This is a genomic window from Streptomyces sp. NPDC007991 (assembly GCF_042958445.1).
In the GTDB taxonomy this organism is placed as follows: domain Bacteria; phylum Actinomycetota; class Actinomycetes; order Streptomycetales; family Streptomycetaceae; genus Streptomyces.
The window spans coordinates 54,561-515,933 of record NZ_JBIBJD010000006.1 but is presented as its reverse complement, the minus strand read 5'-3'; the positions used below and the strand labels follow the sequence as shown (position 1 = coordinate 515,933).

Below are 461,373 nucleotides of genomic sequence, written 5' to 3'. Positions count from 1 at the left end.
CCGCGACCTGCCGGTGCCGTCCCTGGACGACTTCGCCGTGCCCGTCGACAAGCCGGGCACGACCCTGCACGAGCCCACGCGTGTCCTCGGCGACCTCCTGGCCCAGGTGATGCGGGACACCGCCGACCGCCGGGACTTCCGCCTGGTCGGCCCGGACGAGACCGCCTCCAACCGGCTCCAGGCGGTCTATGCCGCCAGCGGCAAGGCCTGGCAGGCCGCCACCCTCGACGTCGACGAGCACCTCGACCGGCACGGCCGGGTGATGGAGGTCCTCTCCGAACACCTCTGCCAGGGCTGGCTGGAGGGCTACCTCCTCACCGGCCGGCACGGGCTGTTCTCCTGCTACGAGGCGTTCGTGCACATCGTCGACTCGATGGTCAACCAGCACATCAAATGGCTGCGCACCTCCCGGCGCCTGCCCTGGCGGGCCCCCATCGCCTCCCTGAACTATCTGCTGACCTCCCACGTGTGGCGGCAGGACCACAACGGCTTCTCCCACCAGGACCCCGGCTTCGTCGACCACGTCCTCAACAAGAGCCCCGAGGTCGTCCGGATCTACCTCCCGCCGGACGCCAACACCCTGCTGTCCGTCGCGGACCACGTGCTGCGCAGCCGCGACTACGTCAACGTCGTCGTGGCCGGCAAGCAGCCCTGCTTCGACTGGCTGTCGATCGACGAGGCCCGGGTGCACTGCGCCCGCGGCGCCGGCATCTGGGAGTGGGCCGGCACCGAGGACGGCTCCCGCGAACCCGACGTGGTGCTGGCCTGCGCCGGAGACGTCCCCACCCAGGAGACCCTGGCCGCCGCGCACCTGCTGCGCCGGCACCTGCCCCACCTGTCGGTCCGCGTCGTGAACGTCGTCGACCTCGCCCGGCTGCTGCCCCGGGAGGAACACCCGCACGGCATGAACGACTTCGAGTACGACGGCCTCTTCACCGCCGACAAGCCGGTGATCTTCGCCTACCACGGCTACCCGTGGCTGATCCACCGCCTGGCCTACCGCCGCGCCGGCCACCAGCACCTGCACGTGCGCGGCTACAAGGAGGCCGGCACCACCACCACGCCCTTCGACATGGTCGTCCGCAACGACCTCGACCGCTACCGCCTCGTCATGGACGTCATCGACCGCGTGCCCGGTCTCGCGGTGCGCGCCACGGCCGTACGCCAGCGCATGGCCGACGCCCGCACCCGGCACCACGCCTGGATCCGCGAGCACGGCACCGACCTGCCCGAGGTCGCCGAGTGGAACTGGAACGCCTGAGCCGCGGACGACGTCTTGTCACCCGGTAGGCTTCCCGTGCACGCAGGGAAGCTCAGCGAAAGGATCCGGCGTTGCACGTCCAGGAATGGCTCGAAACCGTACCCGCGGTCGCCGTCTACGCACTGGTGGGACTGGTCATCGGCCTGGAGAGCCTGGGCATTCCGCTGCCGGGCGAGATCATCCTGGTCTCCTCCGCGCTGCTGGCCTCCCAACAGGGCCACATCGACCCCGTCGTCCTGGGCGCCAGCGCCACGGCCGGCGCGATCGTCGGCGACTCCATCGGCTACGCCATCGGCCGCAAGGGCGGCCGCCCGCTGCTGGCCTGGCTGGGCAAGAAGTTCCCCAAGCACTTCAGCGAGGGCCATATCGCCACGGCCGAGCGGTCCTTCGAGAAGTGGGGCATGTGGGCGGTGTTCTTCGGCCGCTTCGTCGCCCTCCTCCGCATCTTCGCGGGCCCCCTCGCCGGTGTGCTCCGCATGCCGTACTGGAAGTTCCTCATCGCCAACGTCCTCGGCGGCATCGTCTGGGCGGGCGGCACGACGGCGGTCATCTACTACGTCGGCATCGTCGCCGAGTCCTGGCTGAAGCGCTTCTCCTGGCTGGGGCTGGTGGCAGCGGTCCTGGTCGGCCTCACGTCGATGCTGGTGCTGAAGCGCAGGGCGAAGAGGGCAGCACCTCTGGTCGCCGGGGAGTGATGCTCGGGGGCGCGGGGGACTGCGCGACCAGCCTCAACGCACCCGCGCCCGCCACACCACCTACGCATGCACCTCACGATGCGCCTTCGCCAACTCGGCGTACATCGTGCCGTTGAGGGTGACCCCCTGCCGCTCCTCCTCCGACAGCTCCCGCCGGACCTTCGCAGGCACTCCCGCCACCAGCGACCCGGGCGGCACGACCATCCCCTGCGGCACCAGCGCCTGCGCGGCCACCAGCGACCCGGCCCCGATCACCGCCCCGTTCAGCACCGTCGCCCCCATTCCGATCAGACAGTCGTCCTCGACGGTCGCCCCGTGCACCACGGCGTTGTGACCGATGCTGACCCGCTCACCCACCGTCACGGGAAACCCCGGGTCGGCGTGGAGCGTGCAGTTGTCCTGGACGTTGCTGCTCGCCCCGACGGTGATGCGCTCGACGTCACCTCGCAGCACCGCCCCGTACCAGACACTCGCCCCCGCACCCAGCGTCACGCCCCCGATCACCGAAGCCGTCGGCGCCACGAACGCCTCCGGATGGAGCTGCGGCTCCCTGCCGCCGATCCCCGTGATCATCGCCCGCTGTCCCATGCCCGCCTCCAGAAACGTCGTAGACAACGCGCAAACCGTACGACACCCGGTGGGGTGAAGATCACAGGCCTCCGACGCCGCAGGGTGAGCTACCGCTGAGTACCGTGACGTTGTGCCGAAGCGCAAGAACACGTTCTCATCCTGGCGGCGCGGCCTCGCGCAGCGCGCCGTCCACGCGGGCTGGGCCTGGGTGCAGCGCACGGGCTCCGTCACCGCCGAACACCCCGGGCGCTACCGGTTCGGCGCGATGGGAACAGGTACCAGACTCGCCTTCCCGCTCGGCACGGTCTTCGGCGAACCCTGGATCCACATGGGCGCTCACTGCATCATCGGCGAGCAGGTCACCCTCACCGCGGGCCTGATGCCCGACCTCGACCTCGGCCCGGACCCGATCCTGCGCATCGGCGACGGTGTCGTCCTGGGCCGCGGCAGCCACGTCATCGCGGACACGACGGTCACCATCGGCAGCGACTGCTACTTCGGCCCGTACGTCTACGTCACGTCCACGAACCACTCCTACGACGATCCGCACCAGCCGATCGGCAAGCAGTGGCCGCGGATGGAGCCGGTGGAGATCGGGCCCGGCTGCTGGATCGGCACCGGCGCGGTCATCCTGCCGGGTGCCCGGATCGGGCGGAACGTGGTCGTGGCCGCGGGCGCGGTCGTCCGGGGCGCGGTGCCCGACCACGCCGTGGTGGCGGGCGCGCCGGCCCGCGTCGTACGGCGCTGGACACCGGCCGACGGCTGGCAGCCGCCGCTGCGCACCCCGCCGCCGGTGCCGATACCGGAGGGGGTCACGCCCGAGCAGTTGCGCGCCCTGTCGGGCCTGGACGAGGACACGGCGGCCCGGCTCGCCGGGCTGGACGAGGAGGCGTCGGCGGGACTCGCCGAGCTGGAGCCGGAATCCTGAACCGCCCCAGCCCTGAACCGTCGCGGCCGACTCAGCCCGAGGCCAGCAGAACCGTCCCCACCAGGGCCAGCCCCGAGCCCGCGGCCTGTACCGCCCGCAGCCGTTCGTGGAGCACAGCGCGCGCGGCCACGGCGGTCACCACCGGGTAGAGCGAGGCGAGCACGGCGGCGACGGTGACCGGGCCGTGCTGCGCGGCGATCGCGTACGTGCCGTTCGCCGCGACGTCCGCGAGACCGACGAAGGCGAGGGCCGGCAGGGAACCCCATGGGAAGCCGTCCGCCGGAAGGGCGGACGCCCCGCGCCGCACCGACACATACAGCGCCGGCCCGCCGGCGGCGACATTCGTCACCCGCTGCACGAACAGGGCGAGGAACAGCCCCGTGAGCGTGGTCGACGCCTCGGCGATCAGGGCCATCACCGCCCCGAAGCCGAAGGCCGCGAGCAGGGTCAGGGCGATGGCCTGCCGCTGGACGGGCGCGCCGCGCAACTGCGGGCCGCCGGCCAGACAGACACCGGCGACGGCGACCAGGATGCCGAAGAACTGGAGCATGCCGGGACGCTCGCCCAGCACCAGGCCCACGCCGACCGGCACGGCCACCCCGATCGAGCCCAGCGGCGAGACCACACCCATCGGGCCCAGCGCGAGCGCCTTGTAGAAGGCGAGCATCGCCACCGGCCCGGCCAGACCGGCGGCCACGGCGAACCACAGCTGCGGCCCGGCCTCACTCCAGCCGCCCGTCGCCACGACGACCGCGCCCAGCACGACCACCGCGATCGACTGCGAGACCACGACCACCGTCAGCGCGGGCGTGCGCCGCGTCAGCAGTCCGCCGCCGAAGTCGGCCACTCCCCACAGGACGCTGGTGGCCAGGGCGAAGAGCGCTGTCATGGGACGGATGCCTCGCAGTACAGTTCGGTGAACGATCGGGTCAACCACACCGTAGTGCAACACACTGCACTACGTCATACAGAATATTGGACGGAATGTGTCGGACCTCGACCTGCTGACCCAGTCGCTGGCGCGCAGCGTCAAGCACTGGCGCGCGGTACGCGGCTTCACGCTGGACGTGCTGGCCGCCCGGGCGGGCGTCAGCCGCGGCATGCTCATCCAGATCGAGCAGGCCCGCACCAACCCCAGCCTCGGTACCGTCGTCAAGATCGGCGACGCGCTCGGCGTCAGCATCACCACCCTCCTCGACTACGAGCAGGGCCCCAAGGTCCGCGTCGTCCCCGCCGAACAGGCGGTACGGCTGTGGCGCACCGAGGCCGGCAGCTACAACCGGCTGCTCGCGGGCACCGAGGCGCCCGGCCCGCTGGAGATGTGGGACTGGCGGCTCATGCCCGGCGAGAGCAGCGCGTCCGACCCGCACCCCGCCGGCACCATGGAGCTGCTCCACGTCACGGCCGGGGAGCTGACGCTCACCGTCGACGGCGTGGAGCACCGCGTCCCCGCCGGCGCGAGCGTGTCCTTCGAGGCCAACCTCCCGCACACGTACGGCAACACCGGCGAGGTGCCGATGGAGATGGTGATGGCCGTCTCGGTGCCGCCCGTGACCTGAGACGGTCCCGAGGGCGGCCCGGTGTTGTTAACGTGCGGCCATGCGCGCACCCATCGGACACTTCGACGACGCCCGTCCGGCCCCCGCCTGCCTCGACGAGCTCACCGGCCCGGTCGCCGACGCCGTACGCCACTGGCACGGCAGCGTCCCGGCCGGCCAGATCCTCTACGTCGACACCGAGCCGCAGTGGGCCGACACCGCGACTTTCGTGGAGCACTACGGCCGTGACCTGCTGGAGCGGTCCGCGAACTGCGTGGTGGTCGCGGGCAAGCGAGGCGGCGAGACCACCCTCGCCGCGAGCGTCGTGCCGTCCACCACCCGGGTCGACGTCAACGGCGTCGTACGCCGCCAACTCGGCGCCCGCAAGGCCTCGTTCGCCGCCATGGACACGGCGACCGGGGAGACCGGCATGGAGTACGGCGGCATCACCCCGCTCGGACTGCCGGGCGGCTGGCCCGTGCTGGTGGACGCGGCCGTCGTCGATCTGCCGTACGTACTGGTCGGCAGCGGCCGGCGGCGCGGCAAGCTGCTGGTGCCGGGCAAGGCCTTCGCGGAACTGCCGGGCGCCGTGGTGCTGGAGGGGCTCGGCGTCGCCTGAGGGCAGGTCCTGTGCCGCCGCGTGGTGGGTCAGCGGCCGGTGCGCGTCATGGATCAGTACCGCGCGGCCGTCCCGAGGTACTGCTCGGCGAACGCCGCGGCGGCCGCCGGCGAGGAGAACAGGCGGCGCAGGCGGGCCAGCGTGGTGCCCGCGCGGAACGGGTCACCGGCCGCCGTGCCGTGGTAGACCTCGGACAGCCACTGCGAGAACTCCTGGTAGTCCCACACCCGCCGCAGGCACGCCTGGGCGTAGCCGCCGAGGCCGCTGTCGTCCCCGCCGGTCAGCTGGGCCACCAGGGCGTCGCCGAGCAGGAAGGCGTCGTGCAGGGCGAGGTTCATGCCCTTGGCGGCGATGGGGGCGACCAGGTGGGCCGCGTCACCGGCGAGGAAGAGCCGGCCGCAGACCATCGGCTCGACCACGTAGTCGTGCATGTCCAGCACGCGCTTCTCGATCAGCCGCCCCTCGGTCAGCGGCGGCACACCGGACGCCCCGAGCCGCTCCTGGAGTTCCGCCCAGACACGCTCGTGCGGCCAGTTCTGCGGGTCGTCGCCCGGCGGGCACTGGAGGTAGTAGCGGGTCACCTCCGGGCTGCGGGGCATCTGCCCGGCGAACCCCTTGGCGTGGCAGCCGAACAACACGCAGTCGGCGGACGGCGGCGCCTCGGCGAGCAGGGCCAGCCAGCCGATGCCGTAGTCGTGCCGCGCGACGCGCACCCGCTCCGGCGGCAGGGCGGCCCGGGTCACCCCGCGCGCCCCGTCGCAGCCGGCCACGAAGTCGCAGTGCACCACGCGGTGTTCACCCGTCTCCGGGCAGGTGTACGACACCGAGGGCCGGTCGGAGTCGATGTCGTGCACCCGCACGTCCCGGACCCCGAAGCGGATCCGCCCGCCGCGCACGTCGGCGTACTCGCGCACCAGGTCCGTCACCAGCAACGGCTGCGGGTAGACGTAGTGGTGACTGCCGGTCAGCTCCGCGTAGGGAAACCGGTACCGCGCGCCGTCGAAGCGGAACTCGCACGCGGAGTGCAACTCGGCGCGGTCCATCAGGTTCCGGGCGAGGCCCCGCTTCTCCAGGCCCCGTACGGCCCACTCCTCGATGACTCCGGCCCGGGGCCGCTGTTCTATGAACTCCCGGGTCCCGGTCTCCAGCACCAGGCAGTCCACGGCCGCGGCCCGCAGGATGTTGCCGACGGTCAGCCCGGCGGGACCGGCGCCCACGACAACGACTGGGAAGCGTTGCGGGGCGCCGGAGTCGGGAGGCGCGGAGGCTTGGGTCATGCGCTCATTATGGAGGCCGTGCCCGCGCGGGCACGGTGTCAGTGGACGGCCACCTCCCCGATGCTCCGCTCGATCTCCTCCGGCCGGGACGCCGACGCCCGGGCCCAGTAGTAGATCGCCAGGGAGAACACCGTGATGACCACGATGTCCCACCACAGCCCGATGTGTCCCTGGCCGCCGAAGCCGCCCTGCCAGGAGATGACGCCCATGCCCAGCAGATAGACGGGCAGCCACTGGGCGGCCCTCCAGTCGAGCCGGGGCGCGTCGGGCAGTTGCTTGCGGGTGGCGTACCAGGCGTATCCGCCGAGCAGGACGTAGCCGAGGACGATGGCCACCCCGAGCCGCCACAGGGTGTCCCAGGTCGACCAGTAGATGATGAGGTTGGCCACGACGAACGACAGCGGGGAGACGACGTTCCCGGCGGGCAGCCGGTAGGGCCGTGCGCGGTGCGGCAGCCGGCCGGCGAAGACGCCGTACGCCAGCGGGGCGCCCGCGTACATCAGCACGCTCGCCGAGGTGATGAAGCCGACCAGCTGCTGCCAGCTCGGAAACGGCAGGAAGCAGACCACGCCGGTCACGAAGGAGACGATCAGCCCGAACCACGGCACCCCGCGGGCGTCGGTGCGGGTGAAGATCTTCGGCGCGTAGCCGTTGCGGGCCAGGCCGTAGGAGACGCGGGAGGTGGCGGTGGTGTAGATCAGGCCGGTGCCGCCGGGGGAGACGACCGCGTCCAGGTACAGCACCACGCTCAGCCAGCCGAGCCCCAGCAGGGTGGCCAGCCCCGCCCAGGGGCCGCTGATACCGGGGTAGTCGAGCTTGGTCCAGCCGTGCGCGAAGGAGGCCAGTGGCAGGGCCGCGATGAAGACGACCTGGAGCAGGACGTAGATCCCGGCTCCGATGGCGACCGAGCCGAGCGTCGCGCGGGGCAGGTCACGGGCCGGGTCGCGGCTCTCGCCCGCCAGCTGGATCGCCTGCTCGAAGCCCAGCAGGGCGAAGATGATGCCGCTGGAACTGACGGCGCTCAGCACGCCGTGGGCACCGAACGGGGCGAAGCCGTGCTCGGTGAAGTTGCCCGGGTGGAAGTTCCCGGCCGCGATGATGAAGATCGCGGCCAGCGGCACGGCCACCTTCCACCAGGTGGCGGCGCTGTTGGTGTGCGCCAGGAGCCGCACCCCGAGGAAGTTGATCACGACGAACACGGCCATGAGGAGTACGGCGACGACGAACCCGCTGGTCGTCAGCGTCCCGTCCTTGGCGTGCTGGAAGCCCTGCGCCCAGTGCCAGTGCCCGGCATAGCCGATCATGGCCTCGACCTCGATCGGTGCCACGGTCGCCGCCTGGAGCCAGGAGAACCAGCCGAAGGACATGCCGGCCAGTCCGCCGAACGCGTAGTGCGGATAGCGCGCCGTGCCGCCCGCGACCGGGAACATACCGCCGAGTTCCGCGTGCACCAGGGCCAGCAGCACGATCGCGACCGCGCCGATCAGCCACGACAAAATCGCTGCGGGCCCGGCCGCCACGACCGCCTTCTCGGCTCCGTACAGCCACCCGGAGCCGATGATGGAACCGACCGACGCCCACATGAGCCCGATCAGTCCGACGTCCCGGCGCAGTCCGCCCGGACCCCCCTTTACCCCCGCTGCTGCCTGGTCGACGCTCACCATGAATCAAGGGGCCTCTCGTAGAAGAACTCGGCGAGTCCTGCGAGCAAGAGGCCTCAGATTAGGAATCCGTCATCCGGCGGCAGAAGACGAGTTGTGCGGCCTTGACCGGGCGCGGGCATTTCCTGGAAAGCGCTTCAGGAATTCTGTACGCGGCGATGAGGAAGCCGTGGGATCTCGATCGCCGGGCAGCGGTCCATCACCATCTCCAGGCCCGCGGCGCGGGTCCGGTCCCAGGCCGCCTCGTCGATGACGCCGAGCTGGAACCACACGGCCCGCGCGCCCTTGGCGACCGCCTCGTCCGCGACGGCTCCGGCGAGATCGCTGTTCACGAACACGTCCACGACGTCCACGTCGAAGGGGATGTCCGCCAGGCTCGCGTACCCCTGCTCGCCGTGCACCGGCTCCGCCTTGGGATGCACGGGCACGACGCGCTTGCCGAAGCGCTGGAGCACGGCGGCCACCCCGTACGCCGCGCGCTGCCGGTTCGACGACAGGCCCACCACGGCCCAGGTGTCGCCGAGCTCGGTGAGGATCCTGCGGACCGTTGCCTCGTCGCCGTACACCGGCGGCCTCCTCGTACGTCGCGGAAGAACTGCTGGGGGCTCCCCTGGGTGCAACCGTGCGGGGCGGGCGGTGATTCCCCCGCGCGCGCCGTGATAGCTTGCCGAGGCCAGTCGAACCCATGTACGTGGGTCAGGGAATCCGGTGCGAATCCGGAACTGACGCGCAGCGGTGAGGGGGACGGGCGGGGCCTCGGCCACTGGACGGTACGTGTGACGTCCGGGAAGGCGCTCCGCACCGGACGAACCCGAGTCCGAAGACCTGCTGGCGGCCCCCGCGGCCGTAGGCGGCGGGGAAGCACCGTACGACCGGGCTCCGCGATCGAGCCCTCGACGACTGAGGACTGGTTTGCGTGCCCCTCGCCCGACCCGCCCGTGCCGCCGTCCTGCTCGCGGCCGGCTCCCTGCTCGTGACCGGCTGCGGCGACGCGAAGCCCACCACCACCAAGGCCGCCGTCACGCTCGACAACTGCGGCCACGAGGTGCGCGTCGACGCCCCGCCGAAGCACGCCGTCTCCCTGAACCAGGGCACCACCGAGATCCTGCTCTCCCTCGGCCTCGCCGACCGTCTCGCGGGCACCGCCACCTGGACCGACCCCGTGATGAAGGGGCTGGCGAAGGCCAACGCGAAGGTGCCGCGCATCGCCGACGACAACCCCTCCTTCGAACGGGTCCTGGACACCGGCCCGGACTTCGTCGCGGCGTCCTTCGTCTCCACCCTCGGCAAGGGCGGCGTAGCCACCCGCGAGCAGTTCGAGAAGCTCGGCGTCCCGACGTACGTCTCCCCGTCGGACTGCGCCGGCAAGAACAACTCCGGCGACGGGGACGGCGCGCGCGCCAAGCCGCTGGGCATCGACACCGTCTACGGCGAAGTGCGCGACCTGGCGACCGTGTTCGGGGTGAAGGAACGGGGCGACAGGCTCGTGGCCTCCCTCCAGCGGCGCATGGCGAAGGCCACGCGGGGCATCCACGCCTCCGACGTCACCCTCCTGTACTGGTTCGCCAACTCCGAGTCGCCCTACCTGGCGGGCTGTTGCGGAGCGCCCGGCATCATCACCCGGGCCCTCGGCGCGAAGAACGTCTTCGACGACACGCACGAGGAGTGGCCGCAGGTCAACTGGGAGACGGTCGCCGAACGCGACCCAGACGTCCTCGTCATCGGCGACCTGACCCGTAAGTCGCAGACCGCCGAGTCGGCCGCGAAGAAGATCGCCTTCCTGGAGTCCAACCCGGTCACCAGGAACATGGACGCGGTCCGGCACAAGCGGTACGTGCTGCTCAGCGGGCAGGCCATGAACCCGACCATCCGCACGATCGAGGGCGTGGAACAGGTCGCCGCCCGACTGCGCGCGTTCGGGCTCGTGAAGTGACCGTCCGCGGGCCCGCGCTCGGTGTCGCAGGCGCCTTGCTGCTGGTGGTCTCCCTGGCCCTGGCGATCACCGTCGGCCCGGCCGACATCCGGGTCGCGGACGTCTGGTCGGCCGTCGCGGCCCATCTCGGTCTCGGCAGCTCGGAACTGACGCCGATCCGCGACGGGATCGTCTGGCAGCTGCGGCTGCCGCGCACCCTGCTCGCGGCCGTGTGCGGGGCCGGACTGGCCGTCTGCGGGGCGGTGATGCAGTCGCTGCTGCGCAACCCGCTCGCCGACCCGTTCGTGCTCGGGGTGTCCTCCGGCGCCTCCACCGGCGCGGTCGTGGTGGTCGTCCTGGGCGTGGGCGGCGGTGCCGTGTCGGTGTCCGCGGGCGCGTTCCTCGGCGCCCTGGTGTCCTTCGCGCTGGTGCTGCTGCTCAGCCACACCCTCGGCGGCACCACCGACCGGGTCGTCCTCGCGGGCGTCGCCGCCATGCAGCTCTTCTCCGCGCTCACCTCCTTCGTCGTGATGACCGCCGCCGATGCCGAGACGACCCGGGGCGTGCTGTTCTGGCTCCTCGGCTCGCTCGGCGGCGCGGGCTGGACCGACGTGTGGCTGTGCCTGGCGGTCCTGGCCGTGACGCTGGTGGTGTGCCTGTCGTACGCCCGCACCCTCGACGCCTTCGCCTTCGGGCAGGACGCGGCGGCGGCGCTCGGGGTGTCCGTGGCCCGCACCCGTCTGGTGCTGCTGTGCGTCACGGCCCTGCTCACGGCCGCGCTGGTCAGCTCGGCCGGGGCGATCGGCTTCGTCGGGCTGGTCCTGCCGCACGCCGCGCGGGCCCTGGCCGGTCCCGGGCACGTCCGGCTGCTGCCGGTCACGGCCCTCGCCGGGGCGGTGTTCCTGGTGTGGGTGGACACCCTCGCCCGTACGGTGCTGGATCCCCAGGAGGTGCCGGTGGGAGTCGTGACGTCGCTGATCGGGGTGCCGGCGTTCGTGGTGGTGCTGTACCGGACGCGGAGGGTGCGGTGAGCGGGGCGGCGGGAGCAGCGGCGCCGGGCGCCGGGCTGCGGGCCGACCGGGTCGGTCGCCGTGCCGACGGGCGCCTCATCCTCGACGGCGTCGTCCTCGCGCCCGAGCCCGGCTCCACGGTCGGCGTCCTCGGCCCCAACGGCTCCGGCAAGTCCACGCTGCTGCGGCTGCTGGCCGGGTTGCTCACACCGACCGCCGGAGTCGTCACCCTCGACGGCACGCCGCTGGGCGACCTGCCCCGCCGTACCGTCGCCCGGCGGCTCGCGGTGGTCGAGCAGCAGGCCGACACACAGGTCGAGTTGACGGTGGTGGACGTCGTACGGCTGGGCCGCGTACCGCACCGCCGCGCCTGGACGCCGGGCTCGGTGGACGACGAACGGGCCGTGCGCGAAGCCCTGGACCGCACCGGCCTCGCCGACCGCGCCGACCAGCCCTGGCACACCCTCTCGGGCGGCGAACGCCAGCGGGTGCAGATCGCCCGCGCGCTCGCCCAGGAACCCCGCGAACTCCTCCTGGACGAGCCCACCAACCACCTCGACATCCACCACCAGCTCGATCTGCTCGCCCTGGTCACCGGCCTGCCGGTCACCACCGTCGTCGCCCTGCACGACCTCAACCTCGCGGCGATGTACTGCGACGAGGTCGTCGTCCTGAGCGCGGGGCGGGTCGTGGCGGGCGGCGCCCCGGGCGATGTCCTGACGCGGGAACTCATCGCCGAGGTGTACGGGGTCCGGGCCGCCGTCAGCCGCGACGGCCCCCGGCAGCGGCCGCATGTGCGGTTCCTGGGGACGCTGGGCTGAGCGGCCCCACGGCAGGCGGGGTGGGCGGGCGATTCACGCCATGGTGGTCCGGCCCGATGGGTGCGTCGCCTGGCCCGGGTGGTTTGCGGTGGGGTGTGTCCCGGCCCGACGGGCGTGTCGTCGGCGGGTGGCTTCGGGCACGGTGGTCTCACCGACCCGCGCGCCGTTCGTGGGGCGCGTCCCGCCCCGGTGACGTGGTCCGCCCGGCACGCCATTGGTGGGGTGTTCCCGCCACGGTGGCCGGAAAAAGCCGCACCTGCCTGCGTGTGCCCGCCCACCCGGCCTAGGCTCGCCTCGTGCTGCGCATCATCGACGCCCGGACCGGCGAACCGGTCGAAGCCGCTCCGGCCCGCCGGGGCCTGACCCGAGTCGAAGTGCACGCGCCCGGCTCCGACCTGACGAACCTGCGGGTGCTGCTCGTGGCGGACCTGCTCGTGCGGGCGCTGGAACTCGGCGGCACACCGGTGTGGGCCCTGCTGACCGGCGGGCGCCGCCAGGCCGAGCTGCGCGCGGCCGCCACGGCCCTCGGCATCCGCCCCTTCGAGGACAGCCCCGACGTCAGCGCCGGACTCGGCGAGGCCCAGGTCGTCCATGTCACCGCCGAGGGCGGGGCGATGCCTGACGGGGTGCGGATCGCTGTCGCGCCCGTGGAGACGACGGGGGCGGCCGAGCCGGGCCCGTCGGTCGGTGGGTCTGCGGAGTCGGCCCCGGCCGGTGGCCGGTCGGGTGAGCCGGGGCCGTTGGTCGGTGGGGCGGCGGAGTCGATCCCACCGGGTGGCCGGTCGGCCGACTCGGGCCCGTCGGGCGGCGAGTCGGGTGAGCCGGGTCTGCCGGTCGGTGACTCGGTGGCGCCTGACCCGCCGGGCCGTCGGCCGGAGCGAGCCGGTCCGCTGGGCGGTGTCGATCCCGCTGTTCTGCGGCTCGCCCTGTTCACGCGGCACCACAGCGCCGCCGTCCGGCTGGAGGCGGACGTCCTCGGTGCGGCCGAGGCCACCCTGGCCCGGTGGCGCGGCGCGGTTGCCCGTTGGGCCCGGCGGCCCTCCCGGCCCGTGCCCGACGACGTGCGCGGGCGGCTGCGCGACGCCTGGGACGACGATCTGGACGTGCCCCGGGTGCTGGACGTGCTGCGGGGCGTGGAGAAGGAGCCGGACCTGCCGGACGGCGCCCGGTTCGAGACGTACGCCTACGCCGACCGGCTCCTCGGCCTCGAACTCACCCGCGATCTGGGAGCCCCGTCATGACGGAGCGCGCCGGGGCGGGCCCGCTGCGCCGCCTGGTCGTGCTGCGGCACGCCAAGTCCGCCTGGCCCCTCGACGTCGCCGACCACGAGCGCCCGCTCGCGCCGCGCGGCCGCCGCGACGCCCCCGCCGTCGGGCGGGCCCTGGCAGCGGCCGACTGCCTGCCCGACCTCGCGCTGTGCTCCACCGCCGTACGCGCCCGCCAGACCTGGGAACTGGCCGCCGCCGAGTGGGGCACGCCCCCGCCGGTCCGGTTCGACCGGCGCCTGTACGCCGCGAGCCCCGCCGGTCTGCTGGCCGTCGTGCACGAGGTGTCCGCCGAGGTGGAGACACTGCTGCTGATCGGGCACAACCCGGGCCTGGAGGAACTCGTCCTGGCACTCGCCGGTGACGGCCTCGACGACACACTGGAGCGGGTCCGCACCAAGTTCCCGACCTCGGCCGTCGCTGTCCTGTCCTGGCACGGCACCACCTGGCGAGCCCTCGCCCCGGGCACCGCGCTGCTCACCTCCGTGACCGTGCCCCGGGGCAAGAAGAAGTAGCGCGGGGCCCGCGCATAGGGTGGCCGGATGCAGGACGAATACCGCACGGTCGCCCGCGCCGGCGTGCACGAGACCGAGGTCAACCGCTCCCGCTTCCTGTGCGCCCTCGCCCCGGCGGTCACCGAGCGGGAGGCGCAGGACTTCATCGCCGCGGTCCGCAAGGAGCACGCCGACGCCTCCCACAACTGCTGGGCCTATGTCATCGGCGCCGACGCCTCCGTCCAGAAGGCGAGCGACGACGGCGAACCCGGCGGCACCGCCGGTGTCCCCATGCTGCAGATGCTGCTGCGCCGCGACATGCGGTACGTCGTCGCCGTCGTCACGCGCTACTTCGGCGGGGTCAAGCTCGGCGCGGGCGGACTGATCCGGGCGTACGGCGGAGCGGTCGGCGAGGCCCTGGACAGCCTCGGCACGCGCACCCGCCGCCGGTTCCGGCTGGCCACGGTCACGGTCGACCACCAGCGCGCCGGCAAGCTGGAGAACGACCTGCGGACCACCGGGCGCGAGGTGCGGGACGTCCGCTACGGGGAGGCGGTCACCATCGAGATCGCCCTCCCGGACGCCGATGTGGAGGCCTTCCGGGCGTGGCTCGCCGACGCGACCGCGGGAACGGCCGGCTTCGAACCGGGCGGGGAGGCGTACGGCGACGCCTGACGTGCGGTCAGCCTCTCGTACGGCGCCCGGGAGCCGGCCCGGCGGGCGTCCGTATCGGTGGCGCGGGACGCCGGACCCCAGCGCACGGTCGGGGCCGTCGCCCGTCCGTGCGCGCTCCGCTCCCTCGCCCGGGTCGGTGCGGGGGAGCAGCGGCGGGTGCCGGGCCGGCCGGCGCGGAGGGTGGCTATCGGCCGGTGTCGGTGACGGCGGGTTCCTCCACGTCGGTGGGGCGTCGGCCGCCCTCGGCACCCGCACCCCCCGCTGCCACGCTCGCGGGGACGCGGCCCAGCCGGACGGCCAGCAGTGCCGTGCCGACGGCGAGTGCAGCGAGGACGTACGCGGTGAGGTCGAAGGCGTCCGCGAAGTCGGCCATGCCGGTGTCCGGTCCCGGTGCCTGGGGATTGGTGCCCAGGAAGCTGCGGTACAGGGCCCCGATGACGGCTACCCCGAAGGCCATGCCCGCCTGGGTGACGGTGTTCAGCACACCCGACCCGGCGCCCGCGTCGTCCGGGTGGACCCGGGTCAGGACGGTGTCCACCAGGGGCGCGACGACCAGGCCCTGCCCGAATCCGGAGACCCCCATGACCGCGGCGAGCCCGAGCGCCTGGCTCGTGCTCTCCAGGCCGGTGACGGCGGGAACGGCGGCCAGACCGGCCGCCATGACCAGGCCGCCCGCCACCGACACCCCGATGCCGAACCGGGCGGCGAGCCTGCGGCAGGCCGCGGAGGCGGCGATGAAGCCGAGGCCGAGCGGCACGAAGACCATGCTCGCGGCCAGCGGGGTCAGCCGGAGGCCCGACTGGAGGTGGTAGGTGAGGACCAGGAACAGCCCGGCGTTGCCGGAGAAGAACAGCAGCACCGTGCCCATGCTGAGCGGGAAGCCCTTGGCGCGCAGCAGCCGGCTCGGCAGCAGCGGGTCGTTGCCCCGGGACTCCGTCCGGCGCTCCCAGCGCAGGAAGGCCAGGGTCCCGGCCGCGCCGAGGGCGAAGCAGACGTATGTCCACCAGGGCCAGCCGTGCTCACCGCCGAGGATCAGCGGGATGAGCACGAGGGGCAGCAGCACGGCCGTGAAGACGGCGCCGGCGATGTCGAGGCGCGGCAGGTCGGCGCTGCGGCTCTCGGTGACGGCGGGCACGGCCGCGCACAGGATCGCCGCGCCGATCGGCACGTTGATCAGGAAGATCATGCGCCAGCCCAGGCCGGCCACGTCGAGGTCGAGCAGCAGACCGCCGCCGACGAGGCCGGCGATGACGCCCGCGCCGATGGAGGCACCGTAGGCGCCGACGGCCCGGGCGCGGTCGCGCTCGTGCACGAACAGGGCCCGGATGAGCGAGAGCACCTGCGGTGTCATCACCGCGGCCGACAGGCCCTGGAGCACCCGGGCCGCGATCAACGTGGCCGGGCTGGGCGCGAGCGCGCACAGCAGGGACGTCAGGGTGAAGGTGGCGACGCCGTACTGGAAGGTGCGCTTGCGGCCGACCCGGTCGCCGAGCCGGCCGCCGGTTACCATGCCCGCTGCGTAGGCGATCACGTAACCGTCGATCACGAACTGGAGTTGGCCGAACCCGGCGTTCAGGTCCGCCTGGATGCCCGGAGCCGCGACGTTCACGATGAACATGTCGATCTGGCTCATGAACATCGCGAGCAGGACCACGACGAGTCCCGCCCAGTCCCGCCCGGAGGCCCGGGGAGGACCGGTCGCGGCCCCGGTCTCGGCCTTGGCTGCTGCCTTCGGAGTCGGTTTCCGTGTCTGTGTGCGCATATCACCACTCGGTTGTCGAACGTGCGCTGAAGCGCGAGTGTTTAGTGCTAAATTCAGATCTAAATGTAACAGGTCGGTGTGAAGGGTGAGCTCATGACGGCATCAGAGGACAGCGATCGCCGGCCGGCGGGAGAGGACCCGGCGGACGCCATCGCGGCTGCCTGGAGCCGCGAGCGGCCCCAGACCCCGGTGGGCTCCATCGGCGTGGTCACGAGAATCTGGCAGCTCGCCAAGCACTTCGGCGACGACCGCCGGCGGGTGCTCGCCGAGGCGGGGGTCGACCCGGCCACCCTGGACCTGCTCAGTGTGCTGCGCCGCAGCGGGCCCCCCTACACGCTGAGCACCCGGGACCTCGCAGGGCACTCCCTGGTGACCGCGGGTGCCATCTCCCAGCGGGTCGCGCGCGCCGAGCGCGACAACCTGGTCACGCGCCGCCCCGCCCCCGGCCGCAGCCGCGCGGTACTGGTCGAACTGACCCCGGCCGGACACGCGTTGGTGGAGCGCACGGTCGACCGGGTGCTCGCCCGCGAGGCCCAGCTGCTGGAACGCCTGGGCCCGGAGCGGCGCGAGGCACTCGCCGAGTTGCTGCGCGAGCTGCTCGACGACGTGCAGGACGAGCTGAAGGTGCGGGGTGTGTCCCATGTGGGACACGAGGGCCTCGACCACACGGGGCAGGGCTGAGCCGGACCGGCTCGGTACCGGCTCGGTCCGGCTCAGTATCCGTATGCGCTGGGCGCGTTCTGGCCGCCGTCCACTGGGATGTTCGCGCCGTTGACGGCCCGCGCCCGGTCCGAGAGCAGGAAGGCGATCACCTCGGCGACGTCCCGCGGATCGACCAGGCGGCCGCCGGGGAACTCCTTCTCGAACTCCCGGTAGGCCCGCGGGTCCTCGTCCCGGAGCCTGGCCCAGCCCTTGCCCTCGATCAGCATGGAACCGGGCGACACACAGTTCACCCGGACACCTCGTGGCCCCAGCTCGCGGGCCAGGGAGGAGGCCATGTGGATCTGTGCGGCCTTGGCCGCCGCGTACTGCGCGGGCGGGGCGGGCTTCCAGCCGGAGACGGAGGAGACGAGCACGGCGCTGCCCCCTGTCCCGGCCAGGTGGTCGGCGGCCTCGCGCAGCGCGATCGCCGGATGGGTGACGTTGAGCCGGCACGTCAGGTCCCAGTCGGACGCTTCCGTGTCGCGCAGGTCCGCGCCGCGCGCGCCGCCCGCGACCGTCACCAGGCCGTCCACATGGCCGAGCCGGGCGGCCGACTCCCGGACGAACGCCGCCAGGGCGGACTCGTCCAGCACGTCCACCCGCGCGGTGTGGAGGGTGCGCCCGTACCGGGTGCGCACCTCCTCGGCCACCGCCTCCAGCGAGGCGGCGTCACGGCCGCACACGGCGAGGTCGCAGCCCTGCGCGGCGAGCCGGAGCGTGGTCTCCCGCCCCAGCCCGCGGCTGCCGCCGGTCACGATCACCGCCTGACCGGCCGGCCCCGGCGCGCCGGACTCCCGTACGCCGTTCCGGTCGCTCGTGCCGCTCACGTCGCCGGTGTCCGTGTCGCCGGTGCCTCCTGTTCCGCCTGGGTGATCCGTGTCGTTCAAGCCGTCCCGCTCCTCTCCTCGTTGTCCCGGCTCGCTGCTCGTTTCCCCGTCGGCGGCGCGGGGTTCAGCCCGTCCTCGCGGGGTCGCGCACGATGTACGCCGAGAGGATCTCGTCGATGCGGTCCAGTACCGCCTGCTCCAGGCGGACACCGGAGGCGGCGGCGTTCTCCTTGACCTGCTCGGGACGGCTCGCGCCGATGATGGCCGCGGAGACCGACGGGTTCTGCAGGACCCACGCGATCGCGAGCTGGCTCATCGTCAGGCCGAGGTCCGAGGCGACCGGGCCCAGCTCCTGGACGGCCCGCAGGGCTCCCTCGTCCTTCATCCAGTGGCCGACCAGCATGTCGACGAAGCCCTTGCCGGCCTCGGTGCCGGCCCGGGAGCCCGAGGGCGCCGCGGTACCCGGCAGGTACTTGCCGCTGAGGATGCCCTGGGCCAGGGGTGACCAGACGACCTGCCCCAGACCCTCCCGCTCGCAGGCGGGCACGACCTGCGACTCGATGACCCGCCACAGCATCGAGTACTGCGGCTGGCTGGCGACCAGCGGGACGCGCAGCTCCCGGGCGAGGCCGGCCGCGCGGCTGATCTGCTCGGCGGTCCACTCGCTCACCCCGACGTAGAGGACCTTGCCCGAGCGGACCAGGTCCGCGAAGGCGAGCATGGTCTCCTCCAGCGGAACGGCCGGGTCGTAGCGGTGCGCGTAGTAGACGTCGACGTAGTCCGTGCCGAGGCGGCGCAGCGATCCCTCGCAGCCCTCGATGACGTGCTTGCGGGACAGTCCGCGGTCGTTGGGGCCGGGGCCCACCGGGTGGCAGACCTTGGTGGAGAGCACGAGGCCCTCCCGCCGCTGACCGGCGAGCGCCTTGCCGAGCACGGTCTCGGCTCGGGTCTCGGAATACACGTCGGCCGTGTCGAACGTGGTGATGCCCGCGTCGAGCGCGGCCCGCACGCAGGCGTGCGCCGCTTCCTCGTCGATCTGGGCACCGTGGGTGATCCAGTTGCCGTAGGCGATCTCGCTGATCACGAGGCCGCTCTGGCCGAGCCGGCGGAACTCCATGTGCTGTGTCCTCTTCTCTGGTGGTTCTTTCCAGGGGGTTTCTCCGAGGGGTTCCCTCGGAGGTTCTCGGGTACCGCGGCGCCTCACAGCAGTGCCGCCGTGCGGGCCACCACCCGGCGGGCCTGGCGCGGGCTCAGCCGCGGGTCGCAGGCCGACTCGTAGTGGGGCAGCGGCGTGGGCGAGGCCAGTTCCGCCGCCGTGTCCACGCACTCGGTGACGGGGCGATGGGCCGTCTCCAGCATCAGTCCGGCCGGCCGCAGGCCGTGTGCGTGCAAGGCGGACACGAAGCCCTCGATCTCCGTCATGACGTCGTCGACCGCACGGCTCTTCTGACCGGCGCCGTTGGTCCGGGTGTTGCCGTGCATCGGATCGCAGATCCAGGCCACACCGGCGGCCTCGTCACCGAGTGCCCTCAGCAGGGCGGTCAGCCGCGGCACGATCTGCTCCCGGCCCATGCGCACGATCAGGGAGAGCCGGCCGGGACGGCCCCGGTCGCCCAGCATCCGCACCAGCGTGCGGACCTCCTCGGGAGAGGCCTTGGGGCCGATCTTGACACCGACCGGGTTGCTGACCGACGCGGCGAACTGCACGTGCTGGTGGTCCGGTTGACGCGTCCGGTCGCCGATCCACAGGAAGTGGCCGGAGGAGCCGTAGCGGCCCCCGTCCGCGTCGGGGCGCACCAGGGCCTGCTCGTACTCCAGGAGCAGCGCCTCGTGTCCCGCGTACGTGCGCTGGGGCGCCGCCGTCCGTCCGGCCAGGCCCAGGTCCCGTTCGAGCAGGGTGCTCAGGGTGTTGCCGGCGTTCCGGTACGCCAGCAGCAGCCGGGACGGCAGCGCGGCGCGGGCCGCCGGGGTGGGCTCGGGGGCGTTGACCGCGTCCCCGCGGTAGACGGGCAGCACGGTGCCGTCGGAGAGGGTCTCGGTCGGGTTCGAGCGCGGTTTGGCGTACTGCCCGGCGATGCGCCCCATCCGGACGGTGGGCAGTCCGCCGGCGTCGGTGAACTCGTCCGCCAGCAGGTGCAGTTGGTCGGCCTTGGCGAGGACGGTCTCGGGGTTGGCGTCGGCGAACCGCTCGGCGCACTCCCCGGCCTGGAGCACGAAGGCCTCGCCCCGGGCGGCCCGCCCGAGTTCGGTGGTGAGGTCGGCGCAGGCGGTGTGGTCCACCAGGGGAGGTTTCGCCTCCAAGGAGAGCAGGACGTCCTTGAGTTCGTCGAGCGAGGCCCACTCGGGCTGCTGAAGGGCCCGGGCCGGCAGCAGCAGGCGCGTGGCGGTCATGGTCTTCCTCCATCGGGCGGGACGTCGTCCGGCTCGGGGGCCGGACCGAAGTAGCGTGTGGTGTGGGTTTTTGGGCAGGGGAGCCAGGTGCTCACCGCCCTTACACGGCGACGGTCGGGCGGGTGTCCGTGATGCCCGCGTCGGGGTCGGTGGCGGCGAGCGCCAGGAAGCGGCTCCGGGCCAGCACGGCCGCCCGGGTGACCTCCTGCGCGAGCGGCCGGTCCTGGTCCACGGGCGGGAATTCCTCCCGCAGCTCCCGCCACAGCCGCCCCTCCGCCCGGTCCGGGTGCCCGGTCAGGTGGGCGAGCTGGTTGACCGCGAGGAGCAGCGAGCCGAGGATCCACCAGGCCCGTTCGGTCATCTCGGCGACGGCGTTGGCGCTGTTGAGGGCGAGCGGCACCTGGTCCTGGTTGTGCAGATTGGTCGGCACGGCGGTGAAGGACGCCGGATGACCCAGCTGACGCAGCCGGCCCAGATGGGAACTCGCCGCGATCTGCACCCCGGCGAAGCCGCTGCCGGCCCCGGGCCGTGGCGTCAGCAGCGGGGGCAGCCCGCCGTTGACGGCCGGGTCCAGCACCAGGGCGAGCTGCCGCTCCAGCAGATAGGCCACCTGGTGCGCGCACGAGGCGTGCGTCTCGCAGGCGAACGCCACGGGCGCGGCGTGGAAGTTGCCGCCGTGCAGCACGGTGCCGTCGACGAGCACGGGGTTGTCGCTGCACCCCTCGGCCTCGTCGGCCAGGACCGAGCCCTGGAGGCCCAGTTGGTCCTGTACGGCGCCGAGGACCTGAGGAGCGCACCGCAGCGAATAGCGTTCCTGGAGCGGGCGGTCCGGGCCGGGCGCGATGCCGGTCCCGGCGCCCGAGGCGGCGCGTTCGGCCCGGATCCACGCGGCGGCCGTGCGCTGCCCGGGCTGGTTGCGCACCCGCTGGAGGGCGTCCTCGTAGGGTTCGCCCGAGGCGCCGAGCAGCGCCGCCGTACGGCCGGTGACCGCAGCGGCGGCCCGGGTGAGCGCGCCGAGTTCCCGGTGGGTGTGCAGGGCGCGGGCCAGGCAGGCGCTGCTGCCGTTGACGAAGGCGAGCGCGGACCGGGCCTCCCATGCGACGGGCGGCAGCCGCAGGGCGGCCCGCACGGCGGACGCGTCCTCGCGCCGCCACCGGCCCTCGGCGTCCCGGCACCATGCCTGAGCACCACCGCCCGCGTCACCGGCACCGTCCGCCGCGAACGCCAGAGCCGCGTGCGCCAGCGGCACCAGGTCGCCGCTCGCGCTCAGGCTGCCCTCGCTCGGCACCACCGGGACGAAACCCGCGTTCACCAGATCCGCCAGACGCTGCCAGGTCCGAGGCGCGACGGCGGAGTGCCCGAGCGCCATGCCGCGCAGCCGCAGCCAGACCATGGTGCGGGTGACGTCCGGCGGCAGCGGGTCGCCCTGCCCGGTGGCCAGGTGGGAGATGAGTCCGGTGCCCTGGCGGGCCGGGTCGGGGTCGGCGGCATGGTCCACCAGCGGGCCGAAGCCGTGGGTGACTCCGTAGACGCGCCGGGAGCCGTCGAGGCCGGCCAGTGTGCGGTGGGCCGCCGCCATGCGGTCCTGCTCGGAGGCCGTCGCCTCCAGCGGGGTGGCGCTGCGGTCCAGCAGCTCACGCACCAGGGTGTCGGATGAGCGGCGGTCGTCGGATGGGCGGGGGAGGGGCATGCGGGCCTTCCGTCGTCCGAGTGTGGGCGGGTGTGCGGGCCTCTCGCGGGCCTCCGGTTCAGCTGGGCCGGAAGCCGAGGGGGCCGACCGCCTCCTCCAGCAGTCCGGCCAGCCTGATCAGCAGTGGTTCGTGGTCGCGGCGGGCGATCAGCTGGACGCACAGGGGCGCGCCGCGCTCGTCCCGGGCGACCGGCATGGTGAGCGCGGGCAGCCCGGCGAAGCTGGCGAGCGGGGTGTAGGCCACGCGCAGGTCGTAGTCGGGGTCCCCCGGGGCGGGGATGGTCGACACCCGGGCGTCGGCGGTGGCGAGGTCCGGGGGCGCGGCCGGGTCCAGGGGCAGCAGCCAGGCGTCCACGCCCGCGGCGTCGAAGTCGCCCTCGACCGTGGCGCGGGTGTGCGCCAGCCGCTCCAGGATCCAGGCGTAGCGGTCGTCCTGGACCTTCGCCCCCACCTCCAGCGCGCCGCGGGTGGTCTCGTGCAGGTCGGCGGGTACCCAGGGCCGCCACACCTGGTAGGCGTCCCAGGCCTGCCGTGCGCAGAGCTCCCAGGCGGGCCCGCGCAGCGCCCACAGGTCGTCGAGCCGGACCGCGTCGAGCCGCTGGCCGCTCGCCTCCAGCCGCCCGCAGGCCGTCTCCAGCGCCTGGCGCATGACGGGGCCGCAGGTCCCCTCCGGCCCGTCGATGTTGGCGACGACGCCGATGCGGTACGGCCCTTCGGCGGCCGGGTGCTGGGCGCCGAGCCGGTCGAGCCCGAGCAGCGGCCACAGGTACGCCAGGTCCGCCGCGCTGCGGGTGGCCCAGCCGAGGGCGTCCATGGGCGGGGAGAGCGGGAAGACGCCCTCCAGGAGTGAGGTGCGCTGCGTCATCCGCAGTCCCACCGTGCCGCACTGCCCGGCCGGCCAGCGCACCGAGCCCAGCACGTCCGTGCCGAGGCCGATGTCGCAGATGTTCCCGGCCACCGACACGGCCGTGCCGGTGCTGGAGCCGCCGGGGTCGATCTGCGGGACGTAGGGGTTCACGCACTCCGACCCCACCCCGATGTTGAGTTCGGTGGTGACGACCTTGGCGGTCACGGCCGCGAGCGCGGACGGCAGGGCGGCGATCGCCGGGTTCGAGACGCGGGCGTGGTGGCGGTGGCCGCGCAGCCCCAGCCGGGTGGGGAAGCCGGCCACGTCCACGGTGTCCTTCACCCCCACGCGCACCGGTGCGGCGTCCGCGCCGAGCGGGGCGCGGTGGACGCACGCCCGGTAGCGGGCGTCCGCCAGGTCCGACCAGGCGGCCTCCTCGGTGCGCCACTCCTCGGCGGTCAGCGTGCCCCGGGCGCGGGCCGTCACCCGCTCCGGCAACGGCAGCGAGATCGGTGCGCCGGGCTGCGGCGCCGGGGGTTCGGTGGTCCAGCGCGCCTGTCGCGCGTAGCTGGTGATGGCGTCCTGCGGGGCGGGGGCGTCAGACATGCTCGGCCTCCTGGGCGGGGCGTACGGCGGTGAGCTCGGCGGTGCGGACCTTGCCGGTGGAGCTGCGCGGGATGCGGGGAACGCGGTGCACGGCACGCGGTGCGGGCAGACCCGAGGGGAGCCGGCCGAGGCTCCGGCGCACGGCCGCGGGGTCGACCGGTTCGGGCGCGGCGTAGAACACCTCGTAGTGCTCTCCCCGTACGGGGTCGCTGACGGGTGCGCAGACGAGGTCCAGGCCGGGGCAGCGGGCGCGGGCCAGGTCCTCCACGCGCGCCAGGTCGCAGCGCACGCCGTTCACCTTGACCAGCCGGGACGCCCGCCCCAGGTGGTGGAAGGCGCGCGGGCCCGCCGGTGCGACGAGGTCGGGCAACTCGCAGTCGGCCGGGGGTGCTTCGGTGCCGGCCCGGCGGGCCAGCCGCGGACTGCCGACCCGCAGGCGCCGGGCCGCCGCGTCCCCGTCGGCGACGGAGCCAGGCAGCATCTCCACGTCGGGCAGCAGGCGCCAGGGGAGGCCGGCCGTCCGCTCGCCGGCGAGGGGGCGGTGGGCGACGGCCCCGGTCTCGGTGGAGCCGAGGAGTTCATGCGCCCGGAAGCCGGTGTCCGCGAGGCGTCCGGCGACGTGGTGGGCGGCCGGGGTGGCCGGGCCGGTGCTGTGCAGGGCCGTCACCCGGCCGTGCCGCGCCAGCGCCGGGACGTGCCGGGCGAGCAGCTGCCAGGTGGAGGGCAGGCAGACCAGCAGGGTGGGGACGCCGTCGTCGAGCGGCGGCACGGTGAGCGGCTCGTCCCACAGGCCGGTCACGGGTGTGTCCGTGAGCCGGGGCAGTTCACGCCCGTACAGCCGGCCGTAGAGGTGGCCGGGGGGCGCGTAGGACACGATGCGGCCGAACCGGGCGGAGCCCAGCACCGCCTCGTGCACGAGGGTCGCCTCGGCGTGCAACTGGTCCTCGGTGCGCAGCCAGGTCACCGGTGGGCCGGTGCTCCCGGAGGTGGCGAAGGCGATGTCCGGCACGGTCAGCTCCCCAGCCCGAGGGCCGCCGTGTCCTCCAGCCGCTCGTGGGTGAAGCGCACGATCCGTTCCACGCTGGAGAACCAGAAGCGGACGTCGTCGGCGACGAAGTCCACCTCGATGCCGAACTCGCTCTCCACGGCGGAGATGCACTCCATGGCGGTGAGGCTGTCGTAGCGCTCGCCGAGGGCCTGCTGGAGGTCGGCGTCGGAGGGGACGTCGGTGAAGGCGTCGCCGATGCGGGTGGCCAGGACGGAGCGCGTGCGGTCGTGGATCTCTTCGGGCGAGGGGACGGTGGTGGTCGTGGTCATGGTCGTACTCCTTGCCGGTGGTGCGGTGTCGATGTCGGTGCCGGGGGTGGTCAGACGGCGGCGGCCGGTGCGGGCTCCACGGCGGTGCCGTCGGCCCGTCGCAGCCGTTCGCCGGCGCCGAGGTAGACGTCGGAGGGGGAGGTGGGGCGGAACTCCAGGTAGCAGAAGGGAGTCCGGGCGTCGGCGTCGAGCGCCTCGGTGATGCACCGGGCGAGCCCGTCGCGGAAGGCGTCGTCGCGGTCGGGGCCCACACAGACCGTCACGGACGCGTGGCGCGGGCCGCTGCCGTCCGTCTCGTGCGGCAGGGCCTCGACCGGCATCCCGCCGGAGAAGACGGTGCCGTCCTCGGTGGGTTCGAAGCGCACGACGACATGACCGGCCTGGACGCCCTGGGCGGTGAGCCAGCGGGTCAGACGCAGCGCCACGGCGCGGCGGCGGGGGACGGGGAGTTCGGGGGTACGGATGGTGATCGTGGGCACGAGACCTCCGGTTCGGCGGTTCGGCGGTTCGGGGTTCGGCGGTTCAGGACAGGGCGAGGGCCGGCAGCGCGCCGGGGCCCGCGGTCAGGCGCCGGGCGAGCAGGCTGCCGAGACAGTCGGCGAGCGGTCCGCCACTGCCGGGTGCCAGCGGGCTCCACGCGGTGCCGTCCGCGCCGCGCACCCGGTCGACGAACGCGGCGAGGTGCCCGGTGTCGAGGGCGAGCCCGGCCCGGTCGGCCGCAAGCACCGCCTCGTAGGTGGACAGCAGGTCGGGGACACGGTTGCCCTCGCCCGCGTAGCCGCCGCCGCGTACGCGATGCCGGTCGAGCAGGACGCCGACGGCCTCGCGTGCCTCGGCGGGAGGGGCGAAGCCCGGGCCGAGGAGCAGCCGGACGCGCTGGGCCTGGAGCGCCGGGCGCAGGCCGGGTTCGGCGCCCGGCACGTTGCCGTGCGCGAACGGCTCGCCCCCGGTGGTGCGGCAGGAGTCGACGAAGGAGAGAGCGCCGGCGAGGTCCAGGCCGAGCCCGTCGAGACCGGCCGCCTCGTCCGCTTCGCCGAGGAGGGCCGCGGTCTCGACCGCCGCGGCCGTGGACACCATGTCGGACCCGCGCCCCTCCCAGTAGCCGAATCCGCCGTCCGCGTTCTGGAGGTCCGCCAGCCAGCCGGTGATCCGGTCCCGGGCCGCCCGGTCACCGGCGAACGCGCCGGCCGCGAGGGCCCACAGGGTGCAGCGCACCTCGCTGCCCCGGCCCGGCATGTACATCACGCCGCCCTCGTTGGGCAGTTGGCAGCCCTCCAGCCAGCGCACCCCGTCGGTCAGCGGGGCCGCGGGGCCGGCCGAGAGCACGGCGGCGGCGGTGGACAGGGCGTCCGCCGCGTCCTGCGGCTCCCGGTAGGTGTAGCCGCCCCCGGAACAGGCCAGTTCGGTGATCCGGGCGGTGACGGCGTCGGCGACCGGGCCGAGCGGCGCGCCGAGCGCCTTGAGCGTGCCCACGGCGCAGAAGGAGGCCCACACGTCCTCGACGTCGTATCCCTCCCAGCGGACGAACGCGCCGGAGGGGCCGCGCAGGCCCATGACCCACGCCTGGCAGCCGTCGGGATCACGCGGCGCCCGGCCGAGCGCCGCGAGCGCGCCCACGGCCCGGTACGTGGCCCACAGGCAGGGCACCTCGGCGGCGGGGGCGAAACGGAAGCCGCCCTCGTCGCCCTGGCGGGCGCGCAGCCAGGCGGCGAGCGCCTCCTCGTCCCACGGCGGTGCTCCCGAGGCGCCGTTGTCCGTGGCGGCCCGCCAGGCCATCACTCCGTAGTAGCAGGCGCGTACGTCGGCCTTGCCGCGCCGCGCGTCCTCGGGGGACCAGCTCAGTCCGCCCTCGGCGCACTGGAGCCGGCGCAGCCAGTCCAGCAGGCGGGCGCGGTCGGGCACCGGACCGCCGCACAGCTCGACGGCCGTGCGGGCGGAGAAGTGGGTGGCCCACACGTCCGGGGCCTGTCCCGGGAGCATCGCGTACGCCTCGCCGGACCAGGTGCGCTCCAGCCAGCGGGCCGTGGCCTCCACGGCGGGCACCGGGCGGCCCATGTCGCGCAGCGCCTGGGTGCAGTAGAAGGTGGCCCAGGCGTCGGAGAGCATGCCCCGGCTCCAGGCGTACCCGCCGTCGGCGTTGCGCCGGCCGGCCAGATAGGCGGCCGTGCCGTCCGGGTCGGCGACGCTGTCGGTGCGGTCCAGCCAGGCGAGGGTCCGCACGGCGGCGTAGGTGCACCACAGGTCGGGTTCCCCGCCGGACACGCCCTGGCCCTGCGGGGCGCGCGGGGCTGCTGTCACGGTGGTGGTCATCGCACGGCCTCCACTTCCCGGATGTTGGACCGCTTCCAGCTCTTCTGCGAGGCGCCGCTCTTGGTGTTGGCGGGCAGGGAGTTGACGAACACCACCCCGTCCCAGCGCAGTCCGAGCAGTTCCTCGGACCTGGCCTGGACGCGCCGGCACTCCTCGGGCTCGCGGTCGCGCCCGGTGCCGACCCCGCGCTCCAGCAGCAGCCGGGCGTAGGTGCCCTCGCTGTCCACCTCCAGCATGTAGCCGGTGGCGTCGGTGACGCCGTAGACGACCTCCTCCACGGCACGCACCGACAGCGGGGTGCCGCGCACCCGGAGGCCGTCACTGGCGCGTCCGTGGACCGTGATCCGGGGCGCCGCGCTGCCGCACGGGCAGTCCGTCGCGAGGGACACCTCGTCGCCGGTGTCGAGCCGCAGCAGGGGCCTGGCGTGTGCGTTGAGGGGGGTGACGACGAGCCGTCCCTGGTCGTGGCCGCCCCGGTCGTGCAGCGGGACGACGCCCTCGGGGGTGGCGAGTTCGAAGTAGGTGGCGGCGGGCAGCAGGTGCTGACGGCCGTGCGCGCAGGCGGCGGCCAGCGTGCCGGTCTCGGTGCTGCCGTAACTGGCGTCGTGCGCGTCGGCGTTCCACCACTGGCCCAGCCGGGTGCGGAAGGGCGGGGTGTTGACCTCGCCGAGCAGCATCAGCCGGCCGACCGACGAACTGAGCTCGTCCAGCTGCCCGCGCTGTGCCAGCAGCCGGGTGAACTGCAGGGCCACGCCGGGGGCGACGAACACGGTGGTGGGACGGAAGGTCCGCCACATCGCCTCCAGCCGGTCCCAGCCGGTGATGCCGGTGGCGAACGGGTAGGCGCGGATGTGCGCGAGGTCCAGGTACTCGCAGACCCCGGAGACCAGATCCGCCACGGGGACGACGTCGGACGGCAGGAGGATCACCACCCGCTCGTCGGCTCCGAGCAGCGGACGCCAGGCCTCGGCGACCGAGACGGTGTTCCAGATGGTGTCCTCGGCCAGCCGCGGGGTGGGCGTGGGCTGCCCCGTCGTGCCGGTGGTCTCGTAGTACTTCGAGGCCTCGGTCGGCGACACGGCCGCATAGCGCAGGGGGTCGGCCTTGAGCGACTCACGCGGCGTCACGGGCAGGTCCCGGAAACGCTCCAGGGAGAACTCCCCGATATCGTCCCGGCCCTCACCAGGGCCGTAAGCCTGTGTTCCGCGCGCGCGTCGCCAGGCCTCGGAGAGCTTTCTGGCGTAGAAGTCACCGGCCGGGATGCGGCCTTGATTATCGCGTATCTCGGCCTGTGCCTCACGGAGTAATGCCTGGCGTTTGTCGGTGTGCAGGATCACACGAACCTCGCTCATGAATCGCTTATCGCTTGCGCACAGCCGGGAAGGAGACTGGGGTTGTGCGCGGCCCGCGACGCAGGGTCTCGACGGGCGGCCCTGCGAGGGGTCGGGAAGCCACGGCTCAAAGCTCGGTGGCGGGGCCCAGAAGCCCGACCCACAGCGAACGTATAGCACTAAAGGTAGACCGTGCAACCGCCCCTGGGGGCCTCAACTAGCCATATCCGACTGAAAATCGACGACCTCGATGGTGAGGTAATGCACCTACTGCTCGGTACGTTGCCCGAGTTGATTTCCATGCCTACTCTCTAGAGCGCCGATGGGTAACCGGCACCACTTTCAAGTCGCGGTTAATCGAACCCGAACAGCGGGTTTCGCGCCCTGGTGGAGCGCATACCGCACGCCGTTTTACCCGGCAGTCCGCAACCCTCATCCGAATCCGGTTGGAGCTTTCTCATGTGCGGAATCGCAGGCTGGGCCGATGTCGGCCAGGACCTCACGCGGGAGGTGGACGGCGTCGAACCGATGGTGCGGACCATGGCCTGCCGCGGCCCGGACGCCGACGGCACGCACGCCGGCAGGCACGCGGTCCTCGGACACCGCCGGCTGGCGATCATCGATCTCGAAGGCGGCAGGCAGCCCATGTCGGCCCCCGCCGAGCCGGACCGGCCCGCCGGGGACGGGCCGGCCGTCGTGCTCAGCTACAGCGGTGAGGTGTACAACTTCCGCGAACTCCGCGAAGAACTCCGTGGATTGGGTCACACCTTCCGCACCCGTTCGGACACCGAGGTCGTCCTGCGCGCCTACCTCCAGTGGGGCCAGGACTTCGTCGGGCGCCTCAACGGCATGTTCGCCTTCGCCCTGTGGGACGAGCGCGCCCAGCGCCTCCTGCTGGTGCGCGACCGTCTCGGCATCAAGCCCCTCTACGTCGCACGGCTCGGGGGCGGCGTCCTGTTCGGCTCCGAACCCAAGGCGATCCTCGCCCACCCGCGCTTCCGGGCCCGGCTCGACGACCAGGGCCTCGCCGACCTCCTGGGCCTGGTGAAGTCGCCGGGCGTCACCCCCTACCGGGACGTCGAGGAAGTCCCCCCGGGCTGCGTCGCCGTCTACGACCGCGACGGGCTGCGGACCGAGCGGTACTGGAGCCTGGGGCGGCAGCCGCACGAGGACGACGCCGCCACCACGGCGGACACCGTGCGGGCCCTGCTGGAGGACACCGTCTCCCGCCAGATGGTCACCGACGTACCGCTGTGCACCCTGCTCTCCGGCGGACTGGACTCCACCGTGCTCACCGCGCTGGCCGCCCGGGTGCAGGCCCGCGCCGGCGAACGCCCCGTGCGTTCCTTCGCGGTGGACTTCACCGGCAGCGAAGCCGACTTCAGGGCCAGCGAGTTCCGGCCGGAGCGCGACTCCCCCTACGCCCTCGAAGCCGCCCGGCACATCGGCACCGACCACCGGCTCATCGAACTCTCCGCCGGCGAACTCACCCGGGACGCCAACCGCGACGCCGTCCTGCGCGCCCACGACCTGCCGTACACCTTCGGCGACGTGGACACCTCACTGCACCTGCTCTTCCGCGGGATACGCGAGCACTCCACGGTCGCCCTGTCCGGGGAGTCGGCCGACGAGGTGTTCGGCGGCTACGCCTGGTTCCACGACCCGGCCGTCATCGAGGCGGCGACGTTCCCCTGGCTCAGCCGTATGCAGCTCATCACCCCCGAGCTGCTCTCCCCGGCCTTCCGGACGGCCACCCGCTTCGAGCAGTACCGCGCGGACCGCTACCAGGAGGCCCTGCGCGAGGTCGAGCACCTGCCCGGCGACTCCCCGCGGGAACGCCGCATGCGCGAGATCAGCCACCTCCACCTCACCCGCTGGCTGCCCGCCCTGCTCGACCGCAAGGACCGGCTCAGCATGGCCGCCGGCCTCGAAGTCCGCGTGCCGTTCTGCGACCACCGGCTCGTCGAGTACGTGCACAACACGCCCTGGGACCTCAAGACACCCGACGGCGACCCCAAGGGCCTCCTCAAGCGGGCCACCCGCGACATCGTGCCCAGGTCCGTGCTGGAACGGCGCAAGAGCCCCTACCCGACCACCGCGGACCAGCTCTACGAGAAGGACCTGCGGGCCCGCACCCAGGCGCTGCTCGCCGACCGCTCCTCGCCCGCCTTCGATGTCGTCGACGCCGGCGAACTCGCCCGCATGCTCGACCTCCCGCAGGGGCACTACCACACGCAGCTGCACCGCAACGGCCTGGAGACCGCGCTGTACCTGGACCGGTGGATGCGGGAGTACGACATCGCGCCGGAGTGACCTGTTCCACGGCATACGTGCGGACATTTCCGCTGAATTGCCGCCCGACGGGTGGGTCATCCCGGGGTTCGTGAGGGACCAGGTGCCCGCACGGGTTAGCGTGGTGGGTGCTGACAGTGAGCCGGGCCGGCTCGCGGCGGTCGTGGAGCGGTAGCAGGGGGAGACATGCGGGTCGGAGCGGCGTCGTGAGACTGCTGCACACATCCGACTGGCACCTCGGCCGGTCGTTCCACCGCGTGAACATGCTCGCCGCCCAGGCCGAGTTCATCGGCCACCTCGTCACGACCGTGCGCGAGCGGGCCGTGGACGCGGTCGTCGTGTCGGGGGACGTGTACGACCGGGCCGTGCCGCCGCTCGCCGCGGTCGAGCTGTTCGACGACGCCCTGCACCGCCTCGCCGACCTCGGCGTGCCGACGGTGATGATCTCCGGGAACCACGACTCGGCCCGCCGGCTGGGCGTCGGCGCGGGCCTCATCGGCCGGGCCGGCATCCACCTGCGGACCGAGCCGTCGGCGGCCGGCACCCCCGTGGTGCTGGCCGACGCCCACGGGGACGTCGCCTTCTACGGACTGCCCTACCTCGAACCGGCCCTGGTGAAGGACGAGTTCGGCGTGGACAAGGCCGGGCACGAGGCCGTGCTCGCCGCCGCCATGGACCGGGTCCGCGCCGACCTCGCCGGCCGCGCGCCCGGCACGCGCTCCGTCGTCCTCGCGCACGCCTTCGTCACCGGCGGCGAACCCAGCGACAGCGAGCGGGACATCACCGTCGGCGGCGTCGCCGCGGTGCCCGCCGGCGTCTTCGACGGCGTCGACTACGTGGCGCTCGGGCATCTGCACGGCTGCCAGACCCTCACCGACCGCGTCCGCTACTCCGGCTCCCCGCTGCCCTACTCCTTCTCGGAGGCCGGACACCGCAAGAGCATGTGGCTCGTCGACCTGGCCGCCGACGGCTCCGTCGACGCCGAGCGCCTCGACTGCCCGGTGCCGCGCGCCCTGGCCCGGATCCGGGGCACCCTGGAGGACCTGCTCGCCGACCCGCAGCTGGCGCGGCACGAGGAGGCGTGGGTCGAGGCGACGCTCACCGACCCGGTCCGCCCGGCCGACCCGATGGCCCGGCTCACCGAGCGCTTCCCGCACACCCTCAGCCTCGTCTTCGACCCCGACCGCACCGAGGACGACCCCGAGGTGTCGTACGCCCGGCGCCTCGCCGGCCGCAGCGACCAGCAGATCGCGGAGGACTTCGTCGCCCACGTGCGCGGCACCGGACTCGACGCCCACGAACAAACCGTGCTGCGGGACGCCTTCGACGCGGTGCGGGCCGACGAGACCGTACGGGAGGTCGCCCGGTGAGGCTCCACCGGCTGACGGTCACCGCCTTCGGACCCTTCGGCTCCACCCAGACCGTCGACTTCGACGAGCTGTCCGCGGCCGGGCTGTTCCTGCTGCACGGACCGACCGGCGCGGGCAAGACCTCCGTCCTCGACGCCGTGTGCTACGCCCTGTACGGCTCGGTGCCGGGAGCCCGGCAGGGCGGCGGCGGACAGGGCACTTCCCTGCGCAGCGACCACGCCGCCCCGGCGACCCGCACGGAGGTCGCCCTCGAACTCACCGTGGCCGGACGCCGCCTGGAACTCACCCGGCAGCCGCCCTGGGAACGCCCCAAGAAACGCGGCACCGGCACGACCCTCGACAAGGCCCAGACCTGGCTCCGCGAGTACGACACCACGGCCGGGACGTGGAAGGACCTCAGCCGCTCCCACCAGGAGATCGGCGAGGAGATCACTCAGCTGCTCGGCATGAGCCGGGAGCAGTTCTGCCAGGTCGTGCTGCTGCCGCAGGGCGACTTCGCGCGGTTCCTGCGCGCCGACGCCGAGGCCCGCGGCAAGCTGCTGGGCCGCCTGTTCGACACCCGGCGCTTCGCCGACGTCGAGAAGCGCCTCGCCGAGCGCCGCCGCGCCACCGAGGCGCAGGTCCGGGACGGGGACGCCGCGCTGCTGGCCGACGCCCACCGCATGCAGCAGGCCGCGGGCGACGCCATGCGGCTGCCGGACCTGGCCCCCGGCGAACCAGGACTCGCCGAGGCCGTGCTGGATGCCGCCGCCGTCGCCCGCAGCACCGCCCGCGAACAGCTCACCGTCGCCGAGTGCACGCTCGCCGCCGCCGAGTCCGCGCAGGCCTCCGCCGCCCGCGCCCTCGACGACGTACGCGAACTCGCCCGGCTGCAGCGGCGGTGCACCGAGGCGCGGGAGCGGGCGGCGCACCTGGAGGAGGGAGCCGGGGCCTACCGGGAGGCGCAGGCGCTCATGGAGCGGGCCCGCAAGGCCGAGGCGGTCGCCCCCGCCCTGGACCTGCGGGAGTCCGCCGAGGCCGAACACCGGCGGGCGGCCGACGCCGAGGCACGCGCGCGTGCCCTGCTGCCGGAGACCTACGCCGACGCCGGCGCGGCCGGACTCGCCGCCGCCGCCCGCCGGGCCGCCGAGGAACTGGGCGGACTGGACTCGGCCCGCCGCGCCGAACGGCGGCTCGCCGAACTCCTCGACGAACGCGCCGGCCTGGACCGCCAGGAACGCGCCGACGCCGACGTCCTCCAGGAGGCCGAGGCCTGGCTCGACGGCTGGGAGGAGACGCGCACCGCCCTCCAGGCCCGTGTCGACTCCGCGCAGCAGGCCGCCGCCCTCGCCGAACAGCTCGCCGTACGGCGCGAGCCCGCGCGGCAGCGGCTGAAGGCCGCCCGGCTGCGCGACCAGCTCACCGGGGACACCGACCGGGCCGTCGAGCGGGCCCGCACCGCGCGGGAAAAGGTACTGCGCGCCCAGCAGCACTGGCTCGACCTCAAGGAACAGCGCCTCACCGGCATCGCCGCCGAACTGGCCGCGCACCTCACCGACGGCGAACCCTGCGCCGTCTGCGGCGCCACCGAACACCCCGCCCCCGCCCGCAAGGTCGCCGGACACGTCGACCGCGAGGCCGAGGAACACGCCCTGGCCGCCTACCAGGACGCCGACGAACAGCGCGCCGAGGCCGAGCGGAACCTCGGCGTCGTCCGGGAGTCCCTGGCCGCCGCCACCGCCGAGGCCGGTGACACGCCCACCGAGCGACTCGCCCGTGAGGCCGAGGAGTTGGAGGAGCAGTACGCGCAGGCCCGGCGGGGCGCCGCCGAGCTGCACGCCGCGCGGGAGCGGCTGCGGCAGGCCGGGCAGGAACACGAGCGGCGCGTCGCCGCCCGGCAGGAGGCCGCCGTACGCAGCGCCGCCCGGGTCGGCCACCGGGAGCGGCTGGAGAGCGAACGCGCCGCCCTGGAGGAGGAGCTGGACCGGGCGCGGGGCGCCCTGGACAGCGTCGCCGCCCGGGCCGCGCAACTGGAACGCCGGACCGCCCTGCTCACGGACGCCGCCGACGCCGCCCGCGCCGCCGAGGACACCGCCCAGCGGCTCAAGGACGCCGACGCCCGCCTCGCCGACGCCGCCTTCCGCGCCGGCTTCGACACCCCGCGGGACGCGGCCGCCGCCCTCCTCGACAACGCCGCCCACCGCGAGCTGCAACGACGGCTGGACGCCTGGCAGAACGAGGAGGCCGCCGTACGGGCCGTCCTCGCCGAGGCCGACACCGCGGCCGCCGCCCGGCAGCGGCCCGCCGACCTCACCTCGGCGCAGCTCGCCGCCGACACCGCGGCCCGCCGGCTGCGCGAGGCAGCCTCCGCCCACGACGCCGCCGTCCGGCGCTGCGCCGAACTCGACCGGCTCTCCGCCCGGGCCACCGCGTCCGTCCGTCGGCTGGCGCCGCTGCGCGAGGAGTACGACCGGGTCGCCCGCATGGCCGGACTCACCGCCGGCACCTCGGCCGACAACGAACGCCGGATGCGCCTGGAGTCGTACGTGCTGGCGGCCCGCCTGGAACAGGTCGCCGCCGCCGCGACCGTACGGCTGCGGCGCATGTCGTCCGGCCGCTACACCCTCGTCCACTCCGACGACCGCACCGGACGCGGCCGCAGCGGACTCGGACTGCACGTCGTCGACGCCTGGACCGGCCGCGAGCGGGACACGGCGACGCTGTCGGGCGGCGAGACGTTCTTCGCCTCGCTCGCCCTCGCCCTCGGCCTCGCGGACGTCGTCACGGACGAGGCGGGCGGGGTGCGCCTCGACACCCTCTTCATCGACGAGGGCTTCGGCAGCCTCGACGACCAGACCCTCGACGAGGTCCTCGACGTCCTCGACTCCCTGCGCGAACGCGACCGCAGCGTCGGCATCGTCAGCCACGTGCCCGACCTGCGGCGACGGATCCACGCGCAACTGGAGGTCGTCAAGGGCAGGTCCGGGTCGGTGCTGAGGCAGCGCGGCGTGGGCTGAGGCCGGCCTGCTGACCCCCCAGACTTTGAAGGAAGTTGACCCTGTAGGTTCTTGCGCCATGGTGCGATACGCGGAGCCGGGCGTCGTGGAATGGGTGGAATCGGGCGGCGGGCCGCTGATAGCGGTGCCCGAGACGGTGCTGCCGTTCTGGGCGGGTGCCGACGGCGAGGAGACGGCGTCGGACTACGACCGGGCCTGTGAGGTGGACGGGCACGTCGGGCTCCTGCCGGTCGGCGACTGCACGGCCCTGGTTCTGGGTGACGAGCCCGCCTCGACGGCGTATCTGCCCGACCAGGGGATGTTCGTCCGGTGGTGCGCGGGCAATTCCGAGGACGAGTTGCTGGCGAGTGTGCCGGTGGCCGTCGATACGGCGGAGTGGGAGCCGGAGGTTGTCTGGGAGGTGCCGGGGGCTGTGTTTCTTTTCGACGCGGCGTGGCCTGGGGCCGAGCCTTCGGGGAGCGAGCGGGTTCGGGTGGGGTTGCAGCCGGGGCGCTACGCGGTGCGGGCGGCTCGGGTGCAGCCGGGGCCTGAAACGTGGTTGGGGTTGGTCCAGTTGCGGTTGCTTGCGCCTAGGTGACCGTGGGGTCTTCGTTGTTTTTCGGCGTGTGCGGGTGGTTCGTGGCTGGTCGCGCCCACGCGGCGGAGCCGCACATCGGCACAGCCCCGCGCCCCTGGCGAGGCCTACGAGGCCGTCGCGGAGCGCTTCCCGGCCGGGCGGTGGGGCATGCCCGACGACCCGGCCCGCCTCATCGCATGGCTCGCCACGGACGAGGCGGAGTGGGTCACCGGACAGGTCATCGACTCCGAGGGCGGCTTCCGCCGCTGACTCCCCCTAGAGCAGGGACAGTTCGTCGACCAGGTCGTCCAGACCCAGCGAGCCCTGCGACAGCGCCGCCATGTGCCAGGCCTTCAGGTCGAAGGCGTCACCGCGCCGGGCGCGGGCCTTCTCGCGGCCCAGCAGCCAGGCCCGCTCGCCGAGCTTGTAGCCGATGGCCTGGCCCGGCATGGACAGATAGCGGGTCAGCTCGCTCTCCACGAAGTCCGCGGGCCGGCTGCTGTGCGAGCCGAAGAACTCTTGCGCCAGCTCGGGCGTCCAGCGCTCGCCCGGGTGGAAGGGGGAGTCGTCCGGGATCGTCAGCTCCAGGTGCATGCCGATGTCGATGATGACGCGCACGGCACGCATCATCTGCGCGTCCAGGTAACCGAGCCGGCGCTCCGCGTCCGTCAGGAAACCCAGCTCGTCCATCAGCCGCTCCGCGTACAGGGCCCAGCCCTCGGCGTTGGCGCTCACCATGCCGACACTCGCCTGGTAGCGGGAGAGGTTCTGCGCCACGTGCTTCCACTGGGCCAGCTGGAGGTGGTGGCCGGGCACGCCCTCGTGGTACCAGGTCGACACCAGGTCGTAGACGGGGAAGCTCGTCTCGCCCATGGTCGGCAGCCAGGTGCAGCCCGGGCGTGTGAAGTCGTCCGACGGCGGTGTGTAGTACGGCGCTGCGGCGCTGCCCGCAGGGGCGATGCGCGACTCCACCCGGCGCACCCGCTCGGCCAGGTCGAAGTGGGTGCCGTCGAGCGCGTCGATCGCCTCGTCCATCAGGGACTGCAGCCAGTCGCGGACCTCGTCGACGCCCTCGACGCGCGTGCCGTGCTCGTCCAGGTGCGCCAGCGCCACCCACGGCGTGGCGGCACCCGGCAGGATCTTCTCGGCCTCCGCCTTCATCTCGCCCAGGAGGCGGTGGTACTCGGACCAGCCGTACGCGTACGCCTCGTCCAGGTCGAGGTCCGTGCCGTTGTAGTAGCGCACCCAGCGCGCGTACCGCTCCCGGCCCACCACGTCCGGCGCGCCCTCGACCGCCGGTGCGTACACGTCCCGCATCCAGTCGCGCAGACCCACGACCGCCTCGGTGGCCGAGCGGGCCGCCGTGTCCAGCTCGGACCGCAGCGCCTCGGGGCCGGCGGCCGCGAAGGTCTCGAACCAGCCACGGCCCTCGCCGCCGGCGTCCGCCCACTCGCCGAGCTGCTCCACGAACGTGGCCGTGGCACGCGGCCCGCCGTACAGCTTCCGCTCCAGGCCGAGCGCCAGGGACTCCCGGTACCCCTCCAGCGCGGCCGGGACCGCGCGCAGCCGCTCGGCGATCGCCGCCCAGTCCTCCTCCGACTGCGCCGGCGTCACGGTGAACACCTGCCGCACCGCATGGGCGACGGAGCTCAGATTGCTGACGGACCGCAGGCTCTCCTCCGCCTCGTGCACGCCGAGTTCGGCGTTGAGCCGCTCGCGCAGCAGCCGCCCGCAGCGGCGCTCGATGTCACTGTCAGCGCCGGGCCGCCGCTCCGCCTCGTCCAGCCGGGCCAGCGTCCGGCGCGCCAGCTCGGCGAGCGCCTCCTGGCCGGCGGGAGAGGTGTCGGGCAGCCTGCCCGAACTCTCCTTGACGCCGAGGAAGGTACCGGTGATCGGGTCGAGGGCGATGAGCTCGTCGACGTACGCGTCGGCGACCTCACGGGGCAGCGGGCTCTTGATCTCTGACATGCCGACCATCCTCGTACGCGCGGCAGCGCACGTCATCCGGATTGAGCCGAGGGCGAAGGCGGCAGCAGCGGCCCGCACTCCCACTGCTGGAAGATCAGCCGGGTCTCCACCCGTGCCACCTCCCGCCGCGAGGTGAACTCGTCGAGGACGAGCCGCTGAAGGTCTGACATGTCGGCGACCGCGACATGGACGAGGTAGTCGTCCGGCCCGGTCAGGTGGAAGACCGTCCGCGACTCCGGCAGGGCGCGGATCCGCTCCACGAACGGCCCCACCAGCTCCCGCCGGTGCGGCCTGACCTGTACCGACAGCAGCGCCTGCAGGCCTCGCCCCAGCTTGGCCGGGTCCAGCTCCAGCCGGTGCCCGAGGATCACGCCCGAGCGGCGCAGCCGGGTCACCCGGTCCAGACAGGTCGACGGCGCCACCCCGACCTGCGCGGCGAGGTCCCGGTACGTCGTCCGGGCGTCGTTCTGCAACAGCCGCAGCAGGTGGAGATCCACCGGGTCCAGTTCGACAGATTCGGCCATCGGTCGAACGTAGCACGGGCATGCCACCGTCAGGCCCGGTCGATGTTCACCCTTGCGTCATGGACACAGCGAGCACGGGCGCCCACGACGCCGTACGCACCGCACCGAGAGCACTCGCCACCGAGGCCGTCCACGCCGGGCGGGACGACCTCGCCCGGCAGGGCCTGCACGCCCCGCCGATCGACCTGTCCACCACCTACCCGTCGTACGACAGCCGCGGCGAGGCGGCCCGGATCGACGCGTTCGCCGCCACCGGCGCGGACCCGGACGGCCCGCCCGTCTACGGGCGCCTCGGCAACCCGACCGTCGCCCGCTTCGAGACCGCGCTGGCCCGCCTGGAGGGCACCGGGGCGGCGGTCGCGTTCGCCAGCGGCATGGCCGCCCTGAGCGCCGTCCTGCTCGTCCGCGCCTCCATGGGGCTGCGCCACGTGGTGGCCGTACGGCCCCTCTACGGCTGCAGCGACCATCTGCTGACCGCCGGACTGCTGGGCTCGGAGGTGACCTGGACCGACCCGGCCGGAATCGCCGAGGCCCTGCGTCCGGACACCGGCCTGGTGATCGTGGAGTCCCCGGCCAACCCCACGCTCGCCGAGGTCGACCTCCGGGCCGTCGCACACGCCTGCGGCTCGGTGCCGCTGCTCGTGGACAACACGTTCGCCACGCCGGTGCTCCAGCGGCCCGCCGAACAGGGCGCACGGCTGGTGCTGCACAGCGCCACCAAGTACCTCGGCGGCCACGGGGACGTGCTGGCGGGCGTGGTCGCCTGCGACGAGGAGTTCGCGGGCCGGCTGCGGCAGGTTCGCTTCGCCACGGGCGGCGTCCTGCACCCCCTGGCCGGATATCTGCTGCTGCGCGGCCTGTCCACCCTCCCCGTCCGGGTACGGGCCTCCTCGGCCAACGCCGCCGAACTCGCCCAGCGCCTCGCCGCCGACCCGCGCGTAACCCGCGTGCACTACCCGCGCATCGGCGGCGCGATGATCTCCTTCGAGACACACGGCGACCCCCACGAGGTCATCGCAGCCGTCCGCCTCATCACCCCGGCGGTGAGCCTCGGCAGCGTGGACACCCTCATCCAGCACCCGGCGTCCATCAGCCACCGCATCGTGGACGCGGACGACCGCAGGGGCGCCGGGGTGAGCGACCGCCTGCTGCGCATGTCGGTGGGCTTGGAGGACGTGGAGGACCTGTGGTCCGATCTCGACCAGGCGCTGGCCTTCAGGGGCGCGGGGAACGGCGCGACAAGCCACAACGAACCCGCAGCCACCGTCTGATCACGGCCCCCTACGGTGCTGAGGTGCTCCCCACCTCACCCGCACCCGTCGAAACCGACTCACCCAGTCGCGCGGTGATCACCAGGGTCCCTTCCTCGACCTGGTAGTCAAGAGGAAGCCGCAGCCCCCGCATCGCCGCGACCATCCCCGTGTTGGACGCCTGCGTCACGGCATACACACTCCGGCAACCCCCCTCCGCGGCCATCGCCACGAGCCGCCCCAGCAACTCCCCGCCGACCCCGCGCCGCTGCCACGCGTCCTCGACGATCAACGCGACCTCCGTCTCGTCCCCGTCCCACAGCAGGTGCCCGAGCCCGACGAGCCGCCCGGAGGCCGTCTGCACGGCGAGGGTCCGGCCGAAGCGCGGACTGAGCAGGTGGTTGAGATAGCGGTCGGCGTCACCGACCGGCCCGTGGTAGCGCAGCCTGAGCGTGCGGTCCGAGCACCGCTCGTGCATCGCCCGGGCCGCCTCCAGATCACGCGTGTCGGCCCGGCGTACGGAGATGTCGCTGCCCTCGGCCAGCGTGAGCACGTCCCGGCCGTGCGGGACGCGCGGCCCGAGGCGGGCGTCCAGTTCCACCAGGGCCCTCGCCCGGGCGAACTCGGTCGGGGTGAAGGGCAGATACGGCCGCTCCACGGTGATTACGCCGCCCTCCGGTGCGCGCAGGCGCATCACCGTGTCGTCCAGGGCGCCCTCCACCGGGACACCCTGGGACGCCCGGCCGCCGCCGGCCGGTGCGGGCTGGGAACGGATCGTGCACCGGCCCAGCAGCTGGCGCAGCGCCAGGGGCAGTTCCGCGGCGTCCAGGGCGGTCCGGGCGGCCAGTCCGAGGATCCGGGTCGGCGCGTCCACCAGGTCGTGCGTGTCGGCCCGCTCGATCCAGGTGTCGGTGCCGCCGGCCGTCCGGACCGCCGCGGCGATCCCGGAGGCGGCCAGCTCGCCCGGGGCACGCAGCAGGAACTCGTCCACCGTGCCCTCGGCCAGTGGATGCGTCTGGAGGCTGAGGATGTCGACCCGGTGCCCGGCGAGGGCCGTGCACAGGGCCGCCAGCGATCCCGGCTCGTCCTTCACGGTGGTCCGCATCCGCCACAGCGTGTTCGTCCCGGGTGTGTTCGCCCCCGGCACCGGCTCCGGCGCCGGGGACCCGGTATCGTCCGCCGGCGGCGCGTGTTCGTGGCGTCGTGTTCGCCAGGCGTTGATGGCGGCCGAGACCCGCTGCCACGAGGCGGCGGAGCGGCAGTTGTTCTTCGGGTTGGCCACGTCGGTCACTTTTCGCGTCATGCACCCACTGTGACCGAACGGTGTTGCGTGATCACGAACGTATTGTGACTGGCGGGTAAAAGGGTTGGCCTGCCCGCTTTATCAAGCCTTCAAACTCACTGGCCGACCAGACCCGGCTGGAGCGCCTTCGTGAACAGCACGGTGCCGTCCTGCTCGCGCAGACGTACCGTCAGCTCGCCGCTGACGCCGTCGATGTCGACCTCGCCGAAGAACTGGTAGCCGTCGGCGGGGGAGACGTTGGCGGTCGTCGGCGCCTTCAGGAACACCCGGTCGGGACCGAAGGTGCCGTCGAGCGTGTTCGCGGGGAAGGCACCGGCGTTGAGAGGGCCCGACACGAACTCCCAGAACGGCTCGAAGTCGGTGAACGCGGCCCGCGACGGCTGGTAGTGCTGCGCCGAGGTGTAGTGGACGTCGGCCGTGAGCCACACCGTGCCGGTGATCCTCCGGTGCTTGACGAAGCGCAGCAGCTCCGCGATCTGGAGCTCACGGCCCAGCGGGGCGCCGGGGTCGCCTTGGGCGACGGCCTCGATGTTCGGCTTGCCGTCGCCGGTGTCCGGGACGACGAGGCCGATCGGCATGTCGGAGGCGATCACCTTCCACACCGCGCGGGAGCGGGACAGCTCGCGCTTGAGCCACTCCAGTTGCTCGCGGCCGAGGATGCCCTGCGGGTCGGTGGGCTGGTCGTCCGTCGAGTTGGCGTTGCGGTAGGTGCGCATGTCCAGCACGAAGACGTCCAGCAGCGGGCCGTGGTGCTGCACGCGGTAGACGCGTCCGTCGGGGCGGCGCAGCGTGGAGATCGGGAAGTACTCCGAGAAGGCGCGGCGGGCGCGGGCGGCGAGCACGTCGACCCTCTTCTCGGTGTACCGGGTGTCGCCGAGGATCTCGCCCGGGTACCAGTTGTTGGTGACCTCGTGGTCGTCCCACTGGATGATGGACGGGACCTGGGCGTTGAAGGCACGCAGGTTCTCGTCCAGCAGGTTGTACCGGAAGTTGCCGCGGAACTCCGCCAGGGTCTCGGCGACCTTCGCCTTCTCCTCGGTGGTGATGTTCCGCCAGGTGCGCCCGCCGGGCAGGGCCACGCTCTCGGTGAGGGGGCCGTCGGCGTAGATGTTGTCGCCGCTGCACAGGAAGAAGTCCGGGTCGAGGGCGGCCATCGCGTCGTAGATCCGGTAGCCGCCGAGTTCCGGGTTGATGCCCCAGCCCTGGCCGGCCAGGTCGCCGGACCAGACGAACCGTACGCCGTCACGGCGCTTGCCGGACGCCGTGCGGAAGGTGCCGGTTACCGGCTCGCCGGTGCGGCGCGGGTCGTCCGGGTCGGCGAGCACCACCCGGTAGTGGATCTGTTCGCCGGAGGGCAGGCCGTGCAGCCGGGTCGTGCCGGTGAAGTCGGTACCCGGGCCCAGCAGCGGACCGTGCCATCTGCGGGGGTTGCGGAACGACTCGGTCGCCGACGTCTCGACGATCATCCGCGCGGGCCGGTCGGACCGCACCCACACCAGCCCGGAGTCGCCGGTCACGTCTCCCGTCTGCACACCCCACCTTGCCGTGGGACGACCCGACCGTGCGAAGGCCGGCGCCGCGCCGAGGGCGGTGGGCAGGGTGAGGGCCGCCGACGCGGCGAGGGAGCCCCGCAGGACGCCGCGGCGCGCGGGGAACGGACGGTGTGACATGGATGCGCCTCCAGGGACGGGATCCGGCCAGTGTGCACAGCCACACTTACGGGCACGCCGCGGCGCACACACGAACCCCAAGTGAACAACTGACCGCGGGAGGAGGGGAACCGGCGGGAGCCGGTGAGCTCCGCCGGGGAGTCACGCCGTGGCCGCCTCCGCCATCAGGCGTACGCCCTCGTGGATCCGGGCGGGCGGGACGTGCGCGTAGCCCAGCACGAGCCGTATCCGCTTCGGCTCGTCGGTCTCCTCCCGCGCCGCACTCGGGTGCGCGTAGGCCGACAGGGGGCGTACCGCCACTCCGGCCGCCGTGACGCGGGTGAGGAAACGGTCCTCGGGGCCGTAGCACTCCGGCAGCGTGGCGATCACGTGCAGGCCCGCGGCGATGCCCGAGACCAGGGCGCCCGGGAAGTGCTCGCCGAGGGCGGCGGTCAGGGCGTCACGGCGCTCGCGGTAGGCGCGCTGGCAGCGGCGCAACTGGCGGTCGTAGTCGCCGCGTTCCAGGAACCGGGCGAAGAGCGCCTGGTCCAGGGCCGGATGGCCGAGGTCCATGGTGCGCTTGCGTTCGACGATCTCCTCCGCCCAGGACTCGGGCACCAGCAGCCAGCCCAGCCGCAGCCCCGGCGCGAGGGACTTGCTGACCGAGCCCGTGTAGGCGACGCGGTCCGGGTCGAGGCCCTGGAGCGCGCCGACGGGAGCGCGGTCGTAGCGGAAGTCGCCGTCGTAGTCGTCCTCCAGGACGATGCCGTCCACGGACCGTGCCCAGTCCAGCAGTTCGGCGCGACGGCGGGCCGAGTAGGCGATGCCGGTGGGGAACTGGTGGGCCGGCGTCGTCACCACGGCCCGTACGCCCGACGCCCGCAGGGGCTCCAGCGCGATTCCCTCACCGTCCATGGGCAGTGGTACGGCGGTGACCCCGGCCGAGGCGTACAGCCCGTCGTGCTGGGGACTGCCCGGGTCCTCCACACCCACGGTGCGCACCCCGCGCGCGTGCAGCGCGAAACCCAGCAGTGTCGTCGCCTGGGTCACCCCGGAGACCACCACGATCCGCTCCGGGTCGGCCACCACACCTCGCCGCCGGGCGAGCAGTCCGGCCAGCGCGGTCCGCAGCCGGGGCAGCCCGCGCGGATCGGGGTACCCCAGCTCCTGGTGCGGCAGTTCCGCCAGCACACCGCGCTGCGCGGCGGCCCACGCCGAGCGCGGGAACAGCGACAGGTCGGGCGTCCCGGGCACGAAGTCCGCCCGGGCACCGGGGGAGCGCGGAGCGAGGTCGTGCGCCCGCGCCCGGGCGGCCCGTACGGCCGAGCCCACCCATGTCCCGGCGCCCCGGCCGCTGCGCAGATAGCCCTCCGCCGTCAGCTGCTCGTACGCCTCCGTGATCAGCCCGCGCGAGACCCCCAGGTCCGCCGCGAGATCCCGGCTCGACGGCAGCCGCGTGCCCGGCGCGAGCCGGCCCGAGCGGACGGCCTCGCGCAGGGCCGCCTGCAGAGAACGGCCACGCGTGCGTGCCGGCGCGGAAGCGGCCGGGAGCAGCAGCTCCCAGGCGGGCGACACGGGCTCGTCGCGGTCCCTGCGGTCCATGCCGTCAGTCTGCCGGATCCGCGGCCGGGCCCTGCGCCGGGCCGGCTGCCGCCCCGCTGTTCAGCGGCTGCCGTCGAGGACGACCCGGGCGACCAGGGCCGGGTCGTCGTTCATCGGGACATGGCCGCAGCCGGGCAGCCGTACCAGCCGGGCGCGAGGGATGACGGTCTTGGCGCGCACGCCCTGACGGGGGATCAGCAGCCGGTCCCGGCTGCCCCACGCCACCGTGACCGGCGTGCCGACGATGTCGTCGGTGAACCGCACGGTCCTGCCGGAGCGGAGGGTCTCTGAGAACCCCTGCGCCCGGGCCAGCGCGAGCGTCTCGGCCACCACGGCCTCGGGCGAACGACGGCCCGGGCGGGCGTAGATGGTGCTGGTCAGCAGGGTGCGGCCGATCGCCGGGCGGGCGAGCCGTTCGACGACCGGCAGCGGCATCCGCTGGGCTATCCGCCGCATCGTCATCAGCACCGTGAAGGCGTAACGGCGCTCGGCCTCGTTCCAGAACCCCGCGGGGGACAGGGCGGTGACGGAGCGGACGAGCTGCGCCCGGGCCAGCTCCAGGGCCAGCAGGCCGCCGAGCGAGTTGCCCGCCACGTGCGGCCGTTCGATCTCCAGCGCCCCGAACAGCGCCGTGAGGACGGTGTTCATGGTGGGCAGGTCGTGGGCCATGCCGTCCGGGAGCGCCGGTGACTCGCCGCATCCGGGCAGGTCCACGGCGATGACGTCCCGCTCGGCGGCCAGCGCGGGCAGCACCGGGTCCCAGACCTGCCGGTGGTGGCCGATGCCGTGCAGCAGGAGCAACGGTTCACCGCTGCCCTGACGCGTGTAGGACAGGGACACGCTCTGCTCGCCGTGTGCGGAGGCGACGTTGAAGGAGACGGTGGCGGACATGCGGTGCTCCTAGGCTGTACTCGCGGACGGACGCGGTAGACAGCTTGTCAGCAATTACTACCGGCGGGTAGCCCCGAGTTGTCGCCACTTCCCCGGCCACGGCCGGCCGGGGGACGGGCGATTTCGCCTGGACAGGGCCGGACCGGTGGGCTGGGATGGAACCCGTGACCACCGAGACCGCGACCGACGTCTTCGAAGCACACCGCCCCGTCCTGCTGGGCGTCGCCTACCGCATGCTGGGCCGCGTCGCCGACGCGGAGGACGTGGTCCAGGAGGCCTGGCTGCGCTGGTCGGCCGGCGACCGCGGCGACGTGCGCGAACCGCGCGGCTACCTTGTACGGATCACCACCCGCCTCGCCATCGACCGGCTGCGCCAGATCAAGGCCCGCGGGGAGACCTACGTCGGCCCCTGGCTGCCCGAGCCGTACGTCACCGACTTCGGCGACACCGTGCCGGACGCCGCCGAGCGGGCCGTGCTCGCGGACTCCGTCTCGCTCGCCGTCCTCGTCGTGCTGGAGTCGCTGTCGCCGCTGGAGCGGGCGGTGTTCGTGCTGCGCGAGGCCTTCGCCTTCCCGTACGCCGACATCGCCGCCATGCTCGACCGCGGCGAAGCGGCGGTGCGCCAGCTCGCCGGGCGGGCGCGCAAGCACGTCGAGGAGCGGCGCCCGCGCTACGAGGTCGACCCCGTCCAGCGGCGCGACCTCACCGAACGGTTCCTCGCCGCCGCCGCGGACGGCGACCTCGAAGGGCTGATGGAACTGCTCGCCCCGGACGTCCGGCTCGTCGGCGACAGCGGCGGCAAGTCGCGGGCGCCGCTGCGGGTCCTGCGGACCGCGGACAAGGTGGGCCGCTTCCTCGTCGGCGCCGCGCAGAAGGGCGTCCCCGACTTCTCCCTTCGCTTCCTGGAGCTCAACGGCGGCCCGGCCGTGCTGGTCCTGTCCGGCGGAAAGCCCGACTCCGTCTTCCAGCTCGACGTCGCCGACGGCCGCGTCCAGGCGGTCTACATCGTCCGCAACCCCGACAAGCTGCGCTCGCTGGCCGCGGACTAGACGCCGCTGTCGCCCCTCGTCACGGCCTCGCACGAACGTCCCGTGAACGTTCCCGGCCATTGGTCTTGACCAAGGATCAGGGCCGCCCTATGGTCGCAGAGAAGTGAAACAACCTTTAAAAAACAAGGGCGCTAAAACGCTGCCGACCACGGCGATCGCGGAGGACAGGGTGGGGACCACGCAGCTGGAATCGGTGCCGGAACCGAAGTACTGGCATCTCAAGACCGTGCTCAGTGAAGCGCTCGACTCGGAGTTCTCCGTAGGGGAGATCCTGCCCAACGAGCGCGACCTCGCGGCCCGCTTCGGCGTCGCCCGCGCCACACTCCGCCAGGCCCTGGAGCAGCTCGAACTGGAGGGCAGGCTGCAGCGTCGCCGCGGTGTGGGGACGACCGTCGCGCCGCCCCGTATGGGCGTCTCCCTCGGCACCGGTCCGCACACCTGGCCGGGCGGCCCCGAGGACGCCTGGCAGCCCGTCGACTGCACCGCGGCGGTGCCGCCCGCGGCGGTCGCCGAGGCGCTGGAGACCGGCCTGGAGGAGTCCGTGCACATCGTGCGGCGCTCCCGGGTCTCGCAGGGCCGGCCCGTCGCCGCCGAGCTGCTGTACATCCCGCGGTCCTCGGTGCACGAGCTCTCCGGCATCGACGCGCCGTCCGGAGCGGCACGCGCGCGTGCGGTGCTGCGCGAGTTGCAGCGGCTGGAGCTGGACCGGCAGGAGAACGCGGTGGAGCTCGGGTCCGCCGGGGCCGACGACGCGAAGGAACTGGACCGGTTGCCCGGGGCGCCCGTGCTGGTGGTGACGACGCGGTTCGTGGCGGCGGGGCGTGTGGCGGCGTTGTCCGTCGCGACGTATCGCGCTGACACGTGTCGGTTGACGTTCGGGGATGCGGGGGGTGTGGAGATCCACGCCGGGCCGGAGCGGCAGGCGTCCTGAGCCTGGCGCCGTAGGGGTGCGGTGCGTGGGGGATCGCAGGTGCGTGTTGGCTGGGCGCGCACTTCCCCGCGCCCCTTGGGGAGTTGACCTCAGCGGCGTGGTGTGGTCGGGCCTTCCACGCTGAACAGCTGCTCCTCCACATGGTCCAGGGCGAGGCGCAGGGCGCCTGTCGCCACTGCCGCGTCTCCCAGGCGGGACAAGGTCACCTGCGGGGGACGCAGGCAGTAGCGGGCCAGTTCCTGGCGCAGGGGGTCCAGGACGCCGTCCAGGCCCGCTGCCCAGCCGCCGATGACGACCAGTTCCGGGTCGAGGGCGAGGACCAGCGCCGCCACATCGTGGACCAGGCGCTGGAGGAAGCGGTCGACGGCCGCGCGGGCCCGCTGGTCGCCCTGGCGGGCCTGGGCGAAGACATCGGCGACGGCCTGTTCGTCAAGGGGATGGAGGGGTTCGTCCGTGGTGGACAGGAGCGTCTCGGGCGTCACCTCCCGGCCGAGCAGATGCAGCGCGCCGATCTCGCCGGCCGCCCCGCCGTAGCCCCGGTGCAGCCGCCCCCCGATCAGTGAACCGGCGCCCGGGCTGAGCCCCGCCAGCACCATCACCACGTCGTCCGACTCGGTGGCCGCGCCCTTCCAGTGCTCGGCGACGACCGCCGCGTTGGCGTCGTTCTCGACCAGGACCGGGCACTTGAACGACCGGCTCAGCCGCTCGCCCAGCCGCAGCCCCGTCCACCCGGGCAGCGCCGTACCCAGCCGTACCGTGCCGTCCGCCTCGACGATCCCGGGCGTCGCCACGCCCACGGCCCGCAGCGAGCCGCGTGCCACACCGGCCCGGCGCAGCAGCTCGGCGACGGTTCCCCGCAGCCGCTCCAGCCGCTCGTCGGCCGCCGCGGTTTCGGGCACGTCCTTGGCCTGGGAGCCGATCACCCGGCCGTCCAGGTCGGCGAGCAGCGCGGCCACCCGGTGCGCGCCGATCTCCACCCCCAGCAGATGCCCCGCCTCCGCCCGGAACCGGAACCGCCGCGCCGGCCGCCCCTGCCGCCGGGCGGCACCCTCCTCGGCCGCCTTCTCGACGACGAGACCGGCCTCGATGAGCCCTTCGACGACGCCCTCGACGGTCGGCCGGGACAGCCCCGTCACCCGGGTGATCTCCGTCAGCGTCGCGCAGTCCGTGGCACGCAGCGCGTGCAGCACCACCGCGGAGTTGATCCTGCGCAGCAGCGAGGGGTCCCCGCCGGTCAGCCGACCCACCGTCCGTCCTCCCAGCTCGTGCGCGTGTTGGCCGGATCGTACTCGGCGTGGCGGACCCCGGCGAGGGGCAGCCACCGGCCCTCGCCACTCAGCCCGGCGCCACGAACCCGGACTCGTACGCCGCGATCACCGCCTGTGTGCGGTCCCGTGCTCCCAGCTTCGCCAGGACGGCGCTCACATGCGACTTCACCGTCTCGGTGCCCACCACCAGCCGGGCGGCGATCTCCGCGTTCGACAGGCCCCGCGCCATCAGCCGCAGCACCTCGCCCTCCCGCTCGGTCAGCTGGGCCCGCTCCATCGCGGCCCGCGCCGCCCGGTTCCCGCCGCCCTCGCCGTACTCGGCGGCCAGTTGCCGTACCGAGGCCGGGAACAGCAGCGACTCGCCCTCGGCGATCAGCCGCACCGCGTGCACGATCTCCGCCGGCCGGGCCCGCTTCAGCAGGAACCCGTCGGCGCCCGCCCGCAGCGCCTCGTACACGTACTCGTCGTTCTCGAACGTCGTCACCACGAGGATCCGCGGCGGCTCGTCGACCGTCCGTAGCAGCGCCCGCGTGGCCTCGATACCGTCCAGCAGCGGCATCCGTACGTCCATGGCGACCACGTCGGGCCGCAGCTGCCGCACGAGCGGGATCACCGCCGCCCCGTCCGCGGCCTCCCCGACGACCTCGATGTCGGGCTGTGCCTCCAGGACGGCCCGCAGACCCGCGCGTACGAGGGGTTCGTCGTCGACGAGGAGAACGGTGATCGGCATCGGATCAGCGTAGATCAACTCAACGGCAGCTCGACATGAACCTGCCAGTCGCCTCGGTCGGGGCCGGTCCGGGCCAGTCCGCCGAGCAGGGCGGCGCGTTCGCGTATGCCGCGCAGGCCGCTGCCCCGCCCGGGGCCCGGTACCGGCTCCGTCAGCGGGTTGCGTATCGCGAGGACGAGGGTGTCGCCGGTGACGTCCAGGCGGACCCGTACGGGTACGGCCCCGGCGTGCCGCAGCACATTGGTCAGCGCCTCCTGGAGGATCCGGTAGCCCTCCCGGGACACCGGCCCGGGCACGGTGTCCACGGGCCCCCTCACCTCGGCGTCGACCTTCGCCCCGGAGGTGCGCGCGGATTCCAGCAGGCGGTCGGCGTCCGCCAGGGTCGGCCGGCTGCTCACGGGTTTCTCCGACTCGCGCAGGACGCCCAGCACTCGCTCCAGGTCCTCCAGGGCGGCCCGGCCGGTCTCCTCGATGGCGACCAGCGCCCGGTCCGTGAAATCCGGATCACCGGCCGCGCGCGCGGCCCCTGCCTGCACCACGGCGACCGTGAGCGCGTGCCCGATGGAGTCGTGCAACTCGCGGGCGATGCGCGTGCGTTCCAGTAGCTGGTCGGTGCGCTCTTCCAGCGCCGCCATCCGCTCGGTGGGCGACGGCCCGAGAAGCCGCTTGGCCAAGGCGGTGACCAAGTGGCCCGACCACACCACGACCACGGGACACAGGATCAACGGCACGGGTGCGAGCACGGCGTGCCACCAGCGGTTCTCCTCGACGGTCACAAATCCATCAGCCACGGGCCCAACACCGAGCCCGGTCGTCAGCAGATCGATCCCGAGGAGGGGCAACTGGACGGAGAGGTGAGTCACGCACCAGCCGAGGCACAGCCGCGCCTCCAGCCACACCACCGTCCGCCCCCGGTCCGCCCACGTGACCGAAGGGGTGGTCACGATCTCGTCGCTCTCACCGTCCTGCCGATGGCCGATCAGCAACAGCCTGGCCTGAAACGCCTCCACGACCCGTGTGATGGGCAGAAGGCCCGCGAGTCCGAGCAGCACGGCGGCCGTGACCTGGGTCCACCACGCCTCCTGGATGAAAATCCACAGCGACGGCCACACGGTGGCCACCGACAGGTGCAGCCACCGCGTGTACGTCACCGCCCGCGTCAACGGGCGCAGCATGCGGACCATGCCGTCATCGTGCCAGCCGGCACTGACAACGAGCCTCCCCCGCACGGGGGAGACGATCTCCACCGCCGGGGGAGGACGGCACCCCCGGCGAGGAGCCAGGCTGCTGTCATGACCAGCATCGAAGTCCAGGACCTCACCAAGGAGTACGGCGGCAAACGAGCCGTGGACGGCCTCACTTTCCGCGTCCTGCCCGGCCGTGTCACCGGCTTCCTCGGCCCCAACGGCGCCGGGAAGTCCACCACGATGCGGCTGGTGCTCGGCCTCGACCGGCCGACCGCCGGCTCCGCCACGATCGACGGCCGCGCCTACTCCACCCTGCGCGAACCCCTGCGCCATGTGGGCGCCCTGCTCGACGCGCAGGCCGCGCACGGCTCCCGCACGGCCCGCGACCACCTGCGCGTCCTGGCGACGAGCAACCGCATCCCGGACCGGCGGGTCGACGAGGTGCTGGAGGAAACCGGCCTCGCCTCGGTGTCCCGGCGCCGGCTGCGGACGTACTCCCTGGGCATGCGCCAGCGCCTCGGCATCGCGGCCGCCCTGCTGGGCGACCCCGAGGTGGTCATGCTGGACGAGCCGTCCAACGGTCTCGACCCCGAGGGCATCGTGTGGATCCGGCAGTTGCTGCGCCGGCTCGCGGGGGAGGGGCGCACGGTCCTGGTCTCCAGCCACCTGATGAACGAGACCGCGTCCTTCGCGGACCACCTCGTCGTCCTGGGCCGGGGCCGGCTGCTCGCCGACACCCCGATGCGGGACTTCATCCAGGCGCGCGTGCAGCCCAGCGTCCGCATCCGCACATCCGACCCCGCCGCCCTCCGCGGCGCCCTCGCCCGGCACGGCCATGACGCCGTGGAACACGCGGACGGTCACTGGACCGTGCACCACGCACGCGTGGACGACATCGGCCGCATCGCCTCCGAAGCGGGTGTGCCGGTCCTCGAACTCGCGGCCGAGGAGGGCACCTTGGAGCAGGCCTACTTCGACCTCACGTCGGCCGAGACCGAATTCACCGCACAGCAGCCGCAGGAGGCCTGACCATGGAACTCACCCCTGTCCTCCGCTCCGAGTGGCTGAAGATCCGTACGCTCCGCTCGCTGCCGGGAGCGCTCCTGGCCCTCTTCGCCGCGACCACGGCGTTCTCCGCGATCGCCGGTGCCTCCGGGACGTCGGACCCCGGATTCGACCCGCTGTTCACGGCCCTGTCCGGTGTCGTACCGGGGCAGATCGCGGCCGTCTCCTTCGGGGCCATGGCCGTGTCGTCGGAGTTCCAGTCGGGCGCCATCCGGCTCTCGCTGGCCGCGGTGCCCCGGCGCGGCCGGTGGTTCGCGGCCAAGGCCGCCGTCATCGCCGTACCGGCGCTGCTGGTGGGACTGGTGACCGCCCTCGCCGCGCTCCTCGCGGCACGGGCGGGGCTCGGCCCGGCGGCCGACGGGCTCGGCACCGGCGAGCAGGTGCGCGGCGTCGTGGGCTGCGGTGTCTACCTCATGCTGATGGCCCTGTTCGCCGCCGGACTCGCCGCCCTGCTGCGCAGCGGCGTGGCCACACTGTCCCTGCTGATCCCGTTCATCCTCGTCGTGTCGTTCGTGATCGGCGACGCCACGGGCACCGTCGCCGACTTCCTGCCCGACAAGGCGGGACAGCTGGTCATCCGCGGGACGCCCGACGGATCCGCCCTCGGGCCGTGGTCGGGGCTCGGCGTGACCGCGCTCTGGGCGGCGGCCGCGCTGCTGGCGGGAGCCTGGAGCCTGCGCCGGCGCGACGCCTGACCGGAGAACGGCGGGAACAGGGTTGACGCCCCGCCAAGTGTCAGTGGCGCCGGGTTTACTGGACCCATGAACATCGCACAGCACATCGCCCTCGTCGACGAGCTGTGCTACCGCCCCTTTCCGGCGGAGCACGGCCCGTCGGACGTCGGCGTCTCCGGACCCGGCCGGCACACCGCGGTGTTAGAGGACGCACCCGACGACGACCCGGCGCTCCGGGCGGTGACGATCGACCAGTTGGAGAAGGACCGGGACGCCGTCTACGAGCTTCTCGCCTCACGCTGGGGCGACACGCCCCCCTACAACCTGCAGACCGTCCTGCTGCGCGGCGAGCGCGAGGAGATACCCCCGCCCTGGGCCGAGTTGAGCGCGTGCGCGAGCGTCGCGTACGTGTGGGAGGTGGAGGGCACCGGCCGCTGGGTCGCCGTGGCGGTCACCGACCGCGACACCTCGCGCGGGGTCCGGCTGCTGGCCCTGGTCACGGAGACGGACCCGCCGTAGCGGAGACGGACCCGCCGTCAGGGATCAGCTTTCGGCCGCTTCCCGCAGCCGAGCGAACTCCTCGGCCATGGTCTCGGCCGTCCAGTGCGCGTTCAGCCCGCTCGGATTGGGCAGCACCCACACACGCGTGTCCCCGATCAGCCGCGACTGCGGCCCGACCCCGGCCTTCCGGTCGTCGAACGCGGCGCGGTACGCGGTCACTCCGACCACGGCCAGCCAGCGCGGCCGCAGCCGCCCCACCTTCAGCGCGAGCAGCCGCCCGCCCTCCCGGTACTCCTCGGCGCTCAGCTCGTCGGCCCGAGCGGTCGGCCGTGCCACGACATTGGTGATGCCGAGCCCGTACGACAGCAGCTCCCGCTGTTCGGACGGCTTCAGCAGCCGCGGCGTGAACCCGGAGCGGTGCAGCACCGGCCAGAACCGGTTGCCCGGGCGGGCGAAGTGATGACCCGTCGCGGCCGTCATCAGCCCGGGATTGATGCCGCAGAACAGCACCCGCAGACCGTCCGCGACCACGTCCGGCACGACACGGTCGCGGGCGGCCTGAAGCTCCTCGGGCGTGAAACGGGGCATCGGGTGCGGCGCGTCAGAGGATCGCGCCGGGCGTGTAGCCCGCGGCCTGGGGGTGCTGCTTCACGATCTCCTCGACCCGGGCGACGACGGCGGCGACCTGGTCGCCCGCGGCACCCGTGAAGGACAGCTTGTCGGCCATCAGCGCGTCCAGCTCGGCACGGCCGAGCGGAATGCGCGTGTCGGCGGCCAGCTTGTCGAGCAGCTCGTTGCGCTCGGCGCCCTGCTCGCGCATCGCGAGCGCGGAGGCGACCGCGTTCTCCTTGATCGCCTCGTGCGCGAGCTCCCGGCCCACGCCCGCGCGCACGGCGCCCATCAGCACCTTGGTCGTCGCGAGGAACGGCAGATAGCGGTCCAGCTCACGCGCCACGACCGCCGGGAACGCGCCGAACTCGTCGAGCACCGTCAGGAACGTCTCCAGCAGACCGTCCAGCGCGAAGAACGCGTCGGGCAGCGCGACCCGGCGCACCACCGAGCAGGACACGTCGCCCTCGTTCCACTGGTCGCCCGCCAGCTCGCCGGTCATGGAGGCGTAGCCGCGCAGGATCACCATCAGGCCGTTGACGCGCTCGCAGGAGCGGGTGTTCATCTTGTGCGGCATCGCCGAGGAGCCGACCTGGCCGGGCTTGAAGCCCTCGGTGACCAGCTCGTGCCCGGCCATCAGCCGGATCGTCTTCGCCAGCGACGACGGCGCCGCCGCCAGCTGCACCAGCGCCGTGACGACCTCGTAGTCCAGCGAGCGCGGGTAGACCTGGCCGACCGAGGTGAACGCCTGCGAGAAGCCCAGGTGCGTGGCGATCCGCTGCTCCAGCTCCGCGAGCTTCGCGGCGTCCCCGCCCAGCAGGTCCAGCATGTCCTGCGCGGTGCCGACCGGGCCCTTGATGCCGCGCAGCGGGTAGCGGCCCAGCAGCTCCTCGACCCGGCCGTGGGCGACGAGCAGTTCGTCGGTCGCGGTCGCGAAGCGCTTGCCGAGGGTGGTGGCCTGCGCGGCCACGTTGTGCGAGCGGCCGGCCATGACCAGCTCGCCGTACTCGCCGGCCAGCTTGCCCAGCCGCGCCAGGACGGCCACCGTACGGTCGCGCATCAGTTCCAGCGAGAGGCGGATCTGGAGCTGCTCGACGTTCTCGGTGAGGTCGCGGGAGGTCATGCCCTTGTGCACGTGCTCGTGCCCGGCGAGGGCGTTGAACTCCTCGATCCGCGCCTTCACGTCGTGCCGCGTGACCTTCTCGCGCTCGGCGATGGAGGCCAGGTCGACGGTGTCGAGCACACGCTCGTAGTCGGCGAGCGCCGCGTCCGGCACCTCGATCCCGAGGTCCTTCTGCGCCCGCAGCACGGCGAGCCAGAGCTGCCGCTCCAGCTTCACCTTCTGCTCGGGCGACCAGAGCGTGGCGAGCTCGGCGGAGGCGTAGCGTCCGGCGAGGACGTTCGGGATGCGGGGCTTGGCGGGAGCGGAAGTCACGTGGACGGATTCTACTGGCGATTCGTGCAGGCCAGCGTCGCGGGTACCTTCGTGGGAACCTACAAGAGCGTCCGGCGCCCTGCCCCGGGCCTGCCGGTCACCTGCTTCGCCACGGGAACGCCCTACGCCCGGTCCTCGTACGGCAGCAGCTCGGGCCGCTTCGGCGGCAGGCCGTCGCCCGAGGAGCGGCCCGTCAGGCGGCGGCCTATCCAGGGCAGCAGGTGCTGCCGGGCGAAGCGCAGGTCCGCCGCGCGGCGCATGACCCAGCCGGGTGGCAGCGTCGTCGGCATCGGGGTGCGCCACTCGGTGTCCTCGGGCTCGTAGCCGAGCGCCTGCCACACCGCTTCCGCGACCCGGCGGTGGCCCTCGCCGGTCAGATGCAGCCGGTCCACGTCCCACATCAGCGGGTCGGCGAGCGAGGGGGCGCCGTACAGGTCGACGACGATCGCGCCGTGCCGTTCGGCGAGCTCGTCGACGCAGGCGAACAGTTCCTCCATGCGCGGCCGGAACCGCTCCAGGACGGGGCCCCGGCGGCCCGGGCTGCGCATCAGCACGAGCTGTTCGCAGGACGGGGCCAGCCGCTCCACGGCCTCCTCCAGGAGCCCGCGCACCCGGCCCATGTCGCACTTCGGGCGCAGCGTGTCGTTGAGCCCGCCGACCAGGGTGACGACGTCGGCCTTCATGGCCGCCGCCACATCCACTTGCTCGTCGACGATCTGCCGGATCAGCTTGCCGCGCACCGCGAGGTTGGCGTAGCGGAAGCCGGGCGTGCGGGCCGCCATCCGCGTGGCGAGGAGATCGGCCCAGCCCCGGTAGGTGCCGTCGGGCAACAGGTCCGACATGCCCTCGGTGAAGGAGTCGCCGACCGCGACGAGGCTGCTGTAGGTGGGGTTCGTGTCCATGGCGGCGGAAATGGTATCCCGTGCACATACCCGGCAGTCGGTCACCCGTCCGGATGATCGGCGACCGTTCCCTCACGCCCGCTGGCCGAACAGCTCCCGCAGGACGTCCTCCATGGTCACGAGGCCGGCCATCCGGCCGTCCACCCCGAGGACCGCCGCGAGGTGCGTACGGCTGCCCCGCATCGCCGTGAGGACGTCGTCCAGCGGCGTGTGCTCCCGCACGCGCGCGATGGACCGCATGTCCCGCAGCCGGAACGGCACCTCGCGCCCGGCGGCGTCCAGCGCGTCCTTCACATGCAGGTAGCCGACGATCCGCCGCCCCTCGTCCACCACCGGGAAGCGGGAGAACCCGGTCTCGGCCGACAGCCGCTCCAGCTCGTCCGGAGTGACGCCCACGCGCGCGTACACCACGCGTTCCAGCGGCAGCACCACGTCGCGCACCGGGCGGCGGCCCAGCTCCAGCGCGTCGTGCAGCCGCTCCTGGGCGCGGTCGTCGATGAGGCCGGCCTCGCTGGAGTCCTTCACGATCTGCGCTATCTCGGCGTCCGAGTAGGACGCGGCGACCTCCTCCCGCGCCTCCACGCGCAGCAGCTTCAGGAGCGTGTTGGCGAAGGCGTTCACCGTGAAGATCACCGGGCGCAGCGCCCGGGACAGGGTCACCAGGGGCGGGCCGAGCGTCAGCGCGCTGCGCACCGGCTCGGCGAGCGCCACGTTCTTCGGCACCATCTCGCCGAGCAGCATGTGCAGATACGTGGCCAGGGCCAGCGCGATCACGAAGGACACCGCGTGTCCCGCGCCCTCGGGCACGCCCACCGCGTGGAACACCGGCTCCAGCAGGTGCGCGATCGCCGGCTCGGCCACCACACCCAGCACCAGCGTGCACAGCGTGATGCCCAGCTGCGCGGCCGCCATCAGCGCGGACACGTGCTCCAGGCCCCACAGCACGCTCTTGGCGCGCCGGTCGCCCCGGTCGGCGTAGGGCTCGATCTGGCTGCGGCGCACCGAGATCAGCGCGAACTCGGCGCCGACGAAGAAGGCGTTGACGACGAGCGTCGCCAGACCGATCAGCAGCTGGACGGCGGTCACAGCTCCGCTCCCTTCTCGTCGGGCTTCTCGTCGTCGAGGGGCGCCCGCAGCCGGACGCGGGCGGCCCGGCGGCCGGTGGCGTCCAGGACCTCCATCCGCCAGCCGGCGACCTCGAGGGTGTCACCGGCGGCCGGTATCCGGCCGAGCATCGTCGCCACCAGCCCGGCGAGCGTCTCGTACGGGCCCTGCGGGGCGCGCAGCCCGACGCGTTCGAGGTGGTCCACGCGCGCGGAGCCGTCGGCCGAGTACAGGGCGTGGCCCACCTCGTCCGTGCCGGCCGGCGCGAGGTCGGGCAGCTCGTGCGGATCGTGTTCGTCGCGCACCTCGCCCACGACCTCCTCGACGATGTCCTCCAGGGTGGCCACGCCCGCGGTGCCGCCGTACTCGTCGATCACCACGGCCATCGTGCGCTTGCCGGAGAGCCGGTCCAGGAGCCGGTCGACGGTGAGGGTCTCCGGGACCAGCAGCGGCTCACGCATCAGCTCGGAGACGGATGTCCGGGTCCGGCGCTCCGCCGGGACCGCCAGCACGTCCTTGACGTGTGCCGTCCCGACGACCGAGTCGAGGGTGTCGCGGTAGACGGGAAACCGGGACAGGCCGGTCGCACGGGTCGCGTTCGCCACGTCCTCCAGGGTCGCCCGCACCTCCAGGGCGACGACCTGCACCCGGGGCGTCATCACGTTCTCCGCGGTCAGGTCGGCGAGGTTCAGCGTCCGCACGAACAGCTCGGCGGTGTCGGCCTCCAGGACGCCCTTCTTGGCGGAGTGCCGGGCGAGCGCCGCCAGCTCCTGCGGTCCGCGCGCCGACGCCAGCTCCTCGGCGGGCTCCACACCGATCCGGCGCACGACCCGGTTCGCCGTGTTGTTGAGGTGTGTGATGAACGGCCGGAACGCCGCGCTGAACCAGCGCTGGGCGTTGCCCACCGTCTTGGCGACCGCCAGCGGCGACGAGATCGCCCAGTTCTTGGGCACCAGCTCGCCGACGACCATCAGGAACACCGTCGACAGCGCCGTGCCCAGCACCAGGGCCAGGCTGTGCGACGCCGACCGTGAGATGCCGATGTCCTCCAGCGGCCCGGCGATCAGCGCGGCGATCGACGGCTCGGCGAGCATGCCGACGACGAGGTTCGTGACCGTGATGCCGAGCTGTGCGCCGGAGAGCTGGAACGTCAGATTCCGTACGGCCTTCAGGGCGCCCTGGGCGCCCCGCTCGCCGCGCGCCACCGCCTGCTCCAGCTCGGCGCGCTCGACCGTGGTGAGGGAGAACTCGGCCGCCACGAAGGCGCCGCAGGCGAGCGAGAGCAGGATCGCCACCAGGAGGAGGAGCACTTCGGTCATCGGTTCACCCCCGTCCCATGGTTCTCCAGGACGGGGCGGAACGCGCGGTGTCGCGAACTGGGAGGCTCGCCCATGGGCGGACGCTCACAACCTTTCATGCAGAACCGAGTGGCCATCCAAGGGTAAAGGATCAGCAAAGTCCTGCGGCGGGGGTCTCAGCGGGGATCGGCGGGCACGGGGGCGAGCCGGTACGCGCCCTCGTGCGCGACGACGCGGCCGGCGGTGGGCGGGGGGAAGTGGGTGCCCAGGACGAGGGTGTCGGTGCCGGCGAGTGCGCCGAGCAGCTCGCGGCGCGTGCTCTGAGAAAGCCCGGGGTCGATGTCGACGCAGGCGCCGATACCGGGGTGGGCGAGCTGGACGGGGTGGTGGACGCAGTCGCCGGTGATCAGTGCCGTCCGTCCGCGGCTGGCCAGCTCGACGGCGACATGGCCGGGGGTGTGCCCGGGTGTCGGGATCAGGCGCAGCCCCGGGGCGACGTCGAGGCCCTCGGCGGGGACGTCGAGGAGGTCGAGCAGCCCCGCCTCCTCCACCGGGATCACCGAGTCGCGGAACATCTGCCGGCGCGGCTCGTCCATGGCGTACCCGGCCCAGAACTCCCGCTCGGTGCGGGAGGTGAGGTAGCGGGCGTTCGGGAAGGTGGGCACCCACGCGCCGTTCACCGCCCGGGTGTTCCAGCCGACGTGGTCGGCGTGCAGGTGGGTGAGGATCACCAGGTCGACGGAGTCCGGGGGGAAGCCGGCTGCGGTGAGGCGCTGAAGGTAATCGGTGTCCAGGTCGTGCCAGGCGGGATTGGCCCGCTCCTTGCCGTTGCCGATGCCGGTGTCCACCAGGACGCGCAGATCGCCGGCGGTGAAGGCGAAGCTGTGGCTGTCGGCGCGCAGGACGCCTTCCTCGTCGGCGAAGTGGGGGCGCAGCCAGTCCTGCCCGGCGACCACGTCGGGGGTGGCGTCGGGCAGCAGCCAGGCTCCGGTGGCCGGTGGCAGCGGGATCTCGTCGATGCGGTGGACGGTGAGGTCGCCCACGGTCCAGGCGGCGGGTGTCGTCAAGGGTCCTCCTCGGGCGCTTAACGCAATCTGTTTGCGTTAAGCCGACGGTAGGCCCTAGGGTCCACTAACGCAAACAGTTAGCCTTTAAGGGGGAGCCCCATGCCGAGCCCCACGCCTGGTCCCGTACCCGACCCCGCCCTCACGCCGCCCGAAGCGGCCCGCTGGGCCCACCGCGCGGGGCTCGTCCTGCCCGCCGGCCGGCACGCGGCGGTCGCGGCCACCGCCGACCACATCCATTCCGTCGTGGCGGTCCTCAGGGAACTGGACTTCGGCGACACCCCGCCCGCCCCGGCCTACCGCGTGACAGCCGCGAAGGAGGCGCACGATGCAGCCGTATGAACTGACCCTCGCTGCCGCCGCCGACGCGATCGGGGCACGCCGGCTGTCCCCCGTCGAGCTGGCCGACTCCGTGCTGGAACGCATCGAGCAGGTGCAGCCGCGACTCCGGGCCTATGTCACCGTCGACGCCGAGGGCGCGCGCCGGGCCGCGCGCCGTGCCGAGAACGACATCGCGGCGGGCCGTCACCGCGGTCCGCTGCACGGCATCCCGATGGGCCTGAAGGACCTGATCGACGTCGCCGGTACGCCCACCTCGGCCAGTTCCCGGGTGCGGTCCGACCACCGCGCGCAGACCGACAGCACCGTCGCCGCACGCCTGTCGGCCGCCGGAGCGGTCCTGCTCGGCAAGACCCACACGCACGAGTTCGCCTACGGGCTGACCACCCCGCAGACCCACAACGCCTGGGACCCCGGCCGGGTCGCGGGCGGCTCCAGCGGCGGGTCGTCCGTCGCCGTCGCCGTGGGCGCCGCCACCTTCGCCCTGGGCACCGACACCGGCGGATCCATCCGGGTGCCCGCCGCGCTGAACGGGGTGGTCGGCCTCAAACCGACCTACGGACTCGTCCCGCGCCACGGCGTCACATCCCTGTCCTGGTCCCTGGACCACGTCGGCCCGATCACCCGCACCGCCGAGGACGCGGCCCTGGTCCTCGCGGCCCTGGCCGGCCACGACCCCCGCGACCCCGCCTCGCTGAGCGCACCCCCGGCGCACTACCGGCCGGGCCCGGACACGGACCTGACCGGACTGCGGATCGGGGTGCCGCGCACCTACTACTTCGACCACGTCGACCCGGAGGTGGCAGCCGCCGTCCGGAGCGCGACCGGCCGGCTCCAGGCGCTCGGTGCCCGCCTCGTCGACGTCGACATCCCCATGACCCGGTACATCAAGGCCACCCAGTGGGGCCTGATGGTGCCCGAGGCCACCGCCTACCACGAGAGCAGCCTGCGCACGGTCCCCGAGCTCTACCAGGCCGACGTCCGGATCCTCCTGGAAGCCGGAGAGCTGATGCCCGCCGGGGACTACCTGCGTGCCCAGCGCTCGCGCACCCTCATGCGGCAGGAATGGGCGACGTTGCTGCGGGAGGTCGACCTGGTCGCCGCCCCCACCGTGCCGATGACCGCCGTCCCGGCCGGTCAGGAGACGGTCACCTGGGCCGACGGCACCGTCGAGGGCGTCTCCGACGCCTATGTACGGCTCTCGGCCCCGGCCAACATCACCGGCCTGCCCTCCCTGTCCGTCCCGGTCGGCCACGACACGGCGGGCCTGCCCATCGGCATGCAGCTCCTCGGGCCGCCGCTCGGGGAGAACCTGCTGCTGCGGGTCGGACACGCAAGCGAACAGACCCGGCCCACAGGCACCCTCGCGGCCCTGGCAGCACCGTGCTAGAAGCAATCGGTTCGCTTTAAGGTGGGTTCCGTGAGCAGGCAGATGGTGCGCCCCGGCGGGCGCAGTGCGCGGGTCCAGGCAGCGGTGCACAGCGCCGTGCGCGAACTCGCCTCGGAGGTCGGCCGGGACGCCCTGACCGTGCCGATGGTCGCCCAGCGCGCGGGCGTGACGCCGTCGACGATCTACCGCCGCTGGGGAGACCTTCAGGTGCTGCTGTCGGACGTGGCGGTCGAGCGGCTGCGGCCCGACACCGAACCGCCCGACCACGGCGGCCTGGCCTCCGACCTGACGGCCTGGGCCGAGCAGTTCCTCGACGAGATGTCCTCCCCCGCCGGCCGCGCCTACATCCGCGACGCCCTCCTCGGCGACCCGGACGGCGGCAACGCCGGCCAGTGCTCCGCCTACGCCGCCGAGCAGATCGACGTCATCCTCCGGCGCGCGTCCGGGCGGGGGGAACCGGCGCCCGGTGTCGAGACGGTCGTCGACCAGGTCGTCGCGCCCCTGATGTACCGCATCCTGTTCCGCCCGGACGGACTCGGTACCGCCTACGCCCACCGGCTCGTGGCAGGACTCCTCGGCCGGTGAGGGGTTTCACCCGGCGTCAGCCGACGAGGGGCTTCACCCAGCGGCGCCACCGCTCCTCGGGCCCGTACCCGGCGGCTCCCCACGCCTGGTGCGCGGTCTCGTTGCGCGTGAGCACCATCGCGTCCGCGCGCCGCCCGCCGAGCGTGACGAACCGCTCCTCGGCCGCGGCGAGCAGCGCGGAGGCGATGCCCTGGCGGCGGTGGTCCGGATGCACGGCCAGCCGGTAGAGGTGGCAGCGCCAGCCGTCGAACCCCGCGATCACCGTGCCCGCCAACTCGCCACCCCGCTCCGCGAGGATCAGGGCCTCGGGGTCGCGCGCGACCAGCCGCTCCACGCCCCCGCGGTCGTCGCTGATGCTCGTGCCCTCGGCGGCCACCTTCCAGAAGGCCAGCACGGTGTCCAGGTCCTCGGGCGTCGCCGCCCGGATGCGCAGCTCGGTCATGCCATGACCACATCACGCGCCGCCGCTCTCGGGCGCACCATTTCAGAATCCGGACGTCAGGCCCCGCGCACCCGTTCCATGACCGGCGCGAACGCCTCCATGTAGGGCTCCAGAACCGTCAGATACGTGAAGCCGTAGCGCTCGCGCCGGGCCAGGACCTGCTCGGTGATCTCGTCCAGGGTGCCGATCAAGGAGACCGGGAGCTCCAGGACCTGATCCACCGTCATGCCCGGGACGTGTTCGAGGAACGGCTGGACAGCGGCCTCGCGGTCCTCGGTGCCGAGCACCATCTGGAGCAGCAGATTCAGCTCGGGCGGCTCCTCGCGGTAATCCTCCGCGAACTCCAGGAACCGCGCCACGCGTTCGTCGAGCTCGTCCGCGGTGATCGGCGTCAACTGCCCGGTGGCGCTGCCCGGCACCGAACGTGCCCCGGTGAACGCGGCGATGTCGGCGTGCTCGGCGCCCAGCCGCAGCATCCGGTCGCCGTTGCCGCCGATCAGCAAGGGCACCCGGGGCCGCTGCGCCGCCTGCGGCCGGTGCTCGTCCGAGCCCAGCAGCCGCTTCAGCTCCTCGACCGTGTGCCGCAGATGGTCCACCCGCTCGCCCGGCGAGCCGAACGGCAGCCCGGCGCTCTCGTGCTCCGCCCGTACGTAGCCGGTGCCGAGCCCGAGCTCCAGACGGCCGCCCGTCAGCGCGTCCGTCGTGGCCACCTCGCGGGCCAGCAGCGCCGGGTTCCAGAAGCCCGCGTTGAGCGTGAAGGTGCCGAGCCTCGGCCGCTCGGTGGCCTCGGCCGCCGCCACCAGCGCCGGGAAGGGCGCCGGCATGCCCAGATGGTCGGGGACGAGGATCACGTCGTACCCGAGCTCCTCGGCCCGGCGGCACTTGGCGCGCCACTCCCCGGCGGACGCCGGTTCGAGTAGATTCACCCCGAAACGGAACGGACGCGACATGAACTCTCCTCACATGGAAGCGACTTGAGGACCCGTCGCGATTCCATCACTCGTGCGCGATGGCCGCCAGTACGTTCATGCGGGAGGCGCGCAGCGCCGGAAGCAGCGCCGCCACGACCCCCACCACCGCCGAGCCGATCACCACCGCGACGACCGTGGTCCACGGGATCGCGAGGGCCGTCATGCCCTGGAGGGCCAGCACCTCGTGGGTGCACACGCCCCACACCAGCCCCAGCGCGAGCCCCAGGACGGCCCCGAACACGGCGATCACCACCGACTCCAGCCGGATCATCCGCCGCAGCTGCCGCCGCGCCAGCCCGATCGCCCGCAGCAGCCCGATCTCCCTGGTGCGCTCGACGACCGACAGGGCGAGGGTGTTGACCACGCCGAGCACCGCGATGATGATCGCCAGCCCCAGCAGCGCGTACACGAGGTACAGCAGGACGGCGATCTGGTCGTGCACCAGCTGCTTGTAGTCGGCCAGGTCCCGCACCTGCACCTGGGGATAGGGGTCCAGGGTCCGCTCCAGGTGCGCGCGCAGGGCGTCGTCGCTCGTGCCGGAGGCGGCGTTGACGTACAGCGCGGAGTCCTGCCCGCCCGGCGCGTAGCGCTCCAGCGTGGCGAGACCGAAGTAGAGCCCGCCCTGCGTGCCGAACCCCTCGGCGGAGTCCTGGTCGGTGAGGGCGCCGACGGTCAGCTCGGCCCTGCGCCCGCCCGGGAACTCCACCGGGAGAGCGCTGCCCACCCGCACGTCGTGGTCGCGCGCGAAGTCCCGGTCCATGGCGAGGCGCCCGTCGGCCAGCGCGGTTGCCGAGTCCCCTCGGACGTACGTGATGTTGGCGACCTCGTCGAGCCGCGGATCGTAGCCCGCGGCGGTCGTCTCCACGCGGTCGCCGTCCGGGAGCCGCACCGCGACCGGTGTGAACCGCCCCCGCACGACGAGTCCCGCGCCCTCGGTGCCGCGTACCTGGTCGGTGACCTCCTTCGGGAAGGGCAGGAAGTTGGTGTTCTGGATCACGAAGTCGGCGCCCAGCGTCTTGTCGATCTGCTGGTCGAACGAGGCGGTCATCGAGGCGCTCGCCACCGACATCCCGCCGACCAGGGCGAGACCCACCATGAGCGCGGCGGCGGTGGCCCCGGTACGGCGGGGATTGCGCAGGGCGTTGCGCTGGCTCATCCGGCCGATCGACCCGAACAGGGCGGGGAAGGCCCCGCCGAGGACGCGGATCACCGGGCGCACCAGCAGCGGCCCCGCGATCACGGTCGCGATCAGGGTGAGCACGACACCGAGTCCCAGCAGGGACGCCGCCGACGACGTCCTCTGCGCCACCACGCACCCCACGAGCGCCGCCGCACCGGCCGCCCCGACGACCGCGCCCGCCGCCGCTCGCACCCGCAGCGGCCGGCCCACCCCGGCGACCTCGGCGTCCGAGAGCGCGGCCATCGGCGACACCCCGGCGGCCCGCCGCGCCGGCAGGTACGCGGCGACGAAGGTGACCCCGAGACCCACGACGTACGCCGTCACGGGCGTCACCCAGCCGATGACCATCTCGCCCGCGTCGATGTTCATGCCGAGCAGACCCATCAGCTCGATGAGCCCGGCCGCGAGCCCCACGCCGGCGGCGAGCCCCAGCGTGGAGCCGACCAGACCGAGCAGGAGGGCCTCGGTGAGCACCGAGCGGCGGACCTGGCGCCGTTCGGCGCCGAGCGCCCGCAGCAGCCCCAGCTCGCGGGTGCGCTGGGCGATCAGCATGGAGAAGGTGTTGACGATCAGGAACACCCCCACCAGCACGGCGACCCCGGCGAAGCCGACCATCACGTACTTGATGACGTCGAGGAATCCGCCCAGCTGCTCGACGTCCGACTCGGCCTGCTCGTCGGCGGTCCGGAAGTCGTAGGTGTGGGCGCCGAGCGCGGCGGCCACGCGCCGCTTGAGCTGCTCGTCGCTGACACCGTCGGCGGCGTCGACCGAGATGCTGGTGGCGGCCCGCGTGCTGGCCAGCAGTTTCGTCTGCGCCGTGCGGGGGTCGAGGAAGACCAGTGCGGCGCCCGGGTTGGTGGTCGTGAACGTGGCGATGCCGACGACCCGGACCCTGAACGACCCGGGCGGTGCGATCACGGTGAGGGTGTCGCCGATCGCCACGTCCTTGCGGCCGGCGGTCTCCGAGTCGAGCAGCGCCTGCCCGTCGCCGTGCGGGGCGTGACCCGAGGTCAGTTCCACGGGGCTGCGCTCGTTCGGGTTCCAGGCGGTGCCGAGCGTGGGAGCGCCGGTGGTCGGGCCGACCGGCTCGTTGTCCTCGTCGACGACGGTGAGGCCGTTCACGTCGACCTCGGCGCGGGCTGCCGCGACCCCGTCGACCTGCCGTACGCGCGCGGCGAGCGCGGCCGGCAGGGTGGCCGTCCGGCCGGAGGGCACGGCCTCGTCGAGGTCCTTCTTCGGGCTGACGGTGACATCGGCCGCGGTGGAGGCGAACAGCCGGTCGAAGGTCTGGCTGACGGTGTCCGAGAAGATCAGGCTGCCCGTCACGAACGCGACGGACAGCAGGACGGCGAGTGCCGAGAGCAGCAGCCGCCCCTTGTGCGCCAGGAAGCTCCTCAGGGTCGCCTTGAGCACGGGATCAGTTCTCCTCGGGTGACGCCGGGGTGTCGTCGAAGCGGGTCCGGATCACGTCGAACCGCTTCATGCGCTCCAGTACGGTCTGAGCCGTCGGGCGCCGCATCTCGTCGACGATCCGGCCGTCTCCGAGGAAGAGCACCAGGTCGGAATGGGCGGCGGCGCCCGGGTCATGGGTGACCATGACGACGGTCTGCCCGAGCAGGTCCACCGCCTCGCGCAGGAAGCCGAGCACCTCCAGGCCGGCGCGCGAGTCGAGGTTGCCGGTCGGCTCGTCCGCGAAGATCAGCTCGGGCCGGGAGGCCAGCGCCCGCGCGCACGCCACCCGCTGCTGCTGGCCGCCGGAGAGCTGCGACGGCCGGTGCCTGAGCCGGTCCCGCAGGCCGAGGGTGTCGATCACCTGGTCCAGCCACGTCTCGTCGGGCTTCTTGCCCGCGATGTCCATGGGCAGGGTGATGTTCTCCAGCGCGTTCAGCGTCGGGATGAGGTTGAACGACTGGAACATGAACCCGATCCGGTCGCGGCGCAGCCGCGTCAGGTCGCGCTCCCGCAGACCCGTGATCTCCGTGTCGCCGAGCCAGACCTGGCCGGCCGAGACGGTGTCGAGCCCCGCCAGGCAGTGCATCAGCGTGGACTTCCCGGATCCCGACGGCCCCATCACCGCGGTGAACCGGCCGCGGACGATGTCGACGTCCACCGCGTCGAGCGCGAGCACGGTCGTCTCGCCCGAGCCGTACGCCTTGGTCAGACCGCGGGCCCGGGCCGCGATCCCGTCGGCCGGCGCGAGGCCGGGGGCGTGCTCCGCAGCAGGTGTGGACAAGGCCGCCTCCTCGGGGTGGACGCCGGTTTTCGCCATCGTGCCCGAGGGTAATGTGACGCGGCCCACACTGGGCATCCTCCTCGGGTCGGAGTCCCGCCCTTGCCGGTGCTAGCGCTCTCGCGCTAGCTTCGGGGTATGGCGAAGACCCAGCTGAACGTGCGAGTCGACGAGGGCACCGCCCGAGCCGCCCGCGAGCGCGCCCTGGCCCGCGGCATGAGCGTCAACCGCTACATCGAGGAACTGGTCAGACAGGACACCGGCGAGGTGGGCCACACGTTCGTGGAGGCCGCCGCCGACTTCATGAAGCAGTACGAGTCCGTCTTCGCCGAGGAGTTCGGCGCAGACGGTGAAGGTACGCGCGAAGGTCGCCGCTGAACCCTTGAACAACCTCGAGATCGACCTCGCCTGGCTGCTGATGCTCGCCGAGCACAAGACCCCGGGAGACCCCCAGGTCACCGACTGGGGAGCCCTCGTCGCCGCCGTCGCACGCCACCAGGCCGCCATCTTCGACGTCCCGGTCTACGACAGCCCGCACGCCCGCGCCGCCGCGCTGCTCCAGCTCCTGATCCACGTTCCTGCGCTGGAACGCTCCAACGCCCTGTTCGCCTCCGCCGTCGCCTACGCGTACCTCGTCGCCAGCGGTGCCAAGGTCGTCACCTCACCCGAGCAGGTCCGCGACCTCGCTCGGCTCGTCAAGAGCGGCGAGGCGTCCGTGCGGGACATCGAGCAGGAACTGCGCCAGTGGAGCCTGTGACTAAGTCGTGACCGGGCGCCACGCCGTGCCCAGCACGCAGAACGAGGTGGGCAGCGCCGGCCCCTCCTCCGGCATCAGCACCTGCCGGTAGGGGCCGAGCTCGAACCCGGCGTCCCGCAGCGCCCGCACCGGCTCCCGCGCGAGGTGGCAGCCCCCGTTCAGCAGCGGCCACACCGTCCGGTCCAGGGCGCGCTGGCTGAAGGTCATCACCGGGCCGCCGCCCCGGCCGTGCTCGAAGAACCGCACCTCCCCGCCCGGCCGCAGCACCCGCCGGAGCTCCCCGAGCGCCCGGGGCACGTCCCGCACGCTGCACAGCACCAGCGACACCACCGCCGCGTCGAAGCCCTCGCTCTTGACCGGCAGCGCCTCGGCCGCACCCGGCACCACGTCCACCGGCACCTCCGCGCGCAGGGCGGCCTCCACGGCCAGCTGCCGCAGCCGCCGCTCCGGCTCGATGGCCACGACCTCCGAGACGGTGCCCGGGTAGTGCGCGAAGTTCAGCCCGTTGCCCGCGCCGATCTCGATCACCCGCCCGGACAGCCCGCCGAGCAGTCTCTCGCGCACTCTGCCCATGCCCATCCGTGTCTCGGCGGTGACACTGATCCGGGCGTAGAAACGGGCGAACAGAGGATGGTGCACGGCATCCCGTGACACCGTGCCGGAGCGGGCGGACCGAAGCGGCATGGAGACCTCCCAGACGAGGCGGGCCGTATCGGGATTGTCCCCCGGACGGGCCCGGCGCACCCCTGCTGTGAACCGCCTACAGCAGGAGTACGCGGCCCAGCACCGGCCGGTGGTCACTCCCCGTCGCGTCCAGAGCCGACACCTCCGTCACCTCGGCGCCCCGCCCCAGCACCTGGTGGATCCTCGCCACCGGCAGGGCGCCCGGCCGGCTGAACGCGACCCCCGAGGCCGGCGCGTCGAGCCGGGAGCTGAGTGGACCGAGCCCCCGGTCCCGCACCGTGCCGTTGAGGTCGCCGACCACCAGGAGCCGGCCGGCCGGGTCATCCGCGATCCGGGCCCCGAGCAGGGCCGCGCTCTCGTCCCGGGCCCTCCAGGAGGCTCCCGAGACGCCCGACACCGTTGGGCACGGCGGAGTGCAGGGCCGCACCGGGCACAGCCCCACGTACAACCAGTACGCGGGCCTGCGCCCGGCACGCCGAGAGCGCGCACCTTGACGCCGCGGGGGCCGCCCTTCGGGCGGACGACGGGAAGGTGACGACAGGGCCTAGCCGAGTTCCGCCGCCAGCAACGCGGCCGTCTTCGCCACCAGCGCGTCGTCGGCCGGGGCGTCCTCCTCCGGCTGGGTGGTCAGGACGGACATCACGATCGGCGGCCCGTCCGGCGGCCAGGTGAGGCCCACGTCGTTGGAGCCGCCGTACCGTCCGCCGCCGGTCTTGTCGGCGACCAGCCAGTCGGCGGGCAGGCCCTTGCGGAACCTGTCGTCGCTCGTGGTGTTCCGCAGCAGCCAGTCCGTGAGCCGGGCGCGGTCCCGCGGCTCCAGCGCGTCGCCGATCACGAGACGGGCGTAGGTCAGGCCGATCGCGCGCGGAGTGGTCGTGTCGGTCGTGCGCCACGGTTCCGCGCTGTTGAGCTCGGGCTCCCACCGGTCGAGCCGGGTGACCTCGTCACCGACCGAGCGGCAGAAGCGCGTGATGGCGGTCGGCCCGCCCAGCTCCTCCAGGAGCAGATTGCCCGCGGTGTTGTCGCTGAAGCGAATGGTGGCGTCGCACAGTTCGCCGACGGTCATGCCGGTCGCGACGTTGTCCTTGGTGATGGGGGAGTAGCCCGACTTCGTCACGTACTCCTGGGTGTAGTGGACGCGCCGGGCCAGGAACTCGCCGTCGCGGTCGAGGTCGCGCAGCACGGCCGCGGCGGCGAGCGTCTTGAACACCGAGGCCATCGGGAAGCGTTCGTCGGCCCGGTACGCCACCGTCCGGCCGGTGCGCACGTTGCGGGCGTACACGCCGAGCCGGGCGGTGTGCTCCCGCTCCAGGTTCCTCAGCCGTGCCGTGACGCCGCCTGTGCCGGGTAAGGCGTGGGCCGCGCCGCCGCCCAGCGAGAGAGCGGCGGCGGCGCCCAGCACGAGAGCCGTGCGGCGGGACGGGCGTGGGTGTGTGGTGTACACGGTGTTCCCTTCGGAGGTGATCACGTACGTAGTCCAACACGCGATCACGTCCGCGCCGGTTTCACCGCGCGCCCGCCGCAACGCTCAGAACGCCGGGGGCGCCTGACGCACCTGGAACGCCTCCGCGTCCCACGTACCGTCCAGGCGCGGCGCCAGCCAGTCGGGCGCGGCCGTCCGGAAGGCGGCGGGGGAGAGGGCCCCCGACCCGGCGGGAAGGCAGCCCAGCAGCGGCGCCCCGGCCACGTCCGGCAGGTCCGCGAGATTGCAGCGCGAGGCGAGATCCGGCGCGGCGGGCCAGCTCCCGATCACGATCCCCGCCGGATGCAGTCCCCGGGAGCGCAGCTCACGCGCCGTCAGCTCCGTCGTGTTGAGGGTGCCGAGCCCCGCCGACGCCACGACCAGCACCGGCGCCGACAGCAGCCGGGCCGCGTCCGCCAGGGTGCCGCCGGCCGGGTCGAACCGTACGAGCAGTCCGCCCGCGCCCTCGACCAGCACCAGATCGTGCTCGGTGGCCAGCTTGGCGGCGGCCTCCGCGACCTCCCGCGGGTGCACGGGGGCGCGGCCGGCCCGACGGGCGGCCGTGGCGGGCGCCAACGGCTCCGGATAGCGGGCGAGTTCAGCCGTCGTCACGGCACCCGCGAGCCGCTCGACCTCGGCGGCGTCCCCCGGCTCGTCCGGCCGTACGCCCGTCTGGGCGGCCTTCAGCACGGCCACCGAACGGCCGGCCGCCAGCGCCGTCGCGGCCACCGCGGCGGTCACCACCGTCTTGCCGACCTCCGTGCCCGTGCCCGTGATCACCAGTACCGGCATGTCATCCCTCCCGCGCCGCCGCGCCCACCGCCCGCGCGATCCGCGCCAGGTCGGCGTCGCCCGTGACGTACGGCGGCATGGTGTAGATCAGATCGCGGAACGGCCGCAGCCACACGCCCTCGCGCACGGCCGCCCGAGTGGCCGCCTTCATGTCCACCTCGTGGTCGAGCTGGACGACGCCGATGGCGCCGAGGACCCGCACGTCCCGCACGCCCGGCAGGTCCGCGGCCTCCGCGAGCCCGTCCCGCAGTCCCGTCTCGATCCGCTTGACCTCCGTGCGCCAGTCCTGGCCGAGCAGCAGCTCGATCGAGGCGCAGGCCACGGCCGCCGCCAGCGGATTGCCCATGAAGGTCGGCCCGTGCGCGAGCACGGGCACCTCGCCGCGCGCGATGCCGTCGGCCACCCGCGGGGTGCACAGTGTCGCCGCCATGGTCAGGTAGCCGCCGGTCAGCGCCTTGCCCACGCACATCACGTCCGGCGTCACGGCCGCGTGCTCCGCCGCGAACAGCGCGCCCGTACGGCCGAAGCCGGTCGCGATCTCGTCGAACACCAGCAGCACATCGTGCGCGTCGCACGCCTCGCGCAGCACCCGCAGATAGGCGGGGGAGTGGAACCGCATCCCGCCCGCTCCCTGCACCACCGGCTCCACGATCACTGCGGCCAGCTCGTCGGCATGTCGCTCGATCGCCGCGCGCAGCTCCTCGGCGTACGCCTCCTCGTACGCGGCCGGAGGCGGACCGACGAACACCTGACGCGGCAGCACCCCGGTCCACAGCTCGTGCATCCCGCCTTCGGGATCGCACACCGACATCGGCTGCCAGGTGTCGCCGTGGTAGCCGCCGCGCCAGGTCAGCAGCCGCTGCTTGCCGGGACGGCCCAGCGAGCGCCAGTACTGCAGGCACATCTTGACCGCGACCTCGACCGACACGGACCCGGAGTCGGCCAGGAACACATGCTCCAGGCCCTCGGGTGACATGTCGACAAGGAGCTTCGTCAGTCGTACGGCGGGCTCGTGGGTGAGCCCGCCGAACATCACGTGGCTCATCCGCTCCAGCTGCCCGCGCGCCGCCTCGTTCAGCACCGGGTGGTTGTAGCCGTGGATCGCCGACCACCAGGACGCCATGCCGTCGACCAGCTCTCCCGAGCCGTCGGCGAGCCGCAGTCTGACCCCGCTCGCCGACTCCACGACGAGCGGCTCCTGCCGGCCGGGCATCGGACCGTACGGATGCCACACGTGCCGCCGGTCAAGCTCCAGCAGCTCGGGCACCGTCAGCTCAGGCATTGGGCGCGAGGTCCGTTCCGGCGCCCCGCCGGCGGACGGCGACCAGGTCGGTACGGGGACCGGCGGCTGTACGGGGCTCGGCGGCTTCCGGAGCAGAGGTGGAACCGCAGACGCCGCCGCCCCCCTCGGAACCACAGCCTCCGCCGCCGTCGTGGCAGCCCCCGGCCGCGCGGTGCTCCGGCAGTGTCACCTGGTCGGTGCCCTCCACCTCGAACCCGGCGTCCGCGATCATCTCCAGGTCGGCCTTGCCCGCCTGGCCCTCGGTGGTGAGGTAGTCGCCGAGGAAGATCGAGTTGGCCAGGTGCAGGGCGAGCGGCTGCATCGAGCGCAGATGGACCTCCCGGCCGCCCGCGATGCGCACCTCGACGTCCGGGCACACGAAACGCACCATGGCCAGGATCCTCAGACAGCGCTGCGGGGTGAGGTTCCACTCCTTGGCGAGCGGGGTGCCCTCGACCGGGATCAGGAAGTTGACCGGGACCGAGTCCGGGTCCAGTTCGCGCAGCGAGTAGACGACGTCGACCAGGTCCCCGTCCGTCTCGCCCATGCCGGCGATCAGCCCGGAGCAGGCGGACAGCCCCGCCGCGTGGGCCTTCTCGACGGTGTCCACGCGGTCGGCGTAGGTGTGCGTGGTGGTGATCTCCCCGTACGTCGCCTCGGACGTGTTGAGGTTGTGGTTGTAGGCGTCGGCACCGGCCTCGCGCAGGCGCTCGGCCTGCCCGTCGGAGAGCAGCCCGAGGCAGGCGCACACCTCGACGCCCTCGTTGTTCTCCTTGATCGCCCTGATCGTCTCGGAGACCCGGTCCACGTCCCGGTCCGTCGGACCCCGCCCGCTGGCCACCAGGCACACCCGCTTGGCGCCCCCGGCCACCCCGGCCGCCGCCGCGTCGGAGGCCTGGTCGGGTTTGAGCCAGGTGTACTTCAGGATCCCGGCCTCGGAGCCGAGCCGCTGCGAACAGTAGGAGCAGTCCTCGGGACACAGGCCGGACTTGAGGTTGACGAGATAGTTGAGTTTCACCCGCCGGCCGAACCAGTGCCGGCGCACCTTCCCGGCCGCGGCCACCACATCGAGCAGGTCGTCGTCGGACGTCGCGAGGACGGCCAGCGCCTCGTCGCGGGTCGGCAGCTCGCGCCGAAGCCCCTTGTCCACCAGCGTGTTCAGCAGGTCCATGGGAGCCGATCCTGTCCTACGGAGGCGCCCGGGGCCAAGGAGACTTCGTACAACAGAGTCGCTTGGAGGTGTGGGTATTGCCACACAGTGACCTGCTGGAGGTCCCGCTAGTGTCTGTTCACTGCCTACAAATCCCCCGGAGGATCCCCCATGGCGTTCGGCTGGATCGACGAGCAGGCGCGGCTGCGCCGGAGCGCCGGACTCGTACGGACTCTGCGCCCCCGTCCGGCCGTTTCACCGCTCCTCGACCTGGCGAGCAACGACTACCTGGGACTGGCCCGCCATCCCGAGGTCACTGAGGGCGCGGCCCGGGCCGCACGGCTCTGGGGCGGCGGCTCGACCGGCTCGCGACTGGTGACCGGCAGCACCGCACTGCACGCCGAACTCGAACAGGAACTGGCCGATTTCTGCGGTGCCGAGGCGGCCCTCGTCTTCTCCTCCGGCTACGCGGCCAACCTCGCGGCGGTCACCGCGCTGGCCCCGCACGGCTCCCTCGTCGTCTCCGACGCGGGCAACCACGCCTCGCTCATCGACGGCTGCCGACTGGCCCGCGGCACGACCCAGGTGGTGGCGCACGCCGAGCCGGAGGCCGTGCGCAAGGCGCTGCGCACCCACGAGGGCACGGCGATCACCGTGTCCGACACGGTGTTCTCGGTCGACGGCGACGCGGCCCCGCTCGCCGGGCTCGCCGAGGCGTGCCGGGAGCACGGCGCCGGACTGGTGGTCGACGACGCCCATGGCCTGGGCGTCCTCGGCGACGGCGGCCGAGGAGCCCCGCACGCGGCGGGACTCGCGGGCGCCGACGACGTCGTCGTGACGGTCACGCTGTCCAAGTCGCTCGGCAGCCAGGGCGGAGCCGTCCTCGGCCCGGCCCGGGTGATCGACCACCTGGTCAACGCGGCACGGACGTTCATCTTCGACACGGGTCTCGCCCCCGCGGCGGCGGGGGCGGCCCTGTCGGCACTGCGGCTGCTGCGCCACGAGCCGGAGCGCGCGGCGCGGGCCCGTGCGGTGGCGGGCGAGTTGTACGCACGCCTGACCTCCACGGGTCTGGAAGCGGTCCGTCCGGACGCCGCGGTGGTCTCGGTGCGGGCGCCCTCCCCCGAGGACGCCGTGCGCTGGGCGGCAGAGTGCCGCGCGGCGGGCCTGGGCGTGGGCTGTTTCCGTCCTCCTTCCGTGCCCGACGGCATCTCACGGCTCAGGCTGACCGCCCGCGCGGACCTGACCGGGGAACAGATCGAACACGCTGTACGACTGATCGGCGAGACGCGGCCATGAGTCGGCGTGACACGGCCGTGCGTCGCTCGACGGACTCATCAAGAGACGGACTGATCAGAAGTGGTCGGGATGCGGCTCAGATGCGCTCGACCGCGGCCGTGAACTCCGCCCAGCTCCCCGGAGAGAAGAGCAGCGCGGGCCCGGCCGGATCCTTGGAGTCCCGCACGGCGAGCAGTCCGGCCCAGGGCGGGACGTCCGGACACGCGGTCTCGACGCAGTTGTTCGCGCCGGTGCTGTAGCTGCTGCGCAACCACCGCACACCGTGCAGTTCGATGCTTGAGGGGACGTGACGAGGCAGTGCACGCATGGTGCCTCCTTACGCGCCGGCGGCTGTCCCGGCGATGAAATCCAACGAGTCCTCGGGCGAAAGGGCGTGGAACTGAAGGGCGTTGAAGGCCTCGGTGTAGGCCTGGAGGTCTTCTTTCCGTTCGAGGTAGAGGCTACTCGTCAAGTGGTCGAGAACAACCACATCCAGATCAGATGTGCTCGAAAATGAGAAGATAACGAAAGGGCCGGTGACCCCGATGTGCGCCCCGGCGGCGAACGGCAGCACCTGGAGCCGCACTTGGGGCAGCCGCGCCGCCTCGACCAGCCGTTCGAGCTGCCGGGACATGACCCCGGGCCCGCCCACCTCCCGCCGCAGCACCGCCTCGTCCAGGACGGCGCTCAGTTCCAGCGGCGGATCCGCGCGCAGCACGTCCTGCCGGGCCAGCCGCACCTCGACCAGCGTGTCGAGCCGGTCCTCCGGCAGGCCCTCCACCGCGGCCTTCGTCACCGCACGCGCGTACTCGGGCGTCTGGAGCAGCCCCGGGACGACGGTGGTCTCCAGCGTGCGCATCGCGCCGGCCTGCGACTCCAGGCTGATGAAGTCCCGGTAGGTCGGCGGCAGCACCCCGCGGTAGGCGTGCCACCAGTGGGTCCGGCCGTCGCTGTCCTCGGACCCCGCCAACACCATGAGCAACTCGCGCAGTTGCCTGTCCGCCACGGCGTACGCGTCGAGAAGTAACCGCACATCGGCCGGTTTCACCCCGCTCGTGCCCGTCTCGATACGGCTTACCTTCGACTGGTGCCACCCCACCAACCGGGCCGCCTCACCACTGGTGAGCCCCGCCGAGGTGCGCAGCGCGCGAAGTTCGGCGCCCAGTTTCCGGCGGCGCACCGCGGGACCGTGCTGCATGGGCTACTCCTTACTCCTTCCGAGCCACGCAAATACGGGCTCGCGTCGCAGAGTTCACCGCTTTGAGCGACAGATATATGCATATCTTGGTGGATCGCCGCCCTTCAGGGGTGTTCTGGTGGCACTCTGGCGACGAAGCACCAGTCCGGGACCGTACTCGAACCTTCCGCTCCGTGTCGGACTGCGGTCCCATCGGAAAGGGACGACGTCGCCATGGCAGACCATTTGGAAGCATCCGTCACTCTGCCGAGCGATCCCGCCTCGGTCTCCGCGGCGCGCGCCTACGTGGTGGACACGCTGGCGGAGTGGGGCCTGCCTGCGGACACGGAAGTGTCCGACACCGTCCGGCTCATCATCTCCGAACTCGCCACGAACGCCGTCCAGCACACCTTCGGACAGTCGCCCACCTTCACGGTGGACCTCGCACTCGACCGCGACGAACACCTGCGCATCGGTGTCACGGACAGCCATCCGCGCTTCCCCAGACGCCTGCCCGCCGCCGTCCAGCAGGACAACGGCCGCGGCCTCGTCATCATCCGCTGGCTGACCGCCGAGTGCGGCGGCAGGCTCAGGATCCGCCCCACCCGCGAGGGCGGCAAGACCATCTCGGTCGAACTCCCGTGGACCGTCCCGGCGCAGCCCGTACCGGTGGCCAGGCGGCAGGAGCCGTGAGCTCACCGCGTCGGTGACGTGTGCCGCGCGCGGCCGAACGCCCCGCGCAACAAGGCCCGGAAGGCCTCCACCGCAGGCGCCGCCTCCTCGCCCCGGTAGGCGACGGAGATCGTACGGCGCAGCTCGCCCGCCCCGAGCGCGCGCACCCCGACCGGCGTGACCGTCGTCCGCGCCACCATCTCCGGTACGACGCCCACCCCGAGCCCCGCGCTGACCAGCGCGCACACCAGCGCGTACCCGGGCGTCGAGACCAGGACCGACGGGCTGGCCCCGGCCCTCGCCAGCGCCGCCTCCACACCCTGCCGGGACGGATGCTCCGGCGCCATGCTGATCAGTGGCTGACCCGCCAGCTCCGTCAACGCAAGCCTGGACGTGCCGTCGGCAAGGGCATGACCCGGGGCGGTCACCAGAACCAGTTCCTCGACCAGCACCGGCTCCAAGCGGACGGAGGCGGGGAGCACCAGGGCGTCGGCGGGCTCGTACGTGTGGGTCAGGGCCAGGTCGATGTCGCCGGCGGCCACGGCTGTGACACCGGCCGGCGGCTCGTAGTCGGCGACGGACAGCTCCACATCCGGATGAGCCCGGCGGAACGCGCTGAGCACCGGCGGCAGCAGATGGATCCCCGCCGTCTGGAACGTGCCGAGCCTCAACAGGCCGCCCGACAGACCGGTCAGCCGGGCCAGTTCGTGACGGGCCCGCTCCAACTCGTCGAGGACGCGCCGGGCCCGGGCCACCAGCAGTTCGCCCGCGCCCGTCAGCCGCGCCCCGCGATGATGCCGGACCAGCAGCGCCACGCCCGCCTCCCGCTCCAGCTTCGCCAGTTGCTGGGAGAGCGCGGGCGGGGTGTAGCCGAGGCGCTCGGCGGCCCGGGTGATGGACCCGGCCTCCGCGACGGCGACCAGCGCCGCGAGCCGGGCCGGGTCGTACATGCCGCTGACCTCCGCAGACCAAAGAGATGCTTAAGGCTGATCCAGGATAATCGAAGTACCACCTGAAGGCTCGGCCCAGGCAGGCTGGCCGTATGGACGCACAACTCATCGCCTTCACCGGGGTGGCCGCGGGCATGGTCGCCATGCCGGGCGCCGACTTCACCGTCGTCGTGCGCAACGCCCTGGTCTCCCGCCGGGCCGGCATCGTCTGCGCCCTCGGTGTCGCGGGCGGGCTGCTGCTGCACACCGCGCTGGCCGTGGCCGGGGTCGCCGCGGTCCTGGCCGCCGTGCCCGCGCTGTTCCGCGCGCTCCAGCTGATGGGCGGCGGCTATGTGCTGTACCTGGGGGCGCGGACGCTGTGGTCGCTGCGGAGGCCCCGCGTCCCGGCCGCCGAAGCCACCGGAGCGCGCCGGACTGGTGCCGTGGCCACGGGAGCGCGCCGGACTGGTGCCGTGGCCGCCGAAGCCACCGGAACCGTTTCGTCCGCCGCGCGTCCCCTGCGGCAGGGCTTCGTCACGAACGCCCTGAACCCGAAGGCGCCGATCACCTTCCTCAGCCTGCTGCCGCAGTTCGTGCCCGCGGGCAGTCCCGCGCTGCCCCGGACGCTGCTGCTGGCGCTGATCGTCGTGGTCCTCGCCCTGCTGTGGTTCCCGGCCGTGGCGCTGCTGGTCGACCGGCTCGGCCGGTGGCTGCGCGAGCCGCGTGCCGCGCGGGCCGTCGAGGGGATCACCGGTGCCGCGCTGACACTTCTCGGTGTGCTGCTCCTTCTCGAACCCCTGAGGGCTGCCTGATGGTGCCGCGCAGGGGCGTGGGGATCCGGGCGGCGCTCGACGCGGCCGGTTCCTCGGCGGTGGCTTCCGGTCGCCCGGAGCCGCCCTGCGTCTCGTCGCGCGGGCCCGCCCGCCGCACCAGCCGGGGGAGCAGCCCCCACAGGCCGACACAGACCAGGAACGTCGCGGCGCCCGCGGCGATGCCGCCGACCCGACCGGTCGTCACATCCACCACCAGCAGCACGGAACCGCTGAAGGCGAACACCAGCACGACCAGGCCGGTGGTGGCCAGCCGTGAGGACACCTGCACGATGCGCGGCTTGGCGCCCTGCTGGAAGAGCAAGCGGTGCAGCGCGGCCGGCGCCGTGAAGAGCGCCGCGGCCAGGACCGCCAGCAGCAGTGTGATGACGTACGTGACGCGCTGGACCGTGTCGAGGGACGTGAAGCGCGAGGTGAACGCGAGGGACAACAGGAACGCGAACAGGATCTGTACGCCCGTCTGGGTGACCCGGAGCTCCTGGAGCAGCTCGACGAAGTTCCGGTCGGCGCGTTGGAGCGGGGTCTCGCCGCGTGCGGTGCAGGGACGGTGCTCGGCCATGGGGGACGGGTAACCACATAAGGCCGTGTCACGCTCCGGCGTGCGGCGGCACGTCAGGGGCGCCGCCGCACGCCGGGCGGATCACTTCACGCGCCCGTACCAGACGCTCTTGGTCCAGAGCTTCTGCAACCGCACCACGTCACCGCTCTTCGGGGCGTGCCAGAGCTTGTTTTTACCCGCGTAGATACCGACGTGGTACACGCTGCTGCCCGAGTGGAAGAACACCAGGTCTCCCGCCTTGCGGTTCTTGGCGGAGATGTGGCGCGTCTTGTTGTACTGCTGGGCGGCCGTGCGGGGCAGCTTCTTGCCCGCCTTCTTGAACGAGTACAGCGTGAGGCCGGAGCAGTCGAACCGGTGCGGGCCGGTGGCCCCGTACCGGTAGGGCGATCCCTTCTTCGAGGCCGCGATCTGGAGCGCCTTGGTCGCTGGTGTGGCTGCCGCCGCCTCGGAGGAGAGGCCGGGGGCCACGATCGAGCCGCCCACGGCGGCGATGGTGAGGGCCGAGGCCGTACCGGCCCGGACCATCAGCGACGGGACACGATTGAGCGCAGTCATGCGCAACCCTTCGTCAGCCGCCTGTGAAGGATGACCTGTCGGATTCGGGCTGGCGAAGTTGCCCGGCCGCTGACGCGGCTTCACCCCAAGGGCTGCTCGGGCCCGGTCATGGCGTGACCGTCCCGGCGACCCGTCGTGCTTGGGTCCTCCACTCCTGCCGATCCACTCCTGTCGACCGGTCATCCAGGCGGCGGCAGGACTCGGCGTCCGCCCGGACCGCCCCGCCGCTGTGGCGGGGGCTTGTCGTCAGTCAGGGATCTTGACGCATGCTTGTCCGGAAATCCCAATGGAACCGGGGGTTTGTGTTGTTACTCACCACTCGCCCGTTCGGGTGGACACGTCTGTGTTCGACCCGCCGTCCACAGGTCCACGGACCGCCGGACCAGCGATGGAATGTCCCATTCCGCCCCCGGGTCACGCGCGTTCCGCAACTGTGAGGGCCCGGAAAAAAGTCTCGCGTCTACTCCGAACAGAGGTACGCCGTTCGGACCGTTTCGACTCAGGCCCGGACGCTTCGCCGGCGCGGCGGGCGTCCGGGCCGGCGGAACAGGTCAACTGACGGACTCCGGGGGCAGGGTGACGCGGGCCGTGCGCCGCTCGCCGTCCAGCACCCGCAGCGCCCGGCCGAGGGTGCCGGCGTGCAGTTCCGTCTCGCCCCGCTGGTGCATCAGGGTCAGTGCGTCGCGCAGCGCGGTCGCCTTGCCGACCAGGGCCTGGGCGGCGCGCAGTCCGCGGTAGGTGTCGCCGGGCAGGGCGGGGTTGATCCGGCCGAGCAGGTCGACGACCTCCAGGTAACGGTCGATCAACTCCGCCTCGGCGCGGGTCAGTGCGGGCAGCGGCGGCAGTTCGGGCGGGAGCACCGGCGGCTCACTCTCCGGTCGGCGGCGCCAGGGTGGCCCCCCGATGGGGGACGATCCGGTCCACCAGGCCGTATTCCACCGCCTCCTGGGCGGTGAGGATCTTGTCGCGCTCGATGTCCGCGCTCACCTGCTCCCGGGTGCGGCCGGTGTGCAACGCGAGCATCTCTTCCATGCGGGTCCGCATCCGCAGCAACTCGTCGGCCTGGATCGCCAGATCGCTGGCCTGCCCGCGGACCGGCTCGGGCAGCGCGGGCTGATGGATCACCAGACGCGCGTCCGGCAGCACGGATCGCTTCCCGGGCGTGCCCGCCGCAAGCAGCACCGAGGCGGCCGCTCCGGCCTGGCCGAGACAGATCGTCTCCACGTCACAGGCGACGTACCGCATCGTGTCGTAGAGGGCCGTCATGGCGTGGAAGGTGCCGCCGGGGGAGTTGATGTAGAGCGAGATGTCGCGGTCGGGGGCCTGGTGTTCGAGGTGCATGAACTGGGCCATCACGTCGTTGGCCGAGGTCTCGTCCACCGGCGCCCCGAGGAAGACGATCCGTCCCTCCAGGAGCTTGGAGTACGGGTCCATCGTGCGTTGTCCGGACGACGTGCGTTCGGTGAACTCCGGCAGCACGTAACGGGCGGACGGTCGGGTCATGGCGAACCCCTCCTCGCGGGCAGAGCCGTCTCCGGTGACAGCTGTCTCTGTAAAAAATGTACAGGACGTACGTGACGTTATGATGGAGGCATGGCCTACGAGATTCCGGTGACGCAAGCCAGGGCTGAACTCGCCGACCTGATCAACCGCGTGGTGTACGGCGGCGAACGCGTCGTCGTCACCCGGCACGGCAAGCCCCTCGTCGCCCTCGTCTCAGCCGATGACCTGCGGCGACTCGACGAAACCGACGAAACCCAGGAGCTCGCGGAGCCCGCGGAGGAGCAGGTGGTCAGCGCGGTCTCCACGGTCCGCGAGGTCGCGTCCGCTCCTCGCGAACCCCGGCGGTTCGGGATCGCGGCGGAGCACCGGGGAGCCGACCCGGCGTAGCCCCGGGGCGCATGACGGAAAAGACCGTGCGCCCCGTCCGCTACGGCAGGGTGCACGGTCGTTCTTGTGCCGGGGCGATGGATCAGCCGACGGTCGCGAGCTTCCGTCCGTCGGACGCGGGCTCTCCGCTCTCCTTCCGCGTCCTGAGCGCACCGCCGAGCAGGACCGCGCCCAGCCCCAGCGCCGCCCACCAGGTCAGGGTGAGGGCGGGGCCGGCCGCCGCCGCGCCGTCGAAGTACGCCACCGAGCGCAGCAGCGTCGTCCCGGCGCCGGGCGGCAGCCACTGGCCGATCGCACCGGCCGGCTCCGGCAGCATCTGCGGTGCCGAGGGGGCGCCCGAGAAGGGGTTGCCGAACAGCATCACCACGGCCCCGGCGATGCCCATGCCGGCGGTGCCGAGCAGGGCGGCGAGCCCGGCGACGGCACCGCTGACGGCCAGCGCCGACAGTCCGAGCACCCCGGCCTCCGCCCACCAGTCGCCCGTGAGAACCCCCAGCCAGCTGTGCGCGATCCCGGCCGCCACCACGCCCACCAGGGCGGACGCGCCGAGCAGCGCGGTCACGGCCCGGACGCCGCGCAGCCTGAGCGCGGTGACCACCGAGCCCGCCGCGATACCGGCCAGGGCGAGCGGCAGTACGGCGGCGTTCAGTGCCGCGCCGCGCGGATCGCTCGCCGGGGTGGCCACGACGTCGACCGTCCTGATCCGCGTGCCCTCGACGGACGCCTGCCGCGCCACGGCCTGCTGGAGGAACTGGGCGACGGCCGGCCCCGCGGCGGACGCGGTGAGCAGCTCGGGACCCTCTGGCGTGACCACCACCGAGCCGTAGACGGTCCGGTCCTCGATGGCGGCCCGGGCGGCGGCCTCGTCGGCGTAGCGGTGGATCTCGAACGCGCCCTCGTGCCGCTTCAGCTGCTGCTCCATCCGGGCCGTCGCGGCGGGCGGTCCGGCCACGCCCAGCGGCAGGTCGCGCGGTGCGGTACGGGCGGCCGGCCAGGCGAAGGCCCATAGCGCCAGGGCCGCCAGGACGGGCACGAGGACGACGACCGCGATCAGGTGGCGGCGGCTGGTGGAGGGCATCGGGATCTCCTGGGAGGCGAAGAGGGCACCAAAAAGAAGGATCGTTCGTTTTCGTTCTGCCTCACCGTGCTCCGCCCGTCCCGTCTTGTCAAGAAGGAATATTCGTTTTACGTTGTGGACCATGGCCCGTGTCTCGCAGGAACACCTCGACGCCCGTCGCCGCCAGATCCTCGACGGCGCCGCGCTCTGCTTCGCCCGCAACGGCTTCCACGCCACGTCCATGCAGGACGTACTGAAGGAGGTCGGCCTCTCCGCCGGCGCCGTCTACCGCTACTTCAGCGGCAAGGAAGAGCTGATCGGCGCCATCGTCGGCGAGGTGCTCGAGGTCGTGGGCGAAGTCTTCGAGGGCGCGGCCGAACAGAGTCCGCCGCCGCTGCCCGACGAGATGCTCCCGAGGCTCCTCGCGACCCTGAAGGAGGTCAGGCCCGGAGTCGTGCACGACGGAGAGTGGATCTTCCCCCGCCTCATGCTCCAGGTCTGGACCGAGACGCTGCGCAACGACGACCTGGCCGCCATGTTCCACACCGGCTACGCCAGGGTCCGCACCGCATGGGTCAAGGTCGTGGAGGGCTACAAGGCCGCCGACCTCATCTCCGGGGACGCCGACGCCGACGCCATGGCGCGCGTGATGATCGCCCTCGCACAGGGCTTCGCGGCCCAGATGGCCGTGTTCGGGGAGATGTCCTCGGAGGTCCTCGCGGACGGGTTGCGGGCGATGATGAGCATGCGGGACCCGCGCTCACGGACCTGAAGGATCACGGCCCGGTTAACGTGCCCGAAACCCGATCCGATTAGCCTGCCGAAACGCCACCAGGGCTTTTCCCCGGGGCTGCGGCAACCGGGCCCCGCACGGTCCGGAGCGAGGACTGTGAGGTGGGACGTGCAGCTGACCCCGCACGAGCAAGAGAGACTGCTGATCCATGTGGCGGCCGACGTGGCGGACAAGCGCCGGGCCCGCGGGCTCAGGCTCAACCACCCCGAGGCGGTCGCCCTCATCACGTCGCACATCCTCGAAGGTGCCCGTGACGGCCGTACCGTCGCCGAGCTGATGTCCTCCGGACGCACGCTGCTCACCCGGGACGACGTCATGGAGGGCGTCCCGGAGATGATCCACGACGTCCAGGTCGAGGCCACCTTCCCGGACGGCACCAAGCTCGTCACCGTCCACGAGCCCATCGTCTGAGAGAGGTCTCGATGATCCCCGGAGAGATCCTCTTCGCCGACGAGCCGATTGCATACAACGAGGGCCGCGAGGTCACCCGGCTCACCGTCCTCAACGCCGCCGACCGGCCCGTCCAGGTCGGCTCCCACTACCACTTCGCCGAGGCCAACCCCGGACTGGAGTTCGACCGCGCCGCCGCGCGCGGCAAGCGGCTGAACGTCGCCGCCGGCACCGCCGTGCGCTTCGAACCCGGGATCCCCGTCGACGTCGAACTCGTCCCGCTGACCGGCGCCCGCGTCGTGCCCGGTCTGCGCGGGGAGACCGGAGGAGCCCTCGATGCCTGAGATCTCGCGTGCCGCGTACGCCGACCTGTTCGGCCCGACGACCGGCGACCGGATCCGGCTCGCCGACACCGATCTGCTGGTCGAGATCGAGGAGGATCGTTCCGGCGGGCCCGGTCGCGCCGGTGACGAGGCGGTGTTCGGCGGCGGCAAGGTGATCCGCGAGTCCATGGGCCAGTCGCGCGCCACCCGGGCGGAGGGCACACCGGACACCGTCGTCACCGGCGCGGTGATCATCGACCACTGGGGCATCGTCAAGGCCGACGTCGGTATCCGCGACGGGCGGATCACCGGGATCGGCAAGGCCGGCAACCCCGACACCATGGACGGTGTGCACCCGGACCTGGTCATCGGTCCCGAGACCGAGATCATCGCCGGCAACGGGCGGATCCTCACGGCGGGCGCGATCGACGCCCATGTGCACTTCATCTGCCCGCAGATCGCCGACGAGGCGCTGTCCGCGGGCATCACGACCCTGGTCGGCGGCGGAACGGGCCCGGCCGAGGGCTCCAAGGCCACCACCGTGACCCCCGGGCCCTGGCATCTCGCGCGGATGCTGGAGGCCATGGAGGCCTACCCGCTCAACATCGGCCTGCTCGGCAAGGGCAACACCGTCTCCCACGAGGCGATGCTGTCGCAGATCCGGGGCGGGGCGCTCGGCCTGAAGCTGCACGAGGACTGGGGCTCCACCCCGGCCGTCATCGACGCCTCGCTGACCGTGGCCGGCCAGACCGGCGTCCAGGTCGCCATCCACACGGACACGCTCAACGAGGCCGGGTTCGTCGGCGACACGCTCGCCGCGATCGCCGGGCGGGGCATTCACGCGTACCACACCGAGGGTGCCGGCGGCGGGCACGCCCCGGACATCATGACCGTGGTCAGCGAGCCGCACGTGCTGCCGAGCTCCACGAATCCGACCCGGCCGTTCACCGTCAACACCGCCGAGGAACACCTCGACATGCTGATGGTGTGTCACCACCTCAACCCGGCCGTGCCGGAGGACCTGGCCTTCGCCGAGTCCCGGATCCGGCCGTCCACCATCGGCGCGGAGGACGTGCTGCACGACCTGGGCGCCATCTCGATCATCTCCTCCGACTCCCAGGCGATGGGGCGCGTGGGCGAGGTCGTCATGCGGACCTGGCAGACGGCCCATGTGATGAAGCGGCGCCGGGGTGCGCTGCCGGGTGACACAAGCGCGGACAATCATCGCGTACGCCGCTACGTCGCCAAGTACACGATCAACCCGGCGCTCGCCCAGGGCCTGGCCCGGGAGATCGGGTCGGTGGAGAGCGGCAAGCTCGCCGACCTCGTGCTGTGGGAGCCGGCCTTCTTCGGCGTCAAACCGCAGCTCGTCATCAAGGGCGGGCAGATCGCCTATGCGCAGATGGGCGACGCGAACGCCTCGATCCCCACACCGCAGCCGGTCCTGCCGCGCCCGATGTTCGGGGCGATCGGGCGGGCCCCCGCCGCCAACTCCGTGAACTTCGTCGCGCCCCTGGCCGTCGAGGACGGACTGCCGGAGCGGCTGGGCCTGGGCAAGCCGTTCCGGGCGATCGAGTCGACCCGCGGGGTCACCAAGGCCGACATGCGGGAGAACGACGCCCGGCCCGAGGTCCGTGTCGACCCCGACAGCTTCGCCGTGCACATCGACGGCGAGCTGGTGGAGGCGACACCGGCGGCCGAACTGCCCATGGCCCAGCGGTACTTCCTGTTCTGAGGGCGTCCTGATGTCACGTGCGGCACTTCTCGTCCTGGCCGACGGCCGCTTCCCCGCCGGCGGTCACGCCCACTCCGGCGGGGCGGAGGCGGCGGTCAAGGCCGGGCGGATCAGCGGGGCGGCGAGTCTGGCGGAGTTCTGCCGGGGGCGGCTGCACACGGCCGGCTCGGTGGCGGCGGCCCTCTCGGCGGCCGCCGCGCTGGGGATCGACCCCGTGGCGCTGGACCGGGCCGCGGACGCCCGTACGCCCTCGCCCGCGCTGCGGGTCGCCGGGCGCAGGCTGGGGCGGCAGCTGATGCGGGCCGCCCGGGCGACCTGGCCGTCCGCCGAACTGCACGCGCTCGCACGGGAGTTCCCCAAGGGAGCCCATCAGCCGGTGGTGCTGGGGCTCGCGGCGCGGGCGGCCGGGCTGGGGCCGGTCGACGCGGCGTACTGCGCGGCGTACGAGAGCGTCAGCGGGCCGGCCACGGCGACGGTGCGGCTGCTGAGCCTGGACCCCTTCGACGCGACGGGAGTGCTGGCCCGGCTGGCACCGGAGGTGGACCGTGTCGTGGACCGGGCGGTGGAGGCGGCCCGGAGGGTGGTCGACGAGGGGGTCGACGCGTTGCCGGCGGGGTCGGCGCCGTTGCTGGAGATCGGGGCGGAGATACACGCGGGCTGGCCCGTGCGGCTGTTCGCCTCCTAGGCAATCGCCCCCCCCAACACCGCTCGAATCAGTCGGACAAGAAGGCAGGAGCCGCCCGTATGCACCTCGACCACGACCACACCCACGACGGCCCGGGCGCCGTGAGCGCTGACGCCCTTCGCCCCGACGGCAGCCGCCGGGCCCTGCGGATCGGACTCGGCGGGCCCGTCGGATCCGGGAAGACCGCCACCGTCGCCGCGCTGTGCCGCGCGCTGCGGGACGAGTTGTCCCTCGCGGTCGTCACCAACGACATCTACACCCGCGAGGACGCCGAGTTCCTGCTCCGGGAGGCCGTGCTGCCGCCCGAGCGGATCACCGCCGTGGAGACGGGGGCCTGCCCGCACACCGCGATCCGGGACGACATCTCCGCCAACCTGGAAGCGGTGGAGGACCTGGAGGACGCCGTCGGGCCGCTGGACCTGGTCCTGGTGGAGTCCGGTGGGGACAACCTCACCGCGACGTTCTCCAAGGGGCTCGTCGACGCGCAGATCTTCGTGATCGACGTGGCGGGGGGCGACGACATTCCGCGCAAGGGCGGGCCGGGCGTGACCACCGCCGACCTGCTCGTCGTCAACAAGACCGACCTCGCACCGTACGTCGGCTCCGACCTCGCGCGGATGGCGGCCGACGCCAAGGCGCAGCGGTCCGAACTGCCGGTCGTCTTCCAGTCGTTGCGCAGCGAGCCCGGAGTGGCGGATGTCGCCGCCTGGGTGCGTGCGCAGCTCGCCGCGTGGACGGCACGGGCGTGAACAGCGCCGGGGTGCGCTCCGTGGCGACCATCGTCGCCCGGGACGACGGCCGGGGCGGGACCGCCCTGCCCGTGCTGGAGAGCGACGGGCCTCTGGCGCTGCGGCGCACCCGGGGCAGCGGCGCCGAGGCGCGGGTCATGCTGGTCGGGGCGATGAGCGGACCGCTCGGCGGCGACCACTTCACCGTGCGGGCCCGGGCGGAGCAGGGAGCGCGGCTGTCCGTCGGCTCGGCCGCCGCCACCATCGCCCTGCCGGGGCAGGCCAAGGGAGAGGCCCGCTACGACGTCCGGCTCGATGTCGCCGACCGGGCCGAACTGCACTGGCTGCCCGAGCAGTTGATCTCCGCCCAGGGCAGCGATCTGCACGTCACGACCCGCGTCGAGCTGGCCGCCACGGCCCGGCTCGTGCTGCGGGAGGAGCAGGTGCTCGGCCGGGCCGGTGAGGAACCCGGGCGGCTGACGAGCCGGCTGACCGTGCGGGTCGCCGGGCAGGTCGTGCTCGACCAGGAACTGGCCTGCGGGCCCGGCGCGCCGGGCGGCTGGGACGGCCCGGCGGTGCTCGCCGGTCATCGTGCGGTCGGACAACTGGTCGTCGTACGCCCGGAGTTCGCCGCCGAGCCGGTGACGGCCCAGGTACTCGGGGAAGGGGCGTCGGTCGTCCCGCTCGCCGGTCCCGCCGCCCTGGTGACCGCCGTGGCGCCGGACGCGCTGCGGCTGCGACGGCTCCTCGACGAGGCACGCCTGTCACTCGAGCGGTCGTAGACCCCCGCTCACGCCCCGAACCAGGCGTCCTCCGCCGCGTAGTCGAACAGGTCCGGGTAGATCCTCGCGAGGGTCGGGAACGCCTCCCGCCAGTCCTGCCCGGACACCCGGCGGGTGAGCCAGTCGACCGTCTCCGGCAGGCTCTCGGCGTAGGACACGACCGGCCGGTAGCCCAACTGCTGTTCCGCCGCGCTCATGTCGAAGACCACCGGCAGCTCCGTCGCCCAGGGCGAGCGGCCCACGGAGGGCGAGGGCGGCGCCCCGTCCACCAGGACGGTCTCCGTCTCCACTCCCATCACCGCGTCCACCGCCGCCCCGATCTCCGCCACCGTCGGCGGCCGCGGATCACAGGCGTTGAGCACCCGTGAGCCGGGCCGGGCGGCGGCCAGCCGGATCAGTTCGGCGATGTTGCGGGCGGCCGAGGTGTGGAAGCGGCTCTCCCCCCGGTGGGCGAGCACCCGCCTGCGCCGGCCGTCGAGGTTGCGCTTCACGAAGTACAGCTCGCGGGGGAGCGGGCTGTGCGGACCATGGATCGCGCCCGCTCGCAGCAGGGTCGTGGGCAACCGGTCGCCCGCCGCGATGAGTTCCCTCTCCAGCGCGGCCTTGCCGGTGCTGTACGTGGCGTCCCCCGGCGGGACCGTCGGCTGGTCCTCGCGTACGGGTACGGGGTACTGCGGGAATCCGCCCGGTTCGCTCATCGTGTCGAAGCCGCGGCCCGTGCCGTCCTCGTACACCGACACCGTCGACACGACCACGGCCGAGCCGATGCGGTCGGCCAGTGCGGTCAACTGCCGTGCGTGCCGGGCCCCGTAGGCGACGATGTCGATCACCAGATCGCAGCCGTCGCCGATCAGCGCGCCCAGCGCCGTGTCGTCCTCGCGGTCCAGCCGCACCGCGCGCACCTCGCCGGGCCAGCTCTCGTCCCGGGCCCCGCCGCGCGACGCGGCCGTCACCTCCCAGCCGTCCCGCGCCAGCGCCTCCACCGCCGGCCGTCCTGTCTGCCCCGCCGCCCCGATCACCACAGCATGTCCCATGCCGCGACCGTAGATCGCCGAGGCCGGCCGCGGATACGGCTTCTGCCGACAGCAGACACCTCACGCGGCCGGCGGCGGACACCTCCCGAGGCTGACGCCGGGCACCTCAAGTGAGCGGCAGGCGCGGGAACTTCCGCTCCTTCGCGGCGGCCTCCTCGGCCTTCACGACGGCCGCGTACTGGTCGACGTACTCCTGCTCGGACAGGGAGAGGATCGCGTACATGATCTCGTCGGTGACGGCGCGCAGGATGGCCTTCTCGTTCTCCATGCCCGCGTAGCGGGAGAAGTCCAGGGGCTTGCCGAAGCGGATCACGACGGGGTGGAGGTTGGGGACGACCTTGCCGGGCGGCTGGGCCTCGAAGGTGCCGATCATCGCGCAGGGGATGACCGGGACACCGGCCTTGAGGGCCATGACCGCGACCCCCACCTTGCCCTTGTAGAGCCGGCCGTCGTGCGAGCGCGTGCCCTCCGGGTAGATGCCGAGCAACTCGTCCTTGCTCAGGACGCCGAGGCCCTCGCGGATCGCGGCCTGCCCGGCGTCCTTGCCGGAGCGGTCGACGGGGATCTGCCCCGCGCTGCGGAAGAACGACGCCGTCAGACGGCCCTTGATGCCCGGGCCCGTGAAGTACTCGGCCTTCGCGAGGAAGGTGATGCGCCGCTTGAGGACCGCGGGCATCAGGAAGTGGTCCGAGAACGACAGGTGATTGCCGGCGATGATGGCGGCGCCCTCAGAAGGAACGTGCTCCAGGCCTTCTATCCGAGGCCGGAAAACCAGTCTCAGCAGCGGTCCCAGCAGCACGTATTTCAGCAGGTAGTAGAACAAAGCGGGCGCTCCTCGACTCTCGCGGTGGGCTCAACCGCCGCGTTCCAGCAGGTCAACCGGCATGTCGTGGGGTGCCAGTGTAGGTGCAGGCGTGGCCGACGGGCACCTCCTGCGACCTGACCTGCGAGCCGAACGGGCGGCGTGGCGCGATACCAGGGGTGCCTGGCCGGCCGCTGGCCCTTGCTGCCCCGCCGAGTAGTCTGCGAAGCATGCGGATCTCTGTTTCCTCGGACATGGACGAGCCCGTCGCCCGCTCCCTCGTGGCCGCGCTGCGCGAGCGAGGGCATGAGGTGCGCCCGCACGGCGCGCTGCGTCCCGGGGACGACCCCCAGTGGGCGGTGTGCTCCCAGGCCGCGGCTCGCGAGGTCGCCGACGGGACGGCCGACCAGGCCGTGGTGTGCTGCTGGACCGGCACCGGCGCCTCGATCGCCGCGAACAAGGTGCCGGGCGTCCGGGCCGCCCTGTGCACGGACGCCTACACGGCCGACGGGGCCCGCCGCTGGAACGACGCCAACGTCCTCGCGCTCAGCCTGCGGCTCACGTCCGAGCCGCTGCTGAAGGAGATCCTCGACGCGTGGTTCGCCGGCGAGCCCAGCGCGGACGCCGAGGACCGGCAGAACGTGGACCACGTCCGGCTGCTCGACCACGGCAACAACCGCCGCTAGGCCTTTCCGCCCCGGCTCACAGCCGCACGATGATCAGCGCGGTGTCGTCGGTGGCGCCGCTGGGCGGCAGCAGTTCCAGCAGGACGGTGTCGGCGAGGCGCTCGGGATCCTGCTCCCGGTTCCGGTACAGCGCGTCGGCGAGCCGGGTCAGACCGGTGTCGATGTCCTCGCCGCGCCGCTCGACCAGGCCGTCGGTGTAGAGCACGAGCGTGGCGCCCGGCGTGAAGGCCGTCTCGGCCTGGGGTCTGGGGATCGGGTCCGGGCGGGCGTCGAGCGGGGTGTCCGTGGCCCCGTCGAGGAACTCGGCGCCGCCGTCGGGGTGGACCAGCACGGGCGGGAGATGGCCGGCGCTGCTGTAAGCGATGGTGTGCCGGTCGAAGTCGATGAAGGTCGTCACGGCGGTCGCCGACTCGGCGCCCTCGACCACATGGGCGTAGCGCCCCAGCACGTCCAGGGCCTGGGCCGGGCCCTCGGCGACCCGGGAGGCCGCGCTGAGCGCACTGCGCAGCTGGCCCATGACACCGGCGGCCTCCAGCCCGTGCCCGACCACGTCACCCACGGACACCCCGACCCGGTGGCCGCCGACCAGGTCGACCAGGTCGTACCAGTCCCCGCACACATTGAGCGCGCCCACCGCGGGCCGGTACCGGACGGCGGCCCGGTGGTGGTGGCTGACCTGACGGCGGTCGGGCAGCATCGCCTCCTGGAGCACCATCGCCACCTCCCGCTCCCGGGAGTGCGCCTGACGCAGCCGCTCGTTGAGCTCCTGGAGCTCACGGGCGCGCGTGTACAGCTCGGCTTCCAGCACCCGGGACCGGCCGTCCCGGTCTCCCCCTGAGCGGCCCCGGGCCCGGATCAGCTCCGTGACCTCCTCGACCCGGTGCAGGATCAGCCCCACCTTGCCGTCGGGGCCGAGCAGCGGCGCGTTCACCGGACTCCAGTAGCGCTCCTGCCACTCCCCGGGCCGCTCGGGGTCCTCGACGTCGTAGCGCTGGAGGGCCATGGTGTCACGCTCCCCGGTCGCCAGGACCCGGTACAGCGAGGCCTCCAGGTTGCGCATGCCCGTCGAGGCCGGGTCGTTGGGGTTGTCCGGGAAGACGTCGAACAGGTAGCGCCCGATGAGCTGCTCGCGCGGGCGGCCGGACACCCGGACGAACTCCTCGTTGACGTCCGCGTACACCAGCTCGGGCGTCAGCAGCGCCACCATGCCGGGCAGGGCCTGGAACACCGCCGTGTAGTCGATCGCCGAATCCGTCATGGCCGCCGCCTCACCACTGCCGGGGGTCAGACCAGTTTCCCACGGTATGGGCGAATACGGCTTCCGCTTCACTCCACGAGCGCCGTCACGGGCAGCTCGGGGAGCTCCGTCAGGGACTGCTCCGCCCAGATGATCTTCCCGTGCTGGACGAACCGCGTGCCCCACCGCTGGGTCAGCTGGGAGACCAGCAGCAGACCCCGCCCGCCCTCGTCCGTCGTGCGGGGATGGCGCAGATGGGGCGCGGTGGCACCGCTGTCGAGGACCTCGCAGACCAGGGCCCGCTCCCGGATCAGACGGAGCCGGATGGGCCCGGGGGCGTGCCGGATGGCGTTGGTGACCAGCTCGCTCACCACCAGTTCCGTGGTGAACGCCAGCTCCTCCAGCCCCCAGCGGGCCAGCTGCCGGGTGGCCCTGCGGCGGGCGTCGGCGACGAGGGCCGGGTCGGGATCCAGGTCCCAGACCGCGACCTGCTCGGCGCCGAGGCGTTTCGTCCGGGCCATCAGCAGGGCGACGTCGTCGTACGGGCGCGCCGGGACCAGGGCGTCGACGACGTTCCGGCAGTGCGCGTCGAGCGGGCCCGCCCCTTCCAGTGCCCCGCGCAGCCGTTCCCGGCCGGCGTCGACGGCCCAGGCCTCGGACCGGGCCAGCAGCCCGTCCGTGTGCAGGGCGAGGGTGCTGCCCTCCACCAGGGACAGCTCGACCGCCTCGAAGGGCGGACCGCCCACGCCGAGCGGCGGCCCCTGCGGAAGATCGACGAACGTGACCGAGCCGTCGGGCAGGACCACGGCCGGCACCGGATGGCCCGCGGCGGCCATCGCGCACCGGCCCTCGACCGGGTCGTAGACGACGTACACACACCCGGAGCCCACGTAGTGCGTGCCCGCGGAGCCCGCCGCGCCCGGCTCGGCGCCCTCCTCCCGGGCCGAGCGCCCCACCAGGTCGTCGAGGTGCGCCAGCACCTCCTCGGGCGGCAGATCCTGAGCGGCCAGCGTCCGTACGGCCGTCCGCAGCTGCCCCATCGCCGCGGCGGCGTCGATGCCGTGCCCGGGCACCTCGCCCACCACGAGCGCGACGCGCGCCCCGGACAGCGGGATGAGGTCGTACCAGTCGCCGCCCAAGCCGGTCAGCTCGTCGGCCGGCCGGTAGCACGCGGCCACCTCGACCGCGTCCTGCTCCGGCAGCCGGTGGGGGAGCAGGCTGCGCTGGAGGACGAGCGCGGCGTCACGCTCGCGCGTGTAGCGCCGGGCGTTGTCCACGCAGACGGCCGCGCGGGAGACGAGGTCCTCGGCCAGCCGCAGGTCCTCCTCGTCGAAGGGCTCCCGGCCGTGGCGCCGGAAGAACGTGGTGATGCCCAGGGTGATGCCGCGCGCCCGGACCGGCACGATCATCACGCTGTGCAGCCCCAGCTCCGAGAACGTGGACCGCCGGCCGCCCGGGACGTCCGTGCCCCACACCCGCTCCAGGGGATCGAGCCGCTCCGCGTGCCAGGTCCGCCCCGTGGCCAGACAGCGGACCGGGGGCGACCCGGCCGGATACGTCGCGACCTCGCCGATCCCGACGACGGCCTGCGGGACGCCCTCCTGTGCGGACCGGTGGCCCGTCCGGCGCAGCGCCACCCGATGTGGCACCGGATCGGTGTCCGCGAGCGGCCCGGGCGTCACCTCGGCGCCCCGCAGCACCGTCTCCAGCAGGTCCACGGTGACCAGGTCGGCCAGTCCCGGCACGGCCACGTCGGCCAGCTCCTGCGCGGTGCGCGTGAGGTCCAGGCTGCGGCCGATGGTCTCGTTGGCGCGGTCGAGGAGCGCCAGCCGCTGCCGGGCGCGGTGCCGCTCGGTCATGTCGACGACCGTGTAGTACACGCCCATCGGGCGGCCCCGGTCGTCCTCGAGCCGGGTGAACGACAGCATGTGCGCGGTCTCGCGCAGCGGCGCCGACACCACATGGCCCACGTGCTCGTACCCGACCACGGCCTCGCCGGTCTCCAGCACGTGCCGCATCTGCGCCTCGACCGCCTGGGCGTCCAGGCCCGGCTGGACGTCCGCGAAGCGCAGACCGAGCCGCCGGGACGGCGGTCCGCCGCCGAACTGTTCCAGGGCGGAGTTCGACCACACGAAGCGCAGCTCCGTGTCCACGATCGCGATACCGACCGGGGCGTCGGTCACCATCCGCTCCAGCACCGTGCGGCTCATGTCCCAGCCGGGGGCGTCGGCCAGCTCCGACAGAAGCATCAGCCAGCGCGAGGCGCCGTGCCCTTCCTCGGCCGAGGTGATCCGGGCCGCGACCCTCACGGGCTGCCCGTCCCGGTGGCGGGCCGTCAGCAGCCCCGTCCAGCCGCCGTCCCTGCGGCACCGCTCGACCAGGTCAGGCACGCGCTGCGCGTCCTCGGCCGTCAGCAGGTCCGCCAGCTTCCTGCCGACCGCCTCGGCGGCCGGGTACGCCAGCAGCCGCCGGGCCTCGCCGGTCCACCCCGTCACCACGCCCTGCGGATCGAGCAACAGGGGCACGGCGTCGGCCACGTCGAACCGCCGCCGACCGTACTCCTCATGTGCACCCACGGCCGACCTCTCTGTCGCTGAGAGTGGTCTACCACCTCTTGCCTCAATCTTCACCCTTCCGGCGTGCGGGAGCGGGTTGTGCGGGGCCGGTCGGGGTGGCTGGTGACGGGCCTGTGACGCGGACCTCCTGCCTCTCCTCTCACCGCAACACCTTCTCCAGCGTCCCCAGCGCCCCTTCGAGTTCCTCGCCCGTGATGGTGAGCGGTGGGGCCAGGCGGATCGTGGAGCCGTGGGTGTCCTTGACCAGGATTCCCTCCCGCATGAGGCGTTCGCTGATCTCGCGGCCCGTACCGAGCGCGGGGTCGATGTCGACGCCCGCCCACAGGCCCCGCGAGCGGAAGCCGACGACGCCCTTGCCGACCAGGCCCGTCAGACCGTCCCGCAGGACCGCGCCCAGCTCGGTCGCGCGGCGCTGGAACTCGCCCGTCTCCAGCAGCTCGACCACCGCCGTGCCGACAGCGGCCGCCAGCGGGTTGCCGCCGAAGGTCGACCCGTGCTCCCCGGGGTGCAGCACCCCGAGCACCTCCCGCCGGGCGACCACCGCGGACACCGGCACGATGCCGCCGCCCAGCGCCTTGCCCAGCAGCACCACGTCCGGCACGACCGACTCGTGCTCGACCGCCAGCGTGCCGCCCGTACGGCCGAGCCCGGACTGGATCTCGTCCGCGACGAACAGGCAGCCCCTGCGGCGGGTCAGCTCGCGCACACCGGCCAGATAGCCGTCGTCCGGGATGATCACGCCCGCCTCGCCCTGGATCGGCTCGATCAGCACCGCCGCGGTCGTCTCGTCGACCGCGGCCTCCAGCGCGGCCAGGTCGTTGTACGGCACGATCCGGAAGCCCGGCATGAACGGCCCGAACCCTGCCCGGGCCGTCTCGTCGGTGGAGAAGCTGACGATCGTCGTCGTACGGCCGTGGAAGTTGTCCGCCGCGACCACGATCGTCGCCCGGTCGGCCGGGACGCCCTTGACGTCGTAGGCCCACTTGCGGGCCACCTTCACCCCGCTCTCCACCGCCTCCGCACCGGTGTTCATGGGCAGCACCATGTCCATGCCGGTCAGCGCCGCCAGCCGCTCCGCGAACTCGGCGAGCCGGTCGTTGTGGAAGGCCCGCGAGGTCAGGGTCAGCCGGTCGAGCTGGCGATGGGCCGCCTCGATCAGCGCCGGGTGCCGGTGCCCGAAGTTGAGCGCCGAGTAGCCGGCCAGCATGTCGAGGTAGCGCCGCCCCTCCACGTCCTCCACCCAGGTGCCCTCGGCACGGGCGACGACCACGGGCAGCGGGTGGTAGTTGTGCGTGAGGACCGGCTCCTCCGCGCGGATGAGCGCCTCGGAGCCGCGGCTCTCCTGCGGGTCCTGGGTACGGACGGGTGCGGTCATGAGCGGATCTCCCGGATCTCCTGGGTGCAGCACTTGATGCCGCCACCGGCCTTGTGGAACTCGGACAGGTCGACGGGGACGGGGACGTAGCCGCGGTCGGCGAGCCGGCCGGCCAGGGCCGTCGCCCCCGGTGAGATGAACACGTGCCGCCCGTCGGAGACGGAGTTGAGCCCGAACGCCATCGCGTCCTCGCGGCCGGCGAGCACCGCGTCCGGGTACAGCCGGGCCAGCACCTCGCGGCTGCCCGGCGAGAACGCCCCGGGGTAGTAGGCGATGGTGTCGTCGTCGAGGACGAACAGCGCCGTGTCGAGGTGGTAGAAGTACGGGTCCACCAGCGTCAGGCTGATCACCGGCACCCCGAAGTACTCCTGCACCTCGCGGTGCGCCTCCCGGGTCGTACGGAAACCCGTCCCGGCCAGGATCCAGCGGCCGGCCGGCACCAGGTCGCCCTCGCCCTCGCACACCGACTCGGGGTGGTAGACCTCGTACCCCTCCGACTTGAACCACGCCTCGTACGGCACGGACTCGGGGCGGCGCTCGGGCGCGTGGAAGAGGGAGCCGAAGACGCGGCCGTCGACGACGACCGCCGCGTTCGCGGCGAAGACCATGTCGGGCAGACCGGGAACGGGTTTCACAGTGTCCACGGTATGGCCGTGGGCACGGTAGGTGCCGACCAGCTTCTGCCACTGGTCCAGGGCGCGGATGACGTCGACGGGTTCGCCGGGACGCATCCACGGGTTGATCGCGTACTGCACGGCGAAGTGTCTGGGTTCGCAGACGAGGTAGCGCCGCCGGCGCGGCACACGGGAGTCGGGCACAGAGGGGTCCCTCCGCTTCCTCACGGTGTGTGACTGGGTGTTGACACAACGGTAGGAACCGACCGAGGCGGCCGACAAGGAACAAAGGTTGCGCGTCCACGCAGGAACGCTGCGTCTTGAGGCCGGTCAGCGCACGTCTGCTGCGCCGCCCGGGACCGCCTCCGGCGCCGGCTGGCCGGCGCCCGCCTCCGGGCTCTCGGGAAGCAGATGGGACAGCACCATCACGCTGATCGTCTTACGGATGAACGGCTCCTGGCGGATCCGCTCCAGCACTTCCTCGAAGTGCTCCACGTCCCGCGCCCGCACGTGCAGCAGCGCGTCCGCACCGCCCGTCACGGTCATCGCCGCGGTGATCTCCGGGTAGTCGCGCACCACCTCCGCAAGCCGCCGTGGCGGCGCGGCGCCCTCGCAGTACACCTCGACGTAGGCCTCGGTGCGCCAGCCCAGCGCCGACGGCTTCACCGTGGCCGTGAACCCGGTGATCACACCGGTCTCCCGCAGCCGGTCGACCCGGCGCTTGACCGCGGTGGCCGACAGCCCGATCGCCGTGCCGATCTCGGCGAAGGACATCCGGGCGTTCGCCATCAACGCGGTGATGATCTTCCGGTCGAGTTCGTCGAACGGCGTGGACCTGCTGTTCATGCGGGCACTGTATCCACCGGCACCCCGCCCCGCGCCCGGCCCGACGCGGCCACCGTGTCCAGCGCGAACGTCTGCCCCCGGCGCATGTCCAGACGTACCGATCGCCCCTACACTCCGGGTTCATGCTGCGCGCCCTCGCTGTCGACGACGAACGCCCCTCGCTGGAGGAACTGCTCTACCTGCTGCACGCGGACCCCCGCATCGGCAGCGCGGAGGGCGCCGGCGACGCGACCGAGGCGCTGCGCCGCATCAACCGGGCCCTGGAGTCCGGCCCGGGCGGGCCCGAGGCGATCGACGTCGTCTTCCTCGACATCCAGATGCCCGGCCTGGACGGCCTCGACCTGGCCCGGCTGCTCACCGGGTTCGCCCGGCCGCCGCTCGTCGTGTTCGTCACCGCCCACGAGGACTTCGCCGTCCAGGCCTTCGACCTCAAGGCCGTCGACTACGTCCTCAAGCCCGTCCGCAAGGAACGGCTCGCCGAGGCCGTACGGCGTGCGGTCGAGCTCCGCGGCGCCGCGCCCCGCATCCCCGTGAGCGAGCCCGACCCCGACCACATCCCGGTCGAACTGGGCGGCGTGACCCGTTTCGTCGCCGTCGACGACATCACCCACGTCGAGGCCCAGGGCGACTACGCCCGGCTGCACACCGACAAGGGCAGCCACCTGGTCCGCATCCCGCTGTCCACCCTGGAGGAGCGCTGGCGCTCCCGCGGCTTCGTCCGCATCCACCGCCGCCACCTCGTCGCCCTGCGCCACATCGGCGAGCTCCGCCTCGACGCGGGCACCGTCAGCGTCCTGGTCGGCTCCGAGGAGCTCCAGGTCAGCCGGCGTCACACGCGCGAGCTGCGCGACCTGCTCATGAGGAGGACGTGACGGTGCCCCAGGACCACAGCGAGCGCCGCGTCGTCGTCACCGGCCCGCCCCGCCAGACCGGCAGGGCCTCCGGGTACTACCGGCCGCGCACCGAGATCGACGAACAGACCACCCTCGGCCATACCTACGTCCGCTCCCTGATGCGCACACAGCTGCGCGCCGCCCTCACCGTCTTCGCGATCCTCGGCCTGCTCATCGGCCCGCTCCCGCTGCTCTTCGCGGCGATGCCCGACACCCGCCGCCTGGAATGGGCCGTCCTCGGATTCGGCCTCTACGTCCCCCTGGTCCTGCTCGCCCGCTGGTACGTCCGCCGCGCCGAGCGCAACGAACGCGACTTCGTACGCCTCGTCGAAGACCGATGACCGACGACTGACGACCGACTGCTTTGAACGACCGATGACCGACGACCGAACTGGCGCCCGATGAACTCCCACTACGCCGTCCCCGCCGTGGCCCTGGTCGTCGTCGCGACGGTCCTGGTCGGCGCCTTCGGCCTGCGCATCTCCCGGACCACCTCCGACTTCTACGTCGCCTCCCGCACCGTCGGCCCCCGCCTCAACGCCGCCGCCATCAGCGGCGAGTACCTCTCCGCCGCCTCCTTCCTGGGCATAGCGGGCCTGGTCCTGGTCCAGGGTCCCGACATGCTCTGGTACCCGGTCGGCTACAGCGCCGGCTACCTGGTCCTGCTGCTCTTCGTCGCCGCCCCGCTGCGCCGCTCCGGCGCCTACACGCTCCCCGACTTCGCCGAGGCCCGCCTCGCCTCCCAGGCCGTGCGGCGGCTGGCCGGAGCCTTCGTCGTCGGCGTCGGCTGGCTGTATCTGCTGCCCCAGCTCCAGGGGGCCGGACTGACCCTGACCGTGCTGACCGGGGCGCCCGACTGGCTCGGCGGAGTGATCGTCGCCGTCGTCGTGACCGCCACCGTCGCCGCCGGCGGCATGCGCAGCATCACCTTCGTCCAGGCCTTCCAGTACTGGCTGAAACTCACCGCCCTGCTCGTGCCCGCCCTGTTCCTGGTCCTGGCCTGGCAGAGCGACGGAGCCCCCCGCCACGCCTTCGACGAACCGGCCACCTTCCGCGAGCAGCGCGTCGTCCGCGTCGGCGACAGTGTCGACCTGAAACTGGACCGGCCCCTCACCGTCACGGTGACCGGCACCGTGGACGGCCGTACACACACCGATACCCGCCTCGAACTCCCCGCCGGCACCCACCACGTCGAACGCGGCACCCGGCTCACCTTCGCCGAAGGAGCGGCCGTCCCCGAGGCGCAGCGCAGAGCCGTCGGCGATCTGTCGCCCGCCCAGGCCGAGAGCCGCGAGGAACGCCCGCTGTACGCCACGTACGGGCTGATCCTCGCCACCTTCTTCGGCACCATGGGCCTGCCGCACGTCGTGGTCCGCTTCTACACCAGCCCGCACGGTGTCGCCGCGCGCCGCACCACCGTCGTGGTCCTCGGCCTGATCGGCGCCTTCTACCTCCTGCCGCCCGTCTACGGCGCACTCGGCCGCCTCTACGCCCCCGAACTCACCCTCACCGGCGACACGGACGCCGCCGTCCTGCTGCTGCCCGACCGCATCATCGGGGGAGCGGGCGGCGATCTGCTGGGCGCGCTGGTGGCGGGCGGCGCCTTCGCCGCGTTCCTTTCCACGGCCTCGGGGCTCACCATGGCGGTCGCGGGCGTGCTCACCCAGGACGTCCTGCCCGCACGCGGCGTGCGGCACTTCCGGCTCGGGACCGTGCTCGCGATGGCCGTGCCCCTCGCGGCGAGCGTCCTGGTCGGCGGGCTCCCGGTGGCCGACGCGGTGGGGCTCGCCTTCGCCGTGTCCGCGTCGTCGTTCTGCCCGCTGCTCGTCCTCGGCATCTGGTGGCGGCGGCTCACCCCGCCCGGCGCCGCCGCAGGCATGCTGGTCGGCGGCGGTTCGGCCCTGCTCGCCGTCGCAGCGACCATGGCGGGCTACCCCGGCGAGGGCGCGCTGCACGCCCTGCTCGCCTGGCCCGCGCTGTGGTCGGTGCCGCTGGGCTTCCTCACCATGATCCTGGTGTCCCTGGCCACCCCCGGCCGGGTGCCGCCGGGGACGGCGGCGGTCCTGGCCCGGTTCCACCTGCCCGAGGAACTGCGCACGGAGGTGCCGGCATGAGCGGATTCCTGGCGGGCCTGTGCGTCGCCGTGCTCCCGGTGCTGGCCCTGGGCGTCTGGCTCGGCCGGCGCACGGCCCGCCCCCAGAGCCTCGGAGGCCTGGGCACACCCGTGGAACACGCCACCTTCGAGACCCTGCACACCGCCTCCCTCGCCGCGCCACCGCTGCGGGCCGGCCTGACGGAGGAGACCGCCCGCAAGTCCGCCCGCAAACTGCGCTCCCTGCTCGGCACGGACGCCCTGTGCCTGACCGACACCGAACAGGTCCTGGTCTGGGACGGCGACGGCGCCCACCATCGCACCGAGATCATGGAACGCCTCGCCGGCCCCCTGGAGACCGGCCGCGGCGAGGCCTTCCAGTTGACCTGCGACCTCCTCGACTGCCCGGTGCGCTGGGCGGTCGTCGCCCCGCTCACCGTCGACGACCGGGTGCACGGTGCCCTCGTCGCCTGCGCGCCCCGCGAGTCGGCCGTCCTCGTCCGGGCGGCCGGCGAGGTGGCCCGCTGGGTGTCCGTACAGCTGGAGCTGGCGGACCTGGACCAGTCCCGCACCCGCCTCATCGAGGCCGAGATCAAGGCGCTGCGGGCCCAGATATCCCCGCACTTCATCTTCAACTCGCTCGCGGTGATCGCCTCGTTCGTCCGCACCGACCCCGAGCGCGCCCGCGAACTGCTCCTGGAGTTCGCCGACTTCACCCGCTACTCGTTCCGCCGGCACGGCGACTTCACCACCCTCGCCGACGAACTCCACGCCATCGACCACTACCTGGCGCTCGTGCGGGCACGCTTCGGCGACCGCCTGTCCGTCACCCTCCAGATCGCCCCGGAGGTGCTGCCCGTCGCCCTGCCCTTCCTGTGCCTCCAGCCGCTCGTCGAGAACGCCGTCAAGCACGGCCTGGAGGGCAAGGCCGACAAATGCCACATCCAGATCACCGCCCAGGACGCGGGTGCCGAGGCCCTGGTCGTGATCGAGGACGACGGCGCCGGCATGGATCCCGTCCTGCTCCGCCGCATCCTCGCCCGCGAGGTCAGCCCCTCGGGCGGCATAGGGCTCTCCAACGTCGACGACCGGCTCCGCCAGGTCTACGGCGACGACCACGGCCTCGTCATCGAGACCGCCATGGGCTCGGGCATGAAGATCACCGTGAGGCTCCCGAAGTACCAGCCGGGCGTGCATTCGGCCGGACGGCTGACCCGGGAGTGACCTCAGGTGCTCTTCGTGGTGACCACCATCCCGAGGGTGATCAGGCCCAGGACGACCCAGCCGAACCACAGCCAGCCGTTGCTGCCGAGCGCCACCGTGTAGGCCGTCACCAGGACGAGGCCGCCGACGGTGACGACTCCCATGGTCTTCGTCGCGTTCGAACCGTTCGTGGAACCGGGCATCGCAACACCCTCCTCATGGTTCTTTTCCCCCCATGGTGCCCCGTTCTGCCTCCTGACGGCGCGGGCGACGACACGCGTACCGCATTTCAGGCCTGTACAGCGGCCCGGGCGGGCGACGCCGGGACCGATGGAAACGTCAGTTCCCGCGTGCGTGCAGCGAGCTCAAATAGGCGTTGTACGCCTCGAGTTCCTTGTCCCCGTCGCGGTCGGCGGCCCGGTCCTCGCGCCTGGCCTGACGCTGGTCCGAGGCGTACCACTGGAACAGCAGCGCGACCAGCACCAGCACGGACGGGATCTCGCTGAACGCCCAGGCGATGCCGCCCGCCGCGTTCTGGTCGGAGAGCGCCTCGATGCCGAGCGAGGCGGGCGGGTTCTTGAACGTCTCGACCATCGGCTCGGACGCCATCATCAGCGCGATCCCGAAGAACGCGTGGAACGGCATGCCGGCGAACAGCTCCAGCATCCGCATCAGATAGCCCGGCCGGTGCGGGCCCGGGTCCACGCCCATGATCGGCCAGAAGAACACCAGGCCCACGGCGAGGAAGTGCACCATCATCCCGATGTGCCCCGTCTTGGAGCCCATCAGAGTGTCGAAGAGCGGCGTGAAGTACAGCCCGTACAGGCTCGCGATGAACAGCGGGATCGTGAACGCCGGGTGCGTGATGATCCGCATGTACCGGCTGTGCAGGAACATCAGCAGCAGCTCGCGCGGCCCCTTGCGGCCGCGTCCCGCCGTCGGCAGTGCCCGCAGCGCCAGCGTGATCGGCGCCCCGAGCAGGATCAGGATCGGCGACACCATGCTGATCACCATGTGCTGCACCATGTGCACGCTGAACATGACCATGCCGTAGTCGTTCAGCCGGGTGCACATCATCAGCACGATGCTCAGCACGCCGATGACGAAGGCGACGCTCCGGCCCACCGGCCACTTGTCCCCGCGCCGCACCAGCCGCACGACGCCCCACCCGTACAGCGCGAGTCCGGCCAGGCAGGCGACGAGGAAGAACGGGTCCGCCGACCACTCCAGCCCTCGTCCCAGCGTGAACGGCGGCAGATCCATGGTCATGCCGTGCCCGCTGTGATCCATACCGCCGGCTCCTGTTTCGTGGGGGTGTGCAGCAATCTGTCCGCCCCAAGAGTAGAACCGCCCCCGGTCAGCACCACGACCGGGGGCGGTTCGGCGTCCCTCAGGGGCGCGGGGAACTGCGCGACCAGCCACACACAGCCCGCACCCGGCAACCGAGCACTACCTCAGAGAACGCACTCCGCCTCGGCGTACCGGTCCTCCGGCACGGTCTTCAGCGTCTCCACGGCCTCGGCCAGCGACACCATCACGATGTCGGTGCCCCGCAGCGCGGTCATCTGCCCGAACTCGCCCCGGTGCACCGCCTCCACCGCGTGCCACCCGAACCGTGTGGCCAGCACCCGGTCGTAGGCGGTCGGAGTCCCGCCCCGCTGCACATGCCCGAGGATCACCGGCCGGGCTTCCTTCCCCAGCCGTCCCTCAAGTTCGACCGACAGCTGACGGGCGATCCCGGCGAACCGCTCGTGTCCGTAGATGTCCTTGCCACCCTCGTCGAACTCCATGGTCCCGGCCCGGGGCTTGGCCCCTTCCGCCGCCACCACGATCGCGAAGCGCTTGCCCGCCTCGAACCGCCGGCCGACCCGCCGGGTCAGCTCCTCTATGTCGAAGGGCCGCTCGGGTACGACGATGGCGTGCGCGCCGGCCGCCATGCCGGAGTGCAGCGCGATCCAGCCGGTGTGCCGGCCCATGACCTCGACCACCAGAACCCGCTGGTGGGACTCGGCGGTGGTCTTCAGCCGGTCCAGGGCCTCGGTCGCCACCCCGACGGCCGTGTCGAAGCCGAACGTGACGTCCGTGACCGCGATGTCGTTGTCGATGGTCTTCGGCACACCCACGACCGGCAGACCGCTGTCGGACATCAGCCGCGCGGCCTTGAGCGTGCCCTCGCCGCCGATGGGGATGATCGCGTCGAGGCCGAGCTCCTCGACATGGCCCCTGGCCCGCTCCACACCGTCCCGCAGATGGGAGGGCTGGACCCGGGAGGACCCCAGAATCGTGCCGCCGCGGGCGAGGATGCCACCCACCGCGTCGAGGTCGAGCTTGAGGTAGTCGCACTCCAGAAGGCCCTTCCAGCCGTCCCGGAAGCCGATGACCTCGTCGCCGTGGTCGACGACGGCGCGGTGCACGACGGACCGGATGACGGCGTTCAGGCCGGGGCAGTCGCCGCCGGACGTGAGGACACCAATGCGCATAGCCCGAAAACCTTCTCAACGTGGGCCGGGACCGGACCACGTTGTCCGGCTCGAATCCCCGCCACCCTAGCGGCTTCGAGGGGCCGGACCGAAGCACGCGTCCGCCTGCTGGACGACCCCGCTCACCTGTGCGGATGTGCCGTCAGACGGGCTGTTGGCCAGCAGGTTGACGCGACCTTTCCCCGCGCTGGCGCGCAGGGCTCACGCAGGCTGCTGGGCTGCGGCGATGCGCTCGTTGCGCAGTGCCTCGTACCAGCGGTCGTCCGTCGGCGGCAGCGCGTTGACGTCGAGGGCCAGCTTCAGCAGCAGGTCCGCGATCAGCGGGTTGCGCGCCAGCACCGGGCCGTGCATGTACGTGCCGAAGACGGTGTCGTTGTACGCGCCCTCCGTGCCGTCGCCCGTGCCGTTGCCGTTGCCGAAACGCACGTTGGCGAGCGGGCGGGCCGTGGGGCCGAGGTGGGTGACGCCCTGGTGGTTCTCGAAGCCCGTCAGCGGGGGCAGGCCGAGGCGCGGGTCGACGTCGCCCAGCACGTCTCCCACGCACCGCGCGCCCTCGCCGCGCACGGACACCACGTCCAGCAGGCCGAGGCCCGGCTCGCGCTGCCCGAGGTCGTTGATGAACTCGTGGCCGAGGATCTGGTAGCCGGCGCACACGGAGAACACGATGGCCCCGTTCTCCACGGCCCGGGTCAGTCCGCCGTCCCGGCGCAGCCGCTCGGCCGCGAGCCGCTGCGGGCGGTCCTCGCCGCCGCCGATCAGGTAGATGTCGCCGGAGGTCGGGATCGCCTGGTCGCTGCGCACGTCCAGCCGCGCCACGTCCAGGCCGCGCTGCCGGGCCCGGCGCTCCACGACGAGGACGTTGCCCTGGTCGCCGTAGGTGCTGAGCAGGTCGGGATAGATCCAGACGACCCGCAGTTGGTTGTCGCTCACAAAAGTCCCCTGACGTCTCGTGCTCAGTTGCCGACGCGGCGGCGCAGGTCCTGGAACGCCGTGTAGTTGGCGATGACCTCGATGCGGCCCGGCGGGCACGCCGCCACGGCCTGGTCGAGGTTCTCGTAGACCTGGAAGTGCTGGTCGGCGACCTCCAGGCGCACCGCGAGGTCCAGCCGCCGGTCGCCGACGACGCAGATCGGATGGCCGGTCAGACGCGTGTAGTCGACGTCCCACAGCCAGGAGGTGTCGGTGCCGTCGGCGGAGCGCGCGTTCACGGACAGGATGACCGGGGCGGGCGGCGGGTCGATCAGGGAGAACGTCTCCAGCCAGCCGGCCGGGTTCTTCGCGAGGAGGAGCCTGAGGTCACGGCCCTGGAACTGGACGACGTCGTACCGGCCGGCCACCGCCTGCACCTGGTACATGCGCTCCAGCGCGACCTGCGGCGGCACGCCGAACACGGCGGCGACGGCCGCCGAGGAGGCGGCGTTGGCCTTGTTGGCGCGGCCGGGCAGCTGGAGGTGGATCGGCCAGGCGGAGCCGTGCGGGTCCAGGACGTGGTCGCCGGAGAGCGCCCAGCTCGGCGTCGGACGGCGGAAGCCGCACTCACCGCAGTACCAGTCGTCGCCCGGGCGCTGCATCACGCCACCGCAGGACGGGCAGGACCAGGCGTCGTCCTTCCACATCTGCCCGGCGGCGACCCAGATCACATTGGGGGAGGAGGACGCCGCCCACACCACCAGCGGGTCGTCGCAGTTGGCCACCACCACGGCCTTGGAACCGGCGAGGCCCTCGCGCCAGTTCTCGGCGAGCATGCGGGTCTCGGCGGCGCGGTCGAGCTGGTCGCGGGAGAGGTTGAGCAGGGCGATGCACTTCGGCGCGGTGTCCCGGGCGACGCCGGCGAGGTACTTCTCGTCGACCTCGATGACGCCGTACCGGGCGTCCGAGCTGCCCGCGAGCGCCGAGGTGATACCGGCCGGCATGTTGGCGCCGAGCGCGTTGGAGACGACCGGTCCCGCGGCGCGCAGGGCCTCGGCGATGAGCCGGGTGGTCGTGGTCTTGCCGTTCGTCGCGGAGACCAGGATCACGTCCAGGTTCTGGGCGAGCCGGGCGAGGAGGTCGGGGTCGAGCTTGAGTGCCACCCGGCCGCCGATCACCGAACCGCTGCCGCGCCCCGCGGCGCGCGATGCCGCCGCGACCGCCTTGCCCGCGGTCACGGCCAGCTTGGCCCGCGGCGAGAGCGGGTCCGAGTTGCCTGCCATCAGTTCTCGATCCTCCTTGCGTACGCGCCGCGCCTTGAAGCCTGACGGCCACGTGGTGTGGACCTCAGCCTATCGAGATCCATTAGCACTCCCGAACCGCGGCACTGTGGTGAACTCGTGTGGGAGGCGCGCAATGACAGGGACCTTACTCTTTGCGCCATGCGAAACAGCTCCATCCCCGGCGCCCACGGCCACGTGAGACCCCTGACCCTGCACGGCGACCCACTGCTGCACACACCCTGCGCGGAGGTCACCGACTTCGGCCCCGAACTGGCCCGGCTCGTGGAGGACTTGTTCGCGACCATGTACGCCGCCCAGGGCGTCGGCCTCGCCGCCAACCAGATCGGCGAGCCGCTGCGGGTCTTCGTCTACGACTGTCCCGACGACGAGGACGTCCGGCACCTGGGCCACGTGGTCAACCCGCGCCTGACCGAGGCGGATGGAGTGGTGATCCGGGGCCCGGAGGGCTGCCTGTCCCTGCCGGGCCTGGAAGCGGGCACGGAGCGCTACGACCACGCGGTGGTCGAGGGCTTCACGATGACAGGCGACCCGGTCACGGTCCACGGCACGGGCTTCTTCGCCCGCTGCCTCCAGCACGAGTACGATCACGTGGAGGGCCGCATCTACGCGGACCACCTGAGCGGCTGGCGCCACCGCAGGCTCATGCGCCAGGCGGCCCGGGCTCCTTGGAACCGAGTGGGATGAGCACCCCAGGGGCGCGGGGCTGCGTTCGATATGCGGCTCCGCCGCGTGGGCGCGCCCAACCCCCCACCGCCCTGCAGACGGAACACAACCGTCAGAACCCCGGACCCCCCACCCGATCCCCCGCAGCCGCAAGACGCCCCCACAACAGATCAGCCAGACTCCGCACCAACTCCGCACGAGAACAAGGCCGTTCCCCCAGCCACCAGTCCCCGGCCGCATGCATCATGCCGACGATCCCATGCCCCCACACCCGCGCCAGCTGCTGCCCGCCCGGTCCGAGATCCAGCCGCTCCTCGATGACCTGCGCGAGTTCCTCCCCCATCCGCCGCAACAAGGGGGCGCTGTGCTTGCCGACATCGAACCCCTGATCCCCCGGATGGCTCCCCTCCGCCGGATGCATCAGGAACCGGTACACCTGCGGTCGCGCCTCGATCGCCGCGAGATACGTGTCCAGTGTCGCCTCGACCCGCTCCCGCCTCTCCGCCGGTGCGTCCAGCGCAGCCCGGAGCGAGTCCAGCAGCGCGTCCGTGTGCCGCTTGGCGAGGGCGGCGTATAGTCCGCCCTTGTCACCGAAGTGCCGGTAGAGGATCGGCTTGGTGATGCCGGCCTCGGCCGCGATCGCGTTCATGGAGGCCTGCGGACCGTCGCGCAGCACCACTCGGTCGGCGGCTTCCAGCAGCTCACGCCGTCGGCGGTCGGCGGACCGTTGCTGATCGGTCCGCTGCGTGGTGTCCATGTGCTCTCCCCACCCGTGCTGATTCGATGACGCCTGCGCAAACTAACACTCACACATGCCCCGGACATCGAACGGGTGCCGACCGGTCGGTAGGAGTTGACTTCACCTACCCGCCGGTAACAGACTGGTGTTACCGCAAGTAACATGTGCCGCTGGAGGGGACGACATGGCCGAGTTCACCATGGATCTCAACGACGAACAGAAGGAGGTCCGGGACTGGCTGCACGGCTTCGCGGCCGATGTGATCCGCCCCGCGGCCGCCGAATGGGACGAGCGTGAGGAAACCCCCTGGCCGGTCATCCAGGAGGCCGCCAAGGTCGGCATCTACTCCCTGGACTTCTACGCCCAGCAGTACTTCGACCCCACCGGCCTCGGCATCCCCATGGCGATGGAGGAGCTGTTCTGGGGCGATGCGGGCATAGCCCTGTCCATCGTCGGCACCGGTCTCGCCGCCGTCGGCGTCCTCGCCAACGGCACCGAGGAGCAGATCGGCACCTGGATCCCGCAGATGTACGGGGACGCCAACGATGTCAAGGTCGCCGCCTTCTGCTCCTCCGAGCCCGACGCCGGCTCCGACGTGGCCTCCATGCGCACCCGGGCGGTGTACGACGAGGCCAAGGACGAGTGGGTGATCAACGGCACCAAGACCTGGGCGACCAACGGCGGTATCGCCAACGTCCATGTCGTGGTCGCGGTCGTCGACCCGGAGCTCGGCTCCAAGGGCCACGCCTCCTTCATCATCCCTCCGGGCACGGAAGGCCTGTCCCAGGGCCAGAAGTTCAAGAAGCACGGCATCCGCGCCTCGCACACCGCCGAGGTCATCCTGGACAACGTGCGGGTTCCCGGCTCCTGCCTGCTCGGCGGCAAGGAGAAGCTGGACGAACGGCTCGCCCGGGCGCGGGAGAAGGCCAAGCAGGGCGGGGAGCGCGTGAAGAACGCGGCGATGGCCACGTTCGAGGCGTCACGCCCGGCGGTCGGGGCCATGGCGGTCGGTACGGCCCGTGCCGCGTACGAGGTCGCCCTCGACTACGCCAAGACCCGGGAGCAGTTCGGGCGGCCGATCATCGACAACCAGGGCGTGGCCTTCCAGCTCGCGGACATGCGCACGTCCATCGACGCGGCCCGGCTCCTCGTCTGGCGCGCCTCCTGGATGGCCGTCAACGGCAAGCCGTTCACGGCGGCCGAGGGCTCGATGTCCAAGCTGTTCGCGAGCGAGACGGCCAAGAAGGTCACGGCCCAGGCGATCCAGATCCTCGGCGGCAACGGCTACACGCGGGAGTATCCGGTGGAGCGGATGCACAGGGACGCGGCGATCTACACGATCTTCGAAGGCACCAGCGAGATCCAGCGCCTGGTGATCGCACGGACGCTGTCGGGCACGCCGATCCGCTGAGCGGCGGCAGCGGGCAACAGGCCGCGAAGGAGCCCACCAGGGGGAGTGCCGCCGCCTCACCACGTCACGGGCCGGGCCTCGGGCTCGCGGGGCAGCGCCCTTCTTGAACGCCACCTCCCCGGCGGGCACGGCGAGCCGCAGTCGGGGCACGCCGTCGAGGAGCGCGTCGACCAGGAGCTCCGACAGCCTGGCCGACGTGCCGCCGGCGCAGCAGCTCGTCGATGGCCCACGGGCGGATGGCCGGGTGGCGGCGCCGAGCAGAGACGTGACGCTCATCAGCTGGCAGATCACCGCGAGGGGAAGGGGCTGAGCACTTCCTCACCCCGCGAGCCGTGAACGCCGCGGCGACGCACCGACCGCGCCACGGACCGGGGCGGCGCTTCGATGATCGTTTCCTCGCTCATCTCACATCGTCACCCGATGGGGCGCCGATCTCGCGCCGGACTGCTCCGCGTCGGAGACGCCGTGCCAGGCTCGTGCCACCACCCTCACATCGGAGGACGCGATGACGCACCCGGCCCGGGACCTGCTGCAGACGACCACCGCGGCTCTCGCCCCGGACCCGCGTTCCAACCCCTTGGTCCCCCGGATCGCCGACGGCACGGCGCCCCGCCGCACCCTCGCCGCGCTCGCCCTGGAACAGACCCGGGTGATCCCCGCGGACCGCCGGGCGTTCCAGCACCTGGCGGATCGCTCCGCGAGGACCGACCCGGAGGCGGCGGCCTTCTTCACGACCCTCGCGCAGGGCGAGGCGCTGGCCGGTGAGCGGCTGGCGGTCTTCGCGCGGGCGTGCGGTGTGGATGAGGCGCGGGAGGCGTCGTACGAGCCGCTGCCCGGCTGTCAGGCCTACCCCGCGTACGTCGCCTGGCTGGCCCTCAACGCCTCACCGGCGGACGTCGTCCTGGCCCTGACCGCCAACTTCTCCGCGTGGGGCGGCTATTGCGCGACGATCGCCACCGCGCTGCGCGAGCGGTACGGCTTCACCGACGAGGCCTGCGCCTTCTTCGACTTCTTCGCCGAACCGTCCCCGGACCTGGACGTGCTTGCGACGGCGGCGGTGCAGGCGGCTCTGGACGCCGGCCGTCTCGACGAGAAGCGAGCACACGAATACGGCCGCCTACTGCAGACATACGAGGCGATGTTCTGGTCGACGCTGGGGGATCTGCCCTCTGAGGGGCGCGGGGAACTGCGCGACCAGCCACAGGCGACCCGCACCCGGCAGTGAACCGGAAAACCTACGTCGCACCCCCACTGCTGTGCGCGATACAAGCCACATCAATACGGTCGGCCAGCTTCGCCAGCTCGATCGTCAACGCGGCGACCGTGTCCTCGTCGAGCCCCGACTCCCCGGCCTCGACAAGCCGCACCCACCGACCCCCCACCGTCCGCAACAGCTTGCTGACATCGGCCGCAGCCACCTGCAAGGTCCCGCGGTCGTCGACGATCAGAGGCAGAGTCACTTCGCGGTTCACAGACGGGATCGTAGCCCCGCAACACTCACGCACCGTGCCAAACGGTCGTGATGTTGCAGAACTCCCGGATTCCGTGCCCGGACAGCTCACGCCCGTACCCGGACCGCTTCACCCCGCCGAACGGGAACGCCGGATGGGAGGCCGTCATGCCGTTGACGTACACACTGCCCGCCTCCAGGTCCCGTACGAACCGGTCCACCTCGGCGTCGTCCCGCGTCCACACGTTCGAACTCAGTCCGAAGGGCGAGTCGTTCGCGATCAGTACGGCCTCGTCCAGGTCGGCCGCCCGGTACAGCGTGGCGACCGGACCGAACGCCTCCTCCCGGTGGATGCGCATCTCCCGGGTGATGCCGGCGAGGATGGTCGGCGCGTAGTACCAGCCCGGCCCGTCCGGGCGTTCGCCACCGCACAGTACCTGCGCACCGCCGCGCACCGCGTCGTCGACCAGCTCCTGAAGATCACGCAGTCCCTGCTCGCTGGAGAGCGGCCCGACCTCGGTGTCGTCGGACAGGGGGTCGCCGACCTTCAGCGCCTTCATGCCCTCGGTGAAGCGCTCGGCGAAGGCGTCGTAGACGTCCGTGTGCACGATGAACCGCTTGGCGGCGATGCAGGACTGCCCGGTGTTCTGCACGCGCGCGGTCACCGCGACCTTCGCGGCCCGGTCGAGGTCGGCGGAGGGCATGACGACGAACGGGTCGCTGCCGCCCAGCTCCAGCACCGTCTTCTTGACCATCTCCCCGGCGGTGGAGGCGACCGCGCGGCCCGCGGGCTCGCTGCCGGTGAGGGTGGCCGCCTTGACCCGCTCGTCGCGCAGGATGTCGTCGACCGCGGCGGAGCCGATCAGCAGGGTCTGGAAACAGCCCTCCGTGAAGCCCGCCCGGTGGAACAGGTCCTCCAGGTAGAGCGCGGTCTGGGGGACGTTCGAGGCGTGCTTGAGCAGGCCCACGTTCCCCGCCATCAGCGCGGGCGCGGCGAAGCGGACCACCTGCCACAGCGGGAAGTTCCACGGCATGACCGCCAGCACCGGTCCCAGCGGCCGGTAGCGCACCCGCACGCGCGAGGCACCGGAGTCCTTCACGTCGGTGTCGGAGGGCTCCTCGTCGGCGAGCAGTTCCTCGGCGTGGTCGGCGTACCAGCGCATCGCCTTGGCGCACTTCGCCGCCTCGGCCCGGGCCTGCTGGATCGGCTTGCCCATCTCGGTGGTCAGGACGCGGGCGATGTCCCCCTGGTCCTCGTCGAGGAGGTCGGCGGCCTTCCTCAGCAGCCGGGAGCGCTCGTCGAACGTCGTCGTCCGGTACGTGCGGAACGTGGCCTCCGCGAGCTGGAGCCGGCGCTCGATCTCCTCCGCGCCCATGGCCTCGTACGTCTTGAGCGTCTCGCCGTTCGCCGGGTTCACCGTTGCGATGGGCATGGCTGACCTCCCTCGGAGCGGGCTTAGTCCGACCTTCCCGCGCGGCGGAGCGGACCGCAACGCGGGAGCGTCTCCTCAGGGCGAGTGCTCCGCCAGGCGGTCGAGAAACGCCGTCTGCGCCTTGACGATCACCTCGCGGGCCCGGTCCAGGGGGAACCACGCGACCCGGTCCAGCTCGGGGAACTCCTGGAGCCGTCCCGACCTCGGCGGCCACTCCATCCGGAACGTGCCGGGTGCGATCGTCGCCGGGTCGAGGTCCGCCTCGATCGCCCAGGCCGTGACGATCTTGCCGCCTGTCTGCCGGACCTCGCCCAGGCCGAGGGCCTCCCCGTCGGGCGGGGGCAGCCCCAGTTCCTCCTCGAACTCGCGGCGGGCAGCAGCCCAGGCGGACTCGTCGAGCTCGTACTCGCCCTTGGGGATGGTCCACGCCCCGGCGTCGCGCCGGGCGAAGAACGGGCCGCCCATGTGGCCGAGCAGCACGTCGAGGCCGTCGTCGGTGTGGTGGAAGAGCAGCAGGCCGGCACTGCGCTTCACGGGCTCACCTCCGGGTGCGCCGCCAGCAGCGTCTCCACCGTGTCGGCGTCCTCGGGACGCTTGTCCTCCCGGTAGCGGACCACGCGGGCGAAGCGCAGGGTGACGCCGGCCGGGTAGCGGGTGGAGCGCTGGAGGCCGTCGTAGGCGATCTCGACGACGAGTTCCGGTCGCACGATCACGACGTGGCCGTTGTCGTCGACGGCGAGCTGCCGGAGCCGTTCGGTCTGCCAGGCAAGCATCGCGTCCGTCATGCCCTTGAAGGTCTTGCCGAGCATGGCGAGGCCGCCGTCGGCGGTGCGGGCGCCCAGGTGGAGGTTGGAGAGCTTGCCGGTGCGGCGGCCGTGTCCCCACTCGGCGGCCAGGACGACCAGGTCGAGGGTGTGGACGGGTTTGACCTTCAGCCAGGACGCGCCGCGCCGGCCCGCGCTGTAGGGGGCGTCCAGCGCCTTGGCGACGACGCCCTCGTGGCCGCGCTCGATCGTCTCGGCGAGAAACTCCTCCGCCGAGCGCAGGTCGTCCGGGCCGGACACCGTCGTGCGGCGCACCCGCATCGGCTCGGGGACCAGCCGGGCCAGCTCGGCGTGCCGCTCGGCGAACGGCAGGTCCAGCAGGTCACCGCCGTCGACGGACAGCGCGTCGAAGAAGACGGGGGAGACCGGTACCGCGCGTGCCGCCGTCGCCACGTCCGTGCGCGAGCCGACGCGGCCGGCGGTCTCCTGGAAGGAGCGGGGGCGGCCGGCCTCGTCGAAGGAGATCACCTCGCCGTCCAGGATGAACCGCTCGCCCCGCAACGCCAGTGCGGCGGCCGTCACTTCCGGCAGGCGGTCGGTGATGTCGTCCAGGGTGCGGGTGTAGAGCCGTACCGTGTCGCCGTCCCGGTGCACCTGGACGCGGATGCCGTCCAGTTTCTCCTCGACCGCGCAGGCGCCGAGCTTGTCCACCGCCTCGGCGACCGAGGAGGCACTGTGCGCCAGCATCGGCCAGACCGGGCGGCCGACGGTGAGGCGGAAGCGGTCCAGGGCGGCGGTGCCGTCCGCGAGCAGCGCCCCGGCCACCGTCTGGAGGGAGCCCGCGAGCATCACGGCCCGCCGTACGTCCGCCGGGGGTGCCCCCGTCGCCTGGGCCAGTCCCTCGACGGCGACGGCGTCCAGCGCGCCCTGCCGCACCTCCCCGGTGAGCAGCCCGATGAGGAACCGCTGCTCGTCCTCGGTGGCCGCGCCCATCAACTCCCCGACCAGCCGGGCCCGTTCCGCCTGGGAGCCGGGGCCGGACACCTGGGCCAGCTCCGACAGCCGGGCATCGACCTCCCGCACGGTCAGGCCCGGCTCGGCGGCGGGGGCGACCGGGCGGCTCAGCACCTTCCAGCCGACGCCGATCCGGCCCTGCGGCAGCCGGCCCGCCAGGTACGGGATGACGATCGGCACGTCGTCCGCCTCCGCGTCCCGGAAGAGCTCCGCGAGCAGCGCCGTCTTCCGGGACCGCGCCGAGGTGGCGGCGACCTCCTGGGACACTCGGGCCAGCCGGTGCAACAGCATGCAGCCATGGTGCACCGCAGGGGCCGCCTCTACACCCGGTGCGGCGCCGCTACTCCTGGGCGGCCGCGTCGAGGTCGGTCATCAGCAGATCCCCGACGATCGCGGATGCCGCCCGGTAGCCGCCGCTCGCCGCGTGCACGACCTGCTCGGCGAAGCCGATCGCGTTGCCCGCGGCCCACACGCCCGGGACGGTCGTCAGCCCGGTCGGGTCGACCACCGGGTACGCGCCGAAGGGCGTCTCGTGCAGCTCGGCGCCCAGCCGCTCCAGCAGGCCGGTCTGCGGGACCGGGCGCGGGGCGACGAACAGCACGGAGCGGGCGTGCGTCGTACCGTCGCCGAGCCGGACGCCCGTGAGCCGGTCGTCCTCGACCACCAGCTCCGCGACATCGCCGGGCACCACGTCCACCCCGGCCGTGGCGAGCCGGCGCAGGTCCTGGTCGGACAGTTCCTCCTCGGCGACCGTGTGCAGGAAGAACCGCACGTCCTTGGACCACTGGGACACGATCAGCGCCTGGTGCACGCTCGCCGGGCTCGACGCCAGCACCCCGAACGGCTGGTCGCGCACCTCCCAGCCGTGGCAGAACGGGCAGTGCAGCACGTCCCGGCCGAACCGCTCGGCGACCCCCGGGACCGCCGGCAGCTCGTCCTTCAGGCCGGTCGCGATCACCAGCCGCCGGGCCCGCACGGTCCGCCCGCCGGCCAGCACCACCGCGAAGTCCTCGCCCTTGTCCACCTCCACCACCCGGTCCCGCACGAGCTCCACGCCGTACCGCGCGATCTCCTCCCGGCCGACGGCGAGGAAGTCGGCGGGCGGCATCCCGTCCCGCGACAGATAGCCCTGCATGTGCGCGGCCGGCGCGTTGCGCGGCTCGCCCGCGTCGACGACCAGCGTGCGGTGCCGGGCCCGGCCCAGCACCAGCGCCGCGGACAGGCCCGCCGTACCACCGCCGACGACCACGACTGCGTATCTCTCGGTCATGGTGACCACCTCCACCGCCGAGCGTCGCCCCGGTGCCACGGCATTGACAAACATGTTTGCCGAACCTGCAATACGACCATGACGACGGACGAGGTACTCGCGGGTGTCGGCCCCCGGCTGCGGCAGATGCGCAAGGAGCGGGAGGTGACCCTGGCGGCGCTCTCGGAGACCACCGGGATCTCCGTCAGCACTCTGTCGCGCCTGGAGTCCGGCCTGCGCAAACCCAGCCTGGAGCTGCTGCTGCCGATCGCGCGGGCGCACCAGGTGGCCCTGGACGAGCTGGTCGGAGCCCCGCCGGCCGATGACCCGCGGGTGCGGTCGAAGCCGATCGAGATGTTCGGCCGTGTCCACTGGCCGCTCACCCGCCAGCCCGGCGGCCTCCAGGCCTACAAGGTGCTGGAACCCCAGCGCAGACAGGAACCGGACCCGCGCACGCACGAGGGCTACGAGTGGCTGTACGTGCTGTCCGGCAAGCTGCGCCTGGTGCTGGGCGAGCACGACGTGGTGCTCACCGCGGGGGAGGCCGCGGAGTTCGACACCCGGGTGCCGCACTGGTTCGGGTCGACGGGGGAGGGGCCCGTGGAGTTCCTCAGCCTGTTCGGGCGGCAGGGGGAGCGGATACACGTGCGGGCGCGGCCGAAGCGGAAGTGACGCGTCCGACGGTTTCCCGGGTCGTCCGACGGTTCCCAGATCCACAAGCGACCGCTTAGTATGCGAACCGACCCCCGTCAGACGACGCAGTCGACGCAGTCCCCCGTGGAGGCCCCGCATGCAGGCATGGCACGTGCACGAGAACGGCGAGCCGGGTGAGGTGATGCGGCTGGAGGACGTGGAACCGCCCACGCCCGGCGACGGCCAGGTCCTGCTGAAGGTGCGCGCCGCGAACATCAACTTCCCCGACGTCCTGCTCTGCCGCGGCCAGTACCAGGTCAGGCCGCCGCTGCCGTTCACCCCGGGCGTGGAGGTCTGCGGCGAGACCGAGGACGGCCGCCGGGTGATCGCCAACCCGGCCCTGCCGTACGGCGGCTTCGCCGAGTACGTCGTCGCGGACTCCGCCGCCCTCCTGCCCGCGCCGGACTCCCTGGACGACGCGGAGGCCGCGGCCCTGCACATCGGCTACCAGACCGGCTGGTTCGGTCTGCACCGCCGGGCCGGTCTGGAGGCCGGCGAGACCCTGCTCGTCCACGCTGCCGCTGGAGGGGTCGGCAGCGCGGCCGTGCAGCTCGGGAAGGCCGCCGGCGCCACCGTCATCGGTGTCGTCGGCGGCTCCGGGAAGGCGGCCGTCGCCCGCGAGCTGGGCTGCGACGTCGTGATCGACCGGCGCTCCGAGGACGTCGTCGCCGCCGTCAAGGAGGCCACCGGCGGCCGGGGCGCCGACGTGATCTACGACCCGGTCGGCGGCGAGGCCTACGCCCAGTCCGCCAAGACCGTCGCCTTCGAGGGGCGGATCGTGGTCGTCGGCTTCGCCAGCGGCACGATCCCCAGCCCGGGGCTGAACCACGCCCTGGTGAAGAACTACTCGATCCTCGGCCTGCACTGGGGCCTGTACAACACCAAGAACCCGAAGCTGGTCCGGCACTGCCACGAGCAGCTCACCGAGCTGGCCGCCCGGGGCGCGATCAAGCCGCTGGTGAGCGAACGCGTGCCGCTGGGCGGGGCCGCTGCCGCCGTGCAGCGGGTCGCGGACGGCCTCACCACCGGCCGGATCGCCGTCGTCACGGAGGAGACAGCATGAGCAGCGCCGAGGAACTGCGCCGCCGCACACAGGAGTTGCTGGCCGCTCACCCGCCGGCCTCGACCGACCGCCTGGACTTCCTCCGGGCCCGCTTCGACGCCGGACTGGCCTGGGTGCACTACCCGGAGGGTCTCGGCGGACTCGGCGCTCCCCGGTCCCTCCAGGCCGTGGTGGACGCCGAGCTGGAGGCGGCCGGGGCGCCCGACAACGACCCGCGACGCATCGGCATCGGCCTCGGGATGGCCGCCCCGACGATCCTGGGCTACGGCACCGAGGAGCAGAAGCGGCGGTACCTGAGGCCCCTGTGGACGGGGGAGGAGGTCTGGTGCCAGCTGTTCAGCGAGCCGGGGGCCGGGTCCGACCTCGCCGCGCTGGGCACCCGGGCCGTGCGTGAGGGCGACGACTGGGTGGTCAACGGGCAGAAGGTCTGGACGTCCAGCGCCCACGTCGCCCGCTGGGCGATCCTCATCGCCCGCACCGACCCGGACGTGCCCAAGCACCGGGGCATCACCTACTTCGTCTGCGACATGACCGACCCGGGTGTCGAGGTACGCCCGCTGCGGCAGATCACCGGCGAGGCCGAGTTCAACGAGGTGTTCCTCACCGGCGTCCGCATCCCGGACTCCCGCCGTCTCGGCGAGGTCGGTGACGGCTGGCGGGTCGCGCAGATGACCCTGAACAACGAGCGCGTCGCCATCGGCGGCATGCGGCTGCCCCGCGAGGGCGGCATGATCGGCCCGGTCTCCAAGACCTGGCGCGAGCGCCCGGAGCTGCGCACCCACGACCTGCACCAGCGCCTGCTGAAGCTCTGGGTCGAGGCCGAGGTCGCCCGGCTCACCGGCGAGCGGCTGCGCCAGCAGCTCGTGGCCGGCCAGCCCGGCCCCGAGGGCGCCGGCATGAAGCTCGCCTTCGCCCGCCTCAACCAGGAGATCAGCGGCCTGGAGGTGGAACTCCTCGGTGCGGAGGGCCTGTTGTACGACGACTGGACCATGCGCCGCCCGGAGCTGGTCGACTTCACCGGCCGCGAGGCCGGCTACCGCTATCTGCGCTCCAAGGGCAACAGCATCGAGGGCGGAACCAGCGAGGTCCTGCTGAACATCGTCGCCGAGCGCGTCCTCGGCCTGCCCGCAGAACCGCGTACCGACAAGGACGTCGCCTGGAAGGACCTGGCCCGATGAGCGCACAGCCCGACCTGTTGTACTCGGAGGAGGAAGAGGCGCTGCGCGCCGCCGTCCGCGACCTGCTCGCCGACCACTGCGACGCCCCGGGGGTCATCGCCCGCGTCGAGTCGGACGCCCCGCACCACCTGGCGCTGTGGAAGGCCCTCAGCGACGGCATGGGCCTCGCCGGCCTGCTGGTGCCCGAGGAACTGGACGGCCAGGGCGCCACGCACCGGGAAGCCGCCGTGGTGCTGGAGGAGCTGGGGCGTGCGGTCGCGCCCGTCCCGTACCTCACGAGCGCGGTCGTCGCCACCGAGGCGCTGCTGGCCTGTGGCACCGAGGACCTGCTCACCGAACTCGCCTCCGGGACGTCGATCGGAGCCCTCGCGGTCGCCCTCGGCGTCGCAGCGGGCGCCGCCTACCCGGTCGTCCGGCACGAGAACGGCCTGCTGCACGGCGAACTGACCGGTATCGCGGACGCGGCCGTCGCCGACGTGCTGCTCGTGCCCGCCGACGACGGCGGCCTCTACGCGGTCGACGCCACCGCCGCCACCGTCACACCCCAGATCTCCCTGGACCTGACCCGGCCGCTGGCGACCGTCACCCTCGACGGTGCGCCGGGCCGCCTGCTGGGCGACGCCGAACCCGCCGTACGCCGGGCCCTGCGCGCGGGAGCCGGGCTGCTCGCCTCCGAACAGCTCGGCCTGGCCGACTGGACACTGACGGAGACCGTCCGCTACCTCAAGGACCGCAAGCAGTTCAACCGTCCCGTCGGCGGCTTCCAGGCGCTCAAGCACCGGCTGGCCCAGCTGTGGCTGGAGGTCGCGGGTCTCCGCGCGGCCGCCCGCAACGCCGCCGACGCGCTGTCCACCGGCCAGGACACCGACATGGCCGTCACCGTCGCCCAGTCCTACGCGGCATCCGTGGCCGTCCACGCCGCCGAGGAGGCACTGCAACTGCACGGCGGCATCGGCATGACGTGGGAGCACCCGGTGCACCTGTACCTGAAGCGCGCCAAGGCCGACTCGATCGCCTACGGCACGGCCGGCGCCCACCGGGAGGCACTGGCCGCACTGGCCGACCTCCAGGCCCCTTGAGCCATCCCTGGCCGACGCCTCGCCGACGTCCGTGGAAAACCCGCCCCACCAGGGGCGGGTTTTCACGTGTGCCCCGCCCCGGTGAAGTGAACACACGACGGCACTCCGGCCAACTCCCCGCAAGGCCCTGCTCCTTGGCCCTGCCCGGACTCCATACTCGCTGGGGTCCCGTACGGCATTCCCAGGGAGGCGGAGCATGGACCTCACCACCCGTCGCAGAGCCCTCACCACCCTCGGCGCCGCCCTCGCGGGCTCGGTCGCCCTCCCCGCCGCCGACGCCCTCGCCGGCGAACGGCGGCACGGGCCCCGCCCGTTGTGGCGGGCCCACGCCCACAACGACTACGAGCACCCGCGCCCCCTGTTCGACGCCCTCGACCACCGCTTCGGCAGCGTCGAGGCCGACATCTACCTCGTCGGCGACCGGCTCCTCGTCGCCCACGATCCGGAGGACCTCGATCCGGCGCGCACGCTCCAGTCCCTCTACCTCGACCCGCTGGCCGCACGCGTGCGGGCCAACCGCGGCCGGGTGTACCGGGGATACCGCGGGTCGCTGCAACTGCTCGTCGACATCAAGACCGAGGGCTCCTCGACGTACCTCGCACTCGACCGCCACCTCAGGCGCTACCGGCACCTGTTCACGACCTACGCCCACGGCCGGGTCCTCCCCGGCCCGGTCACCGCCGTGGTCTCCGGCGACCGCGCCGCCCGTGCCCCGATGGAGGCCCAGACCGTCCGGTGCGCCTTCTACGACGGCCGGCTCGCCGACCTCGGCGGCCGGGCGCCGGCCTCCTTCATGCCGCTGATCAGCGACAACTGGACGCTCAACTTCTCCTGGCAGGGCGTGGGCGCGTTCCCGGACGCCGAGCGGGAGAAGCTGCGGGGCATCGTCCGGGCCGCGCACCGGCGGCGGCAGAAAGTGCGGTTCTGGGCGACTCCGGACCTGGCCGGGCCCGCCCGGGAGGCGCTGTGGACCGAACTGCTCACCGCGGACGTCGACCACCTCAACACCGACGACCTCGCCGGGCTGGAGGCGTTCCTGGGCGCCCGGCGGGCGGTGTAGGACGGTCGGGCCCGTAGGGGACACCAGGACACCACACGTTCGGCGGACACCCCAGCCGCCCGGACGAACCCTCCGCTACGCCACACTTACGGCCGAACGCCGTGAACCGGACAAGGCGGCGTGGCGGAGGAGTCGACGATGGCCATTTCCATCTCTGTGGTGCTGCTGCTCGCGGTCCTGGCGGTGATCTTCCTGCGCAACGGCGGGCTGAAGGTCTCCCATGCCCTGGTCTGCCTGCTGCTCGGCTTCTACCTGGCCAGCACCAGCATCGCCCCCACCATCCACAGCGGCCTCACGGCGACGGCGGACATCGTCAGCAGCCTGCGGCCCTGACATCACGCGCCCGAGAACACGCCGATGCCGTTCGGAACGGCCCGTTCGGCACCGCCGCTGGGGTGGTTGCGCACCGAGACGGTGCTCGCTCCCGCCTTCCGGGCGACCAGCGTCGACGACCCCCCGCCGTCCAGGCTGAAGGCGTCGTCCGAGCCCAGCTTGCGCAGGGTGTCGGCCACTTCGGCGATCGTCAGGCCGCTGCGGTAGGCGGCGGCGCCGTCCAGCGCGAGCAGCAGCAGGCGCCGCCCGCCGTGGGCGATCCCCACGGCCGTACGGACGGCCGACGACGTGTCGTCCAGACCCGGTAACGGCCGGCCGCCCTTGAGAACCGGGTAGCCGCCGAGGGCGAGGCGGTACGCGGCGCCGCCCGTGGCCGCCACGAGACGGTGCTCGACCTCGACCGCTTCACCGACGGACAGCTTCCGCAGCTGCTGGGCTCCCACCTCCCGGCCGACCAGCACGGTCGTGCCCGCGGCGATGGGGCCGCTGCCGGGTGTGTCGGCGGCCGACACGACCTTGCCGTCGCGGACCGTCACCTCATGCGTGTCCGTACTGCACGGCGCGGCCCGGTCCGTGTCCGTGCCGCAGATGGCACGCACGCGGGAGACGCTGCCCCATTCGGAGGTGAACGCGCCGACGGAACCCTCCGGCAGCGCGTACTGGTTGAGCCCGCCCAGCGTCAGCCGCGCCTCGTTCGTACGGACCGAGCCGTCCAGCGCCAGCCGGTCCAGCCGCGCCACTTTGTCGGTAGCGACACCGAACACGTCCTCGGTGGTCGTGCCGGGCGGCAGCGCCGGGCCGAAGCGCTGGCCGTTCGGCACGGCCGCCTTGAGCGTCCGCCCGGCCCCGATCGCCGGACCCACGCTCGCGCCGGTCGCCTCGACGCCCGGGTGCTGCGTCTCGGTGATGTTGAAGAAGTCACCGTTCACACCGGCGACAGCCCCCTGGGCATCGGCCATCCGCGAGACCGTCGCCCGCGAGGCCACGGCCCCGGGATACAGCAGATCGACCCGTACCCGCCGATGGCTCAGGTCGACCTTCAGCACATGCGCGTGCGTCACCCCCTTGGCGGCCTTGATGTCGAACTCCTCGTACGTGACACCCGGCGCGACCCGTACGCCCTTGTGGACGGCGCCGGCCGGAGCCGCCCCCGCCAGGCCCGCGCCCGTCAGCGCGCCGAACGCCGTGAGAAACGCCAGTACCGCTCTGCCTGCTCCCCGCCGCCTGCGACGACCTGCCACCGTGCCCCCTGATACCTCGTCAACTCACCGGATCCTCAGGGGCAGTGCACCAGACCACGAGGGCCGGTGGGGTGGCCCGGCGCCGACTCCACGGGAACGGCTGAAAAAACGCACCCCTCTGAGTGCCTCAGCCGTCGCCCGTTCCGGTGCCGTACGGCGTGAAGTGAGCGGGCGCGTGGTCGATCGGCAGACCCGGCCGCCAGGCGGTGAGGGCCTGCGCGCTGCACACGAACAGCTCCTCCGGCAGCCGGTCCAGGGCGAACCAGCGCCAGCGGCCCACCCTCTCCCCGGGCTGGTCCGACGGCTCTCCCCGCCAGGCGGTGACCCGGGCGGCCACGGTCACCCGTACGACACCGCCGGCGTCGTCGAGGAGCGTCCCGAGCAGCCGGACGTCCTCCGGCCGGGCGTCGAGCCCCGTCTCCTCGCCCAGTTCGCGTACGACCGCCTCCCGCAACGACTCCCCGGGCTCCACCGTCCCGCCGGGCAACTCCCACGTCCCGTGCCGGTGCCGGCCCAGGAGCAGTCCGCGGGGGCCGTGCAGAATGGCGCCGACCCCCAGCGCGGCGTGGGCCACCGGCGGCTTGGCGGTGCGCGGCCGGGCGGAGACACGGACCGGCCGGGTCACCCGGAAGAGCCGGTACGACGCGTGGTTGCCGGCCTGCGGTGTGTCGAGCACCTCGACCTGCTCCACGCGCAGCCCGTGCTCGGCGAGCAGGGCCGTCCAGAGCTCCGGGTCGAGGACCCACATCCGGACGGTGACGTCCCCGCCGCCGGCCAGCCGTAGGATCTCCGGCCGGGCTCTGACCTCGTCGGAGGGTCCGTCACCGCGCGAGTTGGTGTGCAGCACGGTGAAGCAGAGCCTGCCGCCCGGCTTGAGCGCCGCGGCCAGGGCGGGGAGCAGCCGGTGCGGATCGATGTACGGCACGGCGTTCACCGAATAGATGACGTCGTACGGCTCCGCCGCGCGCAGATGCTCCACCGCGTCGGCCAGGACCAGGCGCAGCCCGGGCAGGGAGTCGTAGCGGGCGCGCGCCCGTTCGACCTGCCCGGCCGAGGAGTCGACGGCGTCCACCAGCGCGCCGTGAGCACGGACCAGGTGCGCGGCGTGCCGCGCCGGACCGCAGCCGAGGTCCAGCACGCGCCGGCCCGTCAGCTCCCCGAGCACCTCGATCCCCGGCCCGCCGCCCTCGAACCCCCAGTCGATCCGCGCCACCTCGGTCAGCACCGTGCCCCGCCTCAGGTGGTGTGCTCCGTACGCGCGCCAGGCTTCGGCGTTGACGGCCTCCGGTCGGCTCGCCACGGCTCAGCCGCCCGCCGCGGCGTCGCGCGGAAGGACCGTCACACGGTGGAAGTTGCACCCGGCGAGTTGCTGCTCCTCCCCGGCGGGCCGGGTCTGGTGGGCCTTGAGGGCGATGCTCACCAGGCTCAGCAGCAGGTCGATGTCCGCCTCGCAGTCGAGGTGGACCGTCACCCAGCTCGATCCTGGAACCAGGTGGATCGCGCTCGAACCGGCGAGGTCGTAGTAGAAGCGCTGGATGGCCCGGCGGGTGAGGTGGAGGTCCACGTCCCGCGTCGAGTGGAAGTGGACGATCTCGTCACGGACGGAACGAAGCGCCCGTCCGGTACCGCAACTCGCCGGGCCCGCCATCAGGTCGGGCCAGGCCTGCAAACGCTCCAGGGCGCGCTGGGCCAGGGTCATGGACTCATCGTCGCGTGCTTACCGTGCCGCAACCAGAGGTTGAGCGTTTTGTAACCGTGACGTGAGGTGGGGGGGGGCGGGCAGGGGCACGGGCGGCGAAACGGGCTGGTCTCAAGGGGAGTTATCGACCAGTCTCATGTAGCGCTTCCAGTCCCAGTGGGGACCCGGATCGGTGTGGTCGCTGCCCGGTACCTCGTGGTGGCCGATGATGTGCGCCCGGTTCCTGGGGATGCCGTACCTCGCGCAGATCGCCGCGGTGAGCCGGGCCGACCGCTCGTACATCGCGTCGGTGAAGTACGACGGCCGGTCCACCCAGCCCTCGTGCTCGATGCCGATGCTGCGGGTGTTGTAGTCCCAGTTCCCCGCGTGCCACGCGATGTCCGCCTCGCGCACGCACTGCGCCACATGCCCGTCGGAGGAGCGCACCACGTAGTGCGCGGACACCTTCTTCCTGGGGTTGCGGAAGACGGACAGGGTGCCGGCGTAGGTCGTCTGCGCGACGTGGATCACCACGTAGCGCAGCGGATGGGCACGGGGGCGGTTCGACGGCGTGTAGTTGCGGCGGCTCGCCGGATGCCACACGGCTCCGGGGTGATCGACGGCCTGGGGCCGGGCGCCGGCCCGTGCGTCGGGGAACAGGGCGAAGGGGACGGCGGTGAGGGCGGCGCCCCTGAGGATGCCTCGCCTGCTGGGGAAGGGGGATGTCGGTTGCATGAGTGTGCCTTCCGGGCTCGACGGCGGGTGTCTCCTGCTCAGCTGCGGGGAGCGGCGGCCGTTGTGGTCGCGGCCCGCGTGATCAAGTTACGGCTCCCGCCGGTCGGTCCGCGGGACGCGGTGGCTTTTCGGTGGAGGGGCACCGAGATGTGGACAACTCGCTCACCCGGTCGGGTGATTGACGGATTCGTGACCCGCCCTCGCGTGCAGGCCAGGGCCAGTTTTCAGGCCCGCTCGGCAACGAGGGCCGGATCGTCCAGCACCGCCCGCACGACCGAGTGCGCGGCGCCCAGCAGCGGTCCCTGCGGACCCAGCCGGGACACGGACACGGGACAGGCCGGGCCCGCCGTGCGGCGCGCCAGCTCCTCCCGCAGTGACGGCAGCAGCCACGGCGCCAGCCCGGACAGTTCCCCGCCCAGCACCACGCTCTCCGGGTCGAGCAGGTTGACCGCCCCGGTCAGGGCGACCCCGAGCGCGGTGCCCGCGTCGCGCAGGGCGCGGCATACGTCCTCGTCGCCCTCCGCCGCGCGCCCCGCCAGCAGCCCGACCCGGTCCTCGTCCGGCTCCAGACCGGCCGCGCGCAGCACCGCCTCCTCGCCGGCGTACTGCTCCAGGCACCCGCGCCCGCCGCACGCGCACTCGGGGCCGTCCGGCCGGACGGGTATGTGCCCCAACTCGCCGGCGAAACCGCGGGTTCCGCGCAGCAGCCCGCCGTCCACCACGACCGCCGCGCCGATGCCGATCTCCGCCGACACGTGCAGGAAGTCGCGCGGCGTGCCCTCGCCCAGCCAGAGTTCGGCGAGCGCGCCGAAGTTGGCCTCGTTGTCCACGGTCAGCGGGAGGTCCGCCGGCAGCAGCTCACCGAGGTCCGTGTCGTGCCAGTCGAGGTTCGGGGCGCGTACGACGGTCCGGGCGTCGCGCGCCACCAGGCCGGGTACGGCCACGGCGAGACCGGCCGGCCACAGGCCCTCGCCCTCCGCCTCGGCGACGACCCGGCGGATGAGTTCGGTGAGCTCGGCGAGCACGGGCCCGGGGGAGCGGCCGCGGTTCGCGCCCTGGCGTATCGCCCGCGACCGGGTCGTGCCGCGCAGGTCCACGGCGCAGACCGCGAGATGGTCGACGCCGACCTCCGCGCCGATCCCCGCCGGGCCGCGTCCGCTCAGTGCGAGCGCGGATCCGGGGCGGCCCACCCGGCCGGGCCGTTCGGGACCCAGCTCCTCCAGCAGTCCCGAGCGGATGAGTTCGTCGACGAGCGTCGAGACCGCCGCCCGGGTCAGGCCGATCCGCGAGGCGACGGCGGCCCGGGACAGCGGCCCCTCGGCCCGGACGGCGTGCAGGACCCGGGCGAGGTTGCGGCGGCGCATGCCCTGCTGAGTGTCCGGCAGGGCGCGCCCCGGTCCGGCCGGACGGGCCTCGTGCAGCGGTGCGGTCATGGCTGACGCCGGTCCTCAGTGGGTGTCGGTGGGCCGCTCCAGCAGCGGAGCCGCGTCGGAGAGTACCCCGGCGATCCTGGCCAGCGTCTCCTCGTCCCGCTCGACGGCGTCGAGCACCGGCCCGGCCGCCGTGTTCCAGCGCCGGGCGACCGCCGCCGGGTCCTCCCCGGTCAGTACCCCGGCCGCCTGCGCGGCGGCGCCGAGCGCCACCAGTTCCTTCGCCTCGGGCACCTGCACGGGACGCCCCGACAGCCGCCGTACGGTCTGCTGCCAGGCCGTGCCCCGGGCGCCGCCGCCGATCAGCAGTAGGGGCGCCGAGGGGTCCGCGTCCTCGTCGAGGACCAGGTCGAGCGCGCCGAGCAGGGAGTGCACGGCACCGTCGTAGGCGGCCTGGAGCAGCTGGCCGGCGGTCGTGTCGTGGCGCAGGCCGTGCAGCAGCCCTGAGGCGTTCGGCAGGTTCGGGGTGCGCTCGCCGTCCAGGAAGGGCAGCAGCGTGACGGCCGCACCGGGTTCGACGGCCTCGCGGTCCAGGCCCAGCAGCGTCGCCACGCGGTCCACGGCGAGTGTGCAGTTCAGGGTGCAGGCCAGCGGCAGCCAGTCACCGCGGGCGTCGGCGAAACCCGCCACCGTGCCGGTCGGGTCGGCGGGCCGCCGCTGCGACACCGCGTACACCGTGCCCGAGGTGCCGAGGCTCATCACCGGTGTGCCCGGACGCACCCCGAGGCCGAGCGCCGCGGCGGCGTTGTCGCCGGTGCCCGGCGCGACCAGGGTGCCCTTGGAGAACGGCAGATCATGGCTGTCGCGCACGGTGCCCGCCACCTCTCCGGGCCGGACCACACGGGGCAGCAGGGCAGGGTCGAGCCCCACGTGCGCCAGGATCTCCTCGTCGTAGCCCTCCGTCCCGGACGCCCACCAGCCCGTCCCCGAGACGTCGCCCCGGTCGGTCGTGCCCTGTCCGGTGAGCCGCTCGGTCAGGTAGTCGTGGGGGAGGCGCACGGCCTTCGTGGCACGCGCCGCCTCCGGTTCGTGCTCGGCCAGCCAGGCCCACTTGGTGACCGTGAAGGAAGCGGCGGGCACGCTTCCGGTGCGCTCGGCCCAGAACTTCGCGCCGCCCAGTTCCTCCGTCAGCCTGCGGGCCTGCGGCGCCGAGCGCACGTCGTTCCACAGCAGGGCCGGCCGCACCGGCTCGCCCCGGTCGTCCAGCGTGACCAGGCCGTGCTGCTGTCCGCCGACCGACACCGCGGCGGCCTCGTGCGCCGCGTCGCCGCACTGGCGCAGGGCCTCGCACAACGCGTCCCACCACTGACGCGGATCGCTCTCGCGCCCGGGCCCCGAGGAGACCGTGTGCGGGGCCTGGCCGCTCGCGACGACCCTGCCGGTCGACGCGTCGACGACCAGCGCCTTGGTGGACTGGGTGGACGAGTCCACGCCGACGACGAGCGGACCCTCGGCTGCTGACATCGGGCTTCTCCCTCTGCTCTCGTCCCGAGACACCTTGTCTCTTCCCAGGAAGGTGCTCGCATACTAATTTGTAAATCGGCATGACGAAATAGCCTCAGCGAACAAGGAGCCGCGGCATGAGCTACCAGCCCACCCCCGAGGACAGGTTCACCTTCGGCTTGTGGACCGTCGGCTGGCAGGGACGGGACCCCTTCGGCGACGCCACGCGGCGTGCCCTCGACCCGGTCGAGACGGTGCAGCGACTGGCCGAGCTCGGCGCCCACGGCGTCACCTTCCACGACGACGACCTGATCCCGTTCGGCTCCGGCGACACCGAGCGCGAGGCCCACATCAAGCGCTTCCGGCAGGCGCTGGACGCCACGGGCATGAAGGTCCCGATGGCCACCACCAACCTCTTCACGCACCCGGTCTTCAAGGACGGCGCCTTCACCGCCAACGACCGCGACGTGCGCCGCTACGCGCTGCGCAAGACCATCCGCAACATCGACCTCGCCGTCGAGCTCGGCGCCCAGGTGTACGTGGCCTGGGGCGGCCGGGAAGGTGCCGAGTCGGGCGCCGCAAAGGACGTCCGCGAGGCCCTGGACCGGATGAAGGAGGCCTTCGATCTGCTCGGCGAGTACGTCACCTCCCAGGGCTACGACCTGCGCTTCGCGATCGAGCCCAAGCCGAACGAGCCGCGCGGCGACATCCTGCTGCCCACCGTCGGCCACGCCCTGGCGTTCATCGAGCGCCTGGAGCGTCCGGAGCTGTACGGCGTCAACCCCGAGGTCGGCCACGAGCAGATGGCCGGGCTGAACTTCCCGCACGGCATCGCGCAGGCCCTGTGGGCGGGCAAGCTCTTCCACATCGACCTCAACGGCCAGTCCGGCATCAAGTACGACCAGGACCTGCGCTTCGGCGCCGGTGACCTGCGCGCCGCGTTCTGGCTGGTCGACCTGCTGGAGTCGGCCGGCTACACCGGCCCGCGGCACTTCGACTTCAAGCCGCCGCGGACCGAGGACCTCGACGGGGTGTGGGCCTCGGCGGCCGGCTGCATGCGCAACTACCTCATCCTCAAGGAGCGCGCCGCCGCCTTCCGCGCCGACCCGGAGGTGCAGGAGGCCCTGAGCGCGGCCCGCCTGGACGAGCTGGCCCAGCCCACCGCCGCGGACGGCCTCCAGGCCCTGCTCGCCGACCGGTCGGCCTTCGAGGACTTCGACGTCGAGGCGGCCGCCGCCCGCGGCATGGCCTTCGAGCGTCTGGACCAGCTGGCGATGGACCACCTGCTGGGGGCACGCGGCTGAGCGCACGCGCGTGCGGGTCCCTTGGCCGGTCACGGGGAGTGTGACCGGCCAACGGGACCGTCATGCTCCGGAATCATGCGGTCCAAGCCGTGAGCACGTATCAACTTCCGTGCGGCCCTGCCGCCTTGAGCGGGGCGCGGCGACGCTGGTCGGTATGGCCATGCCGCCCGTACCGCCTCATCCGCCCGGGCCTTCCCGGCGCCGGAATCCGCTGCTCGTCCTGCTGGTCGTGCTCATGGCCCTCGCAGCCGTGGCCGTCGTGGTGCTGATGGCCACAGGCAGCGACGGCTCGCCGGACCGGGAGTCGCCCGCCGAGAGCACGAGTCCCACCCCCGCGCCGTCCTTCGGCATCCCCACGAAGCTGCCCACCGAGGTGCCCAGCGACCTGCCGACCCGGCTGCCGTCGGGTTTTCCCAGCCGGCTGCCGAGCGATCTGCCGAGCGACCTCGCATCGCTCCTGCCGTCCCCGGACACCGGCGCGCTACTGCCCTGAGCTCGGCGCGGCTCCCTCTGCGGCGGCGAGTTCCGCCGACGTCAGTGCCGTCGCCGGATCCTGTGCGGCGCCTCCCGAGGGCAGCCAGCGGCCGTGCTCCTTGTGGTACGGCCACCACCGGCCGTCCCGGCCGAGGCGCAGCTGGACCGGCGCGCCGACGACCGTCCAGCGGTTGCCCCGCGCCCGCAGCTCCGGCCGCTCGTCCGCGTCCCAGGCCGACTCCAGGGCGGCACGCGCGCGTGCGAGCGTCTCACCCTGCGCCTTCCACTCCTCGTCGAGCACGGCCACCGCGGCCGGACCGCCGTGCCGCCACGCCCGGACCGCCGCTGCCATCCCCTCCCGGCCGCGTCCCGACCCGTCGGCCAGCCGGTCCGCCACGTCCTGCCCGGGGTCGCCCGCGGCCAGCCGTACGGCGTCCTCCGAGGCGGTCAGGTCCGCGCCGGAGGGGCGCCGTTCGGCCGGGTCCCGGAGTGTCTCGGCGAGGAGGCGGTGGGCCACTACGGCGGTCCGCGCGGCCAGGAACTCCAGCGCGGCCGGGTCGATGCCCGGGGCGGGCGGCGTCTCGGTGTCCAGGGACGGCGGCAGCCCCGGCTCGTCGGGGAGTCCGGGCAGGGGCGGCAGCTCGGGCAGGATGTCGCCGGCCGCGTACGCCTCGGCCGCGTCCACCCCCTCCTGGCCCGTACGCTCCGCGGCGGACGCGCCGCTGCGCGACTGGAGAGCGTTCAGGAGGGTGGCTTTGCCGCGTCCGCGCATCAGGAGCAGGACGAACGGGTCCTGGTCCAGCAGCCGTGCCACCTGGTAGCAGAGCGCCGCCGTGTGCCCGCAGTGGTCCCACGCCTCGCAGTCGCACGTCGGCTCCAGATCGCCCAGGCCCGGCAGCAGTTCCATGCCCGCGGCCGCCGCTTCCTCGACCAGGTGCGGCGGCATCTCACGGTCCAGCAGCGCCGCCACGTGACCGGCCCGTTCCACGGCCATGTCCAGGAAGCGGTCCCACTGCCCGGGCGAGAGCTCCTCCAGCAGGACGTCGGCCCGGTGCGCCGTGCGGTCACGGTCCTGCACGATGGCCGTGAGCCGCCCCGGCCGCACCGACACCGCCCCGACCGCTCCCGCGCGCGCCAGCCGGCGGCCCGTCCTGAGCTGCGCCGTGTCCAGCGCCGTGTCCTCCAGCGCCTTGAGCCACGCCTGACCCCACCAGGTCTGTGCGAAGCCCCGTCCGTGCGCGGGCGGCAGCGCGGCGAACGTGCGCTCCGTGTCACCGTCGTGCCGAGTCATCGCAGGCCCCCTCGCAGTTCGACCAGATCCGCCAGTTCCGCGTCCGTCAGCTCCGTGAGGGCGGCCTCACCGGAGCCCAGGACCGCGTCCGCCAGCTCCCGCTTGCGCGCCAGCAGTTCGGCGATGCGGTCCTCGATGGTTCCCTCGGCGACGATCCGGTGCACCTGCACGGGCCGGGTCTGGCCGATGCGGTAGGCGCGGTCGGTCGCCTGCGCCTCGACGGCCGGGTTCCACCAGCGGTCGTAGTGCACGACGTGCTCGGCCCGGGTGAGGTTCAGGCCGGTGCCCGCCGCCTTCAGCGACAGCAGGAACACGGGCACGTCACCGTCCTGGAAGCGCCGCACCATGGCCTCACGTTCGGCGACGGGCGTCCCGCCGTGCAGGAACTGCGAGGGCGTGCCGCGGGCGGCCAGGTGCCGTTCGAGGAGGCGGGCCATCTGCACGTACTGCGTGAAGACGAGCACGCTCGCCTCCTCGGCGAGGATCGTGTCGAGCAGTTCGTCCAGCAGTTCCAGCTTCCCGGAGCGTTGGGCGATCACCGGCCGCTCCTCCTTGAGGTACTGCGCGGGGTGGTTGCAGACCTGCTTGAGGCCGGTCAGCAGCTTCACGATCAGACCGCGCCGCGCCATGCTGTCCGCGCCGGCGATCTCCGCGAGCGCCTCGCGCACCACCGCCTCGTACAAGCCCGCCTGCTCCTGGGTGAGCGACACGGCGTGATCGGTCTCCGTCTTCGGCGGCAGCTCGGGCGCGATCCCCGGGTCCGACTTGCGGCGGCGGAGCAGGAACGGCCGCACGAGCCGGGCCAGCCGGTTGGCGGCGGCCGGATCCTGACCGCCCTCGACGGCCTCCGCGTACCGCCTGCGGAAGGTGCCGAGCCGGCCCAGCAGGCCGGGAGTGGTCCAGTCGAGGATCGCCCACAGCTCCGACAGGTTGTTCTCCACCGGGGTGCCGGTGAGCGCCACACGCGCGCGTGCGCCGATCGAACGCAAGGCCCGCGCGGTCGAGGAGTGCGGGTTCTTCACGTGCTGGGCCTCGTCCGCCACGAGCATGCCCCACGCCACCTCGGCGAGCCGGGGCGCGTCCAGGCGCATCGTGCCGTACGTGGTGAGCACGAACTCCCCGTCGGCCAGGCCGTCGAGGCCGCGCCGCGCGCCGTGGAAGCGCCGCACGGGTGTGCCGGGCGCGAACTTCTCGATCTCCCGCTGCCAGTTGCCCATCAGGGACGTCGGGCAGACCACCAGGGTGGGCCCGGCGGACCGGGCGTCGGTCTGCCGGTGCAGGTGCAGGGCGATCAGCGTGATCGTCTTGCCGAGCCCCATGTCGTCGGCGAGGCAGCAGCCGAGGCCCATCGAGGTCATACCCGCGAGCCAGTTCAGACCCCGCCGCTGGTAGTCCCGCAGGGTGGCGGCGAGGGCCGCCGGCTGCTCCACGGGCTGTTGCCTCTCGGGGTCCGCGAGCCGCTCCCGCAGGGCCGCCAGCCACCCGGTGGGCCGCACCTCGACCCGGTGGCCGTCCACCTCCGCCCAGCCCGTCAGGGCCGCGCCCAGCGCGTCCACGGGCGTCACCTTGTGGTCCTGCCGGGAGCGGGCCAGACGCACCTCCTGAGGGTCGATCAGGACCCACTGGTCGCGCAGCCGCACCACGGGGCGCTTGGCCTCGGCGAGCCGGTCCAGCTCGTCGCGGCTCAGCCGCCGGTCCCCCAGTGCGAACGACCAGTCGAAGGCGAGCAGCGCGTCGGCGGACAGGAACGACGGCATGGCCGTGAAGGACGTGCCGGAATCCGGCTCGTCGTCGGCAGGGCCCACCTCCGCGCGCGTGGTGAGCTCGCGGGTCAGTCCCTTCGGCCAGTGCACCTCCACCCCGGCCGTCGCCAGCGCCCGGGCGCCCGCGCCGAGCAGCTCGGTGACCTCCTCGTCGGCGAGCTCGACCGCGTCCGGCACGGTCGCCGACAGCAGGGGCGTGAGCGGGGCCCAGGCCCGGGCCGCGCGGCGCAGCGCGAGCAGGGCGTCCATCCGCGCGCGCGGACCGAAGGCCTCGCCCCCGGCGCCGGACCAGACGTCCGCGGCGTCCGCCACGAGCGCGGCGTCGCTCACGCTGTGCACCTGGAGCACGGCCCGGAACGTCACGTCCGCGTCGTCGTTCGCCGCGTCCGTCAGGCCGCCCGCCTCGATCCGCAGCGACAGCCGCACCCCCGCGTCGTGGCCCGCGGCGACGTCGGCGGCCCACGCGCGCTGCTCGGGCAGACGCACCGGCTCGGGCGATGCGTAGGCGGGACCGCCGGTGACCAGGGGCGCGGCGGGGGAGCGGGGCAGCGTGTCGGCGACCGCGTCGAGGAAGGCGCGCAGCAGCCGCTCCGGGTCGGGCAGCCGCAGCGGCCCGGCGCCCGCCAGGGGCACGGCGTGCGCCTCGGGCGGCATGGCGGCGGCGAGGCGGCGCACGGCCTCGACGTCCTGGGCGCTCAGCGGGCCGGTCCGCCAGGAGTCGTGGTCGCCCGGGGACAGCCCCGGCAGCAGCAGTCCGCGCGCCATGAGGTGCAGGGCGTGCGCGGCCGCCGCGCCCCAGAAGACGGTGGACCGGTGGGCGTGAGCGTCGGTGCGCGCACGCGTGAGGACCGGCAGGGCCGCGCGCACCGGCAGCAGGAGCGCTGGCACAGTCAGCGGCTGGACTCCGTCACCGCCGGGGACGACGACGGTCAGGTCCGCGTGGGACGCCGCCGCCACGGTCGGCGGGGCCTCGCCGTCGGGTCTCCATAAGGCGACGCTGCCGGTCCGGGCCGGGTCGCCGGGGATGAACACGGTGTGGCAGTGGGCCGGATCGGGGAATTCGGAGGAGGGTGCCGGGGGAGTCGGATGCTCGGCTATGGCTGATTCCTCAAATTTGACTAGCAGGTCGGAGCCGCCGAGGGTACAGCACTTCCGGCGCACACAGGTATGACTGAGGTGTGACCTGGGTCACTATGAGGAGGTCAGGGGTGTGTGGGGGGCGCACCTCAGGGATGTCTCAGGGTCGCGGTCCGGAACTGCCGCAAGCGCGGGCCCGTTTTCGAGACAGAGAGCGGCAGTGGCCGCGAAGGAGGCGACAGTCATGTCGAATAACGCCAAGATCGCCGTGGGCGGTGTGGCGGTCGGGCTCATCCTGCTGATCTGGCTGCCCTGGTGGGCCGCGCTTTTGATCATCCTGGGAGTCCCGGCCGCCGCGTACCTCACACTGGACCCCTCGCAGCGGCGCAGGCTGCGCCGCGTCACCCGGAAGGAACTGGGCCGTTGACGCGCTGCTGACCGGCGCGGCCGAAGGCCGCGCCGGCTCGCTCCGGCCGCACGGCCCACCAGCTCAGTTCGGCCGTACGGCCATCTTGTCGAGGGCCTCCAGGAGACCCGGCAGCTCCGGCCCCCGCCCCACCGGCAGGACCTCGCCGGGTTCCTCGTCGAGCAGCACGAAGGCGATGTCGTCGGTCCTGGCCACGAGCGACCAGCCGGGACCGTCGGCCCGAAGGGTCCGCGCGTCACCCGGTGCGAACGACGACCGGACCCGGCCCAGCGGCGGCGGCGAGTCGATGTAGGTGCGGGCCTCCGCGAGGACGCGCCGGATGCCGCTGTGGCCCTGCCGCCCGTTCTCCCCGCCTCCGCCAAGGCCGCCGGCCGCCGCGCCTTCGTCACCCGGTGACGCCGAGGACCCCGGAGCCGGGAAGGCCGAGTCGTCGACCTGTTCCCGCCACATCGCCCACTGCAGCGCGATCTCGTCCGCGCCGAGGCGCCGCTGAGCGGGGCCCCAGACGGTGGTGTCCGGTGGAGCCAGCGGGGGCCGGTCGTCGGCCTCCGGACCGGGATCGTGGGGCGCGGGCACCCCGGGCGCCGCGACGGCGACCGCGAGGGGCCAGCCGGGCAGGGCCGCGACGACCGTGCGCTCGTCGGGCGACAGCTCGTACTCCATCCCGCAGTCCCAGGACGCGATCGCGACGGCCACCAGGGAGACGTCGTCGATGACCACGGTCCACCGGGCGCCGTCGCCGTCCTGGCCGAGCACCAGCCCGTACCCGTCGGCGAGCGGCGCGAGGCCGAGCGCCGCGCACGCCTCCGGATAGTCGTCGCCCAGCACGCTCGGGAACTTCGCCGGCGTCAGCAGCACCGCCGTGAGCACATAGAGCGCATCGTCCGCGGCGGCGACGGTGTCCTCGTCCGTCCCGGCCATCCCAGCCTCCCCATCGGTTCGTCCACCGGCGCGCACCCTAGTGTGCGCGGAAGCCCCTTGTCACGGCCTGGCAAGCGCGCGTGGAGCTGCCGTTTTCCGGCGGACGGGGCGAATCGGCCGTCCCGGCCGGGCGCGTCACTCCGCCGGCAGTCCCAGCAACTCACGGGTCACGGCCCGGGGCGACTGGCCGCGTTCCCGCGCGAGCGCGATGACGGCCCGGCAGGCCAGCTCGTTCACCCCGAACGACAGCGCCTCGGGCGACACCCAGCCGGCCGCCTCCTCGGCCCGCTCCTGGTCGTCCTCCGCACCGGCCGTGACATAGGCAGCGGCCGCCTCGAAAAGATTGTGCGTGCGTCCGTCCCCGCCGGCCTTCGGCTCCGTGCGAAGGGCGTGAGCGACTCTGCCTCCGGCCTTGCGGACCTTGCTCCACATGCTGACCACCTTCCCCCTGTGCGGATGTCCCGCCGTGCCGATCATCTTCCGGACACCAACGTAAAGTTGCAGCTCCGTTGACAGAAGGGGGACGGCACTGTGAAGCGCTTCGCACGCCTGGAACAGATTCGGCGGATGGACCCGTACCGGCAGGCCACGGAGATCTACCGGCTGAGCGCGGCGTACGAGTTCCCGTGGGACTTCACCCGCGCCCTGGAGCTGGCCCTGTACCGCACCTACGCGGTCCCGAGCATCGGCCGGCTGCTCGCCGAGACGGCGGAGCTCACGGAGCGGACGCAGAAGCGCTACGACGACACGTCGCTGCTCCTGGACGCCGTGGTCGAGCACGGCTTCGGCAGCGACCAGGGCAGGACCGCGATCCGCCGCATCAACCAGATGCACCGCAGCTACGACATCAGCGACGACGACATGCGCTACGTGCTCTGCACGTTCGTCGTGACGCCCAAACGCTGGATCGACACCTACGGGTGGCGCAGGATGTCGCGGCACGAGACCGTCGCCAGTGTCGTCCACTACCGCACGCTGGGCCGGCACATGGGCATCAAGGACATCCCCGAGACCTACGAGGAGTTCGCGACCTGCCTCGACGACTACGAGGCGGCCCACTTCGCCTGGGACGAACAGGCCCGGCGGGTCTCGGACGCCACGCTCGACCTGATGTCCTCCTGGTACCCGCGTCCGCTCGCCCCGCTGCTGCGCACCACGACTCTCGCGCTGCTCGACGACTCACTGCTGCGCGCCTTCCGCTACACCCCGCCGAGCGCCGCCACGCGCGCGTGGGTGCGTCGCGCGGTACGGCTGCGGGGCCGCGCCGTCCGTCTGCTGCCGCCCCGGCGCGCCCCGCACTTCGCCCGGCAGAACTGGGAGATCAAGAGCTACCCGGACGGCTACCGGCTCGCCGGCCTGGGCACGCGCCCGGTCCCCGGCGTCCGGGGCTGTCCCGTGCGGCATGGGGCGGGGCCGGACGCCGGGGCCGCTTGAGGCGGCCGGGTGGCGCTCTGGCTCAGTCCCCGCGAACGGCGAGCGCCAGGAAGCGGGAGTCCTCGTCGACGTACGACGTCAGGCGCCACCCCGAACCGGCCAGCAGCGGCCGGAGGTTGGGCTCGGCGCGCAGGTCGTCCGGGGTGAGCGGGCGTCCGTGGCGCGCGGCCAGGGCCGCCCTGCCGATCGGGTGGAACTGCGCGAGCACACCACCGGGGCGCACCACGCGTGCCAGTTCCCGCAGGTTCTCGGCCGGACTCGGCAGGTGCGAGATCAGACCCGCCCCGAACACGGCGTCCAGCGCGTGTGAGCGCAGCGGCAGCGCGGCGACATCCGTGAGCAGCAACGCTCCGTCCCGGTCCCGTCCGGCCCGTACGGCCTCCCGCAGCATGGCCGGGGTCAGATCGGCGCCGAGCACCACCCCCGAGGGCCCCACGGCGGCACGCAGCGGTGGCAGGGCGCGTCCGGTACCGCACCCCGCGTCGAGCACGCGGTCGCCCGCGCGCAGTCCGAGTTCGGCCACCGCGGCCGCGTAGGCCGGACCGTCGTCGGGGAACCGGCTGTCCCAGTCGGCGGCGCGGGCGGTGAAGAACTCCTGGACACGCGTCTGGTCGTCGCTCATGTACCGCATGATTCCTCACCGGCACGGATGACGCCTCAGCGCACACGTTCGAGCGTGACCCGATCGTTCCGGTACACCCTTGCGTCATATTCCAACAGCTTTCGAAATGTGCCCCCTTCGCGCGCCGCTGCCGGGTCTAGCGTCCCGGGGCCATGGGACACCTGGACCACGCCGCCCTGGGGTGGCTGACCCCCGCGCTGTCGTACGTGATGGCCTGCACAGGCGCCGCACTCGGACTGCGCTGCACCGTCCGCGCGCTCGCCGCCACCGGGCGCTCGCGCCGCAACTGGCTCGTCACCGCCGCCTCGGCGATCGGCACCGGCATCTGGACCATGCACTTCGTGGCCATGCTCGGTTTCAGCGTCGCCGGCACCGATATCCGCTACGACGTGCCGCTCACCCTGCTGAGCCTGCTCGTCGCCATGGTCGTGGTCAGCGCCGGCGTCTTCGCCGTCGGCTACAGCCGGGACCGCGGCCGGGCCCTGCTGATCGGCGGGCTCACCACCGGCCTCGGCGTCGCGAGCATGCACTACCTGGGGATGGCGGCCGTCCGCCTGCACGGCGACGTGACCTATGACCCGGTGCTCGTCGGGCTCTCCGTCCTGATCGCCGTCGTCGCCGCGACGGCGGCCCTGTGGGCGGCGCTCAACATCAAGTCGCCCGTCGCGGTCACCATCGCCTCCCTGATCATGGGCGCGGCCGTCAGCAGCATGCACTACACCGGGATGTTCGCGGTGAGCGTGCGCGTGACGCCCACCGCGGAGGCACTGCCCGGGGCCACGGCGATGCAGTTCGTCTTCCCCCTCGCCGTCGGCCTCGGGTCCTACCTCTTCCTGACCTCCGCCTTCGTCGCGCTGTCGCCGACGGCGGGGGAGCGCGAGGCGTCCGCGTCGGCCCAGCGGCCGGTGGAGAACGCAGCCCGTTAGCCGCGCGCGGACCCCGTAGCCCGGACGGCCCGCCCTGAAGCCGGGATGACACGCCCCGAACCACCCCGAGCGAGGAGTTCATGCGTACACCCCGTAGGACCCCCGAGGCAGGCGCCGAGACGCCGCCCGCGCGCGGTCGTCGCGCGCACGCCGGGCCGCCGGCCGACGAGGGCGGCGAGGCCCCCTCGGAAGCCGCTGTGGACGGAGGGGCCACGCGCGCGGAGCGCTGGCACATACGCCCCCGTACCGTGCGCGCCAAGATCGTCTGCCTGCTGATGGTGCCGGTCGTCTCCCTCCTGGCCCTGTGGGCCCACGCCACCGTCACCACCGCCCAGGACGTCTCCCGGCTGCGGCAGGTCCAGCGCGTCGACGCCACGGTCCGCGCCCCCGTCTCCGCCGCGGTCGCCGCCCTCCAGGACGAACGCGCCGCAGCCGTACGTCACGCCACCGACCCGTCCGCCGTGGGGACCGACGAACTGGACGAACTCGCCCGGCGCACCGACCGGGCCGTCGCGAAACTGCGGCTCGGCGAGGACAGCACGGTCGCCGACAGCGAGGAACTGCCCACCGGAGTCGCCCACCGGCTGGAGGAGTTCGTCACCGGCGCCGGGCAACTGCGTCCGCTGCGGACCGAGGTGCGGGACCGGCGCGCGGACTGGGCCGAGACGTACGGCGGCTACACCCGGACCATCTCGGAGGCTCTCGGCGTCGGCGGTGCCCTCACCGGCATCCAGGACGCCGACCTCGGCTCCGACGCGCGGGTGCTGCTCGAATTCTCCCGTGCGGTCGAGGCCTTGTCCCGGGAGGACGCCCTGTTGGCGAGCGCCCGCCTTACCGGGACGCTGACCGGGGAGCGGCTTCGGCTCTTCACCGGCGCCGTCGAACTGCGCCGCACCCTGACCGAGTCGGCCGTCGCCGACCTGCGCGGCACCGAACGCGCCGCGTGGAACACCCTGACCGACAGCAGCGTCTACGCCGGGCTGGGCGACGCCGAGGACGGGATCCTCACCGCCGGACCGGGCGCCAAGGCGATCGACGCGACACCCGAAACCACCTGGAACACCACCCACGCGCGCGTGCAGAACGGCATGCGCACCATCGAGGACGACGCCGCACGAGGCGTCGCGCAGCGGGCCGATCCGTTCACCCGGGGACTGCTCACCCCGGCCGGCGCGGCCGTCCTGCTCGGACTCGCCGCCGTCGCCGCCTCGCTCGTCATCTCCGTACGCATCGGCCGCGGACTCGTGGTGGAACTCGTCAGCCTGCGCAACAGCGCTCTGGAGATCGCCCGGCGCAAACTCCCCGAGGCCATGCGGAGACTGCGCGCGGGCGAGGAGATCGACGTCCGCGCCGAGGCGCCGCCGGGACCGGCCGCCGAGGACGAGACCGGGCAGGTCGCCGAGGCCCTCGGCACCGTCCACCGCGCCGCGTTGCGGGCCGCCGTCGAGCGCGCCGAACTCGCCAGCGGCATCTCCGGCGTCTTCGTCAACCTCGCCCGCCGCAGCCAGCTCCTGGTCCACCGGCAGCTGAGCCTGCTCGACAGCATGGAACGCCGCTCCGACGACCCGAACGAACTGGGTGACCTGTTCCGCCTCGACCACCTCACGACCCGCATGCGGCGCCACGCCGAGAGCCTGATCATCCTCTCCGGAGCGGCCCCCGGCCGGGCCTGGCGCATGCCCGTCTCCCTGACCGACGTGGTCCGCGCGGCCGTCTCCGAAGTGGAGGACTACGCGCGCGTGGAGGTGCGGCAACTCCCCGAAGCGGCCGTCGTCGGAGCGGCCGTCGCCGACCTCACGCACCTCCTGGCCGAGATCATCGAGAACGCCGCCCAGTTCTCCCCGCCCCACACGCGCGTGCGCGTCACCGGCGAACCCGTCGGCAACGGCTACGCCGTCGAGGTCGAGGACCGCGGCCTCGGCATGGGCAAGGAGGCCCTCGCCGAGGCCAACCGCCGCATCGAGCAGTCCGAGGCGCTCGACCTGTTCGACAGCGACCGGCTCGGCCTGTTCGTCGTCAGCCGGCTCGCCGCCCGGCACGGCGTCAAGGTCCACCTGAGGACTTCGCCGTACGGCGGCACCACCGCCGTCGTCCTGGTGCCCACCGCCCTGCTGCACAGCGGGACCGCCGAACCTTCCCACGGTGAAGCGGTGCACGCGCACCATCCCGAGGAGCGCTCCCACGCGCGCGTGCCCGACGACCTGCCGCATCAGGACACCGTCCCCGAAGCCGTCTGCGCACCGGCCGACCGGCGCTCCCTGGTGGCTCCCGTCCCGGCCGTCGCGCAGACCGCGAGCCACACCCCACCCCCAGGAGTCGCCACGTTGCGACTGCACCGTCCCCAGGAGCAGCCCGAGGACTCCGACGACCTCCCGCGTCGCGTACGGCAGGCCAGCCTCGCGCCCCAACTGCGCAACGGACGCCCCGAAGAACCGCCGCCCTCGCCCGCACCCCGGGACGACGAACGCACACCCGAGGCCGTCCGGGACCGCATGGCGGCCTACCGCGCCGGCTGGACGCGCGGCGGTGGCAGGCCACCCGGCCGCGGAACCGCTCCCCGCCCGACGGGCAGTGACAGCAGCGAAGGAGACCCCGCATGATCCAGGACCCGAGCACGCATTCCGCCCGGAGCTCCGGCGAACTCGACTGGCTGCTGGACGATCTGGTGCTCCGCGTGAGCGAGATACGGCACGCCGTCGTGCTGTCGAACGACGGCCTCGCCGTCGGTGCCTCGACCGGCCTGCGCCGCGAGGACGCCGAACACCTCGCCGCGGTCGCCTCGGGCTTCCACAGCCTCGCCAAGGGAGCCGGGCGGCACTTCGGTGCCGGCGGGGTCCGTCAGACCGTGGTGGAGATGGACGAGGGCTTCCTGTTCGTGGCCGCCGCGGGCGACGGATCCTGCCTGGCCCTCCTCACCGCTGTGACCGCCGACATCGGCCTCGTGGCCTACGAGATGGCACGCCTGGTCAAACGCGTCGGCGAGCACCTCGGCACCGCGCCGCGCGTCGGCGCCCGGCCGCCCGCCGCCGGATGAACCGAGAGGGCGGTCCGCGCAGATGACCGAGGACATCACGGGCACCCCGGCCGAGCAGGGCAGCCAGTGGTACGACACCGAGGCCGGCCCGCTCGTCCGCCCCTACGCCATGACGGGCGGACGCACCCGGCCCGGCCCCACGGGCGTGCGGTTCGACCTGATCGCCCTGGTCACCCTGGACCCGGCCGCACCCGGCGTGGACGACGCCCCGCTCGGGCCGGAACACCGCAACCTCCTCGACCTGTGCCGTACGGAGACCCAGTCGGTCGCGGAACTCGCCGCGGACGCGGACCTTCCCGTGGGCGTCGTCCGGGTCCTCCTCGGCGACCTCCTGGAACTCGGCTGCGTCACCGTCAGCCGCCCCGTGCCGCCGGCACAGCTGCCCGACGAGCGCATTCTGCGCGAGGTGATCGCAGGACTGAGGGCGCTGTAGACGCACGCACACCACGCACCTGCTCACCGCACCCCTTTGCCGGCACTCCCGAGAGAAGTGATCAATGGTCTCCGAGCACTCCGACGCCACCGGCGGCGAGAACTCCGCACTGGCGTTGAAGATTCTGGTCGCCGGCGGGTTCGGCGTGGGCAAGACCACCCTGGTGGGCGCCGTCAGCGAGATCCGTCCGCTGCGCACCGAGGAACTGCTCAGCGAAGCCGGCCAGTCGGTGGACGACACCGACGGTGTGGACCACAAGACCACCACGACCGTCGCCATGGACTTCGGACGCATCACCATCCGCTCCGGCCTCTCCCTGTACCTGTTCGGCACCCCGGGCCAGGACCGGTTCTGGTTCCTCTGGGACGAGTTGTCGCAAGGGGCGCTCGGCGCGGTGGTCCTCGCCGACACCCGGCGCCTGGAGGACTGCTTTCCCGCCGTCGACTACTTCGAGCACCGGCGTATCCCGTTCGTGGTGGCCGTGAACTGCTTCGCGGGCGCCCGGCGGCACGGCGCCCCGGGCGTCTCACGCGCCCTCGACCTCGACCCGGGCACACCCGTGGTGCTGTGCGACGCCCGGGACCGCGACTCGGGGAAGGAGGTGCTGATCCGGCTCGTCGAGTACGCCGGGCGGATGCACACCGCCCGGCTCCTCGACTCGGTCGGATGACGGAAGGCACGGGCCCCGAGGTCAGTCCGCGACGTCCCGCTCCGCCAGGACCCTGTCGATCGCGACCCGGACGAGGAGTTCGCCCGGGACGCCGTTGCGGGCGCCGAACTCCTCGGCGCGCTCCTCGCCCATGTACCGGGCGCCGATGCGGGTGGCCCAGTGCCGTATCTCGTCGAGGTCCTCCGAGACCCGGGCGCGGCCCCGCACGACCACGAAGGAGTACGGCGGCCGGTCGTCGTCCACGCACAGGGCGACCCGGCCGTCACGGATGAGGTTGCGCCCTTTCACGCTGTTCTTGCCGGTGTTGAACACCAGCTCGTCGCCGTCCAGGACGAACCAGACGGGAGCCACATGCGGGCTCCCGTCGGCCCGGACCGTGGAGAGCTTTCCGGTGCGGGTGCCGTGGGACACGAACTCCCGCCATTGCGCGTCGGTCATCTTCTCTGCCATGGCTCCCATCCTCCTTGCCCCGGCAGCGGTCGTGGGGAAGGCTGGCGTGGAGATCCTCCGGCCAGGGGGAGAATCGCACGGGGAGAAAACGGGGAGATTGGAAGATGGCGCAGAACCAGGGACTGGACTGGCTGCTGGACGACCTGACCGAGCGCGTCCACGAGGTGCGGCACGCACTGGTCCTGTCCAACGACGGCCTGGTGACAGGGGCGAGCACCGGACTGCGCCGCGAGGACGCCGAGCACCTCGCGGCCGTGTCGTCCGGACTGCACAGCCTGGCCAAGGGCTCGGGACGGCACTTCGGCGCGGGCAGCGTACGCCAGACAATGATCGAGTTCGATGACGCGGTGCTCTTCGTCACCGCGGCCGGCACGGGCAGTTGTCTGTGCGTCCTCAGCGGCGCGGAGGCCGACATCGGCCAGATCGCCTATGAGATGACCCTGCTGGTCAACCGGGTCGGCGAGCACCTCGACGTGGATGCGCGCCAGCCCGAACGGAAACCGGCAACAGGCGGCTGACCTGCGCGTTCGCCATCCTCCGCGGAGTTATCCACAGGCTCGCCACGAGATCAGCCGAAGCGGCTACGGTTTTTTCACGGCGACCGCACACGGCGTGAGCCGCCGACTCTGACTCCACGGGGGAGACCGACCATGTCAGGCACCATCGCGACATCCGACCGCCTCACCTGCGCCCCGAGCCGGGCCGCGCGCGCACTCGACCTGAAGCGGGGCGAGCTCGATCTGGCGGTGCATCTCGGACTCGTCCGGACCGTCCCTGACGAAGGGGGCGGAGGCCGACGGGTCGCCCGCGCCGAGATCGACCGGCTGCGCGCCGAGGACGGCTTCCCGGACGCCCTGCGCGAGCGCGTCGCGACCGTGGGCACCCATGACGGCGCCGAGATCCTGGAGGTGACACCCGCCAGGTTCACGAGCTTCGCGCGCTTCGGCCTGCTCGTGCCCGTACGGTTCTATCTGAACCGCTACCGCACGGTCGTCTGGCTCTATCTGGCCGAGGAACTAAGGCAGTTCGCGGCCGAGAAGAGCAACGCCAGGCTGCTGACGGGCCGCATGCCCGCGGAAGTGCGGGAAGGGCTGAAGGCAAAGCTGGACCGGCGGCCCCGCAACTGGCGGGGACGCCACATCGGGTTCCTGCTGCGGCAGGCGGGAGACGACCCGTGGGCGCACGCGGCGGCCGTCGCCTGCCTCCTCGACCCGTCCGACGTGGCGGATGTCGTCGAGGACCCGTACGAGCGCGACCACCTGAACCGCTGCCGCCCCCGGCTCCCGGCACTCGGCGCGCCCGGCTCGCCTGCCGCCGAGCTGGCCCAGGAGCTCATGACGGCGAGCGAGCCGGACGAAGTGGCCTGGTTCCGCGCGGATCTCGCCCACACGATGGAAGAGGCCCGAAGGCAACACCCGGCACCACGCCCGGCCCCGGAACCGTCCCCGCGGCAGGAGGACCGCCCGGCACCCCCGGACCACCTTCCTTCCCAGGGCGTCCTGGGCTGGCTGCGCCGCAGAGGCCGGTGGCCTACGGGGTGACCCCACCTCCTCCCCGAGGGCCGGGGCGCAGGGCGCGCGCCCTGCTGTCCGCCCGACGAGCGATGAGTTTCCGGATGCGTCCCGGTCTGACCTGTGAGGAGACTAGGTACGGGAGGCGATCATGTTCGGTACGACGAAGGCGTTCAGCGGGTTCTCCGTGAACGACATCGAGGCGGCCAGGACGTTCTACGGCGACACGCTGGGACTCCGCGTCTCGGAAGAGCACGGCATGCTTTTCCTGCACATCGCGGGTGACCGGGACATCCTGGTCTATCCGAAGCCGGACCACACCCCGGCGACGTTCACCATCCTCAACTTCCCCGTCGACGACATCGAGGCGGCGGTCGACGAGCTGGCCAGAAGGGGGGTGCACTTCGAGAGCTACGACCACCTCAAGGTGGACGACAAGGGCATCTTCCGCGGCGGCGGCCCGCTGATCGCGTGGTTCACCGACCCGTCGGGGAACGTGCTGTCCGTCATCCAGGACTCCTGACCCGCCGGCATGCCCGAACTGCCCGATGTCGAGGGCGTCCGGCAGGTGCTGGAGACCTGCGCCAAGGGACGGGTCGTGCGGCGCGTCGAGGTACGGGACGCGGGCGTTCTGCACGGCGTCGGGGTCCGGGGCCTGCGTGACGCGCTGGAGGGACGGCGGTTCGGTACACCGCAGCGGCACGGCAAGTGGCTCCTCGCCCGCACCGGCGGCCCCACCCTCGTGCTGCACTTCGGCATGACGGGCCGACTGGTGTGCGGACGTCCCGAGGACGCCGTCGAGGCCCACGACCGCGTGCTGTTCACTCTGAGCGGCAACCGCCAGCTGCGCTTTCGTGACCAGCGCAAACTCCAGGGCCTGTGGCTGGCCCACGACGACGCCGACCTCGACCGGCTGCTGCGGCGGCAGGGCCCCGACGCGATGGCGGTGGACCGGGCGGAGTTCGAGGCCGTGCTCTCGTCACGCCGCGGGCATCTGAAGACCGCGCTCACCGACCAGTCCGTCCTGGCCGGCCTCGGCAATCTGCTCGCCGACGAGATCCTCTGGCGCGCCCGGCTGCGCCCCGACCGCCGGGCGCGGGAGCTCACCCGGGACGACCGGCGTCGCCTGTACAGCGAGATGCGCAGGACCCTGCGGTCCGCCGTCATCGCCGGGTGCGTGCCGCCGCGGGACTCCTGGCTCACCGGACACCGCGACGACCCCGACCCCAGGTGCCCGCGCTGCGGCAGCGTCCTGCACCGGTCCCGGATGGCGGGCCGTGGCACGGTGTGGTGCCCGCGGTGCCAGCCGGACGGGTGATCAGGCGGGGGACAGCCGCCTGGAAAGATCAGGGCACCCCCGCCGTCCGGTGTTCCTCCTCCGGCGCCACGAGCGACTGTGTGAACGGAATCCGTGCCAGGGCGAAGACGCCCGCGGCGATCAGGGCGACACCGAACAGCTGGGGCAGCAGCCACCACCCGGTGCGGAGCGTCTCCTCGTACAGAAGGATGCCGAGGGCGAGGCTCACCAGCGCGTCACCGAGGGTGAGCGCGGGCTGCGAGGCGACCAGCGGGCCGGCCTGCATCGCGTTCTCCAGCAGGAACAGGGCGCACACGCCGGTCGCGGCGAACGCGTAGGTCTGCCAGGCGGTGAGGAACCCCACGAGTCCCTGCTCGTCGAGGATGTGCATGGCGGTCTTCATCAGCGCCGCGGTCACCGCGTAGCTGATCGCCGTCGCGGCACCCAGGCACGCGGCCCGGGCCCGCCCCTCCGGGCGTCGCAGGGCGGTGACAGCGAGACCCGCGACCGCCCCCGCGCACACGGCGAGCGCGGGGGCCCAGCGGTCCAGCTCCACATGGGTGCGATTGCCGGCGGGGGAGGCGGCGGCGAGCGCCACCGCCAGGCCGGCCACCACCACCGTCACGGCCAGCCAGCCCCTGCGCGGCAGGTGCCGGCGCATCAGCAGCGACGCGACGATGAGGGTCAGCGGCAGCTCCAGCACGAACAGGGGCTGCACGATCGTCAGCGGTCCGGTCGCCAGCGCCAGCGCCTGGCACACGGCGGCGACGATCACCGCCACGATGCCGGCCAGCCAGACGGGCCGGCGCAGCAGGTCGGCGATCAGCCCGGCCCGCAGCCCCTGGGAGCGCGGCACGGTGAGCGCCGCCTTGCGCTGCAACACCGTCGCGACGGCGTTGCTGAGGGCCGCGCAGACCGCGAAGACGACGGGGAGCACGGTGTGCAGCGTGGCCACCTCCCGGATCGGCGGGCGTGTGACGCCGGTGGTGCCTCCTTCTGCCATGGTCGCCGGAACCGGGCACGCGCGCGATCGGAGCGGCCAGGCGCAGGGCGGCGAGCTTTCCTTCCTCAGGACGCTCCCCGGGCAGCCGGCCTTCAGGCGCATCGCGTCGCGGACCCGCATCTGGGCGATGCCGCGCACGGCGACGTGCGGGTGCGAGGCCGGTCAGGGTGCGGCGCATCATGCGGCGGGCGGTGCCGAGTTGTCCCGTGGTGACCCAGGTGAGCCCGCAGCACAGGAGCCGGTCTGGGATCTCGACCTGGCATCCGGCTCCCTTCAGGAACTCGGCGGCTCGGGCACATCACCCCGGTACCCGTCGAAGCGGTGACGCGGCACTCGCCGGCGCCGACGCAGCGGCCCACCGTCTGCGTCAGTCGAGCGCCCCGGCTTCTTCGGGGCGCTCGTCGTCGTCCGCGTGGCCGGCACCTCGCGGCGCGGTGACGTCTCCACCGCCGTAGTGGCGCAGCAGCCACCAGCCGTACGCGGCGTGGAAGACGTACACGCACACCTGCCACCAGTCCGGCGCCGCGCCAGGAGAGCGGATCTGGAAGAAGTCGTCGAGCCCGTGCACCACGACCATCGGCCAGACCGAGCCGATCGCGAAACGGAGGCCGGCACAGGTGAAGCCGAACAAGCCGGCGGACAGCATCTGCCACACGGTGTCGTCCAGCCGGGCGCCGAAGAACAGGTAGTTCTGCAGGTGCCCGGCGCCAAAGAGGACGGCCACGCCGACTGCCGCGCGCACCGGGCCGAGCGGGGTGAGGACCTGCTGCACAAGGCCGCGGCTGTAGACCTCTTCGTTGAGGCCGACCCACAGCAGGGACACCAGTGAGCCGACCACCACCGCAGTGCTGCCGTCGAGTCCGGCAAGGGCGTACGAGCCGGCGATCAGCAGCATCGGCGCAGCCAGCCACCAGCGGCGCAGGCGGCCGGCGGTGGTGATGCCGGACACGCGCAGCCATCCCCACCGCCACAGCACCCACCAGACACCGGCGAAGCAGGCCGCGTTGACCACGGTGGCGCCCAGGGCAGGGAACCACGACGGTGCCAGCGGGGGCAGGATCACCTTGGCGAACAGCAGCAGCGCGGCATGCCAGGCGAGGGTCAACTCCACGGCGCCCCATACGGGATGACGGGTTACATGGCCTTTCCACCGTGCCATCACGGGGCGAGCCTAGCGGCGGAGGTCTGCCCGCACATCAGGGCTTGCCTGCCGTGTTCGGGCGACGGGATCGGGCATCGAATGTGGTCAGCCCAGCTTGCGGAACAGTCCCTCCTGTACGACCGACACCACCAGCCGGCCCTCGCGGTCGTAGATCCGGCCGCGGGCCAGCCCGCGACCGCCTACGGCGATCGGTGACTCCTGGTCGTACAGGAGCCAGTCGTCCGCCCGGAAAGGCCGGTGGAACCACATGGCGTGGTCCAGTGACGCCATGTCGAAGCCCCGCGGGCCCCACAGCGGCTCGACCGGGATGCGGACGGCGTCCAGGAGGGTCATGTCGCTGGCGTAGGTGAGGGCGCAGGTGTGCACGAGCGGGTCGTCGCCGAGCGGCCCGACCGCGCGCATCCACACGGCGCTGCGCGGCTCGGCGTCCGCGACCTCGTCGGTGGTCCAGCGCAGCCGGTCCACATAGCGGATGTCGAAGGGCTGGCGGCGGGCCATCCGCTCCAACTGCTCGGGCAGCGCGCCCAGATGCTCCCGGATCTCGTCCGTGACCGTGGGCAGCGACTCAGGGTCCGGGACCGTGCGGGCCGGCGGCAGCTGGTGCTCGAAGCTGCCCTCCTCCGGCTTGTGGAAGGAGGCGGTGAGATTGAAGATCGTACGGCCCTGCTGCACGGCCGTGACCCGGCGGGTCGTGAACGACCGCCCGTCGCGCACCCGCTCGACCTGGTAGACGATCGGCACGCCCGGGATGCCCGGGCGCAGGAAGTACGCGTGCAGCGAGTGCACGGGCCGGTCGCCGTCCGTGGTGCGGCCGGCGGCGACCATGGCCTGGCCCGCCACCTGGCCACCGAAGACCCGCTGGAGGGACTCCTGCGGACTGCGGCCACGGAAGATGTTGACCTCGATCTGCTCCAGATCCAGCAGGTCGACCAGTCTCTCGGCCGGGTTCGTCGTCATCGGTGGGATTCTCCTGTGCTCGCTGCTGCCCGGCCGCTCACAGCTGGCCGACGTCGGTGACCCGGACGACCGCCCGGCCCTCCGCGTCGGAGGCCGTGAGGTCGACCTCCGCGCTGATGCCCCAGTCGTGGTCGCCGCTGGGGTCGTGGAAGATCTGCCGGACCCGCCACAGGGCGTTCTCCGGCTCCTCCTCGATGATCAGCAGCTTGGGGCCGCGGGCGTCGGGGCCGGTGCCCAGGTCGTCGTACTCGTCCCAGTACTTGTCCATCGCCTCGCCCCACGCGTCGGCGTCCCAGCCGGACTCGGCGTCCATCTCGCCGAGCTCCTCGACCTGGTCGAGGGCGGCCAGCTCGACCCGGCGGAACATGGCGTTGCGGACCAGGACGCGGAAAGCGCGCGCGTTGGCCGTGACCGGCTTGACCTCGTCGGCCTTCTCCTGGGCCTCCTCGGCGGTCATCTCCTCCGGGTTGGCGAGCTGCTCCCACTCGTCCAGCAGACTGGAGTCGACCTGGCGCACCATCTCGCCGAGCCACTCGATCAGGTCCTGGAGATCCTCGGACTTGAGGTCGTCCGGGACGGTGTGGTCGAGGGCTTTGTAGGCGCTGGCCAGGTAGCGCAGCACGATGCCCTCGGTGCGCGCCAGCTCGTAGTGGGACACCAACTCAGTGAAGGACAGCGCCCGTTCGTACATGTCGCGGATGACCGACTTCGGCGACAGCGGATGGTCGCCGACCCAGGGGTGGCTCTTGCGGTACGTGTTGTACGCGTGGAAGAGCAGCTCCTCCAGCGGCTTCGGGTACGTGATGTCCTGGAGGCGCTCCATGCGCTCCTCGTACTCCACGCCGTCGGCCTTCATCGCGGCGACGGCCTCGCCGCGCGCCTTGTTCTGCTGGGCGGCGAGGATCTGCCGCGGGTCGTCGAGCGTCGACTCCACGACGGACACCATGTCGAGCGCGTACGACGGCGATTCGGGGTCCAGCAGCTCGAACGCGGCCAGCGCGAACGTGGACAGCGGCTGGTTGAGCGCGAAGTCCTGCTGGAGGTCGACGGTGAGGCGGACGACGCGGCCCGTCTCGTCCGGCTCGTCGAGCTTCTCGACGATGCCGCCGTCGAGCAGGGAGCGGTAGATCGCGATGGCCCGGCGGATGTGCCGCAACTGCTGCTTGCGCGGCTCGTGGTTGTCCTCCAGCAGGTGGCGCATCGCCTCGAAGGCGTTGCCGGGGCGGGCGATCACCGACAGCAGCATCGTGTGCGTCACCCGGAACCGGGAGGTCAGCGGCTCCGGTTCGGAGGCGATGAGCTTCTCGAAGGTCTGCTCCGACCACGCGACGAAGCCCTCCGGGGCCTTCTTGCGGACGACCTTGCGGCGCTTCTTCGGATCGTCACCGGCCTTGGCGAGCGCCTTCTCGTTCTCGACGACGTGCTCGGGCGCCTGCGCGACGACGAAGCCCTCCGTGTCGTAACCGGCCCGCCCGGCACGCCCCGCGATCTGGTGGAACTCCCGGGCCCGCAGGGTGCGCACACGAGTGCCGTCGTACTTGGTGAGGGCCGTGAACAGCACCGTGCGGATGGGTACGTTGACGCCCACGCCGAGGGTGTCCGTACCGCAGATGACCTTCAGCAGGCCGGCCTGCGCCAGCTTCTCCACCAGGCGGCGGTACTTGGGCAGCATGCCGGCGTGATGCACGCCGATGCCGTGCCGGACGTAACGGGAGAGGTTGCGGCCGAACTTGGTGGTGAAGCGGAAGTTGCCGATCAGCTCGGCGATCTGCTCCTTCTCCTCGCGCGAGCACATGTTGATGCTCATCAGCGCCTGCGCCCGCTCCACGGCCTGCGCCTGCGTGAAGTGCACGATGTAGACGGGCGCCTGGCGGGCCGCCAGCAGGTCCGTGAGCGTCTCGGTGAGCGGCGTGTAGCGGTACTCGTACGACAGGGGAACGGGGCGGGTCGCCGAGCGGACCACCGCGGTCGGGCGGCCGGTGCGGCGGGTGAGGTCCTTCTCGAAGAAGGACACGTCGCCGAGCGTCGCCGACATCAGCACGAACTGCGCCTGCGGCAGCTCCAGGATGGGGATCTGCCAGGCCCAGCCGCGGTCGCCCTCCGCGTAGAAGTGGAACTCGTCCATCACGACCTGGCCGACGTCGGCGTCCTTGCCGTCGCGCAGCGCGATCGACGCGAGCACCTCGGCGGTGCAGCAGATCACGGGGGCGTCGGAGTTGACGGACGCGTCGCCGGTCAGCATGCCGACGTTCTCCGTGCCGAAGATCTTGCACAGTTCGAAGAACTTCTCCGACACCAGCGCCTTGATCGGGGCGGTGTAGAAGGTGACCTCGTCCCTCGCCAGCGCGGCGAAGTGCGCACCCGCCGCGATCATGCTCTTGCCGGACCCGGTGGGCGTCGACACGATCACGTTCGCACCGGAGACCACCTCGATCAGCGCCTCCTCCTGGTGGGGATAGAGCGTGAGACCCCGCTCACCGGCCCACGACTCGAAGGCTTCGTACAGGGCGTCGGGGTCGGGGGTCCGCGGCAGCTGATCGATGAGGGTCACGCCCCCATCTTGCCTGGCCTCCGGCCCGATGCGGGAATCGGCTGCGGGCGCGAAGATCGCGAACGCTACGCTGTGTCGCCGACGGGATGTCAGCGCGCCGGTCAACTGGACAGCGGTACACGAGGAATGGGGCGGGCCACGCCGATGATGGGACCAGCACACTCACTGTCGGGCGCCGCCGCCTGGCTCGGCGTCGGAGCGGCGGCCGCCGCGGCCGGGCGCCCGATGCCCTGGCCGGTGCTCCTCGTCGGCGCCCTGATCTGCGCCGGTGCCGCGCTCGCCCCGGACCTCGACCACAAGGCGGCCACCATCTCCCGGTCCTTCGGGCCGCTGTCGCGCTGGCTGTGCGAGATCGTCGACAAGCTGTCGTACGCCGTCTACAAGGCCACCAAGAAGCAGGGCGACCCGCGTCGCTCCGGCGGGCACCGGACGCTCACGCACACCTGGCTGTGGGCGGTCCTGATCGGTGCGGGCACCTCGGCCGTGGCGATCACCAGCGACCGCTGGGGCGTGCTGGCGATCCTCTTCGTGCACATGGTGCTGGCCATCGAAGGTCTGCTGTGGCGGGCGGCGCGCGGCTCCAGCAGCGACGTCCTGGTGTGGCTGCTGGCCGCGGCCACCGCGTGGATCCTCGCGGGTGTCCTGGACAAGCCGGGCAACGGCGCGGACTGGCTGTTCACGGCGCCGGGGCAGGAGTACCTCTGGCTGGGGCTGCCGGTCGTCCTGGGGGCGCTCGTGCACGACCTCGGGGACGCGCTCACCGTCTCGGGATGCCCGGTGCTGTGGCCCATACCGGTGGGGCGCAAGCGCTGGTACCCGGTCGGACCGCCGAAGGCCCTGCGGTTCCGTGCGGGCAGCTGGGTCGAGCTCAGGGTGCTGATGCCGGTGTTCATGCTGCTCGGCGGGGTGGGCTGCGCGGCGGCGCTCAACGTCATCTGAGCGCCGGCCGGGCGCACGCCGGGGGAGGGGGCTCAGCGGCCGCCGTACCGACGCTCGAACGCGGCGACCCGGCCCTCCGAGTCCACCGTGCGGGCCTTGCCCGTGTAGAAGGGGTGGCTCTCCGAGGAGATCTCCACGTCCACGACCGGATAGGTCTCGCCGTCGTCCCACTCGATGGTCTGGTCGCTGGTCGCGGTGGACCGGGTCAGGAACGCGTACCCGGCGGCCCGGTCGCGGAAGACGACGGGGTGGTAGTCGGGGTGCTTCTCCTGCTGCATGGATGCTCCTCGCGGCTCGGGTCGGTGCGGGTGTCAACCCGACAGGGTGTCCTCGTCGACGATGTGCACGGCTGCCTCCTCGGCCGACGCCGCCGCGCCGTCGATGCCCACGTCCAGGGCTACCAGGGCGCTCTCCTCGTCCTCGTGCGCGCCCTCGTCGGGGGCGACGAGCCGGCCGGAGCGGGCGTCGCCCACCTCGTTGTCCAGGAGTTCCCCGTCGGTGCCCTGGCAGTCCCCGAGACCGTCACCGTCCGGGGCGACGGGCTCCGGCAGCTCTTCGGCGAGCCGCTCGTCCAGCGTCTCGCCCCGCCGCCGCTCCGCCGCCGTGACGCCTCTGTGCTCCACGGCCCAGGGCCGCTCGGGAGGGGACCAGCCGCGGTCGAGGGGATCGTCGACGCCGTCGTACTCCAGGGTGTCCTCGGCGTCGAGGAGCCCCGTGTCCTCTCTCTGCTCGGATGGTTCCGGCTGGTAGACGTCGTCTCCCCAGCCGTCGGAGCTCTTCACGGGTACCTCCAGGGGGTGGGGCGGGCCCGTTCACACCGGGGCCCGCGCCGGGCCGCCGCCACACGGAGCACTGACGCCGCCCACCGCCGAACCGCTGCCGCGGTTCCCGGGCGTTTCCCCGAGCCGGTGCCTGTCTCCAGCCTTCCACCCCGCCTCACCACCGCGCAACGCCACGGACCACCTCCGGCGGCCATGGACCAGGAGGCGGGTCCGCCCCGGGCCGGAGGTGCCCGGGGCCCGGGCTGCCCCCCGGGGGGTCGGGCTGCCCCCGGGGGCTCCTCCGACTCTGGGCCCAGCTGGCCCCTGGGCCCGGGCTCGGTCTGGTCCCGGGCTGAGCTGGTGCCGGGCTGAGTTTGGCGCTGGGCTGAACTGGGTGCCGGCTGAGTTTGGGGCCGAGCTGAGCCGGTCCTGGGCCGGGGCGGGGGCCGGGCTGCGTCTGGGGCTGGGCGTGCACGGCCTCGCGGTGAGTTTGGAGCTGCGCAGCCGGTAAGGGTCGGCTGAGTCTGGCTTCGCGCCGAGTCCGGTCCTGGGCCGAGCCGGATGCCGCCCCCGTCTGGACCCGCGCCGACACCGGGGCCCGGGCCCGACCGAGGCCCAGCACCGAGCCGGAGGCACGCCCCGGAGGGCTGGTCGTTCGGGGCGCCGCTCCCTGCCGAAGCGCTCATCCCCGTCCGGTCCTGCCCGGCCTGGCACCGCCAGCCCAGCCCAGGCCAGCCCCACCCGGCCCAGCCCAGGCCAGCCCCACCCGGCCCAGCCCAGGCCAGCCCCACCCGGCCCAGCCCAGGCCAGCCCCACCTGGCCCAGCCCCGGCTAGTCTCGACCGGCCCAGCCCGACGCGCCCAGCCCGACGCGCCCAGCCCCGGCGCCGGCCGCCCCGTCCCACTACGCCGAGACCGTGCGTCTCACGAGCCCCCGGGGCACCCGCCCGTCACCCGTGCCATGACCTCCACAGCGCCGCATACGCCCCGTCCGCCGTCACCAGTTCCTCGTGGCTGCCCAGTTCGCTGATGCGGCCGTTCTCGACGACGGCGATGACGTCCGCGTCGTGGGCGGTGTGGAGGCGGTGGGCGATGGCGACGACGGTGCGGCCGTCGAGGACCTTGGCCAGGGACCGTTCCAGGTGGCGGGCGGCGCGCGGGTCGAGCAGGGACGTCGCCTCGTCCAGGACCAGCGTGTGCGGGTCGGCCAGCACCAGGCGGGCCAGGGCGATCTGCTGGGCCTGGGCGGGAGTGACCGTCAGGCCGCCCGAGCCGACCTCGGTGTCCAGGCCGTCGTCGAGCGCCCGGGCCCAGCCGTCCGCGTCGACCGCGCCCAGCGCCGCCCACAGCTCGGCGTCGCCCGCACCGGTCCGGGCGAGCCGGAGGTTGTCGCGCAGGGAGCCCACGAAGACGTGGTGCTCCTGGTTGACGAGGGCGACATGGGCGCGGACGCGTTCCGCCGGCATCCGGGACAGCTCGGCGCTGCCCAGGGTGATCCGGCCGTCCCGGGGCGCGTAGATCCCGGCGAGCAGCCGCCCCAGCGTCGACTTGCCCGCACCCGAGGGGCCGACCAGGGCCAGCCGGGTGCCGGGGGAGACCTCCAGGGACACCTTGCGCAGGACGTCCACGCCCTCCACGTAGCCGAAGTGCACGCGGTCGGCGCGCACATGGCGTCCGTCGGGGGACACGGAGGGGTCGCCGGCGTCCGGCTCGATGTCCCGGACCCCGACGAGCCGGGCCAGTGACACCTGGGCGACCTGGAGTTCGTCGTACCAGCGCAGGATCATGCCCACCGGGTCGACGAGCATCTGGGCGATCAGCGCGCCCGTCGTGAGCTGGCCGACGTCGATCCAGCCGTGCAGGGAGAACACGCCGCCGACCAGGAGGACCGAGGCGAGCACGGTCACGTGGGTGACGTTGACGACCGGGAAGAGCACCGACCGCAGCCACAACGTGTAGCGCTCCCAGGCCGTCCACTCCCTGATCCGGCGCTCGGACAGCGCGACGCGCCGGTCACCGAGGCGGTGCGCCTCGACGGTGCGCCCGGCGTCCACGGTCTCGGCGAGCGCGGCGGCCACGGCGGCGTACCCGGCGGCCTCCGAGCGGTAGGCGGCCGGTGCCCGCCGGAAGTACCAGCGGCAGCCGGCGATCAGCAGCGGCAGGGCGAGCAGCACGGCGAGCGCCAGCGGCGGCGCCGTGACGACCAGCCCGCCCATCAGCAGCACCACCCACACCACGCCGATCGACAGCTGCGGCACGGCCTCGCGCATGGCGTTGGCCAGCCGGTCGACGTCCGTGGTGATCCGCGACAGCAGATCGCCGGTCCCGGCTCGCTCCAGCACGCCGGGCGGCAGCCCGACCGACCGGACGAGGAAGTCCTCGCGCAGGTCGGCCAGCATCCGCTCGCCGAGCATCGCGCCGCGCAGCCGCACCTGGCGGACGAACAGGGCCTGGACGGCCAGCGCCGCCACGAACAGCCCCGCGGTGAGTTCCAGCCGCAGGTCCCGCGCCCCGTCGGAGACCCGCTCCACGACTCCGCCCAGCAGCCACGGGCCCGCCATCGAGGCGACGACGGCGACCGTGTTGACGACGACGAGCAGCACGAACGCCCGGCGGTGCCGGCGCAGCAGTTCCGCCACGTAGGCGCGGACGGTCGCGGGGGCGCCGACCGGCAGGGTGTTCGCCGTCGTCGGGGCGGCCGGGTCGTACGCCGGAGGCGCCACGCCGATCATGCCTTCTCCTCGATCTCTTCCAGTTCGTGCAGGACGTCCTTCAGGGCGACGGGACCGGTTAGCGCGACCTCGTCGTCCGTCTCGCGGGTGACCACCGCCCGGTAGCGGGGCTCGGCGCGCAGCAGCTCACGGTGCGTGCCGGCCGCCGCGGCCTCGCCGTCGTGCAGGAACACCACCCGGTCGGCGCGGTCCAGCAGCAGCGGCGAGGAGGTGAACACCACTGTCGTGCGCCCCGCGCGCAACTCCCGCACGCCCTGCGCGATCCGGGCCTCGGTGTGCGAGTCGACGGCCGAGGTCGGCTCGTCCAGGACGAGCACCTCCGGGTCCGTGATCAGTGACCGGGCGAGCGCGAGGCGCTGGCGCTGGCCGCCGGACAGGGACCGGCCGCGTTCGGTGATCCGCGCGTCCATGGGGTCGGCGGCGTCCACCGAGCCCTGCACCAGCGCGGCCAGCACGTCGTCGCACTGCGCGGCGGCCAGCGCCGCCCGCGGTTCGACGGCGCCCGACGCGGGGACGTCGAGCAGTTCGCGCAGCGAACCGGACAGCAGCACGGGGTCCTTGTCCTGGACGAGGACGGCCGTACGGGCACTGTCCAGCGGGAGTTCGTCGAGCGGCACACCGCCGAGCAGCACCGAGGTGCCCTCTTGCGGCGGGTGTCCGCCCAGCCGTTCCGCGAGCCGGCCGGCCGCGTCCGGGTCGCCGCACACCACGGCGGTGAGCCGGCCTGCGCTCGCGAGCAGCCCGGTGTCCGGGTCGTACAGGTCTCCGGACGGGAGCTCGGCCCCGCGCGATCCGGCGGTGTCGGTGGCACGCTCCAGCGCCAGCACGCCCGCGGCCCGTTTGGCGGACGGCCGGGAGAAGGAGTACGCCATGGCGATCTCCTCGAAGTGCCGCAGCGGATAGGTGAGGACCATCACCGAGCTGTAGACGGTGACCAGTTCGCCGACGCTGATCCGGCCCTGGCGCGCCAGGTGCACGCCGTACCAGACGACGGCGATGAGCAGCAGTCCCGGCAGCAGGACCTGGATCGCGGAGATCAGGGACCACATCCGGGCGCTGCGCACCGCCGCGTGCCGGACCTCCTGGGAGGCGTGGCGGTAGCGGTCGAGGAACAGTTCCTCACCGCCGATGCCGCGCAGCACGCGCAGACCGGCGACGGTGTCCGAGGCGAGTTCGGTGGCGCGTCCGGCCTTCTCACGCTGCACGTCGGCACGCCGGGTGGCGCGGGGCAGCAGGGGCAGCACGGCGAGCGCCAGCACGGGCAGTCCCACGGCGACGACCACGCCGAGCGCGGGCTGGTAGACGAGGAGAGCGACGCAGACCAGCACGATGGTGACCAGGGCCGCGGTGAACCGCGACCAGGCCTCCACGAACCAGCCGATCTTCTCGACGTCACCGGTGGAGACCGCCACGACCTCCCCGGCCGCGACGCGGCGGGTCAGCGCCGAGCCCAGATGGGCGGCCTTGCGGGCGAGCAACTGCTGGACGCGGGCGGCCGCCGTGATCCAGTTGGTGATGGCGGTGCGGTGCAGGTAGGTGTCGCCGACGGCGTTGCCGACGCAGGCCAGCGCCAGCAGGCCGCCCGCCAGGGCGAGTTGACCGCCGGAGCGGTCGACGACGGCCTGTACGGCGACACCGACGCAGAACGGCAGCGCGGCGACGGAGGCGAAGTGCAGCAGCCCCCACGCCAGCGACTTGAGCTGCCCGTCCAGCTGATTGCGGAAGAGCCACCACAGGAATCGGGGACCCGAACGCGCGTCCGGCACGCCGGGGTCGGAGTACGGAAGGTCTTGAATCTGCATGACGTCCCAGTGGCTCGTGTCAGGGGGAACGGGGGGATGGGGGGATGAGGGGTGGGGAGACGGGGGTTCGGCCGATGGCAGCAAACCGTGACAGGTTCGCGTCGGCACATGGTCGGAGGCAACCGGTTTTCGACCTGCCGAACGGAACCGGCCGACAGGGGTGGGAACAGAGCGGCTCGGCGGGCCGGTGCTCATTGCGGTGGCGGCGCACTCCCCGTAGAACACCGGCCATGAACAGACGGATCGTCATGTCCATGCTTGCCGGGGCGGCCCTCCTGGCGAGCACTTTCCTCGGGACCGGTTCCGCCCGTGCGGCCGACGTCCCCGCCGAGTTCGGCACCGACTGGCACGACCCGGTCACGGCGGCCCCGCCCGTATCGAAGCCCGGCGGCAGGTCCTGCGAAGTCACCCTGGCCCAGGCGCAGTTCCGTGACTTCACCCCGTACCGGGGCACGTACACGCCGCCCGGCGACTGCGGTGACCGCTGGAGCAAGGTGGTGCTGCGGCTCGACGGCAAGGTCAAGGGGCGGCAGTACGACCGGCTCGGCTATCTGCGTGTCGGCGGGGTCGAGATCTTCCGTACGTCGACACCGCAGCCCTCGCCCGACGGCATCGCGTGGTCGGTTCAGAAGGACGTCACCCGCTACAGCGACACCTTCCGCGGTCGCCGGGACGTCGAGATGCTCATCGGGAACGTCGTCGACGACACCTACACCGGCGTCCTCGACGTCAAGGTCACCCTGACGTTCCACCCAGGCCGTCCTGACGGTAACAGCGGCCCTGACAGGGTCCTCACCCTGGACCGGGGGACCGACGGCGCGACCACCCTCACGACCCCGCGCAACAGCGAGCGCGTCGTCGCCGAGGTGTACGCCACCGGCTCCGGCGGCGGCTGTGAGGAGTACTGGTACCTGACGGTGCCCGACCCGGCGCCGTACTCCTGCAAGGCGGCCCGGGGCTCCTACCGTGAGGTGCAGATCAGCGTGGACGGCCGGCTCGCGGGCATCGCCGCGCCGTTCCCCACCGTGTGGACCGGCGGCTGGTCCAACCCGTTCCTCTGGTACGTGATCCCGGGCCCGCGCGCCTTCGACATCAAGCCGATCACCTACGACCTCACCCCCTTCGCCGGGCTCCTCAACGACGGCCGACCGCACCGCGTCGAGGTCTCGGTCGCCGGCGTGCCCGAGGGGCAGACCGGCTGGAGCACACCGGTGAACATCCTCGTCTGGCAGGACGAGCAGCGCGCCCGCGTACCCGGGAAGCTCACCGCCCACCAGGCGGGCGATCTCGCCAACTCCTCGTCGTATACACCTGGTTCGGAGCACCGGGTCGACACCGAGGGCGCCCACCGGCTGACCGTCGCCGGATACGTCGACACCTCGCACGGCCGCGTCACGACCACCGTCGGCCGTTCGCTCGCCCACACCTCCGGGCACCGCTGGACGGACGGCGAGACGACCGACGCCCTCGATGCCACCTGGACCGACGACGAGTCCGTGACCGTCGACGGGCCCGGACCGGCCCACACCACCCGTACGCACCGGACCTACACCATGGATGGCACGACCACCCTGGGGGCGGGCGACCGGCTGCGCACCGTGCTGGCCCTCGGCGACCGCGCCACGGCCGTCGAGACGCGCGGCGGCCGTCGTACGGCCTGGTCGCGGTTCGACGACTCCTATACGGGCGACGCCACGTACACGGCGAACGTGCCTCGCGACCAGCGGCACGCGGTCGGCACGACGCGTGAGCGCTATCGGCTGTACGGCTCGCACGGCTGCTACGACCGCATGCTGACCACCGTGCAGGGGGTGCTCACGGGCGACCTCCGCCGTTGCTGAAGGGGCCCGTGAGGTGCGCGTGACATGCATCACTTAGGACGCTTTTACATGGCTGAAACGTTGCGGTCTTGTGCGCGATCAAGACAGCCTCCACAGTGAACGGCTACGGAAGCCGCTTTCCGTATCGCAGAAGTCCCCTCCGGCCTCTGTGTGTCCCGTCCCCCAAGGAGGCCCCCGTGCCACCGTCCGTACCGTCCCTGCCGCGGCGCGTCGCACGCACCTTGCGTACCTCACTCTTCGCGCAGGTCCTCTGCGCACTCGTCCTCGGAATCCTCGTCGGGAAGCTGTGGCCGGACACGGCCACGGCTCTCCAGCCGCTCGGCGACGGTTTCACCCGGCTCATCAAGACGGTGATCTCGCCCCTGGTGTTCTGCGTGGTCGTCGTCGGCATCGCCAAGGCCGGTGACCTGAAGGCGTTCGGCCGGATCGGCGTCAAGGCCCTGATCTGGTTCGAGGTCGCCTCCACGGCGGCCCTGGTCATCGGCCTCGTCGCCGCCAACGTCGTCGGTCCCGGCAAGGGCATGAACGTCGACCCGTCCTCGCTGGACGCCGCCGCGGTGGACCAGAGCACGGGCGGTGGCCATCTGCCCTCGACGACCGAGTTCGTCCTCAACGCGCTGCCCGAGAGCTTCATCGGCGCCTTCGCCGAGAACGAACTGCTCCAAGTCCTCATCCTGGCCTGTCTGGTGGGCGCCGCCCTGCTGCACCTCGGACACACCAAGGTGCCGAAGATCCTGCCCGCCGTCGACCAGGCCCAGGAAGTGATCTTCACGGTCGTCGGGTTCATCATGCGGCTCGCCCCGCTCGCGGTGTTCGGCGCGATGGCCCACCTCGTCGGCAACTACGGGCTGGGCGTGATGAAGACGTACGCCAAGCTCATCGTGCTCTGCTACGTGGCGGCCGCGCTGTTCGTCGCGCTGCTCGCCGTCGCCCTGCGGATGGTGACCGGGCTCAGCCTCTGGAAGTTCCTGCGCTACATCCGCGAGGAGATGCTGCTCGCGCTCGGCACCGCGTCCACCGAGTCGGTCATGCCGCGCGTGATGCAGAAGCTGCGCCGGGCCGGGGCCCGCGACGACGCGGTGGGCCTGGTGCTGCCCACGGGCTACTCCTTCAATCTCGACGGCGCCTCGCTCTATCTGTCGATCGGCACGCTGTTCATCGCCCAGGCCGTGGGCGTGGACCTGAGCCTGGGTCAGCAGATCACCGTGGTCCTGGTGCTGATGCTCACCAGCAAGGGCATGGCGGGCATCCCCGGTTCGGCGTTCCTCGCCCTGTCCGCGACGGCCTCGTCCCTGGGCGCCATCCCGGCCGGAGCCGTCGCCCTGCTGCTCGGCGTGGACCGCATCATGGACTCGATGCGCGTCGTCACGAACCTGCTCGGCAACTGCGTCGCCGTGTTCGCGGTGTCCCGCTGGGAGGGGGCGCTGGATGTGGCCCGGGCGAAGAGGGTGCTCGACGGGGAGGACGCCTCCGAGCCGGACGACCGTGACAAGGGCGCCGGCGGCGAGACCGGCACCGACGCGCTCGCCCCCGGCATCCCGGCTCAGCAGCCCAAGGGCGTCAAGGAGCCCGCTCCCGAGGCCGGTTGACCGAAACCGAAACCGAACGGGCCGCGGCCACCGCTCCAGCACGTCGAGCGGCGGCCGCGGCCCGTTGTCGTGGTCCGGCCGGTCAGCAGGACCGTACCGGCGCTCCGTCGATCAGCGTGTTCAGCAGCCCGCCGAGCGCGTCGCGCTGTTCCTCCGTGAGCGGCGCGAGGATCTCCTCCGCGGCCGATCTGCGCGCCGCCCGCAGCTCGCGCAGCGCGCCCCGGCCGTCGTCCGTGAGCTCGATGCGGATCACCCGCCGGTTCGCCGGGTCCGGGACCCGGCGCACCTTACCGCTCGCCTCCAGACCGTCGACCAGCGTCGTCACGGCCCGCGGCACCACCTCGAGGCGCTCGGCCAGGTCGGCCATCCGCGGCGGCGAGCCCCAGTGCGCGAGCGTGCGCAGCAGGCGGGACTGGGCCGGTGTGATGCCGAGGTCGCGCTGCTCCAGATGGCGCTTCTGGATGCGGTGCACCCGGCGGGTGAGCCGCAGCAACTGCTCGGCGAGCAGGCCGTCGGAATCGGGGGAGGTCATACGGGAACAATATCAGGATGATGTTCATTGTGAGTATAGGTAACAATGAGCTACGATCCGATCCGCCGTCCCGGCCCCCGGCCGCACCGCTCTCCCGAAGGAGCCCATGCACCCCGACCATGAAGCCCCCTGGAGCGCACCCGCCGACGCGAAGGAACAGCCCCGGCAGGTCCGCCGCATCCTCAGGCTCTTCCGCCCCTACCGGGGCCGCCTCGCGGTCGTCGGCCTGCTGGTCGGCGCCGCGTCGCTGGTCTCGGTGGCCACGCCCTTCCTGCTGAAGGAGATCCTGGACGTCGCGATCCCGCAGGGGCGCACCGGCCTGCTCAGCCTGCTCGCCCTGGGCATGATCCTCAGCGCCGTCCTCACCAGCGTCTTCGGTGTCCTGCAGACCCTGATCTCCACGACCGTCGGCCAGCGCGTCATGCATGACCTGCGCACCGCCGTCTACGGCCGGCTCCAGCGCATGTCCCTCGCGTTCTTCACCCGCACGCGCACGGGCGAGGTGCAGTCCCGCATCGCCAACGACATCGGCGGCATGCAGGCCACCGTCACCTCCACCGCGACCTCGCTCGTCTCCAACGCCACCAGCGTGATCGCCACGATCGTCGCGATGATCGCCCTCGACTGGCGCCTGACCGTCGTCTCGCTGCTGTTGCTGCCGGTGTTCGTGTGGATCAGCCGCCGCGTGGGCAACGAACGGCGGAAGATCACCACCCAGCGCCAGAAGCAGATGGCCGCCATGGCCGCCACGGTCACCGAGTCGCTCTCCGTCAGCGGCATCCTGCTCGGCCGCACCATGGGCCGCTCCGACTCGCTGACGACGTCCTTCTCCGAGGAGTCCGAGGAACTCGTCGACCTGGAAGTGCGCTCGAACATGGCCGGCCGCTGGCGCATGGCCGTCATCACGATCGTCATGGCGGCCCTGCCCGCCGTCATCTACTGGACCGCCGGCATGGCCCTCCAGCTGGGCGGCCCCGCCGTCTCCATCGGCACGATCGTCGCGTTCGTCTCGCTCCAGCAGGGCCTGTTCCGCCCGGCTGTGAGCCTGCTGTCGACGGGTGTGCAGATCCAGACCTCGCTCGCCCTCTTCCAGCGCATCTTCGAGTACCTCGACCTGCCGATCGACATCACCGAGCGCGCGGACCCGGTCCGCCTCGACCGGGTCAAGGGCGAGGTCCGCTTCGAGAAGGTCTCCTTCGGCTACGACGCCAAGGGCGGCCCGGTCCTCGACGGCATCGACCTCACCGTCCCGGCCGGCTCCAGCCTCGCCGTCGTCGGCCCGACCGGCGCCGGCAAGTCCACGCTCGGCTACCTGGTGCCGCGCCTCTACGACGTGAGCGGCGGCCGCGTCACCCTCGACGGTGTCGACGTCCGCGACCTCGACTTCGACACCCTGGCGCGCGCGGTCGGCGTCGTCTCGCAGGAGACCTACCTCTTCCACGCCTCGGTCGCCGACAACCTGCGTTTCGCCAAGCCCGACGCCTCCGACGAGGAGCTGTACCAGGCGGCGAAGGCGGCGCAGATCCACGACCACATCGCGTCCCTGCCCGACGGTTACGACACCGTCGTCGGTGAGCGCGGCCACCGCTTCTCCGGCGGCGAGAAGCAACGCCTGGCCATCGCCCGCACGATCCTGCGCGACCCGCCGGTGCTCATCCTCGACGAGGCCACCAGCGCGCTGGACACCCGGACCGAGGCGGCCGTGCAGGACGCCATCGACGCGCTGTCGGCGAACCGCACCACGCTCACCATCGCCCACCGGCTGTCGACGGTCCGGGGCGCCGACCAGATCGTGGTCCTCGACTCGGGGCGCGCGGTCGAACTCGGTACCCACGAGGAACTGCTGGAGCGGCACGGCCGGTACGCGGCGCTCGTACGCCGGGACGCCCAAATGGAACCGACAAGATGAAAATATGCCGGGTTTATGACGATATGCGGGTTACCGTGCCCGCATGCAGAAGAACACTCCGCCACGGAGCACGATTCGACTGACGCGCCGGGGCCGTATCGCCCTCGTCGCGACCGGAGCCGTCGTGGTGGGCACCGCCGTGGCGGTGCCGCTGCTGACCCTGGGGCCCGCGGACGACGGCCGGCCCGCGACTCTGGTGATCCCGGAGGGCCGGCGCGCGAGCCAGGTCTACGCCGCCGTCGACAAGGCCCTCGCCCTGCCGCCCGGCAGCACGAAGAAGTCCCTGGCGAAGGCCGCCCTCAAACTGCCGAACGACGCCGGGGGCAACCCGGAGGGCTATCTCTTCCCGGCGGTCTATCCGCTCCAGGAGAAGACGACCCCCGAGAAGCTCCTGGCCCTGATGGTCGACACCGCGAACGAGAAGTTCAACGGCGCGCCCATCGCCGCGGGAGCGCAGCGCAACGCCATGAACGTCTACCAGGCCGTCACCATCGCGAGCATCGTCCAGGCGGAAGCGGCCACCAAGGCCGACATGGGCAAGGTCGCCCGGGTCGTCTTCAACCGCCTCGAACGCGGCATGCCACTCCAGATGGACTCCACCCTCAACTACGCGCTCGGCCGCTCCACCTTGCGCACCACGGCGAGCGACACCCGTGTCGACAGCCCCTACAACTCCTACCAGCGCATGGGCCTGCCCCCCACCCCCATCGGCAACCCGGGCGAGGAGGCCATGCGCGCCGCCATCAACCCGCCCCCGGGCGACTGGCTGTACTTCGTCACCGTCCGCCCGGGCGACACCCGCTTCACCGCCGACTACGCGGAACACCAGCGCAATGTCGCGGAGTTCGACGCGATCCGGAAGAAGGACGGCGCTCGGGCGGCCGGCTGACCCGCCCGGGCCTCACGCGGCGACCGCCTCCCGCGCCAGCAGCCGCCGGATGTCGCGGACGGCCGCGCGGCCGGCGCGGTTGGCGCCGATGGTGCTGGCCGACGGGCCGTAGCCGACGAGGTGGATCCGCGGGTCGGCGGCCGCGCGGGTGCCCTCCAGGCGGATGCCGCCGCCCGGCTCGCGCAGGCGCAGCGGGGTGAGGTGGTCGAGGGCGGCCCGGAAGCCGGTGGCCCAGAGGATGACGTCGGCGTCGACGTGGCGGCCGTCGCGCCAGTCCACTCCCGTGGGCGTGACGCGGTCGAACATGGGCTGCCGGTCGAGCACCCCGTCCTCGATACCCTGCCGGACCGCGTCGTTGAGCGGCAGTCCGGTGACCGAGACGACACTCCTGGGCGGCAGTCCCTGCCGTACCCGTTCCTCGACGAGCGCGACGGCCGCCCGGCCCGCGTCCTCGTCGAAGGGGCCCTCACGGAAGACGGGCGGACGCCGGGTCACCCAGGTGGTGGCCGCCGTGTACGGGGCGATCTCCAGCAGATGCTGCGTGCCCGAGGCGCCGCCGCCCACCACGACGACCCGCTGCCCGGCGAACTCCTGCGGCCCGGAGTACTGCGCGGTGTGCAACTGCCGCCCCCGGAAGGTCTCCTGGCCCGGATAGCGCGGCCAGAACGGCCGGTCCCAGGTGCCGGTCGCGTTGATCAGCGCCCGCGTCGACCACACGCCGTGTGAGGTCTCCACCAGCAGCCGCCCGCCGGGCCCCTCCCGCACCGCGCGCACGTCGACGGGGCGCCGCACTCGCAGGTCGAAGGTCCGCTCGTACCGGTCGAAGTAGCCGCTGATCACCTCCGCCGACGGCCGCGCCGGATCCGCGTCCGTGAGCTCCATCCCCGGCAGCGCGTGCATCCCGTGCACCCTGCCGTACGTCAGCGACGGCCAGCGGAACTGCCAGGCGCCGCCGGGGCCGGGGGAGTGGTCCAGCACCACGAAGTCGCGGTCCGGCTCGAACCCGGCTCGCCGCAGGTGATAGGCGCCGGCCAGACCGGCCTGACCCGCGCCTATGACGACTGCCTCGACCTCGCGTGTGTTGTTCACGCTTCTACCAACCGTGCCGGGGTCGTGGATCTTCCCGGGGGGCGGCCCGCGCGGCTCGGGGCGAGCCAGGTGGCACCGGGGCGGTGCGTCAGGATGGGGGCATGTCAGATGTCTTCACCACTCGAGTTCTGAACGTCCGCACCGGTTCCACGGAGAGGGTCGTCGACATCACCGGCGACTGCGAGTCCTTCCTGCGGGAGGCGGCGGCCGGGCGTGACGGCCTCCTCAATGTCTTCGTCCCGCACGCGACGGCCGGGATCGCCGTTCTGGAGACCGGAGCCGGCAGCGACGACGACCTGCTGGCCGCACTGCACACGCTGCTGCCGGCCGACGACCGCTGGCAGCACCGGCACGGCAGTCCCGGCCACGGCCGCGACCACGTCCTGCCGGCCCTCGTCCCGCCGCACGCGACGCTGCCCGTGCTGGGCGGCCGGCTGGAGCTCGGGACCTGGCAGTCGGTGTGCCTCGTGGACACCAACAAGGACAACCCGGACCGCAAGGTGCGGCTGAGTTTCCTGGGGTGAATGAGGTCCGCGCGGCCGGGGCTCCGTACGCGGTGCCCGAACGGCCCTGGCGGGCCGTGACGCGTGCCCGTAATGCCCGTATTCTCGTCAATGCCAGAATCTCTTCCGAGTAGCGGATGATCGCGGGCGCAAGCGAGGCGAAGCGTGGTTCGGTCCGGCGAGGAACCCAAGCCGGCGGGACGTGCGGCGGAAGGCACGGGGCCCGCCCGTCTTCGCGACCGGTTTCTCCAGGGCGAGCCGGTCGACACCGGCGTGAGGACGTCCATCCTGAACTCGTGGCGCCGCAGCCGGTCCCTGGGCCTGTCGCCGGACCAGACCGACCTCCCCTACCGTGAGGACTTCGACGCCGGGGGCCGTATCGTCCGCGCGGCCGTGCCGGTGCTCGACCGGCTCCAGGACACCTTCTCCGGCAGCCAGGTCAACATCTCGGTCGCCGACGCGAACGGGACGGTCCTGCTGCGCCGGTTCGGGGATCCCTCGATGGCCAGGAACCTGCCGGCGATCCAGCGGGTGCCGGGATTCGTCTTCGCCGAGCAGGTCGCCGGCACCAACGGCATCGGCCTCGCCCTGGCGGAGCGGCAGCTCATCCGCGTCTACGGCGCCGAGCACTTCGCGGAGCGCTCGCAGGGCAACGCCTGCGTCGCGATGCCCGTCCGGGACCCGCTCAGCGGACGTATCGAGGGCGTCCTGTGCTTGGGCTATCCGCGCAGTTTCGAACAGCCCGCGCTGGGTGCGGCGATCCGCCGGGCGGCCGAGAACATCGAGCGGCGGCTGCTGGGGCAGAGCTCCGCGCACGAGCGCGCCCTGCTGCGGGCGTACCTGGCCACCGGGGGCGGGGCGGGCCTGTACAGCGGCGTCGCCCTGGACGCGGTGGCCGACGAGTTCCCCCCGCCTGACCAGGCGGTCCTGAGGGAGAAGGCCGCCGAACTGATCTCCCGCGGGCAGCGGGCCGCCGTCGACGTGGCCCTGCCCGGCGGCCGCCGGGTGACGCTGGTGAGCCGCCCGATGACGAGCGCCTCCGGGGTGCGGGGCTTCGCCGTCGAGGCGGTGCTGCCGGGCGCCGGGGCCGTGGAGTCCCTCGTCCTCCCGCACCAGGCGGACGAACTGCCGGACCTGGCCGCCCTCTCGACCGCCCCACGGCCCGCCCCGCCGTCGATCACCCTGCCGTCCGGATATCTCGCCGCCGCGTCCGCCCCGGCCGCCGTGCCCGAGGGCGGCCGGGGGGCCGCGGGGTACGGCAAGGCCGGCAGGGCCGACGGCGGGAGGGGGACGGCGGACGGCGGTGGGAGTGTGGCCGGTGGGGGTGCGGGCGCGGCCCGCGATGACAGGGACGTGGTCGACGGCGGTGCGGACGGGGCGAACGGTGGTTGGGACGTCGTCGACGGCGGTCGCGGCGTGGCTGACGGTGACAGGGACGCGGCGGGCGGCGACGGCGGCAGGGGCGTGGCCGGCGGGGGAACGGATGCCGGGGACGCCGGCAGGGACGCGGTGTACGGCGGTGGGGACGCGGTGTACGGCGGCAGGGGCACGGTGGACGACCACACCGGGTCGCCGTTCCCCGCCCGGGGGCTCGTCATGGTGGGGGAGCCGCACGTCGGGGCCTACGCCCTGGCCGCACGGCGGCGCCTGGAGCTGCTGTCCGAAGCCAGCGCCCGCATCGGCACGACCCTGGACGTGCGCCGCACCGCCGAGGAACTGGCCGAGACGGCGGTCCCGCGCCTGGCCGACTTCGTCACCATCGACCTGCCCGAAGCCGTCCTGCGCGGCGAGGAGTCCGCCGACCCCCTCGCCGACCTGCGCCGCACGGTGCTGCACGGCGTCCGCGAGGGACTGCCCTTCACGCAGCCAGGCGAGCGCATCGACTACGGTCCGACCGTGCCCCAGCTGCGCTGCCTGACCACGGGCGAGGCCGTACTGGAACCGGACCTGAAGGCCGCAGCGGGCTGGCTCGCCCAGGACCCCGAGCACACCGCGCGCCTGCTCGCCCACGTCCACTCCCTCATCGCGGTGCCCCTGCTCGCCCGCGGTGTCGTCCTCGGCATCGCCAGCTTCTACCGCGCCGGGAGCGCCTTCGGGGACGACGACCGTTCGCTGGCCCAGGAGCTCGCCGCCCGCGCCGCCCTGTCCATCGACAACGCCCGGCGCTACACCCACGAACGCGCCATGGTCCTGGCCCTCCAGCGCAGACTCCTCCCGCACGGGCTGCCCGACCAGGACGCCGTCGAGGTCGCCCACCGCTATCTGCCCGCCGAATCCGACGTGGGCGGGGACTGGTACGACGTCATCCCCCTGTCCGGCACCCGCGTCGGGCTCCTCGTCGGTGACGTCGTCGGCCACGGCATGCTCTCCGCGGCCACCATGGGCCGGCTGCGCACCGCGGCGCGCAGCTTCGCCGAGCTCGACTTCTCCCCGGACGAGGTCCTCACCCACCTCGACAACCTCGTGGGGCGCCTGGACCGGGAGGACCCCGACGGCAAGGGCGCCGGCGTCATCGGCGCGACCTGTCTGTACGCCGTGTACGACCCGACCGAGCAGCGGTGCCACATGGCGCGCGCCGGACACCCGCCGCCCGCACTCGTCCACCCCGACGGCACCGTGTCCTACCCCGACCTCCCGGCCGGGCCCCCGCTCGGTCTCGGCGGTCTGCCCTTCGACACCGTCGAGATCGAGGTCCCCGAGGGCAGTCAGCTGGTGCTCTACACCGACGGGCTCATCGAGGACCGCCACCGTGACGTCGACGTGGTGCTGGAGCAGTTGCGCGCGGCCCTGGCCCATCCGGAGCGGGCACCCGAACAGACCTGCCAGGCGGTCCTGGACACCGTGGCGCCGGCGCACCCGCACGACGACATCGCCCTGCTCGTCGCCCGCGTGCACGCGCTCGACCCCGGCCGGATCGCCGCCTGGGAGCTGCCCGCCGACCCGTCGGTCGTCGCCGAGGTCAGGGCGTCCGCCATGCGGCGGATGGCCGGCTGGGGGCTCGACGAGACCGCGTTCGCCGCGGAGCTGATCCTCAGCGAGCTGATCACCAACGCCATCCGGCACGGCGCGGGGCCCATCCGGGTCCGGCTGCTGTACGGGCGCACCCTGATCTGCGAGGTCTCCGACGTCAGCAACACCGCCCCCCATCTGCGCCGGGCGGCCAGTACGGACGAGGGCGGACGCGGCCTGTTCCTCGTCGCGCAGCTCTCGCAGAGCTGGGGCACGCGCTACCTCCCCGAGGGCAAGGTCATCTGGGCCGAGTGCGGGCTCGACGCCGCGTGAGGCGTCCGCCGACCCGCGTGGGAGTCACAGCGGCCGAAAGATGCCCGAAATGCTGTAATTTGATCGGGTGCGCGACGCTCCTGAAACGCCGGTGAAGGCGGCTTCACCCTTCGGGCCGGAGCCCTTGGTCCGTATCCGCGGGCTCGGCAAGCGGTTCGGCGGGACCGTCGCGCTGGCCGGGGTCGACCTCGACGTCCACGCGGGCAGTGTGCTGGCCCTGCTCGGGCCCAACGGTGCGGGCAAGTCGACGCTCATCAAGATCCTCGCCGGTGTCCACGCCGCCGACACGGGACAGATCACCGTGGACGGCATGCCCCTCGGCAGTCCGGCCGCGTCCCGGAGCATGTCCTTCATCCACCAGGACCTCGGTCTCGTGGAGTGGATGACCGTCGCCGAGAACATCGCCCTGACCACCGGGTACGCACGCCGCACCGGGCTGATCTCCTGGCGGCGTACACGCGAGCGCTGCGTCGACGCGCTGCGGATCGTCGCCGGGCACCTCGACCCCGGGGCGCCGGTCTCCGGGCTCACACCGGCCGAGCGCTCGCTCGTCGCGATCGCCAGGGCCCTGGCGGCCCGCGCGAAGCTCATCGTCCTCGACGAGCCGACCGCCCGCCTGCCCGCCACGGACAGCGCCCGGCTCTTCGCCGTCCTGCACGACCTGCGCGACCGCGGACACGCGATCCTCTACGTCAGTCACCGCCTGGACGAGGTCTACCAGGTCGCCGACACGTTCGCCGTACTCCGCGACGGCCACCTCGTCAGCCACGGCCGCCTCTCGGACCACACCCCCACCCGCTTGGTCCACGACATCGTCGGCGAGCCCCCGCAACCCACACCCCGCCCCTCGCCCGCCCCCGGCCCCGCCGGGGCTTCGACGGCTGACCGTCCGGCCGGTGCTGCGTCGGCTGACCGTCCCGCAGGCACTCCGCCCGCCGGCCCCCCGGCCGATACTCCGCCCGCCGGTCGCCGCCCCGAGTCCCCGGGCGCCGGGCGCCGGGCCGGCACTCCGCCCGCCGGTCGCCCGGCCGGTGCGCCGGCTGCCGGCCCCGCCGGGGCTTCGACGGCTGACCGTCCGGCCGGTGCTGCGTCGGCTGGCCGTCCCGCAGGCACTCCGCCCGCCGGCCCCACGGCCGATACTCCGCCCGCCGGTCGCCGCCCCGTGCCCCCGGGCGCCGGGGGCCGGGCCGACTCTCCGCCCGCCGGTCGCCCGGCCGGAGCGCCGGCTGCCGCCGGCCCCGCTGGTGCTCCGGCCGCCGGCCGCTCAGCCAGGTCCCCGGCCGCCGACCGTCCCACCTCCGTTCCACCCGCCGACCGCCCCACCGCCGCTCCTGCCGTTGAACACCCAGCCCGGCCCGGGGCCGCCGAGGACCGTACCGGGTCCCGGGCCGCCGCCCACCCCGCCGATACCCCGCCCACGGTCCGCCCCGGCGGCCCTCCGGCCCGCACACCTCCCGTCCTCGTCCTCGACGGCGTGCGGACCGATCGGGCCGGGCCGGTCAGTCTGGGGGTCGCTGCCGGTGAGGTGGTCGGGCTGGTCGGGCTCTCGGGGGCCGGGCATGCGGAGCTGGGGCGGGCCCTCGCCGGGGACCGGCCCCTGCGAGGGGGGCGGGCCCTGCTGCACGGGCGGCCCTATCAGCCCCGCTCGGTCGCGGAGGCCGTCGCCCGGGGCGTCGGCTTCGTGCCGGGGGACCGGCTGCGGGAAGGCTGTCTCGCCGAACTGACCGTGCGGGAGAACCTCCTGGCCAATCCCCGCGCGGGCGGACAGCGGGCTCCGCGCTGGATCGGTCCCCGCCGCGAACGTACCGAGGCCGCCGCCCTGATCGACCGGTTCTCGGTGCGCCCCCGCGACAGCGAGGCCCCCATCGCCACACTCTCCGGCGGGAACCAGCAGAAAGTCATGATCGGCCGCTGGCTGCGGACGGAGCTGCGGCTGCTGATCCTGGAGGAGCCGACCGCGAGCGTGGACATCGGCGCCAAGGCCGCCATCCACCGCCTGCTCGACGAGGCGCTGTCGGCGGGCCTCGCGGTGCTGCTGCTGTCGACCGACTTCGAGGAGGTCGCGAGCGTGTGCGGACGCACCCTGGTCTTCGTCCGCGGGTCCGTGACGACGGAGCTGAGCGGCGCCGCCCTCACCGTCACCGGGCTCACCCGGGCCGCCTCGGCCCTGCCCCCGTCCACCACCGCGACGGCCCCGACGAAGCCATGACCGAACCGCCCGCCCCCTCCCCGCCCCGCTCCCGGCGCCTGCGCGCCCCCGGCGGGCACCATATCGGCGCCTACGGCCTGCTCGTCCTCACCGCCCTGCTCTACCTGGTCTTCTCCCTCGCCCTGCCGGACACCTTCCCCACGCTGGACACCCTCGACTCGATCCTGTCCAACCAGTCGATCCCGGCCGTGCTCGCGCTGGCCGCCATGGTGCCCATCGTGACCGGCGCGTTCGACCTCTCCCTCGGTTACGGTCTCGGACTGGCCCACGTCATGGTGATGCAACTCGTCGTCAACGAGGGCTGGCCCTGGCCGCTCGCCTGCCTCACCGTCCTCGCCGGAGGCCTGGTCGTGGGCGTCCTCAACGGCGTCATCGTCGAGTTCGGCCGGATCGACTCCTTCATCGCCACCCTCGGCACCGGCAGCATGATGTACGCCGTGACCGGCTGGATCACCGACGGCAGCCGGATCGTCCCCGGTCCGCAGGGCCTCCCGCCCGCGTTCACCGACCTCTACGACTCCACGTTCCTCGGCCTCCCGGTCCCCGCCTTCTACGTGCTCGTCCTCGCCGGAGTGCTCTGGCTGGTGCTGGAGCGGCTGCCGCTCGGCCGGTACCTGTACGTCGTCGGATCGAACCCGCGCGCGGCCGGCCTCGTCGGCATCCCGACCCGCACCTACACCGTCTACGCGTTCGCCGCCTCGGGCCTGATCGTCGGCTTCGCGGGTGTGCTGCTCGCGTCCCAGCAGCAGATCGGCAATCCGAGCGTCGGCCTCGACTACCTGCTGCCGGCCTTCGTCGGTGCCCTGCTCGGCTCCACGGCGATCAAACCCGGCCGGCCCAACGCCCTCGGCACCGTCGTCGCCGTCGCCGTCCTGGCCGTCGGCCTCACCGGCATCGCACAACTCGGCGCCGACTTCTGGACGGTCCCGCTGTTCAACGGCGGCACCCTGCTCATCGCCGTGGGCCTGGCCGGATACGCCGCCCGTCGCCGGCTGCGCGGCGGCGCCGCGGCCCGCGACACACCCGCCGCGCCGCCCCCGCCCCCGTCACCCTCGCCACCGCCGTCCCCGCCACCGTCCTCCCCGGCCCCGGAGGGCGGCACGGCAGGCCCACCCCCCTGACCCCTCGGCACGTCCATCCCCCACAGGAGCCCTCCGTGCACCGCAACCGCAAGGCCCTCACCGGAGCCCGCACCGCCCGGCTCGCCTGCTGCGCCCTGCTGGCGACGGCGACCGCGCTCGTCGGCTGCGACCGCGGCTCGTCGCACGGCGCGGACGAAACCGCGACCGGCCCCAGCGGCTGCCCCGACGTCCAGGCCGGGGCGCGGGCCGCCGTCACCCGGGCCGAGCGGACCGACATCCCCTGGGGCGGACCCACCAGCGGCCCGCAGGCGGTGTCGGGCAGGACCATCGTCTACGTCGCCCAGACCATGACCAACCCCGGCGTCGCGGGCGCCGCGAAGGGGGTGCGGGAAGCCGCACGGGTCATCGGATGGAACGTCCGGGTGATCGACGGCGGAGGCACCCCGGCCGGTATCCAGTCGGCGATGAGCGAGGCCGTCGCCCTGAGGCCCTCGGGCATCGTCATCGGCGGCTTCGACCCCGACTCGACGGCACAGCAGGCCGCCCGGGCCAACGCGCAGCGCATCCCGCTCATCGGCTGGCACGCCGTCCCCGAGCCCGGCCCCAGCAGGCGGCCCGACCTGTTCACCAACGTCACCACCCGCGTCCAGGACGTGGCCCGCATCAGCGCGCAGTGGATCATCTCCGACTCGGACGGCCGTGCCGGGGTCGTGCTCATCACCGACGCGTCGATCCCCTTCGCCAGGAACAAGTCCGACCTGATCAGGAAGGAACTCACCAGGTGCCGCGGGGTGCGGCTGCTGTCCGTCGAGAACATCCCGATCCCGGACGCGAGCAGCCGCACCCCGCGGGAGATCTCCTCGCTGCTCTCCCGCTTCCGGGACCGGTGGACCCACTCCGTCGCCATCAACGACCTGTACTTCGCCGACGCCGCCCCCGCCTTCCGCGCGGCCGGCGAGAAGGGCTCGGGGCCGCCGTACAACATCGGCGCGGGTGACGGCGATCCGTCCGCCTTCCAGCGCGTCAACAGCAGGCGGTATCAGGCCGCCACCGTGCCCGAACCGCTGTCCCTCCAGGGCTGGCAGATCGTCGACGAGTTCAACCGCGCCTTCTCCGGCCGCCCGGCCAGCGGGTACACGGCCCCCGTCCACATCGCCACCGCCGGCAACAGCGAAGGCGCCACGACCTGGGACCCGTCGGGCTACCGGGAGGCCTACCGGAAGATCTGGCGGAAGTGAGGCCCGGTCAGGGTGGCGATCTCTTCACGGAACATGCACCGAACCTCGCAATCCCTTTAAGTTTCAAGCGCTAATCTCACCGTCAGTCGAGTGGCCGCCGGGGGCCGGTCCGAGCGGGGGCCCGTTCCGCGGCGGCACTCGCGACCCCCCACCAGGCACAGGAGACCGGCTGTGTACGACGGCGACGTAGTGGTGATCGGAGGCGGCTATGGCGGCGTCCGGCTGGCGAAGCGACTGGATGCTACCGCCCGGGTCACACTCGTGGACCGCAAGGAGGTCTTCTTCCACCGCGTCGCCTCCCTGCGCGCCGGTGTGCGCCCCGAGTGGACGCACACCCCCTTCATCCCGTACGACCGGTTGCTGCACCGCGGCCGCGTGGTCGCGGGCAAGGCCGTCCGTATCGACACCGCCGAGCGGCAGGTCGTCCTCGCCACGGGCGAACGGCTGCCCTACGACGTGGTCGTGATCGCCACCGGCGCCGACTACCCCGAACCGGCCCGCTTCCTGGGGACCACCGTCGAGGAAGCGGCCAAGTCGTTCGCCGAACACCAGCGCAACATCGCCACGGCCGAGCACGTCCTCGTCGTCGGCGGTGGCCCCGGGGGCGTGGAACTCAGCGCCGAGATCCGCCTCGCCCGGCCGGACGCCCGGGTCACCCTCGCGCACTCCGGACCGGCCCTGCTCGACTCCACGGGCAGCGCGCGGCCGGGACGCAAGGCCCTCGCGTGGCTGGAGGCCCATGACATCGAGGTCCGGCTCGACTCGTTCATGTCGCCCGGCAACGACTTCGGCACCTACCGCGACGGCCGCGGCACCGTCATCGAGGCCGATCTGTCCTTCTGGGCGACGGGCACCACACCCAACACGCTCTGGCTCCGCCTGGCCGGACACGGCGACTGGCTCAACCGGGACGGACGCGTCAAAGTGGACCGGACGCTCCGGGTGGAGGGCAGGCTGGACGTGTTCGCCGTCGGCGACGTGAACGACGTCAGCGAACTCAAGATCACCCCCGCCGCCCTCGCCCAGGCGGACATCGCCGCCCACAACATCCGTGCCTACCTGCAGAGTTCGGGCAAGCACCGCAAGGAGCCGCGCTTCTACCGGCCGGTCCAGCGCACTCCGCTCATCGTGCCGTTCGGCCCGGCCGACGGACTGACCGTGCTGCCCGTACCGGGCGGCGAGTCGGCGGTCCTCGGCAGCCGCACCACCGTCATGGCCAAGGCGAAGACCCTGATGACGCCCTACATGCGGCGCCAACTCGGTTACACCGCCGCCTGAGCCGCCTTCACGGGCCGGACCACCCCGCGAGGCCCCACCCCGTCGTTACCCGCCGGTCGCCTCTGGGGTAGGGTCCCCACCGTTTCCGGTTACCGGCTGATGGCGTGCCGGTACGGGGCGTGTCGGAGGGTGGCAAGACGATGGACTCCCAGTGGGGTGACGGCGGATCAGTGGACCTGGACGGCACGCGGCTGGAGGCGCTGAATCCCCAGCCGTTGCTGACCCGTGACTACGAGACGCGCCCCGCGCTCGTGTACGAGCAGCTGAGGCAGCAGCACGGCCCCGTCGCGCCGGTCGACCTGCTCGGCGTACCCGCCTGGCTGGTCCTCGGCTACCGCGAGTCGCTCCAGGTCCTCCAGGACGACGACGGCTTCCCGAAGGGGCTGGAGAACTGGCGGGCCCGCTCCGAGGGCCGGGTGCCGGCCGACTGGCCGCTCGGCCCGTCCCTGGAGGTCAACCACATCCTGATCCAGGGCGGTCCCGGATACCGGCCGCTGCGGACAGCGTGGGACGTGGCCCTCAAGCCCTTCCAGGACCCGCGCCACCCCCAGGCCAAGCGCCTCAAGGCCGCCGTCACCGCCTACGCCGACGAGCTGATCACCCTGGTCGGGCAGGGCGGGAAGACGGGCGTGGCGGACCTGTCCGCGCAGTTCTCCCGGCCGCTGCCGCTGATGGTGGCCAGCCACCTGCTCGGCTTCCCCGGCTCACAGGGCGACGACGCGCTGATGGACATGTGGCGCGTCCTCGACGCCGGCCCGGACGCGGAGGCCGCACTGGAGCGCCTGCTCGCGACGCTGGCGGAGCTGGCCGCGACGAAGCTGGACAAGCCGGGCGACGACTTCCCCTCCTACCTGCTGGCCGCGCACCCCGGCCTGTCACTCGACCAGCTGGCCCGCGAGCTGTTCATGCTGCTCGGCATGACCTCCGACCACGTCGGCATCCTCATCTCCAACACCGTCGTGGAGGTCATCTCGGGCGAGGGCAGCGTGCGTGCCAGCCTGTCCGCCGGGATGGTCAGGGAGGCCATGAACCGGTCCGTCATGCGCAAGCCGCCCCTGGTGAACTTCGTCCCGCGCTTCGCGGCCGCGGACACCCCGCTCGGCAACTACACGATCCGGGCCGGCGACCCGGTGTGGGTCTCCTCGGCCGCCGCGCACGCCGACCCGCTCTTCGCCGACCACGTCGCCTCCGGCACCACCATCAGCACCCGGGCACACCTGTCCTGGGGAGCCGGGCCGCGCCAGTGCCCGTCGCGGGAGCTCGCATCAAGGTCGCGGCGGCCGGTGTGGGGCGGCTGTTCGAGCGGTTCGACCACCTCGACCTCGCCCTGCCCGCCGACCAACTGCCCTGGCGTTCCTCCCCGTTCATGCGCGGCCTGCGCTCCCTGCCCGTGCGCTACGACCTCTCCGCGGCGCCCGCGCGGCCGTCGGCGGACGGTTCCGCGCCCGAGGTGGCCGAGGAGGTGCTGCCGGACCGGTCCGCCCGGCAGCGTTCCTCGCTGTGGCGCTATCTGACGGGCCTGATCCGAGGCGGCCGCTGACCGGGAGCGAACCGTCGCCACGGACAGGCACAGCCGCTCGGCGATCTCCCGGGTGGGAGTGCCGTCGGCGGTCAGCCGCAGCACCTCCACCTCGCGCGGGGGCAGCGGACAAGCACCCGCGTCCAGGGCCGCCGGCGCGAACTCGGGATCGACGAACCGCTGCCCCCGCACCAGCTCGCGCACCCCGTGGACCAGCCGGTCCGGCGGGGCCCGGACGGCGAACTCCTCGCCCTGCCGGAGCACACGTCGATCACGGCCAGGATTATCACCGCAGACCCGGTGATTTCAGTCCGGAGGCGGCCCCACTGATCGAGTGGTGAGGTCCGGGAGCCGGACGTACCGTCGAACGGTGGACACCGCAGGCAGCAGCCCGCAGCCGGCTACACCACAGACGACCACCACCAGGGAATCCGGTGGTGGCGGGAACGCGATGGCACTCTTCGTCATCGCCTCGTGCCAGCTCATGGTGGTCCTCGACATCACCATCGTGAACATCGCGCTGCCGCACATCCAGACCGCGCTGGACTTCTCCACCACGAGTCTGGCCTGGGTGGTCAACGCCTACACCCTCACCTTCGGCGGCCTGTTGCTGCTGGGCGGCAGGACGGGCGACATCCTGGGACGCCGGCGCGTCTTCATGTTCGGAGTGCTGCTCTTCGTCCTCGCCTCCCTGCTCGGCGGGCTCGCCCAGAGCTCCGGCCAACTCCTCGGCGCACGCGCCCTCCAGGGCGTCGGCGGCGCCATCGCCTCCCCGACGGCGCTCGCCCTGATCAGCACCACTTTCCGCGAAGGACCGGAACGCAACCGCGCCTTCGGCGTCTTCGCCGCGGTCTCGGCGGGCGGCGGCGCGATCGGCCTGCTCGCGGGCGGCATCCTGGTGGAGTGGCTGAACTGGCGGTGGGTGCTGTTCGTCAACGTGCCCATCGGCCTGCTCATCGTGCTCGCCACCCCGCGCTGGATCAGGGAGTCCGAACGCCACCCCGGGCACTTCGACGTCACCGGCGCGCTCGCCTCCACCGTGGGCATGGTGCTGCTCGTCTACGGGTTCATCAGGGCCGCGCAGGAAGGCTGGCGCGACGCCCTCACCCTCGCCTCGTTCGCCGCGGCGGTCGTCGTCCTGACCGGGTTCATCCTCATCGAGCGGCGCTCCAGACAGCCCATCACACCCCTGCATATGTTCGCCGACCGCAACCGTGCGGGCACGTACGGCATCATGCTGTGCCTGGCCGCCGCGATCTTCGGCATGTTCTTCTTCCTCACGCTCTTCGTGCAGAACGTGCTGGGGTTCAGCCCTCTCGAAGCCGGACTGGCCTTCCTGCCGGTCAGCGCGGTCATCGCCTGCGGCGCCGGACTGGCCTCGCGGTTCCTGCCCGTCTACGGCCCCAAGCCGTTCCTGGTGGTGGGCGCACTCCTGGCCGCGGCCGGGCTGTCCTGGCTCACCCTGACCGACGTGCACTCCACGTACGCGGGCAGCGTCCTCGGCCCGATGCTCGTCTTCAGCCTAGGCATGGGTATGGAGTTCGTGTCGCTGACCCTCATGGCGCTGTCCAACGTGCCCACGCCGGAGACCGGCGCGGCCTCCGGGACGCTCAACGCCACCCAGCAGGTCGGCGGCTCCCTCGGCCTGTCCATCCTGGTCACCGTGTACGGCACGGCCAGCACCAACGAGGCCGGCAAGCAGATCCCGCTCTTCCTCCAGCAGGCGCCCCCTGCTCAGCGCCTGCGCTTCCAACGCACCGGGCAACTGCCCAAACCCTGGTCCGACGAGGTCCTGACCGCCGGCGTCTCCTCCGCCTTCATCATGGCCGCGGTCTTCGCCGCCGTCGCCGCGCTGATCGCCCTGATCGTCATCCAGGTCCGCCCCTCCGACCTGGAACGCCTCAAGGGAGGGGCGAGCCCCGGCCCGGTGTGAGGCCCGCCCCCGGACACGCCCTACGCCCCGATCCTCGCGGCGATCACCGGCGCCAGCCGGTCGGCGATGACCCGGTGCCCCCGGTCGTTGGGATGCACCGAGTCCGTCAGATCGCCCGAGCCCAGCCAGCCGGTCGTGTCGACGAAGGAGACCCGGGTGTCACCGCCGGCGACGGCGGCCTTCACCGCGGCCTCGGTCTGCGGGACGTACCGCCCGCGGAACGTCTCCAGCGCGAAGATCCACGCCTGCGGATACGCCGCGCGGACCTTGCGCAGCAGACTGCCGTACGCCGACTGGAACTGCGTGGAACTCACCCCGTGCCCGACGTCGTTGGTGCCCAGGTTGATGACGACCGCGTCGGCCCGGTAGCGGGAGAAGTTCCAGTCGGGCGTCGCCGCGTTCGGGTTGAGCTTGGTGAACTGCCGCTCAAGACCCACGCAGCCGTCGGCCGCGGCCACCAGGCACGCCCCGCCCTGCGCGATCTGCGTGTGCTCCACGCCCAGCCGCTCACCGATCAGCCAGCCGTACGCGGTACGGGCGTTCTGCGAGGTCGTCGTGCCCACGGTGATCGAGTCGCCGACGAACTCGACCAGTTTGCCCGGAGCCGGCGGGGCGAAGGTCGTCGCGCCGCTGTCCAGGACGAGCCCCTGGAACACGGCGTCGCCCTTGTACGATCCGGCCACCACCTGGTAGTTGACCTGGAGCGTGTGGTTCCCGGAGGAGAGGGCCGCCGGGGTCAGGTTCACCGTCCCCCTGACGTCGTCGTAGAACGTCACGGGACCGTTGTCGATCCGCGCCCACAGGTCGATCGTGCCGCGCTGCTTCAGCTTGACCGTCCTGCCGGTGAAGCCGACGCGGTAGTAGGCGCCCGCCCAGTAGGGGGTGTAGGCGGTGGTGGAGCTGGTGGTGTCCCAGCGGCCGACGAACTTGATGTTCGGGTCGCCGGGCTGCCCGGGAGCCGCCGCCTTCGCCGTGGCGCCGCCGGCGAGCCGGGCGCGGACTACCGGGGCCAGACGCTCGGCGAACTTGGTGTGACCCGCCTCGTTCGGATGCCCGTTACCGTCCTCGTAGTCGGCGCCGTCGGTGAGCCAGCCGGTCGTGTCGACGTAGTGCACCCGGGCGTCACCGGCGCTGTTGCGGGCGTTGACGGCGGCCCTGGTCTCGGCGACGTAGCGCTTCTTCAGCGTCTGCACCGCGAAGAGGTGCGCCGCGGGGTACTTCGCGCGCACGTTCCGCAGGAACGTGGTGTACGCCGACTGGAAGGCGGCGCCGGACACCCCGTGCCCGATGTCGTTGGTGCCGAGGTTGATGACGACCGCGTCGGCCCGGTACCGGGAGAAGTCCCAGTCCGCGCCGCCGGCGGAGGCCGTCTTGAAGAACTGCCCGCTCAGACCGGTGCACCCCGTCTGCGCGACCAGGCAGTACCCGGACCGGGCGATCTGCGTGTGCCGCATGCCCAGCCGCTCCCCGGTCTTCCAGGCGTACGAGTCCAGCGCAAGCCGGTCGGTCAGCGCCCCGGCGGTGATGGAGTCGCCGACGAACTCCACCAGCCCGGACGGGACGCCGGCGGCGACGGTCCGCGCGCCGGAGTCCAGGACCAGACCCTGGAAGACGGTGTCACCGGAGCGGTAGGACAGGCGCAGGGTGTGGGTGCCGGGTGAGAGCGGCCGGGGAGTGAGGTCCACCGTGCCGCGCACACCGGCGTGGAAGACGTCGGGGCCGCCGTCGATGCTGGCGTAGAAGTTGACCGCGTTCCTGGCCCTGACCTTCACCGTGGTGCCGGTGAAGCCGGTCTGGAGGTAGCCGCCGGTCCAGTTCGGCACCGCCGCGGTCCCGGACGAGGTGTCCCAGCGGCCGACGTAGGCGATGTTGGGGTCGGACACCGAGCCGTCCCCCGCCGCAGCCCGCGCGGGAGAGCCGCCCGCCAGGGACAGCAGACAGGCGAGCAGCGCGGCGGTGAGGAGAGCGGGCAGGGCGCGTCTGAGGACGGGGTGGGGGGAGGTCTGCACGGGGTTCCCTTTCACGTGGGGGTGGTCTGGGAGCGCTCCCATAGGCAGCTTTCCGAGAGAAGCAGTGAAACGGTTCAGTCGTCAAGTGGTCGGGCACGGGCGAAAGTTGCGCACGACGCTCCCGCGGGGTGTGACGGCGTACCGCCGGGTGGCGGCTCCCGCTTCCCCGAGATCGTCCGGGAACTGGCCCGCAGGGTCGGCGACAGCGGCATCGACCTCAGGCTCGCCGCCCACTGGGGCGCCGGGATGCAGCTGGTCGAGCTCGGCGGACCGCGTGCGCTTCCAGCACAGCGTGATCCAGTCCAGTTGGGGGCCCGCTTCGACGAGCCGGACGCGGCATACTCCGACGGGACACTGTGGTGCCCGGTGAGCGCCGCCCGGGACCTGCTGATGGAGGCCGCCTGCCAGGCACAGACGGCACGCAACACCGGCCCCGGCCACGACAACGCCACCGACATCGGCAACAACAACGACAAGCACCGGGTACGGCCCCTCTTCGGCCGCACCCTGCACAGCAAGGCCCTGGAGCTGTACGCGGCCGCCCTGGAGATCGACAGCGTCGACGCCCGGCCGGAGCAGCACCTCATCGCCATGCGGCTGTGCACGTCCTGGCCGGATCTGCGGGCCCGCGACCCGCACACCCTGCGGCCCGCCTGCACGCTCTGACCCTGTGGGACCTGCCCGACGGCGCCACCGCCGGACGGCCGTCACTCGGTCACGGGTCCGACCCCGCCCAGCAGGCCGCCCAGTGGCTGGCCCGGCCGGACGGCGAACGGAGCACCCGTTCGTGACCGAGGCCGGGAAACTCTGCGTCTGGGCCCTGGAGACGGAGCAACCCGAACGGTTCCTGTGGATCGACGAGTCGGGCGCTCCCAGGCGGGTTCCAACTGCCGAGACGACTGCGCCTTCGAACTGTGTCCGTACCCGCCCAAGGGCACGGACGGCCAGCGAGTGGAACTCGGCGAGGCCTTCCCGTTCCGCCGCCCCAAGGCCGCCTGGCAGCGCCGCACCGACCTCAGGGAGCTGCGGGGGTTCTGGGAGGCGATGGGGCATCGGGCTCAGCACAATTCGAAGGTGCGGTGAGCGAACCGGCGGGCGGGTCGCGCGGCCGGGCTTCCGGCCGCTACCGCTCGTGCCGGAAGCGGTCCAGGGCGTCGGCGAGGCCGGATGCGTCCGTGCCGAGTTTCCGGTACACGGAGGACAGGAGGCGCCGTACGCCCTGCGCGGTGAGCCGCAGGTCCTTCGCGACCACCGATGCCGGGTGGCCCAGGGCCGCCATCTCGGCGGCCTTGTGCTCCTGGGTCGTCAGCATGTCCGTCTGCGGATAGCGCAGGGGCAGCGGGCGCAGTCCCGCGGCGGAGAGCTCCCGCCTGGCCCGGGCGGCCAGACCTTCGGCACCGCAGTGCACCGCGCCCTCCAGACCCTGGTAGAGCCGGTCGGCGGCGTCCTGCAGACGGCCGTTGCGGGCCAGTGCGGAGCCGTGACCGACCAAGGCACGGGCCAGTTCGTACGCGGCGGGCGACTGCTCCAGGTGATCGACGGCCTGCGCGTGCAGATCGAGCGCCGCCTCCCCGCCCGTCACCTCCGCCTGGGCATGCAGCGCCTGGCCGATCGCGGACGCCGCACCGAAGTCCCGGGCCCGCTTGACGGCGTCCTGGGCATGGTGGACCGCCGCGTCCGGGTCGGTGCGGGCGAGCGCGGAGGCCAGTCCCAGCTGCCAAGGGCACCACGCGGGGTTGCGCCAGTCCCGTGCGTCCAGCCGGTCGCCGACCTCGGACAACAGCCGCGCCGCCTGGGGGAGGCGCCCCTCCGCCAGGAGCAGGCCGGCGTACACCGTGCGGGGATCCGGGAAGACGACGGAGTTGGGAACCACCTCGCCGTAGTGGTGGCTGTCGGCCAGCCGGCGTGCGTCACCGGTCCGCCCACGGGCCAGCAGGGTCTGGATGAGAATGCCGATGGCGAACCACTGGGCGGGTACCGCTCCTTCGACGCGCGCGGCGGTGTGCAGACCGGCCCGGACGAGTTCTTCCGCCTCGCGCAGGCAGCCACGGCGGTAGCGGATATAGCCCAGGAGCGTCTGACCCTGCGCCAGATGGGAGCCGCGCCACCCCATGTGCTCGCACTCGGCCATACCTTCGGTGAAGAGCTCCTCGGCCCGCCGGGGCTGGTCGCAGTACATGAACAGCAGGGCCACCGCGACGGGCACCTCGAAGCCGCGGTTGTCGTCGGTCCAGCTCATCCCTCCGCGCAGGGCCTCCTCGGCGTACCCGAGGGCCGTCCGCCGCGGCTCGCCGCGCAGCAGGGCGTCCCACGCCCGCAGACCGAGGATGTAGCGCTCCTCCAGGCCCCGGCCGGGCAGCTTGTCCGCCAGCCGCGCCAGCCGGCGCGAGCGGGCGGAGGAGTCGGGCTCGTCGGCGCGGAACGCGCTCCATACGAAGTGATCGGCCTGCATGCGCAGTCTGACGCGCGCGTTGGTGGCGCGCCTCGCCTCGTCGGCGGCCACGGTCGCGGCCTCGGTCGGCCGGTCGGTGTGGGCCAGCGCCTGGGTCAGCCGGTAGACGATGGAGGCGCGCAGGTCGGGATCGATTCCCGGCTCCTTCAGCGCCTCACGGAGATGGCTGACCGTGGCCGTGGGCTCGATCAGGAAGGTCGAGCAGGCCAGCTCGTGGAGAAGGGCGGCGCGGTCCTCGGCAGGGGGCGGTTCCCGCAGCGCTCGGGTCAGCACGCGCCGGGCGGCCTCCGGGGCCCCGGCACGGAGGTGCTCACGCGCGGCGGCGCGCAGGCACGCGACCGCTTCGGGCCGGCCGTCGCAGGGAACCTCCAGCAGGTGCCGGGCGGCGACGGTGGGGTCGGCCCCGACCACCTGGGCGGCATGGGCGGCCGCGTTGTGCATGCCGACCCGCAGGCCCGCAGGGATGTCGCGGTAGATCGTCGTGGCGATCTGCGGGTGGACGAACTCCAGTCTGCCCGCGGGCTCGTCGGTGTCCGCGAGAATGCGGCGGGCGCGCAGCTTCTCGGCCGCCTCGGCGGCCTCCTCGCTGCCGAGAACCGCGAGGTCGGCGGCAACCTCCGGTGAGAAGGACCCACCCAGGACAGCGCCGGCCCACGCGAAGCGGACGGTGCCCGGTCCGAGCCGTTTGAGGCGCTCGATCAGGCCGGGGCCCTTGACCGCGGCGGCGAGGTCCCGCATCACGGGCAATTCGTCCCGGGTGCCCCTCAGCTTCCGCTCACGGAGCCTGATGGCCAGTTCGACGGTTTCGAAGGGGCTTCCACACGTGACCGTCCAGCACTCGCCGCAGAACTCGTCCTCGGCTTCCTCACCCACTTGGTCCCTGATGATCCGCGCCACTCCGGCCTCGCCGAGCGGAGACAGCACGTGCGGGCGCTGCTCGTGGCGTTCGACGAGCGTACGGAACGAGGTCGCGTCGGACGGAAGTTCATCGGGCCGGTAGCCGACGACGATCAGCAGCGGGAGGTTGGCGACCCGGGACGCGAAGGAGGCGAGCCAGTCCAGGGATTCGGCATCGGCCCAGTGCAGGTCGTCCAGGAGCAGAACGACGGGCGAGTTCGACATCGTCAGTCGCGTCATGACCCAGTCGAGCCCGTCGCGTACTCCGGTCGGGTCCGGCACCCGAGCGGGGTCCGTCGCCTCGAGACCGAGCGCGGCGCCGACGATGTCGTACCAACTGCCCAGGAAATCCCGGCGCTCCGTCTCGCCCAGACTGGCCAGAATGGGTTGCATGGCCTGGCGGACGACGCGGAACGGCATCCCCCGCTCGTTCTCGCCGCCCTTGCCGGAGAACACCGTGAACCCGAGGGCGGCGGCGCGGGCACGCACCGCCGCGATGAGTGTGGTCTTGCCCAGCCCGGCCTCGCCGGTGAAGGCGAGCAATCCGCCGCGCGGTACCTGGGGCACGCCGTCGACTGTGTCACGGAGTTCCGCCAACGCGTGGTCGATGGCGCGGAGTTCCTCGTCGCGTTCGAGTAGAGGCCGGTCTTCGGTGATCGGTTGCCGCAGCCCGTGGGCCATGTGGTCTACCGCTTCCTGTCGTTGCTCCCCGCCGGACGGGGCGAGCGTACGCCTTGGTGCTCGCCCCATGGCCGGGTCGGAAGGGCAGGTCGACGGAGGGGGTGAAATTTCCCGTGGGAGCGGTTCGTGTCTCAGCTTTTCTGGTAATATGCTGCGTTTAGGCCCTTCTCGGGACCTCTGTCGTGGGAAGGACGGGTCGGGCAGCGGATCAGAGCACCGCCGGTGCCGCCATCGTGTCCGCGTACCGTGGCACGGTCCTGGACCAGAAGTAGCAACCGCGTATCCAGCCGGCCATGCCCTCCACGTAGCCGACGCCGGACGGGGACAACTCCGGCCTCAGCTCACCGTAGAGCTCCTCGAACTCGCGGATCGTGCGGTTGATGTGCCGTGTGGCGAGCGTGACGGCCACCGGCAGGGAGCACCCGTGTGTCCGCTGGTAGGCGAGGGCCAGGTTGATCACGCCGCCCGCCCGCTGTTCCTTCACCGCGGAGAACAGGTCGGGTATCCACACCGCCGCGTCGGCCGACAGCCGGCTCAGGCGTCGCATGTCGGGGTGGTGGATCTCCTCCGGGGTCAGTTCGCACGGCTGCGCGGCCTCGCACAGCGGGTAGAACGGCTCGACGCCCGCGATGAGGGAGCGTATGGACCGGCACAGCCCGCTTCCCACCGGGGCGGGGTGGGTCTGGGCCACCGCCTCGTACAGCAGGCCGTGCACGTACTCACGGCTGTTCCAGGCCCACCGGGCCGCCTGAGCGGGTGTGCACCGCTCCTGTACCTGTCGATGGAGGTCGGCCAGGGCTGCCCCGAGCGGGGTGACGGGCGGTTGGCCGTCCCGGAGGATCGCGATGCTCTCGCACAACATGGGCAGCAGCAGGCCCGGCGTGTGCCGGCCGACGTCCTCCGCGCGGTCGTCGAAGACGAATTGGTAGGCGATCTGGTTGGCCATGATCTGGAGGAGCCCGGAATCCATGGCCGGACCGTTGTAGGCCGCGAGTTCGGCGGGGCGCGTACAGGAGATCATGGCCGCCACCGCCGGGTCGTCGGTCAGCCCCCAGGTGCTCAGCCATTCCTCGACGCCTGCCGCCGCTTCGGACGCGTGGGGATTGCGCTGGAACGGGAAGGGCATGTAGAGGTTCGCGTCGATCAGTTCCCTCAGATCGACGACCGGAATTCCGTCCTGCGCGGTGAGCGTGACGTCCTCATGCGTCGCGGCCATCGTTGCCACCTGCCGTTCGTGAGTTGTGGACGACGGGTACGACGGTTGTCCCGGGCGCGTGTGAATCCGCCCCGGGCGGTGTGCCCACCGGCCGCCCCGTTCGCGGTTCGCCGACCATCACCAAGTCCCTCGGCCCCAACGACGCCGCGGGGCGCAGCCGTTCGGTGGAGCCGGGCGGATGACGCAGCCTCCAGTGGCGGGCGATGAACGCGAGGGCCACCGTGGCCTCCGCCAGCGCGAGCGTCTCTCCGATGCATTTCCGGCTGCCCGCACCGAACGGGATCATCGCTCCGGGCGGGACCGCGACGGCCTGTCCGGGCAGCCAGCGGTCGGGGAGGAAACGATCCGGGTCGGGGAACAGGGCGCGGTGGTGGTGCAGGAGATACGGGCTGAACATGACGGTGGTGCCCTGGGGGAGACGGTGTCCGGCCAGTTCCGTCTCCCGCGTGGTGACGCGAGTGAAGAGCCAGCCGGGCGGGCGGTGGCGGAGGGTCTCGGTGAGGACGCACCGGGTGTGGACGAGAAGCGGCAGTTCGTCGGGGCCGGGCGGCCGCCCGGAAGCGAGCACGGCGTCGACTTCGCGGTGCAGGCGGCGTTCCTCCTCGGGATGGCGCCCCAGCAGCCCCAAGGCGGAGGAGAGGCACAGGGCGGTGCTCTCGGCGCCGGCGAACAACAGCGTCAGCACCTGGCCGTGGACTTCCTGATCGGTGATCGCCGTTCCCCCGCCGTCGGCCCGCGTGGCCGCCAGCAGGGTTGCGAGCAGGTCGTCGCGGTCGTCGTGGGAAGTGCCTCGCCGGCGCTGGGCGATGGCCGCGTCGACGATCGCGCGCAGGCGGTCGGAAGCGTGCCGGTAACGCCGGTTGGCCGGTGTGGGAACCCGGAACAGCGCGTCGACCGGCATCACCGTCCGGACGAACATGCCGCGGAACACGGTGGCCAGGCACCCGCGCATCTCGGCGGCCGTATCGGTGTCGAGCGAATCGGAGAAGAGGACGCGGCTGACCACGCGTAGGGACAGATCCAGCATGGCCGCGCTGATGTCGACCGCCTGCCCGGGCCGCCACGCGCGGCACACCGACTCCACTTCCTCGCCCATCAGGCGCACCTGGCCGGCGACACGGGCTTTGCGGAACCCGGGCTGGAGCATCCTGCGCTGGCGTCGGTGATCCTGATGTCGGCAGGTGCCGACGCCGTCCCCCAGCAGCATCCGCAACCTGTCGTAGAGCGGGCCGCCCTTGTCGAAGGTGCGCGGGTCCCCGAGGACCTGGTGGACCAGGTCCGGGTGACACACCATCCAGGCGCGCTGCGGTCCCAGGCGTATCTCGACCAGATCCCCGTGTCCGGGTAAAGAATTCAGAAAGGCCAGCGGTCGACGGACCAAGTCGATACCGTGGCCGAGGAATGGGAATATGCCTGGAGCAGTGCCCACTGTCCAATTTCGGGCCGGTCCTGGGACGGAGCCGCTCATCGAATACCACCTGCCTCAGTTGGCACACGGGATTTCGGTGCGGGCGCACCGACTTGATGCTCGCCTCATGTCCTGCCCAGTGCAATCTGCCGATCGCTCGCCGTCTTTCTCCGTAGGGGCGCACGGAAGCACAGTGGGGCGTCCAGGGAACACCACGCAGCTCTTTATTGATTCTCTGTGAACACAGAAAACTGTGTTCCCGTCAGTGCCCCCGAGGAACGGGGCCGGGATGGAAGAGGCGGTGGTAGCTCTCCGGCGGCGCCAGATAACTCGCCGGCACCCCGCCCGTGTCGATGACGATCTGGTCCACCGCCATCGCCGCATCCACCATGAACACCCGCAGCACATGCTCTCCGGGCTCCGCCACGGTCACCCGGGCCGTCAGCTTCTCGATGCCCTCCTCGACGTTGCGGGCCCAGGCGTCACCCCGGTTGCCCGTGGCGATCGCCTGGCCGGACAGGACCGTCGGCGGCTGGTCGTCGAGGGCGAGTGCCAGCCGGCGCTTGCCCCGTTCGTCGAGGGAGGGCAGCCGGAAGACGGTCACCGGGAAGGTGCCGGTGCTCGTGAAGCGCACCCGGTAGCGCAGTTCCGGTGACCGGGCGGGCAGGTCCTCGGTGATCGGGGGCGCGGTCGTCGGGATCGCCTCGACGGCGGCCGTGCGGCGTCCCAGGCCGCGGACGACCCGCCACCGGGCCCCGCCGCGCGCCACCCTGTCGTCGAAGTGCGCGGCGTCGATCGACACATGGCCGTGGGCCTCGACGAAACCGCGGGCGCGCCGCCGGGCCCGTTCGCCGTCGTTGACCACCCGCAGGGCCACCTCGGCGGTCGTGCCGGCGCCGGTGAAGGTCAGCGTGGGCAGGTGGGTGCCCTCCGGCGCCCGCGGCCAGTCGATCTCCACCCATATCCGTGTCTGGTCGGTGAGTTCACCGCCGGCGGTGCTCAGGCGGATCCACGGGTGACTCGGCTCGGCCTGCCACCGGAGGGGGAGGAAACCCGTGTTGAAGACGTCCACGAAGCGGCGGTCGCGGGTGTAGGAGGAGAAGGAGAGCGGCTGGCTCGCTCCCGTTTCGTTGCCCTCCGAGGCCAGCCCCAGTCCGGAGGTCTCCTGGCGGGGCACCCGCGTGACGGCCGGACGGCCGGGGGCCTTCGGGATCTGGGAGGGGTAGGGGTTGACGATGCCGTCCCACTTGCCGCCCGCGATCTCCGTGTTGTAGCGGCGGGTGATCTCCTGCTCCTCGGAGTGCGCCGCCTCGGCCAGGTCCGCGAAGCGGTTGGTGCCCGCGCCGCGCCCCTGCCGGACGGCGAGCGCGTTCCGGTCCGCCCAGTAGTACTTCAGGTTCATCAAGTAGGCGCCGTGCACCGGGTATTCGACCAGCTCGTAGAAGGCGTCGCGGTAGGGCTCGGGCAGCTTCGCGCCCAGCGTCCGCACCCGGTCCAGCAACTGCTCGTAGGCGGCCAGCCGGCGTTCCGCCTCGTCCCCGTGGTGCACCGTCGAGAAGATCGCCCTGTCGATGAACTCCGGGCGCCGCTCGGCCGCCAGGCGGTAGTACTCCGTGCGGATGGCGGCGATCTCCGGGCCGTGGCGCCGGCCGAACTGGCGCCCGGCCCACTCCACCAGGAAGTCCTCGACGTCGTCCGGGCCCCAGCGGTTCACGTCCCACGCCATGTCCAGGCAGAAGGACAGGCCCGTCTCGATCGACTTGATGTCACCGACGTTGAAGATCCACATCCGGTCGGCCTGGTGGTCGTGGACCCGGCGCAGCTCCTGCCACACCTTGCTCAACTGCGTGGTGTCCAGCCACAGATAGCTCCGGGGACGGCCCCAGTAGGACAGGTGGTAGTAAATGCCGTTGCCCCCCGAGCGGCGCCGCTCCGTCTCGGTGGGGAGCTGGCGCATGTTGCCGTGGTTGTCGTCCGGCCAGATCAGCGTGACGTCCTCGGGGACCTGGACGCCCGCGTTGTACAGTTCCAGGACCTCCTTGTACGGGATGAAGATCTGCGGCTCGGCCGCCTCGCCCACCTCCTCGGCCAGGATGCGGCGCTGGTCGCCGATGATGTCGTTCATCACCGCGACCTTCTCCGGGATCGTGGTGGCGTACCTCGTCTCCAGCGCGGAGTCGTGCAGGCCGCGCATGCCGATCGTCCAGCTGCTGTCGTAGGCGGCGTTCTGCCGGGCCCGTGCCCGCCAGTAGTCGGAGATGACGGCCGGGTTCACGGTGTAGTCGTAGACCGGCAGCGTGCCGTCGGGGTTGCGGTGCTCCTCGGCCCACGGCTCCCACTCGTGCACGCCGTTGCGCAGCATGGCCTCGGGGTGGCTGGAGCCGACCACGATGCCGTAGCGGTCGGCCAGTTCGGGGTTCTCGCGGTGCTTGTTGAAGAAGTCGGAGTACGGGTGCATCGCGGGCCAGAGGTAGTTGGCCTTGAGGCGGAGCAGCAGTTCGAAGACCCGCTCGTAGGTCCGGGGGCCGATGTTCTTGTCCGGCTCCTGGGTGCGGTGGGACCAGGTGGTGAGGTTCTGCTCGTCGTTGATGAAGATGCCGCGGTAGCGGACGGCGGGCTCGTGGCGTACGAAGGGGCCCGCCGGGACCGTCACCGTGTCGCTGCGGACCACCGGGACGTCGGCCCACCAGTACCAGGGCGAGACGCCGATGCGTTCCGAGGTGTCGTAGACGCCGTAGACCGTGCCGCGCCGGTCGCTGCCCGCGATGACCAGGGCGCGGTCCACGCCGGGCAGCGGACGGTCCACGACCTGGGTGACGGACGCCTCCCAGCGGCCCCGGACCCGGGAGACGTCCAGGTGTCCGTGCCGGACCAGCCGGTCGATCACCGGGCTCGCGCCGAGCGTCCCCACCAGGACCAGGAGCCCGGCCCGCCGGGGCACGGCGTGCAGCAGCCGTGGTCTGACGCCGCCGACCCGCTCCACGTCCGCCACGAGGTCACCCGCCGCGCGGATCACGGCGGGGTCGTCCGCCGCGTCCACGCACACGTCCGTGGGGGTGCCGTTGCGCAGCAGCGGGAAGTCCGGACGGGCCGAGGCGGCGGCCTCGGCGGTGGCGGCGGGGAGTACGGCGGTCGGGAGCAGGGGGGCGGCGCCGACGGCTGCCATGCCCCGTAAGAACGACTTGCGGGTCCATGAGGGGTGAGACGGGTGCGACGGTCTGTAGGGCTCGCTGTGGGACACGGGGCACTGCCTTTCCGCGTCAGGCCCGCGTCGGTTCCTGGTCCGGGCCCGTCGGCGGGGCTGCGCGCACGTGGGATGGAGCAGGGGTGGGTTGGCATGAGCAGGCTAGAAAGCGCTTGCCTTCGCACCCTAGGCGAGTCTGCGCAAGGACGTCCAGAGGCCGGCGAGGGGGTCGCGGCTACACCGCCCCTTCTCTGAACTACAAGCACGCGGCTGAGTGCGTGTTTCTGATCCCCGATGCTTCTTGATCTTGACTTCGTTGCTGCCAGGAGGTGCGTGGCGGCACATGTGACCGAAGTGCTGCTGGACTGCGTACGCCCCCCATGCCACGGTCGAAGTCACGGGAACTGGCTACGGGGGCTGGGAATGCTGGTGACGGGTTTCAGCACTGAGGTCGTGGCGGCGCCGGAGCGGTTCACGCTGTTCGAAGAAATCACAGCAGAGTCGCACATACGCACTCGGCTGCGCAGTAACGACAAGGACGACTTCAGAGCCAAGATGCAGGTCCTGGACTTGGGGGAGTTACAGGTGTCTGCGCTGTCCTTCCCGCATATGGAGATCACGCGGACAGCGAAGATGATCCGGCAGTCCGACCCCGAGGTGTACATGATCAATTACATGGTCGGTGGAGGGGGAGCTTTTGCCCAGGCCGGGAGGGCCACGACGTTCAATGCGGGCGACCTCATGGTGCTGGACAGCGGTCATCCGTTCGATGCCCACCGCCAAGCCCTTCAGGACGGCTGTTCGCAACTGATTGTGCAGCTTCCTCACAAGTTGCTGCCGTTGCCGGAGAAGACGGTGCAGGGCTTGCTCGCCGTCCCGATCAGTGGGCGCCATGGCATGGGCGGGGTGCTCGCCCGCTGGCTAACCGACCTCAACGCACGCGCTGGCGAGTTCACTCCAGCCGACATCCCCACCCTCACCTCGGTCACCCTGGATCTTCTGGCGTCCGTCATCGCACGCTGCGTGGAGGCTGAGGAGGCACTGACCCCGGAGGCCTGCCGGAACGCCTTGCGGGCCCAGGTCAACGCATTCGTCGAGCAGCACCTCGCCGACCCGGCCATGACTCCCCAGGCGATCGCGGAGGCCCACCATGTCTCCCTGCGCTATCTCCAGCAACTGCTCGCCGAAAACGACACGTCGCCGGCAGCCTGGATACGCCACCGTCGTTTGGAACGTTGCCGTCTCGACCTGGCCAACCCCCACCTTCACGCCCGCCCCATTCGGGCCATCGCCGTCCGCTGGGGCTTCACCGACCCCGCGCACTTCAGCCGCCTCTTCCGCGCCGCCTACGGGATACCCCCACGGGACTACAGGAACCTGTCGTCCGAGGCATGCATGAATCGTCAACGCCCTTGCGCGGACAGCACCAGCGGCGCAAGGCCGCTTTCAAGGACTTGTGCACCCGATGCTCCCTGCGCCAGCGGTGCACCAAGGCGAAGGCCGGACGCATCCTGACCATCCGCCCGCACCACGACCTACAGGCCCGCCGCCCGCCGCAAAAGCCACCACCGGATCCGACTGCCAGGCCGACTACCGCCGTTGGAGACCACCAGTCGAACGCGCCGTTGCCTGTCTCGTCCAGCATGGCAACCGCAACCTCCACTACCGCGGCACCATCGCCAACGATGCCTGGTCACACCCGCGTTGCGGCCCTCAATCTCCGCCGACTGATCAACCTCGGACTCAGCCGTATCGGCGGCACTTGGACGATCGCCCCAGCCACCGCATGGGCCGAGGGACCGTCCGACCTACGTCCGGACAGCCCCTCAGTAAGATCTTTATGAGCCTTAGGCGTTGTTGTTGATCCACGGTGCGTCGCTGATGTTGCTAGGAGTGCAGGCGGTGTTCAAGAGGTCGCGACGGCAGGTTTGGAAGCGAACCCTGCTACCTTGGTCCTTGTAGTAATTGGTGCTAGAGGACTCGTAGTAGTCTTTGTTGCACGCACCCCAATTGGGGGCCCCCAGGTTGTTACTGCACTCACCGTACCGATATGGCATCCACGAGGAGCCATTCCAAAGCCAGTTTTCCCAGTAGATGAAGGTCTGGTCTCCCTCCGCAAGGGAATCTTGGATGCTCCACTTGTCGCCGTACCTGGTGAAGCAGCCTTTGGCGACCTTGTCGTACGAGACTGATTTAGGGTTCCAGACGAAGACTTCCGAGCACTTCTCGCCGTCCGAATCATACGTGAGCGTGGAGATCGTATCTTCGAATGGTTTTTCGAAGTCTACGGCAAAGGACTGACCTTGTCTCGCTATGAGAATGGTGAAAACGAATGCGAATACTGCGACTGCTGAACGGATGCGCATCTGTCTCCTTCGAAATTGCGCGGATGAATGCAGGAGCGTCCGGTCACCGGGGGTCAGAGTCTGCGCCCGTGGAGCGGTGGCTGCCAGGGAGACCCATGTTCGGAACAGAGCTGGCGCTGTAGCTCCGCACTTTGACTTCGCTTCGCCATCCAGGATGCCGATAGCAGCCACGCGCGGCCTTGTCAGTCCGCGCAGGGATGTTGGCGATTCGCGCACGCCTCGAACGGCGGGTCTCTGTAGTCCTGTGGATGGGTCCCGTACGGCGCTGGCCGGACTCCCGCGCGCTCACCTAGCTCCGCGACTGACCCAGATACGGGTCAGACGGGACGATGAGTTGTCGTCATAGCAGGACTGGGTGACGGAACCGACCTTCTCGGTCTCCTCGGACATGGCTCTCACCACCCCAAGTGCGGACCTGGCACGGCACTTCACCGTGACGGGACAGGGCCCGCGTCCGTCACCGAGAGTCAGACCAAGAATCCTAAGATGGTGAATGACAGTAAATGATCAGTTCGTGACCGGAGTTGGACTCACAATGCGTTTGCTCAGCAGTCACTGTGACCGATCCGCGAACGCTTCCTTCCGGCGACGCCAAGCCCTCACCACACCCCGCCGGGAGCAGTACACGGCGTCCGAGTGGCGACCGACGCCGGCCACCCAGCGGGCCCCGTACTCCGGGCACTCCGCCTCGCCGGCCTCGCCCCGGACAGCCGCCAGGCGCTTGCGCAGCCGCCGTTCCATCCGCCACTGCCTGGACCGACACACCGACGAACAGAACACCGCCCCAGGCCGGGCGTCCGGCCTCAGCCGATCACCACAAGCCCGGCAGTTCCTTCCCGCGGCCCGACCAGCTCCCTCGGACACCACGCCAGAGTAGGACTCAAGGCTACTGAGAACCGGGAATCAGAAGCAGAAAGACAGGCGAGTCATTCCGTTCCTGGCGGGCATCGAGTTGTGCGATCTTCTCTTCAGCAGCGGCCAGGCTGCTTCTCCCAGGTTGTCGCGGATCTCGATGAGGCGGGGGCTCTCGGTCGGGGAGTCGATCAGAACGGGGCAGCGGACGCCCGCATGCTCGTCCGCAGCCTCCGAGAGTGAGTTTGCGGCGCTCGAAGTGGCCGAGGAACTGCTCCCACCCGTCTGGTGTCACTGCCCGGTATTCCTCGGTCGGTCGAAGTGCACGGCGGTGGCTGATGAACGCCTGGTGCGCTTCGATCGCGTCCTTGGGGTAGATCGCGGCGTAGCCCATCGTCGTGTTGATGTTGCGGTGACCTGCAATTACTTGCGCAATGTGAAGCGACAACTCGTTGAGGATGGCATCGGTGATGAAGATTCGCCGAAAGTCATGGGCCTCGAACGTGAGGGGGTGTCTGCTGCGTCAGTGAGCCCGGATGCTGCAAGTGTCTCGTTGAGCCCCTCGCGGATCGTGTGGTCGGAGATCCTGCGGTCCTCGCCGCTCATGTTCCACTGGTAGAGCAGTGGCATTGGTGGGTTCCAAGTTCGCTCGTGAGAGTCGTAGTTGGCGATGACCGGGACGGTGCCGTCAGCTCCGCGGACCCGTGAGATGACGGTGCTGAGGACGTCGGCGAGTTCGGGAGCGACCAGTCGCAGCCGTTCTTGATCGGTCTTCGACGGGGCGATCTGCAGGAGCGGGATGACTTATCCGGTGGTGGGTAGTTTGTAGCTGACGATGCTGTGGTGGCCGAGTTCCCGGCGTTCTTCGAACCGGGTTCCGGTGTGTCGCAAGATCTCGATCGTCGCCCAGGCCCAGAAGGCCCGCTTCTCTTCGCTGCCCAGTCCGCGACGTCGGCGCTGTTCATCTCGGACAGAAACGGGTGTGCCATCGAGCCGTGTCGACTTGCGGGGGACGGTGAAGCTCTCGCCAAGCACTGTGAACGTGGAGCCCAGCGAGGCCGCGTTCAGAGCTTCGAGCCGTGCCGTCGGTACGGCTCCCACGGATCACCTGTTTCGAACAGCCTACCTATCTCGGGCAGCACGAACGTCGACAGATCCCTCCCGGGATTGCTGGGTTCAGGCATGCCCGGAAGTTAGCAGACAACCCATCTGAACTGCGAAAAAACTTAAGTTAGTTCAGTCAACGAGCTGGCCATGAGCAGCCCCGCCAACAGGGCCGTGCGCGGTGGGATGTGGTCCAGCAGGACGTGCTCGTGCCGTGCGTGGGCGCCGTCGCCCACCGCGCCCAGGCCGTCGAGAACGGGGCGGCCGAGCCCGGAGACGAAGTTGCCGTCGCTCGCCCCGCCGACGGCCGTCTCCCGCAGGGGCCACCCCAGCTCCTGCGCTGCCGCGTGGGCCTGCGCGAACAGGAGCCGGGAAGCGGGCGTCGGCACCATCGGGGGACGGTTCCAGCCGCCGGTGACCGAGACCCGCACCCGGGGATCGGAGGGCGCGAGGGAGGCCAGCGCGGCGTCGACGCGGGCCGCTTCGGCGGGGTCCGGGACCCGTACGTCGATGCCGCAGCTCGCCCGGCCGGCGATGACGTTGCGGCCCGTGCCGCCGCCGATCACCCCGACGTTGACCGTCGTGCCCCGCTCCCGGGAGCCCAGGCCGGCGACACGGGTGACCAGTTCGGCGAGGGCGTGCACGGCGCTGGCGCCCCGGTACGGATCGAGGCCCGCGTGTGCCTCCACGCCCTCCACCGTCACCTCGAAGAGGCCGACGCCCTTGCGGGAGGTCTTCAGCGCCCCCTCCGGCCCGGCCGACGCCTCGCACACGAGCGTGGCCGTCGCGTCCTCGCTCAGCCGCTCGATGTGCGGGCGGGAAGCGGGGCTGCCGATCTCCTCGTCGCCGTTCAGGAACAGCCGCACCGACGGGCGCGGCAGGTCCCGTTCCCGCAGCAGGCGCAGTGCCCACACCGCCTGCACCAGGCCGCACTTCATGTCGAACACGCCCGGCCCGGTGGCCCGCCCGTCCCCGTCCGTCCGGAAGGGCCACTCGGCGAGGGTGCCGGCCGGCCACACCGTGTCGTAGTGGCACAGGACCAGCACCACCGCCGGTGAGGTGCCCCGGTACAGCAGCTCCAGCATGTCGCCGTGCGGGCCGCCGTCGTAGCGCCGTGACTCGTCCGGAGGGCCGAGCCGGTCGTGGGTCCAGGACTCGACGGCGGCGAGGCCGGCGGTCAGCAACTCCTTGTCCGCGCTCGGCGTCTCCAGTCCGACCAGCCTCCGCAGGTCGCCGGTGATCTCCGGCAGGGCGGCGCGGGCCAGTGACTCGACGTGGGTCAGGGACATGGGCGGTTCTCCTCGTACGTGCGCACAGCGGCCGGGCGGTCAGCGGACGGGAACCCCGGGGCCCAGGGGGATGCCCAGCGCCCACCAGGCGTAGAAGAGCAGCGTCCAGGCCGCCAGCATGACCAGGCACAGCGGCAGGGTCAGCGACAGCAGCGTGCCGATGCCGGCCGAGCGCCGGTAGCGCTGGACGACGCCCAGGGTCATCACGAAGTAGGCGCTCATCGGGGTCGCCGCGTTGGTGCACGAGTCGGCGATGCGGTACACCGCCTGGGTCACCTCGGGCGGGATGTCGAGCAGCATGAACATCGGCACGAACACCGGGGAGACCAGGGCCCATTGGGCGGAGCCGCTGGTGACGAGCAGGTTGATGACCGTGCAGACCAGCAGGACGCCGAGGAACGCCACCGGGCCCGTGATGCCCGCCGACTTCAGCAGGCCGGCCCCTCGGATCGCGAGGACCTCGCCGACGCCGGTCCACTTGAAGTACGCCAGGAACTGGGAGATGGCGAAGAACAGCACCAGGATCGGCGCCATCTCGCGCAGGCCCTGCGCCATCTGGTCGGGGATGTCCCGGCCGGTCCGCACGGTCCCGACCGTGCGCCCGTACACGGCGCCCACGATCAGGAACATCACCGCCAGGACGACCGCGATGCCGGTGAGCACCGGCGACTGGACGATGCTGCCGCCCTCGCCCCGCAGCGGCGATCCGGCCGGGGCCATCGCCACCACGACCAGCGCGGCGTACGCCAGCAGCGCGAGCCCCGCGTTGCGCAGGCCCGTGCGTTCCTCCGGGCGCAGCGTCAGCCCGCCGGCTCCCTGACCTGTGGCCTCGGGGGCGTCCTCCGGCTCCGCTTCCTCCGGCATCGCCGCCACCCGCCGGGCGATGACCTTCTCCGTGACGACGGTGACCACGGCGGCCAGGACGACCGAGGAGGCCACCGAGAAGAAGTAGTTGGACAGCGGGTTGACCACGTACGAAGGGTCGACCGTGTGCGCGGCGGCCGTCGTGAGCCCGGCCAGGACCGCGTCCGTCGGGGTGACCAGCGGGCTCGCGTCGTACCCGGCGGACACCGACACGAACGCCACCACGGCACCCAGCATCGGACTGCGCCCCACCGCGCGGAACGCCATCGCGCCCAGCGGCACCAGCACCACGTAGGCGGCGTCGGACGCGACGTGCGCGACCATGGCGGTGAAGGCCAGCGTGAACGTCAGCCACCGGGCCGGGACCCGGGCGACGGCCGCCCGCAGCATCGCGGGCAGCAGCCCCGACCGGTCGGCGACGGCCACGCCCAGCATGACCACGAGGATCGTGCCGAGCGGCGGGAACGTGGCGTAGTTGGTCACCGCGTCGGAGATCATCATCCGCAGCCCCTCGCCCGAGACGAGACTGCGCACCCCCACCGTCTTGCCGGTGGCGGGGTTGAGCGCGGAGGCGCCGGTGGCCGACAGCAGCCAGCTGACCAGCGCCAGGACGACGCTGAGCACACCGAACAGCCAGAACGGGTGGGGGAGTTTGTTGCCGAGGCGCTCGATGCGCCCGAGGACGGCGAGCACCCGGGAGAGCTGCTTCGAGGGGACGTCGGGCGGCGGGGGCGAAGTGGCGGTGGTCACACCCCTATTGACGACCGCTTGATGAAATCATGCAAGTAAAAAGGTTGTTGTGGTCGTATCGGTCGTGTGAAGTTGCTGGTTGACGGATTCTTGCAAAGGAGAAGGGGTCGTATGGAGAACGCCCTGGACGACGACGACCTCGACCTGGTCGCCGCGCTCCAGCGCGCACCACGCGCCCCGCTCAGCCTGCTCGCCCAGGCGCTGGGCGTGTCGGCGAGCACCGTGGGACGGCGGCTGGCCCGGCTGGAGTCCAACCGGCTGCTGCGGGTGATCGGCCAGGTCGACCTGTCGGTGTCCGGCGAGGGCACCCCCTGGCACGTGTGGGTCGCCGCCGCTCCGGGACAGGCCGTCGAGGTCGCCCGGCGGCTCGTCGCACTGCCCGAGGCGGCCCATGTCGCGGTCACCGCCGGGCAGGCGGAGGTCTACTGCGTCGTCCAGCCCGCGCGCCGCACCGACGCCCGCGACCTGCTCACCCGGCGCATCGCCACGCTCCCCGGCATCCGGTCCGCCCGCACCGAACTCGTCCTGCGCGCGGACACCAAGTCCGACGCCTGGCGGCTGCCGCGCCTGACGCGGGACCAGCACCGCCTGCTCGCCACGTACACGGCGGAGGAACGCGAGAGGGACCCGGGCGGCACGGACCGGCCCGCCCGCCCCACCGGCGACGAACTGCGCACCCTGCGGCTGCTCGCCGCCGACGGCCGGATGACCGCCGCGCAGGTCTCCCGTGAGCTGGGCATCGGGCAGTCCACCGCCTACCGCGTCACCCAGTCGCTGCTGCAGCGCGGCCTGGTCCGCCCCCGCGTGGAGATCGAGCCCGCACTGCTGGGCTACGCCCTGGAGGCGGTGGTCGCGCTGACCGTGTCGCCGGGCGGGGTGCGCGAGGCCGCCCGGACGCTCGCCCGGCATCCCTCCGCCCGGTACGTGTCGACCAACGCGGGCACCTTCTCCGTCGTCCACCAGGGCGTCTTCCGGGACGAGGAGGGGCTCGCGGAGTTCCTCACCGGGGACCTGGCGGAGCTGCCCGGGGTGATCTCCTTCGACGTCTCCGTGGTGCTCCAAGCGCTGCGCAGGCACTGGCTCGACCGGGAGGACGGCCGCCTGGCCGCCGTACCCGGCCCGACGGACACCGGGAGTGCACGGCATGACGACTCGTGAGACCGCCATCGGCCTGGCGGAGGCCTACTACGACTCCGGCGGCTTCCTGGCCGACCTGCGGCGCCGGGTCGCCTTCCCGACTTCGAGCCCGCCGCCCGACGGGACGGGCCCGCTGCGCGCCTACCTGGCCGACGAACTCGCCCCCGCCGTACGCCGACTGGGCGCCACCGTACGGATCGTCGACAACCCCGTGCCGGACGCGGGCCCGTTCCTGCTCGCCCACCGGCACGAGGCCGACGGCCTGCCCACCGTCCTGGTCTACGGCCACGGCGATGTCGTCCCCGGCCAGGACGGCCGCTGGCGTACCGGCCTGTCCCCCTGGGAACTCGTCGTCGAGGGCGACCGCCTCTACGGGCGCGGCACCGCCGACAACAAGGGCCAGCACACCGTCAACCTGGCCGCGCTCGAACAGGTCCTTGCCGCTCGCGGAGGCCGGCTGGGCTTCAACCTGAAGGTGCTCGTGGAGACGGGGGAGGAGTCGGGCTCACCGGGCCTGCACGAAGTCTGCCGCCGGCTGGCGGACGACCTGGCCGCCGACCTGCTCGTCGCCTCCGACGGCCCCCGCCTCGCGGCCGGCCGCCCCACCCTGTTCCTCGGCTCCAGGGGCGCGGCCAACTTCCGTCTGCGCGTGGCCCTGCGTGAGGGCGCCCACCATTCGGGCAACTGGGGCGGCGCCCTGCGCAACCCCGCCACGATGCTCGCCGGCGCCCTCGCCGCCCTGGTCGACTCCCGGGGCCGCATCCTGGTCGAGGGGCTGCGGCCGCCGGCGCTGCCCGGGCCCGTCGCGGACGCCCTGGCGGACCTCACCGTGGGCGGCGGGGACGACGACCCGGAGGTGGACACCGACTGGGGCGAGCCGGGGCTCAGCCCGGCCGAACGCGTCTTCGGCTGGAACACCCTGGAGGTGCTCACCCTGGCGGCCGGGGATCCCGCCAAGCCCGTCGGCGCCATTCCCGGCACCGCCCACGCCGACGTCCAGCTCCGCTTCGTCGTCGGCACGCCCTGGCGCGACCTCGAACGCATCGTCCGCGAGCATCTCGACGCCCATGGCCTGTCCATGGTCGACGTCGAGGTGCTCCAGGCCGTCCCCGCGACCCGCCTCAGCCCGGACGACCCGTGGGTCCGCCGGGCCGTGGACTCCCTGCGGCGCACCACCGGCAAGGAACCGGCCGTCCTGCCGAACCTCGGCGGCACGCTCCCCAACGACGCCTTCGCGGACATCCTCGGCCTGCCCACCGTGTGGGTCCCGCACTCCCACCCCTCCTGCTCCCAACACGCCCCCGACGAACACCTGTTGGGGTCGGTGGCCCGCGAAGGACTGCGCATCATGGCCGGCCTGTTCTGGGACCTCGGCGCACCCACGCCCGACGCCGGTCGGTAGGTTGCGGACAGCGCCACGGCCCGGCGCTCCGCCCCCACGGAAGGACACCCCTGTGCGCCCTCGACGTCCCCGGTCCGCCCTCACCCTCCTCAGCACCCTGACGACCGCGGCGACCCTGGCCCTCGCCACGGCCGGCCCGGCCACCGCCGCCGAGCGGCCCGCGCCCGTACGTCACGCCGCCGCGCACGACGTGGCGCCCGGCCTGTCGCCGGTGACCGAACTGCTCGCCCAGCGGCTGCTGCTGGCCGACAAGGTCGCCGCCGCCAAGTACGGCACGGACACGCCGATCGACGACCCGGAGCGCGAGGCGCGGATCCTGGACGACGTCCGCGCCCGGGCGGCCGGCCTCGGCCTCGACCCGGATGCCGTGGCCGCCGTGTTCCGGGACCAGATCGAGGCGAACAAGCTGGTGCAGCGCGGCCTGTACGCCCGCTGGGACGCGCACCCCGCCGAGCGCCCCACCGAGCGGCCCGACCTGGCCAAGGAGGTCCGCCCGGCCCTCGACCGCATCACCACACAGCTGCTGGCCGCGCTCGACGCCACGGAACGGGCCCGCGCCCTGCCGTCGTGCGGCCCGCGCCTGGCCACGGCCGCCGTCCGGTCCGCGTACACCCACCGGCTCGACGCACTGCACCTGAAGGCGCTCGGGCGGGCACTGCCGTCGGTGTGCGCGGCGCCCTAGGGCCTGTCGTTTGGATCAGGTCGCAGGGAACCGACAGTGCTGATCAGCGCCGGTGAGCGGGGTCTGGTGCGTGCAGCTGCAAGGCGGAGGAGGGCGTCGACGCGGAGCGTCGGCAACCGACGACAACGCCGCAGCTGCGCGTGCCAGACCCCGCGTCTGCGGCGTGATCCAAACGACAGGCCCTAGACGTCCCGGCCGGCTTCGACGAACCGGGCCAGGTTCGCCAGGGCCATGCGCGTGCCCGTCTCGTTGTCGGCGGCGGGCACGGCGTCGGGGATCCCCTCGTGGACCATGACGACGTCGGTACCACCGCCCTCGGCGTCGGAGAGTGTCGTCGTCAGGGTCATCGTGCCGCCCAGCTCGGGGTCGACGGCCTCGAACTCGAGCACCTCGACCACCTGCTCGTCCGGCACGAGTGGTGCGAAGCGGCCATGGTAGGTGTCGGTGTGCGCGGCCGACTTCCCGATGGCGTCCGGCGCCTCGTAGGTGAGCGAGACACGGAACCGGCCGCCCTCACGGGCGTCGAACTCGTGCACCTCACCACTCATCCCCGCCGGCACCCGCCAGCGCGCGACCGCCTCCGCGCTCACCAGGGCCCGGTAGACGTCCGCACGGGGCGCATCGACATGCCCGGAGACTCGCGTCGCGTACATGGGTCCACCCTAGGCGACCTGGTCCGCCCCCGTCGGCAGGGGCGGCTCCGACTCGATGCGGCGCAGTTCCTCGTCGGTGAGCAGGCGGGAGCGGAGCAGGAAACGGACGCCCTCCGGGGCCTCCAGGGAGAAGCCGCTGCCCCGTCCCGGGACCACGTCCACGGTGAGGTGGGTGTGCGACCAGTACGCGTACTGGTCCGCGCTCATCCAGAATGGGGTGTCCCCGGCCACGTGCCCCAGCAGGACGTCCCCGGCACCGACCCGGAACTCCCCGCGCGGGTAGCACATCGGGGCGCTGCCGTCGCAGCAGCCGCCGGACTGGTGGAACATCACCGGCCCGTGCGTCCCGGTCAGGCGCCGCAGCAAGTCTTCGGCGGCGGAGGTCAGTTCGACACGTCCCGTGCGCCCGGTCGTCGGCCGCGCACCGGGGTCGGGGGCGGGTGAGTCGGTCATGGCATACCTCCCTGCGGTACGGGTGCCCCGCCATGGTCGCCCGGAAGTGTCCGTCCAGGAAACCCGGCGACCCGGTGACCGTCAGCCCGGACGCCGCCTGTGCCGGCGGATCCAGGCCAGCCCGTTGACGTGATGAGCCGCGGTGTGATCGGCGCGAGTTCCGCCCGGTGCGCGTTGACGTACGGGAAGCGTCGTCGCTGACGCGCGGGTCGGGCAGCGGGGCCCGCTGGTCGGCGTACAACCGTTTCCTCCGGTGCCTCCTCGCCACCCCGCCCCGACCCCGCTACAGCAGGTCGCGCGGGACCTTCTCGTTCCAGGTGCGGGAGAACACCCGGCGGTCGGCCTCGAACGCGTCGAGGGTCGCGTCCACGAAGAAGTCCGTGTCGTCACACCTCAGCTGGGTGTGCGTCACCACTTGGACGTCCCAGTCGTCCCGCTGGAACCGCATGGTCCACGTGGACTCGCCGCTGACCGACGTGAAGTCGTCGGCGACCGCCGTGTACCGCTCGTGGGCGCGGCGCCCGGCCTCCAGGCCGATGTGCTCGAAGCGGACCGTGCCCCGGTCCTTCACGATGTCCAGCTCGGAGTGGTAGCCGATCAGGTCCCGCTTGACCTCCCAGCGCTCCTCGGGGGGTGTGACCTGGCTCGTCGCGAGCGGGGGAGTGCCCTCGGGTTCGCCGAAGGGGGACGCCGGCACCGCGTCCGGTTCCTCCGCCGGCCGTACCGGCAGCGTGAGCGTGCTGGAGTGCTCGTGGACGCTCAGCAGGGCGGGGTTCGGCGGCGGCCAGGCCAGCGGCCAGTAGGACGTGGAGAGGGAGAGCCGGATGCGGTGGCCGGGCGGGAACGCCTGGGCCACTCCGTTCAGCGGGACGGTGGCGCGGTAGCGGCGGCCCGGCTCCAGCGGCTCGGGGGACTCCGTGCTGTCACGGCGGGTGAGGTTGAGGATGCCGTACGAGACACGGGTCGCGGAGCCGTCCGGGCTCACGTCGGACAGCCGCGCGGCGACCAGGGCGACCGGTTCGCTGACCGACAGGTCGAGTTCCACGGTCGGCGAACCGAGGATCTCCACCTGCTCGGTCAGCGGCGCGGTGTCGAAGACCAGGGAACCGCCGTCCTCCTCGCGCTGGTCGTACGGCAGGTCCGGAGGCGCGTTGTAGGAGGCCCACTTGCCCGCGAACTGGCCCACCGACAACGGCGACTGCACGGTCAGCGCGTCGCCGCCGGGCGTGTCCCCCTCGTCCGTCGCCTCCCGCGCGGGCCCGATCGTGTGCCGGGTGAGCGGATGAACGGCCTGCCGGATGTGCGGGGAGGGCCATTCCGGCTCGCCGACCCAGCGTCCCGGCCGCTCCTCGTACGCGGTGGAGGGCGGCACGCTGTCCTGCATCCACGCTTGCAGCATGGGGCCGTCCATGACGCCGTTGTCGACGCCCTTCAGCCAGTGGTCCCACCACCGGACGAGCTCCTGGAGGTAGCCGATCGCGGGGCCGGGCTCCCCGAGGTGGGGGAACTTGTGCGACCAGGGGCCGATCAGCCCCTTGCGAGGTACGTCCAGGTGGCCGAGCAGCCGGGTCACGGCGTTGGAGTAGCCGTCCGCCCAGCCGCTGGAGGCCAGGACCGGGCAGCGCACGCTGCCGTAGTCCTCGCACACCGAGGCGTGCCGCCAGTAGTCGTCCCGGCGCTGGTGGCGCAGCCACTGAAGGACCCAGGGCTCGGTGTGCTCCAGCCGTTCGTGCCACATCTCGCGCCAGCGGTCGCCGACCACGGCCGGGTCGGGCGGGCAGGTGCCGTAGGCGAACATCGTGCCCGCCTCGGCCAGGTTGTCCGACAGCAGGGCGCCGCCCATGTAGTGCATGTCGTCGGCGTGCCGGTCGTCGGTGAAGGAGGCGATGGCGATGGCCTTCAGGCCCGGCGGCTGCCGGGCCGCCACCTGGAGCGCCGCGAACGCGCCCCAGGAGATGCCCATCATGCCCGTGCCGCCGTCGCACCAGGGCTGCTCCGTCAGCCAGGCCAGGACCTCCTCGGCGTCCGCCTGCTCCCGCTCCAGGTACTCGTCCCGCAGCACGCCCTCCGAGTCGCCGGTGCCGCGCAGGTCGACGCGGACACAGGCGTAGCCGTGCCCCGCGAGGTACGGGTGGTGGATCGAGTCGCGTACGGCCGTCAGGTCGCGCTTGCGGTACGGGATGTACTCCAGCACCGCGGGCACCGGCTCGTGGTCCGAGGAGGTGGGGCGCCAGATGTGCGCGGAGAGCCGGACCCCGTCGGACATCGGTATCGTGACGTGCTCTTCTTCCTTCGTCGCGTAGGGCAGGTTGGTCACGTAACGCATGGAACCCACGTGCTCCTTACTGTCGGGGTTCACTCCGGACGGGCTTCACTCCTGCGGGGGTTCGTCGAAGACGAGACCCAGGGCCGCCACGCAGTGGTCGAACTTCTCCCGCAGCTCCTCCTCGTCCGCCCCGCCGGTGAAGATGTGCGCCACCTCGTAGCTGTAGCTGTCCTGTCCGGGGAGCTCCGAGAGCCGGGTGCCCTCCTCGGGCACCACCTCGATGCGCACGCCAGGCGTCTCCCGCTCGATGCGGGCGATCTCCTCGGGCCCGGGCACCCGGCGCACCACGCCGTCCGTGAACCAGCGGTGGTACCACTTCGCCGCCATCGCGTACGGGCCCTGACGGTGCGGCATGCGCGGGTCCTCGCCGAGCGCGAGGCGGACCATGCAGTGGTGGTTGGGGACGCCGTCGACGTACTGGAACAGCTCCGCGTGCGACTGGGAGTGCCGGGGGTTGATCTCCAGCAGACTGATCGACTCGGTCCGCGGGTCGTAGAAGTACTCGATGCTGAAGGTGGCCGACTCCATTCCGATCTGACGCATCACCCGCTTCGAGACGTCGTGGAGCTCCGCGACGGCCGCCGGCGGCAGTGTCGAGGGGTACTGGTGGCGAAGGAAGCAGGGGGAGTCCGGGTACTGGATGGAGTCAAGGACTCCGTAGACCGTCACCTCGCCCTGGTGGACGTAGCCCTCCACAGCGACCTGGACGCCGGACATCGACTCCTCGGCCAGACAGACCCGGCCGCCGACGCCGTCCATCTCCGGCGGCAGGTCGATGCGTTCGAGGATGTGCTCGAAGGGGCGGCCGATGCGGGAGATGCCCTCGCGGATCTCGGTGACGGCCTTGCGGAACTCCTCCTCGTCGTCGACTCCGAAGGCGAGTTCGGACGAGTAGGAGAGAGCGGGCTTGACCCACATCGGAAAGGTCACGTTCCCGGGCGGGCGAGGCGGCTCTGCCGACAGGTCGACCCGGTCGAAGGCCGGGTGCCGGTCGGTCGCCTTCTGCTGCTCAAGACGGCTCCAGTACTTGTGCTCGCACTTGACCACCGACTCCAGGCTGGTGCTGCGCGTTCCGTAGCGTTCGCTCAGCATGGGCACGAGGGTGCTGACCGGGAAGTCCCAGTAGCCGACGATCGCGTCGACGCTGCCGTCGAAGGCGTCCAGCACCGCTGTGGCCTTGTCGAACAGCGTGGGCAGGTGCACCTCGCCGACCTGGAGTTCCTCCACGGTCAGCAACTGGTGAAAGCGCAGCCGGTCGGCTCCGGGAACCTCCCGCAGCGCCGGCAGATTGGCCTCGTCGAGCCCGATCACGAAGATGTTCTTCACCGTCTCGTCAGACACGGATCTCCTTCCGACAGCCGGCGCTCCGGCCGGGCATCCAAGATCGACTGAGTACCCCTCGCGGGTGCGGCCATGCCGGACGTCGCGGTGCGCGCAGGCGACCACCCGGCAAGCAGCAGCGGCCCGGCCAACTCGATCAGTTGACCGCCGAGGACTTCGACCGGACGTTCAAGACGAACGTCACATGTCAGGGCCCTGCGGGCAGGGGCTGTTCCGCCCAGATGGTCTTGCCCGTGGGGGTCTGGCGGCTGCCCCAGCGTTCGGAGAGCTGGGCGACCAGCAGCAGTCCCCGCCCGCCCTCGTCGAACACCCGGGCCCGGCGCAGGTGGGGTGCGGTGCTGCTGCCGTCGGACACCTCGCAGATGAGGGCCGAGTCGCGGATCAGCCGGAGTTCGATGGGCGAACCGCCGTACCGCAGGGCGTTGGTGACCAGCTCGCTGACGATCAGTTCCGTGGTGAACTCCGCCTCCGCCAGCCCCCAGTCGGCCAGTTGCTCGCCCGCCATCCTGCGGGCCCGGGCCACGGCCGTCGGCTCGGGCGGCAGCTGCCAGGTCCGCACCTTCCCGGCGCCGAGCGCGGCGGTCCGGGCCAGCATCAGCACGATGTCGTCGGCGGGACGGCCGGTCAGCACCGCGCGCAGCACCTGCTCACAGGTCTCCTCCAGCTCCTCGGCAGGGTGGCCCAGTGCCTCCCGGAGCAGGGTGCGCCCGACGTCCATGTCGTGGTCGGCGGCCTTGACCAACCCGTCGGTGTAGAGGGCGAGCAGGCTGTTCTCCGCCAGCTCCACCTCGACGGCTTCGAACGGCAGGCCGCCGAGGCCGAGCGGCGGCCCGGCCGGCGGATCCAGGAACCGCACGGCGCCGTCGGGCGTGACCAGGGCGGGCGGCGGATGCCCGGCCCGGGCCATCGTGCAGCGGCGGGAGACAGGGTCGTACACGGCGTACAGGCAGGTGGCACCGACCTGCGCCGACGCCTGCGTCTCCCGGCCGCGTGTCTCCGGGCCCTCTTCCCGGTCGATCCGGACGACGAGGTCGTCCAGCTGGGTGAGCAGCTCGTCGGGGGCGAGATCGACGTCCGCGAGCGTCCGTACGGCGGTCCGCAGCCGCCCCATCGTGGCGGAGGCGTGGATGCCGTGCCCCACCACGTCGCCCACGACCAGGGCGACCCGGCTGCCGGACAGGGGGATCACGTCGAACCAGTCGCCCCCGACGTCCGCTCCGGAACCGGCCGGCAGATAGCGGTAGGCGACCTGCAGCGCCGCCAGGTCCGGTGGCCGGTCGGGCAGGAGGCTGCGCTGGAGCGCCAGCGCCGTCCGGCGTTCCCGGGTGTAGCGGCGGGCGTTGTCCACGCTCACCGCCGCCCTGGCGGCGATCTCCTCCGCGAGCAGCAGATCGTCCTCGCTGAACGACTCCGGCGTCTGGTGCCGCAGGAAGTGCACCAGCCCCAGGGTCACTCCGCGGGCGCGCAGGGGCACCATCATCACCGAGTGGATCATGTGCCTGCCCACCGACTCCTCACGGGCCGGGGAGGATGTGATCCACTCCCGCAGGCCCGGATCCCCCGGCCGGTTCCGGGAGCCACGGCCGGCGGCCAGCGTCCGCACCGGGAGCGAGTCCACCGGGTAGAACGCGGCGTCACCCGAGGCGACCACCGACTCCGGGCAGCCCTCCAGCACCGACCGCTGGGCGGTGCGACGCACCACGACCGGCGCGTTCCGGGGCACCGGTTCCGGCTCGTCGCCCAGGGCGACGGACTCCAGCAGGTCCACGGTGACGAAGTCCGCGAACCCGTTCACGGCCACCTCGGCCAGTTCCTCCGCAGTCCGGGTCACGTCCAGGGTGCTCCCGATCCGCAGGCTCGCCTCGTTCAGCACCACCAGCCGGCGGCGGGCCCAGTCCTGCTCCGTGGTGTCGAACACGGTCGCGGACATGCCCCGCACCGCACCCGTCTCGTCCGTCAGCGGCGACATGAACATCGACCAGGCGTGGCGCCGGGTCTCGCCCGGGGCCGTGCCGTGCTCCTCGTGGAAGATCGTCTCGCCGGTGCGCAGGACCTCGCGCTGCAGCCGGTCGTACTCGTCGAAGGGCGGGCCGGGCTCGATCTCCCGGAGGGTCAGGCCCTTCATCTCCTCCTCGGAGCGGCCCATCACCTGGGTCATGATCTCGTTGGCGGCCACGAGCCGGGCGTCACGGTCGTAGACCGCGACCGGCACGGGGAGCTGTGCGAGCGTGAGGTCCCACAGGGTCGGGGCTGCGTGCCCGGCCCGCCTCGGCGTGGGCGCCAGTGCGGTGCCGGTGACGAGCCAGAGGCGCCTGCGGTCCGCGTCCAGCAGCGGCGTGCCGTGCAGCCGGACCACGACCCGGTCGCCGTGCCGGTGCCGCAGCGCCACCTCACCGGCCCAGTGCTCGCCGGCGGCCACACGGCGTCGCGTGGAATCGGGCAGGTCGGCGGCGAGCAGCCGGGTCACGGCCCGGCCCACGACCTCCTCGGGTTCGTATCCGAGCAGCCGTCGGGCGCCGTCGCTCCACACCGTGATCAGCCCACGGGCGTCGACGACGACCGCCAAGTCCTCCGGTACGCGTCCCTGCACGGTGCCTCCGGATGTGACGCCCCTGCCGCTTCCCCGGTCATCATCTCAGGAAGGGCCGCCGGGGACCCCTTGTGATCACCGTCGCGCCGCAGACGCGGGCGATGTCCCTGGCCGCCGGCGGCCTGGTCTTCGGGACCTGTGCCGCCAGAGGAAGGCCAGGCCGGAACAGCCGGAAGTGTTGCCTTGCGAGTGGCAGACACACGGTGTGTCCGGCGACGGGCGGATGGGACCCGACGACGGACGGGAGAGAAGGGAAGAGGGAAGGGAGGGAACGCCTCCGCGAACCGGCGCGTTGCACAGGAGTTCGCCCGCGTCGCCGACCATGGGAGCATCGTGCCCGACACCACGCCCGACCCGTCCACCGTCCTCCCCGCACTCCCGCCCCTGAGCGCGCAGGCCGAGCGGCTGATCGAGCTGGGGGTGCACGAGACCGCGGGGCTGTCCGCCGACGACATCCGCACGTGCGCCGCCAGGACCGACAGCGAGGGCGCCCTGCTGGCCGTGCACCCGGACAGAGCCCCCGCCTCCGTCCTCGCGCCGCTGCTGCGCCGCGACGGCAAACCGGGCTTCGTCGTCGTCGACATGCCCGACGTCGACGCCTTCACGCCCAGCGCCGTCGAACTGCCCGACGCCCCGCTCTACGTCGTCACCGGCCTCGACCGCGGTGACCATATGGCCAACTGGAGCCCGGAGGAGGCACTGCCCGCCCTCACCAAGGAGGACCGCACCCCGCTGCTGCTCACCGAGGGCATCCACTGGGTGCTCCAGCAGCCGGACGCCCTGGAGCGCAACCGCTGCTTCATGACCATCGGCTCCCGGCTGCGCAAGCCCGACGGCGGCCTGGACGCCCGCACCCCGGCGATCTGGATCAGCAACGGCACCGGCCGCGACGGCCGCGAGCGCCGCGACGCCCCGAAGGTCGGCTGGTGCTGGTGGAACAACCGGCACACCTGGCTGGGCTTCGCCTCCACGACGGGCCGCAGGCCGTAGTCGGTTGTCCGCAGGCCCCGTCACTGCAGGCGGTCGTCCAGCGCGAGTGCGGCGCCGTACTCGGCGGCGGCCTCGGCGTGCTCGCCGAGGTGGGCGAGTGCGTGGGCCGGCTGGAGGTGGACCCTGCCCGCCTGCTTGTGCCGGCCGCGGGCGTCGAACTGCCCGCGTAGGGAGCGCAGCGCGTCGGCCGCCTCCCGCCAGTGCCCCCGGTCGAGGTGGACGAACGACACCGAGTAGACGGCGGACAGGACGGTGCACTCCCGTACGTTGGACGGGATCCGGTCGCGGTCCCGGGGGTACGTGAGCGTTTCCCTGATGCCCCGGTGGGGCTCGACGGCCGCCTGCGCGCCACCGGCCGCGCGCAGCACCCCGATCACCCCGCAGGTCGCCGACCGCGTCCAGCAGCCAGCCGAGACAGGTGTGCGACCAGGCCTGCCTCGGCCAGTTCCCCGATCGTCAGCCGACGGTTGTGCCGTAACTCCCGCAGCAGCCGCCCGAACGGCGCGGAGTGCCCCCCTGCTGTGCCCACCGCGCGATGATGCGCGCGCCCGCCAGGGCGAAGCCCCGGAAGCACCTTGGTCAGAACCTGGGGCGAGGGGCCCGCTCCTCGACGATCCGGGCGGCCTCGGCCTCCGTCTCCACCGACGGCGGCGAGCCGGCCAGCGGCTTGTTGGCCGTCTCCTTCATGCACAGCACGGCGACGACGCCGATGACCGCGGCCCCCGTGGAGTAGTAGGCCGGCATGAGGGTCGAGTCGAAGGCACTGATCAGGGCGGTGATCACCAGGGGAGTCGTACCGCCGAAGAGTGACGTGGCCAGGTTGTAGGCGACCGAGAGGGAGCCGTACCGGACGTGGGTGGGGAAGATCGCCGGGAGCGCCGCCGACATCGTGCCGAGCATCGTCACCAGCGAGAGCCCCAACAGCAGCAGTCCCAGGGCGATCAGGACGACACTGCCCTGCCGGATGAGCAGGAAGGACGGCACGGACAGGCAGAGGAACCCGAGCATCCCCGCCATCAGCAGCGGCCTGCGCCCGAAGCGGTCCGACAGCCGCCCGACCTGGTTGATGACGCACATCTGGAGCACCATCACGATCAGCAGGATCAGCAGCCCGTGGTTGGTCCCGTACCCCAGCTCGTCGGACAGGTACGTCGGCATGTACGACAGCAGCATGTAGTCGTTGATGTTGTACGCCGCGACCAGCGCGAGGCACAGCAGCAGCGGCCGCCAGTACCGGGTGAAGATCTTGCCGAGGTCGGCGGCGGCCGAGGTCTCCACGAAATCGGCGGCCTCGCTCGCCTTGACCTGGCCGCCCTCCAGCTTCTGGAAGGCCGGCGTCTCGTCCAGCTTCAGTCGCAGGTAGAGGCCGATGAAGCCGAGCGGGGCCGCGACCAGGAAGGGAACGCGCCAGCCCCACGCCAGCATCTGGTCGGCGCTGAGGAGCAGCTGCAGGACGACGACGAGGCCGGAGGCCCCGACGTATCCGGCCAGCGTGCCCACCTCCAGGAAGCTGCCGAAGAAGCCGCGCCGCTTGTCGGGCGCGTACTCCGCGATGAACGTCGAGGCGCCCCCGTACTCCCCGCCGGTCGAGAAGCCCTGCACCAGCCGGAAGAAGATCAGCAGGGCCGGGGCCCACAGGCCGATGACGGCGTGCGAGGGGATCAGGCCGATGGCGAAGGTCCCCACCGCCATCATGATCATGGTGAGGGAGAGGATGCGCTTGCGGCCGACCTTGTCGCCGAGCGGCCCGAACACCATGCCGCCGAGCGGCCGCACGAGGAAAGCCACCGCGAACGTCGCGAAGGAGCTGAGCAGCTGCGCGGTGTCGTTCCCGGAGGGGAAGAACACCTTCCCGATGGTCGAGGCCAGATAGCTGTAGATGCCGAAGTCGTACCACTCCATCGCGTTGCCGAGGGCGGCGGCCTTCGTGGCGCGCTTGACCGCCGCCTCGTCGGTCACGGTGATGTCGCTGCGGCGCAGCTTCGGGTGGCGTCGTTTCTCGATCGCCCGGAACAGCACCCGGTGTCGTCTCACGGCTGCGGGATCCACCGACTCGTCGTTGCCGGGCGCCGCCATCACGTCGTTCCTTTCGCCGGTCGTCTGTGCCAACCACAACGCCTGCACAGATCTCGCGCGCTCAAACGAACCCCTTCGCGCGGCGCCCGGATGACTACAGAGGGTAATGGCCGGATGCTTTCGGTGAGACCCGTGCCTCCGGACGTCCGCGGTGTGTCCGCAGGCCCGCAGGGGGAACTTGGTTCGCCGCGGTGTCACCCGGTGAAAGGAGCCCCCTGTGTCAGCGTCAGCGGCGGGCGACCGGGACCAGGGCGCGCAGGAGGCCGGATACCAGCCGGATCCGCGCCGGTGGCGGGCCCTGTGGGTCACCTTGGTGGCCGGCTTCATGAGCCTGCTGGACGTCTCGATCGTGGTGGTCGCCCTGCCCTCGATCCAGCGCGGCCTGGACGCCTCTCCCGCGCAGGTGCAGTGGGTGGTGTCCGGATACGCCCTCACCTTCGCTCTCGCGCTCGTCACCGCCGGCCGTCTCGGAGACGCGCTGGACCGGCGCCGCATCTTCCTGCTGGCCCTCAGCGGCTTCGTGGCCTTCAGCGTGGCCTGCGGGGCGGCCCCCGGCATCACGCTGCTGGTGGTGGCCCGGCTCGCCCAAGGCCTGGCGGCCGGCTTCATGGCCCCTCAGAACTCCGCGCTCATCCAGCAGATGTTCCGCGGCGGCGAACGCGGCCGTGCCTTCGGCTTCTTCGGTGCCACCGTCGGCATCTCGTCCGCCGTCGGCCCGCTCGCCGGCGGCCTGATCCTCGCCCTGGCCTCCGGCGACCAGGGCTGGCGGTGGATCTTCTACGTCAACGTGCCCATCGGGATCCTCGCCGTCCTCCTCGGCCGCCGGCTGCTGCCCCGCACCCGGCGCTCCGGCCGGCAGCACGTGGACCTGCCCGGCGTCCTGCTCCTCGGCCTCGGTGTCCTCGCGCTGATGTATCCGCTGGTCCAGGCGGGCTCCGGCGGCCTCGGCCGGCTGTGGTGGCTGTTCCCCGCCGGTGCCGCGATCCTCTTCGGCTTCACCAGGTGGCAGCGTCGCCTCGTCGCGCGGGACAGCCAGCCGCTGCTCGATCCGCGCCTGTTCACCACCGTGCGCGGCTACGCCGTCGGCGCCGGCGTCGGCACGCTCTACTTCATCGGCTTCAGCGGCGTCTGGCTGGTCTTCGCGCTCTTCTACCAGGACGGCCTGGGCTTCTCCCCGCTGCGGTCCGGCCTCGCCGTGACGCCCTTCGCCCTCGGCTCGGCCTGCGGGGCCGCGGCCGCCGGCCGGCTGGTGGACCGGCTCGGCCGCATGCTCACCGTGGGCGGCCTCACGGCCGTGATCGCCGGCCTGGGCGGCACCGCGCTGCTGCTCGGCTTCGCGCCCCTGGGCATCGCACCCTGGGCCGCCGCCCCGGTGCTGTTCCTCGGCGGCGTCGGCAGCGGCTGCGTGATCTCACCGAACATCACCATGACGCTGCGCGACGTGCCCGTGTCGATGGCGGGCGCGGCGGGCGGCGCCCTCCAGACCGGGCAGCGGCTCGGCGCCGCGGTGGGCACCGCCGCCCTGCCCGGCCTCTTCTACGTGGTGCTCGGCAGCGGCGACGACTACCGCGCCGCCCTCGCCACCGCACTGGGCGCCGCCCTCCTCGGCATGCTGGCCTCCCTGGCCCTGGCGGCATCCGACGTCAGACGCGACCGGCGGACGCGGCAGCAGCACGGGACGTGCCCGGAGGGCGTGGCCAACAACCCCATGCATGCCCGGCAGAACTGACTCCGGCGCGCCGGGGAGGTACCGGGACCGGGCTCGGCTCAGCCGGTGGCCAGCACCGCCTTCCCGGGGCCGGCGCTCACCTGTTCGGTCGGGGCCAGCCGCAGGTAGGCCGTGATCTGCTTTCCCCTGGCGCGGGGTGCCACGGCGACCCGGTCGCTGACCGTGTGCACGAGCCGCAGTCCATGGCCGCCGACGCGGAACCGGTCACTCTTCTGCACCGCGGGCTGCTCCGCCGAGGTGTCCCGCACGGTGATGGCCAGCTTTCCCCGGAACAACCTGAGGATCAGCTCGCAGGGCCCCGGAGCATGCCGGATGGCGTTGGTGACCAGTTCGCTGACGACGAGTTCGGCATCCATGGCCAAAGAGGCCGGAATCGGGGCGAGGGCGGTGTGCGGGCCGTGGGTGAGGAAGGCGCGCAGGGCCAGACGCGCGTCGACGGCGCTTGCCGCGCCGTCCGCCCAGGCCGCGCCGAAACGCAGCGTGGCGTGCTCGTCCGCGCCCGGCCGATCTGCCGCCTGCTTCCCAAGCGGGAGGACCATACGGAGGCTCTTTCGTTGTGTTCGCCCTGCCGGGCTGCTCTGTCGCCCTGCGTTTACCCGGGTACGGACCACGCATACCAGGGCACCCCCCGGGCGTTGTGGGGCTGCCCCGATCGGCAGGGCCACGCGGGGGCTGGTTTCGCCGCCACGGGGCACACGGGGAACGCCGGACGGCATCCCGAAGGGGACGAGCCGACGGCCCGCGGGGGCGACCGATCAGCGAGGAGGCGACGACATGGCAGGGCCGGACGTTACGGAGACCGCCGCGCACCAGCCCGTGGCCGTGGTCGACACCTCGCTGATCCGAGGACTGGATGCCATCGGAACCGGGGCCTACGTCGTGGACGAGGAGGGCCGCATCCTCGCCGTCAACACCCGCGCCCGGGATCTGCTCGCCCGCGCCGCCGAGGACCTGCTCGGGCACGACGCGCACGACCTGCTGCACCGGGACGCCCACGGGCAGCCGCTGCCCAGGAGCCGGTGCCGGATGCGGCAGGCCTTCCACGCCGGGCGGACCGCCCAGGCCGAGGAGGACTACTTCGCGCGCGGAGACGGCTCCCTGCTGCCCATCGCCTGGCTGCTCACCCCGTACGACATCGGGGACGACACGGCCGGCACGCTCGTGCTCTTCCACACCGTCGGACACACCCCGGAAACCGGCCGGCGGCCGGAGTCGGCGGCCGGGCCGTCGCGGGAGCTGGAACGACTGGCCCTGCTGGCCGAGGCCACCACGCGGCTGACCTCCACGCTCGACGACGACGAGGCGCTGGAACGCCTGGTGAGCCTGGTCGTGCCCCGGCTGGCGGACTGGGCGATCGTCGATCTGATCACCGAGCACGACGAAGTCTGGCGGACCGCCGTCGTCCACGCCGAGGGCGGCGCCCTGGTGCGCCGGGACGACCTTCAGGGCCCGATGCCACCCGTCCCGGAGGAGTCCCCGATGCCCCTGTCCAGAGCCCTGCGCGGCGTGGCCTCCACGGTGGCCGGGCCCGGCACCTACCAGCGCGAACCGGATTCCGGCATCGCGGTCGAGCAGCGCCGGCTCTTCGACGCCACGAGCATGCACTCGGCGGCCATCGCGCCCATCCGCAGCACCCGCGCGGTCCTGGGGGCCTTGACCCTCGGCCGGGCCGAGGACCCGGTCGCCTTCACCTCCGCCGATCTCCCGCTGGTCGAGGACATCGCCCGCCGGGCCGGTCTCGCCCTGGACAACGCCCGCCTGTACCAGCGCCAGCGCAAGGTCGCCGAGACCATGCAGAACCATCTGCTGCCCCAGATGCCAGGGGTCCCGGGCCTGCAGATGACCGTCCGCTACCTGCCCGCACCCGACGCCTCACAGGTCGGCGGCGACTGGTACGACGCCTTCCCCCTGTCCGACGGATCCACCGCCCTGGCCGTCGGGGACGTCGTCGGGCACGACCTGGAGGCGGCGGCCGGCATGGCCCAGGTGCGCAACATGCTCCGCGCCTACGCCTGGTCCCAGCACGAACCGCCCAGCCGGATCGTCACACGGCTCGATGAAGCGCTCCAGCACATCACGGACGTCGACATGGCGACGATGATCTTCGCCCGGATCGAGGCGGCCGACGACGGCCGGTGGCGGCTGTCCTGGACCAACGCGGGCCACCCGCCGCCCCTGCTGATCAGCCGTGACGGCCTGGCGCGCTACCTCACCGACGGCCACGGCATCGTCCTGGGCACCGGGGCCGACCACGCTCCGCGCCCCGACGCCACGACCCTGCTCCCGCCCGGATGCACCCTCGTGCTGTACACCGACGGTCTGGTCGAAGCACCCGGGCGCAGCCTCGACGAGGGCCTGAACCGGCTGCGCCGGCACGCCGCCGCCCTCGCCCACCGTCCCCTGTCCTCCTTCACCGACCACCTGCTGGGCCGCGTCCGCCCCGCCGACAACGAGGACGACGTCGCCCTCCTGGCCCTGCGCACCCCTGCCCCCAAGACATCGGCCGCCGGCCCGTGACCCGACGCCACACTCACAGTGCGTTGCCCCCGGCTCCTGGTGGGCATGGTCCCCCCATGGAGAGACTCCGCAGCGCGCAGTGGTACGAGGGCCAGGACCGCAACGCCTACATCCACCGGGCCTGGATGCGGCGCGGCGTGCCCGGTGACGCGTTCACCGGACGGCCGCAGATCGCCATCGCCAACACCGCCTCGGACCTGACCCCGTGCAACGCGCATCTCGACGAGGTCGCGGCCTCGGTGCGCAACGGCGTGTACGAGGCGGGCGGCATCCCGCTGGACCTGCCGGTGGTGTCCCTGGGCGAGACCCAGGTGCGGCCCACGGCCATGCTGTGGCGGAACATGGCCGCGATGGCCACGGAGGAGATGCTGCGGGCCAATCCCGTCGACGGTGTCGTCCTGCTGGGCGGCTGCGACAAGACGATCCCCTCGCTGCTCATGGCCGCGGCCTCGGTGGACCTGCCCGCGGTGGTGGTCCCCGGCGGCCCCATGCTCAACGGCACCTTCCGCGGCGGGCTGCTGGGCTGCGGCACCGGGGTATGGCAGCTGTCGGAGGAGGTCCGCGCGGGCTCGCTCTCCCAGGAGGAGTTCACCCGCTCCGAGTCGGCGATGATCCGCAGCCGCGGCCACTGCAACACCATGGGCACGGCCTCGACGATGGCGCTGGTGGCGGAGGCGCTCGGCACGGTCGTCCCCGGCACCGCCGGGACCCCGGCCCCCGACAGCCGGCTGCTGGAGGCCGCGCACCGCACCGGCCGGCTGGCGGTGGACATGGTGGGCGCCGGGCGGCGGCCCGCCACGTTCCTGACCGAGGCGTCCTTCCGCAACGCGATCGTGGCGCTGGCCGCCATCGGCGGCTCGACCAACGCCGTCGTCCATCTCCTGGCCGTCGCGGGCCGGCTGGGCATCGATCTGTCGCTCGACGACTTCGACCGCATCGGCTCCCGGGTGCCGGTCCTGGTGGACCTTCAGCCGGCCGGCCGCTTCCTCATGGAGGACTTCCACCGCGCCGGGGGCCTGCTCGCCGTGCTGCGCGAGGTACGCGACCTGCTCGACCCCGACGCGCTGACCGTCACCGGCCGGCCGCTGGCCGACTTCCTCGACGACGCCCGGATCTGGGACAGCGAGGTCATCCGCACCCGCGACCGGCCGCTGGTCGCCGAGGGCGGCATCGCCGTCCTGCGCGGCAACCTCGCTCCCGACGGCGCGCTCGTCAAACCGGCCGCCGCCTCCCCGCAGCTGCTCCGGCACCGGGGCCGGGCCGTCGTCTTCGACAGCATCGAGGACTTCCGCGCCCGGATCGACGACCCGGATCTCGACGTCGACGCCGACTCCGTGCTGGTGCTGCGCGGCTGCGGCCCCAAGGGCTATCCGGGCATGCCGGAGGTCGCCAACATGCCGCTGCCGAAGAAGCTGCTGGAACAGGGCGTGCGGGACATGGTCCGGGTGTGCGACGGCCGGATGAGCGGCACCGCGTACGGCACGGTCGTCCTGCACGTGGCACCCGAGGCCGCGGCCGGCGGCCCCCTCGCCCTCGTTCGGACCGGGGACTTCATCACCCTCGACGTCGAAGCCCGCCGCATCGACGTCGACGTACCCGACGCCGAACTCGCCCGCAGGACCCCCGCCCAGGCCACCGTCACCGGCTTCGCCGCTCCCCGGCGCGGCTGGGAGCGCCTCTACGTCGACCACGTCCTGCAAGCCGACACCGGAGCCGACCTCGACTTCCTCGTCGGCTCCAGCGGCTCCGAAGTGACCCGTGAGTCGCACTGACACCGGATCACCCCGGGGGACTCACCACGTCACGGGCAGCTCCGTGACACCACCGGTGAGGGTGGTGCGCACCTCCAGCTCGTCCAGTTCCTTGGCGAGCCGCAGACCGGGCAGACGGCGGGCCAGCGTGGCGAACACGATGCGCAGCTCCACCCGGGCCAGGCTCGCCCCGATGCAGAAGTGCACGCCGTGGCCGAAACCGAGGTGGGTGCGCTCGGGGCGGTCCGGGTCGAAGGTCTCGGCGTCCGTGTAGACGGAGGCGTCGCGGTTGGCGGAGTTGACCGACAGGACCACGGCGTCGCCGCGCCGGATGGTGACACCGGCGACGTCGACGTCGGTGTGCGCGTACCGCAGCAGCCCGAGGTCGCCGGGCGCGCCCAGGCGCATGATCTCCTCGACCGTGGCGTTGACCCTGCCGTCGGGGTCGGCGGTCAGCGCCCGCCACGGGCCGGGACGCGTGAGCAGGAAGAGTACGCCCAGGCCGATGCGGTTGACCGTGGTCTCGTGGCCGGCGAACAGCAGCCCGACGCAGAGCTGGATCATGTCGGCGTAGTCGTAGTCCGCGTCGGTGCTCTGGGCGCGGACGAGGTCGGAGATCACGTCCTCGCCCGGCTGCGCGCGCTTGGTCTCGGCGAGCTTGGTCATGTACGCGTTGAACTCGTCCCGCGCCCGGTGGGCTTCGTCGCCGATGGCGTAGTTCGACATGCGTTCCGACAGCGACGCGAAGAGCTCACGGTCGCTCTCGGGCACCCCGAGTAGCCGGCAGATGACCGCGACCGGCAGCGGGAAGGCCAGCCCGGCGTGGAGGTCGACGACCCGGTCCGGAGCGGCGGCGTGCTCGGTGACCAGCTGCTCGACGCACGTGTCCACCAGGTGCTGGATGTGGTCGGAGAGCATCCGCATCCGCTTGGCCGAGAACGCCGGGGTCAGCAGCCGGCGCATCCGCGTGTGGTCGGCCTCCTCGGTGTCGTGGTTGCCCGTGGGGCCGTCCAGGACGGCGGCGGTCGTCAGGCGTGAGGCCCGGTCCGGCTCGGGGTGGGAGCGGCCGAATCGCTTGTCGCCGAGCAGGTCGCGTACCTCCTCGAAGCGTGTGACCAGCCAGGCGGGGTCACCGGCCGGTGTGGTGACCGGCGTGACCGGCGCCTCGCGGCGCAGTACGTCGTACAGAGGCGCGAGGTCGAGAACGTTCGGCCTCGGGAAGGGCAGGTGCTGTCGCTCGGCGGCAACGCTCATGGGCGCTCCTCCTGTGATCTCCGCATGCGATCTTCGAGCCGTCCCGACCGTAGCAGTTTATTGGCAGTAACTGTCATTAAAGTTTCGGTCAGTCGTCCCTTGTGGCGCGCGTGTTTAGATCGCCTGATGGAGGACGTCATGGCCGACAGCGGTCGCACATCCCGCCGGGGCCGGCCGCCGGTGAGCGAGGAGCAGCGCGGGCGGCAACGCCTCGACATCTCCCGCCACGCGGTGAGGCTGTTCGCCGCCCAGGGTGTGGCCGCCACCTCCGGCGAGCAGATCGCGCGGGCCGCCGGAGTCTCCGAGCGCACGCTGTGGCGCTACTTCCCCACCAAGGAGAGCTGCGTCGAGCCGCTGCTCGCCAAGATGCTCGACGCGTTCCGGACGGTCCTGCACGCCTGGCCGCCCGGAGCCGGCCTGATGGAGCACCTGCGCGCGGCCTACCAGCCCGTCCCCGGCTCGTCGTCGGGTGGGGACGTCGAGGCGGTGCTCGCCGTGATCCGCATGACCCATGACGAACCCGCGCTGCGCGCCGCCTACCTCGTGCTCCGGGAGCGCGCGGAGGAGACGTTCACCGAGGTGCTCGCCGCACGCACGGGCCTGCCGCCCGAGGCGTTCGAGGTGCGGGTGCAGGCCGCCGCCATGAACGCCGTGCTCAAGGTCGCGGCCGACGAGTTCGCCCGGGAGACGGCCGGCCGTGGCATCACCCCCGAGGTGCTGAACGCTCACCGCGAACAACTCGCCCACGCACTCGGCCTCGTCACCAGGAGACTCTCGGGCACGGACGGCGACTGAGACGCCCGCGTCGCTTCAGTGTTCTCGGCGAGGCTTGGGGGGGACATCGGCAGCCTTTCGTGCTCAGGCGGTGGCCTCGGGGACGGCCGGGCTGAGGTGGTGCACGGCGGTCCGGGCGGCGTGCGGGGCGAGCAGGCCCCGCAGCTCCTGCGCCGCGTCCTTGAGGAGATCGCCGTCGCGCTGGGCGTGGAGGGTTTCCAGGACGAAGGCGACCTGCGTGGAGTCCTCGGTGACACGGGTGCGGTGGGCGTCGCGGTGGTTCCAGTGGCGCGTCAGCACACCGGTGGTGTCCGCGTAGATGATCTCGCCGGACCTGGGGTGCTCGACGGTGTCGGGTTCGCCGAGCGGAGTGAAGGACTCGGTGCCGTCCGCGTAACGGATGGTGACGTCCCCGGCGACCCGGGACAGGTCGAAGGCGCCGGCGGGCAGGCCGTGCCGGACGGAGACGGCGTTGTAGGAGTCGACCGCCGGGTTGATACGCGGCAGCGTCCCCTTCTTGGCGAGGCGGCGGCCGAGCGCGTCGACGCTGGGGCGGATGCGGCGCGGGTTGGTGCCGAAGGAACGGTAGGCGATGTGCCAGGCCTCGATGCGCGGGTCGGTCTCGTCGGCGGGCCGCCAGGTGCCGTCGGAGAGCCGCTGCTCCAGTTCCTCCAGGGCGGTGGCGGTGTGCGGCCAGGGTTCACTGCCGCGCAGGCCGGTGGCGGTGACCAGGGCGATGAGGGTGTCGGGGAACGCGTCCGCCACGGCGGGGGTGAGGTGGAAGGTGGGCACGGCGGGTTTCCGTTTCTCGACTCGGGGCTCAGGGGCGGGTTGTTGCTCAGGTCAGGCCAGGAAGCTGACCGCGACGGCGGCGGTGCCCAGGCCGACGAGCCGCCCGCGGTGGATGCGTTCGGCGAGGGCGAGCAGCACCGTACCGGCCGGGTGGAGGGCGGTGATCACGGCGACGACGGCGAGCTCCCCGCTGCGGGCGGCCGACAGGAACAGCAGGTTCGCCACGGAGTCCAGCACACCCGCGGCTGCGGACAACGCGTACACGGGCCGCTCGGTGCCCGGCCTGCGGTGCATCAGCCTCGCCGCGGCCAGGGTGACGGCCGAGGAGACCGTCCGGCCGATGATCAGCGGGGCGACCCCGCTGTCGGACGGCGCCTGGTGCAGGCGGACCAGCTGGAGGGCGATGGCGGCGCCCGCGCCGAAAGCCGGCAGCAGCGCCGTACGGGAGGGGCGCGCCGAGCCCGCACAGTACGTTCACCGGACCGATCGCCAGCGTGCGGTAGAGCAGGGCGAACGCGGCGGCGGAGGCGACGCGGACGCGGCACCCCAGCCGAGGGCGCCGGCGCCGAACGACGCTCCGAGCGCCGGGCACAGCACCAGCTCGGCCGAGGAAGCCGGCGCATCCGTAGGCGGGCGCGCTGCCCAGGGTCGGCAGCGGAGCGATCACAGCACATCACTTACCATTCAGTGGAACGACCAGACCGTACAACAGACCGACCGCACGGTGTCAACCAAACGACCGTCCGGTGCAGTCGAATGTTCCAGCCGGCAAGGATGGTGATCAGGTGGCCGAGACAGCCGCAGCCTTGCGGACGGTCGCGCACAACGTCCGGGCGGCCCGCATCCGCGCGGGCCTCACCCTGGGGGAACTCAGCCGGCGAGCCCAGGTCAGCAAGGGCGCGCTGGTGGGTCTGGAGAAGGCCCAGGGCAACCCCAACCTGGCCACCCTGGTCAGGCTGGCGGACACCCTCGGCATCTCGGTCTCCGCCCTGATGCAGGGATCGCCCGAAGGCCGGGTCCGGGTCGTGTCCGCCGAGGCCGTGGCTCCCTTGTGGACCGGAGAACGGGGCAGCGAGGCCCGGCTGATGCTGACGACGTCGGGGCCGGCGCCGGTCGAGATCTGGCGCTGGCGGCTCGAACCGGACGAGGAGTACCCCAGCCACCCCCACCAGGGCGGCGTCGTGGAAACCGTCAGCGTCACCTCCGGCCGGATGACCCTGGTCGTCGACGGCACCGAGCACACCGTGGAGGCAGGCCAGACCGCCACGTTCGACGGCGACACCCCGCACACCTACCGCGGCTCGGGTACCGAGGCCTGTCACCTGATCATGACGGTCCATCTGCCGCCCGGCCCGGCCCCGGCGAACTGACCCGCGGGCCGGCACCGGCGTCCCTCATCCGTCAGTGGCCTCAGCCGTCCGAGGCGGCGAGGCTCCCGACCGTGCCTCGGATGGTCGGATGGCGGTACAGCTCCCGCAGCCGCAGCGACGGCAGGCCCTGCGCGCGCATGACGGCCCCGATGCGGACTGCGAACAGAGAGTTGCCGCCCAGCTCGAAGAAGTCGTCGTCCACTCCGACAGGCGTGCCGAGCACCTCGCTCCAGATCCGCCGCAGCCGCTCGGTGAGCTCGTCCCCGGCCGTGACGGGCTCGGCGCCCCGGGCCGGCGCGGCGGGCGTCGCGGGTGCGGGGAGCCGGGCCGTGTCGAGTTTGCCGTTGGCTGTCAGCGGCAGCGTGTCCAGGGCGGTCACCGTGGCGGGGAGCATGTAGTCGGGGAGGATGCCCGCGGCCCGCCGGCGGACTGTCACCGGATCGCCGCCTGAGAGGACCACGAAAGCGTCGATCCTGGCGGTGGCCGCGTCCTCGGGGTCGTCGCGCCGCACCACCACGGCCGCCGCCCGGACATCCGGGTCCTCCAGCAGCACCGAGCGGATCTCGTCCAGCTCGATCCGGAAGCCGCGGATCTTGACCTGGCTGTCGATGCGTCCGAGGTGTTCGAGGCGGCCGTCCGGGCGCAGGCGTCCCAGGTCGCCGCTGCGGTACATGGTGCCGCCGGTGTACGGGTCCGGGACGAAGCGCCGGGCGGTCAGCTCTTCCTGGCCGAGGTAGCCGAGCGCGACCCCGGCGCCGCCGACGCAGATCTCGCCCGCCACACCGGGCGGCTGCAGCCGCCCGGACGGGTCGGTCACATACAGGTGCCAGCCGGGCAGTGCCCGTCCGACGGAGCGGGTGGCGGCGAGTGCCAGTCGCCGGGTGAGGGTCTGCTGGGTGACGTGGACCGTCGTCTCGGTGATGCCGAACATGTTCACCATCCGGCAGACCGACTCGGGGTGCCGGTCGAACCAGGGCAGCAGCATGCGCGCATCCAGTGGTTCGCCGCCGAACACGACCATCCGGACCGGGACCCGGGTGTGGTCGACGTCCAGCAGCTGGGCGAAGGCCGACGGGGTCTGGCTGAGCACGGTGACCTTCTCGGCCACGAGCAGATCGCGGAAGCGGTCGGGTTCGCGGGAGACGAAGTACGGCACCACGACCAGCCGCCCGCCGGTCAGCAGGCACCCCCAGATCTCCCACACCGAGAAGTCGAAGGCGCTGGAGTGGAACCAGGTCCACACGTCGTCGCTGCCGAAGCCGTACTCCTCGCGGGTGGCGTCGATCAGGGCGACCACGTTGCGGTGCGGCACCTCGACGCCCTTGGGGCGGCCGGTGGAGCCGGACGTGTAGATGACGTACGCGGCGGCGTCGGGCGCGGTGGCCGTCGGCGGGACCGGGGCGTCGGCCAACCGCTCGGCGGCGTCCAGCAGTTCGTCCGGGGTGGCAGGCACGCAGCCCGCGACGTCCGGGAACTCCGGTAGCCGGGTGACCACCACCCGCAGTCCCGCGTCCTGTGCCGTGTGGGCGATGCGCTCCGCCGGGTAGTCCGGGTCGACGGGGACGTAGGTCGCGCCGGCCTTCAGCACGGCGAGCAGGGTGACGACGAGTTCGGCGGTGCGTTCCAGGCAGACGCCCACGCGGTCGCCGGCCGTGACGCCGCGCTCGCGCAGACCGTGGGCCAGCCGGGTCGACCGCTCGTCCATCTCGCCGTAGGTGAGACCGGCCCCGCCTTCCGTCACGGCGATGCGCTCCGGTGTCGCCCCCGCGATCCGCGCGAACGCCTCGGGCACGGTCACCGGGGCGGTGACCAGCGGGCGGGACGGACGGCCGAGTGCCACTACACGGTCGCGTTCGGCTTCGTCGAGCAGATCGACGTCGTCGACCGCGGTCCCGGGCCTGGTGAGGATCATCCGGTGCACCCGCACCAGGTACCGGGCGAACTGCGCGGCGATCTCGGTGGATACATGGCCGCTGACGTGGTCGCAGCGCAGCCGCCAGCCGTCGGCGTCCTTGAAGACCGACAGGGTGAGCGGGAACGGCGGTGCGAGGCAGGGCACGTACGCGCCGGGGAGATCCGCCTCGCCGAAGAGCAGACCGGCGAGTGCGGGTCCGTCCGCGGGGGAGGGCTTCAGCTCTCCGAGTGTGGCGGCCTCCGGAACGGTGAAGGTGCCGTGGTCGGTGCCGATGACCGGGGTGGTCTCGGGGTCGTGCCGGCGCAGGGTCACGGCGAGGGCGGCGAGCCAGCTTGCCTCGTCGCCGCCGTCGTCGAGGGCGAAGACGTGCGGGAGGGCGGGGCCGCCGTCGTCGCCCAGTCCCCAGGCGGGCGCGGCGGCGATGACCGGTGCCTTGGTGGCGAGAAGGTCCGCTTCGGGGTCCGCGGCCTCGCCGGCTGCCAGCCGTCCGAGGGCCGTACGGCCCCACTGCTCGCGTGCCGCGACGAGGATCAGGTCGCAGGGGCCGTCGGCGTAACGCAGCAGTACCTTGCGCAGGGTGTCGGTGGGGCGGGCGAGTTCGGCGGCGCGGCGGCGCTCGGCGAGCGGGTCCGTCGCCGGCACGGGTACGTCCTCGATCCACAGCCCCGAGGGGGCCTTCTGGGAGGGAGAACCGTCGGTGCGGACGCGCACCGCATGGCAGCGAGCCGCGAGGTGGTGAAGGCCTGACACGGTCGTACTCCTTGTTGCACAGGCGAATCGGGCACAGAAGGGCGAGAGGGCGTGAGCTCAGCGGATGCTGAAACCGCCGTCCACGGTCAGGACCGAGCCGGTGATCTGACGGGACTCGTCCGAGGCGAGGAAGACCACCGCGGCGGCGACGTCCTCGGGCTCGATCAGCGCGTTCATCGGCTGCGCCTCGACGAAGGTCTTCTCGTGTTCGTGCACCGGCACGTCGAGCGCCCTGGCGATCTCGGCGAGCATCCGGCCCTCGGCCTGCGCGTCGTCGCGCACCGACCCCGGACACACCGCGTTCACGCGCACCTTCGTCGGCGCGTAGTCGAGCGCCGCCGCCTTGGTCAGTCCGACGACGGCGTGCTTGGCGGCGACGTACCCGGCGAAGTGCCGGTAGCCCACGAGGCCCGCGGTGGAGGCGACGTTGACGATGCTGCCGGCGCGCCGGGTGCTCATCGCCTTGCCGACCTCGCGGATCACCCGCCAGGCGCCGGAGAGGTCCACGTCGATCATCAGGGACCACTCCTCCTCGTCGATCTCGTGCACCGGCTTGCCCGAGGGCGCGGCGATGCCCGCGTTGTTCACCGCGACGTCGATCCGGCCGAACCGGTCCTCGGCCCGGGTCACCGCCTCCCGTACGGCCCGCAGGTCACGGATGTCGGCCTCGGCGGTGACGACGGCCGCACCCGCCTCCCGGCACAGCGCGGCCGTGTGCGCCAACTGCCCCGGTGTGCCCAGCGGGTAGGGCACACCGGGCAGGTCGGCGCAGATGTCCAGCAGGGTGAGATCGGCGCCCTCGGCGGCACAGGCGAGCGCGGTGGCCCTGCCGAGTCCGCGGGCGGCGCCGGTGACGAGGACCGACTTGCCGTGCAGACGCATCGTGAACTCCTTGAAGAATCAGGTGCGTTGGGGGAAGGGAGGAGGGGCGGCGGGCTGGGGCTACAGGACCGTCGAGACGATCAGCCGGACCAGCGCGGGCGCGGCGTCGGTGAGGTACATGTGGCCGCCGGGGACCTCGACGTGCTCGAAGTCCCGGCCGGCGACCTTGCTCCAGGACTCGGCGTCGTCGTAGCCGACGAGGTCGTCGTCCTCGCCGCGGACGACCGTGAGCGGGGCCTCCAGCGGGAGGCCGGTGGAGGGCGTGTAGTTCTCGTGCATCTCGACGTCCGCGCGCAGGGCGGGCAGGATCATCTCGCGCATCTCCGGGTCGTCCAGCGCGGGATGGTGGTAGCCGGCGAACTCGCCGACCTGGGCGAGGAACTCCTCGTCGGACAGACCGGTGGCGCGCCGCTCGCGCCCCTGGGCCGGTTCCGGCGACCCGCTGACGAACAGGTGGACCAGCTCGACGCCGGGCTCGGTGTCCAGCCGGTGGGCGAGTTCGTAGGCGAGCACCGCGCCGAGACTGTGCCCGAACAGGGCCACCCTGCCCCCGTCGTCGCCGAGCCGCTCCCGCAGCTCGGTCAGGAGACCGTCGACGGCCTGGTGCGCGTCCCGGTACGGCTCCTCGTCGATCAGCCGTTCGCGGCCCGGCAGTTGCAGGGGCACGATCTCCACCGAGTCCCCGGCCAGCGCCGTCCAGGGCCGGTAGAAGGAGGCGCCCGCCCCGGCGTACGGCAGGCAGATCAGCTTGGTCGTCTCATGCGTGGTCATGGCTGAGGGTCTCTCCTTGTGAGTGGGGTGCTTCATGTGCGCCTTGGGGGCGAGGAATTCCGGGACGCGGGTCCGGCGCGAGCAGCCCGGCGAGCTCCGCCGCCTCGACGGCGATACGCAGCGCCCCGGCGGCACGGTCCGGGCCGGGCAGCCCGGGGCCGACCGGCATGACGTTGAGCGTGGTGGCCCCGGCCTCGGCGAACGCCGTCATCCGCTCCGCGATCCGCTCCCGCGGCCCGAGCAGCGAGGTGGCGTCGAGGAATTCGAGCGGTACGGCGGCCATGGCGCCGGGATAGTCACCGGCCAGGAACCGCTCCTGGACGGCACGGGCCTCGGTGCCGAAGCCCATGCGCTCGGCCAGCTGGGTGTAGTGGTTGTCCTCTCGCCCGCCCATGCCGCCCAGGTACAGCGCGGCGTATCCCCGCACCCGGCGTGCGCAGGCCCGCCAGTCGGCGCCGGTCACCAGGGGCACGCCGGGGGCGATGTCGAACCCGTCGAGGGTGCGCCCCGACTTCGCGAGGCCGGCCTTGAGCGGCGCCAACTGCCGGTCGGCGTGGGCGGGGGAGAAGAACACCGGGAGCCAGCCGTCGGCGATCTCCCCGGCCAGCTCCAGGTTCCTCGGGCCGAGCGCGGCGAGGTAGACGGGGATCCGCTCGCGCTGCGGCCGGATGGTCAGGGCGAGTGCCTTGCCCGGGCCGTCCGGCAGCGGCAGCGTGAAGTGCCGGCCCGCGTACTCCAGGGGCTCCCGGCGCAGCGCGCGGCGCACCAGGTCGACGTATTCCCGGGTACGGCCCAGCGGTGAGCCGAATCTGACGCCGTGCCAGCCCTCCGATACCTGGGGTCCGGACACGCCGAGGCCGAGCCTGAGCCGTCCGCCGGACAGGGTGTCGAGGGTGGCGGCGGTCATCGCCGTCATGGCGGGGGAACGGGCCGGGATCTGCAGGACCGCGCTGCCGACGTCGATGCGGGAGGTACGGGCGGCGATCCAGGACAGCAGGGTGACGGCATCGGATCCGTAGGCCTCCGAGACCCACACCGCCGAGTAGCCGAGGTCCTCGGCGAGGGAGGCGAGCGGGAGGTTGGAGGCGTCGTTGCCGCCGACCCAGTAGCCGAGGTTGAGGCCGAGGCGCAGCGTGGGGACGGTCATGGGAAGCTCCTGTGCGGGGCGGGCGCGGGGGTCGGCCCGGCCTGGTCGGGGCGCGAGGCGGTCGCGGTCAGCGGCTCGTGCGGGTGCGGTAGCGCCAGGTCGACAGCGTGCCGAAGACGGCGATGAGCAGCACCGAGCAGGCCGTCGTGTACAGCGCGGGATGCTGGGCGGGCCAGTCCTGCTGCACCCGGAAGCCGGGCGGTGGCGTGTTGCCGAAGAGCTGACGCAGCGCGCCCGCCAGCGAGGTGATCGGGTTCCAGGCGGCCAGGGCGGACAGCGGGCCGGGCAGGGAGGAACCGGAGACGAACGCGGAGGAGACGAACGTCGCCGGGAACAGCCAGATCAGGCCGAGGCTGCCCGCCACCTGCGTGTTCGGTGCGATGAGGGCGACGAACACGCCGATCCAGGACATCGCGAAGGAGAACAGCAGTGCCAGCAGGACCCCGGTGGCGACCTCGAACGGGCCGGTGTGCGGACGCCAGCCCATCAGCAGACCGCACATGGTGGTGACGGCGACGCTCGCCACGCAGGTGGCGAGGTCGGACGTGGTCCGGCCGAGCAGCAGCGCCACGCGGGAGATCGGCAGCGCGCGAAAGCGGTCGACCATGCCCTGCTCCAGGTCCCTGGCGAGCCCGAGCGTGGTGAACGTGGTGGTGAAGGCCACCGTCTGCGCGAGCAGCCCGCCCACCATGTACGAGCGGTAGGCCGGGCCGCCCAGGCTGTTGCCGAAGACGTAGCCGATGAGCATGGCGTACAGGACCGGCTCGACCAGACAGGTGATCAGCAGGCCCGGAGTGCGCCGCAGATGCAGCAGGTTGCGCAGGGCGAGGTCGGCGCTCTCGGCGAGTACGCGGAGGGCGGGATTGCGCCGGGCGCGGGTCGGGACCACGGGCGAGGGGAGGCCGGTGGCGGGTGCGCCGTGCCGGGCGCCGGTCTGCTTGACGTCGGTGGGCGCGGTCATCGTGTCGCCTCCCGCCGGGCGCGGCCGGTCAGGCCGAGGAACACGTCGTCGAGGGTGCAGCGGCTGAGCCCGATCTCCAGTACCTCGACATCCTCGTCCGCCAGCTCGGTGAGGGCGCGGCTCAGCGCGGCCCGGCCGTCGGATGTGGCCGCCTCCACCTGCCGGGCACGGCGGTCCACCGTCACAGGCGCGCCGGTGGCCCGGGCGGCGGCGCGTACCGCCGCGTCGAGCTGGTGGTCCTCCGCGACACACAGGACGAGCCGGTCTCCGGCGGCCGCCTTCAGTTCGTCGCTGGTGCCCTCCGCCACCACCTGGCCCCGGTCGATCACGGTGATCCGGTCGGCGAGACGGTCCGCTTCCTCCAGGTACTGGGTCGTCAGCAGGATCGTCGTACCACTGGCGACCAGCTCACCTACCGCGTCCCAGGTGTCGAGCCGGCTCTCGGGGTCGAGGCCGGTGGTGGGCTCGTCCAGGACTATCAGGGGCGGGGAGCCGACGAGGGCGGCGGCCAGGTCCAGCCGTCGGCGCATACCGCCCGAGTAGGTGCCGGCCGGGCGCCCCGCGACGTCGGTGAGCCTGAACCGGTCCAGCAGGTCGTCGGCGAGGCGGCGGGCCGTGGCGCGGCCCAGGCCGCGCAGTTTCCCGAGGAGATAAAGGTTCTCGAACCCGGTCAGCGTGCTGTCGACCGTCGAGTACTGGCCGGCCATTCCGACCGTGGAGCGCACCTTTTCCGGTTCTGCCGCGACATCCCAGCCGTTCACGAATACGCGTCCGGAGTCCGGTCTGAGCAGCGTCGTCAGGACCTTTACGAGTGTGGTTTTTCCCGCTCCGTTCGGACCTAGGAGGCCCAGAATTTCACCGGCGTTTACCTCAAGGTCGACGCCGCATAACGCGGAGTGGGCTCGGAATTTCTTGCGTAGGCCATTTATTTCGATGACCGGCCTGGTGGGGGGCTGCACAGATCCGTTCTACGCCCACTGGTGACTCTCGTCGATCACGAGACCCTAAAAATTGCTTGAACATTCGATGATCTTGCTTTACGATTTTTTCACCTTCTACCCGCTCGATCGGAGAGGCGATCGCGTACGGTTTTCAGCGTGCAAGAATTACTCGCGCTCTTGAGGGAGCGGGCGGCGCGCAATCCGCAGCGGCCTGCTGTGACCTTCGTCTCAGAATTCAGCGAAATACAATGTGAAGTGCGCGATCGTGCAGAACTTGATCTGCATTCCCGGCGCATTGCTTCATGGCTCCAGACCAGATTCTCCGCCGGGGACCGAGCGCTGCTCCTCTACTCCCCTGGAATCGAGTTCACCACCGCCTTCTCCGCCTGTGTCTACGCCGGCGTCATCGCGGTGCCCGCCCCGCTGCCGGGCCGCTACCGGCACGAGCGCCGCAGACTCGCCGCCATCGCCCGCGACGCGGGGGTGAATGTCGTCCTGACCCAGCGGAGCGATCTGCCCGACGTGGAGAAGTGGATCGCCGAGGAGGGCGTCGTCGGGGTGGTCTGCCACGCGACCGACGCCGGGGACGCAGACCCGGACGCCTGGACCGCTCCCGAGGTGTCGCCCGACACTCTGGCCCTGCTCCAGTACACCTCCGGTTCGACCGGCGACCCCAAGGGCGTCATGGTCACCCACGGCAACCTGATCGCCAACGTGGACCGCATGGTCCGCATGTTCGGCAACGACAGCAGCACGACGTACGGCGGCTGGATCCCCCTGTACCACGACATGGGGCTGATCGGCCTGATGCTGCCCGGCCTCCTGTGCGGGGAGGGGTACGTCCAGATGGACCCCATGTCCTTCCTGCGTCGCCCCTACCACTGGCTGCGCATGCTGGACGCATGCGACGTCACCTTCACCGCCGCACCCGACTTCGGCTACGAGATGTGCGTACGCCGGGTCACCGACGAGCAGCTCGCCACGCTCGACCTGTCCCGGCTCAAGGCCGCCAACGGCTCCGAGCCCGTCCGGGCCGACGTGGTCACCGCCTTCACCGAACGGTTCGCCGCCGCGGGACTGCGCCCCGAGGCGCTGATCCCCGTGTACGGCCTGGCGGAGGCGACGCTCATGGTCTCCGGAACCTCCGGGCGGCCACCCCTGCGCACCGAGGTCGACGCCGCCGCCCTGGAGAACCGGCATCTGCGGCCGGCCACCGGCACACAGCCGACCCGCGTCCTCGTCGGATGCGGGGCACCGAGCGGATCCGACGTGCTGATCGTCGACCCCGACACCGGCGACGCCCTGCCCGACGGCCGCATCGGTGAGATCTGGCTCGACGGCCCCTGCGTCACCGCCGGTTACTGGGAGAACGACGACGCCACCAACGGCACGTTCCACGCCCGCACCAGCGACGGACGCGGCCCGTTCCTGCGCACCGGCGACCTCGGCGGCCTGCTCGACGGCGACCTGTACATCACCGGCCGCCGCAAGGACGTCCTCGTCCTGCACGGACGCAATCTGCACCCCGCGGACATCGAGTACGAACTGCGCTCCCAGCACGAGGAGTTGGAAGGCCTGCACGGGGCCGCCTTCATGGTCGGGCACGACGACGGCGTGGACACCGCCCCCGCGATCGTCGCGGTGCACGAGATCCGCGCCCACTGGGGCGCCGAACGGCTCGGCGAGATCGCCGTCGACATGAAGCAGACCATCGCCCGCGAGTTCGGCGTACCGGTCGCGACCGTCGCCCTCGTCAGGCCCGCCGGCGTTCGGCGCACCACCAGCGGCAAGGTGCAGCGCTCCGCGATGCGGGCCCTCTACCTCGCCGGCGAACTGGACACCCTGCACCTCGCCGAGGACCCACTGCTCACCGCCGCCCTCACCGACCACCGGCGGGGGGTGACCGCACGATGACCACCACGGCCGACCTGGAGACCCTGCTCGCCACCCACGAGGACGACGTCTTCGCCCCCGACGAGCTCGCCGAACTCGACGACCGCGAGGAGTTCCCCGACGGCGCCGTCCGCCTCCTCGACGAGGCAGGGCTGCCCGCCCACTACGTCCTCACCCCGGACGGCGACTTCAGCCGGACGGTACGGCTGCTGCGCGCCGTCGCCCGCCGCGACCTGACCGTGGCCATCGCGCACGGCAAGACGTTCCTCGGGGCCGCCCCGGTGTGGGTGGCCGGCACGCCGGACCAGGCCGCCCGGCTCGCCGAGCGCGTACGTGCCGGCGAGGCGGTCTGCTGGGGGCTGACCGAGCGCGACCACGGGGCCGACCTGCTGGCGAGCGAGTTCGCCGCAGTGGCCGACACGGACGTGAGTGTGGACGCAGACGCGGACGCAGCGGGTGGCGGCTGGCGGCTCACCGGCGAGAAGTGGCTCATCAACAACGCCTCCCGCTCCACCCTCGCCTGCGCCCTCGCCCGCACCGACCCCGCGGGCGGCTCACGCGGCTTCAGCCTCTTCCTCGTGGACAAGGAAAAGCTGCCGGACGGTAGTTGGCGCAACCTGCCGAAGATCCGGACGCACGGCATCCGCGGCGCCGACATCAGCGGTTTCGCCCTCGACGGCGCCCCAGTGCCGGCCGACGCCCTCATCGGTGAGCAGGGCGACGGGATCGCCGTGGTCCTCAAGACGCTCCAGCTCACCCGGATCGCCTGCACCGCGCTCTCCCTCGGCGCCGCCGACCACGCCCTGCGGCTGGCCCGCGACTTCGCCACGGGACGCGAGCTGTACGGCCGCCGCCTCGCCGACGTCCCGCACGTACGGCGCATCCTCGGCCGGGCGGCCGCCGCCGCACTGACCGTCGAGGCCGTGAGCCTGCTCTCCGCCCGCTCGGTGCACACCCTGCCCGGCGAACTGAGCGCGATCTCCGCCCTCAGCAAGGCATACGTCCCGACACTCACCCAGGAGACCCTCACCTACCTCGGTGAACTCCTCGGCGTGCGCGGCTTCCTCACCTCGCCGCCCGGCGGCGGCTTCGCCAAGCTGGAGCGCGACCACCGCATCTGCGCGATCTTCGACGGCAGCACCGTCGTCAACCGCGCCGCCCTCCTCAACCAGATGCCGCGTCTGGCACGCCAGTTGAGCCGCCGCCGCGGGGACGTCGAGGGCCTGCGAGCAGCCGCCGACCTCACCACCCCCCTGGCCCCGTTCGACCGCCACCGGCTGACGCTGCGATCCGCCACGGGATGCAGCGCCGTGCAGATGCTGCCGGGCACGGCGGCGCGCATGGAGGAGGAAGGGCCACCGGAGGCGGGCCGGCCCATCGCCCGGATGCTCGACGAACTCGCCTTGCTGGAGAAGGAGTCGGCGGACTTCGTGCCGATGACGGGCGGACTGCCGAGCACCGCCTTCGGCCTCGCCGAGCGCTACGAACGCGCCTACGCCGCTGCCGCCTGCCTGCAGCTGTGGCTGGAGAACCCGCCGCTGCGCACGGGACGGCTCGGCACCGACGGTCTGTGGCTGCGGGCCTGTCTGACCTCCCTGGTCGGCGAGGACGACAGCGACGTGTTCGGCGCGCTGGCCGACGTCGTACTCGACACGCCCGCACGGGAGTTCACCCTGTGGGGAGGTGCCGTATGACCATCACGACAGGCCTCGCACCCAAGCGCGCCGACGAACTGGAGCACTTGCTCGGCGCCCTCTTTGATCCGGCCAATCCCGCCGGTGCGGCCGCCATCCTCGCCGCCGACGAGCGTGCCGAGATGCTCGCCGCCGGAGAGTCACTGCTGGACTCCTATGGGCTGAACGCAGAGTTCGTACCACCCGGGCTGGGCGGCCGGCTGGAGCGGGCCGATCACCTGGCCGAGGTCATGCGCGTGCTCTACCGACGTGACCCCGCGCTCGGCCTCGGCTACGGGGCCAGCTCTCTCATCGCCTCGGTCACCCTGTGGACCGTGGGCGACGAACAGCAGACCGGGCATGCCGCCCGTCTGCTCCTGGAGGGCCGGCGTATCGCCATCGCCTTCCACGAACTGGCGCACGGCAACGACATGGCCGGCACGGAGTTCGAAGCGACCGCCACACCGCACGGCCTGCGTCTGAGCGGCCGCAAAGAGGTCGTCACCAACATCGCGCGCGCCGACGCCATGGTCGTCCTCGCCCGCACCGACCCCGGTTCCGGCCCGCGCAGCCACTCCCTGGTCCTCGTCGACCGCGCGAGCGCCGACCCCGCCCGCCTGACCGATCTGCCGCGCTTCGGCACCGTGGGCATGCGCGGAGTCCAGCTCGGCGGGCTGCGCTTCGACGACCTGCCCGTGCCGGCCTCCGCGGTCCTCGGCCCGGTCGGCTCCGGACTGGAGACGGCCCTGAAGGCCCTGCAGATCACCCGCACGGTCCTGCCCGCGATGGCCACCGGCATCCTCGACACCGGACTGCGCCTCACCGTCGACCACCTCACCCGGCGCCGGCTCTACGGAGGCCCCGCCACCAGCCTCCCGCACGTCCGATCGGTGCTGGCCGGCGTCTTCGCCGACCTGCTGCGTGCCGAGGCGCTCGGCGCGGTCGGTGCCCGCGCGCTGCACCTGGTGCCCGGCTCGGCGAGCGTATACGCCTCCGCGGTCAAATTCGAGGTGTCCCGACTGCTCCTGGAAGCCATGGACCGGCTCGCGGAACTCCTCGGCGCCCACTTCTATCTGCGCGAGGGCCCCACCGCGCTGTTCCAGAAGCTGCTGCGCGACCTCGCCCCCGTCGGCTTCGGGCACATCGCCCGCGCCGCCTGCCAGATGAGCCTGCTCCCGCAGCTTCCCCTGCTGGCCCGCCGCACCTGGGACCGGCCCGGCACACCAACCCCCGCCGACCTGTACGCCCTCGCGGAGCCGCTGCCGCCGCTGCCGTACGACCGACTGGCCCTGCACGCCGCGGGCCGCGACCCGATCGCCGGTTCGCTGCACGCCCTTGTCGACGCGCCCTGGGCGCCCGAGCACGCCGACCTGCGGGACGTCATCGTCGCCGATCGCGCGGAACTGGCCGATCTGGCGGGTGCGTGCGGCCAGTTGTCGCCGGTGGAGCTCGGTGTCGACGCCCGCCCCGAGTACTACGACCTCGTCACCCGGTACGTCCGCCTGCTGTCACGGACCGCGTGCGTCCAGGTCTGGCGGCACGCCGAGCCAGGGACCTTCCTCGCCGACCCGGCCTGGCTGCGCGCGGCCCTGCACCGCTCGGCCCGAGGGCCGCACCGGCCGGGCCCGCTGCCCGCCCAGGTCGAGGACACGTTCCTCACGGAACTCCTGAACCGCCGTGACGCTGGCCGCTCCTTCGGCCTGACCGCGAGACCACTCGCCGTCTGAGGCCACCGGCCACCTCAGGCCCTGACGCGGTCCGGCACATGCTCGCCCTCACGGGCGCGCCCTGCCGCCCCGCTCCCCGGCCTGCTCCTCATCCTCCGCTCAAGAAAGTGAACCCCCCACATGACCGCTGGCAACCGTGACGCGCACACCTGGCTGACCGAGCGCGTGGCGACCTATCTGCGCCGTTCGCCGGAGGACATCGACACGTCCGTGCCGCTGGCCGACTACGGCCTGGACTCCCTGACGGCGCTGGCCATCACGGCCGACATCGAGGACGAGTTCGAGGTGACCGTCGACGACGCCCTGACCTGGGACCACCCGACGATCGATGCGCTGAGCCAGGCCCTGTCCGAACTGCTCGGCGGGCAGTCCGCGGCGGCACGCACGAGCGAGAAGCGGGCCTGACCATGAACACTGCGCTACCGCTCACCGCGGCCCAGCAAGGGGTGTGGGTCGCCCAGCGCCTCGCCCCCGACAGCCCCCTGTACACCTGCGGCATCTACTACGACGTCCCCGGCCCCGTGGACCGCGCCCCGCTGATCCGCGCGGTCGAGCAGGCCGTCGCCGAGACCGAGGCGCTGCGAGTACGCTTCCGCGACGACGGCGACGGCGACGAGGGCGGTGAAGCGGCGCGACAGGTCGTCGACCCGTCCGTCACGGGGGAGTTGGGGTACCTGGACCTCAGCGGCGAGCCCGACCCGGCAGCCGCCGCCCGCGCATGGATCGACGCCGACCAGTCCCGCCCCGTCCCGCTCACCGGCGACCGGCTGTTCCGCCACACCCTGCTGCGCCTCGGCCCGGACCGGCACTGGTTCCACTTCCGCTACCACCACATCCTCCTCGACGGCTACGGACAGGTCCTGCACTGCCGCCGAGTGCTGGAGCTCTACACGGCCCTCGCGGCGGGCGAGCAGCCGCCCCCGAGCGGCTTCGGCACCCTGCGCGAGGTCTTGGCCGAGGAGAACGCCTACCTCGGCTCCGCCCGCCACGAGCGCGACGGCGCCTACTGGCAACGGGAGTTCGCCGACCTGCCGGAGTCCACCGAGCTGGGCCACGGAGCCACGGGGCTCGCGCCCAGCCTGCCCGGCGCGACCGGTCGCCTGCCGGAGGACACCGTGCTCAGGGTGCGCGGGCTCGCCGGGTCCCGCTGGTCCCTGCCGGTGATCGCCGCCATGGCCGCCCACACTCACCGCGTCACCGGCGCCCACGACGTCCTCGTGCGCGTCTTCATGGCCGCCCGCCTCAGCCCGCAGGCCCTGGCGACACCCGCCATGCTCGTCAACGACGTCCCGCTGCGGATACCCGTCGACGGCTCCACCACCTTCGCCGAACTCCTGGACCGCGTCGCCGCCCGACTGGCCGAGGCGAGCCGCCACCAGCGCTACCCGCACGACGAACTCCGCCATGACCTCGCCGCCACCGCCCACCCGGGCACCCTGAACGGCCCGTCCCTGAACGTCCTCTCCTTCGCCGCCGCCCGCCTGCCCTTCGGGCCCCTCCAGGCCGAGGCACACCAGCTGGCCTCCGGCCCCGTCCGCGACCTCGCCCTGCACGCGTACGGCGACCCGGAGGCCGGCGACGGCATCGCGCTCACCGTCAACGCCCACCCCGGCCGCTTCACCCCCGAGGCGGCCGCCGCCCACCGCGACCGCTACACCCGCCTCCTCACCAGCGCCACCGAGCACCCCGAGCTGCCCATCGGCGCCCTCGACCTGCTCGACGACACGGAGCGGGAGACCTTCCACGCCCACAACACCACCGACCGCGCGACCGACCCGCGCTCGCTGGTGAAGCTGTTCGAGGAACAGGACCCGGCCGCCGAGGCCGTCGTCTTCGAGGGCGAGCGGCTGACGTACGGCGAACTGGGCGCCCGCGTGAACCGCCTCGCGCACGCCCTGCGCCGACGCGGCGTCGGACCGGAGTCGCGGGTGGCCGTGCGACTGCCGCGCTCGCTCGACCTGATCGTCGCGCTGTGGGCGGTGGTGAAGTCCGGTGCGGCGTACGTGCCCGTCGAGACCGGCTACCCCGCCGACCGGATTGCGTATGTCCTCGCCGACTCCCGTACGTCCTTCGTCATCGACGAGGAGAACGTGCGGTCCCTCGGCGAGGGCGAGCCCGAGACGAACCCCGGCGTCGCCCTGCGGGGGGACCACGCCGCGTACGTCATCCACACCTCGGGCACCACCGGCCGCCCCAAGGGCACCGTCGTCACCCACGCCGGCATCGCCAACATGCTGGCCTGGATGCAGGACGAGTACCGGCTGACCCCGGCGGACCGGGTCGTGCACAAGACGCCGGTCGGGTTCGACGTGTCGGTGTGGGAGGTGTTCTGGACCCTCACCCGCGGCGCGACCCTCGTCGTCGCCCGCCCCGACGGCCACCGCGACCCGGCCTATCTGGCCCGACTGGTCCGTGACGAGCGGGTCACCGTCATCCACTTCGTGCCGGCGATGCTCGGCCCGTTCCTCGACGAGTACCTGCCCACCGACTCGCTGCGCATGGTCAGCTGCGGCGGCGAGGCCCTGCCCGCCGGGCTCGCCGAGCGCTTCCACCGCGAGTGCGGCGCCGAGCTCCACAACTCCTACGGCCCCACCGAGTTCTCGGTGACCGCCACCTCCCACGCCTGCGCCCCCGGCGTGCCCGTCACCATCGGCACGCCGACCCACAACTCGTGTGCCTACGTGCTCGACCCGGCTCTCCAGCCGGTCCCGGACGGTGTCGCCGGCGAGCTGTACCTCGCGGGCGTCCAGCTCGCTCGCGGCTACTTCGACCGCCCCGGCCCGACTGCCGAGCGCTTCGTCGCCGACCCCCACGGCCCGGCCGGCACCCGTATGTACCGCACCGGCGACCTCGTGCGCCGACGGGCCGACGGCGACCTGGAGTTCGTCGGACGCGCCGACGACCAGATCAAGATCAACGGTCAGCGGGTCGAACCCGCCGAGGTCGAGGCCGTGCTGGCCGCGGTGCCCGGCGTCGAGCAGGCCGTGGTCCTCGTCCACGACTCGGCGGCGGGAGCCCGGCAGCTCGTCGGCTATGTGACCGGCACCCCGCAGACCGATCCCCGGACCCGCCTGGCGACCCTGCTGCCCGCCCACATGGTTCCCGTCGGCGTCCACGTCCTGCCGTCGATCCCGGTCACCCCCAACGGCAAGATCGACCGCCGCGCCCTGCCCGCCCCGGTCCGGCCGGTCAGCGGACGCGCACCCGGCACCACCACCGAGCACACCCTGCACGCCCTCGCCGCCGACCTGCTGAACCGCCCCGAACTGGGCGTGGACGACGACCTGTTCGCCCTCGGCGCTGACAGCATCCACGCCATCCAGCTCGTCAGCCGCGCCCGCCGCCAGGGCCTCCACCTCACTCCCCAGGACGTCTTCGACCACCCGACCGTCGCCCGCCTCGCCACCGCGGCGACCACGGCACCGGCGCCCGCTCTCGTCGAGGACGACCCGGTCGGCGAGCTCCCCGAGACACCGATGGCCCGGCGCCTCGCCGAACGCGGCGGCCCCACCGCCGGGTTCGCCCAGTCCCTCCTCCTCACCACCGGACCCGGCCTGTCGTACGAGCGCCTCGGCACGGCTCTCCAGCGCGTCCTCGACCGGCACGACGCCCTGCGCATGCGCGGCCGGCACATCCGGCCCGTGGGCGCCGTACGGGCCGAGGACTGCCTGACCCGCGCCCAGGACGACGACGTGGCCGCGCACAAGGAGGCCGCCCGTCGCGCACTGTCGCCCGAGGACGGCGCGATGGTCCGGGCCGTCTGGTTCGAGTCCGGGCGGCTCCTGCTCGTCCTCCACCACTTGGTCGTGGACGGCGTGTCCTGGCGCATCCTGCTGACCGACCTCGCGCACGCCCTCGCGGACGGCGACCTGTCCCCGGCCGGAACCTCCCTGCGCCACTGGGCCGGCCACCTCCAGGCTCCCGACGACGAACTCCCGCTGTGGACCGACCTGTTGTCCACCCCCGAACCCGTCCTCGGCGCCCGCCCCCTCGACCCGGCCCAGGACGTCCACGGCACCGCCCGCTCGATCACCGTCACCGTCCCGACGGACCTCACCGGCACCCTGCTGACCACGCTGCCGGCCGCCTACCGGGCCACCCCGGACGACATCCTGCTCGCCGCGCTCTCGGCCGCCGTACAGCGCCACCGGGGCGAGGGGCCGGTCCTGGTCGACCTGGAGGGCCACGGCCGCGACCACCTGCCCGACGGCATGGACCTGTCCACCACCGTCGGCTGGTTCACCCGCATCCACCCGGTCCGCCTCGCCGCCGGCAGCGAGACCGGCCCCGCCCTGCTCAAGCGCACCAAGGAGGAGCTCCGCGCCGTCCCGCACGGGGGCCGCGGCCACGACCTGCTCCGCGACCGCCTCACCGGCCTGCCAGCACCTCAGATCTCCTTCAACTACCTTGGCCGCCTGGACGCAACTGACCTCGGCGGCTGGCGCCTCGCCGACGACGCGACGGCCGTGGAACTGCTCGCCGACGACGGCCTCGCGCTCACCCACGCCCTCCAGATCGACGCCCACGTCCGCGACGGCGAGCTCACCGCCGAGTGGACCTACCCCTCGGGCGTCCTCACGGAGACCGAGGTCCGCGCCCTCGCCGAGGCATGGACCGCGGCCCTGGCCGAACTCGCCGTCCACACGCGAGGCGGACTCACCGTCTCCGACGTACCGCTCGTCCGGATCACCCAGGACGAACTGGATCGGTTCCGCGGCGCCACCGACGTGCTGCCGCTCTCCCCGCTCCAGGAGGGCCTGCTCTTCCTCGCGCTGTACGAGCCCGACGACCCGTATGTCGGCCAGCTCGTCCTGGAGATCGACGGCGGCTTCGACACCGAGCGGATGAGGAACGCCGCCACCGCGCTGCTGCACCGCCACCCCAACCTGCGCGCCGCCTTCCGCAGCCGCTCGGCCGGCGCCCCCGTCCAGGTCGTCCCCGCCGACGTCAAGGTGCCGTGGGAGGAGCGCGACGAGGACGACGTGGAGGCGTTCCTCGCCCGCGACCGGGCGCGCGGCTTCAGCGTCGTACGGCCGCCCCTGCTGCGGTTCACCGCCCTCGGCAACCGTCTCGTCCTGACCCACCATCACCTGCTGCTGGACGGCTGGTCCCTGCCGCTGCTGGTACGTGACCTGTTCAGCCTGTACGGCGGCGCCGAACTCCCCCCGGCCGCCCCGTACCGCGACTACCTGGCCTGGCAGCGCGGGCAGGACCAGGAGGCCTCCGCCGAGGCGTGGCGCGAACACCTCGCCGGCCTGACCGCACCCACCCTGCTCGCCCCCGCCGACCGCGCTTCCGACGGCCACGACGTCCACGAACTGGTTCTGTCCGAGGCGCTGACCGAGGCCCTGTCGGCGACCGCCCGTGCGCGCCGGCTCACCCTGAACACCGTCGTACAGGGCTTGTGGGCCCTGCTGCTGAGCGGCTTCACCGACCGTGACGACGTCGTGTTCGGCGCGACCGTCTCCGGGCGCCCGCCCGAGCTTCCCGGCGCGGAGTCGATGGTCGGGCTGTTCGTCAACACCCTGCCGGTCCGCGTGCGGATCGACCCCGACGAGCCCCTGACCGCCCTGCTGGCCCGGATCCAGCGCGAGCAGCGTTCGCTCGACGCCCACCAACACGCCTCCCTGGCGGAGCTGACACGTGCCTCCGGCTTCGACGCGCTGTTCGACACCATCGTCGCGTTCGAGAACTACCCGATGGACGACGGCATCGAAGCCGGCGGACTGCGCCTGGCCCACGCCGACCTCGTCGAGCGCACCCACTACCCGGTCAGCCTGTCCGTCTTCCCCGGCGAACGGCTGAGGCTGAGGTTCTCCTACCTCGCCGGCGCCTTCGACGCGTCGGCCGTCGCACGCGTCGCCGACCACCTGGCCGGCCTGCTCGGCAGCGTGGCAGCCGAACCAAACGTCGCAGCCGGTGAGTTGACCGCCGTGAGCGAGGAGGACCGGCTGCTGGTCACCGGCGTCCGTACGGCAGACGCTCCCGCGAAGGCCGCCGCCACCGCCACGGGCGGCGATCCCCGCTCGCCCGAGGAGCAGAGGCTGTGCGCCATCGTCGCCGACGTGCTCGGCGTCGAACGGGTCGGCGTGCACGACGAGTTCTTCGCGCTCGGCGGCACCTCGATCCTGATGATCCGCCTCGTCCACCGCGTCCGCGACGAGTTCGGCGTCGACCTGTCCCTGCGAGACGTCTTCGCCGGGCCGACCGTCGCCGGCGTCGCCGAACGGCTGACCCGGCTGGCCCCGCAGGCCAAGCGCATCACGGCCGAGGAGCGGCCCGGCCGCGTCCCGCTGTCGTTCGCCCAGGAACGCATGTGGTTCCTCCAGCGGCTCCAGGGCGCCTCGGGGACGTACAACATCCCCATCCAGGTCCGGCTCACCGGCCCGCTCGACGCGGACGCGCTCGGTGCCGCGCTCGCCGACCTGGTCGCCCGGCACGAGGCGCTGCGCACCCTGTACCCGGAGGACGCCGACGGCCCGCACCAGATCGTCCTGCCCCCGGACACCGGCTTCACCATGGAAGTCGTACGGGACGCGGGCCCCGCCCCCGACCTGGCCGCCTCCGCCGCCCGCCCCTTCGACCTCACCCGCGACCTGCCCCTGCGGGCCACGCTCTACCCGACCGGACCGGACACCCACGTCCTGCTCCTCGTGGTGCACCACATCGCCACCGACGGAGCCTCGCTGCGGCCCCTCACCGAGGACCTGTCCGCCGCCTACCGGGCCCGGCTCGACGGTGACGCACCCCGGTTCCCCGAACTCACCGTTCAGTACCCGGACTTCGCGATCTGGCAGCGCGAGACGCTCGCGGCGGACCTCCCGCGCCAGATCGACTACTGGAAGGAGCACCTCGACGGCCTCCCGCCCGAGGTCACCTTCCCCGGCGACCGGCCCCGCCCGGCCGTGGCCACACACCGCGGCGACCACGTGGAGTTCCCCGTCGACGCGGAGCTCTACCAGCGGATGCTGGACCTCGCCGGCCGTACCCGCACGACCCCGTTCATGATCCTCCAGGCCGCCGTGTCCCTGCTGCTGACCCGGCTCGGCGCGGGAGAGGACATCCCGCTCGGCGGTGTGATCGCCGACCGGCCCGACTCGGTGCTCGACGACGTGGTCGGCGTCTTCATCAACACCCTCGTCTACCGCATGGACACCTCGGGCGACCCGACCTTCGAGGAACTGCTGGTCCGCGTCCGCGAGACGGGCCTGGCCGCGTACGCCCACCAGGGCGTGCCGTTCGAGCGCCTCGTGGAGGAGCTCAACCCGGAACGCTCCCGCTCCCGGCACGCCTTCTTCCAGGTCATGCTGGCCTGGCTCGACCTCACCGAGGCCCGCTTCGACCTGCCCGGCGTCACCGCCGACCCCGGCCCGGTGACCAGCGGCACCGCCAAGTTCGACGTGCACTTCGACTGCCACGTCCACGAGGACGGCGGGCTGCTGTGCCGTCTGGAGTACGCCACCGACCTGTACGACCGCCGGACGGCGCAGAGCTTCGCGGCCCGCTTCGTACGCGTCCTGGAGGGCGTCACCGCCGACCCCGGACAGCGGCTGTCCCAGGTGGACGTGCTCGGCGCCGACGACCGCGACCTGGTGTTGCACGGCTGGAACGCCACCGACCTCGCGTGGGACGACCCGCGTTCGATCGTGGAGCGCTTCGAGGCGCAGGACCCGGACGCCGAGGCCGTCTTCTTCGAGGGCGAGCGCGTCACATACGGCGAACTCAACACCCGCGTGAACCGCCTCGCGCACGCCCTGCGCGACCGGGGCGTCGGCCCCGAGTCGAGGGTCGCGGTGATGCTGCCGCGCTCGGTGGACCTGATCGTGGCGCTGTGGGCGGTGATCAAGGCGGGCGCCGCGTACGTGCCCATCGACACCGGCTATCCCGCCGACCGGATCACGTACATCCTCGACGACTCCGACGCGACCCTGCTCATCTCCGACCGGGACGTGGACGGGTTCGACCGGATCGCGCCCGACAGTGGATCGGCGACGGAGAACCCGGACGTTCCCGTCCACGGCGACAACGCCGCCTACGTCATCTACACCTCCGGCTCCACCGGCCGCCCCAAGGGCACTGTCAACACCTACGCGGGCATGGCCAACCGCCTGTGGTGGATGCAGAGCGACCATGAACTGACGCCCGCCGAGCGGGTTTTGCAGTCCACCCCGGTGAGCTTCGACGTGTCGGTGTGGGAGGTCTTCTGGACCCTCACCCACGGTGGCACCCTCGTCGTCGCCCGCCCCGACGGCCATCGCGACCCGCTCTACCTGGAGCGGCTGATACGCGAGGAGCACGTCGGCATCGTCCACCTCAGTTCCTCGATGCTGGGTGCCTACCTCGCCGAGACCCGGCTGCCGGACTCGGTCCGCCTGGTCGTCTCCGGCGACGAGGCCCTGCCCGCCGAGCTGGTCCGCCGTTTCCACGAGGACGCGGAGAACGAGGCCGCCGTGCTCCTCAACGCCTACGGCCCGACCGAGGCGGCCGTCGACGTCACCACCTGGCCGGCCGGCCCGGACACCGAGACCGTGCTGATCGGCGGCCCCGTTGCCAACACCCGCATGTACGTGCTCGACGCCGACCTGGCCCCCGTCGCGCCGGGCGTGCCCGGCGAGCTGTACTGCGAGGGCGTCCAGCTCGCCCGCGGCTACCTCGACCGGCCCGCCCTGACCGCCGAACGGTTCGTCGCGAGCCCCTACGGGCCGCCCGGATCCCGTATGTACCGCACTGGCGACGTGGCCCGCTGGACGGCGGACGGCGAGCTGGAGTACCTGGGCCGCGCCGACAACCAGGTCAAGCTCCGCGGCTTCAGGGTCGAACTCGGCGAGATCGAGGACGCGCTGGCCGACCACCCTGCCGTCGCCCAGGCCGCCGCGGCCGTCCACGGCCAGTGGCTCGTCGGTTACGTCGTCCCCGCCGACCCGAGCGCCCCGCTCGACCCCGCCGACGACATCCGCGACCGGCTCGCCGCCCGGCTGCCCGAGTACATGGTCCCGGCCCAGATCCTCACCCTTGAGGAGCTGCCGCTCACCCCGAACGGCAAGCTCGACCGGAGGGCCCTGCCGGTCCCCGACCTCGCCCACACCGGCGGGCGAGCGCCGCGTACCCCGCAGGAGGAAATCCTGTGCGGCCTGTTCGCCGAGGTGCTCGGCGTGCCCGAGGTGTCGATCGACGACGACTTCTTCTCGCTCGGCGGCCACTCCCTCCTGGTCACCCGGCTGGCCGGCCGTATCCGCGCCGCCCTGGACGTCGACATCGAGCTGTCGGTGCTGTTCGAGGCGACGACCGTGGCGAAGCTCGCAGCTCGGCTCGGCCGGAGCGGACTGCGCCGCACCGGCATCACGGCCCAGCCGCGCGAGGGGCGCCTGCCGCTGTCGTACGCCCAGGAGCGACTGTGGTTTCTGCACCGCTTCGAGGGCCCGTCCTCGACGTACAACCTGCCGGTCGCGCTACGCCTGAGCGGCGACCTCGACGTGACCGCGCTCACCGCCGCCCTGGACGACCTGGCCGCGCGGCACGAGGCCCTGCGCACGGTCTTCGCCGAGGACGCACACGGCCCCCACCAGGTGGTGCTGCCGTCGGTGCCGCCGCTGAGCGTGGTGGGCGTCGGCGAGGAGGGGCTCGCCGCCCGACTGGCCGAGGCCGTCCGCACCCCGTTCGACCTCACCACCCAACCGCCGCTGCGGGCCACTCTGTTCGACCTGGGTGAGAGCGCGTACGTCCTGCTCCTCGTCCTGCACCACATCGCCGGCGACGGCGCCTCCATGGCCCCGCTCGCCCGCGACCTCGCCACCGCCTACGCGGCCCGGAGCCAGGGCGAGGAACCCGGCTGGGACCGACTGCCCGTCCAGGACGCCGACTTCGCGGTGTGGCAGCGGCAGACCCTGGGGGAGTCCGACGACCCGGGGAGCGTCCTTAACCGGCAGCTCGACCACTGGCGGGCCACGCTCGCCGGGCTGCCCGAGCAGATGGAGCTGCCCTTCGACCGGCCCCGGCCCGCCGTCCCCACCCACCGCGGCGACACGGTGCCCTTCACCGTCGGACCCGAGGTCCACGAGGCCCTGGTCCGGCTCGCCCGCGAGCACCACACGACCGTCTTCATGGTCGTGCACGCCGCCCTGGCCACCTTGCTGCACAGGCTGGGCGCGGGCGACGACATCGTCGTAGGCTCGCCCGTCGCGGGCCGCGCGGACGACGCCCTGGCACCCCTGGTCGGCTACTTCGCCAACAACCTCGTCCTGCGCACCGACCTCACCGGCGACCCCGACTTCACCGAGGTGCTGCGCCGGGTGCGGGCCGCCGACCTGGCCGCCTACGCCCACCAGGACGTACCGTTCGAGCGGATCGTGGAAGCGGTCAACCCGGCGCGCTCAACCGCCCGGCACCCGCTGTTCCAGACCGGCCTGAACTTCAACAACGCCGACCAGCAGACGGCCCTCGACCTCGCCGTCGAACTGCCCGGCCTGTCGGCGCACGTACAGCCGGTCGCCTCGCCGGCCGCCAAGTTCGACCTGTCGTTCTTCCTCACGGAGCGGCCCGAGGGCGGGGTGAGCGGACTCCTGGAGTTCGCCACCGACCTGTTCGACCGCGACTCGGCCGCGCGGATCGCGGAGCGCTTCACCCGGCTGCTCACCGACGTCATCGCCGAACCCGGCCGCCCCGTGGGGGAGTTCGACGTCGTGAACGAGGACGAGCGGCGCCTGCTGCTCACCGACTGGAACGCCACCGGCCACGAGGTGCCGGCGCAGACCCTCACCGACCTGATCGAAGGCCAGGTGGCCCGTACACCGGACGCCCCCGCGGTCGTCTTCGGCACCACCGAGCTGTTGTACGCCGAACTCGACGCCCGAGCCAACCGGCTGGCCCGGCAGCTGACCGGCCTGGGTGCCGGCCCGGAGCGGTACGTCGCCGTACTGATCCCGGTCTGCGAGGACATCCCGGTGACTCTGCTGGCCGCTCTGAAGACAGGGGCCGGCTATCTGCCGCTGGACCCGGCGCACCCGGCCGAGCGGCTCGCCTTCATGCTGAGCGACATCGCACCGGTCGCGGTCGTCACCACTGCCGAACTCGCGGGTCTGGTACGGCCGTTGACGGACGCCGCCGTCGTTCTGGCGGACGATCCGGCGATCGAGGAACAGCCGTCCGTCCCGCTCACCGAAGTGGTCCGTCGGCCCGAGCACGCGGCGTTCGTCATCTTCACCTCGGGCTCGACCGGGCGCCCCAAGGCGGTCGTCGTCGAGCACCGCTCGCTCGTCGCCTACCTGTCGTGGGCGACGGCCGAGTACACGAGCCTGCGTCGCCGTGTCCTGGTGCACTCCCCGGTCTCCTTCGACCTCACCGCCACCGGCATGTTCGGCCCGCTGATCTCCGGCGGCACCGTGGAACTGGTCCGCTGGACGTCCAGCGGACCCGACCCGGACGCCCACGTCACCCGGCCCGACTTCGTCAAGGCCACCCCCAGCCATCTCCACCTGCTCGGCGCGGTGCCCGAGAAGTACTCGCCGGAGGGCCAACTCGTCCTTGGCGGCGAGTCGTTGCTCGGCGACGTGCTGGACGCCTGGCGCGCCCGGCACCCCGGGGTGACCGTCCTCAACGAGTACGGCCCCACCGAGACCACCATCGGATGCAGCCTGTTCCGCATCGACCCCGGCGACCCCGTGCCGCCCGGCGTCATCACCATCGGCACCCCTGCCTGGAACACCCAGATGTACGTGCTGGACACCCTGCTGCGCCCGGCACCCGTCGGCACCCCCGGCGAGCTGTACGTCGCGGGCGACCTCGTCACCCGCGGCTACCACGGCCGCCCCGGGCTGACCGCCGGACGCTTCGTCGCCAACCCGTACGGCCCGCCCGGATCCCGGATGTACCGCACCGGTGACCTGGCCCGCTGGACGGCCGCGGGACTGCTGGAGTTCGTCAGCCGCGTGGACGACCAGGTGAAGATCCGCGGCTTCCGCATCGAACTCGGCGAGGTGGAGGCCGTCCTGACGGGCCGGCCCGGCATCGACGCCGCCGCTGTGGTGGTCCGCGAGGACACGGCCGGCGACAAGCGCCTCGTCGCCTACGTGGTGCCGGAAGCGGATTGTCCGGCGGACCCGGCCGCACTGCGCGCGGCGGCCGCGCGGGCCCTGCCCGACTACATGGTCCCCGCCGCGTTCGTCGTGCTGGAGGCCCTGCCGCTCACAGCCAACGGCAAGATCGCCCGCAAGGCGCTGCCCGCTCCGGACCTCAAGCCCGAGGGCTCGGGCCGACCGCCCGCCGAGGGCATGGAGCGGCGCCTGGCGGACCTCTTCGCGGCCGTCCTCGGCGTGCCCGCCGTGGGCGCCGACGACGACTTCTTCCGCCTCGGCGGCCACTCCCTGCTCGTCGCACGCCTGGTCAACCGCGTCCGGGCCGACCTGGGCGCCGAGCTGTCCATCCGGGAGGTCTTCGAGCACGCGACCGTCGCCGGACTTGCCGAGCTGCTGTCGGGACGGCCGACGCAGGCCCCGCGGCCTGCGCTCGTCCCGCGTGAACGGCCCGAGCGGGTGCCCCTGTCGGCAGCGCAGCGGCGGATGTGGTTCCTCGACCGGCTCGACGGCCAGGCGCAGACGTACACCATCCCGGTCGTCCTGCGGATGACCGGAACCCTCGACAGGGACGCCCTGCGCGACGCCTTCGGCGACCTGGTCCGGCGCCACGAAGTGCTGCGCACGGTGATCGCCGAAGGGCCGGACGGACCGCACCAGGTCGTCGTCGACACCGAACCGCGCTTCGCGATCCGGTCGTTCGACCCGGCCGACTTCGCCACAGGGGTGGCGGAGGCCGCCCGGATGCCCTTCTCTCTCGACCGGCAACTGCCCATCCGCGCCGAGCTGTTCACCGACGGTGAGCACGAACACGCCCTGCTGCTCCTCCTGCACCACATCGCGGGCGACGGCGCGTCCATGCGGCCTCTCGCCGAGGACCTCTCCACGGCCTACGCCGCCCGACTCGCGGGCCGCGCCCCCGACTGGGCCGCGCTGCCCGTTCAGTACGCCGACTACGCGCTGTGGGAGCGGGAACTGCCCGCCGACCGGGTCGACTTCTGGACGAGGGAGCTGGCCGGGATCCCCGAACAGATCGAGTTGCCCACCGACCGGCCCCGGCCGGCCGTCCCCTCCCCGCGCGGTGGCACGGTGCCCTTCACGGTGCCGGCCGCACTGCGCCGCCGTGTCGACGCGCTCGGCCGGGACCGGGGCGCCAGCGCCTTCATGGTGCTCCACGCCACGCTCGTCACCCTGCTGAAGCGACTCGGCGCCGGTGACGACATCGTGCTCGGAACGCCCGTCGAGGGCCGCCCGGACACCGTGCTCGAAGACCTCGTCGGGCTCTTCGCCAACACGCTGGTCCTGCGCGTCGACGCCTCCGGCGACCCCACGTTCGAGGAACTCCTCGACCGTGTGCGAGCGGCGGACGTGGCCGCGTACGACCACACCGACGTGCCCTTCGAGCGGCTGGTCGAGGTCCTCAACCCGGCGCGCTCGCGCTCCCGGCACCCGCTGTTCCAGGTCATGCTGACGGTGAATCAGGAGACAGTCGCCCCCACGCTCCCCGGACTGGAGGTGACCGTCGGGGAGGTGCCGGGCGACCGGGCCAAGTTCGACCTGTCGCTGATGTTCGTCGAGAACAGTGAAGGCGGTGAGAGCGGCTGGTCCGGGTGGGTCGAGTACGCCTCGGACCTGTTCGACCGCGCCACCGCCGAGAGCGTCGCCGCCCGTTATCTGCGTCTGCTTCAGGAGGTGACGGCCGACCCGGCACGCCCCCTGCACGCCCTGCCCCTGCTCACCTCCGCCGAACGCCACGACGCGCTCACCGGGCGGGGCGGCGCCGCAGCGTCACTGCCCGAGGCCTCGCTGCCGGAGATGTTCGAGGCACAGGCGGCGCGCACCCCGCACGCCGTGGCCGTCGTCGCGGACGATACGGAGTTCTCCGACGGTACGGAGCTGACGTACGACGCCCTGAACCGCAGCGCCAACCGGCTCGCCCGGCACCTGGTCGCGCTCGGGGCCGGACCGGAGACCGTCGTCGCCGTGGTCCTGCCGCGCCGCCCGGAGGTCGTCGTGGCGCTGCTCGCGGTCCTGAAGACCGGGGCCGCCTACCTGCCGATCGACCCGGCCAACCCGCAGGCGCGGATCGACGCCCTCGTCGCCGACGCGGGCGCGGCGATCGTGCTCGACGAGGACGCGCTCGCCGCAGCACCGTGCACCGGCGCGGACGGCGACCCGGGCGTGCGGGTCCATCCCCGCCAGGCCGCCTACCTGATCTACACCTCCGGATCGACGGGCCGCCCGAAGGGAGTGGTCGTCGAACACGGCTCGCTCGCCGCCTACTTGAGCGAGGCCGCGGCGATGTACCCGGCCGCCGCGGGCGAATCCCTGGTCCACACCTCCCTCGCCTTCGACATGCCGGTGACCACGCTGTTCACGCCGCTGATCACGGGCGGCCGGGTGCGGTTCGGGGAATTGGACGAGGACACACCCACCCCCGACCTGCTCAAGGTCACCCCGAGCCATCTACGGCTGCTTCAGTCGCTGCCCGACCGCGCCGGCGACGCCCGGAACCTGGTCATCGGCGGCGAGGCACTCGACGGCACCGCCCTCCAGGCGTGGCGTGAGCGGCACCCCAAGGCCGTGGTGATCAACGAGTACGGTCCCACGGAGGCGACCGTCGGCTGTGTCGTCCACCGGCTCGAACCGGACGACGACCTCGGAGCGGGGCCGGTGCCCATCGGCCGCCCCATCGCGGGGGCGCGCGTCTACGTGCTCGACGACCACCTGCAGCCCGTCCCCGACGGAGTGTGGGGCGAGTTGTACCTCGCCGGCGCCGGCCTCGCCCGTGGTTACGCCGGCCGTCCCGGCCAGAGCGCCGAACGCTTCGTCGCCGACCCGTACGGTCCGCCCGGCACTCGGATGTACCGGGTGGGCGACCGGGCCCGCTGGAACCGTGCCGGGGTGCTGGAGTACGCCGGACGCGTCGACGACCAGGTCAAGATCCGGGGCTACCGGATCGAGCCCGGCGAGATCGAGACCGCGCTGACCGCGCTCGACGGGGTGGCAAGGGCCGCCGTGATCGCCCGCGAGGACCGTCCGGGCGACCAGCGGCTGGTGGCGTACGTCGTCACCGAAACGCCGCTGGCGGCCGATGAGTTGAAGGCCCGGCTCGCCACCGTCCTCCCCACCCACCTCGTACCGTCCGCGTTCGTCGAGGTCGACGCGATCCCGCTGAACGCCAACGGCAAGCTCGACCGCAGGGCGCTGCCCGCCCCGCCGGACACCGCCGCCGGTACCGGCCGGGCGCCGCGGACTGAAACGGAAACCCTGCTGTGCGGGCTGTTCGCCGAGGTGCTGGGGGTGCCGGAGGTCTCCGCCGACGACGACTTCTTCGCGCTGGGCGGTCACTCCCTGCTTGCCGTCCGTCTGGTCGGCCGGATCGGTGAGAAGCTGGCGGTCCGCTTCAGCCTGTCGGCGCTTCTCGAAGCACCGACCCCGGCGGGACTGGCCTGCCGCCTCACGGAGGGTGGCCCGCAGGCTTCGTCGTGGGTGCCGGACTCGGAAACCGAGCTGAGTCCCGCCCTGCGCTTCCGGTCCGGCACATCCCCCGCCGGCCCGTATGCCGGTGCTCCTGAAGAGATTCTGCTGACCGGGGCCACGGGGTTCGTCGGAGCCTTCCTCCTGGCCGAGCTGCTGCACCGGACATCGGCGCGGGTGCACTGCCTCGTCCGTGCGCGGACCGACGCCGAGGCGGGCGAGCGGCTGACCGGGGCCCTGCGGCGCTACGCCATCGACCTCGGGACGACGCCGGACGATCCGCGGCTGAATGTCGTCCGGGGGGACCTGGCGGCAGCGGACCTCGGCCTCGAACCCGCGGACTGGGCGAGGCTGCGCGAGCGGGTCGACACGATCGTCCACAGCGGCGCACACGTCCATCACCTCTCGCCGTACACCCGGCTGAAACCGGCCAACGTGGAGGGCACCCGGACCCTGCTGCGCCTGGCCGCCGAAGGCCGGCCGAAGGCGTTTCACCACCTTTCCACCCTCGGTGTGTTCAGGCCCGGCGAGGACTTCCGGCTGGTCACGGAGGATTCACCGATCGACGGTCAGAAACACCCCTTCGCCAGCGGGTACACGGCGAGCAAATGGGTCGCGGACCGGCTCGTGGAGCGTGCCTTCGAGCGGGGGGCCACCGGCGGCATCCACCGGCTCGGCCGCATCTGGACGCATACCTCGACCGGTGCCGTCAGTCAGGACGACATGTTCTCCCGACTGCTCACCAGTTGCGCCGCGCTCGGCTGCTACCCGGTCGGACCGGATCTGGAGGAAGCGCTGCTCCCCGTCGATGTCCTGGCCCGCGCTGTCGTGGGGCTGATCGTGACCGGGACGGGAACCGCCCGTGTGCATCACCTCCACCACCCGCGCAGGATCGGAGCCGGTGTCTTCATGAGCGTCTACGACCGGATGCGTGGGACGGTCTGCGAACCGGTCCCGCTCACCGTGTGGCTGCACCGTCTGCGGCGCGCGAGCGAACGGGGACAGGACCTGCCGATCCTGCCCTACCAGGCGTACCTCGAAGAGCACGCGAGGAACGCACCGGACCCACAGCAGCCGACCCTGGAGTTCGGGAACGACAGGACGCTCCAGCGCCTGCGGGAGCTGGCGGTCGCGATCCCGGACATCGACGAGGCCGCGATCTCCCGCTACTGGGACTTCGTCGAACGGTGAGCGAGCCGCGCTCCTCATCGACCTGATGACCGGCCACACCGCCCGGACAGGCGGGCGGAACCGTGGCCCGACTTCCCCACACCGGGAGGCGAAGCGCCTCCCGGCTCCCGAAAGGAACACCGACCCGTCATGACCAACCCCTTCGAGAACCCCGACGGCACCTACCGGGTCCTGGCCAACGACGAAGGCCAGCACTCGCTGTGGCCCGACTTCACCGCCGTGCCCGCCGGCTGGACCACCGTCTTCGGCCCGGACAGCCGGACCGCCTGCCTGGAGTACGTCGAGCGCGAGTGGACCGACCTGCGCCCCAAGAGCCTCGTCCGGGCCATGGGCGAGTGACGCGGACGCAGCGGACGAAAGGGAGCACGCACGTGAGCAGCGTCGGCATGACGCAGGCACCGTACGCCCCGGCGAGCGCCGACGGCACGGTGCGGTACGGCGCCTCCACCCTGGCCCGGTTCGGCCATGTGGCGGCGGAACTGCTGGACCAGGCGGGCGACCGGGTCGACGACCCCGCATGGGTGGCCCTCGCCCGGCACGTCTGGGAGGACGTCCCCGCCGAAATACGGCGCACCGTCAGGGAGTTCCGCAGGCATTCCGGCCCCGACGGGGCCCTCGTCCTCAGGAGCCTCCCCATCGGTGCCGCGCACCTGCCGCCCACCCCCATGGTGAAGGGCTCGGTCCAGCGCGGCCCGTCCCTGTCCGCGGCGACACTGCTGCTGTTCGCGGCCGGGCTTGGCGACCCGGCCGCGTTCGCGGCGGAGAAGTCCGGCGCCCTCGTCCAGGACGTCGTGCCGGTGCCCGGCCAGGAGACCGTCCAGGGCAACGTCGGCTCGGTCGAACTCACCTTCCACACCGAGAACGCCTTCCACCCCCACCGCCCCGACTACGTCATGCTGCTGTGCCTGCGCCCCGACCATGAGGGCACAGCCGAACTGCGCACCAGCTGCGCCCGACGCGTCCTGCCACGGCTGACACCCGGCACCCGGGAGGCGCTCGGCAGGCCCGAGTACATCACCGAGGCACCGCCGTCCTTCGGCCCGGCCGGCGAGGGCACCGCGCACGCCGTGCTCACCGGCGACCCGGACGACCCCGACTGGTGCTTCGACGAGGCGGCCACCAAGGCGGTGACCCCCGAGGGCCGGGCCGCCCTCGCCGAACTGGCCGAGGTGGCGCACCGCACGTACACCGGGGTGCTGCTGTGCCCCGGAGACCTCGCAGTCGTCGACAACCGGATCACCCTGCACGGCCGTTCCGCGTTCACCCCGCGCTACGACGGCCGCGACCGCTGGCTCCAGCGGACCTTCGCCTTCAGCGACCTGCGCCGTTCCCGCGACCACCGTCCCGGTGACGGAACGGTGCTGGTCAAGTGACCCCGCACATGACGTCGGCCCGCGACGCGTTACGAGAACCGTCGACATGAAAGGTACGTGCTGACATGACCGAGACCGACCGGACGCCCCTCACGGTGTTCGAACGTCACGAGTCGAACGTACGCAGCTACTGCCGCAACTTCCCGGTGGTCTTCGAACGAGCCGCCGGACACCATCTGTGGGACACCTCGGGGCGCCGCTATGTGGACCTGCTGTGCGGGGCCGGCTCGCTCAACTACGGCCACAACCCGCCCGAGATCGTCGAACGGGTGACGGCCTACCTCACGGCCGGCGGCCCGGTGCAGTCGCTGGACCTGCACACCACGGCCAAGGCGGACTTCCTGGAGCGGTTCACCGGCCTCGTCCTCCAGCCGCGCGGCCTCGGCGACCACGTCGTCCAGTTCCCCGGACCGGCCGGAACCCTCGCCGTCGAGGCCGCCCTGAAGCTGGCCCGCAAGGTCACCGGGCGCACCGAGGTGATCGCCTTCACCGGAGGCTTCCACGGCGCGTCCCTCGGCGCCCTCGCCGCCACGACCACCCCGCTGCTGCGCGGCGCGGCGGGCGTACCCCTGACCGACGTCACGATCCTCCCGTACGGCGACGCGGCCGAGCCCGATCCGTTCACCGCCCTGGAACACGCCCTCGGCCCGGGCGCGGCCACGCCCCCGCCCGCCGCGGTCCTGCTGGAGACGGTCCAGGGCGAGGGCGGACTGCACACCGCGCCCCGCGCGTGGCTGGCCCGGATCCGTGAACTCGCTGACGCCACCGGCACGTTGGTCATCGTGGACGACATCCAGGCGGGCTGCGGACGCACCGGTACCTTCTTCAGCTTCGAGGACGCCCCCGAACTCCGCCCCGACCTGGTCTGCCTGTCGAAGTCCCTCAGCGGCATGGGGCTGCCGATGGCGGCGCTGCTGATCCGGCGCGAGATCGACCGTTGGGCCCCCGGCGAGCACAACGGCACGTTCCGTGGCCACAACCTCGCCTTCGTGGCGGGCTCCGCGGCACTGGACCACTGGGCCGACCCGCACTTCACCGACCACGCCGCCGAACTGTCCGCCGCGATCCGCACCAGCCTCGCGAGCATCACCGACGCCCTCCCGGTGGGTGCCGCCGAAGTCGTCGGCAAGGGAGCGATGAGCGGACTGAGATTCCCCACCCCCCAGGCGGCCGAGCGGATACGCGAGGCGTTGTTCCGCGCCGGCGTCGTCGCCGAGACCTCGGGGTCGGGGCATGTACTGAAGCTCCTGCCACCCCTGACGATCTCCCTCACCGAGTGGAAGGAAGTGGCGGACACCTTGGGCGACACCGTCCAGGTACTCGCCACGGCGTAGTCGCCCGACACCCTGGGGACGAGCCGGGCCCAGCGGCCGCGGCCGTCCCCAGGTGCTTTTCGCAGTGCTCCGCACCACCGCTACCAGGCGAAGGCCTCCGGAGACGGTCCCGGCCCCGGGAAGATCTCGTCCAGCCCGGCCAGCAGCTCCTCGCTCAGATCCAACTCGACGGCGCGCAGGGCGGATTCGAGCTGCTCCGCCGTGCGCGGGCCGACGATCGGACCGGTCACGCCGGGACGGGTGAGCAGCCAGGCCAGGGCGGCCTCGCCGGGCTCCAGACCATGCTTGTCGATCAGGTCCTCGTACGCCTGGATCTTCGCGTGTACCTCAGGGCCGGACATGGCGCCCGCGGCTCGACCCTCGCTGCGCCGACCGCCCTCGACCTCCTTCTTCAGCACGCCGCCGAGCGCACCGCCGTGCAGCGGCGAGAACGGGATGACGCCGAGGCCGTACTCCTGCGCGGCCGGGATGACCTCCATCTCGGCGCGGCGCTCGTAGAGGTTGTAGAGGCACTGCTCGCTCACGAGGCCGATGGTGTGGCCGCGACGGGCGGCGATCTCGTTCGCCTGGGCGATCTTGTAGCCCGGGAAGTTGGAGGACCCGGCGTAGAGGATCTTCCCCTGCTGGACCAGGACGTCGATGGCCTGCCAGATCTCCTCGAACGGGGTGTCCCGGTCGATGTGGTGGAACTGGTAGAGGTCGATGTGGTCGGTCTGGAGCCGCTTGAGCGACGCGTCCACGGCGCGCCGGATGTTCACCGCCGACAGCTTCTCGTGGTTGGGCCACGCCGCGCCGTCCGCCCCCATGTTGCCGTACACCTTGGTGGCGAGGACGACCTTGTCGCGCCGCTCGCCGCCCTTCGCGAACCAGTTGCCGATGATGCTCTCGGTACGGCCCTTGTTCTCGCCCCAGCCGTACACGTTCGCCGTGTCGAAGAAGTTGATGCCCGCGTCCAGCGCCGCGTCCATGATGGCGTGGCCGTCGGCCTCGTCGGTGTGCGGACCGAAGTTCATGGTGCCGAGGACGAGCCGGCTGACCTTGAGTCCCGTGCGTCCGAGCTGCGTGTACTTCATGGACTGCACGCTAGTCGCGTGAAGTGCGCTCCAGGGGTGCTTTGAAAGTCCCGCACCGCAGTGACACACCCCTGCCACGCGACCAGCCACCGATGCCGGACACCGAGACGACCGAGCCGGGCGTGCGCCCACGGCGTGAAGCCGAACTCTGGGACGCCGCCGAACGGTTCACGGCGGCTTGAGCGGCCGGCCGCGGGTATGGCCCTCGACGGCCGGCCGCCCAACACTGGTGGGAACGCAGGCGAATCGGGGGAGGACGCGGCATGGCGACGCGTACGGAGTCACCGCAGGCGGGGTTACCGCAGGGACGGCGGCCGGAGCTGGACGTGATGCGGATGGCGGTGGTCGTCGGGCTGGTCTTCTTCCACTCGGCGCTGGTGTTCGCGACCGAGGGCGACTTCTACGTCAGGAACGCCGACACCACCGAAGCCATCACGGTCATCGCCGGGTTCGGGGTCGTCTGGGCGATGCCGCTGCTGTTCCTGATCTCCGGCCTGGGCGCCCGGCACTCGCTGCGGCGCCGCGGCGCGGGCACCTTCGCCAAGGAGCGCTCGCTGCGGCTGGGCATCCCGCTGCTCGTCGGGACCCTCCTGTTGAACCCGCTCTCGCAGTGGCTGCGGCTGCGCTCCTCGGACCCGGACTACGACGAGTCGTACGCCGGCTTCCTGCCCCGCTTCTTCGACGTGCACGTGGAGTTCGACGAACTGCCCTTCTTCCTCCAGGGGGAGCACTTCGAGACCGGTCATCTCTGGTTCGTCGTGCTCCTGCTGACGTTCTCCCTGATGCTGGCGCCCCTGCACCGCTTCCTGCCCCACGAGCCCTTCCACCGGCTCGCCGACCGCGCGGCGGCCGTGTCCCTGCGCCGACGAGGCGTCGTACTGCTGCCGGCCCTCGCCTTCGCCGCGATCTGCGCCTTCGCCGGCATGGAGGAGGGCTACGCGGGCTGGCACCGCTGGTCGTACCTCCTCTTCTTCGCCGCCGGCTTCACTCTCGCCACCGACCCCCGCTTCCGCACCGTCATGCGCCGGGACGCACGCCCCACGGCCTGTCTCGGCGTCCTCCTGTTCATGGCGGCCGCCCCGGGCTTCACCACGGCCGACGACCCCTTCACGGAGACGACCCCTCTGGCCGTGGTCTCCCGGGCCCTGTTCGGGGCGGCCGGCTGGTGCCTGGTCGTCGCCATCCCGGGCCTCCTCGACCGCCCCCGCCGACAGCTCCCACCAGGGTCCCCGGAGCCGGCGGCTCCCACGACGGGGCAGCGCGTGTACGGGTACCTCGCCCCCGCCGTCCTTCCGCTGTACGTACTCCACCAGCCGATCGTCGTCGCCGTCGCCTACTTCGTGGTGGGCTGGGCCGCTCCGATTCCGGTCGAGTACGTGGTGCTGGTGACGATCTCCCTCGCCCTGACGCTCGCGGCGTACGAGCTGTTGGTGCGCAGGACGCGGGTGACGCGTTTCCTGTTCGGGATGCGGGGCTGAGGAGACCGCCTCGTCAGCAGCCATGGAGTGGGCGTCAGGCCGCCGTGCTGACCGGCGTCCGAGCCCGGGCCGGCTGCCGTACGACGTGCCGGCGGCGGGTCGGCAGACCGAGCGTCGGGTGGGCGACGCCCCAGACCGCGCCCTTGCAGACCAGTTCCTTGTAGACGGCGGCGAACCGGCCCGTCAGAGCCGCCCGGACGGAGCGGTCGTCGGCGGTGACGTACTGGATCAGGCCTTCCCCGCGGCCCAGCGAGATGCACTGGTTGAAGTAGCGCAGCGGCGCGTTCGGGAGCTTCCCGCCCGTCAGTCGGGCCGCGATGGCGTCGGCGGCCTGCCACGCCATGGGCGTGCCGGAGGCGCACGACATCCGCAGCGGCTTGTCGCCCGGGCCCATGGCCAGGGCCGCGTCCCCGATGGCGTACACGTCCGGGTGCGAGACCGAGCGCATGGTCCCGTCGACCACGATCCGGCCGGTGTCGGTGACGTCCAGGGTGGTGGCCCGCGCGATCGGGTGGACGGCGAAGCCGGTGGTCCACACGGTGACCGCGGCCGGGATCGTCCCGCCGCCGGTGGTGCTGACCCGGTCGGCCTCGACTCCGGTGACCAGGGCGTGCTCGTGGACGGTGATGCCGAGCTCGTCGAAGACCCTGAGCAGGTGCCGGCGGCCCTTGGACGAGAGCCAGTCGCCGAGCTCGCCGCGCGCGGCGAGGGCGACATCGAGGTCCGGGCGGGCCTCGGCGATCTCGGTCGCGGCCTCCAGGCCCGTCAGTCCGCCGCCGACCACGACCACGGGCTCCCCGGCGTCCAGGCGGGCCAGACGCTCGCGCAACCGCAGTGCGCCGGGCCGCCCGGCGATCTGGTGGGCGTACTCGGCGGCGCCGGGGACGCCCTGGTCGTTCCAGGTGCTGCCGAGGGCGTACACGAGGGTGTCGTACTCCAGCTCCTCGGCCTCCGGCTCGCCGGGGCCGTTCGCGTCGACGACGGTCACGGCCTTGCGGTCGACGTCGACGGCGGTGACCTTCGCGATCCTCAGTGCGACGCCGGTGCCCGCGAACATCTCGCCGAGGGGCCGGGATGGGAGGTCCTGGCCGGTCGCGAGCTGGTGCATCCGGACCCGTTCGACGAAGTCGGGCTCGGCGTTGACGAGGGTGATGGCGACGTCTTCACGGTGCAGCCGCCTCGCGAGGCGGCCGGCGGCGATGGCTCCGGCGTAGCCGGCTCCGAGGACGACGATGCGGTGCTGCATTTCCGGGCTCCTGTTCTTGAGCGGGACTCGCCCCCTGAACCGGGCGGCCCGCCGTTTCCTGACAGGAACGCGGTGTGAAGCACGTCACATCCTGGTCGGTGAGGTCAGAAGACCACAAGCAGCGGTCAGAAGACCGTGACCAGGGGATCGCCGTGCTCGGAGGCCGCCCACAGCCTCGTCGCGCGTTCGAGCTTGTCGGGGTTGACCTGGCTGCGGAACGCGGCGATGCCCTCGGCGGTGATCTCCAGGCACATCACGCCGATGACCCGGCCGTCGAGGACCACGACGAGGGCGGGGTCGCCGTTGGCGGTCGTGGCGTAGACGTCGGGCGATCCGCCGACCAGGTCGCGCTTGGCCTTGCCGGGCTTGAACAGGCCCCGCATGAACGTCGCGACCGCGAGGGCACCCTGGAACGCCCTGGCGCGGGCCGGGACCTTCCCGCCGCCGTCGCCGACCGCGATGGCGTCCTGGGTGAGCAGCCGCACGAGCGGCTCGGTCCGGCCGCTGGTGGCCGCCGCGAGGAACTCGTCGACGATCCGCCGGGCGGCGGCCTCGTCGACCTCGGTGCGGGCCTTGCCGTCCGCGACGTGCGTCTTGGCGCGGTGGAGGATCTGCTGGCTGGCGGCCTCGGTGATGTCGAGGATCTCGGCGATCTCCCGGTGCGGGTAGTCGAATGCCTCGCGCAGCACGTACACCGCCCGCTCATTGGGGGAGAGGCGCTCCAGCAGGGCGAGGACCGCGTACGAGACCGATTCGCGCTGTTCGGCGGTGTCGGCCGGTCCCAGCATCGGGTCCCCGGCGAGCACCGGCTCCGGCAGCCACTGGCCCACGTAGGTCTCGCGCCGCGCGCGGGCCGAGGTGAGCTGGTTGAGACACAGGTTGGTGAGCACCTTCGTCAGCCAGGCCTCGGGAACCTCGATACGGTCGACGTCGGTGGCCTGCCAGCGCAGGAAGGTCTCCTGCACGGCGTCCTCGGCCTCGCTCGCGGAACCGAGGAGACGGTAGGCGATGGCCTCCAGGCGGGGCCTGGCTGCCTCGAACCGGTCCACGTCGTTCATGGTCAGGGCCATGACCAGGATCCTAACCTGGCTAGCCGTGCAGTTCGCGATAGGCGGCGACCGCCCCCGGGTGCAGGGGGACCGCCCCGGTGGAGATCAGGCTGCGGGCGTCGAGGAACTGGGTGCCGAGGGCCGGGGCGGGGACGAGACGGGTGGCACGGCGGACCAGGACGCGGGTGAGGGCGGCGGCGACGGGGGCGGGGAGGCCGGGGCGGCACAGCAGCAGGTTGGCGACGCCGATGGTGGGCACCTCCGGGGTCCCCCGGTAGGCCCCGGCCGGTACCGTCACCGTCTCCAGACCCGACCCTTCCGGGCCGAGGCCGGCGCGCAGCCGGGGCAGCAGGCCGGACAGGGGCAGCAGCCGGATGCCGGGGCGGGTGTCGAGCCCCGACAGCACGGGGAGCGGCACACCCCCGGCGACCAGCAGGGCGTCGATCGCGCCGGCCCGCATCGCGCGGGCCGCCTCGGGCATCAGCAGATGCCGGACCCGTACGTCGGTGCCGGGGGTGAGGCCCGCGGCCCGCAGCAGACGGTCGCCGAGCACCGCACCGCCGGACGCGGGCGCGCCCAGCGAGACGGTGCGGCCCGCCAAGTCGGACACGGTGTGCAGGGGCGCCCCGGCGCGCACCGCGAGCTGGACGTAGTTCTCGTAGACCCTGCCGATCGCGCGCAGCGGGACGCGGCGGCCGAACGGCGCGGTGCCGCCGTACGCCGCCCACGCGATGTCCGACAGGGCCAGGGCCACATCGGCCCGGCGGGCCCGGAGCAGCCGCACGTTGGCCACGCTGCCCTCGCTGCGGACCACCTCGCAGGACAGCCGGGGATAGGCGGCCGTGACCTGGGTCGCGAGCAGCCGGCCGAAGGCCGCGTAGAACCCGTCGGTCTCGCCGGTCGCGATCCTCAGCTCTCCCTCCGGGCCGCTGTCCGCGCGCCGCGCGTCCGCCGCCGCGGACCCTGCGAGCAGGCCGGCACCGGCCGCGCCGAGGGCGACGCGCAGCACGGTGCGCCGGGCCGTGGGGTGTGCCGGGCCGGTCATGCCGTGGGCCCCTTCGGGAGCACGACCCGGACGCGCAGGCCGTGCGGTTCGGCCGCCGTGAACTCCACGTGTCCGGCGTGACCGGCCACCAGTCGCTCGGCGATCGCCAGTCCGAGGCCGCTGCCGCGTACCTCGCGATGGCGTTCCGAGCGCCAGAAGCGGGTGCCCGCCCGGGGGAGTTCCCCGGTGTCCAGGCCCGGCCCGTCGTCCCGCACCTCGAACACCGCGTCCGCGCCCTCGGCGAAGCAGCGTGCCTCGACGCGGGCACCCCGTCCCGCGTACTTGATCGCGTTGTCGAAGAGGATGTCGGCCACCTGGGCCAGCTCTCCCCCCGGGCAGGCCATGAGAACGGCGGGGCCGGCGGCCGACTCCAGGCGGACGCCTGCCTGTTCGGCCACCGGCTGCCACAGCCGGACCTGGGCCGCTGCGACCGCCGTCGCGTCGCAGCACGGTTCCCCCGCGTCCGTGACGGCCAGCTCACCGGCGCGGTGCTCGGCGTTCGCCAGGGTGAGCAGGTCGTCGAGGAGGTGCTCCATGCGTTCGAGTTCGGAGGTCACCCCGGTATAGGTGCGGGTGGCGGAGGTGCGCAGATGGGGCTGGAGCGAGTCGATGCGCAGCCGCAGGGCCGCCAGGGGGTTGCGCAGCTGGTGCGAGGTGTCGGCGACCAGCCGGCGCTGCTGTTCCAGCGCGGTGGTGACCGCGTCGGCCATCCGGTTGAAGCCGCCGGCCAGCTGGCGCAGCTCCGGGGGCCCGCCGGCCCGCGCGTGCTCGGGCGGCAGGCCGGCGGCCAGGGCGCCGACCGCGCGGTCGAGACGGTGCAGCGGCCGGACGACCCACTGCGTGGCCCGGCGGGCGAGCAGCACACAGGCCACGGCGAACAGCCCGGCGCCGGCCAGCACGAGCGCCCACCGCAGGGCGATGTCGTCCGCCGCGGCCCGCACCGAGGCCCGCAGCACCACGGCGCCGGACACCCTGGTGCCGGTGCCCACGGGACGGGCGAGCAGCCGGTCGGACCGGGACCAGGGCCGCAGCGTCCCTCCGGGCGAGACGGGCTGGTTGCGCAGCGCCGCGTCGACGAGCCGGGCGACGGCCGGGTCGGCGGCGCGCAGGCCGCCCGTCTGCACCAGCGGGGCGCGGCGGGCGTCGACGACCACGACGGCCTCGCCGTACAGCTCGGTGTAGCGGCGCACGTCGGCCGTGAGCGCGCCGGTGTCGTCGCTCTCGGCGGCCTGCTCGGCCAGCCCGGCGAAACGGTCGAGGTCGGCGGTGCGCGCCGCGACGAGCTGCTGGGTGCGCTGCGCGGCGGTCACGGCCAGCAGCGGGGCGGCGAAGCCGGCCACGGCGAGCACCACGAAGGCCAGGACCACGGTGAGGACGCGGGTGCGCATGAACAGGGCCTGCCGTCAGCGACCGGCTCAGTCGCCGAAGCGGTAGCCGAAGCCGCGGATGGTGGTCAGCACCTCGGGGCGGCCGAGCTTGGCCCGCACCTGGGTGAGGTGCACGTCGAGCGAGCGGGACACGGCGAGGAAGGCGTCGCCCCACACCTCGTCCATCAGCTGCTGGCGGCTGACCGCCGTGCCGGCCCGCGCCGCCAGCGCGGCGAGGACCTCGAACTCCTTGGCGGTCAGCCGCACCTCCGCGCCGCCGACCGTCACCCGGCGCGCGTCGAGGTCGACCTCGACGTCGGCGACACGGACGGTGCGCGCCGCCGGGGCGGCGGGGGCCGAGGCACGGCGGGTGACGGCCTCGATACGGGCCAGCAGCTCGGCCAGCCGGACCGGCTTGACCAGGTAGTCGTCGGCGCCCAGTCGCAGCCCGCGCACCACCGACCGCTCGTCGCCCCGCGCGGTGAGCACCACCACCGGCAGGGCACTGACCGCGCGCAGCTTGCGCAGCACCTCCAGGCCGTCCAGGTCGGGCAGGCCGAGGTCGAGCAGCAGCAGGTCCGTCTGCCGGTGGCGGGCGAGCACGTCCTCGCCGCGTCGCACCCGGGCCGGCAGGTGGCCGTTGTCGTACAGCGCCTCGGTCAGCGCGCCCGCCACGCCGTCGTCGTCCTCGGCCAGCAGCACCCGCACGGTCGCCTCCCTTCCCGCCTCGTCAGTCGCGAGACCGGGAAGCGCCCTCGTCCAGCGGCGACGCGTCGGAGGTCTCGCGCATCCGAATGTAGACGAGCAGCGAGATCAGGACACAGGCGGTGACGTAGTAGAAGTACCAGTTCTCGTGTCCGGCGTTCTTGAACCAGAGCGCGACGTACTCGGCGGTCCCGCCGAACACGGCCACGGTCAGCGCGTACGGCAGGCCGACGCCGAGCGCCCGGATCGAGGTGGGGAACAGCTCGGCCTTCACCACCGCGCTGATCGAGGTGTACAGGGAACTGACCGCCAGCGGCACGACCATCAGCACGAACGCGTACACCGGGTCGCTGGTGTGCGACAGCAGGGTCAGCGAGGGCACCACCACCACGGTGCCCAGCACCCCGAACGCGATCAGCAGCGGACGTCGCCCCACCCGGTCGGAGAGCAGGCCCATGACCGGCTGGAGCACGACGAACACCAGCAGCGCGAAGAAGTTGATCCAGGCCGCCGTGGGCTTGGCGATGCCACTGGTGTTGACCATGAACTTCTGCAGGTAGGTCGTGTACGTGTAGAAGAACAGCGTGCCGCCCATGGTCAGCCCGACGACGACCAGGCACTGCCGGGGGTAGGACAGCAGCAGCCGCAGGCTGCCGCGGGCCGGGCCGCTGCGCTCCTGCTCGCCTTCCGACGCGGCCCGCTCGAAGCTCTCGGACTCGTCCATGCCGCGCCGCAGCCACAGCACGATCACCGCCCCCGCGGCGCCGACGACGAACGCGATCCGCCAGCCCCAGGACTCCATCTGCGCGGCGCTGAGCACCTGTTGCAGGACGATCTGCAGGCCGAGTGCCGTCAGCTGGCCGGCGATGAGGGTGACGTACTGGAAGCTGGAGTAGTAGCCGCGGCGGCCGGGCGAGGCCACCTCGGACATGTAGGTGGCGGAGGTCGAGTACTCGCCGCCCACCGAGAGCCCCTGCAGCAGCCGCGCGGTGACCAGGAGGACCGGCGCGGCGACCCCGATCGAGCCGTACGACGGCGTGAGCGCGACGATCAGCGAACCGGCCGCCATAAGCGTCACCGACAGCGTCAGCGCCGCGCGGCGGCCACGGCGGTCGGCGTACCGCCCCAGGACCCAGCCGCCGATCGGCCGCATCAGGAAGCCGACGGCGAACACCGCGGCGGTGTTCAGGAGCTGGGCGGTCTGGTCGCCGGAGGGGAAGAAGACGGAGGCGAAGTAGACGCTGAAGGCGGTGTACGCGTACCAGTCGTACCACTCGATCAGGTTGCCGATCGATCCGCGCACGATGTTGCTGACGACCCTGCGTTCGTCGCGGCGCGGGGTGCGCGCACGCTCGGCGGTGGACTGTGTGGCCATCGGAACTCCCTTGTCTGCGGCCCGGGAGCACACAGAGTCGACGGCGCGAACAGGCTCACTCAATGCCGGCGGCCAAGTCCTTACAGTCCCTTAGGGCTCGGGCGCGCCGGGAGTTGAGATCTTGCTATCGTGAACCGCGCGGCCTCGAACGGGGAAGAACAGGACGACCATGACTGAGCTGGACATCATCGACAATCCGTCCGATCCGGCGGTGCGGCGGATCATCGACGTCACCAAGCCGTCGCGCTCCCACATCAAGACCACGCTGATCGAGGACGTCGAGCCCCTCACGCACAGCATCGCGGCCGGAGTGGAGTTCATCGAGGTCTACGGCAGCGACAGCAGTCCGTTTCCGCCGGAGTTGCTGGAGCTGTGCGGGCGGAAGGACATTCCGGTCCGGCTCATCGCTTCCTCGATCGTCAATCAGCTGTTCAAGGGGGAGCGGAAGGCCAAGACGTTCGGCATCGCCCGCGTCCCCCGCCCGGCCGGGTTCAGCGATATCGCGAGCCGGAGCGGGGACGTCGTCGTTCTCGACGGGGTGAAGATCGTCGGCAACATCGGCGCCATCGTGCGAACGTCGCTCGCGCTCGGAGCGTCGGGGATCATCCTGGTCGACAGTGACATCACCAGCATCGCGGACCGGCGCCTGCAACGAGCCAGCCGAGGGTACGTCTTCTCGCTTCCCGTCGTCCTCTCCGGTCGCGAGGAGGCCATCGCCTTCATCCGGGACAGCGGCATGAAGCTGATGACGCTCACGGCGGACGGCGATATCTCCGTGAAGCAACTCGGCGACAGCCCCGACCGGCTGGCCCTGTTGTTCGGCAGCGAAAAGGGCGGGCCGTCCGACCAGTTCGAGGAAGCGTCGTCCGCCTCCGTCTCGATCCCCATGATGAGCTCGACCGAGTCGCTCAACGTGTCCGTCTCGCTCGGAATCGCGCTGCACGAGAGGATCGACAGGAATCTCGCGGCCAACCGGTGAGCGTTCGTCAGGGGTGACCACCGCACGCGGCGGCGATCACCCCTGACGCATCGAGTTACGCCGACTCACCGCCCGGGTCCGGGGCGGACACCTCCTCGAAGGCGCGGCCGACGCCCGCGAACGACTCGATGGCGCTGACGCCTTCCGCGATCGCCTCGACCGCGAAAACGCTCGTGGACGTCGGCGGGTAGCCGATGAGTTCGATCGCCTTGCTCACCGACAGCGGGTTCTGCATGTTCACGCCGTCCCAGAGGTACACCGCCCCCCAGTAACCCCGCTCGGCGTCCGCGAACCAGGTCTTCATCCGCATCCCCCTGAGCGTGGAGAACGCGTCCACCGCGTAGTCACGGAGGTACTCGCGCAGGCTTTCCACCGTGGCGTCCGACTTCTCCAGGTTCCAGATGACGATCTGGATGTACACGCTGCTCATACCTCCCAAGCCGGCAACGCCCAGCGCTTCAGCCGGTACGGCGCCCACCACACACCGCCGCCGATCCGGACGACCAGGTGCTGCTTCTCGAACACCGACATCGCCTGCTCCGGCATGTCCGCGCCGCGGTCGGCCAGCAACGACTCGATCGCCAAGACGAGGGCGCCGTCCGAGACCGTGAGCCGGCGCAAGCCGGCGTGGCGCCGGTCCCGGATCTGCAGGAACCCGGGACCCCGCCGGAAGAAGCACCGGCCGACGTGGTACCTCGCCCTCCAGACGGCCAGTACCTCCTCACCGCGCGGACCCTGAAGGACCGACGGGGGGAAGAGGTGACTGAACACCCACCACACGGGGCCGTCCGGCGCCAGACGCGCCCGCCAGTCCACTTCCACGCCGTAGCCGGTGAGTTCGCGGATGAAGGAGAGCACGGGGATCATGTGCTCGGTCCCGGGCCGCCCACTGAGGTCGACCAGGGGTTCGATCGACACGAACCGCGCGCCGGACTCATGGATCCGGCGCGCCTCGTCCGCGACGTCCCCGCCGAGTACGCGGTCGCCGAGGTGCATGTTCGGCAAGGCCCGTACCCCCGGGGCACCGTGGCGCCACAGGCTGAACCGTACGTCGAACCCGCTTGCGGGAACGGTCGTGACATCGTTCGTCGTCGGCACGTGCACACTCACCTCTCACACCGCCACGGGCGTCGGAGACGGGCGGTCGGAGGCCGACAGCCCCTGGCCCACCTGGATCTGCATGAACCTCTGGTTGCGGTCCCTGGTGACGACGTGAATCATCCGGCCGTCGTCCGTGAAGATCAGGCCCAGTTCCATCCACCGGTCGATCACGGCGCTGACGTCCGTCTGCCCGAACCGCTTCGAGCATTCGCGCTCGAGGTACTGGAGCGTCCTGGGCTGGTCGAGCAGGTGGAAGAGCGCGCGCTCGACGTCGGTGGTGAGCTGGACGACGTCCCAGTCGAAGCCCGGCCGGGTGTTGGTGATCGTGATGCCCTCGTCGGTCTCGAAGTAGGACAACTGGCTGCGCCAGTGCTGGTTGCGCCACTCGTCGAGTCCGGCCCTCAGTTTCCACGCCATGTCGTTCCCGATGCCCTGGTGCGTCGCGTCGAAGATGTACGCGATGTCGAACAGTTCCTTCTCGGGAAGGTCGTAGGTGAGCGCGTACTGAGAGGCCGCCCACCGCTCCTGGAAGCCGAGCGAGGGGTTCTCGAAGTACGGGGCGAAGCGCTGGACCGCGAGCCGGTCGTCACCGCCGGCCGGGCCCAGGTGGTGCAACTTCGGGAACTGCTCGATGATCTTGGCGTAGTCCTCGTCCGTCTCCCCGGGGAACCCGTAGAGGTAGGCCCAGATGACGGTCAGCCCCAGCGACTCGGCGTCGCGCAGCATGCGCACGTTGAGGCAGCCGGAGACGCCCTTGTCCATGAGCTTGAGCACCTTGCTGCTCAGGCTCTCGACCCCGGGCTGAATGCAGACCACGCCGCCTTTGGAGATGATCTCGAGCTGCTCGTAGCGCAGGTTGGCCTTGATCTCGTACATCAGGCGCAGGTCGATCCCCGCCTCGGCGAGATGCGGCAGGAGCGAGTCCAGGTAGGCCATGTCCAGGATGTTGTCCACGATCATCACGTCGAGGATCCGGTGGCGCTTCGCCAGCGTCACGAGATCGTCGATGAACTGGTCCGGCCGCTTGCTGCGGAACATCATGCTGGCGCCGTTCAGCCCGCAGAAGGTGCAGTGGTGCTTCTCGCCCCACCAGCAGCCGCGGGAACTCTCGATGACCAGCCTGGGCTCCAGCCAGAACCGGGCGTGCGACTTCGAGAACTGCTCGAAGTACTCGTCGTAGTGGGGCAGGACCATCGCGGCCGGCGGCAGTGGCTTGGTGCTCACGGCGTTGAACACCGAGGTCCCGCTCTCGTCCCGCCAGCACAGACCCGGGACGGCTTCGAAGGCCGGTTCCTCGCGCAGTGAGCGCAGCAGACCCGGCCAGGCCAACTCGCCTTCGCCGCGGACCACGTAGTCGATGAAGCCGAAATTGCGGTGCAGCGCCTCGCCCATCGGCCCTTCGCAGTTGGCGCCGCCGAACACCGTCACCGTCCGGGGGGACAGCTCCTTGAGCCGCCGGGCGACCGCCAGGGATGCGGTGAGCGTCTGGAACGTGGTGGTGAAGCCGACGACATCGGGTTCACCCGCGGCGATACGCTCGGCGAGTTCGCCGGTGAACTCCTCGACGTGTTCGTGCAGCCACAGCGTGGTCTGCGTCCGGCTTTCCACAGTCGTTCCGTGGGCGAGGTCCTGACCGGGGTCGCTCGTCGCCTGGGGGCCGAACTTCTCGAGGAACTCCGGCACCTTCCACTTCGGGTCGTGGTAGAGGGCCGAGGAGAAGACCCAGTCACCGGTCCCGATGTAGCAGCTTTCGAGGTCGTAGTACCGGTAGTCCTCGTAGCTGAAATCAGGGCGGCGCGAGGTGATCCAGTCCACGAAGTCGAGGTTTCCGTACACCACGTCGACCTGGGCGTCGGGAAACTCCTTGAGCGTGAGACTCTTGAGCAGTCCGAGTGCCAGGGATGGAAACCCGATCGGACTCCACGGCACATTAGCGAGCACAATGTGCATGATTCTCCTCCGTTGAGGTCGATTTCGGCCGGACCCTTGCGTAGCTGGAGGCGTGCGGAGCCAGATCCAGACGGATTCCGGTAAGAGAGCTAGGTGTTCGCAAGTTCCTTGGCGACGGCGTCAAGTCCCTCCGCCAGCTCCTCGGTTGACTTTCCTGCCAGCTCCTCGTTGGCGCGAGCGAGGAGGTAGCAGAAAAGGAACCGCTCAGCCAGGTTGAATCCCATGGTGTAGAGACAGCTGTACAGCAGGCTCGTCTGAATCCGGTACGCCAGGAAATCCGGGTTCCGGTGCAGGAGGTCCGACATCTCGTGCGACAGCTCCTTCGAGTGGAAGCTGCTGCGCGCCAAGGCGGCGTCGGGGGTTTTGTGCAAGTCGTCGAGGGTGGGCCCGTCGTGGGCGATGAGTCCGGCTCGGCATGCGTCGCGCAGGGTGCCGAAGTGCTGCCGGACGACATCCACCCAGGCGCGGGCCGGCTGGTCGTCGGCGGCGGGCAACGGGGCTGACGCACAGTCACCGATGAATTCCAGAACTGCCGAGCCGAATTTCTCGTAATAGGCGGCACAACGACGCTCGAAGGCATCGGGGTCCTTGGCCTGCGCGGTCTTGGCGCCTTCGTAGTGTGAGCGGTAGCTGAGCAGACGGAGGCTGAGCAGTTCGCCGAAGTCGCGGGAGGACATCTGCCGCTGCTCGGACTCCAGCAGGGTGGCGCCAGAATTCGCGACCATCAGGCGCAGCGCGAGCAGGTAGGCCTTGGCCGTATCGCCGCCGATCTCCGACATGCTGCGGGCGAGGACCGGCGCCACGGCGCGGTAGAGCCGCTTCGCCGCGGCGTCGAACCCGTCCCCGCCGATCCCGGAGTTCCACAGCGGGGAGGGGATCTCCTCGAACGGGACCTCCGCCGTGGCCGGACGCAAACCGTGGCCGTCCGCCGCGCGTTGGACCCGGTCGCGGGCCTCTCCCGCAGTGACCGTGTCGGACCCGAGGCTGATCTGCAGACAGTCGCGTCCGGTCGCCTGGTCCCACGTGCGCACGAAGTAGAAGTCACCCGGCCAGGGGGGCTGGGCCGGCCCGAACAGGTCGGTGACAAAACCGCGGATCACCTGCGGCAGCGTTCTGTCGCCCCCGTCGAGGGGGATTGTCGCAAAGACATGCACAATACGTACCTCCGGGTACGTCGCTGCCGCCGGGCGCGCATTCGGTGAATGGCGCCCGGCGACAGCGACTATCCTCGCCGTCTCATCAAGAAGACGACGATGATGTCGCGCAGGCGGTGCCGACGCAGGACGCTGCCATGACCTGCGACAGCGTCTCGTCGCTGTGGCTCAGATCGTCTATCAGATCCGAGATCTCCAGCGCGTTCAGGTCGAGCTCATCGGTGAACTCCATGTGACTTACCCCCTTTCGTGAAATGAGAGAGGAGGAGTCACTGCCGTCGGGCGCGCATTCGGTGAACAGCGCCCGACGACAGAGACATTCTTGAGCTGTCCGGTCAGGACGACGAGGACGACGACGAGCTGGTCGTGCAGCCGGTGGTCGTGCACGAGGCCGCCATGACCTGCGACAGCGTCTCATCGCTGTAGCTCGAGTCTTCGATCAGATCCGAGATCTCCAGCGCGTTCAAGTCGAGCTCTGTTGCATCCACTTGAATCACCTTCCTTTCGGTTTCGATTCCATTCCATCTTACCGCCATATAGCGGTAGTTGTGGTGACAAGAGCCAAGAAATCCAAATAGTCACGATCGGATTCCTGTGCTCCGGTCAGACCCTGTGCGGGGCCCGCAGTTCGGTCAGAGAACGCCGGATGACATACGCCAGGAATGCCTCCGCGGCCGGAAGAATGCCCAGGCGGTTGTTGGTCGTGTGTATGTAGTTGGCCAGGCAGCCGGCGTACGGGGTCTCTTCGAGTACGAGCTCCGCGAGGTCACTCCCCGTCGGTCTTTCCTGCGCCGAAAGTGTGGAATTCAGCGCAGTGGCATAGATGTCGTGGAAGACGTCGGTGGCTCCGTCGCGCCAGACCGCGCCGCACAGGTTCGTCACCCTGCTACGCGTCTTCTCGTACACGGCCGCCCATCGCTCCTCGTAACCGGGCGGCACCCACCTGCGCCAGTCCTCCTCATAGGCGCTGAGGAAATCCTGGCTCTGCTCCATGTCCAGCCCGGAGCCTTTGAGGGACATGGCCATGATGCGCATGGCCAGACCCGCCGGCGACGCCTTGAGTTCACGGTCCGACCGGGTGGAGAGGAGATCCAGCACCGCGGCCGAAGTGGAGCGGAAGAGCTCTTCGGCGATACGGAGTCCCGTGGTCCCGCCGTACTTCGCGTACTCGGGCGAGTAGGGGGTGGGCTCGATGGTGCCCGGCGCCCTGACCTCCTCGGGCTTCGCCCCTTCGAGATCGGCCAGGCCCGGCTGGAGGGAGGACTGCTCCTCGTACTCGGAGGCCTGCTCGGCGTCGAGCGTGGGCATCGCCGCGGCCAGCATGCCGCGTACCGACTCGACGGTCTCGTCCGACGCCCGGTGGAGCCTGAGCCGGATGTGCGGACCGCCCTGCCAGTACCGCAAGTACCAGAAGCGGTCCCGCATCCCGGTGTCCCGCACGACGGGATGGATCACGTCCCGCAGGAAGGTGGGCTGGAGGGACATCGGCAGATAGATGTGGAGCGGCCGCCACTCGGCGTCACGATCAGTCCCTGTAGAGCTCAACGAAAAACTCCTCTGCCGCCGCCGGTCCTGAGCCGCCGTACTCGTCGGTCGCCGGCATGCACTCTCGGATGGACACGTAGACGTCGTCCCGCGTCAGCGCGGTCTTCGCGAAACTGCGCACCAGATACGGATTGCGGAAGTCGACGTACATGGGCTTGTGGACACTGGCCCTGTGCAGGTGGTTGAAGTCGGTCCAGTCCCGGGGGATCTCCTCGACCAGCCCGGACAGCAGGTTGTACTCGTCCAGGCGCTGGGTCAGCACGAACGCGTGCTGGGGCAGGCCCTGTTCGATGCGCCACTGGTCGAAGCGCAGCAGCGCCGGGTACGAGTCCTTGCTCAGCTCGGACAGTTCGGGGATCTCGCGTGCGGGCACCGTCCAGGTCCTGCGGCTGGCGACGACGTCGCCGACCATCAGGCGGGGGGACGAGCCCGGGTACCCGCGGTGCCCCATCGCCCGCCCGATGTCGTCCATCGGCGCGTAGTTGTACCGGATGGTCGGGCTCAGGGCCTCCATGAGGTTGTAGAGGACCGGAACCACGATGGGGAGCAGGAAGTTCATGGGGGTCAGCTGGACGCGCTCGTCGAGCTCGGGGTCCCACAGGAACAGCCCGCGGTGGGCGTGGTCGATCCGGATCATCAGCTTGTCGAGGCTGTAGGCCTTCATCTCCGGCGAGGTGGGCCAGGTGCCGGGATAGTTCAGCACCCGGTCGGTGAGCGGTGGGTGCAGGTTGAAGTTGAGCCCGGCGACCATGTTGAGGTCCACCTGACCGGGGAATGCCTTCCTGAGGTGTTCCCGGACGGCCGACCGGAGCGTCCAGCCCTCGGCGGCCGAGCCCTCGATGAACGAGCTGAAGCGCGAGAAGTAGACGCCGTACCCCGTCAGGACGCCGTTCACCACGACGTCGGGCGACGGGGCGCCGCCCGCGAACTGGACCCGGAAGGTGATCGAGTCGGGGTCGACGCAGTCCTCCACGCCCGCGCACGCGTCCTTGAGGGCCTCGGGGGTCATCCGGACGACGCCGTCCTCGGGTACGAGCTGCCCGCCGATGTCACGCAGGGCCTGGTCGCGCTGCGCGATGTAGGTCTCCGCCGCAGCCGAGTAACGCCCCCAGAACACCGCGTCCTGCTCGGCGTCCGAGAGCTGTACGAGCTTCTCGAAGAACGTCAGGAAGGGCACGGTCTCGCGGTCGCCGAACGTGTCCGCCGCGAAGGCGTACACCCCCAGCCGCTTCGTGTGGCCGTAGTCGAGCATCGACGACAGCCGCCACAGACTCTCCAGCGCGGGGACGCTCCTGGTCACGGATTCCCGGTTCCAGGTGGCGGGACGGTCGGGTGTCCAGAGGTCCTCGTACACCGGCGCCCGGGAGATCTCGACGGGGGGCGCTTCCAGCCCGCAGACCTCGGCGATGCCGGTGAGAGCCTTGTCCGCGGCGCTCAGCAGCGGCCTGCGCTCCTGCGTGGGCGCGTCGGAAAGCGCCGTTTCCAGTTCCACCAGGGTGTCGAGATGACCACTCATCGCGGCTACGGGCGCGGTCGTCCCGGCGCGCAGGACCCCTGCCAGCTTCTGGGAGTATCCCGGGTCCTGTTCGTCGAAGCCGGGGCTGACGTACAGCAACTCGAGCCGCAGCAACGCCCGCAGGGCCTTCCTGCCCGCCTCCTCGTTGCCGGTCAGCTCGGTCAGTGCCCGGAGCACCTCGGGCACCGACGCCGTGCCCGAGGCCATGACGGTCAGGATGCGGTTGACGACCTTGTCGCGCTTGAGCCTGACAACCGTCTCGGACAGTCCTTCCCCGCCGGCGTCGGGGACGAGCCCGATGAACTCGATCGTCTTGTCGTCCGCGCGCAGCGACGAGTTCAGCAGCACCTGGCACAGGTCGATACCGCCGTCGACCCGTCGCAGTCCGGCGACCAGCCAGTTCACCAGCACCCGGTTCAGTGTCGACGTCGAGTACGTCCGGGGCTCGGACACGACGTGTTCGGCCTCGGGAAGATCCGTGGGGAAGGCTCCGACCTCGGTGAACCGGCCGAAGGGCGACGGCTTCAGCGCGGCGCGATAGGCGAAGTTGACCAGCGTGGACTCAAGGACGCGCAACCGGCTCGGCTTGACCGAACCCATCTCGCCCGAGGTGTACCGGCGCAGGCTCTCGTAGAGCTGGTCGCCCGAGAGCTGGATGCTCCTCGCCATCGAGTCGTGCTCGAAGAGCCGGGCGAAACCGTCGCGTGCCGACTGCATCCTCGCGTCGAAGAGCGACCGCGCCTCGTCCTCGCAGCGCCCCACCCGCCCAACGAGGTCGAACCACTCCCGCAGCCCGGCGACCGTGTCCCTGTCCAGGTGCGGTGCCACGACGTCGATGCGCCGCGCCGCCGGATCGGCACGCTGGTTGTAGACGTCACGGCGCAGCCGGACGAGATCGGCACGCACCGACTCGTCCACGTGCGGGACGAACCCGGCCAGACGGTCGGACACCTCTTCCGCACGCCGCGCGCATTCCGCCCGGAGACGGCGGCCCTCCTCGATCCGCTCCCAGGTCTCGTCGAACCGGAGGTCCGCCAGTTCCGCCACCGGCAGCCGACTACGCCGGAAGAGGACGTAGGGGCTGACCCTCGCGGTGGACTCAGCCGGCGGCTCCGCATGCTCATCCGATCGCACGAAAGGGCTCTCCTTCTCTTACCAGCGGGCTACGCAAAGGGGTGCGGCGGGACGTCCGCCGGGGTCTGGTCGTCGGGCAGCAGGGAGACATAGGGGAGCCGTCCGCCGTGCAGGCGTGGCAGCCCCTCCATACGCCTTGTGCGGTGCCCGAATGTCATCGGCAGGCATCCGGGTACGAAGCTGCGCGTGCACACCAGCCCGCGCCAGCGCAGCTCCGCCGTGGTGAGATCGGCCGCGTAGACGTGACTGCCGACGGCCTCGATCCGCGTGCGCACGTAGTCGAGGTCTTCCTTGAGCGTGCCGAACTCCGGGGCTGCCGCGGCCGCCGCACTGAGACTGATCTCGGGCCGGTCCGGCGTCGTCAGGAACGCGAACCACTCCCGGGAGGCGGGCAGCGCACCGAGCAGGCTGTGGTCGTCCATGGTGACCAGCGAGTCGAAGTCCTCCGCGAGCCGCTGCCGGTGCTCCGGGTCGTCGTCGTACACGTGCCTCATGGAGGCCACGCGCGCGGCCACCTCGAAGATGGCCGACTCGGCCGCCGCCCGCGGATACAGGCTGGCCGCGGTCGACACGAGCGTGCAGGGACCCGAGTCCGCGTCGCGCTGGGCGAGTGCCAGCACGACCGGGACCTCGATGTCCAAGGTCGCCCAGTACAGGCGGACCCGGAATCCGGTGACCACTTCGACGCGCTCCATCAAGTCCCTGATGTCGCTGTCGGCCGGTCCCAGGGTGAGTTCGGGCAGGAGCAGTTTGCGGTACCACGTGAGCAGGAACGCGTCCCGTTCCACGATCTCGAAGAGCCCGTGCAGGGTCGCTTCCTCGTGACTCTGGCCCAGCGCGAAGCCGTTCGACGTGTCGTAGAAGAACGGCTGCCGTGTCTCCGGGCGGCGCACCCACGACAGCGCGACCTCCGGAAGGTACCGGGCGGGTCCGTCGCCGAGCGGCGTGAGAGGGACCCATTCCACCGTTTCGGCGGCGTCCAGCGGCGACCAGGGAAAGTCCTCGCGCGCGTACTGGTCGGGGGAGTGGTAGCCGAGGGTGCGGGGATCGATGGCCTGTGTCCCCAGCTCCGAGAGCGAGGCCTCCACGGTGCCGTCGACCGGCTGGTAGCAGAAGCCGGCGAGACGCTCCAGGCCCTCCAGCACCGCGGTCATCCGGCTCTTGGCGAAGCTCCGGGAGCGCCCGACCCCGGGCTCCAGCACGCCGTTGCCCAGCGGCAGGCCCACCTGCGCTGTGGGGAGGGGGCCGTCCAGATCGGCGAGCGGTTCCCTGAACAGCGAGTGCGGCCCCAGGTAGTCGGAGGTGAGTGTCGGCGGCAGCGGGCGGCCGGCCCGGAGCGCCCCTGCGGACTTCTCGAGCAGCTCGGGCGCGGAGCCGAAGGCGACCGTGGTCGTGGCCTTCGCCGACTGGCATGCCGGGCATCCCGTCCTCGGCGGTACGAGTCCTTGCCGCACCGCGCCGCCGGCTCGGTCCACCATGGCGAGCGTGCCGGCGGGCGAGTTCTCCCGCAGGAAGAGTGCCGCGGTCCGAGTGACCACGGTGCGCACCGCGGGACCGGCCTGCTGCCAGAGCGCGTAGCTGCGCGCGTCTCCCGCGGAATCGCTGTCGGACGCCTCCTCGAACGGGATGTCGGCAGAGTCCACGTGCCTGGTGAGGGACCATGCCAGGCACCGCGGGCATCCGCCGCCGCCCTCGTCCGCCAGATCGTAGGCCAGGACGTAGACGCTGCCGCACCAGAACAGCACGGCTATGCTCCGCCCCGACGCGCCCGCGTCGGCATGTACCCGTGTGGGGCCGGTCAGCGGGCCCAGCAGTACCTCCGCGGGCGCGGGTGCGCCGGCATCGGCCAACAGAGCGGAGATCAGGTCCGCAGCAGGTGGAACTCGCGTTTCCGTACTCATGCCATCTCCACCAGTCGGACCTGTTGCCGCGCGAAGGGCACCGTTTGCGCGGTCACCTCCGCGCACTGCGGCCGTGCGATGTGCCCCCATACCTCAGTCCAGGTACGGAAGTGGGGGTTGAGCGGAACCAGGGCGCTGTCGTCGTTGACGAGCCGGAGCAACGCCGTCGACACCGCTTCCGCGTAACAGGCTCCCGCGCCCCGCGAGACCGCTTTTCCGGTGGCGCGCCCCAGGACCCGGTAGACGCCGTTCGGCAGGCGGGTGCCGAACCACCGCAGCGCCTCGCAGCCATGGGTGCGCTCGACACCCCGCTGGATGTACCGGCTGAATGCGGCACACTCGTCGTGCCCCAGGTCGTCGTCGGACACCGGCACCCACTCGGCGTCGTCCACCGGCGTCAGCATCGACTGCCTCAGCAGGGCACGGTAGACCGCCTCGTCCAGAGTCCATCCGGCGCTGAGGTTCGGCCGCGGTCCGTCGTGCCGCGCGGCGAAGCGTTCGAGGCCGCCCAGCGCTGCCTGGTACAGGGCCTCCCGGGACGACAACGTGGCGGCGGTGATCTCGTGCACCTCGGCAGGCCCGACGAGGAGGGTGGCCCGTGCCTGCCCGAACGGGACTTGGGGCAGGTCGCCCCCGTCCAGGTACCGGAAGGGGCCGAGGAATTCGTCCGTCCAGCCGGCCAGGACGTCGATGATGTGCTCGTGGTCGTCGTCCAGCCGGCTGTCGTCGTCGGGACTGACGATGTTCCTGCGGACCAGGGCCTCTTCCGCGTCGTCGCGCTGGACACCGGTGGCGGGCGACACCACCGCCCGGTGGCAGCGACAGCCCGCCGCCGACCACGCGGGATGCGGTTTCACCGTCGGCAGGCTCGAGTCGAGGGGCATGGCCACCGCTGCCGCCGTGTGCTCACCGAGCCCGGCGGTGCGCTGGTAGATCGCGTGGATCACGGCTGCCGCGGTGCAGTCGTCCGGTGCCGGTGCCGGTGCCGGTGCCGGTGACACGGCGTCGGCCGGAGCGTCGGGCTGCGCCGTGCGGCCGTATCGGCACAAGCAGGCCCAGCAACCGGTCGACTTGTCGTCGGACCAGAGGATCCAGCGGCGCCGGCCCGCCTCGCCCACGATGCCGTGCGGTACACCGCGGTCGAGGAGTGCGTCCTGCAGTCGCACGGTGCGTTCGTACGGGAGGCTGTCCGCGTCGATGACGACCAGGCCCGCGTCCTCCCACTGCGGCACCGGGTCCTCGTCCGAGACGGCGTGGTACTCGGTCCGCAGCCCGAACAGCGGTGAGGCGCCCAGCAGTTGGCGCAGGCGCCCGAGCCAGTCGGCGCCGCCGTACAGGTGGAGGGTGGTGGCGAGCACGCGGTCCAGCGCGCGCACCGGTTCATCGGTCAGCTGCGAGAAGAAGGGAATCAGCCACTGTGCGGCGGGGCCTTTGACGCTGACCTGATGGGCGATCGGCGCGTCGAGGACAGTCACGCACCGATGGGTCACCAACGCGTCGAGCACACGCGACACCGCCGCGCGCGACCCGGCCGGGAAAGCGCCGACCAGGTCATGACCGGTGCGACTGCCGTCCGACCGGTCCAGCAGCGTCGAGACCACACCGTAGGCACCCGCACCCTTGATCGTGAAGGACGCTGAGCCGACGCCGATCCATGCTCCTTGCTTCGTCCGCAGCGCGGACACGTCCGGGCGGGCGAGGACGACACCCGCCGCGTGCGACGCACCCTCGTAGGACATCAACTCACTCACTTTCGTCGCGCGGCATGTCGCGTCGCCGGCTGACCGTCGACGGGGTGGGGGAGGGGCGCGGTCTGACGCCGGTGATCACGGCGCCGGATGGGCATAGGTCGCCGCGAGCAGGGGGTGCCGGGTCACACCGTCGCTCTGGACCAGGTTCCGGACGGCCGAGCCGATGAACCCGCCGAACATGGTGCCGACGAGGCCGTGGGACTGGCATCTCAGGTGGAAGTCGTAGAGGGCCATGGAGGCACGCACCGCGCAGAGGCGGTAGCCGTGCGATCCCGCCCAGGAGTCCGCGCGGTCGATGTTGGCGTAGACGCTGACGATCCCGCCCGCGTCGGCGAACTCGCGCTGGACACCGAGGAGTTCGGGATCGTCCACGACCGAGGCCGGGGCGATGAACGACACTTCCCGCGCGGTGACCCGGTAGACCCCGGCCGGCTTCCCCTCGCTGCGCAGCGCGAAGACGAATGCCTCGAGGGGGCCGGTGTCGTCATCGAGCCCCCAGTCGTCGGAATCACGCCGCAACGCGTTCCGCAACAGGCCCAGGACCAGGTCCGTGCGCACGGGTGCGTCCCCGTACTGCAAGGACGACCGGCGTGTCAGGAGGGTGGAGTGCAGATCGCGGGGGTGCCCGGGGGCCGCCTCCCGCTCATCGATGGCGACGGGCGTGGCATCCGCGAACGGCGTCGGTGACCGGTGTGCCGCGAGACCGTCGCCGGTACGGGCACGGGCGGCGAAGCCATCGAGCAGCGGTTGCATCATGGACGAGTCGGATCGCATGGATTCAGCCCACTTCCATGACTGCGGCGATGGGTTCTTCGGCCGGGGAGAGGCCCAGGTACTCACTCAGCTGGTGGTCGTCCCAGGCCGTGACGAGTGAGTAGTCCAGGTTCAGGTGGTCGGTGACCCTCCGGGCGGTGGACAGTGCGACGCCCGCGTCGCAGAGCGAGAGCCGGAGCCCGAACGTGCCGTATTTGGCGGCGATCTTCTTGAGGTTGGAGGTGACGACCAGCAGCAGCGGCCGGTCGCCCGGCAGCTCGTCGGTGGTGAGTTGTGCGAGGGAGTGGTCCTGGTCGCGGTACGCGTACCCGCCCACGGGCAGTACGGCCTCGTCACGGCTCACCACATAGGCCGTCGCCGAGCCGATGTTCCCGCCGGCCGCGGTCCATCGTTGTACCCACCCGTCGGTCCGCTCGCGGATGCCGAATGCCATCGCGAGCAGGAGCGCGACGTCGGGCCGGCCAAGGTCCGCCCGGTCTGCGGCCGGCGCTCCGGCCAACCGCGATACGTCCGCCTCGGGCAGCCCAACCCGCGGGCAGCTGGGCCAGCTCCGGAACTCGAACTGCAGCTTGATGTTCGAGGACTGGAAATGGGCCAGATGCCCTTTCGGATCCAGAAACCTGCGCGGTGGCAACGCCACCGCCGCCTCGTATGTCGCGCTGGACGGCGGCACGGACGCCGTCGTGCCCTCGCTGAACGAGCAGGTGGGACACCCGGGGCGGGTCGCGCTCGGGCGGTGTCGTGTCGACAGGGTGGTCAGGTCGATGATGCCTGCGTCGATCGGCAGGTAGGTCCGGATCGATCGCGAGACGAGCGCGAGCACGTGATGCGCGACGAGGCCGGCGATGAGGTCGTACGCGTGCCGCGGCGGATCGTCCGACAGGTCGTCCTCGCCCGACACGCCGCACTCCAGGCACGGGGTGAACGCGGGGTCCACGTACGGTCCCATGACCATCGAGGTGCTGTCGGCCCGGACGCGCAACAGGGGCCGCTTCTCCAGCCAACATCGGCGCCGCAGTTCGATGAGCTCCGGCTGGGACTGCCGGGTCTCGAAGAAGACGACGAAGGCGTCGTCGGCGACCGGCAGCCGATCGATGTCGTCGACCACCTCGCACACCCCGCTCAGGCAGACCGTCGTGGCCTCCACCAGGGGGCGGTGTCCGGCCACATGGACGGTGGCGCGACCGAGCCTCGCCGCGGCGTCGGTCCAGGACAGGTTCACTCCGGTGGAGTTGCCGAGCCGTGACAACAGGCAGGAGAGCTCGGTGGGCAACGCCGGGTGTTCGCCGGCCCGGGTGCCCTCCTCCAAGGCCCCTGAGGCCCACAACAGGGCCAAGGCCTTGTGGACGACCGCCTCGTCGAGTCCCACCGCGGCGGCGATCTCGGCATGCGTGGCGCTGCCGTCACAAGCGGCAGCCAGCCGGCCGAGATGGCCGCGCGCGAACTTCCCGGTGAAGACCTGCCGTTTGTCCGCGCCATCGAGCATCACGGCGTCCCCGGACTGGCGCAGCCGAACGCCCCTGCGCAGAGCCGGGCGGGCTGGGACAGCGATCTGCTTGTCCCGGCGCGCGACCCGTCCGAGGGTATCCGCCCTCAGCTCAACACCCATCGGTTGCACTCCTCCCCCACAGCGAAAACCTCATGTGAGACCAGCCACCGCGTCGATGCCGGTCCGCCGGTCGCCCCAGCGGGCACCGCAACGCGGACAGCGGTCAACCGCCACCGTCGACGCGGTCGACAGCGTCCCCGCGACGAGGTCGAACGTCCGTACCGTGCCGCCGAGCCCCACCGGTCCCGCGCGCAGCTCGGCCATGGCCAGCGTCAGCAGACCGTGCGCGATGGCGAGGTGCATCCGGCCGAAGCCCTCCGGCAGACCCCGGGTCGCCTCGCCCACGGGATCGGTCTGCGCGGGGTCCCGGTGCTGCTCGACGCGCCGCAGGTAGCAGTCGTAGCAGGCCGTGGCTCCGGGGATCACGGCCGGACCGCAGACGATCCTGGTCGGGAGCAGCTCGACCGCCACCGTCGGGACGCCCCGCTCGAATCCGAGTCGGTCGAGCGCGTCACGCAGTTTCTCGTCCTGCCCGCAGTACACGGCGGCGATCACCGCGGCGTAGGACAGCCGGTCGTCGTCGGGAAGTTCACTGCCGGTCACCCGGCTCGATGCCGCCGCCTGGTAGGCGTCGGCATACTGCTCCCCGAACGCGTCTCTCACCAGGTACAGGCATTCCACTGATTGCTCAGACAGCACGTGCCTTGTCCCCCATCTACGCAGCAGGCTGCGGTTCCGGATTCAGCGACTCCTCGCCGTGGCTCTCGTGGCCCATCGCCGTCGGCGCGGCGTAGAGCCTGTCCGTGCCGAGGTATCGCTCGCTGTGAATGAACGACAGGGGCATGGCCTCGGGCACCAGCACCTTCACGGCGTGCATGCCGACCTGCCGTGCCTCGTCCGTGGTGACGTCGACGACGAGCACCTCGGCGCCCCGCGCGGCCACTTGGGCGACCGCGGCCGCCAGCGGGTCCGCGCCGGCGGACAGGTCGGGCAGCTCTTCGAGACGCCGTACGTCGCGCTCGCCTTCCAGCAGGTGCCGGAAGGCGTCACGGCGTTCGGCCGAGGCGTTGTACGCCGCCGAGCCGACCACACTGACGGTCCCGTCGTCGGGCCGCCCCACCGGCCGGCTGTCCACGCGGCCACGCAACGCCACACGCACGGCGGCGAGTTCACGGTAGATCTTGGCCACCGCCCGCCGCGGGTCGACGTCACACGTCGCGCACACGATCTGCGCCAACCGGTCTTCGTGGGGCGAGAGTTGCACGGCATACACCACAGGGATGCCGAAGTCCGTCGTCGCGTCGAAGAGCCGGACGTCGAGGTGACGTGCGGTCCCCGTCGTGTGGTAGGCGCGTTCGAGCGGCTCCAGGAGCTCCGGGTCGACCGACAGTCGCGGCAACCGCAGGCGCTGCAGCCACGCGATCGAGAGCGCGTCCCGCTCCACGACCTCGAGCAGCCCGCCGAGCACCGCGCTGCGGATGTCGGAATGAACGGCCGCTCCCGTGGTGATTCCCCGGGTGAACCGTTCCGACCGTGATCGCGGTGCCATGTGGAGGTACACCGCGATGGCCGGCACGAGGACCTGGCACCGTCGGGTGAGCGACCAGGCTCGCACCCATCTGATCGGGGTGGCCGGGTCGTACGGGACCAGACCGCAGTCGTCACGAGCGAACTCGCGCTCGGAACACCGGGGCCACCGCGAGGGCGAAGCGAACTCCTCGGTGAGTTCGTCCTCGGCGGCGACGAGGATGTCGTCGTCGTGCCAGGCGCAGACCGAGTACCGCTCGAGAGCCTCGGCGACCGAGACCAGTCTGGCCCGCTCGCCCGCCAGCGCGCTGCCGACACCGTCGACGTTCCCCAAGTCACCGTCGTTCCTCCAGCCCCGCATGCTGTGCAGGACCTTGGAGGGGTCACCGATGCTGGAAACGCGGACGGCGAAGTCCGGATCACCGTCGGCCACGGGCAGGGGCGCGGTGCGGGACACCAGTCCGTAGGGAGATACCAGGGACGCTATTTGCTGTAACGCAGGCGTACTGACGTCCATAGGTTCTCCCCCGTTGAGAAACTCAGACTGACGGCAGTTGGTCGGCTGCCGTGGGTTGATCGTCACCGACGTGGCCCAGGCTGTCAAGCAATGCGGAGCCGGTCCCTTCGGTTGCGTGAGGCTATTCCTGCTGGTCAGGGCGCTTTTTTTGCGTGTAGGGAGCAAGTTCTGTCACAGGGTGGAAGTGCGCCGCTTCGGGTGACGTGACGCCAAAGGGCTGGCCGTCCAAGAAGATGTGCGGCACGATGTCTGGTCGGCGCAACGGGGAGAAGTGCTGGACCTACGCCGGCGGACATGGCTCTACGTGCATGAAGTCCGGGCCGGTCGGGTATGCCGACGTGTCAACGGGGTCGAAGCAGCCCGGAACCGCCGGTGCGTAGTTCAGAAAGGGCTTTCGACCAGCCCCCGCCGGTCCGTTATGGGCGAGCAGGCGGTCGAAGGGGGAACTCGCGGCATGGCCGCCGCGGATATGGACGAGCGAATCCGGCCGATACGACCTGGCCGGTGGCGACACTTTTCTGGCACAGTCTGCTGGAACCACGTCCCGAATCCGGCTGGTTCACTGCCCTGGTGCCGCGTACGGTGCCGGGAGTTCGCCGCAGCGGACGGGTTCCGGCCCGGGCGGATGCGGGGCGGATCGACAAGGGGGAACAACGTGACCGATGTGACCAAAGAGAATCAGCGGCTTCTCGCACTGTGGCAGGAATACGCTCCCCGATATGACCGTGACGCCGGGCGTCTCGAAAAGATGCTGCTCGATGACGGGCGTGCCTGGGTGGCCGGCCAGGCAAAGGGGGAAGTCCTCGAAGTCGCCATCGGCACCGGCCTGAATCTGGAGTTCTATCCGGCCGGGGTGTCCGTGACCGGACTCGACCTGAGCCCGGCCATGCTGGACCAGGCCCGGGAGCGTGCCGCCAAACTGGGCCGGGAGATCGAGCTGCGGGAAGGGCAGGCCCACGCGATGCCGTTCGCGGACGACTCGTTCGACACGGTCGTCTGCACGCTCGGCCTGTGCAGCGTGCCTGATGAACGGCCCGTGATCGCCGAAATGTACCGGGTGCTGCGACCTGGGGGGCGGCTGCTGCTGCTCGACCACGTGGGCAGTCACCACCGGTTGGTCTTCTGGTGGCAGCGCCTGCTGGAGAAGAACATGCTGCGACAGTGCGGCGACTACCAGACCCGTCGGCCGCTCCCGCTGGTCCAGCAGGCCGGATTCGTCATCGAGCACCAGGAACGGCGCAAGCTGGGCGTCGTCGAGCGGGTCACCGCGCGCAAGCCGGCCGCATAGCGGCCGGTTTCACTTCGCCCGACCACCAATTCGACGAGCAGCGGACCATCCGGTGGAAATCCTGGCTGCGGTGGCCGTGTTCGGGGACTTTCTCTTCTGGGCCCAGGGCGAAGCCCTCCGCCGACGCGGACCCATACCTACGTTCTAGCAAAGGATGACGAGACGTGACATCCATGGCCGACACCTGGGGAATCCACGAGGCGCAGTTCTGGCTACGTGACCAGGCGCCGGAAGCCCCGGTGCGCTACGACGCTCAGGCCGGAATCTGGTGCGTCTACGGCTATAAGGAAGTCCAGCACGTCCTGGCCAACCCCGCGACATTCTCTTCGAATACACAGCGTGTCATACCCAAGGATATGCTGGAGGGTCAGGAGGATTTCAGCGAGGGCAATCTCATTCAGATGGACGCGCTGGAGCACAAGAAGCTCCGCGGACTGATCAGCCATGCCTTCACCCCAAAGGTGGTGGCCGATATGGAACCCCGCATCGCCGAGCTGACCAACGAGTTGCTCGACGAAGTGGCCGACGGAAATCGGATGGAGCTGGTCAACGACCTGGCCTATCCGCTTCCGGTTATCGTCATCGCCGAACTTCTCGGAGTGCCCGCCTCGGACCGGCACAGGTTCCGGGAATGGGGCGACGCCCTGATGGAGAGCACCCAGGAGTTCTCCTTCGCCGACCGGTCCGAAGAACAGCGGCAGCGGCTTCAGGACGCGATGATGAAGGTCCGGAAACTCTCCGACTACCTCCGCGAACACGTGGAGGACCGCAGGAGGAATCCCTGCGAAGACCTGATCACCAAGCTGATTCAGGCCGAAGTCGACGGTGAACACCTCACCGACAACGAAGTGGTGAACTTCTCCAACGTCCTGCTGATCGCCGGGCACATCACCACCACGATGCTGCTGGGCAACTCGATCCTGTGTCTGGACACCCACCCGGAGTGGTTCGCCAGGGTGCGCGAGGACCGGAGCATGATCCCGGCGGCGATCGAGGAAGCGCTGCGGTACTACAGCCCGTTCGCCGGGACGGCGCGGGCCACCACGACCGAGGTCGAACTCGGCGGTGAGCGCATCCCCGCCGACTCCTTGGTGGTGACGTTCCTCGGCGTGGCGAACCGGGATCCGAAGGTGTTCACCGATCCGCACACCTTCGACCCGATGCGGGACCCGAACCCGCACATGGCGTTCGGCCGTGGGGCACACTTCTGCATCGGTGCGCCGCTGGCGAGGCTGGAAGGCCGAGTGGCGCTGAACATCCTGCTGGACCGCTTCCCGAACCTGCGGAGCGATCCGGACAGCCCGCCGGTGTTCCTTCCCAGCCTGAGCATGACCGGGGTCAAGAAACTGCCGCTGGTGTTCTGAGCTCACTCGGTGTTCACCGGCGATGCACGGCGTCGTGGGAGCCGTGCATCGCCGGCCGCGAGTCGCATGTATCTGTTCGACCTGTCGGACATTGTTCGGAACCTATTGACGCTGCCCTGGGCGTCGACTGAGACTCTCGCCACACACGTCACCTGCGTGTAACAGCAGGCCCACGGCAAGGGCTTGCCGTCGCCTCGTCATCCCCAGGGGACCCCCAACACATGACGCACGTCGTACGACTTCGCAGCCGCGCGAGACGCCGGGCGGGCCATCTCGCCGGACTGACCGCCGCGTCGATGCTGCTCGCCCTCGCCGGACCCGGTGCCTACGCACAGGCCGCCCCGGCGGCACCGGCGGCCGAAGCCGCGGACATCACCGACGGCCTGGCCCTGTGGTACAAGCTCGACGCAGGCTCCGGCAGCACCGTGACCGACGCCTCCGGCAACGGCCGCAACGGCACGGTCAGCGGCACCGCCGACTGGTCGGCATCCGGTCAGGGGCTCGCCTTCAACGGGTCGGACACCTACGTCAAGGTGCCGGACGACGTCATGAAGGGCATGGACTCGATCACCGTCTCCATGGACGTGCTGATCGACTCCGCCCAGAGCACGCCCTACTTCCTCTACGGCTTCGGCAACACCAGCGCGGGCAGCGGCAACGGCTACCTGTTCACCACCGGCAACTCCTTCCGCACCTCCGTCGCGACGGGCAACTGGTCGACCGAACAGACCACCAAGCCGTCCGACTCCCACAACCTGACCCGCGGCGTCTGGAAGCACGTCACCTACGCGCAGACCGGCTCCACGGGCGTGCTCTACGAGGACGGCGTCGAGGTCGGCCGCAACACCTCGGTCACCACCACGCCCGGCGCCATCGGCTCCGGCACCACCAGGGCCAACTACATCGGCAAGTCCGTCTACGACGGCGACAAGCTCTTCAAGGGCCGCATACGCGACTTCCGGGTCTACGACCGGGCGTTGGCCGAGCCGGAGGTCGAGCAGCTCTCGCTCCCCGTCGCCACGCAGGGCGTCGCCGACGACAAGGAGGCGCTGAGCCTGGGTGACACCAGCGGCGTCACTGACGACCTGGACCTGCCCAGGACCGGCCCGGCCGGCGGCTCCGCCATCACCTGGGACAGCGACAACCCGTCCGTCGTGTCGGACACCGGCAAGGTGACCCGCCCCGCGGCCGGCTCGCCGGACGGCCGTGCCACGCTCACGGCGACCCTGAAGAAGGGCACCGTGACCGGCACCAAGACCTTCGACGTCACGGTCCGGCCCGCACTCGACGACGCCGCCGCCACCCGGCAGGCCGCCGAAGAGCTCACCGTCCACAACCTCGACGACGCACGCGGCAACCTCACCCTGCCCAGGACCGGCGCCTTCGGCACGACCGTGACCTGGTCCTCCGCGAAGCCGGACGTCGTCTCCGCCGGCGGCGAGGTCCACCGCCCCGCGCACGGCGACGGCGCCACCACCGTCGAGCTGACCGCCACCGTCACCAAGGGCGAAGCCGAAGCGACCCGCGTCCTGAGGGCCACGGTGCCCGAACTGCCCGCCGATGCGCCCCTCAAGGGCTACATGTTCAGCTACTTCACCGGCGAGGGCACCGCCGACGGCGAGCAGCTGTACGCGGCCCTCAGCAAGGGCGACGACCCGCTGCACTGGCGCGAACTGAACGACGGCAAGCCGGTCCTCACCTCCACACTCGGCGAGAAGGGCCTGCGCGACCCGTTCATCATCCGCTCCCCGGAGGGCGACAAGTTCTACCAGATCGCCACCGACCTGAGGATCTACGGCAACGGCGACTGGGACGCCTCCCAGCGCACCGGCAGCAAGTCCATCATGGTCTGGGAGTCCACCGACCTGGTGCACTGGACGAACCAGCGTCTGGTCAGGGTCTCACCCGACAGCGCGGGCAACACCTGGGCGCCGGAGGCGTTCTACGACGCCGAGCGCGGCCAGTACGTCGTCTTCTGGGCGTCGAAGCTGTACGACAACGCCGAGCACTCCGGTGACACGTACAACCGCATGATGTACGCCACCACCCGCGACTTCTACACCTTCAGCGAGCCCAAGGTCTGGATCGACCGCGGCTACTCGGTCATCGACTCCACGATGATCCGGCACGACGGCACCTACTACCGCCTGTCCAAGGACGAGCGGAACAACACCTCCTCCACCCCCAACAGCAAGTTCATCTTCCAGGAGAAGAGCGACTCGATCCTGAACCCGTCCTGGACCCCGGTCGCCGAGGGCATCGGCAAGGGCGCGATGAACGCCGCCGAGGGGCCGCTGGTGTTCAAGTCCAACACCGAGGAGAAGTGGTACGCGTTCCTCGACGAGTTCGGCGGCCGCGGCTACATCCCGTTCGAGACGACCGACCTCGCCTCCGGCACCTGGACCCCGTCCACCGGCTACGACCTGCCCGCCAAGCCCCGGCACGGCACCGTGCTGCCGGTCACCCAGGCCGAGTACGACCGGCTGCTGCGCGCCTACCAGCCGGACCGGGTCGTGAAGAGCGTCGAGGACGTCTCCGTGAAGACCGGGATCGGCAAGGCGCCGGTGCTGCCGGCCACGGTGATCGCCGAGTACGCCGACGGCGTCAAGCGGCCCGTCGCCGTCACCTGGGAGGACGTACCGGCGTCGAAGTACGCTCAGGCCGGCACCTTCACCGTGACCGGCAGCCTGCCGGACGGTGCCGCGATCCCGGTCCGGGCCGAAGTCACCGTGTCCGACGAGGGACCGGACGTCCCGGCCGACCTGCTCCTGCACTACGACTTCGACGAGACGAGCGGCGGCATCGCCCGTGACTCCAGCGGGCACGGCTACCACGGCACCTACGTCCGTACCCCCGACTTCGGCAGCGGCGTGCGGGACGGCTCGTTCAAGATGTCCGGCGACTCCGGCTCGCCGTACGTGAAGATCCCCAACGGTGTGCTGAAGAACGCCGACAGCGTGACGGTGTCGACGTACGCCAAGTGGAAGGGCGGCAGCGGCTTCCAGTGGCTGTTCGGGCTCGGGCCCGACAGCGACAGGTACCTGTTCGCCACTCCGTCCAACGGCGGCTCCAGTCTCTACTCGGCCATCACGAAGGCGAGTTGGTCGGCGGAGTCGAAGCTGACGGCCGGCTCGCAGCTCACGCCCGGCCAGTGGCGGCACGTCACGGTGACGCTGGACGGCGCCACCGGCACGATGGTCCTCTACACCGACGGCGTCGAAGCGGCCCGCACCACGACCACCATCAAGCCGTCCGAGCTGTACGACGCGGCCAAGGACTACAGCGGCTACATCGGCCGGTCCCTGTACGCGGCCGACCCCTACTTCGGCGGCGAGGTCGACGACTTCCGCGTCTACGACCGTGCCCTCACGGGCGCCGAGGTCATGGAACTCAGCGGCAACACGGCGGGCATCGCCAAGGCGACGCACCCGGCGCTCAAGGTCGACGCCCTCATTGACGACGCGGCCGGCACGATCACCCTGCCGATGAAGGAGGGCACGGACCTCACCGCGCTGGCACCGCAGTTCGCGCTCGCGGCGGACGCGACGATCAGTCCCGCCTCCGGCAGCGTGCACGACTTCACCCGGCCGGTGACGTACGAGGTCACCGGGTCGGACGGCAAGAAGCGCACCTGGAAGGTCTCGGCACTGATCATGAAGACACCGGTCCTGCCGGGTCTGAACGCCGACCCGAACATCGTGCGCTTCGGCGACACCTTCTACCTCTACCCCACGACCGACGGCTTCGAAGGCTGGAGCGGCACGCAGTTCAAGGCCTACTCCTCCACGGACCTGGTCCACTGGAAGGACCACGGCGTCATCCTCGACCTGGGACCCGACGTCAGCTGGGCGGACAGCAGGGCCTGGGCGCCGACGATCACGGAGAAGGACGGGAAGTACTACTTCTACTTCTGCGCCGACGCCAACATCGGCGTCGCCGTGTCCGATTCTCCCACCGGGCCGTTCAAGGACGCCCTGGGCAAGCCGCTGCTCAAGGCCGGTGACTTCCGCGGCCAGATGATCGACCCGGCGGTCTTCACCGACGACGACGGCAAGAGGTACCTCTACTGGGGCAACGGCCGCGCCTACGTCGTCCCGCTCGGCGACGACATGACCTCCATCGACACCTCGAAGGTCACGGACATCACCCCGAGCGGCTACAACGAGGGCACCTTCGTCATCAAGCGCAAGGGCACCTACTACTTCATGTGGTCGGAGAACGACACCCGGGACGAGAACTACCGCGTCGCCTACGCGACCGGCCCCTCGCCCACCGGCCCGTGGACCAAGCGGGGCGTGATCCTTCAGAAGGATCTCTCGCTGGGCATCAAGGGGCCGGGCCATCACTCCGTCGTCCATGTCCCGAACACCGACGACTGGTACATCGCCTACCACCGCTTCGCCCTCCCCGGCGGTGACGGCACCCACCGCGAAACCACCATCGACAAGCTGGAGTTCGGCCCCGACGGTCTGATCGAGAAGGTCGTGCCGACGCTCGGCGGCATCGACCCGGTCACCGTCGTCCACGCGGGGCCGGACGCCGGCGGCACCGAGGGTGAGGCGATCACACTCGCCGGCACGGTCTCCGGGGCCGGCACGCCCCAGTGGGCCGTGCAGGACGGTGCCCCCTGCACGGTCAAGGACCCCGGGGCGGCCAGGACGACCCTTCTCTGCACCGACGACGGCACCTTCCAGGTCACCCTGACCGGCGGGCGCGGCACCGACACCGCGACCGTCAAGGTCGCCAACGCCGCCCCGGCCATCACCTCCGCCCAGGGCCCCGGCTCGCCCCTCCCGGCAGGCGAGGCCGCCGTCGTCACCGCGTCCTTCGACGACCCGGGCACGGCCGACCGCCACACCTGCACGGTCGACTGGAAGGACGGCGGGCGGCCGACGACCGGCACGGTCACCGGCTCCGGCTGCCGCGCCGCACATGTCTACGACGACGCGGGCATCCACCGTCCGGTCGTCACCGTCACCGACGACGACGGGGGCACGGACACCACCACGCTCGCGGAGCTGGTCGTCTACGACCGGGCCGCCGGGCCGGCGGCCGGCGCCGGCACGATCACCTCGCCGGCCGGTGCCTACCCGGCCGGGCCGGGGCTGACCGGGAAGGCGGCGTTCGCCCTGGGCGCCCAGTACCGGAAGGGAGCCACTGTCCCCACCGGCAAGGCCACGTTCGTCTTCGGCTCCGCCCGGCTCACCTTCCGCTCGACCGGCTCCGACTGGCTCGTGGTGAACGGCTCCCGGGCCGTCTACCAGGGCACCGGCACGGTGGGCGGCAAGGGTGGCTACGCCTTCAGCGTCACCGCCACCGACGGCCCGGACACCTTCCGCATCAAGATCTGGAACAAGTCCACCGGCGATGTCCTCTACGACAACAAGACGGGCGCCAGGACGAAGGGCATCGTCACCATCGGAGACCACCGAGGTTAGGTCCCTCTTCAACAATTGACGCTTCATAGGAACTTGTTGGCCCGACTTGCCGCCTCATGCCCCTCGGCCATGATGGACATGAGGGGCAAAGTCGTCTTTCCCGCCGCATCTCCGGTGCCGTCTCGCCCACGAAGGATGCGTGCCACCATGGCCACCAGAAGCAGGAACACGAAGAAGACCACCTCGAGGACCCCGCAACGGCAGGCCGCGTCCAAGTCCGCGTCCGGGTCCGCGCCCAAGTCGCCGTCGAGGTCCGCTGCGAAGACGGCCTCGGCGAAGAAGGGCTCGCCCTCCGGCGATGAACTCATCTCGTCGCTGCGGCAGTACGTCCGCGTCCGGGGCCCGCACCTGCTGGAGGACCCGAACATCACGTCGGTGGGCGTCGGCCGCAAGCTCACCGGTGATCAGCCGGGCGGCGACGTGGCCCTGCAGTTCACCGTGGCGACCAAGGCCGAGCCCGAGGCGCTGGAGTCGCTGGGCACCTCGCTGATCCCGGCCACCATCACCGTCGACGGCTTCGAGGTGCCCACCGATGTCATCGAGCGCACCTACAAGCCGAGTTTCCACATGGTGGCCGAGGTGGAGAGCCCGACGCGCAAGAGCCGGCTGGATCCCATCCGGCCCGGGGCCAGCGTCGGCGCGGTGACGATGTCGGCCGGCACCATCGGCTGCATCGTGTTCGACCGGGCCGACGGCACACCGTACGTGCTCAGCAACTGGCATGTACTGCACGGGCCGTTCGGCGAGCTGGGGATCGAGGTCGTGCAGCCCGGCACACGGGACGACAATCGCATCGACCGCAACAGGATGGGCGTGCTCAAGCGTTCCCACCTGGGCGTGGCCGGGGACTGCGCGGTGGCGACCATCGAGGACCGCGACTTCCTCCCGGAGTTCCTCGAGCTGGACGTCGCCCCCCGGACCCTGGGGGAGCCCGAGCTCGACGACAAGGTGGTCAAGAGCGGCCGGTCCACCGGGGTCACCCATGGCATCGTCCGCCGCGTCGACACCGTAGCGAAGATCGACTACGGCGGGGTGACGGGCCAGCAGACCGTCGGGTGCTTCGAGATCGGCCCGGACCCCGACCGTCCGTCGGCGGACGGTGAGGTCAGCAGCGGCGGTGACTCCGGCTCCGTGTGGCTGTTCAAGGAGGGCGACGACCGCGTGAGCACGGTGCTGGCCGGCCTGCACTTCGCCGGTGAGGGCACCGGCGACCCGGACGAGCACGCGCTCGCCTGCCTGTCGACGTCGGTGTTCGAGAAGCTCGACATCACCCTCAGCCAGCCGGCGCCGGAGCAGCTGGAGATCATCACCGGCTACGACGCCGACTTCCTCGGCGAACGGGTCGAGGCCCCGGAGCTGGACGCCGGCCTCGCGCGCGACGCCGCACTCCTGGACGGCTCGCCGGTCATCCCGTACACGCATTTCTCCCTCACCCTGAGCAAGAAGCGGCGCTTCCCGTTCTGGGTGGCCTGGAACGTCGACGGCGGCTCGCTGAAGAAGCTCAGCCGCAGCGGCATCCCCTTCGTCAAGGACCAGCGACTGCCCGGCACGGCGCAGGTCGGCAACGAGCTGTACCAGGCCAACCGGCTCGACCGGGGACACATCGCCCGCCGCGCCGACCTGCTCTGGGGCAGCCTGCCGGAGGCGAACAAGGCCAACACCGACTCGTTCTTCTACACCAACATCACCCCGCAGATGGACGACTTCAACCAGAGCGCCAAGAACGGGGTGTGGGGTGCGCTGGAGGACGCCGTCTTCGACGACGTCGACGTCGACGACCTGAGGATCAGCGTCTTCGGCGGGCCGGTCTTCCAGGACGACGACCGGGTCTACCGGGACGTGCGGATACCCCGGGAGTTCTACAAGGTCATCGCCTTCACCGAGAACGGAGAACTGAAGGCCAGGGCGTTTGTGCTCACCCAGAACCTGGACCAGCTCGAAGCGCTGGAACTGGACGAGTTCCGGGTCTTCCAGGTCACCCTCGGCGAGGTCGAGGACCGCACCCGGGTGCGCTTCCCCGCCGCCCTCCACAAGGGCGACACCCCGCACGTGCCCGAGGCGGCGGCGGACCGCGCGCCGCTGCAGACCACGGCCGACATCCAGTGGGACTGACCGCCCTCGTCAAAGCCCCGATCACCCACCACGAAGGACTGGCGCATCACCATGACCCGACCGGTTCATGAGAAGAACGCCCCCGAGTTCCCGCAGAACGCTGCGGAACCGGTACGCGACCACCTGCTCGGTGCGGCTCCCCTGCCCGCCTTCCTGCACGGCGCCGGCCAGTTGTCCCTGGAGGACCGCCGGCTCCTCGTCGACCAGGCCCTGGTCCTGCTGGAGCAGAACTACGTCCACCTGCCGCTGAAGACCGCGATGCACGCCGTCAACCCGGTCCAGCGGCTGCGGCTGCTGCGCCGGCGCATGGAGCGGCAGACACCGCAGACCATGCCGCGGGAGTGGCTGTTCCACGCGGAGATGTCGGAGATCTTCCACTCGGTGCGGGACCTGCACACCAACTACCTGCTGCCCGACCCCTTCAAGGGCAAGATCGCCTTCCTGCCGTTCCTCGTCGAGTCCTGCACGGACCAGGACCGCACCCGGTTCCTGGTCACCCATGTGGCGAGCGGCTTCTCGGCGCCGGGGTTCGAGCCGGGGGCCGAGATCACCCACTGGAGCGGCATCCCCGTCCTGGACGCGGTCGACCTCAACGCGGCCCGGTTCGCCGGCAGCAACACGGCGGCCCGGCGCAGCCGGGGTGTGCAGTCGCTGACCGTTCGGCCGCTCACCATCCATCTTCCGCCGCTGGAGGAGTGGGTGACGGTCAGCTACGTCGACCTCGCCGGAACGGCCCGGGAACTGCGGCAGAGCTGGCAGATCGTGGAGAACCTGCCCTCGTTCGTCTCCGCCGACCGGGGCACGGCCGTGTCCCAGGGCATGGACCTCGACGGGGACGAGACCCAGCGGGCCAAGGTGCTGCTGTTCGCGCCCCGGGTGGTCGCCCAGGAGCGGGCCGCCGAGGCGGACGAACCCCTGCCGGACCTGGAGGCGGGCGAGATCGTCACCACCATGCCCAAGGTGTTCCGGGCCCGGGCCGTCACCACGCCGTCCGGAACGTTCGGCCACATCCGCATCTTCACGTTCAACGTCGACAGCCCCGGCACGTTCGTCGCCGAGTTCGTCCGGCTCATCCGGCAACTGCCGCAGGGCGGTCTCATCGTGGACGTCCGGGACAACGGCGGAGGGCACATCCACGCCGCCGAGTTCACCTTGCAGACGCTGACGCCGCGCCGGATCACCCCCGAACCGGTGCAGTTCGTCAACACGCCGCTCAATCTGCGGATCTGCCGGCGCTTCCAGGGTGGTCCGGGACTGGATCTGGGCCCGTGGGTGCCGTCCATGGAGCAGGCCGTCGAAACCGGCTCGGTGTACTCCGGCGCGTTCCCGATCAGCCCCGAGAACGGCGCCAACGTCATCGGACAGCAGTACTTCGGACCCGTCGTGCTCATCACCAACGCCCGGTGCTACTCGGCCACGGACATCTTCGCGGCCGGATTCCAGGACCACGGCATCGGCCCCGTGCTCGGCACCGACGAGAACACGGGCGCCGGCGGCGCCAACGTCTGGACGCACGATTTGCTGTCCGAGTTCCTGGCGGACGACCCGGGCACGCCCTACACGCCCCTGCCGAAGGGGGCGGGGATGCGGGTGTCGATACGCCGCACGCTGCGGGTCGGCCCGAACTCCGGTACGCCGGTGGAGGACCTCGGTGTCGTCCCCGACGAGCTGCATCGTATGACGCGCCGTGACCTGCTGGAGGGCAACCCCGACCTCCTGGACCACGCGGGCCGGCTCCTGCACGGTCTGCCTCCGCACGCCGTGACGATCACGGAGGCCGCCCCCGCCGACGGTGCGCTCCGTCTGAAGCTCACGGCGGAGAACATCGACCGCGTCGACGTCTACCTCGACCAGCGCCCCCGCGCCTCCGTCGACTTCACCGGCAGCCGGGCCGACCTGCTGGTCCACGGCGCCGCCTCCGCCCACACCGCCCATCTGGAGGGCTTCGAGGCGGGTCGCCTGGTCGCGAGCACGACCAGGGACCTGCCGTAACCGGGGGAGGGGCTGGTGGTCAGGGGCGGTAGCGGGGCTGGATGCCGGCGTTGCGCATGACCGTCAGCGCGCCGGCGGGGTAGTTGCCGTCGGTGACGACGACCGTGCCGGTCACCACGTTGCCGCGGGTGCCGTCGGTGATGTTGGTGTCGCTGTTGGCCGTCCAGTTGTCCTTCAGAGTCAGCGCACCGGTGTTGTTGGTCGGCCCGGCATTCGCGTTCGCCCACCGGCCGGTGTCGCGGAAGACGTTGTTGGTGTCCGTGAAGTTCCTGGAACCCTCGTCGTGGTAGATGCCGATCCAGCGGTTGCTGTTCCGGCAGTAGTTGCGTTCCAAGGTGCTGCCGGGCGAGGCCGACAGGGTGTACATGCAGGCGCCGTCGGTCATCTGCTGCATGACGTCGTGGATGTAGTTGTCCGTGATGTGGTTGTTCGCGGCGGTGGTCGGTGTCTGGTAGACGGGCTGGTAGTTGTACAGGCCCCTGTCGAGGTAGTCGCGGCTGCCGCCGGCGTCGTTGGCGCCCCAGCCGTAGCCGACGTTGATGCCGGAGTAGGGGAGGTTGTACACCTCGTTGTGCGCGATGGTGGCGCCGTTCACGTAGGTGGCGAGGATGGCCGACATGTCGCGGTAGTCGAGCGACACGTCGTGGATGAGGTTGTTGCTCAGTGTGATGTCGCGGTTGGTCATCCGGGTGTCGGCGGGGTGGTGTGCGTCGGCCTGGATGCCGCCGACGGCGATGCCGCCGCCCGCGTTCTGGTCGAAGGAGTTGCCGAGGGCGGTGACGGTGTCGGTGCCGAGCCCGACGCCGGTGGCGTGTGCGTTGGCGTCGTTGCCGATGCCGAGGGCGTTCTGGCCGAGCTGGGTGAACCGGTTGCCGGTGAACGTGATGTGGTCGGCGGCAGAGACCTGGACGGCGGAGGGCATCTGGTGCCAGTGGGGGCGGGTCGCCTCGAAGAGCTTGCAACCGACCTGGCAGGAGGTCAGCGCGTCGGCGGGGCGGTCCCAGGTGCCGGAGATGTAGGCGCCGGTCTGCTGGTTGGCGTAGCCGTGGCTGTTGGGGCCGAGCCAGCTGGTGCCGGAGAACTGCAGCCCGGAGAAGGCGATGTGGGTGGCGGGGGAGGAGTAGGTGCCCCCGACGCGGATGACGGACTGCAGTGTGGGCACCTCGACGTCGGCGGTGCTCATGTTCTGGCCCGAGCGCGGCTTGTAGTACAGCGTGCCGGTGTGGTCGTCGAGGTACCACTCGCCCTCCGCGTCGAGGAACTCGTAGGCGTTCTCGATGGAGAACGCACCGGCGTGGAAGGGCTGGGTCAGCGTGTCGTAGCCGAAGGTGTTGTTGTCCCAGGCGGGCTGCTCCATGGTGATGGTGCCGTCGCTGATGCCGGAGACCGGTGAGTAGCGGTCGGTGAAGGAGTTGACCCCGTGGATCTCCGTACGGCCCGGGCGCGCCAGGTTGTCGAGGTAGTTCAGTGAGCTGCTGGTGAACGTGTAGCCGCTCGTGGTCGGGGTCAGGTCGGAGCGGTTGATCGTGGAGCGGGCGCGGGTTGCCTGGATGCCGTCGACGTAGAGCTGGCGGGTGTCGAACCCGGTGCCGACGCGAGCCTTCCAGATGTTCTTGGTGGCGTCGTGCCGGGTCCAGCCGGTGGCCTTCCGGGCTCCGGTGAGGATCGGGCGGGCGCCGGCTGCGGCTTTCCAGGTCACGGTGTGGCCGCGGGTGCCGGAGTCGGCGGAGGTGAAGGTGAGCGGTCGGGTCAGCCGGTAGGTGCCGCCGGTGAGCACGACGTCGATGTCGCCGGTCATGGTGTCGTTGAGGGCCCGCACCCGGGTCTTGGCCCCGGTGAGGGAGCAGGGCTTGGCGGCCGAGCAGGCGGTACCGGTGCCGTTCGGGGCCACGAGGAGCGTGCTGGTGGCCGCGGTCGCGGGGCCGGCCTGGGCGAGGACGGCCCCGGCCGAAGCGGTCAGGAGCGTGACCGCGGCCAGAGATGTTCTGAGCCGGCCACGCGTTGCGGGTTGTCTGCGAGTCGGACGCATCTGACACCTTCCGGATGGACACACGACGTCGCGCGGGCACCTCTGGTCAGGCCGGAACCGCCCTGCGATGAGTGTGGAGGCGATGGTGCCGCGTAACATTAGTCGTCATACGTATGCCGTCAAGAGGTGCCGTGGACCCGGCCTGTGCAGGGTGAGACGTGCCTCAGGGTGCGGCGGGGCCCGGGTGCGGTGTGCGGCGGCGGCGCCAGGCTCCTTCGATGTGTGCCGCCATGGCCTGCGCGGCCCCTTGGGGGTCGCGTGCCAGGAGCCGCTCGGCCACCTCTCGGTGCTCCGCGTTGGCCTGCTCGCAGGCGTGGGTGTCGGGAGTGCCGGTGTACAGGTACGTGGTGCGGGCCTGGCCGTGGACGGTGCGGATGATGGAACGGCCGAGCCGGTTGCCGGACGCCTGCATGATCCGGTCGTGGAAGGCCACGTCGGTCTCGATGAAGCGGGCGGGAGTGGCGGTCTCCTCGTCGAGCCGGCCGAGCAGCCGCTCGATGGCCCGCATGTCGTCGTCGGTGGCGGCCTCGGCGGCCTGGGCGGTCATCTGGGCCTCCAGTGCCGACCGGATCCCGACGAGGTGATCGAGGACGACGAGTTCGTCGTCGTGCTGGACGGTCGCGGCCAGAACGACGGGATCGAGGAGGTTCCACTCCTCGGGCTGCGTGACGGTGGTGCCCGAGCCCTGCCGGGCCAGAACCAGTCCCTTGGCCTCCAGGGACTTGACCGCCTCGCGGATGGTGATGCGGCTGACGCCGAACGTCTCGCACAACTCGGGTTCGACCGGGAGGGTCGAGCCCGGCGGAACGGTGCCCGAGACGATGGCGTCGACTAGTGACTCCACGACGGCGTGGGCCAGCCGGGCGGGGCGCTTGGGCCAGGGTGTGAGGACCGCCGGGTTCCCGGCACCGCCGCCGTTTTTGGCCATGTGGCATCCCCTCGTTGGTGTGGACGGCTGACGAGTCTACTGCGCCGGACGTCTTGACAGCATTCGTATGACGACTTACGTTACCGAAAATTTCGCAGCAGTAACTGCCGTCACGAGGAGTGCAGCGCCGTGCGCATTGCCGCAGTGGAGAGCCATCCGGTCCGGGTGCCGGCAGTCAGTCCGCCGTTCGTCTGGCGGGACGGGCTGCTGGGCAGCCCACCGGACGGAGAGGCGGCGGTGCTGCGCATCCGTACGGACGAAGGGGCCGAGGGAGTGGCGATGGCCCCCCGCCGGGGCAGCGCACTCGTCCTGGCGGACCTGCTGGACCGTGTCCTGCGCAAGGAACTCGTGGGCCAGGACCCGCTGCAGCGGGAATGGCTCTGGCACCGCATGTGGGAGCTGGACCGCACCGAGGAACTGCCGCTCTACCTGCTCGGTCTGGTCGACATCGCGCTGTGGGACCTGGCCGGACGACTGGCCGACCGGCCCACCTGGCAGATGCTCGGCGGTTACCGCACCGCCATCCCCGCCTACGCCTCCACCGTCACCTACGCGTCGGTGGAGGAATACCTGGACATCGCCGACCAGGCCCTGGAACTCGGATATCCCGCCATCAAGCTCCACGCCTGGGGCGACGCCCGCCGCGACGCCCGGCTGTCGGTGGCCCTGCGCGAACACGTGGGGGACGAGGTGCCGCTGATGTTCGACGCGTCGGCCGGGTTCGACCTCCCCGACGCGATCTACCTCGGGCACGCCCTCGCCGACGTCGGCTACCTCTGGTACGAGGAGCCGATCCGGGAGTTCAGCATCACCGCGTACAAGCGCCTCGCCGACGCCGTGGCAGTGCCCCTCCTCGTGGCCGAGACCTCCGACGGGGCCCACATGAACTCGGCGGACTTCATCCAGGCCGGCGCCGCGACCTTCGGGGTGCGCGCGTCCACCCAACTGCGCGGCGGCTTCACGGGGGCCATGCGCACCGCCCACCTCGCCGACGCCTACCGGCTGCGCGCCGAGGTGCACGGGCCGGAGATCCCCAACCGGCACCTGTGCATGGCCATCTCGAACACCACCTACTACGAGTCCCTGGTCATGGGGAACCCCATCAGCCGCGAGAGCGGCATCGACGACCAGGGCCTGGTCCATGCCCCGGCCGGACCGGGCGTCGCTCTGCCCGCGGGGCTCGACTACCCTCCCGCCCTCCAGCGTTTTGTCGACAAGGAGACTGTCACCCCGCCGAGGGCCTGATCTCGCGTCTCATCAGTCCGCCTCCGATCGCTCTATCCCCGGCACCCGGTGCCCCCGCCGTCATCCCGCAGGCATCCCGCAGACATTCGCAGACATGAGGTCAGCCGTGAACAACGATGCTCCCGCCACCTCTCGCCGCCCGTTCGGACGCGGGGCTGTCACAGCCCTGGGCGTCGTCTCCCTGCTCGCGCTCGCCGCCTGCGGCAGCGCCGATCCCGCCCCTACGGGGACTTCCTCCCCCGCGGCCTTCAAGCCCGCCGCCCAGGACGCCGGCAGTGAGATCACGGTGTGGGCGGACGCCACCCGGGTCCCCGGCGTCAAGGCGTACCAGAAGGCTCACCCGGACGTGAAGATCAAGATCGTCACATACAGCGGGGACGCCAACGGTGCCAACGACCTGCAGACCAAGGTCCAGCTGTTCGACCGGACCGGCAGTGGCTGGCCCGACGTCGCCTTCACCGCCAACGTCAACGACGCCAGCTGGGCCTCCCAGGGCAAGTCCCCGTACGCCGCGCCCGTCAACCAGGGTGTGATCGCCCGGTCCACGCTGAAGGGCTTCGCGGACGGTGCGCTGAACCCCTGCACCTTCAACGGCAACACCTACTGTCTGCGCAACGACCTGGCCCAGAACGTGCTCTGGTACGACAAGAAACTCATGGACGAGTTCGGGTACTCCGTCCCGACCACCTGGGAGGAGTACCAGGCCCTCGGCGAGAAGGTGGCCGAGGAGCATCCCGGCTACCTCGTCGGCACCGCCGGGGACGCCTGGACCCCCGAGGTGTACTTCTGGGCGAGCCAGTGCCCCGCGAGCACCGCGACCGGCGCCAGGAAAGTGACGGTGGACCTGAAGGACGCCAAGTGCACCCGGATGGCCAAACTGCTCGACAAGCTGATCGCCAAGGGCTCGGTGTCCAGGGACACCGTCTTCAGCGCCGGCTTCGTCAAGAACCAGGCGGGCAAGGTGCTCATGCTCCCCGGTCCCTCCTGGTTCGGGCAGGTGCTCTTCAACTCCACCTTCAAGACCCCCAAGGGGCGGATCGCCGCCGCCTCACCGCTGAAGTTCGAGGGCGACACCAAGAACTACACCGGCAACGTCGGCGGTGGGCTGTGGTTCGTCTCCTCCCACAGCGGGAACCTCAAGGCGTCCGCCGACCTGGTCACCTGGATGACGACCTCTGACGCCTACCAGGGCACCGCGGGCACCTACCCCGCCTACAAGAAGGCCGCGGTCACCTGGCTGGCCAACCAGAAGAAGTCCGGCTACTTCGCCGAGGACGTCACCCCCGTCTTCCAGGAGGCCGCGGAACTCATCTGGCCGGGCTGGTCCGCCACCCAGTACAGCCAGGAAGCGATCTACGCCTCCACCGTGGTCCCCGCCCTGAACTCGGACAAGACCCTCACCGACACCCTGGACACCTGGCAGACGGCCATCACCGACAAGGCCAGGTCCCTCGGCTACACCGTCAACTAGCGAAGCGGACCCATGACCACCCACCTCGCGACGGAGCGCGGCGGCCGCCGACGCGGCCGCTGTGCCCGCAACCCGGCCGGACGCGCGGGTTACGTCTTCGTCTCCGGCTACGTCCTGCTCCTGCTCGCCTTCGGCGTGCTGCCCACCTGCTACGCGGTGTGGCTGGCGCTGTCCAACTCCCGCCACCAGCTCGTCGGGCTCGGCAACTTCACCCGGACGTTCGCCGACTACCGCTTCGCCCCGGCCTTTCTCCACATCGGCCTGTACCTGCTGGTATGGCTGAGCACCCTGATGATCCTGGTGGTGCTGCTGGCGCTGATGCTGCACGGCCGTATGCGCAAGGCATCCTCCACCCTGCGGTTCCTGTTCTACCTGCCGGGGGCCCTCGCCGGGGTGGCGAGCGTACTGCTCTGGCTGATCCTGCTCGACCCGGCGGCCAGCCCCGTCGGCGGACTGCTGAAGGCCTTCGGCTGGCACACCCTCGCCCAGGTCAACGCCCCCGGCCATCTGCCGGTGCTCTTCACGGTCATCGCCTTCTGGACCGGGGCCGGCGGCTGGATCGTGGTGATGTACGGCGCGCTGAACAGCATCCCGGACGAGGTCCTGGAGGCCGCCCGCATCGACGGCGCGGGCACCCTCCAGATCGCCCTGCGCATCCAGATCCCCATGGTCACCAAGTGGATCGCGTACATGCTGATCCTGGCCTTCGCCGCCGGCACCCAGCTCTTCGTCGAGCCGCAACTGGTCTCCCTCGCCAGCTGGGGCATGATCCCCGACAGCTGGTCACCGAACCAGCTGTCCTATCAATACGCGTTCCAGGCGGGCGACTTCAACGGCGCGGCGGCGCTCTCCGTCGACCTGCTCGTCCTGGGCCTCGCCTGCGCGGCGCTCGTCGTCTTCCGCACCGGCCTGTTCGACAGGGACTGAAAGATGCGCACGGTTTCCGCCCGACTGGCCTGGATCCTCGTCATGGGCCTGTTCCTGCTGTTCTTCTGCGTACCCGTGGCGTGGCTCCTCCTCGCCCCGACCAAGACCGACGGCCAGATCGTGCGGGACGACCCGTTCTCCTTCGGCTCCTTGAGCGCGGTCGCCGACGCCTGGCACCACCTCTACGCCTTCGAGGACGGCGCCATCCTCACCTGGCTGCAGAACTCGGCCGTCTACGCCTTCGGCGCACTGGTCATCACCCTCGTCACGTCGATCCCCGCCGGGTACGCGCTGGCCCTCACCCAGTTCATCGGGCGCCGGCTGCTGCTGACCGTCACCCTGCTCGTGATGCTCATGCCGACGGCTGCGATGGTGCTGCCCCTCTACCTGGGGATCAACGCCGTCAACCTGGACGGCACGATCTGGTCGGTGATCCTGCCCTTCTCCTTCTTCCCGTTCGGGGTCTACCTCACCTACATCTACTTCTCGTCCAACGTCCCCTCCGACCTGCTGGCCGCCGCGCGGATCGACGGCTGCTCGGAGTGGCAGGTCTTCCGCCTCGTCGCGCTGCCGCTGGCCAAGCCCGTGATCGCCCTGGTCGGCTTCTTCAACTTCGTCGGCAACTGGAACAACTTCTTCCTGCCGTTCGTGATGCTGCCCGACAGCTCCGACTATCCGGCCCAGGTGGGGCTGAACAACCTCCTCGCCGCCTCACCGCTGTTCAACACCGCCAGTGGTACGGGCAACCAGATCATGCGGCCCGAACTGGCCCTGGCCACCCTGGTCACCATCGTGCCGGTCCTGATCGTCTTCCTCTTCTCCCAGCGAGCCCTGGTGGCCGGCATGCTCGCCGGGGCGACGAAGGAGTGACGACGACCCTTCTCCCGCCCGGCCCGGCCGGGCCCATCCCCGAGAGGCAGAGCCCACCCATGCGCACCACCACACTGGGACGCACCACGACCGTCGGCGTCACGGAACTGGCCTTCGGAGGGGCGGCGATCGGCAACCTCTTCACCGCGGTCGGCGACCAGGACGCCGCAGCGGCGGTCGAAGCGGCCTGGGACAGCGGCATCCGCACCTTCGACACCGCCCCCCACTACGGCCTGGGCCTCTCGGAGCGCCGTCTGGGAGAGGTCCTGTCCACCAAACCCCGCGACCAGTTCGCGGTCTCCACCAAGGTCGGGCGGCTCCTGCGCCCCACCACACCGACAGGCGATGACAGCGCCAACGGATTCGCCGTCCCCGCCACCCACCGCCGGGTCTGGGACTTCAGCGCCCGCGGGGTGCGCACCGGCATCGAGGAGAGCCTCGCCCGCCTCGCCCTGGACCGCGTCGACATCGTCTGTCTCCACGACCCCGACGACCACGAGGACGAGGCGTTCGGCAGCGCCTACCCGGAACTGGAACGGCTGCGTGCCGAAGGCGTCGTCGGAGCCATCGGCGTCGGCATGAACCAGACCAGGATGCTCGAGCGCTTCGTCCGCGACACCGACGTGGACGTCGTTCTCCTGGCAGGCCGCTACAGCCTCCTCGACCACACCGGCCTGACCACCCTGCTCCCGGAGGCCGCCCGCAGGGGCGTCTCCGTCATCGTCGGCGGTGTCTTCAACTCCGGGCTCCTGGCCGACCCGCGCCCCGGTGCGACCTACGACTACCGGCCGGCCGACCGGACCCTCCTCGGCCGTGCCCTGGCCATCAAGGCGGTGTGCGACCGGCATGGCACCCCGCTGCGCGCGGCGGCGCTCCAGTTCCCCCTCGGCCATCCCGCCGTCGCCGGCGTCCTGGTCGGCGCCCGCACCGCGGAAGAAGTCGACGACGCGGCCCGGATGATCCGCCACCCCGTACCCGCCGAACTCTGGCACTCCCTGCGCATGCACGGGCTCCTCCCCCCGGACGCCCCCCTGCCTGTCGTCCAGGAGCAGCACCTGCGGTGAGTGCTACGGCGAGGTGGGCAGGTGCGGGGAGCGGAGCACGAGCAGGGTGATCTCGCTGGGGGCGAAGACGCGGAACGGCGGGCCCCAGAAGCCGGTGCCGCGGCTGGTGTAGAGGAGGGTGCGGGCTCCGTGGTGGCTGAGGCCGGCGAGGGCGGGCTGGTCGATGCGGACCAGGTGGTGGAAGGGCCAGATCTGGCCGCCGTGGGTGTGGCCGGAGAGCTGGAGGTCGATGCCGTCGGCTGCCGCCCGGTCGACGAACTTGGGCTGGTGCGCCAAGAGCAGGACGGGCAGGTCGGGGTCGGCGCCGTCCAGGGCTCCGGCGAGGTGGGCGCGGTGGCCCGCCAGGCCGGAGGACTCGGCGGTGACGTCGTCCACGCCGGCGACCACGAGGGTGTCGCCTCCGCGTTCGAGCAGCAGGTGGCGATTGCGCAGCGGCTCCCAGCCCAGCTCGTCCATCAGGTCGACCCAGCCCTGGGCCTCGCTGTAGTACTCGTGGTTGCCGGTGACGTAGACACGGGCCCGGGTGGCCCGCACGGTACCGAGGGGGACGGCCTGGGCGCGGCGGCGTTCGGCCGTGCCGTCCGCGATGTCGCCGGTGTGGCAGACCAGGTCGGCTTCCAGTGTGTTCACGGTCTCGCACACCCGCGCCGACCAGCGAGTGCGATCGAGCGGGCCGTAGTGGGTGTCGGTGATGAGGACGACGCGGAGGCCGTCCAACCCGGCACCCAGCCGTGGGAGTGGCACATCGAGTCGGCGCACGCGCGGCACACGGCGGGCTTCGGCGTACCCCCAGGCGAGCAGGACGGCGGTGATGCCGAGGACGGCCCAGGTGACGATGCGGGCCCGGTCCTGACTCTCGGCGAGGCCGGCCAGGGTCAGGGCGAGCCGCAAGGGGACGCCGAGCAGAATCGACCAGGTGAACAGGACCCAGCTGGTGCCCAGCAGGGTGTCACCGACGATCGCCGCCCGGTCCTGCTGGCGCCGGCCGTGGCCGCGCGCCATCGCGAGCGGCATAGCGACGAGGCCGAGGGTGAACAGGGCGGTGCCGGCCAGTGTGACGGGCAGCGGCCAGTGCTGGCCGGTGTGCAGGAGCACCCAGCAGGGCACGGCCCACAGCAGGACGGGCGCGATGAGCGGGAGGTAGCGCATCAGGCGGTGCAGCCGGCTCTGCCGCGGAGCCTGCGCCTCGCCGTCGGTGGGTCGGGTCTCGCTGGTGTCGGTCACGCTTACCCTCCCGGACCGGGCTGCCGTCCCGCGCACTGTATCCGGTCGCCCTCGGGCCGGCCGGAGCGGCGTTCACCGAAGCCTGGCTTCGTCGCATGACCCAGGCGGGCTCGGCCTTCCGCCGAGCCCGCCACGCCGGCTCCCCACCGGAGCCGGACTGGAGTCACGCCGTCAGCGCCGCAGTGTCAGCAGCCCCGGACGGTAGGGCCATTGGCCGTAGTCGCCGCCGGAGTTGGGGTTGCGCCCCTGGTAGAGGAACTGCAGGTTGCAGGGATCGACGGTGAAGGTCTGATCGGCGCTGGTGCGGATCAGTTCGCCATGGCTGATGTCGTTGGTCCAGGTGGCGCCGCTGTTGGCCTTGCCGGCGAAGGGGTTGGACTCGGTCGCGGCCTGGGGTGTCCAGGAGCCGTTCAGACTGGTGGCCGTGAACGAGCGGAAGTAGCGGCCCTGCGAGCCCCTCGCTTCGACGATCATGAGGTAGCGGTTCTGGCCCTGGAGCTTGTAGACCTGCGGGGCTTCGAACAGGTTGTCCGCCGTATCGCTCATGATCGTGGTGTAGGACGAGCCGAAACTGCCCGGGAAGTTCCCGATCGGCATGCTGGCCCGGTAGATCTTGCCGTTGTCACCGGCGAAGAACAGGTACATGTTCTGGCCGTCGGCGATGAGCGTCTGGTCGATGGGGCCGGTGCCGGAGCCGGAGATGCTTCCGGAGAAGAGCACCTGCTGTGCCGACCAGCCATTGGGGTTGGTGGGGTCGCTCGACGTCCGGTAGGAGAAGGCGCTCCCGCCGCCCCACTGGTAGGCGAGCACCCAGATGTTCTTCGGCGCGAAGTAGAAGAGCGTGGGCGCGACGGTGGCAGCCGACATCGTGTTCTGGCTGGCCGAGGCCATCTCCGGCCAGTTGGTGAACAGGCCGAAGTTCATCGAACCCCAGCCCGATCCCGGTCCCGTGCCGTGCGTCGTCGCATAGACGAGATGCCTGCCGTTGTAAGGGGCGACGGTGAAGTCCTTGAGCGAGGCCCACCCGGCCTTCGGCTGCGCCAGCGGGCCCGTCGATGTCCAGCGGTATGCCGACGGAAGATCGCAGGAGCCGGGGTTGTCGGCGCCGACCTTGACGAGCTGCCACTGCTGGTTGGTGCCGCCCCAGTCGTCGTACTGGACGATGTTCGCGTTGTCGGCGGTGGAGGCGCCCTGCACTTCGAGGGCCTTGTTGCTGTGGCGCGAGATGAGCCTGACGTAGCCGTCCGGGCTGTCGGCCAGCCGCCACTGCTGGTTGGTGGCGTTCAGGTCGGACCACTGGACGATCGAGCCGCCGTTCGCGGTGGACCAGTTGTAGACGTCCAGCACCTTGCCCGAGTGGCGGGACTTGATGCGGTAGTAGCCGTCCCCGGAAGCGACGAACTGCCACTGCTGCTGGTTCTGATCGTTCCTGGTCCACTGGGTGATGCGGGCGCCGTCGCCGGTCGCCAGGTTGTAGACATCCAGGGCCTTGCCGCTGTTGCGGTTGACCAGCACATACGAGGCGTTGGGGTCTATGGTCGCCGCGCCGGCGGGCTGGGCACCGAGGAAGGCGGCCACGAGCAGCAGGGGCGCGAGGACGGCGAGTAAGCGTCTCAGACGCATCAGAGGTCACTCCTTTGGGGGGCGAGGGGTGAGGGGACCCCGAGGAACCGTGGAGCGGACTGCCGGGGGAGGGACGATCGCGAAACATTTCGAAGAATTCCCGGAAGCTTTGACGCCACAAGCTAGGAATACGGCGCCCTCTGGTCAAGGGCTGTCACCGATCTGTCCGCAAACAGAGCTTCGCCGTTCCCGAATGTTTCGGACGACAAATCGAAACTTCTTCTGCGAGAACTATTGACGGTGCATCGTCAATCCCTCAATCATCCCTGTCTGAGAACCCGGCCTCAGTTCGAGATGCCGAACCGCGTCGGCCTGGGCCACCTGTGCACCAAAGCACCTGCGCCATTCCCCTGGGCTTCAGTCCTTCCTTGATTTCTACCTTGGAGGCACAGTCATGGGCTCGTATGCCCTTCCCAGATCCGTTGTCCGCCGGAAGGTCCGCGGCCTGCTGTTGGCACTGGTCGTCGGCGCCCTCGGCGTGGTCGCCGCACTGGTCGCGCCGCCGACCGCACAGGCCGCCGAGAACACGCTCGGCGCCGCGGCGGCGCAGAGCGGCCGCTACTTCGGCACCGCCATCGCCTCGGGCAGGCTGGGCGACTCGGCGTACACGTCGATCGCGGGCCGTGAGTTCAACATGGTGACGCCCGAGAACGAGATGAAGATCGACGCCACCGAACCGCAGCAGGGCCAGTTCAACTTCGCCGCCGGTGACCGCGTCTACAACTGGGCGGTGCAGAACGGCAAGAAGGTGCGCGGCCACACCCTGGCCTGGCACTCCCAGCAGCCCGGCTGGATGCGGAACCTCAGCGGCAGCGCGCTGCGCCAGGCGATGATCAACCACATCAACGGCGTGATGGCCCACTACAAGGGCAAGATCGCCCAGTGGGACGTCGTGAACGAGGCCTTCGAGGACGGCGGTTCCGGAGCCCGCCGCGACTCCAACCTGCAACGCACCGGCAACGACTGGATCGAGGTCGCCTTCCGCACCGCCCGCGCCGCCGACCCGGCCGCCAAGCTCTGCTACAACGACTACAACGTCGAGAACTGGACCTGGGCCAAAACCCAGGCCATGTACGCCATGGTCCGCGACTTCAAGCAGCGCGGCGTGCCGATCGACTGCGTCGGCTTCCAGTCGCACTTCAACAGCGGCAGCCCCTACAACAGCAACTTCCGTACCACCCTGCAGAACTTCGCCGCCCTCGGCGTCGACGTGGCCATCACCGAACTCGACATCCAGGGCGCCCCGGCCACGACCTACGCCAACGTGACCAACGACTGCCTGGCCGTCCCGCGCTGCCTCGGCATCACCGTCTGGGGTGTGCGCGACACCGACTCCTGGCGAGCTGAGCAGACGCCGCTGCTGTTCAACGGCGACGGCAGCAAGAAGCCCGCCTACACCGCCGTCCTCAACGCACTCAACGGCGGCTCGACCACGCCTCCTTCGGACGGCGGAACGATCAAGGGTGTCGGTTCGGGCCGCTGCCTGGACGTGCCCAATGCCAGTACCGCCGACGGCACCCAGGTCCAGCTGTGGGACTGCAACAACAACTCCAACCAGCAGTGGACGTACACCACGGCGGGCGAGCTCAGGGTCTACGGCAACAAGTGCCTGGACGCCGGCGGCACCGGCAACGGCACCAAGGTCCAGATCTACAGCTGCTGGGGCGGCGACAACCAGAAATGGCGCCTCAACTCCGACGGATCCATCGTCGGTGTCCAGTCCGGCCTCTGCCTCGACGCCGTCGGGGGCGGCACCGCCAACGGCACCCTGATCCAGCTCTACTCCTGCTCGAACGGCAGCAACCAACGCTGGACCCGCACCTGAGGGGACCTGCCGCACCACGCGTGTGCCGGGTTGCCCTGGACGCAACGATGCCCCAGGGCAGCCCGGCTTCACGCTCTGGAAGAAGCCCGGATCGAGGATGTACCGGGGCCACGACAGACTGCCCCTCACCTGCCGCCAAACGTCCGGCACCATGATCCTGTGACCCTCATCCGCAGGACCGGTGACCGTACCGTCGGCGTCGCGGCCTGTCCGGTACGGACCCGACTGGTCGCGGCCGGTGCCGCCGTGGCGACCGTCGCCGCTGGGCTGGGACTCAGGGCAGTGGCTGCAGGGGGCGTGGCCAAGTACGGCGGAGACACGCTGTACACCGTCCTGCTTCATGTTCTTGTCGTTCTGATGGCGCCACGCGTGACGCCTCTGACGGCCGCCGGAAGCGCGCTGGCCGTCAGTTGGGTGATCGAGTTCCTTCAACTCACCGAGGTGCCGGTCGAGCTCTCCCGGCGCAGCGCTGTCGCCCGCCTGGTGCTCGGTTCCACCTTCAATCCACCCGACCTGTTCTGGTACACAGTCGGCGCGGCAGTGGGCTGGCTCGTCCACACTGCGGTGGGCTCAAGAGCGGCGGCCGCCCGGCCCCCCGCCTCAGTCAACATGAGGTGTCTGATCCTGGGCAGACGGCGATAGTGATCTTCGTTGCCGATTCAGTGAGGGGGATGCATCGCCGTGGCCACGCCCATACGCCGTTCCCGGCCCGTGAACCGCCGGCGCCGCCCGTTCGACCTCCGTCGGACAGCCGCCTTCTTCGGCCTTCTCGCCCTCGTGGTCGTCCTGGTGGGCCTCTCGGCCCGTGCGGCGGCCGGTGCCCTCGAACGGCGCCCTGGCTGGGCCCTCGTGCTGGGCCTCGTGGGTGTGGCGGTCGCCATGGCCCTTCGGCACGGGCGGCACCGGCCCTCTGTTGCGAGCATGGTGCGCCGGGCCGCCGTGGCGCTCGACGAGGGGGCAGGCACAGCGGTCGACGTGCTTGACACCACGCCGTCGGCGGGCGCGGGGGCGGAACCTCCTGCCGTCGACTCCGTCGGAGACGAGAGGGTTGTCCTCCCACGGGGCGTCGTGGCGGCTGACGCCCTGGGCCCTGAGGAGTTCGAGGAGGCGGTAGCCGCTCTGTGCGAGCGGGACGGATGCTCGGACGTCGAAGTCGTCGGCGGGGCAGGCGACCTCGGCGCGGACATCCTGGCCGTTGCTCCGGACGGACGGCGCGTCGTCATCCAGTGCAAGCGCTACACCGGTAGCCACCGGGTGGGCTCGCAGGATCTGCAGCGCTTCGGCGGCACTTGCTTCACCGTCCATGAGGCCGACGTCGCCGTCGTCATCGCCACCAGCGACTTCACCGCTCCGGGTGTCGAGTACGCCGAGCAGTGCGGGATCGTGTGCTGGGACGGGCAGGCCCTGCGGGATTGGAGCGCCGGCACCGGTCCAGCGCCTTGGGAGTCATGGACCGAAGGGGACGTGCGCTGAAGCGCTGGTGGCCCCGACTCCAGCTGGCGGACGAGGCGGCAGCGACGGGGGTGCGTGGTGGTCAGGTCTGATCGGGACTGTCCCCCCGTGACGCAGCCCTCAGCCAGGCCGCCGCACTGCTGCACGTGAGCAACACCGAGAAGTGGCTGAGGGAACACCTGCGCTCGGGCGAGCCCTTCCCCGTCCGGACGAGTGAGCGGAAGTGACGGGCGGGCGGCGCCGGCTCACTGGGTATAGAAGGTGGCGTCCGCCCGGTCGGTCGTCGTACTGAGAGCCTGGACGTACAGCAGGTAGTTGTAGTGGCGGATGTAGCGGCCCGGGAAGTTGTACGACTCGTACGAGACTCCGGCGGAGTCGGAGAGGCCGGCCCGGGCCGTGAAGGAGGCGTCAGCGGCGAACAGCGACGTCCCGTCGTTCTTCTCCACCCACACCTCGTTGTTCTTGTGGCGCAGGAAGTAGCCGGGGAAGTTCGCCGACTCCAGGGAGACGGTGCCGGTACCGGCGAGACCGGTGACGACACGGAACTGCGAGTCGGCCAGCGGCGAGACGTTCGGCTCGATCCTGGCTCGGTACTCCCAGTGCCGGACGAACCGGTCGGGGAAGTTGTACGAGGAGAGCCGGATCGGCGTGAGGCCGTCGGCGACCGGGATGCCGAAGTCGGGTGTGCCGTCGGCCTTCCAGTAGATCTTCTGCACGCGGGTGCGGCGGTTGGGGTCGTTGAGCGGGGAACCGCTGATGTCCTTGTAGCTGCGGTCGTGATAGACGAGGATGTCCGACTTGCCGTCCTCGGAGACCGTGAACTGGTTGTGTCCGGGGCCGTACTGGCTGGTGGCGGCGTAGCTGGCGAAGACCGGGCCTGTGCTCTTGGCCCACGACGAGGCGCTCAGCAGGTCGGCCGAGGCGGACGCGGTCAGCATGCCCATGCAGTAGTTGGCGTCGGTGGCACTGGCCGAGAAGGTCATGAACACCTTGCCGCCCCGCTGGATCACGGCCGGGCCCTCGTTGACCGTCTCGCCTCCGGCGGTCTCCCACGAGGCGGTCGGGCGGCTGATCATGACCGGTGCGCCGGTGATGGTCCACGGGCTGGACATCCGCGCCAGGTAGATGTTGGTGCCGCGGCCTACGGCCGGGTCGTTCTGCGCCCAGGCCAGGTAGCGGGTGCCGTTGACGACGAAGGTCGTCGCGTCCAGGGAGAAGGTGTCCAGCGGCAGGGCGATACGGCCCTTCTCCGCCCAGGTGCCCGTGACCGGGTTCGCGGCCGTGCACTCCAGGACGTAGGGCCGGATCCTCCAGATGTCGTTGGCGGCGCCCGCGGCGAAGTAGATGTACCACTTGCCGTCGATGAAGTGGATCTCCGGAGCCCAGATATGGGCGCCCATCTCACCGGTGGAGTGCTTCGTCCAGATGGTCGTCTCGGCGGCCGACGTGAGCCCCTGGATCGTGGTGGCCCGGCGCAGCACGATCCGGTCGTACGCCGGGACCGTGGCGGTGAAGTAGTAGAAACCGTCCGTGTGCTTGAAGATGTGCGGGTCGGCCCGCTGCTCGGCGATGGTGTTCGTGTACGTCACGCCGGGGGAGGCGGGCACAGCGGCGAGGGCGGTACCGGCCGAGACACCGGTGACGGTGGCGGTGGCCGAGCCGGCGATCATGCCGAGGACCGTTCGACGGGTGAGCGCAGGTCTCACGGAGTACTCCCTCTGGTGCTGGTGGTGCGGCGGACGTCTCTTCACGCACGGGTCGATATATCGAACATCGTTCGCATGTTCGGCCAGAATTTAAGTTCTGCACCTCTCTCAGTCAACACTTGTCACACAAGTATCCGGAGCGTCTTCCCGCCGTCGAGAAGTGAGGCTCGCGCTGCTCCGCGTCCGCCGCCACGCCGGGGAGTTGGACCTCGGTCCAGCCCGGTGTCGCGCAGTCCGGCTGTGACGGCGTGCGTGCCACGTGGCGCTGGACGCGAACGGCGCCCTCTCGCTCGGCGCGACCTGGCGCTCGACGTAGATCTGCGGGGTGGTGATGGAACGGAAGTCGCTGGTGTGGGCGTAGTAGACGCGGTGCTTCTTTACGCCGTCGACCGGCTTGTTCGTCGCCCAGTACAGGATGTAGTCGTTGGAGGCCGGGTCCAGCTCGCTTCCGGCGCCCAGGCGTTGCGTCCGTCGGGGATCGCGCCGGCGACGTTGAGCAGCCACGGCTCCGACCAGTTGATCAGGTCCGTCGACTCCCACACCACGAGGTTGCGGCTGCCGTTGTACACGGCGGCCTCCCAGTTCTGCCCGCGGCTGATGCACAGGTCGGTCGCGATGATCCAGTACTTGTCACCGTTCGGGGATCTCACCAGTGCGGGGTCGCGCACCCCCTTCGTGCCGACCGTGGAGCGAAGGGCAATTCCGCCGCCGTTGAGCTCAGTCCAGTTCAGACCGTCCGTGCTGTACGAGAAGTAGATCTGCTGACCGTTCGACCCCTCCCCGATGAAGTGCGTCATCAGGTAGCCCGGGTCGGCGGCGGCCGCCCGGTCCGGTGTGAGCGAGGCTTGGCCCGTGAAGAGCAGGCACGCGGAAGGGGCCGACTGATTCCGGGTGGCGCATGTCTCCCGTGTGCGGTGTGCTTCGCCGTGGTGACGGCACGCTTGTCACCCGAGTGGGGCGGTCGGGGTGCGGGAGCCGACCGAGCGGTTGTCGATGCGAGCGGGGTCTCGGTCTCCACTGCCGGGGAGGTGGAGCCTCCGTATCCGACACCCTGTCAGCCGAGGTGAGCTGTCCGATAAATGCCACTGCAAGATCAAGGGTGTGGGCAGCGGCAAGCTGCTGGAGGTCGCGGTACAGACCGTGGAGATGCCCGCTTCCTCCACGGTCTGCCGTTCGCGCTCGAAGTCCCGGTCCCGGTGCAGGAGGGGCAGTCTCCCGAGCTCGGTCCGCTGTCGTGGGACTGCCCTCTTCCGACCGGACGTCTGCCTGTTACGGGAGCGTGGTCCACTTCTGGTTGTTCTGGCCGTTGCAGGTCCACAGGATGACCGGGGTCCCGTTGGTGCTCCCGGCCTCGTTGACGTCGAGGCACAGCCCGGCGTGGACGTTGCGGATCGACCCGTCGGAGCCGACGGTCCACTTCTGGTTGTTCTGGCCGTTGCAGGGCCAGATGATGACCGGCGTGCCGTTGGTGGTGCCCTGGTTGGAGGCGTCCAGGCACTTGTCGCCGTAGACGCGGATCTCGCCGCCGGCCCAGGTGGTCCACAGCTGGTTGGCGGCCGTGTGGCAGTCCCAGATCAGCGTCTTGGTCCCGGCCGCGGTGGCGGCACCGTCCACGTCCAGGCAGCGGCCGGACCCGGTACCGCGCAGGCGTGCGGTGGTGGAGGCCAGGGGGCTGCCGCCGGTCACCTTGAACACGGCGACACCGTGCGCGGGGACGCTGGCCGAGATCTGCCCGGAGGTGGTGGACGTGCCGCCGGTCCACAGGTCGGTAAGGGTGAACGAGCCGCCGGACAGGCCGACTTGTGCGGCCGTGGTGGTGACGGTCGCGGTGTTGCCGCCTCGGTTGAACAGGCCGACCGCGACGGAGCCGTCGGACAAAGGCTTGGCGAACACCTCGGTGTCCCCGTCGTCGCGGACCCGGCGTCCGCCCGCACCCAGCGAGTCCTGGTTGACCGCGAGCAGGCGCGGGTTGCGCAGGATGGCGCTCACGTCGGCGGACATGGTGCGGATGTCGTTGCCGGCCATGAGCGGGGCACTCATGAGTGCCCACAGGGCGAAGTGGGAGCGGGACTCGGTCAGGGACAGGCCGGGGCGGCCGACGACCAGCATGTCGGGGTCGTTCCAGTGTCCGGGACCCGACTGCGCGGCGAGCGGGGCGGTGACGTCCAGGACGTTGCCGACGCCCATCGGGTAGCTGTTGGTGTTGTTGTTCTGCCAGATGTCGAGCAGGTCCTCGGTCGTCCGCCACAGGTCGGCGACCTCGCCCCAGTTGTACTTGTCGCCGGTGGGGGCGTGGAAACTGTTGGGGTTGATGCTGTAGACGATCGGACGGCCGGTGGCGCGCAGGGCGTCACGCATGATGGTGAACTGTGCGATCTGCTCGCTGAGGGTGCCGCTGCCGGAGCACCAGTCGTACTTGAGGTAGTCCACGCCCCAGGAGGCGAACGTGGTGGCGTCCTGGGCCTCGTGGCCCTTGCTGCCCGTGGAGCCGGGGTAGGTGCCCACGCCCTGGGCGCACGTTTTCTCGTTGGGGGCCTGGTAGATGCCGAACTTCAGGCCCTTGCTGTGGATGTAGTCACCGAGCGCCTTCATGCCACTGGGGAACTTGGTCGGGTTGGCCCGCAGGTTGCCGGCCGCGTCACGCTGCGGGTCGAACCAGCAGTCGTCGACCACCACATACCGGTATCCGGCGTCCCGCATCCCCGAGGACACCATCGCGTCGGCGGCCTGGCGGACCTGCGCCTCGGTGATCCCGCACCCGAAGCTGTTCCAGCTGTTCCACCCCAGCGGAGGGGTGAGCGCGGGGCTGCCCGGTGCGGCCTCGGCGGTCGTGCCGACGGAGGCGGTGACGGCGGCGGTGAGCGTCAGTGCGGTAGCTGTGAGGAGACGCAACAGGCGTCTGCGTAGGGGAACCATGGGAGGTCCTTCCTGGGAGGCGAAGCGGAAGCTGCTTTGCCTCCCTCAAGGGGCAAGGTCACGAGCTTGTGATCATGTGCGCGCAGGTCAGCGCTGAAGGGTGAGCAGGCCCGGCCGGTACGGCAGTCGCTGGTAGGGGGTGTCTCTTGGGACGTTGGGGTCGTAGCCCTGGTAGAGGAACTGCAGGTTGCAGGGGTCGATGGTCATGGTCTGGTCGGGGTTGGTGCGGACCAGGTCGCCGTGGCTGATGTCGTTGGTCCAGGTGGCACCGCTGTTGGCCTTGCCGGCGAAGGGGCTGCTCTCGCTGCCGGCCTGGAGGGTCCACGGACCGTTCAGGCTGGAGGCGGTGAACGAGCGGAAGTAGCGGCCCCCCGCGCCCATCGCCTCGACGATCATGAGGTACTGGTTCTGGCCCTGGACCTTGTAGACCTCCGGCGCCTCGAACAGCTTCTCCTTCGTGTCGCTCATGACCGTGGTGTACGAGGAGCCGAAGCTGCCCGGGAAGTTCCCGATCGGCATGGTCGACTTGTAGATCTTGCCGTTGTCATCGGCGAAGAACAGGTGCATGTTCTGGTCGTCGGCGATCACGGTCGGGTCGATCGGGCCGCCTGTGGGGAGGCTGCCGGTGAACAGCTCCTGCGGTGCGGACCAGCCGCCCGGGTTGGTGGGGTCGCTGGACGTGCGGTAGGTGAAGGGCCAGGCGGTGCCCCACCCGTTCGATACCAGCACCCATATCTTCTTGGGGGCGAAGTAGAACAGTTTGGGCGCCACCGCGGACCCGCTGATCCCGGTCTGGCCGGCCGAGGCCATGTCCGACCAGTTGGTGAAGGGCCGGAACGTCATCGCGCCCCACGACGATCCGTCAGAGGTGGTTCCGTAGACCAGGTGCTGGCCGTTGTACGTCACGGTGGTGAAGTCCTTGAGCGCCACCCAGCCGTTCGCCGGCTGCGCCAGCGGACCGGTCGACGTCCACCGGTATGCCGACGGAAGAGAACACGAGTTGGGCGTCCCGGACAGGCCGGTCCACTTCTGGTTGCTGCCGCCGTTGCAGTTCCAGAGCTGCACCGCCGTGCCGTTGGCCGTGGCGCCGCCGCTGACGTCCAGACACAGCCCGGACTCCACGGCGACGATCGTGCCGTCGGCGTTCACCCGCCACTGCTGGTTCGTACCGCCGTTGCAGGACCAGATCACCGGCCGGGTACCGGCCGTGGTCGCGTGGCCCGGGACATCCAGGCACTTGTTGCCGTACACGGTGAGCTGGTTGTTGTCCGTCAGCGTCCACTGCTGGTTGGTCCCGCCGTGGCAGTCCCAGATCTGCAGGTTCGTGCCGTCGCTCTGGGCGGCACCCGGTACATCGAGACACCGGTTGGAACCGACACCGCGCACGGCGCTGGTGGTGGCCGCCTGAGCCGGATCGGCGACGAGCGTCGCCGCCGACGTGACCAGGGCCGCGAGTACCACCGGCAGATGTCTGCGGCTGAAACGTAGTCTGCGCAATGCGGGCCTCAATCGTTGAGTGAGCGGTTTCCGGTTCGGCCCCGTCAGAGGCTGTCCGGACTGTCGATGTGCTGCGCCTCGACTCTTTTGTTCTCGATATCGAACGAAGGTCGAAAAACCGAGCGCGGTGGAGGATGGAGACCGACCAGGATGTGCTTCCGCGGCGGCCTAGTTCCTCACGATGCGCCACCGGTTGTCGGCAGTGCCGTCGTCCGGGTCCTGGACAGCGAACGCACCCACAGCGGTGGAGTTGTTCGCGATGGCGAGCAGCTTCCCGCTGTGCACGTTGCGGATCTTGTAGGTTCCGTCTCCCTGGTCGAGCAGCGTCCATCGGTGGTCGGCGGTGCCGTTGTCCGACCACTGCAGGACGGTCGCGCCGTCTGCCGTGGACATGTTCAAGACGCCGAGCACCTTGCCGCTGTGGGCATTGCGGAAGCGGACCGCGTCCCCGTCGGTGATCATTTGCCAGTCGTGGTCGGCGGTGCCCGAGTCGTTCCATTGCAGAGCGCGGCCACCGTCGGCCGTGGACATGTTCTGGATGCCCAGTACGAGACCGCTGCCCGCGTTGACGAGACGGACGGTGCCGGTGCCGCTGGTGTTCCAGTAGACGGTGTAGTTGTGGCCGTGCGCGTCGTGGAACGGGCCCAGGTTGACGGTGGAGCCGTTGGCGGTGGCGGTGAAGGCGAGCGAACTGCTGCTGGTCCGTCTGATCGAAGACGTGTTCAGCGTCGGTAGGGAACTGAGCGCGGTGTCACCGTAGTTGCCGGACAGGACCACCGGGCCGTAGGTGATCGCCGCGACGTTCGCGTTGTCGTTGGCCGCTCGCATGACGATCCGCATGGGCAGGCGGACGGTGACCGTGTCGCCGGAGGTCCAGGAGCGGGTCAGGGTGGCGTAACTGCCGGGCGTGGTGGTGATGTTCTGCGCCGTGCCGTTGACGCTGACGGTGGCCCCGGTGGTCCAGCTCGGGATACGGATGCGCATCGCCCAGGTTCCGCTGACGTTGCCGGTGACTTGCAGGGTGGTGGTGTCGCTGACGGGGTACGTCGTGGTCTGGGTGACCGTGATTCCGCGCTCCGACCAGGTGAGCACCGAGGGCACGAACAGGTTCACGATCAGCGTGTTGTCACTGCGGAAGTAGATGGAGTCCATCAGCCTGGTGTGCATTTCCAGGCCCGTGCCCTGGCAGCACCAGAAGGTGCCGTAGTCGGTGCTCCAGGTGCCGCCGCCCCACGCCGGGCCCACACCGCGTCGGCCTCCCGGGTTGAGGGGGGTGAAGTAGGTGACGTGGCCGTGGTCGTCGGCCGGGTTCTGCTGGCCGATCATCTGGTTGAGCCACGCCTGCTCGTAGTAGTCGAACAGCGCGACCCGGTTCGGGTCCAGCGCGAACAGTTCCCGGGTGAGGCTGAGCATGTTGAAGGTGTTGCAGCTTTCGCACGTGTCCTTGTTCAGGTAGCCGGCGATGGCGTTCGGGGCGCGGAAATGCTCCGCCTGGCTGTTGCCGCCGATGGCGTAGGTGTGCGCGTTGACGGTGAAGTTCCAGGCGTTGGTGGCGATGTCCCGGTAGCGGGTCGTGCCGGTGGCCTTGTACTCCCGGGCGGCCCCGATCCACTTGGGTACCTGGGTGTTGGCGTGCAGTCCGCTGAGCTTGTCCTGGTTGGACGCCAGGGGGTCGAACACCGCGGCGTGGTCGAACCGCCGGGCGACGGTCAGCCACCGCGCGTCGCCTGTCTGCTGGTAGAGGTCGGTCAGCACGCCGTTCATGCCGCCGAACTCGGTTTGCAGCATGGCCTGCATCTGCTGGCTGCTCAGCCTGCCGGTGCGCCAGTCGACCCAACCCGCCAGCGCGAGCAGCACGTCACGGGCTTGTGTGCTGCCGATGTGGCGCCAAACGTCCAGCAGGCCGGCCAGCGTCTTGTGGATGGTGTAGTACGGCACATTGCCGTTGCTCAGGGTCCGCTGTTCGAGAGCGGTGAAGTCGGACTCGGGGTAGCCGGAGAGGTACCCGGCGCTGAAACCGGCGGCGCTGTTGTTGGCCTGGCACTTGGCCAACTCCGCCACCATGTAGGCGGCCTTGTCCCGGCAGGTGGTGTCCCCGGTCACGGCGTACAGCTGCGCCCATGCCGTGAGGAAGTGCCCTTGGACGTGGGTGCGGAAGGGGAAGTTCGGCGCGTCCCAGCCGCCGGTGGCAGCCGCGCCGTTGGTGGACAACCGGTGGTTGGCGCGGAAGTTGTACAGCAGCCGGTCGACATCGACGAACCGCAGGTAGTTCCGCGTACGGTCCTGGTTGTCCAGCCACCGGCTTGCGGTGAGCCGGACCTGGCCGAGTTCGAAGGGGTGCGCGGAGACCCCGATGTCGGCCCTTGCGGGAGGGATGGCCGCGTGGGCGGGAGATGCGCCCATGAAGGATCCCGTGGCAGAGGCGGCGACGGTGGCCCCGGCTACTTGCAGCAGGCGCCGTCTGCTGATGAAGGAAGACATCTTGCACCTTTCGATGACGAGAGAGCGATTGCTTGGTCGTTGACACCCGGCGAGGATTCCGCCTCCACCTCTCAGGCTCCCCAGCCGGTGACGCGATGGAAAGGTCCATCGCTGGTTGGAACCACCGACGTCGCGGTACTGGATCAGCTGGCACAGCCCGGCGTGCCGTCCGCGCCCACCGCGCCCAGGATCGGCCAGCCGTCCACCCAGGTCACCGGCAGCAGGGAGAGCACGCGCCCCTCACAGCGTCCGGTGCCGTGGTGGGTGATCCAGTAGCAGGCGCCGTCCGGAGCCCGCACCAGCCCGCCCTGGTTGGGCTCCCGGTCCACCGAGGGGGAGACGTGCTGCAACTGCCGGGTCTCGAACGGGCCGTAGAGGCTGGAGCGCGGTTCATCATGACCACCCGGCCTTCGGACTTCACCTCGCTGCCCCGCCACTGGTGGATGACCGTGGACGGGCCGACCAGCGACTCGCCGTTGCCCTGACCGTCGTCGTCCCAGAACGGGCACACGTCGTTCCCGCCGGAGATCCGCCACCGTGAGTGCAACGGCTCCCACGGCCGGGTGTCGGGCGGGTTGAAGTACAGCCAGTACCGCCCCGCGTGGAAGCGGAGGGCGCAGGAATCCGGTAACCATGGTGGCTCGCGCCTGGAAAGCCCGCGGTTCGGGGCATGGGGGGTGGGTCCCTTCCGGAGGCGGTACCGCTCTCGCACCGCGAATGACCGATATTCCGAACGTAGGTCGAATTGACGGACGGGGTCGGCGCCGAACGTAAAGGGTGGCCCGTACGGAAGTCAACGCGTGTGACAGTGCTGCTTCTTCGATATCCGGGCGGCGCGAAATGCACCGAACGGTACTCGTCGGAAACATTGACGGAACCCCGCCCCCGGACGTGGTCCAGGGGCGGGGCACGGAACGCGGTCAGCTGGCCGTCCAGGTCCTGGCAGATCCGCGAGACCTCGCTCTTGGATATCCCCGTGTCCGCGCCGAGGGCCTTGACCGGGTCGTCGACCGACCGCGTGGACACGCCGTGGAGGCAGGCCTCCATATGACGGCGTACAGGGCCTGGTCGTTACGGCGGCGTCGCTCCCGCAGCGCGGGGAAGAAGCTCCCCGACCGCATACCTCGACCAGCGGTGGGACCGCACGCCGGAGCCGCGTGTGCCAAGGCGAGCCTTGTACTCCTGGGCATTCAACAAGTGTGTTGGGCGTTGTGGTTTCCGATCGCTCCGTTCGTGTGGGGGCGGTGTCGTCCGTCGCGGGATGCCGCGGTAGTGGCTGGACGTGCCGGTCGGTGACGTCCACACCTCGCGTCGCGACCCGCAGTTCCGCCCGTCCGCCCGCCGGGCGTCGGGGTGTGTCCTGCCGTCCAGCGGGGTCGTGCGGACTTCCAGTCGTCACAGCCCCGGCCTCCGCCAGCGCCTGACGGAGGCCGGCCAGGGCCGAGCGACATCGGTCTCCCGCCCTCCGCACCGGCATCTGTGACCGTCGCCGCGTCACTTCAGCAGTGTGCTGACCAAGGCGACGGCCACTCCTAAGAGGGCGTCGGCGCAGCCGATCCTGACGGCTCGTCCCCATGTGCGGCCTGCGGCCCGGGACGCGAGCAGGCCCCAGCACAGCAGCAGGACGGTCGTGGGTGTCGGCGCGGATGGTTGTCCGACCGAATGGGCAGTGGGCGGCCGGACACCTGGCGTGGGGTAGGTCATCACGTGCTGGTCAGGAGCTGGGTGGCCGCCAGCTGAGCGTACAGCCGGTCCTCTGCCACCAGTTCCTCATGGAGGTACAGCAGGAAGGCGATGAGCGTGGATACGGGGACCTCCCCGGACGCCACCCGCGCCCCGCCGACCGCGAGCACCGCGAGGAAGGCCAGCTGTACGGCGAGTTCGTCCGCCGTGCCTGCCACGGACTCCCACTTCGCGCTCTTCACTCCGTGCCGCCACGCCCGCCGTACCGCCGCCTCCACCCGGGCGGTCTCCCGCTCCTCGGCCCCGGACGCCTTCACCGTGCGAAATGCCCCGAAGGCCCGCTCCAGCGCGATGGAGATCTCCCCGACCGCCTCCTGCGACCGCTCGGTGGCGCGGGCGATCTTCGGCATCACCAGCGAGGAGGTCCCGCCGACCAGCACGACCACGCCGAGCGTCACACCCAGCAGCACGACGTCCAGGAACGCCATCATCACGATCGCCGCCACGAAGGCAACCGCGCCGGTGGCCGCGGAGACGACCGCCTGGGTGCTGACCGCCCGCAGCAGCGTGGTGTCCGAGGTGACCCGGGACATCAGGTCACCCGGCGGGATCCGCTCCCACTCCGCGATCCGCAGCCGCAGCAACCGCCCCACAAGGGTGCGCCGCGCGGCCAGGACCACCGACTCCGCCGTCCGCTCCAGCACATACGCGCCGAACGCCTCGACCGCCGCGCTCAGCAGCACCAGCGCCGTGAGTGCGATCAGGATCCCTGCGATGGTCTCGCCTGTGGCGAGCCGGTCTACCAGTGCCTTGGTGGCCAGCGGCTGCAGCAGTCCTCCGGCGGCCCCGACCAGGGCGCACAGCAGACCGAGAGCGATGGCCCACCGATGCGGGCGGACATAAGCCCACAGTGCCTTGACCGTCTCCCGGGCGGGCAGGGACGTTTCATCCGTCGTCGGGGCGGATGCGGTGTTCACGAAGTGCCTTTCTTCTGCGGTCTGCCGGGCACCCGCGTCAGCGGTCCGGCGCACCAGGGGTGAGCCTGTGTCGGCTCAGGGGACGAGTCCGGCTGCGCTCGTGGCGAGGGTGTGCACCAACGCTTCGGACACCTCAGGACGGACGGCGAACAGGACGAAGGTGCCCGCCGCCAGCGTCATGCCGAGGAACTCCAGAAACGCGCATCCGCCAGGCATGACCTCTCGCCGGCCTGGTACATCGGCCGATGGTCCGAGGAAGTCCTCGTCCTCTCGCTCCTTGTGACGCGCGCGGTGTGTCATGGCTCCAGCCTGGAAGCCCGGCCGCCTCGCGCCCATCCGGCAACTGCCGGGTCCACCCCCGCCGAGCGGCTGGAGAAGACCGCCGCCTGGCCGCGCCGGACCGGCCGGGAGGAGGCTCCGCCGGTCGGCGGGGTGGTACCCGCCGACCGGCGGAGTCGTTACCGAAGCCTGCCGGATGGTCCGCCCCCTGACGTCCACGCGAGATTCTCCGTATGACAAAGTCGCAGCCGCTGCAGGAGACGTCAGCTCCGCAGGAGCACTCGCCTCCGCAGCCCCGGACCTCCCCCGAAAACGCCGTGCCGGCCTCGCCCGGTCCTTCGATGGGACGTCTCGTCGGGGTGGACCTGGCCCGCGCGCTGGCGGTGTTCGGCATGTATGTCGTGCACATCGGCCCCGCGCTGTCGGCCACGGACGGTGTCGGCAGCTGGGTCCGGTACCTGGCGGACGGTCACTCGTCGGTTCTGTTCGCCGTCCTCGCCGGGTTCTCACTGATGCTGATCGCGGGCCGCCGGGAGCCGAAGACCGGCCTGGCCGGCCGGCAGGCGAGGGCCAGGATCGCGATCCGCGCCGTGGTCCTGCTGGCACTGGGCACCGTGATGGCCATGGAATACGGGGACGTGGTCATCCTCGCCTTCTACGGGGTCTACTTCCTGCTGGCCCTGCCCTTGGTGCGACTGCGGGCCAGGACGCTCGCGATCACCGCCTTCGTCCTCGCGCTCGTCACACCACAGCTGTCGTTCGCCCTCAGATCGCTGCTGACCGAGTCGGTCCGGCAGAGCGTCGACGCCTACGACCCGCTTGAGCGGCTCAGCGGCGTGGGAGTGCTCGATCTGCTGTTCACCGGCTTCTACCCGACGATCACGTGGATTCCGTTCGTGATCGCCGGTATGGCGCTGGCCCGCCTCGACCTGTCAAGGGCCGCCGTCCAGTGGCGCCTGGCCGCGTTCGGCGCCGCCCTCACCGTGGCCGCGTACGGCATGTCCTTGCTGTTGGCCGGCAAGGACGCGTTGAGGAGCACGGCGGAAGACGGTTCGTCGTCAGGCGGCTCCGGGTCGATGCCCCTCGACAGCGGGTCGCTCGAGCCCCATTTTCCGGCCTCGTCGCTCTTGGCGGCCGGGCCGCACAGCGGCACCACGTTCGACATCATCGGCAGCGTGGGAGTCGCGATCCTCATGATCGTGGGCGCGACGGCGGCGATGGACCGCCTCCCGCGACTGCGCCGGCTGGCCCAACCGGTCATCGCCGTGGGCACCATGTCCCTGACCGCCTACGTCGGCCACTTCGTCATACAGGGCTGGCTGCCCTGGTTCGGCGCGACCTACGACGAGACGTCCTGGGTGACGCTGATCAACTTCATCCTCGGGGCGATCGTGGTCGCCGCGATCTGGTCCCGCTTCTTCCGCCGCGGACCCCTGGAGTACCTGCTCAACGCCGCCACCAAGCCGGCGAAACACATCCGCTGAGACCAGGCCGGGGTGGCTCGACCCCCGCGTCCCACCCCGGCGTCGTCCGCACGATGTGATCGCCCAGCCGCCGCTGGACCATCGAACGCACCATGGCCCGGCTCGCCGGATGCCGACGTACGCACGGCCACTTCTCAGGGACCCGTGCCACGGACGCGTTGGACGTCCGTGGCAGGTTGATCGGGGATCCGGTGGGTGGACGCTGCCGCCGTGCCGTGGGGGCGTTCAGCCGGTCCAGACGTCCTCCACGTAGTGACCAGACTCGGTCAGGGCGGCCAGCCAGGCGGTGGCCTCTTCGTCGCCCGCACCCGTGTGCGTGCGGTAGATCGCCATGAACGCCTCCCGCACGGCGGGGGCCATGCGGCGGCCGTCGCCGCAGATGTAGACGCGTCCGCCGGCCTCCAGTACCGCCCACACCTCGTCGCTCTCCTTGGCGATGCGGTCCTGGACGAAGCGGGCACCGTCCTCGGGGGCGCAGGAGAAGGCGGGCCGCATGCTGACGGCTCCGGCGGCCTCGGCCGCCTCGAACTCCGCGCGGTGCAGGTAGTCGACGTCGGGGTGGTCGCAGCCGAAGCAGCACAGCATGGTGCCGGTCGACTTGACGTGGTGGCGGTCCAGGACGGCCCCGCGAAAGGGAGCCAGTCCGGTGCCCGCGCTGACCAGGATCACCGGCACCGAGTCGTCCTCGGGCAGCCGGAACGCGTCACTGCAGGGCAGCACCCGGGCCTGGACGGTGTCGCCTGCGTTCACGGTCTGGAGGTAGTGCGAGCCGATGCCGCGGAAGATGCCCTCGCCGCCCCGGTGGGGCGCGGCGAGCAGCGACACCATCAGGTCGACCTCGCCGGGTGCCGCCGCGGCGGACGAGGAGATCGAGTAGTGGCGCGGGCGCAGCACGGGCAGCAGCTCCGGGAAGACCTCGAACGGCAGCTCGCAGGGGGAGAGGCCCTGGTCGAGGTGCGGGCCGCCGGGGTGTGCCTGTCGGACGTCCACCTGATCGACGGCAGTCTCAGCCCCGCCTTCCCGGTCGACACTGTCGCGAACAGCCGGGCGGTCACCCTCGGCCACGAGGTCGCGGGCGTCGTCCACACCCTCGGCCCGGACGTGCAGGGCATGTGGGAACCAGGTCAGCGGGTGGTACTCCAGGCCGGGCAGGTGTGCGGGGAGTGCGGAGGCTGCCTGCGTCGCATGTCATGCCGACAGCCGCTGACACGCGGCGTGGACTACGACGGGGGCTTGGCCCAGTACGCCGTCGCCCGCGAGGACACCCTGCTCTCGATCCCGGACGGCCTGCCCTTCGACCAGGCCGGGATAATTCCCGACGCGGTTTCCACCCTGTACGCCGCCATCGTGGGGACGGGCGCGGTCCGACCCGCGCAGGCGGTCGGCATCTGGGGTGCGGGCGGCCTGGGCGCGCACGGCATCCGGCTCGCCCGCATGGTCGGCGCGGCCCCGATCATCGCCGTCGACCCGCTGTCCACCGCCCGTGAACGCGCCCTCGCCTTCGGGGCGGACGTCGCACTCGACCCGGCCTCGGCGGGCTTCGCCGAGGCGGTGGACCAGGCCACGGGCGGACGGGGCCTCCAGGTCGCGTTCGACTTCGCGGGCGTACCCGCGGCCCGCGCACAGGCCACCGCCGCGCTCGGTGCCGAGGGGGTCCTGGTCCTGGCCGGGCTCACGCCGGAGCCGATCACCATCGGCGACAGCCTGGGCTTCTGCCTCCAGGGCAACCAGATCCGCGGCCATTACGGCTCCGAGCCCAAGCACGTGGAAGAGCTCATCGGCCTGGCCTCCGCCGGACGGATCGACCTCGCTTCGTCCATCACCGCGCATGTACCCCTGGCTGAAGCGGCGGACGCCGTCGCACGCCTGGAGAAGAAGATCGGCGACCCGGTCCGGCTCGTACTCACACCCTGACTCCGCGGCCCCGGCCGTTCCATGAGGAGCCCCTCCGGCAGCACAGTGCCCGGAGGGGCTCCTCCTGCGAAATGCACTCCGGCCTCTGTGGCCGAACAACCGCGCTCTCCCGACAGAGGCGCATGGGACGCCCCCTGGGCGCAGCAAGCGAGCACTCCACTGGGCGACGCATCTCACAGCGGCTGCGTGACACGGGGTTCGAGCTATCGACTTTGTCGCATGATAAAGTCGATTGAACGGAAGCTCGCGGCATTCCCTGCCGTTCCACGCGCCCGCCCCGGCCCCCAGGGGCGGGTGCGTGGACCTCCTTCGCGAAAGGACCCCAGCTCATGCGCGTGTTCATCAACGAACCGGTCGAGAGGATGGACGGGCCCTACGCCCGGCGCTGGTGGGCGCTGCTCGTGCTCTGTCTGAGCCTGCTGATGATCGTGATGGCCAACACCGCCCTCACGGTCGCGGCCCCCTCCATGACCCAGGACCTCGGCCTGACCAGCACTGACCTGCAGTGGGTCATCGACGGCTACACCATTCCCTACGCCGCCCTGATGCTGCTGTTCGCCGCCATCGGCGACAAGTACAGCCGACGCGGCGCGCTCGTTCTCGGGCTCGTCCTGTTCGGCGGCGGAGCAATATGGGGTTCACTCGTCGACAGCGCGACCGGAGTCATCGCGGCCCGTGCGGTGATGGGTGTCGGCGCGGCGCTCATCATGCCCGCCACGCTCTCCCTCCTCGCCGCGACCTTCCCGCGCGCCGAGCGGACCAAGGCGATCACCCTTTGGGCGGGCACCGCCGGTCTCGCCATCGCCGCCGGACCGCTGATCGCGGGCATGCTGCTGGAAAGCTTCAGCTGGCAGTCCACCTTCCTGATCAACGTTCCCGTGATCGCCCTCGCCATCGCCGGCACCTTCGTCCTGGTGCCACCGTCCAAGGCCACAAACACGCCGCGGATCGACTACGCCGGCGGACTGCTGTCGGTGGTGTGGATCGCCGCGCTGGTCTTCACGCTCATCGAGGCCCCGCACGGCTGGGACGCCAAGGCCCTCACGGGCACGGTCGTCGCGGTCGCCGGGCTCGTGGCGTTCGTCCTCTGGGAGCTGCACCACCCGCACCCCCTCCTCGACCCGCGCCGCTTCGCGGACCGCTCGTTCACGGGTGCCAACATCGCCGTCGTACTGTTCCTCCTCGCGGTCTTCGGCGCGTTCTATTACCTCACCCAGCACCTCCAGTTCGTCCTGCAATACGACGCGCTGGAGACCGGCATACGCATGCTGCCGCTCGCCGGCGCGGTCTTCGCCGGCTCCGTGCTGACCGGTTACCTCACCCCGCGCATCGGCATGAAGGCGACGATCGTCGCGGGCATGGTCGGCGGCACGACGGCACTCGCGCTGCTCACCCAGGTCGACAAGTCGTCGTCGTACGGCGATTTCGTGGCACCCCTCATCGCACTCGGGCTCGCGATCGGCCTGGCGCTCTCGCCCTGCACGGACGCGATCATGGGCGCGTTCCCCGAGGAGGAGCTGGGCGTGGGCAGCGCGGTCAACGACACCTCGCAGGAACTGGGCGGGGCCATCGGCATCGCCATACTCGGTTCGCTACTGTCGACCTCGTACTCGTCGAACCTGTCGGACGCAACCGCGGGCAGCAAGCTCCCGGCCGACGCACTGAACCAGGCGCAGGACTCGGTCGCCGCCGGGTACGGGGTCGCCGAGGGCATCGGCGACCAGGCACGGCAGCTCGCCGGACAAGCAGCGCGGGCGACCGACCCCCAGCAGGCCGCACAGCTCCAGGAGCAGGCCGGCCAACTCACCGACGGAGCCCACCAGATGGCGGACGCGGTCAGTTCGTCCTTCGCGGACGCGGTGGCTCACACCAGCCTGGTGGGCGCGGCGATCCTGGGAGTGGGGGCGGTGTCCGTGGCCCTCTTGCTTCCGGGCAAGGGCCGTGGTGCAGAAGCACGGGCGGAGAATAGGGCCAAGGCGACCCGGTGCCCCACGGCCACGACTACGTGACGTTTCTCCACGGTCAACGTGTGGACGGGATCGGTATGTCTTCGCCCGTCAGTTCACCGAGCTGGTCGATTCGCCGCCGCTCGCCTGTCTGAATCCGGTGGCGCATGACCTGCGCGGGGCGCCTCCTGCGCAAGGACAACCCCCCCGCCGCACGCAATCGCCCAACGCATCGGTCACACCTCGGAATTCGCCTTCGCGAGAGCCTTCGAGCGCGAGTACGGCGTGGTGCCGGGGCCGTGCCGCACGAGCCGGCACCCATGAGGTTCAGGGGCCCCGGAACCAGACTCCACCACCGGTCGTCGTCGAGCCCGGTCAGAACGCCGGGACGGCCGCGAGACTCAGCTGACCGCGCGCCAGCGCCACGACGGCGGCGATCAAGGCTTGCAGGCAAGTTGCCTCAGCCTCTTCGTCGGGGTGGGTCAGGCGCTGCATGACGAGCCCGTCGAAACCGGAGAGGAAGAACCGCGAGACTGTTTCCGCGGGCTGGGCCAGGGGTTGACCTGTGCGCTCGGCCGCCTGCGTCACGAGCCTCGCCGTCACTTCGACCACGCCACGATAGTGGCTCTCAAGGGCTTCGTTGAGCGCGGGCGTGCGGAGTGCGAACATGCTCAGCTCCGAGAGGAGGAGGTGGTGGCCCGGCTTCTCGCGCACCGTCCTCCAGAGGGCTGAGGCCAATGTGCCGACCGTCTCCTCGAATCCGACATCCTCCGGAACGGCCTGCTCGACCTGCGCCAGCAGCTCCGCCGTGAGCTGTTCCATGACGGCGCGGTAGAGCCCCTCCTTCGTGCCGAACGTGTAGTGCACGGTGGCTTGAGCGACGCCCAGTTCGGTGGCGATGGCACGTGTGCTTCCGGCCGAGACTCCTTCTCTCGTCATGAGGTCGATGGCTGCTTTGATCAGTTGAGGGCGGCGCTCGGCCGCTGGGACGTGAGCCATGGGCCCATGGTGCTGACTTAGTCTCACGAGTAAGTCGATTGAACAAGAAGCTGCTGGTCCCCCGATCGTGGGCGGGGCCGCCGTCCGCGGGGCCGGCCCTGCCAGGCATGACGTCCCGGCCCGAGACACCGGCCGATGATCCGAGGGAATGTCGGGCTCCTTGCATCGCCCGCGGTGTGTCATGCCTCCAGCCCGGAAGCCCGGTCGCCCGCGCCCATCCGGCAACCGTCGGGTCAAGCCCCGCTGAGTGGCTGGGGAAGACCGCCGCCCGGTCGCGCCGGACCGGGCAGAACGAGACACCGCCGGTCGGCGGGTACCGCCTCGCCGACCTGCGGGGCCGGTACCGAAGCCTGCCGGATGGTCCGCCGCCTGACGGCACCGCGACATTCTCTGCATGACACAGATGCAGCCACCGCAAGAGGCGTCAGCTCAGCAGGTATGGACGCGGTCGGTGGGGCCGAAGCCCCATCGTTGTCTGCGAGGTACCGGATCGTGTCGACCATGCACGCCCAACCAATGATCACCCGACGGGGTAGCCGCACTCGAACCGATGCTCACCATGATCGATAGAGCAACGACTTCTCAGAGGCCCCCGCTGGCATCGGTCGCGGTCGACGAGGTCGGAGAGGCCGTCGAACTGCTCTGGGTTGCCGTGGCGGTGAACACCTGGAACTCCCGCCTGGCGGGTGCCGTCCCGGCTCAGCTGGTGGCCGCGATCAGGCTACGAAGGGCCAGCGGTCCCAGCCAGGTGTCAGCGAAGCGGCTGACGGTGCCGGGCTCCGAGATCCCGGCCCGTTCGAAGATGACGATCGACCGGCTCATCGCGTGTTTCGGTTCAACCACCAGTGCCATATTGGCTGATAAGGTGCCCAGTGCAGGCGAGCCACTGGGAACAGCGCGATCCAGACGGTCCCGATAACGATTGCCGATGCGCTGATTTTGGCCTCTGTCTGGTCGGGGCCCGCATGGGGCGTGCTCAACCAGTTGAGTGCAAGCACCTCTGCCAAGACTTGCGCCAGCATCACGAGACTCCACGCCAACCCAAAGGCGGCCCTGGTGAATTGAGTCAATGCCTTCGGCCACCGTCGGCGCAGCGATTCTCGTATTCGCCTTCTGGCTGATTCTTGCCGTGCGCCGGCCGTCGAGCCCTCACCGACGGAACTGAGAGCCTCCAGAACGGGAATAGCGGCCTGCCGACTCCAATCGCGCAAGTGGTTCCCGTAGATAGCCAGCTCCACTGATCCAGCCACGATGATGACTGGGGCAACTGCTGCGACAGTCGCAGCGAACGGCTCGGTCATCTGCATGACTTCACCATCTCAGATGATCGTTGAGCGTCGCAGGTGAATCATGCCGCTGCCTGGCCCGCCGACTCCCCTGCCCGCCACGGCAGTTCACTGACGGGTACCTCCGACACGACGGTCGAGGACGCTTGGCACAGTGGCGACCGCGAGCCCGCCTCACGCCGTCTACGGTTTCCCGCTATCGCCGTGTCGTCCCCAGACGAGATGTCTGAGCACGAGCGCCCCCCCGGCTGGGCGTTTACCGGATGTATATAGGCGGTCGGTGTAGTCCTAACCTGGTCTGGTCAGCAGATTAGAGGCCCCGTTCAAGAATTGCGTGAATCGGATGAGGAGTAGACATGCTGATCGAGAGGGTGTTTCGGAGCAACGACGTCCCCTCGGGCGACCGCGTCGATGCCTGGCGCAAACGGTTGGGCAGGGACATCTCCCCTCTCGACTCCGGCCGTGACCAGGGGGATGGTTTCCAGGCGGAGACACGCTTGCTCAGGCTTGGTGGCTCGCGGGTGTGGTCCACAGCCGTGGATCCAGCCACCATCCGACGCACACCCGAACTCGGCCAGCAGTCCGGCCCTGGCCTTTACACGCTGATTCTGCCGATCAGCGGCCGAATCGAAGTGGTTCAGGCCGACCGGGAAGCTGTCCACGGTCCCTTCGACATGCACGTGCTGGACTCTTCCCGGCCCTTTCAGCTTCGTCTCCTCGGCAGCCCATCGGTGAACCTGATCGGGGCGGACGTGCCCAAGGCCGGACTTCCGCTGCCCGCTCCTTGGATGGACCGGCTCCTCACCCAACGGTTACCGGGCCGGGAAGGAGTCGGAGCCCTGCTGTCGGGATTCCTCCTGCAGCTCACCAATGACACCGGCTCCTACCGGTCGTCCGACGGTCCGCGGCTGGGGGCGGCACTACTGGAGTTGCTGACCGCGCTGTTCGCTCATCACCTCGATGTGGACGACAGCAGCACTTCCGACCGCGCCCGGCGGGCCCTGGTCCTGCGGATCCAGGCGTTCATCTGCCAACACCTCCGAGATCCCCAACTGACCCCGCCAGCCATCGCCGCCGCCCACCACATCTCCGTCAGCTACCTGCACCGCATCTTCCAGGGAGAAGACATCACCATCTCATCCTGGATCCGCGAACAACGTCTGTCCCACGCTCGTCGCGATCTCGCCGACCCCACATTGCGCAGCACTCCCATCCACGAGATTGCCTCTCGCTGGGGTTTCCCGCGAGCCGCCGACTTCAGTCGGGCGTTCCGTAGCGCCTATGGCATACCTCCCAAGCACTACCGGCACCACGCCACTGCCCGGGATGAACTCACCTTCGACGGCCTCCCAACAGGTGGCACACATGAGTAGACGCGTCGCTCACTCCGGCGTCCGTGTGCCACCCCTGGGGCCGCCGCCTTGCCTGTTGCTCCAGGCGTAGATCGTGATCTTGCCGGTTGTCACTGAGCGCAGCAGTTGGCAGGTTAGTGCTTCAGTCGGCGGACAGGAGAACCTCAGAGTCCCATGGCCTTGGTTGCCGGGCGACGCATGAGGCGGTCGGACTCCAGGCGAACGGAGGGCCGGGAACTGTGCTTTCGCCCAACAGCACCTGCACCGACTTCACCCGCGCCTTCCGCACTGCCCACGACATGCATGTCAGACATGCCGCCCCGCGACTACCGCCGCCACACACCCGACAGCTGAGTAGACGTAACTCCAAGCAGGTGTGGACTCTCTGCTGGCGACACGCTGCTGGTTGCCCGGCAGGCTGTGGGGGACGCCGATACAGGGGTTCAGCGTCGATGACAGCGACTACCAGAGGTGGCTCTGACCATGAAGATCTTACGTTTGCTGACCGCTCTCTCCGTGACCGCAGCAACTGGCCTCGGCACCGCGACAATCGCGTCGGCAACAGCTCCCAGCCAGGACTCCGAGCGGATCATTACGCACCCCTTCTACATACGCAACGCTCACAGCAACAAGTGCCTGGAGATCGCGGATGGCAGCCAAGCCAATGGGGCAAGGGCGCAGCAATGGAGCTGTAACAAGCAGGAGACGTCCAAGTGGGTCAGCTCGAACTGGGGGGACGGTCTCAACTACCAGATCCAGAATTTGAACAGCGGTAAGTGCCTGGAGGTCGAGAACTCCTCCAAGGCCAACGGTGCACGGGTCCAGCAGTGGACATGCACCCGAGTGGGGGGCCAGATGTGGCGCAGCATCGATGCCGGCGACGGTACCGATGTCCTCTACAACGCCCACAGCGGGAAGTATCTGGAGATCTCGAATTCATCCAAGGCCAACGGTGCGCGAGCGCAGCTGTGGGAAGGCGTCGGCCAGGGTGGGGCCTACTTCACGTTTCTGAGCGCCAGATGATCGGTCGCTATCTGCCAGATGCACCGCGACGGGGGTGACGACGGCAACCTCGGCGTGCGGCGCGGGATGCACAGGGGATCTACCCATCAGCGCCGCGATGGTTCGTGCGGCGTTCCACAACTGGCGCTCTGCCACACCCGATTGAGTGGAATTGATCCCAGTCGGGACCACCGTCGCGTGCATGTCCGCTACGTTCAATCCCAGGTCACAGGCCACAGAGCGCCTCTGTCGGCCGGGAAACGTCCGGGCGGTGGCCCTCGCTCCATCCCGCACACCAGCCGACGCCCGTCGACTCCAGGGTGTTCAGCCGTAGGGCCATCGCATCGTCGGTGAACTCATCATCGTCGTCTGCCCAGTTGGTGTACGGGGTGCGTACCTGCGCGAGGGCCAGGTTTCTGGCACAGGCGGCGCCGACCGGACGGGGCAGCGCCAGCGTGCGAACGCGGGCGTCCTGTGCGAGCGGGGCCGGCAGGCGGCCGGGCGAGACGCCGTCGAGCGCGATAACGGCCTGCCACGGCACGGACCGGTCGGCAACGCTGGCATGCATGGCGGTCAGGTAGTCGAGCCGGTCTTCCCGCAGACGGCTGGCGATGACCACGGTGATCAGGGACGAGATGTGCGGGGACAGAGCATGCTCCGGGCAGATGAGGGTGAGGGCTAACGGCGCGTGGCGGGACGAGGCCAGGTTTCGCCGGGGCTGCGGCGGGAGCCGTTTGGGGGCGGTGTGCTGCGCGTCGCCCGAACGGGCGGCGGGGGGCCGAGAGAGGCCCAGGCGGCCGGGTGGTCGTTGAAGACGGTGAGCGGGTTGGTGGCCCGGATCACCACCGGTCCGTTGTCCTCGTGGAGAAGGCTGAGCACCTCGATGCCCGCTTCTCCCAGGACGTATCCCCACTGCAGGTCCCGCTCGTCAACGGTCGATTCGGTGACCGCCATGCGCACCGGCGGGGAGCCGTCCGGGGTGATCAGGTGGTCGAGGGTGCGCAGTGAGCAGTCAACCGGCCTGGAGACTGCCTGAACTCGGCATAGCCGGCCTCCCGAACCGCGGCCTATCGTGTCCGCCGGAGATGGAACAGACGATGCGGGCACCATGTCGAAGGCGGTGGTGGAGAGCGGACTGGTTTCTCTTGTCCGTGCCATTCGGCGGGGTGTCAAGGCCGCCGGTGGGCGTGGCTCCGTTCGCACCGTGGCCGCCATACTCGCCCTCATCGGCCCGTCGGTCTGCGCGTTCTCGCTGTGGCTGCCGGACACTGTCCGAGCCGGAGTGGACCGGGCCGGAGCAGGGACCTCCGTCCCCTTCAACCCCCTTGGCGAGCAACCCGAGCGCAACCGCGTCGAAAGAAGAACTCCGTGCTTACCTCCAAATTTTCCACCACCGAGTGGTGGATAGCGGCTGTCGTGTCCGGAATTGCTCTGGCCGTGGCGATGCAGTCGCTGGTCATCACGAGACGGCACAAGCTGATGATGGTGCTGCCGCCCTTGGCCGGTGCGGCGTTCATCGTCCTGAGCTCGGCGGCGAGAGGTTACGAGGGCGAGACACCGTTGATGCTGTTCACGGCCACCGCGCTGGGGTTGGCGATCATGCGGATCGTGTTCGCCGTGCACCTCAGGCGTCAGATGGAACTGGTGCGTTCAGGGCAGCCTATGAAACAACTGACCGTCCTGCAGGTTGTGATCTTCTTCCTCGCCTTCGCGGCCGTCGTGATGGCCATGGCCGTCTTCCTGTGACGCCATGAGGGCGTCCGTGTCGATCGTCGGGTATCCACACATCCAACGAACCGGGCTGAGGGGCGCTTAACTCTCGCTCGACGCAGGCGCGATGCTGGTCGGGCACGACGCCCCCAGTTCGCGTCGAACGGGTCACCTAAGGCGTGTCCCGTAAACGCCTTCGCCGTCTGTGCCGACGAACCCTTGGATGCGTCGTGCGGCAGTTTGAGCGGCGGCAGGCTGCAGAGGCTCAGCCTTGCGGCTCCTGCGGCTTGACGTCGAGCTCGCGCAGATTTTGATCTTTGAGCTCGGTGCGGGCCTCCGTGCGGTGGCCACGGGCGATGTAGTCCCGCACAATCGCCTCGATCGCGTCCTGGGGCGAGCCGATCCCAGCCAGGACCATCACCTCCACTACGAGTTCGGCGTCGAGACTGATATTGACCTTGGCCATCGTGCCCCCTCATCACGTCGCACGCGCACTCTAGCTGCTCACGGTTCCGTAGCGTGCGCTCAAGATCCGATCTCAGGGGACTGTCCAGAGTGGGATGATCTTGCTGTGGCTGGTGTGATCACGGCGTCGGAGCCGTCCTGGATAGCCCCGTTCACCGGGCTGAGCCCGCGTCAGTTCGACAAGCTGATCACCGCCCTGCGGCGTGAAGGCGCGGATCCGGTCCGCAAGGGTCGGCCTTGGAGCCTGCCGATGAAGGACAGGGTTCTGCTGGTCGCCGCGTACTGGCGCACGAACCTCACCCTGCGACAGCTCGCCCGGCTGTTCGGCATCTCGAAGTCGGCCGCCGACCGCGTCGTCGACCACCTTGGGCCGTTGCTGGCACTGCAGCCCCGCAAGCGGTTCCGCAGGGACACCGTGCTGATCGTGGACGGCACCCTGGTGCCCACGCGTGACCACACCGTCGCCGAGCAGTCGAGGACGGCGGCTACAGGGGCACCGGCCTGGTCATCCCGCACCGTCGCGAGCGGGGCAAGAAAGAACTCCCGGCCTGGAAAGAGGAACACAATGCCTCTCACCGCAAAGTCCGCGCCCGGGTCGAGCACGTCTTCGCCCGCATGAAAGCTTGGAAGATCCTCCGCGACTGCCGTCTGAAAGGCGACGGTGTCCACCACGCCATGCTCGGCATCGCCCGCCTGCACAACCTCACCCTGGCCGGGTAACGGAGAAACAGGCTGGTCAATCAGCACGCCAAAGATCATTTACGGGACAGCCCTTAGATGTTGCGGGTCAGGACGTTGGTGACAGCGCATAGTGGTGGGCAAGATTGGTGGCGAGGTCACGGAGGTGAGCCCTGGCTTCGGTGGGGCCGTGCACAGTGATGGCGCCCCCGAACGGCAGTAGTGCTCGCACGTCCTCCAGATGGAGGAAGCGGATCGTCACCTTGTGGCCGGTGGCGGATTCCTCATGGTCGTCCCGGACGAGTCGTCGGCCAAAGATCCGTCGCGCTCGCTCGATCTGGGTCTGGTCGATGGTGGCGCTTACCTCTATCGCATGGTTGTGTTCCCACTGATCAACGAGCGCTGCAGCGACGGTGGCCAGGGTCTGGCTCTCGCGGATCCGTCGTGGCTGGTCGACTTCTTTCCACGCCGTGATCCGTTCGAGTCGGTACATCCGTGGCACTCGGGCACAGTCGGCGACGAGGTACCAGAGGCCGGCCTTGGCGAACAGCCCGTAGGGATCCACGACCAGGACGCCTGAGCGTGTCTCATGGGGGCTGTCGTACTCGATCCGTAGCCGGCGACCTCGCCTCACTGGGCCGATCAGTGAAGCCGGAGTCGTGCCGGACGTATGTGCCTGGAGCCAGGGACGGCTGTCCACGTGCACCACGTCGGTGAGCGGCAGGAGCTCATGAGCTCGACGTGACTGTGTAGCGCCGATCTTGGAGAGCGCGCGCCGGCTTTCGACGGACGCGTTGAGCTCCGCACGTTGCTTCTCATCCAGCCCGGTGAGCGACAGATGATCACGCTCGCCCGGCGTAAGTCGCGTGAGGTCGAGCCCGGACCCAGGCAGCATGGTCACGCCTCCGAGGCGGCCCCGTTGTGCAGTCACCGGGAGACCGGCGTCGCGGAGCCAGTTCAGGTCCCGGGTGATGGTTCGAAGGGACACCCCGAGCGCCGAGGCAAGTTCCTGTGTGGTCGCGGCATCCCTTGATGCGAGGAGCAGCATCAGGGAGAAGAAGCGATCTGGGGTCACACACCAAGTCTTTCAGGAATTGCGACACTATACGGCGCATATCCCGGTCAGGCTGGCGGATGCGTACCTCCGACCTGCGAAAAGGAACAACCATGACCACATCCGTCGTGTCCATCGTCTACGTGAACGACGCTCCCGCCGCAGCTCGTTTCTACGGCGACCTCCTCGGCATGAGCCCCTCGTTCGAGACTCCGGGATACATCACCTTCGACCTCGGGCCCGGCGCTGACCTCGCTGTGTGGTCTGGCCAGTTCGAGGATCTGTCACCGGACGTCCCGCGCACCGGTGAGGTGTGCCTGGCCATCGACGGTGGACCCGACGAGGTCAACGCGATCTTCAAGCAGTGGCAGTCCAAGGGCGTCACGATCCTTCACGAGCCTCATGATCTGGGGTTCGGGCTGACCTTCCTCGCAGCCGATCCTGACGGGAACCGAATCCGCGTCGCACCCCGGGGCTGAAAGGCCGCAACGCGGCAGGCGCGCACGATAGGTGTCGCGCCTGCCGTTGTCTGACGTCGAGAGGACGACGAGTGCCCCACGCGAATGCGCCCCTGAGCGTCGAGGGCCGTAGGCGGCTCGTGAAGCGGTGCCAGACACGTCCCATCGCCCACGTCGCCGCTGAGATGGGTATCTCTCGCGCATGCGCCGGCAAGTGGGTAAATTGCTGGCGGCTACACGGTGATGCGGGATTGCAAGACCGGCCGTCGAGCCCGCACCGGAGTCCGAAAGCGACACCAGCATGGGTCATCGCGCAGATCGAGTCCTGGCGCCGCGAGCACAAATGGTCCGCGCAACGTATCACCGACGAACTTGCGAACATCGGGTTTGTGATCGACCGGCGGACTGTCAGCCGACACCTGACCCGGCTCGGCCTCGGCAAACGCCGCTTCATCGACCCAGGCGGTGAGAACAACAGGAAGCCGGGGAAGATCACCGCCCGTTGGCCCGGATACACATGGTGCATCTGGATGTGAAGAAGGCCGGCCGGATCCCTGATGGCGGTGGGTGGCGGATCCACGGCCGGGACAGCGATCAGGCCAAGGTCGCTAGTCGGGCGAAGTCGGCCGGGGCGAAGCGTGGCTACGTCTACCTGCACTCCGTCGTCGATGGTTTCTCACGGCTCGCCTACACAGAACCGCTGGGCGATGAGAAGGGCGCGACGGCTGCTGCTTTCCTCGCCCGGGCGAAGGTCTGGTTCGCCGCCCACGGCATCAACCACATCCACCGGGTCGTCATCGACAATGGCGCTTGCTACCGCTCCGGCGACTTCGCCCGCTTCGTCGGGCAAGGCACCCGGCATCAGAGAACCAAGCCATACACACCTCGGCACAACGGGAAGGTGGAGCGCTACCAGCGCATCATGGCCGAGGAAGTCCTCTACGCCCGCGAGTTCACCAGCGAGGACGCCCGGTCAGCCGCGATCGCGGTATGGAACATCCACTACAACTACCACCGGCCGCATAGTGCTGCCGCCGGAAACCCGCCAGCAGCACGCCTCCGCGAGAGCGTCACCAACGTCGGGGCCGGCCCACACGCCGTCGACGGTGGTCAGAACTCCTATCAGGATCGCCGCGACCCAGCCCGGCAGGTCGTTGATGACCACCTCAAGCACTCCGCACGCCAGCATCAGCGCGATGGGCGCGAGCACCTTCAGCCGCGCGCGTTCGTCGGCGCGGTACTCCCGCAAAGACCACACCCGCCACGCCGGTCACGCCCATGCCCCGCCCGTGGCCTACTTGGCGGCCCAGTAGCCCAAGTTGTTCCGGTTCCCCTCCGCCGCCCGACGCGGCGCGTCCGGCGATCCCAGCAGACCGTACGGCAGATACCCGGATCGGACACCGAGTTCCCACCCATGGACCTGGACGGCGAGGCAGGCCAGGGCGAGAGTGCCGAGGGGGAGGAGGGACCGGGGCGCGGGATCACCGGCATCGGCCTTGACGCTCTCCCGGTACGCGACCAGCCGGGCGACGAGGGCGTCCTCGAAGGCGTGCTGGTCGTCGTCGAGGAGTACGCGGAGCAGCCGCTGGTCCGCGCTCAGCGCGTCGCCGACCTCGTCGAGCCGCCGGGCGGCCTCCGCGCGCTCCCCGGCGTCGGGCTTGCGCAGCGGCACCGTCGGCCAGTCGCGGGGCAGATGCCCTGCCGCCTCGGTGAGATAGGGGCACAGGGCATCCATGGCGGCGAGGTCGGCGGGGTCGGAGACGGAGGTGTACCGGTTGTAGGGCACGCCGTCACGGATGGCGGGCGCGTAGTCGCCGCGCAGCAGCAGCCCAGTGGCCCGCTCCCAGTCCCACACATGCCCGCTCACGACACACATCTCGAACATGTCGAGCCAGGTCCGCGCGGTGGGCGCCTCCTTGACGACGTCCCGGAAGGTGATGGGCCCTTCCCCGAACTCGTCGTCGTCCGGGTCCGTGCTGATCCGCTCCCCGACGAGGGGGAACCGGAGTTCCTGGTCCCCGTTCGGGAAGCACATGATGCTCAGCACGCCGTGCACACACTCCGCGGCGGTGACGGCGACCGTGCCGGCCGCGACGTCGAGCCCCGGCTCCGTCACCGTTCGCGCGGCGACATGGTCGAGCAGTTCGTCCGCCATGGCTCGGATCAGCCTCGGCGAGATGCTGCCGTACCGCAGCGAGTGCCACCGCCTGTGGGCCCGCCCGGCGATGTCGTCGAGCGCCTCGGCCAACCGCTGCTCGCCGACCTGATGGCATGTCACATCTCGCACGTGCCCTGTCCCTTCATGAACTCCACGACTGGACGAAGCACGCTATCAACGGGCACTGACAGCACTAGAGCGTTTTCTTTCGGATCACCTCGCCGACCAGATGAAGATGGCGGCGATGTGGAGTCCGGCGAGGTAGATGGTGGCGGTCTTGTCGTATCGAGTGGCCAGAGCGCGACATTGCTTGATCTTGTTGATGCGTCGTTCAACGGCGTTGCGCTGCTTGTACGTCTCGCGGTCGAAGGCCGGTGGGCGACCGCCGGATCGGCCTCGCTTCTTGCGCTTGGCGAGGGTCGGAGGGTTGGGGGATCACCGCCCGGATCCCGCGCTGGCGGAGATGGGTGCTGATCGCGCGGGACAATGAGGCCTTGTCGGCCAGGACCACGTCCGGCGTAGTCCTGGAGCGGCCGATGGGCCCTTTCCGGGTTCCGGGCTGCGGCCTGCGCGGAGGGGGCCTCCCCGTCCCGAGGCGCCGGGGTGTACCTCAGCCAGACCATGAACAGGCCGAGGTCCCGGCCCGCCGCCGTCCACCCCCGGCCCATTCGACCGGGTCTCTGAGAAGCGGGGCGCGGGCGGGGCAGGGGTGAGGGAGGCCGGTTCGACGCCCAGTTTGCGGGCGGCCTCCTCGTGGTTCACGCCTGCTCCTCTTGGCCGCGGCCTTCTTCGTGGTCTTCTTCGCCACCGTCTTCTTGGCCGGCTGCTTCTTCGCCGTCTTCGTCTTCGGCAGCTCGTGCACGTCGGCGTCCTCGCCGCGCGAGGCCCTGGCCTGCTGTACGGACTCGTTCAGCGCGGCCATCAGGTCGACGATCTGCCCCGGCCCCGCCTCCGGCTGCCGAAGCTTCGGCGGCTCACGGTGCTCCCGCTTGGCCTCGATGATCTGCGAGAGGGCCTCGGTGTAGGCGTCCTCGAACTCCTCGCCCTCAAGATCCTCGCGGTCATGGTCTCCATGAGCGCCAGCGCACCGTCGATCTCTTCATCGCTCAGCTCGACCGGCGGCGGCAGCAGCTCCTCCGGCGACCTGATCTCATCCGGCCAGCGCATCGCGTGCAGAACGATGACATCGTCCCGCACCCGCAACAGGCCCAGACGCTCGCGTCCGGACCAGGCGTACTTCGCGACGGCCACCTTGCTGCTCCGGTCCAGGGCCATGCGCACCAGCTTGTACGGCTTCGCGGCGACCTGCCCGCTCGGCGCCAGGTATTAGCCCTCGCCGATCTTCAGAGGGTCGACGGAGTCCAGCGGCACGAACGCGACGATCTCGATCACCTTTGCCGTCGGCAGGCGATCTCGCCCTGGTCGACCTCACGGTCCTCGATCTCGCAGTACTTGCGTACTCGCACCCGGCCCATGTCCTCGAGGTGGTACTGGTGGAACCTGATCGAGTGGTCCTCGGTAGCGCTGGCAACGTTGATCGGCACGGTGACCTTCTCTGAACTAGCAGCTGAGGTGTATGTGGGATCTGCGTGGGCAGCCCGACTGCCCTCCTCCCGCATCGAACGTATGCGCTCCTTGCCTGCTGCATGGTGCCGGTACGGCACCGATCTGCTGCATGACTCCAAGGAGGTCGGGCTGACCGGGCTTCCTGGCCGGGGGTGCTCTGCCCGGGCACGAGCTGCGCCGGCGGGTTTCGCAGCTGACTGGGTACACGCGGCCGGTCAGCGACGGCAGTCTGTATCCGGCGATCAGCCGTCTCACCGAGGCGGGCCTGCTGGAGCGGCGTGCCGACCCGGGTGCGGGCCCAGCGCGGTACGTACTGAGCCTGACCGGCGCCGGGCGCACCGAACTGCTGAAGCGGCTGCGCAAGCCGGCCGACCACGAGATCACCGACTTCACCCGCTTCTTCACTATCCTGGCGTCGAACAGTGCCATCTGCCGGACTCCGGATGGGGGATGCTCAACCTTTCGGGGGGCGTCGTCACCTCAGGCAAGGAATGGACGGACGGCGGCTCGGTGCACGAGGTGCACTCCCTCAAGCGTCGCGCGGCTACCGCGACCCGGCCTGTGCCCATCCCGCCGCAGTTCGTACGCATGCTCCGTGCGCACATCGAACGCTTCGGCGTGGCGCCGGACGGCCGACTGTTCCGGAACCAGGCCGGCAACTACGTGGACGCAGCTGCATATCGCACAACGTGGGCGCGGGCACGGAAGTACGTCCTGACCCGTACAGAACGCCAAGTTCCTGGACGGCGTCCGAGAGCAGGCCAACCGCCTCATCGAGCAGTCCATGCAGGAGTGGGACCGCGTCAGCCAGGGCGCGGAGGCTGAAGGCTGAGTAGGGGTTTGGTCCGTGACTGGTCCGGAAGTACTGGTCAGGAGAAGGCGCCTGGCGGGCAAAAGACCGGGTCAGGCGCCTTTTTTCGTGCCTCTAGAAGAAGCCCAGCTTCTTCGGCGAGTACGACACCAGCAGCTTCTTCGTCTGCTGGTGGTACACACTCACCGGCGCTTCTGACCTGCGGCAAAGCGTGGAATCGTCTGCTGCTGAGCCGAGTCGGTCCGCACCTGGTCCGGATCTTGGTTCGTGATCTGTGGTGTTCGCGTGCGATTCCTGCGGTACGACATGGCACCCCAGGCCAACGGCGGGTGTGACTCAGTCGTGCCGTTCTCCCGCGCGTACCAGACCGGTCTTGTAGGCGATGACGACCAGCTGAGCCCGGTCGCGGGCGCCGAGCTTGACCATGGCGCGGTTGGCATGGGTCTTGACGGTGAGCGGGGTGACGGCGATCTCGTCATTGGCCAGGCCCGAGCCCGCCAGAGTCAGCACTTCTCGTTCCCGGGGAGTCAGCGTGGTCAGGCGCTCGGTGTCGACGAGGTCGCTGGGGAGGGCTGGGCGAGGACGCGGGCGATGAGGCCCTTGGTCGCTGCCGGGGAGAGCAGCGCCTCACCGGCGGCCACGACGCGGACGGCGTGGAGCAGGTGCTCCGGTCCGACCCCCTTGCCGAGGAAGCCGCTCGCCCCGGACCGCAGGGACTGGACGACCAGCTCGTCCTCCTCGAACGTGGTCAGGACGAGAACCCTGACCCCGGCCAGATCCTCGTCCTGGGCGATCAGCCGTGTGGCTTCGATGCCGTCGACCTCGGGCATCCGGATGTCCATGACCACGACGTCGGCGCGCTCGGACCGGGTCAGTCGGGCCGCTTCCCTGCCGTTGGCGGCCTCCGCGACGACCTCCATGTCCGGCTGTGCGTTGATGAGCAGCCGGAAGGTGCCGCGGAGCAGGGCTTGGTCGTCGGCGAGCAGGATGCGAATGGTCGTGAGCGATGGTTCCTCACGTGGTGTCAGGCAGGCGCGGGCGAGAGCGAGACCGGCAGTTCGGCGATGACCTGGAAGCCGCCTTCGGGCCGCGGTCCGGCGGTGACGGTGCCGCCGATGGCGGCGGCTCGTTCGCGCATGCCACCACTGGCAACCGCGCTTTCGCTGACCCGCAAGACCTGATCACCGCCGTCCGGCGGGGCCTATGCCGGCTCCAGTACCGCCATGACGTGCTCGACGGCTGCCTCACCGGAACCAGACTGGTGCTCGCCTCACCCTGACGGCATCGCGCTTTCAAAGTCAGTAACGGCGAGTGCAGGAACTGGCCCGTCATCCGATGTCAGTCCGTCATTGCAGGTGGCCATCCGAGCTCGTTGAGGACGTGGCCGTCGGCGTCCGCTGCCGTCAACAGAGTGGGCGGCATCTGCTTTTGGGTTGTGGGTGTGACGAGTCGGTGGTCATGCGGCAGCGGTCAGCTTTCGATCTCGTCTGTTGCCGGTGAGGGCTAAGGCCTGGGTTCGGGTCAGCGATTATCGCCCACAAGAAGACGAGTCGAATGCATATGAGTCGTCATGTCCATCGAGGTTGACGTCCATGCAAGGCAAAAGGGAGATAGAGGTAGAACTCAACTCTCGAAGTCGCCTCTACTTATGCTGGGTTGTCTGGTAATCGCTTGGCTGGAACTTTTCCTTGTTCTTTCCTGTGAGTGTCCTTCAATATTCAAGCGCGGTCGTCGTCAACGTGCGCACCGCCAGGAAAACGGTCACTTTGGGCTCGCTCGTGCCCTTTCGCTACCCCCCCCCACTGTTCGCGGCCTTTTTCCTGCTCCCCAGAAGGAGCGACTCTTGCGTATCTCCCGTAAGAAAATCGCGGCACTCGCTGCCACTGTTCTGCTCTCGTCGGCGACCGCCGTGTCCGGCGCGCAGGCAGCCGACTCGCAAGACACGCGCTACGACGCCGCCATGATGAGCGCTCTGGCGACCTCGCTCGGCGTGAGCGAACAGGCCGCTGTGGAGCGGCTTGACCGCGAAGCCGACCAGCAGAGAACACTCTCCTCGCTCGAGCGCCAGGGTGTGGCGACCGACGGCTCTTTCTTCAACGCGAAGGGAGAACTGGTCGTCAACACCGACGACGCCAAGGCATCACGAGAAGTGGAAGGTGCCGGGCTGAGCGCACGCACTGTCCGCCATGGCGAGAACGAGCTGAACAAGGTCAAGGCCGCCCTGGACGATGCGGCACTCGGTAGAACTCCCACCGGGGTGAGTTCCTGGGAGGTCGACCTCGCCGCGGACACCGTCACGGTGAAGGTCAACGACGGCGACAGTGCCTCGGCCCGGGCCTTCCTCGACAAGGCACGGTCCTATGGAGACGCCGTGCGTGTCCTGTCCGACCAGCCCGACCTGGCCCCACAGGCGACCATCAAGCCCGGCGCGGAAATGGCCTTCAACGGCTTCGTCTGCTCCGTGGGTTATGGTGCCCGCGACTCCGCCGGCCATCAGTACCTCGTCACCGCAGGGCACTGCATCGAGGACCTCCCGGTCCTCTCGTACCAGGGGGCCCGCTTCGCCCAGGGCACCAACTCCCGCTTTGCCCTGGGCAGCCGCAGTGTTGACATGGGCATCGCACGTCTCGATGTCGGCAACACGATATCCACCGTGGTCGGGACCTATGGCAGGACTGCCGAGCCCACGGTGCTCGGCAGCAGGCGCGCGGCCTCCGGATCCACCCTCTGCAAGTCGGGCCGCACCACCTTCTGGACGTGCGGACGGGTCAATTCCTACAACGTGACGGTCACGTACTCCGACCCCAACGGCGGGCCGAACACTGTCGTCACCGGCCTGGCCAGCTCCTCGGTATGCACGCAGGGAGGTGACAGCGGCGGTGCCTACATCTCGGGCAACCAGGCCCAGGGCATGACTTCCGGAGGCCCCTCGAGCCAGCGCTGCAACGGCAGCGTCAACGCACCTGGATCTTCCTACTTCCAGCCGCTGGACGACGCCCTGACGCACTACGGGCTCACCCTCAACACGGCCTGACGTCGAAGACGCGGGCGTGAACGTGGGGGCCGTCCGGCATACGCTGGTCGGCCCTCATGACGCTCACCCGAGCGGGCGGGTGGCGGCACGGCCGTTCACGCGCCGGCCGCAACCCCTGAACCGGCTAGGGACGTGGAACGACACACTCTCAACCTCAGCTTGTACGGAGCGCCCGGGAGCTGTTGAGGGCGTCGGGTAGTGCTCAGGCGCTGGGGCTGAGCGCAGCTGTGCCAGTGCTGCATACCCTTCCGGTCCAGCGGGTCCCAACCACCGCCCCGGCAAGCCGTCCGCCGTCTTGGCCGGTTGCAGGGTCGGCCATCCGGCCGAGGAAGGCGTGCGGTGAGCTGTCACAACCGGCCGTTCGGCCGAGGCCGGCTCCCCTTGTGCGGGGCGAGATTGGGTGCCGCAACCCCGTCTGTCCTCACCAGGAGTACTCCATGGAACGCAAGCCTTTGATCGTCACCGGCGTCGCGCTGGCAGCGGTGGCCGTGGGTGGCGGAGCCCTCACCTATGCCATGAGCGGTACGGAGTCGACCACTGGGCTCGACAAGTCCACCACCGTGACCGTGGACGGCCACAAGGCGCTCAGCGGAGACATCGTCGCAGGCCGTACCTCGTCGAAGTACAGTCCGCTGCCATGGATCGGCGGTGACACGTCCGTCATGAAGTGCCCGGATCTCAAGGCGGTGGCCGGGGTCAAGGTGACCTGCACCGCGAAGGACGGTGACGGCAAGGACCTCTCCATCCCGGTCTCCGTCCTCAAGGCTGACGCCACCAGCGTCACTTGGATGTTCGAGCGCGTCTAGCGTCATCCTGCTGCGCCGATGAGCCTGCTGTTTTTCGAGATCCAAGCCGCATGTGCCCTGCCGGTCGATACCCGGCAGGGCAACTCATGCCGGTCCGCCCAGCTGCCCGACCATGCCAGTGGCCCCTCAGAGGCGCAGGACGCATGACCTCGTCGCGCTCGTCCCCACTGACCTCTGGCGGCTCACTGGCGGGTGCCTTCGGTGCGCTGTGTTGAGCCCTTGAACCCGGCGGCCTCGCTGCCGCCGACCGCCCTTGGCCCGAAGGTGTCGCACTCGCCTCAAGTGGTGACAACGCCGGACCTTGATCGGGCGTCGTCACAAGGCGACTGCACGAGGCTTGTCGCTTCAAGCGGGTGATAGGTCAGCGTGATCCGTCTTCCCATGGCCGCGTAGGGCTCGAGGCGTCGCGCAGAATGCGCAGAGCGCGCTCCAGGTGCTGGCGATCCACCAGCGAGAGCGGCCCGGAGACATGGGTGCGCAGCTGGGACACGTGCTTGGTCATGGCGTGGTCCAGTGCATCGGCGCCCTTGTCGGTCAGTACGGCGAGTGCGGCCCGTCGATCGACCGGGTCGGGGTCGCGGCGGATCAGCCCTTCCTTCACCATACGGTCGGCGAGCCGGGTGAAGCCGCCCGAGCTGAAGGACACGGCCTCCGCCAGGTCGGTCATGCGCAGCCGGTGTTCGGGTGTTCGCCCCAGCCGCAGCAACACCTCGAACCAGGTCTCCGGCAAGCCCAGCTCGCGGTGCACCAGCGGTTTGAGGCGGGTGTACGCCTCGACGAACAGCCCGTAGAGCGTCACGTCGTCGTCGTTCAGCAGTTCCTCGTTCACCTCCCCAGGGTGACAGAAGGTCGCACACAGAAGAAGCTGCCGTTGCAATATCTTGCTCAGCAGATATATTGTCTGCACCGGCAGGTAAATCTCCCTGTGTGCCCCTGTGGAGCCGATCATGCGCAAGCCCCTCCTCTCCGTCTTCGCTGTCGCCGCCACGGCCGGTGCGTTCGCCGTCGGCCTGGCCCTGGGCCCCGCCACAGCGGACGCAGCCCCGCCCTCGCACCCGCACCGCACGCTCACCATCAAGGCCATCGAGAGGGGCACTGCGATCAACATGGTCGATGTCGCCCCCGCCGACACCGCCCTCGGCGACCAGCTCATCGGCACCGGCGACCTCACCACCCCCGCAGGCCGCAAACTCGGCACCAGCAGCTTCGTCGCCGTCTCCACCGACGCCAAGCCCCGCACCGCCGAACTGCTGACCTTCGTCTACGAGCTGCCTGACGGAAAGATCACCACGTCCGGCACGGCCAGGCTCTCTCCCACCGGTCCCGTCTTCGACGAGCGGTTCGCCATCACGGGAGGCACCGGCGCATACAAGGACGCCACCGGCCAGGTGCGTGTGCTGCAGGAGACGGTGGAGCAGGCGAAGGTCACCTTCGCGATCCAGTACTGACCACTCAACGCATACGACACCCACGAGCACTTATGGAGTCATCTGTGAAGATCCTCTTGATCGGCGCCACCGGCATGATCGGCTCGCGCATCGCCGCGGAAGCGCTCAGCCGCGGCCACGAGGTCACCGCCGCCAGCCGTTCGGGCAGCTCGGACGCCCTGCCGCAGCACCCGAAGCTGAGCGCCCTCACCCTCGACGCCGCCGTGGCGGACCAGGTGGCCCGGGCCGGCGCCGGACACGACGTCGTCATATCCGCTGTCTCCCCGCCCCGCGACGGCTCCGACCCGGCCACCCCGCTGCTGGCCACGTACCGGTCCCTGACCGACGGGTTGCGCACCGCTGCCGTACGCCGCCTGGTGGTCGTCGGCGGCGCAGGCAGCCTGAAGACGGCCTCGGGCAGGGACCGGGTCGACACTCCGGACTTCCCCGCGATGTACAAGGCCGAGTCGCTGGCCCAACGCGAGGTGCTGCGCCTGCTGCGCGCCGAGGTGACCGACCTCGACTGGACTTACGTCTCCCCGGCCGACGAGATCGCCCCCGGAGAGCGCACCGGCACCTTCCGCCTCGGCGGCGACGACCTGCTGACCGCCGAGGACGGCACCAGCTTCATCAGCGCCGAGGACTACGCCGTAGCCCTCGTCGACGAAGCCGAGAACGACAGCACGATCCGCCGCCGCATCACCCTCGCGTACTGACCGGCAGAGGACGCGGGCAGCGGGGGAGTTCTGAGCTTCCCTGATCGTCCGCCCGTCCCGTGCCTGCCAATGCAGCCGAATGCTCCCCGTTCGCATCACCGTCCAAGGAAGGAACACGGCAATGCCGATGGCACGACGTCAGGTACTGGTGGGAGGTTCGATCGCCTCTGCCGCTCTCGCACTCGGAGGAGCGAGCGGCTTCGCGACGACCCCAGAGGCCTCAGGCCGACGCGCCGGCACGCGTGAGGAGACCAAGAGCCTGGAGCAGCTGTACCGTGAGGCGAAGGCGGAGGGCGGCACGCTCACCGTGTACGCCGGCGGTGACACCGCCACCCAGCAGGACGGCAACAAGGCCGCCTTCGAGGAGGCGTTCCCCGGCATCACACTGAACATCGTCGTGGACTACAGCAAGTTCCACGACGCCCGCATCGACAACCAGCTCACCACCGGCACCCTCGTCCCCGACGTCGTCCAGCTACAGACCCTCCAGGACTTCCCCCGCTGGAAGCAGGAAGGCGTCCTGCAGCCCTACAAGCCGGCCGGCTTCTCCCGCGTCCACCCTGCCTTCAAGGACCCCGACGGCGCGTGGACCGGCATCTTCGTCGACGCCTTCTCCACTATCTACAACATCGACAAGGTAGGCGCCAAGCAGGCACCGGCCACCGCTCGCGACCTCCTCGACCGGCGTCTCAAAGGGAAGATCGTCTCCACCTTCCCGAACGACGACGACGCGGTGCTGTACCTGTACAAGCTCATCATCGACAAGTACGGCTGGGACTGGCTGCGCCGGTTCGCCGCCCAGGACGTGGCCTGGGTACGCGGCACACAGGAACCCGCCGACCGCGTCGAGGCGGGCACCGCCGCCGTCGCGCTCGGCACGGACGGCATGCTCACCCCGGCCGACGGCATGAAGACCCGCTTCGTCCTGCCCGAGCGCGACCCGTTCATGGCCTGGGCCCAGCGCGCCGCCATCTTCAAGGGCGCCAGCCACCCGGCCGCGGCCAGGCTGTACCTGAACTGGTGGCTGTCGAAGCAGACCCAGTCCGACTTCTACATGTGGTCTGTCCGCACCGACGTGGCCCCGCACGCGGGCTACCGGCCCATCTGGGACTACCCCAACGCCCACCTCGGCGGCTTCGAGCACTTCATGGCCGACCGCGCCCTCGTCGAGCGCTTCAAGCAGCAACTCACCCTCTACGTGGGAGAGGTGAGCGGCGCGCCGTCCCCGGGCCGGCTCGGCCTGCACCCCGGCCGCTGATGCGGACGCATCCGACCGAGGAAGCTTCTGGCTGATGAGGCGGTCGATCAGACCCGGCCGAGGAAGACGTACGCGCGCTGGGCATGGCGAGCGGCTGCGGCTCGGGAATGCTTCAGTCTGATCGGTGCCACCGGCTGCCTCAGTCGACCAGTGCAGCCAGTTGATGTACGGCAGTCGGGCGCCCACGCGGACGACGCACCGGGCGTCGATGCGCCGGGCGCGGCCGGTGTCCTCGGCGAAGGTGGCTGCCCGGTACGGTCGCTCGTCCTCGGTCTGGGCCCGTACTGAGGGACTGCCGGCGCCCAGCCCGCGCGGGTCGATCCTCAGGGACAGGGCGCGGGCGTAGTCGAGGGGCACGGTGGAGGTGGCAAACCAGTCGGAGGCCGGGTACTCCTGACCAGCTACCGGGTCTATTCGCAGTGCACCGGGCTTCGGCCCGGTGGTGAAGCGAATCTGAGAACTGCTCTGACCTCAGCTGTGTGCATGGATCTGCATTGTTCACGTCAGCCGAGGTCAGAGCGGCCGGTCCCGCTACCGCGCCAGCTCCGCTTGATTAGCCCACGCCGCTCAAGGGCCCAAGCCACGTTCGAACTCTTGGGAGCAATGGGCACGGCACTGGACGCTGCAGCGATCTGGCGGAGCATGTCAGCTTGCTGTTCGGTCAGCGTGTACTTCATGAGCTTCGGCTCCACCTCGACGAACTGCGGGCAACTCCACCAAGGTACGGCCGACGAGCAGCCTCAGAGCGCTTCCCGCCGCCCGTTCGGGCTCCACCACCCCAACCTGGTCAACAGATCGAAGACGCCAACCCGACCGGCGAGCTCTGGATCGTCGCGGACAACCTGTCCAGTCATAACAGCCTGTCCACCCGGACCTGGCTCGAAGACCATCCCCGCATCCACCATGCCTTCATCCCCGTCGGCGCGTGCTGGCTCAACCTGCAGGAAGGCTGGTGGCGCATCTTCCGCGAAGCCGCCCTCGCCGGCCGCTCATTCGCTAATCGCGACGACGTCGAACACGCCACCACCCTTGCAACCAGACAGCTCAACTCCCATGCCACGGCCTGGATTAGGGGCAGACCAGCACCCCCGACCCGCCGACTACGGCGCCGATATGTGTACATCGTTTGAGGAACCCAGCACTAGGTGGTCCACCAGGACGACGTCTCGGAGAACCGGAAGTTGGTGTAGGTCTTCCGGTAGATGATCCGGTCCTGGTAGTCACGGGCGGTGCGCACGCGGTCCGGCAACTGGTCGACTCCCGACAAAACCCGGTCGGTGACCACGCGGCAGGCGTGCGACACCTGGCAGGACTGGATCTGGCGGGGTGAGACCTACAAGTGCGCCTGGAACGTTCCCAAGTGCCGATACGACTGGGGGAAATCGAAGACAACGGGCTGGCAGTGGTCGGTCGGCCTCAATGTCAAGATCCCGATCCCGGGTGCCAAGGACCTCGTCAGTGTCACCCCCTCGTACGGGCGTAACGGTTCCACCACCACTTCGTTCACCTTCTCGATCGAGTTGAATCCGGAGCAGAAGGCCCAGCCGATCCAGGTCGTGGAGCGCCGCTGGACGAAGGGCGTCTTCCAGGGCATCTACCACTCCACGGGGAAATCCTGCCTGCCGAGCCCGGGCAGGCCCGACGGCAACGCCTACCTGTACCGCTGGGACCCCAACAAGCGCTGGGGCAGTTGGACGACCAACCTGGCCGTGAGCAACTACGCGTCGTACCACGTGTGGTGACAGAACCGGGAGACGGCGAAGCCTGCCCGCGCCCGATCGAGACGCCGCGCGAGGCGCGTTGTGCGATGGCTGACGCCGCCTGGTGGGCCCATGGCAGGGGGCGTATGAGAAGCCCCCTGCCATGCACCTCGCGGCCCGTCCCGGTCGTCGGCGGTCCACTTCGAGAGTCCCGCCAGAAAATCCAGCAGACGTCGGTTGACCTGGTCAGGCGCTTCCTCCTGTATCCAGTGCGTCACTCCGGGCAGGATGTCGGCGCCGCGCAGGTCGGTGACGTGCCCCTCCATCAGCGACGGCGGCATGAACCGCGGTCCCCCTCACCGCCGATGTACAGGGACGGCTGGTCGACGGTGCGGCCGTCGTAGGGGGCCAGAAGCTCCCAGTTGCGGTCGAAGTTGCGGTACCAGTTCAGCGGTCCTGTCCAGCCGTTCCGCTTCAGCGAGGCGATCAGCGCCCGGTCCTCGGGGGAGGGGGTAGGTGAGACGGTCGGTGGCCGGCCCGTTGAGCCACGCCTCGCGGCCCTGGACCCGGCGACCGTTGAGCGCGCGCTCGACGTCGGCGTCGAAGAGCGCTTCGGCGACTCCGGGTTCCTGGAGCCAGAGCATGTAGAAGTCCTCGCCGAGTGTCTCGCGCCAGTACTGGGTGGGCGGTACGGGAGTGCGTGGCACGAACGGGACCGACACCCCGGTGACGGCCCGGACCCGGTCCGGGTGGAGGAGCGCCGTGTACCAGGCGACCAACGCGCCCCAGTCGTGTCCGACCACGACCGCCTGCTCCAGGTTCAGCGCGTCCAGCAGTCGCACCACGTCGCCAGACAGGTGCTCGATGTCGTACGCCTGGACACGGCTCGGGACGGAGGTGTCGCCGTAGCCGCGCTGGTCGGGGGCGATGGCCCGGTAGCCAGCCTCGGCCATGGCGGTGATCTGGTGCCGCCAGGTAAGCCACAGCGACGGAAATCCGTGCAAGAAGAGCACGGCAGGGCCGGTGCCGACTTCGGCGACATGCATATCTATCTGGCCGAGGTTGACGTGGCGGTGCGCTATTCCGGTCAGTTCAGGGGCGTTGGTCATCGTGTCTTCAGGGGAGACGAGTCGAATCGGGCGTCCGGCCCTGGCGTGGGGCGGAGAAGGCCGGGCGCCGTGGCTCACCCTCCCGCCGCCGGCCCCTCACCCGCATCGAACGGCCGGGCTCGGCCCCGGATCGGGCAGTCGCCTCGGCCGAAAGGCCGAGTGGGCGGCCCACGGGGTGATCGGGCCGCCGGATCGCTCGGTCAGCGCTGGAAGGGCATGGTCCCGCAGTTGGACGTGGTCGGCTTGCCCTCCAGGCGGTCGGTGAGCCAGGAGATCGCCGTTCCCTGGTCGGTCATGAGGGGGGCGAGGTGGTTGGTGAGGATCTTGTCGCCGAGGTTGGGCAGGTTGACGGCCTGGTAGGTGACGTTGCCGTCCTTGCGGCACCAGTCCACGGCCAGTCGGCGGGCCTGGGCGTGCGGAACGATGTCGTCCTGGATGCCGGTGGCCACCCTGACGGGGCCGTTCGGCTTGAGCGTCCCGATCCGCTGTTCGTCGAGGATGGCCTGCGAGCGCGGATCGGCGGCGATGATCTCGGCGACGGACTTGCCACTCTTCGTCCACGTGCTGCTCCGCGAGAAGCCGTACCCGAGCATCGCGTCGCCGATGCACATGGTCGACGTGTCGGCGAGGGCCTTGCGTCCTGCATCGTTGAGGTTCGCCTCGGCGGCGGCCCGCATGTCGGGGTACGCCTGGACGAAGCCGTTGATCGCCCAGCCGAGGGCGGCTGCCAGAACGCTGCCGTCGATCCCCTTCATGACGGCGGTCAGGTCGGCGGGAGGCGCGCCCGCGTAGGTGCCCGCCAGGTGGACGTCGGGCGCGTACGTGGCTTGGAGTTCGGCCGCCGACGCGGTGGCTCCGCCGCCCTCGCTGTACCCGTACAGGCCGACGCGGGAGCCGGAGGTGAGGGACGTGCCGGGCAGAGCGCGCGCCGCACGGACGGCGTCCAGCACCGCGTGTCCCTCGTCCAGGCGGTTGACGTAGGTGTGCAGACGATCGGTGGCGCCCAGACCGACGTAGTCGGTGACGACGACGGCCGCTCCGGTGGCCAGCAGACGGTAGATCGCCATGTTGTCGTAGCCGACGGACAGAGTCTGTCCGCTGACGGTGAGCGGATGCTGCAGGCCGAGCGAGGGCGCACACTGATCGCCCTGGCCCATAGTCCCCGAGGCCACCGCGACCAGAGGGCGGGGCCCGTCGCCCTCCCACTTTGCCGACGGCTCGATGTAGACGCCGGTCACCGCGACGGCCTGGCCGTCGGAGTCGGTGGACTTGTACATCAGCCGGGTGGCGGTGCCCGGCAGGGTGCGGCCGTCGAGGCCGGGCAGCGAGAGCCCCAGGGGGAGGGGCTCGTGCCGAATCAAGGCGCCGTTGGTGGCAGGCAGTTGGGCGGGCGGGGTGTAGAAGGCCGGGATGGCGACGCCCCGGGATACGACGGGCGCGGTTGTGGCCCCGGTCGCGGTGGCGTCGGCCGTGGTCGCGCCGACGCAGACGCAGGCCACGGTGGCGAGCGAGACGGCGGCCAGACGATTGGAACGCGGACGGCTTCGGTAACGGCTCACAGCTCACTCCTCGTGCTGCTGCATTGCGTGGTTGCGCGAAAAACTAGCACCGTTAGTTACCACCGGTAACGCCGGTCGAGTTACGTTCCGGTAACCGTTTGCCCAAGCAAGCGCATGGCGTTGCGAGCGGGCCGCGCGCTTTGTCGCCGGCATCTCGCGAGAACGGGAAGACGCCCCGCTGGCAAGTCAGCCAGGCCGCGTTGCGGGTCGGAGCCACGAGGTAGCTGCTGGGGATGTTGGCATCGGCCAGTACGAGGCCCACCACGCCTTGATGTCAGCTGCAACGCCTGCCCGTCGATACCGCGCCGTCCGGACCGGTACCGACATGAGGTTGCACGTGCCCCCCGGAGCAGGGGGCTCTTGACGCGGCACTAGCTCATGACATCGGTGCCGCTTCGGCTCAGCAGGTGGTCCATGGTCTCGGCGGAACGCAGGAGTTGGAAGTCGATGCCCCCGTCGGCAGCCGTGCGTGCGCCGTAGACGGCGGGCTCGAGCATGCCGTTGAAATGGTAAGGCGCGGAGAAGCAGTAGGCGCCGGTGTCGAGGACGGCCACGAGGTCGCCAGGGGCGAGTTCGGGCAAGGGACGAGATCGCGCGATCATGTCGCCGGCGAAACAGAGAGGGCCCGCGATGTCCTGGGCGGTGAGCGGACCGGTCTTCGTCTCACCCGTGGGGTGGTGGGCGGAGACGCGCAGGGGCCAGGAGTCGGGCTGGAACACGGTGCGTGCAGCGACGTGGGCACCGGCATGAGTGATCGCGATCGGGAGTTCCCCGGCGGTCTTCGTGTACTCGACGTAGGCGGCGGTGAAGCCGTTCTTGGAGAGCAGCGAGTGGCCGAACTCGGTGATGATCCGGTAGTCGCCGGTGAACAGGCCCGGTGCATGGTCGCGCAACCGTGCCACGTAGGCGTCGAAGCCGGGGGCGCTGTCGTCGCTGTCGAAGTCGACCGGCAGCCCCCCGCCGATGTCGATGCCTACGATCTGCCGTCGGCCGAGTCCGGCGTTGACCTTCTCGGCGAAGGCGACGGTCTTGGCGATGCCCTGGGCGATCAGGTCGAGCGGACAGCCCTGCGATCCGACGTGCGCGTGCAGCCAGGTCAGCCAAGGGTGCTCGCGGTAGGCCTGCAGGAGCCGGGCGAAATTGCCGGTGTCCTCCAGCGCTATGCCGAACTTGGACGTGGCGGTGGCTGTGCTGCTGTGGGCGATCGAGCCGGCGCCGACCTGGGGATTGATCCTGATGCCGATACGCGAGTTCGACGAGCGGGTCGTGAGGATCGTGTCGATGCGGGCCAGTTCCTGGAAGTTGTCCGCGTTGACCGCGACACCGAGTTCGAGTGCCTGACGGAGTTCGGCGCGGGTTTTCAGCGGAGAATCGAACACGATCTGTTCGGGGGCGAATCCGGCGGCCAGCGCTTGGGCGAGTTCGCCCGCGCTGGCTGCTTCACAGCCCATGCCGAGCCCTCGGAGCTCCAGGAGCAGTGGCACCAGGGGGTTCGCCTTCGCCGCGAACGCATGCTGCACGGAGACCGACGACGGGAAGGCGCTCCGGAGGGCCGCGACGCTGGCGGCGACGCCGTCGAGGTCGACGAACCCCGCCAGCGGAGCGTCGTCGGCGTCGAGGAGCCGCTGCTGTACCGCAGCGCTCAAAATGTGCTCACGCCGTTGTGCTGCCTGGGAAATGGTCACCTTGCACCTTCCGAGTCGTTGTGCCCACCCGGGTGGTACCGGGCACTCGAAGGCCAGATTCCCGGACTGTCGCGACCGCGTCTTCATCCTCGGATGCACACTTCTCCGGGGCGAGCCGTGCCTGCGGACAGGGACCGTGAGCCCTCCGCCGGTGGTTGTGTCCGGGCACGAAGCCGGCCCGTGGCGATGGTGCGCGGCGACAGGTTCACCGGTCGCCGGAGCCGCCGCGGCTCATCAGGCGCAGCTGCAACTGGGCCAGGAGACGGGCTTCGGGGTCGTCGAGGTGGAGGCCGCACACCTCGCGCAGCCGCCGGATCCGGTACCGGAAGGTGTTGGGGTGGACGCCCAGCGCCCGGGCTGCCGCGGGGACGTCCGAGAAGTGGTCGAGGTAGGCGCGCAGTGTGTCCACCATGCCGCCGTCGTGTTCGGCGTCGTAAGCCGTCAGGCGCGTCACCGGCAGCTCCGGTGGCAGGCGTACTTCCTGAAGCGCGTCCAGGAGCTGCAGCATTGTCGCTGCCTCCGCCACCTCACCCAGCCGCGCCACCGCGCGGGAGGTGCCGCCGGACAACAGCGCCCGCAGTGCCAGATCGGCCGTGCGTCGGGACTCGGCCGCGCGGTGAAGATCCGCCGCCACCTCTCCGACACCGATCCGCACGTCGGCGTCGACCGCCGTGGACAGGTGTCCGGCCAGGGACTCGGCCAGCCGCGTCACCTGCGCCATGGCGCGCTGAGAGTCCGGCAGCAGGTTGCCCACGAGTCCGAGCGCCCCACGGGGGACTGCCACCACGACCGCCTGATGCCCGTGTGCGGCACAGTGCAGGGCTACCAGGTCCGGCAGGCGACCCTCACCTCGGTCCCGGTCCGGACCGGGACCGGCGCGCACCGCCAAGACCGCGCACCGGCTGTCGACAGGCAGCCCGGCGGATGTCGCCAAGGCTTCGGCGGAGCCCGAACCGTCCAGGACAGCCCGTGCGGCTTCCTGCACGGCCTGCAGGTGACCGGCCCGTCGAGACCGGTGATGGAGCAGGTGCGGAGCCGCAGCCCGGGCGGCCGCCCGCAGGTCGTCCTCGGCCGTCTCCGGCAGCGGACGTCCGGCAGGCGCCACCCAGATCGATCCCAGAACCTCACCGCCGGCGGTCACCGCGATGGCCAGCCGCTCGGGGAGATCCTCTTCAGCCGGTCGGCGCACCACATCCCCTGAACTCCACAGGACGCGGAAGAAGCCGCTCTCCCGCATCGCCGCCACCGTGGAAGCCGGCACTCGGCGACCGAGGATGGTGCGTCGGCGCATCTCGTCCACGTCCTCGTCCGTGGACGAGTAGGCAAGCACGTGCGACTGCTGGTCCTCGATCGTCACCGCCCCGCCGACCGTCACCGCTACAGCGTCGGCCAGTTCCTCCAGGTCCCCCAGGGCCACCTGGGCGAACGGGGGATCGGCCGGGCAGCCGACAGCCACCAGACCGGCGCGGATCATCCCCACCAGTTGCATCCACCCCACCCACGCCGGGCGGATGAGCACCGCCACACCCGCGGCCTCGGCCGCTCCGCGCAACTCCGAACGCGCCGGTTCCCGCCCGCCAGGACCGAAGACCACTGCCACGGCCCTGGACCGACCGGCGGCCCGAACGACATCGACCGCCGCACTCGATCGCGCGTCGACTCCGATCGCCAGCAGCACCTCTCCTGGCCGTGCCTCCGGCTCCAGCGCGTCCCACACCGTCACGCCTCGCACGGAAGTCGCCACACCGTGTGGAGCCGTGACCAGTTCGAGTGCACCAGCCCCCACCAACGACAGCAGACCTTCCAATGTCGGACCCCGCTCCGGCGAGGACCTCGGCTCGAAAGAACCACCTGACTCCATCAGACTCTCCGCATTCAAGATCACATGGACCGGTAACACCCCCGTCGATCTTCGGTCACAGTCCCGCGCCGGGGCCGCCGAAGCCTCAACAGATCACTGACGGGCTGTGGGAGATCGCGGAATCACTGACTCGCTGTCGAGGGTACGACCGCAGGGGAAACCAAGAATGCCTGATCGACGACGCTCGCGGCCTTCACCGACGCGTGGGTCAGCGTTGCGTCTGTACGGAACCCTCCCGTGGCGTTCGAGCACGCCGGCCCACCGTCGCACCGTCCAGGCGCCGCTTCCGGCCGGGGCCGACGTCACGGTCACGACCGACGGCCACGCCTGTCCGGTGCGCGAAAACCGTTGCTGTCCCTCGGGCCGGGGGATCGGTCACGCACGGCCCGAACCCGGCTACATCGGTGGCAGCAGGCCTCCGTGCCACGGCCGGAGGCCTGGCGACAGCTCGCCCTACCGCGCAGATGTTGCTGACCCCCACCAGGGCACTCGGTCGCCGACGTCGTTGGCGGCGAAGAAGTCCCTGACGGCGGCCTTTTCCGCGGCGTCGGGCTGGGTGTTGACGCAGTCCGATCCGCCCCAGGCGCCTGACATCACCTTGGAGCAGGGGCTGCCCGGGCCCAGGTCGGGGAGCGACAGGATGTGGCCCAGCTCATGGACGACGATGCGAGAAGGCTTGTACAGCTGGGCGTCGCCGACTTCGAGGTACACCCAGCCCTGTCCCGCGCCCTTGATGTTGACGTGGGATTGGACTCCCTTGGCTGTCTTGTACTCCATGACCCGCAGCGGTGCCGGAGTGTCCTGTTCGACGAACTTGATCGACGGGACGGCCGTGTTCCAGATCTCGATCGCCTCGCGCGCTGCGTCCGTGTAGGAGCCGGCCAGCATGAGGTCGATCGGGATGACCTCAGGAGCCGGGTCGGCCGCGCCTGCCGGCGTACTGACACCCAGAAGGGCACCGGACGCCAGGACCACCGTCGCCAACAAGTTCAAGGTTCGGGTCATGGAAATGCCTCCATTCGATTGTCAAAGGAGGCTAGAGACGCCGAGTGTGGTCCTCAACGCGACTTCAGGCCTGTTGATTTCGAGGGATGGCCGGTAGATGACCTTCGTCTCGGACGTCGTGCCCCGCCGCTCAACGACGGTGGGTGATAGTTCGGCGGTGCCACGAGCCGTTACTCCGATGGTCGGCAGTCTGTCCGTCGGCGCCGTGGCTCTGGGAAGCCTGTCACGGCTTGCGCACCGCGGACGCGCCCTCGTCCCATCGTGCTGATTGTCGGTGCCCGGTGCGTTGGCCCGCTCAGGGCTGTCGCGAGGTGGACCGGTGCGGGCAGCGTGGCACGAGCAGGGTGGTCTCGCTGGGGGCGAAGACGCGGAACGGCGGGTCCCAGAAGCCGGTGCCGCGGCTGGTGTGGAGGAGGGTGCGGGGGCCGTGGTGGCTGAGGCCGGCGAGGGCCGGCCGGTCGGTGCGGACCTGGAAGGGCCAGGTCTGGCCGTCGTGGGTGTGGGTGGAGAGTTGGAGGTCGATGGCGACGGCTGCCGCCCGGTCGATGAACTTGGGCTGGTGTGCCAGGAGCAGGACGGGCAGGTCGGGCTCGGCGCCGCCCAGGGCCCCGGCGAGGTGGGCGCGGTGGCCGCCAGGCCGGAGGATTCGGCGGTGACGTCGTCCACGCCGGCGACCACGAGGGTGTCGCCTCCGCGTTCGAGCAGCAGATGGCGGTTGCGCAGCGGCTCCCAGCTCAGCTCGCCCATCAGGTCGACCCAGCCCTGGGCCTCTCTGTAGTACTCGTGGCTGCCGGTGACGTGTACGCGGGGCCGTGGGGCGGCCTGGGCGCGGCGGCGTTCGGCCGTGCCGTCCGCGATGTCGCCGGTGTGGCAGACCAGGTCGGCTTCCAACGCGTTCACCGTCTCGCACACCGGCGCCGACCAGCGCGCGCGATTGGGTGGGCCGTAGTAGGCGTCGGTGATGAGGACGATACGCAGCCCGTCCAACCCGGCACCCACTCGCGGGAGTTGCACGTCGAGTGGGTGCACGCGTGGCACGCGGCGGGCTTCGGCGTAGCCCCAGGCGAGCAGTATGCCGGTCACAGCGAGGACGGCCTAAGCGACGATTCTGGCCTGGTCCTGGCTCTCGCCGACGCCGGCCACGGTCAGGGCGAGCCGCAAGAAGACGCCGAGCAGAACGGACCAGGTGAACAGGACCCAGCTCGCCCAGCACGGTGTCGCCGAGGATCGCCGCCCCGCCCTCCTGACGCCGACTGTGGCCGCGCGCCATCGGGAGCGGCATACCTACGAGGCCGAGGACGAACACGGCGGTGCCGACCAACCTGGCAGGCAGCGGCCAGTGCTGGCCGGTGTCGGCAGCACCCAGCAGGGCATGGCCGACAGCGGGACGGGGCGCTCAGGGGGAGGTAGCGCATGAGGCCGCGCGGTCGGCTCTGCCGCGGAGTTCGCGCCGCCGCGGTGGTCGGCGGGCGTTTCACGGGACGGCCTCTTGGAGCGAAGGCGTGCGGAAACCGCGACGCGGCAAGGGACAGGAGGTCAACTCGGGGCTCACCGGCCGGACGAATCCGGCTGACGTAGTGATTCGGCGCGCAGGGCGAGGATGAGGTCGAGGCGGGTGTTCGGGTCGTCCAGCGCGTCACCGAAGAGCTGCCTGAGCCGGCGCAGGCGGTAGCGGACCGATTGCGGGTGGAGGTGGAGACGGGCGGCGACGTCAGGCACGTTGCTGCCGCTGAGCAGCCACGCCAGCAGCGTCTCGGCGTGCCGTGAGCGTTGTCCTTCCGAGACCGTGTCCAACGGAGCGAGCACATGCGACCGCAGTTCGCCGAGCAGCGGCTCGTCGCTGTGCAGCAGGAGTGTGGACAGGTGGTCCACACAGCGCACGACTTCCTGCCGGGGCAGAATCCCACGGCCCATCAGCCCGAGCGCTCGCGTGGCCCACAGCAAAGACCGTGCCGCCTGTGCCAGGGGCACCGTGGGACCGATCGCGGCCGGGCGGTCGCGTATGGCCAGTGCGAAAGCACGCCCGGCGAAGTGGCTCTGGTTGTGCGGATCCGGCACCAGCATGCGGGGCGGCCGGGACTCCATGTCCACCAGGATGTCAGAGGTGGTCAGGGGCCACGTCTCCTCCCGTATGTCCGGCGACGACGCGAGTGCGACCACCGCGACCTGCCGGGGGACCGGCCAGCGTGCGGCGTGCGCCAAGTCGTGCACCGCCTCCGGTGACACCGGACCATCGCCCAGCAACAGGCCGATCAGCCGGCGTCGTTGTCGCTCCAACTGGTCCGAACTGCGCAGTCGCTCCTCGGCGTATCCCCGAGCCGCCGCCTCCGCGACTTCGTGCGCCGTGTGCAACGCCAGCTCGCCCAGCGCGGAAACCACCGCCGAGCCCAGCCCCAGCCCCTCCGCCGTGCTGCTCAGTCGCCGCCAGGCCTGCATCCCCCCTACACGCAGCGCCGACTGCAGGGCTTCCAAGCTGCGGTCTCCTTTGGCCATGGCCCGCCCCAAGTCGTGGTACCTCGCGGAGACGGCGTCCCCTTGGCTCTGGGGGTCGGCGATCAGGTCGACGAAGAGCGTCAGCGCCTCGACCGCGACGGCTCGGAGTTTTCGTGTGGAGGGCCCGGCATACTCGGGAACGTGCTCGAGAATCGCCTGCACCACCTCGTCCGCAACGGCCTCGAGATCGTTCCGTAGCGGTTCGGCCAGCCCGGGCGGTATGGATCTGGCTTCGGGGCTGCTGCTCGGCACACCATGCGGAGCGGGTGCTGCCACGTGACATTCCTTTCGGCCGGAGAAGACTCACCAGCTGGCTGCCGCCGGTGGAACGGCCTGGCGGCCTGACATCGGACGCGTGATCGCAATCGGTCTGTGAGCTCCCCTTTCCCGTCGTGAGGATCAACCGCGTCCTCCACGGCTGACCACGCCTTCTCCACCTGTCCGTGGAGGACAGGTGGAGAGTAGTCAACAATCCGGGTGCGTGGACGAGGCCGGGTCGGACAGGCCCCCACCGCGCTACTCGCCGCGAGCCCCCGCCTGCCGGGTAGCCGCCCGCAGCAGGGGGCGGCTCAGCCCGCCGGCCGCCAGGATCCCGCCGACCCCGGCGGCGCAGCACACCGCGAGAACCATCGCGCCGTGTGCGTCGAACGACGAGTCGCCGCCGGCCACCATCATCGACCCCCCGCACAGCAGCCCGGCCGCGACGGCCCCGCCGGCCAGCACGGTGACCGGGATGAGCATCTCGCGGTTGCGGGCGGCGTCCAGGACGCGCAGGGGGGTTCCGGCCAGGTGCAGCAGGGCGTACGTCCGGCGGCGGTCCAGGACAGCGGCGGTCGCGGTGATCCCGGCCGAGGTGATGGCGACGGTGAAGGTCACCACGAGTACCACGTGGGTGATGGTGGTGAAGTCCCGGGCGAACCGGTTCTCGGACCAGTTCACGTCGGTGCTGGTGACGGGGTACTGGTCGGGCAGCAGGCCGGTCAGCGCGGTGCGGGCGCGGTCCAGTTCGGCCGGGCCGCCGGAGACGGTGGCAGTGACCTGACGGCCGTCGGCGGAGCCCTGGGCCACTGGGGCGTCGTCCACACCGATCCCTGCGGTCACCCCGGCGGCGTGCAAGCGTTGTGCGGCCAGCGTCCGCACCTGCGTCACCTGGTGTGCCGGGACGGCTAGGTGTATTGCCCTGTGAGGTTGGGGACGCGACTGGCGGGTGGCTGGCCCTTCAGCGCGGTGTGTCCGCGGTGGTGATTGTAGGTATGCAGCCACTCGTCGAATGCCTGGCGTCGTTCGGCCTCGGACCGGTAGGGGTGGGCGTAGGCCCACTCGTCGAGCAGGGTGCGGTTGAAGCGTTCGACCTTGCCATTGGTCTGCGGCCGGTAGGCGCGGGTGCGCTTGTGGGTGATTCCGGCGGCGGCCAGGGTCCGACGCCATAGCCGGGAGCGGTAGCAGGAGCCGTTGTCGGTCATGACCCGCTCGATGGTGATTCCGGCCTGGGTGAAGAAGGCGTGGGCGCGGGTCCAGAAGGCGGTGGCGGTCTCCTGGCGCTCGTCTGCAGTGCAGCAGGGTGGACTTGCCGGAGCCGGACGGGCCCATGACGGCCAGCGACTGGTCGGACGTCACGACGATGCCGACGCCGGCCAGGGCGTGGGCCATGCCGTAGGACTTGAACAGGCCGGTGCCGGTCAGGACGGCGGCGGGGGTGTTCATCGGGCGGACTCCCCGGAAGAAACGGTGATCATCGGATGCATGCCGTCCACGATCGGGGCGCACGGCACCGGGCGGGCTCGGCCGGACGGCCGGTTGTGAGGGCCGGACATCGGCCATTCGGTCGAGAGCGAGGGGAAGCGTCGCTTCCGTATCCTGACGGGCGTGAACTCGGACACTCCGCTGCGCCGCCGGGCGCTGATCGCCGCCGGCTGGATCATGCTCGGGCTGCTGGGGCTGCTCGACGTGTTCGCAGACGGGGTGCCCGACGGCCGATGGGCGAGCTTGCTGCCGATGGTGTCCGGTCCGCTTGCCTGCGTGGCGCTGCTGTTGCCCGCCCGTCGGCCGAGTGTGCAGGTCCGTGCCGTGCTGTGGCGGGCAGCTCGCTGGTCCTCACGGCTGTGATCGTCGTGCGGGCGGGCCCGGACAGTGTCGGTACGGTCGGAGTGCTGGAGAGTGTGGCTCTGCTGGTGCTGCTGTCCCGTGCGGTGCGCGCAGTGCCGAGCCCGAGGACTGCGGTGGCCGTCTCGGCCGCACTGACCGCGGCGGTCATCACGGTCCCGCTGCGCTGGCTGCCGACGGACATCCGATACGACAGCGACAGCTCGCTCAACGGATCCCTGCTGATGACGCTCGCTGCGGGCCTGGCTCTCGCCTGGGGGCTGCGCGCGCGGCTGCTGGAGGAACAGCGCGCCCGCGACATCGCCGCCGTACGCCAGCGCCAGCGCCTGGAACTCGCCCACGACCTGCACGACTTCGTCGCCCACCACGTCACCGGCATCATCGTCCAGGCCAACGCGGCGCTCATCCTCCAGCACACCGCACCGGAACAGGTCGGACCGCTGCTGGAGAACATCACCCGGTCCGGATCGGAGACGCTGGACTCGATGCGGCGCCTGGTGCGGGTCCTGCGCGAGGACGACCACGACAGCGTACGGCCGGGGCAGGTATGGAGCGAACTGGCCCGTCTCGTCTCCGTATTCTCCGCGGACGAAGCGGACGTCCAGCTGCACGTCGCCGCGGCGGCCCGCGAGGCGCGTCTCGCCCCGAGGTGGAGACCTCCGTGCACCGGGTCGTGCAGGAGGCCCTGACCAACGTGCGCCGCCACGCGCCCGGTGCCGTGGTCGCCGTGTGGGTGGACGTGGACGGGCACCGGCTGCGGGTCGAAGTGCACAACACGGCACCGGCCGCACGTCATGCCGGCCCGGTCGGCGGACGCGGCGGCTTCGGACTGGTCGGCCTGCGTGAACGTGTCGAAGCGGTGGAGGGCGCGCTGACCGCCGCCCCGACCGCCGGCGGCGGCTGGCGGGTGATCGCCGACTTCCCGGTGCCGGCCGCTGTGGCAGGATCACCGGCGTGAACGACACGGCGGTCCGCGTACTGATCGCGGACGACCAAAAAATGGTCCGCATGGTCTTCCGGCTGATCCTCGACGCCCAGCCCGGCATCGAGGTGGTCGGCGAGGTCGCCGACGGTGCCGCCTGCGTGGAACTCGCCCGCCGACTGCGGCCCGACGTGTGCCTGGTCGACATCCGGATGCCCCAACTGGACGGCCTGGACGTCACCCGGGCGTTGGCAGGACCAGGGGTCCACACCCCGATGCGGGTGGTCGTGATCACCACGTTCGACCAGGACGACTACGTGCACACCGCGCTGCGCAACGGGGCGTGCGGCTTCCTGCTCAAGGACGCCCCGCCGAGCCTGCTGGTCGAGGCGGTGCGGGCCGCCGCCCGCGGCGACGCGCTGGTCTCCCCCGCCGTCACCGTCCGGCTGTTGAGGGAGCTGTCCGCCACACGGCCCGCCCCGGACTCCAAAAGCCCGCTCACCGACCGCGAACTCGACGTGGCCCGACTCGTCGCGGTGGGCCGCACCAACCAGGAGATCTGCGACCAGCTGGTGGTGTCACTGTCCACCGTCAAGACGCACCTGGCCAACATCCAGGAGAAGATCGACGCCCGTAACCGGGTCGAGACCGCCGCCTGGGCCTGGGAGGCCGGCATGGTCCGGGAGCGATAGGGGCTGCTGCACAGCCGCCACCGTCGGCCGAGGAAGACCGGTACCACGGGCGCCCGATCAGCTCTGCCAGGTCACGGACTCGGCGAACGGAATTCGCGGCCGCCCCGAGCGCCTGGAGGTTCGACGCCTTCGAGGCACTGCGGAGGTGTTCCCACCGCGGGCTGACGCCGTGGGGCTGGGCCCCCACGGCCGGGCCATCTCCTGCTCGGCGGCAGCATGGTCGCTGTGTACGTGCCGGCCGCTTCAGGGCTGCGGCCTCCACGAGCAGGTGCGCTGCGACTGGCTGCTGGGGACGCACCCATGCCGGCCGAGGAAGATGAACGTGCGTGCACCCGCAGTGCGCGGCAACTCAGCGCCTCAGGCCGCAACGCCTGTTCATCTGCGCCGCCATGGCAGCGCGTCCGGATCGGCACCGGTGTCGTCCACGCGCTGGAGGGCGGCGTTGATCGACTCGCCGATCTCGGCGAACTGCCGGACCTGTTCCGGGGTCAGGACGTCGAAGACCGTACGACGTACAGCCTCGACGTGCCTTGGAGCGGCCTGTTCCATGAGCCGCGTGCCGTCGTCGGTGAGGACGGCCAGCTGGCTGCGCGGATTTTCGGGGTCCTCCCGGCGCCGCACGTAGCCGGCGTCCTGGAGGCGTGTGACGGCGTGAGTCAGCCGACTACGGGTGATCTTCAGCAGCCGTGCCAGCTCCGACATGGCCAGGGCGCGCTCAGGCGCCTCCGACAGGTGGACGAGCAGCACGTAGTCGTAGCGCGTCAGGCCGGAATCGCGCCTGAGCTGGCGGTTGAGGTAGTCGCTCAGATGCGTCGAGAAGTCTTGATAGGCGAGCCAAGCTCGCCGCTCCTGGGCGTTCAGCCAGCGTGGCGTCGGGGACATGGGAACAGCTTAGCCAGCACGATTGAAGTTTCAATCCAAGTCTCGTACCGTGGTGCTCGGTTTGAAAATTCAAACTCGGAGGGATGTTCATGTCCAACAACCTCAGCAGGCGCCGGATCCTCACCGCGGGGGCTGGCGCGGCTCTCGGTGCCGCCGCCGCATCGACGCTTGCCGCACCGGCTCTTGCCCAGACCCCCGGCGCGACCACACCCGGGGCCGGCCGCGAGGAGACCCGCTCCCTCGACGAGTTGTACCGGTCCGCGATCACCGAGGGAGGAAAGCTCGTCGTCTACGCCGGCGGTGACATCGACAGTCAGGCCGGCGGTATCAGGGCCGGCTTCCGCAGCCGTTTCCCGGAGATCGACCTGACGATCGTCATGGACTACAGCAAGTTCCACGATGTACGCGTCGACAACCAGTTCGCGACCGGCACCCTCGTTCCTGACGTCGTACAACTGCAGACGTTGCACGACTTCACCCGCTGGAAGCGCCAGGGGCGGCTGCTGCACTACAAGCCCGCCGGGTTCTCCCGGCTGCACCCGCAGTTCCGGGACCCGCATGGCGCGTGGACGGCCGTGCAGGTCGTCGCCTTCAGTTTCCTGTACGACCCCGCCGCGGCCGGCACGCATGCGCCGCGTACGCCGCTGGACCTGGTGGACCAGCGCTGGAAGGGCGCCATCGCCTCTTCCTATCCGCACGACGACGACGCGGTGCTCTACCTCTTCGCCCTGTACCAGCAGACATACGGCTGGGAGTGGATCGAGAAGTTCGCCGCCCAGCAGCCGCGGTTCGCCCGCGGTTCCTATACCCCGTCCGAGGCGGTCACCGGCAAGCAGAAGACCATCGGAGTCGGTACGTCGGCCAATCTCCTCGCGGCGTCGGACGCGGCGCGCCGCACCGTGATCGCCGACGGGCACCCCTTCATGGCCTGGGGCCAGCGCGCCGCGATCCTCAAGCAGGCCGCCCGTCCCGCCGCTGCCCAGCTCTACCTGAACTGGCTGCTGAGCACCGAGGTGCAGCAGAGGTCGTTCAACGGCTGGTCGGTACGCACGGACGTCACCCCCGAGGGCGGACCGAAGCCCATCTGGAAGTACCCGAACGCCCACCTTGACGGCTTTCCGCAGTTCATGGAGGACCGCGCAAAGGTCGAGCGGCTGAAGCAGACGTTCGCGCTGTACTTCGGTGAGGTGCAGGGCGCTCCGACGCCGGGGTGGCTCGGTCTTCACCCTGGCCGGTAAGGGCATCGCCCCCATACCGCTGCTCGCCCTTCAAAGCCACCCTCGCCGCGACCGAGCCAGTGATCACCTCTCCCCTGTGCTGGTACTCGCTCTCCTTACACACCAAGCGCTCCCTGGACCACTCAACGCCCTGGAGAGAGACCACCGGTCTCGGTTTCCGGGCGGCCATGGCCGGTCGCGCCCTGAGGGAGGTCATCACCTTTGCGGGTGGCCTGCTCCGGCTCGCCGAACCGTCGGTCGGCACGCTCAACAACTGGGCCGCCTCCTGAAGATGAACTTCGGAGAGGCCCTGTGCGGCGACGGCACCGCACCGGGCGATGTCCTGAAGAGCGCCGACGTGTTGGCGCGCCAAGACATTCTTCGCGCGGGACGCGCCGCCCGCCCGCTTCCCGGACGGCTGCACACGGCCTGAATCCGGCACTGAATCCGCTGCCCAGCCCCCTGCCACGCACGCCACCACCCGCATGTGCATTGTCACGTCCTCCTGAAAGAGGCCGTGATGTCTCGTCCTCACGCCGATTCGTGCACATGACGGTGGCCGGTACCGCCAACCGTCTTCCGTCGACCAAAGAGAGTGGGCATGTCCATCGAACCCCCCGAGTCACCTGCTTCTTCTCCTGAGGGATCTCCCGAGGGATCTGCGTCCGCACCGTCCCGGCGCACGTTCATCGCGACCACCACCGTCGTCGGCGGTGTGGTCGTGGCGGGCGGCCTGATAGGCGGGCCGTCCGTGTTCGGCGCCGAGCCCGCGGGCGCCGCCGAGGCGGCGCCCGACAGCCGCGTCTCGCTGACCGTCAACGGCAAGCAGTACACCGTCACGGTAGACAACCGGACCTCGCTGCTGGACCTGCTGCGCGAGCACCTTGGCCTGACCGGCTCGAAGAAGGGCTGCAACGCCGGTGCCTGCGGCGCCTGCACCGTCCTGGTCGACGGCCGCCGTGTCAACTCCTGCCTGACACTGGCGGTCCGGCTGGACGGTGCCGAGGTCACCACCATCGAGGGCCTGTCGAAGGGGGAGCGGCTGCACCCGTTGCAGCAGGCGTTCATCGACCAGGACGCCTTCCAGTGCGGCTACTGCACCTCCGGCCAGATCATGTCCGGCGTCGGCTGCATCGACGAAGGCCACACGGGCTCACCGGAGGAGATCCGGGAGTTCATGAGCGGCAACATCTGCCGCTGCGGCTGCTACGTGAAGATCGTGCGGGCCGTCGAGCAGACCGCCCGCGGGAAATGAGGCACGGTCCCCATGCATCCCTTCTCCTACACCAAGGTCTCCGACACACGACAAGCCCTTGACGCGGGTCGTGACGGCGGCCGTTACATCGCCGGCGGCACCACACTGGTCGACCTGATGCGTGAGACCGTCGAACAACCTCGCACGCTGGTCGACATCAGCTCCCTGCCGCTGCGCGAGATCGTGGTCACCCGGCGCGGGGGCCTGCGCATCGGCGCCCTGGTACGGATGTCCGAGGCCGCCGCCCACCGTGGCGTGCGCGCCCTGTACCCGGTCATCTCGCAGGCTCTGGAGCTGAGCGCGTCGGCGCAGCTGCGCAACATGGCGACCATCGGCGGCAACATCATGCAGCGCACCCGCTGCACGTACTTCCGTGATGTGTCGGCCGCCTGCAACAAGCGTGAGCCGAACTCGGGTTGCGCGGCCCTGCACGGCGTCAACCGCACCCACGCGATCCTCGGCACCTCCGACGACTGCGTGGCCACGCACCCCTCCGACGTCGCCGTGGCGTTCACGGCGCTGGAGGCGAGTGTGCATCTGCTGGGGCCGGACGGCGAGCGCACCGTGCCCTTCGCCGACTTCTTGCTCCGGCCGGGCAGCACCCCGAACCGCGAACAGGCCCTGCGCAAGGGCGAGTTGATCACCGCTGTCGAGATCCCGGCCCATCCGCGCCCGCTCAGGTCGGGGTACCTGAAGGTGCGTGACCGGCAGTCGTACGAGTTCGCGCTCACCTCGGCGGCCGTCGCCCTGCACATCCGCGGCGGGGTGATCCGCGAGGCCAGGGTCGCCGCCGGAGGCGTGGGCACCGTCCCCTGGAAACTGCCCGCCGTCGAGCGTCAGCTCATCGGCAAGCGGCCGTCGAACGCCCTGTGGGCCCAGGCCGCCGAACACGCCGCCGACGGGGCCCGGCCCCTCCAGCACAACCGCTTCAAAGTCGAGTTGCTCAAACGGACCGTCGAGCGCCAACTGCGCGTCGTAGGAGGTGGCAAGTGAGCCCGCAGCCGCAGGCAGCCGTCGGAGCGCCGCTGTCCCGAGTGGACGGGCGGCTGAAGGTGACCGGTCAGGCCAAGTACGCCGCCGACCACGACATCGACGGCGTCGTCCACGCCGTCATCCTCAGCAGCACCATCGCGCGCGGTCGTATCGCCGGTATCGACACCCGTGACGCGGAAGCCCAGCCCGGCGTCCTGAAGGTGATCACCCACCTCAACGCGCCCAGGCTGGCATACCGCGACAACCCGGTCAGCTTCCCCTTCCCGGGCCGGCGGCTGCGCGCCTTCCAGGACGATGCCGTCCAGTTCTTCGGCCAGCCGATCGCCGTGGCGGTGGCCACCACACTGGAGGCCGCGCAACACGCCGCCGACCTGATCGACGTCTCCTACGACGCCGAGGAACCCGCGACCGACCTGACCCGCAGCCCGGCCGAAGCCGGGCCCCCGCCTTTCGCTCAGCCCTACGCACGGGGCGACGCCCAGGAAGCGCTGGGTTCCGCGGACGTCCGGATGGAGATGACCTTCCGGCTCTCCCGCAACCACCACAACCCGATGGAGACGCACGCCACCATCGCCCGCTGGGACGGCGACAAGCTCACCCTGTGGGACAAGACCCAGTGGGTGATCGGCGCGCAGAACGAGGCGGCGGCCGCGTTCGGTATTTCGCCGGCGAACGTGCGCGTCCTCTCGCCGTTCGTCGGCGGCGCGTTCGGCAACGCCCTGCGCACCTGGCCGCACGTCGTCATCGCGGCGCTCGCCGCACGCGAGGTGGGACGCCCGGTGAAACTCGCGCTGACCCGCAGGCAGATGTACTTCACAGTGGGCTACCGGCCCGCCTACGAGTACAAGCTGCGCCTGGGCAGCACCCGGCGCGGACGGCTGACCGCGATGACCCACGAGATGACGTACGAGACCTCCCGCTACGAGAAGTTCTGGGAGGCCAACCAGGCGCTCGGGCAGATGCTCTACGCCGTCCCCAACGTCAGCCAGAACGTCCGGATCGTGCCGCTCGATGTCAGCACCCCGATGTGGATGCGCGGCCCCGGCTACGGCAGCGCCGCCTTCGCCATCGAGACCGCGATGGACGAACTCGCCTACAAACTGCACATCGACCCGATCGAGCTGCGGCTGCGCAACGAACCCGGCGAGGACCCGTCGACGCAGCAGCCCTTCTCCACCCGGCGGTTGCGCGAGTGCTTCCGAGTCGGCGCCCGCGAGTTCGGCTGGCACCGGCGCGACCCGAAGCCCCGCTCCACCCGTGACGGCGACTGGCTCATCGGCACCGGCGTGGCCACCGGCTGCTACGACGTCTTCCTGGGAAGGGCCAACGCCCACGCCCGGCTCGACGCCGACGGCACCGTGGTGGTCCAGTCCGCGACCCATGACGTGGGTACGGGAACGTACACCTCCATGACCCAGATCGCCGCCGACGCCCTGGGCCTGCCCGTACGCAACGTCGAGTTCCGGCTCGGCGACTCCACCATGCCGCCGGCCCCGCCACAGGGCGCCTCCCAGACCACGGCCAGCGTGGGTTCCGCCGTCCAGGACACCTGCGACAAGCTGCGACAGCAGGCCATCACCCTCGCGGTCGAGGACGAGCGCTCGCCGCTGCACGGCGTCGACGCCGACGACGTCGTGGTCCGCGGCGGCCGGCTGCACGTCAAGGGCAACGCCGCGCGCGGGGAGACCTACCGGCAGCTCCTGGCCCGCAACAACCGCACCCACCTGGAGTCGCGCGGGTCCTACACCCCGGAGGAGAACAACCGGTTCTCGATGTACGGCTACGCCGCGATGTTCGCCGAGGTCGCGGTCGACGCCCGGCTCGGCCTGGTCCGGGTGCGGCGGATGCTCGGCGTTTACGACGCGGGGCGCATCATCAGCCCCAAGCTCGCCGAGAGCCAGGCCATCGGCGGCATGGTGGGAGGTATTGGCGCGGCCCTCCTTGAGCACACGGTCACCGACCACCGCGACGGCCGGATCGTCAACGCCAATCTCGCCGACTACCTTGTGCCCGTCCACGCCGACATCCCCGACCTCAAGGCGATCTACCTCGACGGGGAGGACTACAAGGCCGACCCCATCGGCGTGAAGAGCCTCGGGGAACTCGTCCAGATCGGCGTGGCACCCGCCATCGCCAACGCGGTCTTCCACGCCACCGGACGCCGCGTTCGCGAACTGCCCATCACCGCCGAAGCCCTGCTCTGAACGCCGGGCGGCCGGGCCTCCCTCCCCACCGGGGGGAGCCCGCAGCCGATCCGGTCGGCCCGCCGCCGTGTCTCCGATCCCCATGTCGGCGCGGCGGCGGGCTTCCCCAACCACCCACCGAAAGACACCTCTCATGCTGAACATCGCCGACACGCTGTACCGCTGGTGCGGCGAGGACCGCCCCTTCGCCCTGGCCACCGTGATCCGGGTCAGCGGCAGCGCTCCCCTGCCACCGGGCACCGCACTCGCCGTCGGCACGGACGGCGAAGCGGTCGGCAGCATCTCCGGCGGATGCGTCGAAGGCGCCGTCTACGAACTGTGCCAGCAGGTGCTGGAGTCGGGCGAACCCCCGATACGGGCCTCGTTCGGCTACTCCGACGACGACGCGTTCGCCGTCGGCCTGACCTGCGGCGGCGAACTGGAGGTCCTGGTCCAGCGGATCGACCCCGCCGACCAGCCCCACCTCACCACCACCCTGCAACAGGCGTCGGCCGGCGTACCCTTCTCCGTGGCCCAGGTGATCGACGGCCCACAGCGCCTCCTCGGCCGCACCCTGTCCGTCTTCGGGGACGGCAGCGCCTACGACGGGACACTGGGCAGCCAGCAGGCGGACCGGGCGGCGGCCATCCAGGTCCGCGCGCTGCTGCGGGCGGGCCGGACCGCCCGCGTCCAGGTCGGCGGGGACGCCGACACCTGCCCGGAGAAGCTGACGCTCCTGGTCCACACCCACGCGGCACCGCCCCGCATGCTGATCTTCGGCGCCGTCGACTTCGCCGCCGCCCTCAGCCAGGCGGGACGCTTCCTCGGCTACCGGGTCACCGTCTGCGACGCCCGCCCAGTGTTCGCCACCCCGGAGCGCTTCCCGCACGCCGACGAAGTCGTCGTCGACTGGCCCCACCGCTACCTGGAGCACGCCGAGGTCGACGCCCGCACCGTGATGTGTGTCCTCACCCACGACGCCAAGTTCGACATCCCCCTGTTGCGTCTGGCCCTGGGCCTCCCGGTCGGCTACATCGGGGCGATGGGCTCGCGGCGCACCCACGAACACCGCCTGGAACGTCTGCGTGAGGCCGGCGTGCCAAAGGAGCAACTCGCGCTCCTGCACTCACCGATCGGGCTCGACCTCGGCGCCCACACCCCCGAAGAGACGGCGATCTCCATCACCGCCGAGATCATCGCCCATATCAACAACGGCACCGGCCTGCCGTTGTCCCGCGTCCCCGGTCCCATCCACGGTTCCGATCCGGCGGCCCAGATGTCACCGGCTTCGGTCCTGGCCGCATGACCCGCGCCGAGTTGTCGCGCGCTCGCTGACGAGCCACGAGAAGCCGGTACGCGTTGAGGAGAGGCCCCACGTGCTCATCGACACCTACGGCCGGGTGGCCACCGACCTGAGGGTCTCGCTGACCGACCGCTGCAACCTGCGCTGCACGTACTGCATGCCCGAGGAGGGCCTGCAGTGGCTGGCCAAGCCCGACCTGCTCAACGACGACGAGATCGTCCGCCTGATCGACATCGCGGTCACCTCCCTCGGGATCGAGGAGGCGCGCGGCGCCGGCCTGCGGGAACTCGTCCGGCGGGGCGCTGGGCCGAATGCCGCGCGATCGCCTTCGCCGGAGGTCGAATCGACCTCACGGAGTCCTCTGGAAGACTGCTGAAAACGTTCTGCGTTTTGGCCCCGGACTGGCTGGTCCGAGGCCAGTCTTGTGGGCATGCAGGGTGAGTGGGCCCGGGAGACGGTTGGGCCGGATGCGTCGGGAGACCTGCCGGGAGGACGTCACCCTGGGCATGCGCACCGGGGGACAGGTCCGGCGCAACGTCGAACTGCACGCTCAGCGTGTCCCCGACGACCTCTGGGACGAGCTGCGTACGCAGGACCTGACCAGGGCTGACGTGCCCACCGCGAGCGGCGACGGCCGCCCGCCCTTCAAAACCTCAGCGCCGACGCGCCGAGTATCCGCGCTACCCCGCGCCGACGACACCCCTGGACCGCATCAACCACACACAACACCCCCGCGGAGCCGCCCCATGCACGCGTGTCCGACCACCAGTACCACCAGGAGGGGCAGACACCCGGCTGCCTCTGTCCTCCGTCTCCTGCCCGCAGCGCTCGCGACGGCGGTCTCCGCCGTCCTGCTGACCTCCCTGATGACGCCGATCCCGGCCTCGGCCGCCACTCAGGCGACGTACTACATCGCCCCTGACGGTGACGACTCCAACACCGGCACGATCACAGGGCCGTTCAAGACCCTGCAGCACGCACGGGACGTCGTGCGCACGGTCAACAGCAACATGACCGGAGACATCAACGTCCATCTCCGGGGCGGCACCTATCCGATGAGCGGCACCATCGACTTCACCAAGGCCGACTCCGGCACGAACGGGCACCGTGTCGTGTACGCCGCCTACCCGGGCGAGAAGCCGGTTCTGGAGGGAGGCGTTCAGGTGACCGGCTGGACACAGCACAGCGGGAACATCTGGAAGGCTACCCTCAACCGCGACAACAAGCTCCGCGCTCTCTACGTCAACGGCAAGCGCGCCCAGATGGCCGCGAAGACGATCAACTCGGCCGGATGCTACGCGAGCTACAAGCTCGATCCCCCCTTGCCGTCCTGGGCCTGGGAGGCGGTTGATGAGTGCGACGGATCCAAGTACAGCCTCTCCGACCTGCCTGCCGTCGCGTCCAACCAGGACGACGTGGAGATCAAGTCGTCGACGACCTGGACCAGGACGATCGTGGGCGTCGAACAGATCACCACGAGCTCGGACGGCGCCCATCGCGTGGCCATGTTCCAGCAGCCGGGCGCGGCGATCGCCCAGGGACCGCCGAACGGCAACTTCAGCCCCACCGGCAGCCACACGTTCATGAACGCGTTCGAGTTCCTGAACCAGCCGGGTGAGTTCTACTTCGACAAGACCAACCACGCGCTTTACTACTACAAGTCCAGCTCCGAGGACATGACCACGGCGAAGGTCTTCGCTCCGAACAATGTGTCCACCTTCCTCAAGATCGCCGGCACGTCCACGACCGATCACGCGCGGAACATCACATTCTCCGGTCTCACGGTCGAGCACTCCGACTGGAACCTGGTCAAAGTGGGGGACTCCGTCTTCCGGCAGGGCCAGCAGGGCAACGCCAGCGCGAACGTGTACACGAGGGGGAACTTCCACGTCTACACCTACCGCAACGTCGACCTGCCGCCGGCGGTGATCCAGATCGAGAACGCCGACGGGATCATTCTGCGGCGCAACACGGTGCAGCACACCGGTGCCGACGGGATCACTCTGGCCAACGACGTGACGAACTCGGAGTTGACCGGCAACTACACCAATGACATAGCCGGGTCCGCCCTCACCGTGGGGCACCCCCAGCACGTGTACATCGGGGACCATGAGTCGCACAACAACGAGAAGTACCCGGTGAACGTCGAGGGCATCTGCAAGAACATCACCGTCACGAACAACTACCTCCACGACAGCGCGGTCCTGTTCGAGGGGTCCAGCCCCGTGTCGGCCTACTTCACCGACACCCTGTCCCTGCAGCACAACCGCATCGAGAAGTCCCCATGGGCGGGCATCACGCTCGGCTGGGGATGGTGGAACTTCGACGGTTCGCCGGGCTCTATCAATCAGGGGACCCCGACCACCACGGCGCGTAACAACACCCTCAGGTACAACGAGCTCATCGACACCATGCAGACGCTCAGCGACTCCGCTCCCATCTATACGTTGGGCAACCAGCCGGGCACCGAGATCAGCAACAACTACATGCAGGGTGTGCCGGCCGGGCACAAGTACGGAATCCACCCCGATGAAGGTTCGGCCAACATCAACGAACACGACAACGTCCTCGACGTGGACCCGGACGTCAAGTACGCCATCAACTCCGGCACCTGGGGCAAGCAGCACGACCTGAAGATCACCAACACATACGGCCCCGTCAACACGATCTTCAGCAAGAGCGTCCCGAACAGCACCATCGAGAACGTGCACGTGCACGCGGACCGCGTGTGGCCGTCGCAGGCGTACAGCATCGCGGTGAACGCGGGTCTGGAGGACCTCTACAAGGACATCATCCCGTCCGGGAACGTGGCGCTTCAGGACTACGCGCTGCCCGCCAGCACGTTCACGGGCAAAGGTGTGACCACCGTTCCGGTGCGAAGTCCCGGAGACGGGACCAAGAGCCTCTGGCTGGCTCCCGCCGGCACGACGACGTTCGCCGCCGGCCCCACCAAGACCAGCGCGAGCGGCACCTCGACGACCATCGGCGTCCCGCAGGCGGCGGGTGACTACCGCCTCTACGTCGTGGATGCCCAGGGGAACGCGTCCGTCGCGTCGAAGGCGCTCGTGCGGCAGCGCTGGAACCACGTCGACGACAAGGCGCCCGGCGTGACCTATGCCGGCACCTGGTCGAACTGGAACGACACGAAGGACATGAACGGGTCCGAGAAGTTGACGAGCACCGCGGGCGACTACGCCGAGTTCTCGTTCACCGGCTCGGGCGTCCGGTACCTGAGCATGACGCAGCCGAACATGGGCAAGGTGGACGTCTACCTCGACGGCACCCTCGCCCAGGCGGGCATCGACGCCTATGCCTCGACGGTGAGGAAGCAGGTGCCGCTGTTCGAGAAGACCGATCTCGCGGCTGGCCCCCACACGATCAGGGTGGTGTGCACCGGCACGAAGAACGCCGCCTCTTCCAGCACCGTCTGCGCACTGGACGCGTTCGCCTCCGTCGCGTTCCCCGCGACGAACGCCAACTACAGGATTCTCAACAAGAGCAGTTCCAAGGCGGCCGATGTCTCAGGCGGATCGATGTCCGCCGGAGCCAACGTCATCCAGTGGACCGACACCGGAGCCCTGAACCAGAACTGGCGCTTCGTCCCGGTGGGTGACGGCAGCTACGAGATCGTCAGCCGGAACAGTGCCCTGCTCATGGACGTCAGCGGTGCCGCCACCAGGGACGGCGCGTCCATCGTCCAGTCATCCGACGACAACGTCGCAAACCAGCGCTGGATACTGATCGCCGCCGGAAACGGCTACTACAAGATCAAGAACGTGAACAGCAGCAAGCGGCTCGACGTGTCCTCGGCTGGCACTCGGCTCGTCCAGACGACAGACACGAACGTCGACAGCCAGCTGTGGAAAGTCGTAAACGTCGACTGATTCGTGAGAGAGGCGAAAGGCCTCCTGAGACTGGACAGTGTTTTCGTGGGTGGCTTGTGCCGCAAGAGTCGTGCGCCGGCCATCCATGAGGTGCCGGAGTATCCGCACGGCGGAGCGACGGACACGGGCGAGGTCGCCCGGATGGCTGGCGTGAGCCTGGAACCGATGGCGACCATCTGCGGGAACTGTGCCGATTACCTACACCTGTCAAGCATCCTTGCCGGTGAACACCTGGCATGACGCAAACATGCCAGTCACGGGGTGTTCGCCTCGAGAACATCGGAGTCTCGTTCAAGGGCGGGATCACCGGCAGCAGCCGCCCGTTTGGAAAAGTCGGATGCGTGACCGTAATTCCGCTCTCGACGTCGGTGCCTGCTTCGCCCAGGTCCCCCATGAGCCACTTGATGGCTAGTCACACTGATGGCTTCGAAGGGCGCGGGTGATGTATGTGCGCAAACCCGCGGCGGGTGGCTTCGCCCAGGAATGTAGACAAATTTTCCCAGGCCGCAGAAATGCGTGATCACTTACGCCGGAGGGCTCCATGGTCATCTGTTTTTAAGCGCATTCCTTCATCATCGAAGGATATCCGAGGTGAATAGCGGAGTAACGTAACCAGGGAGGCGACCACTACCGCGTGATTGCGGCACGGAACCACGAGGCGGCGTCAGGCCCAGGGGCGATTCCACGCGCCTTGGCCCCGCACCCTCTCGTCCTGCCCCTCCTGTCCTACGTGGTGAGTCGGTCGTTGGTTCGTTCATGGGGAGGGGTACGTGGAGTTGGATTGTTCCGGACGGGCTATGGGAGATAGCGAAGCCACTGATCCCTCCGTCGCGGGTGCGTCCGCAGGGCGCTGGGACACAGGACACGCCTGATGAGACGCTGTTCGCGGCGATCGTCTACGTGCTGGTCGCGCTCAGAGACATAGAGGAGCGGCTCGTGATCCGCCGATTGCTGATGATCAACGCAGGAGTCGGGTTCCCCACCACCCGACCGTGATCAATCATCCAAGCCCCACGTCTCACTGCCAACCGTGCACGAGCTCGTTGACCTTGACGTTCAACCCCGACTCATCTCGCGCTGGAGTTGAACGTCAAGGTCACAACAGGTACGAGAAGCGCAGTGCCCCGCCCTCCTCGCGGTAGCGGCCCCGGCCGCGCTTTCCGTAGGGGTTGGGGAGCATCTGGATGGCCATCTTGTGAGGGGTGAGGGCGTGTGTGACCACGACCGCTGGCGCCTCCGAGGCCGTCGTCGCCGGACGGGCCGGGGAAGGCTTTGCGGCGGTTGCCCGACACCCAGCAGGTTTCGTCCATGCGGTCCGGGTAGCGAGCGCACAGCCACTGGTACGCGTACCACTCGCCCACGTACCCGATGGCCTCCCGCTGGGCCTGGTCAGCCCGCTGTCCGTGCCGCCCCCGTACCGCCACCCGCGGGTGCGACCGGTGGCCTGGGTGCGCCCGGTCTGGGGCGGGGGTCCGTGAAGCGGAGCGGCCCGGCGGCGGTGACGCCCGGCGCCGAGCCGCTCTGCAGGACCCGGTCGAGTTCGCGGGTGAGGGCGGTGAAGTCGCCTGAGTGCACGTCGAAGTCGCGGCCGACGACGGAGATCGACCGCCGTTTGCGCTCCCGTTCGCGGCGCTCGTGTTCCGCTGCGTTGCGCACCCGGACCAGGTCGGCCCCGGACAGCCCGTGCCGTTCGGGATCCGTCGCCACCGCCATCCCGTCGGGCCACTGGCCGAGGGCCGCCAGCCAGCCGACGACGTCGGTGGGGGACAGGGGCCGGAAGTCGAGCGCGCCCACGGCCTCAAGCCGCGCGGTGACCTCCTCGGCGGGCTCGGCTGCGGTCAGGGCCGCCGGCAACGGGTGTCCGGCCGCCCTGACCAGGACCGCGAGGTCGGCGGCCAGGTCGGTGATCGTACGGAGGTTCGCGCCGCGTACCTGGTCGGGGGCGGGCAGGCGTTCGCCCGACCGGGGCGACGGCAGCGGACGGCCCAGGCGCAGCGCCAGCTGCTCCTCCACGTGCGCCTCCAGGCTCCCCGTGTCGGCCGTGTCCACGGTGTACTCCCATGCCTCCGGCGCGGTGATCCAGTCCAGGGCCCGGACCGAGGGCCAGTCGGGCATCGGACGGCGTGCGTCGAAGTCCTCCAGCACCGCCCAGCGCAGCCGGTTGACGAGCTCCTTCCTGTGCAGGTCCACATAGATGCGGAGCGCCTCCTCATGCTCGTTGGCGTGGTTGACCGGGTCCAGGGGTGGGCTCGTCGCGCGCAGGGTGTCGTTCAGCTCGGCGAATCCGATGCCCAGGTCGCGCCGCAGTTCGTCCGTATCGCGGGCCGCGCGGGCCCTGGCGATGAACTCGGATACGGGGATCGGGAGCTCGGCGGCGTACTCCTCGAGGTGAGTCTGGAACTCCCGGGTGTCGCCCGGCGGCGGCAGGAACAGCGAGTTCGCCGCCTCCGTGCCGAGCAGGTGGACGAGGAAGGGCGGCAGCGCTCCAGGACCAGGCCGACGGCCCCGTCGATCCGGCGGCTCGTTTCCTCGACCTGGTGGACCGTGACTTCCAGGGCGTCAGCGAGCTCTTCCTGGCCCGGGTCGCGCAGGTCGGCGTGGCGGGTAGCGAGCTGGTGGGCGGCGAGGCGCAGCCGGTCGCCGAACTCCCGACGTCCCAGCAGCTCGGCGACCGCCATCACGATGCGGGTGGTCTCGGGCCAGCCTGGCTCGCCTGCCGGGGCGAGGACGAGCGGATGCTTCGGATCGGGCAGCGGCAGCACTCCGCCGAGGCGCCCCGGCAACGTCACGGGCCGGCCGTCGAGCTCGATGTCCCAGGAGTGGTATCGGTGCAGACGTACACTCCGGACCAGGGACGTCAGCTCGCTCAGCTCGGCCTCGCTCGCCCGGGGGCCGCGCCCCAGGTGGTCGGAGAGGACGCCCACGGCCAGCGTGAGCCAGGGCAGTTGCTGGACCAGTGGTTCTCCCATGGCCGCGGGGTCAACCCGTGTGCCGTCCACGGTCACCGTGAACATCAGGTCGTCGGTGTGCCGGACGGTGGTGGGGTGTTCGGCCGCCAACAGCTCGGCGGCCTTCGCCGATACACCGGGCAGGGTGAGCAGGGGGCGCGCCATCTCCCGTACCAGCAGGGCCGTCAGGCTGTCGCGTTCACCGCTGACGTAGAGCGCGGTCCCGGCATCGCCATCGCCATCGCTCTCCCCGCTGTCCAGGGCGGACAGCGGTACGCTGATCAGTCGGTCCCCGGACTCGGCGAGCAGACTGGCGCCCTTGGGCAGTGCGGGACGGGGCCGCCGTACGAGGTGCTTCCAGGCGCGTTCATCGGCGCGCTGTGCGGCGGGCCGGTCCTCGGCCCCCAGCGCGCCCTCCGCCGCGAGCCGTCCCAGCGCTGCGATGAGGCGGTCGCTGTCCCGGGGGTCGTCCCAGGTTGGCAGCCGCATTTCCCGCAGGCGGTCTCCTGCCTTCCCGCGTTCCAGGAGGTGGCGCAGCCGATGGTCGACGGTTGGCGCGTACGAGGGCTCCTCCTCCAGCCCGGGCGGGCAGTGCCAGGCGTCGGCTGGCCGGACGAACCGTTCGGCCCGGTCGCGGCCCCGCACCGGGAGCCACGGCTGCTCCCGGACGAAGGCGCCGAGCGGGGTCGGGACCCGTTCCCTGTCCGGGGAACTCTGGCTGCCGGCACTGGTCCAGACGCTGGCGAACCTCGCATCCTCCCAGCCGGCCAGGCCATGCAGGACAAGCCGTGCGTACGCCAGCCGGGCCTCCTGCCCGAGGCGTCCGACGACGTCCTGGCCGGGGAGCCGCCAGGCGGGTGTTCCCCGGTACGGCGTCCGGGGGTAGTAGACACCGGGCCAGTGGACGTACGGCGCCCACTGCTCCTGCACCTCGGCCGACACCCTTCGCCATGCGGACCAGATGCCGAGCGCTGAGCTCCCGGCCTTGCTCTACCCAGCTCAAGGCGTCGGAGGACCTGACCGGGACCAGCCCGTCGGCCACCCCGGCCTCCAGCAGGAACGCCCGCCACTCCTCGGTCTCCCCCCGCTTGGCAAACTCCTCGGGCGCGGCAAGGAGGCGTCCAGCGATCGCCTTGAGGCTCTTCGACACGTCCTGCCCGGCGACGACCACCGCCGCCAGGTCCTCACCGACGGACGCGCGGCCCCAGCCCCGGCCGAAAACGGCGCCGCTCGCCCTGATCAGCCGGCCGTCCGCCGACGGTACGTACAGTCCGAGCGAGGAGATCTCCGTCCCGCCCAGCGAACGCCGCGGCTGCCACAGCCGGAAGACGAACCGCAGGGTCTGGATCCGCAGTCGGAGATCGGTGCTCGCGCTGAGCGCCTGCCGCACGTGGTCCAGCAGGCCCCGCGTGTCGTACGGCCGGACGAGCCCCTCCTCCTCGAGGAAGGCGCGGGCAGCCCGCCCGCGCGTACGCTCGCCACGGTCTTTCCAGACCAGCCCCGGGTGCAGGGAGAACAACCGCTTGCCGAGCAGGGCGGGGATGGACGGGGCTCGGTCTGGTTCGCCTCCGTGCGCACCGGCTGGAAGAACGCCTCGCGGCGGACACCCTGACCGCTCGGCTTGCCCTGTGTACGTGTACTTGTGCCCGTACCCGCCCTGCCGAGGGGACGGTTGGTGTGCCGCAGTGTGCAGTCCTCCGTGAGCAGCAACTGCCTGCCGTGCAGGACGTGCCCGTCGTCCTCGAAGAGGGCGGCCAGGTCCTCGTACAGCGCGCTCCACTGCTCGTCGGGGGGCTCACCGAACCGGGGGAGGGGAAGGCCACTGACGATCCGTTCCACATACTCGGCGAGGATCTCCGGGCCCGGCTCCCACGGGCATGCGAGGGCCTTGCACAGGGTGGCCAGCCGTTTCAGCCGGTCGCCACCGATCTCGGGATCAGCCACCACGATCCCGGCCTCGTGCGCGCGGTGTGCCGTGGGGACGGTCAGGTCGAGGTCCGGCCACAGGACCGCGCCCCGGGGCGGGGCCCAGCCCGCATCCGGCAGGGCGCCGTCCGCGGCGAGGACGGGCACGAGCGGCACGTCGGCGAGTTCGCTCCCGTGCACGCGCAGGGCCGCCGCCCGGAGGCGCCCCGCCGAGCCCTTCTCGCTCTCCCAGCTCACCAGGTCCACGGCCAGCTGCCGCATGGACGGCTCGGGCACAGTACGCAATACTGCGGCGGCCGCCAGACAGGTCTCGGCGACCGCGTCGAGCAGCAGCGCGTTGAGGGGGTTGTCGGAGGGAAGCCCGGTGCGGTCGAACTTGGTGACGAACGGGGCGTTCAGGTGTCCCGGGAACGGCGCGGCCTGGTCCTCGCCCATCGGCAGGAAGGTGTAGATCTGCCCGCGTCGCGGTCGGCGCGGGGCGGGCAGCGGGAGCGCGACCTCGACGACGGCGGACTGCTTCCACTCCTGCCACGTGTCGTCGAGGAGCCCGGAACCCACGGCCTCGGCGAGGGTGCGGTTCAGCCGTTCCTTCTCCACGGTGCCCCGGGCTACGAGAAAGGTGCCGGACGGCCCCAAGTCCACGGTCGCGCAGGAGACGGGGAACCCGTGCCCGGCACCGTCCCGCGCCACCGCGAAGCACTCCTCGAAGCGGGTCAGTTCGTGCCGCTCCTGCGCCTCTTGGCGGTCGTCCAACTCGCCCGCCTCGCCACCGGCGACCCGCCGTTCCAGCGTCAGGCCAGCGAGCCGGTCGAGGAACAGCATCACGGGTACCTTCGCCCCCGCGAGCTCGCGCATCCGCAGCCGGACCTCGGCCCGGGCGGCCTCGCTCAGCAAGGGCAGCCGGACGATGGTTACGTACCCCTGGGCGGCGAGCTGCCGACAGGTCGCGGGCACATCGTCCAGCGGCAGGGGCGCCTGGAGCGGCGGATACTTGGCGGCCACCTCGTGGGCGTTGTCCTCACCGGCGAGGAACTCCTCCACGTCGACCTTCTGCGCGAAGCGGAAGCAGTACCCGTCCAATTCCCGGCCGAGCGGGCTGTCGGGGTCTGCGCTGTAGATCTCGGGCGCGTCGCTGATCAACAGGATGCTGCGGAACCCGACGCCCTTGTTCCCGATGCCCTCACCGACCTCCTTCGAGCTCTGCGCGAGCTCGCAGACCCGCTCGACGTCCCGCCAGGTGAAGGGCGTCCCCCCGTTGGCGACGTACAACGTCCCCCACTCGCCCTCCGCCTCGTCCAGCAGGACGTGGACCCGTCCGTCGCGGCGGTCCCTCGGATGCGCGTCGTAGCCGTTCTGCAGCAACTCGAAGAGCGAGCGGCCGGCGTACTCCCGCGCGCTCGTGTACGACACCGCGTTCACCTGCCGTGCCATGCGCAGGACTTGCTCCGACCGGGCCCCCTCCAGCACGGTATCCCGCCGCACTGACATCGGGGGGCGCGAGGACCACCGTGTGGAGCGCTGCTCGGAGTTGAGCTTGACGTTTTGGTCCGCCGTTGCACGGGCTCGAATTTGTTCAGGGTTTCCCTGTTCACGGCGTGTCCGTGAGGCCGGGGGCCTGATCCTGCGAGGAGACGTCGGCGCGGCGCGTGGAGGCCAGATCGTGGAACGGGTTGAGCACGGGGTTCAACAGGACGCGTTCGTAGCGGTGACGGCATTCCGGACCGAGGTGTACTCCTGCCTGCTTTCGCGCGGCGATGCCCTGTTCGAGCTGTGCGACGCGTTGCTGTGCACGGACGGTCCGGTCCGCACGCTCGTGGACCTGGCCCTCGCCCCCGAGCACCGGCGTGGACACGTGCCCTCTACTCCGGGCTGAACCAGGGCCGGATCGATGTCGCTCGGCTGCGTCGGGCTCTGGTCGGGGTGCCGTTGCCCCGGGCAGCTGAAGGCCGCCTGCCACACCTTCGGCCGGGACATAGCCAGCCACGGAGAGCACGTCTGCTGGCCTACCTGGGTGTGCTGGTTCAGCTTCGCCGTGCTGCGTCCGCTTTCCGCACCATCTTCGCCGCGTGGTCAGCCGAGTCGGCCAAGTTCCGGAGTGCGCGGGAGACCCGGCTGAGGAACTCCACCATGTGGTCGGCGAGGGCGTCCTGCTTGGCGCTGGTGCGGAAGGTGGTGCTCTGAGGCACGGTCGGCTCCTCGAAAAAGGGGTGCTGGGTGTGCTGCGCCCACTGTGGCACTGGGGAGGTCCGTGACTGGTCCGGAAGTACTGGTCAGGAGCGGGACAGCGGTGGGAGGAACTGGGAGTTATGACGTAAGTCGGTCCTTGCTCTGGGTCGGCCGAGGAGAAGGCGCCTGGCGGGCAAAAGCCCGGGTCAGGCGCCTTTTTTCGTGTCCTTAGAAGAAGCCGAGTTTCTTCGGCGAGTACGACACCAGCAGGTTCTTCGTCTGCTGGTAGTGGTCGAGCATCATCTTGTGCGTCTCGCGTCCGATGCCGGACTTCTTGTAGCCGCCGAAGGCCGCGTGCGCCGGGTACGCGTGGTAGCAGTTGGTCCACACCCGGCCCGCCTTGATCTCGCGGCCCAGGCGGTAGGCCGTGTTGCCGTCGCGGGTCCAGACGCCCGCGCCGAGGCCGTACAGCGTGTCGTTGGCTATTTTCAGGGCCTCGTCGACGGAGTCGTACGTCGTCACCGAGACCACCGGTCCGAAGATCTCCTCCTGGAAGATCCGCATGTCGTTGGTGCCGCGGAAGATCGTCGGCTCGATGTAGTAGCCGCCTTCCAGGCCGGGGACCGTACGGGGGCTGCCGCCCGTGACCAGTTCGGCGCCTTCCTTCCTGCCGATGTCCAGGTAGGAGAGGATCTTCTCGTACTGGTCGTTGCTCGCCTGCGCGCCGAGCATGGTGTCCGGGTCCAGCGGGTCGCCGCCGCGAATGGCCCGCGTGCGCTCGACGCAGCGGGCCATGAAGTCGTCGTAGATCGACGACGGGATCAGGGCGCGGGACGGGCAGGTGCACACCTCGCCCTGGTTGAGGGCGAACATCACGAAGCCCTCGACCGCCTTGTCCAGGAAGTCGTCGTCGGCGGCCATGACGTCGGGCAGGAAGATGTTCGGGCTCTTGCCGCCCAGTTCCAGCGTGACGGGGATGATGTTCTCGCTCGCGTACTGCATGATCAGGCGGCCGGTGGTGGTCTCGCCGGTGAACGCCACCTTCGCCACCCGCGGGCTGGAGGCCAGGGGCTTGCCCGCCTCCACGCCGAAGCCGTTGACCACGTTGACCACGCCCGGCGGGAGCAGGTCGGCGATCAGCTCCATGACGTAGAGGAGACTGACCGGGGTCTGCTCGGCCGGCTTGATGACCACGCAGTTGCCGGCGGCCAGCGCGGGGGCCAGCTTCCACGTGGCCATGAGGATCGGGAAGTTCCACGGGATGATCTGGCCGACCACGCCCAGCGGTTCGTGGAAGTGGTACGCGACGGTGTCGGCGTCGATCTCCGCGATGCTGCCCTCCTGCGCGCGGACGACACCGGCGAAGTACCGGAAGTGATCCACGGCCAGCGGGATGTCGGCGGCCAGCGTCTCGCGGACCGGCTTGCCGTTCTCCCAGGTCTCGGCGACCGCGATCTTCTCCAGGTTCTCCTCGATGCGGTCCGCGATCCTGTTGAGCACGCGGGCGCGTTCCGCGGCGGACGTGCGGCCCCACTGGTCGGCCGCCCGGTGCGCGGCGTCCAGGGCCAGGTCGACGTCGGCCGCTGAGGAGCGGGCGACCTCGCAGAAGACCTTTCCCGTCACGGGGGTCGGGTTCTCGAAGTAGCGGCCCTCGACGGGGGCGGCCCAGTCGCCGTCGATGAAGTTGTCGTAGCGGCGGGCGAAGGTGACGATGCTGCCGTCGGTTCCGGGCTGCGCGTACACCATGGCGGCTCTCCTCGGTGAGATGACGGGCGGGTGACGGTTCACGCCGTCGTGACCACCTCACTGTGCTCCCGGGAGGTTGGCGCGAGGTTGGCGCCGTGACGTGCCGTCAGTCGCGCCGGGCCGTGGTCAGGCGGCCCCGCGCGATCGCGCGGCGGGTGTCGTCCGGGCCGAGCAGGCGCAGCGCGTGTTCGTGGATCTCCGCGTCGTACGGGGCCCGTTCGCCGTAGCGCAGGGCGTGTTCAGGGCGCGTGCTCGCCAGTACGGCCTCGCGTACGGCCACTTCGAGGCGGGTGCGCCACTCCTCGATGCCGGGGGCCTCGGAGCGGGGAAGCAGCAGGCCCCCGTAGAGGCGCAGGGCGGTGTCGGTGTCGCCCTGCTCCAGGGCGCGCAGGACGTCGGCGGCGTCGCAGGAGACCGGGATCGTCAGGGCGTAGCGGCGGGGGGAGATGCCGCCGCCGAGGGCGCGGCGCAGGTGGGAGATCTCGGCCTTGAAGGTGGACACGGTGACCGGCCGGTCACCGTACAGGGCGGCGCGCAGCCGCTCCGGGGAGAAGCCGTCGGGTTCGAGCGCGAGCAGGGTGAGGATTTCCACCTGGCGGGGGCGCAGGGGGAGTGGCCGTCCCTCCCGAACGGCCGGTACGGCTCGTTCCGCGCCGAGGCAGGTGAGCCGCAGCTGACCCGGACGAGCCTGTTCCGTGGCGAGGCGGGCCTCGATGGTGGACACCAGCGTGCGTACGGTGGACATGGCCAGGGGGTGCGAACGGTCCCAGGTGGTCGACAGGTCCAGTACGCCGAGGACGCGCCCGTCCGGGCCGTGGACCGGGGCGCAGTAGCAGACCCAGCCGTGCAGGGCCGACACCAGGTGCTCGGCGGAGAAGACGGAACTGGGGCGGCCGGTGCGCAGGGCGAGGGACAGGGCGTTGGTGCCCATGGCCTGCTCGTCCCAGCGGCCGCCCGGCGCGAAGTTGACGCGCTCGGCCCGGCGGCGCATGGTCGGGCCGCCGCAGGTCCACAGGATGGTGCCGGACTCGTCGGTGACCGCCGTGACGAAGCCGGCGTCCTCGGCGATGCTGTTCAGTTCCCCGGCGAGGCCCGAGACCGGCCGGTACAGCGGTGAGGACGTCCAGCGCTGGTGGACGGGGCCGCCGTCGGTGACCGGGGCGCTGTCCCGCCCGGGGTCCACGCTGCTCAGCGAACGCGCCCAGGACTCGGTCACCTCGTGGCGCAACGCCGCGCTGCCGCCCGGCCGCGCACCCGCGACGCTCAGCCGCGGCACCCACCGGGACCACTCGTGCTCCAGCACGGCCCTGCGCTGCCGGAGGTCAGGGCGCTGTGACATGGCCTCTCCCTGCCGTCGTACGTCGTACCGGGAGGACCGCTTCCGGGCGCGGTGCCGGCCCGGCCATCGGTCTCAGGTCAGTGTTCCGGATGCGGAGGGCCGGGGTCGAGGAGAGTGCCGGAATGCGAGGGGGCAGGGCTGGAGGCCCTCGTTCGGAGGGAACCGTCGTGCCCCCGCCAGGGGGCGATCGTGCCCGGGTACTGGAACGGAGGGCGCCGGCCGGGGCGATCGTGCCTCGGGCTGGGGGACGGCCCCGCCCGGGCAGGGGGGCGACGGGCCTCGGCTCGGGAACGGCCGCGCCTCGGCAGGGGGCGACAGGCCTCGGCTCGGGGGCGATGGTGCCGCGGCTCAGGCACGGTTCCGCCCCGGCATGGAAGGGGCGCACCGCGGACCAGGACGGTAGCGCCCCGGTGCTGGAACGGCGGGCGCAGGCCGTGGCGATCGTGCCTCGGGCTCGGAAACCGCTCCGCCGGCCGGCGAACGGTCGCGCTCCGGTTCCGGTACGGCGGGAGTGATCGTGGCCCGGCCCGGAAATCACCCCGCCGGGGGCGGAAATGACCCCGCCCTGCCCCGCCCCGGAACACCCCGCCCCTGAACGGGCGACCGCCTCACTGGATGTTTGTCCGGTGCTCGCGTGCCGCCGTACGGGTGACGGGTTCACTCGACCCGACGGACGGGGCTCCGCCCGCGTGCCACCCGTGCGCCGGGTCGCGTTGACCGGGCATGGACAGTACTGAGACGGCGCGGCGCCCGGCCGGGAACGACGCCGCTCCCCGGTCGTTCGCCGAACTCACCAGCGGATACGCGGGGCATCCGCCCATCTACGCGGCGCTCGTCGCCGAATGGCAGGCCAGGGGCCACGCGGTCCCGGAGCACCGTGACGGCCAGTGGGTCTCCTTCGCGGCGCCGTCCGATAGCGAGACCTGGGCCGCCCTCACCACTTGGACCGCCGGCCGGCACCCGGGGACGGCCGGCGCCGACGGCCCTCGCCTCACCAGCAGTCGGCCACCGCGTGCTCCGCGCTGACCGGTGCCAGCACGGCGAGGGTCTCGGTGGCCTCCCGCAGGGCCGACTCCAGCGTGCCGGGGGCGTGCAGGCTGCCCGTGCCGTCCGGCGGGACGAGCCATTCCAGGCGCCCGGCGGGCCGGTACGGCGGCGGCACGGCCACCCAGGAGCCCCGGCCGACGTGCCGGACACCGGAACCGACCCACTCGCTGACGGGGTCGGGCGGCAGGAAGAAGCCCACCCTGCGTGCCGTGCAGTCCACGAGGGTGGGGCCGGGCACCTTCAAGGGGTCGCGCCACAGACAGTCCAGGGCGAGCAGGCCGAGCCGGTCGGGGACGCTGAGCACGTCCCAGTAACGCCCGGCCTCCACGAGCACCGTCCCCGTGCCGTAGTCCCACTCCCGCTTGCACTCCTGGGGGTCCCTGGCGGCCGCGGCGAGCCACTCGACGGCTTGCTTCCACATCACGCTCTGCATGGCCACCCCAGGCGCAGTCGGCCGACGCCCCGAAGGGCGCACGCTGGACACGGGCCGGTGACCCGCGGGGCCTCACTGCTCCGCGTGCCGGTCCGGCACCGGCCATGCTCGTAGATATTTCTACCGCCTGGAAGGGGTGGCGCGCTCTGGCGTTTGGGTCGGGCATGTCCCGGTCGAAAGGGGGCACACGGAGATGGATCCCGTAAGGCATCGATCAACTCCGTGCGCGTCCATGCCGTCCCGCTGAAACCGGCCATCGAGGGATGTGCGACTGGGGGAGGACCCGGGGAGCGCCCCGGGCGAATGAGGTGCCCATGCCGGAAATGCGGGGTCTTCCAGGCATGCCCTCCACCCGGCGATCACTGCCGCTGTGCAGGAGGTGTGGACCAGTCCACGAGGGCGCGCGGGCGGGATGTGCGGATCGCGGTTTTTTGCCTTCACAGAACCTCCCACTGTGCTGGCCAGAACGCGCCTTGCTCGGCCAACTCCGAGAGCAGCAAGGTGGGTTGAGCACTTGAGCATCAGGAGTCACAAGCGCGCTGCTTGACCCGTGCGGCCGAACCGCACGGGTGCTGACGGGGGAACTGATGAGGTGCGCGCGTGTCCACCGCCGACGGGGCGGGGACCGAGTCCTCGCGCATGGCCGGCACGTCTCTCCCTCACCTCTCTTGGTGCCTTCATCCGGTGCCCGAGACAGGGATAGGAGGGGGAATGCCGATGAGTGCAGTGAGCGCCGCCAAGCCGACGTATCCCGGTGTCTACGTCGAAGAGCTTCCCAGCAGCACCCGCACCATCTCGACCCTGACCACTTCGGTGACCGCCTTCGTGGGCCACACCCGCCGCGGTCCGCTGAACGAACCGGTCCGCGTCACCAGCTTCACCGAGTTCGAGCGCCGCTTCGGGGGACTGAGCGCCCAGAGCGCCGTCGGCTACGCCGTTCACCAGTTCTTCGGCAACGGCGGCACCGTCGCCGTGATCGTCCGGGTCGCCAAGGCCGGCAGCGGCCAGGCCGCCTGCGTCACGCTGGAGTCCACCGAGGGCCACAGCGAGTGCGACGTCCTCACGGTGCACGCCAAGGAACCCGGCGTGTGGGGCAACGGCCTGCGCGTCGCCGTCGACTACGACACCCCCCGCCCCGACGAGACCTTCAACCTGCGCGTCCACGACGCCAAGGGCGAGGCCCGCGAGAGCTACACCGGCCTGTCCACCGACCCGTCCCACGGCCGGTACGTGCAGACCGTCGTCAACGCCGGCTCCCGGCTGATCCGCGTCGAGGTCGTCGGCGAGGGCCGCCCCGACCCGTCCGGCACCGTCTCCAAGCCCTTCGGGCACGAACTGCCCGACCTCGCCGTGGACCTCACCGTCAAGATCGGCGACGTCGAGCGGGAGTTCACCCTCTACGACCCCGACTGCGACGGCGAGGCCCCGACGTCCGTCGCCGAGCTGGCGCTGCTGCTGGAGCGCAAGCTGCGCGCCCTGCCCGACGCGCCCGGCAAGCACGCCTTCGCGGGCGCCGAGGTCACCGCCTTCGGCCGGCGCATCCAGGTCGTCGCGGGCTCCACCGACCCCGAGGACGTCGTCCGCTTCCTCGGCGAGTGCGCCAACGACCTGGGCCTGGAGGCCTCGGTCAACCCGCCCGTCTTCCCGCTGGAGGGCGGCGAGGACGGCGAGGCGCCCGGACCGCGCGACCTCATCGGCTCCGAGGCCGACAAGTCCGGCATCCAGGCACTGCGCGGCGTCGCCGACGTCAACCTCCTCGTGCTGCCCGAACTCGCGGGCTACGAGAAGACGGAGGATGCCGTCACCGTCGTCTCGGCCGCCCAGCGGCTGTGCCAGGAGAGGCGGATCTTCCTGCTGGTCGACGCGCCGGGCACCTGGGTCAGCGTCGACACGGCCCGGGCCGGGCTCGCCGCCTTCGACGCCGTGCGCGGCAACCACGCCGGCCTGTACTTCCCGCACCTCCAGCTCACCGACCCCCTCACCGGCCGGCTGCGCTCCTTCCCGCCGTCCGGCGCGGTCGCGGGCGTCATCGCCCGGACGGACTCCGAGCGCGGCGTGTGGAAGGCCCCGGCCGGCACCGAGGCGCGCCTCGCCGGCGTGCACTCGCTCACGGTCAACCTGACCGACCGCGAGACCGGCCTGCTCAACCCGCTCGGCGTCAACTGCCTGCGCACCTTCCCCGTGACCGGCCCGGTGGTCTGGGGAGCGCGCACCCTGGAGGGCTCCGACGCACTCGACAGCGAGTGGAAGTACGTGCCGGTGCGGCGGCTCGCCCTGCACGTCGAGGAGAGTCTGCAACGCGGCCTGCAGTGGGCGGTGTTCGAGCCCAACGACGAGAACCTGTGGCAGCAGATCCGGCTCGCCGCCTCCTCGTACCTGCACACCCTCTTCCGCCAGGGCGCCTTCAAGGGCGGCACGCCCCGCGACGCCTACTTCGTCAAGTGCGACAGCGACACCACGACCGCCGAGGACATCGAGAACGGCATCGTCAACGTCCTGGTCGGCATCGCGCCGGTGCGCCCGGCCGAATTCGTGATCGTCAAAATCCAGCAGACGTCCGGGCAGTTCGCGCTCTGAGGAACGCTCCTAGGAATCCCTGAGGACAATTTCGATGGCAGAGTTCACGGTCAACGCCCATCGTTTCGACCCGTACAAGAACTTCAAGTTCCTGGTCCTGTGGGACGGTCGGACGGTCGCGGGTATCAGCAAGATCAGTCCGCTGAAGCGGACGACGGAGGTCGTCAAGCACCGCCACGGCGGCGACCCGTCCTCCCCGCGCAAGTCGCCGGGCCGCTCCGAGTTCGAGGGCATCACCCTGGAGCGCGGCGTCACGCACGACCCCGAGTTCGACCGCTGGGCCAACAAGGTCTGGCAGGTCGGCGCGGGCCTGGGATCGGAGGTCTCGCTGGCCGACTTCCGCAAGGACATCGTCATTCAGGTCCTCAACGAGGCCGGCCAGGTCGCCGTCTCGCACAAGCTGTACCGGACCTGGCCCAGCGAATACCAGGTCCTCGGTGAACTGGACGCCAACGCCAACGCGGTGGCCATCCAGTCGCTGAAGCTCGAGTGCGAGGGCTGGGAGCGGGACTACGAGGTGCCCGAGCCGGAGGAGCCCTCCTTCCTGAACCCGGCGTAAGCGGTCCGCAGGCAGAGCAGGCAGAGCAGGCAAGGGGGGAGGCATGGCATGGCCATCACGCGTGCGGCCGAGTTCCTGGCCACCTGGGAGACCGGGCTGGACCGGACCCCGGCCGGGCGGGCCCTGCTGCTGCACGGGGCCGCCCGGCCGGACCTGGGCGGAGACCCGCAGGCCCTGCTGTCGCTGCCGGTGGGGGAGCGCGAGGCGGATCTGTTCGCCCTGCGCCGGGCCCTGTTCGGCGAGCGGATGCAGGTGCGCCTGGAATGCGCGGCGTGCGGCGCGGACATGGAGTTCGAGCTGGACGCAGGGGAGTTCGCCCGCACCCTGGCCGACCGGGGCGATCCGCTGGTGCGAGTCGCCGAGGACGGCTGGGAGGTCGAGTTCCGGGTGCCCGCCGTCGCCGACCTGACGGCGGCGGCCCGGGACGCCGACCCGCGCCGGGCCCTGCTCGCCCGGTGCGTGGTCACCGCCGTGCGCGACGGGCAGGCCGTGTCCGCTGACGCGCTGCCCGTCGCCGTACAGCGCCGGATCGCCGAGGCGGCCCGGGCCGCGGACCCGGGCGGCGACGTCACGCTCAACGTCGCCTGCCCCGAATGCGGCGAGGCCACCCGGGCCGAACTGGACATCACCTCCTACCTGTGGACCGAACTGGACGCCTGGGCCCGCGACCTCCTGCTCGACGTCCATCTGCTCGCCACCGCGTACGGCTGGAGCGAGCCGGAGATCCTGGCGCTCAGCCCGCTGCGGCGCCGCTACTACCTGGAGCTGTGTGCGGATGTCTGAGTCCACGGGGCCCGATCGCCCGGAGCCCGACTTCCTCGACCGGCTGCTCGCCCGGCACGCGGCACCCGGCGCGGGGCGCCCCGGCGTGGCGCGCGTACGGCCCCGGCTTGCCGGACCGTTCGAACGGATCGAGGCCGTACGGGGCGGCGCGCCGGACCCGGACGGCACCGAGCCGCTGTGGCCCGTCGCCGCACCGTCCGCCGCCGCCCGGCCGGACCCGGCCCGCCCGGCGGCCCGCGAGGTCGTCCGCACGGAGCGGGAGCGGACGGTGGTACGGACCGAGCAGGCCCCGGCCCCGACCGAGACCGGGATGCGTCCCGCCCGGCCGACCGAGCCCGGGAGGCCGCTGCTGCGTCCCGTCACGCCGACGGGCCCCGGGCCGCGGCCGGTCCCCGACACCGCGCACCGCGCGGCGGGCCGGGGCCGAACGGAGCGGGCGGCCCCCACGAACGCGGCGTCCGTGCCAACCCCCCCTGGCGCGGACGCCGCTCCCCCCGCCGCCGTGTCCGCCGCACTGCTCCCCCGCGCGGCGGACACGGCGGCCGCGCGGGACGCCGTCCGGCAGGCAGCGGCCCGGCGGCCCGGGCGCCAGGCCGAGCAGGTGGTGCAAGTGCAGATCGGACGGCTGGAGGTCACCGCCGGCGGCGCGCCCCAGGGCGGCGGCAGGCCCCGGCCCCGGGACGCGGAGCGTCCGCGGGCGGCCGTCAGCCTGGCGGACTACCTGGCCAGGGGGCGCGAGTGAGGACGAGGAGAGCGACGTGCGGGACTGGCGGGACGAGCAGGCCCGGCGGGACGAGCAGGACCAGAGGGACCGGCAGGACGAGCAGGACTAGAGGGACCGAGGAACCGACGCCATGAGTAACGCACTTGCCATCGCCCACGTCACCCAGGCCCTCGCCCTGCTCATCGAGACCAACCTGCCGCCGGACATCGACATCGCGGTCAAGGTCGAGCCCCGTAAACCCCCGGCCGACCCGCCGACCGAGCCCACCATCACCGTGTTCCTGTACCAGGTCACGCCCAACACCGCACAGCGCAACACCGACCTGCCCACCCGCGCCGCCGACGGCACGCTGGTCCGGCGGGCGGCCGCACCTCTCGACCTGCACTACCTCATCAGCGCCTACGGCGAGGAGGCCGAGCTGGTCGGGCAGCGGCTCATCGGGTCGGTCGTGCGCACGCTGCACGAGATCCCCGTCCTGCCGAAGGACATCATCGAACTGGCGGGCGAACGCGCCCACTTGTCGGGGAGCAACCTGGCCGAGGCGGCGCAGCGGGTGCGGTTCACGCCCACCGTGATGGACATCGACGAGACGTCGAAACTGTGGGGGATGCTCCACCAGACGCCGTACACGCTGTCGGTCGTCTACCAGGCCGCCCTGGTGTTCATCGACGGCCGTGAGATCCCGGTGCCCGGCAAGCCGGTGGAGCGGCCCGAGGTACGGGTGCTGCCGTTCGGCGCGCCCGGCGCGCCGGTGCCGCCGAGGCTTCCCGAGGGCGGAGCCCGGCCGAGCGAGCGGAGCGGTGCCGCGGAGCCCGAGCCCACGCGGGAGTCGGGCACGCCCCCTGCGAAGGCCGCCCCTGCGAAGGCCGCCCCTGCGAAGGCGCCCGCGAAGGCCGCCGCGAAGGTCCCGGCCAAGACCGCCGCCAAGACCGCCGCCAAGGCTCCGGCGCGTGCTCGCAGGACCGCCACCGCGAAGAAGACCGCCAAGTCCCCCGCCGAGGAGACGAGGAACACCCCGTCCGGCGGCGAGGACGCGGAGAGCTGAGGCGGCACATGGCAGCGACGGGGGCGGGAGACGACATGGGAGCGCACGGCTCGCACGAGGTGCGGCAGCCGCGGGAGGCCGCCGCACGCACCGCCGCACACGGCGGCGGACCGGCGCTGGCCGACGAGATCCGGCGTGTCCTTGCTCGTGTCGACACGCATGCGGAGCGGGCCAGGAGTGATGACGGCGAGGCACCCGGGGCAGCTTCGGCCGCGTCGGCCGACGGCGACGCCCGTGCCGCGTCCGAAACCGCCCCGGTCGCCGCCGCCGGTCCCGGGACCGCCGCTCTGGACGCGCTCGTCACCTGCTTCGGCCTCACCCCCTTCGAGCGCGACCTCGTCGTGCTCACCGCCGCCCAGGAACTCGACCCCACGACCGGCGCCCGCTGCGCCGCCGCGAGTGCCGACCCCGAGCGGGCCCACCCCACCTTCTCGCTCGCCCTGGCCGCCCTGGCCGAACCCCACTGGAGCGCCCTCACCCCGGTGTCGCCGCTGCGCCGCTGGCGGATCGTCGAACTGGAGGACGAGACCCGGCTGACGACCTCCCGGCTCCGGCTCGACGAACGCATCCTGCACTTCCTGCTCGGCTCGCCCTACCTGGACACCCGGCTGCACGGCCAGGCACGCCGCACCCCCGTACCGGACCGGCTGCCGCCGTCGTACGACCTGGCCGCGAGCCGGGTCGCGGCGGGCTGGGCGGACGGCGCCCGGCCGGACGCGCCGCTCCTCGTCGAACTGGTCGGCGGTGACCTGCGCAGCCGCGCCGACATCGCCGCCGCGGGCGCCGCACGCGCCGGACTCGCCCTGTACACGATGAGCGCCGAGGACATCCCCACCGATGCCGCCGAACGCGACCGGTTCGCCCGGCTGTGGCAGCGCGAGGCGATCCTGCTGCCCGCCGCGCTGCTGGTCGAGGCCGGCGAACTGGACCGGGACCAGCAGGCGGCGACCGAGGCGTTCCTGGCCGGGGCCGCCGTACCCGTCATCGTGTCCAGCGCCGACCCGCGCCGCGGCGACCGCCCGCACGGCACCCGCGTGTCCGTGCCGCCCCTCGACGACGACGAGCAGTTCGACCTGTGGGCCGACGCCTTCCGGGACGTGGCCGACCTCGACGACGGAGAACTGCGGTCACTGGTCGCGCAGTTCCAGCTGCCTCCGCACGTCGTGCGCTCCGCCGCCGCCACCGTACGGCGCGAACTGCCCTACGAGGACGAGCTGGAGGCCGTACAGCTCGCCTGGCGGGCCGGTCTGGGCGAGGCCCGTATGGGCATGGACGAGCTGGGCCGCCGTATCGAACCGCGGGCAGGCTGGGACGACCTGGTGCTGCACGAGCGGCAGACCAGCGTCCTGCGGGAGATCGTCGCGCATGTGCGGCAGCGCCCCACTGTCCACCAGGAGTGGGGGTTCGCTCAGACCCTGCGCCGTGGCCTCGGCGTCACCGCGCTGTTCGCGGGCGGCTCCGGCACGGGCAAGACGCTCGCCGCCGAGGTGATGGCGAAGGAACTCGGCCTCGACCTGTTCGTCATCGACCTCTCCCAGGTCGTCAGCAAGTACATCGGCGAGACCGAGAAGAACCTCCGCCGGGTCTTCGACGCCGCCGAGGCGGGCGGCGCGCTGCTGCTGTTCGACGAGGCCGACGCCCTGTTCGGCAAGCGCAGCGAGGTCAAGGACAGCCACGACCGGTACGCCAACCTCGAAGTCAGCTATCTGCTCATGCGGATGGAGGCCTACCGCGGGCTCGCCATCCTCACCACCAACATGAAGAAGGCCCTGGACAACGCCTTCCTGCGGCGCATCCGCTTCGTCGTCGACTTCCCCTTCCCGGCCGAACACGAACGCGCCGAGATCTGGCGCCGCGTGCTGCCGCCGCAGGCACCGGTCAAGGACCTCGACCCCCGGCTGCTCGCCCAGCTCACCGTGGCGGGCGGCTCGATCCGCAACATCGCCCTGTCCGGGGCGTTCCTGGCCGCCGAGGAGGGCGAGGCCCTGCAGATGCGGCACATGGCCGCGGCGGCCCGGACCGAATACCTGAAGCTGGAGCGCTCCTTGACGCCGACGGAGGTGCGCGGATGGGTGTGAGCCGGGACGGCGGCAGCCGCAACGCGGGCAGGGACCGGGGCCCCGAGGAGAATCGCGCGCCGAGCGCGATCCGGGTGGACATCGGCGAACTCGTCCTCGAAGGCTTCCGCGTGGACCCGGACCGGGTCACTGCCGCCTTCGAGCGGGAACTCGACCGGCTGGTCCGCGAACACGGCGTACCGCTGGCGGCCGACGGCCCCCTGACCCTGGACACGCTGACCGGACTGCCGCCGCTGCCCGCCGGACTCTCCTCGCGCCGGCTCGGCCAGGAACTGGCGCGCGCCGTGCACTGCGGGCTCTCCGGCCGCGGGGGGGTGACGCGGTGAGCGCGTCCCCGACCCAGGACTCCCGTTCCGAACAGTCCGCCGAGCAGCGCCGCCGCAAGCGCCGGGAGAAGGCGGCCAAGGCCCGCAGCCCGGAGCCCAAGAACATCGTCAGCGGCGCCGGCCAGCCCCTGGACGCGGGCGTACGGCGGGACCTGGAGGAGCAGCTCGGCCACGACCTGAGCCGCGTACGACTGCACACCGGGCCGGAGGCCGGCCGGCTGACGGAGCTGCTCGGTGCGGACGCGGTCGCCGTCGGCCAGGACGTCTTCTTCCGCGAGGGCGCCTACCGCCCCGGCACCACGGACGGCCAACGCCTGCTCGCCCACGAGCTGTTGCACACCGTGCAGAACCCGCACGGCCTGGGTGCGCTCCGGGCCGGGCGCGAGCTCGGCGCGGTCAGCCTGCCGCAGCAGGCCATCGAGCGGGAGGCCGAATCCGTCGCGAAGGATCTCGCGCGTCCGGAGGCCGCGGGGAACGACCGGTCCGCCCCGGGCACCCCGGAGCTGGAGGCGGGGCAGGCCACGCCGGGCTGGCTGCGGTACGCCACCGTGGACGCGGACCGGAACCGGCTGGAGCAGATCGACCCGGCGACCATGCTGGACCGCCTGGCGAACTCCGTCGTACGGTCGCTGCGCGCCGACCCGGAAGACCTCTCCAAGCGCACGCGGCAGCAACTGGTCCGGCTTCCCGAGGAGTTGCTCGACCGGGTCCTGGAGCGCCTGGAGGACAGGCTGCTCGGCTCGGAGCAGGACAAGGTGCTGGACCTCGTCGAGGAGATCGAGGCGGACGCGGCCCTCGGCGGTGACGCGGAGCGTCCGCCGCCGGACGCACCGGCCGTCGAGCCCGACGCGGCGGAGGAACTGCGGCAGGAGCGGGAGAGCGAGCAGCGCTCCGTCGAAGAGGAGCAGACCCGGGCCCAGCGGCCGGCCCTGGCACCCGGACCGGAGAAGGACCGAGCCGAGGAGGAGAGCGCCCCTGGCAGCACCCCGCGCAACGGCGGGACCGCGGAGAGAGGGAGTACGCCGCAGGGCGGGGGAGCGCCGCGGGGGCGTCAGGAGTCCGGAGCGGCAGGGCGTCAGGAGCCCGGAGCGACAGGGCGTCAGGAGTCCGGAGCGGCCGGAAGCCAGGAGGGCACGCCGGCCGCGTCGCAGGAGCAGTCGGGGCAGACCGAGGGCCGGGGCGCCGCCACGAGCGAGCCGGCCGGCGCCTCCGCCGGGGCAGCCGGGCGGACCCGGGAGCAGAATTCCGAGGGGTCCGGTGCGGGCGCCCGGGAGCGCGAGCAGGACGGCGGCCGGGACGAGGGCGGGGACAAGAAGGGCGGCCAGGACAAGCAGGGCGCGCAGGGCAAAGAGGAGACCACCAGCCGGCAGGGCGCGGACGCCGCGAGCAGGGAGGAGTCCGCGGCCAGGAACCGCCCCGGAGCGGCCGAGCAGCTCGCGGCGGGCCAGAAGCCGAAGCAGGAGGACAAGGGCGGCAGGGACAAGCCCGCGGGTTCGGCCACGGCGGCGGGCAAGGACACCGAACTGCCCGGCAGGACGAGCAGGCTCGACGGCGTACGCAACCAGGATCTCGAAGGGCCCGAGGAGTCCCCCGAGGACGATCCGTTCGGCTCGGGCAGCGAGTCGGAGGTGGACGTCGGCGGCGCCGAGAAGAGCGCCTGGGACGTCAAGCTCCAGCCGGAGGACTTCCTGCCGGAGCAGGACCCGGACGTGTCCGGCGTGCCGAGCGCGGGCCGGCTCGACCCGTCCTCCTCCGGCGGGCAGTCCGCACCGTCGTTCCCGGCTCCCCCCGTGACCAAGGCCGACAAGGTGCAGGCCGAACGTGACGCGGAGGACGCCGAGGACGAGGCGGCCGAACCGGAGCCGGAGGAGGACGACGCCGCGGCGCCCACGGAACCCGGCCCCTCGGTGGAGACCGAGGGCGGCCCTGGGGACAGCCTCCTCGGCAGCTTGGGGGCCGAGCGGGACGCCGAGTCCCGGCCCGGCCCCGGCGCACCGTCGAAGGACCCGAAGAGCGGAGACGACCCGAAGGCGGGGCCCGTCGCCGCGCAGAAGACGGTCCAGGAGGCCCCCGGCAACTCCGAGGGCGGCGGCGCGGAGAAGGAGACCGCCGCCAAGGAGGAGCGCAACACCCGGGCCGCGGGCGACAGGGACCAGGGCGCTCAGGAGAAGCAGTCCCAGAAGGCGGCGGGCGGTACGGCGGCGGCGCCGGAGACCGTGGCCAAGGGCAGCGCCACCACCGGCCAGACGCAGGAGGGTGCCGGCGGCTCGACGAGCGGCGGGCAACCGTCGGCGGACGCGAAGTCCCCGTCCCCCGCCCGGGATACGCATGTCACGGGCGGTTCCCACGCGAACACCCCGGGCGGCGCGAGCAACGAGGCGGCCGAGGGGACGCAGAGCGGGTCGCCCGAGGCGGAGCCGACGAGGAGCGAGGACTCCGCGCCTGCGGCGGCGACGCCCACGAAGGCACCGGAGTCCCCGGCTCCCGCGCCCGCCGCCCCGTCTTCGTCACCGGCGTCGAAGGAAGCCCCCAGGAACGCCCCGAAGGCATCGAAGGAGGCACCGGAGCCCAAGGCCGCGCCCGCGCCCAGGGCGCCACGGGGTGGCGGAGGCGCCGGTGGCGGCGGTGGCGGCAGGGGATCCGCGCCGGGCAAGGGCAAGAAGAAGGACTCCGCACCGGCGCCGAACCTCTCCCAGGTCTCCCCGGAGGCCGGCCTGTCCACGGCCTCCAAGCTCAAGCCGCACAAGGCGCTTCAGGCGATGGGCGGCGTCGGCGGCGCCGTGGACCGCACGGTCGGCGACGAGCACCAGCAGCTCGCCGCCGCGCCCCCCTCGATGCAGCGCCCGGCGGGCGCGCCGCAGACTCTGGAGGGCAAGCCGAAGGCCGACGCACCGGCGCGGTACTCGCAGGACCCGGCGCAGAAGGCCGAGGCACCCAAGGAGGAGAAGGCCGAGGTCAAGGGCGAGAAGAAGCCCGAGGGCCAGATCGAGGCGGAGAAGGCCGAGGAGCCCGGCGGCTGGGACACCTTCAAGATGGCCCTGGGCTTCGTCGGCGCGAAGATCGTCAACGGGGTCACCAGCTTCTTCGGCGCCGACGAACCGGTGGTGGACCCGCAGGAGCTGGCGGCCAAGTTCGCCGGGCTGCCCACCAAGGACGAGGCCCTGAAGCAGGCTCAGGCCGGCAACGCGCCGGGCGTGGAGATGCAGGGCGCCGCCGAGCAGACGGCCGGCGAGCAGGGCGCCGCGGTCGACAGCAAGGGCCAGGAGACCGTCGCGACGGGCAAGGACGACGCCGCCCGCCCGATGGGCGAGAACCAGGTGTACCCCAACGCTCCCGAGGAGCAGTTGAAGGGGAAGGTCCCGGGGCAGCAGGGCGGCGGCAAGGGCGGTGTGCCCGCAGGCGGGGGCGCGGGAACCGGCGCCGTGCCGGCCGAGGCGGCGTCCGAGGTGGCGGAGCACGACCGCGGCCCGGAGTTCCAACGGGCCTTCAGCCAGGGCCAGAAGGGCATGTCCGAGGGCCGTCAGGCCAAGGACAGGGACTTCCGCGACTCGCAGCACAAGCACAAGCGGAACGTCGACAGCGAGGTCGGCAAGAACACCGACGCGCAGGCGGGCAAACGCGGCAAGACCCTCGACGAGGTCACGTCACAGCGCGCCGACTGGCGCACCGAGCAGGACGAGGAGCTGAAGAAGCTCGGTACGAAGAAGACCGAGAAGCACGAGAAGGTGCGCAAGGACGTCAAGGAGCGGGAGAAGAAGACCGACGACGACGTCGAGCAGGAGAAGAAGGACAGCGACAAGAAGATCCAGGACAAGGCCACCACAGCGGAGTCGGACGCGAAGAACAAGACCGACACGGCCGCCAAGGAGTCCGGCAACTGGGTCACCAAGGCCTTCGAATGGCTCAAAGAGAAGGTCATCGAGATCAAGAACGCGATCGTCCGGATCATCCGGGCGGCGCGTGACGCGGTCGTCAACTTCATCAAGAACTTCAAGGAGAACGCCGAACGCTGGATCAACGAGGCCCGCAGGTTCATCGTCGACACGGTCAAGAACCTGATCAACGATCTGATCGAGTTCGCCAAGGCGATGGTCCGGGCCGTCATCGAACTGGCGAACCGCATCAGGAAGTTCATCACCGACCTCATCGCGGCGGCGATCGCGTTCGTCACGAAGCTCGCGGCGCAGCTGAAGCAGCTCATCTCCGATCTGCTGGACGCCCTCGCGAAACTGCTGAGCGACATCCTGAACATCCTCAAGAAGATGCTCATGGACGTCGTCAAGGCGGTCGTGGACGCGGTCAAGACGGTGCTCGACTACGCCTCGAAACTCCTCGCCGGGCTCGGCGAGTTCATGATGGTCGCCGTCGACTTCCTCTCCGACCCGGGCGGCTGGCTGAGCGGCGCGAAGAACTCCGCCGTGGACGGTGCGAAGAACCACCTGTTCCGTGAGGTACAGGCCGCGGTCAAGTCCTGGTTCCAGTCCAAGATCGAGGAGATCATCGGCATCCCGAGGGCGATCCTCGACAAGCTGATCAAGGGTGGCTACACCCTGGAGAAGATCGTGAAGGAGACGTGGGACGCCATCGTCCCGCAGCTCCCCTTCATCATCGGCGAGATCGTCATCACGAAGGTCATCGCCAAGCTGATCCCCGGCGCCGGCTGGGTCATGGCGGTCATCGACGCGATCCGCACGGCCATCGGCGCCCTCGGCGAGATCCTGCGCGCGATGGGCGCGGTCCTCGACTGGCTGAAGGCGGTCCGCCAGGGTGGCGCGGGCGTGCTCTTCGCCAAGGCGGTCGCGGCGGGTATCGTCGCGCTCCTCGAACTGGCCTACGAGGCGCTTCTGAGCGGCATCGGCAAGTACGTCGCGAAGATCGGCCGCCGTCTGAAGGGCGTGGCGGCGAAGCTCGGCAAGCCGGGCAAGGGCGGCGACAAGCCGAAGACCGGCCAGGGAGACGACTCGAAGCCGGCCCGTCCCGCTCCCGCCGACACCCTGCCGAAGCCGGGCAAGGCCACGGGCCCGAGCACGAAGCCGAACGCGAAGCCGGAGCCGAAGGCCGACCCGAACCGGCCGACGACGCAGGTGCCGGGCAAGGACAGGGGCCCCGGCAAGGATCAGGACTCGACTCCGGGCAAGCCCAAGTCGGACAAGCCGATCGACACGAGGAAACCCACGGCCACGGACGCGCCGGCCCGCCCGAAGACGGACAAGGCCCCCGACACCCAGCCGGACACCCGCCCGACGCCGGTTGCGAAGCGCGACGCGGACGCGAAGCCGAAGCCCAAGGACACCGACGGCAGGACACCGGACAAGCCGAAGGACGACGACAAGGACACCCCGGGCAAGCCCAGGGACGACAAGGACAGGGGCGACAGCACCAGGGCGAAGGACGACGGCAAGGACGCCCCGGGCAAGCCCAAGGACCAGGACGCGCGGAAGCCGAAGGACGAGCCGGGCAAGCCCAAGGACTCCAAGGGCGGCAAGGACGCGCCCGGCAAGCCGAAGCAGAAGCCGGACAAGGACGCTTCCGACAAGCGCAAGCCGGACAAGGAGGGCCCCGCCAGGCCCAAGACGCGGACGGAACCGGCCCGCCGCGGTCCTGGCCATGCCAAGCCCAAACCCGACAAGGCCGGTCCGGGCAGGCCGAAGTCGAAGCCGGAGAAGGAGAAGCGGAAGAAGGAAGAGGATTCCAAAGAGGCGCGCCTCGCAAAGATCGTGTCCCGCATTCGACCGGTCTTGCTCGGTCTCCTCAAGAAGGGCGTGCAGGGCAAGCTGCTTCGCGCCACGACCGCAAGCCTGCGCATGTGGCACCGCCTCACCGCACTCACGGTGATCGGCGGCAGGAACTTCGACTTCGAAGCGGTCCTCAATCCACGGGCCAAGACCAAGATTGCCGGCGTGCGTGTCGACCGCGACGAACTGCTCCGCTATATACGGGAGGTGGCCGACGAGGTCCAGAACTCGCCGCGGGTGCAGGGTCGGGCCGCCGCTCTGTCGGGGCAGGGCAGGCAAGTCGACGTGGGCGCGAACGGATACTCTCCGGCGATGGCGTCACATCTTCGCAGCCCGGAAACCGAAATGACGCGAGGGCAGAATGTGCGGTTCACCGACGCGCACGGCAACTCGGTGTCGGTGCAGCAGTCGGACAGCCCGCGCAATCAGTTCGTGACGCAGGTCGGTATATCGAAGGCCGAACAGTTCAACCACGATTACGCGGAAATGCTGGGCCCCATGTCAGGACCGGCGCAACGGGAACTGGCCGAGTCCATGGTGAATGACCTCAATGGAAATGGAGGGTCCGCGACCGCCCCCAGGCACGAGCGGCTCTTCCTGCACAGCCTGGGTGCGGTCGAGGAGAACCGCTCACCGAGCGACCTCGTCTACCGAGGGCTCGCTTACAGCTTGGCCGCGCGCCCGAGCAGCCAGGTGAACCAGGCGCAGCGGAAGAGAGGGATGGCTTCGCTCCAGAAGATCCTCCCGAAGATTCCGATGGGCCTCCCCACGAAGGTGGCCAAGAAGAACTCCAAATGGGGTGGCGGAGCCCAGAGCATGGCCCGACGGCTCAACGCGAGACTGCTCTTCGAGGATCAGATCGCCGGTGCGAGCGAGACCCAGCCCGAAGACCGGATCATCGACAGGATGACCGCCCACGGCAGGAGGGAAGGGCTCACATCCCCTGACCTCGAGCAGCTCACCGGGGTCCGTCGGGACAAGCACACAACCGCCGACGGCATCACGAAGCAGGATTACAACGAGGCTCGCAAGACTGCCCTCGACAAGAACGCCGGTGACGAGGAACGCGAGCGGGCTCGGCAGAAGATGTCACGCTGGGAGGAGTCGTACGCCAGGGCGGCATGGGGCAGCGCGGTGGCGCAGAAATCTGTCATCGACTCTCCGGGCGCCAAGGAGATGGCTCGTCGCGAAGTCAGGTTCTTGCAAGGATGGGCTTCCTCTCTGGAACTCAACTACGCGGGAAGCCCGGATCCGAAGAAGGAACTTTTCGGTCGCATACGTGCCGAGGTGTACAGGATCTACGGGTTCACCCCATGAATCAGACAGAAAGTCGTAAAATGACCGAACGACACGCCAGCCGTCGCATCGTGCTGAGGAACGACATCCCGGACGCGCAGATCTGGGACTTCGCCGAGCGGCAAGGTTGGTCCTACCTGGGGCATGTGCCGAGGGATCCCGAGCGAGGCGTGTTCTATGAAGCCCGGTGGGAGACGAGCCAGGGGAACACCGTCCATTTCATCATCGATGAGTTTGCCGACTCCCTTTACATGGTGGCTCAGCACCAGAGCGAGGCAGAAGCCGATCGCATCGCAGACACCATCCAGGACTCGTTGCCTTCCTACTCCGTTCCACAGCTCGCGGAAGAGTTCGACATCAACATGTATCCGGCTGGGTGGGCGGCCTGGCTGCTGCGATTGGGCGTGGGCGCGCCCAAACGCCCTGACGACACGGTCACCTCCAGGATCCGGGACTCGATCGGGCACAAGAAGCCTGCCGTGCGCCGGGCTGCCGTGTGGGCCATCCGCTACACCGCCTGGCCGGAGCTCAAGAGCTATCTCGAGCACATGCGGAGCGACGAGCAGGATCCAGCCGTCCTGGCAGAAATCGAAGAGGCCATCAGGGTGTTCAACGAGGTAGGCGATTCCCAATGACCCGCTACGCAGACATCCCCAAACCCATCCGCTCCGGAATAGTCCTCCTGGACCCCGACCGCGGCACCCCCCAACGCATCATCGTCCTCCAGTTCAACCCCGACACCCTGGAACGCAGCCTCTCGCCGCAGTCGGCAGGAGGCAGTGGGGATTCCGGCGGAGGAGGCAGCGGGAACGGGGACAGAAACGAGGCCCTCCGCCTCAAGGGCCCCGCTCAGGAGACCTGGAAGTTCACCGCGGAGATCGACGCCACCGACCAGTTCGAGATCGCCGCGCCCGACGGTATCCACCCCCAGCTCGCCGTGCTCGAAATGCTCGTGCAGCCGACCTCCGCGCAGCTCAGGGAAGCGAGCCGGCTGTCGAAGAAGGGGACCATCGAGATCAGCCCGATCGAGATGCCGCTGACCCTGTTCACCTGGGGCAGTAAGCGTGTCATGCCCGTGCGGCTGACGGAGCTGTCCATCAACGAGTCCGCCTTCGACGTGAACCTCAATCCGATCCGGGCCTCCCTGAGCATCGGCCTGAAGGTGCTGACCGTCAGTGATCTGCCGCTCGGCCACCCCGGCGCAGAGCTGTACTACGCGCACCTCGCACAGAAGGAACGCCTCGCCGGCGCGGCACGGACCGCGGGGCTCGGATCGCTCGGGCTCAGGCCCGGTGACATCACGGTGGGAAGGGGCTGAGTACCGGACATGGCCGGCATCGAACCGTACGAGAGCGCGCTCGACGCGATACCGGGGGCACACCCGTACCCGCGCACCAGCCGTTATCACGACGCCGAGATCGGGGTGCACCGGCAGCCCGACGGAAGGGAAGTGCGTTACACCAAGCGCCGGTTGCTCCCGCCCGTCGACGAGAGCGAGGACACGCAGGTGCATACCGTGCGTACCGGTGAGCGTCCCGATCTCCTCGCCCAGCGCTACTTCGGCGACCCCGGCCAGTGGTGGCAGATCGCCGACGCCAACCCCGTGCTGGACCCGCGTGAGCTGACCGCCGAACCGGGCAGCGAGGTCGACATCCCGCTCGCCGGGCACTTCCCGCGAGGAGAGAGGCGTGGCTGAACTGCCCGTGGGCCGCGGGCCCGTTCACATCACGCTGCACATGGGACCGCAGTTGGTGCGTCCCGTCCCCGCCGAGGTGACCGAGGCCCTGCTGTCCGCCCAGATCACCGCCACCGCCGGGGAACGCAGCGGCTTCCAGCTGGCCTTCGACCTCACCAAGAACGGCCTCATCAACCGCACCCTGCTGCCCGAGGGCTTCTTCGACCCGAAGACGCGTCTCGTCGTCACCGTCACCGTCCGTGGCACGCCCGAGGTGCTGTTCGACGGGCTGATCGTCCGCCAGGAGGTCGGGGCCAGCAACCAGCCGGGCCACTCCACCCTCACCGTCACCGGAGAGGACCTGGCCCTCGTCATGGACCTGGAGGAGCGCACGGACCGGTATCCCAACATGCCGCCCTCACAGCGGGTCCTCACCCTCCTGCGCCGCTACTCCGACTACGGCATCCGGCCCGACGTGTACACCGAGAAGGTCACCCAGCCCCCGCACCAGGACCTCCGCGTCCACTACCAGACGGGCACCGACCTCCAGTACATCAACGAGCTCGCCCGGGCCAACGGTTACACCTTCTACCTGGAACCCGGACCGGCCCCCGGACAGTCCAGCGCACGCTGGGGGCCCGAGGTCCGCCTGGGCATCCGCCAGCACGCCCTCAACGTCAACATGGACGCCCACTCCACCGTCGACCAGCTGACCTTCGCCTACGACGGGACGGCGCGGGAGGAGCCGCAGGCCCGCTGGCAGGACCCGGGGACCCGGCAGTCGACCCTGCTGCCGCAACCGCCGATCAGCCCGCTGCGGCCGCCGCTGGGCAAGCGGCCCACCCCCGCCCTGAAACGCAAGACGCTCTCCGGCACCGCCAAACAGCAGCGTGAGCAGGCCGAGGCCGAACTGCTCGCCCGGGCCGCCGTGTCCGCCGACGTCATCTCCGGCTCCGGCTCCCTCGATGTGAACCGGCACGGCTACATCCTCCAGCCGCGCCAACTGGTCGGCGTGCGCGGCTCGGGCCGTACGTACGACGGCGACTACTACGTCAAGTCCGTCACGCACACCCTGCGCCCGGGCTCCTTCCGGCAGAACTTCACGCTCTCCCGAGAGGGACTCGAAGCACGCAGCGCCTACGTCAGGCCCTGATCCACCCAGAACCGATCATCACGACCAGGAGCAGTTCACATGGCGGCACCCGGCAATCGCTACCTCGGCAAGTTCCGCGGACGAGTCGTGGACAACGACGATCCGCTGCACATCGGCCGCATCACCGTCGAGGTCCCGGACGTCCTGGGCGACGAGCCGTCGACCTGGGCGCTGCCCTGTCTGCCGTTCACGGGCCCGCAGGCCGGGCAGTTCACGGTGCCGTCGCCCGGGGCCGGCGTGTGGGTCGAGTTCGAGCAGGGCGACCCCAGCTTCCCGGTGTGGACGGGGTGCTGGTACGGGGCGCAGGCCGAGCTGCCGCCCGACGCCCGCCGGCTCGTCCAGCCCGCGTCCCAGGCCAAGCCCGTCGTGGTCCAGACACCCGAGGCGCACAAGATCGTGATGAGCGATCCGCCCGGCACCGACCAGGGGATCCTGCTCCAGGCGCAGGGCGGGGCGTACATCCGCATCACCAAGGAAGCCATCGTCATCTCCAACGGACTGGGCGCGGAAATCACCCTGCGCGGCGACCAGGTCGACGTGAACGAGGGCCAGTTGACCGTCGCGTCCAAGCGATAGGAACGGGGGAACGAAGAACGTGTCCGGAACATCCGGGAGTCTGCTGGACGCCGCCGCCGTGATCGGCTGCCCGCACGGCGGGCGCGTCACGGCGGCCACCCCGCCGGCCGGCGGCGTACGCGTCGCGGGCGCCGCCGTCGCCACCACCGCGCACCACTACGTGGTCACCGGCTGCCCGCACACCGTCGACCGGGTGCCCATGCCGTGCGTCACGGTCCGCTGGACCGCGGGCGGCAGCGGCATCACCGTCGACGGCGCGCCCGTGCTGCTCGACATCTCCGCCGCCCAGTGCTTCACCGCGGCCTTCGTCCCGCAGGGACCGCCCGTCGTCCAGGGCACGCAGCGAAAGGTCACCGTCCGATGAGTCCCACGAGCCGCGGGATGCGCCCCCGCAGCGACATCGCCTTCCCGTTCCGCGCGGACCGCCGTGGCCGCACCGCGCACGCCACCCACGGCGAGCACGTCCACGACCTGATCGAGCAGTTGCTGTTCACCAGCCCCGGCGAGCGCGTGATGCGCCCCGACTTCGGCTGCGGGCTCCTCGACCTGGTGTTCACGCCCAACAGCCCCGAACTGATCAGCACGCTCGAACTCTCCGTACAGGCCTCGCTCCAGAGCTGGCTCGGCGACCTCATCGACGTCGAGGCCCTCGACGTCGTCAGCGAGGACCACGTGGTGTGCGTGTACCTGTCGTACGCCCTGCGCGCCACCGGCACCCGGCACGAGGACGTCTTCGAAGGGAGGGCCGCATGACCACCGGCACCGCGTCCCGCCGAGCCCGTGTACGGGCCGCCCAGCTCAACGGCGTCGATACGGTCGAGGCGGGCGACGACGGCCTGCTGCTCACCGTCACCTTCCTCGGCAAGGCCCCGCACGGCCTCGGCGCCGAGAACGTCCGCATCGACGGCGGCCGGCGCATCACCGGCATCGCCGCCGTCGACGTCAGCGTCGAACGCGAGGAGGACCCCGAGCTCGACGACCGGCTCTACGTCACCCTCGACAAGGCCGGCGACACCTCCCGCTACCGGCTCTCCCTCGTCGAGACCGACCCGTACGGACGGCCCGGAACCGAGCCGTACCGCGGCTTCGACCAGCGCTACCACAGCGCCACGTTCTCCTTCCGGCCCGACTGCCCCACTCCCTTCGACTGCAAGGACCAGGAGCAGCCGGAGCCGGACTTCCCCGCCGCGCCCGTCATCGACTACACGGCCCGCGACTACGACACCATCCGCAAGCTGCTCCTGGACCGGCTCGCGCTCACCACCCCCGACTGGGTGGAGCGCAACCCCGCCGACCTGGGCACGACCCTCGTCGAACTCCTCGCGTACACCGGCGACCAGATCAGCTACCAGCAGGACGCCGTCGCCACCGAGGCCTACCTCGACACCGCCCGCCGCCGCGTCTCCGTACGCCGCCACGTGAAGCTCATCGACTACGCGATGCACGACGGCTGCAACGCCCGCGCCTACGTCACCGTCCGCACCGCCGACGACCGGACGCTCGCCCCGGGCACCTTCCGCTTCGCCTCCGTCGACGTGCGCAGCCTCGACCCGCACGATCGCCCGGAGCCGGGCACCGTCATCGACGAGAGCGAGCTCGGCGACCTCGACGAGCGGGGCTCGGTGGAGGTGTTCGAACCGGTCGTCGCCACCGACCCGCTGGAGCTGCGGGTCGCGCACAACGCGATCCGGCTGTGGACGTGGGGCGGCGAGGAGTGCACCCTCCCGAAGGGCGCCACCGCCGCCACCCTGCGGGACGCCTGGGTCGACCCGGAGACCTGCCGCGAGCGCCGGCTCGACCTGAAGCCCGGCGACGTCATCGTCCTGGAGGAGGTGAAGGGCCCGCGCACCGGCACCCCCGGCGACGCCGACCCCGCCCACCGCCAGGCCGTCCGCCTCACCTCCGTCACCCCCGGCCTCGACCGGATCGAGGACCAGCCGGTCCTGGAGGTCACCTGGGCCGCCGAGGACGCGCTGCGCTTCCCGCTCTGCCTGACCACCCGAGGCGGACGCGACTGCCTGCCCGTCGAGGACGTCACCCTCGCCCGCGGCAACGTCGTCCTCGTCGACCACGGCCGGACCCTGACCGGGCTCCCCGAGACGGTCACCGTGCCGCCCGTGCCCGCCGTGACCGCCCCCTGCGACCCTCCCGCCTTCGGCTGCCACGACACCGAGGAGGGCAACGCGCCCGCGCGGCTGATCAACGCCCTGACGGAACGGACCCAGTCGGGCCGGGCGCTCGTCCCCGACGACGTCCGCGAACTCTTCGAAGTCGTCGGGGAGCGCGCCACCGCACGCGCCGGCCTCGGCCTGGAGAGCGCCGGGCAGCGGCACGAACAGGTCGTGCCCGGCACGGCGTACGCCCAGACCGCCGCGCTGCGCACCCTGCTCGCCCAGTCCGTCTACCCGGGCATCGCGCCCCGCTTCCGCCCCGTCCTCGGCCGCAGGCCCGTCACCCAGGCGGTGCCCTTCCCCGCCCCCCGCACCGTCGCCGCCGGCCAGGCCGAGCGGATCGCGGCCATCCCCGGCCGGATCCGGCAGCGCCTCGTCGAGCTGTGGCGCAGCGCCCGCGACCGGGACGGGCTCGGCGAGCAGGAGATCGCCGAACTCGCCGTGGTCTACGGCCTGAACGTGCTGGAACGCTACGAACTGCGCCGCCACCCGGTCCGCGCCCTGCGTGAACTGCTGTTCCGCAGCGACCAATTGCTCGACACCAAGCTGCGCCGCGTCGAGGTCCTCGCCGCCCGGGCCCGCGCGGGCACGGTCCTCGACGGGCACATCGCCTGGGAGATCGCGCACAGCTGGGGCCCGGCCTACGCGGCCGGCCTCCACCCCGAGGAGACGGTGCTGCGCGGCTCGGCCACCGCCGCCCTCGCCCAGGACCCGCGCCGGGCACTGCCCGCCGTACGCGTCCACGGCGACGACGAGACCTGGGAGCCACGCCGCGACCTGCTCGGCAGCGGCCCGCGCGAGCGGCACTTCGTGGGCGAACTGGAGGACGACGGCCGCCTGGCCCTGCGCTTCGGCGACGGCCGGCACGGCGCGAAGCCCCCGCCCGGTTCCCGTCTGGCACTGCGCTACCGGCTCGGCGGCGGCACCGCCGGCAACGTCGGCGCCGAGGCCATCAACCACCTCGTCGTGCACAGCGGTTGCGAAGCGCCGGCCGTCGCCGTGCGCAACCCACTGCCCGCGGCCGGCGGCACCCAGCCCGAACCCGTCGAGCAGGTACGCCAGCTGGCCCCGCTCGACCTGCGCCGCACCCGGCTGCGCGCCGTCACCGCCGAGGACTACGCGGCACTCGCGGGTGAACTGCCGGACGTGCAGCGGGCGGCGGCCGAACTCCGCTGGACGGGCAGCGTCCAGGAGGCGCACATCGCGATCGACGCGTACGGCACCGCGGCCCCGGCACCGGAGCTGCTCGACTCGGTCGCCCAGGCACTTGAGACGTACCGGCGCATCGGACACGACCTCGTCGTGGGCCCCGCCCGCCTGGTGCCGCTCGACATCGCGCTGACCGTGTGCGCCCGGCCGGGCCACCAGCACGGGCAGATCCTGGCCGAGCTGTACCGCGTCCTGGGCAGCGGACGGCTGCCGGGCGGACGGCTCGGCTTCTTCCACCCCGACGCGCTCACCTTCGGCGAACCGGTCCGGCTCAGCCGCCTGGTCGCCGTCGCCGCGGCCGTGCCCGGAGTGGAGAGCGTCGAGGTCACCCGGCTGCGGCGGCTGCACGGACAGGACCGCGGAGAGAGGGAGGACGGCGTGCTGCGGCTCGGCCCGCTGGAGATCGCCACCTGCGACAACGACCCGGACCGGCCGGAGAACGGCCTGCTGGCGATATCCCTGGGAGGTGCCCGATGACGGACTCGCACCCGGTCACCGCGACCGGCGGGTGCGGCTGCGGCGGCGCCTGCCGCGGCGGTCACGACGAGCGCCTCGCGCCGGCCCCGCTGCACAACCCGCCCGGCCGCACCGCGCTGGACTACCGCGTCGGCGAGTACGGCTCCTTCCTGGCCGCCCTGCTCGACCGGCTCGCCTCACCCGCCTACCCCGCGCTGAACCGGCTCACCGTCCGCACCCCGGACGATCCGGCGATCGGCCTGCTCGACGCCACCGCCGTCCTCGGCGACCTGCTCACCTTCCACTCCGAGCGCATCGCCGACGAGGCCTATATCCGCACCGCGAACGAGCACCGCTCCCTGGTGCTGCTGGGCCGGCTCGTCGGACACCGGCCGCGCCCCGGCGTCGCCGCCGCCACGCACCTGGCGTACACCCTCGAACGCGACCCGCGCGCCGAGGCCCAGAACGTGCTGATCCCGCGCGGGGCCCGCAGCCACAGCGTGCCCGCGTCCGCCGGCGAGGAGTCGCTGACCTTCGAGACCAGCCGCGACCTGACGGCCCGCTGGGACTTCAACGAACTGAAGGTCCGCCGCCGCCGTCCCTCGCTCCTCACCCCGCAGGACCTGGAGAAGCGCTCCGCGCTGTTCGTCGAGGGCACCGCGCATTCCCTGCGGACCGGTGACCAGTTGCTGTTCGTCTTCGGGGAAGGCGCCGGCGGGGAGCGCAAGCTGGTGCCGGTGGCGGACACGCGTGTCGACCGGGACGACGACGTCACGGCGATCTCCCTGCCGCAGTCGGCGCCGCCGAGCCTGAAGGAACTCGTCGACGAGGTGCGGCGCTGGACGGCGCTTCCGGCGCAGCCGGGAGAGCCGGGGGAGGAGCCGCCGACCCCGGAGGTGCCCAACCCTCGGCCGGTCAGCCGCCTGATCGAGGACTTCGAGGACCAGGTCCTGGAGCCCTTGCGGGACGACTTGGACGGTGTGAAGACGCCCGAGCGGCTCGCGGCGCGTCTCGCTGAGCCCCTCGCCCGGCTCGGTGAGGCGCAGGTGCTCGCCGAGCCGTATGAGGACGTGGCGCAGTGGTTCGAGCGGTTGGAGGCGGTGCTGGCGGAACTCGCCGAGCGCGCACTGGAGTTGGCGCCCGCTCAGACGGTGGACGAGGGTGCCGCCACCGGCCGTCGGCCGTCTGCGGCGCCGTCTGGCCCGGTCGCGCAGTTCCCCGCGCCCCTGGGGGGCGACTCGCACGCCGCCGCTCTGGAAGCCCTGGAAGCCGTACTGCCTGCCCTGCGCGCCACCGCCCCCCGGGGCGCCACCACCGCCCGTCAGTTCCCGGGTACCGACACCGCCCGGCTCCTCTCCGCCCTCAACCCCGGCCTCGGCAGCCTCTACCCGGCCTGGCGTACGGCCGCCGCACCCGGCGTCCCGCGGCTTCTGCGTGAACTGCTCGCCCTGCGTGTCACCGCGGCCCCCTTCGGCGCCACGGCCCCGCTCAAGCCGGTCCAGGACGATCGCGGCAGGGTCATCCGCACCGCCGACTGGCCGCTGACCGGAGCGGTGCTGGCGACCATGCGGGTCGTGTACGACACAGCGGGCAAGGCTCCGGTCCGGGCCGAGTTCCAGTACGTCGAGGGCAGCAGCTCCGACCAGCGCGCCGAGAACCTGCCCGTCACCCAGCCGGTCACCTTCACGCTCGGCCCCGGCCAGGTCGAGCTGTCGGTGCGTTCCGGCCAGGACCGCGACCTGAGCTGGCTGAACCGGCGGCCCGCCGACTCCCAGGAACCCGGCGTCACCGCCCGCCTCCACTCCGGCCTGCCCGAGCGCACCCTGTTCGTGTCCCGGCCCGACGACGAGGGCCTGATCCACGTCGGCGTCCACAACGGCACGTCCGAGCAGATCGCCCTGAGGCCGGGCGCCAGTGAGCAGTTCACGCACGGCGAGCACGAGGTCAGCCTCAAGTACACGGTGGGCAGTGCCGAACCCAACGTCGAGATCGTCATCGCCACCAAGCCCGAGCCCGTCAACCGCCGCACGCTCCAGCTGGACATCGTGCACGAGGGCATCACCGTCGGCAGCTGGGTCGCGATCCAGCGGCCCGCCAAGGGGGCCGGCAACGGCGTCCCCGGCGATCGGAAGCTGGCGTTCGTCACCACCCAGGTGGTAGCCGTGCGTACCGCCGCGTACACCAACTACGGCATCACCGGCCGCGGCACCGAACTCACCCTCGCCGACCCCTGGCTGGACGAGTTCGACGTGCTCCTGTCGCACATCCGCGACACCACCGTGCACGCGGCGGGCGAGCCCCTGCGCCTCGCCGACGAACCGCTCGGCGAGGACGTGCACGGCAACGAGATCGAACTCGCCGAGCTGTACGACGGGCTGCGCCCCGGCCGCACCCTCATCGTCGAGGGCGAACGCAGCGACATCCCCGGCACGGCCGGGGTCCGGGCCACCGAAATCGTCACGATCGCCGCCGCCGACCCCGCAGCGGACCCCCGGCTCCCCGGCGACCAGGTCCACACCCGGCTCACCCTCACCGCCGACCTCGCCCACCGCTACCGCCGTGAGACGGTCCGTATCCTCGGCAACGTCGTCGAGGCCACCCACGGAGAGAGCCGCGAGGAGGCCATCGGCAGCGGCGACTCGGACCGCGTCAACCAGACCTTCGCGCTCTGGCAGTCCCCGCTGACCTGGCTCGCCGACGACAACCCCCTCGGCGCCACGGCGGTGCTGGAGATCAGGGTCGACGGTGTGCTGTGGCACGAGGTCGACAGCCTCGCCGGACGCGGCCCGACCGAGCGGGTCTACATCACCGGCTCCACCGCCGACGGACGCACCACGGTGACCTTCGGCGACGGCGTGCACGGCGCCCGGCTGCCCTCCGGCCACGAGAACGTCCGCGCCCGCTACCGCTTCGGCACCGGCAGGGCAGCGAACGTCCCGGCGGACCGCGTCACCCAGCCGCTCACCCGGCCCCTCGGCGTCACCGCGGTCACCAACCCCCGCCCCGCGACCGGCGGCGCGGACGCCGACGGCCCGGCCCTGACCCGCCGTACGGTCCCGCTCGCCGTCTCGGCTCTGGACCGGCTGGTCTCCGAGTCCGACTACGAGGACTTCGCCCGCTCCCGGGCCGGCATCGGCCGGGCCGCCGCGCGTGAACTCTTCGACGGGCGGCGGCGCGTGCTGCACGTGACGGTCGCCGGCACCGACGACGTGCCCATCGCACCCGACTCGGACACCCTGCGCGCCCTGCGCGGCGCCCTCACCGAGTACGGCGACGCGAACCTCCCGGTCCGTGTCGACGGCCGGGAACTGGTCCTGCTGCTGATCGCCGCCAAGGTGAAGGTCGCCGCCGACCACGCCTGGCAGATCGTCGAGCCCCGCCTGCGGCAGGCCCTGCTGCACCGGCTCGGTTTCGAGGGCCGGGAGCTGGGCCGCCCCGCCCGCCTCTCCGAGGTCCTGGCCACCGCCCACACCGTGCCCGGCGTCGACTACATGGACGTCGACGTCTTCACCGGTGTGCCCGCCTCCGCCACCCCGGCCGAACTCACCGAGCTGCTCACCCGGCCCGGCCCGCCGAAGGCGACCGTCCGGGCGCACCCGGCGACGTACGACGAGAAGACCCACACCGTCCGCGCCGACGACGGCGAGACGCTGTCGGAGATCTGCGCCCGCTACGGCATCCCCCTCGCCGAACTGCTGCGCCTCAACCCCGACATCACCGACACCCGGCGCCTGCCCAAGGGCCGGTCGGTGTACGTCTTCCGCGGCATCCGCCCGGCCCAGCTCGCGCTGCTGTCGCCCCGGGCCGCGGACACCCTGATCCTGACGGAGGTCAAGTGATGTCCCCGGACACCCAGTCGGAGACGCCGGCCCGTGGCGTGCCCAGGGAGCCGGACGGGCTCGCCGAACTGCTGCCCCGCTGGCACCTGCTGCGCGACGCCGAGGAGGGCGAGCCGCTGCGCGCCCTGCTCGCGGTGATCGCCGAGCAGCTCGACCGCGTCCGCGACGGCGTCCAGCAGGGCTACGAGGACCTGTTCGTGGAGACGGCGGCCCCCTGGGTGCTGCCGTACCTCGGCGACCTGGTCGGTTACCGCACCCTGCCCGGCTACGAGCGCGTCCTGACCACCGGTCTGCACGACGGCGGCCGGGCGGCCCTGGCCGAGGCGGTCGCCCCGCGCCGGGACGTCGCCGCCACGGTCGCGAACCGCCGCCGCAAGGGCACCCTGCACCTGCTGGAGGAGCTGTCCGAGCACGTGGCGGGCCTGCCCGCGCGGGCCGTCGAGCTGTCCCGGCAGGTCGCCCACACCCAGCCGGTGAAGCTGTACACCACCGGCACCGGCACGCACCGCGGCGCGCACGGCCGGCTGGCCGACCTGCGCGACGGCGCCGAACTCGCCCTCGGCGGCGGCCCGTTCGCGAACAGCGCCCGTACGGTCGACGTGCGCCGCGCCGCCTCACGGCACCGGCAGGGCGGCTGGAGCCCGGCCGGCGTCGCGCTCTTCGTGTGGCGGCTGAAGGCCTACGCGCTGACCCGGACCCCGGCCTACTGCATCGACCGGGCCCGCAACCTCTACACCTTCTCGATCCTCGGCAACGACACCCCGCTGGTCACCAAGCCGTTCCCGGAGCCCTCGCCGGCGCACATCGCCACCGTCGACAACGTGCCGGCGTTCGTCACCCGCCGTCTCCTGCACGACCGGCTGCTCGACTACTACGGCCCCGGCAAGAGCTTCGTGATCCGCCTCGACGGCGAGGACAACCCCGTACCGCCCTCGGACATCGTGGTCGCCGACCTGTCCGACTGGCGCTACCGGCCCAGGCGCGGCCAGGTGGCCGTCGACCCCGAGCTGGGCCGGATCGCGTTCGGCTCGCGCTCCGCGCCCCGGCAGGGCGTGTGGGTGGACTACCACTACGCGTCCGCCGCCGGCATGGGCGGCGGCGAGTACGAACGCGACCGCGAACCCCGTCCCGACGCCGAGGTGTACCGCGTCGGACCCGGACAGCCCCACCGGCAGATCATGGACGCCTACCGGGCCTGGCAGCACGACCGCCGCGCCGACCGCACCGGCCCCGCCGGCATCATCGAGATCACGCACAGCGGCGCCTACCAGGAGCAGCTCGACTTCGACCTCGACCCGGGCGACCGGCTCGAACTGCGCGCCGCCGAGGGCACCCGCCCGGTCATCCGCCTGCTCGACTGGTACAGCAACCGCCCCGACGCCCTCAACATCCGCGCGGTGTCCGACGACTGCGCCCCGCACGAGCGGCCGCGGGTCGTCCTCGACGGGCTGCTCGTCGCCGGGCGCGGCATCAACGTGGCGGGGGCGGTGGGCGCCGTCGTCGTACGGCACAGCACGCTCGTGCCCGGCTGGTCCCTGGAGCCCGAGTGCGAGCCGCACTCGCCCGAGGAGCCGAGCATCGTCCTGGACCGCACCACCGCCTGCCTCCAGATCGAGCACAGCATCCTCGGCACCATCGAGGTCATCGGCGACGAGGTGAGCGAGGACCCCCTCGACATCCACATCCGGGACAGCATCCTCGACGCCACCGCCGACGACCGCGAGGCCCTGTCCGCCCCGGACTGCCGCCACGCCCACGCCGTGCTGCACCTGCACCGCACGACCGTCATCGGCGAGATCCACACGCACGCGGTGCGGATCGCCGAGAACAGCGTCTTCACGGGCCGGCTCCACGTCGCCCGGCGCGGCATCGGCTGCCTGCGTCATTCCTACGTCCCCACCGGCTCGCGCACCCCGCGCCGCCACCGTTGCCAGCCCGAACAGGCCCCGGACATCAGGCCGTTGTTCACCTCCCAGCGCTACGGCACGCCCTGGTACGGGCTGCTCGCCGACCGGTGCCCCGAGGAGATCCGGCGCGGCGCGGACGACGGCGCCGAGATGGGTGCCTTCCACGACCTGTACCGGCCGCAGCGCGAGGACGGCCTGCGGGCCCGGCTCGCCGAGTACACGCCCGCGGGCACCGACGCCGGGATCTTCTTCGTGACGTGAGCCGCACCGCAACCGACCTCGTGAACCCGCACTTCTGAACCAGGGGGGACACCCTTCATGCACGCAGACCTCTCCCGCTCCACGTTCCGCCCGGAGCGGCACTACTCCGCGGTCGTCGCCCAGCAGGGCCGCGTCCAGCTCGACGCCGACCTCAACGAACAGACCGCGATCCAGCTCCACCAGGCCCGCAGCCTCGCCGCGGACCTGATCGGACCGCACGGCGGGCCGCGCGACGCCGCCGGTTTCCGCATCGAGTACGTCGGCGGCAAGCACGAGATCGACACCCTCCTCATCCACGGCGGCCGTTACTACGTCGACGGCATCCTGTGCGACGCCGGCCGCCCGGCCGCCCAAGTGCCCGTCACCGACGAGGACAGCGACGAGCAGGCGGCGGAGCCGCCCGCGCACTGGACGTACTGGGACCAGCCCGACGGTTTCCGCGACCCGGAGAAACCCGGCGACCGGCTGCCCTCGCCCGCCCAGTCGCCGTTCGTCGTCTACCTGAACGTGTGGGAGCGCTCGGTCACGGCGGCGGAGGACCCCGCGCTGCGCGAGGTCGCCCTCGGCGCTGCCATGCCCGACACGGCCGCGCGCGTGAAGGTCGTCTGGCAGGTGCTGCCGCTGTCCCTCGCCGCCCTGGAGATCGAGGAGAGCGACCCCTCCAAGGAGGTCGTCCGCGCCGCGTTCACCCGCTGGGCGCAGCGCCAGTCGGCCCCCTCGGCCCGGCTCGCCGCGTGCGGTGAGCGGCCCGACCACGCCGACGAGGACCCGTGCCTGGTCAAGCCGGACGCCCGCTACCGCGGCCCGGAGAACCAGCTGTACCGGGTCGAGGTCCACGAGGGCGGCGAGGCGAAGGACGCCACCTTCAAGTGGTCCCGCGAGAACGGCTCCGTCGTGTTCCCCGTCGACGAACTCGACGGCACCTGGGTGCAGTTGGCGTCCCTCGGGCACGACGACAAGCTGGACCTGGACGTGGGCGACCACGTGGAGTTCGTCGACACCGCCTACGCCTCCCGCCTGGAGCCCCTGCCGCTGCTGCGGGTCGAGGAACTGGACCTGCCCGGCCGCCGCGTCCGCCTGTCCGCCGAACCCGCCCCGGGCGTCGGACGGCTCGCGCACCTGAACCCGTACCTGCGCCGCTGGGACCACCGCGGCGGCCCGAAGCGCAAGGGCCGCAGCACCGCCCTGCGCGGCGGCGCGGTCCCCGTCACGGAGGGGGAGTGGCTGCCCCTGGAGGACGGCGTCGAGGTGTACTTCGCCAAGGGCGGCGCCTACCGCACCGGCGACCACTGGATCGTGCCCGCCCGCACCGCCACCGGCAGCGTCGAATGGCCCGTCGACCCGGCCCGCCGCCCCCTCCTCCAGCCACCGGCCGGCATCGCCCGGCACTTCGCCCCGCTGGCCCTGATCAAGGGCGAGGGCAGCGCCGTCGACCTGCGTCTGGCGTTCGGCCCGCTGGCGAGCAGCATGCCGCCCGCGGACGAGGCGACGCTCGCCGCCGAGGAGCAGGCCCGCCGCGAGGAACTGGCCGCCGAGGACCCCTCCCACGGACGGTCCCACACCACCGCCGAGGCGGAAGCCGCCGTGGAAGGAGACAACTGATGGCCAAGCCGCTGAGCGCGTCCAAGCTGGTGGAGATCCTCAGAGCCGAGGGCCTGACCGTCCACGAGGTCCGCAGATGGCGCACCCACAACCGCAACAGCAAGGGACCCTGGGGCCCGGTCAACGGCGTGATGATCCACCACACCGTCACCTCCGGCACCGCCGCCTCCGTCGACATCTGCTACGACGGCTACTCCAGCCTGCCCGGCCCGCTCTGCCACGGCGTCATCGACAAGAAGGGCCACGTCCACCTGGTCGGCAACGGCCGCGCCAACCACGCGGGCCTCGGCGACAGCGACGTCCTGCGCGCCGTGATCAACGAGTCGAAGCTGCCGCACGACAACGAGGCCGACACCGACGGCAACCGGCACTTCTACGGCTTCGAGTGCATCAACCTCGGCAACGGCAAGGACCCCTGGCCGGAGGTGCAGAAGGAGGCCATCGAGAAGGTGGCCGCGGCGATCTGCCGCCACCACGGCTGGTCCGAGCGCTCCGTCATCGGCCACAAGGAGTGGCAGCCGGGAAAGGTGGACCCGCGCGGTTTCACCATGGACAGCATGCGGGGGCGCATACGCGACCGGCTCAAGGGCGCCGGAGGCGGCGGCAAGCCCGCCCCGGACCCCGAGCCGGCGCCCAAGCCGTCCTACGAGCCGTTCCCGGGCGCCGCGTTCTTCCACGTCGGGCAGCGCTCCCCGATCATCACGGCGATGGGCCGCCGCCTGGTCGCCGAGGGGTGCAGCCGCTACGAGGAGGGGCCGAGCCCCGACTGGACCGAGGCCGACCGCCGTTCCTACGCGCTGTGGCAGCAGAAGCAGGGCTTCTCCGGCAAGGACGCCGACGGCATCCCCGGCAAGCTCACCTGGGACCGGCTGAAGGTGCCGAAGTCCAAGTAGCGACCGGGTTGCGCCCCTCCTGCGCGGAGGGGCGCCCGCCCGTCACCAGCGGGGGAGCCGCAGCTCGTACTCCGGCTGGATCCGCCGCATGTAGCCGGTGTCGTCCCTGCCGCGCATCCCGGAGTCGACGTACCGCCGGTGCAGCTTCTCCAGCTTGTCGTGGTCGAGCTCGACCCCCAGCCCCGGCCCGGTGGGCACCCGCACCTGCCCGTCGCGCAGCTCCAGCACACCGGGGACGATCACGTCGTCCGCCGAGTTCCACGGGTAGTGCGTGTCGCAGGAGTGGTCGAGGTTGGGAATCGCCGCGGCGACATGGGTCATCGCGGCGAGGCTGATGCCCAGGTGCGAGTTGGAGTGCATCGACAGGGCGATCCCGAACGCCTCGCAGACGGCGGCCAGTTCCCGGGTGCGGCGCAGCCCGCCCCAGTAGTGGTGGTCGGTGAGCAGGACCTGGATCGCGTTCTGTTCGACGGCCGGTTTCAGGTGCTCCCAGGCGATCACGCACATGTTGGTCGCGAGCGGCATCGGCGACTCCTTCGCCACCTGCGCCATGCCGTCGATGCCCTTGGCCGGGTCCTCCAAGTACTCCAGTACACCGTCGAGTTCACGTGCGACGTACTTCGAGGTCCCGACCGTCCACGCCACGTTCGGGTCCAGCCGCAGCGGCTGCCCGGGGAAGGCCTCCGCCAGCGCCCGGATCGCGGCGATCTCCTCGTCGGGCGGGAACACCCCGCCCTTGAGCTTGAACGACCTGAAGCCGTACCGCTCCTGCATCAGCCGGGCCTGCTCGACGATCCCGGCGGGGTCGAGGGCCTCGCCCCAGTCGTCGGTGATCGCCGGACGGCCGTCGAGCGCGGGGTGCTCGGCCCACTTGTAGAAGAGGTACGCGGCGAACGGCACCGCGTCGCGGACCGTGCCGCCCAGCAGATCGCTGACCGGGCGGCCGAGCAGCTTGCCCTGCGCGTCGAGGCAGGCCACCTCCACCGCAGAGGTGGTCCAGCCGCGCTCGTGCGAGCTGGGCACGGTCGGCAGCAGGGCCGCGTCGATCGCGGCGGCGACGGCGGTGGTGTCGAAGACCTCCATCCCGGCGACCACCTTCGCCGCGGCCTGGAGCCGCTCCAGCCGGGCGGTGCCGCCGGGGGACTCGCCGAGCCCCACCGTGCCGTCCTCCAGCACGAGTTGGAGGATGATCCGCAGCGCGAGCGGCTCGTGCACCCCGTTGGAGTTGAGCAGCGGCGGGTCACTGAACGCGATGGGGGTGATGATCAGCTCACGGATACGCGTCGAGCTCATGCGGCGGCCACCTCCAGTCCGTGGTCGAGGAGTTTCGCCAGCCGGGCGATGTGTTCCGGCGTCGGATCCAGCAGCGGAGCCCGGACGCCGCCGACATCCAGGCCGCGCAGCGTCACACCGGCCTTGACGAGCGACACGGCGTACCCGGGGACCTCGTCGCGCAGGGCGACCAGCGGGCCGTAGAACTCGTCCAGGAGCCGCGAGACCAGCGCCTCGTCGTCCTCGGCGAGGGCCCGGTGGAAGGCCAGGGCGATCTCCGGGGCGAAGGCGAACACCGCCGAGGAGTACAGCTCGACGCCGATGCCCCGGTAGGCGGGCGCGGTCATCTCGGCGGTGGGCAGGCCGTTGAAGAACTGGAAGCCCTCCGTGCCCGGCACGGCACGCACCGCGCGGACGACGCGGTGCATCCGCTCGATGTCCCCGATGCCGTCCTTGAGTCCGACGACCCCGGGCAGGGCGGCGATCTCGGTGGCCGTGTCGGCGGTGAGCCGGGCGCTACCGCGCTGGTAGAAGACGACGGGCAGCGCGGTGGCCGCGGTGACCTCCCGGACGTAGCGCACCAGGCCCTGCTGCGGGGCGCCGACCAGGTAGGGCGGCAGCAGCAGGATGCCGTCGGCGCCGGCGCGTTCGACCCGGGCGGCCTGGTCCCGGGCGACCGGTGCGGGACCGCCGGCGGCCGCGAAGACCGGGACCCGCCCGGCGGTCGTCCGCACCGCGACCCGGGTCGCCCGCTCGATCTCATCGGCCGACAGGGCGTGGAACTCGCCGGTGCCGCAGGCGACGAACACACCTCCCGCGCCCGCGGCGACACCCGACTCGATGTGCTGGGCCAGCCGTTCCTCGTCCAGTGAACCGTCCGCCGCGAACGGCGTGACCGGGAAGAACAGCACTCCGTGGAACTTCATGTCTCCCTCATACATGGGGGGGGTGGGTGGTCAGCCCTTGGTGGCACCGGCGGCGATGCCGGTGACCAGCGAGCGCTGGAGGAGCAGATAGACGATCAGGCTGGGTATCAGGGCGATGACCGCACCGGCCAGCACCACCCCCGAGCCGACCTCGGGGTCGGTGCGCAGGATGGACAGGGCGACGGTGACCGTGTAGTCGGTGGGGTCCTTGGCGGCGATCAGGGGCAGCAGGTACTGGTCCCAGATCATGATGAAGCCGAGCACCCCGGCCACGCCGAGCGCGGGCTTGCACAGCGGCAGGATGACCTGCCACAGCATCCGCAGCTCACCGACGCCGTCGATGCGGGCGGCCTCCTCGATCTCGTCGGGTATGTCCTTCATGAACTCGGTGAGCACCATCACCGAGAAGCCCCAGGCGCCGAGCGGCAGGATGACGCCCCAGACGGTGCCCTTCAGATCGAGGCCGACCACGGGCACATGGCCGAGGACCAGGGACAGCGGGATGGCGATGACCTCCTCGGGGAGCATCATCGTCAGCATGAACAGGGTCAGGATCAGCGCCTGCCCGCGGAACCTGTGCCGGGCCAGGGCGTAGGCGGCGAGCGTGCAGACGACCAACTGGAGCAGCAGTCCGCCGCCCGCGATGACCAGGGAGTTGCCGAAGTAGTCCCAGATGCCGCGCTCGCCCGCCACCCGGAAGTTCAGCAGGGTCGGGTGGTGGGGGAGGAACGACAGGGTCGAACCGCTGGCCTTCTCGCTGAACGAACCGGAGAAGACCGTCACGAACGGCGCCGCGAAGACGCCCAGGGCGAGGACGCAGAGCAGGACGCGCAGCGCCCAGGCCAGGCCCGGCCGGTCGCTCCAGCCGAGGGCCGTGTCGAAGCGGGCGGGGGTGGTGCGCTGCTTCCCGGCGGACTTCCCCGTCGCAGAGGCGGTCACCGGGGTCCGGACGGGGTCGATGGCGGGCGCGCTCATCTCACGTCTCCCCTCTTGCGGAAGTAGTTGACGGTGACGGTGAGCAGCAGCGTCACGCAGAGCAGGAGCACGGAGGCGGCCGAGGCGCCGCCGATGTCGTTGCGGGAGAAACCGAGGGTGTAGGCGCGGGTCATCCACACGTCGGTCGACCCGGCCGGACCGCCGCCGGTGAGGACGTACACCTCGGTGAAGACGCGCAGTCCGCGGATGGCGGCGAGCGTCAGGACGATGCCGAGTGCCGGGCGGATCGCGGGCAGGGTGATGTGCCGCAGCCGCTGCCACAGCGACACCCCGTCCATCGCGGCGGCCTCGTACAGCGAGCGGTCCACGCCCGCCAGTCCGGCGAGGATGATCACCATGTTGTACGGGGCGAGCATCCAGATGCCCATGGCCATGGTCGCCCACAGCGCCGTGTCGGGGTTGTCGAGGTAGGGCACGGGCCCCAGACCGAGCAGCCCGAGACCGCTGTTGATCAGGCCGTCGGAGGTCGGGTAGTACATCAGCCTCCACATCTCGCCGACCACCGCGGTGGCGGTGACGACGGGCAGGAAGACGGCGGTACGGATGATCCTCAGCGACCGGGCCTGGCCTTCGAGCAGCAGGGCCAGCAGGACGCCGGCGACGATGCCGCCGAGGGACATGCCGATGCCCAGGACCAGCGTGTGGCCGATGGCGTCCTGGAAGCGGTGGTCGCTCAGGACCCGGGTGTAGTTGTCGAGGCCGACCCACTTGTCACCGAGGAAGGGCCGCACGTCGAAGAAGCTGAGCCAGACGCCCTTGCCCATGGGGAGGAACTTGAAGACCAGGGCGAGCAGCAGACCCGGCGCGAGGAACAGCCAGGGCAGTACGGCCTTCTTGCTGAGGAACCGGGCTCTGCGCGGCCCGGGTGTCGTCACGGTCGCGGTCATTTCAACAGGTCCTGGTCCTTGAGGTCACCGGCGAGGGTGTCGTTGAGTTCCTTGAGGCCGGAGCGGACGTCGCTGCCGCAGTACGTGAAGATCGCGTTGAGCGAGTCGGCGGTGTCCTGTTTGATCGGGGCGAAGTCGGGCGCGTTGGGGAACTGCACGGAGGCCGTCTCGTACGCCTTCTGCACCACGCTCCAGCGTGGGTCGTGGCGGACCTTCGCCGCGTCCAGCGTGGAGTTGACGGGGATGCGCACGACGGGCTGGTGGTCGCCGGTCATGGCGAGCGTCTGGCCCTCGGGGGAGATCAGGAAGGCCGCGAGCGTCCGCTCCAGCCGGGCCTTCCCGGTCTTCGCGCCGAAGTAGACGTTCTCGCCGTCGGCGAGCACGTTGTTGTTGCCGGCCGGGCCCGACGGCGCGGGCAGGACCTCGTACGTGTCCTTGCCGAGTGCCTTGTCGAAGGTGGAGATGTTGTACGGGCCGGTGAGGTACATCCCGGCGTTGCCGTCCTGGAAGTTGGTGGTGGTCGCGGTGACGGAGGTGAGGGCGCTGGGCTGGATGACACCGTTGTCACCGCAGAAGAGGTTGTCCTTCATCCAGGTGACGGTGCGCAGGGCCGCCGCCGAGTCCATGGCGGGCCGGTAGCCCGACCCCTCCTTCTCGATGATCCGCACCCCGCCCTGCCACAGCCAGCTGGCGCCCCACCAGGCGACGTAGCCGTTCTGGGCGCTGCCCGGGACGACCATGCCGTATGTGTCCTTCTTGCCGTCGCCGTCCGGGTCGCGGGTGGCGAAGGCCTTGGCGAGGGCGAGGGTGTCCTGCCAGGTCTTGGGCTGCGGCAGGCCGAGCTTCTCGCGCCAGTCCTTGCGGACGAACAGCGTCATGGCCTGACGGGAGTACGGGATGCCGTAGTGCCGGCCGTCGCGGCCCACGGTGGACGACCAGGACTGGGCGGTGATCTCGCCGTGTCCGGCGATGGAGGCCGGGGTGATGGGCTTGAGCAGGCCCTGGGCCTGGTAACTGCCCATCAGGGCCGTGTCGTTGATCAGGACGTCCGGCAGGTCCTTGGTGGACGCGCGGCTCTGCAACTGCTGGTCGAAGTTCATGACCGGCTGATAGTCGATCTTGATGCCGGTCTTCTTGGTGAAGGCGGCGAACACCCTCTTGTAGGTCTGGGCGGATTCCGGATCGCTCCGGGTCCACACCTCCAGCGTGTTCGGATCGCCGGCCCGGGCGCTGCCGGAACCGGAGCCGCAGGCGGCCGTTCCGAACAGGAGACCCGAGACGGCGAGCGCGGCGGCCAGGCGTCGGCGATCCCGCATGGATGGTTCTCCGTTCATATCCGTGAACCAACTTCACGAATCTAAATGATCGGCCAAGCTAGGATCGTTTCATCACCATGTCAATACATGGCTGAAATATTTCACCGAGGTCACACGAGGTCACGCGATGCCACATGAGGCCACACGAAGCCGTGCGCGGGCCCGGGGAACGACAGCGGCCCCAACCGGATGGACCGGTTGGGGCCGTGTGAGAGAAGGTCCGAGGTCAGCCGCGGTGCTCGGCGCGCTCGGCGTTCTTCTTCTTGAGCCGGGCCGCCTCCTTGCGCACCTCGGCCTGGGTGGCGCGCTCCCGCTTCAGCCACTCGGGGTTCTCCTGCTTCAGCGTCTCGATCTGTTCGGTGGTGAGGGCCTCGGTGACGCCGCCGCGGGCGAGACCCGCGATGGAGACGCCGAGTTTCGCCGCGACCACCGGGCGGGGGTGCGGGCCGTTGCTCCGCAGGTCCTGAAGCCACTGCGGCGGGCTCGCCTGGAGCTCGTTCAGCTCGGCGCGCGAGACGACGCCCTCCCGGAACTCGGCGGGTGTGGCCTCGAGGTACACACCCAGCTTCTTCGCCGCGGTCGCGGGCTTCATGGTCTGGGTGCTCTGGTGCGACGTCATGGCGTCCAGCGTATCGAGCGTGTGCACGACCGCTGACCACGGCCGCCGGCCACGACCGTCCACCACGGCCGGTAACCTGGCCGGGTGACAGGCTCGGATGAATCTCCCTCGTTCCGGCTCGTGTACGTCCCCGGGGTGATGCCCGACAAGTGGGTGCGCATCTGGAACGAGCGGCAGCCCGATGTCCCGCTGGCCCTGACGCAGGTGCCCGCCGGAGCGGCGGCCGGGCGGCTCCTGGGCGGGGACGCCGACGCGGGCCTCGTACGCCTTCCCGTCGACCGGACGGTCTTCAGCGCGATCCCCCTCTACACCGAGCAGACGGTCGTCGTCGTGCCCCAGGACCACCTGGTCACCGCGGTCGACGAGGTGTCCCCGGAGGACCTGTCCGACGACATCGTGCTGCACCCCCTCGACGACGTCCTCGACTGGGAGAACCTCCCCGGGCGCCCCGCCCTGGAACGCCCCGCCACCACGGCCGACGCCGTCGAACTGGTCGCGGCGGGGATCGGCGTGCTCGTCGTCCCCCTGTCGCTGGCCCGCCTGCACCACCGCAAGGACCTCACCCACCGTCCCCTCAAGGACGCCCCCGAGTCGAGCGTGGCCCTGGCCTGGCCCGAGGACGCGACGACGGACCTGGTGGAGGACTTCATCGGCATCGTCCGCGGCCGCACGGCCAACAGCACCCGGGGCCGCCGGCAGCCTCCCGCGCAGGACAAGCCCCAGCGCGACGACCGCCGCAGGCAGCCGGCCAGGCAGGCCGGCGTGAGCCGACGCGGCTCCTCCAGCGGCACCCCCAAGGGCGGCAAGAGCGCCAAGAGCGGCAGGAGCGGCAAGCAGGGCAAACCCCGCCGCCGCTCCTAGCCGCGAGCCCCCGGGGGCCGGCTCACCCCGCCGACGGAGACGGCTGGAGCGCGTTCGGAGCCTCCGTACGCAGGTCCTCCAGCTCCTTGGGGATTTTCAGGGACAGGACCGGGGCGCCCGGCTGAGGAGGCGGTGGCGTCGTCATCTCCTGCGGCATCTTGGGCGGGCTGGTCTGCTGGAGGTTGACCTGCTCGTGATTGACCAGACCGGTCTGCTCCAGGATCGTGATGTGGTCCAGCACCGTGGAGTTGGCCTGGTCGGCGAGCTGACGCACCAGCGTGTTCCGCGTGTTGGCCCGGACCTTGGCGATGGTCGAGAAGATCTGGCCGTGGGTGACCCGCATGATGCTCACCGCCGTCGAGTCGAACTCCTGGCCCTGGGCGCCCTCCACTGTCGCCACGAACTGCTGCTGCTGGGGCGAGGCCTGGTTCGGTAGCGTGATGCCCAGCTCGGGGGCGATCTTGCGGCAGGCGATGTCCAGCCGCCCGTGTCCGACGACGAGGTGCTTGCCGGCCTCCTTCATTGCGGCAGATCCGCCGCGCTGCATCACCAGCGCACCCAGAGGTGACTCCCACAGCCCGGCCGCGCGCACCTTCACCACGAAGTCGCGGTCCGCCTCGGTCAGGGGCCCGTACTGGGTGTTGGCGATGATGCGGTCCTGGCCGGAAGCCGTGTTCTGCACGCCCAGCATGCTCGGATAGGCGAGCGCGGTGAGCGTGAGGATCATCGCACCGCCCACGAACGCGGTTCCTGCCGTGCTGCGCGAGATGCGCATCGTGCCTCCTGGGATATGAACGGCCCAACGCCAGGAAGTACGTATGCCAGGGGCGAAACAATCACCGATGCCGTAAAAAACTTGGTCAACCGGCCGGGCCCGGTGCCGAGGGCGACACGGCACCGGACCTGGCCGGAAAGACTCAGGGCCGGTACGAGGCCGCGCCCGCCGTGCGCACCACCTCGTCGCCGTCCGCTTGGCTCAGCAGCCCGGCCGACACCCACGCGTCCACCGTGGACCGCACCCGCGCCACCAGCGCCCCCTTGTTCCGGAACGGCGCCCCGGCCCAGACCTCGTCCAGCAGCGTGGTGCCGTCGGCCTTCGCCGGGTTGGCGACACCCGAGTCCCGGCCGCCGAAGACGACCTTCGGCTCCGAGCGCCGGAAGTAGGCGTGCGTCGGATCCTCCGTCCCCTCGAAGAACGGCGCCCACTGTGTGCCGTCCAGCGTGAAGTGCAGCGGCTTGCCCGCAACCGGCGTCAGGGAGTGCGACAGATCGCCGGACAGCCCGGCATCGCGGTACAGCCCTACCTTCAGGTACTCCGTGGCGGCGTCGCGGGCGACCAGATTGACCGGGCCGTGGAACAGGGTCTGCAGTGACGGGTCGTCGAGGGCCTTCTCCACCCGCGTCCGGAACGGCATGGCGATGCGGACGGTGTCGCCGGGCCGCCAGGTCCGGGGCACGTCGAAGTAGCTCCCGGGCTCCGGAGTCCCGGACACGGCACGCCCGTTGACGGTCACCCGGAACCCGGCCGTCGCCCACGACGGGACCCGCAGCCGCAGTGTGAAGGAGGCCCGGCGGCCCCCGAAGGCCAGCGTGCTGCCCTGCTCCCTGGGGAAGCCGGTGGTCTGCGTGACCGTGACGCCCTTCTCGGCCCAGGCCAGCGTGGACGGGCTGTACAGGTTGACGTAGAGCGCGCTGCCGTCGGCCTTCGCGAAGTACACCGAGTCCTGGTACTTCGTGGCACTCTCCATGCCGGTGCCCTCGCAGCAGGTCGTGCCCTGCTTGGGTGTGTAGTCCCGGACATGACCGGGCGTCAGCCCGATGAAGTACGTGACGAGTGGCTTCTCCGCGTCCGGCTTGTCCTGCTTCGAGCCGAGCACCTGGTTGTACAGGGCCCGCTCGTAGTAGTCCATGTACTTCGGGTCCTGCTCGTGGAAGAACAGGGTCCGGCTCAGCTTGAGCATGTTGTACGCGCAGCAGGTCTCGGCGGTGGTCGCGCCGATCGTGCCCGCGATCACGTCCCGGGCCTTGAAGAACTCCTGGGTGCTGGTGCCGCCGATGCCGTACATGCGGTGCGGTTCGACCATGTCCCAGAAGTTCTTCGCCGCCCTGAGGTAGCGCTCCTCGCCCGTCTCGTCGTACAGCCGCACATAGCCGGTGAAGATCGGGATGTGCTGGTTGGCGTGCAGCCCGTCGAGGACGTCGGTGTTCGCCGCGCACGCGTCGATCAGCCGGTCCAGGTCGAACAGCTTGGCCAGTGCGAGGTGTTCGGCCTTGCCGGTGATGGAGTGCAGGTCGCAGATCGCCTCGACGATGCCGCCGAACTCGCCGCTGGAGAAGATCCCCCACATGCGCTGGAGCGTGGACTCGGGCAGCTTGGACAGCCGGGAGTACATCCAGTCGCACATGCCGGACGCGAGGTCCAGGGCCCGGTCGTCGTCCGTGGCGCCGTAGGCGTCGAGCAGCCCCCTGAGGATCTTGTGCGCGGTGTAGTACGGCGCCCACACCTTGGTGTAGTCGGAGCTGGTCCGCGACTCCAGGTCGATGAACTGCGTCTCCGGGTACGCCGCGAGGAACCCGGGGTGGCTGGGCCCGCCCCAGGTGCGGCGCAGGGTGGCGGTCAGGTTCCGGCCCGAGGCGTCCGCGAACGTCCCGCCCGCCTTCTCGTCGAAGGCGTACGACGCCAGATCGCCCCGGCCCGTCGAGGCGTCGGCGGCCCGGCGGCTCTGCAACTCCGTGATCTCGGCGGCCGTCAGCGCCCGTGAGAACACGTTGAACTCCTCGTAGGCGCCCGCGAAGACCGGGTCGGCGGAGTAGTTCGAACGGCCGAGCCAGTTGTTCTTCGGCGTGCCGAGGACCGCCGGGGTGAGGCTCATCGCGGTGTTCCGCGTGACGGCCGTGCCGTTGACGTAGAGCGTGCCGGTGCCGTCCGCGATCGTCACCGCCAGGTGGCTCCACTGGTTCAGCGGCAGCGCCGCCGTGCCGTCGAGGGCCTGCTCGCCGCCGGCGCCCGACGTGGTGATGGCGAAGCGCGGCACTCCGGCCTGGTTGCGGGCGGCCAGATACATGTAACGGGTGGTGTTGTCACCGAAGTCGAAGACGCGGGTCCAGCCGGCGTCGTGGGTGGGCCGCACCCAGACGGAGAGGGTGATCGCCGAAGCTCCGCCGAGCACGGCCGCCGGCAGGTCCACGTACTGGTAGGAGCCCCGCACCTGATCGGCGCCGGTGCCGAACCTCCCGGGGACGCTCAGCACTTGCGGGTCCCGCCGCAGCGCGGCGCGCACGTCGGTCAGCGCCCCGACCATGGTGCCGATCCGGTCGGCGAAGACCCGCTCCTTCGTGCCGCGGTACGCCTGCGCCAGCATGGTCAGGAAGTGGCCGGTGTAGTGCCCCCGCAGGTTGCCGTTGGCCTCACCGTCCAGCCCCTCCCAGCCGCCGGGGGCGACCGCGCCGCCGGTGGAGAGACCGGCGTTGGCGCGGAACACCTGGAGCAGCCGGTTCACGTCGTAGCCGCGGGCGTGGTCCAGCATCAGCTGCCGCTTGTCGGCGAAGACGCCCCGGCCGAGGCTGACGTCGTCCAGGTCGAAGGGCCGTACGGTCCAGGCGGACGGCGTGCCGGCGGCAACCGCCGCGGTCGCGGCGGACGCGGCAGCCGGCCGTGTGGTGACCTCGGATGTCGCGGGTACCGCCGCGGCGAGGGCCGCGACTTGGAGAAGGGTTCGTCGGGAGAGGGGCCGTGCCATGTGTGCTCCTCCACGGGTCCACAGGGTCCTGGTAGGCGAGATGATCGATATATCGAACGTTGTGCGGATAGTCGACCAGACCCTAGGGAGGGGACGGGGGAGCGTCAACGGGGCGGGAGAGGTGAAGTTCAGGAAAGGCCGGGCGAGTTCAGCAGCCAGTCGTACGCGGCTCGTGCCGTGAACTCCGCCTGGCCGCCCCGCAGGAGCAGCCCCGCGGTGGCGAACTCCGGGGCGTCCGCCTGCGCCGGGACGTACGGGATCGCGATGCACCGCATCCCCGCAGCGTGCGCGGCGGCGGCGCCCGGGGCGGCGTCCTCCAGAACCACGCAGGCCGACGGGTCCGCCCCGAGCCGGCGGGCCGCCTCCAGGAAGACATCGGGGGCCGGCTTGCCGTGCGCGACCTCGTCCGCCGAGACGACGGTCCGCAGATGGGCGTCGAGGCCCGTGCCCGCCAGGACCGCCTCGATGGCCTCGGGCGAGGACCCCGAGGCCACGGCCATGGGCACGTCCTCGGCCGCGAGCAGCTCGACGAACGCGCGCATCTCGGGGTACGCGCGTGTGGAACCGCGCGCCAGGTCCAGATAGCGGCGGTTCTTGGCGGTGAACAGTTCCTCGACGGAGGCCCGCAGGCCGTACCGCTCGATCCAGTCCGCGACCGTCTCCTGCGTGCTGATGCCGACGTACCGCTCGTGGTCCGTCCAGCTGAAGTGGGTGACGCCGTGCTCGGCGAGGGTCTGCCGGCCCGCCTCGTAGTAGTTGGGTTCGCTGTCCACGAGCGTTCCGTCGAGATCGAAGATGACCGATACGCCGCCGAGATTGCTCATGGTTCCAGCATGTCAAAGACCATGATCCGCAGATCGCCAGGGGGTCATGACCGGGCCGCGCGGCCGATCGACTCCACCAGCGGCAGCAGCCGGTGGGGGACGCGCTCGCGCAGGGCGATCTCGGTGCGGGTGCGGACGACCCCGGGAAGACTGATCAGCTTCTGGACGACGTCCTCGAGATGCGCGTTGTCCCGCGCCACGACCCGCGTGAGCAGATCCCCACCGCCCGTGATGGAGAACGCCTCGACGATCTCGGGCACCGCCGCCAGCGCGTCGCCCACCTCGTCGAGATGTCCCTGGGTGACCTCGATGTGCACGAACGCGAGCACCGGATGCCCGAGCGCGGCGGGGGACAGGGCCGGTGCCGTGCCGGTGATCACGCCGTCGCGCTCCAGACGGTCGAGCCGCGCCTGCAACGTGCCCCGGGCGACACCGAGGACACGGGCGTACTCGCGCACGCTCGTGCGCGGCTGCTCCAGCAGCAGCCGCAGGATGCGGGTGTCGAGCTCGTCCACGGCCATGCCGCGCCCTCCTCGTCCGTTGGCCCTGTCCCGGCCGCTCTCGGGCCGCTCCGGCTGTACCAATGGATCAGTCTAGGAGGAGGCTGTTGAGCCAGTGGCGCCGTGCGGCCTCGGGCGACCGTAGCGTCGCTGGCTGTGTCTCCTGCCTGGGGTCAGCACGGGGCCCAGGGGGGAGGAGAGGGGCCCGTGCTTGGTCGACGGTCGTGATCCGTGTCTGCTGAGCACCACACCGGGCGCCGAGGGTGGGTGCCACCCGCTGATGCTCAGGTGAGGGGTTCGACGGGGAGCACGCCCTGCTGCTGGTTGCGGTGGCCGCCGAGTTTGCGGACGAGGGCGACCAGGGCGAGAGCGAGGATCGCGAGCGCGATGAGGACGGCGCTGACCGCGGTGACGGTCGGGTCGACGTCGAACTGCAGGGCGTTGAAGACCAGGACCGGCAGGGTGCGGGTGTCGGGGGTGGACATGAACTGGGCGATGAAGAACTCGTCGAAGCTGGTGATGAAGGAGAACACGGCGGCGGCGATCAGGCCGGGGGTGGCCAGGGGGAAGGTGATGCGCCGGGCGATGGTCATGCGGCCGGCGCCCATGCTGGCGGCGGCGTCTTCGAGGCGTTCGTCGATGCCGCGCAGGGTGGAGATCATGATGAGGACGGCGATGGGTGCGGCGAGCACGGTGTGGCCGAGGGCGATGGCCAGGGGGCTGCCGAGCATGCCGGCCGGTTCGAAGAACAGGAACAGCCCGAGCGCGATGACCACTTGCGGGATGAGCAGCGGAGCCAGGACGAGGCCGTAGACGGCCGTGTGCAGGGGGAGCCGGCCGCGGGCCAGGGCGGTGGCGGCGGTGACGCCCAGGATGAGGGAGAACACGGTGGTCAGGGTGGCGACGAGGCTGGACAGGGCGATGGAGGTGGCCCAGTCGCTGCCGGGTGCGGCCATCTGCTCGTACCAGCGGGCGCTGTACTCCTTGGGCGGGAAGGTGCCGATGCCGTCGGCGCCGAAGGAGGTGACCAGGATGATGACGATGGGCATGGCCAGGAAGAGCAGGATGGCGGTGGCGCTGATGCCGCGGCCGATGTGTCCGGCTCGGGTGGCGGGCAGTTCCATCATGAGCCGCTCCTTCGTGCAGCCGTCTTCCTGCGGCGGAGCTTGGCCAGGCCGAGCACGCCGAGCCCGGCGAAGGTGAGCAGGAGCAGGATGACGCCGAAGGCGGCGGCGGAGTTCCACTGGTCCTGCTTCATCACCTGCTGGTCGATCAGTGCCGCGACGACGGTCTGCTTGTCGCCGCCCATCAGGGCGGGGGTGATGTAGTAGCCCAGGCACAGGATGAAGCTGAGCAGGCCCGCCGTGCCCACACCCGGTGCCACCAGGGGCAGGTAGACCCTGCGGAAGATGGTCAGGCGTGAAGCGCCGAACCCGGCGGCCGCCGCGAGCAGCCGGCGGTCGACACCACGCATCACACCCTGCAGCACCAGGACGGTGTAGGGGAGCATGACGGAGGTGGTGCCGATGACGACACCGGTCTCGTTGTAGAGCAGCGAGTAGGGCGCGCCGGGGGCGTGCACGGACGTCAGCAGCGTGTTGATCAGGCCGTGTTCACCGAGCATGATGATCCAGCCGTAGGTGCGCACCAGCGCGCTGATGAAGTGCGGTACGACCACGATCAGCATGGCCAGCGCGGCGAAGACGGGCCGCATCCGGGTGATGGCGTGGGCCAGGACGAAACCCACCAGCAGGCTCAGCACCGCGGTCTCCGCCGAGATCCGCAGCGTGGAGATCAGCACCGACAGGTTCACGCCGCTGAGCGCGTCGGCGTACCAGTGCAGGGTGAACCCGCCGGTGTCGCCCTTGAGGCTGAGGGAGAGGACGCCGACGATCGGGTAGACGAACAGGACGAGGAGGAACAGCGTCACGGGGACGGCGTTGACCAGGGCGAGGCGGGAGCGGTGCCCGCGCAGGGCGGATGTCTTCACCCGCACCTTGCCGGGTGCGAGAGCGGTGCCGGCCACGGGCTCAGCCCCCGTCCATCTCGTCGAAGACGCTGACGTCCTCGCGAGCGGCGGTCACACACACCCGCTCGCCGGGGCGCGGCGGAGCCAGGGCCGTCTCGATCCGCAGCGGAGGCGTACCGGGAGCCGCTCCGTCCAGGCGGACCGTGATCCGGGTCAGCGAACCCACGTACACCGCTGTTTCGACCGTGCCGGAACAACAGCTCTCCTCGACACCGACCAGCCGCAGCTTGCCCGGCCGCACCGCTGCCCGCACCCGCTGCCCGGGAACGCACGAGTGAGCGCGCGCCGTGAGCACACCACCGGTGTCGAGGCGCACACGGGTGCAACCGTCCGCGGTGGGCTCCTCGACCTTGCCGTTGAGGAAGTTGGCGGCGCCGAGGAAGTCGGCGACGAAGGGGGTGCGGGGGCGTTCGAACAGGCCGCGAGGGGTGTCGAACTGCTCGATGCGGCCGTCCCGCATGATGGCGATCCGGTCGGACAGGACCAGAGCTTCCTCCTGATCGTGCGTGACGTAGACGACGGTCAGGCCCAGTTCGCGCTGGATGGTCTTGATCTCGGTCTGCATCTGGTCGCGCAGCTTCTTGTCCAGCGCGCCCAGCGGCTCGTCCATCAGTACGATCGGCGGGCGGTAGACCAGCACCCGGCACAGGGCGACACGCTGCTGCTGACCACCGGAGAGCTCACGCGGCTTGCGGCCGGCGAACCTCGACAGCCCGGCCGCCTCCAGCGTCTCCCCCACGCGGCGGCGGATCTCCGCCTTCGGCACTCCCCGCAGTTGCAGGGGGAAGGCGACGTTCTCCGTCACGGTCATGTGCGGGAAGAGCAGGTACTGCTGGAAGACGAAACCGAAATCCCGCTTGCCGGGGTTGAGGCCGGTGATGTCCCGGCCGTCGACGCTGACGGTGCCGGAGTCGGGCTCGGTGAACCCGGCCAGCATCATCAGCGTGGTCGTCTTGCCCGAGCCCGACGAGCCGAGGAAGGTGACGAACTCACCCGCCGCGATCTCCATGTCCACACCGTCGACCACCGTCGTTCCGCCGTAGGACTTGCGCAGCCCCGTCACGGACAACGACTTACCGGTCAGCGAGCTGGGTTCCGGGGCGAGAGCCGTGGCGAGAAGTTTGGAACGCTCAGGCATCGGCCCACTCCTGCCAGCGCTTGGTGACCGCCTCCAGGTTCTTGTCCCACCAGGCCACGTCGGTGTCGAACCCGGTCTTGAGGTTCTTCGGCGAGGTGGGCAGCGTGGCCAGGATGTCGTCCGAGAGCAGCTTGGTGGCGGCGGGGACGACCGGGCCCTGCGGGTAGAGCTTGGCGAAGGCCGCCTGCACCTCGGGGCGCAGGGAGAAGTCGATCAGCTTGTAGGCGGCGTCCGTGTTGTCCGCGCCCTTCGGGATGCCCCAGCCGTTGGTGAGCCTGCGGGCGCCGTTCCACTGGTAGGCGACCGGCTGCCCCTGCTTGATCAGCTCGTCCGCGCGGCCGCTCCACAGGCTGGTCGCGACGACCTCCTTGCGACCGAGCAGGACGGCCGGCAGGGCTCCGGTGTTCCAGAACTTCTTCACGTCGCCGCGGATCCGCGACATCGAGGCGAACGCCCGGTCCACATCCAGCGGGTACAGCTTGTCCAGCGGCACGCCGTCGGCCAGTAGCGCGAACTCCAGCTCCGGGTAGTCCGCGTCAGCGCTCTGCAACGAGCGCGGACCGGCGAAGGAGTGGGTGTTCCAGAAGTCGGCCCAGCTCTTCGGCGCGCGCTTCAGACTGTCCGTGCGGTAGGCCCAAGATCAGCAGGGTGTTGTCCATCAGGTGGACCTGCGGCCGGCCCTGTTTGACCTGGGCGATGACCTGCGCCGACTGGTAGTTGACCGTGGTGACCGTGATACCGGTCTCCTTGGTGAAGGGCTCGTAGATCGCCTTCGTCAGGGCGTCGTTGTAGGCACCACCGCTGTTGCTGACGACGAGCCGCTTCTTGCCGCCGCCGCTGGACGAGCCGCGGCTTTCACCGGAGCCCATGAGGGCGCCGCAGCCGGTCACCGCGCTGGCGGCGGCCAGCGCGCGCCGGCGGTGCGAAGTACGCTTCTGCGTCCTATCAGATTGCCTTCCATGGCAGAGCCTCCTGGAAATCGCTGGGTATACCGGGGGGAATCCGTGATGCGGGGACGTACTGGTCCCGGCGGAGGGGGGCTGGAACGCCGTAATGGCGGACGGAAACGCGCGGGGCTCAGGCCGCCGAGCGAGACCGGGGCCCGTAGTGCATCCGTGGAATGGGTGCGGGAGGCACCGGATTCTCGTCCCGCACGGCAGCACAAGCCGTGGGAGAAGCTCGGGTGCGCGCCGTGCGGGACTGGTGTTGCCTTGGATCAGATGCCGAGCATGGTGTTGAGGTCGTCCAGGGACTTCACCGTCACGTAGTCGTAGCCGTGGGTCACCGGGTCGTAGCCGCGGTCCAGCAGAACCAGGTTGCGGAAGCCCATGTCGTGCATCGACTGGTGGTCGTAACGGGTGTGCGAGGCGACGTGCACGAAGTCCTCGGGGGACGCGTCGAGCTTCTCGAGCATGTACTCGAACGCGGCGTACCGGGGCTTGTAGTAGCCGGCCTGCTCAGCGGTGAGGACCGCGTGGAAGTCCGCGCCGAGCTTCGGCACGCTCTCCGCGAGGAAGGAGTCGTCCGCGTTGGACAGGATGACCAGCTTGTAGTGCTCGGCCATCTTCTTCAGCGGCTCCACCACGTCCGGGTGGGGCCCCCAGCTGCGGACGCCGTCGGCGAACCGCTTGCCGGCGTCCGGGGCGGCCTTCACACCCCACTTGCGGCAGACCCGCTCGAAGGAGTCCTGCAGCACCTGCTCGTAGGGGTAGTACTCGCCACGGACCTGGTCGTAGCGGTAGCCGCGGAACTCCCGCACGAACTGGTCCCACTGCTCGGCGGGGATCTGGTCGCCGACGAGTTCACGCGTGATGGGGGTGATCGGGTATTCGATCAGCGTGCCGTAGCAGTCGAACGACACGTATTTCGGCCGGAACTGCAACGAGGGAATGGCCATGAGGATGCTCCTGTCCTTCTCCGTGGAAACCGCACATGTTCGGGAATGGATTTTCAGGAATGCCCATGACGGGCTTCCCGTAGGTGCGCGACGACGTCGTCCAGGCTCACGGCCAAGGAACGCTCGACATTGATCCAGTCGTCCTTGGCGTGACCGAGGAGGTACTCGCGCCGTTCGGGTGCTCGCTCCGCGCGCCAGTTCGTGATGAGCGCACGCAGTGTGAGTCGTGCCAGCGCGGCAACCGGGAGCAGCGGAAGTTCCGAGGCCTGGATCGGCCGCTCCCGTTGGTAGCCGGCGGCGAAGGCGCAGGCGTCCCGCCAGGGATGGTCCGGCGTCCTGCCGAGCAGGTTCGCCATGGGAACGGCGGGGTCGAAGATCACCGCACTGCGCACCGTGTCGCCGAAGTCGATGACCCCGGTGACGAAGTGATCACTTTTTGGATCCACCACGATGTTGTAGGGGCTGAAGTCACCGTGGATGACTTGCGTGTCGAGATCTCCCAGCCTCGGGACGACGTTTTCGCCGAAGAGCCGGAAGACCGATAGGGCCGCCCGGCGGTGCTCGGGGCTGGGCGTGTGCTCGACCAGTTCGGTCAGGTGGTGGAAGTGCCGGATGTCCCATGCCAGACCCCGGCGGTCCGCCGGGTGCGCGAACCTCCTGAGCGCCACGTCGATCAACCCCAGCATCTCGCCCGCACTGGCGAGCCGCTCCGTATCCGGGTTCGCATCGGCAAGGACCTGGCCTTCGACGAAGTCGAACACCCGCAGGAACCGAGTCCTGCCGTCGTCCATCCTGATGGTCACACTGTCATCTCCGCCGGCGGTCAGCTTCACCCGCTGGACGGGCAAGTGCGGAGCGGTGCTTTCGAGGTAGCGCATCGCGGCGGTCTGGAGGGCGACAACCGCCTCCGCCTCGTCAGGTGGTGAGACCTTCACCAGGTAGCTTCTCGAGCCGGCGCTGAGCCTGAACGTGTCGTCCTTCTCGGTCGCCAGTCGCTCCAAACGCCCGCTGAGGCGGTAGTGCTCCTCAAGGAAGATGCTCACCAGCATCACGTCGATGGGCTGATGGGACGAGGTCAGCCCGCTCTCCTCAAGGAGCCGTTGAGCATAGGTCGGAGCTGGTGAGGTGTTCACGGTCAGTCCCTTCGGCCGGCGTGTTACAGGCGGTTTTTCGCGACCTCGGCGAAGGTCTCCAGAAAGCGGGTCACATCGGCGGAGTCGAAGGCCAGCGGAGGGCGGATCTTCAGCGTGTTCGCCGACGTGCCCGTGCCGTTGATCAGAATGCGGCGATCGCGCATGTCGTTGATGACGTCTTCGGCAAGCAGACGGTCGGGCTCGAGGGTCTGACGGTCCTTGACGATCTCCACGCCGACGAAGAGACCGGCGCCACGGACCTCGGCGACGTAGGGGGAATTGCTGGTGATCTCCCGCAGCCCCGCGCGCAGAGCGTTGCCGCTCTCCAGAACGCGCCGCTGCACGTTCTCCTTCTCGAAGACGTCCAGCACCGCGGCGCCGGCGGCCACGGGGATGGAACTGCCGCCGAAGGTGTTGAAGTAGCGGACGTTGCGTCCGAACTCCTCGCTCACCTCGGGGCGGAAGACCACACCGGAGATCGGCAGTCCGTTGCCCATCGGCTTGCCCATGGTGACGATGTCGGGCACCACGCCGTGGCGGCTGAACCCCCACATCGAGTCCCCGAGCCGGGCGAATCCCGACTGGACCTCGTCCGCGATGTAGACACCACCGGCGGCGTGCACCTCCTCCACCACGGCCTGCATGAAGCCGGGCGGGTCGGTGAAGATGCCGTCGCTGCTGTGGGCGCTGTCGGTGATCAGCGCCGCGAGCCGGTAGCCGTGGCGCTCGAGGTCGTCGATCGCGGCGCGCACCTGCTGCCGCATGTGCTCGTCGAGCGTGGATCCCGGCGCGACGAGGCGCGGGTCAGGAGCGTCGATGAGCCTGACGTTCGGGCCCAGCGGCGAGCCCGCGCCCAGGGTCGGCGAGAAGCTCGCCACCTCCCTGGTGATGCCGTGGTAGGCCCAGCGGGTGACGATGATGCCCTCGCCGCCCGTGTGGAACCTCGCCACCCGCACCGCCAGGTCGTTCGCCTCCGAACCGCTGCACGCGATGCTCAGCTTCGACAACTCCTCGGGGAACGTCGCCAGAAGCCGCTCCGCGTAGTCGACCAGTGCTTCCTGGACATAGCGCGTGTTGGTGTTGACCGCCGCCATCTGCCGGGCGACGGCCTCGGCCACGTGCGGGTGGGCGTGCCCGACGCACGGGACGTTGTTGTAGGCGTCGAGATAGTCGTTGCCGTCACGGTCGATCAGGTGGGCCCCGTGACCGGAGACGAACTCGACCGGCTCCTTGTAGATGAGCGTGTAGCCGGGGCCCAGCACCCGCTCGCGGCGCCGGATGGTCTCTTGGAGGTGTTCGGGGAGTTCGCTCAGTACACCCGGGTCGAACCGGTTGGGGTAGTTGGCGATCGCCCGACTCAGTGTGGAAGTCATCTGCAGGCACACCTTCAGTCTGGTTTTCGTCGAGGTTGCTCGCTGCTGTGGCTGGAACCATACCATCGCTCGTTCCAGTTCCAGCCTGAAACTAGAAACTTTTTCGCCTGGATCGGAGCGCGGTCTCGCGGCTGTGCGACGGCCACGGGAGCCAGACCGATACTCCGCGCCCGCCCTGGAGGAAGGAGCCGGGCGCGGGGCGGTCTACGCAGTGGCCGTAGCGGAGACCAGGCCGGTGTTCAGGCCGACCATGCCGACCTCCAGTCTTTCGCCGACGCGCAGGCCGCGGCCGAGCCTCTGGGGGAAGACGTAGTCGACGAGACCCCCGAGCGCGTCGTGGGCGCGGGAAACGCCTCGTCCTAGTGGTCGAAGGTCGGAATCGCGGCGACCGGGCCGAAGATTTCGGTGTCCATCAGGCGCATCGATCGGTCGGCCTCGTCGCCGGCATGTGGGCGAGGCTGGTGTCACTGCCCCGGGCCGTGCCCGGGATGCCACCACGGCAGGCTGGTTGGAGGCGTCGTAGGCATACGGGCCCGTCGCCCCCGGGCCGGTCGGCCGTCATCGGCCCGCCATCTTCGGTATGCCCCCTGCCTGCGGCGGGGCGGCGAGGAGGACCTCACGGCGCTCCGCACGTGTGCTCAGCATCTCTGCCCTGCGCCTACTTGACGACGTCGAGGAACTTGTAGAAACCGCCCGCGAAGGGAAGGAACCAGGGCGGGCCGAAGTGGCCGGGGATCCGCTTGAAGGGCAGGTCGCTCCAGGGGTTGGCGCCGGAGTCACCGTTCATGTACGCGGCCATCTGCTTGCCCATGTGCGTCGCCATCTGGACGCCGTGGCCGGAATAGCCCAGCGAGTAGAAGAGCCCGTCCTGCTCACCGGCGTGCACCATCCGGTCCATGCTCATGTCGACCAGACCACCCCAGCAGTAGTCGACGCGCGCCTGCGTGAGCTGAGGGAAGACCTCGGTCATCGCCTTGTGCAGGATGCGCCCGCTCTTCGCGTCCGACTGCTGGTTGGACATGGCGAACCGGGCGCGGCCACCGAAGAGCAACCGGTGGTCCGGGGTGATACGGAAGTAGTTCAGCAGGTTCAGGGACGACGATGCCATCCGCCGGTTCGGCAGCAGCATGTCGCAGACGTCCTTGCCCAGCGGCTCGGTCACGATGACGAAGCTGCCGACGGGAGCGATCCTGACCTGCTGCCAGCGGAACGGCCGACGGGTATGCCCGCTGGTCGCGACCAGCACCTGATCGGCCTGGACGGTGCCACGCGGCGTGACCAGCTCGTGCTTCGTGCCACCCAGTCTGTTGACCTTCTCGACCGGTGCCTTCTCGTGAAGGGTGACACCGATCCGCGCCGCCGCCTCGGCGAGCCCCTTGGTGAACTTGCCGACGTGCAGTCCGGCACTCCTGGCGTCAACCATCGCGCCGTGGTACAGGTCGGAACCGATCTCGGTGTGGAGCTCGCTCTTGGAAATCAGACGGGTCTCGATCCCGAGCCGGCCGGACATGATCTCGTGGGTCTTGCGCAGACCGTCGAAGTGCGCCGGCTTGGACGCCAGATTCAGCTTGCCCGTGCGGGCGAAGTCGCAGTCGATGTCCTCTTCCTTGACGAGGTTCTCGATGGTGTCGACCGCGTCGTGGTAGGCCAGCAGATACCGCTTCGCGGTGTCAAAGCCGTACCGGGAGATCGCGGAGCGGAATCCGATCGACATGCCCAGGGTGGCCATACCGCCGTTGCGCCCGGACGCGCCGAATCCGACCGTCTCCTTCTCGAAGACATGCACGTTGGCACCCTTGCGCGCCAGGTGCAGCGCCGCCGAGAGGCCGGTCAGGCCGGCTCCGATGATCGCCACGTCGACGCGCCCGCCGATCTGGGTCCGGGACCGGTCCGGTCCCTGAGGAGCGGTGTCGAGCCAGTAGGGGGTGAACTTCATATCGCTGCTCTCTCCTGCCAGTGCCGTCAGCCGCTCTGAACGCAAGGGTGCTCGCTGCTGCGCTCAGACCCTACCACTCTTCGTTCCAGTTCCAATCTGAAACAAGAATCTCTTCGTGGGATTTCTGTCGTGCCCCGCCGTAGACCGCTTGCGTCGACGGAAAGGCGCTGATCGTGAGTGGTACGCTCGCCGGCATGCGGTCAACTCGCTCTGTCCGCAGGGTGATCAGCCCGGTGACGTCAACGACGTTCCGACGGCTGACCGCACAGGGGTCCACCGTCTGATCGATGCTCGCTGCCGACAGTCAGTTGGTCATCGACCCCCAGCCTCCCGGTCTGCCGCAACGCGGCGATGCTGCCGTGGAGTGCTTCGGGGACCCTCCGGAGTGCATGACAAATGAGCCGAGAACTGTCCGGCAAGGCGAAAGACGTGGGCAAGGACCCCCTCCTGCCCACCCAGGCGAAAGCGATGGGCGCACGGGAACAGCCGCCGGTCACCGCGTCGCAGCCCGCGACCATCACGCCCAAGCCGGTCACGGCCCGACCGGCGTACCGGGCTCGCTATGGTCATCACGTGACCACTAATCCCACCTCTCGCGACTACAACAAGGCGTCGGTCCTCGACGTGGTCCTCTCGCACGCGCCCTTGACACGGAACAGGCTCATCGACCTGACGGGCCTGAGCAAGGCCACGGTGTCCAGAGCGGTGGAGGAGCTCCGGGCCGACGGCTTCGTCGTGGACGGCGGGGTCGACGACGTCACCGGACGCGGCCGCCGGTCCACCTATCTGGACCTGCCCGGCACGACCGGGCACGTGGTCGGGATCAGCTTCGGCGCACAGACCACCGGTGTGCTGGTCACCGACCTGAGGGGTCGTGAGATCCAGCACATGACGGTGCCCACCGCCGACCACCAGGAGGTCACGGACGCCGCGCGGTGGCTGGTCGACCTGATCGCGCGGGCCGCCGAGTCCGCGCAGGGCCCCCTGCGCCAGATCGTCGCCGCCGTGCCCGGCCGGGTCCGGGGCGGCACGGAGATCTTCGGCCCCGCCGAGTCGATGAAGATCTTCGCGGGTTCCGATCTCCACCGGGCCATCGAGGACCTCGTCGAGGCGCCCGTGCTTCTGGACAGCGATGCCAACGCGTCGCTGCTCGGGATCCTCACCAACGACGCCACCATCACCAACGCCGCGCTGTTCAGCCTCAGTACGATACTGAACTTCGCCAGCTGCACGGATCACGAGCTCGCCCGGGGAAGGACGCCCACCTTCGGCGACATCGGTGTGCTCTCCTCCGGGGTTGATGACGAGACCCTGGACGAGCTGCTGAGCACGCGTGGCCTCCTGCGGTTCGCCCGCAAGCAGGGGCTCGACCTGGAGCGGGTGGAGAGCCTCTGGGAGGAGCCGCACGACGAGGCGCCGCGTGCCGAGGTGCTGGAGGCGTTCACCACGGCGATCGCGACTGCCGTCAGCGTCGTGGCCGTGACGCTGAACCCGGAGTCGGTCTACTTCGTGGGCCGTCTGCGTCCGCTCGTCGACGAGGTGCTTCCCGAGGTGCGCGGACGACTCGAGCGGAGCCTTCCGGCGGTCCCGGAGATCAGGACCGTGCCGCAGCTGATCGGTATCTCGACCGCGCAAGGGGCGGTCTACGCATGTCTGACGATCGCTCAGGAAAGGCTGCACGAGGCGGTACTGGGGGCGCGCCGCCAGGGCCAGGCCGCCGAGCAGTCCCCGCCGGCCTTCTGAGCCGGCCGCAGTCGTCTGATCCATTGGCCTGCCATCGGTCGACGTCGAGGCTGGTCGGCTGTGCCATTGGCACTGTCGATAGCGCGACTGTTGAGCCACTGGGCCTCAAGGTGGTTACCTGGTCCTATCCATGCACCTGCGGCGCCGCGTAGCGCCGGACGGCGACGAGGCCGGTCCGGACCGCGGTGCCTTCGTCTTGCCTGCTTGTCGTCCGCCACCCGGGACGACCGCGGGCGGGACGCGTACCACCGCGAGGGGGCGGCGCACCGCCGTGAAGAGGATGTTCGTGGCTCCGGACCCGGGGCGCCTGAGGCTGCGGAACGCGACCCGCGCTGTCATCGGTGTCGCAGCCGCCGTCGCCGTTCCCGAACTCTGCGGGCTGTCGCTCACCGCATCGATCACCGGAGGGCTCGCGGCACTGCTCGCCCTCTTCACGGTCACCGACGCCACCGTCCGTGACCAGCGGATCACCACCGCCCTGTTTCCCGTCGCCGGATTCCCCGTGCTGGCGCTCGCCACCACACTGCACGGCATCGCCCCGGTCCGTGACGCCGCGTTCCTGGCCGTTGTCTTCTGTGGCGTCCATGCCCGCCGCTGGGGCCCGCGGGGGCACGCGCTCGGGATCTTCGCGTTCATGAACTTCTTCATCGCGCAGTTCCTGCACGCGGTTCCCGCCCAGCTGCCCGAGCTGTACACCGCCGTGGGTCTCGCCCTTCTCACGGCCGGTGCCACGCGTTTCGTGCTGTGGCCCATCGAGCGCCACACTCCACCCGCGGCAGCCCCGCCGGCTCTGCCCGGCAGCGGACTGGCGCGGCCCACCACCCGGCAGGCCTTCCAGGCCACTGCCGCCTCGGCTCTCGCGCTTCTGGTCGGCCAGTTCCTCTCCGAAGAGCGCTGGTACTGGGCCGTCGGCACTGTCTGGTGGATCTTCGTCAACACGGCTTCTCGCGGCGAAACCCTGGTCCGCGGTTTCCGCCGGGTCTTCGGAACTGTGATCGGTATCGCCGTCGGCCTGCTGGTCGCCATCCCACTGCACGGCGCGCCCGCGCCGACGGCCGCCCTGGTCGCCGTCTGTGTCTTCGGCATCTTCTACACCGCCGCCGTTTCGTATTCCTGGATGATGCTGGCGGTGACGGTCATGGTCAGCCTGCTCTACGGCCTGCTGGGAGTGCTGGACCCCGGCCTGCTCGGGCTCCGTCTCGCGGAGACCGGTGTGGGCGCGCTGTGTGCCGCGCTCGCCGTGACCCTCGTCCTGCCGGTGACCACGCACGCCACGAACGATGCCTGGATCCAGCGGGCACTGCAGTGCGTCCACGCGGCCACCGCCGAGGCGACCGCTCGCCTCGCTGGAGACCCCAAGGGCGACCCCGCCCCACACGCCGCCGAACTGGAACTGCTGCTCGGCCGGGTACGGATGGCACTCGCCCCGCTGATGCACCCCCTGACTCCCTTCCGTGCGCGCAAAGCCCGTGCCCGCCAGGTCATCGAGCTACTCGACGACTGCGCCCGCGAAGTGCGGGGCCTGGTGTCCGTCGCCGCCGATCCCGTCGCCTCGCACGACGCCCGCCTGACCGCCGCGTGCCAGCGCGTGCAGGCGGCGGTCGAGGCGCTCACCGACGGCGGAGACGTCTCGGCCCTGGCGGACGCCCCCACCGCGACGGAACCCGCCCTGGCCCACCTCCACGGCCTGGAACGGGCCCTGTCGGAACTCGCCCGGCCGCTGCGCACTCCGTCGGGTTCGCCGTGGGTCGGGGCGTGAGCGCGGCATGCTCCTGAGCGGGAGCGGCCCAGTCCTTGACCGTTTGGTCTAGACCGCGCATGATCGGCAGCGCGGTCATTCCGGACGGTTGAGGGACGCATGCGCGACGAGAGGGGACAGCCGTGGCTGACGACGGCGGGCGGCGGGCGTACATCGGGTCGTTCACGGCGGCCGGCGGCCCCGGGATCGTGACGGCGGCCGTCGATGCCGACAGCGGCGCCCTGACCGCCCTGAGCAGCGTCGACGCCGTCCCCGACCCCGCCTACCTGGTCCTGTCCCCCGACGCGGACGTCCTCTACGCGGTCAGTGAGACGGCCGAGGGCGCGGTGGCCGCGTACCGCGTGGACGGGGGCAAGCCCGAGCCGGCCGGGCGGCCCGTGCCGGTCGACGGGGACGGGCCGACCCACCTCAGCCTGTTCGCCGGACATGTCCTGACCGCCAACTACGGCTCCGGCAGCGTCACCGCGATCCCCGTCCGCCCCGACGGCACCCTCGCCCGGTCCGCCGCCCACGTCCTCCAGCACACCGGCGCGGGCCCGCACACCCCGCGCCAGCACGGGCCGCACGCCCACCAGGTGCAACCCGACCCGAGCGGCCGCTGGGCGGTCAGCGTCGACCTCGGCACCGACTCCGTGCGGGTCTGCACCCTGACGGACGGCACCCTCGTCCTGCACCGGGAGACCGCCCTGCGGCCGGGCTCGGGCCCACGGCACCTCGCCTTCCATCCGGACGGGGCGCACGCGTACGTCGTCAACGAACTCAGCCCCTCCGTCACCGTCTGCCGCTGGGACGCGGCCGAGGGCGTGCTGACACCGCTGACCGAAACCCCTGTCCTGCCCGGCGCACCGGCGCGCGACGCCTACCCCTCGGGCATCGTCACCTCACCCGACGGCCGCTTCGTATGGACCGCCACCCGCGGCGAGGACGTCCTGTCCGTGCTCGCCGTCGAGGGCGAGGAACTGCGGCTGAGCACCACGGTGCCCTGCGGCGGCCACTGGCCACGCGCCCTCACCGCCTCCGACGGCTTCCTCTACGTCGCCAACGAACGCTCCGGCGACGTGACCTGGTTCGCCACCGACCCGCACACGGGCGTCCCGCGACGCGCCGGTGCGATCAGGGTGCCGGCGGCGTCGTGCGTGCTCCTCGGCTGACAGGGGTGCAGGGTGCAGGGCGGCGGGGGCCGGGGGTCTCTCGCCGACGACGAAGGCCCGCCCCGAACCGGGGCGGGCCTTCTCGGTGGTACCGGGCGACGTCAGCGAACCGGCGTGCCCTGAGCCTGCTGCGGCGTGATCCCCAGCGCCGTCGTGTACTTGGCCAGTGCCAGCTTCCCGATCGCCGGGTACGGACCGAGCGACTCGGCGGCGGAGCACTCCGCCTCCTTCGCGGCCTCCTCGACCAGCCCCGGCTCGATCTCCGGGCCGATCAGATACGGCGCGAGGGCCAGCTGCTGCGAACCCGAGGAGCGCAGTTGCTCGGCGACGGACGCGATCGAGCCCTCCTGGTCCAGGGCCGCCGCCATCACCGGCACCGCGAGGCGCGCGGCGAGCAGCATGCCGGTGATCCCGGCCGCCTGCACGGCCTCGTCACCGCCCACGGACGCCAGGATGATGCCGTCGGCGGCGGTCGCCACGGTGAACAGCCGGGCGCGGTCCGCACGGGCCAGACCGGCCTCGGAGAGCCGCACGTGCAGCGCCTCGGCGAGCAGCGGGTGCGGGCCGAGGACATCGGTCAGCTCGGCGGCGATCCGGCTCTCCATGACGGCCTGGCGCACCCGGCGCAGCAGGGCGCTGTCCGGGCCGGCGAGCAGCGGCACGACGACGGCGACGGGCCCGTCGGGCTCCCTGACGTCCATGCCGGCGGCACGGGCCTGCTCGAAGCGGGCGGTGCGCTCCTCGGCGGTGTACGTGAGCACGGCCTGAAGCGTGGGGAACTCCGCGTTGTCCCCGTCGAGGTACCCGATGCGGGCGTCGAGGCCGGGCAGCTCGGAGCGGGCGATGCTCACGACCTCTTCGGCGAGGCTGCGGGTGGCGCTACTGGGCGTGCCCGGCACGGCGAGGACGAGCGCGGGCGCGCCCTCGGGAGCCACCAGCGGCTCCGGACGGCGGTGCCGTCCGGGCTGGCGGGGTCGCGGCATTCGTACTGGGAGGCCGGACTCGGGTCCAGTGGGGGAACTCATGGCGCCGCATGTTACTGGTTTCCTGGGCTCCCCTGTTCGGGGAGGGGGCAGGTGAGCGGTATCCGTCCGGTTTTGTCTGATGAGTTACGTACGGATGGAATGACGTGCGGATGGAATGGCGTGCGGGTGGAATGGCGTGCGGGTGGTGCGCGACCGGATCAGTCACCCGACAGGGTGGTCACGCTCAGCATGGCCTCGTCACCCGGCAGGGTGAGCGGACCGGCGATCAGGTCGGCCGCCATGCGGACCGAGCCGTGCAGCGGATCGCCCTCGGCCGGCACCCGCCGCGCGTGGGGGAGCCGCCGCGCCAGCTCCTCGTCGAGGGGGACGAGGAGCGGGTCGCCCATCGTGAACAGGCCGCCGGTGACGGCGATGCGCGGCCCGCCGCCGGACGGGCACACGGCCGCCGCGGAGTCGGCCATGTGCCAGGCGGCCGCGCGCAGGATGCCCGCCGCCACGGAGTCCCCGTCAGCGCAGGCGGCCACCCGGGGCGCGAACGAGGCGAGGACGGCGGGCCGGTCCGGACGTGGATACAGCGCGCCGGGCAGCCCCGCCACGGGCCCGAACTCCTCCTCGGCGCAGGCCAGCAGCCGGGCCGAGCCGCCCTCCCGCCCGTCATGGGCCCGCAGCGCCGCCTCCAGTCCGGCCCGCCCGATCCAGGCGCCGCCGCCGCAGTCGCCGAGCAGATGACCCCAGCCGTCCGCCCGGTGCCAGCCCGCGAGGTCGGTGCCGATCGCGATCAGTCCCGTACCGCCGGCGATCACGGCACCCGGCCGGGTGCCGAGGGCACCCGCGTACGCGGTCACCGCGTCGGCGGCCAGCGCCACCCTCCGTACGCCGAACTCCCGGGCCAGGGCGCCCGGCAGGTCCGCGCGCAGACCGTCACCGAGCGAGGCGAGCCCGGCCGCGCCGACGACGGCGGCGGACAGCCGCACGGGACCGGCCTCGGCGGTCACGGCACGCACCAGCGGCACGAGCCGCGCCATGAAGTCCTCGGGGTCGATGCCCCGGTCACCCGTGCGCACCGGCTGGTCGGACGCCCGCCGGGCGAGCGGTCCGCGCTCGGCGGTTCCCAGGACCACCCGGAGCCCGGACCCGCCGGAGTCCACGGCGAGAAAGCCGGAGCCTTCCGACGCCGCGCCTTCCCACGCCGAGTCGTCGGACGCCCCGGTCACGGCAGGCGCCAGTCCACCGGTTGGCCGCCCTGGCGGATCAGCAGGTCGTTGGCCCGGCTGAACGGGCGGGAGCCGAAGAAGCCCCGGTCCGCCGACATGGGGGAGGGGTGGGCGGACTCCACGGAGGGCAGGTCGCCGAGCAGCGGACGCAGGTTGCGGGCGTCACGGCCCCACAGGATGGACACCAGGGGCTTGCCGCGCGCCGCGAGGGCCCGGATCGCCTGCTCGGTGACCTCCTCCCAGCCCTTGCCCCGGTGGGCACCGGGCTTGCGCGGGGCGGTGGTGAGCGCCCTGTTGAGCAGCAGCACGCCCTGCCGCGTCCACGGTGTGAGGTCACCGCTGGACGGCTGCGGCAGGCCGAGATCGGCGTTCAGCTCCCGGAAGATGTTGATGAGGCTGCCGGGCAGCGGCCGCACCTCGGGCGCGACCGAGAACGACAGCCCCACCGCGTGCCCCGGCGTCGGATACGGGTCCTGACCGACGATCAGGACCCGTACGTCGTCGAAGGGCTGCTGGAAGGCCCGCAACACGTTCGGCCCGGCCGGGAGGTAGGTGCGTCCCGCGGCGATCTCCGCCCGGAGGAAGTCCCCCATGGCGGCGACGCGTTCGGCCACCGGTTCCAGGGCCTTCGCCCAGCCCGCTTCGACGATTTCATGCAAGGGTCGTGGTGCCACGCGCGTCACCCTACTGCCGTACGGGCAGCGGGGATCAACCGGTGGCCAAGGCCCGCCCGTAAGCTCATCCCTCGCCTCGCCCCCCGCTTCCCTCCGCCTGGTCCCCCTCCTCGTCCTCCCCTCAACCGACGACCGCGGCCCGCACGCACAGCACGTCCGGCAGATGCGAGGCGAGCTGCTGCCAGCTGTCGCCGTCGTCCGCCGAGGCGAACACCTCGCCGTTGCGGTTGCCGAAGTAGACGCCCGCCGGATCCGCGTCGTCCGTGCACATCGCGTCGCGCAGCACCGTGCCGTAGTGGTCCTCCTGGGGCAGCCCCGCCGAGAGCGGCTCCCAGCTCTTTCCCGCGTCCGCCGTCCGGTAGACCCGGCAGCGGTGGTCGGCCGGGACCCGGTCGGCGTCGGCGTTGATCGGGAACACGTACGCGGTGTCGCCTCTGTGCGGATGCGCTGCAGCCGCGAAGCCGAACGTGGACGGCAGGCCCTCGCCGATGTCCGTCCAGTGCGCGCCCGCGTCGTCGCTGCGGTAGACACCCCAGTGGTTCTGGAGGTAGAGCCGGTCCGGGGCCGCCGAGTCCCGGGCGACCTTGTGCACGCACTGGCCGAACTCCGGGTTCGGGTCCGGCAGGAACACCGCGGAGACGCCCGAGTTGGAGGGCGACCAGGTCGCGCCGCCGTCCAGCGTGCGGAACACGCCGGCGGTCGAGACGGCGACCGTCACCGCCTTGGGGTCGCGCGCGTCGGTGAGCACCGTGTGCAGGCCCTCACCGCCGCCGCCCGGCACCCACTTCGAGCGCGTGGGGTGCTCCCACAGGGTCCGGACGAGCTCGAACGTCTCCCCGCGGTCCTCCGAGCGGTACAGCGCGGCCGGTTCCGTGCCCGCGTACACCACGCCCGGCTCGGCCGCGGCCGGGTGCAGCTGCCACACCCGCTCCAGGGACGCCCCCGTGTCCTGGGGGAACTTCACGGCCGGCCGGGCCGGTTCCGTCCACGTCCGGCCCAGGTCGTCGGAGTGGAACACGGACGGGCCCCAGTGCGCGCTGTCGCCGCCGGCCAGCAGCCGCGGGGTCGCGGTGCGGGTGTCGATGGCGACCGAGTACACGGCCTGCGCGTTGAAGTAGGGGCTCTCGTCGAACTGCCAGGCGCCACCACCTCGCCGGCGCCCGATGAACAGGCCTTTGCGCGTGCCCACGGCGAGCAGTACCTCGGTCATGCCGATCACCTCCGCGGCGTCGTCGTCGACGCCCTCGTCTCAGACACGGGCCAGTCTGCACCCCACCACTGACAGTCACCCCCGGAGCGAACTCCGACGCAGGTCAGGGCCGTGTCGACGCCGTGCGCGGGCGTCCGCCGCCCTCGCCTTCGAAGGCGCCGCCCTCGATCGCGGCGCCCTCCCGGGGTACGTGCAGTGAGCATCCAGCGGCCCTCTTCCGTATGGGGAGGGCGGCGGGATGGTCATGCGCACGTGAGGAGGATGCCTTCGATGGCGTTACGTGGTCCGAAGGTGTGGCTGTGGCGCTGGCGGCGCAATCCGCTCAAGCGGCGTGCCGACAGGGTGGAGGCCTGGGTGGTGCTGGGGGTGTGGATGCTCACCGTGTGTGTCGCGGTGCTCGCCGGCCTGACGGTGGGCCGGTCCGTCGAGGACGGGCTGGCCCGCGAGCGCGTCGAGTGGCGCCCCCTCGTGGCCCGGCTCGCCGAGCGGGCTCCCGGGACGGCCTCGGAGAACGGCGATGTCTCGCGTGCCGAGCACGTGTGGGCCGAGGCGCGGTGGACCGCCGCGGACGGTTCCTCGCACTCCGGCCAGGTGCGGGTCCTGGCGGGCAGCCGGGCCGGTTCCCCGGTCACCGTGTGGACGGACCGCGAGGGCCGCCAGGTGACCCGCCCCGTCACCGAGTCCCAGGCCCGCATACGCGCTTGCCTGATCGGCGGCGTGGCGGGCATCTGCGCGGCGACCGCGCCACTCGCCGCCGGCCGCGCGGTCCGCCGCCGCCTGGAACGCCGCCGCATGGACCAGTGGGACACCGAGTGGTCCCGCTTCGGCCCGCTGTGGGGGCGCACGACGGGGTGAGCGGGTGGAGCGGTTGCACGTTGACGGGGTGGCCGGCCCCAGCCCCGCCGCCCTACCCGCCCCCCTGCCACCCCAGCGCCCCCCGGCACACCCGCAGCAACCCCTCGTCCTCATGGATGGCGTCGCTGTCGTAGCCGCCGGAGCCGGCCCGATGCCGTCGGGGGGATCTGAGCTCCGCTCGCAGCAGGTCGAGCAGGGGCGCTCCCCTGGGGCCCTGCGCTGCCACGCATCCGGCGATCCTCGTGCGGGTGCGCGGATGCTCGACCCATGCGGCGCGCAGGACGGGAAGGACCTGCTCCCGGTCCGGCTCCCCGGCGATGCGCCACACCGCGCACGCCGCCGAGGCCCGTTCCGAGGCTTCCCCCGAGCCGGTCATCCGGCGCAGCCCGGGCAGGGCCGGACGGGCGGCCGGCCCCAGCCGTCCGAGCAGGTCCGCGGCAGCCGCGGGACGGTACCGGCCACTCCCGGGGTCCGTCAGCTTCCCGAGCAGCACGGGCACGACGGCATCCGCCTCACCCGTGACCGACCACAGCGCGTCCGCGGCGGCGACGGCGCAGTCGGTCTCCAGCAGCCCGCGCAGATCCGGTACCGCCTCGCGCGCGCCGCCGCCGAACGCCCCGAGGGCGCGGACCGCCGCCCCCGTGACGGCGTCGCGCGACCACAGCCCGTCCGGCATGCCACGCAGCAGGCGCAGCACCGACGGCACGGACTCGGCGTCGCCCAGTGCCGCGAGCGCCGACAGGAGGGGCACGGCCCGCTCCTGCGTGTCGGGGCCGTCGAGCGGAAGGCGGGCGAGGCGTCGCCGCAGGGCCGGCGCGAGCGGCGCGGCCGCACGGCCGAGGTGGGGTATCACCAGCCCCAGGTCGTGCGGTACGACCGGGCCGGCCAGCACCTCGGCCAGCACCGGCGTGGCCCGCGCGTCCCCCGTCCTGGCCAGCGCCTTGAGCGGGCCGCCCAGCGTCGGGGCGCCCCGCTCCCGGTGACGTATCCGGAACTCGGGACGGCAGCTCACCAGGGCGTGGAGGTGGTCCGCCGCGGGCAGGGCCAGTTCGAAGAGCTCCGCCAGGACCGCGACCGCCGCGTCGTGCAACCGTCCCTCCTCGGCGCCCAGTTGGGCGCCTATGAGCGTGACCGGCTCCGCCGCATCGGCACGCCACTCACGGAACAGCCCGGCCGACATCCACACGGCGTTGCACCGGTCCAGGGCATCCGGGCTGGTCAACTGCCCGCACAGCAGGGCGACCCGGTCGGCCACCCTTGCGTCGAGCGCGGAGTGCAGCGTGCGCAGCAGCCGGGAGCCCTCCTCGTCCGAGGGACGCAGCCGCCGCAGCCGCCCGGCGAGCGTGTCCGCACCGGGACCGTCCTGCGCGAGCCTGGCGCGGACGCGCTGCCCGGACCTGTCCCGGAGCAGCCGGACCACGGTCGGCACGAGATCCGCGGGGAGCGACTGCGGTGCGCACCGCGCCAGCTGCCCGAGCGCGGCCAGCCGGAGCCCGGGTCCGTGAGGTGGCCCGCTCAGCGCCGCCAGGAGGTCCACCGCCTCGGCGGCGTGGGCGTCGGCGGCCGGCAGGTGCCGCCGTGCGAACAGGCCGAGGCTCTCGGTCAGAGCGAGCAGGACCCGGTCGTCCCGCTCCACGGCGATCCGCTCCCGCAGCAGGGCGAGCACCCGCGCCGGCCGGTCGAGGAATCGCACGAGGGCCGCCGCAGCCGCCCGGCGCACTCCGGCGTCCGCGTCCCCCGCCAGCCCGACGAAGACATCGGCACCCGACCGCAGGACGGCACGCGCCCTCGCGGCGAAATCGCACGATCCGTCCCCGCCTTCGCCCGATCCGCCCCCGCCTCCGTCGGGCTCACCGATGCTGACGAGGAGCTCCACGATCCCCGCCCGGTCGCACACCTCTTCACGGGCGGCGAGCGCGAGGAGAAACGGAACACAGGCGAGCGTCGAGTCGTACACGTCGCCCTGGTGGTGCACGGCGCCGTACATCCGGTCGAGCGCGGTCTCCCGCTCGGCCGGGTCGCCGCAGGCCAGTTTCCGGAGCAGTCCGGGCACGTCCTCCGCGCTGCCGTCGGCATGCCGCAGCGAGGCCCAGTCGACCTCGTCGATCCCCCTGAACACGTTGTCCTCCCCAGGCGAAGTGCCACCTGACGGGGAGTCTGCACCACGGCACTGACAACGAAGCGGAATCGGGCGACAACGGTGCGCGAACGGTGCGACCGGTTGGCTGACCGTGATTCAGTTCCCGCCGGGCAGCGCCCGCTCCACGATCGCCCCCAGGTCCGCCCCCTCCGGCAGTGTCCCGAAGGCGTACCCCCCCTCGCCCCCGAGCCGGGTCGCGCAGAACGCGTCGGCGACCGCCGGCGGGGCGTACCGGACGAGGAGGGAGGCCTGGAGCGTCAGGGCCATGTCCTCCACGAGACGGCGGGCCGTCGTCTGCGACGCCTCGGACAGCCGGTTCTTCAGCCGAGCCACGGCCGCGTCCAGCCGGGCGTCCGCCCCCTGCGCGAGAGCGAACTCGCCGAACAGGGTCTCGGCCGTGCCCGGTTCGCGGTTCAGCGCCCGCAGCACGTCGAGGGCGTTGACGTTCCCCGAGCCCTCCCAGATCGACAGCAGGGGGGCCTCACGGTAGTGCCGGGGCATGCCCGAGTCCTCGACGTAGCCGTTGCCGCCGAGGCACTCCAGGGCCTCCGCCGTGAAGGCCGGACCCCGCTTGGTCACCCAGTACTTGCCGACGGCCGTGGCGACCCTGCGGAACGCGGTCTCGCCGGAGTCCCCGCGGATCGCCCGGTCGGCCGCGCCGGCCAGCCGCAGGGTGAGCGTCGTGGCGGCCTCGGACTCCAGCGCGAGATCGGCCAGAACGTTGCGCATCAGCGGCTGGTCCACCAGGAGCGCGCCGAACGCGCTGCGGTGCCGCGCGTGGTGCCCGGCCTCGACGAGGGAGGTGCGCATCAGCGCGGCCGACATCATCACGCAGTCCAGCCGGGTGCAGTTGACCATCTCGATGATCGTCTTGACGCCCTGCCCCTCGGGCCCCACCAGCCACGCGACGGTCCCGTCGAACTCGGGCTCACAGGAGGCGTTGGACCGGTTGCCCAGCTTGTCCTTCAGCCGCTGGATGCGGAAGGTGTTGCGGGTGCCGTCGGGCAGCACGCGCGGCACCAGGAAGCAGGACAGTCCGCCCGCGGCCTGCGCCAGCACCAGGAACACATCGCACATCGGCGCCGACGTGAACCACTTGTGCCCGCGCAGGGTGTACACCCCGGCTTCGGACGAGGGCGTGGCCGTCGTGGTGTTCGTCCGGACGTCGGAACCGCCCTGCTTCTCGGTCATCCCCATGCCCGCCAGCAGCCCGCGCTTCTCGGTCGGCACCCGGAGCCCGGGCTCGTACTCCCGGCTGGTCAGCAGCGGCTCGTAGACCTTCGCCAGCTCCGGCTGCCTGCGCAGGGCGGGGACGGCCGCGTACGTCATCGACGTCGGGCAGCCGTGCCCCGCGTCCGTGTGCCCCCACACCAGTCCGCCCGCGGTCCGGGCGACATGGGCGCCGGGCCGGTCGTCCGCCCAGGGCGACGCGGCCAGTCCTCCCGCGATCGCGGCGCCCATCAGGTGGTGCCAGCTCGGGTGGAACTCGACCTCGTCGACGCGGTTGCCGTACCGGTCGTGCGTCCGCAGCCGCGGCTCGTGGCGGTTGGCCAGATCGGCCCACTCCTGAGCCTGGACGCTGCCGGCCTGCCCGCCCAGCCGCCGCAGGTCCTCCTCGGCCCACCCGGCGCCCTCCCGCCGCAGCCCCTCCAGCAGGGCCGTGTCCTCGGAGGCGTCGTACGGGGCGAGCGGCGGGGCCTGGTTCGTGACGTCGTGCGTGGCGGATCCGCCGTACGCCTGCGGTGCGTCGAGTGTCGAGACCATACACCGAGTGTTGCACTTCAGCTACGACCGCAGCAATCCTGCAACAGGAAATGATGCCGCGTACAGTACGTGACCATGCCGAAGAACGTCCCGGCGCGGCCCGGCGCGCTCGATCTGCGGCCGCTGTCCGCGCGGTCGGTCGTGCTGAGCCTGCTGCTCGGCACGCCTCCCGCCGAACTGCCGGTCAGGGACCTCGTGCGGCTCACGGAGGGCTTCGGCGTCGGCGGCTCCACGCTGCGGGCGGCGCTCAGCCGGATGGTGGCCGCCGGTGATCTGCGGCGCACCGGCACCGGCTACCGCCTCAGCGACCGGCTGCTGGAACGCCAGCGCCGCCAGGACGACGCCGTGCACCCGCGCACGCGCCCGTGGGACGGCGACTGGGAGATGGTCGTGATCACCGCGACGGGGCGCGGCCCCGCCGAACGTGCCGACCTGCGCGCCCGGCTCACCGCCCTCCGGCTCGCCGAACTCCGCGAGGGCGTCTGGCTCCGCCCCGCCAACCTGGCCCGCGCCCTGCCCGGCGACCTGGACCGGGTGGCCCAGCACTACACGGCCCGCCCCGGCCGGCCGGCCCGTGAGCCGGCCCGGAGCCTGTGGCCGCTGGACGCCTGGTCCGCCACGGCCCGGGCGTTGCTCGCCCACATCGCCGAGGCGCCTCGCCCGGCCGAGCGTCTGACCGCCTTCGCCGCCGTCGTGCGGCACCTGCTGGCCGACCCCGTCCTGCCGCCCGGACTCCTGCCCGCCGACTGGCCGGGAACCGAACTGCGGGCCGCCTACACCGACTACCAGCGCCAGCTGATCGGGGAGGTACGCGCGCGCGTGCGCGGCGCATGACGCGAGCGGCCGTGCGCAGCGCCCGCCGGGACGCTTCGCACGGCCGCCTTCACCGTGGGGGGTTGCGGTGGCCCGAGGGGCTACTTGTAGGTGATGTCCGAGGTGGAGTAGAGGCAGTTCTTGCTGTCGGGTCCGGATCCGACAGCGGTGTTGTTGTTGTACTTCTGGCAGGGGACGACCTTGCGGCCGGAGTCGTTGCGGATCGTGATGTTCCGCAGCGTCGCCACGTCGTTGCGGTTGACGTTGATGCCGACGAGCCGGGCGGTGGTGCCCGTGCCGGTCACGTCGATGGTGTTGAGGTTGACCTTGCGGGTGTACTGCGTGGAGCAGTCGCCGCAGGAGCGGTAGAGCGTCTTGAACTCTTGCACCGCGAAGTTGGAGATGGTCAGCGTGCCGCCGCCGTTGTGCTGGAAGACCTTGTCCGCCGCCTTCTTCGCGCCGCCGCCGATCACCTGGTAGGTGGCGCCGTTGCCGCCGCGGAAGGTGGCGGCGTCCTCGCCGACGTCCTCCCACCACACGTTCTGGAGCGTGCAGCTGCCCTCGCAGTGAATGCCGTCGGCGGCGGGGGCGCCGAGGATGACGTTCTTCAGCACCGCGCCGTTCGCGAGCTTGAAGATCGGGTCCTGGCCCTCCTCCTGGCCGTCACCGGCCAGGCCCCCGGTGCCGTAGAACCGCTTCATCCCGTAGTCCTTGGTGCCGGACACGGAGATGGTGGAGGAGGTTCCCTGGCTGCCGTTGGGGGTCGGCCAGGTGGCGGCGCTCGCCGTCGGCGCCTGGGTGGTCATGATCATGCCAATCGAGAGGCCGAGGGTGGCCAGCGCGCCGGTCAGCGCGCGCCTGCGGGCGCGCGGGCGTGTCGCAGAAGTCATGTCCCGATTCCTTCTGTCGTCTTGAGCGTATGGGGGGTGTCCGAGCGGACGGGGTGTCAGAGCTTTCCGGCGCCCGCACCCGACGTCACCGAGGCGACGACGGACGAGGCGGGCTCCGCCGTGTAGGCGTACGGCGGGCTGGTGAAGGTGCCGACCCGTGAGACCTCGGTGGCGGCTCCGCCGAGATCGTTGCCGCGCAGGTTGGCGTATCCGTCGACGTCGCTGCTGCGGTTCGTGGTGACCGCGACCTTCGTCGAGCGGAAGACGTTGTTCTCGACCAGCATCTGGGCGCCCATGCGCGAGTGGCAGGCCGTGTCGGCGCCCTCGACGTAGTTGTTGTAGAAGTGCCCGGTGCCGAACCGCAGGCTCGGGATGCGCGAGTACACGTTGCTGAAGTGGTTGTGGTGGTACGTCACCTTCAGGTGCCCGGTGTCCTGGCTCGCGTTGTTGTCGCTGTGGCCGACGAGTGAGCCCTTGAAGTGGTTCTTGAAGGTGTTCCAGGACACCGTGACGTTGTCCGCGCCGTGGTTGACGTCCAGCAGGCCGTCGTAGTGGTCCTTGTCGTGATCGCGGTCGGCCGAGAAGGAGTTGTGGTCGATCCAGACCTTGCTCGACGCCTCGACGGTGATGCCGTCGGCCGGCGCCAGCGGCTTGCTGATGTTGAGGTTGCGGATGACGACGTTCGAGACCTTCTTCAGCCGGAGGCCGCCGCCGGTGAACCCGGAGGCCGAACCCACGCCCAGGACGGTCGTGTTGGAGCCGACATCGACCTGACCGCTCAGCGAGATCAGGCCGTTGACCCGGACCACCTTGGCCGAATTGCCGGTCACGGCCGACTTGAAGGCGCTCAGCGTGGACACGGTGACCGCCGAGGCGCTGCCGCCGCCGGTCGTCCCCGCGCCGAACCCGATGGGCGAGGTCTCGGCGGCCCCGGCCGGCTGGGGAACGGCCAGGACCGTCACGGTCGCCAGTGCGGATGCGGCGGCGAGCGCCAGGGTGGATCTGTGGACACGTGTGCGTGGGGGATGAGTACGCATGTGGGGTGCGTCCCTTCGTGGTGCCTTCATGGTGCCGATCGGTCATGTACATGAATGACGTTCGCCATGTTGCTCACCGCGCGCGCTGTGTGCGGCCGGTCCGGAGGTCCCGCCACGCCGCAGGAGTGCACTTCCCTGGGCCGGGCAGGCCCCGGCGGGCGCCCTGGCGGAGGCGCTTCCGGGTCACACTGCTGAACGGAACGTAGGGGGCAAGCGCTTTCTAGTCAACGCCTCGCGCAGAACACTTTCGGCCGGACCTGGTCAGGGCGACGGTGCTGTGGGAAGCGTCGTGGGAGCGCTTCCATGAAAGCCATGTCCATGCCACCATGCCGATCGGACGCTTTCCTTCACGAGAGGGCGGGCCGATGAGGACTCCGCGCATGCGTACGTTCGTCAACGGGCTGGTGTTCACGCTGCTCGACGTCGGTGTCCTGGCCCTGAGCCCGGGACCGGCCGTCGCGGACACGTCGCAGCCGGGCCGCGCGCGCTCCCTGCCGGGGTCGTTCACCTGGTCCTCGAGCGGCCCGCTGATCAGCCCGAAACCGGACGCCGGCCATCCGATCGTCTCGGTCAAGGACCCGACGGTGTTCCGGTACCGGGACCGCTGGCACGTCTACTTCACGACGGCCGACACCGCCGGGCGCTGGCGCCTCGGGCACACGAGCTTCGCCCGGTGGTCCGAGGCCGCCTCGGCCCTCCAGACGTTCCTCGACGCCAACCCGGAGATCGGCGACCGGTACGCCGCTGCGCCCCAGGTGTTCTACTTCGCGCCCCAGCGGACCTGGTACATGGTCTACCAGACCGGCCCGCCGTCCTACTCCACCACCAAGGACCCCTCGGACCCGCTCAGTTGGAGCGCCCCGCGCAACTTCTTCGGCGGTGAGCCGCCCATCGTGACCGAGAACAAGGGCGACGGCGCCTGGCTGGACTTCTGGACGATCTGCGACCGGACGGACTGCTACCTGTTCTTCTCGGACGGCAGCGGCCACCAGTACCGCTCGCGCACCACCCTCGCCGAGTTCCCGAACGGCTTCCGCGACACAGCCATCATGCTGTCCGAACCCAACCGCTTCGACCTTTTCGAAGCGGGCAACGTCTACCGGCTCGGCGACGGCGGCGGCTACCTCGTGCTCGTCGAGGCACTCGCGACCGGATCCGACTGGCGGCGCTACTTCCGGGCCTGGACCGCCGACAGCCCGGGCGGCACGTGGAAACCGCTCGCCGACACCGAGGCCGACCCCTTCGCCCGCTCGTCCGATGTCGCCTTCGAGGCCGGACAGCCCGCCTGGACCAGGGACGTCAGCCACGGCGAGATGATCCGCGCCGGCGTCGACCAGGCCCTCACGATCGACCCGTGCCGCCTCCGGTTCCTCTACCGGGGCATGGACCCCGCAGCGAGCGGCGAGTACCACCGGCTGCCCTGGCGGCTGGCCCTGCTGACCCGGACGAACCCCACCTGCTGAACCACCGCACGACGTCCTGCGAGCCGCGCCTCACAACCGAAGGGACCCGGACGTGCCTGCCACCCCCCGGACCACCACGAGGAGACCCCTGCGGTCGATGCTCCTCGGGCTCCTCGCCGCGCTGCTGCCGTTGCTCGCGGCCAGCGCGCTCACCGCACCCTCGGCCGCCGCCCGCGAGCCCGCCCGAGAGGCGGCCCGTGCCAGGGCCGTACCCACCGCGACCCTCACCGAGGTCACGGACTTCGGCACGAACCCCAGCAACCTGCGGATGTACCTGTACGTGCCGGAGAGCGTCAGACCGAACCCGGCGGTCGTGGTCGCCGTGCACTGGTGCACCGGCTCGGGCCCGGACATGTACAACGGCACCGAGTACGACACCCTGGCCGACCAGTACGGGTTCATCGTGCTCTACCCGTCCGTCACGCGCAGCAGCAAGTGCTTCGACGTCTCCTCGCCCCAGGCGCTGCGCCGCGGCGGCGGCAGCGACCCGGTCGGCGTCAAGTCGATGATCGACTGGGTGACCCGCACCTACGACGCCGACACCGGCCGGGTGTTCGCCACGGGCATCTCCTCCGGCGCGATGATGACGAACGTCCTGCTCGGGGACTACCCCGACGTGTTCGCGGCGGGCGCCGCCTTCTCCGGCGTGCCGTTCGCCTGCTTCGCCACCACCGACGGCTCCGAGTGGAACAGCAACTGCTCGGGCGGCACGATCACCCACACCCCGAAGGAGTGGGGCGACCTCGTCCGGAACGCGTACCCCGGCTACAGCGGCCCCCGCCCGCGCATGCAGATCTGGCACGGCACGGCGGACGACGTCCTGCGCTACCCCAACTTCGGGGAGCAGATCAAACAGTGGACGAACGTGCAGGGCGTGAGCCAGACGCCGGCCGCCACCGACACGCCCCAGTCCGGCTGGACCCGCACCCGCTACGGCGGCACGGGTGACCAGGCCCCCGTGGAGGCCGTCAGCCTCCAGGGCGTCGGCCACAACCTGTACGCCCACGGCATGGCGTCCCGCGTACTCACCTTCTTCGGCCTCGACAAGTCCGGCCCGGCTCCCCAGCCCCAGCCGGGCGCTTGCAAGGTGACGACCGCGGTGAACGCCTGGAACACCGGCCTGACCGCCTCCGTGACCATCACCAACACCGGTACGACGACGGTCAACGGCTGGCGACTCGGCTTCACGCTCCCGGCCGGGCAGACCGTCACGGGCGGCTGGGGCGCCACCTACGCGCCCTCGTCCGGGTCGGTGACCGCGACCAACGTGTCCTACAACGGCACCATCGCGCCGGGCGCGAGCGTGAGCATCGGCTACCAGGCCGGTCACGGCGGCAACAGCGCCGCTCCGGCCGCGTTCACCCTCAACGGGACGGCGTGCGCGGCCGGTTGACGCGTCTGCCTCGGGATTCGGGTGCCGGCTCAGACCGACCGGTGGTACTGGTCCGGCACCCGCACCTCGGCACCGAGTTCCCGTGCCGCGAGCCGGGCCCAGGAAGGGTTGCGCAGCAGCTCCCGACCCAGCAGGACCGCGTCCGCCTCGCCGTTGGCCAGGATCTTCTCGGCCTGCTCGACCTCGGTGATCAGCCCCACGGCGGCGACCGGCAGCGTCGTCTCCTGCTTCACCCGGGCCGCGAACGGCACCTGGTAGCCGGGGCCGGTGGGGATGCGCACACCGGAGGCGTTGCCACCGGTGGACACGTCCAGCAGGTCGACGCCGTGGGCCCGTAGATCGGCGGCGAAGCGGACGGTGTCGTCCGCGGTCCAGCCGCCCTCGTCGAGCCAATCGGTCGCCGAGATCCGGAAGAACAGCGGCTTGTCCTGCGGCCACACCTCCCGTACGGCGTCCACGACTTCCAGCGCGAAGCGGGTGCGGTTCCCGTACGAGCCGCCGTAGGCGTCGGTGCGGTGGTTGGAGTGCGGGGAGAGGAACTCGTTGATCAGGTAGCCGTGGGCGCCGTGGATCTCGGCGATCTCGAACCCGGCGGCGAGCGCGCGGCGGGCCGCGGCCGCGAACTGCCCGACCACGTCCTTGATCTGGTCGGCTGTCAGCTCGGCCGGGACCGGGTGCCGGTCGTCGAAGGCGACCGGGCTCGGCGCGACGGAGTCCCAGCCGTGGGCGTCCGGGCCGACGGGGGCGCCGCCCCTCCAGGGGCGGTCGGTCGACGCCTTGCGGCCGGCGTGGGCCAACTGGATCGCGGGCACCGTGCCCTGCGCGGCGAGGAAGCGGGTGATGCGGCGGAACGCCTCGACCTGTGTGTCGTTCCAGATGCCGAGGTCGTACGGCGAGATGCGGCCCTCCGGGGACACGGCGGTGGCCTCGACGATGATCAGGCCCGTGCCGCCGGTGGCGCGGGCGGCGTAGTGCGCGAAGTGCCAGTCGGTGGGGACGCCGGTCTCCGGGCCCTGCGGTGCGGCCGAGTACTGGCACATCGGGGGCATCCACACGCGGTTCGGGATCGTCACATCGCGCAGGGTGCAGGGCTCGAAGAGCGCGGTCACGGCGGACTCCATTCGTCACGGGGTCGATGTCGACTCGTACGATAGGCATCGTAGTACGGTGAGTGTCAAACTACGACGGTTCTCGTACTATGGAATCCCCGAAGGAAGTGGAGCCGCCGTGACCTCTCCCGCCGTCAGCAGTCGCGACCTGCCGCATCCCGTGCGTGACGAGATCCGGCTGGAGGGGGTGCTGCATGCGCTCTCCGACCCGATGCGGTTGCGGATCGTGCGGGAGCTTGCCGGGGTCGGCGGGGAGCTGTCCTGTTCGCACTTCGACCTGCCGGTCACGAAGTCCACGACCACGCATCACTTCCGGGTGTTGCGGGAGAGCGGGGTGATTCGGCAGGTGTACCGGGGGACCGCCAAGATGAACGGGCTGCGGCGGGGGGATCTGGATGAGCTGTTTCCGGGGTTGCTGGATGCCATTCTGGATGCCGCGGCTCGGCGGGCTGTTCGTGGTGGCTGAGTTCTTGTGATCGCTGCGGGTCCGCTGTGGCTTGTCGCGCCCACGCGGCGGAGCCGCACGTCGATACAGCCCCGCGCCCGGCACGGCGAGAGCACGCATCTGACGCCGCGGGGCCCGCCCTTGGGGCGGACGACGGGAATGTGACGACAGGGCCTAGAGACCGTTGCCCTGCGCGGCGCTCATCAGGGACTGCCAGTCCGGGAGTTTGACCACCCCGCGACCCAGTGATGCGCCCAGCTCCGCTTCCGCTCGCTCGATCGACTGCCAGCCCCTCCACTCGACGGGGGCGGCGCCCTCCGTGCGCAGGGCCGTGAGCGGGTCGTCGGGTACGGTCCTGGTCAGGAGGAGGGGCGCGTCCGCCAGGAGGGACATCGCCGTCTCCTTCGCGCAGGGGCGGTTCGTGCCGATGACGCCGGTCGGGCCCCGCTTGATCCAGCCGGCCACGTACTCGCCCGGCGTGACGACGCCCTCGCGCAGGACGCGCCCGGCCTGATTCGGCACCGTGCCGCTGTCCGCGTCGAACGGCAGCCCCTCCAGCGGCACCCCGCGATAGCCCACCGAGCGCAGGACCAGCCGGGCCTCGATGTCCTCGAACCGGCCCGTGCCCGTCACGCCGCCGTGCCCGTCCGGGACCGTCCGCTCGAACCGCACCGCGCCCACATGGCCCCGCTCGGCGAGCAGTTCGACCGGGCGGAGGAAGAAGCGCGGCCGGATCCGGCGCGGGGCGCCGCTCGGCGGTGTCTCGGACCAGCCGCGCAGCACCTCCACGTTGCGGCGCTGCGCGGCGGGCAGGGCGGACGGGTCGGTGTATCCGGGGTCCAGGGCCAGCTCGGCCGGGTCCACGGTGATGTCGGTCCCCGGCAGGGTGCCCAGCTCGCGCAGCTCCTTGGTGGTGAAGCGGGCCTGGGAGGGGCCCCGCCGGCCCACCATGTGGATCTCGGTCACCCGGCTCGCCGCCAGTGTCGTCAGGGCCGCCTGCGGCATGTCGGTCGGGCTGAGCTCGGCCAGGCCGCGCGCCAGCATCCGGGTGACGTCCACCGCGACGTTCCCCACGCCGATCACCACGGCCGACCGGGCGTCCCGCAGGAACCCGGCGTCCACGGCGTCCGGGTGGGCGCTGTACCAGGACACGAACTGCGTCGCCGACCAGCTGCCCGGCAGGTCCTCCCCGGGGATGCCCAGATGCCGGTCGGTGGCGGCGCCCACGCAGTACACCACCGCGTGGTAGAGCTCCCGCAGCCGGGCGACCGGCACTCCTGTGGGACCGGCCTGGACGCCTCCGAGGAAACGGATCCGGTCGTGCTCCAGGATCGTGCGCAGGTTGTCCTGGAGCGACTTGATCTTCTCGTGGTCCGGGGCCACGCCGTAGCGGACCAGGCCGTACGGGCACGGCAGCCGGTCCAGGACGTCGACGCGCACCTCGGGGTCCTGCTGGACGAGGCTCTGGGCGGTGTAGCACCCGCTCGGTCCGGAGCCCACGACGGCGACTCGCAGCACGGCGACTCCTTACCCGGGATCCCGGGGGATCTCACGAGAGCGCTGACGCCTCCAGCATCGCACCGGCGGGGCTCCGCTGACAGGGTGCTGTGCGCCACCCGGGGCGCGTGTCCGATCTATAGGGAATGTGATCATTCGGTTACGTTCTGTGTGTGCTGGAAGCATCCTTTCTTAATCTTTCTGATCGCTCTCCGGCGGACGGCGCGGTGTCCGTGCGGCCCGCGTGGGAGGTGCGGGAGAACGAGGACGCCACGCGGTGGTTCGACGTCCGGCTGGTCTTCACGGACGGCGCCCACGTCGACGCACTGGCCGTCGTGGCCGGAGGATGCGTCGGCGTGGAGGACGTGCGCGCGCAGCCCGCGCTGTCCCTCGACGACCTGGCGGTGCTCGCCGACTGGATCGAGGACTCGCTGGCCGAGGCGTGCGGCGCCGGTTCCGGGACAGCTCCCGAAGGCGGCGCAGGCCAGGGGCGGCGGGCCCGGCCGGCCTGGCCGCCCGGCGCGCGGGGGCGGTGGCTGGTGGCGCAGGAGTACCGCGCGGCCCAGCAGGAGGGTGCCGATCCGGTCCTCGCCGTGATGTGCGCGACCGGGCACAGCCGCCGCACCTCCCTCAGGCTGATCGGCCAGGCCCGGGACGCCGGGCTCCTGACACCGCGCCGCGCCCGGCGCTGACCGGGCCCGCAGCCGGGCGCGGTCCACAACTCCGCTAGAGCATGTCCCGCATCCGTGTGATCTCGCTCGTCTGCTGGGCGATCACCTCGTCGGCCATCTCCTCGATCCGGATGTTGTTGCCCTGCCCCTTCACGTCCGTGGCCATCGTGATCGCGCCCTGGTGATGGGTCGTCATCAGCGTCAGGAAGAGGTGGTCGAACGCCTTGCCGTCGGCCGCGCGGAGCTTCTTCAGCTGTGCCTCGGTCGCCATCCCGGGCATCGCGGTGTGCTCGTGCCGCTCCGCCTTCAGCGGCTTGCCGTACGACTTCAGCCAGCCCTTCATGGCCTCGATCTCCGGCTTCTGGGCGGCGGCGATCCGCGCGGCGATCCGTTTCACCTTCGCCGACTCGGCGCGTCGCGGCGCGAGTTCGGTCATCACGAGGGCCTGGGCATGGTGTTCGATCATCATGCGGGCGTAGGAGACGTCCGCCGAGTTGGGGGAGTCGTTCTCCGAGCGCCGGCCGGCCGCCTCCTCGGCGGACAGGGTGCGGTTCGGCTCGCCGGGTTCACCCGGCGCGATCACGGCCGGCCCGTCCGCCGCGGCGGGCTCGCGGTCCGGCCCCGAGTCGCAGCCGCCGGTCATGAGCGCGGCCAGGGCGACCAGCCCCGTCGCTGCGACGGACGTACGGGACGCACGGCGGAAGAGCACAACGACCTCCTGAGGCGGGCGGGTTGCTGGACATCTCGAGTGACTTCTTTAAGAGTTGTTGACGTCTGTTGGTGTGCGCATGGCGAGGACGATACTGCGTGGAGCGTGAACCGTTCCGCAGTGAACGGAACCAGGGAGGAAAACAGTGATCCTGTTGAACGACCGCAGAACACGTCGCAGACGCCTCGGAGCCTCAGCGATCGCCGGCGGACTGCTGGCCGCGCTCCTCGTGGCGGCGCCGGCAGGGGCCGTCCCCGACCCGGGGGACGTGCCGTCCACGCCGAAGGAGGTTTCCAAGAGCGCGCGGGCCGAGGCACGCGAGGCCATCGAGAGCGGAGAGATGCCCGGCCAGGACGAGATCGTCCACTCCGCCAACATCGAGCACGTCGCCAACGTCCCCAAGGACGTGCTGCGCGGCACCAACTCGGACCTGGCCTTCCAGGGCAGGTACGCCTTCGCCGGCAACTACGACGGCTTCCGCATCTTCGACATCAGCGACCCGAGGTCGCCGAAGACGGTCGCCCAGGTGCTGTGCCCGGGCTCGCAGAACGACGTCTCCGTCTCCGGCAACCTGCTGTTCCTGTCCACCGACTCCTCGCGCAGCGACAGCAGTTGCAACAGCACGACACAGCCGGCGACCGAGAAGTCCTCGTGGGAGGGCATGAAGGTCTTCGACATCAGCGACAAGCGGAACCCGAGGTACGTCGCCGCAGTCGAGACCGCCTGCGGCTCGCACACCCACACACTGGTGCCGCAGCGGCAAAACGTCTACGTGTACGTCTCGTCGTACTCGCCGAACGCCGCCTACCCCGACTGCCAGCCGCCGCACGACGGCATCTCCGTCATCAAGGTGCCGCGCAACGCCCCCGAGAAGGCGGCGGTCGTGGGCTTCCCCGTGCTGTTCCCCGGTGAGGGGCCGGACGGCGGCGGCAACCCGGGCGGACCCACCAACCCGGGCGTGTCCAAGACCACCGGCTGCCACGACATCACGGTGCTGCCGTCGAAGGACCTGGCCGCGGGCGCCTGCATGGGGGACGGCATCCTGTTCTCCGTCAAGGACCCGGAGCACCCCAAGGTCATCGACCGGGTGCAGGACAACGTCAACTTCGCGTTCTGGCACTCGGCGACCTTCAACCAGAAGGCGAACAAGGTCGTGTTCACCGACGAGCTCGGCGGCGGTACCGGGGCCACCTGCAATGAGGCGACCGGCCCGAACCGCGGCGCCGACGGCATCTACGACATCGTCGGCAAGGGCGAGAAGCGCAAGCTCGTCTTCCGCAGCTACTTCAAGATCCCCCGTCATCAGGCGGACACCGAGAACTGCGTCGCCCACAACGGCTCGCTGATCCCGGTGAAGGGCAAGGACCTCATGGTCCAGGCCTGGTACCAGGGCGGTGTCTCCGTCTGGGAGTTCACCGACTCGTCGAAGCCCCGGGAGATCGCCTACTTCGAACGCGGCACGGTGAGCACCGACCAGCTGATCGTGGGCGGCTCGTGGTCGGCGTACTACTACAACGGCCACATCTACTCGAACGACATCACCAAGGGTCTCGACGTCCTGAAGATCAAGGACCGGCGCACGGACCCGGCACGGTGGGTCCACCTGCGTGAGCTCAACGTGCAGACGCAGCCGGACTACTTCGGCTGACCCCGCGGGCCGCACTCCGGTGCGTCCCCGGTGGCGAAGAACCGCGACAGGTCCCTGTCGCCCCTCCCGCCGGAGTCTTCGGCCTCCGGCGGGAGGCCCAGCTCCCAGTCGAGCCGGTAGCGCTTGAACAACTCGGCCCGCAGCACCGGGGCCGGCATCGGCACCCCCGGCACCAGTGCGGCGTACACGGCACCCATCAGCAGGGCCCGCAGCGTCGGGTAGTCGCTGTCGACGTCCCGCGACCCGTGCCGGGCGACGGTGTCCCGCAGGAGTTCCGCCAGGCGCCGCTGTTCCGGGCAGGGCACGAAGCCCTCGGCCTGCAACAGCCCGGCCATGTGCTGGCGCATCAGCACGGGCCGGTCCCTGGCCAGCCCCAGGATCGCGTCGATGGCCCGCGCCATCCGCTCCCGGCCGTCCTCGGTGCGCGGCTCGCGCTCCAGCGCCTCTTCCAGCGTGCGGTGCATGAGCCGGTGCACGGCGGACTGCACGAGCTGACGCTTGCCCGGGAAGTAGTACGAGACCAGACCGCGGGCCGAGCCCGCCCGGTCGGCGATGTCGCCCAGCGTCGTGGCTTCGAAGCCGTGCTCGTCGACCAGCTCGACCGCCGCCTGCAGAAGCCGCTCCTTCGAACGCCTCCGCAACTCTTCATTGACCGAGGCGCTGCGCGGGGACATGCTGTAACTCCTGCGTTGACTGGCTGCCAGCCAACTATACTCGGAGTCGTCCGGCCAGGACCCCGCGGTCCCGGCCGGAGATGCCGCCTGCCTCGGGCGACACGGGGGATCGTCCGAGGCGGGTGAGCAGGTGACCCGGGGACCCGGTGGTGACCTCAGCCCACCAGGTCCAGGACCGGCCGCAGCCCGTCCGGCCGGTCGGCCACCGGCAGGTGGTCCACGAAGTGCACCCCGCAGCCCAGGGCGCTGGCCCCGCCGTCCGCCCTGCGGTCGTCGCCGACCATGAGCGTCCGGCGCGGATCGGCGCCGAGCGCCTCGCAGGCCGTGGCGAACAGCCGCGGGTCGGGCTTCTGGACGCCGTGCTCGTACGACAGGACGTACACGTCGACGTAGCGGTCCAGGCCGTGCTCGCGGAACACCGGGCGCAGGTCCCAGCCGATGTTGCTGACCACCCCGACGGGGATACCCCGCTCCCGCAGCGTGCCCAGCACCTCGACGGCGTCCGGGTACGGCGTCCACGCCGCCGGTGTCATATGGCGGTCGTACAGCGCGTCGTGCAACGCCGGGTCGGGCAGTGCGACCTGGCGGGAGAGGCCGGTGTAGGCGGCCCGGTGCAGCGCGGCGCTCTGGTCCCGGACCGGCCAGGCGTCGGCGAGTTCCGCCGGCACGCGGGCGGGATCGCCACCGCCGGGCAGCGCCCCCACTGCCTCCAGCGCACGCGCGGCGGCGGTCAACTCGGCCTCGGTTAAAGGGACTTGGGCGTCGGCCACGACACTGCGCAGCCAGGAGTCGGTGGACTCGACACGGAACAGCGTTCCGGAGAAGTCGAACAGCACAGCCGTCATGGGGCGATCCTACGAGCGGCGGTGTCCGGACGGGTGCCCGGCTGCCGGTGCTCGTACGCCCACACCGCCAGGGCCACCACCAGCGCGCCCAGCAGCCAGCCGCCCACCACGTCCGTCGGCCAGTGGACGCCCAGCCAGACCCGGGTCAGCCCCACACCGACCACGGACACGGCGGCCACGGCCACGGCCGTACGCCACACGGCACGGCCGACCCCGTACCGGTGCAGGAGCCACAGCAGAAGCCCGCACACCACCGTGGCGGTCATGGCGTGGCCCGACGGGAAGGCCGAGTAGTGGGCCGAGTCGACGGGGTCGGGCCAGACCGGGCGGGGGCGGTCCACCAGGGCCTTGAGCGCCTGCTGGAACAGGCTGCCCAGTGTGACGGCCAGCGCGAGCCACACCGCCGTCCAGCGCGCCGCGAGGCGCACCACCAGCCACACGACCACGGCCGCGCACAGCGCGCGCATGGTCCACGGGTCCCACACCCAGTCCGTGAGGATGCGGCAGGCCTGGGTGATGCCGGACTCCTCCACCGCCCAGCGGTGGGTGGTGGCGGAGATGTCACCGTCCGCGCTGATCAGCGGGCTCCATCTGGCCGCGACGAGGGTCAGCAGCAGAGCGGAGCCCAGGGCCAGGGCGACGGCCGACCGGGCGGCGGTGCCGTGCTGCGGGCGGGGCGGGGAGTCGACGGACCGGGTGTGCATGATGCGATCCTCGCCGAACCGGGGCCTCCGGATCCAGTACGGTGCCGATCTTCCGCACCCGGACCGCACGCTTCGGCCACCCGGAGGCCACCCACGGGCCATCCGCAGCGTCCGAAACCGGCACGGAAGCCGCAGACGCCCCGGAGTGCGCACCGGGCTACCCCAGCGCCCGCAGCCCCGGTACGAACGCCACCAGCACCGGCACCACGGGCACCAGTGCGGCCGCCGCCGTCAGTCGCAGCCGGCGTGCCGGGGGCAGCCGGTCCGGGGGAGTGAGCAGCCGGTGCACCCGCGCCGGGACATGGGCCTGCGGCGTCGGGCAGGGGCCGAACACGCCGCGGTGCTCGTTGAGTTCGACCAGGGCCAGGGCCGTGGTCAGGCGGCCGAAACGACGGGAGGCCGTGTCGTCGGCGGCGAGTTCGACCAGGCGGTGCATCTCGTCGCGGAACGCCGCGAACACCGGCACCTGCGGAAAGCCGCCCGCCAGTGCCGAGGAGCAGTTCAGCAGCCAGTCGTGCCGGGCCCGCGCGTGCCCCTGCTCATGGGCGAGCACGGCGTCCAGCCGCCGGCCTTTCAGCCGCCGCAACGCGGCCGTGGTGACGACCAGTTGCGGCGGAGCGCCGGGCTGCCACCAGGCGTCGGGCCGCTCGCTCTCCAGGACGACGAGCCGGCCCGACACGGCCACCTCGCCCGGCAGCAGCGGCGCCCTGACCAGCAGATCGGCACGCCGACGGCGCCGCCGGGCGCGTGCCCCGCCGATCTCGCGGACCAGCATCGCCGCGCTCCACAGCCCGCCCCCGGCCAGGGCCACGGCGGTGGCCGCCGCCCAGGGGCCCGCCGTACCGAGGGCGTAGGCCTCGACGACCGGGCCCGGCGCCGTCGCGAAGACGGGCCCGCCGACCGCGTGCCAGGCGGCTGCCGCGCTGAGCGTCATCGACAGCGCACAGCACACGAGCAGGGCCGCCACCACGCACTGCCACACCCACAGCGCCACGACCGGCTCACGATCGGGCCAGTCCGCCCGGGCGAGCAACCGGGGGGCGGCCACGGCGATCAGGGCGCCGAGCAGCAACAGTGCCGCGGGGAGCATCATGAGGCGCAGCCTATGAGCGATGCGCCGCTCAGGGGTACGGCTTGTGGCGCCGAAGTGACGCAGGCAACGGTTCCGTACGGCCTGCGGGGACGGTCCTGTTCACAGCGTCAGCAGCATCGCCACCATCGCGATCCCCATGGAGAGCCGGCAGGCGCGCGTCAGCTCCGGCCGGTCGCCCCACCCGGAGGACCCGCCGCCCACCGCGCCGCCCGCCAGGGCGGCAACCGGCACCAGCCGGACGCCCGTCAGCAGCACGTATCCGGCGAAGTAGAGCAGCAGCGCGCCCGTCAGGAGCGGGATCCCCGATCCCCCCTGCCCGTGCACGTGTGCGGGAGTGCCCGCC

General features: G+C 71.4%; 379 protein-coding genes, 23 pseudogenes and 2 riboswitches (2 of these 404 running past the window's edge). Of the genes and pseudogenes, 184 read left to right on the top strand and 218 right to left on the bottom strand.

Going from position 1 to position 461,373, the window contains the following annotated elements; genetic code table 11:
- Together ACFZDA_RS19980 and ACFZDA_RS19975 are read left to right on the top strand one after the other, a co-directional pair.
- On the top strand, positions 1-1,261 hold the 3' portion of the coding sequence (locus tag ACFZDA_RS19980; protein ID WP_391082920.1) for a phosphoketolase. 1,127 nt of this gene lie to the left of the window's left edge; the window shows 1,261 of its 2,388 coding nt (coding positions 1,128-2,388); its start codon lies beyond the left edge, outside the window; the stop codon is at positions 1,259-1,261.
- 71 nt (positions 1,262-1,332) lie between these two features.
- A complete protein-coding gene (locus ACFZDA_RS19975) occupies positions 1,333-1,956 on the top strand; it encodes a VTT domain-containing protein (protein WP_391082917.1) in 624 nt (207 codons plus the stop codon).
- Positions 1,957-2,016: 60 nt separating this feature from the next.
- Here ACFZDA_RS19975 and ACFZDA_RS19970 read toward each other — a convergent pair whose 3' ends face one another.
- Positions 2,017-2,544, bottom strand: a complete 528-nt coding sequence (locus ACFZDA_RS19970; RefSeq protein WP_391083262.1) for a DapH/DapD/GlmU-related protein — start codon at positions 2,542-2,544, stop codon at positions 2,017-2,019.
- Positions 2,545-2,656: 112 nt separating this feature from the next.
- Here ACFZDA_RS19970 and ACFZDA_RS19965 point away from each other — a divergent pair, with 112 nt between their 5' ends.
- A complete protein-coding gene (locus ACFZDA_RS19965; protein WP_391082914.1) occupies positions 2,657-3,454 on the top strand; it encodes a DapH/DapD/GlmU-related protein in 798 nt (265 codons plus the stop codon).
- 31 nt (positions 3,455-3,485) lie between these two features.
- Here the strand turns inward: ACFZDA_RS19965 and ACFZDA_RS19960 are convergent, their stop codons facing one another.
- A complete protein-coding gene (locus tag ACFZDA_RS19960; RefSeq protein ID WP_391082911.1) occupies positions 3,486-4,343 on the bottom strand; it encodes an EamA family transporter in 858 nt (285 codons plus the stop codon).
- 97 nt (positions 4,344-4,440) lie between these two features.
- Here ACFZDA_RS19960 and ACFZDA_RS19955 point away from each other — a divergent pair, with 97 nt between their 5' ends.
- Positions 4,441-5,013, top strand: a complete 573-nt coding sequence (locus tag ACFZDA_RS19955; RefSeq protein WP_391082908.1) for a cupin domain-containing protein — start codon at positions 4,441-4,443, stop codon at positions 5,011-5,013.
- A 40-nt stretch (positions 5,014-5,053) separates the two neighbouring features.
- A complete protein-coding gene (locus ACFZDA_RS19950; RefSeq protein WP_391082905.1) occupies positions 5,054-5,611 on the top strand; it encodes a YbaK/EbsC family protein in 558 nt (185 codons plus the stop codon).
- Between the two features lie 53 nt (positions 5,612-5,664).
- On the opposite strand, the gene ACFZDA_RS19945 is transcribed toward ACFZDA_RS19950, so the two are convergent.
- The 3 genes from ACFZDA_RS19945 to ACFZDA_RS19935 all read right to left on the bottom strand — a co-directional run bounded on the left by ACFZDA_RS19945 (position 5,665) and on the right by ACFZDA_RS19935 (position 9,115).
- Positions 5,665-6,888, bottom strand: a complete 1,224-nt coding sequence (locus ACFZDA_RS19945) for a 4-hydroxybenzoate 3-monooxygenase (RefSeq protein ID WP_391082902.1) — start codon at positions 6,886-6,888, stop codon at positions 5,665-5,667.
- A 38-nt stretch (positions 6,889-6,926) separates the two neighbouring features.
- A complete protein-coding gene (locus ACFZDA_RS19940; protein WP_391082899.1) occupies positions 6,927-8,552 on the bottom strand; it encodes an amino acid permease in 1,626 nt (541 codons plus the stop codon).
- Between the two features lie 134 nt (positions 8,553-8,686).
- Complete coding sequence (locus tag ACFZDA_RS19935; protein WP_391082896.1) at positions 8,687-9,115, bottom strand: CoA-binding protein; 429 nt, start codon at positions 9,113-9,115, stop codon at positions 8,687-8,689.
- Positions 9,116-9,206: 91 nt separating this feature from the next.
- Positions 9,207-9,397: riboswitch (cobalamin riboswitch) on the top strand.
- A gap of 68 nt (positions 9,398-9,465) precedes the next feature.
- Between ACFZDA_RS19935 and ACFZDA_RS19930 the strand changes: the two genes are divergently transcribed.
- The 6 genes from ACFZDA_RS19930 to ACFZDA_RS19905 all read left to right on the top strand — a co-directional run bounded on the left by ACFZDA_RS19930 (position 9,466) and on the right by ACFZDA_RS19905 (position 14,726).
- Positions 9,466-10,482, top strand: coding sequence for an ABC transporter substrate-binding protein (locus tag ACFZDA_RS19930; RefSeq protein ID WP_391082894.1), 1,017 nt, complete (start codon positions 9,466-9,468; stop codon positions 10,480-10,482).
- Complete coding sequence (locus ACFZDA_RS19925) at positions 10,479-11,492, top strand: iron chelate uptake ABC transporter family permease subunit (protein WP_391082890.1); 1,014 nt, start codon at positions 10,479-10,481, stop codon at positions 11,490-11,492. The genes ACFZDA_RS19930 and ACFZDA_RS19925 overlap by 4 nt, the downstream gene beginning before the upstream one ends.
- Complete coding sequence (locus ACFZDA_RS19920) at positions 11,489-12,292, top strand: ATP-binding cassette domain-containing protein (RefSeq protein ID WP_391082887.1); 804 nt, start codon at positions 11,489-11,491, stop codon at positions 12,290-12,292. Before ACFZDA_RS19925 ends, ACFZDA_RS19920 begins: the two co-directional genes overlap by 4 nt.
- Before the next feature lie 296 nt (positions 12,293-12,588).
- A complete protein-coding gene (locus ACFZDA_RS19915; protein ID WP_391082884.1) occupies positions 12,589-13,533 on the top strand; it encodes a hypothetical protein in 945 nt (314 codons plus the stop codon).
- Entirely contained in the window at positions 13,530-14,072 is a 543-nt protein-coding gene (locus tag ACFZDA_RS19910; RefSeq protein WP_391082881.1) for a histidine phosphatase family protein, read from the top strand. Before ACFZDA_RS19915 ends, ACFZDA_RS19910 begins: the two co-directional genes overlap by 4 nt.
- Before the next feature lie 27 nt (positions 14,073-14,099).
- Positions 14,100-14,726, top strand: coding sequence for a YigZ family protein (locus ACFZDA_RS19905; protein WP_391082878.1), 627 nt, complete (start codon positions 14,100-14,102; stop codon positions 14,724-14,726).
- A gap of 184 nt (positions 14,727-14,910) precedes the next feature.
- Here the strand turns inward: ACFZDA_RS19905 and ACFZDA_RS19900 are convergent, their stop codons facing one another.
- Complete coding sequence (locus tag ACFZDA_RS19900; RefSeq protein ID WP_391082875.1) at positions 14,911-16,488, bottom strand: MFS transporter; 1,578 nt, start codon at positions 16,486-16,488, stop codon at positions 14,911-14,913.
- Between the two features lie 93 nt (positions 16,489-16,581).
- Between ACFZDA_RS19900 and ACFZDA_RS19895 the strand changes: the two genes are divergently transcribed.
- Entirely contained in the window at positions 16,582-17,169 is a 588-nt protein-coding gene (locus ACFZDA_RS19895) for a MarR family transcriptional regulator (protein ID WP_391082873.1), read from the top strand.
- A 32-nt stretch (positions 17,170-17,201) separates the two neighbouring features.
- Here the strand turns inward: ACFZDA_RS19895 and ACFZDA_RS19890 are convergent, their stop codons facing one another.
- From ACFZDA_RS19890 to ACFZDA_RS19845, 10 genes are all read right to left on the bottom strand, one after another.
- Complete coding sequence (locus ACFZDA_RS19890; RefSeq protein ID WP_391082870.1) at positions 17,202-18,077, bottom strand: SDR family oxidoreductase; 876 nt, start codon at positions 18,075-18,077, stop codon at positions 17,202-17,204.
- Between the two features lie 64 nt (positions 18,078-18,141).
- Positions 18,142-19,134 carry an aldo/keto reductase gene (locus tag ACFZDA_RS19885; protein WP_391082867.1) on the bottom strand — a complete coding sequence of 331 codons (993 nt, stop codon included), beginning with the start codon at positions 19,132-19,134 and terminating at the stop codon, positions 18,142-18,144.
- An 83-nt stretch (positions 19,135-19,217) separates the two neighbouring features.
- Positions 19,218-20,408 (bottom strand): 3-deoxy-7-phosphoheptulonate synthase, encoded by a 1,191-nt coding sequence (locus ACFZDA_RS19880; RefSeq protein WP_391082864.1) that lies wholly within the window; start codon positions 20,406-20,408, stop codon positions 19,218-19,220.
- Positions 20,409-20,508: 100 nt separating this feature from the next.
- Positions 20,509-22,098 (bottom strand): aromatic amino acid lyase, encoded by a 1,590-nt coding sequence (locus ACFZDA_RS19875; protein ID WP_391082862.1) that lies wholly within the window; start codon positions 22,096-22,098, stop codon positions 20,509-20,511.
- 58 nt (positions 22,099-22,156) lie between these two features.
- Positions 22,157-23,551: an amidase family protein gene (locus ACFZDA_RS19870; protein ID WP_391082859.1), complete on the bottom strand. Its 1,395-nt coding sequence runs from the start codon at positions 23,549-23,551 to the stop codon at positions 22,157-22,159.
- Positions 23,544-24,560 (bottom strand): acyl-CoA synthetase, encoded by a 1,017-nt coding sequence (locus ACFZDA_RS19865; protein WP_391082856.1) that lies wholly within the window; start codon positions 24,558-24,560, stop codon positions 23,544-23,546. The genes ACFZDA_RS19870 and ACFZDA_RS19865 overlap by 8 nt, the downstream gene beginning before the upstream one ends.
- A gap of 2 nt (positions 24,561-24,562) precedes the next feature.
- Positions 24,563-24,868: an acyl carrier protein gene (locus ACFZDA_RS19860; RefSeq protein WP_391082853.1), complete on the bottom strand. Its 306-nt coding sequence runs from the start codon at positions 24,866-24,868 to the stop codon at positions 24,563-24,565.
- Between the two features lie 50 nt (positions 24,869-24,918).
- Positions 24,919-25,347 carry a hypothetical protein gene (locus tag ACFZDA_RS19855; protein WP_391082850.1) on the bottom strand — a complete coding sequence of 143 codons (429 nt, stop codon included), beginning with the start codon at positions 25,345-25,347 and terminating at the stop codon, positions 24,919-24,921.
- Positions 25,348-25,390: 43 nt separating this feature from the next.
- The gene (locus tag ACFZDA_RS19850) at positions 25,391-27,178 is read right to left on the bottom strand and encodes a prenyltransferase/squalene oxidase repeat-containing protein (RefSeq protein WP_391082847.1); all 1,788 of its coding nucleotides are present in this window, start codon (positions 27,176-27,178) and stop codon (positions 25,391-25,393) included.
- Positions 27,175-28,530 (bottom strand): phenylacetate--CoA ligase family protein, encoded by a 1,356-nt coding sequence (locus ACFZDA_RS19845; RefSeq protein WP_391082844.1) that lies wholly within the window; start codon positions 28,528-28,530, stop codon positions 27,175-27,177. The genes ACFZDA_RS19850 and ACFZDA_RS19845 overlap by 4 nt, the downstream gene beginning before the upstream one ends.
- A 438-nt stretch (positions 28,531-28,968) precedes the next feature.
- Here ACFZDA_RS19845 and asnB point away from each other — a divergent pair, with 438 nt between their 5' ends.
- The 5 genes and pseudogenes from asnB to ACFZDA_RS19820 all read left to right on the top strand — a co-directional run.
- Entirely contained in the window at positions 28,969-30,822 is a 1,854-nt protein-coding gene (gene asnB, locus ACFZDA_RS19840; protein ID WP_391082842.1) for an asparagine synthase (glutamine-hydrolyzing), read from the top strand.
- Between the two features lie 185 nt (positions 30,823-31,007).
- Positions 31,008-32,171: an exonuclease SbcCD subunit D C-terminal domain-containing protein gene (locus tag ACFZDA_RS19835; RefSeq protein ID WP_391082839.1), complete on the top strand. Its 1,164-nt coding sequence runs from the start codon at positions 31,008-31,010 to the stop codon at positions 32,169-32,171.
- Positions 32,168-35,167, top strand: coding sequence for an AAA family ATPase (locus ACFZDA_RS19830; protein ID WP_391082837.1), 3,000 nt, complete (start codon positions 32,168-32,170; stop codon positions 35,165-35,167). Before ACFZDA_RS19835 ends, ACFZDA_RS19830 begins: the two co-directional genes overlap by 4 nt.
- 58 nt (positions 35,168-35,225) lie before the next feature.
- A complete protein-coding gene (locus ACFZDA_RS19825) occupies positions 35,226-35,744 on the top strand; it encodes an Imm21 family immunity protein (protein ID WP_391082835.1) in 519 nt (172 codons plus the stop codon).
- 90 nt (positions 35,745-35,834) lie between these two features.
- Positions 35,835-35,993: pseudogene (locus ACFZDA_RS19820) on the top strand (SDR family oxidoreductase); the annotation flags it as partial.
- Between the two features lie 6 nt (positions 35,994-35,999).
- Here the strand turns inward: ACFZDA_RS19820 and ACFZDA_RS19815 are convergent.
- Together ACFZDA_RS19815 and ACFZDA_RS19810 are read right to left on the bottom strand one after the other, a co-directional pair.
- Positions 36,000-37,691: a DUF885 family protein gene (locus ACFZDA_RS19815; protein ID WP_391082832.1), complete on the bottom strand. Its 1,692-nt coding sequence runs from the start codon at positions 37,689-37,691 to the stop codon at positions 36,000-36,002.
- A gap of 32 nt (positions 37,692-37,723) precedes the next feature.
- A complete protein-coding gene (locus ACFZDA_RS19810; RefSeq protein WP_391082830.1) occupies positions 37,724-38,215 on the bottom strand; it encodes an AsnC family transcriptional regulator in 492 nt (163 codons plus the stop codon).
- A 59-nt stretch (positions 38,216-38,274) separates the two neighbouring features.
- On the opposite strand from ACFZDA_RS19810, the gene ACFZDA_RS19805 reads away from it, so the two are divergent.
- Positions 38,275-39,486 (top strand): PLP-dependent transferase, encoded by a 1,212-nt coding sequence (locus ACFZDA_RS19805; protein WP_391082827.1) that lies wholly within the window; start codon positions 38,275-38,277, stop codon positions 39,484-39,486.
- 10 nt (positions 39,487-39,496) lie between these two features.
- Here ACFZDA_RS19805 and ACFZDA_RS19800 read toward each other — a convergent pair whose 3' ends face one another.
- The 4 genes from ACFZDA_RS19800 to ACFZDA_RS19785 form a co-directional block, all read right to left on the bottom strand.
- Positions 39,497-40,768 carry a GNAT family N-acetyltransferase gene (locus ACFZDA_RS19800; protein WP_391082824.1) on the bottom strand — a complete coding sequence of 424 codons (1,272 nt, stop codon included), beginning with the start codon at positions 40,766-40,768 and terminating at the stop codon, positions 39,497-39,499.
- A gap of 95 nt (positions 40,769-40,863) precedes the next feature.
- Positions 40,864-42,438 (bottom strand): alkaline phosphatase D family protein, encoded by a 1,575-nt coding sequence (locus tag ACFZDA_RS19795; RefSeq protein ID WP_391082821.1) that lies wholly within the window; start codon positions 42,436-42,438, stop codon positions 40,864-40,866.
- Between the two features lie 141 nt (positions 42,439-42,579).
- Positions 42,580-44,019, bottom strand: a complete 1,440-nt coding sequence (locus ACFZDA_RS19790; RefSeq protein WP_391082818.1) for an aminotransferase class I/II-fold pyridoxal phosphate-dependent enzyme — start codon at positions 44,017-44,019, stop codon at positions 42,580-42,582.
- A gap of 60 nt (positions 44,020-44,079) precedes the next feature.
- Complete coding sequence (locus tag ACFZDA_RS19785) at positions 44,080-44,910, bottom strand: alpha/beta fold hydrolase (protein ID WP_391082815.1); 831 nt, start codon at positions 44,908-44,910, stop codon at positions 44,080-44,082.
- Between the two features lie 164 nt (positions 44,911-45,074).
- On the opposite strand from ACFZDA_RS19785, the gene ACFZDA_RS19780 reads away from it, so the two are divergent.
- Positions 45,075-45,959 (top strand): RNA polymerase sigma-70 factor, encoded by an 885-nt coding sequence (locus ACFZDA_RS19780; protein ID WP_391082812.1) that lies wholly within the window; start codon positions 45,075-45,077, stop codon positions 45,957-45,959.
- Positions 45,960-46,128: 169 nt separating this feature from the next.
- Complete coding sequence (locus ACFZDA_RS19775; RefSeq protein ID WP_391082810.1) at positions 46,129-46,890, top strand: GntR family transcriptional regulator; 762 nt, start codon at positions 46,129-46,131, stop codon at positions 46,888-46,890.
- Positions 46,891-46,979: 89 nt separating this feature from the next.
- Here ACFZDA_RS19775 and ACFZDA_RS19770 read toward each other — a convergent pair whose 3' ends face one another.
- The 3 genes from ACFZDA_RS19770 to ACFZDA_RS19760 all read right to left on the bottom strand — a co-directional run bounded on the left by ACFZDA_RS19770 (position 46,980) and on the right by ACFZDA_RS19760 (position 50,072).
- Positions 46,980-48,137 carry an ROK family protein gene (locus ACFZDA_RS19770; RefSeq protein ID WP_391082809.1) on the bottom strand — a complete coding sequence of 386 codons (1,158 nt, stop codon included), beginning with the start codon at positions 48,135-48,137 and terminating at the stop codon, positions 46,980-46,982.
- Positions 48,138-48,225: 88 nt separating this feature from the next.
- Complete coding sequence (locus ACFZDA_RS19765; RefSeq protein ID WP_391082807.1) at positions 48,226-48,888, bottom strand: response regulator; 663 nt, start codon at positions 48,886-48,888, stop codon at positions 48,226-48,228.
- 14 nt (positions 48,889-48,902) lie between these two features.
- Complete coding sequence (locus ACFZDA_RS19760; protein ID WP_391082804.1) at positions 48,903-50,072, bottom strand: histidine kinase; 1,170 nt, start codon at positions 50,070-50,072, stop codon at positions 48,903-48,905.
- A gap of 108 nt (positions 50,073-50,180) precedes the next feature.
- On the opposite strand from ACFZDA_RS19760, the gene ACFZDA_RS19755 reads away from it, so the two are divergent.
- The 3 genes from ACFZDA_RS19755 to ACFZDA_RS19745 all read left to right on the top strand — a co-directional run bounded on the left by ACFZDA_RS19755 (position 50,181) and on the right by ACFZDA_RS19745 (position 52,333).
- Positions 50,181-51,104, top strand: coding sequence for an ATP-binding cassette domain-containing protein (locus tag ACFZDA_RS19755; RefSeq protein ID WP_391082802.1), 924 nt, complete (start codon positions 50,181-50,183; stop codon positions 51,102-51,104).
- A 2-nt stretch (positions 51,105-51,106) separates the two neighbouring features.
- Positions 51,107-51,835 carry an ABC transporter permease gene (locus tag ACFZDA_RS19750; protein WP_391082799.1) on the top strand — a complete coding sequence of 243 codons (729 nt, stop codon included), beginning with the start codon at positions 51,107-51,109 and terminating at the stop codon, positions 51,833-51,835.
- Positions 51,836-51,901: 66 nt separating this feature from the next.
- Positions 51,902-52,333 carry a hypothetical protein gene (locus ACFZDA_RS19745; RefSeq protein WP_391082796.1) on the top strand — a complete coding sequence of 144 codons (432 nt, stop codon included), beginning with the start codon at positions 51,902-51,904 and terminating at the stop codon, positions 52,331-52,333.
- Positions 52,334-52,357: 24 nt separating this feature from the next.
- Here ACFZDA_RS19745 and mug read toward each other — a convergent pair whose 3' ends face one another.
- The 6 genes from mug to ACFZDA_RS19715 all read right to left on the bottom strand — a co-directional run bounded on the left by mug (position 52,358) and on the right by ACFZDA_RS19715 (position 58,730).
- A complete protein-coding gene (mug, locus tag ACFZDA_RS19740; RefSeq protein ID WP_391082794.1) occupies positions 52,358-52,903 on the bottom strand; it encodes a G/U mismatch-specific DNA glycosylase in 546 nt (181 codons plus the stop codon).
- 13 nt (positions 52,904-52,916) lie between these two features.
- A complete protein-coding gene (purB, locus tag ACFZDA_RS19735; protein ID WP_391082791.1) occupies positions 52,917-54,359 on the bottom strand; it encodes an adenylosuccinate lyase in 1,443 nt (480 codons plus the stop codon).
- Positions 54,360-54,481: 122 nt separating this feature from the next.
- Positions 54,482-55,261, bottom strand: coding sequence for an SGNH/GDSL hydrolase family protein (locus tag ACFZDA_RS19730; RefSeq protein ID WP_391082790.1), 780 nt, complete (start codon positions 55,259-55,261; stop codon positions 54,482-54,484).
- A gap of 72 nt (positions 55,262-55,333) precedes the next feature.
- The gene (locus tag ACFZDA_RS19725; protein WP_391082787.1) at positions 55,334-56,347 is read right to left on the bottom strand and encodes a CNNM domain-containing protein; all 1,014 of its coding nucleotides are present in this window, start codon (positions 56,345-56,347) and stop codon (positions 55,334-55,336) included.
- Positions 56,344-57,684 carry a CNNM domain-containing protein gene (locus tag ACFZDA_RS19720; protein WP_391082784.1) on the bottom strand — a complete coding sequence of 447 codons (1,341 nt, stop codon included), beginning with the start codon at positions 57,682-57,684 and terminating at the stop codon, positions 56,344-56,346. The genes ACFZDA_RS19725 and ACFZDA_RS19720 overlap by 4 nt, the downstream gene beginning before the upstream one ends.
- A 155-nt stretch (positions 57,685-57,839) precedes the next feature.
- The gene (locus tag ACFZDA_RS19715) at positions 57,840-58,730 is read right to left on the bottom strand and encodes an MBL fold metallo-hydrolase (RefSeq protein ID WP_391082781.1); all 891 of its coding nucleotides are present in this window, start codon (positions 58,728-58,730) and stop codon (positions 57,840-57,842) included.
- Positions 58,731-58,829: 99 nt separating this feature from the next.
- On the opposite strand from ACFZDA_RS19715, the gene ACFZDA_RS19710 reads away from it, so the two are divergent.
- From ACFZDA_RS19710 to ACFZDA_RS19700, 3 genes are read left to right on the top strand one after another with little or no spacing between them, the layout of a single operon-like run.
- The gene (locus ACFZDA_RS19710) at positions 58,830-59,069 is read left to right on the top strand and encodes a hypothetical protein (RefSeq protein ID WP_391082778.1); all 240 of its coding nucleotides are present in this window, start codon (positions 58,830-58,832) and stop codon (positions 59,067-59,069) included.
- Complete coding sequence (locus tag ACFZDA_RS19705) at positions 59,056-60,456, top strand: amidase family protein (RefSeq protein ID WP_391082775.1); 1,401 nt, start codon at positions 59,056-59,058, stop codon at positions 60,454-60,456. The genes ACFZDA_RS19710 and ACFZDA_RS19705 overlap by 14 nt, the downstream gene beginning before the upstream one ends.
- Positions 60,457-60,498: 42 nt before the next feature.
- Positions 60,499-61,041, top strand: a complete 543-nt coding sequence (locus ACFZDA_RS19700) for a TetR/AcrR family transcriptional regulator C-terminal ligand-binding domain-containing protein (protein ID WP_391083259.1) — start codon at positions 60,499-60,501, stop codon at positions 61,039-61,041.
- 16 nt (positions 61,042-61,057) lie between these two features.
- Here ACFZDA_RS19700 and ACFZDA_RS19695 read toward each other — a convergent pair whose 3' ends face one another.
- From ACFZDA_RS19695 to ACFZDA_RS19680, 4 genes are read right to left on the bottom strand one after another with little or no spacing between them, the layout of a single operon-like run.
- Positions 61,058-61,483: a GNAT family N-acetyltransferase gene (locus tag ACFZDA_RS19695; RefSeq protein ID WP_391082772.1), complete on the bottom strand. Its 426-nt coding sequence runs from the start codon at positions 61,481-61,483 to the stop codon at positions 61,058-61,060.
- Positions 61,484-61,539: 56 nt separating this feature from the next.
- Positions 61,540-62,433: a TIGR03621 family F420-dependent LLM class oxidoreductase gene (locus ACFZDA_RS19690; RefSeq protein WP_391082769.1), complete on the bottom strand. Its 894-nt coding sequence runs from the start codon at positions 62,431-62,433 to the stop codon at positions 61,540-61,542.
- A gap of 46 nt (positions 62,434-62,479) precedes the next feature.
- Positions 62,480-65,047 carry an FtsX-like permease family protein gene (locus tag ACFZDA_RS19685; protein ID WP_391082766.1) on the bottom strand — a complete coding sequence of 856 codons (2,568 nt, stop codon included), beginning with the start codon at positions 65,045-65,047 and terminating at the stop codon, positions 62,480-62,482.
- Between the two features lie 4 nt (positions 65,048-65,051).
- The gene (locus ACFZDA_RS19680) at positions 65,052-65,867 is read right to left on the bottom strand and encodes an ATP-binding cassette domain-containing protein (RefSeq protein ID WP_391083256.1); all 816 of its coding nucleotides are present in this window, start codon (positions 65,865-65,867) and stop codon (positions 65,052-65,054) included.
- 135 nt (positions 65,868-66,002) lie between these two features.
- On the opposite strand from ACFZDA_RS19680, the gene ACFZDA_RS19675 reads away from it, so the two are divergent.
- Positions 66,003-66,242, top strand: a complete 240-nt coding sequence (locus tag ACFZDA_RS19675) for a toxin-antitoxin system HicB family antitoxin (protein ID WP_391082764.1) — start codon at positions 66,003-66,005, stop codon at positions 66,240-66,242.
- Between the two features lie 4 nt (positions 66,243-66,246).
- On the top strand, positions 66,247-66,621 hold the full coding sequence (locus tag ACFZDA_RS19670; RefSeq protein ID WP_086560029.1) for a fic family toxin-antitoxin system, toxin component: 375 nt from the start codon (positions 66,247-66,249) through the stop codon (positions 66,619-66,621).
- Here the strand turns inward: ACFZDA_RS19670 and ACFZDA_RS19665 are convergent, their stop codons facing one another.
- The 6 genes from ACFZDA_RS19665 to bioB all read right to left on the bottom strand — a co-directional run bounded on the left by ACFZDA_RS19665 (position 66,622) and on the right by bioB (position 72,012).
- Complete coding sequence (locus tag ACFZDA_RS19665) at positions 66,622-67,305, bottom strand: methyltransferase domain-containing protein (protein WP_391082760.1); 684 nt, start codon at positions 67,303-67,305, stop codon at positions 66,622-66,624. It abuts the gene before it with no gap.
- Positions 67,306-67,381: 76 nt separating this feature from the next.
- Positions 67,382-67,702 (bottom strand): hypothetical protein, encoded by a 321-nt coding sequence (locus tag ACFZDA_RS19660; protein ID WP_391082757.1) that lies wholly within the window; start codon positions 67,700-67,702, stop codon positions 67,382-67,384.
- Between the two features lie 147 nt (positions 67,703-67,849).
- Positions 67,850-68,749 carry a class A beta-lactamase gene (bla, locus tag ACFZDA_RS19655; RefSeq protein WP_391082754.1) on the bottom strand — a complete coding sequence of 300 codons (900 nt, stop codon included), beginning with the start codon at positions 68,747-68,749 and terminating at the stop codon, positions 67,850-67,852.
- Between the two features lie 84 nt (positions 68,750-68,833).
- Positions 68,834-69,559: a dethiobiotin synthase gene (bioD, locus tag ACFZDA_RS19650; protein ID WP_391082751.1), complete on the bottom strand. Its 726-nt coding sequence runs from the start codon at positions 69,557-69,559 to the stop codon at positions 68,834-68,836.
- 1 nt (position 69,560) lies between these two features.
- On the bottom strand, positions 69,561-70,841 hold the full coding sequence (locus ACFZDA_RS19645; RefSeq protein WP_391082747.1) for an adenosylmethionine--8-amino-7-oxononanoate transaminase: 1,281 nt from the start codon (positions 70,839-70,841) through the stop codon (positions 69,561-69,563).
- Positions 70,834-72,012, bottom strand: a complete 1,179-nt coding sequence (bioB, locus tag ACFZDA_RS19640; RefSeq protein ID WP_391082744.1) for a biotin synthase BioB — start codon at positions 72,010-72,012, stop codon at positions 70,834-70,836. The genes ACFZDA_RS19645 and bioB overlap by 8 nt, the downstream gene beginning before the upstream one ends.
- A gap of 150 nt (positions 72,013-72,162) precedes the next feature.
- Between bioB and ACFZDA_RS19635 the strand changes: the two genes are divergently transcribed.
- Positions 72,163-73,290, top strand: coding sequence for an aminotransferase class I/II-fold pyridoxal phosphate-dependent enzyme (locus ACFZDA_RS19635; protein ID WP_391082741.1), 1,128 nt, complete (start codon positions 72,163-72,165; stop codon positions 73,288-73,290).
- A gap of 76 nt (positions 73,291-73,366) precedes the next feature.
- Here the strand turns inward: ACFZDA_RS19635 and ACFZDA_RS19630 are convergent, their stop codons facing one another.
- The gene (locus ACFZDA_RS19630) at positions 73,367-73,597 is read right to left on the bottom strand and encodes a DUF397 domain-containing protein (protein WP_391082738.1); all 231 of its coding nucleotides are present in this window, start codon (positions 73,595-73,597) and stop codon (positions 73,367-73,369) included.
- Between the two features lie 9 nt (positions 73,598-73,606).
- Positions 73,607-74,467: a Scr1 family TA system antitoxin-like transcriptional regulator gene (locus ACFZDA_RS19625; protein ID WP_391082736.1), complete on the bottom strand. Its 861-nt coding sequence runs from the start codon at positions 74,465-74,467 to the stop codon at positions 73,607-73,609.
- A 213-nt stretch (positions 74,468-74,680) separates the two neighbouring features.
- Here ACFZDA_RS19625 and ACFZDA_RS19620 point away from each other — a divergent pair, with 213 nt between their 5' ends.
- Complete coding sequence (locus ACFZDA_RS19620) at positions 74,681-75,139, top strand: ATP-binding protein (protein WP_391082733.1); 459 nt, start codon at positions 74,681-74,683, stop codon at positions 75,137-75,139.
- 2 nt (positions 75,140-75,141) lie between these two features.
- Here ACFZDA_RS19620 and ACFZDA_RS19615 read toward each other — a convergent pair whose 3' ends face one another.
- Positions 75,142-76,068, bottom strand: coding sequence for a LysR substrate-binding domain-containing protein (locus ACFZDA_RS19615; protein ID WP_391082730.1), 927 nt, complete (start codon positions 76,066-76,068; stop codon positions 75,142-75,144).
- A 92-nt stretch (positions 76,069-76,160) separates the two neighbouring features.
- Between ACFZDA_RS19615 and ACFZDA_RS19610 the strand changes: the two genes are divergently transcribed.
- Positions 76,161-76,859 carry a LysE family transporter gene (locus ACFZDA_RS19610; protein WP_391082727.1) on the top strand — a complete coding sequence of 233 codons (699 nt, stop codon included), beginning with the start codon at positions 76,161-76,163 and terminating at the stop codon, positions 76,857-76,859.
- Here the strand turns inward: ACFZDA_RS19610 and ACFZDA_RS19605 are convergent.
- From ACFZDA_RS19605 to ACFZDA_RS19590, 4 genes are all read right to left on the bottom strand, one after another.
- The gene (locus ACFZDA_RS19605; protein ID WP_391082725.1) at positions 76,795-77,436 is read right to left on the bottom strand and encodes a DUF6328 family protein; all 642 of its coding nucleotides are present in this window, start codon (positions 77,434-77,436) and stop codon (positions 76,795-76,797) included. The genes ACFZDA_RS19610 and ACFZDA_RS19605 overlap by 65 nt on opposite strands.
- A gap of 81 nt (positions 77,437-77,517) precedes the next feature.
- On the bottom strand, positions 77,518-77,991 hold the full coding sequence (locus tag ACFZDA_RS19600; RefSeq protein ID WP_391082723.1) for an NlpC/P60 family protein: 474 nt from the start codon (positions 77,989-77,991) through the stop codon (positions 77,518-77,520).
- A 3-nt stretch (positions 77,992-77,994) separates the two neighbouring features.
- Positions 77,995-78,207: riboswitch (cyclic di-AMP (ydaO/yuaA leader) on the bottom strand.
- Between the two features lie 335 nt (positions 78,208-78,542).
- Positions 78,543-78,851, bottom strand: coding sequence for a hypothetical protein (locus ACFZDA_RS19595; protein ID WP_010041092.1), 309 nt, complete (start codon positions 78,849-78,851; stop codon positions 78,543-78,545).
- Positions 78,852-78,858: 7 nt separating this feature from the next.
- Positions 78,859-79,494 carry an ATP-dependent Clp protease proteolytic subunit gene (locus ACFZDA_RS19590; protein WP_391082719.1) on the bottom strand — a complete coding sequence of 212 codons (636 nt, stop codon included), beginning with the start codon at positions 79,492-79,494 and terminating at the stop codon, positions 78,859-78,861.
- 90 nt (positions 79,495-79,584) lie between these two features.
- Here ACFZDA_RS19590 and ACFZDA_RS19585 point away from each other — a divergent pair, with 90 nt between their 5' ends.
- Positions 79,585-79,881, top strand: a complete 297-nt coding sequence (locus ACFZDA_RS19585) for a type II toxin-antitoxin system prevent-host-death family antitoxin (RefSeq protein WP_391082718.1) — start codon at positions 79,585-79,587, stop codon at positions 79,879-79,881.
- Between the two features lie 82 nt (positions 79,882-79,963).
- Here the strand turns inward: ACFZDA_RS19585 and ACFZDA_RS19580 are convergent, their stop codons facing one another.
- Positions 79,964-80,959, bottom strand: coding sequence for an ABC transporter permease (locus ACFZDA_RS19580; RefSeq protein WP_391082714.1), 996 nt, complete (start codon positions 80,957-80,959; stop codon positions 79,964-79,966).
- 121 nt (positions 80,960-81,080) lie between these two features.
- On the opposite strand from ACFZDA_RS19580, the gene ACFZDA_RS19575 reads away from it, so the two are divergent.
- From ACFZDA_RS19575 to ACFZDA_RS19545, 7 genes are all read left to right on the top strand, one after another.
- Positions 81,081-81,710: a TetR family transcriptional regulator gene (locus ACFZDA_RS19575; RefSeq protein WP_391082711.1), complete on the top strand. Its 630-nt coding sequence runs from the start codon at positions 81,081-81,083 to the stop codon at positions 81,708-81,710.
- A gap of 129 nt (positions 81,711-81,839) precedes the next feature.
- Positions 81,840-82,142 (top strand): urease subunit gamma, encoded by a 303-nt coding sequence (locus tag ACFZDA_RS19570; RefSeq protein ID WP_391082709.1) that lies wholly within the window; start codon positions 81,840-81,842, stop codon positions 82,140-82,142.
- An 11-nt stretch (positions 82,143-82,153) separates the two neighbouring features.
- On the top strand, positions 82,154-82,465 hold the full coding sequence (locus ACFZDA_RS19565) for an urease subunit beta (RefSeq protein WP_059417654.1): 312 nt from the start codon (positions 82,154-82,156) through the stop codon (positions 82,463-82,465).
- Positions 82,458-84,179, top strand: coding sequence for an urease subunit alpha (locus ACFZDA_RS19560; RefSeq protein ID WP_391082705.1), 1,722 nt, complete (start codon positions 82,458-82,460; stop codon positions 84,177-84,179). Before ACFZDA_RS19565 ends, ACFZDA_RS19560 begins: the two co-directional genes overlap by 8 nt.
- A gap of 10 nt (positions 84,180-84,189) precedes the next feature.
- Positions 84,190-84,864: an urease accessory UreF family protein gene (locus tag ACFZDA_RS19555; RefSeq protein ID WP_391082703.1), complete on the top strand. Its 675-nt coding sequence runs from the start codon at positions 84,190-84,192 to the stop codon at positions 84,862-84,864.
- Between the two features lie 59 nt (positions 84,865-84,923).
- Positions 84,924-85,613, top strand: a complete 690-nt coding sequence (gene ureG / locus ACFZDA_RS19550) for an urease accessory protein UreG (RefSeq protein WP_391082700.1) — start codon at positions 84,924-84,926, stop codon at positions 85,611-85,613.
- Entirely contained in the window at positions 85,595-86,374 is a 780-nt protein-coding gene (locus tag ACFZDA_RS19545) for an urease accessory protein UreD (RefSeq protein WP_391082698.1), read from the top strand. Before ureG ends, ACFZDA_RS19545 begins: the two co-directional genes overlap by 19 nt.
- Positions 86,375-86,382: 8 nt before the next feature.
- On the opposite strand, the gene ACFZDA_RS19540 is transcribed toward ACFZDA_RS19545, so the two are convergent.
- Positions 86,383-87,408 (bottom strand): NAD-dependent epimerase/dehydratase family protein, encoded by a 1,026-nt coding sequence (locus tag ACFZDA_RS19540; RefSeq protein WP_391082695.1) that lies wholly within the window; start codon positions 87,406-87,408, stop codon positions 86,383-86,385.
- A 106-nt stretch (positions 87,409-87,514) separates the two neighbouring features.
- The gene (locus ACFZDA_RS19535; RefSeq protein ID WP_391082692.1) at positions 87,515-88,231 is read right to left on the bottom strand and encodes a 1-acyl-sn-glycerol-3-phosphate acyltransferase; all 717 of its coding nucleotides are present in this window, start codon (positions 88,229-88,231) and stop codon (positions 87,515-87,517) included.
- A gap of 209 nt (positions 88,232-88,440) precedes the next feature.
- Between ACFZDA_RS19535 and ACFZDA_RS19530 the strand changes: the two genes are divergently transcribed.
- Positions 88,441-88,896 (top strand): RpiB/LacA/LacB family sugar-phosphate isomerase, encoded by a 456-nt coding sequence (locus ACFZDA_RS19530; RefSeq protein WP_391082690.1) that lies wholly within the window; start codon positions 88,441-88,443, stop codon positions 88,894-88,896.
- Positions 88,897-88,912: 16 nt separating this feature from the next.
- Here the strand turns inward: ACFZDA_RS19530 and ACFZDA_RS19525 are convergent, their stop codons facing one another.
- The 5 genes from ACFZDA_RS19525 to ACFZDA_RS19505 form a co-directional block, all read right to left on the bottom strand.
- On the bottom strand, positions 88,913-90,154 hold the full coding sequence (locus ACFZDA_RS19525; RefSeq protein ID WP_391082688.1) for a SpoIIE family protein phosphatase: 1,242 nt from the start codon (positions 90,152-90,154) through the stop codon (positions 88,913-88,915).
- Positions 90,155-90,222: 68 nt separating this feature from the next.
- Positions 90,223-92,709, bottom strand: a complete 2,487-nt coding sequence (locus ACFZDA_RS19520; protein WP_391082685.1) for a SpoIIE family protein phosphatase — start codon at positions 92,707-92,709, stop codon at positions 90,223-90,225.
- A gap of 139 nt (positions 92,710-92,848) precedes the next feature.
- Positions 92,849-94,084 carry an ornithine--oxo-acid transaminase gene (rocD, locus tag ACFZDA_RS19515; protein ID WP_391082682.1) on the bottom strand — a complete coding sequence of 412 codons (1,236 nt, stop codon included), beginning with the start codon at positions 94,082-94,084 and terminating at the stop codon, positions 92,849-92,851.
- On the bottom strand, positions 94,081-94,902 hold the full coding sequence (ddaH, locus tag ACFZDA_RS19510) for a dimethylargininase (protein WP_391082679.1): 822 nt from the start codon (positions 94,900-94,902) through the stop codon (positions 94,081-94,083). The genes rocD and ddaH overlap by 4 nt, the downstream gene beginning before the upstream one ends.
- A 126-nt stretch (positions 94,903-95,028) precedes the next feature.
- On the bottom strand, positions 95,029-95,544 hold the full coding sequence (locus ACFZDA_RS19505; protein WP_391082677.1) for an AsnC family transcriptional regulator: 516 nt from the start codon (positions 95,542-95,544) through the stop codon (positions 95,029-95,031).
- 122 nt (positions 95,545-95,666) lie between these two features.
- On the opposite strand from ACFZDA_RS19505, the gene ACFZDA_RS19500 reads away from it, so the two are divergent.
- From ACFZDA_RS19500 to ACFZDA_RS19485, 4 genes are read left to right on the top strand one after another with little or no spacing between them, the layout of a single operon-like run.
- Complete coding sequence (locus ACFZDA_RS19500) at positions 95,667-96,416, top strand: LytTR family transcriptional regulator DNA-binding domain-containing protein (protein WP_391082675.1); 750 nt, start codon at positions 95,667-95,669, stop codon at positions 96,414-96,416.
- A gap of 2 nt (positions 96,417-96,418) precedes the next feature.
- Positions 96,419-96,778: a hypothetical protein gene (locus ACFZDA_RS19495; protein WP_391083253.1), complete on the top strand. Its 360-nt coding sequence runs from the start codon at positions 96,419-96,421 to the stop codon at positions 96,776-96,778.
- Between the two features lie 60 nt (positions 96,779-96,838).
- Positions 96,839-98,551: a cation acetate symporter gene (locus tag ACFZDA_RS19490; RefSeq protein ID WP_391082672.1), complete on the top strand. Its 1,713-nt coding sequence runs from the start codon at positions 96,839-96,841 to the stop codon at positions 98,549-98,551.
- Positions 98,548-99,753 (top strand): histidine kinase, encoded by a 1,206-nt coding sequence (locus ACFZDA_RS19485; protein WP_391082669.1) that lies wholly within the window; start codon positions 98,548-98,550, stop codon positions 99,751-99,753. The genes ACFZDA_RS19490 and ACFZDA_RS19485 overlap by 4 nt, the downstream gene beginning before the upstream one ends.
- Positions 99,754-99,755: 2 nt before the next feature.
- On the opposite strand, the gene ACFZDA_RS19480 is transcribed toward ACFZDA_RS19485, so the two are convergent.
- From ACFZDA_RS19480 to ACFZDA_RS19460, 5 genes are all read right to left on the bottom strand, one after another.
- On the bottom strand, positions 99,756-99,935 hold the full coding sequence (locus tag ACFZDA_RS19480; protein ID WP_010041043.1) for a hypothetical protein: 180 nt from the start codon (positions 99,933-99,935) through the stop codon (positions 99,756-99,758).
- Between the two features lie 136 nt (positions 99,936-100,071).
- The gene (locus tag ACFZDA_RS19475) at positions 100,072-101,022 is read right to left on the bottom strand and encodes a cytochrome c oxidase assembly protein (RefSeq protein WP_391082665.1); all 951 of its coding nucleotides are present in this window, start codon (positions 101,020-101,022) and stop codon (positions 100,072-100,074) included.
- 164 nt (positions 101,023-101,186) lie between these two features.
- Positions 101,187-102,212: an ATP-dependent 6-phosphofructokinase gene (locus tag ACFZDA_RS19470; protein ID WP_391082663.1), complete on the bottom strand. Its 1,026-nt coding sequence runs from the start codon at positions 102,210-102,212 to the stop codon at positions 101,187-101,189.
- A 201-nt stretch (positions 102,213-102,413) separates the two neighbouring features.
- Positions 102,414-103,142, bottom strand: a complete 729-nt coding sequence (locus ACFZDA_RS19465) for a type 1 glutamine amidotransferase (protein ID WP_391082660.1) — start codon at positions 103,140-103,142, stop codon at positions 102,414-102,416.
- 23 nt (positions 103,143-103,165) lie between these two features.
- Entirely contained in the window at positions 103,166-104,404 is a 1,239-nt protein-coding gene (locus ACFZDA_RS19460; protein WP_086558789.1) for a MurT ligase domain-containing protein, read from the bottom strand.
- A gap of 159 nt (positions 104,405-104,563) precedes the next feature.
- On the opposite strand from ACFZDA_RS19460, the gene def reads away from it, so the two are divergent.
- Complete coding sequence (gene def, locus ACFZDA_RS19455; protein ID WP_391082656.1) at positions 104,564-105,109, top strand: peptide deformylase; 546 nt, start codon at positions 104,564-104,566, stop codon at positions 105,107-105,109.
- Between the two features lie 91 nt (positions 105,110-105,200).
- Here def and ACFZDA_RS19450 read toward each other — a convergent pair whose 3' ends face one another.
- A complete protein-coding gene (locus ACFZDA_RS19450; protein ID WP_391082653.1) occupies positions 105,201-105,845 on the bottom strand; it encodes a TetR family transcriptional regulator in 645 nt (214 codons plus the stop codon).
- A gap of 166 nt (positions 105,846-106,011) precedes the next feature.
- On the opposite strand from ACFZDA_RS19450, the gene ACFZDA_RS19445 reads away from it, so the two are divergent.
- On the top strand, positions 106,012-107,238 hold the full coding sequence (locus tag ACFZDA_RS19445) for an acyl-CoA dehydrogenase family protein (RefSeq protein ID WP_391082650.1): 1,227 nt from the start codon (positions 106,012-106,014) through the stop codon (positions 107,236-107,238).
- A 56-nt stretch (positions 107,239-107,294) separates the two neighbouring features.
- Here ACFZDA_RS19445 and ACFZDA_RS19440 read toward each other — a convergent pair.
- Positions 107,295-107,430, bottom strand: a pseudogene (locus ACFZDA_RS19440) (cytochrome P450); the annotation flags it as partial.
- 313 nt (positions 107,431-107,743) lie between these two features.
- On the opposite strand from ACFZDA_RS19440, the gene ACFZDA_RS19435 reads away from it, so the two are divergent.
- Positions 107,744-108,463, top strand: coding sequence for a transcriptional regulator (locus ACFZDA_RS19435; protein WP_391082647.1), 720 nt, complete (start codon positions 107,744-107,746; stop codon positions 108,461-108,463).
- Positions 108,464-108,473: 10 nt separating this feature from the next.
- Here the strand turns inward: ACFZDA_RS19435 and ACFZDA_RS19430 are convergent, their stop codons facing one another.
- From ACFZDA_RS19430 to ACFZDA_RS19410, 5 genes are all read right to left on the bottom strand, one after another.
- Positions 108,474-108,710, bottom strand: coding sequence for a DUF6213 family protein (locus ACFZDA_RS19430; RefSeq protein ID WP_059417701.1), 237 nt, complete (start codon positions 108,708-108,710; stop codon positions 108,474-108,476).
- A gap of 25 nt (positions 108,711-108,735) precedes the next feature.
- Positions 108,736-110,121 (bottom strand): NADP-dependent succinic semialdehyde dehydrogenase, encoded by a 1,386-nt coding sequence (locus tag ACFZDA_RS19425; RefSeq protein WP_391082643.1) that lies wholly within the window; start codon positions 110,119-110,121, stop codon positions 108,736-108,738.
- Between the two features lie 75 nt (positions 110,122-110,196).
- Positions 110,197-110,655, bottom strand: a complete 459-nt coding sequence (locus tag ACFZDA_RS19420) for an NUDIX domain-containing protein (RefSeq protein ID WP_391082640.1) — start codon at positions 110,653-110,655, stop codon at positions 110,197-110,199.
- Positions 110,652-112,190, bottom strand: coding sequence for an ATP-dependent DNA ligase (locus ACFZDA_RS19415; protein ID WP_391082636.1), 1,539 nt, complete (start codon positions 112,188-112,190; stop codon positions 110,652-110,654). Before ACFZDA_RS19415 ends, ACFZDA_RS19420 begins: the two co-directional genes overlap by 4 nt.
- A 49-nt stretch (positions 112,191-112,239) precedes the next feature.
- On the bottom strand, positions 112,240-113,169 hold the full coding sequence (locus tag ACFZDA_RS19410) for an FAD-dependent oxidoreductase (protein WP_391082633.1): 930 nt from the start codon (positions 113,167-113,169) through the stop codon (positions 112,240-112,242).
- A 78-nt stretch (positions 113,170-113,247) separates the two neighbouring features.
- Between ACFZDA_RS19410 and ACFZDA_RS19405 the strand changes: the two genes are divergently transcribed.
- From ACFZDA_RS19405 to ACFZDA_RS19380, 6 genes are all read left to right on the top strand, one after another.
- The gene (locus ACFZDA_RS19405; protein ID WP_391082630.1) at positions 113,248-113,820 is read left to right on the top strand and encodes a cupin domain-containing protein; all 573 of its coding nucleotides are present in this window, start codon (positions 113,248-113,250) and stop codon (positions 113,818-113,820) included.
- A 118-nt stretch (positions 113,821-113,938) separates the two neighbouring features.
- Positions 113,939-114,904 (top strand): zinc-binding dehydrogenase, encoded by a 966-nt coding sequence (locus ACFZDA_RS19400; protein ID WP_391082627.1) that lies wholly within the window; start codon positions 113,939-113,941, stop codon positions 114,902-114,904.
- Positions 114,901-116,082: an acyl-CoA dehydrogenase family protein gene (locus ACFZDA_RS19395; RefSeq protein WP_391082624.1), complete on the top strand. Its 1,182-nt coding sequence runs from the start codon at positions 114,901-114,903 to the stop codon at positions 116,080-116,082. The genes ACFZDA_RS19400 and ACFZDA_RS19395 overlap by 4 nt, the downstream gene beginning before the upstream one ends.
- A complete protein-coding gene (locus ACFZDA_RS19390) occupies positions 116,079-117,161 on the top strand; it encodes an acyl-CoA dehydrogenase family protein (RefSeq protein WP_391082621.1) in 1,083 nt (360 codons plus the stop codon). The genes ACFZDA_RS19395 and ACFZDA_RS19390 overlap by 4 nt, the downstream gene beginning before the upstream one ends.
- 196 nt (positions 117,162-117,357) lie before the next feature.
- Positions 117,358-118,221, top strand: coding sequence for a phosphatidylinositol-specific phospholipase C/glycerophosphodiester phosphodiesterase family protein (locus ACFZDA_RS19385; RefSeq protein WP_391082617.1), 864 nt, complete (start codon positions 117,358-117,360; stop codon positions 118,219-118,221).
- 138 nt (positions 118,222-118,359) lie between these two features.
- Positions 118,360-118,554: a hypothetical protein gene (locus ACFZDA_RS19380; RefSeq protein WP_391082615.1), complete on the top strand. Its 195-nt coding sequence runs from the start codon at positions 118,360-118,362 to the stop codon at positions 118,552-118,554.
- A gap of 2 nt (positions 118,555-118,556) precedes the next feature.
- On the opposite strand, the gene ACFZDA_RS19375 is transcribed toward ACFZDA_RS19380, so the two are convergent.
- The 6 genes from ACFZDA_RS19375 to xylB form a co-directional block, all read right to left on the bottom strand.
- Complete coding sequence (locus ACFZDA_RS19375) at positions 118,557-119,795, bottom strand: phosphodiester glycosidase family protein (RefSeq protein ID WP_391082612.1); 1,239 nt, start codon at positions 119,793-119,795, stop codon at positions 118,557-118,559.
- 127 nt (positions 119,796-119,922) lie between these two features.
- Positions 119,923-121,095: an NUDIX domain-containing protein gene (locus ACFZDA_RS19370; RefSeq protein WP_391082609.1), complete on the bottom strand. Its 1,173-nt coding sequence runs from the start codon at positions 121,093-121,095 to the stop codon at positions 119,923-119,925.
- Between the two features lie 3 nt (positions 121,096-121,098).
- Complete coding sequence (locus tag ACFZDA_RS19365) at positions 121,099-121,494, bottom strand: luciferase family protein (RefSeq protein ID WP_391082606.1); 396 nt, start codon at positions 121,492-121,494, stop codon at positions 121,099-121,101.
- A 111-nt stretch (positions 121,495-121,605) separates the two neighbouring features.
- Entirely contained in the window at positions 121,606-122,208 is a 603-nt protein-coding gene (locus tag ACFZDA_RS19360; protein WP_391082603.1) for an N-acetylmuramoyl-L-alanine amidase, read from the bottom strand.
- A 224-nt stretch (positions 122,209-122,432) separates the two neighbouring features.
- Positions 122,433-123,641 (bottom strand): ROK family protein, encoded by a 1,209-nt coding sequence (locus ACFZDA_RS19355; protein ID WP_391082601.1) that lies wholly within the window; start codon positions 123,639-123,641, stop codon positions 122,433-122,435.
- 15 nt (positions 123,642-123,656) lie between these two features.
- Positions 123,657-125,102, bottom strand: coding sequence for a xylulokinase (gene xylB, locus ACFZDA_RS19350; RefSeq protein ID WP_391082598.1), 1,446 nt, complete (start codon positions 125,100-125,102; stop codon positions 123,657-123,659).
- 116 nt (positions 125,103-125,218) lie between these two features.
- Between xylB and xylA the strand changes: the two genes are divergently transcribed.
- Both xylA and ACFZDA_RS19340 read left to right on the top strand, forming a co-directional pair.
- A complete protein-coding gene (gene xylA / locus ACFZDA_RS19345; protein WP_391082595.1) occupies positions 125,219-126,385 on the top strand; it encodes a xylose isomerase in 1,167 nt (388 codons plus the stop codon).
- 154 nt (positions 126,386-126,539) lie between these two features.
- A complete protein-coding gene (locus ACFZDA_RS19340; protein ID WP_391082592.1) occupies positions 126,540-126,878 on the top strand; it encodes a hypothetical protein in 339 nt (112 codons plus the stop codon).
- Here ACFZDA_RS19340 and ACFZDA_RS19335 read toward each other — a convergent pair.
- Positions 126,867-128,150 carry an SWF or SNF family helicase gene (locus ACFZDA_RS19335; RefSeq protein ID WP_391082590.1) on the bottom strand — a complete coding sequence of 428 codons (1,284 nt, stop codon included), beginning with the start codon at positions 128,148-128,150 and terminating at the stop codon, positions 126,867-126,869. The two genes, ACFZDA_RS19340 and ACFZDA_RS19335, sit on opposite strands and share 12 nt — an antisense overlap.
- On the bottom strand, positions 128,147-130,945 hold the full coding sequence (locus ACFZDA_RS19330) for an SNF2-related protein (protein WP_391082587.1): 2,799 nt from the start codon (positions 130,943-130,945) through the stop codon (positions 128,147-128,149). The genes ACFZDA_RS19335 and ACFZDA_RS19330 overlap by 4 nt, the downstream gene beginning before the upstream one ends.
- A gap of 289 nt (positions 130,946-131,234) precedes the next feature.
- On the opposite strand from ACFZDA_RS19330, the gene ACFZDA_RS19325 reads away from it, so the two are divergent.
- Positions 131,235-131,417, top strand: a complete 183-nt coding sequence (locus ACFZDA_RS19325) for a hypothetical protein (protein WP_391082584.1) — start codon at positions 131,235-131,237, stop codon at positions 131,415-131,417.
- Positions 131,418-131,480: 63 nt separating this feature from the next.
- On the opposite strand, the gene ACFZDA_RS19320 is transcribed toward ACFZDA_RS19325, so the two are convergent.
- Both ACFZDA_RS19320 and ACFZDA_RS19315 read right to left on the bottom strand, forming a co-directional pair.
- Positions 131,481-132,338: a hypothetical protein gene (locus ACFZDA_RS19320; protein WP_391082583.1), complete on the bottom strand. Its 858-nt coding sequence runs from the start codon at positions 132,336-132,338 to the stop codon at positions 131,481-131,483.
- A gap of 135 nt (positions 132,339-132,473) precedes the next feature.
- Positions 132,474-132,770 carry a hypothetical protein gene (locus ACFZDA_RS19315; RefSeq protein WP_391082580.1) on the bottom strand — a complete coding sequence of 99 codons (297 nt, stop codon included), beginning with the start codon at positions 132,768-132,770 and terminating at the stop codon, positions 132,474-132,476.
- 99 nt (positions 132,771-132,869) lie between these two features.
- Between ACFZDA_RS19315 and ACFZDA_RS19310 the strand changes: the two genes are divergently transcribed.
- Positions 132,870-133,772: an oxygenase MpaB family protein gene (locus tag ACFZDA_RS19310; protein WP_391082577.1), complete on the top strand. Its 903-nt coding sequence runs from the start codon at positions 132,870-132,872 to the stop codon at positions 133,770-133,772.
- 22 nt (positions 133,773-133,794) lie between these two features.
- Here the strand turns inward: ACFZDA_RS19310 and ACFZDA_RS19305 are convergent, their stop codons facing one another.
- A complete protein-coding gene (locus tag ACFZDA_RS19305) occupies positions 133,795-134,394 on the bottom strand; it encodes a methyltransferase domain-containing protein (RefSeq protein ID WP_391082574.1) in 600 nt (199 codons plus the stop codon).
- A 152-nt stretch (positions 134,395-134,546) separates the two neighbouring features.
- On the opposite strand from ACFZDA_RS19305, the gene ACFZDA_RS19300 reads away from it, so the two are divergent.
- From ACFZDA_RS19300 to ACFZDA_RS19280, 5 genes are all read left to right on the top strand, one after another.
- On the top strand, positions 134,547-135,320 hold the full coding sequence (locus ACFZDA_RS19300) for an MHYT domain-containing protein (RefSeq protein WP_391082571.1): 774 nt from the start codon (positions 134,547-134,549) through the stop codon (positions 135,318-135,320).
- 80 nt (positions 135,321-135,400) lie between these two features.
- Positions 135,401-137,920, top strand: a complete 2,520-nt coding sequence (locus ACFZDA_RS19295) for a nitrate- and nitrite sensing domain-containing protein (protein ID WP_391082567.1) — start codon at positions 135,401-135,403, stop codon at positions 137,918-137,920.
- Positions 137,917-138,354 carry a roadblock/LC7 domain-containing protein gene (locus ACFZDA_RS19290; RefSeq protein ID WP_391082564.1) on the top strand — a complete coding sequence of 146 codons (438 nt, stop codon included), beginning with the start codon at positions 137,917-137,919 and terminating at the stop codon, positions 138,352-138,354. The genes ACFZDA_RS19295 and ACFZDA_RS19290 overlap by 4 nt, the downstream gene beginning before the upstream one ends.
- A 22-nt stretch (positions 138,355-138,376) precedes the next feature.
- Positions 138,377-138,787, top strand: coding sequence for a DUF742 domain-containing protein (locus tag ACFZDA_RS19285; RefSeq protein WP_391082561.1), 411 nt, complete (start codon positions 138,377-138,379; stop codon positions 138,785-138,787).
- Between the two features lie 64 nt (positions 138,788-138,851).
- Positions 138,852-139,457, top strand: a complete 606-nt coding sequence (locus ACFZDA_RS19280; RefSeq protein ID WP_391082558.1) for an ATP/GTP-binding protein — start codon at positions 138,852-138,854, stop codon at positions 139,455-139,457.
- Between the two features lie 21 nt (positions 139,458-139,478).
- Here ACFZDA_RS19280 and ACFZDA_RS19275 read toward each other — a convergent pair whose 3' ends face one another.
- Entirely contained in the window at positions 139,479-139,907 is a 429-nt protein-coding gene (locus ACFZDA_RS19275; RefSeq protein ID WP_391082556.1) for a TIGR03618 family F420-dependent PPOX class oxidoreductase, read from the bottom strand.
- A 104-nt stretch (positions 139,908-140,011) separates the two neighbouring features.
- On the opposite strand from ACFZDA_RS19275, the gene ACFZDA_RS19270 reads away from it, so the two are divergent.
- The 4 genes from ACFZDA_RS19270 to ACFZDA_RS19255 all read left to right on the top strand — a co-directional run bounded on the left by ACFZDA_RS19270 (position 140,012) and on the right by ACFZDA_RS19255 (position 142,736).
- A complete protein-coding gene (locus tag ACFZDA_RS19270; RefSeq protein ID WP_391082554.1) occupies positions 140,012-140,425 on the top strand; it encodes a roadblock/LC7 domain-containing protein in 414 nt (137 codons plus the stop codon).
- A gap of 132 nt (positions 140,426-140,557) precedes the next feature.
- Complete coding sequence (locus tag ACFZDA_RS19265; RefSeq protein ID WP_391082552.1) at positions 140,558-141,448, top strand: DUF6397 family protein; 891 nt, start codon at positions 140,558-140,560, stop codon at positions 141,446-141,448.
- Between the two features lie 121 nt (positions 141,449-141,569).
- Positions 141,570-141,941 carry a VOC family protein gene (locus tag ACFZDA_RS19260; protein WP_391082550.1) on the top strand — a complete coding sequence of 124 codons (372 nt, stop codon included), beginning with the start codon at positions 141,570-141,572 and terminating at the stop codon, positions 141,939-141,941.
- Between the two features lie 9 nt (positions 141,942-141,950).
- Positions 141,951-142,736 carry a DNA-formamidopyrimidine glycosylase family protein gene (locus tag ACFZDA_RS19255; RefSeq protein ID WP_391082547.1) on the top strand — a complete coding sequence of 262 codons (786 nt, stop codon included), beginning with the start codon at positions 141,951-141,953 and terminating at the stop codon, positions 142,734-142,736.
- A 28-nt stretch (positions 142,737-142,764) separates the two neighbouring features.
- On the opposite strand, the gene ACFZDA_RS19250 is transcribed toward ACFZDA_RS19255, so the two are convergent.
- Entirely contained in the window at positions 142,765-143,661 is an 897-nt protein-coding gene (locus ACFZDA_RS19250; RefSeq protein WP_391083251.1) for a DMT family transporter, read from the bottom strand.
- A gap of 1 nt (position 143,662) precedes the next feature.
- On the opposite strand from ACFZDA_RS19250, the gene ACFZDA_RS19245 reads away from it, so the two are divergent.
- Positions 143,663-144,043: a hypothetical protein gene (locus ACFZDA_RS19245; RefSeq protein WP_391082546.1), complete on the top strand. Its 381-nt coding sequence runs from the start codon at positions 143,663-143,665 to the stop codon at positions 144,041-144,043.
- 42 nt (positions 144,044-144,085) lie between these two features.
- Here ACFZDA_RS19245 and ACFZDA_RS19240 read toward each other — a convergent pair whose 3' ends face one another.
- The 3 genes from ACFZDA_RS19240 to ACFZDA_RS19230 form a co-directional block, all read right to left on the bottom strand.
- The gene (locus tag ACFZDA_RS19240) at positions 144,086-144,829 is read right to left on the bottom strand and encodes a type II CAAX prenyl endopeptidase Rce1 family protein (RefSeq protein WP_391082543.1); all 744 of its coding nucleotides are present in this window, start codon (positions 144,827-144,829) and stop codon (positions 144,086-144,088) included.
- A gap of 135 nt (positions 144,830-144,964) precedes the next feature.
- Complete coding sequence (locus tag ACFZDA_RS19235) at positions 144,965-145,837, bottom strand: acyl-CoA thioesterase domain-containing protein (protein WP_391082540.1); 873 nt, start codon at positions 145,835-145,837, stop codon at positions 144,965-144,967.
- Positions 145,838-145,874: 37 nt separating this feature from the next.
- Positions 145,875-148,388, bottom strand: coding sequence for a DUF3516 domain-containing protein (locus ACFZDA_RS19230; RefSeq protein WP_391082537.1), 2,514 nt, complete (start codon positions 148,386-148,388; stop codon positions 145,875-145,877).
- Positions 148,389-148,532: 144 nt separating this feature from the next.
- Between ACFZDA_RS19230 and ACFZDA_RS19225 the strand changes: the two genes are divergently transcribed.
- Positions 148,533-149,327 carry a metal-dependent hydrolase gene (locus ACFZDA_RS19225; protein ID WP_391082534.1) on the top strand — a complete coding sequence of 265 codons (795 nt, stop codon included), beginning with the start codon at positions 148,533-148,535 and terminating at the stop codon, positions 149,325-149,327.
- A 32-nt stretch (positions 149,328-149,359) separates the two neighbouring features.
- On the opposite strand, the gene ACFZDA_RS19220 is transcribed toward ACFZDA_RS19225, so the two are convergent.
- From ACFZDA_RS19220 to ACFZDA_RS19205, 4 genes are all read right to left on the bottom strand, one after another.
- Complete coding sequence (locus ACFZDA_RS19220; RefSeq protein WP_391082531.1) at positions 149,360-149,605, bottom strand: type B 50S ribosomal protein L31; 246 nt, start codon at positions 149,603-149,605, stop codon at positions 149,360-149,362.
- 33 nt (positions 149,606-149,638) lie between these two features.
- On the bottom strand, positions 149,639-150,109 hold the full coding sequence (locus ACFZDA_RS19215) for a DUF5709 domain-containing protein (RefSeq protein WP_391082528.1): 471 nt from the start codon (positions 150,107-150,109) through the stop codon (positions 149,639-149,641).
- 928 nt (positions 150,110-151,037) lie between these two features.
- The gene (locus ACFZDA_RS19210; RefSeq protein WP_391082526.1) at positions 151,038-152,819 is read right to left on the bottom strand and encodes an ABC transporter transmembrane domain-containing protein; all 1,782 of its coding nucleotides are present in this window, start codon (positions 152,817-152,819) and stop codon (positions 151,038-151,040) included.
- Complete coding sequence (locus ACFZDA_RS19205; RefSeq protein WP_391082523.1) at positions 152,816-154,621, bottom strand: ABC transporter transmembrane domain-containing protein; 1,806 nt, start codon at positions 154,619-154,621, stop codon at positions 152,816-152,818. Before ACFZDA_RS19205 ends, ACFZDA_RS19210 begins: the two co-directional genes overlap by 4 nt.
- Positions 154,622-154,851: 230 nt before the next feature.
- On the opposite strand from ACFZDA_RS19205, the gene ACFZDA_RS19200 reads away from it, so the two are divergent.
- Positions 154,852-156,462, top strand: a complete 1,611-nt coding sequence (locus ACFZDA_RS19200; RefSeq protein WP_391082520.1) for a peptide-N4-asparagine amidase — start codon at positions 154,852-154,854, stop codon at positions 156,460-156,462.
- A gap of 176 nt (positions 156,463-156,638) precedes the next feature.
- Complete coding sequence (locus tag ACFZDA_RS19195; protein ID WP_391082517.1) at positions 156,639-158,051, top strand: cation:dicarboxylate symporter family transporter; 1,413 nt, start codon at positions 156,639-156,641, stop codon at positions 158,049-158,051.
- Between the two features lie 82 nt (positions 158,052-158,133).
- On the opposite strand, the gene ACFZDA_RS19190 is transcribed toward ACFZDA_RS19195, so the two are convergent.
- Complete coding sequence (locus ACFZDA_RS19190; RefSeq protein WP_391082514.1) at positions 158,134-158,583, bottom strand: MarR family transcriptional regulator; 450 nt, start codon at positions 158,581-158,583, stop codon at positions 158,134-158,136.
- 106 nt (positions 158,584-158,689) lie between these two features.
- Here ACFZDA_RS19190 and ACFZDA_RS19185 point away from each other — a divergent pair, with 106 nt between their 5' ends.
- Both ACFZDA_RS19185 and mltG read left to right on the top strand, forming a co-directional pair.
- On the top strand, positions 158,690-160,492 hold the full coding sequence (locus tag ACFZDA_RS19185) for an ABC transporter transmembrane domain-containing protein (protein ID WP_391082511.1): 1,803 nt from the start codon (positions 158,690-158,692) through the stop codon (positions 160,490-160,492).
- Between the two features lie 43 nt (positions 160,493-160,535).
- Positions 160,536-161,381, top strand: a complete 846-nt coding sequence (gene mltG, locus ACFZDA_RS19180; protein WP_391082507.1) for an endolytic transglycosylase MltG — start codon at positions 160,536-160,538, stop codon at positions 161,379-161,381.
- Positions 161,382-161,393: 12 nt separating this feature from the next.
- On the opposite strand, the gene ACFZDA_RS19175 is transcribed toward mltG, so the two are convergent.
- Positions 161,394-162,470 carry an NAD(P)-binding domain-containing protein gene (locus ACFZDA_RS19175; protein ID WP_391082504.1) on the bottom strand — a complete coding sequence of 359 codons (1,077 nt, stop codon included), beginning with the start codon at positions 162,468-162,470 and terminating at the stop codon, positions 161,394-161,396.
- 101 nt (positions 162,471-162,571) lie between these two features.
- On the opposite strand from ACFZDA_RS19175, the gene ACFZDA_RS19170 reads away from it, so the two are divergent.
- The 7 genes and pseudogenes from ACFZDA_RS19170 (at position 162,572) to ACFZDA_RS19140 (ending at position 173,602) form a co-directional block, all read left to right on the top strand.
- Entirely contained in the window at positions 162,572-162,994 is a 423-nt protein-coding gene (locus ACFZDA_RS19170) for a secondary thiamine-phosphate synthase enzyme YjbQ (RefSeq protein ID WP_391082501.1), read from the top strand.
- A 144-nt stretch (positions 162,995-163,138) separates the two neighbouring features.
- A complete protein-coding gene (locus ACFZDA_RS19165) occupies positions 163,139-166,255 on the top strand; it encodes a SpoIIE family protein phosphatase (RefSeq protein ID WP_391082497.1) in 3,117 nt (1,038 codons plus the stop codon).
- Between the two features lie 67 nt (positions 166,256-166,322).
- Positions 166,323-168,464 (top strand): ATP-binding cassette domain-containing protein, encoded by a 2,142-nt coding sequence (locus ACFZDA_RS19160; protein ID WP_391082494.1) that lies wholly within the window; start codon positions 166,323-166,325, stop codon positions 168,462-168,464.
- Positions 168,461-169,585, top strand: a complete 1,125-nt coding sequence (locus tag ACFZDA_RS19155) for an ABC transporter permease (RefSeq protein WP_391082491.1) — start codon at positions 168,461-168,463, stop codon at positions 169,583-169,585. The genes ACFZDA_RS19160 and ACFZDA_RS19155 overlap by 4 nt, the downstream gene beginning before the upstream one ends.
- 35 nt (positions 169,586-169,620) lie before the next feature.
- Complete coding sequence (locus ACFZDA_RS19150; protein WP_391082488.1) at positions 169,621-170,784, top strand: substrate-binding domain-containing protein; 1,164 nt, start codon at positions 169,621-169,623, stop codon at positions 170,782-170,784.
- A 171-nt stretch (positions 170,785-170,955) separates the two neighbouring features.
- On the top strand, positions 170,956-172,062 hold the full coding sequence (locus tag ACFZDA_RS19145; RefSeq protein WP_391082485.1) for an FAD-dependent oxidoreductase: 1,107 nt from the start codon (positions 170,956-170,958) through the stop codon (positions 172,060-172,062).
- Between the two features lie 140 nt (positions 172,063-172,202).
- Positions 172,203-173,602, top strand: a pseudogene (locus ACFZDA_RS19140) (cytochrome P450).
- An 18-nt stretch (positions 173,603-173,620) separates the two neighbouring features.
- Here ACFZDA_RS19140 and ACFZDA_RS19135 read toward each other — a convergent pair.
- Positions 173,621-173,773, bottom strand: a pseudogene (locus tag ACFZDA_RS19135) (LuxR C-terminal-related transcriptional regulator); the annotation flags it as partial.
- Positions 173,774-174,032: 259 nt separating this feature from the next.
- On the opposite strand from ACFZDA_RS19135, the gene ACFZDA_RS19130 reads away from it, so the two are divergent.
- Positions 174,033-175,514, top strand: coding sequence for an MFS transporter (locus ACFZDA_RS19130; RefSeq protein ID WP_391082481.1), 1,482 nt, complete (start codon positions 174,033-174,035; stop codon positions 175,512-175,514).
- 20 nt (positions 175,515-175,534) lie between these two features.
- On the opposite strand, the gene ACFZDA_RS19125 is transcribed toward ACFZDA_RS19130, so the two are convergent.
- Positions 175,535-177,523, bottom strand: coding sequence for a GDSL-type esterase/lipase family protein (locus ACFZDA_RS19125; protein WP_391082479.1), 1,989 nt, complete (start codon positions 177,521-177,523; stop codon positions 175,535-175,537).
- Positions 177,524-177,889: 366 nt separating this feature from the next.
- Here ACFZDA_RS19125 and ACFZDA_RS19120 point away from each other — a divergent pair, with 366 nt between their 5' ends.
- The gene (locus ACFZDA_RS19120) at positions 177,890-178,189 is read left to right on the top strand and encodes a hypothetical protein (RefSeq protein WP_391082477.1); all 300 of its coding nucleotides are present in this window, start codon (positions 177,890-177,892) and stop codon (positions 178,187-178,189) included.
- A 183-nt stretch (positions 178,190-178,372) separates the two neighbouring features.
- Positions 178,373-178,606, top strand: a complete 234-nt coding sequence (locus tag ACFZDA_RS19115; RefSeq protein WP_391082474.1) for a hypothetical protein — start codon at positions 178,373-178,375, stop codon at positions 178,604-178,606.
- A gap of 40 nt (positions 178,607-178,646) precedes the next feature.
- On the opposite strand, the gene ACFZDA_RS19110 is transcribed toward ACFZDA_RS19115, so the two are convergent.
- The 4 genes from ACFZDA_RS19110 to ACFZDA_RS19095 form a co-directional block, all read right to left on the bottom strand.
- Positions 178,647-181,553: an AAA family ATPase gene (locus tag ACFZDA_RS19110; protein WP_391082472.1), complete on the bottom strand. Its 2,907-nt coding sequence runs from the start codon at positions 181,551-181,553 to the stop codon at positions 178,647-178,649.
- 208 nt (positions 181,554-181,761) lie between these two features.
- Positions 181,762-182,769, bottom strand: a complete 1,008-nt coding sequence (locus ACFZDA_RS19105; protein WP_391082470.1) for a (-)-alpha-amorphene synthase — start codon at positions 182,767-182,769, stop codon at positions 181,762-181,764.
- A complete protein-coding gene (locus ACFZDA_RS19100; protein ID WP_391082466.1) occupies positions 182,753-184,237 on the bottom strand; it encodes a cytochrome P450 in 1,485 nt (494 codons plus the stop codon). The genes ACFZDA_RS19105 and ACFZDA_RS19100 overlap by 17 nt, the downstream gene beginning before the upstream one ends.
- A gap of 202 nt (positions 184,238-184,439) precedes the next feature.
- Positions 184,440-187,343, bottom strand: coding sequence for a glycosyl hydrolase 115 family protein (locus ACFZDA_RS19095; RefSeq protein ID WP_391082463.1), 2,904 nt, complete (start codon positions 187,341-187,343; stop codon positions 184,440-184,442).
- 441 nt (positions 187,344-187,784) lie between these two features.
- Here ACFZDA_RS19095 and ACFZDA_RS19090 point away from each other — a divergent pair, with 441 nt between their 5' ends.
- Positions 187,785-188,876, top strand: coding sequence for a helix-turn-helix domain-containing protein (locus ACFZDA_RS19090; protein ID WP_391082460.1), 1,092 nt, complete (start codon positions 187,785-187,787; stop codon positions 188,874-188,876).
- A complete protein-coding gene (locus ACFZDA_RS19085; protein WP_391082456.1) occupies positions 188,774-189,205 on the top strand; it encodes a transposase in 432 nt (143 codons plus the stop codon). The genes ACFZDA_RS19090 and ACFZDA_RS19085 overlap by 103 nt, the downstream gene beginning before the upstream one ends.
- Positions 189,206-189,208: 3 nt before the next feature.
- Here ACFZDA_RS19085 and ACFZDA_RS19080 read toward each other — a convergent pair whose 3' ends face one another.
- The gene (locus ACFZDA_RS19080; RefSeq protein WP_391082454.1) at positions 189,209-189,727 is read right to left on the bottom strand and encodes a hypothetical protein; all 519 of its coding nucleotides are present in this window, start codon (positions 189,725-189,727) and stop codon (positions 189,209-189,211) included.
- A 1,183-nt stretch (positions 189,728-190,910) separates the two neighbouring features.
- On the opposite strand from ACFZDA_RS19080, the gene ACFZDA_RS19075 reads away from it, so the two are divergent.
- A complete protein-coding gene (locus tag ACFZDA_RS19075) occupies positions 190,911-191,198 on the top strand; it encodes a hypothetical protein (protein WP_391082451.1) in 288 nt (95 codons plus the stop codon).
- Between the two features lie 185 nt (positions 191,199-191,383).
- On the opposite strand, the gene ACFZDA_RS19070 is transcribed toward ACFZDA_RS19075, so the two are convergent.
- The 3 genes from ACFZDA_RS19070 to ACFZDA_RS19060 form a co-directional block, all read right to left on the bottom strand.
- A complete protein-coding gene (locus tag ACFZDA_RS19070) occupies positions 191,384-191,680 on the bottom strand; it encodes a hypothetical protein (RefSeq protein ID WP_391082448.1) in 297 nt (98 codons plus the stop codon).
- A gap of 125 nt (positions 191,681-191,805) precedes the next feature.
- Positions 191,806-192,972 carry a M20/M25/M40 family metallo-hydrolase gene (locus tag ACFZDA_RS19065; RefSeq protein ID WP_391082445.1) on the bottom strand — a complete coding sequence of 389 codons (1,167 nt, stop codon included), beginning with the start codon at positions 192,970-192,972 and terminating at the stop codon, positions 191,806-191,808.
- 39 nt (positions 192,973-193,011) lie between these two features.
- On the bottom strand, positions 193,012-194,586 hold the full coding sequence (locus tag ACFZDA_RS19060; RefSeq protein ID WP_391082442.1) for an AbgT family transporter: 1,575 nt from the start codon (positions 194,584-194,586) through the stop codon (positions 193,012-193,014).
- 111 nt (positions 194,587-194,697) lie between these two features.
- On the opposite strand from ACFZDA_RS19060, the gene ACFZDA_RS19055 reads away from it, so the two are divergent.
- From ACFZDA_RS19055 to ACFZDA_RS19045, 3 genes are read left to right on the top strand one after another with little or no spacing between them, the layout of a single operon-like run.
- Positions 194,698-195,744 carry an Lrp/AsnC ligand binding domain-containing protein gene (locus ACFZDA_RS19055; protein ID WP_391082439.1) on the top strand — a complete coding sequence of 349 codons (1,047 nt, stop codon included), beginning with the start codon at positions 194,698-194,700 and terminating at the stop codon, positions 195,742-195,744.
- Positions 195,731-197,125 (top strand): M20/M25/M40 family metallo-hydrolase, encoded by a 1,395-nt coding sequence (locus ACFZDA_RS19050; protein WP_391082436.1) that lies wholly within the window; start codon positions 195,731-195,733, stop codon positions 197,123-197,125. Before ACFZDA_RS19055 ends, ACFZDA_RS19050 begins: the two co-directional genes overlap by 14 nt.
- 52 nt (positions 197,126-197,177) lie before the next feature.
- The gene (locus tag ACFZDA_RS19045; protein WP_391082433.1) at positions 197,178-197,807 is read left to right on the top strand and encodes a chorismate mutase; all 630 of its coding nucleotides are present in this window, start codon (positions 197,178-197,180) and stop codon (positions 197,805-197,807) included.
- A gap of 182 nt (positions 197,808-197,989) precedes the next feature.
- Here ACFZDA_RS19045 and ACFZDA_RS19040 read toward each other — a convergent pair whose 3' ends face one another.
- The 5 genes from ACFZDA_RS19040 to ACFZDA_RS19020 all read right to left on the bottom strand — a co-directional run bounded on the left by ACFZDA_RS19040 (position 197,990) and on the right by ACFZDA_RS19020 (position 205,170).
- Positions 197,990-198,460 carry an SRPBCC domain-containing protein gene (locus ACFZDA_RS19040; protein ID WP_391082431.1) on the bottom strand — a complete coding sequence of 157 codons (471 nt, stop codon included), beginning with the start codon at positions 198,458-198,460 and terminating at the stop codon, positions 197,990-197,992.
- A 9-nt stretch (positions 198,461-198,469) separates the two neighbouring features.
- Positions 198,470-198,913, bottom strand: coding sequence for a DUF779 domain-containing protein (locus ACFZDA_RS19035; RefSeq protein ID WP_391082428.1), 444 nt, complete (start codon positions 198,911-198,913; stop codon positions 198,470-198,472).
- A gap of 283 nt (positions 198,914-199,196) precedes the next feature.
- Positions 199,197-201,239: a CocE/NonD family hydrolase gene (locus ACFZDA_RS19030; protein ID WP_391082425.1), complete on the bottom strand. Its 2,043-nt coding sequence runs from the start codon at positions 201,237-201,239 to the stop codon at positions 199,197-199,199.
- A gap of 45 nt (positions 201,240-201,284) precedes the next feature.
- The gene (locus tag ACFZDA_RS19025) at positions 201,285-202,580 is read right to left on the bottom strand and encodes an ATP-grasp domain-containing protein (RefSeq protein WP_391082423.1); all 1,296 of its coding nucleotides are present in this window, start codon (positions 202,578-202,580) and stop codon (positions 201,285-201,287) included.
- Between the two features lie 187 nt (positions 202,581-202,767).
- On the bottom strand, positions 202,768-205,170 hold the full coding sequence (locus ACFZDA_RS19020) for a SpoIIE family protein phosphatase (RefSeq protein WP_391082421.1): 2,403 nt from the start codon (positions 205,168-205,170) through the stop codon (positions 202,768-202,770).
- Positions 205,171-205,503: 333 nt separating this feature from the next.
- Between ACFZDA_RS19020 and ACFZDA_RS19015 the strand changes: the two genes are divergently transcribed.
- Positions 205,504-206,160, top strand: a complete 657-nt coding sequence (locus ACFZDA_RS19015; protein WP_391082418.1) for a DUF5701 family protein — start codon at positions 205,504-205,506, stop codon at positions 206,158-206,160.
- A gap of 20 nt (positions 206,161-206,180) precedes the next feature.
- Here the strand turns inward: ACFZDA_RS19015 and ACFZDA_RS19010 are convergent, their stop codons facing one another.
- Entirely contained in the window at positions 206,181-206,528 is a 348-nt protein-coding gene (locus ACFZDA_RS19010) for a hypothetical protein (protein ID WP_391082415.1), read from the bottom strand.
- A 211-nt stretch (positions 206,529-206,739) separates the two neighbouring features.
- Positions 206,740-208,236 (bottom strand): MFS transporter, encoded by a 1,497-nt coding sequence (locus tag ACFZDA_RS19005; protein ID WP_391082412.1) that lies wholly within the window; start codon positions 208,234-208,236, stop codon positions 206,740-206,742.
- A gap of 217 nt (positions 208,237-208,453) precedes the next feature.
- On the opposite strand from ACFZDA_RS19005, the gene ACFZDA_RS19000 reads away from it, so the two are divergent.
- A complete protein-coding gene (locus tag ACFZDA_RS19000; RefSeq protein ID WP_391082410.1) occupies positions 208,454-209,965 on the top strand; it encodes an MFS transporter in 1,512 nt (503 codons plus the stop codon).
- A gap of 38 nt (positions 209,966-210,003) precedes the next feature.
- Here ACFZDA_RS19000 and ACFZDA_RS18995 read toward each other — a convergent pair whose 3' ends face one another.
- Positions 210,004-210,504 (bottom strand): ATP-binding protein, encoded by a 501-nt coding sequence (locus ACFZDA_RS18995; protein ID WP_391082407.1) that lies wholly within the window; start codon positions 210,502-210,504, stop codon positions 210,004-210,006.
- Between the two features lie 235 nt (positions 210,505-210,739).
- Between ACFZDA_RS18995 and ACFZDA_RS18990 the strand changes: the two genes are divergently transcribed.
- Both ACFZDA_RS18990 and ACFZDA_RS18985 read left to right on the top strand, forming a co-directional pair.
- On the top strand, positions 210,740-212,482 hold the full coding sequence (locus ACFZDA_RS18990) for a SpoIIE family protein phosphatase (RefSeq protein WP_391082404.1): 1,743 nt from the start codon (positions 210,740-210,742) through the stop codon (positions 212,480-212,482).
- 56 nt (positions 212,483-212,538) lie between these two features.
- Positions 212,539-214,254, top strand: a complete 1,716-nt coding sequence (locus ACFZDA_RS18985; protein ID WP_391082402.1) for a dihydroxy-acid dehydratase — start codon at positions 212,539-212,541, stop codon at positions 214,252-214,254.
- 21 nt (positions 214,255-214,275) lie between these two features.
- Here ACFZDA_RS18985 and ACFZDA_RS18980 read toward each other — a convergent pair whose 3' ends face one another.
- Positions 214,276-215,487 (bottom strand): cytochrome P450, encoded by a 1,212-nt coding sequence (locus ACFZDA_RS18980; protein ID WP_391082399.1) that lies wholly within the window; start codon positions 215,485-215,487, stop codon positions 214,276-214,278.
- A 138-nt stretch (positions 215,488-215,625) separates the two neighbouring features.
- Between ACFZDA_RS18980 and ACFZDA_RS18975 the strand changes: the two genes are divergently transcribed.
- A complete protein-coding gene (locus tag ACFZDA_RS18975) occupies positions 215,626-216,282 on the top strand; it encodes a TetR family transcriptional regulator (RefSeq protein ID WP_391082396.1) in 657 nt (218 codons plus the stop codon).
- A 63-nt stretch (positions 216,283-216,345) separates the two neighbouring features.
- Here the strand turns inward: ACFZDA_RS18975 and ACFZDA_RS18970 are convergent, their stop codons facing one another.
- Both ACFZDA_RS18970 and ACFZDA_RS18965 read right to left on the bottom strand, forming a co-directional pair.
- Positions 216,346-217,053 carry a phenylalanine--tRNA ligase beta subunit-related protein gene (locus ACFZDA_RS18970; protein WP_391082393.1) on the bottom strand — a complete coding sequence of 236 codons (708 nt, stop codon included), beginning with the start codon at positions 217,051-217,053 and terminating at the stop codon, positions 216,346-216,348.
- 51 nt (positions 217,054-217,104) lie between these two features.
- The gene (locus ACFZDA_RS18965) at positions 217,105-217,347 is read right to left on the bottom strand and encodes a hypothetical protein (RefSeq protein WP_391082390.1); all 243 of its coding nucleotides are present in this window, start codon (positions 217,345-217,347) and stop codon (positions 217,105-217,107) included.
- Between the two features lie 491 nt (positions 217,348-217,838).
- Here ACFZDA_RS18965 and ACFZDA_RS18960 point away from each other — a divergent pair, with 491 nt between their 5' ends.
- Positions 217,839-218,423, top strand: a complete 585-nt coding sequence (locus ACFZDA_RS18960) for a cupin domain-containing protein (protein WP_391082387.1) — start codon at positions 217,839-217,841, stop codon at positions 218,421-218,423.
- Between the two features lie 40 nt (positions 218,424-218,463).
- Here ACFZDA_RS18960 and ACFZDA_RS18955 read toward each other — a convergent pair whose 3' ends face one another.
- From ACFZDA_RS18955 to ACFZDA_RS18930, 6 genes are all read right to left on the bottom strand, one after another.
- The gene (locus ACFZDA_RS18955) at positions 218,464-221,088 is read right to left on the bottom strand and encodes an amino acid adenylation domain-containing protein (RefSeq protein WP_391082384.1); all 2,625 of its coding nucleotides are present in this window, start codon (positions 221,086-221,088) and stop codon (positions 218,464-218,466) included.
- Between the two features lie 57 nt (positions 221,089-221,145).
- On the bottom strand, positions 221,146-221,970 hold the full coding sequence (locus ACFZDA_RS18950; RefSeq protein ID WP_391082381.1) for an SDR family oxidoreductase: 825 nt from the start codon (positions 221,968-221,970) through the stop codon (positions 221,146-221,148).
- 60 nt (positions 221,971-222,030) lie between these two features.
- Positions 222,031-222,741 (bottom strand): alpha/beta fold hydrolase, encoded by a 711-nt coding sequence (locus tag ACFZDA_RS18945; protein ID WP_391082377.1) that lies wholly within the window; start codon positions 222,739-222,741, stop codon positions 222,031-222,033.
- Positions 222,728-223,888: an LLM class F420-dependent oxidoreductase gene (locus tag ACFZDA_RS18940; RefSeq protein WP_391082374.1), complete on the bottom strand. Its 1,161-nt coding sequence runs from the start codon at positions 223,886-223,888 to the stop codon at positions 222,728-222,730. The genes ACFZDA_RS18945 and ACFZDA_RS18940 overlap by 14 nt, the downstream gene beginning before the upstream one ends.
- Before the next feature lie 67 nt (positions 223,889-223,955).
- Positions 223,956-224,849 (bottom strand): ABC transporter permease, encoded by an 894-nt coding sequence (locus ACFZDA_RS18935; RefSeq protein ID WP_391082371.1) that lies wholly within the window; start codon positions 224,847-224,849, stop codon positions 223,956-223,958.
- On the bottom strand, positions 224,846-225,808 hold the full coding sequence (locus tag ACFZDA_RS18930; RefSeq protein WP_391082368.1) for an ATP-binding cassette domain-containing protein: 963 nt from the start codon (positions 225,806-225,808) through the stop codon (positions 224,846-224,848). The genes ACFZDA_RS18935 and ACFZDA_RS18930 overlap by 4 nt, the downstream gene beginning before the upstream one ends.
- A gap of 138 nt (positions 225,809-225,946) precedes the next feature.
- On the opposite strand from ACFZDA_RS18930, the gene ACFZDA_RS18925 reads away from it, so the two are divergent.
- The 8 genes from ACFZDA_RS18925 to ACFZDA_RS18890 all read left to right on the top strand — a co-directional run bounded on the left by ACFZDA_RS18925 (position 225,947) and on the right by ACFZDA_RS18890 (position 250,529).
- Positions 225,947-227,704 carry an AMP-binding protein gene (locus tag ACFZDA_RS18925; RefSeq protein ID WP_391082365.1) on the top strand — a complete coding sequence of 586 codons (1,758 nt, stop codon included), beginning with the start codon at positions 225,947-225,949 and terminating at the stop codon, positions 227,702-227,704.
- Positions 227,701-229,377 (top strand): acyl-CoA dehydrogenase family protein, encoded by a 1,677-nt coding sequence (locus ACFZDA_RS18920; protein WP_391082362.1) that lies wholly within the window; start codon positions 227,701-227,703, stop codon positions 229,375-229,377. Before ACFZDA_RS18925 ends, ACFZDA_RS18920 begins: the two co-directional genes overlap by 4 nt.
- Complete coding sequence (locus tag ACFZDA_RS18915; protein WP_391082359.1) at positions 229,374-231,083, top strand: acyl-CoA dehydrogenase family protein; 1,710 nt, start codon at positions 229,374-229,376, stop codon at positions 231,081-231,083. The genes ACFZDA_RS18920 and ACFZDA_RS18915 overlap by 4 nt, the downstream gene beginning before the upstream one ends.
- A 120-nt stretch (positions 231,084-231,203) precedes the next feature.
- Entirely contained in the window at positions 231,204-231,488 is a 285-nt protein-coding gene (locus ACFZDA_RS18910) for a phosphopantetheine-binding protein (protein ID WP_391082355.1), read from the top strand.
- A gap of 2 nt (positions 231,489-231,490) precedes the next feature.
- A complete protein-coding gene (locus ACFZDA_RS18905; RefSeq protein ID WP_391082352.1) occupies positions 231,491-247,822 on the top strand; it encodes an amino acid adenylation domain-containing protein in 16,332 nt (5,443 codons plus the stop codon).
- Positions 247,823-247,951: 129 nt separating this feature from the next.
- Positions 247,952-248,161: an MbtH family protein gene (locus tag ACFZDA_RS18900; protein ID WP_152173466.1), complete on the top strand. Its 210-nt coding sequence runs from the start codon at positions 247,952-247,954 to the stop codon at positions 248,159-248,161.
- 32 nt (positions 248,162-248,193) lie between these two features.
- Positions 248,194-249,195 carry a TauD/TfdA family dioxygenase gene (locus ACFZDA_RS18895; protein WP_391082349.1) on the top strand — a complete coding sequence of 334 codons (1,002 nt, stop codon included), beginning with the start codon at positions 248,194-248,196 and terminating at the stop codon, positions 249,193-249,195.
- A 65-nt stretch (positions 249,196-249,260) separates the two neighbouring features.
- Complete coding sequence (locus ACFZDA_RS18890) at positions 249,261-250,529, top strand: diaminobutyrate--2-oxoglutarate transaminase (protein WP_391082347.1); 1,269 nt, start codon at positions 249,261-249,263, stop codon at positions 250,527-250,529.
- Between the two features lie 80 nt (positions 250,530-250,609).
- Here ACFZDA_RS18890 and ACFZDA_RS18885 read toward each other — a convergent pair whose 3' ends face one another.
- On the bottom strand, positions 250,610-251,602 hold the full coding sequence (locus tag ACFZDA_RS18885) for an aldo/keto reductase (RefSeq protein ID WP_391082344.1): 993 nt from the start codon (positions 251,600-251,602) through the stop codon (positions 250,610-250,612).
- A 263-nt stretch (positions 251,603-251,865) separates the two neighbouring features.
- Here ACFZDA_RS18885 and ACFZDA_RS18880 point away from each other — a divergent pair, with 263 nt between their 5' ends.
- Positions 251,866-253,080: an acyltransferase family protein gene (locus ACFZDA_RS18880; RefSeq protein ID WP_391082342.1), complete on the top strand. Its 1,215-nt coding sequence runs from the start codon at positions 251,866-251,868 to the stop codon at positions 253,078-253,080.
- 34 nt (positions 253,081-253,114) lie between these two features.
- Here ACFZDA_RS18880 and ACFZDA_RS18875 read toward each other — a convergent pair whose 3' ends face one another.
- The 6 genes from ACFZDA_RS18875 to ACFZDA_RS18850 form a co-directional block, all read right to left on the bottom strand.
- Positions 253,115-254,326 carry an FAD-dependent oxidoreductase gene (locus ACFZDA_RS18875; RefSeq protein WP_391082339.1) on the bottom strand — a complete coding sequence of 404 codons (1,212 nt, stop codon included), beginning with the start codon at positions 254,324-254,326 and terminating at the stop codon, positions 253,115-253,117.
- A gap of 125 nt (positions 254,327-254,451) precedes the next feature.
- Positions 254,452-255,396, bottom strand: coding sequence for an RNA polymerase sigma-70 factor (locus ACFZDA_RS18870; RefSeq protein ID WP_391082336.1), 945 nt, complete (start codon positions 255,394-255,396; stop codon positions 254,452-254,454).
- 19 nt (positions 255,397-255,415) lie between these two features.
- Positions 255,416-256,420 carry a TAXI family TRAP transporter solute-binding subunit gene (locus ACFZDA_RS18865; protein ID WP_391082333.1) on the bottom strand — a complete coding sequence of 335 codons (1,005 nt, stop codon included), beginning with the start codon at positions 256,418-256,420 and terminating at the stop codon, positions 255,416-255,418.
- Positions 256,417-257,808, bottom strand: a complete 1,392-nt coding sequence (locus ACFZDA_RS18860; RefSeq protein WP_391082330.1) for an ATP-binding protein — start codon at positions 257,806-257,808, stop codon at positions 256,417-256,419. Before ACFZDA_RS18860 ends, ACFZDA_RS18865 begins: the two co-directional genes overlap by 4 nt.
- A gap of 27 nt (positions 257,809-257,835) precedes the next feature.
- Positions 257,836-258,495, bottom strand: coding sequence for a winged helix-turn-helix domain-containing protein (locus ACFZDA_RS18855; protein ID WP_391082327.1), 660 nt, complete (start codon positions 258,493-258,495; stop codon positions 257,836-257,838).
- Positions 258,496-258,517: 22 nt separating this feature from the next.
- On the bottom strand, positions 258,518-259,867 hold the full coding sequence (locus ACFZDA_RS18850; RefSeq protein ID WP_391082324.1) for an MFS transporter: 1,350 nt from the start codon (positions 259,865-259,867) through the stop codon (positions 258,518-258,520).
- A gap of 169 nt (positions 259,868-260,036) precedes the next feature.
- On the opposite strand from ACFZDA_RS18850, the gene nshR reads away from it, so the two are divergent.
- Positions 260,037-260,846: an NshR/TsnR family 23S rRNA methyltransferase gene (gene nshR / locus ACFZDA_RS18845; RefSeq protein WP_391082321.1), complete on the top strand. Its 810-nt coding sequence runs from the start codon at positions 260,037-260,039 to the stop codon at positions 260,844-260,846.
- A 55-nt stretch (positions 260,847-260,901) separates the two neighbouring features.
- Here the strand turns inward: nshR and ACFZDA_RS18840 are convergent, their stop codons facing one another.
- From ACFZDA_RS18840 to ACFZDA_RS18775, 14 genes are all read right to left on the bottom strand, one after another.
- Entirely contained in the window at positions 260,902-261,276 is a 375-nt protein-coding gene (locus tag ACFZDA_RS18840; protein WP_391082318.1) for a hypothetical protein, read from the bottom strand.
- Entirely contained in the window at positions 261,273-261,944 is a 672-nt protein-coding gene (locus ACFZDA_RS18835) for a DUF5825 family protein (protein WP_391082315.1), read from the bottom strand. Before ACFZDA_RS18835 ends, ACFZDA_RS18840 begins: the two co-directional genes overlap by 4 nt.
- 15 nt (positions 261,945-261,959) lie before the next feature.
- Complete coding sequence (locus tag ACFZDA_RS18830) at positions 261,960-263,897, bottom strand: RiPP maturation radical SAM C-methyltransferase (protein ID WP_391082312.1); 1,938 nt, start codon at positions 263,895-263,897, stop codon at positions 261,960-261,962.
- Positions 263,898-263,986: 89 nt separating this feature from the next.
- The gene (locus ACFZDA_RS18825; RefSeq protein ID WP_391082309.1) at positions 263,987-265,051 is read right to left on the bottom strand and encodes a hypothetical protein; all 1,065 of its coding nucleotides are present in this window, start codon (positions 265,049-265,051) and stop codon (positions 263,987-263,989) included.
- 85 nt (positions 265,052-265,136) lie between these two features.
- A complete protein-coding gene (locus ACFZDA_RS18820) occupies positions 265,137-265,283 on the bottom strand; it encodes a thiocillin/thiostrepton family thiazolyl peptide (protein ID WP_391082306.1) in 147 nt (48 codons plus the stop codon).
- Between the two features lie 103 nt (positions 265,284-265,386).
- The gene (locus ACFZDA_RS18815; protein WP_391082303.1) at positions 265,387-265,539 is read right to left on the bottom strand and encodes a thiocillin/thiostrepton family thiazolyl peptide; all 153 of its coding nucleotides are present in this window, start codon (positions 265,537-265,539) and stop codon (positions 265,387-265,389) included.
- A 115-nt stretch (positions 265,540-265,654) separates the two neighbouring features.
- A complete protein-coding gene (locus tag ACFZDA_RS18810; RefSeq protein ID WP_391082300.1) occupies positions 265,655-266,596 on the bottom strand; it encodes a thiopeptide-type bacteriocin biosynthesis protein in 942 nt (313 codons plus the stop codon).
- Entirely contained in the window at positions 266,577-269,246 is a 2,670-nt protein-coding gene (locus ACFZDA_RS18805; protein WP_391082297.1) for a lantibiotic dehydratase, read from the bottom strand. The genes ACFZDA_RS18810 and ACFZDA_RS18805 overlap by 20 nt, the downstream gene beginning before the upstream one ends.
- 29 nt (positions 269,247-269,275) lie before the next feature.
- The gene (locus tag ACFZDA_RS18800) at positions 269,276-271,147 is read right to left on the bottom strand and encodes a YcaO-like family protein (RefSeq protein WP_391082294.1); all 1,872 of its coding nucleotides are present in this window, start codon (positions 271,145-271,147) and stop codon (positions 269,276-269,278) included.
- The gene (locus tag ACFZDA_RS18795; protein WP_391082291.1) at positions 271,144-272,886 is read right to left on the bottom strand and encodes a hypothetical protein; all 1,743 of its coding nucleotides are present in this window, start codon (positions 272,884-272,886) and stop codon (positions 271,144-271,146) included. The genes ACFZDA_RS18800 and ACFZDA_RS18795 overlap by 4 nt, the downstream gene beginning before the upstream one ends.
- 87 nt (positions 272,887-272,973) lie before the next feature.
- Positions 272,974-273,672, bottom strand: coding sequence for a tpaF (locus ACFZDA_RS18790; RefSeq protein ID WP_391082288.1), 699 nt, complete (start codon positions 273,670-273,672; stop codon positions 272,974-272,976).
- Positions 273,673-273,676: 4 nt separating this feature from the next.
- The gene (locus ACFZDA_RS18785; protein WP_391082285.1) at positions 273,677-275,281 is read right to left on the bottom strand and encodes a tpaE; all 1,605 of its coding nucleotides are present in this window, start codon (positions 275,279-275,281) and stop codon (positions 273,677-273,679) included.
- 30 nt (positions 275,282-275,311) lie between these two features.
- Positions 275,312-275,884, bottom strand: coding sequence for a TOMM precursor leader peptide-binding protein (locus tag ACFZDA_RS18780; RefSeq protein WP_391082283.1), 573 nt, complete (start codon positions 275,882-275,884; stop codon positions 275,312-275,314).
- 52 nt (positions 275,885-275,936) lie between these two features.
- The gene (locus tag ACFZDA_RS18775; protein ID WP_391082281.1) at positions 275,937-277,205 is read right to left on the bottom strand and encodes a YcaO-like family protein; all 1,269 of its coding nucleotides are present in this window, start codon (positions 277,203-277,205) and stop codon (positions 275,937-275,939) included.
- Between the two features lie 715 nt (positions 277,206-277,920).
- Between ACFZDA_RS18775 and ACFZDA_RS18770 the strand changes: the two genes are divergently transcribed.
- The 5 genes from ACFZDA_RS18770 (at position 277,921) to ACFZDA_RS18750 (ending at position 289,459) form a co-directional block, all read left to right on the top strand.
- A complete protein-coding gene (locus ACFZDA_RS18770) occupies positions 277,921-278,553 on the top strand; it encodes a methyltransferase domain-containing protein (protein WP_391082277.1) in 633 nt (210 codons plus the stop codon).
- A gap of 173 nt (positions 278,554-278,726) precedes the next feature.
- Positions 278,727-279,917, top strand: a complete 1,191-nt coding sequence (locus ACFZDA_RS18765) for a cytochrome P450 (RefSeq protein ID WP_391083248.1) — start codon at positions 278,727-278,729, stop codon at positions 279,915-279,917.
- Between the two features lie 221 nt (positions 279,918-280,138).
- On the top strand, positions 280,139-285,355 hold the full coding sequence (locus ACFZDA_RS18760; RefSeq protein ID WP_391082274.1) for a family 43 glycosylhydrolase: 5,217 nt from the start codon (positions 280,139-280,141) through the stop codon (positions 285,353-285,355).
- A 147-nt stretch (positions 285,356-285,502) separates the two neighbouring features.
- Positions 285,503-287,467 carry a DNA/RNA non-specific endonuclease gene (locus ACFZDA_RS18755; protein ID WP_391082272.1) on the top strand — a complete coding sequence of 655 codons (1,965 nt, stop codon included), beginning with the start codon at positions 285,503-285,505 and terminating at the stop codon, positions 287,465-287,467.
- A gap of 51 nt (positions 287,468-287,518) precedes the next feature.
- Positions 287,519-289,459, top strand: a complete 1,941-nt coding sequence (locus ACFZDA_RS18750; RefSeq protein ID WP_391082270.1) for a S41 family peptidase — start codon at positions 287,519-287,521, stop codon at positions 289,457-289,459.
- Between the two features lie 19 nt (positions 289,460-289,478).
- Here ACFZDA_RS18750 and ACFZDA_RS18745 read toward each other — a convergent pair whose 3' ends face one another.
- Entirely contained in the window at positions 289,479-291,488 is a 2,010-nt protein-coding gene (locus ACFZDA_RS18745) for a right-handed parallel beta-helix repeat-containing protein (RefSeq protein ID WP_391082268.1), read from the bottom strand.
- 163 nt (positions 291,489-291,651) lie between these two features.
- Complete coding sequence (locus ACFZDA_RS18740; RefSeq protein WP_391082266.1) at positions 291,652-292,416, bottom strand: FCD domain-containing protein; 765 nt, start codon at positions 292,414-292,416, stop codon at positions 291,652-291,654.
- Between the two features lie 129 nt (positions 292,417-292,545).
- Between ACFZDA_RS18740 and ACFZDA_RS18735 the strand changes: the two genes are divergently transcribed.
- From ACFZDA_RS18735 to ACFZDA_RS18715, 5 genes are all read left to right on the top strand, one after another.
- Positions 292,546-293,661, top strand: coding sequence for an enolase C-terminal domain-like protein (locus ACFZDA_RS18735; protein ID WP_391082263.1), 1,116 nt, complete (start codon positions 292,546-292,548; stop codon positions 293,659-293,661).
- A 94-nt stretch (positions 293,662-293,755) separates the two neighbouring features.
- On the top strand, positions 293,756-295,132 hold the full coding sequence (locus tag ACFZDA_RS18730; RefSeq protein ID WP_391082260.1) for an extracellular solute-binding protein: 1,377 nt from the start codon (positions 293,756-293,758) through the stop codon (positions 295,130-295,132).
- Between the two features lie 12 nt (positions 295,133-295,144).
- The gene (locus ACFZDA_RS18725; RefSeq protein ID WP_391082257.1) at positions 295,145-296,059 is read left to right on the top strand and encodes an ABC transporter permease subunit; all 915 of its coding nucleotides are present in this window, start codon (positions 295,145-295,147) and stop codon (positions 296,057-296,059) included.
- A 3-nt stretch (positions 296,060-296,062) separates the two neighbouring features.
- The gene (locus tag ACFZDA_RS18720) at positions 296,063-296,929 is read left to right on the top strand and encodes an ABC transporter permease subunit (RefSeq protein ID WP_391082254.1); all 867 of its coding nucleotides are present in this window, start codon (positions 296,063-296,065) and stop codon (positions 296,927-296,929) included.
- Positions 296,930-296,988: 59 nt separating this feature from the next.
- Complete coding sequence (locus tag ACFZDA_RS18715) at positions 296,989-297,993, top strand: aldo/keto reductase (protein WP_391082252.1); 1,005 nt, start codon at positions 296,989-296,991, stop codon at positions 297,991-297,993.
- Between the two features lie 3 nt (positions 297,994-297,996).
- Here the strand turns inward: ACFZDA_RS18715 and ACFZDA_RS18710 are convergent, their stop codons facing one another.
- Together ACFZDA_RS18710 and ACFZDA_RS18705 are read right to left on the bottom strand one after the other, a co-directional pair.
- Positions 297,997-299,217, bottom strand: coding sequence for a metallophosphoesterase (locus tag ACFZDA_RS18710; protein ID WP_391082249.1), 1,221 nt, complete (start codon positions 299,215-299,217; stop codon positions 297,997-297,999).
- A 171-nt stretch (positions 299,218-299,388) separates the two neighbouring features.
- Entirely contained in the window at positions 299,389-300,840 is a 1,452-nt protein-coding gene (locus ACFZDA_RS18705; protein WP_391082247.1) for a non-reducing end alpha-L-arabinofuranosidase family hydrolase, read from the bottom strand.
- A gap of 394 nt (positions 300,841-301,234) precedes the next feature.
- On the opposite strand from ACFZDA_RS18705, the gene ACFZDA_RS18700 reads away from it, so the two are divergent.
- The 4 genes and pseudogenes from ACFZDA_RS18700 to ACFZDA_RS18685 all read left to right on the top strand — a co-directional run.
- On the top strand, positions 301,235-302,665 hold the full coding sequence (locus ACFZDA_RS18700) for an endo-1,4-beta-xylanase (RefSeq protein WP_391082244.1): 1,431 nt from the start codon (positions 301,235-301,237) through the stop codon (positions 302,663-302,665).
- Positions 302,666-302,833: 168 nt separating this feature from the next.
- Positions 302,834-303,307, top strand: a complete 474-nt coding sequence (locus tag ACFZDA_RS18695) for a DUF2809 domain-containing protein (RefSeq protein WP_391083244.1) — start codon at positions 302,834-302,836, stop codon at positions 303,305-303,307.
- A gap of 39 nt (positions 303,308-303,346) precedes the next feature.
- Positions 303,347-304,138, top strand: coding sequence for a restriction endonuclease (locus tag ACFZDA_RS18690; RefSeq protein ID WP_391082241.1), 792 nt, complete (start codon positions 303,347-303,349; stop codon positions 304,136-304,138).
- 77 nt (positions 304,139-304,215) lie between these two features.
- Positions 304,216-304,344: pseudogene (locus tag ACFZDA_RS18685) on the top strand (GntR family transcriptional regulator); the annotation flags it as partial.
- Positions 304,345-304,362: 18 nt separating this feature from the next.
- Here the strand turns inward: ACFZDA_RS18685 and ACFZDA_RS18680 are convergent.
- The 9 genes and pseudogenes from ACFZDA_RS18680 to ACFZDA_RS18640 all read right to left on the bottom strand — a co-directional run bounded on the left by ACFZDA_RS18680 (position 304,363) and on the right by ACFZDA_RS18640 (position 315,593).
- Positions 304,363-305,787 (bottom strand): family 43 glycosylhydrolase, encoded by a 1,425-nt coding sequence (locus ACFZDA_RS18680; protein WP_391083241.1) that lies wholly within the window; start codon positions 305,785-305,787, stop codon positions 304,363-304,365.
- Between the two features lie 339 nt (positions 305,788-306,126).
- Positions 306,127-306,620, bottom strand: a pseudogene (locus ACFZDA_RS18675) (1,4-beta-xylanase); the annotation flags it as partial.
- A gap of 472 nt (positions 306,621-307,092) precedes the next feature.
- Positions 307,093-308,739, bottom strand: coding sequence for a lectin (locus ACFZDA_RS18670; RefSeq protein ID WP_391082238.1), 1,647 nt, complete (start codon positions 308,737-308,739; stop codon positions 307,093-307,095).
- Positions 308,740-308,826: 87 nt separating this feature from the next.
- Positions 308,827-310,236 (bottom strand): non-reducing end alpha-L-arabinofuranosidase family hydrolase, encoded by a 1,410-nt coding sequence (locus ACFZDA_RS18665; protein WP_391082236.1) that lies wholly within the window; start codon positions 310,234-310,236, stop codon positions 308,827-308,829.
- A gap of 168 nt (positions 310,237-310,404) precedes the next feature.
- A complete protein-coding gene (locus ACFZDA_RS18660; protein WP_391082233.1) occupies positions 310,405-312,717 on the bottom strand; it encodes a beta-L-arabinofuranosidase domain-containing protein in 2,313 nt (770 codons plus the stop codon).
- A gap of 143 nt (positions 312,718-312,860) precedes the next feature.
- On the bottom strand, positions 312,861-313,067 hold the full coding sequence (locus ACFZDA_RS18655) for a hypothetical protein (RefSeq protein ID WP_391082230.1): 207 nt from the start codon (positions 313,065-313,067) through the stop codon (positions 312,861-312,863).
- Between the two features lie 541 nt (positions 313,068-313,608).
- Positions 313,609-313,838, bottom strand: a pseudogene (locus ACFZDA_RS18650) (transposase); the annotation flags it as partial.
- A 654-nt stretch (positions 313,839-314,492) separates the two neighbouring features.
- Positions 314,493-315,377 (bottom strand): annotated as a pseudogene (locus tag ACFZDA_RS18645) (ABC transporter ATP-binding protein); the annotation flags it as partial.
- 75 nt (positions 315,378-315,452) lie between these two features.
- Positions 315,453-315,593 (bottom strand): hypothetical protein, encoded by a 141-nt coding sequence (locus tag ACFZDA_RS18640; RefSeq protein WP_391082228.1) that lies wholly within the window; start codon positions 315,591-315,593, stop codon positions 315,453-315,455.
- A gap of 404 nt (positions 315,594-315,997) precedes the next feature.
- Here ACFZDA_RS18640 and ACFZDA_RS18635 point away from each other — a divergent pair, with 404 nt between their 5' ends.
- Entirely contained in the window at positions 315,998-317,140 is a 1,143-nt protein-coding gene (locus ACFZDA_RS18635) for a DUF418 domain-containing protein (RefSeq protein ID WP_391082225.1), read from the top strand.
- Between the two features lie 225 nt (positions 317,141-317,365).
- Here ACFZDA_RS18635 and ACFZDA_RS18630 read toward each other — a convergent pair.
- Positions 317,366-318,073 (bottom strand): annotated as a pseudogene (locus tag ACFZDA_RS18630) (reductase); the annotation flags it as partial.
- On the opposite strand from ACFZDA_RS18630, the gene ACFZDA_RS18625 reads away from it, so the two are divergent.
- Together ACFZDA_RS18625 and ACFZDA_RS18620 are read left to right on the top strand one after the other, a co-directional pair.
- Positions 318,017-319,054: an alcohol dehydrogenase catalytic domain-containing protein gene (locus ACFZDA_RS18625; protein ID WP_391082223.1), complete on the top strand. Its 1,038-nt coding sequence runs from the start codon at positions 318,017-318,019 to the stop codon at positions 319,052-319,054. The pseudogene ACFZDA_RS18630 and the gene ACFZDA_RS18625 sit on opposite strands and share 57 nt — an antisense overlap.
- Positions 319,055-319,383: 329 nt before the next feature.
- On the top strand, positions 319,384-321,063 hold the full coding sequence (locus ACFZDA_RS18620) for a DHA2 family efflux MFS transporter permease subunit (protein WP_391082220.1): 1,680 nt from the start codon (positions 319,384-319,386) through the stop codon (positions 321,061-321,063).
- Between the two features lie 312 nt (positions 321,064-321,375).
- Here ACFZDA_RS18620 and ACFZDA_RS18615 read toward each other — a convergent pair whose 3' ends face one another.
- Positions 321,376-321,999, bottom strand: a complete 624-nt coding sequence (locus ACFZDA_RS18615; RefSeq protein WP_391082217.1) for a TetR family transcriptional regulator — start codon at positions 321,997-321,999, stop codon at positions 321,376-321,378.
- Between the two features lie 592 nt (positions 322,000-322,591).
- Here ACFZDA_RS18615 and ACFZDA_RS18610 point away from each other — a divergent pair.
- The 3 genes and pseudogenes from ACFZDA_RS18610 to ACFZDA_RS18600 all read left to right on the top strand — a co-directional run.
- Positions 322,592-322,825: pseudogene (locus ACFZDA_RS18610) on the top strand (site-specific integrase); the annotation flags it as partial.
- A gap of 816 nt (positions 322,826-323,641) precedes the next feature.
- Complete coding sequence (locus ACFZDA_RS18605) at positions 323,642-324,658, top strand: helix-turn-helix domain-containing protein (RefSeq protein WP_391082214.1); 1,017 nt, start codon at positions 323,642-323,644, stop codon at positions 324,656-324,658.
- A 462-nt stretch (positions 324,659-325,120) separates the two neighbouring features.
- Positions 325,121-325,660, top strand: coding sequence for an RICIN domain-containing protein (locus ACFZDA_RS18600; protein ID WP_391082210.1), 540 nt, complete (start codon positions 325,121-325,123; stop codon positions 325,658-325,660).
- A 235-nt stretch (positions 325,661-325,895) separates the two neighbouring features.
- Here ACFZDA_RS18600 and ACFZDA_RS18595 read toward each other — a convergent pair.
- Both ACFZDA_RS18595 and ACFZDA_RS18590 read right to left on the bottom strand, forming a co-directional pair.
- Positions 325,896-326,267, bottom strand: a pseudogene (locus tag ACFZDA_RS18595) (glycosyltransferase family 2 protein); the annotation flags it as partial.
- Between the two features lie 50 nt (positions 326,268-326,317).
- The gene (locus ACFZDA_RS18590; RefSeq protein ID WP_391083285.1) at positions 326,318-326,593 is read right to left on the bottom strand and encodes a hypothetical protein; all 276 of its coding nucleotides are present in this window, start codon (positions 326,591-326,593) and stop codon (positions 326,318-326,320) included.
- Between the two features lie 414 nt (positions 326,594-327,007).
- On the opposite strand from ACFZDA_RS18590, the gene ACFZDA_RS18585 reads away from it, so the two are divergent.
- Complete coding sequence (locus ACFZDA_RS18585) at positions 327,008-327,385, top strand: hypothetical protein (RefSeq protein WP_391082207.1); 378 nt, start codon at positions 327,008-327,010, stop codon at positions 327,383-327,385.
- Between the two features lie 229 nt (positions 327,386-327,614).
- On the opposite strand, the gene ACFZDA_RS18580 is transcribed toward ACFZDA_RS18585, so the two are convergent.
- A complete protein-coding gene (locus ACFZDA_RS18580) occupies positions 327,615-327,815 on the bottom strand; it encodes a type II toxin-antitoxin system VapB family antitoxin (RefSeq protein ID WP_190204072.1) in 201 nt (66 codons plus the stop codon).
- Positions 327,816-327,920: 105 nt separating this feature from the next.
- Here ACFZDA_RS18580 and ACFZDA_RS18575 point away from each other — a divergent pair.
- Positions 327,921-328,534 (top strand): annotated as a pseudogene (locus ACFZDA_RS18575) (transposase family protein).
- 67 nt (positions 328,535-328,601) lie between these two features.
- Here ACFZDA_RS18575 and ACFZDA_RS18570 read toward each other — a convergent pair.
- Positions 328,602-329,567 carry a WYL domain-containing protein gene (locus ACFZDA_RS18570; RefSeq protein ID WP_391082205.1) on the bottom strand — a complete coding sequence of 322 codons (966 nt, stop codon included), beginning with the start codon at positions 329,565-329,567 and terminating at the stop codon, positions 328,602-328,604.
- A 92-nt stretch (positions 329,568-329,659) separates the two neighbouring features.
- Between ACFZDA_RS18570 and ACFZDA_RS18565 the strand changes: the two genes are divergently transcribed.
- Positions 329,660-330,025, top strand: a complete 366-nt coding sequence (locus tag ACFZDA_RS18565) for a VOC family protein (protein ID WP_391082202.1) — start codon at positions 329,660-329,662, stop codon at positions 330,023-330,025.
- A 71-nt stretch (positions 330,026-330,096) separates the two neighbouring features.
- Positions 330,097-331,085, top strand: a pseudogene (locus tag ACFZDA_RS18560) (IS481 family transposase); the annotation flags it as partial.
- Here ACFZDA_RS18560 and ACFZDA_RS18555 read toward each other — a convergent pair.
- The 4 genes and pseudogenes from ACFZDA_RS18555 to ACFZDA_RS18540 all read right to left on the bottom strand — a co-directional run.
- Positions 330,978-331,253 carry a hypothetical protein gene (locus tag ACFZDA_RS18555; RefSeq protein ID WP_391082199.1) on the bottom strand — a complete coding sequence of 92 codons (276 nt, stop codon included), beginning with the start codon at positions 331,251-331,253 and terminating at the stop codon, positions 330,978-330,980. The pseudogene ACFZDA_RS18560 and the gene ACFZDA_RS18555 overlap by 108 nt on opposite strands.
- Before the next feature lie 45 nt (positions 331,254-331,298).
- On the bottom strand, positions 331,299-332,291 hold the full coding sequence (locus ACFZDA_RS18550; protein WP_391082196.1) for an Imm49 family immunity protein: 993 nt from the start codon (positions 332,289-332,291) through the stop codon (positions 331,299-331,301).
- Between the two features lie 84 nt (positions 332,292-332,375).
- Positions 332,376-332,709, bottom strand: a pseudogene (locus tag ACFZDA_RS18545) (transposase); the annotation flags it as partial.
- A gap of 219 nt (positions 332,710-332,928) precedes the next feature.
- Positions 332,929-333,781, bottom strand: a pseudogene (locus ACFZDA_RS18540) (Ku protein); the annotation flags it as partial.
- Positions 333,782-333,870: 89 nt separating this feature from the next.
- Between ACFZDA_RS18540 and ACFZDA_RS18535 the strand changes: the two are divergent.
- Positions 333,871-334,446 carry a helix-turn-helix transcriptional regulator gene (locus ACFZDA_RS18535; RefSeq protein ID WP_391083238.1) on the top strand — a complete coding sequence of 192 codons (576 nt, stop codon included), beginning with the start codon at positions 333,871-333,873 and terminating at the stop codon, positions 334,444-334,446.
- Positions 334,447-334,875: 429 nt separating this feature from the next.
- On the opposite strand, the pseudogene ACFZDA_RS18530 reads toward ACFZDA_RS18535, so the two are convergent.
- Positions 334,876-335,567: pseudogene (locus tag ACFZDA_RS18530) on the bottom strand (response regulator).
- Between the two features lie 113 nt (positions 335,568-335,680).
- On the opposite strand from ACFZDA_RS18530, the pseudogene ACFZDA_RS18525 reads away from it, so the two are divergent.
- From ACFZDA_RS18525 to ACFZDA_RS18515, 3 genes and pseudogenes are all read left to right on the top strand, one after another.
- Positions 335,681-335,818 (top strand): annotated as a pseudogene (locus ACFZDA_RS18525) (DDE endonuclease); the annotation flags it as partial.
- A 564-nt stretch (positions 335,819-336,382) separates the two neighbouring features.
- Positions 336,383-337,573: an alpha-lytic protease prodomain-containing protein gene (locus ACFZDA_RS18520; protein WP_391082193.1), complete on the top strand. Its 1,191-nt coding sequence runs from the start codon at positions 336,383-336,385 to the stop codon at positions 337,571-337,573.
- Between the two features lie 437 nt (positions 337,574-338,010).
- The gene (locus ACFZDA_RS18515) at positions 338,011-338,379 is read left to right on the top strand and encodes a hypothetical protein (RefSeq protein WP_391082191.1); all 369 of its coding nucleotides are present in this window, start codon (positions 338,011-338,013) and stop codon (positions 338,377-338,379) included.
- Between the two features lie 361 nt (positions 338,380-338,740).
- Here ACFZDA_RS18515 and ACFZDA_RS18510 read toward each other — a convergent pair whose 3' ends face one another.
- Complete coding sequence (locus tag ACFZDA_RS18510) at positions 338,741-339,328, bottom strand: MarR family transcriptional regulator (protein ID WP_391082188.1); 588 nt, start codon at positions 339,326-339,328, stop codon at positions 338,741-338,743.
- Between ACFZDA_RS18510 and ACFZDA_RS18505 the strand changes: the two genes are divergently transcribed.
- From ACFZDA_RS18505 to ACFZDA_RS18490, 4 genes are all read left to right on the top strand, one after another.
- Positions 339,327-339,827 (top strand): hypothetical protein, encoded by a 501-nt coding sequence (locus ACFZDA_RS18505; RefSeq protein WP_391082185.1) that lies wholly within the window; start codon positions 339,327-339,329, stop codon positions 339,825-339,827. The two genes, ACFZDA_RS18510 and ACFZDA_RS18505, sit on opposite strands and share 2 nt — an antisense overlap.
- 44 nt (positions 339,828-339,871) lie before the next feature.
- Entirely contained in the window at positions 339,872-340,522 is a 651-nt protein-coding gene (locus tag ACFZDA_RS18500) for an NAD(P)H-binding protein (RefSeq protein WP_391082182.1), read from the top strand.
- 121 nt (positions 340,523-340,643) lie between these two features.
- The gene (locus ACFZDA_RS18495; protein WP_391082179.1) at positions 340,644-341,780 is read left to right on the top strand and encodes an extracellular solute-binding protein; all 1,137 of its coding nucleotides are present in this window, start codon (positions 340,644-340,646) and stop codon (positions 341,778-341,780) included.
- A 650-nt stretch (positions 341,781-342,430) separates the two neighbouring features.
- A complete protein-coding gene (locus tag ACFZDA_RS18490; RefSeq protein WP_391082176.1) occupies positions 342,431-342,910 on the top strand; it encodes a transposase in 480 nt (159 codons plus the stop codon).
- Positions 342,911-342,921: 11 nt separating this feature from the next.
- Here ACFZDA_RS18490 and ACFZDA_RS18485 read toward each other — a convergent pair whose 3' ends face one another.
- Complete coding sequence (locus ACFZDA_RS18485; RefSeq protein WP_391082173.1) at positions 342,922-343,047, bottom strand: hypothetical protein; 126 nt, start codon at positions 343,045-343,047, stop codon at positions 342,922-342,924.
- A 10-nt stretch (positions 343,048-343,057) separates the two neighbouring features.
- Between ACFZDA_RS18485 and ACFZDA_RS18480 the strand changes: the two genes are divergently transcribed.
- Complete coding sequence (locus ACFZDA_RS18480) at positions 343,058-343,522, top strand: hypothetical protein (RefSeq protein WP_391082170.1); 465 nt, start codon at positions 343,058-343,060, stop codon at positions 343,520-343,522.
- A gap of 314 nt (positions 343,523-343,836) precedes the next feature.
- On the opposite strand, the gene ACFZDA_RS18475 is transcribed toward ACFZDA_RS18480, so the two are convergent.
- The 9 genes and pseudogenes from ACFZDA_RS18475 to ACFZDA_RS18435 form a co-directional block, all read right to left on the bottom strand.
- A complete protein-coding gene (locus ACFZDA_RS18475; protein WP_391082166.1) occupies positions 343,837-344,589 on the bottom strand; it encodes an alpha/beta fold hydrolase in 753 nt (250 codons plus the stop codon).
- A 200-nt stretch (positions 344,590-344,789) separates the two neighbouring features.
- Positions 344,790-346,148, bottom strand: a complete 1,359-nt coding sequence (locus ACFZDA_RS18470; protein ID WP_391082163.1) for a lipase family protein — start codon at positions 346,146-346,148, stop codon at positions 344,790-344,792.
- Positions 346,149-346,519: 371 nt separating this feature from the next.
- Positions 346,520-347,794 (bottom strand): diaminopimelate decarboxylase, encoded by a 1,275-nt coding sequence (locus tag ACFZDA_RS18465; protein WP_391082161.1) that lies wholly within the window; start codon positions 347,792-347,794, stop codon positions 346,520-346,522.
- A gap of 244 nt (positions 347,795-348,038) precedes the next feature.
- Positions 348,039-349,556 carry a helix-turn-helix domain-containing protein gene (locus ACFZDA_RS18460; RefSeq protein ID WP_391082158.1) on the bottom strand — a complete coding sequence of 506 codons (1,518 nt, stop codon included), beginning with the start codon at positions 349,554-349,556 and terminating at the stop codon, positions 348,039-348,041.
- Between the two features lie 591 nt (positions 349,557-350,147).
- Positions 350,148-350,699, bottom strand: coding sequence for a snapalysin family zinc-dependent metalloprotease (locus tag ACFZDA_RS18455; RefSeq protein ID WP_391082155.1), 552 nt, complete (start codon positions 350,697-350,699; stop codon positions 350,148-350,150).
- A 295-nt stretch (positions 350,700-350,994) separates the two neighbouring features.
- Positions 350,995-352,114 (bottom strand): annotated as a pseudogene (locus tag ACFZDA_RS18450) (metallophosphoesterase).
- A gap of 133 nt (positions 352,115-352,247) precedes the next feature.
- Positions 352,248-353,468 carry a helix-turn-helix domain-containing protein gene (locus ACFZDA_RS18445; RefSeq protein WP_391082152.1) on the bottom strand — a complete coding sequence of 407 codons (1,221 nt, stop codon included), beginning with the start codon at positions 353,466-353,468 and terminating at the stop codon, positions 352,248-352,250.
- 240 nt (positions 353,469-353,708) lie between these two features.
- The gene (locus ACFZDA_RS18440) at positions 353,709-354,275 is read right to left on the bottom strand and encodes a hypothetical protein (protein ID WP_391082144.1); all 567 of its coding nucleotides are present in this window, start codon (positions 354,273-354,275) and stop codon (positions 353,709-353,711) included.
- Between the two features lie 83 nt (positions 354,276-354,358).
- Positions 354,359-354,739 (bottom strand): annotated as a pseudogene (locus ACFZDA_RS18435) (integrase core domain-containing protein); the annotation flags it as partial.
- Here ACFZDA_RS18435 and ACFZDA_RS18430 point away from each other — a divergent pair.
- From ACFZDA_RS18430 to ACFZDA_RS18410, 5 genes are all read left to right on the top strand, one after another.
- The gene (locus ACFZDA_RS18430) at positions 354,654-354,995 is read left to right on the top strand and encodes a hypothetical protein (protein WP_391082141.1); all 342 of its coding nucleotides are present in this window, start codon (positions 354,654-354,656) and stop codon (positions 354,993-354,995) included. The pseudogene ACFZDA_RS18435 and the gene ACFZDA_RS18430 sit on opposite strands and share 86 nt — an antisense overlap.
- A 63-nt stretch (positions 354,996-355,058) precedes the next feature.
- The gene (locus ACFZDA_RS18425) at positions 355,059-355,298 is read left to right on the top strand and encodes a hypothetical protein (RefSeq protein WP_391082138.1); all 240 of its coding nucleotides are present in this window, start codon (positions 355,059-355,061) and stop codon (positions 355,296-355,298) included.
- On the top strand, positions 355,265-355,984 hold the full coding sequence (locus tag ACFZDA_RS18420) for a histidine kinase (protein WP_391082135.1): 720 nt from the start codon (positions 355,265-355,267) through the stop codon (positions 355,982-355,984). Before ACFZDA_RS18425 ends, ACFZDA_RS18420 begins: the two co-directional genes overlap by 34 nt.
- Entirely contained in the window at positions 355,957-356,253 is a 297-nt protein-coding gene (locus ACFZDA_RS18415; protein ID WP_391082133.1) for an ATP-binding protein, read from the top strand. Before ACFZDA_RS18420 ends, ACFZDA_RS18415 begins: the two co-directional genes overlap by 28 nt.
- On the top strand, positions 356,250-356,909 hold the full coding sequence (locus tag ACFZDA_RS18410) for a response regulator (protein WP_391082130.1): 660 nt from the start codon (positions 356,250-356,252) through the stop codon (positions 356,907-356,909). The genes ACFZDA_RS18415 and ACFZDA_RS18410 overlap by 4 nt, the downstream gene beginning before the upstream one ends.
- Before the next feature lie 375 nt (positions 356,910-357,284).
- On the opposite strand, the gene ACFZDA_RS18405 is transcribed toward ACFZDA_RS18410, so the two are convergent.
- On the bottom strand, positions 357,285-357,791 hold the full coding sequence (locus ACFZDA_RS18405; RefSeq protein WP_391082128.1) for a MarR family transcriptional regulator: 507 nt from the start codon (positions 357,789-357,791) through the stop codon (positions 357,285-357,287).
- 89 nt (positions 357,792-357,880) lie between these two features.
- Between ACFZDA_RS18405 and ACFZDA_RS18400 the strand changes: the two genes are divergently transcribed.
- The 9 genes and pseudogenes from ACFZDA_RS18400 to ACFZDA_RS18360 all read left to right on the top strand — a co-directional run.
- Positions 357,881-359,029 (top strand): ABC transporter substrate-binding protein, encoded by a 1,149-nt coding sequence (locus tag ACFZDA_RS18400; RefSeq protein ID WP_391082125.1) that lies wholly within the window; start codon positions 357,881-357,883, stop codon positions 359,027-359,029.
- A gap of 59 nt (positions 359,030-359,088) precedes the next feature.
- A complete protein-coding gene (locus tag ACFZDA_RS18395) occupies positions 359,089-359,298 on the top strand; it encodes a hypothetical protein (protein WP_391082122.1) in 210 nt (69 codons plus the stop codon).
- 311 nt (positions 359,299-359,609) lie between these two features.
- Positions 359,610-360,263 carry a 2Fe-2S iron-sulfur cluster-binding protein gene (locus ACFZDA_RS18390; RefSeq protein WP_391082119.1) on the top strand — a complete coding sequence of 218 codons (654 nt, stop codon included), beginning with the start codon at positions 359,610-359,612 and terminating at the stop codon, positions 360,261-360,263.
- A gap of 12 nt (positions 360,264-360,275) precedes the next feature.
- A complete protein-coding gene (locus ACFZDA_RS18385) occupies positions 360,276-361,256 on the top strand; it encodes an FAD binding domain-containing protein (protein WP_391082116.1) in 981 nt (326 codons plus the stop codon).
- Positions 361,253-363,460 carry a molybdopterin cofactor-binding domain-containing protein gene (locus ACFZDA_RS18380; RefSeq protein ID WP_391082113.1) on the top strand — a complete coding sequence of 736 codons (2,208 nt, stop codon included), beginning with the start codon at positions 361,253-361,255 and terminating at the stop codon, positions 363,458-363,460. The genes ACFZDA_RS18385 and ACFZDA_RS18380 overlap by 4 nt, the downstream gene beginning before the upstream one ends.
- A gap of 133 nt (positions 363,461-363,593) precedes the next feature.
- Positions 363,594-364,745 (top strand): XdhC family protein, encoded by a 1,152-nt coding sequence (locus tag ACFZDA_RS18375; RefSeq protein WP_391082110.1) that lies wholly within the window; start codon positions 363,594-363,596, stop codon positions 364,743-364,745.
- 70 nt (positions 364,746-364,815) lie between these two features.
- Positions 364,816-365,094: pseudogene (locus ACFZDA_RS18370) on the top strand (radical SAM protein); the annotation flags it as partial.
- Between the two features lie 394 nt (positions 365,095-365,488).
- Complete coding sequence (locus ACFZDA_RS18365) at positions 365,489-368,626, top strand: RICIN domain-containing protein (RefSeq protein ID WP_391082107.1); 3,138 nt, start codon at positions 365,489-365,491, stop codon at positions 368,624-368,626.
- Positions 368,627-369,382: 756 nt separating this feature from the next.
- Positions 369,383-369,538: pseudogene (locus tag ACFZDA_RS18360) on the top strand (IS5/IS1182 family transposase); the annotation flags it as partial.
- 477 nt (positions 369,539-370,015) lie between these two features.
- On the opposite strand, the gene ACFZDA_RS18355 reads toward ACFZDA_RS18360, so the two are convergent.
- The 4 genes from ACFZDA_RS18355 to ACFZDA_RS18340 all read right to left on the bottom strand — a co-directional run bounded on the left by ACFZDA_RS18355 (position 370,016) and on the right by ACFZDA_RS18340 (position 375,352).
- A complete protein-coding gene (locus ACFZDA_RS18355) occupies positions 370,016-370,816 on the bottom strand; it encodes a hypothetical protein (RefSeq protein WP_391082104.1) in 801 nt (266 codons plus the stop codon).
- A gap of 80 nt (positions 370,817-370,896) precedes the next feature.
- Positions 370,897-372,504: a hypothetical protein gene (locus tag ACFZDA_RS18350; RefSeq protein ID WP_391082102.1), complete on the bottom strand. Its 1,608-nt coding sequence runs from the start codon at positions 372,502-372,504 to the stop codon at positions 370,897-370,899.
- Between the two features lie 309 nt (positions 372,505-372,813).
- Positions 372,814-374,931, bottom strand: a complete 2,118-nt coding sequence (locus ACFZDA_RS18345) for a sacsin N-terminal ATP-binding-like domain-containing protein (RefSeq protein ID WP_391082099.1) — start codon at positions 374,929-374,931, stop codon at positions 372,814-372,816.
- 157 nt (positions 374,932-375,088) lie between these two features.
- Entirely contained in the window at positions 375,089-375,352 is a 264-nt protein-coding gene (locus ACFZDA_RS18340) for a hypothetical protein (protein WP_391083282.1), read from the bottom strand.
- Here ACFZDA_RS18340 and ACFZDA_RS18335 point away from each other — a divergent pair.
- Positions 375,239-375,489 (top strand): annotated as a pseudogene (locus ACFZDA_RS18335) (transposase); the annotation flags it as partial. The gene ACFZDA_RS18340 and the pseudogene ACFZDA_RS18335 sit on opposite strands and share 114 nt — an antisense overlap.
- Positions 375,490-375,521: 32 nt before the next feature.
- Here ACFZDA_RS18335 and ACFZDA_RS18330 read toward each other — a convergent pair.
- From ACFZDA_RS18330 to ACFZDA_RS18320, 3 genes are all read right to left on the bottom strand, one after another.
- Positions 375,522-375,686, bottom strand: coding sequence for a hypothetical protein (locus ACFZDA_RS18330; RefSeq protein WP_391083279.1), 165 nt, complete (start codon positions 375,684-375,686; stop codon positions 375,522-375,524).
- A gap of 208 nt (positions 375,687-375,894) precedes the next feature.
- Complete coding sequence (gene adh / locus ACFZDA_RS18325) at positions 375,895-377,412, bottom strand: aldehyde dehydrogenase (protein ID WP_391082096.1); 1,518 nt, start codon at positions 377,410-377,412, stop codon at positions 375,895-375,897.
- A 106-nt stretch (positions 377,413-377,518) separates the two neighbouring features.
- The gene (locus tag ACFZDA_RS18320; RefSeq protein WP_391082093.1) at positions 377,519-378,751 is read right to left on the bottom strand and encodes a transcriptional regulator; all 1,233 of its coding nucleotides are present in this window, start codon (positions 378,749-378,751) and stop codon (positions 377,519-377,521) included.
- A gap of 723 nt (positions 378,752-379,474) precedes the next feature.
- On the opposite strand from ACFZDA_RS18320, the gene ACFZDA_RS18315 reads away from it, so the two are divergent.
- Entirely contained in the window at positions 379,475-379,777 is a 303-nt protein-coding gene (locus ACFZDA_RS18315; protein WP_391082090.1) for a hypothetical protein, read from the top strand.
- On the opposite strand, the gene ACFZDA_RS18310 is transcribed toward ACFZDA_RS18315, so the two are convergent.
- Positions 379,743-380,231 (bottom strand): hypothetical protein, encoded by a 489-nt coding sequence (locus ACFZDA_RS18310; RefSeq protein WP_391082087.1) that lies wholly within the window; start codon positions 380,229-380,231, stop codon positions 379,743-379,745. The genes ACFZDA_RS18315 and ACFZDA_RS18310 overlap by 35 nt on opposite strands.
- Before the next feature lie 711 nt (positions 380,232-380,942).
- Here ACFZDA_RS18310 and ACFZDA_RS18305 point away from each other — a divergent pair.
- The 20 genes from ACFZDA_RS18305 (at position 380,943) to ACFZDA_RS18210 (ending at position 411,096) form a co-directional block, all read left to right on the top strand.
- The gene (locus ACFZDA_RS18305; RefSeq protein ID WP_391082083.1) at positions 380,943-382,808 is read left to right on the top strand and encodes a phage tail sheath subtilisin-like domain-containing protein; all 1,866 of its coding nucleotides are present in this window, start codon (positions 380,943-380,945) and stop codon (positions 382,806-382,808) included.
- A 34-nt stretch (positions 382,809-382,842) separates the two neighbouring features.
- The gene (locus tag ACFZDA_RS18300) at positions 382,843-383,367 is read left to right on the top strand and encodes a phage tail protein (RefSeq protein ID WP_004003113.1); all 525 of its coding nucleotides are present in this window, start codon (positions 382,843-382,845) and stop codon (positions 383,365-383,367) included.
- 48 nt (positions 383,368-383,415) lie between these two features.
- A complete protein-coding gene (locus ACFZDA_RS18295) occupies positions 383,416-384,150 on the top strand; it encodes a hypothetical protein (protein ID WP_391082080.1) in 735 nt (244 codons plus the stop codon).
- Positions 384,143-384,892: a hypothetical protein gene (locus tag ACFZDA_RS18290; protein ID WP_391082077.1), complete on the top strand. Its 750-nt coding sequence runs from the start codon at positions 384,143-384,145 to the stop codon at positions 384,890-384,892. The genes ACFZDA_RS18295 and ACFZDA_RS18290 overlap by 8 nt, the downstream gene beginning before the upstream one ends.
- Positions 384,893-385,004: 112 nt before the next feature.
- Positions 385,005-385,919, top strand: a complete 915-nt coding sequence (locus ACFZDA_RS18285; protein WP_391082075.1) for a Pvc16 family protein — start codon at positions 385,005-385,007, stop codon at positions 385,917-385,919.
- Between the two features lie 8 nt (positions 385,920-385,927).
- Entirely contained in the window at positions 385,928-387,997 is a 2,070-nt protein-coding gene (locus ACFZDA_RS18280) for an AAA family ATPase (RefSeq protein WP_391082072.1), read from the top strand.
- Complete coding sequence (locus ACFZDA_RS18275; protein WP_391082070.1) at positions 387,988-388,323, top strand: hypothetical protein; 336 nt, start codon at positions 387,988-387,990, stop codon at positions 388,321-388,323. Before ACFZDA_RS18280 ends, ACFZDA_RS18275 begins: the two co-directional genes overlap by 10 nt.
- Positions 388,320-395,375 carry a DUF4157 domain-containing protein gene (locus ACFZDA_RS18270; RefSeq protein ID WP_391082067.1) on the top strand — a complete coding sequence of 2,352 codons (7,056 nt, stop codon included), beginning with the start codon at positions 388,320-388,322 and terminating at the stop codon, positions 395,373-395,375. Before ACFZDA_RS18275 ends, ACFZDA_RS18270 begins: the two co-directional genes overlap by 4 nt.
- 20 nt (positions 395,376-395,395) lie before the next feature.
- Positions 395,396-395,989: a HEAT repeat domain-containing protein gene (locus tag ACFZDA_RS18265; RefSeq protein WP_391082064.1), complete on the top strand. Its 594-nt coding sequence runs from the start codon at positions 395,396-395,398 to the stop codon at positions 395,987-395,989.
- Complete coding sequence (locus ACFZDA_RS18260) at positions 395,986-396,672, top strand: hypothetical protein (RefSeq protein WP_086564669.1); 687 nt, start codon at positions 395,986-395,988, stop codon at positions 396,670-396,672. The genes ACFZDA_RS18265 and ACFZDA_RS18260 overlap by 4 nt, the downstream gene beginning before the upstream one ends.
- 9 nt (positions 396,673-396,681) lie before the next feature.
- On the top strand, positions 396,682-397,050 hold the full coding sequence (locus ACFZDA_RS18255; RefSeq protein ID WP_391082061.1) for a hypothetical protein: 369 nt from the start codon (positions 396,682-396,684) through the stop codon (positions 397,048-397,050).
- Positions 397,043-398,182: a hypothetical protein gene (locus tag ACFZDA_RS18250; RefSeq protein WP_086564671.1), complete on the top strand. Its 1,140-nt coding sequence runs from the start codon at positions 397,043-397,045 to the stop codon at positions 398,180-398,182. Before ACFZDA_RS18255 ends, ACFZDA_RS18250 begins: the two co-directional genes overlap by 8 nt.
- A 39-nt stretch (positions 398,183-398,221) precedes the next feature.
- Positions 398,222-398,758, top strand: coding sequence for a phage baseplate assembly protein V (locus ACFZDA_RS18245; RefSeq protein WP_391082058.1), 537 nt, complete (start codon positions 398,222-398,224; stop codon positions 398,756-398,758).
- 19 nt (positions 398,759-398,777) lie between these two features.
- A complete protein-coding gene (locus ACFZDA_RS18240) occupies positions 398,778-399,122 on the top strand; it encodes a hypothetical protein (protein ID WP_391082055.1) in 345 nt (114 codons plus the stop codon).
- Entirely contained in the window at positions 399,119-399,511 is a 393-nt protein-coding gene (locus ACFZDA_RS18235) for a GPW/gp25 family protein (RefSeq protein WP_391082052.1), read from the top strand. Before ACFZDA_RS18240 ends, ACFZDA_RS18235 begins: the two co-directional genes overlap by 4 nt.
- Positions 399,508-402,615, top strand: a complete 3,108-nt coding sequence (locus tag ACFZDA_RS18230; RefSeq protein ID WP_391082049.1) for a putative baseplate assembly protein — start codon at positions 399,508-399,510, stop codon at positions 402,613-402,615. Before ACFZDA_RS18235 ends, ACFZDA_RS18230 begins: the two co-directional genes overlap by 4 nt.
- The gene (locus tag ACFZDA_RS18225) at positions 402,612-406,433 is read left to right on the top strand and encodes a putative baseplate assembly protein (protein ID WP_391082046.1); all 3,822 of its coding nucleotides are present in this window, start codon (positions 402,612-402,614) and stop codon (positions 406,431-406,433) included. The genes ACFZDA_RS18230 and ACFZDA_RS18225 overlap by 4 nt, the downstream gene beginning before the upstream one ends.
- A complete protein-coding gene (locus ACFZDA_RS18220; RefSeq protein WP_391082043.1) occupies positions 406,433-408,601 on the top strand; it encodes a hypothetical protein in 2,169 nt (722 codons plus the stop codon). Before ACFZDA_RS18225 ends, ACFZDA_RS18220 begins: the two co-directional genes overlap by 1 nt.
- Before the next feature lie 57 nt (positions 408,602-408,658).
- Positions 408,659-410,203 carry a DUF6519 domain-containing protein gene (locus ACFZDA_RS18215; RefSeq protein ID WP_391082042.1) on the top strand — a complete coding sequence of 515 codons (1,545 nt, stop codon included), beginning with the start codon at positions 408,659-408,661 and terminating at the stop codon, positions 410,201-410,203.
- On the top strand, positions 410,203-411,096 hold the full coding sequence (locus ACFZDA_RS18210) for a peptidoglycan-binding protein (RefSeq protein ID WP_391082039.1): 894 nt from the start codon (positions 410,203-410,205) through the stop codon (positions 411,094-411,096). Before ACFZDA_RS18215 ends, ACFZDA_RS18210 begins: the two co-directional genes overlap by 1 nt.
- Before the next feature lie 42 nt (positions 411,097-411,138).
- Here the strand turns inward: ACFZDA_RS18210 and ACFZDA_RS18205 are convergent, their stop codons facing one another.
- From ACFZDA_RS18205 to ACFZDA_RS18180, 6 genes are all read right to left on the bottom strand, one after another.
- The gene (locus ACFZDA_RS18205) at positions 411,139-412,389 is read right to left on the bottom strand and encodes an enolase C-terminal domain-like protein (RefSeq protein ID WP_391082036.1); all 1,251 of its coding nucleotides are present in this window, start codon (positions 412,387-412,389) and stop codon (positions 411,139-411,141) included.
- Positions 412,386-413,294: a 5-dehydro-4-deoxyglucarate dehydratase gene (locus tag ACFZDA_RS18200; RefSeq protein WP_391082033.1), complete on the bottom strand. Its 909-nt coding sequence runs from the start codon at positions 413,292-413,294 to the stop codon at positions 412,386-412,388. Before ACFZDA_RS18200 ends, ACFZDA_RS18205 begins: the two co-directional genes overlap by 4 nt.
- Positions 413,295-413,324: 30 nt before the next feature.
- Positions 413,325-414,269, bottom strand: coding sequence for an ABC transporter permease subunit (locus ACFZDA_RS18195; RefSeq protein ID WP_391082030.1), 945 nt, complete (start codon positions 414,267-414,269; stop codon positions 413,325-413,327).
- A complete protein-coding gene (locus ACFZDA_RS18190; protein WP_391082027.1) occupies positions 414,266-415,177 on the bottom strand; it encodes an ABC transporter permease subunit in 912 nt (303 codons plus the stop codon). Before ACFZDA_RS18190 ends, ACFZDA_RS18195 begins: the two co-directional genes overlap by 4 nt.
- Positions 415,174-416,493 (bottom strand): ABC transporter substrate-binding protein, encoded by a 1,320-nt coding sequence (locus ACFZDA_RS18185; RefSeq protein WP_391082024.1) that lies wholly within the window; start codon positions 416,491-416,493, stop codon positions 415,174-415,176. The genes ACFZDA_RS18190 and ACFZDA_RS18185 overlap by 4 nt, the downstream gene beginning before the upstream one ends.
- Before the next feature lie 226 nt (positions 416,494-416,719).
- Positions 416,720-417,112, bottom strand: coding sequence for a DUF5997 family protein (locus ACFZDA_RS18180; RefSeq protein ID WP_391082021.1), 393 nt, complete (start codon positions 417,110-417,112; stop codon positions 416,720-416,722).
- A gap of 84 nt (positions 417,113-417,196) precedes the next feature.
- Between ACFZDA_RS18180 and ACFZDA_RS18175 the strand changes: the two genes are divergently transcribed.
- Positions 417,197-417,973 carry a LysR substrate-binding domain-containing protein gene (locus ACFZDA_RS18175; protein WP_391082019.1) on the top strand — a complete coding sequence of 259 codons (777 nt, stop codon included), beginning with the start codon at positions 417,197-417,199 and terminating at the stop codon, positions 417,971-417,973.
- A 22-nt stretch (positions 417,974-417,995) separates the two neighbouring features.
- On the opposite strand, the gene ACFZDA_RS18170 is transcribed toward ACFZDA_RS18175, so the two are convergent.
- The 14 genes and pseudogenes from ACFZDA_RS18170 to ACFZDA_RS18105 form a co-directional block, all read right to left on the bottom strand.
- Positions 417,996-418,748: a DUF4142 domain-containing protein gene (locus ACFZDA_RS18170; protein WP_391082016.1), complete on the bottom strand. Its 753-nt coding sequence runs from the start codon at positions 418,746-418,748 to the stop codon at positions 417,996-417,998.
- Between the two features lie 142 nt (positions 418,749-418,890).
- On the bottom strand, positions 418,891-421,713 hold the full coding sequence (locus ACFZDA_RS18165; protein WP_391082013.1) for a beta-L-arabinofuranosidase domain-containing protein: 2,823 nt from the start codon (positions 421,711-421,713) through the stop codon (positions 418,891-418,893).
- 128 nt (positions 421,714-421,841) lie between these two features.
- On the bottom strand, positions 421,842-422,537 hold the full coding sequence (locus ACFZDA_RS18160; protein ID WP_391082010.1) for an HAD-IA family hydrolase: 696 nt from the start codon (positions 422,535-422,537) through the stop codon (positions 421,842-421,844).
- Positions 422,538-422,581: 44 nt separating this feature from the next.
- On the bottom strand, positions 422,582-423,058 hold the full coding sequence (locus ACFZDA_RS18155) for an Lrp/AsnC ligand binding domain-containing protein (RefSeq protein WP_391082006.1): 477 nt from the start codon (positions 423,056-423,058) through the stop codon (positions 422,582-422,584).
- 263 nt (positions 423,059-423,321) lie between these two features.
- On the bottom strand, positions 423,322-424,164 hold the full coding sequence (locus ACFZDA_RS18150) for an ABC transporter permease subunit (protein WP_391082003.1): 843 nt from the start codon (positions 424,162-424,164) through the stop codon (positions 423,322-423,324).
- The gene (locus ACFZDA_RS18145) at positions 424,161-425,063 is read right to left on the bottom strand and encodes an ABC transporter permease subunit (RefSeq protein ID WP_391082000.1); all 903 of its coding nucleotides are present in this window, start codon (positions 425,061-425,063) and stop codon (positions 424,161-424,163) included. Before ACFZDA_RS18145 ends, ACFZDA_RS18150 begins: the two co-directional genes overlap by 4 nt.
- A 4-nt stretch (positions 425,064-425,067) precedes the next feature.
- Positions 425,068-426,204 (bottom strand): ATP-binding cassette domain-containing protein, encoded by a 1,137-nt coding sequence (locus ACFZDA_RS18140; RefSeq protein ID WP_391081998.1) that lies wholly within the window; start codon positions 426,202-426,204, stop codon positions 425,068-425,070.
- The gene (locus tag ACFZDA_RS18135) at positions 426,197-426,820 is read right to left on the bottom strand and encodes an extracellular solute-binding protein (RefSeq protein WP_391083235.1); all 624 of its coding nucleotides are present in this window, start codon (positions 426,818-426,820) and stop codon (positions 426,197-426,199) included. The genes ACFZDA_RS18140 and ACFZDA_RS18135 overlap by 8 nt, the downstream gene beginning before the upstream one ends.
- On the bottom strand, positions 426,741-427,073 hold the full coding sequence (locus ACFZDA_RS18130; protein ID WP_391081995.1) for a hypothetical protein: 333 nt from the start codon (positions 427,071-427,073) through the stop codon (positions 426,741-426,743). The genes ACFZDA_RS18135 and ACFZDA_RS18130 overlap by 80 nt, the downstream gene beginning before the upstream one ends.
- Positions 427,074-427,420: 347 nt before the next feature.
- A complete protein-coding gene (locus ACFZDA_RS18125; protein ID WP_391081992.1) occupies positions 427,421-428,101 on the bottom strand; it encodes a haloacid dehalogenase type II in 681 nt (226 codons plus the stop codon).
- A gap of 53 nt (positions 428,102-428,154) precedes the next feature.
- Entirely contained in the window at positions 428,155-429,234 is a 1,080-nt protein-coding gene (locus tag ACFZDA_RS18120) for a phosphotransferase (RefSeq protein WP_391081990.1), read from the bottom strand.
- A gap of 23 nt (positions 429,235-429,257) precedes the next feature.
- Positions 429,258-430,607: an aminotransferase class III-fold pyridoxal phosphate-dependent enzyme gene (locus tag ACFZDA_RS18115; protein ID WP_391081987.1), complete on the bottom strand. Its 1,350-nt coding sequence runs from the start codon at positions 430,605-430,607 to the stop codon at positions 429,258-429,260.
- Between the two features lie 213 nt (positions 430,608-430,820).
- Positions 430,821-431,026: pseudogene (locus ACFZDA_RS18110) on the bottom strand (aldehyde dehydrogenase family protein); the annotation flags it as partial.
- Between the two features lie 239 nt (positions 431,027-431,265).
- The gene (locus tag ACFZDA_RS18105) at positions 431,266-432,543 is read right to left on the bottom strand and encodes an FAD-dependent oxidoreductase (protein ID WP_391081983.1); all 1,278 of its coding nucleotides are present in this window, start codon (positions 432,541-432,543) and stop codon (positions 431,266-431,268) included.
- 396 nt (positions 432,544-432,939) lie between these two features.
- On the opposite strand from ACFZDA_RS18105, the gene ACFZDA_RS18100 reads away from it, so the two are divergent.
- From ACFZDA_RS18100 to ACFZDA_RS18090, 3 genes are all read left to right on the top strand, one after another.
- Positions 432,940-434,286, top strand: a complete 1,347-nt coding sequence (locus ACFZDA_RS18100) for an ROK family protein (RefSeq protein WP_391081981.1) — start codon at positions 432,940-432,942, stop codon at positions 434,284-434,286.
- A 280-nt stretch (positions 434,287-434,566) separates the two neighbouring features.
- Positions 434,567-436,045 carry an FUSC family protein gene (locus ACFZDA_RS18095; protein WP_391083232.1) on the top strand — a complete coding sequence of 493 codons (1,479 nt, stop codon included), beginning with the start codon at positions 434,567-434,569 and terminating at the stop codon, positions 436,043-436,045.
- A 122-nt stretch (positions 436,046-436,167) separates the two neighbouring features.
- Positions 436,168-437,196 carry a beta-propeller fold lactonase family protein gene (locus ACFZDA_RS18090; protein ID WP_391081978.1) on the top strand — a complete coding sequence of 343 codons (1,029 nt, stop codon included), beginning with the start codon at positions 436,168-436,170 and terminating at the stop codon, positions 437,194-437,196.
- Between the two features lie 101 nt (positions 437,197-437,297).
- On the opposite strand, the gene ACFZDA_RS18085 is transcribed toward ACFZDA_RS18090, so the two are convergent.
- The 4 genes from ACFZDA_RS18085 to ACFZDA_RS18070 form a co-directional block, all read right to left on the bottom strand.
- Positions 437,298-438,221, bottom strand: a complete 924-nt coding sequence (locus ACFZDA_RS18085; RefSeq protein ID WP_356929170.1) for a hypothetical protein — start codon at positions 438,219-438,221, stop codon at positions 437,298-437,300.
- Between the two features lie 158 nt (positions 438,222-438,379).
- Entirely contained in the window at positions 438,380-439,396 is a 1,017-nt protein-coding gene (locus ACFZDA_RS18080; RefSeq protein ID WP_391081975.1) for a BadF/BadG/BcrA/BcrD ATPase family protein, read from the bottom strand.
- Complete coding sequence (locus ACFZDA_RS18075; protein WP_086563594.1) at positions 439,393-440,070, bottom strand: uracil-DNA glycosylase; 678 nt, start codon at positions 440,068-440,070, stop codon at positions 439,393-439,395. The genes ACFZDA_RS18080 and ACFZDA_RS18075 overlap by 4 nt, the downstream gene beginning before the upstream one ends.
- A 121-nt stretch (positions 440,071-440,191) precedes the next feature.
- Complete coding sequence (locus tag ACFZDA_RS18070) at positions 440,192-441,289, bottom strand: WD40/YVTN/BNR-like repeat-containing protein (RefSeq protein WP_391081972.1); 1,098 nt, start codon at positions 441,287-441,289, stop codon at positions 440,192-440,194.
- A 261-nt stretch (positions 441,290-441,550) separates the two neighbouring features.
- Here ACFZDA_RS18070 and ACFZDA_RS18065 point away from each other — a divergent pair, with 261 nt between their 5' ends.
- A complete protein-coding gene (locus ACFZDA_RS18065) occupies positions 441,551-442,135 on the top strand; it encodes a hypothetical protein (RefSeq protein ID WP_391081969.1) in 585 nt (194 codons plus the stop codon).
- Positions 442,136-442,187: 52 nt separating this feature from the next.
- Here the strand turns inward: ACFZDA_RS18065 and ACFZDA_RS18060 are convergent, their stop codons facing one another.
- Both ACFZDA_RS18060 and ACFZDA_RS18055 read right to left on the bottom strand, forming a co-directional pair.
- The gene (locus tag ACFZDA_RS18060; RefSeq protein WP_391081967.1) at positions 442,188-444,254 is read right to left on the bottom strand and encodes a HEAT repeat domain-containing protein; all 2,067 of its coding nucleotides are present in this window, start codon (positions 444,252-444,254) and stop codon (positions 442,188-442,190) included.
- A gap of 117 nt (positions 444,255-444,371) precedes the next feature.
- Complete coding sequence (locus tag ACFZDA_RS18055; protein ID WP_391081964.1) at positions 444,372-446,039, bottom strand: acyl-CoA dehydrogenase family protein; 1,668 nt, start codon at positions 446,037-446,039, stop codon at positions 444,372-444,374.
- 75 nt (positions 446,040-446,114) lie between these two features.
- Here ACFZDA_RS18055 and ACFZDA_RS18050 point away from each other — a divergent pair, with 75 nt between their 5' ends.
- Positions 446,115-446,873, top strand: a complete 759-nt coding sequence (locus tag ACFZDA_RS18050) for a PaaX family transcriptional regulator C-terminal domain-containing protein (RefSeq protein WP_391081961.1) — start codon at positions 446,115-446,117, stop codon at positions 446,871-446,873.
- Positions 446,874-446,953: 80 nt separating this feature from the next.
- Here ACFZDA_RS18050 and ACFZDA_RS18045 read toward each other — a convergent pair whose 3' ends face one another.
- Positions 446,954-447,742 carry a pectate lyase gene (locus ACFZDA_RS18045; protein WP_391081958.1) on the bottom strand — a complete coding sequence of 263 codons (789 nt, stop codon included), beginning with the start codon at positions 447,740-447,742 and terminating at the stop codon, positions 446,954-446,956.
- Positions 447,743-447,798: 56 nt separating this feature from the next.
- Complete coding sequence (locus ACFZDA_RS18040; protein WP_391081955.1) at positions 447,799-448,779, bottom strand: polysaccharide lyase family 1 protein; 981 nt, start codon at positions 448,777-448,779, stop codon at positions 447,799-447,801.
- A gap of 380 nt (positions 448,780-449,159) precedes the next feature.
- Between ACFZDA_RS18040 and ACFZDA_RS18035 the strand changes: the two genes are divergently transcribed.
- Together ACFZDA_RS18035 and ACFZDA_RS18030 are read left to right on the top strand one after the other, a co-directional pair.
- On the top strand, positions 449,160-450,242 hold the full coding sequence (locus tag ACFZDA_RS18035) for a non-reducing end alpha-L-arabinofuranosidase family hydrolase (RefSeq protein ID WP_391081952.1): 1,083 nt from the start codon (positions 449,160-449,162) through the stop codon (positions 450,240-450,242).
- Positions 450,243-450,339: 97 nt separating this feature from the next.
- On the top strand, positions 450,340-451,635 hold the full coding sequence (locus tag ACFZDA_RS18030; protein WP_391083229.1) for a PHB depolymerase family esterase: 1,296 nt from the start codon (positions 450,340-450,342) through the stop codon (positions 451,633-451,635).
- Positions 451,636-451,664: 29 nt separating this feature from the next.
- Here the strand turns inward: ACFZDA_RS18030 and ACFZDA_RS18025 are convergent, their stop codons facing one another.
- Positions 451,665-452,744, bottom strand: coding sequence for a tRNA-dihydrouridine synthase (locus ACFZDA_RS18025; protein WP_391081950.1), 1,080 nt, complete (start codon positions 452,742-452,744; stop codon positions 451,665-451,667).
- A gap of 118 nt (positions 452,745-452,862) precedes the next feature.
- Between ACFZDA_RS18025 and ACFZDA_RS18020 the strand changes: the two genes are divergently transcribed.
- The gene (locus ACFZDA_RS18020) at positions 452,863-453,210 is read left to right on the top strand and encodes a helix-turn-helix domain-containing protein (protein WP_391081947.1); all 348 of its coding nucleotides are present in this window, start codon (positions 452,863-452,865) and stop codon (positions 453,208-453,210) included.
- A gap of 153 nt (positions 453,211-453,363) precedes the next feature.
- On the opposite strand, the gene ACFZDA_RS18015 is transcribed toward ACFZDA_RS18020, so the two are convergent.
- Positions 453,364-454,707: an FAD-dependent oxidoreductase gene (locus ACFZDA_RS18015; protein WP_391081944.1), complete on the bottom strand. Its 1,344-nt coding sequence runs from the start codon at positions 454,705-454,707 to the stop codon at positions 453,364-453,366.
- 206 nt (positions 454,708-454,913) lie between these two features.
- On the opposite strand from ACFZDA_RS18015, the gene ACFZDA_RS18010 reads away from it, so the two are divergent.
- Positions 454,914-455,378 carry a DUF6214 family protein gene (locus tag ACFZDA_RS18010; protein WP_391081941.1) on the top strand — a complete coding sequence of 155 codons (465 nt, stop codon included), beginning with the start codon at positions 454,914-454,916 and terminating at the stop codon, positions 455,376-455,378.
- Positions 455,379-455,412: 34 nt separating this feature from the next.
- Here ACFZDA_RS18010 and ACFZDA_RS18005 read toward each other — a convergent pair whose 3' ends face one another.
- On the bottom strand, positions 455,413-456,066 hold the full coding sequence (locus ACFZDA_RS18005; protein WP_391081938.1) for a DUF305 domain-containing protein: 654 nt from the start codon (positions 456,064-456,066) through the stop codon (positions 455,413-455,415).
- A gap of 145 nt (positions 456,067-456,211) precedes the next feature.
- On the opposite strand from ACFZDA_RS18005, the gene ACFZDA_RS18000 reads away from it, so the two are divergent.
- Positions 456,212-457,714, top strand: coding sequence for an LVIVD repeat-containing protein (locus tag ACFZDA_RS18000; RefSeq protein ID WP_391081936.1), 1,503 nt, complete (start codon positions 456,212-456,214; stop codon positions 457,712-457,714).
- Here ACFZDA_RS18000 and ACFZDA_RS17995 read toward each other — a convergent pair.
- The 5 genes from ACFZDA_RS17995 to ACFZDA_RS17975 all read right to left on the bottom strand — a co-directional run.
- Positions 457,702-458,388, bottom strand: coding sequence for a TetR family transcriptional regulator (locus tag ACFZDA_RS17995; RefSeq protein WP_391081933.1), 687 nt, complete (start codon positions 458,386-458,388; stop codon positions 457,702-457,704). The two genes, ACFZDA_RS18000 and ACFZDA_RS17995, sit on opposite strands and share 13 nt — an antisense overlap.
- 155 nt (positions 458,389-458,543) lie before the next feature.
- A complete protein-coding gene (locus tag ACFZDA_RS17990) occupies positions 458,544-459,233 on the bottom strand; it encodes an HAD-IA family hydrolase (RefSeq protein ID WP_391081930.1) in 690 nt (229 codons plus the stop codon).
- Positions 459,230-459,937 (bottom strand): phosphatase PAP2 family protein, encoded by a 708-nt coding sequence (locus ACFZDA_RS17985; protein WP_391081927.1) that lies wholly within the window; start codon positions 459,935-459,937, stop codon positions 459,230-459,232. Before ACFZDA_RS17985 ends, ACFZDA_RS17990 begins: the two co-directional genes overlap by 4 nt.
- A 157-nt stretch (positions 459,938-460,094) precedes the next feature.
- Positions 460,095-461,030 (bottom strand): M48 family metalloprotease, encoded by a 936-nt coding sequence (locus ACFZDA_RS17980; protein WP_391081924.1) that lies wholly within the window; start codon positions 461,028-461,030, stop codon positions 460,095-460,097.
- A 99-nt stretch (positions 461,031-461,129) separates the two neighbouring features.
- A protein-coding gene (locus ACFZDA_RS17975; RefSeq protein ID WP_391081921.1) for a DUF5134 domain-containing protein crosses the window boundary here: on the bottom strand, positions 461,130-461,373 show its 3' end. 314 nt of this gene lie beyond the right edge of the window; the window shows 244 of its 558 coding nt (coding positions 315-558); the start codon falls outside the window, past its right edge; the stop codon is at positions 461,130-461,132.

Excerpts from the sequence above, each read along its gene's own strand:
- ACFZDA_RS19970 (WP_391083262.1), bottom strand. The coding sequence starts at position 2,544 with ATGGGACAGCGGGCGATGATCACGGGGATCGGCGGCAGGGAGCCGCAG.
- ACFZDA_RS19960 (WP_391082911.1), bottom strand. The coding sequence starts at position 4,343 with ATGACAGCGCTCTTCGCCCTGGCCACCAGCGTCCTGTGGGGAGTGGCC.
- ACFZDA_RS19950 (WP_391082905.1), top strand. The coding sequence starts at position 5,054 with ATGCGCGCACCCATCGGACACTTCGACGACGCCCGTCCGGCCCCCGCC.
- ACFZDA_RS19945 (WP_391082902.1), bottom strand. The coding sequence starts at position 6,888 with ATGACCCAAGCCTCCGCGCCTCCCGACTCCGGCGCCCCGCAACGCTTC.
- ACFZDA_RS19940 (WP_391082899.1), bottom strand. The coding sequence starts at position 8,552 with ATGGTGAGCGTCGACCAGGCAGCAGCGGGGGTAAAGGGGGGTCCGGGC.
- ACFZDA_RS19910 (WP_391082881.1), top strand. The coding sequence starts at position 13,530 with ATGACGGAGCGCGCCGGGGCGGGCCCGCTGCGCCGCCTGGTCGTGCTG.
- ACFZDA_RS19905 (WP_391082878.1), top strand. The coding sequence starts at position 14,100 with ATGCAGGACGAATACCGCACGGTCGCCCGCGCCGGCGTGCACGAGACC.
- ACFZDA_RS19900 (WP_391082875.1), bottom strand. The coding sequence starts at position 16,488 with ATGCGCACACAGACACGGAAACCGACTCCGAAGGCAGCAGCCAAGGCC.
- ACFZDA_RS19895 (WP_391082873.1), top strand. The coding sequence starts at position 16,582 with ATGACGGCATCAGAGGACAGCGATCGCCGGCCGGCGGGAGAGGACCCG.
- ACFZDA_RS19885 (WP_391082867.1), bottom strand. The coding sequence starts at position 19,134 with ATGGAGTTCCGCCGGCTCGGCCAGAGCGGCCTCGTGATCAGCGAGATC.
- ACFZDA_RS19880 (WP_391082864.1), bottom strand. The coding sequence starts at position 20,408 with ATGACCGCCACGCGCCTGCTGCTGCCGGCCCGGGCCCTTCAGCAGCCC.
- ACFZDA_RS19875 (WP_391082862.1), bottom strand. The coding sequence starts at position 22,098 with ATGCCCCTCCCCCGCCCATCCGACGACCGCCGCTCATCCGACACCCTG.
- ACFZDA_RS19870 (WP_391082859.1), bottom strand. The coding sequence starts at position 23,551 with ATGTCTGACGCCCCCGCCCCGCAGGACGCCATCACCAGCTACGCGCGA.
- ACFZDA_RS19860 (WP_391082853.1), bottom strand. The coding sequence starts at position 24,868 with ATGACCACGACCACCACCGTCCCCTCGCCCGAAGAGATCCACGACCGC.
- ACFZDA_RS19850 (WP_391082847.1), bottom strand. The coding sequence starts at position 27,178 with ATGACCACCACCGTGACAGCAGCCCCGCGCGCCCCGCAGGGCCAGGGC.
- ACFZDA_RS19845 (WP_391082844.1), bottom strand. The coding sequence starts at position 28,530 with ATGAGCGAGGTTCGTGTGATCCTGCACACCGACAAACGCCAGGCATTA.
- asnB (WP_391082842.1), top strand. The coding sequence starts at position 28,969 with ATGTGCGGAATCGCAGGCTGGGCCGATGTCGGCCAGGACCTCACGCGG.
- ACFZDA_RS19825 (WP_391082835.1), top strand. The coding sequence starts at position 35,226 with ATGGTGCGATACGCGGAGCCGGGCGTCGTGGAATGGGTGGAATCGGGC.
- ACFZDA_RS19815 (WP_391082832.1), bottom strand. The coding sequence starts at position 37,691 with ATGTCAGAGATCAAGAGCCCGCTGCCCCGTGAGGTCGCCGACGCGTAC.
- ACFZDA_RS19810 (WP_391082830.1), bottom strand. The coding sequence starts at position 38,215 with ATGGCCGAATCTGTCGAACTGGACCCGGTGGATCTCCACCTGCTGCGG.
- ACFZDA_RS19805 (WP_391082827.1), top strand. The coding sequence starts at position 38,275 with ATGGACACAGCGAGCACGGGCGCCCACGACGCCGTACGCACCGCACCG.
- ACFZDA_RS19800 (WP_391082824.1), bottom strand. The coding sequence starts at position 40,768 with ATGACGCGAAAAGTGACCGACGTGGCCAACCCGAAGAACAACTGCCGC.
- ACFZDA_RS19795 (WP_391082821.1), bottom strand. The coding sequence starts at position 42,438 with ATGTCACACCGTCCGTTCCCCGCGCGCCGCGGCGTCCTGCGGGGCTCC.
- ACFZDA_RS19790 (WP_391082818.1), bottom strand. The coding sequence starts at position 44,019 with ATGGACCGCAGGGACCGCGACGAGCCCGTGTCGCCCGCCTGGGAGCTG.
- ACFZDA_RS19785 (WP_391082815.1), bottom strand. The coding sequence starts at position 44,910 with ATGTCCGCCACCGTCTCCTTCAACGTCGCCTCCGCACACGGCGAGCAG.
- ACFZDA_RS19765 (WP_391082807.1), bottom strand. The coding sequence starts at position 48,888 with ATGCCGATCACCGTTCTCCTCGTCGACGACGAACCCCTCGTACGCGCG.
- ACFZDA_RS19760 (WP_391082804.1), bottom strand. The coding sequence starts at position 50,072 with ATGGTCCGCATGCTGCGCCCGTTGACGCGGGCGGTGACGTACACGCGG.
- ACFZDA_RS19755 (WP_391082802.1), top strand. The coding sequence starts at position 50,181 with ATGACCAGCATCGAAGTCCAGGACCTCACCAAGGAGTACGGCGGCAAA.
- ACFZDA_RS19750 (WP_391082799.1), top strand. The coding sequence starts at position 51,107 with ATGGAACTCACCCCTGTCCTCCGCTCCGAGTGGCTGAAGATCCGTACG.
- ACFZDA_RS19745 (WP_391082796.1), top strand. The coding sequence starts at position 51,902 with ATGAACATCGCACAGCACATCGCCCTCGTCGACGAGCTGTGCTACCGC.
- mug (WP_391082794.1), bottom strand. The coding sequence starts at position 52,903 with ATGCCCCGTTTCACGCCCGAGGAGCTTCAGGCCGCCCGCGACCGTGTC.
- ACFZDA_RS19730 (WP_391082790.1), bottom strand. The coding sequence starts at position 55,261 with ATGGACACGAACCCCACCTACAGCAGCCTCGTCGCGGTCGGCGACTCC.
- ACFZDA_RS19720 (WP_391082784.1), bottom strand. The coding sequence starts at position 57,684 with ATGACCGAAGTGCTCCTCCTCCTGGTGGCGATCCTGCTCTCGCTCGCC.
- ACFZDA_RS19710 (WP_391082778.1), top strand. The coding sequence starts at position 58,830 with ATGCCGAGCCCCACGCCTGGTCCCGTACCCGACCCCGCCCTCACGCCG.
- ACFZDA_RS19705 (WP_391082775.1), top strand. The coding sequence starts at position 59,056 with ATGCAGCCGTATGAACTGACCCTCGCTGCCGCCGCCGACGCGATCGGG.
- ACFZDA_RS19700 (WP_391083259.1), top strand. The coding sequence starts at position 60,499 with ATGGTGCGCCCCGGCGGGCGCAGTGCGCGGGTCCAGGCAGCGGTGCAC.
- ACFZDA_RS19695 (WP_391082772.1), bottom strand. The coding sequence starts at position 61,483 with ATGACCGAGCTGCGCATCCGGGCGGCGACGCCCGAGGACCTGGACACC.
- ACFZDA_RS19690 (WP_391082769.1), bottom strand. The coding sequence starts at position 62,433 with ATGTCGCGTCCGTTCCGTTTCGGGGTGAATCTACTCGAACCGGCGTCC.
- ACFZDA_RS19675 (WP_391082764.1), top strand. The coding sequence starts at position 66,003 with ATGGCGAAGACCCAGCTGAACGTGCGAGTCGACGAGGGCACCGCCCGA.
- ACFZDA_RS19665 (WP_391082760.1), bottom strand. The coding sequence starts at position 67,305 with ATGCCGCTTCGGTCCGCCCGCTCCGGCACGGTGTCACGGGATGCCGTG.
- bioD (WP_391082751.1), bottom strand. The coding sequence starts at position 69,559 with ATGCCGGTACTGGTGATCACGGGCACGGGCACGGAGGTCGGCAAGACG.
- ACFZDA_RS19645 (WP_391082747.1), bottom strand. The coding sequence starts at position 70,841 with ATGCCTGAGCTGACGGTGCCCGAGCTGCTGGAGCTTGACCGGCGGCAC.
- bioB (WP_391082744.1), bottom strand. The coding sequence starts at position 72,012 with ATGGACCTGCTGAACACGCTGGTGGACAAGGGGCTTCGGCGCGAGCTG.
- ACFZDA_RS19635 (WP_391082741.1), top strand. The coding sequence starts at position 72,163 with ATGGCGTTCGGCTGGATCGACGAGCAGGCGCGGCTGCGCCGGAGCGCC.
- ACFZDA_RS19630 (WP_391082738.1), bottom strand. The coding sequence starts at position 73,597 with ATGCGTGCACTGCCTCGTCACGTCCCCTCAAGCATCGAACTGCACGGT.
- ACFZDA_RS19625 (WP_391082736.1), bottom strand. The coding sequence starts at position 74,467 with ATGCAGCACGGTCCCGCGGTGCGCCGCCGGAAACTGGGCGCCGAACTT.
- ACFZDA_RS19620 (WP_391082733.1), top strand. The coding sequence starts at position 74,681 with ATGGCAGACCATTTGGAAGCATCCGTCACTCTGCCGAGCGATCCCGCC.
- ACFZDA_RS19615 (WP_391082730.1), bottom strand. The coding sequence starts at position 76,068 with ATGTACGACCCGGCCCGGCTCGCGGCGCTGGTCGCCGTCGCGGAGGCC.
- ACFZDA_RS19610 (WP_391082727.1), top strand. The coding sequence starts at position 76,161 with ATGGACGCACAACTCATCGCCTTCACCGGGGTGGCCGCGGGCATGGTC.
- ACFZDA_RS19605 (WP_391082725.1), bottom strand. The coding sequence starts at position 77,436 with ATGGCCGAGCACCGTCCCTGCACCGCACGCGGCGAGACCCCGCTCCAA.
- ACFZDA_RS19600 (WP_391082723.1), bottom strand. The coding sequence starts at position 77,991 with ATGACTGCGCTCAATCGTGTCCCGTCGCTGATGGTCCGGGCCGGTACG.
- ACFZDA_RS19590 (WP_391082719.1), bottom strand. The coding sequence starts at position 79,494 with ATGACCCGACCGTCCGCCCGTTACGTGCTGCCGGAGTTCACCGAACGC.
- ACFZDA_RS19585 (WP_391082718.1), top strand. The coding sequence starts at position 79,585 with ATGGCCTACGAGATTCCGGTGACGCAAGCCAGGGCTGAACTCGCCGAC.
- ACFZDA_RS19580 (WP_391082714.1), bottom strand. The coding sequence starts at position 80,959 with ATGCCCTCCACCAGCCGCCGCCACCTGATCGCGGTCGTCGTCCTCGTG.
- ACFZDA_RS19575 (WP_391082711.1), top strand. The coding sequence starts at position 81,081 with ATGGCCCGTGTCTCGCAGGAACACCTCGACGCCCGTCGCCGCCAGATC.
- ACFZDA_RS19565 (WP_059417654.1), top strand. The coding sequence starts at position 82,154 with ATGATCCCCGGAGAGATCCTCTTCGCCGACGAGCCGATTGCATACAAC.
- ACFZDA_RS19560 (WP_391082705.1), top strand. The coding sequence starts at position 82,458 with ATGCCTGAGATCTCGCGTGCCGCGTACGCCGACCTGTTCGGCCCGACG.
- ACFZDA_RS19555 (WP_391082703.1), top strand. The coding sequence starts at position 84,190 with ATGTCACGTGCGGCACTTCTCGTCCTGGCCGACGGCCGCTTCCCCGCC.
- ureG (WP_391082700.1), top strand. The coding sequence starts at position 84,924 with ATGCACCTCGACCACGACCACACCCACGACGGCCCGGGCGCCGTGAGC.
- ACFZDA_RS19540 (WP_391082695.1), bottom strand. The coding sequence starts at position 87,408 with ATGGGACATGCTGTGGTGATCGGGGCGGCGGGGCAGACAGGACGGCCG.
- ACFZDA_RS19530 (WP_391082690.1), top strand. The coding sequence starts at position 88,441 with ATGCGGATCTCTGTTTCCTCGGACATGGACGAGCCCGTCGCCCGCTCC.
- ACFZDA_RS19525 (WP_391082688.1), bottom strand. The coding sequence starts at position 90,154 with ATGACGGATTCGGCGATCGACTACACGGCGGTGTTCCAGGCCCTGCCC.
- rocD (WP_391082682.1), bottom strand. The coding sequence starts at position 94,084 with ATGACCGCACCCGTCCGTACCCAGGACCCGCAGGAGAGCCGCGGCTCC.
- ACFZDA_RS19505 (WP_391082677.1), bottom strand. The coding sequence starts at position 95,544 with ATGAACAGCAGGTCCACGCCGTTCGACGAACTCGACCGGAAGATCATC.
- ACFZDA_RS19500 (WP_391082675.1), top strand. The coding sequence starts at position 95,667 with ATGCTGCGCGCCCTCGCTGTCGACGACGAACGCCCCTCGCTGGAGGAA.
- ACFZDA_RS19490 (WP_391082672.1), top strand. The coding sequence starts at position 96,839 with ATGAACTCCCACTACGCCGTCCCCGCCGTGGCCCTGGTCGTCGTCGCG.
- ACFZDA_RS19485 (WP_391082669.1), top strand. The coding sequence starts at position 98,548 with ATGAGCGGATTCCTGGCGGGCCTGTGCGTCGCCGTGCTCCCGGTGCTG.
- ACFZDA_RS19480 (WP_010041043.1), bottom strand. The coding sequence starts at position 99,935 with ATGCCCGGTTCCACGAACGGTTCGAACGCGACGAAGACCATGGGAGTC.
- ACFZDA_RS19475 (WP_391082665.1), bottom strand. The coding sequence starts at position 101,022 with ATGGATCACAGCGGGCACGGCATGACCATGGATCTGCCGCCGTTCACG.
- ACFZDA_RS19470 (WP_391082663.1), bottom strand. The coding sequence starts at position 102,212 with ATGCGCATTGGTGTCCTCACGTCCGGCGGCGACTGCCCCGGCCTGAAC.
- ACFZDA_RS19460 (WP_086558789.1), bottom strand. The coding sequence starts at position 104,404 with ATGGCAGGCAACTCGGACCCGCTCTCGCCGCGGGCCAAGCTGGCCGTG.
- def (WP_391082656.1), top strand. The coding sequence starts at position 104,564 with ATGCGAAACAGCTCCATCCCCGGCGCCCACGGCCACGTGAGACCCCTG.
- ACFZDA_RS19450 (WP_391082653.1), bottom strand. The coding sequence starts at position 105,845 with ATGGACACCACGCAGCGGACCGATCAGCAACGGTCCGCCGACCGCCGA.
- ACFZDA_RS19445 (WP_391082650.1), top strand. The coding sequence starts at position 106,012 with ATGGCCGAGTTCACCATGGATCTCAACGACGAACAGAAGGAGGTCCGG.
- ACFZDA_RS19435 (WP_391082647.1), top strand. The coding sequence starts at position 107,744 with ATGACGCACCCGGCCCGGGACCTGCTGCAGACGACCACCGCGGCTCTC.
- ACFZDA_RS19425 (WP_391082643.1), bottom strand. The coding sequence starts at position 110,121 with ATGCCCATCGCAACGGTGAACCCGGCGAACGGCGAGACGCTCAAGACG.
- ACFZDA_RS19415 (WP_391082636.1), bottom strand. The coding sequence starts at position 112,190 with ATGCTGTTGCACCGGCTGGCCCGAGTGTCCCAGGAGGTCGCCGCCACC.
- ACFZDA_RS19410 (WP_391082633.1), bottom strand. The coding sequence starts at position 113,169 with ATGACCGAGAGATACGCAGTCGTGGTCGTCGGCGGTGGTACGGCGGGC.
- ACFZDA_RS19405 (WP_391082630.1), top strand. The coding sequence starts at position 113,248 with ATGACGACGGACGAGGTACTCGCGGGTGTCGGCCCCCGGCTGCGGCAG.
- ACFZDA_RS19400 (WP_391082627.1), top strand. The coding sequence starts at position 113,939 with ATGCAGGCATGGCACGTGCACGAGAACGGCGAGCCGGGTGAGGTGATG.
- ACFZDA_RS19395 (WP_391082624.1), top strand. The coding sequence starts at position 114,901 with ATGAGCAGCGCCGAGGAACTGCGCCGCCGCACACAGGAGTTGCTGGCC.
- ACFZDA_RS19390 (WP_391082621.1), top strand. The coding sequence starts at position 116,079 with ATGAGCGCACAGCCCGACCTGTTGTACTCGGAGGAGGAAGAGGCGCTG.
- ACFZDA_RS19385 (WP_391082617.1), top strand. The coding sequence starts at position 117,358 with ATGGACCTCACCACCCGTCGCAGAGCCCTCACCACCCTCGGCGCCGCC.
- ACFZDA_RS19380 (WP_391082615.1), top strand. The coding sequence starts at position 118,360 with ATGGCCATTTCCATCTCTGTGGTGCTGCTGCTCGCGGTCCTGGCGGTG.
- ACFZDA_RS19365 (WP_391082606.1), bottom strand. The coding sequence starts at position 121,494 with ATGACCCTGGCCCAGCGCGCCCTGGAGCGTTTGCAGGCCTGGCCCGAC.
- ACFZDA_RS19360 (WP_391082603.1), bottom strand. The coding sequence starts at position 122,208 with ATGCAACCGACATCCCCCTTCCCCAGCAGGCGAGGCATCCTCAGGGGC.
- ACFZDA_RS19355 (WP_391082601.1), bottom strand. The coding sequence starts at position 123,641 with ATGACCGCACCGCTGCACGAGGCCCGTCCGGCCGGACCGGGGCGCGCC.
- xylB (WP_391082598.1), bottom strand. The coding sequence starts at position 125,102 with ATGTCAGCAGCCGAGGGTCCGCTCGTCGTCGGCGTGGACTCGTCCACC.
- xylA (WP_391082595.1), top strand. The coding sequence starts at position 125,219 with ATGAGCTACCAGCCCACCCCCGAGGACAGGTTCACCTTCGGCTTGTGG.
- ACFZDA_RS19340 (WP_391082592.1), top strand. The coding sequence starts at position 126,540 with ATGGCCATGCCGCCCGTACCGCCTCATCCGCCCGGGCCTTCCCGGCGC.
- ACFZDA_RS19335 (WP_391082590.1), bottom strand. The coding sequence starts at position 128,150 with ATGACTCGGCACGACGGTGACACGGAGCGCACGTTCGCCGCGCTGCCG.
- ACFZDA_RS19325 (WP_391082584.1), top strand. The coding sequence starts at position 131,235 with ATGTCGAATAACGCCAAGATCGCCGTGGGCGGTGTGGCGGTCGGGCTC.
- ACFZDA_RS19320 (WP_391082583.1), bottom strand. The coding sequence starts at position 132,338 with ATGGCCGGGACGGACGAGGACACCGTCGCCGCCGCGGACGATGCGCTC.
- ACFZDA_RS19315 (WP_391082580.1), bottom strand. The coding sequence starts at position 132,770 with ATGTGGAGCAAGGTCCGCAAGGCCGGAGGCAGAGTCGCTCACGCCCTT.
- ACFZDA_RS19305 (WP_391082574.1), bottom strand. The coding sequence starts at position 134,394 with ATGAGCGACGACCAGACGCGTGTCCAGGAGTTCTTCACCGCCCGCGCC.
- ACFZDA_RS19300 (WP_391082571.1), top strand. The coding sequence starts at position 134,547 with ATGGGACACCTGGACCACGCCGCCCTGGGGTGGCTGACCCCCGCGCTG.
- ACFZDA_RS19295 (WP_391082567.1), top strand. The coding sequence starts at position 135,401 with ATGCGTACACCCCGTAGGACCCCCGAGGCAGGCGCCGAGACGCCGCCC.
- ACFZDA_RS19290 (WP_391082564.1), top strand. The coding sequence starts at position 137,917 with ATGATCCAGGACCCGAGCACGCATTCCGCCCGGAGCTCCGGCGAACTC.
- ACFZDA_RS19285 (WP_391082561.1), top strand. The coding sequence starts at position 138,377 with ATGACCGAGGACATCACGGGCACCCCGGCCGAGCAGGGCAGCCAGTGG.
- ACFZDA_RS19280 (WP_391082558.1), top strand. The coding sequence starts at position 138,852 with ATGGTCTCCGAGCACTCCGACGCCACCGGCGGCGAGAACTCCGCACTG.
- ACFZDA_RS19275 (WP_391082556.1), bottom strand. The coding sequence starts at position 139,907 with ATGGCAGAGAAGATGACCGACGCGCAATGGCGGGAGTTCGTGTCCCAC.
- ACFZDA_RS19270 (WP_391082554.1), top strand. The coding sequence starts at position 140,012 with ATGGCGCAGAACCAGGGACTGGACTGGCTGCTGGACGACCTGACCGAG.
- ACFZDA_RS19265 (WP_391082552.1), top strand. The coding sequence starts at position 140,558 with ATGTCAGGCACCATCGCGACATCCGACCGCCTCACCTGCGCCCCGAGC.
- ACFZDA_RS19260 (WP_391082550.1), top strand. The coding sequence starts at position 141,570 with ATGTTCGGTACGACGAAGGCGTTCAGCGGGTTCTCCGTGAACGACATC.
- ACFZDA_RS19255 (WP_391082547.1), top strand. The coding sequence starts at position 141,951 with ATGCCCGAACTGCCCGATGTCGAGGGCGTCCGGCAGGTGCTGGAGACC.
- ACFZDA_RS19235 (WP_391082540.1), bottom strand. The coding sequence starts at position 145,837 with ATGACGACGAACCCGGCCGAGAGACTGGTCGACCTGCTGGATCTGGAG.
- ACFZDA_RS19225 (WP_391082534.1), top strand. The coding sequence starts at position 148,533 with ATGATGGGACCAGCACACTCACTGTCGGGCGCCGCCGCCTGGCTCGGC.
- ACFZDA_RS19220 (WP_391082531.1), bottom strand. The coding sequence starts at position 149,605 with ATGCAGCAGGAGAAGCACCCCGACTACCACCCCGTCGTCTTCCGCGAC.
- ACFZDA_RS19210 (WP_391082526.1), bottom strand. The coding sequence starts at position 152,819 with ATGATCGGCGTGGCGCCTCCGGCGTACGACCCGGCCGCCCCGACGACG.
- ACFZDA_RS19205 (WP_391082523.1), bottom strand. The coding sequence starts at position 154,621 with ATGCAGATTCAAGACCTTCCGTACTCCGACCCCGGCGTGCCGGACGCG.
- ACFZDA_RS19200 (WP_391082520.1), top strand. The coding sequence starts at position 154,852 with ATGAACAGACGGATCGTCATGTCCATGCTTGCCGGGGCGGCCCTCCTG.
- ACFZDA_RS19190 (WP_391082514.1), bottom strand. The coding sequence starts at position 158,583 with ATGACCTCCCCCGATTCCGACGGCCTGCTCGCCGAGCAGTTGCTGCGG.
- ACFZDA_RS19185 (WP_391082511.1), top strand. The coding sequence starts at position 158,690 with ATGCACCCCGACCATGAAGCCCCCTGGAGCGCACCCGCCGACGCGAAG.
- mltG (WP_391082507.1), top strand. The coding sequence starts at position 160,536 with ATGCAGAAGAACACTCCGCCACGGAGCACGATTCGACTGACGCGCCGG.
- ACFZDA_RS19170 (WP_391082501.1), top strand. The coding sequence starts at position 162,572 with ATGTCAGATGTCTTCACCACTCGAGTTCTGAACGTCCGCACCGGTTCC.
- ACFZDA_RS19155 (WP_391082491.1), top strand. The coding sequence starts at position 168,461 with ATGACCGAACCGCCCGCCCCCTCCCCGCCCCGCTCCCGGCGCCTGCGC.
- ACFZDA_RS19130 (WP_391082481.1), top strand. The coding sequence starts at position 174,033 with ATGGCACTCTTCGTCATCGCCTCGTGCCAGCTCATGGTGGTCCTCGAC.
- ACFZDA_RS19110 (WP_391082472.1), bottom strand. The coding sequence starts at position 181,553 with ATGGCCCACGGGCTGCGGCAACCGATCACCGAAGACCGGCCTCTACTC.
- ACFZDA_RS19105 (WP_391082470.1), bottom strand. The coding sequence starts at position 182,769 with ATGGCCGCGACGCATGAGGACGTCACGCTCACCGCGCAGGACGGAATT.
- ACFZDA_RS19100 (WP_391082466.1), bottom strand. The coding sequence starts at position 184,237 with ATGAGCGGCTCCGTCCCAGGACCGGCCCGAAATTGGACAGTGGGCACT.
- ACFZDA_RS19095 (WP_391082463.1), bottom strand. The coding sequence starts at position 187,343 with ATGGCAGCCGTCGGCGCCGCCCCCCTGCTCCCGACCGCCGTACTCCCC.
- ACFZDA_RS19090 (WP_391082460.1), top strand. The coding sequence starts at position 187,785 with ATGCTGGTGACGGGTTTCAGCACTGAGGTCGTGGCGGCGCCGGAGCGG.
- ACFZDA_RS19080 (WP_391082454.1), bottom strand. The coding sequence starts at position 189,727 with ATGCGCATCCGTTCAGCAGTCGCAGTATTCGCATTCGTTTTCACCATT.
- ACFZDA_RS19065 (WP_391082445.1), bottom strand. The coding sequence starts at position 192,972 with ATGTCCCTGACCCACGTCGAGTCACTGGCCCGCGCCGCCCTGCCGGAG.
- ACFZDA_RS19055 (WP_391082439.1), top strand. The coding sequence starts at position 194,698 with ATGGAGAACGCCCTGGACGACGACGACCTCGACCTGGTCGCCGCGCTC.
- ACFZDA_RS19050 (WP_391082436.1), top strand. The coding sequence starts at position 195,731 with ATGACGACTCGTGAGACCGCCATCGGCCTGGCGGAGGCCTACTACGAC.
- ACFZDA_RS19040 (WP_391082431.1), bottom strand. The coding sequence starts at position 198,460 with ATGTACGCGACGCGAGTCTCCGGGCATGTCGATGCGCCCCGTGCGGAC.
- ACFZDA_RS19035 (WP_391082428.1), bottom strand. The coding sequence starts at position 198,913 with ATGACCGACTCACCCGCCCCCGACCCCGGTGCGCGGCCGACGACCGGG.
- ACFZDA_RS19030 (WP_391082425.1), bottom strand. The coding sequence starts at position 201,239 with ATGCGTTACGTGACCAACCTGCCCTACGCGACGAAGGAAGAAGAGCAC.
- ACFZDA_RS19005 (WP_391082412.1), bottom strand. The coding sequence starts at position 208,236 with ATGGCGGCGCCCGGCAACGACGAGTCGGTGGATCCCGCAGCCGTGAGA.
- ACFZDA_RS18995 (WP_391082407.1), bottom strand. The coding sequence starts at position 210,504 with ATGGTCCTCCCGCTTGGGAAGCAGGCGGCAGATCGGCCGGGCGCGGAC.
- ACFZDA_RS18990 (WP_391082404.1), top strand. The coding sequence starts at position 210,740 with ATGGCAGGGCCGGACGTTACGGAGACCGCCGCGCACCAGCCCGTGGCC.
- ACFZDA_RS18985 (WP_391082402.1), top strand. The coding sequence starts at position 212,539 with ATGGAGAGACTCCGCAGCGCGCAGTGGTACGAGGGCCAGGACCGCAAC.
- ACFZDA_RS18980 (WP_391082399.1), bottom strand. The coding sequence starts at position 215,487 with ATGAGCGTTGCCGCCGAGCGACAGCACCTGCCCTTCCCGAGGCCGAAC.
- ACFZDA_RS18975 (WP_391082396.1), top strand. The coding sequence starts at position 215,626 with ATGGCCGACAGCGGTCGCACATCCCGCCGGGGCCGGCCGCCGGTGAGC.
- ACFZDA_RS18965 (WP_391082390.1), bottom strand. The coding sequence starts at position 217,347 with ATGCACCGCAGGCCGGGCACCGAGCGGCCCGTGTACGCGTTGTCCGCA.
- ACFZDA_RS18950 (WP_391082381.1), bottom strand. The coding sequence starts at position 221,970 with ATGCGTCTGCACGGCAAGTCGGTCCTCGTCACCGGCGCCGCCCGCGGA.
- ACFZDA_RS18945 (WP_391082377.1), bottom strand. The coding sequence starts at position 222,741 with ATGACCACGCATGAGACGACCAAGCTGATCTGCCTGCCGTACGCCGGG.
- ACFZDA_RS18940 (WP_391082374.1), bottom strand. The coding sequence starts at position 223,888 with ATGACCGTCCCCACGCTGCGCCTCGGCCTCAACCTCGGCTACTGGGTC.
- ACFZDA_RS18935 (WP_391082371.1), bottom strand. The coding sequence starts at position 224,849 with ATGACCGCGCCCACCGACGTCAAGCAGACCGGCGCCCGGCACGGCGCA.
- ACFZDA_RS18920 (WP_391082362.1), top strand. The coding sequence starts at position 227,701 with ATGACCACCACGGCCGACCTGGAGACCCTGCTCGCCACCCACGAGGAC.
- ACFZDA_RS18915 (WP_391082359.1), top strand. The coding sequence starts at position 229,374 with ATGACCATCACGACAGGCCTCGCACCCAAGCGCGCCGACGAACTGGAG.
- ACFZDA_RS18910 (WP_391082355.1), top strand. The coding sequence starts at position 231,204 with ATGACCGCTGGCAACCGTGACGCGCACACCTGGCTGACCGAGCGCGTG.
- ACFZDA_RS18905 (WP_391082352.1), top strand. The coding sequence starts at position 231,491 with ATGAACACTGCGCTACCGCTCACCGCGGCCCAGCAAGGGGTGTGGGTC.
- ACFZDA_RS18900 (WP_152173466.1), top strand. The coding sequence starts at position 247,952 with ATGACCAACCCCTTCGAGAACCCCGACGGCACCTACCGGGTCCTGGCC.
- ACFZDA_RS18890 (WP_391082347.1), top strand. The coding sequence starts at position 249,261 with ATGACCGAGACCGACCGGACGCCCCTCACGGTGTTCGAACGTCACGAG.
- ACFZDA_RS18885 (WP_391082344.1), bottom strand. The coding sequence starts at position 251,602 with ATGAAGTACACGCAGCTCGGACGCACGGGACTCAAGGTCAGCCGGCTC.
- ACFZDA_RS18880 (WP_391082342.1), top strand. The coding sequence starts at position 251,866 with ATGGCGACGCGTACGGAGTCACCGCAGGCGGGGTTACCGCAGGGACGG.
- ACFZDA_RS18875 (WP_391082339.1), bottom strand. The coding sequence starts at position 254,326 with ATGCAGCACCGCATCGTCGTCCTCGGAGCCGGCTACGCCGGAGCCATC.
- ACFZDA_RS18870 (WP_391082336.1), bottom strand. The coding sequence starts at position 255,396 with ATGGCCCTGACCATGAACGACGTGGACCGGTTCGAGGCAGCCAGGCCC.
- ACFZDA_RS18865 (WP_391082333.1), bottom strand. The coding sequence starts at position 256,420 with ATGACCGGCCCGGCACACCCCACGGCCCGGCGCACCGTGCTGCGCGTC.
- ACFZDA_RS18860 (WP_391082330.1), bottom strand. The coding sequence starts at position 257,808 with ATGCGCACCCGCGTCCTCACCGTGGTCCTGGCCTTCGTGGTGCTCGCC.
- ACFZDA_RS18850 (WP_391082324.1), bottom strand. The coding sequence starts at position 259,867 with ATGGCCACACAGTCCACCGCCGAGCGTGCGCGCACCCCGCGCCGCGAC.
- nshR (WP_391082321.1), top strand. The coding sequence starts at position 260,037 with ATGACTGAGCTGGACATCATCGACAATCCGTCCGATCCGGCGGTGCGG.
- ACFZDA_RS18840 (WP_391082318.1), bottom strand. The coding sequence starts at position 261,276 with ATGAGCAGCGTGTACATCCAGATCGTCATCTGGAACCTGGAGAAGTCG.
- ACFZDA_RS18830 (WP_391082312.1), bottom strand. The coding sequence starts at position 263,897 with ATGCACATTGTGCTCGCTAATGTGCCGTGGAGTCCGATCGGGTTTCCA.
- ACFZDA_RS18820 (WP_391082306.1), bottom strand. The coding sequence starts at position 265,283 with ATGGAGTTCACCGATGAGCTCGACCTGAACGCGCTGGAGATCTCGGAT.
- ACFZDA_RS18800 (WP_391082294.1), bottom strand. The coding sequence starts at position 271,147 with ATGAGTACGGAAACGCGAGTTCCACCTGCTGCGGACCTGATCTCCGCT.
- ACFZDA_RS18795 (WP_391082291.1), bottom strand. The coding sequence starts at position 272,886 with ATGTCCTACGAGGGTGCGTCGCACGCGGCGGGTGTCGTCCTCGCCCGC.
- ACFZDA_RS18790 (WP_391082288.1), bottom strand. The coding sequence starts at position 273,672 with ATGCGATCCGACTCGTCCATGATGCAACCGCTGCTCGATGGCTTCGCC.
- ACFZDA_RS18785 (WP_391082285.1), bottom strand. The coding sequence starts at position 275,281 with ATGGGTGTTGAGCTGAGGGCGGATACCCTCGGACGGGTCGCGCGCCGG.
- ACFZDA_RS18765 (WP_391083248.1), top strand. The coding sequence starts at position 278,727 with ATGGCCGACACCTGGGGAATCCACGAGGCGCAGTTCTGGCTACGTGAC.
- ACFZDA_RS18760 (WP_391082274.1), top strand. The coding sequence starts at position 280,139 with ATGACGCACGTCGTACGACTTCGCAGCCGCGCGAGACGCCGGGCGGGC.
- ACFZDA_RS18755 (WP_391082272.1), top strand. The coding sequence starts at position 285,503 with ATGGCCACCAGAAGCAGGAACACGAAGAAGACCACCTCGAGGACCCCG.
- ACFZDA_RS18750 (WP_391082270.1), top strand. The coding sequence starts at position 287,519 with ATGACCCGACCGGTTCATGAGAAGAACGCCCCCGAGTTCCCGCAGAAC.
- ACFZDA_RS18745 (WP_391082268.1), bottom strand. The coding sequence starts at position 291,488 with ATGCGTCCGACTCGCAGACAACCCGCAACGCGTGGCCGGCTCAGAACA.
- ACFZDA_RS18740 (WP_391082266.1), bottom strand. The coding sequence starts at position 292,416 with ATGGCCAAAAACGGCGGCGGTGCCGGGAACCCGGCGGTCCTCACACCC.
- ACFZDA_RS18730 (WP_391082260.1), top strand. The coding sequence starts at position 293,756 with ATGAGGTCAGCCGTGAACAACGATGCTCCCGCCACCTCTCGCCGCCCG.
- ACFZDA_RS18725 (WP_391082257.1), top strand. The coding sequence starts at position 295,145 with ATGACCACCCACCTCGCGACGGAGCGCGGCGGCCGCCGACGCGGCCGC.
- ACFZDA_RS18720 (WP_391082254.1), top strand. The coding sequence starts at position 296,063 with ATGCGCACGGTTTCCGCCCGACTGGCCTGGATCCTCGTCATGGGCCTG.
- ACFZDA_RS18715 (WP_391082252.1), top strand. The coding sequence starts at position 296,989 with ATGCGCACCACCACACTGGGACGCACCACGACCGTCGGCGTCACGGAA.
- ACFZDA_RS18705 (WP_391082247.1), bottom strand. The coding sequence starts at position 300,840 with ATGCGTCTGAGACGCTTACTCGCCGTCCTCGCGCCCCTGCTGCTCGTG.
- ACFZDA_RS18700 (WP_391082244.1), top strand. The coding sequence starts at position 301,235 with ATGGGCTCGTATGCCCTTCCCAGATCCGTTGTCCGCCGGAAGGTCCGC.
- ACFZDA_RS18680 (WP_391083241.1), bottom strand. The coding sequence starts at position 305,787 with ATGATCGCCGGCTCGGCCACCGCCACCGTCACCGGTGTCTCGGCCGGT.
- ACFZDA_RS18670 (WP_391082238.1), bottom strand. The coding sequence starts at position 308,739 with ATGGTTCCCCTACGCAGACGCCTGTTGCGTCTCCTCACAGCTACCGCA.
- ACFZDA_RS18660 (WP_391082233.1), bottom strand. The coding sequence starts at position 312,717 with ATGTCTTCCTTCATCAGCAGACGGCGCCTGCTGCAAGTAGCCGGGGCC.
- ACFZDA_RS18640 (WP_391082228.1), bottom strand. The coding sequence starts at position 315,593 with ATGCCTGGCGGATGCGCGTTTCTGGAGTTCCTCGGCATGACGCTGGCG.
- ACFZDA_RS18635 (WP_391082225.1), top strand. The coding sequence starts at position 315,998 with ATGGGACGTCTCGTCGGGGTGGACCTGGCCCGCGCGCTGGCGGTGTTC.
- ACFZDA_RS18620 (WP_391082220.1), top strand. The coding sequence starts at position 319,384 with ATGCGCGTGTTCATCAACGAACCGGTCGAGAGGATGGACGGGCCCTAC.
- ACFZDA_RS18615 (WP_391082217.1), bottom strand. The coding sequence starts at position 321,999 with ATGGCTCACGTCCCAGCGGCCGAGCGCCGCCCTCAACTGATCAAAGCA.
- ACFZDA_RS18605 (WP_391082214.1), top strand. The coding sequence starts at position 323,642 with ATGCTGATCGAGAGGGTGTTTCGGAGCAACGACGTCCCCTCGGGCGAC.
- ACFZDA_RS18600 (WP_391082210.1), top strand. The coding sequence starts at position 325,121 with ATGAAGATCTTACGTTTGCTGACCGCTCTCTCCGTGACCGCAGCAACT.
- ACFZDA_RS18590 (WP_391083285.1), bottom strand. The coding sequence starts at position 326,593 with ATGGCGGTCACCGAATCGACCGTTGACGAGCGGGACCTGCAGTGGGGA.
- ACFZDA_RS18580 (WP_190204072.1), bottom strand. The coding sequence starts at position 327,815 with ATGGCCAAGGTCAATATCAGTCTCGACGCCGAACTCGTAGTGGAGGTG.
- ACFZDA_RS18565 (WP_391082202.1), top strand. The coding sequence starts at position 329,660 with ATGACCACATCCGTCGTGTCCATCGTCTACGTGAACGACGCTCCCGCC.
- ACFZDA_RS18515 (WP_391082191.1), top strand. The coding sequence starts at position 338,011 with ATGGAACGCAAGCCTTTGATCGTCACCGGCGTCGCGCTGGCAGCGGTG.
- ACFZDA_RS18505 (WP_391082185.1), top strand. The coding sequence starts at position 339,327 with ATGCGCAAGCCCCTCCTCTCCGTCTTCGCTGTCGCCGCCACGGCCGGT.
- ACFZDA_RS18510 (WP_391082188.1), bottom strand. The coding sequence starts at position 339,328 with ATGATCGGCTCCACAGGGGCACACAGGGAGATTTACCTGCCGGTGCAG.
- ACFZDA_RS18495 (WP_391082179.1), top strand. The coding sequence starts at position 340,644 with ATGCCGATGGCACGACGTCAGGTACTGGTGGGAGGTTCGATCGCCTCT.
- ACFZDA_RS18475 (WP_391082166.1), bottom strand. The coding sequence starts at position 344,589 with ATGACCAACGCCCCTGAACTGACCGGAATAGCGCACCGCCACGTCAAC.
- ACFZDA_RS18455 (WP_391082155.1), bottom strand. The coding sequence starts at position 350,699 with ATGACCCGAACCTTGAACTTGTTGGCGACGGTGGTCCTGGCGTCCGGT.
- ACFZDA_RS18430 (WP_391082141.1), top strand. The coding sequence starts at position 354,654 with ATGACCCGCTCGATGGTGATTCCGGCCTGGGTGAAGAAGGCGTGGGCG.
- ACFZDA_RS18405 (WP_391082128.1), bottom strand. The coding sequence starts at position 357,791 with ATGTCCCCGACGCCACGCTGGCTGAACGCCCAGGAGCGGCGAGCTTGG.
- ACFZDA_RS18400 (WP_391082125.1), top strand. The coding sequence starts at position 357,881 with ATGTCCAACAACCTCAGCAGGCGCCGGATCCTCACCGCGGGGGCTGGC.
- ACFZDA_RS18390 (WP_391082119.1), top strand. The coding sequence starts at position 359,610 with ATGTCCATCGAACCCCCCGAGTCACCTGCTTCTTCTCCTGAGGGATCT.
- ACFZDA_RS18385 (WP_391082116.1), top strand. The coding sequence starts at position 360,276 with ATGCATCCCTTCTCCTACACCAAGGTCTCCGACACACGACAAGCCCTT.
- ACFZDA_RS18375 (WP_391082110.1), top strand. The coding sequence starts at position 363,594 with ATGCTGAACATCGCCGACACGCTGTACCGCTGGTGCGGCGAGGACCGC.
- ACFZDA_RS18365 (WP_391082107.1), top strand. The coding sequence starts at position 365,489 with ATGCACGCGTGTCCGACCACCAGTACCACCAGGAGGGGCAGACACCCG.
- ACFZDA_RS18345 (WP_391082099.1), bottom strand. The coding sequence starts at position 374,931 with ATGGCACGGCAGGTGAACGCGGTGTCGTACACGAGCGCGCGGGAGTAC.
- adh (WP_391082096.1), bottom strand. The coding sequence starts at position 377,412 with ATGGTGTACGCGCAGCCCGGAACCGACGGCAGCATCGTCACCTTCGCC.
- ACFZDA_RS18320 (WP_391082093.1), bottom strand. The coding sequence starts at position 378,751 with ATGTCACAGCGCCCTGACCTCCGGCAGCGCAGGGCCGTGCTGGAGCAC.
- ACFZDA_RS18315 (WP_391082090.1), top strand. The coding sequence starts at position 379,475 with ATGGACAGTACTGAGACGGCGCGGCGCCCGGCCGGGAACGACGCCGCT.
- ACFZDA_RS18310 (WP_391082087.1), bottom strand. The coding sequence starts at position 380,231 with ATGCAGAGCGTGATGTGGAAGCAAGCCGTCGAGTGGCTCGCCGCGGCC.
- ACFZDA_RS18305 (WP_391082083.1), top strand. The coding sequence starts at position 380,943 with ATGCCGATGAGTGCAGTGAGCGCCGCCAAGCCGACGTATCCCGGTGTC.
- ACFZDA_RS18300 (WP_004003113.1), top strand. The coding sequence starts at position 382,843 with ATGGCAGAGTTCACGGTCAACGCCCATCGTTTCGACCCGTACAAGAAC.
- ACFZDA_RS18295 (WP_391082080.1), top strand. The coding sequence starts at position 383,416 with ATGGCCATCACGCGTGCGGCCGAGTTCCTGGCCACCTGGGAGACCGGG.
- ACFZDA_RS18290 (WP_391082077.1), top strand. The coding sequence starts at position 384,143 with ATGTCTGAGTCCACGGGGCCCGATCGCCCGGAGCCCGACTTCCTCGAC.
- ACFZDA_RS18285 (WP_391082075.1), top strand. The coding sequence starts at position 385,005 with ATGAGTAACGCACTTGCCATCGCCCACGTCACCCAGGCCCTCGCCCTG.
- ACFZDA_RS18280 (WP_391082072.1), top strand. The coding sequence starts at position 385,928 with ATGGCAGCGACGGGGGCGGGAGACGACATGGGAGCGCACGGCTCGCAC.
- ACFZDA_RS18275 (WP_391082070.1), top strand. The coding sequence starts at position 387,988 with ATGGGTGTGAGCCGGGACGGCGGCAGCCGCAACGCGGGCAGGGACCGG.
- ACFZDA_RS18265 (WP_391082064.1), top strand. The coding sequence starts at position 395,396 with ATGACCGAACGACACGCCAGCCGTCGCATCGTGCTGAGGAACGACATC.
- ACFZDA_RS18260 (WP_086564669.1), top strand. The coding sequence starts at position 395,986 with ATGACCCGCTACGCAGACATCCCCAAACCCATCCGCTCCGGAATAGTC.
- ACFZDA_RS18255 (WP_391082061.1), top strand. The coding sequence starts at position 396,682 with ATGGCCGGCATCGAACCGTACGAGAGCGCGCTCGACGCGATACCGGGG.
- ACFZDA_RS18245 (WP_391082058.1), top strand. The coding sequence starts at position 398,222 with ATGGCGGCACCCGGCAATCGCTACCTCGGCAAGTTCCGCGGACGAGTC.
- ACFZDA_RS18235 (WP_391082052.1), top strand. The coding sequence starts at position 399,119 with ATGAGTCCCACGAGCCGCGGGATGCGCCCCCGCAGCGACATCGCCTTC.
- ACFZDA_RS18230 (WP_391082049.1), top strand. The coding sequence starts at position 399,508 with ATGACCACCGGCACCGCGTCCCGCCGAGCCCGTGTACGGGCCGCCCAG.
- ACFZDA_RS18225 (WP_391082046.1), top strand. The coding sequence starts at position 402,612 with ATGACGGACTCGCACCCGGTCACCGCGACCGGCGGGTGCGGCTGCGGC.
- ACFZDA_RS18220 (WP_391082043.1), top strand. The coding sequence starts at position 406,433 with ATGTCCCCGGACACCCAGTCGGAGACGCCGGCCCGTGGCGTGCCCAGG.
- ACFZDA_RS18215 (WP_391082042.1), top strand. The coding sequence starts at position 408,659 with ATGCACGCAGACCTCTCCCGCTCCACGTTCCGCCCGGAGCGGCACTAC.
- ACFZDA_RS18210 (WP_391082039.1), top strand. The coding sequence starts at position 410,203 with ATGGCCAAGCCGCTGAGCGCGTCCAAGCTGGTGGAGATCCTCAGAGCC.
- ACFZDA_RS18205 (WP_391082036.1), bottom strand. The coding sequence starts at position 412,389 with ATGAGCTCGACGCGTATCCGTGAGCTGATCATCACCCCCATCGCGTTC.
- ACFZDA_RS18200 (WP_391082033.1), bottom strand. The coding sequence starts at position 413,294 with ATGAAGTTCCACGGAGTGCTGTTCTTCCCGGTCACGCCGTTCGCGGCG.
- ACFZDA_RS18195 (WP_391082030.1), bottom strand. The coding sequence starts at position 414,269 with ATGAGCGCGCCCGCCATCGACCCCGTCCGGACCCCGGTGACCGCCTCT.
- ACFZDA_RS18190 (WP_391082027.1), bottom strand. The coding sequence starts at position 415,177 with ATGACCGCGACCGTGACGACACCCGGGCCGCGCAGAGCCCGGTTCCTC.
- ACFZDA_RS18185 (WP_391082024.1), bottom strand. The coding sequence starts at position 416,493 with ATGCGGGATCGCCGACGCCTGGCCGCCGCGCTCGCCGTCTCGGGTCTC.
- ACFZDA_RS18180 (WP_391082021.1), bottom strand. The coding sequence starts at position 417,112 with ATGACGTCGCACCAGAGCACCCAGACCATGAAGCCCGCGACCGCGGCG.
- ACFZDA_RS18170 (WP_391082016.1), bottom strand. The coding sequence starts at position 418,748 with ATGCGCATCTCGCGCAGCACGGCAGGAACCGCGTTCGTGGGCGGTGCG.
- ACFZDA_RS18165 (WP_391082013.1), bottom strand. The coding sequence starts at position 421,713 with ATGGCACGGCCCCTCTCCCGACGAACCCTTCTCCAAGTCGCGGCCCTC.
- ACFZDA_RS18160 (WP_391082010.1), bottom strand. The coding sequence starts at position 422,537 with ATGAGCAATCTCGGCGGCGTATCGGTCATCTTCGATCTCGACGGAACG.
- ACFZDA_RS18155 (WP_391082006.1), bottom strand. The coding sequence starts at position 423,058 with ATGGCCGTGGACGAGCTCGACACCCGCATCCTGCGGCTGCTGCTGGAG.
- ACFZDA_RS18150 (WP_391082003.1), bottom strand. The coding sequence starts at position 424,164 with ATGATGGAACTGCCCGCCACCCGAGCCGGACACATCGGCCGCGGCATC.
- ACFZDA_RS18140 (WP_391081998.1), bottom strand. The coding sequence starts at position 426,204 with ATGCCTGAGCGTTCCAAACTTCTCGCCACGGCTCTCGCCCCGGAACCC.
- ACFZDA_RS18130 (WP_391081995.1), bottom strand. The coding sequence starts at position 427,073 with ATGGGCTCCGGTGAAAGCCGCGGCTCGTCCAGCGGCGGCGGCAAGAAG.
- ACFZDA_RS18125 (WP_391081992.1), bottom strand. The coding sequence starts at position 428,101 with ATGGCCATTCCCTCGTTGCAGTTCCGGCCGAAATACGTGTCGTTCGAC.
- ACFZDA_RS18115 (WP_391081987.1), bottom strand. The coding sequence starts at position 430,607 with ATGACTTCCACACTGAGTCGGGCGATCGCCAACTACCCCAACCGGTTC.
- ACFZDA_RS18105 (WP_391081983.1), bottom strand. The coding sequence starts at position 432,543 with ATGAAGTTCACCCCCTACTGGCTCGACACCGCTCCTCAGGGACCGGAC.
- ACFZDA_RS18100 (WP_391081981.1), top strand. The coding sequence starts at position 432,940 with ATGAGCCGAGAACTGTCCGGCAAGGCGAAAGACGTGGGCAAGGACCCC.
- ACFZDA_RS18095 (WP_391083232.1), top strand. The coding sequence starts at position 434,567 with ATGTTCGTGGCTCCGGACCCGGGGCGCCTGAGGCTGCGGAACGCGACC.
- ACFZDA_RS18085 (WP_356929170.1), bottom strand. The coding sequence starts at position 438,221 with ATGAGTTCCCCCACTGGACCCGAGTCCGGCCTCCCAGTACGAATGCCG.
- ACFZDA_RS18065 (WP_391081969.1), top strand. The coding sequence starts at position 441,551 with ATGGCGTTACGTGGTCCGAAGGTGTGGCTGTGGCGCTGGCGGCGCAAT.
- ACFZDA_RS18055 (WP_391081964.1), bottom strand. The coding sequence starts at position 446,039 with ATGGTCTCGACACTCGACGCACCGCAGGCGTACGGCGGATCCGCCACG.
- ACFZDA_RS18050 (WP_391081961.1), top strand. The coding sequence starts at position 446,115 with ATGCCGAAGAACGTCCCGGCGCGGCCCGGCGCGCTCGATCTGCGGCCG.
- ACFZDA_RS18045 (WP_391081958.1), bottom strand. The coding sequence starts at position 447,742 with ATGACTTCTGCGACACGCCCGCGCGCCCGCAGGCGCGCGCTGACCGGC.
- ACFZDA_RS18040 (WP_391081955.1), bottom strand. The coding sequence starts at position 448,779 with ATGCGTACTCATCCCCCACGCACACGTGTCCACAGATCCACCCTGGCG.
- ACFZDA_RS18035 (WP_391081952.1), top strand. The coding sequence starts at position 449,160 with ATGCGTACGTTCGTCAACGGGCTGGTGTTCACGCTGCTCGACGTCGGT.
- ACFZDA_RS18030 (WP_391083229.1), top strand. The coding sequence starts at position 450,340 with ATGCTCCTCGGGCTCCTCGCCGCGCTGCTGCCGTTGCTCGCGGCCAGC.
- ACFZDA_RS17995 (WP_391081933.1), bottom strand. The coding sequence starts at position 458,388 with ATGTCCCCGCGCAGCGCCTCGGTCAATGAAGAGTTGCGGAGGCGTTCG.
- ACFZDA_RS17990 (WP_391081930.1), bottom strand. The coding sequence starts at position 459,233 with ATGACGGCTGTGCTGTTCGACTTCTCCGGAACGCTGTTCCGTGTCGAG.
- ACFZDA_RS17985 (WP_391081927.1), bottom strand. The coding sequence starts at position 459,937 with ATGCACACCCGGTCCGTCGACTCCCCGCCCCGCCCGCAGCACGGCACC.
- ACFZDA_RS17980 (WP_391081924.1), bottom strand. The coding sequence starts at position 461,030 with ATGATGCTCCCCGCGGCACTGTTGCTGCTCGGCGCCCTGATCGCCGTG.